Below are 461,373 nucleotides of genomic sequence, written 5' to 3'. Positions count from 1 at the left end.
TCAATATGATCAGATTTTCCTAAAAGAGAGCCAAAGTATAGAGCAGATCTTTAGATTATTGGAAAAGGAAAATAATAAAATTGCTCAAGAAGGATTATTTAAAGCAATGTTGTCTAAGGTGTTGGAAAATACTGAACAAACCAGATCCTCGAAACTTATACAGAATAACCTGTATGTGAATTTCTGCGAATTACTGAATAAAGAAGTAAAAGTAGTCAACCATGTTGCACATTATGCTGCCCAACTCAATACAAGTCCCCAGAATTTAAGTGCTGCCTGTAAAAAGCATGTCAACCTTACAGCATCGGAAGTATTGGCTGGATATATTATCAAAGAAGCCAAAAGACTATTGTATTACACAACAAACAGCATTTCGGAAGTTGCCTTCATTCTTGGCTTCTCTGATAAATCTAATTTTTCCAAGTATTTTAAGCGCTATACTGGAATTACGCCTAAGGATTTCAAGAAACAAGTGTCTTAAAACTCTTTTTCCCCGAATTCACTTTTCGGTAGCTTAATGATCTGATTTAATTTATGCAGGTTGAAATTCAGATTGATCAAAAAGACATTTTTCTCATAAATGTAATTCGTAGTGGTGTAGAAATCGTTGGAATAGGTCGTAATCCTTTGTTCATTAACGCCCCATTTCTTGTTTAATTCTATGAATTGCCAAAGCAATTGAGCGGTAATGGCTCCTTTTAAGAATCCCTTGCTCAGGTTGAAATGTGGCGTCAGGAACCTCGAATCCTTACCTTGAACTGTTGGTCTTTCCGAAAGGTAATTGACCTGAAGACCAGTGCTCCAAGTAGGGGCAAAATCTGCTTGTACCCCAGCATTGATGGAATATACCCAATCTTGGTTTGACCTCGTTTCTTGATAGTCTAGTACTTGGCCAGAAATCTTGTAGTTATAGATGTTTGCACCAGCATTAACTTTTAACCAGTTTAATGGTTTGCCTTCTCCACCGATTTCCATTCCATAGCGTGAAGCATAATCAGCATTGGTAAATACACGGTGCAAGATGGTATCAGCATAGACCGAGTTTACCCGTTGTATAGGATTCTTGGTATGTTGGTAGTAGGCATTGAGGAAAAGACTTCCTGCATTTAATTTTTTTACGAGTCCAGTTTCCGCATTGCTTGTAAACTCCGGTAATAATTCTGGATCACCTTGTTCTAAGGTTTCGGAGTGTTCACGCTCTGGGATTGGATTCAGCTCAAAGTTATTGTTTCTTTGGACCCTTCTTGCCGCTGCTAATTTCCAAGACCAGCCTGCACCTAAATCTTGCATGAGATTAAAGCTTGGGTAGAGTTGATGGATGGAATAAGGGTATTCCTGATTATTGTGCAATAACAGGAGGTCCCTTTGATAATATTCGTAACGTAGACCCAAGGAAAGTTGGGTACTGTTGAATTTTCTGTCGTATTGGCTAAATAGTGCATGTACTCTATTCGTTGCATTCAATCGACCAGTAAATTCTGGGATTAATTGAAGGTCTTGGGTTCCTTTTTCTGAGGCATAGTATTCAAAATTTCCCTTTTGGCGATCATTCCTTAATTGATAACCTGAGGTCAATTCTGCATTGTTTAGTTTCCAGCTATGTTGTAAGGATAGTCTTAAACCATGCAGGGGATTGGTATAGGTATTATGGGTCCACTGTACTGTATCGATGTTATTTTCAATATTACCATTTTTAGTGGAACCATAAATATTGGCAAATTCATAGATGGCACCCAATTGAAGGGAGTGCGTTGGATTAATTTTATATTGATAAGAAAAATCCAACAGATAAAACTCACCTTGTTTGTTCTGAAGATTGCTATTGAAATAATCTAAGCTTGAGATCTGGTCCCCTGTTGAAGGCTGAATCGTTCTATTGTTATAGTGAATATCAGCTAACCTGTCTTGGAATCTTCTGGAAGCCAAAACTCCTAAGTTTAGGTTGTGTTTTTCTGATACTTCATAAGTGGCATTCAATCTTAAACCGTAATTGTATTTATCAAAACTGCGTTCCCCCTTGGAAGGGAAGAAGGTTTGACGATCTCCGATAATGGTATTGACATCTCCGTCCCTGAAGCCAGCATTATCATTACGAAGGTAGTTTGCAGAACCATTAAGTTCCAGCTTATCCTTTTTCAATTGGAAAGAAATATCTCCGCCAAAGCGTTTTTGACTTTCGATATTATCGTAATCATCAATACTGGGTAGACCACCTTGTAAGTTTAAGATCCAAGCAAATCCGTTTGCAGCCGATTTCTTCGTTTTTAGGTTAATTATTCCGCCTTTGCCATCGGGATCATATTGTGCCGTAGGGCTAGTGATATATTCTACCTCTGAAACATCATTGGCAGCGATTTGCCCTAAGATCGTTGCGGGATCAAGGAATGAAGGTTTCCCATTGATCAGTACAATGACACCTGTATTTCCACGCATGCTGATATTTCCATTGGCATCTATCGCTGCAGAGGGAAGGTTTTTTACGATATCTAAGGCCGTTCCACCAACGGCATTTTTATATTGGCTCGCTTGGTAGGTCTGTCTATCGCTGCTATGCCTCTGGCCAGCAATATTGGCCGTGACTGTTACTTGTTCTAAACTATGGTTGGCTCCTGAAATCAGGATATTTCCCACATCAATTAACTTTTGCCCTTTAATCTCAATCGCGCTGTTCTTTTGATTATAGCCAATAAACTTAACCTGTAATATATACTGGCCGTTTTTAAGGTTAGAGAACTGAAATGCTCCGGTTGTGTCGGTAATCATTCCATCGATTACATTTTTATTGGCATCCAAAAGACCGACACTAGCGTATGCTATAGGGCTTGATGATAGTGAATCTTTTACTGTTCCTGAGATTTTTGATGTTTGAGCGATGCTTAATTGAACAGCGAAAATGAAGCAAAGTATGGTAATAATCCTTTTCAATGGTTTAAGTTTTTTTCAAAAATATAAAAGTAAAATCAGGAAAAAGGGGGGATTGATATTTTTACCATTGTTTTTTCAAATCGACCATTATTTAAATAAAAATCCCTAATACCTTTCGATATTAGGGATTTTTTTGATGATTTATTCTGGCTATTTCTTCAAGTATAAATCGAAGTATTTAGCAATTTTATCGTACATATGGATCCTGTCTTTGCCAAGTACATTATGTTCATGCGTTGGGTAAAGGAAGTAATCGACTTGTTTACCGGCTTCAATGCATTTTTGGATAAATTCCATACTATGTTGTTGAACCACAACAGGATCTTGGGCTCCATGGATAATTAATAAGTGACCGTTCAATCGATCTGCTTTATTGAGCATGGAGGTCTTTTCATAGCCTTCAGGATTTTCTTGAGGGGTATCCATATAACGTTCGCCATACATCACTTCATAATATTTCCAGTCGATTACTGGTCCTCCAGCAACCGCAGCCTTAAAGATATCATTGTGTTTGGTCATCAAGGAACTTGTCATAAAGCCACCAAAGCTCCAGCCAAATATGCCCATGTTCTCAGCATCTACGTAAGGTTTGGATTTTAAGTATTTAATACCTACCAGTTGATCAGCCATTTCTGCTTCACCAAGATTGCGATGGGTAACTCGGGTAAAGTCACGACCGCGGGCATCGGAACCTCTATTGTCCATGGTAAACACAAGATATCCATTTTGCGCCATGTACATATCGAAATAACCAACAGCTCCTAGCCATTTATCGGTTACCAATTGTGCATGGGACCCACCATATAGGTAAACCATAACTGGATATTTCTTGTTAGGGTCAAAATTGGCAGGGTAGGTGATCCTAGCATTTAGCGGAGTCTTACCATCTGCGGAAGTCAGGGTCTTGAATTCAATTTTAGGTAAGTCTACTTTTCCATTGAACGGGTTAGCAGCTGTAACTAAATTCTGAGCCTTGTTGGATTTTATGTCAATAACCTGAACGATATTGGGTTGGTCCAAATTACTGTATTGATCCAGGATATATTTTCCTGAGCTACTCACAGAAGCATTATGGGTTCCTTTATTGGAAGTCAATTGGCTAGTTTTTCCAGATTTCAGGTCTACTTCAAATAAGTGGCGTTCCATTCCCTGATTACTTGCACCAATATAATATCCTTTGTTTCCTTTAGCATCGAAACCTTGGAAATCTGTTACAATCACATCTTTATAACCTAGATTTTTGACCAATTTCCCTTGGGTATTATAAAGATAAAGTTGATTGAATCCATCCTTATCGGTTTGATACAAAAATTGATCTGGCTTATTTGGTATGAATTCCAAGGCTACCTGTGGTTCTACCCAAGTAGAGGAAGATTCTTCAAATAAGGTCTGTACCAATTCGCCGTTCTTAGCATTATATTTATTCAGTTTTAAATGGTCCTGACCTCGGTTTAAAACCCCTACAAATACAAAATCGCTCGATGGGTCCCAAGTTACAATCGTTAAGTATTGTTCTTTTGGTTCACCTGTTTGCAGTTGAACATACTCGCCTGTTTCGGTATTGAAGATATTCAAAGTGACTTCTTCACTTTTCATTCCAGCCATCGGATAGCGAATATCTTTAATGGTCGCTACACGAGTATCCCACTGCGGTAAGGGGTAATTGCTAACCATGCTTTCATCCTTACGATAATAAAGAAGTTTTTTATCGTCTGGGGACCACCACATTCCTTTGGAAATGCCAAATTCATTTCTGTGAACCACTGAGCTACCATTGACGATACCATCCACGGTATCTTTAGTGACCGTAATCTTACTGCCATCCGATTTAATGATTTCGATATTGTTGCCGTTCAGATAAGCTGTATGCTTATTAGAATGACTGAATTCTTCAGCATCTCTATTGTTGGGCAGCGTAGCATTGAGTTTCGCTTTTTTGCTATACACATTGTAAGAGATGTTATAGCTGTTTTTCTCAGCCCTAATATTCAGTTTGATGTTTTCTTTATCTATCCAACTGTAATTGCTAGGAAAGGAGCGGAGAGAGAATTTATCATTTGCCGCTATTTCTTTAAGGGCATTGAGTATATCGTTGGTGCTAGCTAATTGAACAGGAGTCCAATTATTTTTTGCCTCACGAGCCAAAAGGTTTTGGGAGGTACTGTCCAGATTGGAGAATGCATCAGCATCTTTGATCCATTTTGCTGCGGTCAGTGTTTTAGGAGCAAACTTGCTGGGTCCATAAACTGTCTCATCGATAGTGAAACCTCGTTGACCGTAAGCGACTGAAGAGCTTAATAAGAGTAATACCAGTAGCTTTTTCATTGTTTAATCAAATTTTATGATGACGAAATTAAGGAATTGTTAGGAAAGGATGCGACAATTTGGTAAAAGTCAGGATAGTACAGGATACTTTATCGGAATGAGAGGTTTATCTTAGTTTTAACTTGAACTGAGACAACTATATATTGCTCAGATAATTAACCATATAACCTGTAAACACTAATTAAGAACGCACTCAAAAAATAAACAAGCACATATCATGTAATTTCCCGAGCAATTCTGGGAGTTGAGTTGATTTCTTCTCGATGGGATTTAATTGCCTTTAAAAAAAGGCGAGGGTGGAGTGTATTGGTTTAAGGTTAAGAGTTTTAGCATGTTGGTTTTCCTTTTTACAAGAAAACAAATAACACAATATATAACCCTTTTAAACTTAAAACCATGATGAGAACTTACATCCGATGTGTTCCTTTATTGTTATTTTTCTTATTGGTAAAAATGACATATGCGCAGGAACTCACGATTACTGGGCGAGTGACCTCGACAAACAACGAACCCCTGGCAGGTGTTTCGATCAAGAGTAGCTCTGGAAATGCCAGTACAAGCACCGATACCAATGGTGCTTATGAAATCAAAACCAATCCAAATGCCAACCTGACCTTTACCTATATCGGTTACAATACCCATAGCGAAGCGGTCAACAATCGGGCCGTCATCAATGTACAGATGAGCACTTCCTCAGAATCCATTGAAGAAGTAGTTGTAGCTGTAGGTTATGGTGTGGTGAAGAAAAGTGATTTGACCGGTGCTGTTGGTACCGTTCAAGGAGAGGCTTTACAAGAACGACCTGCTTCAAATTTAAACCAAGCTTTAGGTGGCAAAATTACCGGTGTGAATGTTTCCACCAGTTCTGGCCGACCGGGTGGTCGTGCCAATATCAGAATCCGTGGGTCGAGTTCCATTTCAACCACGAATAATCCCCTGTATGTTATTGATGGAGTGATCATGAGCAGGGATGGATTGCAGAATGGTAGTTCCCCAATTGATTATATCAATCCAAATGACATTGCTTCCGTTGAGGTATTGAAGGACGCTTCTTCAACAGCCATCTACGGTGCGCGTGGTGCCAATGGGGTTGTTATTGTTACGACCAAACGCGGTACTTCTGGCGGAGGAAGGGCGACTTATGATGCGGAGGTTGGAGTTGGTTATGCTCCAAAATTATTGCCAGTATTGAGTTCAGAGGAATTCTTGGCAGTGGAAGAGCTAGCCTATCAGAATGCCAAGAAATTTGATCCAGTAGGCTGGGCAACTGGCACAAAATACACCGATCCTAAAACAAAACGGACCAATCCTTTGCTTTTTGATTCCAATGGTAATCCGCTCTATAATACGGATTGGCAGAAGGAAGCTTTCCGGAATGCTATCACCCAAAATCATCAGTTATCTTTTACCAATGGAAATGAAAAAGGTTCCTATGGTGGTTTTGTCAACTACAGAAATGAACAAGGTGTAGCTTATGGTTCTTGGCAGAAGAGGTATTCGGCAAGATTTGTATTTGATACCGAGATCAAAGATTGGTTGAAAGTAGGTGGGGTATTGAGCTATACGGACCAAAAGGACAAGCAAGTTGATGAACTTGGAGGCGGCGGAATTACCATGATGCGTCAGGTATTGGAAGCATTGCCTTTGATTCCGGTGCGTTATGCAGATGGTAGGTGGGCCAGTAACCGCGATTATCCAGGCATGGAAGGTGGCGATAACCCCATCCGTGTTGCGGATGAAAGACTTTATTTTCTTTCTACCCAGCCTTTTATTGGAAATATGTATGCCAATATCAAGATATTGGATGGCTTAGAGTTCCGGACTTCTATCGGTACCAATATTATCAATCAAAGGAAGGATTATGCAGCAGCTGCTGGTTTACAATATATTTCTAGTGACGGTTCGGCGAATGTGGACAATAAGCGATTTAATTCTTGGCAATTCGAGAACTATTTTACCTATTTGAAAGATTTCGGAAATATCCATTCCATTAATGCCATGTTAGGTTTTTCTTGGCAGCATACGGATTATTTTGGATCCTATGCTAGTTCAAGCAAGTACACCGATTTCTATTATCAATTCAATAATCTAGGAGCAGGAGCAACCATGAATGCGCCATCTTCAGGAGCGAATGCCAATGGCTTGAACTCTTATTTTACGAGGATCAACTATACCTTGTTGAACAAGTACCTATTTACTTTTACAGGTCGTGTGGATGGATCCTCCAAATTTGGACAGGATAATCAGTATGCATTTTTCCCTTCTGCAGCGGTGGCATGGAAAATCAATGAGGAGAATTTCCTGAAAGAATCAGAAAGCATTTCCAACCTGAAGTTGAGGATGAGCTATGGTGCTACGGGTAATTCAGAGATTCCTGCATACCGAGCATTGGCTGGAATGGGGAACTATGAAATCATTCAAGGCGGCGATCGTCTGGTAGGTGTAGGAACTGGAAGGATTGCCAATCCAACCCTGAAATGGGAACGTACGGAACAAGTGGATTTGGGTCTTGAACTGGGTTTGTTCCAAAACAAGTTAAACTTTGAATTGGATGTGTATCACCGTCAGGTAAAAGATATGCTATTAGATGCGCCAGTTCCATTGTCCAGTGGATATAGTACCATTTTCAGAAATGTCGGAAGTATGAAAAATGATGGGATTGAATTTGGTGTCAATGTGGCCAATATTGGAAATGATGTATTCAGTTGGTCTGGTCTCTTCAATTTTTCATACAACAGAAACCAAGTCTTGAAATTGATTGGTGGTGCTGATATCTATAGTGGAGCCACCATTATCCGAGAAGGTGAGCCGGTGGGATCATTCTGGGGTTTCCAACATTTAGGCACTTGGTCAACCGCTGAAGAGGCAGAAGCTATTAAATTCAATAGACTTCCAGGTGATGTTAAGTACCAAGATATCAATGGAGACGGTGTGATCAATGATAATGATAAAACCATTATTGGTCGTGGTATTCCTGATGGTTACGGTACATTCTCCAATACATTCAAGTATAAGAATCTTTCCCTATTGATCGATCTTCAATATATGTTTGGCAATGATGTGATCGATCGTAGTATTCACTCTGCGGAAGACAGACAAGGGATTGCAAATAGTTACAAAACTGTTTTAAATGCTTGGACAGAAAGTAACCAGAATACTCCGATCGCACAGGTGCGACCAATCAATGCTTATTACACCACAAATAACGATAGCCATAAAGTATCTGATGCATCATTTATCAGGGGAAGGAACTTAATGCTTTCATATACTTTGAATCCTGATGTTGTTTCCAGAATGAAATTGGATCGATTGCGCTTTTTTGCTTCTGTTCAGAACTTCTTTGTGATCACTAAATATGCAGGATATGATCCAGAGGTTTCCAATTCGGGGTCTGCATTTGATCAAGGTTTTGGATTATATGACTATCCAAGACCAAGAGTATTTACGTTAGGATTGAACATTGGATTATAATAAAATAGGAAAATCATGAAATACATAAAATATATCAAGAGAACGATTCAATTAACTACAGCGGTGGCTTCATTCGTAGGCTTGGTTGGCTGTACTGGCTTTTTGGATGAATCGGACCCTAGTAACTTTACGGTGGAGAATTATTTCACCAAGCCAGAGCATGCCCGAAGTTCCGTGAGTGCAATCTATGCCAATTTAAGGAATCCAATGGTCAGCGGATTTGGTGGAGGAACCTGGATGATGCTTGAGTTTGCAACGGGATTGGCAGGAACAGATCTAGGTCAGGCGGTGAATAGTTACTATGTAAAGGATTTAAGAAATACTTCAGATAATGGCTATGGATTAGATTATTGGACAACCTATTATAAGGGTATTGGGAATGCAAATCTTTCCATAACTTATATTCCGCAGATTACGATGGACGAAACTGAAAAGAAAAAAATATTGGGTGAGGCACATTTCCTAAGGGCATTTTTCTACTTTAATCTGGTTCAGATGTTCGGGGAAATTCCATTGGTGACGGAAGCGGTAAGTTTGACTTCTGAGCAACTTTATCCAGAGCAGTCTACGGTAGACAAGGTCTATGAATTAATCGTCAGTGATTTGAAAGTTGCTGAGAATTCAGGTTTGCCATGGAATGATCAAAGTGGGAAAGTAAATATGGGAATCATCAAATCGCTGATGGCGAAAGTTTATTTGACCATGGCTGGGTACCCATTGAATAAAGGGGCAGCTTATTTTGATCTGTCTGCAAAGGCTTCAGAAGAAGTAATCAATTCCAAGCAATACCAATTGTTTCCTACCTATGCCGATCTGCATGATCCCAAGAAGAAAAATGGAGTTGAGAATATCTTTAGCATTCAATATAAAACCCAAGTAATCGCATCGAATTGGCAAGTTGCTATCATTCCATACAATAAGAACATCTCCGCTTATTCCGATGAAACCGGAGGTATTTATGCGACGAAGGATTTTGTGGAATCTTATGAATCGAACGACCTTCGCCGTGCAGAGAAACAGTTTTTCTTTACCAAGTATACCCATGAGTCGGATCGGACAAAGGAAGTTAATCTAGGCGGATATTTCCTCTATAAGCATTTTGATGAGGCGGCACAGACTAGTACCACAAATAGTGATTTAAATTGGTCAATCCTTCGTTATGCTGATGTGCTGTTGATGTATGCTGAGGCTGCCAATGAAGTTTCAGGCCCTAACCAAAAGGTTTATGATGCGGTAAACGCAATCAGAAAAAGGGCTGAACTACCAAACTTGAGCGGATTGTCCAAGGATCAGCTTCGGGAAGCGATTTGGAAAGAGCGTTGGTATGAGCTGTGTTATGAAAATATCACTTGGTTTGATATGGTACGCTTAAGGAAAGCTTATAATGCAGGAACTAAGAAATTTGATAATTATGTAGGGCATAAATTCTCTTATGGTCCAGTTTTGACCGAGCGGGAATTGTTGTTCCCTAAACCTACATCAGAAATCAGGAACAATAATAAACTTGTGCAAAATAAGGGCTATTAAGTGTTATAGATGTTTTATTTAGAAAGCCGTCGATTGACGGCTTTCTTTATTTTTAAAACTTATATCGAGCGACCATACCACCTCGATTAGAGGTTTTTGTACCAGAAAAACCAGTTTCAATCTCTATGATATCCTTATTGATCAATGGGATTTGGTAGCCTGCAAACAAAGAACGGTATAAAGCAGGTTTGAATTCTCCGCCTTGCTTTTGTCCATTTGCTTTTTGAAGGGTGCTGGCTTCAAAGGCTAAACCTAATGATCCGGAAAGATATAGGTTCCTCAATAAATAATATCGAATACCTCCATTTAGGGAAAAGACTTCGTGTTTCCAGATTTCAGGCATGGTTAAAAGAACATTCTTGGATATATCCCGAACAGTTACTTCATAATTTAAGGTTGAAAAGAAACTAAGTTTATTTAAAGGTCTGTATTCATATAGCAATCCAATTCCATACGATGTGCCTTGTATGGAAAAATCATAACCTAAAATTGGACCTATTCCTATTGAATGGGTTTTTGCTGATGAAGAGTCTTGGGCATAACTGAAATTCAGCGTTGAGCAGAAGATAAGCAGTGTTGAAAATAACGGATAATTCATGTGAAAATAATTTACAGTTAGACGATAAATTTTTCTATACAGTAAAACTATTACAAAGTATTTAAAAAAGAAATTTCTTTAACGTTTTTAACCTTTTAACCAATTATGTATTAAAAAGTTAGCATTTTTTAACAGATGATTTGTATGAAATTATTCAAATGTTTTTAGCTCAATCTTGGGTTTGTTCTACGCTTATTTTTATTTATAATGATAATTTATTGTTTTTTTTAGGTAAGCAATATATATTCTATTTCATTTTTATATATTTTTGCTTTCTGAATTTATAAGTCTTTAGTTATAAGATATTTTATAAGCAGTTTGAAAAATCGAAAAAGCCGTTCACTAATTATTTACTAGGCCTTACTCATTCATAGTTATATCCTACTCATTACTATTTAATTTATTGCCATTAAGCATTAGATTTAATTCAAATTGCATCAATATTGGTTAATTGCCGGTTTTGATTTTACACGTTTCGCTAACTTTTAATACGCATCCGATGAATCTAACACAGGATACACAATCAAGCCAATATTATGACTTCAACAGTCATATTATTGATATGGTTGGCCAGATTCTGCAGCAGAAATTCCTAAAGGTGGAAATAGGTGATTTTGATGTAGGAAACTTAGTTGTTGAGAATCATAATGAGCCAACGAATTCCTTCTTTTATAAATGTAGAACCGATGGGATGAATCATGCTAACCCAGAAACTGAACAGATCTGGTTAGCTTATTTTGATTTCTTCTTTCCTCCTGAAGATCTTGTCCCATTAATGCCGGAGCTTTTCCATGCTATTCGACAGAAGGAATTGAATAAGGTATATTTCTTTTTTCAGCGAGCGAGACCTCAGCATACCGGGGATTATAAATGGTATTTCGCAACCAGTAAGTTGTTTGCCCTTGGTGATGAAAGCCAGCCTGGGATATTATTTCGCTATGCTTTTGAGTTGAATAAGGCTGAAAACAAACCATTATCACTAAATGATGAAAGTTATTTCCAAAAGTATTGTAATCGGGTCATGTTGTTGAGTAAGCGGGAGAAGGAGGTCATAAAATTAATTGTGGAAGGAAAGAGCAGTCATGATATTTCGGAGTTATTGTTTATCTCCATCCATACCGTGAATAATCACCGAAAGAATATCACCAACAAGTTGGAGATTAATAACCTATGTCATTTGACCAAGTTTGCGATTTTGTTCAATATGGTTTAAAAAGGAAAGCTTGCAAGGCAATGTCCTCAAGTTTAGTTTTTTGTTTGTCATGCTGAGGGACGAAGCATCTCGGAACTAAACAAAAAATGATTGAATTGGCGTACTGGTTCTTCATCTTTGATGAAGAATGACAAGATCAGAGTGGAGACATACGTACAGATTCTTCACTAATGGTTCAGAATTGGAAAGGCCCATTTAAAAAGATGTTTTTCAACTTTTCAGATGAACCCCTTTTGGGGTTCCATTATTTTAGCTGGCATGGCTCGTTAGCCTGGAAGTAGCGCAAAAACGATGTTCGATTAATCGAACATCGTTTTTGCATTACCCCTATATTGTTTACCATCCATGCTAAAATAATTTATCCCCGCTGGGGATGTATGGCGGATAAAAATATTCTTCAGATAAATAAATATGGGCCTGAATGGCTCGAAACACACTTCTACCAAACTTGTCATGGTAGGACCGAAGATTCACGGAACAAAACAACCATAATGGTATTGGCGAACAGGTCATCCATCTTCGATGGACGATGACAAAATGTATTGGACATTTACGTACAGATTCTTCACTGTTCGTTCAGAATTGGAAATGAATTAAGAAGGGATTTTCAGAAAAATATTTCACCCACGCTGGGCAATGCCCTTAAGTGTTGTTTTTTGTTTGTCATGCTGAGGGACGAAGCATCTCGGAACAATGCAGACATTCAAAATTAAAAACAACATGAATAGCATTGGCGAACAGGTCTTCAACCGAAGAATGAAGATGACATGAAATTGTAATGAAGAATCTGTGCGGTTCTTATCCTGTAGATAATGTCATCCTTAACCGAAGGTTAAGGAACTGTACGGCAGTGCAAAAAATGATTTTTTTTAATTTGGATGTTTGCGTTTTCCCGAGATTCTTCCTTCGTCAGAATGACACAAACACCCTTAACTTAATTTCATTGCCCGTAGTGGGTTTTTCAAAAAATGAGTTATGGATAGTTCCGAGACCCTTCGGAGCACGCTCATATTAACACGGACCGAATAATCGATAGACACCTCCCTACAATGAAATGACTATTGCTAGCTATTGTTGTAAAAGGGTTTTATGCAGAAATTTATTCGAGAATTATTTCTAAGAAAAAGCACTCTAGCTTCCATTAATAACCAATCAGCATGATAGATCAAGCCCTTATATTGTTTAAGACTGAACTGCTGGCTTATCTGAGTTCTAAAGGCGATAACGCTGCAAGCGTTATTATTGACAATATTGGTCTGGGGGAAACTTCTGGGGGAAATGGTTTGCCGGATAATATAGTAATTAGTCTGGTGAATATTGAGGAAGAAAGTACATTGAAGAACCAGTCTCCCTTACGGCGGATGCCTGATGGTTCTGCCTTCTATGAAAACCCTGCTATCTATATTAACCTCTACGTATTGATTACATGCAACTATGCTGGGGAGGGTTATTTATTGGCCTTAAAGAGGTTGTCCATGGTGATTCGTTTTTTGCAAAGCAAAAGCAGCTTTTCATCCTCCAATCCTGTGAATATTAATCCTATAGATCCAGATCATACCGAACCGTTCCAATTTAATATGGAACTCTTCACCTTATCCTTTGAACAGATCAATTACCTATGGGGGTCCTTGGGTGGCAGGCAAGTGCCATTCGCGATGTACAAGCTCCGTCTGATCAGCCTATCGGAACATGTAAAAGTAAGGAATGCTCCGTTGATTGAAGAAATTGAAACTAAGCTCAGTAAAATAAATTGACGCCATGAGAACGCTGTACAAACCGTTATTTGAGGTCAAACTCCTCCACGAATTCTATCTCACCGATAGGTCCGGAAATAACGTGTTTGAATTAAGCGCTCAAGCTGATCGTCTGGATTTTCTGTTCCATAAATTTGAATCTTTTGCAGATGAGATCAATTCGGACTTGTCTTATGAAATCCCTGAAACCTGTAAGGATTTGTTGAAGAACTATGGACTAAAGCTATTACCTAGTTATTCGGGTTTAAAATTATTGATAGAGGCCAAACTCAAGAAATTAGCGAGTGGAGTGAGTACTTATGAACCTATCCATAAGTTAGAAGATGATCTGCATATTCCAATCTTGATCAAAAGAAGGACTTCGAGAATTGATTCCATTACTAACCAAAAATTGGAAAGAAATATCAATTCCTATTATCTTTTCAGCAATGATTCTACCTTAACAGGTACTCGCGGTTTTCCTTATTTAAATTCTGAAGTATCAAATCATGATGCTGCGAACGACTATGAGCAGGGGGAATTGGCAAAGTTTGCTGCAAATGATATTAAAGCGTTTTATTTTGATCAAGCAAATACCAAACAATGGCTAAGTAAAGCAGGGAAGTCATTTACCAATGAAAATGATAGGGTTTTATGTGGCAGCAGTTTTAGTTATTCCTTCCTAAATGCGAATAATATCACCAAGGCAGATTTTACCCTCAAGGACCATTTGGGGAATATCGTGCAGGAACTCCATTTTAAAGCTTCTACTCCATTTCCAAAGGTGCATTTGGCTTTTGATCCAAAACTATTGAAGATGCTTCCAGGAGAAAAGATCAAAGAAGATTTGGTCTATCAATTGGAGGTCAGTGGAACAGGGTCATTTAATAAGGTTCATAAGCTCGTTTTTTACTCCGATAATCAAGAGTTAAGCAATTGTATAGGTTTGATCTTAATTAAAGTAAAAGGTAACATAAGTGGTTATAAGTTATTTGATGCTTCGGGTAAATTGATCACACGTAAAAATCAATTTAATATCATTGATCCGGCTGCACCGATTTTTGAAATCCATTTCCTCAGCAGACCTTCCTTCTGGCGATATATGAATAACAGGAACCATGCTTTACAAAGTGGTCTTTATTCTGACCTTATGCATAGCATCGATGGACTGTTAATCTCCAAAGAACCTAAGTCATTGACGGCTAACAGCACCTTATTTAAGTTACCGGATAGTAGTTTATTTTATCTTCCTAATCCCGTTGGGGTGGATGAAATCCATATAGAAAACAAGAAGTTATACAGTGATATAATGGTTCCAGAATCAGATTTGTTTCCACTGGCACCTTGACCATAATTAAAAGAATAATAAATCAAAATCTATTGTTATGCAAGAATATAAAACCCCCGGAGTGTATATAGAGGAGATACCACATCTTCCACCTTCGATTGCTTCGGTAGAAACCGCTATTCCAGCTTTTATTGGATATACTGAAATAGCAAAATGGAAAGAAACAGATGACCTTAGAAATAAACCTTGGCGGATTGAATCCATGCTTCAGTATGAGCAATATTTTGGATATCCCGATCCGGAGAAGGAAAGTTTATCGGTTGTCTTTGGTCCAAATGCAGATGTCAATGGGAAGATAGATGATACCAAAAGGTCTAAATTCCTGATGCATTACAGTATGCAGCTGTTTTTTGCGAATGGTGGTGGACCATGTTGGATTTGTTCGGTCGGGAACTATGTAGACAGTGGAGGTTCTATTGTTGCCAGTAATTTGATTGATGGCTTGAAAGAGATTGGAAAGATCAATGAGGTGACCTTATTGGTGTTCCCTGACTCTACTAATTTGAGCACAGCTTCTGATTATTACAATGTGCATACAGAGGCCATTAACCAATGTGTGGAGCTACAAGACCGGTTTACCGTTTTGGACGTCTACCATGACCCTGCAAATCTGACGCAATGGAGTTTGGATGTTGAATTATTGAGAAGTACGCTCTCAGGAACTACTGATTTTTATAAATATGCGGCTGTATATTTTCCAAAATTATATACCGGCGTGGATTATAATTATAAGGTTGCTGGAGATCCAAGCAAGGATAATGATGAGTTGGTTGCCATTAGCGGTGCTCCCGGTGCTGCGAACCTGAAGGAATTATTGGCGATCAATAATGAAAAGTATTTCCAGGCGAAGAGTGCCATTTCCAATATTCAGATGCTCATGCCGGTTTCAGCGGCCATGGTTGGGGTATATGCCCAAGTCGATAATGCAAGGGGAGTATGGAAAGCTCCTGCCAATGTAAATGTCGCCAATGCCATCCGTCCAGAATTCCTGATCAATCAAAAGGAACAGATGAACCTGAATGTGGATACCACAGCGGGTAAATCCATTAATGTTATCCGATCATTTCCTGGAAGAGGACCCGCAATAGTTTGGGGGGCTAGAACCTTGGCGGGAAATGATAATGAGTGGCGTTATGTTCCGGTAAGGCGATTTTTCTCGATGGTGGAAGAGTCTGTTAAAAATGCGACTGAACAATTTGTATTTGAGCCAAATGATAGAAATACATGGGTTCGTGTGAAATCAATGATCGAGAACTACCTGACCCAACAATGGAAAGCAGGCGCATTAATGGGTGCTTCGACTAAGGAAGCCTTCTTTGTTCATATCGGACTGGGGGAGACCATGACGGAGCTGGATATTTGGGAAGGAAGGATGATCGTAGAAATAGGAATGGCAGTGGTTCGTCCGGCTGAGTTCATAATTCTTCGTTTCATGCATAAAATGCTTGCTGAGTCCTAAATCATGTTTATTGTAAATCTTAAAAAACCATTGTTATGACCATTGAAAGCTCAAATATGCGAAACCCGAAAAACGGGAATTGTAATGGTAATGAGGCAAAGACAATAACTCAGAAGAATCTCCATCAGATCAAAGAGGATTACTGCAATAGGCTGAAAGGAAAGTTAGGTGAGTTGAGTGAAAGCGAGGTGACCAGTGATGGGACCTTGATGATGTATGAAAAGAAGAAATGTGTTTTTGTCAAAACTGAAAAGAATTTCCAAATGCTCCGGAACCTTGAATTGAAGGTCGGAGTGGAATTGATACAAGCTTCAGAAGAAATAAAAAAGAATGTTGCAGCTAGCATAAGCCAGAATGATGCGTTAGTGGCAGGTTTGAAAGCTGTTTTGATGACCGCCAAGAATGCTAAAGTTGCTTTTGCTAACCTTCGGGAATCGGCAGCCAAATTGGATGCCGCCATGAATGATAGTTGTAATTCGGGCCAATTAAAAATATTGGGTTGTTCGAACGATAATTGTAATGAGGGGGAAAAACAACATGAAGCTAGCAACGCGCCGAATGAGTGCCAAGATGCCTGTAGGATATTGAACAAATTGGTGGAAAGGCCAATTGACCTAAGCCAGGAAATTGATATTATCTGTAATTCAGTTGCAGATATCATTGGGATCCAGTCTTTTTCAAATGTTAAATCATTAGAGAAATTCCAACAGGATTTTGCTAGCAATGCAAAAACCTTTGATGACCTGATCCAAACTCAGATCAATACGGCTACTGCGGGTTTAAAGAAATCACAAGATGATTTGACGTTAGCCATTAAATCCCATACCCAATCGAGTTATGCACTTTATGGCAAACGCAATGAATTGGAAACCTTGGTTGAGGTGAAGGATTACCTATGCTGCCATAAATGTAGCTGCATAGGAGACTGTGGTTGTAATGAGGGTGGTAATGAGGATAACAACAGGTTCAAGAAGTGTAAATGTGATATCTGTGATATCTGTAAGGAAGTCACTGAAATCTATTGCATCCGTGATAATGAAGGTGGCTCAAGCTGTGACTGATTGAGGTTCCATTTTCAATATGGTAAATTTTAAAATAGACAATTATGTTAAGCTATAATGAAATAAGCAATTCTGATAGGGACATTTTTGATTGTTGTGATCAAAAACCTAACAGTAATGAGCCAGGCGGAGATTGCTGCTATGATGCATGGATGGGGGATCTGGTACAGGTAACCTCGGACTGGAAAGCGGCAAATGCCTATGCCAGCAATAAGGAACTGGAATATAACCTAAGTATCGAGGAAAGAGATCGCCTTAAGGCTTGGTTTGCCGACTGGGAAGCGACAGATGAAAATGCAGATGCACTATGCCGGCAACTGGAACTTTTTATCCTGCTGTTGCAAAAGGTTTGTATCGTCACTGATAAGACCAACAAAGCCATAGAGATTTTATTCTGTATGGTTGAAGACCTCTATATCCGAGTAGACAGGTTGAAAAACAATTACGACAAGTTAATCCTTTGCATCAATTGTTTGAAGCGGCCTGAGCTGGCTCCGGGAATTGGTATCATGAAGGTTTTGGAGGATTATGGACAAAAATTGGATGCTGTGATCTTAACTCGGGATATCATGATTCCGCAAGTTGTTGCCGTGGTGGAACTAGCCTATGGTTTACATATCAATATCTGCGAAGAATACGGATTGAAAAGAACGATCCAATATTGGAAGGATAAATTCCATTGTAACCATGCGGGTTCAGAAGGTGCAGCGTATGCAGAACCAGCTAAAATTGAAAGCAGTTCGGATTCTCATGAATGCTGCTGTATTGAACCGCATATCCATCTTCCGATCGATTCTGATGAATATTATCATCAGTTGGAATCAGATTATAATCAGACCAAGCAGCGGGTTGACGTGCTGAAAAAGGAACTGGATTCCGCAAAAGAGAAGAGGGATGCACTTTTTGCATGCAAGCAGAGCCTTGAGAATGCAATCAATGAAGTGAACCCTGCAAATAAGTGTAAATAATCAATACCATTAAATCATTTGTTATGTCAAACGATCCTAAAAAAAACTATCCACTACCGAAGTTCCATTTTCAATTGGATTGGGGTGGTACTAGAATTGGTTTTACAGAAGTTAGTGGACTTGACTTTGAAACTGAGGTTATTGAATACCGTGAAGGCAGTAGCCCCACCTATAACAAGACTAAGCAACCTGGATTGACCAAATACCCAAATGTGACCCTAAAACGGGGAACTTTCTTTGGTGATTTCGAATACTTTGAACAGTGGAAGAAAACTATGATGTTTCAAGAAGGTAAGGAGAAATTCAGACGGGATGTTACCATTCGCTTATTGGATGAAGAACATCAACCCATCATCTCATGGACTCTTTCTAGAGCATGGCCTTCAAAGGTGCAATCGACCAATTTGAAAGCAGATGCCAATGAGGTGGCGATCGAAACAATGGAATTGGTGCATGAGGGTTTATCTATTGTAGAAGCTAAAAAATAATTGATTAGTCATGGCTGACAGTTTATATCAAACGGTCAATTTTCATTTTTCAGTGAATTTTACGCTGAAAGGGAATAAAGCTGTGGATATTAAATTCCAGTCTGTTTCGGGTTTGGATTCTTCGATTGATATTGAAACCATCAAGGAAGGTGGTGAAAACAGGTTTGAACATGTTGTTCCAAGTCGCCATAAATATGGTCCATTGGTATTAAAAAGAGGTTTGATATCACCGGGTTCATCGGCCATAACGGATTGGCTGAAGAAGGCTTTCGACGATCAGGTTTATGAAACCTTGGAGACTGTGGTCATCAATTTATTGGATGAGGAGCATCAATCCATCATGCATTGGAAAATAAACAATGTATGGCCCAGAAGCTGGAAGCTTACGGAGCTGAATGCTGGTCGGGCAGAGATCCTGATTGAAACACTGGAACTGAATTATAATCGGTTAATTTTTCAAAAATCATAGCTATGCCAGTTGAAGTTAGAGAGTTGGTAATTAAAGCGACTATTGTTCAGGACCTTGCTTCCTCGGAAGGAAATGGGGGCGGCCAAGATAATGGAGTATCTCCCTCAGAGGAGCTGGTTAAGGTTTGTGTCGATAATGTTTTGGAGATTATAAAGGATAAAAATGAGCGCTAATTATAGTTCGGGGAAATTGGAGAAACTGTTGATCTATTCTTTTACAGATAGGCAGTTTCAGGTTAAGGGTGTTGAGCAGACCAATAAGCCAGCATTCGTTGCCCCAATTAATCCTGAGTCTTTTTCTAAGAACTATAAAATTGAACATGATGTGCAAAGGCCTCATGGAACAGGTTCAGCAGAGGTTAAATTTAAATCTACTGCGCCAGAGGAATTAAAACTTGATTTTATTCTGGATGGAACTGGAACCATGGAAGGCTATTGGGAGGAATATAAAACCAAGCCCGTTAATGAGCAATTGAAGATCTTTATGGACTGTGCTTATAATTATCAAGGGGACATCCATAGGCCAAATTTCTTGCTGATTATCTGGGGGTCGGAAATTCGATTCCGTTGCGTGTTAGCTAATCTGGATGTGAATTTCACCTTATTTAAGCCTGATGGTACTCCATTGCGAGCACGGCTTTCTGCAACCTTTCTAGACTATCAATCTCGTGAACAGCGGATGGCCGAAGACAATCCATCTTCACCAGATCTGACCCACCATCGGGTCATCAAACAAGGAGATCGATTGGATCTGATGACTTACGGTATCTATAATGATCCGAAATACTTTCTACAGGTTGCGAAAGCTAATGGGCTGACTTCCATAAGAAGATTGCAGCCTGGAAATGATATCTATTTTCCACCTTTTAATAAAAATGAAAACTAATGGAAGAGCTCATCATACCGAATCCGTCCCAGCATGATACCATTTCTTATGAAATATCATTGGGTGGGTCTAAAATGGATTCTTCTTACGAAATACTCAGTATATCCATTGACAAAGAGGTCAACCGGATCCCTACTGCAAAGATTTTGCTAAAAGATGGGGATGCTTCATTGGGAAAATTTGAAATCAGTAATAAGCAGGATTTTGTTCCTGGAAAAGAAATTGTCATCAAATTGGGTTTTGATAGCGACAATAAACAAGCATTTAATGGCATCATTACCAAGCATCAGGTAAAGGTGAAAGAAAATGGGAATACACAATTACTGATAGAGTGCAAGGATGCAGCTGTACGAATGACGCTGGGCAGGAAAAGCAAATATTTTCTTGACCAAAAAGATAGTGAAGTGATGGACAGCATTATCAGCAGTTATGCTGGTTTAACAGGAGATGTGGAAGCAACTAGCTTGAAACATAAAGAATTGATTCAACATCATCTAAGTGATTGGGATTTTATTGCCCTGAGGGCAGAAGCTAATGGCCAATTGCTTTTTGCAAATGATGGTAAGTTGAAAATTGAATCACCAAAAACAGGAACTGATCCTGTTTTACAAGTTACCTATGGGTCATCGGTAATGGAGTTCGAGGCAGAGCTGGACCTCCGTAGCCAATTGACCAAAGTAGAGGCTAATTCTTGGGATTATAAGAACCAAGGCTTGTTTACTGCTGAGGTCGATGAAGCTTCAGGATTTACGCAATTAGGAAATGTGAGCAGTTCCGATTTGGCTGCAGCTAATAAACTGGAAAAGTATGTATTGCATCATAGTGGTCACTTATTGGAACAAGAGCTTAAAGCTTGGGCAGATGGGGCAATGTTGCGGAGTAGATTGGCGAAGGTAAGAGGAAGGGCACGTTTTACAGGGTTTGCTGATATAAAGCCTGGGGATATGGTCAAGGTTGCTGGAGTTGGGGATCGATTTAATGGGAATGCTTTTGTGACTGCTGTAAGGCAGGAGGTAGGGGATGGCACTTGGTATACCAATATACAGTTTGGGCTTGATCCAGCGAAGTATTCTTCTTTGTATAATGATATTGATGATTTTCCAGCTGCAGGGCTTTTAGGTTCAATACAAGGCTTGCAGATAGGGAAGGTCCTACAATTGGAAAATGACCCTGATGGTGAAGACCGGATTTTGGTCAAGATTCCAATTATTGAGAATGCATCTAACGGTACTTGGGTTCGGGTTGCCTGCCTGGATGCCGGAAGTGATCGGGGTACTTTTTTTAGGCCGGAGATTGATGATGAGATTATCGTGGGCTTCATCAATAACGATCCAAGACATGCTATCATGTTGGGGATGTTGAACAGTAGTGCAAAACCTGCTCCGCTTAAAGGAGCTGATGCCAATGATGAAAAAGGGGTTTTTACCCGGAGTAAAATGCGTGTGCATTTCAATGATGCAACAAAAACCATCATCATCGACACGCCCGCCGGCAATAGTGTAACTCTAGATGAAGACGGGAAAAAAATAGAGATCAAAGATCAAAACAGTAACAAGATTACGATGGATAGCAATGGGATAATAATGGAAAGCCCAAAAAACATCGAAATAAAGGCTGGTGCAGAACTTAAGATCAGCGCCGGAACCAAATTGGAAATCATAGGAAAAACAATGACCCTAAAGTCAGATACAAACGTGAATATTAATGCAGCTTTGACGAAAATAAATTCGGACGGAGTAACTGAAATTAAAGGGTCTTTGGTAAAAATAAATTAGAAAAATAGAACACGTTATGCCTTCAGCAGCAAGAATAAACGATATGCACATCTGTCCGATGGTGAATCCTGGGCCAGTGCCGCACGTGGGTGGTCCTATTTTAGGTCCAGGAGCCCCAACGGTCCTTATCGGTGGTTTGCCTGCTGCTGTTGTTGGTGATTTATTGCTCTGTACAGGTCCTCCAGATAGCATTGTTCAAGGTTCGATGACCGTCTTGATCGGAGGAAAACCTGCTGCAAGACAAGGTGACATGACTGCCCATGGTGGCACCATTGTTATGGGATTAGCAACAGTACAAATAGGAGGATAAATATCAAAAGACATGGAAAATTCTTTCAATTCATTTTTAGGAACAGGCTGGTCATTTCCGCCTGAATTCAACAAGGTTAGCAATTCTGTGGAATTGGTTTCCGGAATTGAAGATATCGATCAAAGCTTGAATATTCTATTGTCAACAGCTTTGGGAGAACGGGTTATGCAACCGAAGTACGGCTGTGACCTGACGGATTATGTCTTTGAATCGCTGAACAGTTCGGTGATTGGTTATCTGAAGGATCGGGTGACCAATGCCATATTATTTTATGAACCCAGGATTCGGGTAGAACAGATAGAAATTACCAGTAGTGATTCCATGGAACTTATTGAGGGTCGCTTTACGATCAGTATACAATATTTTGTTCCTGGGACTAACTCCAGGTTTAACTATGTCTATGACTATTATTTGAATGAAGCATTAAAGTCAATTTAAGTTGGATAATACTAAAAGTCTGAAGCCATGCAATGTAAAGAGCTTATACATCCATTCCAAAATGATCCCGGTGTCAGCCAAAGACAGCGGGTCATGGATGATCTGTTGGCTGGAACTGCCCAAATCGATGCAAGGAACCTCGCAGATCTTTTAGATTACTTTGAAAAACTCTCTAGGCATATCAACTATTATGATGCCGACTTGAATGTTTCTGATTGGCAGTCCTTCTTCCAAAATAATCTGCCTTTTACTATAACATCCATTTTAAAATATGATGCCGATAAAATAAGGGAAAAGCTTACTTTCTATAACTTGCTTTTTGAAAAATCACCTTCCAAAGCCAGCCTTCAATTGATCGTCAACTATGTTTATCGATCCATTATCTATAAAATATATGATTGGAATTCTAAGCTTGAAGCTTCAGGACTGCCAGTCATGTTGGCATTGAATAAAATCATTAAAGATAAATTATCAGATAGTTTAAAGGTTTTTATTGTTCAGGTGAATTCTGCCGTCAGGTATTTTAGGATCAAGCCTATTAACCTGATGTGTTTTTTGGGAAATGATGATTGGATTTTGGAATTGACCGACTTATATGCCGTAAAAAGCAATCAAGCTATTCAAGATTCGGGAAAAAATAAAAGACAAAGGATGATTGCTATGAAAGATGAGATCCTTGCTATAGGCGAATCCTTCTTAACGGTCATAGATTCCCTGCAGGCATCTGCTGAATCTAGCTTAGAGCCCAGTTTCCTTTCATTAAATGATGAATTTAAGGAGAAACTGAGTCCGCATATTGCCTTGTTGTTCTCCTTTTTGAAACTATTCAATTATCTTCAACAGGATTTAAATTCCTTTACCAAGAAGCACCTTGATTTCTTCTATAAGGAGGTCTTGTTATTGAGGGCCAAGCCAGCTATTCCTGATCAAGTCCATCTGGTTTTTGAAATCCAAAAACATATACAAAAGTACCTGTTGAAAGAAGGAATCATAGTGAAGGACAGCAAGGATGCAAATAAAGTAGAAATTCAATTTGCTCTGGATGATCAAATCGTAGTCAATAAAACCAAGATCGTTGAACAACGCACGCTTTTCCTAAACAATAAAGTACATGCTAGCAATAGCTATTTAGAAGGCGTTTATATGGCTAGCAATGCTAAGATGGCAGATGCTGTTGAAAAACCATTTGAAGATATGCAAAACTCTAGCTGGCCTACATTAGGAGCAGCATTGAGCAAGTATGTTGATCCTGAGAGCAAATTTTTAAAACCCTATCCTAATGCGCGGTTGGGATTTGTCCTTGCTTCTCCCGTTCTCTTTTTGAGTGAAGGGACTCGGAAAATAGAAATTACCTTAGCCTGCAAACTGCATGCTAACATTTGTGAAGATGGCAATGATGCCTTTGCATTCTATGAAAGGGTGAGGACCGTAATCAATGATAAATTCTATCCGATAAACCGTGACCTTATTGCGCAGGCAGTCAAAAAAGGCATCAGTAAATCGCTAAAGGAAAAGCTGGAGGCGGTACTGTGGAAAGACAGCCCTATTGGAAAACAGATTTCCTGTTATTATCCTTTGGAAGAAGCTCTTTACGAGAAAACCATATCTGATGTTGAATACCGAGAGCTGATATCTTCTCTTGAAGAAATAGCGGCTCTTAAGGATATTTTTAAGCCTATAAAAGCATTAAATATTTCTTTGACAGGTAAGAAAGGCTGGCTAATTCCAGACCAATCTGTTGAAATCGTAATGTCGAACCTCAATTCTTCTGGTACTTTTGAAATTACCCTTGCTTTGACGCTTTCTGCAGACCAAGAAGGAATAGTAAACTATGATGAAGAATTATTTAAAGAAGGATTTGATACTGCTTTACCATTGATAAAAATCAACCTTGATGATCGTGTAAAAATAGAACAAGATGTAAAATGGACCAGCAGAGAATCATGCTGTGAAAAGAAATCAGAAGATGAGATCCAATTAGTTTCTCTGTATCAATTCTTCAGGAGTGTCAAGATATCTCATACCAAGGGCACCAAGATCAAAGTGAATGTCTGTGGATTGAAAAACTTCGTGGTACAGAACAGCGAAAGTCTACAGAATGTCAATAGTCCAATCTATCCATTTGGGACTCGCCCTGAGATCATAGATTATGATATAAAGAATCCACCAAACCTCAACAATCCAACAAGCTTAAACTTGTTGGGACCTGACTTCTATATTGGAAGTCAAGAAGTGTTTACCAAGAAATGGAACGAAATCCATATTAAGTTTGATTGGAAAGATAAACCAACCAGCTTCAGGGATTACTATAAAGGCTATTTGAAAGATGGAGGCCTCTTTGGGCTTGATGAAAATAAGTTCATGATCAATTTAGCTGTTTTGGAAAACGGTAAATGGGTTAAGGAAAAATCGCATAGCTCACCATCAACAAAGACTGTCACCATTCAAGGGGAAACCTATAATGATAGGAAGTTATTTGAAAATAATAATAGCTCTACCTGTCCTGGCAGCAATGAATTTGATCAGACTATATTTTTGAGGAATACCTTTTTTGAACTCAACCAAAAGTTTTCAAAAAACACATCTACCATAGAGCAATATGAAGTAGGGGCATCCGATGGGTTCCTAAAAATCAACCTGCAAGGTCAAGATTTTTGCCATAAGAACTATTCATACGTACTTGCAAGGCAGATGATGGCCCTAGGAAAATTGCCCGATAGCAAGCTAGAAGATGCCATCTACTATGATGAAAGTGGAAACCTTATTGTATTCAGTACCAATGCCATTGCACAGAGCATTGAAGATGCCAAAACAGTCTCCACTCGCGTGGAGGACGATGTCAATAATCCTTCAGAAGGTATAAAAGCTAAAATGGGAGGGATTGGAGCAGGTAAGATCAATGAAGCCGAAGCTGATTCAATACGAAGAACGGTTCTAACACCTTATCCAGGAGAATTTTATAATAAGAACTTAACTGGTGATGTAACTCTACTGAGGAACCAAATCCAACAGATTAAGAACATTATCAGCAATAATGATAGCTTTCAAGCGGTCATCCCAAATGAACCTTGGACTCCCATCATTAAAAAGATAGAAATTGATTATTCTGCTACCGCTGGTATGGAAGATATCGAGCTTATCCATCTTTATCCTTTCCCAGGTACCTATAAGCTGGAACAAATTGAACAACAACCTACTTTATTGCCAACCTATTGCGATGAAGGAAATTTATTTCTCGCATTGAAAGATCTAGAGCCGGGAAGCACCGTGAATATTCTTTTCCAAATGGCTGAAGCTACAGCCGATTCAGAATCAGAAAGGGAGCCTGTTACTTGGGCTTATTTGGATAATAATGAATGGAAACCGTTGCGGAATGGTTTTGAAGTATTGCAAGATGATACTGATGGTCTGACCACCTCGGGTATCATTAAATTTTCAATTCCTGCCAATATCAGCAATGAAAATACTGTACTTCCCAAAGGATTGCACTGGATAAAAGCTGGGATAGCAAAAAATAGCAAGTCAGTCAGTGAAACGATCGGTCTTTATACCCAAGCTATCAAGGCCACTTTCAGTAATGAACCATTGAATGATAAATTAAGGCTAGATAAAGGCTTGCCGGCAGGCTCTATCTCCAAGATGAAAGATGCCGATGTCGCCATCAAATCTGTTTCACAACCTTATGATTCATTTGCAGGTAGGGTGCCTGAGGCGGAAGGTCATTTCTATATCCGAGTTTCGGAGCTCTTAAAGCATAAGAATAGGGCGATCCAAAAATTTGATTATGAACGATTGGTGTTAGAAGCCTTTCCGCAGTTATTTAAAGTGAAATGTGTGAACCATAGCTTTGCTTTGGACGCACATCGATATGTCAACGATATCCCAATGGCACCTGGATACATCATCATGGCTGTCATTCCAGATATGAATAAATTAAAGGCTTCTCAGTTATTTGAACCACGCGTTCCTGTCAGTCTATTGGAAAGCATCCAAGAGTATTTGCAGGAAAGGAGTTCGCCATTTGTCAAGATCCGGATTATGAACCCACGATATGAGGGAGTCAACTTCTGTATCAAGGTTAAACTGTTGAAAGGAATGGATGAGGTGTTTTATAGAGAGAAATTGAAACAAGATCTGCGTGAGTTCCTGGCTCCATGGGCAATTGGTGAATTCGATAAACTGACCTTTGGACAGTGTATTTACGAATCGGATATCGTCGGCTTTTTGGAGTCCAGGGATTACCTCGATTATATCGTGGAATTATGGATGAAACATGCTGATGAGCAAGGCGGCGTAATGGGTTCAATGACCAAGGTGGTCTGTCCGATCAGCCCTAGATCTATCCTGATTGCTGGAAATATCGATGTAAAGATTGAACAGGCAGATTGTGAAAGCTGGGAGTCACGAAAATTGGCAGAGCCTTGTCGCAATCCAGCGGTTCCTATTGAAAATTATTGTAATAACTATTATGCATAGGTAAAATGCAAGATCATGGCAAGCCAAGGAGAAAATATAAAATCGATAAACAAGGACAATGCTGGTTTCCCTGCCTACTTAGATTTTGAAAAATTAAGGGCAGAAGGAATCGCATACCTCGGTAAGCTCTCTGGAAAAATCTGGACAGACCATAATGTCCATGATCCTGGGATTACCATATTGGAAGTCCTTTGTTATTCTTTGCTTGATCTGGGCTATAGAACGAATTTACCAGCCATTGATCTGTTCAGCAGGGATCCTAAAGAATCCGGAGCAGATAATAACTTCTTTACAGCGGCACAAATCCTGAGCTGTAATCCATTGACTATTATGGATTATAGAAAGTTCTTGATCGATATTGAAGGGGTGAAGAATGCCTGGTTAGAAGTAGCAACCGATCAAACCGACTTTTGTAGGCCTAGGTATGATCAGCAATCTACTAATAATCAAAACAGCGGCTGTGTTGAGTACCTCAATGGCCTATATCATATTTTTATAGAGCCTGAAAAGGATGTCAACAAGGATTTTCCAGATGAATCAGCTGCGAATACCTATTTAGAAGATTTGAACAAAACCATCAAAAGCAGATTGATGGCACACCGAAACTTCTGTGAAGACTTTGTGGATATTTCCATGCTCTGTAAGATAGATCTTGGAGTCTGCGCCGTAATAGAATTACAAAATGATGCCGATTTAGAAAAATCTTATCAAGAAATTGTCCAAAGGCTAAGGGATTTTATTTCACCAGTTCCCAAATTTTATACCTTGCAAGAGCTCTTGGACCGTCAAAAGCCAATAGAAGACATTTTTGCAGGCAGACCCTATAATCCTGCCGAAAGCCATGGTTTCATAGATACCGATGAACTATATGCCTTGAAACTGAAAAAGGAAATCCATATTTCAGATTTGTATCAGGTGATTTTGGAATCGGAAGGAGTGAAATCAGTCAATAAGCTGGCCATAAGGAACTGCGAATCTGGTCGCTTTACTGACATTAACGCATGGAAATATAAAATTCCCGAAAATCATATTACTAATTTTTCGGTAGCCTGTTCTGGTATTCAATTTACTAAAAACGGAATCCCGATTGAATTTGATAGCCAAAAATTTCAGGGGCTATTTAATCTTAACTTTTCAAATTCTGGAAAGGTACTATATCAATTGCCTTCGCCTTATTTAGATAATGCTATCCCTTCTGGAACATACCATGAGAATTTAGATGAATATTTCCTATTACAGGATGATTTTCCTCGGGTATATGGTATTGCAGAAGGCGGATTGCCGGATGATGTTTCCAACCAAAGAAAAGCCCAGGCTTTACAGCTAAAGGGTTATCTGTTGTTTTTTGACCAACTGCTATCTGGCTATTTAGCACAACTGAAGAACATTCGTTCATTATTTTCAATGAACTCACCTGAGGGTAGCCAACAAAGAAGAACCTATTTCCTCAATCAATTGACTGAGAAACCCGAGTTAAGCAAATTATTACGGTTTGCAGTCGGTACTGATCAGAATGAAATCTTAGGAGCTGAAGGTGATAGCTTAATTCGAGTGATTAAGAAAAGTCAATTGGATCAATTGATAAGTAATAATAGCCAAGATATATCTGGATTAGAACAGTATCAATTTAGTTCATTGATCAAACAGCAGATTGCTATCAATCAATTAATCGAGGATTTCAGTAACAATAACTTCGAATATGGCTTTATCTATGATCATGAAGGAAAGATCTTCTACTACCTGATTGGCACATCAGCTGAATTTGCCCTTATCAGTAAAATCAGTTTTCCTTCTCTATCTGCTGCTAATCTGCATTTGAGTTCAGTAGCCTATGTGGGCTCTTTTGAGGAAAACTATCGGAGCTATATTATTGATGAAAATCACGTATCCTTCGATATTGAATTAAATATAGCATCGTTTAAGTCTTATCTGGCCTTGATATTGGAAGATGAAGATCTGTATGCTGAACGAAGGAATTCCTTCTTGAATCATCTCTTATCTCGATTTGCAGAAAGGTTTACCGATGATGTCCTAATGCAGTTCAATCAGCAATCTAATTTACTGATCCATGCAAAGGAAGATTTACTTAGCCATTATGATGAAATCAGTGCCAATCGCGGTAGAGCCTATGATTACCTAAAGAATGATTGGAACAATGCTAATATTTCAGGTTTTGAAATAGAAGCCAAATATTTAGCAGGAATCTCCAATAAGACCTTGCACAGCCTGTGCAACTTTGTCGTTGAACAGTTGGATGAATACTACCTAGTCGAATTGAGCATAGCCGAAGAGTCCTATTTCAAGTTGACTGAAAAGTTTGATTCTCCAAAAGAAGCCGAAGAAGCGGCGCAAATGGCATTTGATTCACTTGCCCAACCCGAAAGGTTAAAAACTCGGTATGTCCCTCATGAAAAGATGTACAGCATCGTGCTGCAATATGATGACCGATCTTCGGTTCCATTCTATAAGCAATATGCGACTTCTCAAGAGGCAGATGAAGTTCGGACAAAATTGAACCGCATGTTTTCTAAACAACCTGTTGAAGATGTCTATATCAGCAGTTATGCGCATAAGGTCCAATTGGTAGACCATAAAGGAAATATCCTTCGGAACTCCGTAGAAGCTTATGATTCTGATTTGAGTGCTTTAGAGGCTGGTCGGAAAAACATGAGTAAGTTAAACGACAGTACCCTATGGCAAGAAGAGGATTCAAAGGATAATAAAATCAACCTGCTTACCTTCAATGATCTGGAGGCAGATGATCCTAATTATATAGATATTAAAGCTTTCAAGATCACAATCAACAATTCCATTGTAGGAAAACCCGATAAGTTTACATACGATCTTTTAGATCATGCGAATTCCTTTAAATTTTATGCAGCCAAAGAATTTTCAAGTAATAAAGAAGCAAAGGCAAATGCTTATTTGCTGTTGAAATTAGCAGGAAATTCTAAAAACTATTCTATTGTAAGAACATCCATCGATTCCAAATGGCAACTTCAAATTGTTTACCAAAAACAGGTTGAAGCCATCTGTTATACAGAATTTGATACTGAAGAGGAAGCTATAAAACTAAGGGATCAAATCATCACTTCCTTTCAACATGCATCATACAGGTTGACCAGCAATTCATTTCCAAAAGGATGGAAGTTTAATTATGAATTAGGATATGATCAAGACTCTAATTTTAAGTTCAGCAGCAGCAAGGAATATCGATATAAAGAAGAAGCAATTAAAGCTTCCCATGCATTCCAACAGGCTATTCCATCTTTAAGGTTAGGGAAGGGTAAGAACGGAATTATCTTAACCCAGCAAAATAGAGGAAGTAAACTTCCCACTGTTAATTTGGATGCTGTAGATTTTAATGAAGAAAGCATCAATAAGGCACTGGATTCGCAAAAAAGCATAGCCCAGTTTGCCAGCAGCAATAAAACACAGAATTTTAGGACTTCCATTCGCAAGGAGTCTACAGAAGATTCAGCCCGATATATTTACCGCTTGGTCGATAAAGACCGTGTTCTAGCCTATTATCAGGACCAATTCTTATCCAAAGAAGAAGCGGTATTAGCCAAAATGAAAATTTCTAGGTTGTTGAAAAGAAACCTAAATTATCTGCAGTTGTGTTTAGGAACTGCTGTCATCAAGGAAGTTTCTGGAAATAAAAACAAAAAAGCAAAATCCTATTCCTATCAGATTAGGGCACATAATATTCAATACAAACATGCCGGACCGATTAATGAGGAACTGGTTATTTTCGAAAGCTTTGAATCATTTCCGACTAAAGAACAGGCACTTGAAGCCTTTGAAAATAACCTATTCAATATTCTGGAATTAGCGGCTATTGAACAGAACTATGGCAGTTTGATCAGTTTTGAAGAAACAAAGAGCGAAAATTCTGCTGCTGTTGTATTTGTTCCCTTGGCTACCCAGGAGGAGATAAAAGCTTTTGATGAAGGCAGCATTCCGCAAATGCTGATGCAATTGCTAAGGACCTACCCAATTAAAAGAAATAATGATTTGTATTATTTCGAGACCTTCCATTCATCTAAAGATACCCGAGGCTGGCACAGCGTCAAAGAATATCCTACGGCGGATGCTGCCATGCAGGATTTCTTATTTTTCTTGATGCTCTTAAAGTATGCTGGCAATCTATATGTCGATTGTGATTTTAATGATGACGGTAAAGGTAACTATAGGATCTATATCCGTGAGGTGTTGGCAGAAAGTAACCAACGCTTTTACACGGAAGAAGAAGCATGGGGATTGGAGGGTGTAGAAAAGCTGATCTGTGCCATTCAATCTGACTTAGGTTTCCAAAAATATCAGCGGAAAGAAGATTGCTGTTATTCATTCTATATCAATTGTGGAGCAGACTTCCTAATTCATCCATGTATTTACGATACAGCCAAAAAGAGAAATCAGGTAGTACTAGAGCTCTATGATCAATTCAAACGCTATGAAGATAGGAAAGCATATACTATATCCACTGAGAATAATTCTTTGATTTTTCATGATGAGGGAGGAAAGCCTTTTGCAATAAGAAGATTTAACGAAAATGAGAACCAAGAATTTTGTGACCTGCTTTTTGATTATTTGGACGACCTTCAAGGGGAAGGAAATAGTTATGTTATAGAAAAGGAATTTGTCTTTGTTAAAAATAAAAGCGGTCAGGTTATTCTCGAATCTTATAGCCAAGGTTGGACCGAGGAATCGTTTAAAGAGCAGTTAGACCTTTTTTTATGCTTTTTCCCAATTATCCGAAGTAAAAATGAAAAATCCGAAGGCTATCAATATCATATAGAAATAAAGCTTCCAGGCTTCAATACCTGTAATGAGGAAAATACCGCGGGTTGCGGTTGTTCTGACCCAATAGAAGAGGAGCCAACCTGTTTTGTGGCTTGGAAAACTTCCTGCCCAATTCAAAACTGCTATACGGCTATGCGATTGTATGGCTTGACCACTTATTTGCTGAGCAATTTTGAAAACTATCAATCCATTTTGGATTGTAGTTGCAATTCATTTGGTATTGCCATGGACTTCAATCTTCCAGAATATAGGGAGCAATTTTTTATCAATGGCAAACAGATTGCATTTAATCCACAGTGCTATGAGACTTCCCAAGAAATGTGCAAAGCCGTTGATCGGGCAAATGAACTCATTAACGCCGAAGGCTTGCAGGTGGTAGAGCATATCCTGCTCAGACCTCGATGTGAAGAAGACTGTGAAGTTAGGCAAGGATTATATTGCAATGAAACTTACCAATATTGTGGATACACTTGGAAAGCCGATCAAGAAGATCCTTGTTCAAATCAATCTGAAATCTGCTTTGTGCCTGCCATTGATCCTTATTCCTTTATTGCAACCGTAGCCCTACCGGCTTGGCCAAAAAGATTCCGGTCTGAAACAGGCCGAATGTTAATGGAGGATATTTTATATCGACTGGCACCAGCGCATGTCATGTTGAGGATTCTTTGGTTAGCTCCACACGATTACTGCTGTTTCGAATCGAAATACAAAAACTGGAGACAATGGCTAGAAAAGAGAAAAACTTGTAATACCGATTTCACCGTTGATGATTTCTTGAATTTCCTATTCCATCGGAATTATGAGGAACTGGTTGATTGCGAGACCTGCCAGCCTTGTGCTGATCAAGTAGTAATCAATAATCCTTGTACATATCGTGATCTTAATCAAGATGGCAATTATATGATGAAACAAAGCTTCCTGGACCAAGTAAATGCCTCATTTTGTTGGCGAGTATCTTATCCAGGCGAATATCAATTTATCAGTTGCGATCGAGATAATCTACCAAACTATGATTATGTACGTAAGATCCAAAAGGAGGAAAAAGAAGAAGAGTTAAAGCCAATTGCTCCTGTTGCCAGTGCTGTAAAGAGGGGAAATAGTAAAGAATTGAAGTTGTTGAAAGAAAGACGCATGATGCATTATCGTTCAACAATCGAACAAATAGCCGAAAAGCTAAAGAAAAATCTTGTCATTCAAAGTGTCCAGAATTACATGAGCGAACCTAATTTGGCAATAAACCAATTGGAAGCTATCGTAACCCAAATAATTGAAAACAAAAAAACTACCGCAAAAAACTATGTGGTCCTGAATAAACCTCAAATGCAACGTGTGCTTGAATCCGTGGCATGCTATGCATTGGATCAGGTTAACCACAAGAAAAAAAACAAAACTGACTTGACCCTCATCAATCCTGCCTTCGAAAAAATGCGGAAGGCCAAAATTGATGTAGCCTCCATATACAATCATTGGGATGGTACCGAACTAAAGAAGCATCAACCCGTCATTAATGTAGTCGAGATCAAGAACCTGATTTTGGGAACTAAAAAGTGAGACCATGCTGCATATTATCAAAAGACAGCGTATTGAGCTCCAATTACCACAAGGAGAAGACAGTTTTAGCATTCAGCAAAAACTGAGTGATCAATATTGGGAGTTTTTTGTGCCCTTAATGGATGAAATCCTGAATGGATTATCTGAAGAGAATAATGTCTTAAGCCTGGAATCATTGACCATTGATCTAGGAAAATTGAAGCTCAGCGATCTGGATGGAATGAAATCCAATAGCCAATTAATAGAAAATATTAGACAACAATTTGAAGAACAGATCTGGAAAGAAAAATCAACAAAGAATGTGTTGAATTTTCAGGATAAAACTCACGCTAACTTTAATAAATGGTTCTCTTATTTACGCGATGGATATTTAGATTGGAATGTGGAATTTCCAATTGATGATTGGTATGAACATGTATTAGAAGCCCTTTCTAGTAATTTGGAAACTCTAAATCATTTTATTCTGGAAGTAGATCGCAGTCCGAATTTCCGGATCCGATTGGTTAGACAGCATCCTGATAGTTTTTTGAACAGATTGATTAAGGTAATTGCTCCTAAATACGAGAATTTAATAGAAAAAAAAGCGACTGAACTCTACACATTTGAGTCCTTGAATAAGGACCTCGCATCAGATAGATTGAAGGAGAGGAGAGAGCAGTTTTGGCTAGAATTGCTTCTAGCTGTTTCAACTGATTTCTTCAATCCCAATCAATCTGATTCGAAAAGCCATATTGAACTTATTAAGCCAGAAAACTATTCCAATTCCAGTACTGTTGACAATCCGGTCAGAAGTTTTGATGAGTTTAAGGATTCAAGCGATATTAAAGAAGCTATTTTTCTTGATTATGTCGGTTTAGTATTACTGCATCCCTTCTTAAGCTCATTATTCAAACGCTTAGATTTGTTACAGGATAAAGACTTCAAAAACGTAGAAGCTAAAGAAAAAGCCATCCATCTATTGCATTTTGCAGCAACTGGAACTGATCAACCTAAAGAATATGAATTAGTCATTCCTAAAATATTTTGTGCCTATCCCATTAAAGCCGCGATACCTATAACTATGGAATTGAGCAATGCTGAAAAGGAAGAAGTCAATGCTATGTTGGAAGCCTGTATTGCCAATTGGGAAATATTAAAGAAGACCTCCATTGATGGGCTACGGGAAAGCTTTTTACAACGAAAGGGGAAAGTAGAGCTCGGTTTGGAAAAAATTATTGTACAGGTTGAAAAAGGATCTGTCGATATGCTCCTGGACTACCTACCCTGGAGTTTGAATATGATTAAGTTTCCGTGGCTAAAACAGCTTATCCATGTAGAATGGAGGTAAATTGTTGAAGCTGGATTACAGATTGTTTGATGAATTTATTGTAAAATATCATGTCAGAAAAACCGTTAGTGTTAAAATGGAATCAACTTATTCTTGAAGCCATCAAGTTGACCAAAACTTCGGCTCCCTTGGCCGCTAGAGCCTTGGCAATGATGCATACTGCAATGTACGATGCATGGTCTGTTTATGATACCTGTGCCTTCAGCAGCAGCACTGCAAAATATATCAAAATATCAAAATCGCAATGCGCTAAAGACAATATCCGAAAGTCCTTCAGTTATGCCGCTTATAGGGTGCTGATGGAACTTTTTTGGTTAAGATTGCCAGCAGATGAAAAGAATATTTTCCGTGATTTTATGTGCCAATTAGATTATGACCCTGATAATAAAAGTTTAGATATCACGAAGCCAGAAGGAATTGGCAACCTCATGGCAAAATTGACCATCGAACAGCGATATGGCGATGGAAGTAATCCGTATGGAACTTTGCACATGCCTAGATTTTCGGACTATACTGGTTTTAAACCCATCAATCCGCCTGGACAATTGATCAATCTGAGTTATTGGCAACCCTTACAGAAAATCAAAGAGGGATCTAAAACCAGGTTTCAACGATTCCATGTACCTCATTGGGGCTTGGTGAGAGCCTTCGCACTTCCGTTCAATTGGCAATTCAGGCCCGATGAGCCATTTACAAAAGAACAACCAGAATTTAAGCAACAGGCCAGGGAAATATTGGATATCAATGCAGCCCTGACAGATGAACAGAAGGTGATTGCTAGCTATTGGGAGGATGCCCGCGGAACCTATACCACAGCAGGACATTGGTGTGAAATCGCACAGTTCGTTGCCCAAAAGGAATTCTACAGAAATTCGCAATGCATCAAACTATTCTTCGTGCTCAGCAATGCCTTATTAGATGCTTCTATTGCTACTTGGGAATGCAAACATCATTATAATTCTGTCAGACCGATCACCGCTATCCGAAATGTATTCAATGGCTTGCATGTACATGCCTGGGGAGGCGCCTGTAAAGGAACTGCAACCATTAAAGGGGACCAATGGAACCCTTACCTAAAGACTCCCTCGACCCCCGAATACATTTCTTCCCATAGCTGTTTGAGTAGGGCTGCTGCGGTGATCCTCAAGAACTTTACTGGAAATGATGCCTTCGGTGGTAGAACGACCATCAAAATGGGGGCTTCCAAAATAGAACCTTCCGTAACGCCTTGTATGGATATGGTCTTGGAATGGCCAACCTATTCCTTCGCTGCAGAACAAGCCGGACAATCTTGCATATATGCAGGAACACATTTTCCTAAAGCCACTGCAGAAGGCCATAAATTAGGTTTAAAAGTAGCAATGTGCATTTGGGAAAAAGCAAAAGTCTATTTCAATGAAAAGTAAAAAGGAACATAAGGAATCGAGCATCAGCTTTCTTGATATCAATGCACCAGAAGAATTAAAATACCTGGAGCAGCTGATCCTATTTCGATTGAGTATTTGGTTCCCCGCTGAAAATGAAATGGTAAAACCGAAACCTATTTATCGGACTTGGTCCAAAAAACTACAGGAATTTATCAAACTACATAAACTTAATGAAGAAGAAGCTTGCCTATTGCTGATTGCTATGGCGCCGCATATCCAACCTGATCTTTTTGATAATGCCATTAATTATAAACTACAGCGAACTGGTGATTTCCAAAAAATTGGAGGCGTACGTGGAAAGGATTTCAGAGGTTTTATCCCAACTGGGGAAACCGCTGTTTTTCTTTTAGGGGATGATGATTTTGTGAAGAAGATGGAGATCCAAAAATTATTCTGGGCCGATCATTTATTCGATAGCAAGAAAATCCTTTGGCTAGATGAAGTACCCGCCGGAGAACCAGAAATGAGCGGAAAGATCCTGATCTCAAAGGAATACCTAGACAGCTTTATCTTTGGCGAGGCTACCCAACCCAAGTTCAGTGTCAATTTTCCGGCAAAAATAATCCGCACCAAATTGGAATGGAAAGACTTGGTGATCAATGATGAACTGAAAGAACAAATCCATGAATTAAAGAGCTGGTTAAAATACAACAGCATCTTGATCAATGAATGGGGGATGGCAGGAAGGATCAACAATGGCTATAAAGCCTTACTCTATGGTCCCTCAGGAACAGGTAAAACCCTGACCGTAGGTTTGTTGGGAAAAGAGGTAGGCAAAGATGTCTACAAGATCGATCTATCGATGGTCATGTCGAAATACATCGGTGAAACCGAGAAAAATCTGGAACAGATCTTTGCAAAGGCGGAAGATAAAGGCTGGATCCTGTTTTTTGACGAGGCCGATTCATTATTTGGAAAAAGGACCAATGTACGCGATGCCCATGATAAATATGCCAATCAGGAGGTTTCCTATCTGTTGCAACGTATTGAAGAATACAATGGCATGGTCATCCTGGCCACCAATATGAAAAACAATATCGATGATGCCTTTATGCGCAGGTTCAATGCGATATTGAAATTTACTGTTCCAGAAGCCGCAGACCGAGCAAAAATATGGAAACTCAGTTTTCCTGAGGAAGCTTTATTCCTCAATGAAAAGCATGAAACCGTAGTTATTCCAGATCTGGTGAAAAATTATGTGATCTCCGGTGGATCCATTGTAAATGCCGTCCATTATTCCTGTATAAAAGCCTTGGAAAGAGATTCCACCTCAAAAAATAAAAAATCCATATATCTCTCCGATGTATTGGATGGCATTCGTAAAGAGTTATTGAAGGAAGGCAAACCTTTCCATTAACAGAATAATAATTCTTTTGTGGACAGGGGCCACTCTAGATCCGAGAACTATTAAATATTTATTTTTCAAATCCCTCTCTTATTCGCCTAGGTATTACTATTTTAGGGATAACAATTGCCTAAAGCTTTCTCTGTGAAAGCTTCCTAACCTTCAATATAAACTAAATGGTATTTACAATCGTACTTCTTAGCCTATTGTTGCTAATCATTTTCATTACCTACTTTAAAATCAATACATTTTTGGCTTTCTTGATCGTTTCGATCTTAGCTGCCATTGTTCTTGGCATTCCTTTGGCAAAGATTCCAGGGACGGTTGAAAAGGGGATAGGTTCTATCATGGGCGGGCTCACCTTGATCATTGTATTGGGAGCCATGCTCGGAAAATTAATCGCCCATAGTGGGGCTGCTGAAAATATTGCCACCGTTATGGTTCGCCTATTCGGTGTCAAGCATCTGCAATGGGGAATGGCATTTACCGGTTTTATCGTCGGTATTCCCTTGTTCTATGGCGTAGGCTTTGTATTGTTGGTACCCCTTATTTTTTCCATCGTCTATAAGTACAAATTACCCTTGGTCTATATCGGTTTGCCTATGCTGGCTGCCCTGTCGGTTACCCATGGCTTTATTCCACCACACCCTTCTCCGGTAGCTTTGGTGGTCTTGTTCAATGCCAATATGGGCTTGACCTTGATCTATGGATTGCTCATTGCTATCCCAGCCATTATCATTGGTGGTCCCTTATTCAGTAAGACTCTCAAGAATATCAAAGCAGGAAAATCTGAAATCTTTCAACCGGCAGAACCAAAACCTGAAGACGAGAATTACCCAAAACCAGGTGCTTTCAATAGTTTTTTTACAGCCCTATTACCGGTTGTCATGATCGTTCTGTTTACCGTCTTGCCCTATGTGGTGCCGAAAGAAGCAACCTTTATGCACGAAATCATTGCATTTTTAGGTTCGGCGAACATCGTGATGCTCATTGCCGTGTTCTACGCCATGTTTTCACTGGGTATTTTCCAAGGTAGACCCATCAAAGAGGTGATGTCGGTGTATGCAGATGCGGTCAAGGATATTGCCATGATCTTATTGATTATTGCCGGCTCTGGGGTATTCAAGGAGGTTATGGAGGCTAGCGGGGTCAGCTTGAAATTGGCTGAGGCTTTACAAGGCTTACCCATTCATCCTTTGATCTTGGCCTGGATGATCACCGCCATTATCCGCGGCTGTATTGGATCCGCAACCGTCGCCGCCCTTACTGCTGCAAGTGTACTGTTGCCACTATTGCAGGCAACTAATATTAACCCTAACCTTATGGTCCTTTCCATTGGAGCAGGCAGTCTCATGTTTTCACATGTAAATGACTCAGGTTTTTGGATGTTTAAAGAATATTTAGGAATATCGGTAAAAGATACGTTCCGGTCTTGGTCGATGATGGAGGCCATTGTCTCCACCGTTGGTTTGATCGGGGTCATGATCTTATCTCTATTTATATAAAAATTACTAATCAAAAAAATAATAAATCATGTGGAATGCAGATGAACAATTTGAAAAATTAGGTTTAACATTACCTCCAGCTCCAAAACCTCTTGGCGTGTACAAGCCATGTTTGGTCGATGGAAAATATCTTTACCTATCTGGCCATGGAACGGTTCAAAATGATGGAACCTTGATCATTGGCCGTGTTGGGGAGGATATGGATACGGAAGCTGGTAAATTAGCCGCTAGACAGGTCGGACTGGCTATGTTGGCTACAATAAAAGCCAATTTAGGTTCGCTGAATAAAGTAAAACGTGTCATCAAAGTTTTGGGGATGGTCAATGCCACGCCTGATTTTGAAAGACATCCCTATGTCATCAATGGCTGCAGCGAGTTGTTTGCATCTGTTTGGGGCGAAGAAAATGGAGTAGGAGTTAGATCTGCTGTAGGTTTTGGTTCCCTTCCGGACAATATCCCCGTGGAGATTGAAGCCATGTTTGAATTACATCAAGATTAAGAAATGGAAAATTGGTTCGAAGTAAAAAATTCAGATTGTATCGCTTCGCCGGCTCTCTTGCTCTATCCTGATCGGATTACCCGAAATATCCGTTTGCTCAAAAAGATGGTGGCAAATGATACCTCGAGATTGCGCCCCCATGCCAAGACCCATAAAATGCTTGAGGTAAGTAAAATGATGATTGATGAGGGTATCGAGCAATTCAAATGCTCTACCATTGCTGAAGCAGAAATGCTGGCACTGAGCAATGCAAAGGATGTGCTCTTGGCTTACCAACCTGTAGGCCCTAATATGAAGCGATTCCTTAAACTAGTCCAAGAATATCCGAACACCCATTTTTCCTGCTTGTTGGATAATATCGATTCCATCCAAAACCTCAATGAACTGGCTAAGGAGCTTGGTTTAAAAGTCAGTTTTTACCTAGATTTAGATGTAGGCATGGGCAGGACTGGAGCATCCATTAAGAATATAGAAAACCTTTGGGAATGCATTGCTGCGCAAGATCATTTGGTTCTTGAGGGCATACATGGATATGATGGACAGATTAATAATGTTGATTCTGCCATTCGTGAGAAAGAAGCAGATTCTGGATATGATATACTCAAAGAGGCATTCGATTATTTACAGGAGAAATGCGCATATCCGCTTAAAATTGTCGTGGGTGGATCGCCTTCATTTACTCGGCATGCAGAACGCCCGAATGTGGCCTGTAGCCCTGGAACCTTTGTGTTCTGGGATTGGGGCTATTCCCAAAAGATTCCGGAACAAGCGTTTGACGTAGCTGCCGTATTATTGACCCGGGTCATATCTGTGATCAATGAGCATCGGGTATGCATAGACTTGGGCTATAAAGCCGTTGCTTCCGAATCGCCTTTGCCGAGGGTCAAATTTTTGAATGCAGACGATGCTGTACCAGTCTTACAAAGCGAAGAGCACATGGTACTGAATGTCAATGATAGCCAGGAGTATCCTATAGGGACTGAGCTGTATGCCATTCCGCTGCATATCTGTCCAACCGTTGCCTTATATGATAAGGTATCAGTCATTGAAGACCATCGAAAAGTAAAGAATTGGCAAGTCATAGCCAGAAACAGAATGTTGAATATTTAAGCTTATTATGCAAGAACAGCCTTTTTTGATTGATGGACACCTCGATCTGAGTATGAATGCCATGGAATGGAACAGGGATTTACGGATCCCCATTTCCGAACTGAACAGGAGGGAAGAAGGTATGCATGATAAACCCGACAGGGCTAAAGCGACTGTAACCTTCGACGAACTCCGGAAAGGTAATATTGGTCTTGTCGTCGCTACCCAGATTGCTCGATATGTGGAACATGGAAGTTTCCTGCCAGGTTGGTTATCTCCTGAACAGGCATGGGCACAAACCCAAGGGCAATTGGCTTGGTATAAAGCGATGGAGGCGGATGGGCAGCTGAAAATGATCCGGACAAAATCAGAACTGGATACACATGTTGCGTCTTGGAATAATACTAAAGAAGATGAAAAAAAGCCTATCGGTTACATCCTGAGCCTTGAAGGAGCCGATAGTATAGTCAACCTTTCTTATCTGGAGCGTGCTTATGAATATGGTCTTCGTGTCCTAGGGCCAGCCCATTATGGTCCAGGTCGATATGCCAATGGCACCGATTCCAGTGGTAAGTTAAATCAGGACGGGATTTCCTTACTCAAGGAAATGGACAGTCTGCATATGATCCTGGATGCGACCCATCTCAATGACGATGCATTTTGGGATGCTTTGGACCGCTATAAAGGCCCAGTTTGGGCTAGCCATAACAATTGCCGGACCTTCGTGGACCATAACCGGCAATTCTCGGATGACATGATAAAGGCTTTGATTGATCGGGATGCCGTTATTGGAGTAGCATTGGATGCCTGGATGATGGTCCCGAATTGGATTCGAGGAACATCTACACCAAAAGGAACAGGCTGCAATATGGAAATCATGGCAAACAATATCGATCATATTTGCCAGCTTGCCGGAAACACTAACCATGTAGCAGTAGGCAGTGATTTGGATGGCGCCTTTGGAAAGGAACAATGTCCCTATGATCTAGAAACTATTGCCGATATTCAAAAGGTCTTCCCGATCTTAAGAAATAGAGGCTATGCAGAGGAAGATATTCAGAAGATTGCAAATGGCAATTGGCTGAGGTTTATGAGGGGGAGTTTGAATTTATCTTGGTAGCGGCGTATTGTATACGCGCGTTGGTTTGAACCAGGATGGAATGGATTAGAGGATGGACCAAGATTATTGGCGGTATTTTCTTCAGCTAGATTTATCCAGGATGGTAGCGGCGTATTGCATACGCCCGCCGCATACATTTGAACCATGATGAAAGGGATGTGGGGTTCGACTCCGCTCACCCACCGGATGGACCAAGATTATTGGCGGTATTACCTTCAACAAAATTTATCCAGGTTTGCACGGGCATATCTCGTACTCTCGCTGATATAAATTCTTATGATTTTCAACCGAATTCTACTCTAAACTTTATTAAAATAATTCACTTCCTCTTCTATTTTTAATTTTTTCAATTAAATTCTTTATCCTTTCTCAATAAATTCCCAATCCCTACAATTTATCGATTATTAATTGACTGCGCTTTGACCTTATTCGTACCACGTTCGGAATTTTCCGAATATGCCTCGAATGATTCTCGAACATGGTCCGAATGGACGACCGAAAATTTTTTCATGCTCATGCTCTTGTTAGACATAATAAAGTTTTGTAACAAAAATGTTATTAACACAGGGGTAATATTAGTTTATGTGCTATTTAATGGTTTTAGCACCGATTAAATGGCATTTTGTATTATTATTAATTTAAATTTTTAACAAAAAACCACGAAATCAATGAAAATTTACGCAAACGATTGCTGTTTTTTTTCTTTTAATTATCTCTTATCATTACCTCAATAATCAATTTTACTAACCGCTAACTATGAACATGAAAAAGGGGAAACCTATTAAAAAACCTATGTCCAATGTTTTCAAGCTTGTCCCAAAATGGGGTCAGGTTTCAGTAGCAACCTTATTGATTTCATCAATGTGTCCAATTGATGTTTTAGGTGCCACAAACATTTCGGAATTATTTCCAAACGTATCCATGATTGCTCAGCAGCAGACCGTTTTCACAGGAACGGTTAAGGATGCCAATGGCAATCTGTTGCAAGGGGTAACCATCTCCGTAAAGGGACAAACCAAAGCGCTGACTTCTACCGATGCAAATGGTAGATTCGTCGCCGAAGTACCATCAAATGCTACACTTGTTTTCAAGTTGGTAGGATTTGAATTTCTGGAAGTGCCACTTTCAGAGAATGAAAAGGACATCACCGTAACTTTAAATGAGGATCTGGCAGGAATCGACGAAGTTGTGGTTGTCGGATTCGGTACGCAGAAGAAAGAAAGTAATGTGGGTTCGCAAGCGACCATCAAGAGAGAAGAGCTTAAGGTTCCAGTTGCTAACTTGACTACTGCAATCGCCGGTCGTTTGGCTGGGGTAGTAGCCACGCAACGTAGTGGAGGTCCAGGTTCTGGTGGAGCAAACCTTTTTGTTCGTGGGGTATCGACCTTTGCGAGTTCTCCGCAATCGCCATTATTGATCGTGGATGGAGTTCCAGATCGTGATATCAACAATATCGATCCAGAGGACATCGAAAGCTTCACGATCCTGAAGGATGCAACCGCGACTGCCGTTTACGGTACGAGAGGTGCGAATGGGGTAATTATCATCAATACCCGTAAAGGTAAGGCTGGTAAACCAACCATTTCAGCCGAACTTCAACAGGGTATCACAGGCTTTACCTATCTACCTGAATTTGTGGATGGACCAACCTTTATGGAATTGTTCAACGAAGGTTTGACCATGCGTGGCAAGCAGCCATTCTACACACCTGAAAGAATAGAATTGCACAGAACTGGTGCCGATCCGGATCTATATCCTAATGTGAATTGGTATGATGTGCTTTTCAAGAACAATGCTACCAATAACAGAGCCAACGTAAATATTACCGGTGGTGCAGATATTGCCCAGTATTATTTGTCGCTAGGCTATTACAATGAAACTGGTCAGTTTAAAACTGAAGATATCGATACCTATAATTCAGCATTGAAAGAAGATCGATTTAATTTCACCAGTAATTTGACCGTCAATGTAACCCCAAATACCAAGATTGACTTTGGTATCAATGGTTTCTTGAAAAACTATAATGAACCGGCAAGGGGTAGGGACTATATTTTCGCTTTGGCGACACAGACCTCTCCACATGTTATTCCAGTTCAATACTCGGATGGTTCATGGCCATTTGTGAAGGGAGCTACAGAAAACCCTTACAAGGCTTTGACGCAATCAGGTATCAATAACAGATATGATAACGTAGTTCGTTCCAACCTGAGATTGACCCAACAATTAGGCTTCTTGACCGAAGGTTTGAGTGCGAATGGATTATTTGCATTTGATGCTACGGTTCAATCCGTACTTTCCAGGGTTAGAAATCTACCTTCTTATTTTGCAGAAGGCAGAGATGATGAAGGCAACTTGATTTTGAACTTGACAGATGCTGGATCTCCAGACTTAAACTTTGGATTGGGAAGATCGTCTTCCCGTCGTCTATATGCAGAAGCATCATTGAACTATAACCGTGCATTTGGAGACCATGAGGTTGGCGGTTTATTATTGTTTAACCAAACGGATTTCTCAGATGCAGCATCCAATGTTGGTTCGTACCAAGCAGCTATTCCTTACAGAAATAGAAATTTAGTGGGAAGAGCAACATATGCGTACAATAGAAAATACCTTTTTGAATCCAACTTCTCCTATTCAGGATCGGACAACTTTACGCCAAATAACCGATTTGGATTGTTCTCATCTGTAGGTTTAGGTTGGGTGATCTCAAATGAGGCCTTCTTCGAGCCATTGAAAGATCATATCGATCACTTGAAATTACGTTATTCATATGGTTCATCAGGAAACTCGAATACTGGAAACCGATTCTTGTACCTAACCAGATTTGGACAAAGTGGAGGTTCTTATAATTTCGGTATTCCAGGATCGCAAAGAGGCTTTACAGGTTATGTAGAATCCTTGATGCGTGGTGATGTAACTTGGGAAACTTCCTACAGACATAATATCGGTTTCGAGATCAACCTATTCAATAGCGAATTGCAATTTATAGCTGAATTATTCAAGGAAGATAGAGAGGGCATCTTGATGCAAGGTTTGGATATTCCTTATGTATCGGGATATAACTCAGGAAACGTTCCTTACAAAAATATTGGCGAGACTGCCAACAAGGGTATTGACTTAACCTTGGAGTACAACAAGCAAATGACCAATGGTTTCTTTATGGCTAGAGGTACGATGAACTACAACTCTAATCGTGCTGTAAAAGATAACTTACCGCCATGGGCTTTCCCATACCTGAACAGAGAAGGGCACCGCATTTCACAACGTTTCGGATACATTGACCAAGGCTTGTTCAAGACAGACGAGGAGATAGCAAACTCTGCATCTCAAGCTGGTGATGTACGTGTTGGTGATATCAGGTACAAGGATTTGAATGGTGATGGTATCATTAACTCCAATGACCAAACGGCTATTGGTTATGGTTCGACTCCATTATTGACTTACGGTATTACCCTAGGTGGAGGATTTAAGGGCTTTGATATGAGCTTATTCTTCCAAGGTGCTGGTATGGTCGATCTAAACTATGCAAGTGGATTTGCTGTAACACCGTTCTCACAAGGTGCTACTTATGGAAACATGTATACCAACCTATTAGACCGTTGGGATCCAAATAACCCTGATAAAGAAACTTTGTACCCAAGATTATCGACGAATGAAACCGTTACGACCAACTACTATGGCAGTACATATTGGTTGCATCGCTCGGATTTCCTTCGCTTGAAGCAAGCAGAATTTGGTTACAACTTTACAGAAAGATCATGGTTGGATAGAATTGGAGTTTCTAAGTTCAGGATCTATGTGAATGGAACCAACTTGTTCACGGTTTCAAAATGGGATTTCTGGGATCCAGAAATGGGTGATGGTAGAGGAACGGCTTACCCTATAACACGAGTTTACAATATGGGGATAAGACTAAATTTTAAATAAGAACAGCAATGAAAATCAATTATAAAAAAATAACGATCATGTTGTTGCTTGCAGCAACGACGATGTCCATGAACAGTTGCAACGATAAGTTCTTCGATGCACAACCGGACAACTTATTGAATATTGAAACCATATTTTCCAACCGTGCACAAACGGAAAACTATTGGGGAGGTTTGTATTCTCCGATCCAGGATGTTTGGGATCAGCCATACAATTACTTCTGGTCAGCCATTACTGATGAAATGGATGTATCCAATTGGCAGGAATTCCCAGCGAATTCAGGCGCATTGTCAGCGGATAATGTGAATACCATGTATGTCAATTATTACAATAAAATCAGACAAGCTCAGATTTTCATTGATAATGTAGACCGTTGTACGGAGTTATTGACTGCGGAGAATGGTGCTACTTTGGTCAAAGAATACAAAGCTGAAGCAAAATTCTTAAGGGCCTTCTATTACTGGTCAGTAATGAAAATGCACGGTCCAGCGGTTATCCTTCCTTTAGTAAGTGATGATGCAGCGGGTGAGAATTACCAGATTCCTAGAAGTTCTTGGGATGAGTCAGTGGCTTTTGTCATTGCACAGATAGACGAGGCGATCAAAGACCTTCCGGTAGAGCATTTCCAAATGGGAACCACGACAGTTGATGGAACGCAATTAGGTCGTATCAACCGCATGGTTGCGGAAGCAGTAAAATCTGAAATCCTATTGTTCCATGCTAGTCCATTATACAATGGTAATACGGCTATGTCCAACTGGAGAAATTTGGATGGCAAGCAATTGATCAATCCAACTTATGATGCCTCACGTTGGCAAAAAGCTGCTACCCAAGCTAAAGCAGCCATTGACCTAGCAGAAAGAAATGGAAAAGCATTATTTGTAAAAACGGGTGCCAATGATTTTGAAACGGCATACCTTTCAACAAGAGATGTATTCTGGGATGGATACCAAAAAGAAGGTATCTGGTTAAGGCCAGCTACCAACCGCTACCAATGGGAAATCCATGCTTCGCCAAGAGCGATCTCGGGTACAGCTTACAATGGATTGGCAGTTGTTCAAGAGTTAGTGGATGATTTCAGAATGCAAAATGGACAAACCATCCAACAAAGCAGTACTTATAATGAAAACACCTATTCAAGTGTTGAAACTAGGTACTATGCAGAAGGAACCAATAAAATGTATATGGACCGCGAACCAAGGTTCTATTCTTATATCACTTTCAACGGATCATTGATTCCGGGTGCTCCAAAAACAGGGATGAAATGGGTTGAATTTTTCGCAACAGGTAACTCAGGTAAAAATGGTGCTCCTAGGGATTGGCCTAAAACAGGTTATACCGCTAGAAAAAATATTCATCCTTCATTTTCTGTGAACCCATCGAATGCAACTAACCGTGCAGCCATGTTGATCAGGTTATCAGAGCTTTATCTAAACTATGCAGAGGCATTGAATGAAGCTCAACCAAACCACCCAGATGTATTGGTTTACTTGAATAAGGTAAGAACCAGAGCAGGGCTTCCGGCATTGGCATCAGGTCTATCACAAGCACGTGTAAGACAAGAGATCCGTACAGAGCGTCGAGTAGAGTTATGTTTTGAAGGAAAGCGCTTTTTTGATGTAAGAAGATGGAAAGTTGCCGACCAAGAAGGTTATAGACAAGGTGGAAATTATGAAGGTATGGATATGACAAAAGGTACGGCTATCAATAGTCCTGATTTCTATAAACGTGTGCCTGCTGTATTGAGAGCACCATGGGAGGACAAAAATTACTTTATGCCTTGGCATCAAATGGAAATTGACCGTAATAAACAATTGGTACAGATTCCAGGCTATTAATCATGAATTTTATGAAAAAGAATAATAAATCATTTATTGCAATCTGCTTAGGATTATTGGCCATGGTTTCCTGTAAGGAAGATGTGCCAACCTATGAAGAATTGAACGATACCCGAGAAGAAGCAAAGTTAAATGTACAGAAGGCAACTGATGGCAGGCAAGACCTTGTGATTTTTCCTCAGATCGATGAAAGAAAAGACCAGTTTAGAGTTAATTATGGTGGTGTTGGTTATCCAGCAGAAGATCTGCGGATAAGCTTTGCGCAAGACCAAAAAGCATTGGACAGCGTCAATAAGATCCGTGAGATCAATGGACAAGAATTGCTATTGCCATTTCCTGCTGGAAGTTTCAATATCGATAAGGAGTCAGTCGTGATCCCTAAGGGAAAGACTAGTTCTGAATATTTGACACTGACTTACAATCCTAAGAAATTTGATCTGAGCAAGGAATATATGTTAGCACTAACCGCTACCAATGATCAAGGATACTCCTTTTTCCCAACTGGAAAAACTATCCTTTATTATGCAGCGGTCGTGGAGAAGGTTCAACCAAAAACAAACTGGGAAGCTAAGGCAGACTCAGAAGAGTTGACAGGAGAGGGCGAGTCTAACGGAAAAGTGAAATTTGTGATCGATAATAGCATCAATACCTTCTGGCATACGCAGTGGCAAGGGAACCAGCCAAACTTCCCACATTGGGTTGAGGTGGATTTCAAAGCTGATGTATATGTGACGAAGATTGGATTGACCAGAAGACAGAATAATACCAATGGCTTTAAAACCTTTGATATTTTAGGAAGTACCGATGGTACCACTTGGAAAACCTTAGCGGTTGATCAGGTGATGGACAGGACAGAGATTGAGATGCAGAAATTTGAAGTTCCAGCACAGTTCCTGAAAAAGATCAAGATCAATATTAAAGACAATTTCAATGGACAGGCATCTACCCACCTAGCTGAAATTGATGTATTGGGGTATTAAGGGAAAGCGTTAGTTAAGTTTGGATAATTATTAGATTAATTAGGTTATGGCCGTTTAGAAATAAGCGGCCATTTTTTATTCAATAAAATAATTGGAATAGTAATCTTCGGACATAACCGTTACCTTCCATAAGTTGATTTTCTGGAAGCTTGAATTTTTCGATTTTGTTGTCAATACTCGGATAATGGTTGAATTTCGTTTATATAGCTGTACCATTTTGTCGCCTAAGAAGAAGTGGTCAAAAATAGAATATTTGTTGTTTTTTAATCCTGATTTGAATTTCTTGAAGATTTGTGGATTAAAGATTTCTAAGGAAATACTCTTGACAACATTTTGAGATGAGGAAAATAGCTGTATCCTTGACTCTTCATTTCTTCTTATATATTGATTTTTGGAAACACTAACTGTTTTATTTGCCAAATATTCATAATTCGTTTCAGGCTTATGATTCAATACAATAAAAATATTTCCTTTTTCATTTGTCAGACTTGATATTTTCCAGGCCTTTTTCTTAAGATAATTGATGGTTTTATTTGAATCCATGCTATGGAGCATAAGAAACTGTTCTAACGTTAGATTCTGAGCGAAGGATAAAAAAGGAATTAAAATTAAAGTAATGGTGAGAAGAATTTTCATTATTTAAATTTGATGCAAAATAACGCAATTATTTCCTAATAGTTATAAAAATATTTAATAAAGTTGTTTTGTTGTTGTGTTGGTTAGTGAAAGGAGGGTAGTACCCCAGTTCTTGGTCCATCCTCCCATCCTTTGTGGGTTAGCCTGTCTAACCCATCCTGGTTCCTTCCCAGTTCTTGGTTTATCCTCCCATCCCATCCATCCTGGTTCAAATATCCATTAGGTGATCGTCATCTCGGCTCCGCTGATGATCGTCTCAACCTTTGGGGCTGATCCCCGAGCAGAGTCGAGGGGAAGTCGAGGGGGAGTTGAGGGGGAATGGAACTCAATCCTGATCCTCCGTTAATATTTACTTAAAATCCAAAAAATTGAATAGAAATAGTTATTTTATGCTTGAAAACATTTTTTATTTACACACTAGCTAATCCACCATGGAAAACAGATTGGAAAAAGAAGTCTTTGAATTAATTAAAACACTTCAATTACCTGAATTGGTGTTGGAGATCTTCAATGGGAATATCTCAGACCCTGAAATAGATGAGTTGATGAAATATAATTATTCCAAGCCTGAGTCGATTTTGGAATTAACTGATGAAGAACGCAAAACTTATCAAGTGGATCAATATAAGCCGATATTAAATTTTAATAGTTATCAAATTTTGGCTTATGATGTTATAAATAAAGGATTTTTCCTATACGATTTGGAACAAGACATAGATGAACCAAAACTGTTCACCTGGGATGGTGTTTGGTTGGATGAGGTTTCTTTTTGGTGGGAAAACGAATGGTCTGATGATGAAATTCGGAAAGTGGCAAAGGCATTAAACTTGAAACACGTTGATGAAATAATTAAAAGTTTGGAGGAAAATGATGAGGAAGGAACGCTTTCAACTTTTGAGGAAAAAGACGCTTGGTTGAACAAAATGATTAATAAATATGAAATGAGGGTGCGGTAAAGGTTTTATTGGAAAACTAAAAGGATGGATCTCAATAGACTTTAAAGTATATCGAGATCCATTTTTTGTATTCGATTAAATATCTTCATGTGATTTGGGTTTTGGGAATTACATCCATAGGTACATAATCAGCAATAAGACGATTCCAAAAGCCCAGACCCATAGGAAGGCATATTTGATATATTTTCCTAATTCTACATTGGCTAATCCCACAGCTAACCATACTGCCGGAGCAAATGGACAGATAAATGTGCCTACTATATTTCCTACCATCATAAACTGGATGGCCCGGTTGCTGTCAACACCATATTCGGAAACAATCTGTTCGATAACGGGAAACAGTGCAAAATAGGTGGCGTCTGTACTGAGCAAGAGCTCTATCGGGACACCTAGGAAGGCGATAATATAATGAAGATTGGGGACTGCCTGCTTAGGCAATACCTTGACAAGATCGTTGGCAATAGATTCCAGCATGCCACTTTCACTCAGAATACCCATAAAGGACCCTGCAACAATAATGATGGATGCCATAAGCAGTGCATTTGGCGCATGGACTTTTATGCGTCGCATCTGTTGCTCCTTTTTGGGAAAATTAATAAAGAGAATGATACTGCATCCCAACATGAAAATCAGCCCTGGCGGAAGAATCCCTGAGAACAGCAAAACAAAAATAAAAAGGGCAATCAAGCTGTTTAACCAAAGTGGTTTAATGTGCTCTTTGTCAATGGTTTCAGTTTGGCTCTGGATTTCAGGTGTCAGTTCTTGATTTTCTAGTTCAACTGATTTGCCATTGGTTTTCATTTTCTCTCGCCATCCAAAATAAAAGGCCATTATCAAGACAAGCAGAAAACCCATGATCTGGATAGGAATCAAAGGTTTCCATAATTCAAAGGGATCCATTTCCAATATAATACCGGCCCTGCCCATTGGACCAGCCCATGGAATCAGGTTCATGACTCCAGCACTCAGTCCAACCAACAATAGCAGCAGATGCGGACTCATTTTCAGCCTTTGGTATATGGGAAGCAAGGGTGGAATCGTTAATAGAAAAGTGGATGCACCCGAACCGTCAATATGGGCAATGGCAGCTATAATAACGGTGCCACAGGTTATAGCGATTTGGTTTGATCCCGTTTTCTTCAGGACAAAATTTATTAGTGGATCGAAAAAACCGATATCCTGCAAGATGCCGAAAAATAGGATCGCAAAAATAAACATAACGGCAATCCCCGTTACTTTATTGATCCCTTCGGTGTAGAATGTTGCTATTTCACTTTGTGAAAAACCTGCAATCAATGCAGCTATCAAAGGTACTATACTTAGAACCACAATGGGTGAAAAACGCTTGCCCATCAAGAGGATAACAATGATCAAGATTGTTATCAAGCCAATAATACTTAGCATATAAGATTTATTTTAATTGATTATCTAGGGAGATATATTTTAAGCAACAAAAACTTAATCGTTGATAAAATATTTATCTTTACAATTATTTCGCAAATTAGTAATATGTGAAAGAAATAGGTCTTGATTATGCATTCGGAAATGATTCTAAAGTTCCATTTTGGTTTCCGAAAGGTTTCCGAAAGTGGGTAAGTGCTTAATATTTAATATTATATGGTTATTATTTCAAATAAGGAAGATTTGATTGAATTAATGGAACGGGTATTTGAAAAGTACGAAAAAGAGTCCGGCGATATATTAATCAGAAATACCAATCGAGAGAATTACGGCAAATTGGCTAGGGTATTGAGTGAAATCAGTAGGCAATTGCCTTATACTTCTGCAGACCTAGCTCATGATCCTTATGAAGAGGATGCACAACCTAATCTGGACTACCCCAATCGGAAATACGATATCACAGGTGGGCAATTAAAGGATGCTTATTTTGGAATTGTCAGCAATCCGCGTCCCTATCTCATCGATGCCTGCTTAATTTATTTGACTGGCAAAGGCTCCAAGGCAAATCATGATAAAGAGTTTGCCAAGCCACTTAGGAGGAAATCCTTGTTGTATGGGAATTTGGTTCTGAAACCTAAAGTATTGTTATTGCTTCTGCTAACCAGTCTAACTGTTATTCTTTTGTTAGGTTTAATAATACTCCGGTTGAATCGTAAAGAAAAGGGTATTGAAGTCGCTTACAGCCCCTCGGCATCGGAAATTAAAGCTTTATCGGGGATCTGGTTATATTATACAGGTGCTCCTCAGGCAAGGTCCAATGAACCAAACCGTTTTCGTCAATTCGTCAACAACATCGTTGAAATAAAATACCATAAAGGGAAGTTTGAATTCATTCGTCATGGCGCCAATATCAATCATTATGGTTATATGGTCTATAATTCCCCTGCTATTGTATCCATCCATAGTTATGTGAGTCGGAAGAAGAATGGGGAGGTCCTTTCGCCAAGCCACTCCCTAGGAAGGTTGGATACTTTGAAAAAGAGGATGGTCGCTTTGTCTACAACATGGAGCTTCGAATCAGATAATCGGGATGAGATCATCGCTATCCGCAATTTATACCATAAAGTAGCAGATGCTGGTAGTTTGAACCAAATCATAAATACCCAAGAAAATGCTGCCTGTAATTGTAAGATAATCGAATGGCGACATGGAAATAGCACTAAACAGTATAAACTGCAATACAAGCATTTGGATAAGGATGAAAATGAGGAATTGAAGTCTCATTTGAATGAGGAAAGTATCTTATTGCTGAATCCAAGAAAGGATGTTGTTTTATTGGAGTAAAATCATGTTTCTTTTCTTGAGTATTTCTAGGTTTTTCTTCTTGATTATGAATAACTTATTTGAGGTAAACTGTTGTTTTTCAGATAATTGTAAGGTTCGCTAAGTATATTTCCTACTTCACTCATTAAAGGTGCTTATTCACTCATAATTGGGTTTTTGCTTTTGTTTAACTAGTAGTTTTAAGGTTCCATTTTTATCAACAGATAATTAGGTTCGAATTACTATTTAAACAAAAATATCATGGAAAACTTGTTTTCATTTAAGGTTAAGGAAGGTCAGATACTTCCTGATACCGGCACGCTCAAGAATTTGAATTGGAAGACGGTGGGAAATGTAGGCTTGGAAGAGACAGCGATGAAGCTATCTGATTCGCATGTTGACATTGAACTAGACATCCCCGATGATCAACTATCTGAATTTACCCTTACTTTGGAGTTAACTCCAGACCAGGTTAATGGAAATAAACAGATGATTTTTGAGAGTGAGGGCAAACCGATCTCTCTTTATTTGGATCCTAACGGAAATTTGGTCTCAGAGATCGAGAGTGATCAAGGTATGAAAACCTTGATGAGTTCCGAACCAATGCCTGAAGGTAGACCTAGCACCATACGAATATTAAAATATGCAAATGGATTGGCAGAGTTGGAAGTTAACGGAAAAGTTATGGCCTCTGATGCGAATATGGGAAAAATCAATAATTGGGGAAAACAGCAATTCCGATTAGGTGGATCATTTAATGGTTCTGCTAGTTCTTTCCAAGGAAGTATCGCTAAAGTAGAAATGGAGAATGAAGCGATTAGCTCGAGCTTGATGCAGGAGAAGGCAAAAGAGGTCAAAATCCTTTCCGAAAAGATAAAATCAGTATTAGATATTCAAAATGCTCGGATCTATATAGATTTTAATGAAGGAAGAAGTCATTTAAAAAGGATCAAACAGGTGATGCAGTCCTTGGGAATCAAATCAATCGATGATTTGGGCACCTTGAAGCTGGAAGGGAATAAAAGCATTAAACCTGGTGATGTTTTGATTGGCAAGAAGAAGTATAATATGGAAGATGTATGGCATAATTGGGCAGTTACATTTAATTCGGCATCCATTACCTCTAAAGTGGATATTCTGAATAATAACCTGGGGAATGCGAAGAGTTTCAACCATTTTGAAATCAAGAAAACTCGAGTACCCTCTATCCCTGATATATTGAATCGAGGTGGGACCAGAAGGCGAGGTTTGAATCTAGGTAGTACTAACCCAAGATCAACTGGGATAAATTTGAAGGATCTATTCAAGGAAACCGATGGGAAAGTGGAATTAGCCAACAAGACCGATTTCAAGAAATCATTTGAAGCGATAAACCCAGCACTTTGGCCGACCTTAACTGAAGGATTTCATGTCATGGGAGGACCTGCGGTAATTGGACAAAGGGAGACTGTCATCATTGCCAAAAAGATTGATTTAACGAATGTGCATTTGGAGGTATCTGCTGACGTAGAGACTTTAACGATATATGCGGAAGAGTTGATTTGTGGTCCTGATGCATGGATTATTTGGAAAAGACCAGGTGGATTTACGCCAGCTCGCACGGATGATCCTTATTTGAATGGTTTGCCTAATTATGACCGTTCGAAACGGAGTCGGGACCATAATAACCATACAGGTCGACAAGGCGGTCGAGGAAATGATGGCATAGCTGGCCAAAATGGAGCCGCAGGCAGAAATGCACCCAATTTAAAATTATGGGTAAAGGATTTGAAGAATCTTCCCAATATTGATTTAAATGGAGAAAACGGAATTCAGGGTGGCCAAGGACAACGAGGTGGCAATGGTGGCAATGGAGAGGGTGGACGATATGGATTAGTCTGGTTTTGGGGTTCTTGTCATATTGAAGGTGGCAATGGAGGTCGTGGCGGAGATGGCGGCAACGGTGGAAATGGTGGAATGGGTGGAGTAGGAGGCAATGCTGGAAATATTTCGATCGGCGTACTTACTGGAACTTTGGAACAATCGGTTACCAACCAACGATTCAAATGGAAAAATCAAGGTGGACAGGCTGGTTTTGGCGGCCCCGGAGCCGATGGCGGTGATGGTGGCATAGGTGGTATTGCGGGAAACGGAGAGGATTGCCAAGGAGCCAGAAATGGAGATACAGGAGCGAAAGGGCAGCGTGGTTATGATGGTCCATTGGGGCAATATAATGGCCAAGATGGGGAAAATGAGTTTTTCCAATTTACGCAGGCCGATTGGGATGAACAGATGACATTGCCCTTTATTACCTCAGCAAGTACTTATGAGGTGTTTCCGGGGGATAAGATCATCCTCAAAGGAAATATCTTTACTAACGCTGATACCTTTATTTATGATGGCAATGTAAGCTTGGAGAAGAAACTGTTGCCTGATGGCACAATGGAGGTCACCATGCCTGCTGATGCGAAAGGTGGATCCAAGCTGATATATTTTAAGCGGGCATCGGATAATGTGGAGAGTAATCGCATTATTATTCGGATTAAACCCCAATTGGATGAGTTTGCTAATGGATTGATCCCAGGTTCTGTGGTGGAGGTAACTGGAAAGGCATTTTTGGATGGAGCAGCGATATTGATCAATGGTCAGAGTCTACCAACGACGGTTTCGAACGGCGGAACAAAGCTGAGTTTTACCATGGTTGGCGTAGATGCGGGGATGCAAGTGGGAGTAGAAAAATCCCTGCAGGTGCAGAACCCGGATGGAATGCTCAGTAATTCCCGTGTGGCAAAGGTGAAAGGTGTATTGGAAATCCGCTTTAAATATGGTCACAACAATTTAGGTTTTCATAATCCTGACATCGGTAAGCCAAGTTGGGATACCTTTAAGGCTACCTTTGGCAGTTCAGAGGTCTGGCATGAGACGATAGATCCAATTTTTGGACATCCCATCCTGACAGCTGCATTTTATGCCTTTTATCATTACTTCTTGAAAGGAAAGGGAGATGGTGGATTAGCGACCGGTTTTTGCACATCAATGTCCGCAAAGGTGGCTGATAACATGTTTAATGAGAACAAGAATATCTCGACCATCCAGGAAGCAGACATCATCACCGAACTTACGGGTATCCATGGGAAACTATTGAGCAAAGAATCCCTGCTCTATTTTCATGATTGTGGAAAAAAGGCTGGCAAGAATATTGAAACAACCATAAGGCAGATTGAGACCACTTTCTTGAAAGGATGCGACCGGAACAATTCGCCATTGCTGTTTTTTATTCCTTCGGGTGAGGTTTGGGATAGTGGCTATTATGACAAGCTGAGTGATTCGCATTGTATTTTTCCTTATAAATTTATTTATCCTGACAACCATCCAGGTGCCCAGCTTTCCGCAGATGGGAAGACAACGGTAAATAGTTTGGATGGGGTGCAACTCAAAGTATGGGATTGTAACCACCATGATGAAGATGATTGTTTCTTGAGTTTTTATCTTGAAAACGGAGAATTACGTTATAAATATGACAAGAAACCAGGTTTTACGCTAAGTAACGGTATTACCATAGCTATGATGAGCAATGGTGCCTATAACCTAGCGGATCATGATATGCCGTTTTCTGGTCCTTTAGGCTTAAGTACATTTGTTTTGGACTTTTTGTTGAGCCCTGCTGATATAGAAATTACAGATGCTGAAGGTAGAAAGACCGGTAATTTTGACGGAAAGCTGTATAGTGATATTCCAAACAGTCATCCTTGTTACCTGATCCCTGGAGCTTATCTATTGCCGTTTGGACAAAGTTTGACCCGCAATATCAAAGGCACTGCAAATGGCATCTATACTTACAACAGCATTATGCCGGATGGGGCGATGATAAAACTAGAAAACATAGAAACCAAGAAGGATGAACGGGATATCTTGATGGTTAATGCTGATGCTACCCAGATCAGATTAAAGAGCCAAAGGAATAAACCATTAGGCCTGACATTTTCTAGGGTCATTGAAAATGAAATCCGAAGTATTAGCATAAAAGGTCTGCAATTGCATGAAACCGAGGATGTGGATATGACATTAGCACCTGATTTAAGTTTCTGTCGGTTTGCTAATCCAAAGATTATGTCCGAGGTATCATTAGAAGCCACTGTTATGGATGCAACAAAAGCCATAAAATCAAAACTAATGAAGAGCATACAGGTCCAAGCTAATGCAGACTTGGTATTTGCCATGAGCAATTGGAAGGATATGAATTTTCAATTGGATTCGATAGCTTATTAGCATAAGCTGAACTTTAATAAGATTGCTTATGGAGCTATGGAATTAAGAATATTTGATATATGCTGATTTATGAGTTGAATAATTATAGTTGTATTAAAAAATCCCTGATTTCAGCTATAGGTCTGCACTTGATTTCGGAATAAATTTGTAATAACAATTTGAAGCTAAGTTTCAATATTGGAATTGAAAACAAGTAAAAAATAAAAAAGCATATTATGATAAGAAAATCTTTTGCATGCCTAGCCGTATTAGGCGCATTGACCCTAGGAAGTTGTGGATCTAGCTCCAAGAATGCAGCGGAGTACAACAATTCAATCATTACAGTGATCAATGAGAATGAGTCACATATTGCCAATATGAACTCAGCAATGACCTCTGCGGATTATGCCAAAGCAGAAACCGTACGTGCAGAATGGGAAAAAGCTTTAAATGCTGATATCAAGAAAGTAGAAGACCTTGGTGATTTCAACGGAGATGCTGAATTCCAAACAGCTGTTGTGGATGGCTTAAAAGGTTACCAGAAAATCGTAACTGATGCTTATCCTAAATTGATCGAAATCCGTAAGAACAATGTTGAAGATCCAGCTACGGAAACCAAATTGTTAGATGATATCAATAAAGCTTTTGAGGATGCTGCGAACAATGTGAACAAGGCTTCAGATGCCTTCGAAGCAAAATACAATAAGTAGGTTATTATTCAATTTTATAAAATAGCCCCGACCTGAAGGTTGGGGCTATTTTTTTATAGGCTTAATGATGTTAATTTAATACCTAAAAGCATTAATATTCCGCTTGTTCCAAAATCAAATCCCCAATTATATATGGAATAAATTTTATTTCTTATCTTGAATACAATAATCCAAAATGCATCTATTCCTTTTATATCTAATATATGAATCAACTTTTTAAATCACGTTTCTATTATTTCACTTTACTTTTTGTTCTTTTTTCCATTAAGCCTAGTTTTTCGCAGATGAAATTTCAGATAAACGGAAAAATTGATAATTCAGTTTTTCGTCAGGCAGGATATACTATTGAAAATGGGGATTTAATTACCTTAGATTTTATTAATCTAGAAAGGATTGATTCTGCGATTGTCTCCAATGAACAGTTTCAATTTACCGGACAGGTAGATATTCCCTCTGTCGCCATGGTGAATTTTAAAGGCGGTGGTTTTCTTCTCTTAATTGATGAAAGCGAATATCAAGTCGTTGTAGCTGTTAGTGAACAAGGAAATGGGAGATACGCATATGATGATATCAGGATTGAAACACAGTCTCCATTCTTTAATCTTTGGAAAAATATAGGTATGAGAAAAGGCAATTTAAATGCTCAAAGGCTAGAGGTCCAAGATTTGCTAAAGGGGGAAATTACAGACGCTGAGCGGAATTCTTATGAAGATGAACTGCAACAAATTGAGGATAATTTGGCTGCATTGTATTACGATGCGTCAAAGGAACATCCAGATACTTATGAAATGACTTATTTGCTGCCGGGGGCTCCAGATTTATCCTATTCCAGGTACATTGATTATTATAATAAGTTATCTGCTGATATTAAAAATAGTTTTTATGGCGTAAATCTCTATAAAAGATTGCTCTTGACTAAACCAAATTAAATGAAGTTTCAAAAATTAGTTCTTAGCAGCATTTGCTTTTTGATTTTTATTAATCACTGCTATTCTCAAGAAATAAAAGAGAAAACCGTTCAACTTAAGGTGAATATCCAAGAATTAAATGATTTCAAAGAAAATGTAAAGTTGATCTTTAATAGAACCGATACCATAGTTTTAATAAATAAATCAAAAACGAGCTTCGAAGGAGAGTTGAAAGGAAGGTTTGATTTTGAACGACCTCAATCCGCAAGGTTAATGGTTAATGTCAATGGAGTAGGGCAGGACGATAAAATTATTCAATCGCCATACTTCCTTATTGACAGCAGTAATATTGTAGTGAATTGGGATTTAGGCCAAGTTATTTCAGTCGAAGGAGGTCCTGAAAATCAGCTGCTCCAATTGTTCCATAAAGTGGAGCAGGAAGCTGCTAGTGAAATAAAAAACTATTCTATTGGACTAGACAGGGATATTATTGACTCCATCAATCAAGTGAAGAACATAAAATTTTTGACGCTTATTGAAGAGAGTGTTGATTCCCATTCCGCCTATACAAAACTGCTTACTCTTTTGAGGCCATCCTCTTTTGATCTGAGAGCAGAGATTGAAAAAACTGTTTCTTCCTTTAGTAAAAGTTCCTTTAGCGATGAAGAATTAAGATTGCTAAAAAACAGATATGAAGAATATGTCCAAAGAGTAGAATTCCAAAATGACCCAAGTAACTTTCCGGTATTCTCCACTTTGCCTTTTCAAGAAACTATTTCCTTTGAATCATTGAAATCAAAACATGATTATCTGTTAATTGATGTATGGGCGACTTGGTGTGGACCTTGTTTGGCTCAGCATCCTACAATTGATTCACTCTATTCTGCAAACAAAGACACTAAAGATTTTACCATTGTGGGGCTTGCCATTTCATCCAGTAAAGACCATTGGCTTAATTATTTGAAAAAAGGAGTTGTAAAATATCCGAACTACTATTTGGATTCGGACAATTCGGAAATCTTCAAAAAAGCTTTAAATATTATGGAAATTCCGAGATATGTCTTGTTAAGAACAAGGGATTTAAAAATAGTGGAGCAGCAAATAGAATTTAATAACATAGAAAGGGTACTCAGGAAATATAAATTGATTGAATAAAGTGTTGTTGGAGAAATGGGGATGATGATAATGGTTTAGAAATAAAGGCTTGGTTATGAGTAAGGTTCAGCAAGGTTAAACATGAAAGCTACTCTTGAAAGGATATCAAAATAATACTCTATTAATAATTAATCGTTCTAAATATATTGGCATTGAGTTTGCCTATTTCCTGACAATCCCCCTGAATGTGAATTGAATTTTTTAGTTTTGGGTATCACACTTGAAGGGGAGAAGATAAATCATTATTATTTCCATTAGGAAAGAATGTTTGAGAATGCTATGAAATACGGACGAACAATGATACTTAAACAGAAGATTCGCAATAATTACTTAAAATATATACTTACCGGAACCTTTTCCGTTATGCTGGTCGCTGGGTATGCGCAAGAAGAGAAAAAAGAACAGGTACCTACTAAACCATTAGAGAGAACCAAACCTCAAGACATGGATTCCATTGAGGTGGTTAGGGATTACCGTCCTATGTTGGCCGATGCTGTAAAGATCCGTCGGAGTCCGGAGATGAATATCGACCGGAAAGCTCTAGAGGTGGAGCTGCGCCAGATTGCCGCAGGTATGTATTTTGGCAAGAATGGCTTCAAAGAACCTTATCACTTTCCTCTTCCTCAAAAGTATCCTAACTCAAAAGGTAGCAATATTGATAATAACAGGATCGGTATCATTGCCTATAGGGGCAAGGAATACGAAAGAGCAACTTCCATTCTGCAGAAAGTAGAACCAGGTGATGCCTTTTATCAAAGTTCCGTTATCGCTTTAGGCTATATGGCCCAAGATACCGGAAATAAACAGGCCGCTCGCGATGCCTTCTATAAAGCATCCAGGCTTAATTATGATCCAGACCTGAAAGCGGACGCCATGTACAACTACGCGAAGATCCTCTATGATTTAGACTCTGTACAAGCATCTTTAGTGCCCTTGCAGCAATATATTGGCATGGTTTACAACAACCTTGACAAAGAAGATAAAGGCTCAGAAACCACTGAAATGCGTATGGCGAAGGTCTTATCTGGATCCAGTAACTTTCAGGTTGCTGTATACTTGTTGGAATCCTTCAACAATAGGGAAGAGGTTGCCGATAGGGTCTATCAAAAGATAACTTACTACCGCGGATTGGAATTCTATAATGAGAGAGCTTTTGAAAACAGTATTTCCATGTTCATGCGTTCCGAGAAATTTCCCTTTGATCCCGAAATGGCAGCTTTGGCAACTTATTGGAAGGCAGAGGCTATGTATGAAGTACGTAAATATGGTGAGGCCGTTGATAACTTCTCCAAGTTCCTACAACTACCCGTTGCCAAACAAACTACTGTATACAATTATGCGAACTATGCCTTGGCATACGCTGCATTCAGGATCAACAGGTATAGTGTAGCAGCCCAATACTTTGAACGCTTTCTGGCGTATGAAGGAAGTTCATTGGACAAAGATACCAGGTATGATGTGATGGCTCGTTTAGGAGATTCCTACCTGTCCATGCGTAACTATGGAAAGGCCAATGAATACTATGACCAATTGATTGCGGAAAAGGCACCAAATCAGGATTATGCCTTATTCCAGCATGGTATTATCCAAGGATTGCAGGGAGATAATGAATCCAAACTAAAGACCCTTCAGTCTGTCGTTGAAAAATTCCCAAAATCAAACTATGCAGATGATGTAGCCTTTGAGATCCCATATATCTATTTTGTGAAAGGCGATTATGATGTTGCCATCGAAGGTCTGCAAAAGATGATCGAACAATATCCTCGTAGTAGCTACGTGCCGAGAGCGTTGATGACCATTGGACTTGTACAATACAACAAAGATGATTCTGAAGCTGCAATGGCCACTTTCCAAAAGATTGTAAAGGATTACTCCAAAACCAGTGAAGCTTCGCAGGCATTGCTCTCTATCGAGAATATCTATTTGGATCAAGGTGATGCAACCAGCTATATTCAATATGCTACCAGCACCAATATCACTGACCTAAGTCCAGCAGAACAGGATAACCTAGCTTTTCAAGCTGGTAATACCTTGTTTTCAAGAGGGCAGTATGGGCCAGCAGTAGAGGCCATCAATGCCTATTTTGATAAATTCCCAAAACCAAGGCATGAGAAACATGCCCGATTTATCAGAGGGGTGAGTTTATACCATACTAATCGTCCAGAGGAAGCTTTGCACGATTTGAACATTATCTTGAACGATTGGACCAGTCAGTATACCGAGAAAACCTTGATGACAGTGGCTGCGCTGTACCTGAAATTGAAGGAATACAACGAAGCTATTGTGCACCTCAAAAAGTTAGAGCTTAATTCAGATTACAAGGATAACTATGGCTATGCCATTACGAACCTGATGATCTGTTATTACGAAATCGGTGACTATGAGCAGATGCAGAAATATGTTGAATTGATCAAGAATTACAATAAAGCAACCGAAGCAGAAATTGCTACCGCCCATCTTTACAGCGCCAAAGCCTATGAAAAGGAAGGAAATGCTGAATCAGCATTGAAAGAGCTAAATCTGGCAGCGCTGAAAAGTAAAGCGACCGCCAGTGCAGAAGCTAGGTACCGCGTAGCCGAATTGCAATATGCTAAAAAACAATATACCAAAGCGCAGGAGTCAGCCTTTGATGTAATCAATAACATGGATAACAACGATTATTGGGTAGCAAAAAGCTTTATTCTGCTTGCCGATACCTACGCCCGCAAAGGTGATGCGGTTCAGGCAAGAAGTACTTTGGAGAGTGTAATCGAAAATTATGAAGGTGATGATGATATCATCCCTGAAGCAAAAGATCGTTTGCAGAAATTGAAAAAGAAATAACAGTTAGAGACTTAGTTAAGGACCTTTGGTGTTCCTAGCTAATGGTCAATAATAGAGAAAGCCGTTCAGGATAATGAACGGCTTTCTCTATTTTAAGGCTTCAATACATGAAGTTATTTCAATACATTGTCCTCAAATTTTTATTAAAGGATTAATGTAACTGAATAAAAAAGAGTATAATATGCATTGCTGTCTTTTACCCATTGAACCTGAACAGGAAGCACATTTTTTATGTCCTTGATATTATTTTCCGCAATGTAGGCTTTTATCTTTGCCTCTATTTTTATTCCTCCAGTATATTTTTCATTGCTATGGACATCAACGCTGCCTGTTATTACCTTTATTTCCATATAAATATTATTGCTGTTATTAATAATTTAGGGAGATGATAATATTGTTCAAATATTCCTAATTTTCAAAATCATCAGAATAGTATTATGAAAGTTTTCATCAATGGTTTCTCCTCTAAATATAAATATTCTAAAAATATTGCATCTTATTAATTAGATATATTAAATTATTTTTTTAATAAAGATACTAGTGTAATTCAATAATTTTCATTATGTTACAAAAAAAAATTTAGATAGATTCAAAGAGACAAATAGTCCTAGCTTTTGGGGCTAACCTTTTTATATTTTGAATTTAAATCAATTAAAACGTTACAGTTTATTTTTTTATGATAAAATACAAAATTGAAGGATCATATTATACAATTGATGGTCAAGAAGTAATTGTTAATACCCAAGTATTTGAAGATAAATGTCCAATTTTTGCAAGACAAAATGCTGTTAATAGTTTTTTATGTTTGAAGGAGGTGATTCTATCTAATAATGTTATTGATTTTGAAAGTAATTTTAAAATAATAATTCCTTCAAGCACTTATAGATTAAAAAGTAGAAAAGGTAAAATTATCCATGGTAGATTGCCTTCAAAACCTCAATATACTGAAATTCAATTGTGCTATTATTTAGATGATGATGAAGATTATGGATATACGATTGACTTTCTTGGGTTGATTGATAGCGAAATAGTGGATGATGTTACTTTAAATTTGAAGAATGAATATGAATATTATATAGAAAATAATTTAGAAACCTCAAGTTTGGAAAGAATAACCTCATATTCTTATGATTTATATGAACACGAAAATATAATCGATCCGAATACATTTTGGTTTATGCAAACTACATTTGATATAAGCATTACAAAAAATAAATTTTGGTGGATGTCAAATGAAGAATTAGAAGCCTATTGTTTGGCTAATATCAATATATACAAAAAAAATAATTTAGAATTTGATATAAGTATAGGGGAAAATAGAAATATTGAATTTAAACCTAGTTTGTATTATAATTTCAACTTAGGGAAGTTAACATTAGGAACAACTTATTTTGTTGCCAAATCTATCTGTTCGTTTTTGAACTCAGACGGTGGTAAATTATTTGTTGGAGTTAGAGATGATAAAGAAATTCAAGGATTGGAAGATTTTGATTTTGCAGTAGTACCTGAAGGAATGGATAAAAAAGATTTTTTTCGAAAAAACTTTGACAAGGCAATTTCATATTATTTTTCGAAAACAGTTTGGCCATATATTAATGGTGAATTTGAAATAATTGATGGGAAAACAATTTTTATTGTTGAAGTTAAACCAAGTGGTTATCCTGTTTTTTTATTAAACAAAACTAAATCGAATGATAATTCTTTGAAGATAATTAAGGAGTTTTATGTTAGAGCAATTGCGTCCTCTAGAAAGATAGAAGAAATTGAAGAAATAATTTTGTATATTTTTAATCGCTGGGGGAAAAGCAATCGATAATATATAATAAGTAAATTATTTAGGGTAAAAAATATGGTATAGTAATTAGTTTGCTTGAATAAGGATTAACTTTAACTCACATGTTTTAGAAAAGGCATTTATCTATATTTTTTTTAAATGAATCTAGAATGATATTTTCGGAAAAAGGTTTTCAAGATTTTTGTCTAACGAAATAAACCAATTAATTCATCCACCGTCACCTTGCCAAAATACGCCGTAAGATCAACAGAATTTAGCAAAGTTCGGATATCTTCTTCATTGTGATTGATGCCGACCAACTTCGCCTCAAGCTCTTCAATAGGCTTAGACGCAAAGAAATCTCCAAAGATCTTTACTGCATTGATCACTCCACCCTGTAATACATCCATGTGTAGCTCTATAAAACCAGAAGGGACTTTGATCGCATTCTTGAAATTATACATGGGTGAAAAACCAAAGTTCCAATCCCAAGTACCATACTTTTCAGCAATTAATTTTTCTACAGCTTTCACGTCTTCATCCGTCAACTCATAAACCCTCGCCTGCGGATCGTCCATCATCATCTGATCGATTAAGGCTTGCTTAATATGGTCTATGCTCACATGATCGGGCAAATATTCTTTCAGGTTTATCACCCTTGAGCGATTGGATTTTACAGCCTTATCCTGAAACTTTAATGGATTTATCTTCAAAGCATCGGCCAAAATACTCATCTCCGAATTGAACAATATGGTTCCATGTTGGATCATCTTCCCAGCTTTGGCAAGTTTCGCATTACCACTGAACTTCTTGCCATCCACTAATAGGTCATTACGACCCTCCAGACGACCAGGTATCCCAAACTGATGTAATACGTTGAGCACTGGCTGAGTGAACTTAGCAAAGTCCATAAACTCTTCCTCAATTAACTTCGTATGGAATGAAAAATTCAGGTTGCCCAAATCATGGTATACCGCACCACCACCAGACATCCTCCGAACCACTTTAATACCATTCTCCTGAACATATTCTAGATTGATCTCTGCTAAAGTGTTCTGGAACTTTCCTACAATAATTGCAGGAGCATTGATGTATAAAAGGAAAATAGGCTCAGTGGGGTATTTGTAAAGTAAATATTCTTCTAGTGCTATATTGAAATAAGCGTCATTAGAAGTGGAATCGATAATTAACATATTTTTTATAGGATAAAATCAAAGCTACTGAAAATTTTAAGGATTGGATATTTGCCTGATGGCAAGATCCCAATTATTTATGAAATGAATGAGGAGATAGAAGCTTGTATAGAAAACCCCTAAAGGGGGTGAAAATTTTTTTACTATTCTCTTCGTTACTTTTGGAGCCCAAAAGTAACCAAAAGGCTTCGGCCCATTTAAGGTGGCTTTTCGCACAATCATCCGCACATGGATAGAATGCCTTGTTGTCGGGAATATCTTTCAATAGATTATCCCTTTTGATGGGATGATCTATTAAAAGCATTCCAAGGCCAATCCCATCGCACAAGTCAACGGCATTCTATCCATTTTTCCGCCACTGGAAATGAGCCGGATGCTAAAGGACTTCCTTAGGAAGAATGGTGTTTGCATGAAACCCCTGGAAGGGGGTGAAATCTTTATAGAAAGGTGAATTATTCAAGGAATAACCCCTAGCGGAGGTGAAATATTTTTCTATACCCTTTTTGGGTCACACAGAGGGCAGCTCCGAAGGCTCTCGGAAAATCCTTTCTTTATTTGAAATGGTTTTCTTTAATGATTACCAATGCTTGAACATCAACAAATTCTCATTGTTACTTTTGGAGCCCAAAAGTAACCAAAAGGCTTCGGCCCATTTAAGGTGGCTTTTCGCACGATCATCCGCACATGGATAGAATGCCTTGTTGTCGGGAATATCTTTCAATAGATCATCCCATTAAAAGGGATGATCTATTGAAAGCATTCCAAGGCCAATCCCATCGCACAGGTCGACGGCATTCTATCCATTTTTCCGCCACTGGAAATGAGCCGGTTGCTAAAGAACTTCCTTCGGAAGAATGGTGTTTGCATGAAACCCCTGGAAGGGGGTGAAATCTTTATAGAAAGGTGAATTATTCAAGGAATAACCCCTAGCGGAGGTGAAATATTTTTCTATACCCTTTTTGGGTCACACAGAGGGCAGCTCCGAAGGCTCTCGGAAAATCCTTTCTTTATTTGAAATGGTTTTCTTTAATGATTACCAATGTTTGAACATCAACAAATTCTCATTGTTACTTTTGGAGCCCAAAAGTAACCAAAACCGACGAAGGAGCTCACGGATACCAAAACAACTCGAATCCGTAACGCTTCGGCCCATTTAAGGTGGCTTTTCGCACGATCATCCGCACATGGATAGAATGCCTTGTTGTCGGGAATATCTTTCAATAGATCATCCCTTTTAATGGGATGATCTATTGAAAGCATTCCAAGGCCAATCCCATCGCACAGGTCGACGGCATTCTATCCATTTTTCCGCCACTGGAAATGAGCCGGGGGCTAAAGGACTTCCTTAGGAAGAATGGTGTTTGCATGAAACCCCTGGAAGGGGGTGAAATCTTTATAGAAAGGTGAAGCATTCAAGGGATAACCCCTAGCGGGGGTGAAATATTTTTCTATAACCTTTTTTGTGTCACACTGAGAAGTAAAAATTTGGACTAAATTTATTGGAAGGTGATGACAGGAAAGTGGAAGGGAAAATTTTTTTAATTTTAGAGATACAACCCCTTTTGGGGTTCCATTATTTTAGCTGGCATGGCACGTTAGCCTGGAAGTCGCGCAAAAACGATGTTCGATTAATCGAACATCGTTTTTGCATTAACCCTATATTGTTCGATACCATTGCTAAAATAATACTGCCCTTCTAGGGCAGTAGGTTTCCTAAAGAGATATTCATCAAGAAAATAAATTTGGGTCTAAATACCTAGAAATACAGTTCTACCTAACTTCATTGGTAGGGTTCCCCGAAGGGTCTTGGAAAATCCACAATCATTAGAAATAGATTGTTCATCTTACGATCCACAATGACAACGATCCTTAAAAAAACAAAAAATAGATTCTTCGCTGTGCTCTGAATCCCTCTCAGGAATATCCAATTCTGAACGAATTTGAAGAATCTGTACGTATGTCTCTACTCTGATCTTGTCATTCTTCATCGAAGATGAAGAACCTGTACGCCAATTCAATCATTTTTTGTATAGTTCCGAGAACCTTCGTGCCTCAGGTTGACACCGGAAAAAGAAAGCAATTTTTGCGATTTACTGCCCGAGAGGGGCAGAATTATTTCAGCGCAGAATTATTTTAGAACAGAATTATTTTAGGGCAGCATTATTTTAGGCTAATGCAAAGGGGATGTTTGCTGGAACCCCCAAAACTATATACCATAAAAAAAGCTGCCCTTGAGCAGCTTTTTTATATCATTACGCATTATCTTGATTTAAAGATTGCTTATAAATAGCCTTCTTAACTTGGATACGACGAGCAACAGATTTTTTCTCATAAGCTTGACGCGAACGTAATTCTCTTAAAACACCAGTCTTCTCGAATTTCTTCTTGAAACGTTTTAATGCTCTATCTAGAGATTCTCCTTCTTTTACATTTACAATAATCATAGCTTTTTTGTATACCTCCTTCCGTCGTGAAAATTCTTGGTCTGCAAAGATAAGTAAAGCAATGACATTACGCAAGGTAATTCTAATATAATTTCAAGTCAGCAACGATCTGTTCCAATGGTCTCTCTTTGCTACAAAGAACTGTCTGGATACCAAGCTTTTTTGCGCCTTCCAAATGTTGCGGACTATCATCGATAAACAGGGACTCTTCAGGAATTAGATTGTTCTGCTCCAATACGCGTTCAAAAATCGCGGCATCGGGCTTGCGTAATCCCTCTAAATGGGAATAATATGTGCGTTCAAAAAACACATCATTGCTAGGGACGCCATATTTCTCCTGGATATGGTTCATGCAATATGCATAGTGCAGTTCATTATTATTGCTACAAAGGAAAGTACGGTAATTTTCCCTTAGATTCTCCAAGATTTCATGCTTTCCTTCTGGCACACCAAGCAACAAGGAATTCCATGCAGTATCTATCTGTTCATCGCTTAGATCGTATCGATCGGCCTTTTTACGGACGCCATCCCGAAACTCCGGAACAGAAATCTCTCCTTTGTCAAAAGCATCAAACAAAGAGTCCTGACCATGATGTCCAAAAAAATCATCCACGTTTTTAATCCCTAAATCCATAAAGGCTTGACGCACTTTAGGAAAGTCAATCATAAAGATTACATTTCCATAATCCAGAATAACATTTTTAACTTTTTGCATATAAAAATTTTGTTTTCTCGTCTCAAATATCGATAATTGCATCGTCAAAACGGGTATCCTATACCCATTTTAACAGCACAAAAACTGCGCCTATAGCTCAGTCGGTTAGAGTAGAAGACTCATAATCTTTTGGTCCCTGGTTCGAGCCCAGGTGGGCGCACAGAACTAAATCCCTCACCATTAAATGGTTGAGGGTTTTTTGTTGCTACCAAGCAATTGTAAATTAACGAACGCATAAATTAGCTTTTAAAATTATTGATGTAGGACCTCATTGGGGTTCCATTATTTAAGCTAACATAGCAGGTTCGCCTAGAGATAGCGCAAAAAGATGTTCGATTAATTGAACATCTTTTTGCATTAGCCTTTTTTTGTTCGAAACCATTTCTAAAATAATTCTGCCCTTCTAGGGCAGTTTATCGCATAAATGCTTTACTTTTCCGATGTCAACCTGAGAAACGAAGGTTCTCGGAACCATTCAAACAATGATTGAACTGGCGAACAGGTCATCCATCTTCGATGGATAATGACAGCAGGTAGAGGCATTCTCGTACAGATTCTTCACTTTCCGTTCAGAAATGGATATTCCTGAGAGGGATTCAGAGCGCAGCGAAGAATCTATTTTTTTATATTTTTAAGGGTCGGTGTCATTCCGTAATCGTAAGATGAGGAAACTATTTTCTTTTGAAAGATTTGCAGAAAAATATTTCACCCACGCTGTGGGTTATCCCTTGGACGCTACAACATTCTACAAAGATGTCACCCCTGCTAGGGGTTTTGGATTAGAGCATTTTGTTTTTAGACCTGTAGGACCAAATAGGTCCTATTTTTATACCTCATGCTTTTGGAGAATATTCTCGCCATAGATTCATTTTATTTTTAAAAAATAAGCTGAATCTGCCTTTATAATGATTAAATATGCCTGTTTTTTTGACCCAAATTTTGGAATTATAATAGGGGTTTTATTCGAGGCATGTTCGAGAATGATTCGGGGATAGTAATGGGATACCATTGCTTGTGTTGCGAAATTTCAAAATATGTCTCGAATAAGGTCAGAATTAAGGCTACTAGGTAAATCATAAGGTTTTATTTACCGTCTCTTTATAGTTTATTAAAAAGGTTTTGTTTGGACAGGAGTCTAAATACTAAATACTATCTACTAATTACTACTAAATTAATTTCAAGATTGTTTTTCTTTATATTTATATGAACAATAACCAAAATCCCAAAAGTGGGGAATATATAGCCTTAATTCACTATGAAAATAAATATAATAGAAAATCTGGTCTGTAAAAAGGATCATTATTTAAATGTAGAAGGAGAGGATATAATCTTGGTCGCTAACTGTTTTCAATTTGACATTAAGAAATTGAATGATATTGATTGGGTTCTTATTTTCTATTGGATTAAAAACTTTCATTTAAACAATGAGAAAAAGCCAGTCTTGGATTTTCAGTCTATGTCCATTTTTCACATAACGAATGACGATAAGAAATATGATTAAGCTCCATTAAATGAAGCACTTACAAAACATGAAATTGAAAACAATTCCTTTATTAAACAAGAATATTTCTCAAAATTGGAGGATACCGACCATTTGTTTTTTAGTCTTTTAGAGAATGAAGTGGATCCTGAAAATTATAGAATAGACAATTCGGTCTTAGAGGAAGCTCAAATGAAGGGAATTGATATTTCTTGATCTTACAAAATTGTTTACAATATTTTAGTAGCCACTCAAGGTCTAAACCATGGTAGCAAAAAACGAGATATTATACCTATACCATGTACTTCGATGAAATCAAGAATATCTGGACAAGCAAGGAGGCCGCTTTCAGGGCCTATGTAATGAATTATGTCTCGAATGCCATTGGCATTCATTTCACAAAAATATTTAATGAGGTATGATCGGTGTTCATTATCCGAACAGACTAAAACGGCTATATACTGGAAATAGTTAACTGGGAATTTAGCCATCGGGAATTTTTTTTAACTCAGAATTTGTTATTAAACAAAACAGAGATCATTTTTTAATGATCCCTATTTTTTCATGAGTTTTTTGCAACTACTTTTCTAATTCACTCTTTAAATTGGATTTTAAAGAATCTACTAATTCTTGCATATTATTTACCTTGTTTGAATTCAGATATTTGTTGGTAATTTTAATATCGTCTTTTAATTTATTAAAATACTCCAATGGAATCCCTTTGGATTTGAAATCTGATTTTGAAGATTTTAAAGCAACTTTATTATCTTGAACATATATGTCTTGCACTAAAACTTCAATTAATTTGTGTGCAATAATCTTTTCTTCCTCAGTTCTTAGGGAATCTGGAATTGTTTGTACATATCTAAAATTCCTATTATGATTATTGCATGCAATAATTATTAAAGAACAACAAACAACCGAAATATATTTTTTAAATTTTAATAGCTTGTCCAAATTGCGGTTCCTCCATTAGTGTCAGTAGTTCGAAAAGTTATTTCAACATTATTATTTGTAGCATCGATAATTACCTCTACTGTTGTGTTTGTGAATGATGATCCAACAACTGTTTTAGATTTCCAGTCGTCAATAACGCAATTTAAATAAAAAATAAATAAAAAAATACTTCCATGGTAAATGTATTGTAACCTATAATTAATATAAAGCACAGTTAATTGTATTTTGTTTATTTGGATTTATGAATATTCTTAGAAAAAAGCTGAGGTGGAATTGTTACTATATGTAATTGTAATAAACTCGAAAAAGTGATAAAATAGTTGGACACATTGGACACTTGGACATAGCAGTAACAAAGTATTATATTATTTATTGATTATTAATTATTTATCTTATTTATATTAAAGTAAAATCTATCCTAATTGCTTTTAATCCGTGTCCAAGTTTGTCCAAGCATGTCCAAGGAATTCTGGTTAAAATTGATTTTCTTTAAGAATATTTTTAGTTATTAATAGCTGTTTAGTTGATTATCTTTGAGTAAGTTAATCCAATGATGAAATTGACTTATACAGAACCTTATACGAAGTACTGTTGAGCCTCATGTAGCAACGTATTTAAGGCTCCATTTCGGTTTTCGCATGAGTTTATCTGAAGAAAATATCATTTCAACTATTTGGATCAACCTTTTGAACCTTTTGATAAGGTAGATCCGTTTCTTATTAAGAACTTGATCAAAGAAAGCCAGGGCGAATTTTTTGATATGTACATCAATGAAAGAATGTTGAAATACAACGCAGCAATAAATCAAATTCATAGAATTTGATGATCATCTTAATTTCGACCATCTAAACCATTGGTATTACTGAGAGGTAAAAGGATAGGGAAACAATAAATAATTTATCTATTTAACATAGCTTGGATAAAAATCTATTTTTATTAAACTCAATTTAGGTTAGTATAACTTTATTGAGTCATTTGGAGTTTCCACTCTAGGTCTAAATACTAAATACTTTCTACTAAATACTAAAAAAGCCGCTTTAAGCGGCTTTTTTCAGTACCTCCGGTAGGAATCGAACCTACATCATCAGAACCGGAATCTAACATTCTATCCATTGAACTACGGAGGCGGCTCGCCAAAAATAATACTTTTTATGGGTTTTATACAACAATAGCCTGCTGATTTTAGCAAGCTATTGATTTTGAGCGTCTCAATGTATTAATGACCTTCGTGGCCTTCTGCTACAAGGTGGAATTCCACTTTAAGATCTAGGTCGTTTGCACCACCGAATTTGTTGAAATCTGGGTTGAAGATATCAGTTTTAGGATTGATTGTATTCTTAACGCCAGGGTTTAAGTGACGCATCAAATAACGGAACGTAAAGCTGTCTGAAGCTTTCAAAACTGTGATATATCCTGTAATACCGACGTTAGCGGCTTTACCATCGGCTGTTTTATCGCTGTATTCTGCTGCAAGTGTACCTGCAGGAGCACCTAAAAGGAATGCAAAATGCTGGTCAGCACGGTCGATAAAGGTCTGCTGACTTTCGCGACCTGCGAAATCTTTGACCATTAGTTCGAACTTGTAGGATTTTCCTACTTCCAAATGAACATGAGCACCTACTGGTGGAAGGAATTTCTCGCCTGTAAACTCCACTTTTTCGATTTCAGGATTAGCGATTTCATGGTAGTGGTAATGGTCATCGTGTTTTTCAGCTTCCACTTCGGTAAAGGTCAAAGTTGCTGCACTTACTTCTTCTTGGTCTACTTCAGGAGTAGGATCATCTTTAGAACAAGATTGGAAAGTGAAGAAAGAAGCTAATATGAATAAAATAAAGATGTTTGATTTCATGATGTGATTTTTTAGAATTTATAGTTAAGTGATAGAATAAAATTCCTTCCTGGGCGGTGAGCATAGTACCTAAATCGGTCCATATAGTCTTTGTAGCTTGTGTTGAAAATATTTTCAACCGCCAAGGAAAGTTGGAGCTGTTGCTTATTAATAGTTAGTGGATGTGTAATATATGCATGAAACAAATGGTATGCAGCCGGTGGAGCAACGTAATCCGTGCCTGCTGTGTACCTATTCTGTTTGGCTACAAACTCATGGCTCAGCTTGATATATCCTTTTTCTGAACCAGCATAGTACCATTGTATGGCATTCTGCATCCTGTCCGAAGGGATATAGGGCAAGTAAGTGTCTGTACTGATGTTTTTGGCCCTCACTAGGCTAGCCTGCAGCGTGTATTGTAGGTTAGGCATAAACTTCCAATGCAATTGCAGGTCTGCACCATAGAATAATGCTTTGTCCTGTCCGTAGCTAAATACAGGAAAGGTCCCGCGGATGGTCTGGCGAACCGAGTCTGGATTTGGAGCAGCGTAGATATAGTTATGGATGTATTGTCCAAAGATATCTGCGGTCAAAGCCAAGGTTTCAGATTTATGGGATATGGAATGCACCCATTTTAGACCTTGTTCTGCTTTAAGGTCCAAGTTTCCGATTTCATAGATGCCGGCACCATGGTGGACACCATCGCTGTACAGTTCGTTTGCCGTAGGAGCACGCCAAGCAAGACCAATGCTGCTTTTGTATTGCCAAGTAGGATTGATGTTGTACGCTGCGGCAAGGGATCCAGAGAAGTTATGGAAGCTTCGCGTATCCTCCAACAAATATTGCTGAGGGACTGACTGTTCTTTATCGGTATATTTATAACGATATCCTGCTGCGTCGAAATACCGATAGTCGTATCGCCAGCCTGCTTCCAAGAGCCATTGGTCGAATTGGATTTGATGGATCCCGAAAATGCCCAGGGAATAATTATCGAAGTTAGGAATAATAGGAGTGGTGCCCGTTCCGGCGGTATTATTGTTTACCTGATTACCTAGATCGATCCCAAAACTATGCGATTTTGCCTTCAGCATCACTTCGAGTTGTTGTGTGGTCAATACCATATCTGACATGGGAATATTGTCTGCAACCGCTCTACGCATATCAAATTCCTTGCGATGGTTCTGCTGAAATGCATATTGAGCCTCCAGTTGAAGTCCGTTATTCAGTTTATATTGATATTTTAACTTCCCTAATTGATGGGTTACATCTTGCTTAGGTGCATTGATCTTATAGCTGAAATCGTATTTTTCAAATGGTTCTCCATTTTCTATCCGTGCATAGATATCTTCGATACTTCCTATATGGGCACCATAAAATACCCCTAGTTCGGTTGAAAATCTACTGTAATAGGCTTCCAAGAAATTGTTGTCCTTGCGGTATTGTACTGTTCCAGAGAAGTTGATCTCTTCAACACCTGTATTTCCCAATACATAATCCGGCGTCCTGCTATCACCAAGTTTTTTACCTGAACCTTGAATTTTCCAAGCTAAACCTTCGATGGATTTGATGCCACCTTGCAATTGAAGGTTTGCAGATCCACCACGGCCATTTGATTGGGCAATTAGGTCTGCTCTTCCTTGGAATTTGGAAGGGTCGATGTTTTGTGATTTTGCGATCAATACGCCAGCCAAGGCATCAGCGCCATAGCGAACTGCCTGTGCACCTTTGATGACTTCAAATTCATCTGCCGTAAAGGGATCCATTTCTGGAGCATGTTCCATTCCCCATTGTTGACCTTCCTGTTTCACTCCGTTGTTCAAGAGAATGATCCGGTTGGAATGCAAACCATGAATGACCGGTTTTGCCACGGAATGACCCGAATTTAGAATGGAAACACCCGACAGCTGAGAAAAGACTTCAGCGGCCAACTTACCCTTGCTTTCTTCGATCTGTTCTTTATCAAGCTTCGCTCTCACAGCTGCTCGCTGTTCTTCAACTTGTGCAGAAACATGTACAGCATCGATTTTCTCAGTGAAGCTTTTTAATTTGATTTTCAGAACAATATCAGAATCTACATGAACCGGTTGTTCAAAGGTTTCGTAGCCTAGTGCCGTAACTTTTAGCGTAAGGTGTTGATGTCCTTGGCCCACTTTAAGCTTAAAGTTGCCATGGATATCGGATGAGGTACTGATGTCTGAGTTTTCGATACTGATATTTGCTGCAAATATCGGTTGATCGTTCTCATCCATGACCATACCTTTTATGTATTGATTGGATTGGGCCTGTGCCACAGCGCTATTCAATAAAAATAGGATGAGCACGGTCCATGCATATTTCAACATGTATGTTGTGGTAAAAAAATGGTATTAAATGCTATATATTACACGTTTGGGGTAAAATATGCATAAGGGGGAGCCCGAAGGCTTTTGCTGGATTTGGGTTCCAAAATCGGAGCTTCAAAGACCTGGATGCTTTGAATCGTGTTTAATAGAAAACCTTTCGGATTTGATTCCCAATGGAATGGGGTTTCAACCTGTATACCTTGCTGAAAGAAAAGAAAACAATAATGACAGTCCTCTGCATGCGAGTGATCGTGCTGATGTTTATGGTTTAGTTCGCAGGAATCTTGGTTTTCATGGCTGTGATCATGGCGGTGCAAAACAATCAGGCTAATGGAAAGGAACATGATGCCAATCCATAAGGATGATATTACCTGTTTATACGACCTCAATAATCTAATCACAGTGCAAAGATAATGTAAATGCAATGCTGTTGCAAATTAAATTAAACTTTGTTGCATTATGATCGGGGGTGGAACTGGGTAATTACACTTTGCAGGTATTCTTTATCGATGTGTGTATAGATTTCGGTAGTTGTAATGCTCTCATGGCCAAGCATATCCTGTACGGCCCTTAAATCGGCACCTCCTTCCACAAGGTGGGAGGCAAAACTGTGGCGAAAGGTATGCGGACTGATTTCCTTGCTCAATCCAATCTTATTGGCCAGGTCTTTAATGATCAAGTAAATCATGACACGGGATAATGGTGCGCCTCGGCGATTTAGGAACACATAATCTTCTTTTCCAGGTTTGATGGCTTGATGGACACGGATTTCTTCTAAATATATCTTAAGAAACTTTATAGCTTGCTGCCCAATGGGGATCAGCCTTTCTTTATTCCCTTTTCCCTCCACTTTGATGAATTCAACGTCCAGGAAAAGATTGGATATTTTGAGATTACAAAGTTCAGAGACCCGCAAGCCACAACCGTACAAGATTTCGAGGATGGTTTTGTTTCGCATACCTTCAGGAGATGACAGATCGATAGCGGCAATGAGTTGATCGATTTCTTGGATACTGAGAACAGCAGGGATCTTTCTGGAAAGGCGAGGGGACTCGATCAATTCTGCGGGATTGTTTGAGAAGCCATGTTCAATCTGAAGAAAGCCAAAAAAGGTCTTGATCCCAGATAGAAGCCTGGCTTGGGTAAATTCGGATACGGCGAATTCATTGATCCATTGCAGAAATTGCTGGATGTGCTGGGTTTGGAATTGCCTCAGTTCAATTTGTTGTAACTCGGCAAAACTCTGGAGTTTTTGGACATCATTTAAATAGGCAGCAATACTATTATCGCTCAATCCTCTTTCCAATAATAAATATCGCTTAAAATCCCTTTTAGTCAGTTCCCAGTCCATTTGTTAAAAAAATATAATTCTATAGTTTGAATATAAGATTTGTTTTAAAGCTAAATAAATTTATTGTAGATTGCTTTCCAAATATAATTTAGTAACCATTCTAGTAAATTTTTTTTGAAATTATGAAACTTCTAAAACCCTTGGCATTAGCATTTTTATTGCCTTTTGCAACAGAAATGGCTACTGCGTATGTGCCAACAAACTTTAACCCAGAGGCGAAAGTCATCTTGATGAATGACTCGTTGAAATGGGATGCAAAATTGCCCTTTGATAAAGATGTTATTAAAGGCAAGTTAGCAAATGGATTCCAATACTATATACGCAAAAATACTGAACCGGAAAAACGTGTGACCATGTACTTGGCCATGAAGGTCGGTTCAATCCTTGAAAATGAGAAAGAACTGGGCTTGGCGCACTTTATGGAGCACATGAACTTTAATGGTCTTAAACATTTTCCAAAGAATGATTTGATCGACTATTTGCAAAAAGCAGGTGTGCGTTTTGGTTCTGACTTGAATGCTTATACCAGTTTTGATGAAACTGTTTATCAATTGCCTATTCCCTCGGATGATCCTGAATTATTGAAAAATGGCTTGCAGGTAATGCGTGATTGGGCGCAAGACGCATTATTGGAGACCGATGAGATCAATAAGGAACGTGGCGTAATCATGGAAGAGATGCGTGGTGGACGCGGTGCTATGCAACGTATGCGTGATCAGTACATCAAAGTAATGTTGAATGGTTCGCGCTATGCCGATCGTCTTCCCATTGGAACGGAACAAGTGATCATGAACTTTGATCCTGAAGTAATCCGTAATTTTCATGCTGAATGGTACCGTCCTGATCTGCAATCCTTGATTATTGTCGGTGATGTAGATCCTCAGCAGATGGAGGCTGAAGTGAAAAGATTGTTCTCGGACATGAAGGTTCCCAAAACCATCAAACCGCGTACAGAATACAAGGTGGACCTGTTGAATAAAAACCAATTCATTAAGGTGACGGATCCAGAAATGACCTATACCGTTGGTCAGATCATGATCAAGCACCCAGAGGAAAAAGTAAGTACGGTCAAAGACTATAGGAGAGAATTGTTGAAAGATGTTTTCAACCAAATGATCAATGCCCGTTATAGTGAATTGAGCCAATCTGCCAACCCTCCATTTATTCAAGGTGGGGTAGATATCTCGGGATTCATGGGTGGATTGGATAATTTAGGTGCATTCTTTGTTTCAAAACCAGGACAATTTGAGGAAGGCTTTAAAGCCATTGTCAGAGAATTGGACCGTTTCCAAAGGTTTGGATTTACCGATACTGAATTTAAACGTGCTATCAGCTCGATTGCGAAAAACAATGAGACTTCTTATGTGGAGCGCGATAAAAGAAAGTCTGATAGCTATGTAAATTCCTATCTGAACCATTTCTTGAAGGATGGTCCTGCATTGAGCAATGAGGATAGATATGAAATCACGAAACAATTATTGCCTACATTGACCTTGAAAGAGGTAGAATCTATAGGTAAGGAATTCTATAAAGATATAAACCGTGATGTATTGATCTTGGCACCAGACGCTGAGAAAGATAAATTACCGGAAGAAGCAGCCGTAAATTCATGGTTTGCAGCTATCGAAAAGGAAGATATAAAACCATATGATGATAAGGTTTCTGATCTGCCAATGTTGTCTAAAACCCCAGTTAAGGGTTCGATAAAATCTGAAAAATCAATCGACGGCATTGAGACCAAGGAATTGACCTTGAGCAATGGGGTAAAGGTTCTATTGAAACCGACCAAGTTCAAGAATGATCAGATCATGATCTCTGCATATAGCCCAGGTGGTACTTCATTGTATTCTGATGCTGATTATATGTCTGCTTCATTCGCTGGAAATTTAGTGAACAGCTCAGGTATCGGACAATTGAATACCGTGGAATTGCAGAAAAGCTTGACCGGTAAGGATGTGAACATCAGCCCTTATATTTCGGAACGTTCTGAAGGTTTAAGAGGTGCAACGGATAAGGAAAGTTTGAAAACTGCTTTTGAAATGGTCTATGGCTATTTTACAGAACCTAGAATCGAGGATGACGTATTCCAAAGTACCATTAGCAAGCAAAAGGACATGATGGCAAACCGTGACAACGATCCTAACTTTGTTTACGGCGATGCAATACAGCGTACGCTTTATGGAAATAGCATCCGTCGCGTCCCTTATACTGTTAATGACCTTGATAAGGTAAACCAAGCTAAAGCTTTAGAGATCTATAAAGATAGGTTTGCTGATGCTTCTGATTTTACCTTTGTGATTGTTGGATCCTTTACTGAGGATGAAATCAAGCCATATCTTGAAGAATATGTTGCTTCATTGCCAACAACCAACCGTGCTGAAAAGCCTAAGGACCTGAACCTTTATGAAAAAAATAAAGGGGTTGAGAAAGTCGTGAACAAAGGTAAAGAGGCGAAAGCAATGGTTCGTTTAACCTTATATGGAGATTATACCTATAATGAGCAAGAGAACATCAATGCAAGCGCTTTGGAAACTATTCTTACCAATAAATTGATCGAACGTCTTCGCGAGGAAGAAAGTGGTGTTTATGGAACAGGAGCAAGATTCTCTTACAGCAAATTCCCTAAACCTAGGTATTCCTTCTTGATTGCCTTTGGTACAAGTGTAGACAAATACCAATCCTTGATCAATTCTTCTATGGATGAGATCAAAAAGCTAAAAGCGAATGGTCCATCACAAGTTGATTTGGATAAGTTCAAGATCGAAGAAAAGCGTCAATTGGAATTGGATCTTAAAGAAAATGGATTCTGGGCAAGTGAAATACTAGGTTCCGTTCAAAATGAAACCGATCCAACCAAAGTTACCCGCTATTTAGAAGAACTAGATAAAGTAACGGTTGAGTCTGTCAAAGCCGCTGCAAACAAATACCTGAAAGAAGAAAACTTCTATAAGTTTATCCTCCTTCCGGATGCAACAAAATAAAAATCGAAAGCCCCCGCTAATAACGGGGGCTTTTGGTTTTTTAGACATAAGACAACAGACAATAGACATAAGACCTTTCAGCGGTTACAAAAGGGTTTTTACGTGTTTGGGATGGTTGGAAAGGGGAAGGCTGGAAAGGTGCCAAATTTGGTAGGGGTGTATCGCATACACCCGCCGCATGCATTTGAACCAGGATGCCCTTCGGACTCCGCTCAGCCAACGAGGATTCGAGGATGGACCAAGATTGCAGCAAGATAGGGTTTAGAAAGGTGTCAAATTTGGTAGGGGCGTATCGCATACGCCCGCCGCATGGATTTGAACCAGGATGCCCTTCGACGCCGTTCAGGGTACAGGATTAGAGGATAGACCAAGATTGCAGCAATATGGGGCTAGAAAGGTGTCAAATTTGGTAGGGGCGTATCGCATACGCCCGCCGCATGCATTTGAACCAGGATGCCCTTCGACGCCGCTCAGGGTACAGGATTGGAGGATAGACAAAGATTGCAGCAAGATAGGGGCTAGAAAGGAGTCAAATTTGGTAGGGGTTTATCGCATACACCCGCCGCATGCATTTGAACCAGGATGCCCTTCGACGCCGCTCAGGGTACAGGATTAGAGGATAGACCAAGATTGCAGCAATATGGGGCTAGAAAGGTGTCAAGTTTGATACGTAAAGAACCCCTTTTGGGGTTCTATTATTTTAGCTAACATGGCGCGCTAGCCTGAAAGTCGCGCAAAATTGCTGTTCGATTAATCGAACAGCGTTTTTGCATTAGTCCTATATTTTTTGAAACCATTGCTAAAATAATTCTGCCCTTTCAGGGCAGTAGGTCGCAAAAAAGATATTTTTCTGGAAATTAAACAAGGGATTGCTTAGTTAGAAACATAGTTCTAACCAACTTGTCATTAGTAGGTACGAAAATTCTCAGAATATATATACCAAACCTCTAGATGAAATTTAATGTTAGGCATTGGCGTACAGTTCCTCAATCGAAGATTGAGGATGACAAGCTATTTTTTAAATAGCCGTACAGATTCTTCACTGTTCGTTCAGAATTGCTGGCGCGCTAAAGGGTCTCTTGTCTAATGTCTTATATCTAACTATGTTATCTTTCCTTCATCTTCACATATTTATGTGAAAAGCAATCAAAGCAATCTTCTTGGAGGACCAGGGTGCTATCTTGTCTATAAACAAATACCTTATGTGGTGCTTCATTGAGCAACCAGCTGTCCTTGTTATTGAGCATGGACTTGGTCAAAGTCAGTTTATAGGGCAGGGTGGAGGTCAGTTCACCGTTTTCATAATAGAATACGCTGTCTTTTGTTATTTGCAGGTGTTTGATCTCGCGGGTAGATTCGGGTGTTTTGGTGATTCCGGCGAATCCACCAGAGGTTTCTATCCATTGCCAGTTCCCAATGATTTTGGGTGGTTTTGTGCTGCTGCCTTGGTTGCTTGCGCAGGCTGCCAAAAGTGGGATTAAGTATATGAGATTGAGTTTTTTCATAGGTTTTCTTTTTTAGCCAAACTGTCTAAACTATCTAAACGATAAAATTATTCAATTGTTTTGAATAGTTGCTAGGGTTATTGGCTAAGGAAAGGGTGTTGTCTCTTTATATGGGCCTTCGCATAAAAAAGGAAAGCTCCAATGATATTCATTGGAGCTTTCCTTTTTTATTTCGATTTGCTTATTCGAACCAGGCCAAGACTTCGTCTTTAGTAGGCATGGCAACATCTAGTTTCATTTTCTTGCGCATTCCGCCTAAGTCATTGAAAACTTTGTTTGGGTTAGCTTCTTTTAGAAGCTCTATGGTCGTGAATCCCATTTTTTGAAGAACAGGTACCCATGCTTCAGGAATTCCTTGTTCTACATAATCAGCTGTTGAAGCAACTTTTGCAACTTTTTCTGGACGCATCTGAGGGAAGAACAATACTTCCTGGATCGAAGGGTTGTTGGTCAGGAACATGATTAATCTGTCCATACCGATTCCTAGTCCTGAGGTAGGAGGCATACCGTATTCCAATGAACGCAAGAAATCTTGGTCAATGAACATTGCTTCGTCATCACCTTTCTCAGAAAGTTTTAATTGATGCTCGAAACGCTCTCTTTGATCGATAGGATCGTTAAGCTCAGAATATGCGTTTGCAATTTCCTTACCGCAGACCATCAGTTCAAAACGTTCTGTCAATTCTGGATTGTCTCTATGTTTTTTGGTCAATGGAGACATTTCGATAGGGTAGTCCGTGATAAAGGTAGGTTGGATAAAGTTTCCTTCACATTTCTCGCCGAAGATTTCATCGATCAATTTTCCTTTACCCATAGTTTCATTCACGTCGATTCCCATACCTTTTGCAGCCTGACGAATTTCATCCTCTGATTTTCCTGTGATATCAAAACCAGTGAATTGTTTGATGGCATCAGTCATGCTCACCCTAGGGTAAGGCGCTTTGAAATCAACCTGATGCTCTCCAAAAGTAGCTTCTGTTGTTCCGTTTACTGCAATTGCACAGTGCTCTAAAAGATTCTCTGTGAAATCCATCATCCAGTTGTAGTCTTTATAGGCTACATAGATTTCCATTGCGGTAAACTCAGGGTTATGCGTTCTGTCCATACCTTCATTTCTGAAGTTTTTGGAGAACTCATAGACGCCATCAAATCCACCGACGATCAATCTTTTCAGATAAAGCTCATTGGCGATACGCAAATACAATGGGATATCCAATGCATTGTGATGGGTAATAAACGGACGTGCAGCCGCTCCACCAGGAATTGCCTGTAGGATTGGAGTTTCTACTTCCATATATCCAGCGTTGTTGAAGTATTCACGCATGGCGTTGAACAGCTTCGTACGCTTAACAAAAATCTCTTTATTGTGGGAGTTTACGATCAGGTCCACATAACGCATTCTATAGCGTTGTTCTGGATCGGTAAAGGCATCAAAAGTCTTTCCATCTGCTTCCTTAACAATAGGAAGAGGTCTCAAAGCTTTGGTAAGAACCTTTAAGGTTTGAACGTGGATACTGATTTCTCCTGTTTGGGTGGTGAACACAAAACCCGTGATACCGATGATATCACCGATGTCCAATAACTTTTTGAAAACGGTATTATATAAGGTCTTGTCTTCGTCAGGGCAGATGTCATCACGTTTTACGTATGCCTGGATACGTCCGGTTGAATCTTGAAGTTCCAAGAATGAGGCACTCCCCATCACTCGGCGGCTCATGATACGGCCCGCAAAACTGATGCTCTTATAGTTGATCTTATCTCTTTCGTAGTTTTCTAAAATGTCTTCAGCCGTAGCATTTACTTTGAACTCTTCAGCGGGGAAGGGGTCAATGCCTAGGTCGATCAAGGCTTTTAGGTTTAGCCTTCTTTGTTGTTCTTGTTCAGATAATCCGATGCTCATTTTACGTACAACTTATAATGTTGTGCAAAAGTATGAAATTAGAACTATTTAATGATGCTTATGGAGAAAAAAGGCTTGTTTTTGACGGGATTTGTTTACTTTTGTAATTCTGCTGATGAAAATCCTCGGAAATGTATTTGCTGATTCAAAGGCAAGTAGAACTTATTCACAGGTGTGGAAATGAATTTGTTTATGTTTTTTGTATTTGAATGAAAAATAAATTATCTTTGCACCTCAATTGTTGAATTATATAGTAATCATAAGATAAAATGAAAAAAGATTTGCATCCATCAAACTACAGATTAGTTGTATTTAAAGACATGTCTAATGACTACGCTTTCGTTACTAAATCTTGTGTTGATACAAAAGAAACTATTACTTGGGAAGATGGTAACGAGTACCCATTGGTAAAGTTAGAGATTTCTCACACATCACACCCATTCTACACTGGTAAGATGAAATTGGTTGATACAGCTGGACGTATTGATAAATTCCGTAGCCGTTACAACAAAAAGTAATATTCTTTACTATAAAGAAACTGATATTATCCCGATAAAATTTATTTGTCGGGATTTTTTATGTACATTTATTTCATGTCGCTAACCATAGTTTTATTTGATAACGCGCACTGGCGTAAGCGTCTCTTTCCTTTTGCTTCAACCCGTCCGGTTGGCAATATCAGAACAGGTATTTGTACATTGAATGAAAAATGGGGACATATTTTCCAAGCTCCTGTCACCTATAGTACCGCGAATCATCTAGCGGAAAAATACCCATTTGAACATCAAGATTCCACAGAGTTTCTTTTTATCAGAGCCAATGTTCTTCCTTCTGATGATTTGGTGAAAGAATTGAAAGCAATGAAAAAGGGAGATGTGCTGATGGATGAAACTTCCTGGATAGCGATCAAGACCAGTGAACCAGGGCTGGACCTGGAAAACATCTTTGAAACTTACAATCCCATCAAGTCATCTTCTGAAATCTCAAGTTTAAACTTTCTGGAAGATATATTCCTTCAAAACAAATCCCAATTACTTTTCGACTATAACTTATTGACTGCTGGCCGCCAATCTGCTGCCATTAGCGATTCGAATATGGTTTTTGGTTCCTGGATCTTTATTGAAGAAGGAGCTCAGGTTGAAGGGGTGAGTTTAAATAGCTTGGAAGGCCCTATTTACATTGCTAAAGATGCTAAGATTGAAGAAGGGGCGTTTTTGAAGGGCTATGTTGCTGTTGGAAAGGGGGCAAGGGTGAAGTCGGGAGCAAGGATATATCCGAATACCAGTATCGGTCCGGGGAGCACGGTTTGTGGCGAGATTAATAATACGGTGATTTGGGGAAATAGTGCCAAAGGGCATGAAGGTTATTTGGGTTGCTCGGTGATCGGAGAGGGCTGCAACATCGGGGCAGGGACTTCAAATTCTAATTTGAAAAACAATTGGCAGGTTGTTCGGTTGTTTGATTATGAGGATCTTAGCTACCGTGAAACCAGTGAATATAAGTGCGGATTATTTATGGGTGACCATGCTATGTGCGCCATAAATTCTTCATTTACAACCGGCTCGGTAATTGGAGTTGGCTCCCAGATTGCAATGTCAAAATTTATTCCCAAATTTGTGCCTGATTTCAGTTGGTTAACGGATAAAGAATCGACTCGATATACTTTTGAGAAATTTATAAATATGATGGAGCGAAAAGAACAAATAACAGGTTCAGAAGGTCTGAAAGGCAATCTCTCCATTTTCAAATACATATTTGATGATGTCAAATACCTACATGAGGAAAATCAATCTTAAACATATAATAAATACAAAACACTATGCGTAAAAATATTGTAGCTGGAAACTGGAAAATGAATATGGACTATGAGCAAGGTATTAGCTTGTTCTCAGAGATCGTAAATATGGTGAAAGACGAGGTCATTGGTAACCAAGAAGTCGTTGTATGTAGCCCATTTATCCATTTGGCAGCAATTTCTAAATTAAGTGCTTCTACCAAGAATGTATCAGTTGGTGCTCAAGATATCAATCAGCATGAATCTGGTGCTTATACTGGTGAGATTTCTGCGTCTCAAGTAAAATCTACAGGTGCTGAATATGTGATTTTAGGTCACTCGGAACGCCGTGCTTATTTCGGTGAAACGGATGAACTTTTGGCTGAAAAGGTTGATGCTGCACTTAAGCATAATTTAAAGCCTATTTTCTGTATCGGTGAAACGAAAGATGAGCGCGAATCCGGTTCTTATTTTGAGGTGATCAAAACACAATTGAGCAAAGCCTTGTTCCATTTGGACGCTGAAGCTTTTAAAAATATCGTATTGGCCTATGAACCGGTTTGGGCAATCGGAACTGGATTGACTGCTAGCCCTGAGCAAGCTCAAGAGGTGCATGCATATATCCGTCAGACTTTGGCTGATCAGTTTGGTCAAGAGGTTGCTGATAATACTAGCATTCTTTACGGTGGTAGTGCAAACCCATCTAACGCACAGAGCCTATTCTCTCAACCTGACATCGATGGTGGATTGATCGGCGGTGCATCCTTGAAATCACGTGATTTCTTGCAAATTATTAACGTTTTTAACGCTTAAAATATGAAGTATACAGCAGTTACTTTTACATCCTCTAATATGGAGGAATGGCAAAAGGATTTGCTAATAGCTGAATTGGCAAATCTTGGTTTTGATACCTTTGAGGATCAAGACCAAGGTTTTGTTGCCTATATTCCAGCTGCCAACCTGGATATCCAGGCTCTTGAGACGGCTTTGCTTGTCGAAGCAGTAGGTTATGACATTTCCTATGATGTCAATGAATTGGAAAACAAGAATTGGAACCAAGTTTGGGAAAGTAATTTTAGTCCAATTGTAGTTGATGATCAATGTTATGTTCGGGCGACCTTCCATGAAGATAAACCCGAATACCCTTATCAGATCATTATTGATCCGAAGATGTCCTTCGGAACCGGTCACCACCAAACGACGTCCATGATGCTTTCTTTTATCCTGGAAAACGATTTTGAAGGGAAGTCTGTTTTAGATATGGGCTGTGGAACCGGCATCTTGGCGATATTAGCCTCCAAAAGAGGGGCGTCGAATATCCTTGCAGTGGATTTTGATCCTATTTGTGTAGAAAGTGTATTGGAAAATAAGGTTCTGAACCAAGTTGATAATATTGAAGCTAAATTAGGGTCTAAAGAAGCGATTGAAGGTAAAAAATTCAATTCAATTTTGGCAAACATCAATAGGAACATCTTAATGGATCAATTTGATGTTTATTATGCCGATCTTGAAAATTCAGGTGAGTTATATATCTCTGGATTTTATGACGGCGAGGATTTAGATATCTTAAAAAACAAAGCCGAAGGCTTAGGCTTTCAATTTGTAGATAAAAAAGTGCTGGATACCTGGTGTGCAGCCAAATTCATTAAAGCAAATTAAATGCGCATTCATTTTATTGCCATAGGCGGAAGTATCATGCATAATTTAGCTATTAATTTAGCTGAACAAGGCCATCAAGTCACTGGTTCTGATGATCAAATCGTAGAGCCTTCCAAATCACAGCTTCGTGAAGCTGGTTTGTTGCCGAAAGAGCTTGGTTGGTTCCCTGAGAAGATCACAGAGGATATCGATGCTGTAATCTTGGGGATGCATGCCGATGAAAATAATCCTGAACTTCAAAAAGCCAAGGAACTAGGGATCAAGATCTATTCCTTCCCCGAATTTGTTTATGAGCAAAGTGCCGAGAAAACACGTGTTGTCATCGCCGGTACTTATGGAAAAACAACGATCACCAGTATGATCATGCATGTCCTGAAAAAGTTAGGACGTAATTTCGACTATTTAGTCGGAGCCCAATTGGAAGGTTTTGATGACCTTCTGCAATTGAATCCTGAAAATAATTTAATGATTATTGAAGGAGATGAGTATTATGCCTCTGCAGTTAATAAACAATCAAAATTCTTAAAATATAAACCCAATATCGCCTTGATTAGTGGTATTGATTGGGATCACTTTAAAACTGTTATCACAGAAGAAGAATATTTTAAGCAGTTTGAGGACTTTATCCGTACGATTGTACCAAAAGGCACACTAATATATAACAAGGACGATAAAAACACCCGAGAAGTGGTTGAAAGGACCATGGACATCAAAATAAATCGCCATGGTTATAAGCTGCCGGAATATACAATCAATAAGGGGGTAACTTACATTCATGTCGCTGACGAAAACATCCCATTAAAGGTTTTCGGAAAGCATAATCTATCCAATATAGCCGGTGCATTTACGGTTTGTGAATGGCTAGGAGTGAAGCGGGATGAGTTTTATGAGGCAATTCAAGATTTTAAGAGCTCCATTCGGTATCTGGAATTCGTTGCTAGTCAGAATGGTAGTGTGGTTTACCAAGATTTCGCGCACACCCCAAGTAAATTGCGCTCCAGCATACATGCTGTAAAGGAACAATTCCCCAATCAGGCATTGGTGACCGTCATCGAATTAAATGCCTATGACAGTCTTGACTCTGAGTTTATTACGGAATACGCAAATTCAATGAATGAATCAGATTTCGCTGTCGTATTCGTTAATACTTCGCTTATAAAGGAAAAAAATATTGCTTTAGATAACTTAATTTGGCGTCTAACTGAAGCTTTTAATCATCCTTCCTTCCAAGTAATCACGCAAATGCCTGATTTAGAAGAGTTTTTGGAGACATTTAAGTCAAATGGTTATAATTTGCTGTTTATGAGTTCAAACAACTACAATGGGGTAAATATGAGTAGTTTTGCAGATAAATTTTTGAGAAATTTTTAACATTCTTTCTGAATTTTTTTAAAATTTTAATAATGGGATTTTGAATTTTACTTTATTTGTTTAAATTTGATAATTACTTAATAAATAAATATTTTACATTTTACCCATGAATGCATTAGGAAAAAAAATTAGATTACTTAGACATCAAAAAGGATGGAGTCAGGAGGATGTAGCTAAAAGGCTAGATATTTCGATTCCCGCTTTTTCTAAGATTGAAACAGGAATTACTGATGTCAATTTATCGAGATTAAACCAAATTTCTAAATTGTTTGGACTATCTCTTGTACAATTGTTGTCTACTTCAGACCCTGAAGAAGATAAACAAATTCAGAATGAAGTAAACGAGCTTCAAAAGCGTCTTCAAGCACGCGAAGTTGAAGTAATCGATTTGCAAAAAAAGGTAATTGACTTATACGAACAATTACATAAGAAATAACAAAATTATTTCGAAAGGAAAAAGCCTTGTACATAACGTACTAGGCTTTTTTTGTTTTCAATGATAATATATTAAACAAAAAATGCGCAATTTTACTTGCGCATCCCTATTGTTAAATCATAAAGTCTTTTATTATCCTAAGTATGATTTTAGGATCTTGCTTCTAGAGGTGTGTCTTAGACGCTGTAACGCCTTGTCTTTAATTTGACGCACACGCTCTCTAGTCAAGCTGAATTTCTCTCCAATCTCTTCCAAAGACAATTGATGGTTTGAACCTAATCCGAAGAACAATACAATGATTTCTCTTTCGCGCTCTGTCAAAGTAGCTAACGATCTTTTGATTTCTTCCGATAAGGACTCATCGATTAATGAACTGTCTGTGTCAGGGTCGCTGTTTTCCAATACGTCCAATAGGGTGTTTTCTTCACCTTGCACAAATGGCGCATCCATAGATACGTGACGTCCAGAGTTGCTTAATGTATCCGACACTTTGTCAACGGTCGTTTCCAAAATGTCCGCTAATTCCTCTGGAGATGGTTCACGCTCATATTCTTGCTCCAATTTTGAGAAGGCCTTGCTGATTTTGCTTAAGGACCCTACTTGGTTCAATGGTAAACGAACGATACGAGATTGCTCAGCAATTGCCTGTAAAATTGATTGACGAATCCACCAAACTGCGTAAGAAATAAACTTAAACCCTTTTGTCTCATCGAATCTCTTTGCTGCTTTTATTAAGCCTAAGTTTCCTTCGTTGATCAAGTCCCCTAAGGTTAATCCTTGATTCTGGTATTGTTTTGCAACGGATACAACGAAACGTAAGTTGGTTTTTGTTAATTTCTCCAAAGCAACCTGATCACCTTCACGAATTCTTTGAGCTAGAATAACCTCTTCTTCTGCCGAAATTAAATCTACCTTGCCGATTTCATGCAAATACTTATCAAGTGATTGCGATTCACGGTTGGTGATGGATTGTGTAATTTTGAGCTGTCTCATCTAAATATATAAACCTTTCTTTTCTGAAATGTTTGCAAACATAACGAATTTATCCCAATTATTTCTAATATTATTGTAATTTATTAACTCATTATGAGTTAGTTATCTGTGGTGAGTTGATGTTATACTAACATCAAAAATCATTCCAAAAAGCTGTCAATCTCGTCGATTTTCAAGTTTTTAACACACATTTAACTAATTTTGCTTGCTTATTTCATTTTCCTTTTTCTCGATATAAAACAAATCCAAACATGATTTGTTTTCTTCAATAATATTATTCAAAAGCAAAAATAGATCTGTTATGCCTATAATTGTTCATTTAGACGAAATCATGTCTCAGAGAAAAATGTCTCTGAATGAATTGAGTGCAAAAGTTGGTATCACACTTTCCAACCTTTCCATTATCAAAAACCAAAAGGCTAAAGCCATCCGAATCAGTACCTTGGATGCGATTTGCAAAGCCTTAGACTGTCAGCCTGGTGATATATTTAAATATGTAGAAGATTAATCCGACAATTTGTCCAGACGAAAGCCCCTAAGAAAATCACTAACTAACATTCTCTTTTTTCCTTCTATTTGTACTTCAGAAAGTTTTAGGTAACCATCTCGAGTTGCAAATTTCATCATAGTCTTTCCATCCGAATGGTAGGAACCTGCCAAATCATTGTGTGCTGTAATTTCTTTCTCTGCAGCAAAGATCTTCAAAACCTTGCCATCTAAATGGGTAAATGCAGCTGGATAGGGACTTAGGCCCCTAATTAAGTTGTAAACCTCTGCTGTGCTTTTATTCCAGTCGATCAGGCAGTCTTCTTTAAAGATTTTTGGAGCATGTTTCAATTCTGCGTTTTCTCCTAAATCATCCTGAGGGATTGGATTGACATTGCCTTCTTTTATCGCATTCACTGTTTTGATCAGCAGTTCAGCTCCAGCAACCATCAATTTGTCATGCAGGTCTCCCGCATTGTCCGTATCAGCAATGGCAACTTCGGTAGAAAACAAAATATTTCCAGTGTCGATTTCATGTTGCAATAGGAATGTCGTCACTCCAGATTTCTTTTCACCATTGATGATGGCGTGATTGATCGGAGCTGCACCGCGGTAATTTGGCAATAAAGAGGCATGGACATTGATCGTTCCATTTGCTGGCATATTCCAAACCATTTCTGGCAACATCCTGAATGCTACGACCACCTGCAAGTCTGCTTGAAAGGATTTCAATTTTTCCAAGAATGATGGATCCCTTAATTTCAAAGGTTGTAAAACAGGGATGTTTTGAGATACTGCAAATTGCTTTACAGCTGATTCGTGGATTTTCTGACCTCTTCCTGCTGGCTTATCTGGACCAGTAACTACTGCAACAACATCTTCACCCGCATCGATCAATGCTTTCAATGAAGCAACTGCAAAGTCCGGGGTGCCCATAAATATAATACGCATATATGAATAAATTACCTTAAGGATGCGTGGACATCCTTATTGTTGGACGACAAATTTTATTAACTTTGCGAAGTTACAAATTTAATTTAAGCTTGAATTTTCCATATTTCTTAGCCAAGAGGATCACACTTGAAGGAAACCGTACGTTTTCCAAACTAATTGTGCGCGTCACTATAGGTGCCTTGGCCTTGGCTATCATGGCTATTATTCTTGCCGTGGCAATCCTCAATGGGTTTAAAAGCGAAATAACGGAAAAGCAAAGGGGGTTCTTTGGGGATATAATCATCCTCAAGAATGAACAGAACGACTCTTATGTCAATTCTCCAATCTCCTTAGACGAAAAACAAATTGCAAGAATCAAGCAAAATCCCAATGTTTTAGACGTTTATCCATTTGCTACCAAAGCTGGTATCATGAATGTTAAAGGTGAAGTAGAAGGGGTGCTGATGAAAGGGATTGATAAAGATTATGACCAAGATTTTCTATCCAAAACCATCCTGGAAGGGGATACCATTAACTTTTCTGCTGAGGATGCCGATAATCAATTATTGATTTCCTCTTTGATGGCCAATAGGCTTCATCTAAAAGTTGGTGAATCCTTTATCATGTACTTTATCCAAGAGCCAGTAAGGAAACGAAAATTTGTTGTCAAAGGTATTTTTTCTACCAATTCCGAAGAACTGGATAAAATTTACGTGATCGGTTCTCTTCCATTGATCAGAAGGCTGAATAATCTTGAAGAAGATCAAGCTGGGGGATACGAAGTCCGGGTTAAGGACTTCAATCAACTCTTTAATACGACAGATGACCTAAACAATAATTTAGGTGTCAGCCTTTTTGCGACCAATGTGGTGATGCAAATGCAAGATATCTTCAATTGGCTGAATATGCTCGATATGAACGATAATATTATTTTCGTTTTAATGGTGGTTGTGGCAGTCATCAATATGATATCAGCATTATTGATCTCTATTTTGGAAAGATCTCCGATGATCGGTATGCTTAAGGCCTTGGGTATGAGAAATACGAAGATCAGAACAGTTTTTCTTTACAATTCCCTGTACCTCATTGGTTATGGGCTGGTACTCGGAAACCTTATTGCTTTAGGTTTATACGCTTTTCAGACCAGTACGCATTTCTTTAAGCTTGATCCAAGCATCTATTATGTATCCTTTGTGCCGATGGAAATATCATGGATGGCGGTGTTATGGTTAAATGTTTCGCTCATTGCCATTGCATTGGTGACATTGTTTATTCCATCCATGTTGATCTCGCGAATATCGCCGATCAAGACCATACAGTTCAAGTAACATTCTTACCGAATTACTGGTCCTAATCATTATTTACCTTAATTTTCATTATCTTTCCGATGAAAACAATCTCAGTTTTCAATTGTATTGACTTACAGAAATAATTATATGAGCGATAAAATTTTTGACCACTTAATCCACGCGTTCGAAGCACCACTAACTAATCCGGTGCTTATATTTTCTCTAGTACTCTTCATTATTTTATTGTCACCCATTTTGTTGAGACCTATCAAGGTCCCAGGCATCATTGGACTGATTATCTCGGGGATGATCATTGGCCCGCATGGACTGAATTGGTTAGAAAAGAACTCCGCTGTAGACCTTTTTTCTACCATAGGCTTGCTTTATATCATGTTTATCGCAGGTCTAGAGCTGGATATGAACGAATTCAAAAAGACCAAGCACAAATCTGCCATGTTCGGTCTATTTACCTTCATAATTCCGATTTCCATAGGGTTTCCAGTCTGTTATTATGTATTGGACTATAGCTTGCTTACCAGTATCCTAATTGCCAGCATGTTTGCGACACATACCCTGGTTTCCTATCCCATTGTAAACCGTTATGGTATTTCAAAGAATGAGGCTGTTGCGATCACCATTGGCGGTACCATCCTGACGGATACTGCGGTGTTGATTATTTTAGCAGTTATCAAAGGAGCCTCACAAGGCGAGATCAACAATGAATTCTGGGTTACTTTAGGGATTTCCTTTGCGATCTTCCTATTTATCATGTTTGGCGTCATTCCGAAAATCGCGAAATGGTTTTTCGAAAAGGTGGAAAGTGAAAAAACAGGTCACTATATCTTTGTCCTTACCGTGGTTTTCTTCGCGGCTTTCCTAGCAGAAATGGCAAACCTTGAACCCATCATTGGGGCCTTCGTTGCCGGGTTGGCATTAAATAAACTTATCCCGCACTCATCAGCATTAATGAACCGAATCGAGTTTATTGGAAACGCAATATTTATCCCATTTTTCTTGATTTCCGTAGGGATGATCGTTGATATTGGGGTAATCACCAATAGCACCGGATTGACGGTGTTTTATGTTGCCGGAGCCCTGACCCTTGTGGGTATAGTAGGAAAGTTCCTAGCGGCAACAGCAACCCAATGGGCGTTTAAATATTCCACAAACGAAAGAAACCTGATCTTCGGCCTAAGCAATGCCCATGCGGCAGCTACCTTGGCGATTATCATGGTCGGATACAACAACCAAATCATTGACGAGAATGTATTGAATGGAACCATTATCCTGATCCTTGTCAGCTGTATCATTGCTTCCATAGTTACTGAAAATGCCTCCAAGAAAATTGTATTGGAAGGTAGGCAGCATGAGGAGCATATCGAGCATGTGGAGGAACATGATGAACAGATTGTCATCCCTATTGCAAACTTGAATAATATGGAGGCTATCTTGGATTTTGCGACACTAGTCAAATCGAAGAAGTCCCCACATCCATTGAATATTCTGAGCGTTGTTCCGAACGATGAATTGGCAGAAAGAAACTTGAACCAAGCCAGACAGAACCTGGACAAAATGGCCAGATATGCTTCAGGGTCTGAGACTGAGGTTGAACTGCAGACCAAGGTCGATTTCAATATTGCAAACGGAATCAGCAGGGCATCAAAAGAAGCTTTTGCAGACTGTTTGATCTTGGGATGGCCAAGCGCAACGAGTTTTGTTGAGAAGATTGTCGGTGAAAAAACCGAAAGTATCCTGAACCGAACAGACTCAACTTTAATGATGTGCAGGATAGAGAAACCATTCATAACCAATAAGTCCATTACCGTTTTTGTGCCGCCATTGGCAGAGTCCGAAGTGGGATTTGCTTATTGGATGGAGAAAATGACCAAGCTGGCATCCGAATTGTCTCTGCCTATTACCTTCGTATGTAATCATAGAAGTCATCAGGCCATTATTCAAATGTTGGAATCCTTGAAATCAAGTGTTCCATCTACCTTTGAACATTATGAAGATTGGGACAATATCTATGGATTGGCGACATTCAGCAATGCAGATTCCATGTTAGTCTTTGTGTCTGCTAGGTATGGCGATGTTTCATATCGAGATTCTCTCGATGGTCTTGCAAAAAGAGTAGGGAAGTACTATAAAAACCAAAACTTACTATTAATCTTTCCTTCTCGACTTGAGGACCAACATATTGACGAATACGAGGATATCCAAACTGCGCCGATCTTTAGAAGGATCAGTCGTGAAATTGGAAATATGTTTAGTAAAGAAAAATAACAAATAATCAGATTATTATGTCAGATAAGATCAGTATAGATTCAACAGGTAAATTATTAGTTCCTGATCAGGTTACCATTCCCTTTATTATTGGAGATGGTATAGGACCTGATATTTGGAAAGCTTCAGTCAGGGTTTTTGATGCAGCAGTTCAAAAGCTCTATGCTGGAAAGCGCAAGATCAATTGGAAAGAAGTCCTAGCCGGTGAAAAGGCTTTTAATGAAACCGGAAGCTGGTTGCCAGAAGAGACCTTAGAGGTTTTCAAGGAATATTTAGTTGGTATCAAAGGTCCATTAACTACGCCTATTGGAGGCGGGATTCGCTCCTTAAATGTGGCTTTGAGAAAAGAACTAGACCTATATGTCTGTCAGCGTCCGACCAAGTGGTATGAGGGCGTCCCTTCACCAGTAAAACATCCTGAGAAAGTTGATATGGTTGTGTTCAGGGAGAATACAGAAGATATCTATGCAGGGATTGAATTTGCAGCAGGAACCGCTGAATCCAAAAGGATCCAAGATTTTCTTAAGAATGATCTAAACGTCGATTACAATTTCAGCAACAGTACAGGAGTAGGTTTGAAGTTTGTCTCTGAGGAAGGCTCAAAACGACTTATCCGCGCTGCAATTGAGTTTGCTTTAGCAGAAGGTCGTAAATCCGTAACACTGGTCCATAAAGGTAACATCATGAAATATACGGAAGGTGCCTTTAAAAACTGGGGTTATGAATTGGCGGAGAAGGAATTCTCTGAACAGGTTTATACTTGGAACCAATGGGAACAAACCAAAGCTAAAGATGGACAGGATGCTGCAAATGCTGAACAAAAAGCAGCAGAACAAGCCGGCAAACTGATTATTAAAGATATCATTGCAGACAACTTCCTGCAGCAGATCCTATTGGCACCACAGGATTATGACGTGATTGCCACTCTGAATCTAAATGGAGATTATATTTCCGATGCATTAGCGGCCATGGTAGGTGGAATTGGTATTGCTCCTGGAGCCAATATTAACTTCAAAACTGGCCACGCCATCTTTGAAGCAACCCATGGTACGGCACCAAGGTTTGCAAATACCAATACCATGAACCCTTCATCGGTTATCCTTAGTGGGGTGATGATGCTGGAATATATGGGCTGGATAGAAGCGGCTGATGCTATTGTGGGTGCATTGGCAAAAACCATCAAAGACAAAACGGTTACCGTAGATTTCTATAATTTGATGGAAGGAGCAACCCTTCTTAAAACCTCCGAATTCGCAGATAAGATTATCGAAAAGATTTAATACTTTGCATTTCATGCATAAAAGCTGAACTTTACAAGGTTCAGCTTTTTTTTGAACCATTATTTATGCAAAAATCAGATATTCCAAACTTTATCAGCTCATCAGGGGTATTCAATGCCCAAGATTTAGAGCAATTAGCCAGCATTGATCAGATCCCATCAGACCAGGAAATCGACAGCTTCAAATACGAACCCGAAATCCAAGAGCTATTAAATGCCTTTATCGGCGATGAAAATACCCGCATTACCCATCAACTCCTTAAAGCCAAAGAATTCCTCAATCAAGGTAGGATAGAAGAGGCCTGGAAACTTATGTTGCTATAAAATAGAAAAGAGTGGAAGAATTCCACTCTTTTCTATTTTATAGCAACAGCATTGAGATATGAGATTTGAGTATTGAGATATTAACCGTGTCAACTATATTATATCTATTAAATAGACAAAAGACACTAGACACTAGATATTTGTCCAACCCTGTGTCGTCTTAAATTGCCGGTTTCTATCTCATATCTCACATCTCAAATCTCAATACTAAACCTCAAACCTATCAGCATCCATCACTTTGGTCCATGCTTTCACGAAATCCCTAACGAATTTCTCTTGTGCATCAGCACTTGCATAAACTTCAGCTACCACGCGCAATTCAGAGTTTGATCCAAAGACTAGGTCGGCTCTAGTTCCGGTCCATTTCGGTTGGCCGGTTTTACGGTCAGAACCAATGTATAGTTCTTTGTCCTCAGAAGCTGCTTTCCAAGCGGTATTCATGTCTAGCAAGTTCACTAAGAAATCGTTTGTCAATTGACCAGGACGATTAGTGAACACCCCATCCTTAGAACCGTCGAAATTAGTATCCAATACACGCATACCTGCCAATAGAACGGTTAGTTCAGGAGCTGTAAGGTTCAATAATTGCGCTTTGTCGATCAATAATTCTTCAGTGCTAGATGTATATTTCCTTTTCTTGTAGTTTCTGAAGCCATCAGCGATAGGCTCTAAGTAGCCTACAGATTCCACATCGGTCTCCTCCTGTGAAGCATCCATACGACCTGGAGTAAATGGAACTTTGATTTCATTTCCAGCATCTCTTGCCGCTTTTTCAACGCCTGCATTACCTGCAATAACAATCAAATCAGCAATAGAAACCTGCTTGCCTGAAGTTTGAGCTTGGTTGAATTGGTCTTTGATGTTTTCCAGTACACATAATACCTTACTCAATTGTGCTGGATTGTTCACTGCCCAGTCTTTTTGAGGAGCTAGGCGAACACGTGCACCATTGGCACCACCACGTTTGTCAGAACCACGGAAAGTAGAAGCCGAAGCCCATGCTGTAGAAACTAATTCAGAAACACTCAGACCAGAAGATAATACCTTGTTTTTAAGGTCTTCCACGTCCGCTTCATTAACTACTTCATGGTTAAGCTCAGGAATCGGATCTTGCCATAGGAATTCCTCTGCTGGAACATCCGGACCAAGATAACGGGAGCGAGGTCCCATATCCCTATGGGTCAATTTAAACCAAGCTTTTGCAAATGCATCAGCGAACTCATCAGGGTTCTCTAAAAATCTACGCGATATTTTTTCGTAAATAGGATCAAATCTCAAGGAAAGATCCGTAGTCAACATCGTTGGCTTACGTTTTTTATTAGGGTCAAATGGGTCAGGAATAACATCATCAGCATCTTTTGCCACCCATTGGAATGCACCTGCAGGACTTTTGGTCAATTCCCACTCGTATTTAAATAGGTTCTCAAAAAAATTATTACTCCATTGTGTAGGTGTTTCTGTCCAGATTACTTCCAGTCCAGAAGTGATCGCATCGGCACCAACTCCTGAATTAAAGGAACTTTTCCAACCTAGACCTTGGTCTTCTAGACCTGCAGCTTCCGGTTCTTTACCAACATTGTCCGCTGGACCAGCACCATGGGTTTTTCCGAAAGAGTGACCACCAGCGATCAGTGCAATGGTTTCTTCATCGTTCATCGCCATACGGCCAAAGGTATCACGTATATCTTTCGCCGCTAATAGAGGATCAGGATTTCCATCAGGACCTTCGGGGTTTACATAAATTAAACCCATTTGAACAGCTGCCAAAGGATTCTCCAGATCTCTCGAATGCACTTCGCCATCTGCCTTTTCTTCACCAGATAGCACACCATGATCTTTGTCCACGATTCCCTCAGAACCATGCGAATACCTTACATCACCGCCTAACCAGGTATCTTCAGATCCCCAATATACATCCTCATCAGGCTCAAATGCATCCACACGACCACCTGCGAAACCAATGGTTTTGAACCCCATAGATTCCAAGGCAATATTTCCGGTCAGTACTAATAAGTCAGCCCAAGATAATTTCTTGCCATATTTCTGTTTGATAGGCCATAATAACCTTCTTGCCTTATCCAAGCTCACGTTGTCCGGCCAGCTATTCAATGGTGCAAAGCGTTGTTGACCTGTTCCAGCGCCACCGCGACCATCACCCACTCTGTAGGTTCCGGCTGAGTGCCAAGCCATACGGATAAATAAACCGCCGTAATGACCAAAATCCGCAGGCCACCAATCCTGAGAATCAGTCATCAAGGCATGTAGATCTTGTTTGACAGCTTCTAGATCCAATTTCTTGAATTCCTCTGCATAGTCAAAATCCGGATCCATCGGATCAGATAGATTTGAATGCTGACGCAATAAACTAACTTTTAATTTCTTCGGCCACCAATCTGAAATCGTGGTACCTCCGCCCGCAACCGTCAGATTCTGTTTTGCCGATCCATTGTGAAAAGGGCATTTGCTGATGTCGTTTCCATTTTCCATATCTCTGTATTTATTTTCTATTTTACTATTTAAGGTTAATTGTATTTAATTGAATCTCAATAAGAATTGGCAGAAAGATTCCTGCTCTCTCCTTTAAATTTAACTAAAGATAGATAAATAAAACTTAAGATTCCTATGTGTGTCGATAGATTTTATCTATGTAGTATCAAGGAAAAAATTAGGAAAATGAAGGGAGTTTTAATATGACTAAACTTAATAAATCAAACTAAGGATAGGCAAAATTCTAATGGAAAGAATAGGGGATCTAAGGTCTAAATACTAAATACTAACTACTGTTATACTAAAAAAGCCGCTATAAGCGGCTTTTTTCTATCTGTACCTAGGGCGGGAATCGAACCCGCACTCCCTTAACGGGAACAGGATTTTAAGTCCTGCGTGTCTACCAGTTCCACCACCTAGGCAACTGAGCGAAAGACGAGATTCGAACTCGCGACCCCAACCTTGGCAAGGTTGTGCTCTACCAACTGAGCTACTTTCGCTTGACGTGGTGCAAATATAGAGAGAAAATTGAAATCCTAAAATTATTTTTTCAAAAATATTTCATTATCCCTCCAACCCATTGTCTTTCAGTATCTCTAAAATCAAATTATTTTCATACCCTCGACCCAAGGCATATTGATACAGCTTGTTTCTATGTTTATAAGGGTCTGATTCTTTAATTAAGGCCGATTTCTTCTCTATGATTGTCCTCAATTTCTCAAAGTAATCGTTCGGGTCGATCTCCTTCATCGCGTTCTTAATCAATGGAGCTGAAACCTGTTTTAATTTCAATCCTTGCATGATCTTGATCCGGCCCCAACCTTTAATCCTAAATTTGCCCAGTACATAGGCTTTCGCAAAACGCTCCTCATTTAAGAAATTGTTCTCGATCAGGTAACTGATAATATTTTCAACATCCTTACTATGTAAGCCCCATTGATATAATTTGTCACGAACTTCCTGCTGTGAACGCTCCTGATAGGCACAATAGGATTCAGCTTTCCGCTTGGCTTCCAAGGGAGTATAGGTCTTTTGTTTTCTTATAGGGTCATCCATAATGCAAATCTTCAAAAAATGATGAACTTTTAAAAAAAATGATGAACTTCGTTCTTTATTTGCAGAATCATGTATACTATTAAATTTATTTGCGAGGAATTAAATATAAGACCTTTGATATCAAATGATTTATCGTCTAAAATCAGCGAACTAGTATACGATAGCCGTAAGGTAAACAATCCTGATGAATCTCTATTCTTTGCCCTTAAAGCCACTCGTGATGGTCATGATTTTATTCCTGATGCCTACAAGAAGGGGATTCGTAATTTCGTAATCTCCAATCCTGTCACCTTTTTTGAGGGTAAAAATGATGTCAATGTCATCCAGGTCGACAACGTCTTGCAATTTATGCAAGAACTGGTTGCCTACCATAGAAATCAGTTCCAGTACCCGATCATCGGGATAACGGGCAGTAATGGGAAGTCTATTGTCAAGGCATGGTTGTTCCAGCTGTTGATTCCAGAAAAGAAAGTTTATCAAAGTCCTAAAAGTTATAACTCCCAACTTGGGGTTGCGCTATCACTTTGGAATTTAGGTCCACAGTATGATCTTGCCATAATCGAAGCCGGTATCAGTGAGCCTGGCGAAATGTCTAGCCTGCAAAAGATGATCCAACCCAATATTGGCATTTTCACCAATATTGGTGTAGCACATTCCCAGAACTTCTCGAGTAAACAAGAGAAGTTAAAGGAAAAAATGAAACTCTTCTCCCAGGTGGATACCCTGATCGCGGGATCCGATTATATCGATACCGAACAGATCGATGCCAATATTCGTTTGGTTACATGGGGAAGGACAGATAGGGACCAAATCCAATTGATCCAAGAGGAAACCCATAATCAGCTCAGTAAATTAAAAATCAGGATAGGTGAGGTGATCTGCATCTGTCAGGTCCCTTTCACTGACCGTGCATCCATAGAAAATATCATGAGCTGTATCGCATGTATGTATTTTATGGGGTATGATGCAGAAACCATCGTGGAAAGGATACAAAACCTGAAGCCTCTGGAAATGCGCTTGCAATTGAAAAAAGGAATCAATAATAGTTCGATTATCGATGACTCTTATTCAAATGATCTGGCGTCCCTTAAGATTTCCTTAGAATTTTTAAATCAACAGAACCAACATAACAGCAAAACGCTCATTCTTTCTGAAATGGAAGGATTGGCTGAAAGTGAAAAACTGCAACAGAAATTGATCGGATTGCTGAACTCATCTGAACTTCAAAAGTTCATTTGGGTTGGCAACAAATATCCTTGGTTAAAGGATATTGAAATAGATCTGATGAAAGAATATGCAACGACGGAAGAATTCCTCGAGCATCTGACGGAATTAAACCTAAGTAATGAAAGCATTCTGATCAAAGGAGCACGTAAATTTCAATTTGAACGCATTGTCCAACGATTGGCATTAAGGTCGCATGGAACGGTATTGGAAATCAATCTGAATGCCATTTCCAATAACTTGATGTTATATCGTTCATTGATCCCCAAGAATGTCAAGTTGATGGCGATGGTCAAGGCATTCTCCTATGGCAGTGGTAGTTTTGAAGTGGCGAATCTGCTTCAATTCAGTAAGGTCGATTACCTGACTGTTGCCTTTGCAGATGAAGGAGTGGAATTAAGGACAGCAGGAATTGCTTTGCCGATTATGGTATTGAGCCCCGATCGAGATACCTTTCAATCGTTGATCCAACATAATCTGGAACCTGAAGTCTATAGTATGGACTTTCTACATGAATTTATTGAATTCTTAGAAGAACAGAAGATCAATGATTTTAAGATCCATCTGAAATTGGATACGGGCATGCATAGGTTAGGTTTCTTTCCATCAGAAATCGATGCCGTGGTAGAAAAACTAAAATCACAGAAACAGGTACGGGTGCAATCTTTCTTTACCCATTTAGTAGCTTCTGGTGATCCGAATCAAGATGAATTCACAACATCGCAGATTTCAAGCTATCTTACTGCTGCACAGAAATTAGAACATGGTTTGGGCTATAAGTTTATTAAGCATGTGGCCAATACCTCAGCGATTGTCCGTTGGCCGCAGGCGCATCTGGATATGGTTCGATTGGGGATAGGGCTATATGGAGTAGATATGGATAAAAACCTTATGAACCTGGAACAGGTCAGCTGCCTAAAAACCACCGTAACCCAGATCAAAGAATTGCCAGCAGGAGAGACCGTTGGATATGATAGGAAGGGAGTCTTGAACAGGGACAGCAAGATTGCTACGGTAAAAATCGGCTATGCAGATGGTTATGCCCGCAGATTTGGTAATTCAGTCGGAAAAATGCAAATTAATGGTTTCCTAGCGCCAACCGTTGGAAATATCTGCATGGATATGTGTATGTTGGATGTTACTGGACAGGATGTCCAGGTGGGCGATGAGGTCTTGGTATTTCCAGACCTAATGCAAGCAGCTTCCGATATCGGTACCATACCGTATGAACTGTTGGTCAATATTTCAAGTCGAGTAAAAAGAGTCTATTATTACGAGTAAAAATGATAACAAAATTTTTTCAACAATTCTTCTATTACCTCATCAAAGGAACATTGGTTGTAGCACCTGTTGCCGGGGCGATTTTCGTCATTGTCTGGTTGGTTGCCACCTTAGATGGCGCATTGAACATTACAGAGCACTTCTTGGTCGATGAAACTGGTAAACCGCTTTATATTCCAGGATTAGGCATTGTGTCTGTCATTCTTTTATTAACATTGATTGGTTTTATTTTTACCACCTTGGTTACTGCACCCATCCGGAATTGGTTGAGCAGGACCATCAGTAAGATTCCATTGTTCAATACGCTTTATTCATCCATCAAGGATTTTACGGAAGCCTTTGTGGGGGATGCCAAAAAGTTCAATGAACCAGTATTAGTGGAAGTCAATGAATTTGGGCTTAAGAAAATCGGTTTCTTGACCCAAAAAGACTTACATATCATTGACCTTCCGGGTGAAGTGATTGTTTATTTTCCTTATTCCTATTCCGTTGCCGGTCAGGTTGTTGTGGTTGCTTCAGAAAAAGTGACCAAATTGAATATTTCCGCTACGGATGCCATGAAGTTGGTAGTTTCAGGTGGTGTGAGTGGCTTAGAGGGCAAGAAGGAAACCAAAAAAGAAATACATTAACCTAAAACCATGTTTTGGAAAAATAATTCGAAAAACATCAAGGAGCTGGAATACAAACTCTTGAATTCAGATGCTGAGCTAAGTTTTTTGAATGCACAGACAGAAAGAGAACTTTCGAAACTTTATTATAACCAATCGTCGGATGATGGGATCCTGAAAAGCAAATATCAAGAATATCAACAGGAGGTATTGGCCATTTCAAAAAGCAGCGTTCACTCGGTTGACGAAGAATGTAAACTGCTCTCAAAATTTATTGACCTATATGCTGGACTTTCTGGTTCTGAACATTACCATATGGTAGATCTAGCTATTGAAGATGCTGATGGGAAAATACCGGCTTTGTTGCTTTTTCCGATTGTGCAGAATGCAATGGTCAATGGGTATAATAGCATGTCTAGCTTCCCTCTGAAAATAAAGTTAAAGGTAAAGGGCCAGCAGCTAAGTCTGGAGGTCAGCAATCGTGTAAATCATTACCTGAGCAATCAGGCAGATGATCCTCGGATCAAACAACTGGAAAGTAGGTTGTTCTTGGAATATGCTGAGGATTACAATCTCTTTATCAATAGTAATTCCAATCTCTTTAAAATTACTCTTCTTATAAAGCTTAAGAGAGACTGATCATACTTACTTATACAAAAAAAGAGCAATCATATTGATCGCTCTTTTCAAGTTAAATTAATCTGTATATATCGAAGTTTTAGTCTCTTTTACAATTGGCTGTCCAAGTTTCTCCTTCATCAGTAGAAGAGTATCCAATTGTCAACTGATCTGCATCAATGGAGATAAGTCCAAGTTTCCCGTCCTCTAAGAACAATTTATTGTTATCTCCCTTTTGCATTTTAACATTCAAGATATCTGGAATGTCACTATCAAAGATAAAGGAGTAATTTGAGCCACCCACTTTGGTCACTGTTACTTTACCCTGTGTAGGCGCTACGTTTTTCTCACTATCATTTTTGTTAACATAACTGATGGTTCCTCTGTATTCATCCACAAATATGTCGTTATCTGCTGGATCATCGTCTTTTGAACATGCAGAAACTGCGAACAATACTACAAACAATAGACTTAGTAATTTCATTGATTTTTTCATAGTGCAAATTATTTTATCGTTTTTCTATAGTTTATCACTGTACTATGACCAAACGATATGCCATTCAGGCTGCAACATAGCTGTTACAACATTATTTTAACAAAACTTTAACGTTCCTTAACCTAAGGTTTCAAATAGGTCTAATTGGGGATTTTGTTGCTTTTTGAAGTGTGAGAGGTCATATTCGAACATGCTCTGGTTCAAATTATACTTTCGGCAATGCAGCCTGAAATTATTGCGGATTATTTCAGCAAGCTGACCTGTTCCTCTCATTCTGTTGCCAAATTCACTGTCATTTACTTTACCGTTATGGCAAGCTTGTATGCTATGCCAAATCTTGTTTGCACGATCGGGGTAGGCCTTATGCAGCCATTCTTCAAAAATCTTGGAAATTTCACCATTTAAGCGTACAACGGTATAGCCTGCCCATTTTGCGCCAGCTGATGCCGCGGCCTTCAATACCTTAGGTATTTCATGGTCAGTTAGCCCAGGGATCACTGGAGCGCACATGATTCCTACAGGGATGCCATTATTCGAAAGCGTTTCAATCACCTTGAGCCTTTGTTGGGCAGTAGCTGTCCTAGGTTCCATCTTGGATCGCGTTTCTTTCGTCAGGGAATTAATGGAAATAAAGACCATACATAGATTTTTCATGGCCATTTCCTTCAGTATGTCCAGATCACGCAGTATTAAGCTGTTCTTTGTAATTAATCCAATAGGTTGACCATGTTCAAGAGCAATTTTTAAAATGGCTCTAGTGAGCTTAAATTTCCTTTCTAATGGCTGGAAACAATCCGTGTTGCCCGAAAGGGAGATAGGGGTTCCGTCCCAGTTTTTTCGGGTAATGAAATCCCGGAACAATTTAGGACTGTTAGACTTCACTAAAATCTTGCTCTCGAAATCAAGTCCGGCACTGTATCCCCAGTATTGATGCGAATTCCGTGCATAGCAATAGATGCAACCATGTTCGCAACCCTGATATGGATTGGCGGAATATTCCATACCCACATCAGGACTGCTAACCTTGTTGACTATGCTTTTTGGATGGATAATGGTAAACTGGGTATTTGGAATGTCCTGTTCCCAATCATCAATCCCTTCTATATGATCTTGTGTATAACTCAGCCTAGAAAATACATTGTGTATATTCTTTTGTGCCCCTCTTCCTGAAATAAATCCATGTTCCATCTCACCAATATTTTTACTAAAATACTAAAAATATTAGCAAAATAAAAAATCTTGTTTATTGTTCTATCGGTTCTAATACAGGGGCTTCCAATTCTTTGACCTCATGTTCCACAGCTTTTGCCATTAAATAATTATGGATCTCGATCTGGGATCTGCAGATCGGCTCATCGTTGTGGACATACTCATTATTCTGTTTATTGTTCAGGATCCTAGCCTTGACATTATCCCGCAATTGAATTTCCAACATATCCAGGAGCTCATGTTTAAGCTTTTTGCTGTTGATCTTCACAGCTGCTTCGATCCGATGGTCCAAATTTCTGGTCATCAAATCGGCGGATGAAATATAGGTCAGTTCTTTTCCAGCGGCATAAAAGTAAAATACGCGGGCATGTTCCAAGAATTCATCTACAATGCTAATGGCATTATAGGGTACTGAAAATTTCCGCTGATTAACAGCACAGAATATTCCTCTTACGATCAGATCGACCTGAACACCAGCTGAGGAAGCCTCGTAGATTTTTTTGATAGATTCCTTATCACTCAGGGAATTGATCTTGATAATAATCCTCGCAGGTCTTCCGGCCTTAGCTTCAGCGATCTCCTTATCGATTAGGGCCGATAACTGTTGTCGCATATCGTATGGACAGATCATCAAGTGCTTGTTATGATGGATCTGTTGTTCGATTGGGATTTTAGGCTTTTGCAATGCATTGAATATCTTGTTGATATCGGCCATTACACCCTTATTGCTGGTCATCAGGCAATAATCTCCATAAAGTTTTGCGGTCTTTTCATTGATATTTCCGGTGCTCACAAATCCATATTGTATGGTCTTGTTTTGTACTCTTTTCTTGATGATACATAATTTTGCGTGCACCTTTTTATTCGGCACCCCCACCAAAACTTTCACACCTTCCATCTCAAAGCGCTCTTTCCACTCCAGATTATGTTCTTCATCAAATCTTGCACGGAGTTCCAACATCACCGTTACTTCCTTTCCATTTCTAGCTGCATTTACCAAGGCATTCGCAATCTTGGAATTGCTGGCCATTCTATAGATCGTCGTTTTGATAGATTTAACATCAGGGTCCATTGCGGCTTCACGCAAAAGGTCGATCATTGGACGGAACTCATGGTAAGGGAAGGAGAGAAGCACATCTTTCTTCTGGATGATGTCGGTCACTCGATCATAACCCGTGAAATCAGGATGTTCGAATGATCTACGTTCTTCAGGTTTCTGATATGACTTGAATACATCTGGAAAATCCATGAAGTGCTTAAAGTTATGGATCTTCTGGCCAGGGATTATGGAGTCTTTTTTGCTGAAATTCAATTTCTTGATCAATAATTCCAATAATTTAGGATCCATTTCCTGATCGAAAACAAAACGGGTCGGCTTACCTTTCCTTCTGGTCTTGATCCCTTTACTGATCTTATCGGCAAAGGAAGTGTTGACATCATTGTCCAAGTCAAACTCCGCATCTTTTGTGACCTTAAAGGTGTTTGCTACAAAGTCATCGAAGCCGAAATAAGAGAAAATGTAGGGTAAGTTTACTTTTACAATATCCTCAATCAGGATAATATCTTTTTGATTTTTTGAAGAAGGTAAGATTACAAAGCGGCCCAATTGACTTGAGGGTAACTCGATGATAGCAAATTTGGTGTCATATTGCCATTCCTCTTTGTACATGGCAATTCCAAGATAAAGACTTTTGTCCCTTAAGTATGGCATAGGTTTGCTTTCGTCCAATATTAAGGGGATGATATTGGTCTCTACTTCTTCATCGAAATAATTCTTTACAAACTCAAGTTGGGTAGGAGTTAAGTCCTCCGCAGACTTAATATACACCTTTTGTTTGGCCATTTCACGCTGTACCTGGTTCCAGATCTTATCAAATTTGCGTTGTTGTTTGATTACGATTTCTGTAATCTTCTCCAAAATTATTGCCGGAGCTTTGTAGAAATAGCCATTGGACTCTTTCGTGTTTATTTCAGCTGCCCGTTTAAGCGCAGCAACCCGAACCCTGAAAAACTCATCCAGGTTATTGGAAAAGATACCCAAGAACTTAATTCTTAAATGTAAGGGAACTGTTGGGTCCGCAGCTTCTTGCAAAACTCGACCATTAAAACTTAACCAACTGATATCTCTCGGGATAAACTTGCTTGCCATTTCTCTATCTATCATCATAGCTCAAAGATGTTCGAGCTTTATTTGGTAAAAGTTAATAAATTAATATCAAATTATTAAATAATCAGAGAGCTTAGGGAACAAAATTTTAATCTTCAAATTTTCCCTTTAATTTCCCGATTAGACTTGGTTTTTATACTAATTTGTTAGTTTTCCCCTCGAACTTTTTATGTGTTTACAGATTAATAATTATCTTCAATTAATTCAAGGTTAAAATTAGTTAAAATAACTGTAAATAATAATTAATAAATAAACTATTTGATAACACATTGTCTCATATGACCATATCGTAAGAAAATAGCGAGGGCAGGATGTAGCTGTTAAATAAAAGAGCATCCAAGAAAACTTGGATGCTGTCATTACTACTATAATCGCAATAAATAAAATGCAATTTAACAACAGCTTTTTTCCTGTATCATCAAATGACAGATTGGCTCATAATCATTCGAAAACAACCTTTAGGTTAAATTAATGTTTGTTAAATGTTTTATTTTTATAAAATTATAAATAAATATTTATAAAAGAAAATAATATTGCGTTAAACAATAAAAGCTGCAATAATTTAATATTGCAGCTTTCTTTATTTAATATTTTGATGATTTATTTACTCACACCTCGACGACTTAATATATTGATAGCTTCATACTTGCTATTGTCGTAATGGGGATCTTCTAGTTGAAGACTGCTAGGATATGGTTTGTCCTTGTCAAAGAAATAGATCTTAGTAACACTACCATAGTCATTTACAGGGAACAAATCGGCACATTGATCATACTGTGCGTTTAATGGATCCTTCACAGTCACAGCGTATATCCTGATGATTCCACCTTTGTTGTTTTCATTGCGTACAAATGCCACCTCTTCAAATCCACCGGGCAGATCCTCAATGGAAGGTTGGGAATAAGCATCGTAAATGAAATAACCCAAGATCAAAATCAATGGTATGGCAATAAACCATATTTTCTTCTTCTTTTTCTCCATTATAGAGTAATCTTAACGCCTAATAGCTTATAGAATTCCTTAAGGATGTTCTGATGACCAGGCCAAGCTGGAGAAGTTACCAAGTTGCCATCAACCACTGCTTGGTCGGCAGGGATGTTTTTCCAAGTACCACCTGCTAATTCGATGTCTGGACCCACTGCCACATAAGCTGTCAATGTCCTTCCTTGTAATACCTTGGCAGCAGTCAAGACTTGGATGCCGTGACAGATTGCCGCAACAGGTTTATCCTTGTCAAAAAAGTCCTTGGTGATCTCCAATACGCGTTTATTTAAACGGATATATTCAGCCGAACGGCCACCTGCAATGTACAAGCCATCGTAATCCTCGGTATTGATCGAGTCAAAGTCTTTGTTGATCGCAAAGTTGTGTCCTCTTAATTCCTTGTAAGTTTGATCTCCGGTGAAATCATGGACTGCCGTAGGAACAACATCGCCTTTTTTGCGGTCAGGAGCCGCGGTGTCTACTTCAATCCCAACAGACTCCATTGCTTGAAAAGGAACCATTGCTTCATAGTCCTCTACGTAATCACCAACTAATAATAATACTTTCTTTGCCATAATATTGAAAATTTAATTTTACTGTTGTCCTTTATTTAATATCTCTGCCATCAGACGTTTTGTCTTCCTGACTTTTGCTTCCAATTGGCTTCTGAATACATTGCTTATAACACCTTTCCCTTCTTCAAAGTTTTTGCTGAATTCTGGCAGGGAGAAAGTCTCCAACACCTGGGCAGCATCCCTAGGCATTCTGGCAGTCGCAATTTCTAATACGGACTGTCCTCCACGGCCGCCCTCACTGGTTGCCAATAGAAAAACCGGTTTTTCGGGGAAAACCTTCCTGCCTTTGATCCTGGAAATCCAGTCAATCAAGTTCTTGTATCCAACATTGTAATTGCCATTGTTCTCCGCAAAGGAGATGATGATGAAATCTGCCCAGTCGATATGGTCGGCAAACTTTTGGGCAGCTTCCGGAATGCCAATCGCTTTTTCTAAGTCCTTTGAAAATAGGGGAAGTTCAAAATCGTTGATATCTAAAACGAGGATTTCGTCTTCTATTTCCTTGTAATACTTACTTACACTGTTTACTAATTTTTTATTGATTGAATCTGAGCTATTGCTCGCTCCAAATGCCAATATTTTCATATCCCTAAATTTAAGGATTATGTCTGAGATTTAGAATGTCTGGTTGAGATATTAGCCAAATATGACATTGGAACAGTCGCGAAAAGAGCCTGATTTCCGCATTTTTTTTCAATTCCAAAAAATTATATTTTGGAAATTTGTAGTGGCACGGTCTTCGAGTCAAGCTTTACCCTTATTCGAGACATGTTCGGAAATTTGAAAACATGTCTCGAATAAGGCTGAACATAGAACCCTAAAATCAAGCTGAAAAATCCATTTCTTTTTTGGTTTATGCGGAAAGGTTTCTTTGCGGACTATTCTTATATTTTGGTTAGTTTAATGACTAACTGAAATTTTATGTTTTTGCAAAAGGCCAGGCAAACTGATCAAGCTAAATTTAGCTGCCTTAATTTTGTTCTGGTCTGGATCAAGAAGTAGGTTCTGCGCGCCACGGAAATCTACTTTTTCCAGTTGGCTATTGAAAAATTGGCTTCCATTGAGGTCCGACCCATCAAAACTGCCATTGCTTAGCTGCGCATTTTCAAAATCCACCTGGAACAACCTGCAGTTGATGAATTTCGTTCCTTTAATGTTGCAATTGAAGAAAGAGCTATGGTCTAGACTGCATCCTTCAAATTCCAACTGCAGGTTAAAAGGGTTTGCACTGTCAAACCGCATGCCCAAGAGTTTACAATTCTTGAACTTGGCATCCTGGAAACTGGTCTGCTCGATCTTGGATAAGGACAGATTGCATTCAGTAAATATACAATCTATAAACTTAACCTCGTTTAAGTTCAGCCCCTCAAAATTGCACTGTTCAAATCGGCAATATTCATATTCCGCCTTGGCAAAAGGCTGCTCTTGAAAATTAATGTTCTTGAAGGTTTGGTCTTCAAAGTACTCCATGTTAATATAAAATGTATAAAATTAATCGTTAAGGATCTCTTTTCTGATTCGACTCAGGGAACTGTCGGTAACCCCTAAATAAGAGGCTATAAACTTGAGCGGTGCCTGCTGTATGATCTGCGGTTTTTCTTCCATCAGATGGAGGTATCGCATTTTTGCAGGCTCGGTGATCATCTCCGTTGCCCTTTTCTTGCTGAGGTAAAGTTCAAATGCCATCCATGCGCGACCCCATTCTCGAAGAGCGGGGATCTTATGGAAAAGATCCTGGAAGCTTTCATAATCGATTTTCCATAAACAGCAATCGGTAAGGCATTGTATATATTCTTGGGTAGGAATTCTTTGGAAAATAGAGGCCACTTCGATGACCACTTCGTTCTTTCCAGTAAAGCCTGTGGTTATTTCATTACCTTCATAATCGTATAAATAGGTACGAACTAAACCGTCCTCCAGAATATAATATTCATTGGCTATCTGACCCTTTTCCAAGATATAATCTCCTTTGGTCAAATTTACTTTTTCATGAGCATGATAAATCTGTTCTAAATCTGCTGCTTCTAGTAGTGGATGCTGATAGGCGTATTTTAATACTTCCATGGGTGGAAATTTATTTCTACAATATAAAGAAAAAGCCTTGGAATTAAAATGGGTCGCTCAACTCAAATTTAACCAAAGTCTTGGTCAGGGGATGGACAAATTGAATAAAACCTGCATGTAAGTGTAAGCGATTTGCTCGCTTGCCATACAGGTCATCGCCGGTTATTGGGCAATTAAGTCCCTTTACATGCGCAGAATGCACTCTCAATTGATGGGTTCTTCCCGTTAGCGGAAAATAATGGATCCTCGTTTTATTCCCTTCAATCGCTACGACTTTATATTGAGTTTGTGCAGGTTTTCCATATTCGTAACAAACCACCTGCCTAGGTCGGTCATCTAAGTCGACTCGCAAAGGGAGATCGATCAGACCTTCCATTTCCGTAATGATTCCGTCCAAAAGTGCAGTGTATCTCTTTTTTACGGTATGCTTGATGAATTGATCCTGAATAAATTGATGGGCTTCCTTAGTTTTTGCCAAGACAAGTATCCCTGAGGTCGACATGTCCAATCGATGGATGATCCATGGATTATCTATTTCGGGAAACTGGTTCTGGATCCTGGTCTGAACGCTGTCTTGTACATTGATTCCAGGTACGGAAAGGAACTCAGCAGGTTTATTGACCACAATGATCGCTTCATCTTCAAATAGGATTTCCAATTCCTTGTCAGCTGCAGGGTTTTCGAGCATAGGATTTGCATCCAGCTCCAATCCAATGAGCATATGTGCCAGGATTGGCTCACATTTTCCTCGACAGGCTGGGTAATAATTTTGATGCTTTCTTACTTCTTGGTTAGGAGAGGAGCCCCACCAAAATTCAGCCATGCAAATTGGTTTCAGATTATGCTGAAATGCATATTGCAGCAATTTAGGAGCGGCACATTCACCTGCACCTGCTGGTGGTTGTATATTTTTGCTTTCCTTAAATATGTCAAGCACCGATTTGGATTCATGCTTGGCATTTAAGAAATGGTATTGGTCAAATAGTTGATTTTGGAGATTCGAAGACCTGATTTTACGTTCTAACTTCAGCTCTTCAATTTGCTCCACGATATGGTTCAAAGCCTCCTCAGCCAATTGGATGTGCTGGGCAGAGCTTTCCTTTTGCACATCGTAATCATGTTGATCTCTATAGCTTTGCTTGATCAGGTCTTCCAGAAGGTCTTGGTATTCGGTTTCTGACAGCGTAGTTTTTTGCGAATTCCTGCTTTCTTTTCGTTCAGCTTTGTTTTTCTTGTGCAGTTTTCTCAGATCTGATAGTATTTGATCCTCACGTTTTTTGCAAATGATCAGGTTTTCTTTCAGTTCCTTCAATTCATCCGATTTTTGAAGCTGCTCAATATTTCGGTTGATCTGGTTGATATGTTCTTCTTCCTTTAAAAAGAAGCCATCGGGATCTAACATGTCAAAAATAGGAGGCACAAAGAATTTATGCCTATTGGTGCCGGCCATTTTTCCGGAAACGGCAGCTAAGTACCCGAGGTTACCAATTTCATCTTGGACAACCAGTACACCAAACATTTTCCCGATAACTAGGCCATCTTGTCCATCGATCAAGCCAAAGTTATGGTTGAAATCCTTTTGGCTTTCCAAATATGCTTGCACGTGCTCAGCGGCCAAGATGCTCAACTCATGCGGGTCATAGCAAAAAGGAAAGGTAAAGCGCAAAGGAAGTTCAATTCCTGAGGTATCTTTTTGGAAATGATGGAAGTAAGGGGCTGAAGTAGACATTCTTAAATTTTGCAAAGGACAAAAATAATAATAGTTCGGATAAGGCGAGGATTTATCGACTTTTTTATGACAATAAACTCCCTGAAATCGGCCTTAATCACCTGAAAAATGGCTATATTGTTAATGTTAAAATAAAACGGAAAAATGGAGAAATCAGTACAATTGGCCCATTCAGATCTGAATATCGTACCGATTATTTTCGGTGGTAATGTCTTTGGATGGACTTTGGATGAGAAGCAATCCTTTGAAATCCTGGACGGTTTTCTGGACCTGGGATTTGATGCCATCGATACGGCAAACAACTACTCGCATTGGGTACCGGGAAATGTCGGAGGCGAGTCGGAAACCATCATCGGAAATTGGTCAAAAGAAAGAAAAAATAGAGATAAAATCGTTTTGATGACTAAAGTGGGTGGACGCTTTAGTTACGACAGTAAGAAAAACACCTCAGCTTCTTATATCAAAGAACAAGTAGAGCTGTCCTTAAAAAGGCTTCAGACGGATTATATTGATTTATATCAGACGCATTATGATGATACCACAACGCCTGTGGAGGAAACATTAAGGGCTTACGATGATTTGGTAAAAGAAGGAAAGGTAAGGTACATCGGCGCTTCCAATATTTCAACGGACCGCTTGGTAGAGAGTTTGGACACTTCTTCTAAGCTTTCTTTACCCCAATATATTTCCCTACAACCAGAGTATAATCTATATGATCGGGAAAAATATGAACATGAATATGAAGCAACCGTGAAGGAGTATGGGTTAGCTGTGATTCCTTATTATTCCTTAGCCAGTGGCTTTTTGTCCGGCAAGTACTTGACCGACGATGATTTTTCTAAGTCAGCAAGGGGAGAGGGTATTGAAAAACGCTATTGGAATGAACGTGGTAAAAGAATTGTCGCGGCACTGAATGAGGTAGCCTCTGCTTACAGAACATCAGCTTCTTCCGTGGCTTTAGCTTGGTTATTGGCGCAGCCTAGCATTACTGCACCGATAGCAAGTGCTACAAAAGATGCACATCTACAGAGTTTTGTTGCTGCATTGCAATTGAGGCTAGGAGAAGAAGCGATAGAAAAACTAAATGACGCAAGTCGCTATTAATAATAAAAATTAAACATAAAATTTAAAGCTATGAAAACTGATATCGGAATAAAAGAAAATGACACAAAAGTAGTTGCAGGATTATTAAACAAACTCTTGTCAGATGAAAACGTGCTGTATACCAAAGTAAGGAATGCACATTGGAATGTCGAAGGTCCAGATTTCCATGCGCAACATGTTTTCTTTGAAGAGCTGTACACGGAATTGGCAGAAATAATCGACGAGGTTGCAGAACGTGTTCGAGCTATCGGACATTATGCCGTAGGGACCATGAAGGAATTCTTGGAACTTACCCAACTGACGGAAATGAAGTATAAAAAGAATGATAGTCAAGGGCTTATATCTGAATTGTTGAATGATTACGAGAGCTTGATTATCTCCTTAAGAGAAGATATTAAATTAGCAGAGGAGCATAATGATGCTGGTACAGAAGATTTTCTGGTTGGTCTTTTGGAGAAACATGAGAAAAATGCTTGGATGTTGAGATCGCATTTAAGATAAGCAGATTAAAATATCGCTGGATCAAGGAGATCCGGATTAGAAATTTTCAGGAAGCACCAAATTTGGTGCTTCTTGTTTTATTATCGTTATTTTTTAGATTTCTTGTTTAGAATAGTTAATTTCAAAAAATTATTTTCCGCTGGATCAAATGATAGACGAATTAGTAGAATTTCTTGGAAAACAGGATGCTGTTGTTGCTGCATTATTTGCTGGATTGTTCACTTGGGGTGTAACTGCCGTAGGAGCCGCCGGCGTATTTCTTTTTAAGGGGGTCAATAAAAAGTTGCTGAATGGCATGCTCGGTTTTACGGGTGGAGTCATGATTGCAGCTAGTTTTTGGTCATTATTGGCACCAGCCATTGAAATGAGTTCCGGAGAAGGGTTTAGCAAGGTCATGCCATCGGCAATTGGCTTTATCCTTGGTGCGCTTTTTATCTTTGGCTTGGATAAATTAATGCCCCACTTACACCTTAATTTCTTAAAAACAGAAGGTCCGAAATCTTCTTTGCATCGAACTACCTTATTGACCATAGCGATTGCCCTGCATAATATTCCCGAGGGATTGGCCGTAGGGGTATTATTTGGAGGTGCTGCCTCAGGGATCCCTGAAGCTAGTATCACCGGCGCTGTATTATTGGCCATGGGTATCGGTTTGCAGAACTTTCCTGAAGGTATTGCCGTTTCCATGCCCCTACGTAGAATGGGACTATCAAGATGGAAGAGCTTTCAATACGGACAGCTTTCTGCTGTAGTAGAGCCCGTATTCGCCGTTCTTGGCGCATTTGCTGTAGGATTCTTTATGCCCATCCTTCCTTATGCACTTTCTTTCGCAGCAGGAGCCATGATATTCGTGGTTATCGAAGAAGTCATCCCTGAAACCCAACAAGAAGAACACTCCGATATCCCAATCCTAGGATTTGTGTTGGGATTTGTGGTGATGATGGTATTGGATGTGGCTTTGGGGTAGGGAAGACATAAGACTGTGTTACGCTTTGTAGGGCTTATTGCATAAGCCCGTTACATTATTTTGTTTGTATTGGCGTACTTTACATGACCTTCGCTTTTCACCCCTGCGTCTTTCTGAGAAGGAAAAATTTGAGCTAAATTTATCGGAAGGTGATGACAGCATGTTGGCAATGAAAATCTATTAACTCTTTTATTTTTTAAATATAGAACCCCTTTTGGGGTTCCATTATTTTAGCAGGCATGGCACGTTAGCCTAGAAGTCGCGCAAAAACGATGTTCGATTAATCGAACATCGTTTTTGCATTACCCCTATATTGTTCAACACCATTCATGCTAAAATAATTCATCCCCGCTGGGGATGTTTGGCGGCTAGAAATATCTTCTGGTAAATAACTATGAGTCTAAATGCCTAGAAACACAGATTTAACAAACTTGTCATCGTACGAAGGAAGAATCTCGGAACCGTACAAAATTTTAAATAGATGCATTGGCGTACAGGTCCTTTACCTTCGGTAAAGAATGACAGCACATGTGGTAGTAGAACCGTACAGATTCTTCACGAATTGTTCAGAATCGCTCTTTAGCGCATTTCCAATTCTGAACGAAAAGTGAAGAATCTGTACGCAAATGTCCAAATACCTGCTGTCATCCCCATCGAAGATGGAGGACCTGTACGCCAATACAAACAAAATCATAAAGCGGGCGTATGCGATACGCCCATACCGTAATATAGTCAAATATAGTCCATGAAGCCACGTTTTTGCCAAAATCTTGGTCCATCCTCTCATCCCATTCATCCTGGTTCAAATGTCAGCGGGCGTATGCGATACGCCCCTACCGTAATATAGTCAAATATAGTCCAAGAAGCCACGTTTATGCCAAAATCTTGGTCCATCCTCTCATCCCATTAATCCTGGTTCATATCCTGATCTTGGTCCATCCTCGCATCCCATCAATCCTGGTTCAACTCTTAAATACCAGCATCTCAACCCATCCTTTCATCCACAAAAAAAGGGATGACCACTGGTCATCCCTTTTTCTTTATTTTTTCCTAAGCTTAGTTTAGGGCTTCGATTTTAGCTTGTAATTCAGCAGATTTTGCTTCGTCGTTCATAAAATCGTAGTAGTTTTTAAGGTTTCTTAAAGCGTCTACGTTTTTAGCGTCTAGCTCAACAGCTTTTTCCAAGTAAGGAACCGCTCTAGCGATTTTACCTTTGATAGCTTCTACTTTTTTGTTGTATTCAGCAGCTGGAACTGATTTGTCTTCGTTCAACTTCATCAATTCATCACGGCCACCGTTCATAATAACTACTGCAGCGTTTGTGTTCGCTTCAAGGTAGTTAGGATCGATCTCGATTGCTTTTTGGTAAGAAGCCAATGCTTTTTCAGCATCGCCAGAAGCACCATAAGCAAGACCTAGGTAGTAGTGAAGGCTTTTGTTTTGTGGGTCTTTAGCTACTTGAGACTCGATATCAGATACAATCTTAGCTTCATTTCCAGTGATTAGGTTCAATTCGATGTTTTGAACAACGGCATCATTATCATTAGGATAAGCAGCTACAGCTTCAGCAGCAGCAGCGATCGCTGATGTAGTATCACCTTTTTGAAGGTAAAGTTTAGGAAGGTCAACCATGATTGTTTTATGGCTTGAATATTCCTTAACTGGAACTAGCTCTTTGTATTTTTCGATTGCTTTGTCGTATTCCTTGTTTTGTACCGCCGCTAAACCAGAGTAGAAGGTAAGGGTAGTATCACCAGGAAGATAAACTAAAGCATCGCTAAAGTCTGAATAAGCTGTTTTAAAATCTTGTTTGTCCCAAGCTGCAACACCTTGGTTGAATTTGTACTGACCTAAAGTTTGACCAGCAACAGCGATGTTTTCAGCGTGTTTTTTGTCTTTATCAAGTTCAGTAGCCTTTTTGATGGCATCTTGCGCTTTAGTAGCGTCTTCAGCACTCTTGTCCAAGCTAGCTAAGTTTGAGTAAACTAAGGCATAATATGTCCATGCTTCTGGATCATCTTTCGTTTTGTCGTGTACAACTGCAGCATCGATTGCTTCTTTCGCAGCAGTAAGGTTTGATTTACCTAATTCAGCAGAACCTGCTCCTTTAAGTTCTTCAAACTTTACAATTGCAGCTTTTGCTTTTTTCACATTGCCCGACTGTGCAAAAAGGGCAGTGGAACTGGTTGCAAAAAGCAATCCTACAAATAATATCGATTTTCTTAAATTCATATCTATTTATTGTTTGTTTAATTCGTAAGTTGGTTTAACAATAGATTCACTCGATCTAATTGAGTTTCATCTTCGGTCTTTTGATAGAATAAAGCTAAGGATTTCAAAGCATTTATTTCATAAGGCTTAATCTCATTTGCTTTTAACAAATAATTTTGGGCATTATACTGTGCTTCTTGATTCTCGGCATCCTTTAAGAATGCATTCAAATTGATCAGGCCCAATGCAAGATTAGACTCATAATTATTTGGATCCAGTTCAAGGACCTTTTCATAGTAAGTCTTTGCTATCTCTAAATTATTGGCATTTTCATTTGCATAACCTGCCAGGTAATTTAACTCTATGTTTTCTGGCTCTAGCTTGATTGCCTGTTCGATTATCGGAACGATAGCGTCATAGGCCTTGCTTTTCGCATATTTATCGATCAACAAGAACAATATAGCTTTGTCTTCAGCATATTTGGTCCTTCCTTCTTCCAAGGTTGAAAGCGCTTTTTGCTTTTCGTCCAATTGGTCGTAAAGATTTGCCAATTCGATATACTGGTTAGGCGTCATATTGCCAGATTCATGGATCTTGCCATAATATTTGATCGCTTCTTCCGGTTTACCGGCCTTGCTCGCCAATAAAGCTAGATTGTAGGTTACATCGCCACTTTTAGCATCCAAAGCATCCACTTTGCTGAAATCGGCAAAGGCTTCATCAAACTTTTTGTTCTCTAGAGATTTATTAGCGCGGTAGATCAATGCAGCAGCCAAGTTTTGGTTGACATAGCTGATTTCACCTGAATAGCCAGACCTATCTTTCTTATCGATCCTATCCATCGTTTGATAGGTCAGATCGATAGGGTCGGCATTCAACTTGATGGTCCTTGTAGAATCTGCATAAGCAATTGAACTCAATACCATAGCTCTTAAGACATTTACGCGGGTTTTGGAAGAGTCGCGTCTGGTCTTGTAGATATTGTCGATTTGTTTCCTGGCATTATCAAGGTTTGCGATGTTACCAGTTTGGGTGTATAATGCAAAGGCATTGCTGGCTTCTTTATAAGCAGACTGTCCAAAAGCACTATTGGCACCCAATAGTAATATTGCTCCTAAAGCACTTGAAATATATCTATTCTTGTTCTTCATTCTCCGTGTTAGCTGAATCATTGTCTGTTGGGTTTTCTGCTCCTTCAGCACCTTCAACGTCTAATTCCTCTTCTTCCTCTTGTCTTTCAACTTTGGTAACTGATGCAATTTCGTCGTTGTCTTTCAAAGTGATCAATTTCACACCTTGGGTAGCACGACCCATTACACGTAAGCTTTCAACTCCGATACGGATTACAATTCCAGATTTATTGATGATCATTAAGTCGTTCTCATCCGTAACGCCTTTAATAGCCACCAATTCACCAGTTTTGTCCGTGACATTAATGGTTTTTACACCTTTACCACCACGATTGGTAATTCTATAATCGTCGATATCGGTACGTTTACCGTATCCTTTTTCAGAAACTACCAATACGGTTGTTTCCTGATTATTAACACTAATCATGCCAACTACCTCATCATTTTCGTGCGCTAAGGTAATACCACGAACACCGGTAGCAGTTCTACCCATTGGTCTTACAGTTGATTCGTTGAATCGGATTGCACGACCTGAGCGAAGTGCCATTACGATTTCGCTGGTACCATTGGTCAATGTTGCTTCCAATAATTGATCGCCATCATTGATGTTGATCGCATTGATACCATTTGCTCTCGGTCTTGAATACGCTTCCAGCGAAGTTTTCTTGATGGTACCTTTCTTAGTACACATGATGATAAAGTTGTTCTCAAGGTATTCTTGATCTTTAAGGTTAGTTACCTTAATATAAGCCTTGATCTTTTCATCTTTTGGTATGTTGATGATATTCTGAAGTGCACGGCCTTTCGAAGTACGGCTACCTTCAGGAATCTCAAATGCTCTTAGCCAGAAACATCTTCCAGCTTCAGTAAATAACAATAGATAGTTATGTGCAGAAGCAGTGATGATATGTTCGGTAAAGTCTTCATCGCGGGTAGTCGAGCCAATAGCTCCTTTACCACCACGACCTTGAACACGGTACTCAGTAAGTGGAGTACGTTTTACATAACTGTTATGAGAAATCGTGATTACCACCTCTTCATCATCGATGAAATCTTCCATACGGAGATCTTCTGCAGAGTGGACGATATGAGAACGTCTTTCATCGCCATATTTCTCTTTCACTTCCATTAATTCATCTTTGATGATCTTGAAACGAAGGGTTTCATCGGCAAGTACTTCTTTCAAGTATTCGATGGTTTTCATCAACTCAGCATATTCTTCTTTGATCTTGTCGCGTTCCAGTCCTGTCAACCTTCTTAGGGTCATGTCCAAAATAGCTCTTGCTTGGATATCAGAAAGCGCAAAACGCTCCATCAAACCAACACGGGCATCTTCTGGGGTATCTGAATTACGGATCAATTTGATTACCTCATCTAGGTGATCTAGGGCGATCAGGTAACCTTCTAAGATATGGGCTCTTTTTTCAGCTTCAGCTAATTCAAACTTAGTTCTACGGATTACCACATCATGTCTATGTTCTACGAACTCGTGGATCATATCCTTCAAGTTCAACATTTGTGGTCTACCTTTAACTAAGGCAATGTTGTTTACCGAAAAAGAGGTTTGCAAAGCGGTATGCTTATATAGGTTGTTCAAAACCACATTGGCATTCGCATCACGTTTTATTTCATAGATAACGCGGATATCCTTAGAGGATTCATCCCTGATTTCCGAGATACCTTCGATTTTCTTTTCTTGAACCAAATCGGCTGTTCTTTTGATCATGTCCGATTTGTTGACTTGGTAAGGGATTTCAGTTACTATAATGATCTCTTTACCAGTCTTGGTGGTTTCGATCTCTGCTTTAGCACGCATAACGATACGGCCACGGCCAGTTTCGAAAGCTTCTTTAACCCCATTGTATCCATAGATCAAACCTCCGGTAGGGAAGTCAGGACCTTTGACATGGGTCATCAATTCCGAGATTTCGATATCTCTATTGTCGATATAGGCAATGGTACCATCGATAACTTCGCTTAAGTTGTGCGGAGCCATGTTGGTTGCCATACCTACGGCGATACCAGATGCGCCATTGACAAGAAGGTTTGGGATTCGGGTAGGAAGAACGGTAGGTTCTTCAAGGGAGTCGTCAAAGTTTAATTGAAAATCAACGGTGTCTTTGTTAATGTCCGCCAACATTTCTTCGGTAATCTTCCTTAAGCGAGCCTCTGTATAACGCATCGCTGCTGGTGGGTCACCGTCAATCGAACCGTAGTTACCCTGTCCATCGACTAGGGGATACCGCATGGACCAGTTTTGGGCCATACGCACCATGGTATCATAAACGGATGAGTCACCGTGTGGGTGGTACTTACCGAGTACATCTCCAACAATACGAGCAGATTTTTTATAAGGTTTACCACTCGTTACCCCAAGGTCTAGCATACCATACAATACACGGCGGTGTACTGGTTTCAGACCATCACGAGCATCAGGCAATGCACGCGAAACGATTACCGACATCGAATAGTCGATGTAGGCAGATTTCATTTGGTCTTCGATATTGATGGGGATGATCCTGTTTTCGGCAGGAACTAAATTGTTTTCGTTTTCTGTTTCTTCAGCCATTATATTTTGGTTTCAATCAATATAATAAGTGTTATATCTATAAAAGACACGTAACAGGCGAAGATACACAAATTTTTAGGTTTTTGGTACGGATTTCATCATTAAAGATATCCACAATCAAGGGTGTTTGTTAATATTTTTTATGAAGTAATATGTTTAAACACGCACTTTCCTTCAATAAGAGAATGATAGCAAATGTCTTTTTAATTTAAGATATTTTAAACAAATGTGGATTTTGTTTTAAAAATTTTTAAAAATATTTTACCTTTGGGCATTCAAATTAAGGTCAAACGATTGTTTAATCGTTAACCTCCTAATTTTTAACAAATTATACAAGTCTAATGAAACATAATTTCGGTGCAGGCCCATGTATTTTACCAAAAGAGGTTTTTGAAGAAGCTTCAAGAGCGGTAATAGATTTTAATGGTACAGGTTTATCAATCTTGGAAATTTCGCACCGTTCCAAAGAGTTTGAGGAAGTAGTAATTGAGACTGAGAAATTGGTCCGTGAACTATTAGAAGTACCAGCTGGATACTCCATTTTATTCCTTCAAGGTGGTGCTAGCCAGCAATTTGCCATGGTTCCGATGAACCTATTGCCTGAAAATGGGAAGGCTTCTTACTTGGATACCGGTGTTTGGGCAACGAAAGCTGCCAAAGAAGCTAAAAAGGTAGGACAAGTTGAGATTGTTGCTTCATCGAGTGACAAAAATTACACATATATTCCAAAGGATTTTGTGGTTCCATCGGATGCTGCATATTTCCATTACACTTCAAATAATACCATCTACGGAACTGAAGTATTTGAAAAACCTAACACTTCCGTTACGACCGTAGTGGATATGTCATCAGATATTTTGAGTAGAACGATCAATGTGTCTGAATTTGGTTTGATCTATGCTGGTGCCCAGAAAAATATGGGTCCTGCAGGGGTTACCCTAGTGATCATCAAAGATGATCTGTTTGCTAAGTCTGGACGTACCATTCCTACGATCTTTGATTATGAAGCGCATGCAAAAGCTGGTTCTATGTACAATACACCGCCAGTATTCTCCATCTATGTATCGATGTTGAACCTTCGTTGGTTGAAAGCTAAAGGTGGAATTTCGGTTATTGAACAAGAGAATATCATCAAGGCACGTACTTTATACGATGAGATTGACCGCAACCCATTCTTCAAAGGAACCGCAGCCGTGGAAGATCGCTCTAGAATGAACGTTACTTTCGTGATGGATACCCCTGAATTAGAAGCTGAATTCTTGGCATTAGCTAAAGAGCGCAACTTGATCGGTATCAAAGGTCACCGTTCAGTAGGTGGATTTAGAGCATCAATCTATAATGCATTGAGCATTAGCTCTATCAATGCATTAGTGGATACGATGAGAGAGTTTGAAGAAAAGAAGAAATAATTACTATGAAAATTTTAGCTAACGATGGGATTGATCCTATCGGTAAAAAAATATTAGAGGATGCGGGCTTTGTAGTGGATACAAACCATATTCCTCAAGATGAATTGATAAATAGATTGAACGAATACGATGCAGTTACGGTACGTAGTGCAACGAAATTACGTCAACCCTTGATCGATGCTTGCCCAAATATCAAGGTTATTGGTAGGGGTGGAGTCGGCATGGATAATATTGATGTGGACTATGCACGCTCAAAAGGTATCGCTGTAGTCAATACGCCTGCGGCTTCTTCACATTCAGTTGCTGAATTGGTTTTCGCGCATCTATTGAATGGGGTTAGATTCTTGTATGATTCTAACCGTAAGATGCCTGTAGAAGGAAACAGTAATTTTGCTGGATTGAAAAAAGCCTATGCTGCAGGTTCTGAATTGAAAGGAAAAGTATTAGGCGTAGTTGGATTTGGTCGTATCGGTCGCGAGACAGCTAAGATCGGATTAGGTTTGGGAATGACAGTTATCTATTCAGATCTATTTGAAGGACCAAATTCTTTGACTTTAGACTTCGCTGGAGATGTTAGTGTGAATGTTCCTGTAGAGCAAGTGAACATTGATACTATCTTCCAAAAATCAGACTTTATTTCTCTTCACGTTCCTTTTACAGATAAGCCTGTAATCGGTAAAGAAGAATTTGCATTATTGAAAGATGGTGTAGGTTTGGTAAATGCTTCCAGAGGAGGTGTTATTGAAGAGCTAGCTTTGGTAGAAGCATTGAATTCTGGAAAAGTAGGTTTTGCTGCTTTGGACGTGTTTGATAATGAGCCAACTCCAAGAGCAGAGATTTTGAATCATCCAAGGATTTCATTGACTCCTCATATTGGTGCTGCTACCAATGAGGCGCAAGAACGAATCGGAGAAGAGCTTGCCCAGTTATTGATCGATAACTTGAAGAAGTAGTTCTTCCGCATAAAATTATATGCGGCACAAAAGCTTTTATTTGCATTTGTGCCGCTTTTTTTTGTTAAAAGACTTATATTCACACCCTCGTAAAATAAATAGTTTAAAAATAGATATGAAAATTCTAAAATTCGGTGGAACATCCGTAGGGAGTGCTGAACGTATCCAGAGTTTATTGGATATCGTTAATCCCGCAGAGCGTCAGATTGTGGTGCTTTCAGCAGTGGCTGGAACGACAAATGCATTGGTAGAAATCTCTAAAGCTTACTTGAATGGTAAGAAGGACGAGGCCAAGGAATTGATCAAGGAACACAAGAACAAGTACGAAGCTTTAATCAAGGAACTCTTCAGCACTGAGAACGGATATAAGCAGGGTAAGGAATTGATAGATTATCATTTTAACTTAATTGCGTCTTTGTCGAACGATTTATTCACTCCAACGGAAGAAAAGATCATCTTAGCGCAAGGAGAATTGATGTCCACTACTTTATGGCATCTGTACCTGAGTGAAAAAGGTATTAAATCGGTATTGCTTCCGGCTCTTGATTTTATGAAAATCGATGAGGACAATGAGCCTATGGTTCCTTTTATTAAGGAAAAATTGGAAGCGATCTTGGCTGATTATCCAGATAATAGTTTGTTTATCACACAAGGATATATCTGTAGAAATTCATTTGGCGAAATAGACAATTTACGTCGTGGTGGTTCGGATTATACGGCATCCTTGATCGGTGCCGCTATCCAAGCGGATGAAATCCAGATCTGGACTGATATTGATGGTATGCATAACAATGATCCAAGGATTGTAAAAGGCACAACGCCGATTGCCGAGTTGAGCTTTGATGAGGCTGCAGAGTTAGCTTATTTTGGTGCTAAGATCTTGCACCCACAGAGTGTATTCCCAGCACAGCGATACAATGTACCGGTTCGTTTGTTGAATACCTTGGATCCGAAAGCTTTTGGAACCTTAATTTCTAAAAATGGTGGACAAAAGGGATCGATCCGTGCTGTTGCAGCAAAAGATGATATTACCGCAATCCATATTCATTCTTCCAGAATGTTGTTGGCTTATGGTTTCCTAAGGAAAATCTTTGAAATTTTTGAGCGCTATAAAACGCCGATCGATATGATTACTACTTCGGAAGTGGCGGTATCTTTGACCATTGATGAGACCAAAAATTTGGAGGATATCATCCGCGAGGTTGAAGATTTCGGAAAAGTTAGTGTAGATAGAAACCAAACGATCATTTGTGTGGTTGGAGATTTTGGCGCAAATACCCATGGCTATGCTGCTCGTGTATTGGATGCAGTGAAGCATTTGCCATTGCGTATGGTTTCCTATGGTGGTTCAGACTATAATGTCTCCATCTTATTGGATTCTGAGCACAAAGTAGAAGCATTGAGGTCGTTACATAATAGAATTTTTTAAAGAGAATGAACATTAATCAAATTGATTTAGGACGTTTAAAAGAATATGAAACTCCGTTTTATTACTATGACCTGGACTTGTTGAATGAGACATTGGACAAGGCTAAGGCTGCAGCTGATAAAAGAGGATTCCATGTTCATTATGCGCTAAAAGCAAATTTTAATGATAGGATTTTGGGTTTGATCCAATCGAAAGGCTTTGGTGCTGATTGTGTAAGTGGAAATGAGGTTCAAAAATCAATTGATTCTGGTTTTCCAGCAAATCAGATCACCTTTGCGGGTGTTGGAAAATCTGATAAGGAGATCAATCTGGCCTTAAGCCATAATATTTTCGCTTTTAATGTAGAATCTATCCAGGAGTTATTGGTGATCAATGAATTGGCGGCTAAACAGAACGTGAAAGCTCAAGTTTCATTGCGCATCAATCCGAATGTAGATGCACATACGCACCATTACATTACGACTGGTTTAGATGAAAATAAATTTGGAGTGCCCAATTCGGAGTTGGAGAAAGCTGCTTCAGTCCTTAGGGAATGTGACCACCTGGATTTATTGGGCTTGCATTTCCATGTTGGCTCGCAAATCACGGATATCAATGTTTTCAAAAGCCTTTGTGTGAAGGTCAATGAGTGGAAGAATTGGTTTGAGGAACGCGGAACCATGATCAAGGTATTGAACGTTGGTGGTGGCTTAGGTGTTGATTACCATGAACCCGATGCACATCCTTTTGCAGACTTTGAGGCTTATTTTGATGTTTTCGACAAGTTCTTGGAAAGAACTCCGCAGCAGGAAGTGCATTTTGAGTTAGGGCGTGCCCTAGTGGCTCAATCCGGAACATTGGTGAGTAGGGTACTTTATACCAAAAGTGGCGTAAAGAAAAACTTCCTGATCCTAGATGCCGGTATGACTGAATTAATGCGTCCAGCATTATACCAAGCCTTCCATAAAATTGAAAAATTAGGCAGCAACAATAACAGTACTGAAAAATTGAACTATGATGTGGTTGGACCAATCTGTGAGAGCTCGGATTGTTTCGGAAAAGAAGTGACCCTTCCTGTATCCGAACGCGGCGATCTAATCGCAATCCGTACCGCAGGTGCCTATGGAGAAGTTATGGCTTCGAAATATAACCTTAGAGATGAAATTAGGTTTGTGTTTTCGGGAGAGATATGAGATGTGAGATTTGAGATTTGAGATAGAAAGGGTTTTATATATTTAGACATCAGACATCAGACATCAGACAATAGATATAAGACATTTGATGGTTGAATGTTTTTAGTCATTAAACAAGAGATGTAGAAGTGGTGGTAAATTTGATATCTCAATACTCATATCTCATATCTCACATCTAATTTGTAGTACGTTTAATATCTCAATACTCATATCTCACATCTCACATCTAAATAAAAAAAAGAAATCCTGAGCTAAATAAGCTCAGGAGTTCTTTTTTATTTATTCCTGGTCCTTATTGAGGAAGACGAATTTTCCATCAAAGGCGTCGAGTTCGATTACGGAATCTCTGGATATTTTTCCGGAAAGGATCTCTTTGGAGAGTTCGTTCAGGATTCTTTTTTGGATGACACGTTTTAATGGTCTTGCACCATAAACAGGATCGTATCCTAACTGGGCTAACCAATCTAAAGCTTCGTCGGAGGCTGTTAGGAAGATGTTTTGTTCAGCAAGTTGTTTTTCAACTCTGTTAAATTGCATCCTAACGATATCTCCAATTTCAGTTCTGGAAAGCGGAGTAAACATGATCACCTCATCAATACGGTTCAAGAACTCCGGACGGATGGATTTTTGTAATAGATCCAAGACTTCATCCTTGGTTTTTGCAACCACTTCTTCTCTGTTCTCATCATTCAATTTAGAGAAATTTTCTTGGATGATATGAGATCCAGTGTTGGAAGTCATGATAATGATGGTGTTCTTAAAGTTTACCACACGACCCTTATTATCAGTCAAGTGACCATCATCCAATACCTGTAACAGGATATTGAATACATCAGGATGGGCCTTTTCGATTTCGTCTAAGAGTACCACTGAATAAGGTCTACGACGGACAGCTTCTGTTAATTGTCCACCTTCATCATAACCTACGTATCCCGGAGGCGCACCGATCAAACGAGATACGGCATGTCTTTCTTGGTATTCCGACATATCGATTCGGATCATCGCCTGCTCGTCATCAAATAGATATTCAGCCAAGGCTTTTGCCAGTTCGGTTTTACCGACCCCAGTAGTACCTAAGAAAATAAAGGAACCGATTGGGCGCTTAGCGTCACTTAAGCCAGCTCTAGACCTACGGATGGCATCAGCAATAGCTTCAATGGCCTCATCTTGTCCTGCAACGCGCTTATGTAATTCTTCCTCAAGGTTCAATAATTTTTCCCTTTCGGATTGGATCATTTTGCTAACTGGGATACCGGTCCATTTAGAAACGACATCAGCAATATCTTCAGACGTAACTTCTTCTTTCAGCATCCGGCTGCTATCTTGTTTTTCAGAAAGCTCTTTTTTCAAAGCATCCACCTTGTCTTGTGCTTCCTTGATTTTTCCGTATCTTAATTCAGCAACCTTGCCATAATCACCAGCACGTTCAGCTTGTTCAGCTTCCAGTTTGTAGTTTTCTATGTTTTGGGCTTCGGCATTGACTTGGTCTACCAAAGTCTTTTCAGATTGCCATTTTGCTCTTAGGGAGTCCCTTTCATTGGAAAGGTTTGCGATGGTTTCAGAGAGTTCGGAGATTTTCTTCTCGTCTTTCTCCCGTTTGATCGCTTCTCTTTCGATTTCCAATTGCATGATGCGACGTTCAAGTTCATCGACTACTACTGGAACAGAGTCCATTTCAAGCCTTAGTTTCGACGCAGCCTCGTCGACTAGGTCAATGGCCTTGTCTGGTAAGAAACGGTCTGTAATGTACCTTTGTGAAAGTTCTACAGCCGAAATGATGGCCTCATCCAGGATCCTTACTTTATGGTGGGTCTCGTAGCGTTCCTTGATACCGCGAAGGATTGAAATCGCATCTTGGGTATCTGGTTCTTCTACCATTACTTTTTGGAACCTACGCTCCAATGCCTTGTCCTTTTCGAAATACTTTTGGTATTCGTTCAAGGTAGTAGCACCGATTGTTCTCAGTTCACCACGAGCTAGGGCAGGTTTTAGGATATTGGCAGCGTCCATTGCGCCTTCACCACCACCAGCACCAACTAGGGTATGGATTTCATCAATGAATAGGATGATTTCACCATCGCTGTCTGATACTTCCTTAACCACAGCTTTTAAGCGTTCTTCGAATTCACCTTTATATTTTGCTCCGGCAACCAAAGCGCCCATATCCAAGGAGAACACGGTCTTTGTCTTCAGATTCTCAGGGGCATCACCTTTAATGATTCGATATGCAATACCTTCTGCAATGGCTGTTTTACCAACCCCTGGTTCACCTACTAGGATAGGGTTATTCTTTGTTCTACGCGATAGGATCTGCATCACCCGTCTGATTTCCTCATCTCGACCAATGACAGGGTCGAGTTTACCGGATTCAGCGTATTCATTTAAGTTCCTAGCGTATTTGTTCAAGGCATTATAGGTTGCTTCGGCGTTCTGATCCGTTACCCTTGAATTTCCTCTCAATTCTTTGATCGCAGTTTTCAGGTCTTTTTCAGTTACACCTTGATCCTTCAATAGGCTGGATACTTTATCGCCAGATAGCAATAATCCCAATAAGATATGCTCGATGGATACGAATTCATCATTGAATTCTTTCAAGAAGCTTTGTGCTTTCTGTAAAACAGCAGTGGCACTGTTGCTCAGGTATACATTACTTCCGCTTACCTTAGGGTAGGATTCGATTAGTTTATCGACTTCCTGGCTTAAGTAGCTGATATTGACGTTTAATTTCTTGAGTAAATGAGAAATGACATTCTCATCTACCGATAACAAAGCTTTCATGATATGCGCTGGCTCAATCGCTTGTTGCTGATGGCCAGATGCAATTTCGGAAGCTTTTTGTATTGCCTCTTGGGCTTTAATAGTAAAGTTGTTAAAGTTCATATGATAGTTTAGCTATTTGTATTATGAGATTAACAAAAGGAATGCCTACAGTGTTTTTAGTTATTTTGCTGTAATTTTGACAGTTATAAATAATAATACATGTCAAAAAGACATGATGTAATTGAAATTAAGAAAAATAATGCCTTGTAGATCATTTAGTTAGTGTTTTTGTTTAGATGGATGAAATCAAAACGCTTGTAAAAGTGGTCTGAAGTTTACATCTTTGCATCGCTTTCAAGGAAAATGCCTCCTTAGCTCAGCTGGTAGAGCAACTGACTTGTAATCAGTAGGTCATTGGTTCGATTCCGATAGGAGGCTCAAAAAGAGGATATCATTTGATATCCTCTTTTTTGTTTTAATCTTTTTATTTGAGCATCATCGCCTCTTTATGGTTCAGAACCTGTTTGAAGGTTGGTGTACCATTTTGAAATAGTGCTTTATGGTGCGGAGCAGGAATTAAGACCTTTACTTCATATTTTTCTAATGGAATAAAGAAAAGAATGCCATGTTCAACAAAGTTTTCATCTGTTATTTCCGTGTATTTCTCTGCTTTATCGTTGATACGATTTAAAGATTCTAGTTTTTTGATTACCTGCTGCATAATTATTTTTCTTCATGGAAAACCAAAATCGGCACCTTTGAATGCAGAGCAAGGTTGTTGCTAATGCTGCTATTGAATAGCCGATCAAAGAAGCTTCGATTTCTTTTAACGACGCCTAATATATCAATATTGTTTTCAAGGATGTAATTTGCAATGGTATTTTCTATACTTTCAACCTCATCGAGCAGGACATAGTTGATGTTTTCATTCGGGAATTCCTTTTGCCATGCTTCGCTATGCAATAAGACATCCGCTACTTTATCGTTATGCAACACATGCAAGCATTCGATCTTAGCATCTACCGCTTTTGCCATGATCAACATCTCTTTCAGTGCAGATTTGTCCTTTTCACGGAAAAGGGTAGTGAAGACAGTTCGTTTGATGCCTTGGTATTTAGCATGCGGTGGAACCGCAAGCACTGGGTTTTGGATGGACTTGATGACACTCACGGTATTGGTTCCGATCAATTTGGATAGGAAACCTGATTCGCCATGGGTTCCCATTACCACTAAATGGATCTTTTCGCGAGTTACAATGTTTTTTACCACGGAAGCGACGGGGCCTTCTTCAAAGAGAAATACCAATTCCACTTCTTGCATACCTATCTCGGCAGCTATATCACGAAGCTTTTGGGTTTTCTTTTTATAGACTTCGAATTGGTTGAGCTCAATGGTTTGATAGACTTCACCTAATAGTTCCGGTTGGCCGCCATGTGTTGCAGAAAGGACTGGCTCTAAATAGGAGTAAAGCACATAAATCTTGGCATCAATCGATTTGGCTATATGCAATGCATAGAGGAACGCATTATTAGCAATTTCTGAAAAATCTGTAGGAAATAATATGGCTCTCATAGTCGTTAATTTTGTGTTTGTTAAATTTACCAAATAATGGGCAAGGAATTAATGACCTTTATCATTATTTTATACCAACTGTAGCATGAATTTGTTTTATATCGTTATCCTAATATAGAATATTTATAGCAGGATTTGTATGAATAAAGCTTAGCTTCATCTATAGTTTTTTTAATTACAGAAGATTAGAGAAGACATAGGTGGGAATTTTAAGGAAATATCTCAGTAACAGTACAGCATTGAATCTAAGGACAGCTTTGGAGCAATGTGCTATGTCTAATTCTGAGAAGAGTAAATCCTTTCTGTACAAGAAATTCTATGGGTACGTGATGGCGGTCGTGATCCGATATATGAAGCATGAAATGGAGGCTGAGGAGTTGGTCAATGAGTGTTTTGTTAAAGCTTTCAATAAGATCGGGACATTTTCACTGCATGAGGATCCTAATGTTCTGGAAAAGACATTTAAGTCTTGGATTGCAAGGATTGCCGTGAATACTTCGATCGATGCACTCAGGGTGAGAAAGCAAATGTATATGCTAGATGACCTGAGCAGTAGTGATACCATTCATTATTCGGTAGATAATGGCAGCAAGTTGGAATATGAGGATATGCTTTCCTTAATCCAGCAATTGCCAGATATCCAGCGATCGATCTTCAACTTGTATGAGATTGAGGGTTATTCGCACGAGGAGATAGGGAAGGAACTGGGCATTCCAGAAAGTACGTCCAGGACTTATTTGACAAGAGCGAAACAGAAGTTGCGCAAATTGTATTTGAGTCAAATTGATTTAGAAAATATTAAATCCTGATTCGTTTAGATAATGGAAGAGAAGAATAAAAAAGATATTGTCGAACAGATCGTCGAAAAGATGAAATCCATGGAGGAACTTCCGTATAAGGAAGGCGCATGGGAGAATTTTCAGAGTCGATACGGCGGGGCCCCGATAAAAAGGAACAAACCTTATTATTGGGCTGCTAGCGCTGCGGCAATTTTATTGTTAGGAGTTGCAACGGTTAAGTACTGGCCGGATAATAATCCTGCTGATCTCAATAACCAAATGGCTTCAAGTCAAGAAGCAACTATGGATAATAGATCGACCCCGCAGGATAATAATGGGCTACAAGAAGGTTTGAGCAGTCAAGATGTTGGAGTGAATCCATTGCAAGGCAGTGAAATTGCTGGTACTGATGGATGGAATGCCTCTGCAAATGGAACTAATCTTATCGCCCAGGCGCAAGTTCAGGATGCCCATGATGAAGTGAGGGGCTATCAAGATTTGGGGTTGGTTTCTAATTATGCTAATCAAGGAGTTTACCCATCGACCGTACAGATTCCTAATTCATTGCATGCCTATAACTTATCAGATAAGAGAGCAAAGATTGATCTTGAGGACGATAAACTAGGTTTTAGGGAAAATAACATCAATACCGAATTGGCATACCAGGCTCAAGAAGCGAAGAAAGGTGCTGAGCCAACCATAAAAAACAGGAATTTTAATTTTAGGGAGCGATTTGATCTAGGGCTTTTCGTTTCTCCAAATTCAACCAATGAGCGGTTCAACTTTGGAGGTGGAGTCTTATTAGCTTATAACATCAATAAGAATGTGAGCGTAAGGACTGGATTGGCTTACAACCGGTACGATGCATCCCAAATGAAAGACCCTGTAGCGAATTCAGAGACTCCTGTTGTAGCGAGTAAAGAAGCCTTGCAGAAAATTACAGCAAATGGACTTACCCAGAATTTTGCGAGCAGCAATGCGATTATTCTGCCGAACGTAAATGCGATTTCTGGAAATGTGCAGGCCTTGGAAGTTCCATTGGATGTACGTGTGAAGTCTAAATCAGGTTATTACGCCTCCACAGGTATAACCTATGCTGCTGTATTCAACCAAAATAGGTATGCGCATTATGTGGAGAATGCCAATACTGAATTGTTTGGTAATGGACTCCCAGAAAGTGAGGCGGAAGTGAAGACTGCCGTGAAGCAGGTTTCCAGAGCCATCAAGACTGAGGATGAAAACGTGAGTAGCAATGGTTTTGGCGGTTTTGTGAACTTCTCCATTGGAAAAGAAATGAAGATGAACAAAAACATCAATCTATCGGTTGAGCCTTATTTCAAAATGCCAGTTGGTAGCTTTAAAAGAGCAGATATGAACTATACCAATGGTGGTATCAGGATCATCACGAACTTTTAATTTACATCTGGTCTATTCGGACCCAAGCCATGCCGGCAGAAATTGCTCCTTGAACTCCAGGGTCGCCATCTTCGAATACCAAGCAGTCGATTGGATCGACATTTAAGTGTTCTGCAGCCAATAAAAATGGTTGAGGAGAGGGTTTTCCTTCAGGTGTATCACCTGCACAGACCAATGTTTCATATTTGCCCACGACCTTAATGACATCAAGTGTAATATTTAAGGTAGAGCGGCTCCCACCTGATACAATCCCAATTTTTCTTGATTCTGCGAAATCATATAAAATCTGTCTTACAAAATCTACGGGTTGGGTTTTTTGGATGAACTGTTCTATAAAGATTGCGGATTTTCTCTTTGCAAATTCAAATCGGTCCAAAGGTACTTGATAACGGGAAGAAATCTCGTCTGCCACAGCCACTGTTGGCCATCCAGCAGTTTCATCGATCAAATCTGGATTTAAAACAATGCCATGTTCCTTGGCAGTTTCCACATACGCTGCTTTATGGGCTTGCATATTATCTGCTAAAGTTCCATCAACATCAAAAAGTAAAGCTTTGAAAGGGGCGGCAATTTCTTTTAGTTTAAGGTATTTCTGATAATTTTCTTCCGTCATCTCGCAAAAATAAGAAAGTCTCCAAGATTTGGAGACTTTCAAGATCATTTTCTGGTCATACCTGTAGTGTTAGGTATGTTGTTAATCTTATTTTTCAGATTTACGGCGTTTCAGCTCTTTCATGATTAAGCTCAGCTCGCGTCCAGTCTGTCCACCTACAGAGGTGTTTTCTTGAGCACGGCGGAACAAGTAAGGCATTACTGATTTTACTGGTCCGTAAGGCATGTACTTAGCCACATTATAACCTGCAGCTGCCAAGTTGAAAGAAAGGTTGTCCGACATCCCTAGAAGCTGTGCAAAGAACACATTAGGAAGATTGTGTGGGATATTTCTTTTTTCCAATTCATTGGTCAACAATCTGCAGCTTTCCTCATTGTGGGTACCAGCCATCAATCCAACGGTATCAATGTTGTCAAGACAAAAATCTACAGCGGCATTGTAATCTGTATCAGATGCTTTTTTGTTTGGCTGAATAGGAGAAGGGTAATTGTTTTCTTTGGCCCTTTCTCTTTCAATTTCCATGTATGCACCACGTACGAGTTTTGCACCAAGGTGGAAACCTTGAGTTTTAGCATAGGCAAAATCAGCTTTGATGGAAGCTAATTTGTCATGACGGTACATTTGATAGGTGTTATATACAATTGGGCTTTCCGAATTGTATTTTTCCATCATTTCTCTAGCAATATCATCGATAGTGTCCTGGATCCAGGAGTGTTCAGCATCGATAAGCACACGGATGTTATTATCATAACAAGCTTTGCAGATCCGGTCACATCTCTCCAACATGCGGTTGTATTCCGCTTGTTCTTCAGGGGAAAGAGATTCTTTAGCATCGATTTTGGCCAAAAGGTCAAATCTTCCCAAACCGGTAGGTTTGAAAACACAGAAGGAGATCAACGGGTTTGCTTTTGCAGCTTCTACGGTCCTAAGGATTTCAGCGCAGCAAGCATCGAAGCTTTCTTCCGAATCTTCGCCTTCCACAGAGTAGTCAAGGATGGTAGTCACATGACCTTTACCTAGGTCTTGGATTGCAGTTTGGCAATCTTGGATACTTTCTCCTCCACAGAACTGTTTGTAGATGGTGTTTTTGATAATGCCTTGAATCGGTAATCCGATATTCAACGAAAAGTTTGTAATTGGTGTCCCTATCTTAATTAGGGTATTGCTCGCGACCATTTTAAATAACCAATACGCTTTGTTAAGGTCTTTGTCGCTTTTGCCTTGAAAGGCAATTTCGGTGTTGTTAAAGTCAAGCTTTAAGGGTGAAGCTATGTCCATATTACTTTAATTTGATGTTGGTAAAATTAGGCTTTTTTTATGAATTAAAAACATTGTAATAATGTAAATACTATCAATAAGAATTACTTTTGTTCATGCAAACGTTTACACTAGAAGGGGATTACATCCAATTGATCCAATTATTGAAAGTTATGAACTGGGTTGAGCATGGTGCCATGGCCCAATGGGTGGTCGAAGAAGGCCTTGTAAAGTACAATGGCCAAGTAGATTACAGGAAAAGATTGAAAGTTAAGGTCGGCGATATCGTAGAATTCGACGGCAATAAAGTGAAGGTTCAATAATTCTTAGGCTCTGTAAAATATCTGTTTACAGTTTTAAAAATCCAATTACATTCAATAAAAAAATCTATCTTTAGGTAGAAAATATATATGAAGAAGATTAATAGTTTGGGATACGAAGTCGTATTCGATGATGAGTTAGATGAACTGCAGTCCTTTCTCATCGATCATGATTATTCGCAACTCTTGATTCTTGTGGATAGAAACACAAATGATCATTGTCTACCTGTAATTCAGGCTGCCATACCTGATATTGTTGATTATGATATCATTGAGGTAGATCCAGGTGAGGAGAACAAGAACATAGACTTCTGTATAGGTGTTTGGAAAACCATGTTGGACTTTGGAGCCGACCGCAAAGCTTTGATGCTTAATCTAGGTGGCGGAGTAGTGACTGACATGGGCGGTTTTGCTGCCTCTACCTATAAAAGAGGGATTGATTTTTTAAATGTACCCACTACTTTACTTTCTCAAGTTGATGCTTCTGTTGGAGGCAAAACTGGGATCGATCTTGATAATGTGAAAAATATCATAGGTACATTCAGCCAACCAAAGGCTGTTTTTATTTCCAATAAATTTCTTGAAACATTAGATGATCGTCAGGTCCTATCAGGATTTGCTGAGGTCATAAAACATGGTTTGATTCAAGATAAGGATTTGTTTAACCGTTGTAAAACAGTGAATCTGCCTGTTATACCTGAAGGTATGGTGTATGATTCTGTGCTGATCAAAAACAAAGTTGTCCTCGAGGATCCTACAGAAAAAGGCTTGAGAAAGATCTTGAATTTTGGACATACTATTGGCCATGCCATTGAGGGTTATTCTTTGGTGACCGATGTAAATCCTTTATTACATGGAGAAGCAATTGCTATTGGAATGATATGTGAAGCGTATCTTTCCCATAAAATTAACAATTTAGACATAGCTGAATTGGATGAGCTCGTTGATTATCTATTATCAATCTATCCTAAATACAATTTGAATTCGGCGGTTTACCCAGAGTTGCTGGCATTGATGAAGAACGATAAGAAGAATGAAGGCAATAAACTTGGGTTTGCGCTGTTAAGGAAAATTGGGGATTGTGACTTTAATAAATACGTGGAAGAAGATGCCATCATCGAAAGTCTAGATTACTATCAATCAAAAACCAAATAAACAAATGAAAAGAATTTGCATACTGACCCTAATCTGTTGTTTAAGTATCTGTTTTGCTTTTGCAACAGGCATTGAAAAACCCAAAAAAGTTTTAGTTTTCACCAAGACAGCAGGCTTTAGGCATGACAATATTGAAGAAGGAGTGAAGGTCCTGACCAAATTGTTGAAGGATGAAAATATTGGGATGTTTCATACCGAAGATGCAAATGTATTTTTAGCGGATTCACTAAAGAATTTTGATGCCGTTTTGTTTTTCAGTACTACAGGTACCATACTTGATGAGGAGCAAAAGGTAGCTTTTCAGAATTTCTTGAAATCAGGAAAAGGATTTATGGGTATTCATGCTGCTACTGATACTGAGCATGACTGGCCATGGTACAATAATTTAGTAGGGGCTTATTTTGCTAGCCATCCGGCCGTACAAGAAGCGAAGATCGATGTAAAGAATAGAAAACATTTAGCTACAAAGCATCTTCCAAAGGTATGGATGCATAAGGATGAATGGTATGATTTCTCCAATGTTAAACCGGACCTGAAAATATTGATGACCCTGGATGAGAAGTCATACAAAAATGGTAAGATGGGTGATTTCCATCCTATTGCTTGGTATCAGAAGTACGATGGTATTAAAGTTTTTTATACTGGCTTAGGACATACCAAGGAATCTTTTTACGAACCTAACTTTCAAAAACAGATTATAGGTGGCTTAAAATATGTTTTGGGCTATTAATCGATTCTCAATAAAGGATTTAAAAAAGGAGGTATTTTACCTCCTTTTTTCATTGTAAATAAATTGTTTCATAAAACTCTTGTTTTTTAAAAATAATTCATAAATTAGTTCTAATTGTAAACTTAATTCTAAACAAAATCAATTCCTGTTATTATTGTATTATTCCTTTTTGATGTGAAGGAAAAGTACAACAGAAATTTTGAAAGTGTTTGATGTACACTTTGTTAATATTAAGCAGAGGGACATAGAGTGAGGGAAAGTACCATAAATACCGATAACTAATAAACTATATAACTTTAACTAACAGCTTATGATCAACAAGTACTTAATTCCAATTAGTAAACCAAAATAACTTAAAGAAATACATTTCTTTTTAGGAAGATAGATCTCCCATACTTGGGATTTCTACGGTTATTAAATAATAAATATTTAATTCATGGCATTGCTATGCCATGAGGTTAAGATTTATTGAAACAATGAACTAATAATTTAACAAACTAACTAACAAATTCTATTATGGGAAGATCAATGAAGTTCCATAGCAATTCTTTTATTCCCAAAAAATTGCTAAAAAATGGACTTCTGATTTCAATGGGCGTGCTCGCCATGAGCAGTGTCTCTGCATCAGAAGTTTCAATTTGGAATAAAATCGCTATGCATCCGCTATATGCGATGCAAAGTCCAGTAAAAGGTAAGATTATTAACCAGGCTACTCAAGAGCCAATTGCTGGTGCCACCATTAAAATCGTCGGAAAGACGTCGAGTACCTCATCAGATGCTTCAGGAAATTTCGAAATCGATGCGCAAGCAAACGATGTCCTTATTATTTCTTATGTAGGCTATTCTTCTACTCGTCACACAGTGACCTCCACAACTCAACCGATTACCATCTCTTTAACGGAGGATAGCAGTAATTTGGAAGAAGTGGTTGTAACCGGTTATGGAACGCAAAGGAAGAAAGACTTAACGGGTTCTGTAGCCGTAGTAAATGTATCGGAGTTGAAGTCCCAGCCAGCTGGTAGTGCAGTTGAAGCCTTGCAAGGTCGTGCTACAGGGGTGCAGATTGTCAACGACGGTGCGCCAGGTTCTACGCCTCAAATTCGTATCCGTGGTTATTCGACCATTAACAACAACGAACCTTTGTACATTATTGATGGTGTACCATATGAAGGCAAGTTGAGTTGGTTGAACCAAAATGATATTGAAAGTATGCAGGTGTTGAAAGATGCGTCAGCTGCTTCAATCTATGGTGCTCGTGCGAATAACGGGGTTGTGATCGTAACGACCAAGTCCGGAAAAGAAGGAAGTACCAAAATCACTTTGGATGCTTACGCAGGTGCGGGAGTTCCAAACAAAGGTTCATTCCCAAAAATGCTGACTCCTCAGCAGATTTTGGATATCGACAATAAATTCAATGGAACTAACCTACAGTTACCAGATTATTTATTGGCAGGTTCAAAAACAAACTGGGATGTAACTGCCGCAGATGCTGATATGAGCAAGTACAACTACTTCGCTAAAGATCGTGCATCATTCTATCAGATCACCAAAGCGAATAAATCAGGAACCAAATGGTTTGATGAATTATCACAAACTGCTCCAATTCAATCCTATCAATTAGCTGCAACGGGAGGTAATGAAACTTCTCAATATGCATTCTCTGGGGGTTACCTAGATCAAAGAGGTAGTATTATCCATACCGGTTTCCGTCGTTATAACGTGAGGACCAATACCCAATTCAATGCTTTCAATAAGAAATTAAGATTCGGTGAAAACCTTTCTTATGCTTATACAGAAGGTCATGGTATGGGAGTTAATCCAAATACTGCGGGTGGTTACCAAGGTGAAGGATCTGTATTAGGATTCGCTTACCGTATCCAAAACATTATCCCAGTTTATGATGAAGGTGGAAACTTTGCAGGTTCATTTGGTAAGGACTTAGGAAACGGTGAAAACCCAGTGGCTTTGGCTTACCGTGCTAAAGACAATATGAACCGTTCTAATTTCTTCTTCGGTAACGCATTTGCAGAGTATGACATCATTGATGGTTTGACATTACGCTCTAACTTCGGTTTGAGATATGAAAACTACAATGGAGTAAGCTATACTTATCCAAACCCAGAATTCTCTGAAGGTAGTTTCAATAATGGAATGAGTGAATACCAGGGATATACTACAGAATGGACTTGGACCAATACAGTAAACTATAAACCTAATCTTGGTGAAGACCATAGCTTAAACGTAATGGTTGGTACCGAGGCTATCAAAAACAGAAACCGTGGTATTGATGGCAGTAGAAATGGTTACTTCATCATGAACAGCTTGGATTATCTGTATCTAAACGCAGGTAGTTCGAACTTCAACAATAATGGTTCTGGTTCTATAGGAAGTATGTTCTCTTTAATGGGAAAAGCTGACTATGCATACAAAGACCGTTATCTATTGAGCTTGATCGCTCGTCGTGATGGTTCATCTAACTTTGGTGAGAACCACTTATACGGGGTTTTCCCAGGTGTTAGTGCTGCATGGCGTATTTCTCAAGAGGAGTTTGCAAAAAGTGCGGAATGGTTAACTGACTTAAAACTTCGTGCAGGTTACGGGGTGACAGGTAACCAACGTATCCCGGGATTCCAGTACTTGAACAGGTATTTGGCTTCCTTGACTGAATCATCATACCCAATCAACAATGGCGTGGTGAATGGTATCTGGCAAAACTCTTACTCTAACCCAGATATTAAATGGGAGCAGGTTAAATCATTGAACGTAGGTTTAGACTTCACTGTATTGAACGGTGATTTAGACGGATCGATCGATTGGTTTAACAAGAAAACGACTGACATGTTGTTCTTAGTTCCACTTCCAGCTGCTGCTGCAGGTAGAGCTGCTTCTCCATACCAAAATATCGGTGATATGAGCAATAAAGGTTTTGAGTTCTCTTTGGGTTACCACTATGGTCACAGACAAGAGAAACCATTTACCTTAGACTTATCAGCTAATTTCTCTAACTACAAGAATGAGGTCGTAGCTTTAGCTCCAACCGTATCTCAAGTGAACTATGGTGCTTTCCGTTCTATGGAAACTTCTATCCTTCAAAAGGGACAACCATTTGGATCATTCTATGGTTACCAAGTGACCGGTATCTACCAAAGTGTTGATGATGTGAATAATTCACCTTCATACGATGACGCTAGACCAGGAGGTTTGAAATATGCAGACTTGAACGGTAACGGTGAAATTGATCCAGGAGACAGAACGATCATTGGTAATCCGCACCCAGACTTCACATACTCTTTAAAAATTAACGCAGCTTATAAGAACTTTGATGTGTTACTATACTTCTATGGTTCACAAGGGAATGACCTTTATGAAGCTACTCGTTACTTTACAGACTTCGGGGTATTCCGCGGACAGAAGAGCGTAAGGGTATTGGATGCATGGAGTGAATCAAACACAGGTAGCAATATCCCATCTCTACCTAATCCAGCTGACAAAACAAGTGCGATGGAATATGCAACATCCTCTTATTATGTGCAGGATGGAAGTTTCTTGAAACTTAAGAATTTCCAAATTGGATATAACTTGCCAACTAAAAAGCTATTTGGTGAGAACACTACATTCAATAGGTTAAGATTATATTTAGGTGTTACCAACTTATTCACAATTACCAAATACGAAGGCTTAGATCCTGAGGTTTCAGCGACTCCATCTGCTTATCCAGCATTGGGTGTTGACTTTGGGGTGTATCCACAAGCTCGTCAGTATACATTTGGACTTAATTTAGGATTTTAGTAGGTAGAGAATATTAAATAGAACAATCATGAAACGAAATAAATTAATGATTCTTTTAGGCGCGGGAATGCTACTTGTCACTTCCTGTGGAAAAGAATTTTTACAGAAATTACCTCAAGGCCAGTTGTCTGAGCCTCAGGTAGGGAATAAAGATGGTGTGGAAGGTGCACTAATAGGTGCATATAGTATCTTAAATGGTAATGTAAGCGGTACATGGGGTAATTATGCTTCGGCACCTAGCCAGTGGCTATTTGGTGAGGTTGCATCCGACAATGCCCACAAAGGTTCAGAGCTTACTGACCAGACACCAATGAATATGATCGAAACCTATAATGCGATCAGTACCAATGACAACTTGTCCCAAATGTGGCAAGTATACTTTGAAGGTATTTTACGTTGTAACAATACCTTGAAGTTACTAGCTGCAGACCAAGCTGGACCAAAAGAAATCTCTGCAGAGCGAGCTAAGGAAATCGAAGCTGAGGCAAAGATGTTGAGAGGTCATTACAATTTCTTCTTATGGAGGATCTTTAAAAATGTCCCAATCATTACCGAAGCGATAACTACAGCTGAAGCACAGACCATTCCAAATGACAAGGATATTACGCCTACCATTGAAGAGGACTTCAAATTTGCAGTTGCTAATTTACCAGCTACTAAAATCAAAGATGAGTTTGGTCGTATGGACAAAAATGCTGCAAAAGCATATTTAGGTAAGCTTTATCTGTATCAAAAGAAATATGCACAGGCTTTGACTCTATTCAAAGAGGTTATGGCTGGTAAGGATATCACAACCATGCCATACTGGAACAACTTTGATGTAACCAAGGAAAATGGACCTGAGGTAGTGATGGTAGCTAAACATGCCATCAATTCCAATGGCGCTGCCGATAACTCCAACGTAGGGGATATGCTATCTGGTCTATATGGTAGTTCACCAGTAGGATGTTGTGGTTTCTATCAACCAACCATTGATTTAGTGAATTCATTCCAAGTTGATGCTAATGGTCTTCCATTATCTACCACAGCTTACCGTGCGACTCCATATCTTTCAGATTTGAAAAACCCAACAGATTCATACGCTTTAGATGTGACCTTGAAGTTCGATCCACGTTTGGATTATACCGTTGGTCGTAGAGGGGTTTCTTATTTGGATTATGGAATTATGCCAGGTAATGCTTGGATCCGTGATGCTAAATACGCTGGACCATTCGTAACAATCAAAACCATGATTCCCGTTGCTCAATTTGCTACCAATGCTGCACCTGGAGCAAATTACCTAACAGGCTTAGACGTAAATATCATTCGTCTAGCAGATGTGTGGTTGATGGCTGCAGAATGTGAGGTTGAAGCAAATAACCTTCCAGGAGCATTGAAATTGGTCAATGATATCCGTAAGCGTGCTGCTACTCTTCCTGCAAAGAAAACAGGAACTGGAGCCAATGCTGCAGCGTATAACGTGAAGCCATATCCATCATTCGCTAATCAAGCTGATGCACGTACTGCTGTAAGAACAGAACGTCGTATTGAATTGGCCATGGAAGGACACCGTTTCTTTGACCTTGTACGTTGGGGAGTAGCTAAATCTGTACTGGAAAGCTATTCTTCATTTGAAGGCACTTATCTACCTGCATACAAAGGCTTAACATTCTCTGCAAACAGCGAATACTGGCCAGTGCCTCAGGTGGAAATTGACCGTAGCAATGGTGCATTAAAATAGAACTATTAGGTTAATTCAATAAAAGAAGAATGGGCTGGTCAGTTGATCAGCCCTTCTCTTTTACTATAAAATCTTTGTTTCATTCTTCCTAAAATTCGAAACAATTATTATGTTTACAGCATGAGAAGCATACTAATCCTAATGGGTTTATTGGCCTGCTTGACTACCAAAGCGCAATCTACCCTCAACCTAAATGATGAATTTCAAAAATCTACAGTTTTACCCAAGCATTATTACGGTTTCAGTCTATATGATGTCGATGAACAACGCTTTGTGTACAACCATAACCAAGACAAGCATTTCACTCCAGCATCAAACACAAAGGTATTCACCTTATTTGCTTCCCTGAAGCTGATCGGGGATTCTATCCCAGGAATTGCATACGTAGAACGAGGAGATTCCTTGATATTTTGGGGAACAGGTGATCCTAGTTTCTTGCATCCAAGATTGGATAACGGAAGAGTATATAACTTCTTAAAAAACAGCAATAAAAAACTATTCTATTCAAGTTCTCCTACCCAAGAACCTACCTATAGAAACGGCTGGTCCATCGAAGATTATGAATTCTATTATCAACCAGAATTGTTCCCATTTCCCATTTATGGTAATGTCGTGCAGTTTAGGGAGGTTGATGGCAAACTGAAATTATTCCCTTCTTATTTCGAACGTGATGTAAAGCAACTTGCCGATACCACCACACGTTATAGGATCCATAGAGCATTGGAGAACAATAGATATGAAATCAATGAGCTTCCATTGCCAAAGAATTATGTCAATGAAAAGCCATTCCGTCCTAGCGATAGTCTTTTGGTTCTATTGCTCCAAGATACCTTGAAAAAGGATGTCGGATTGGTTCATCAGCAGCTCCCTCAAGATTTCAAGATCTACAATTCTGTAGAAAAAAGAGTTGTAGAACGTGAAATGATGCTACCAAGTGATAACTTCTTGGCAGAGCAGTTCAATATGGTCGCATCCTTTTTGAAGTACAACAGCTTTAAGACTGAAGATTTGCGTCAATATATGATGGACACCTATTACAGCAAATTAAGTGATACCATTGAATTGAGAGATGGAAGTGGATTGTCAAGTTACAATAAGATCACCCCAAGAAGTATGGTGGAGGTATTGCTACAGATCAGCAATGAGGTGCGTGACGAGAATGCCAAACACTTTTTATTTCCAGCAGGAGGCTTAGAAGGAACACTGAAGAATGTATATCCAACACCGGGAGGAAAGGCATTCGTATGGGCCAAGACTGGTACGATCAATAGTGTTCACTGTCAGAGTGGTTATATCATAACCAAGAAAGGAAAGCGTTATGTATTTTCTTTCTTAAACAATAATTTCATGGGAAGCTCTAGTCCAGTCCGCAAGGAGATGGTTCGTATAGTTACCCATATCTACGAAAATTTTTAAACCAGTTCTAAAATCAAATGGTATATTCGCATAAGCAAATCTTATGAAAATATTCAAGAAGAATGATAAAAGATTAATCAGATCATGGTCCATGTACGATTGGGCCAATTCTGCTTATAATCTGGTCATCAACTCCACCATTTTTCCAGTATATTATACAACCATTACAAAAAATCCGGAAACCAATGACACGGTTTCCTTTTTTGGTTTTGAGATCATCAATACTGCACTTTCCAATTTTGCCCTCTCCATTGCTTATTTATTGATGGCTTTGGGTTTACCTTTTATTTCGGCTTATTCTGACGCTGCCGGAAAACGGAAGTTTTTCATGAAGCTCTTCACCTATATCGGTGCAATTGCATGTATGGGACTGTTTTTCTTTAAGATCAACACCTTAGAATGGGGGATTTTCTGCTATGCCATAGCAGCAATGGGTTATATTGGCGGAGTAGCCTTCAATAATTCCTACTTGCCCATTATTGCTAGCCCAGATCAACAGGATAGGGTCAGTGCGCAGGGATTTGCTTATGGATATGTAGGCTGTGTTACCCTTCAGATCATTTGTTTCGTGTTTATTTTCAAGCCAGAATGGTTTGGAATCACTGATGCATCTTTTCCAGCACGTTTTTCCTTTCTATTAGTAGGCTTGTGGTGGTTGCTATTTGCCCAGATACCATTCCGATTCTTACCTAGAAACAGACCGACCGTAGGATCTGAGCGCCTGCCTTTCTTTACAAAAGTGAAGAAGGAGTTCACGAGTGTTCTAGGTCAAATTAAGCAGATTGAAGCTATAAAAACCTTTTTACCTGCCTATTTCTTTTATTCAATGGGTATTCAAACCCTATTGATCGTTGCTGCGGCATTCGGTGAAAAGGTGTTGAATTTAGGGGCAAGTAAGCTGATAGCCTCCATCTTATTGATCCAGATTGTAGCTATCGGTGGAGCATATATCATGTCCGTTGCAGCCAAAAGGTTCGGGAATATTAAAGTCCTATTGGTTGTCGTGTTCTTTTGGATCCTGATTTGCTGTGCATCTTTCTACATGACTACCGAATACCAGTTTTACGGAATGGCCTTTACAGTAGGATTATTGATGGGAGGGATACAGTCCTTGTCTAGATCGACCTATTCAAAACTTATTCCTGAACATATTGAAGATACCACATCATTCTTTAGTTTCTATGATGTCTCTGAAAAGGTAGCCATTGTGATTGGCTTGTTCAGTTTTGGTATCATTGAACAGATCACACAAAACATTCGATATTCGGCATTGTTCCTATCTGTATATTTTATCATAGGGTTTTTGTTGTTGTTTCGTGTTTTAAAATTTAATAAATTACAGATTATTGAAAGCGATTAATGCATAAAGTAGAGTTATTTATTCCTTGTTTTATTGATCAATTATATCCTGAAACAGCCTTTAATACCGTTAAACTATTGGAAAAGGCAGGTTGCAAGGTCATATACAATACCGATCAGACCTGTTGTGGACAACCCGCATATAATGCCGGTTTTTGGGACGATGCCAAGAAAATTGGACAAAAGTTCTTGAATGACTTTAATGAAGAACATCCCATTGTCAGTCCATCTGCTTCCTGCGTTGGAATGGTTAGGGGAGGTTATGATGATCTTTTCACCAATTCCATTGAACACAATAAATGCAGGGCCATACAGCGTAATATTTTTGAAATCAGTGATTTCTTGGTCAATGTTTTGCAAAAGGAATACTTTGGGGCAGAATTAGTGGGAACGGCAGTTTACCATGATTCCTGTTCAGCACTTCGGGAATGCAAGATCAAGGAGGAGCCGAGGCGCCTTTTGAGCCATGTGGGGGGATTAGACATTGTTGAAATGCGCGATCAAGAGACCTGCTGCGGTTTTGGTGGTACTTTTGCCGTTAAGTTTGAAGGTATCTCTGCAGCCATGGCAGAACAGAAAGTGCAAAATGCGCTGAACGTCAAGGCAGATTATATTATATCTACTGATTCGTCCTGTTTATTGCAATTACAGGCTTATATTGAAAAAAATCAACTTCCCATAAAGACCATGCATCTTGTCGATGTTTTGACCTCTGGATGGGCTAATATCTAATAACATTTATATAACACAATCATGAGTTCAAGAAGAGAGTTTTTAAGAAACTTAGGTCTAGTAACAGCTGGAGTAACTTTAGCACCTTCGCTAGATGTATTCGCTGCTAAGAAAGACTGGTTTCAAATTTCATTAGCAGAATGGTCTTTACATAAAAAACTATTCAAAGGAGATTTGAAAAATATTGATTTTCCTGAGTATACTGCAAAAAACTTTGGTATCCATGGAGTTGAATATGTAAATCAATTCTTCAAGGATAAAGCTAAGGATATGACTTACTTAAAAGATTTGAATAACCGTGCTAAGGACAATGGCGTGAAAAACGTATTGATCATGATCGACGGTGAAGGAAGTCTAGGGGATCGCGATGAAACTAAACGTAAGCAAGCTGTAGAAAACCATTACAAATGGATCGACGCTGCTAATTTCCTTGGATGTCATGCTATCCGCGTAAATGCTGCTGGCGAGGGAACTAAAGAAGAAGTTAAGGACCAAGTGGTTAAAAGCTTGTCTACTTTAGCTGATTATGGCAAAAAAGGTAAGATTTCTGTAGTGGTTGAAAACCATGGTGGAATTTCTTCACATGGCGATTGGTTGGCAGATGTTTTGAAAACAGTAGGTAAGAAAAACTGTGGTAGTTTGCCAGATTTCGGTAACTTCTATGAGTACGATCGCTATCAAGGAGTAAAAGATCTTATGCCGTATGCTAAAGGCGTAAGTGCTAAATCTCATGCTTTCGATGCGAACGGCAATGATACAGGTATCGACTATGCGAAGATGATGCAGATCGTTAAATCCGCTGGCTACAATGGCTATGTAGGAATTGAATTCGAAGGAGATAAGATTTCTGAAGATGAAGGAATCAAATTGACTAAGGCTTTATTGGAGAAATTTAAATAAGAGCCCATCATATAGAGAAAGAGGCAAGAATGTAGATTCTTGCCTCTTTTTTATTTAATTTAACCATCTGCGTATTATTCAAGCTCTACGTAATAAATTGTTTACACAACTATTTTGTTTTTTATTTTCCAATGATTTCCTGTTACTGCCTTTTGTTTTTAATTGAAATTCAAAAAACAAGAAAAATAAATTTATTTCGATAAAAGTGTGGATTCTTTATCTTTTTTATGTCTTATATAGGTTAATGTTTTAAATATATCAACTTAAATCCTGTTTTCATTTAAATCTTTCATTAAAAAAATTAATAGGACTTTGATGGATTGATTAAACTTTTGGCTGAAATTGATATCTTAACAATTGAATGTTAAATCCGCTAGGGGCTGTTAACTTAGTATTAATTGTAAATAAAAATTTGTTAATTTGCTATCCGGAAAAAATATTGTTCTAAAAAAATCTTAATTAACGTAAATATCAATAACCGATGAATCAAGAAAAAGACCAAGAGTTGGTCCAGCACCTTGCCAAACAAGGAGTGGACGACAAAATGGTAATGGGACATCCTGCAAGTCTATTTGTCCTATTCTTTACTGAGATGTGGGAGCGTTTCAGTTATTACGGAATGAGAGCCCTTCTGACCGTATTCCTAATCACTGAAATTTCTAAGCAAGGCTGGGGATGGAGCAATCAAGATGCCATGGAGTTATACGCTTGGTATACCGGCTTGGTTTATTTGACTCCTTTAATAGGGGGTATGATAGCCGATAAGTTGACTGGATATCGCAAAGCTATCCTCTTAGGAGCTTTGATCATGACGCTCGGTCATGCGTCCATGGCCCTCGAAGGTACTTCGCAATCCTTTTTCTATGTCGGTCTTGTCTTGATGATCTTAGGTAATGGTCTTTTTAAACCAAATATTTCATCTATGGTGGGTCAGTTATATCCAGATACATCTGCGAAAAAAGATGCTGGTTATACGATTTTCTACATGGGGATTAACTCAGGTGCATTCTTAGGAATGCTATTGTGTGGTTATATCGGTGAAAAAGAGGGTTGGCATTACGGATTTGGATTAGCAGGAGTATTTATGTTCTTCGGTATGATTCAATTCTATTTCGCACAAAAGATCTTCGGCGTCATTGGTGAAAAGCCAGGAACGGTTCACTCACCTGAGGAACATGTCCACAACATTCAAGAAGAAGATCATACGCCTAAAAACGTAGTAAGAGATCGTTTGGTTGTGGTAGCAGTATTAATGATTGCCAGTATCTTTTTCTTTTTTGCATTTGAGCAAGCCGGAGGATCGATGACCATTTTTGCAAAGAACTATACCCAACGTGTTCTTGATGGCGATACGGGTGAGATCTTTAAATGGGTCGATGCAGCCTTGACCATATTCCCGATCTTGATCGTAACCTTTGTCCTTTTCAAATTATCCCAACAGATTTTCAGCAAGTATCCATTGACTGTGATTTTTACGGCCATTTCTTTCGCAATTATCTGGGCATTGGGTATTTGGAAGGTAAATAAAGAATTCTCTATTGAAACGACAGAAGTTACGGTTTCTTGGTTCCAGATCTTGAACTCCTTCTTTATTATCACCCTAGCTTCTTCCTTTTCTAAATTATGGGAAAAGGTATGGAACCCTTCGGGTCCAGTGAAGTTTGCTTTCGGGTTGATCTTGGTAGCCGTAGGTTTCCTTGCATTAGCTTATGGATCGATGTCGATCCCTTCAGGGGCGCAGACTGCATCAGTGAGCATGATCTGGTTGATCTTAGCCTATTTCTTCCATACTACAGGTGAGTTATGTGTATCTCCCGTAGGTCTTTCTTATGTAAGTAAGCTTTCTCCTAAGAAATTTGCTGGTCTATTATTTGGATTATGGTTTACTGCCTCAGCGATTGCAAACTTTATAGCAGGTATGACGGGTTCATTCATTGATAAAATCACTGAAACTTATTCCATGACCATTTTCTTTTTGATCATTGCAGCACTTCCTATTTTGGTAGCTATCTTATTATTGATCTTCAACGGTAAATTGAAGAAAATGATGCATGGCATCCACTAGTAGATAGTTAATACAAAACTGATTTAAATTGAAACAAATATAAAAGCCGAATCTTAATAACATTCGGCTTTTTTCATTCCAAGATATAGGCCTTTAATGGCGCTTAAAAAAATTACCCCATCAATGGATTCTAAGGAATCCTGAAAGTTTTTTTATTTTTACAAATTCAAACTTCGCGTTTGATTGAAATTACAGTTTATGAGTCAAGCTTCAGATGCTTCTTTTTCAGAAGAATTAGAGAAACAGGGAATCGACGGAAGCCTTGTGTTAGGTCATCCCTCCGGTTTATTTGTTTTGTTTTTCACAGAAATGTGGGAGCGTTTTTCCTTCTACGGAATGCGCGTGTTACTTATCAATTTCTTAACCAGTGCGATTATTTCAGGCAGTCCATTTTCAGGTTGGGGTTGGGATCCAGTCCAAGCCGGCGCTTTATATGGTACCTATGCGATGTTGCTCTACATTTCACCCATATTTGGTGGTATTTTAGCCGATAAGTATTTAGGCTATCGATATGCCATTGTCATTGGTGCTGCCATCATGACCTTAGGCCACTTGTTTATGGCTTTTGACACACCTTTATTCCTCTATCTAGGGCTTGGTGCCTTGGTGGTAGGTACGGGATTCTTTAAGCCGAATATGACCTCCATTTTATCTGAGATGTACAAGAAGTTCCCGCAAAAGAAAGATGCTGCCTATACCATTTTCTATATGGGGGTCAATTCAGGGGCTTTCTTTGGAATGATGCTTTGTGGTTATTTAGGCGAAAAGGTCGGTTGGCACTGGGGATTCGGATTAGCTGGTATCTTTATGTTTTTAGGGACTTTACAGTTCTGGTATGCCAAACCCATCTTCGGAAAGGTTGGAGATAAGCCTACAGCAGAGGTTAAAGCTGAAAAAGCTGAAGCTGCAGCATTGGCAAACCCAGATGATAAACCGAATCCATTTACAAAATTAGATATCTTCTTGATTGTTATCATGACCATCCTAGGATTGGGCTATGCATTCAATGACCCACTTTCTAAGATTTCAGGCTTAGATATCTTCTCTAGTCTTCAGGTAGGAACTACTGCAGGCCAAAATGTTGCCATTTTTGCAGCATTGATCATCTTCCTGTTTGTTGTTATTTCAAGATTGGCTAGATATACCAAAGTTGTCCGAGATCGTTTGATCGCAGTTATCATCTTTGCGTTCTTCGTTATCTTCTTCTGGATGTCTTTTGAGCAAGGAGCCTCTTCCTTGGTGATTTTTGCACGAGATAGTGTAGACAGAAGTTTATCGGGTAATTCCCTGACTATTTTCAATGTGGTCAATACCTTACTGACCATCGTCCCATTAATCTTTGTAACCTATGCAGTGACCATGCTGACCAAAAAGACTTTTGGCAAGGCACCACTCTCCAATATTGTACAGGTTATTTGCTTTGCAGCTGTTTGGGGTTTAGCATTATGGATGCTGTACCGTGAATTCACTGCCGAATCTTCGGAAATCGCTGTTTCATGGTTCTCGATCATGAACTCTTTCTTTATCATCACCTTTGCTAATTTCGTTTCTAAAATATGGGACTCTAAATATAACCCACCCGCAACCGTGAAATACGGAATGGGCTTGATTGTAATGGCAATCGGTTTTGGATTATTAGCTTTTGGTGCAAATGGACTCCAAGAAGGCGTAAAAGTATCGATGGTCTGGTTGATCTTGGCCTATATGTTCCATACCCTTGGCGAACTCTGTCTTTCACCGGTAGGTCTTTCCTATGTTTCCAAACTTGCCCCGGCAAGGATGATCGGTTTTATGTTTGGGATGTGGTATTTGGCATTGGCAATCGGAAATAAATTAGCAGCCATTATTGGTGGTCAGATTGAAATTATCACCAATCAGTATTCCTTGAGTACGTTTTTCTTGATCTTCACTATTGTGCCAATTGCAGCTGGAATTATCGTGATGTTACTTCACCCAATCGTGAAGAAGCTGATGCACGGCGTAAAATAGAATAATAAATACAATTAAATATAATGGCTACTGAGGCACAAAAAACTCTTGAGGAGATTCAAGATTTTAAAGGCAAATATCCAAAGCAGATCTGGAGACTCTTCTTTTCAGAGATGTGGGAGCGATTCTGTTTCTATGGGATGCGCGGGATGTTGGTCTTCTTTATGATTACACAACTGAATTTTGGAGAAAAAGAGGCCAATCTTCAATATGGAGCAACCCAGGCATTTGTTTATGCCTTTACCTTCATCGGAGGACTCTTCGCAGATAAAATTCTAGGCTTTAGAAAATCCCTCTTTTTCGGAGGATTATTGATGATCGTAGGCTCGGTATTACTGGCCATTGATACCCATCAGTTCTTTTTCTTTGGCTTGGCCTTCATAATTATCGGAACAGGTTTCTTCAAACCTAATATTTCGACCATGGTAGGAGAGCTCTATAAAAGCAATGACAACCGTCGTGATGCCGGATTTTCATTGTTCTATGCAGGAATTAACCTGGGTGCATTTTTAGGTGGATACATCTGTGTGGCGATTGGAAAAGGCTATATGTTGAGTTCTGTCATCGATGAGGCTCACCGTTGGAATGTAGCTTTTGGTCTTGCGGCATTAGGGATGTTGATCAGTTTGATCAATTTCCAATTTACCAAGCATGAGTTGGGACCAATTGGATTGCAACCTGGGCATCCAGACGCTATTGTCAAAACAAAACCCCTTCCTAAATGGGTTGAATATGCAGTGTATGCGAGTACCTTGATTTTCGTCCCTTTGATCCAGGTTATGGTTTCTAAAACGGAGTACACCGATTATTTTATGTATACCATTGGTCCTTTGACCCTGATCTATCTTTTTTATGAGATGTCCAAAGTCGAGAAAAAGGAACGCCATAAATTGATCGCTGCATTGATATTTATTCTGTTTTCCATCGTATTCTGGGGGATTTACGAACAGAGTGGGGGCTCATTGAGCATATTTGCAGCCAACAACCTAAATGATACCGTGGCAGGCGGAGCATTCCGTTTGGACCCTAATGGAGTGAATAACTCCGGTGGAGCATTCTTCATTATTATTTTAGCACCTCTATTTGGACTGTTATGGTTATGGTTGGCGCAACGAAAAATCGAACCCAATACCATTATCAAATTTGGATTAGGATTTATCTTCCTGGGCTTGGGTTATTATGTGCTTTTTGCTACCCGTTTCTTTGCAGTAGATGGAATGACTTCCCTGGACATCTTTACTGCGGCGTTATTGGTGATTACGATAGGGGAGCTTTGTCTTTCTCCAATCGGTCTATCCATTATGACCAAATTATCTCCAGCTAAATTGCAAGGGATCATGATGGGAATGTGGTTTTTAGCCAGTGCCTATGGTCAATATGTGGCTGGCCTGATCGGTGCCAATATGGCTGAAGCTAGAGAAGGCGCATCATTGATGGATAAACTCTTGACCTATACCGAAGGCTATAAGCAATTAGGATTATATTCCTTGATTGCAGGTGCAATTTTGATTATTCTATCGCCATATATTAAGAAATTAATGCATGGGGTAAATTAATATTTAATTCAACAATTATTCAAAGGCCGGAGGTGTAAACATCCGGCTTTTGTGTTTGTGATAGTTAATCCAGTGCTGGGTCTAGACGCACATCGAGTGGCATCTCGGCTTCGCTCGATAACCGCTGAGATGCCGATCAATCATCGGATTAAATCTTGGCCCATCCTCTCATCCCTTGCATCCTGGTTCTTACCCAAATCTTGGTCCATCCTCTAATCCCTTGCATCCTCGTTCAACCCCCAAACATCTTCTGTTACCGAACCTAATTGTTTGGGACTAATTGCTTAACTTTACGCCATCAAAATTTAAGGCGTGTCAGATAGCATTGTAATCATTCCTACCTACAACGAGAAGGAAAACATAGAACGAATCATTCGAAAGGTCTTTTCATTAGAAGTAGATTTCCATATCCTTATCGTTGATGATGGATCTCCGGATGGAACAGCAAATATTGTTAAAGAACTTCAGGCTACAGAATTCGCTGATCGACTCTTTATCGAAGAACGAAAAGGGAAGTTGGGTTTAGGTACGGCCTATATCCATGGATTCAAATGGGCGCTGAGCCGCTCTTATGAATTCATTTTCGAAATGGATGCTGATTTTAGCCATAATCCCGATGATTTGATCCGCCTTCGTGAAACCTGTAAAATAGGATCAGCTGATATGGCAATTGGATCCCGATATATCAAAGGGGTGAATGTGGTAAACTGGCCGATGAACCGTGTATTGATGTCTTATTTTGCATCGGCTTATGTCAGGTTGATTACGCGAATCAAGATCCAGGACGCTACAGCAGGTTTTGTATGCTTTAGGAGAGAAGTTTTAGAAACCATACCTTTGGATAAGATCAAATTTGTGGGCTATGCCTTTCAAATTGAAATGAAGTTCACTGCCATTCAATATGGTTTCAATGTTGTGGAAATTCCTATTATTTTTACAGATAGAACCTTAGGTACTTCAAAAATGAGCACCAAGATATTTAAAGAAGCTTTCTTTGGAGTTATTCAAATGAAATTCAATAGCTTGTTTAAAAAATACGAGAGATAATTGTTTACTAAAGATTTGTGTTCCAAGATATGAATGAAAACCTTGACCCCAATCCTGAAAGATTAACGTCGACTGATAAAGACTTGGAGAGGGTGCTTCGTCCGCAGACTTTCGAAGATTTTACCGGTCAGGCTAAGATATTGGAGAACCTTTCCATCTTTGTAAAAGCAGCTAAGCTACGTGCAGAAGCGCTTGACCATGTACTTTTACATGGTCCTCCCGGATTGGGTAAAACCACCTTATCCCACATCATTGCCAATGAGATGGGAGTAGGGATCAAAATAACATCAGGACCTGTATTGGATAAACCGGGCGACTTGGCTGGTCTATTGACCAACCTTGAAGAAGGTGATATCCTTTTTATTGATGAGATACACCGTTTAAGCCCCTTGGTTGAAGAGTATCTGTATTCAGCAATGGAAGACTTCAAAATCGACATCATGCTTGAAACGGGCCCAAATGCCCGTTCTGTTCAGATTTCTCTAAATCCTTTCACCTTAGTGGGAGCAACGACGCGTTCTGGCTTATTGACCGCACCGCTGCGCGCTCGCTTTGGAATCAATTCCAGGTTACAATATTACGATTCCAAGCTATTGACAGATATCGTTATGCGTTCTGCCCAGATATTAAAGGTTCCAATCTCTGAAGAAGGTGCCTTTGAAATTGCCAGAAGAAGCCGAGGAACCCCTAGGATTGCCAATGCCCTTTTGAGAAGGACGCGAGATTTCGCCCAGATCAAAGGAAATGGATCCATTGACAAAGCCATCGCCCAATTTGCACTAAATGCCTTAAATGTCGATGAACATGGATTGGACGAAATGGATAACCGCATCTTAAGCACGATCATCGAAAAATTCAAAGGTGGCCCTGTAGGCTTAAAAACCATTGCTACGGCCGTGGGTGAAGATGAAGGGACCATTGAAGAAGTGTATGAACCATTCTTGATCCAAGAAGGCTACATTATGCGGACTTCTAGAGGTAGGGAGTGTACGGAATTAGCATTCAAGCATTTAGGAAAAAATCATTTTAATAAAGGAAATACCTTATTTTAATTCCAATTTGCTCAATCTCTTTAAAATATAAGTACCTCTGCTCCTTAAAGCAGGGGTATTTTCTTTTTCTAGGCTCAGTTCAATGATAAGCTTTAATTCTTTCCCAATCCAATCATAAGTAGGAATTAACCTGAACAGGATATCGAAGGCGTTGACCTTTACCGCTACTGGACAATCGCTCTGATCAATGATCGCAAAGCTCTTTTCCATGATCATTTCTTTTTCCTTTTCGGATAAGGTAATACTTGTGTTGGAGTTGGATAGCATCCACATTAATAGCTTAGTATAGCTTCTTAAACTACTCCAATTAAATAAGTCCTTATAGTTTATGATCAATCTTTCATATATGCATTTAAATAGGGAAGGGTTCTGTAATAAGATATGTTCCATTGCCCATGCACTACGAAAACATAAGCGGGGATTTTTCTCTTCAATACTCCATTGAAGTAGTTGATCTAGGCTGACTACCTTTAAGATTTCCTCATTTAAATCAGAAGCCCCAAAATGCATTAGGGCTTCTTTAAATTTATCTTCAGTTTTTTCGCTCATATTTTACCCGCTAAAATGGATCATAAAATAAGGAGAAAAACTGTTTATATTAAAATGGAATTTTTATTTAAGCGGTTTTTCCCGATTCATTTCCATCATATCAACCTCATTCATCTCAGAAGCTCCTAATAGGTGCTGACTGAAATAATCGGCCATTCTCCAGAAGAAATATTCAGTCATATCGCCAAATCCATGCCTTTGGCCTGGTAATAATAGAAAATCAAACCTTTTATTGGCCCTGATTAAGGCATCTACCATACGGATTGAATTCGCCGGATGCACATTATTGTCAATGTCTCCAGTTGCAATCAATAATTTCCCTTTTAAGTTTTTAGCCAATTCTGTATTTCTGCTTATAGTATAGCTGAAGGTGGTGTCACCTTTCGCACTGATTTCTTCCTTAACGCCATGATGTCTTTCGCTCCACCAACGATTATAGATGTTATTCTCGTGGTTACCTGCTCCCGATACTGCTACCTTGAAGAAATCTGGATATACCAACATAGCAGCAGTGGACATAAAACCACCACCTGAATGGCCCGTAATTCCCACTTTACTAATGTCTATGAATGGATATTTATCAGCTAATTGTTCAGCTGCTACCTTTTTATCTTCTAATCCATAATCCCTTAGGTTGCCATAACCATAGGTATGGTACCATTTTGAACGGGAAGGGTGTCCACCACGGTTACCCACTGAGATTACGATAAAGCCCATCTGTGCCAATCTGTCGATCCTGTCCATCGATCTGCCAAAGCTCTTGTTTACCGCTTCCGTTTGTGGTCCTGGATACACGTACTCAATAATGGGGTAGGTCTTGGTTGAATCAAAGTCAAATGGTTTGTACATGACGCCATACAAATCCGTAATTCCATCACCAGCTTTAACCTTAAATGGTTCTGGGAACTTATATCCTGCAGCGAATAGGTTTGACAAATCGGTTTCTTCCAATTTCATAACCAGTTGCCCATTAGCATTATAAAGGTTGCTAATTGGAGCAGTGTTTACCCTGGAATAATTATCGATGAAGTAATTGCTGCTTTCACTGCTAACAACCTGATGGTCGAAATCCCCCGGCGTCAATAATTTAATGGCGCCACCACTCTTATTCACAGAGTAATAGTAGGTATAATATGGATCGATATTTTTTTCCTTGCCATTGGCTTTAAAGTACAAGGTACCTGTAGCTTCATTGTATCGGGTCAAATCATCACAATGGAACTCACCTTTGGTGATCTGGTTGATCATTCTTCCATTTTTATCATATAAGTAGAAATGTCCCCAACCATCTCGTTGGGACCAATGGATAAATTGACTGCCATTATTGACGAAGTAAGGCTTTTTGATATCTTGATATACATTCGAGCGCTCTTCCAGAACTGTTCTGCTGTTACCGTTCACATTTACCGCTACAATATCAATCCGCTTTAAGTCACGACTTGACCTAGCGATATAGAACTCCTCATTATTGCCTAACCAATAATTGATATAATGTTTGCCTTTATAACTTTCTTTAGTTCTGTCCTGACTCCAGTTGCTAATCGTTTGATTCTTGAATGCAGAAACATTTATTTGTTTAGGCTTTAAGGTATTTGCGTCGAATATATAGAGTTCTACTTCAGTAGAATCTGTTTCGCCCGGCATCAAATATTTATAGGTTTCCAGGGTAGGTCGCTTTGCTGCGACATTGTTTATCACCCATAAAGCACTGTACTCTCGATTGTCCTTTTTGGTCAACGTAAAGTACTGACCATTCGGGGACCAATTGATCCAAACCGGTTTCCTCTTTTTCTTTTCTTCATCCTCCGATTTTTTATCACCGGTCGTTACGCTGTACTCGTCTCCACCCCAAGCATAATATTGTACCCCGTCTGAGGTAATCTGGTGCTCAACGATCGTAGAATCCTTCTCATCCTTCTGCGCTTTCAAGTAATTGCTATAATCCATCCAATACAGGTTGTAGTTTTTAGCATAGTAAACCCTACTGGTATCGGGATTAAAGTTTGCCCAGAACAATTTGGTCTTTTCCTTACTGTCTTCGCCTAATTCCCTCAAGTTGTTGTTGCTGATATTATATTCGAAATAATACAGCTTCTTCTTGATTGTATCTTTCTTGTTGGTCAGCTTTTGGATTTCTTCTTTTGTCTTAACGGTGTCTTTACTGCTTTGGACCTCAAAACGGATCAAGTTTTCATTATCCATGAAACGAAGGTTCCTGATTTCAAGGTGCTGGGCATCGAAAGGGTTCTTGACAATGGAAGTGATCCTGGAAGCCATATCGGCATGGTCAAACAATTCGGATTTCTTTTTGGTCTTTGGATCTACCAAATACCATTTCTTGCCTGATGGACTGTTGTATTCGTACCAGAATTTATCACCAAAATTTATCCAATTGGGATTGACCTCAGTCGAGAAGATCAATTTGCTCAGTTTGCTTGGAGAAAACTTAGAGGCTAATTGGTAGTTTGGCTTGGTTAAGGTAGATTTTTCCTGTCCTTGTGATATTGCAAAACTTAGCAATAGGACAAAGGTTAAAAAATGCTTCATTTTAGTAATTTAGTCAATATTAGATTCAGCGAAAATATCCATTTACTGCCCCAAAAAAGAAGCTTTCATGTATTATTTTTGATAGGATTAGGCTTCGTAAAACTTTTCGTTGAAATTAACCAGAAAAAGCTCTTGGGTGGCACGGGTGATGGCTGTGTATAACCAGCGCATAAATTCAGTGTTCAGCATTTCATCGTTCATGTACCCTTGGTCAACAAAGACCAATGGCCATTGCCCACCTTGTGCTTTATGGCAAGTTATGGCATAGGCAAATTTGATCTGTAGTGCATTGTAATAAGGATCCTTTTTGATGGAATCCATTCTGTCTTTTTTTGCTGGAATATCCTGGTAATCCTCCGCGATACTGTTATATAGTTTTTGTTGTTGCTCGTAGGGCAAGCTGGGTGAGTCAACATAGAGGCTGTCCAATAAGACCCGACATCGGATGGCATCTCCCTCGTTATTGTCCATAAACTCAAGGTATAGGTCAGCAAACCTAAAACCATGCATTTCATGTACATTACTTACTTTCTTGATGACTGCCATGTCACCATTGGCAATGAAACCAGTGTTTTTCTCATCGTTGTCCTGCAACCAATAATAATTGTTCTTAACCACCATCACGATATCACCACCTGTAATTTCCTCATCCCTAAACAAGATCTGATTTCGAATATGCTGATTGTAAAGGTTGGCTGATTTATTAGATCGACAAATAACCATCGCGTTTTCGATACCAAATTTGTCATAAGCATAATGCAAACCTTCTATCAGCCGTTCTCCATTCATCCGAAAGATATCTTTGAAGGCTTTGGTGACAAATTGCGGATAGCTGTATTCTACAAATTCTTCATCCAAGCGGATTTCATTCCTGATTTTGGTAGCATTGTACAGAATTCCAGAGTTTTTGTCCTGACGGACCACATCGGTCATTTCATAACTGAATATCTGAAGACCAAACTCTGCATTCATATATTCAGGATCCAATGCAGGGCTTTGTTCCAAACCCACGGGCGGCAACTGTGCTGTATCGCCAACAAGCATCAAGCAGCAATTCTCACCCGATTGTACAAATTCGATCAGATCATGTAATAAGCCATTGGAAAACATACTATGGCCCTCGTTACTGATCATGGATGCTTCGTCCACAATAAAAAGGGTGTTTTCATGGATATTGTCCGCTAAACTAAATTGCATATCCAAGGAAACGGCATTTTTCTTTCTGTAGATTTTCTTATGAATGGTCAGTGCATTCCTGCCCGAGTAGGAGGACATCACCTTGGCAGCTCGACCGGTTGGTGCCAATAATACCGATCTCTTCTGGAATTTTCCTAGGGTTTTTACCAAGGCACTGATGATGCTGGTCTTACCTGTACCTGCATAACCTTTTAGGATAAAGCATGATTCCTGGGAAAATGTATGCAAGAATTCCCCTAAAATGGAAAATACCTGTTCCTGTTGCGGGGTAGCTTGGTGTGAAAACTGTTGTAAAAGGCTGTTTTTTATCTGCACAACCCAAAGTTATCCAAAAGGTTGGTCAATCCAATTTTAAAAACTAATTTTGTGTTTATACCATCTGCAAAGAATGAATTATACTTCAAAACAATTTCATATTCATTATATAACGCAATACACCCTGATCGTTAAAGCAAATTATCAATATGATAAACTCTATGTTTTAGATCAAGACAATCAACTTTTAGTGTACATGAACTTTGAAAGCCATAATCCTTCTGAGGAGGCCCTCAAATTATTGAGCTTACCTTTTCAGCATGTTTATGTCAGTATCCCAAGCCATAATCTGACTTTTGTCCCTGATGATCTTTATCAGGAGGTCGATCTAGAGAAATATCAGGAATTTATGGAGAATCCTGCTCAGGAAATGAACAGCACTTCCATCGATTTCTTACAAATCAAGGCTTTTTACCAATCAGATGTGCTATTGCAACACCGTTGGAAAACTCTTTTTCCAGAGGCTAAATTTGTTCCTGAGTTTAAGCTCAACCTGATTCAAGCTAGACCATTCATTCCTTTAAAAGGACATGTATTAGGTGTAGTTTTTGATGATAACTCCACTGATATTTACCTGTTTATCAATGGTCAGTTTAAGTTCTACAATACTTTTGAAATTGTTAGCGATGATGACCTAAGTTATTTTATCTTAAACATCTTCGAAAACTTTGCTATTGATGGAAAGGTGAATAAAGTCTTGTACTCGGCAATCAATGCAGATCAATCTTTTATCCAGAAACTGAGAACCTACTCCGACGAGCTGATTGAAATTTCGGCAAGTAAACCGGCAGTTTCCTTAGATGACGAATCGGAAGATTATAACAGAAGTTACTTAATAGATTTACCTACATGCGAATAATTGGAGGAAAGGCTGCTGGATTGAGGCTTAACCCTCCCCAGAACCTGCCTGTAAGACCGACCACAGATATTGCTAAAGAAGCCCTGTTCAATATCTTGAACAATCGCATCGATTTTGATGGACTGGAGTGCTTAGATTTATTTGCTGGAACAGGAAATATATCTTTTGAGTTGGCATCGCGTGGGGTCAATAAAGTAAATGCTGTAGACTTGCATGGAAAATGTGTTCTATATATTACGGAGACTGCAAAAAAATTAGATCTTTCCCAAATTAAAGCGAGAAAGGCCGATGTTTTTAAGTTTATCAAATCGGATAAGGAAAGCTACGACTTGATTTTTGCCGATCCTCCTTATGATTTAGGGCAATTGCCAATGTTGGCTTCCATGGTTCTTGAAAATAACCTGTTAAATGAGGGTGGGCTTCTAATAGTCGAACATCCTAGTAACCGCAAAATGATCGATCACCCCAATTTTGTCGAAACCCGACAATATGGGAATTCCTCATTTAGCTTTTATTCTAAATAATTATGAAAATAGCTGTCTTTCCAGGATCTTTTGATCCTTTCACCATTGCTCATCAAGATTTGATTAAAAGGGCTTTACCTCTTTTTGATAAAATATACATTGCTATTGGCGTTAATAGCTCAAAAGTAGGGATGATGGATGTGGAAAGCCGAAAATCTTCCATTTCTGAGCTTTACAAGGATAATGAGCAAGTGGAAGTGGGATTCTATAATGGATTGACTGTCGATTATTGTGAGTCTATCGGAGCTGATTTTATTTTAAGGGGACTGCGCAATGGAACCGACCTAGATTATGAAAATATCATTGCACAGAACAATCTTTTATTAGCCCCTCAGATCGAAACTTACTTCTTGGTAAGCAGGAGCGGAGAGGCTCATATTTCTTCTACTATCGTTCGTGATATCTGGAAAAACAATGGCGACATCAGTCATCTTGTCCCTGCTGTAATCCTACAGTATATCAAGCGATTAAATTAGGTTGATCCTAACTTTTTGACCCTTGATCTTACCGTTTGTTCCGTTTTTGACAACCTTATTGGCAACGTCCGAACGAATAGCGACATAAGAATCATGTGGTTTCACCACGATCAAGCCTAGATCATCCTTAGAGATCTCGGGTAAGTTCAGGATATAACCCACGATATCAATCTTGTTGACCTTCTGTTTCTTTCCGGCATTGATCCTTAAAGTCTTAAATTCGGGTTCTTCAGGAATAGGATAGAAGCCATCCAGTTCTAGGGTCTCTGCACCCTCTAAATAATGGGCAGCGCGATCCTCATCGGTCAAGATACCATATACATAGCCTTTTTGTCCATTCCTTCCGGCACGTCCATTTCTATGGATAAATTCATCCTCCTTATAAGGGAATTGATAATGGACCACATGGTTCATTTCAGGGATATCCAAACCTCTAGCTGCCAAATCCGTGGTTACCAAAATATTCTGGCTACCGTTCTTGATTTTGATGATGGTCAATTCACGGATAAATTGTTCCAGGCCACCATGATAAGGAATGCTCTCGATTCCTTTTCCTTCTAAAATCTCGGATATATTGTCTACGGCCTCCCTATGGTTACAGAAAACCAAAACCCTTTCATCACCGATCTTACATAGTAATTTGAACAAAGACTCTAGTTTTAATTTAGAACTGCTCAGGACCTTGTAATAGGTCAGGTCAGGTCTTAGACCATGGTTGTCAACATAATCTAATTTGATAGGATCATTCAGTTCCAAAAAAGCCGGGATCTCGGCCATATCGGTGGCTGAAGTCAAGATCTTATGCTTCACATCTCTACAAGCCCTGACGATATAACTTAATTGGTCTTGGAAACCTAATTCCAATGATTTATCAAATTCATCCAATACCAGCGTATGGCAACCTTCCAATAATGTTGGAACCCGATCGATATGGTAGATGATCCTTCCAGGAGTACCAATGATCAGGGCAGGTTCTTGTTTTAATTTATCTTTTTCCAGCTGGCTGTTATTTCCGCCGTATAATAAAGCAACATTGATAGCACTGTTCATTTGCTTAATGACCGATTCGATCTGTAAGGCCAGTTCGCGAGTAGGGACCACGATCATGGCTTTGGTACCCTTGCTGATGTTGTCGCCCAATAATTTGAACAATAACAAGCTAAATGCTAGTGTTTTACCGGATCCGGTAGGTGATAACAAGACAAGGTCGCGGGTATTGCTGAACTCTTTCAGTACCTCTTCCTGCATAGGATTTAGTGCTTCAATGTTCAGATTTTTCAGATAGGTGTTCAAATGTTGCATGGACAAAATTATCATTAATGATCGGTATTTAGGCTTTCCAAGGCAAATTGAACAAAAAAATAATTGCCTTTGATTTTTGGCACAGGTTTTGAGTATAAGATAGTATTCATAATTTAGGTTAATAATTGGTTAGTTAAGGATTGAAATCTCCCCGATTTCAATCCTTTTTTCTTTTAGGCTAATTTGACTTTATTCGAGACATATTCCGAAATCTCGCAAAATGGATAGAATTCTAGCAAACCCCTTCCCGAACATGCCTCGAATAAGCCTCGAATAAGGTTAGGATATAGGCTAATTAAGCTAAAATAATTCTGCCTATCTAGGGCAGTAAGCTCATCGAGCGTCATCTCGGCTTCGATAACAGCCGAGATGACCATCTATGGTACCCTAAATGTACAGCGGAGTCGAGGGGGGAGTCACTCCATCCCAGATCTACGTTCTGGGGGACAAATCAGGTATTATTGTTTAATTGAATATCGGCCGGTTTTGTAGGGGCTTATTGCATAAGCCCGTGATCTTTAAAAATTGCGGACCTGTAGGTTGGCGGAAAAAATAACGAATTCAAAAATAATTCATGGAGCTGGCGGCCGAATTCAATTCGCCCTACAGTATAGGTGCATGCTAGACAATATCTTGGCCAACATGCAATCATTTATAGGTGTGAACCTCGAGCGGAGTCCAGATGCCAACAATTCTTCGTTACTTTTGAAGCGCAAATTAACCAAACCGACGAAGGAGCTCACGGATACCAAAAAAACAACTCGAATCCGTAAACGCTTCGGCTCATTTAAGGTGGCTTTTCGCACTGGCTCCCGCACATGGATGGAATGCCTTGTTGTCGGGAATATCTTTCAATAGATCATCCCTTTTGATGGGATGATCTTATGAAAGCATTCCAAGGCCAATCCTATCGCGCAGGGCATCGGCATTCTATCCATTTTTCCGCCAAGGAAATGAGCCGGGGGCTAAAGGACTTCCTTCGGAAGGATGCTGATTGCATGGATAGGCAACCCCCAGTGGGGGTGGAATCTTTGTAGAGAATCAAACCGCTTGACGGATAACCCACAGCGTGGGTGAAATATTTTTCTAAAAATCCCTCTCTGGAATATCCAATTCTGAACGATGAGTGAAGAATCTGTACTACAATGTCCACTACATTTTGTCATTCTGTACCGGAGGTACAGGAACTGTACGCCAATGCAATCTTTGTTTGTATGGTCCGAGAACCTTCCTGCGTCAGGTTGACACTAAAAAGAAACAAAGAAAATGTTTGCCATCTCGACGGTTAACGATCGAAGCCGAGATGCCCCTCAATGTTCAGATTCTATATTATGGATTGATTTTTTCCTTTCCTAGGTATTAATATTAAAAAGGATATAGATTTTATTGAATTATGATAAAATAATGAGAATTGTTCTTGGTTTATTTAAAGGAAAGAGCTTAAATTTAAAATAAAATATTTTTAAATAATCGCTGCTTAGATAGCTAAAATAGGGGATTATTTAGAAAATATGTTTTGGCATTGCGCTAATTGTGCATAAAAGGCATTCCTTTTGCTTAACAGTAGCGTAACATTATAAGAATACAAATAAAATCAAGCGTTATGATTAAAAGAATTAGCGTACCATTACTGTTGGTGTCAGCCTTGTTTATCACTTCATGTGGCGTAAGCAAGAAGACCCACCGAGCTTTAGAAGCTCAATATAAGGAACTGGGTGATAAATATAATCAGAGTCAGTTAGACCTTGCAGAAAGTAAAACCAGAGTGAAGAGCTTAGAGGAGCAACTTGAGCAAGAACGCAAGAACAATGCGGGCTTAAGAGAGGCCTTAGCTAAATTACAAGGAACATTGGACAATAGTATTAACCAAAATACCCAGGGGAATGTCAATATTTCCAAATTGGTGGATGAAATCAATGCTTCCAACAAATACATTCAACATTTAGTAAACACCAAGCAAAAAAGTGATTCACTTAATATGGTGTTGACAAACAACTTGACACGTTCTTTGAGTCGTGAAGAAATGAACGACGTGGATGTTCAAGTATTAAAGGGTGTGGTTTATATTTCATTGTCTGATAATATGCTATATAAATCAGGAAGCTATGAAATCTCAGATCGTGCTGGTGAAACCTTGTCGAAAATCGCCAAGATCATCCAAGATTACAAAGATTATGACGTGCTGATCGAAGGTAATACCGATACAGACCCAATCTCAAAACCTAATATCCGTAATAACTGGGATTTAAGTACATTGAGAGCATCATCCGTCGTTCAAGCTTTACAGAATACCTATGGAGTTGATCCTAAGCGCTTGACTGCAGGTGGACGAGGTGAATATAACCCTGTTGCCAGCAATGCCAGTGCAGACGGTAAATCTAAAAACCGTAGGACACAAATTATCATTACCCCTAAACTGGATCAGTTTATGGAGTTGATCGATAAGGCTCCTGAAACCGAAAATTCAGAAGTTCCGGTGGATACAACATCGTTCTAATAAAAACTAAAAGGGAGTCATTTAAGACTCCCTTTTGGTTTTTAGACATAAGACATAAGACATTAGACCGTTCTAGTGTCTTTTTTTTGAACCAGGATTAATGGGATAAGAGGAAAGACCAAGATCTGGGATTGAACCAGGATTAAAGGGATGAGAGGATGGACCAAGATCTGGGATTGAACCAGGAATAAAGGGATTAAGGGAATTTTTTTTATTTTGATTCTGAACGATTAGTGAAGAATCTGTACGGCAATGTCCACTACATTTTGTCATTCTGCACCGAAGGTGCAGGACCTGTACGCCAATACAATTTTTTTTATATTCTAATTATCAATAGTTCCGAGATGTTTCGTACCTCAATATGTCAGGCATGGGGACAATAAAAGGCCTGGTTCCGAGATGTTTCGTACCTCAACATGACAGTCTTGGGGACAATAAAAGGCATGGTTCCTAGATGTTTCGTACCTCAACATGACAGTCTTGGGGACAATAAAAAGGCATAGTTCCGAGATGTTTCGTACCTCAATATGTCAGGCATGGGGACAATAAAAGGCCTGGTTCCGAGATGTTTCGTACCTCAACATGACAGTCTTGGGGACAATAAAAGGCATGGTTCCGAGATTTTTCGTACCTCAATATGTCAGGCATGGGCGCATTAATATAGTCCCTTTACTTGTTTTTACGCTTTGAACAGGTCTCACATCTCACATCTCATATCTCTTATCTCACATCTCCCTCTACCCAAACATCAACATCAGCGAGGATATAATCACCAAGGCCAGGATAACGATCTTAAATTCCTTTTCGGGAATGATTTTGACCAGTTTGATGCCGATATAGCCACCTAGAAGGATAAAAGGGATGGCAAGGCAATTTAGGATGATTCCTTCCCAGGTCAGGTTTTTCCAGACAAAAAGCTGTAGGGGTATTTTGGAAAAATTCAGGATCATAATAAACCAAGCTCCAGTGGCCACTAAGGTTACTTTGTTGAGCTTTCGGGTCAGAAGGTAGATGGTGAGGGCTGGACCTGCAGCATTGCCAATCATGGTGGAGAAGCCGACCAAGAGGCCAAAGGAGGGGGAATACCACCAATTGTCGGTGAAATCCTTTGCATCTTGACTTTTCTTGGCTTTGTTCGTGCCCCAGATCATCAGTAAAACCGAGATAAAGATACAGGCACCCATTATAAACTTAAAGGTACCATCGTCGATATATTCACCTACAAAGAGTCCGATAAATAGGCCTAACATGGAAAAGGGGAGCATGGACTTGATCTCGGACCAAATAAATTGTTTCCGATAATAGATCACCGCGAGCAGATCGGCCATGCAAAGGAGGATTAGAACGATTCCTGTAGAGAACTTTGCTCCGAAAAGAAGGGCAAACATAGGGATGGTAAAGGTTCCTACGTTCTGGATTCCTGTCTTGGAGACACCAATCAGCATGGCGCAGAAAAAATAAAGTATCCATGCGCCTGGTGAAGGAATCAGTTCTAAGGCATTATCCCACATGTTGTTTGTAAAGTGACTTTAGCTTATCGACATTCATGTTTTTATAGTTATCGATATAATCCAGGCAGACCGGAAGATCTTCTTTCTTATGGGAGCTAAGTACCCCAATCACGTTCATATTAGCATTCAAACCCGCTGTTACGCCTGAAAAAGAGTCTTCGAAGACAAAGCAGTTTTGCGGATCCATGTTTAAGTTATTTGCCGATTTAAGGTATACTTCAGGATGAGGTTTGTGCAATTCCACATTTTCAGAACCTAAAGTAGACTGGAAGAAATTGCGGATATCCAATGTGTCCAGGATCAGGTCCATATTGGCACGAGGGGCTGAAGTAGCTACTCCGAGCTTGATTTCGTTGTCTTTCAAGTTGCTTAAGAAATCTGGAAGATAAGGGATTGGTTTGGCTTCCAATTTATATATTTCCCTGAACAAACCTTCTTTTTCCTTTTCTAGGCTCAGCAATTCCTGTCCTGCAATCGGTCTTTTGAAGAAATGGGTAAATATATAACTGTTATGTTTGCCATACATATGTTTTTCAAATTCCTCATCAGAATAAGGGATTTGGTATTTGTCAAAAAATGCTTCAAAGGCTTTGGCGTGGTATGGATTAGTGTGGGCAATTACACCATCCATATCAAAGATGACGGCTAATTCTTTCATTGGGGCAAAAATACAAATATAATCTTTAAAACAGCTTTAATTCAGTTGTTTGCCTAATTTTCTTTGATTCTGTCGCCAAGCATGATATAAGCTTGGTCTATGAAATTATAGAATGCAGAGCCAGGGTTAGACCTTGGCTTGCCGCCGATTCCATGTCCTAAACGCACAATGATCAAGTCATCTTGCGGAATAGAAATTACATATTGGCCAAGGTGGCCATCCATATAGAAATAATCTTTGTCCTTGTATTTGCCGATCCACCAACCGTAACCATATTCAGGCGAAGCCGAAAAAGTATTAGTTACAGATTGTTTGATGTATGCCGAATCTAAGAGTTGGTTACCATTCCAATTTCCGTGGTTCATGTACAATTTACCGAATCTGGCAAAATCACGGGCGTTGGATGCGACGCAGCAATAAGCCTTTTCAATTCCGTATTTTTTGCTGTCTACCTGCCAAAGAGCAGTGTGTTCTGCACCCATTGGCTTCCAGAAATATTGGGAAAGCAATTCCGATAAACTCTTTTTTGTAGCTCGCTGTAACGCTATTCCAAGTAATTGGGTATCACCGCTTTTATAGATAAACTTTTGTCCTGGTTGGTTGTTGATAGGGAGCTGGTCTAATGTTCCAACAATATCTTTATCAAAATATAACCTAGTAGTGATAGAGAAGGGATCATAATAGCTTTCGTCCCACTTCATTCCAGAGCTCATGGAAACTAGGTCTACCATTTTAAGGGAGTCTGCATAGGGTCCGATCAGTTCTGGGACAAAATCTTTCACTTTCTGTTGCAAGCTCTTTACCTGACCGCTTTCAATAGTTTTTCCCAAGAGTGCAGCGACCATGCTTTTGGCCATGGAGAAAGAGTTGGAATGGGAGGAATCGGAATAACCGCCATAGTACTCTTCAAACCAGATGCTGTCTTGATGGATGATCATGTAGGCTACAGATTTCCACCGGTCATGTATGTTCTTGAGGCTATCGGTTATTTTTACGCTATTATATTCCTTGGAGATATTCCAGGGCTGAGGGGTTCCAGTTTCAATTTCATGGTTGTCAAAAAAACGATAATCATCGAGATAGGCTGTTTTATGGCCATGTAGGTAAGTGACGTAGACCCCTTTGAGCAGGAAGTCTTTTCCAGTGGCATATAAATACACAACAGCGATTAGGAGAACCGACACTAGGGCGATTCCTAACCATTTAAGGAGCTTCACAATAATTTGCATACGACAGGTTTTGTACCGTATTAAAGTTATCAAGAAAAAAACACAAGTACAATTATTTCAGCTTTTTAGCTTCGTTCCAATAGACGTCCATTTCTTCCAGGGTCATCTCTTTTAAGACCTGTCCGTTTTCTGCAGCCTTGGTTTCGAGGTAAGTGAATCGATGGATAAATTTCTTATTGGTTTTCTCCAGTGCATTTTCAGGATTGATACCAATATGACGGGCGTAATTGATCAGGGAGAAAAGGAGGTCGCCAAACTCTTCTTCTGCTTTTTCTGCATTGATGCTGCCATTTTTAAGGTCGAATTCGGCTTTAAATTCGGCAAGTTCTTCTTCGACTTTGTTCCATACTTCGGTTTTGTCTTCCCAATCAAAGCCAACACCACGGACTTTATCTTGGATTCGATAGGCTTTCACGAGAGCCGGAAGGCTTTGAGGTACACCTTGGAGCACCGATTTATTGCCTTCTTTCAGTTTGAGGGCTTCCCAGTTTTGTTTTACTTCTTCATCATCCTTTACTTCTGTGTCGGAATAGATATGGGGATGTCTACTGATCAATTTATCACAGACTGCATTCAGGACATCTACAATATCAAATCGGTTTTCTTCCGATGCAATTCGAGCATAGAATACCAGGTGCATCATAATATCACCTAGTTCTTTTTTGATTTCAGGGTAATCCTTTTCAAGGATTGCATCGGTAAGTTCATACAGTTCTTCTATGGTCAGATGCCTTAAAGATTCCATGGTTTGTTTTCGGTCCCATGGGCATTCAACCCTTAAAGTGTTAAGGACTTCCAATAATCTTTCAAAAGCTTCAGCGGGGTTGTTTTTTGCAGGAGGTGGAATATGAGCCATAGTGGAATGAGAATTTATATGATCATTTTGAAACAATAGCCAAAGTTATGTGTTTTTATAGAAACGTACATTAATAAAATAACATGGATAAAACATTTAAATATGCAACAATGACGGAGGCCTTAGATAATCTGTCGAAGAATGGGTATTCAATTGATTATAATGTTGAATTTGATAAACTATCCGATGAGGCTGCAGTTTATGAAATTGATGTGCTTTATCGGTATGAAGGCGAGTCAGATCCGGCAGATGAATCATCGGTCTATGGAATTCGGAATACTAAGACAGGGGAGAAGGGCGTGTTTGTTGCGGGCAATCTTTCGTTGATCGAAGGTAAGAAGAGAGATATAATTTTAGATTTGGAAATGAAATACAAGCAGCATCATCATTAAAATGATCTGTTGATTAACACAAAGCCTGGGATTTCCCGGGCTTTGTTTGTTTTATGTCCTTTTTAAATTCGGATTCTAAATGACATAATAACTTCCTTACATTTGTATAGTTAAAATTTATAACATGACCCTAGTCCAATTAGAATACATAATTGCCGTTGATACCTATAGAAGCTTTGTAGCTGCTGCTGAAAAATGTTTTGTCACCCAACCGACCTTGAGCATGCAGATCCAAAAATTAGAAGAATCATTAGGTGTCAAGATTTTTGATAGGAGTAGGCAGCCTGTTGTACCCACTGAGATTGGGGAAAAGATCATTGAGCAGGCTCGCACCGTATTGACCGAGAGCAAGAAGATCTCCGAGATCCTACAAGCAGAAAGAGGAGAATTGGCGGGGGATTTGAAAATAGGGGTCATTCCTACAGTAGCTCCTTATTTATTGCCCAATGTGATTTCGAACTTTATGAAGAAGTACAACAAATTGAAGTTGCAGATCTGGGAGTATACTACTGAGCAAATCATCCAGGAATTAAAGATCGGCACATTAGATTGTGGAATCCTTTCCACCCCATTGCATGATCCGAGCATTCAGGAAATTCCCTTATTTTACGAAACCTTTGTGGCTTATGTATCGGATAAGAGTTCCGTTTATGAGAAGAAGATGATCAATATCGAGGATATATCGAGTGAAAAGCTTTGGTTATTGAATGAAGGCCATTGTATGCGTGGGCAGGTATTGAATATTTGTAATTACAAACATAATCAGTCCAAAGAGGGCACATTTGATTATAATACGGGAAGTGTGGAAACCTTGAAACGGATGGTTGACCTCAATGGAGGATTGACGATCCTGCCGGAGATGAGCATTTCCAATTATGACGAAGATCAATTGGCGCATGTGCGTTATTTCCGTAATCCTGAACCGGTCAGGGAGATCAGTTTGGTGACTCCACAGAACTATGTCAAGAAACATGCAATCAATATGTTGAAGAATGAGATCCTGAATATTGTACCGGAAAAATTCAAGACAAAACGTAAAAAAGAAGTAATGGGCTTTTCACTATAAAAGCCCAATTTTTTTTATTGTCTCATGGCGAGCAGTTTGCTCACATATTTACCAAGAATATCAAATTCTAGATTTACGGTAGAACCAAGCTCTATTGTTTTGAGATTTGTATGGTCCAGTGTATAAGGGATGATGGCTACAGAAAAGCTGTTCTTTCCAGAGTTCACGACAGTTAGGCTGATACCATTAACGGTAATTGATCCCTTTTCTACCGTGATGTTGTTCAAAGCAGCATCATATTCAAAAGTATACACGACACTTCCTTCCTGGGGATCCACTGCAGTACAGACGGCGATTTGATCCACATGGCCTTGAACAATATGTCCATCTAAGCGTCCATCCACTTTGACACATCTTTCCAGATTCACGATATCGCCAACTTTGAGTTTTCCAAGATTGCTTTTTTCAAGCGTTTCATTGATGGCTGTAACTTGATGGGTATTTTCTTCGATACCCACTACAGTTAAACATACACCATTGTGAGAAACACTTTGGTCAATTTTAAGGTCAGGGGAGATAGGTGATTCGATGAAATAATGGATATTGCTTTGTTCCAACTCAATTTTCTTAACCGTTCCTAAAGTTTCTATAATGCCTGTAAACATATTTTTGAATGTTTTTTTCAAATATAATATAAACAATTTTCTTCCTAAACGGGCAGGGTATAAAAATTATTTTAAAAAAGATTTGCAAATGTGTAAAATGTACACTATCTTTGTGGTATCATAATTTAGGTTTATAATTGGTTATTAAAGGTTTTCATTCTCCCCGTTTGAAAACCTTTATTTTTTTAATTTTATTCTCCTGATTTCCAACAAGTTAAATATTTTATACACAAGAATAGGACTTAAATCCATTAATAAATTTGGAATTTATATAAGTAAATCTCTATCTTTGTCTTAGGTTTAGGTTGATTACCTCATAAAAGAGGTTATTTTTTAAAGCTTGAGCAGTCGCCCGATTGACTCAAGCTTTATTTTTTTTTAGGCCTTTTCGAACCGAAAATTTCCTCATATCTGTAGCTTGATTTTTCTCACGACAATAATTTAAATGATTACATTATTTATTTAAAGTAGAATGCGCGCATATTATTTTATATAAGCGCGCATTCTTTTAATATTTATGCAAAAAAGTCGTTATAACGTCTATTTCTTAATCAACTTTAAATTTATCTTTTTTTGCTACAAAAGACAGGTATAAATACCCGCAAGTACCTGATATTAATGAACCTATGAGGACTGCGAATTTAGCTTCTTCAATAAATAGGGGATCCTTGAAGGAAAGCATAGAGATGAAAATAGACATAGTAAAACCGATACCGCCTAACATACCGACTCCGATCATGTGTTTCCAGCCGGCCATATCGGGAAGATTGGCCAATTTGGTTTTTACGCAGATCCAAGTGGTTAGGTAGATTCCGATGGTTTTTCCGAAGAATAGACCTAGGATAATCCCTAATCCAAGCGGAGTCTGTAGTCCGTGTACCATTTCACTATGTATGCTAATGTTGGTGTTGACCAAGGCAAAAAGAGGAATAATGATAAAATTTACTGGGTTTGCCAACGCATGTTCCAATTTTTCCAAGGGGGATTCTGTTGCATCTGGGGTTGTGGGCAGGGTCATGGCAACCAATACCCCAGCAATGGTAGCATGGATGCCCGAGTGATGGATAAAGTACCAAATAAATAGACCGGGGATAATATAAGCCCAGATGTTTTTTACACCAGTTCGATTGAAAACAACCAATAAGCCGGTGATGCCTGCTGCATACAACAGATAGGTATAATGTAATTCCGTAGAATAGAAGATGGCGATTACCAAAATAGCCAAGAGATCATCCACAATGGCCAATGCGGCTAAGAATATTTTTAGACTGGGTGGGACTCTTTTATCCAAAAGGGAGATTATTGCCAATGCAAAGGCGATATCCGTTGCCATGGGTATTCCCCAGCCGTGGTGTGAAGCTTGATCATGATTGAAAATGGTATAGATTAAGGCAGGGACAATAGCTCCACCTACAGCTGCCAAAATAGGCAGGATTGCATTTTTTGGAGAGGACAGCTCGCCTTCCACCAATTCCCTTTTGATTTCAAGACCTACCAATAAGAAGAAAATGGCCATTAAGCCATCGTCAATCCATTGCTTGATGCTATACCGTAACTGGATGGTTTCATTTTCGAAACCTAATTTAACTTGTAAAAGTTCATTGAAAGCGTTAGAAGCGGAGGTGTTTGCAATGATCAAGGAGATCACGACGCATAAAAAGAGTAGAATACCGCCGGATGTATTCGAGGAGAAAAACTTCTTGAATACCGACAGATTAATTTTGTCAGTCATTTGAATTCTGTTTGAATTTTATTACAGCGATGGTAAAGGTATAAAAAATTTAAAAGCCCTTCTTAAAATTAACTTTCAGAAGGGCTTTTAAAATGTATCTTTTTGGTTGCTAACTTTTGTATCGGAACCATTTAATAAGTTCTTTAAAGCTGGCTTTCTTACCGTACATCAAAATACCGATCCGATATATTCTTGCGGCAACCCAGGTCGTAAATATAAATCCAGCAACGAGCAGGATAAAGGATACGATGATTTGCCAAGTAGGGACCCCGAATGGAATCCTAACGAGCATGGCAATCGGCGAGGTTAATGGAATAAAGCTTAACCAAGTGGCAATTGGGCCATGGGGATTGTTGACCAAGACTCCAAAAGAAAGGATATAAGCCAATAACAATGGCGTGGTAATAGGCATGGTAAACTGGTTGGCCTCGGTTTCATTATCGACAGCTGAACCAACGGCAGCAAACAGCGCACTATAAAGCATGTATCCTCCAATAAAGAACAGGAAGAACGTAATCAATAATTCAGGGATATTGACAGCATCCATTGCCGTGCTGATTTCAGTGATAATGGAGTTATTGTCCATTTGCATTTCTGCCCCTTGCGGAGCGTTCTGCATCATTTCCTTTTGAAAATCAGATTTATCGATCAAGGTATTGGAAGCTATGCTGATCAGACCAAAGCTTAAAATGATCCAAAGTACAAATTGAGTGATGCCGACCAAACCAATGCCGATAATCTTTCCCATCATCAATTGGAAGGGTTTAACGGATGAGATGATGACTTCAATGATCCGGTTTGATTTCTCCTCAATAATACCGCGCATGACTTGGGCGCCATATAAAAATAAGGATAGGTAGATCAGTACCGATAAGGCCATGGCAATTCCCATAGCGATTCGCGTATCGCTGTCTTTCGCTTCGCCTGAGGATGTTATTTCCTTGGCAGCAGTATTGATCTTGGTATCGATGCTTTTGATCTTGGAGGCGTCTATATTCAGTTCCTTGTATTGATATTCCAGCAATATGTCTTCCAATTGGGATTCCACAGCGGCTTTAGTGCCAATATTCGGCTTGCCAGAAGAAAGGAATTCAATATGGTGTGATTGGTAGAAGTCCTCTGGGATCATGAGGATATTGGTGTTTCCATCGAGGTCCTTGATTTCTTGGATCTGTTGGTTCAGCTCTTGGGTAGATTGGGTAAAAGTAATCTGTTCGGTATTCTTTAGCAGGACACCTACTTCTTTGCTGTTATCGACCACATAGATCAAAGCTTTGGAATCTTCAAAGCTCTTTTTTGTCAAAAAGAATACTCCAACGTACATGCCAATAAAAAACAGGGGCACCAGAAAAGTAGTGAGCAGGAAGGATTTTTTCTTGACCCTGCTTAAATATTCTCTTTGTATGATTAATAATATCTTGTTCATATACTTTTCGGCAGTTAGTTGGTTACTTTATCAATAAAGATATCATTCATGGACGGGATGATCTCAAAGATCTGTTGGATTTCAATTTGCGGAATCAAATGGGTCAAAACATCGTTTAAAGATTTGTCTTGAGGAATTTGGATCGTTAGGGCATTATTGCCATTCGACTCATTTTCCATGATTTGCCATAAATTGTGATCGAGTTGGATCGCCGATGTTTCAGGTTTCAAGCTATATTCGATCTTATAGGTTTGATTTCTATAATTATTTTTGATTTCCTTTACAGAACCTTCCAGGATAACCTTGGATTTGTTCAGTAGGGCAATATTATCACATAAGGCCTCTACAGACTCCATGCGGTGTGTAGAATAAATAATGGTAGCTCCCTTTTTGTTGAGTTCAAGGATTTCATCTTGGATAACCTGTGCATTGACAGGGTCAAATCCGGAGAAAGGTTCATCGAGGATAATCAGGTCGGGTTCATGTAGGACGGTTGCCACAAATTGTACTTTCTGTTGCATACCTTTGCTCAAATCTTCAACTTTTTTGTCCCACCAGCTTTCGATTTTCAGTTTTTCAAACCAATATTTGATCTTTTCCTTTGCGTCGTTTTTGCTAAGGCCTTTCAATTGGGCGAGGTAGATCATCTGATCACCGATCAGCATTTTCTTATAAAGTCCGCGTTCTTCAGGGAGGTAGCCAATTCTGCCGATGTGGGAAGAGTTCAACGGTTGTCCGTCGAACAGGATCTGTCCGGCATCAGGTGCTGTAATCTGATTTATGATACGGATAAGCGATGTTTTTCCGGCACCATTGGGTCCTAAAAGGCCAAAGATTTTTCCGCTAGGTACATGGATAGAGACATCGTCTAATGCTTTATGATTGGCATATTGCTTAACAATATTCTTAATTTCGAGCATATATATGGATTTGTTGATGAAATTATGAATTTTTCTTGAATTGAATGCGGTCTAGGTATTATTCTGATAAGAAATAAAAGCGTTTTTAATCGTACCTTTGCCTTATGAATATCAATCGAGCAGAATTCTTAACCAGTAATACAGATGTCAATAAGCTTCCTGAGGCAAATAAAGCGGAGTACGCCTTTATTGGCCGTTCGAATGTAGGGAAGTCTTCCTTGATCAATGCAATCACCCGTAGGAAGGGCTTGGCTAAAACTTCACAAAAACCGGGTAAGACCCAGTTGATCAACCATTTTATCATTAATGATGAGTGGTATCTGGTCGATTTACCAGGCTATGGATTTGCGCAGACTTCGAAGAAGAACCGTGCAACTTGGGAGAAATTCATCCGTGAATATTTGACTAAACGTGAAAATTTGCAATGTGTATTTGTCCTGATCGACAGTAGACATGAACCCCAGAAAATAGATCTAGATTTTTGTTATTGGTTAGGGGAGCAGGGTATTCCATTCTTTTTGTTATTCACGAAAGCGGATAAGCATTCCGGAGTGAAGGCGGACCAGAATATTGCCAAGTTCAGAAAGGCATTGAAAGTTTGGTTTGAGGAAGTGCCTCCACATATCTTGACTTCTTCAGAAACAAAATTAGGTTGTGAAGCAGTATTGCAGACCATAGGTGAAATCAATAATAACTTTGTTTCTCCACTTAGCTAGTTTATGAAAAAATATATGTCCTTGGTGCTTTTTGCACACAGTATATTTGCTCTTCCTTTTGCTATCATCGGTTTTTTCTTGGCTATACATACTACAGATTATCAATTTGAATGGAAGTTGTTTTTATTGATGTTGGTCTGTATGGTTACGGCAAGGAATGCTGCGATGGCATTTAACAGGTATTTGGATCGAGATATCGATGCATTGAATCCGCGGACTGCAGTTCGTGATATTCCGGCAGGTCGGATCAGTCCGAAGCAGGCTTTATTATTTACGATTATCAACTGTATCGTTTTTATGGTAGCCTGTTATTTTATCAACTTCATGTGTTTTGTGCTATCACCTGTGGCCTTATTCGTGATTTTGTTCTATTCCTATATGAAAAGAATATCTCCTTTATGTCATATTGTCTTGGGGATAGGATTGGGCTTGGCTCCAGTTGGGGCTTATTTAGCCGTTACAGGTGAATTCAATATCGTACCGATTTTTTATGGCTTGGCAGTATTGACATGGGTCAGTGGCTTTGACATTATTTATGCCTTGCAGGATGAGGAATTTGACAAAGCAAATGGCTTGAATTCAATTCCAGCGAATTTTGGAGGAAAGACAGCATTGAGGATTTCTGAAGTGCTTCATGTTCTGTCCTTTATATTTGTGCTTCTTCCGGTCTTATTCATGCCAGTCGGTATCTTATATTATATAGGTGTTGCATTTTATGCGGCATTATTAATTTATCAGCATCGAATCGTGAGTCCAACAGATTTAAGTAGAGTAGACCGTGCATTTATGACCACCAACGGGGTTGCCTCGGTAGTTTTTGCCGTGTTTTATTTACTTGATATTTGGGTTAATTGATAAATGATTGTACTCACTTTTTTGCCATTGGGGATAAAAAAGAATTTGCATTCCATTTTGAAATCGTTTTCTTTGCATCAAATCAAAGAATTTAAATGGCAAAAAATTTATTGATAGTCGAGTCACCCGCAAAGGCTAAAACAATAGAAGGATATTTAGGCAAAGATTTTTTAGTAAAATCCAGTTATGGTCACATCCGTGATTTGGTGAAAACCGATGATGCGATTGACACGGAAGACAATTTCAAACAGAAGTATGAAGTTCCTTCGGATAAAAAAGCTTTGGTCAGTGAGTTAAAGAAGTTGGCGAAATCTGCAGAGACAGTATGGTTAGCGTCCGATGAGGACCGTGAGGGGGAAGCCATTTCCTGGCACTTATTCGAGACCTTGGGTCTGAAGGACGATAAAACTAAGCGTATCGTTTTCCATGAGATTACCAAGCCGGCCATTTTAAAAGCGATAGAATCACCAAGAAAGATAGATTTTAACCTGGTTAATGCACAGCAAGCACGCCGCGTATTGGATAGGTTAGTAGGTTTTGAATTGTCTCCAGTTTTATGGAGAAAGGTAAAGCCATCACTTTCAGCGGGTAGGGTTCAATCTGTAGCGGTTCGATTAATTGTTGAGCGCGAAAGAGATATCAATAAATTTAATGCAGAAGCGGCATTTAAGGTAGTTGCCATTTTTAATACCGGCAATGCTAAAGACCGTTTCAAAGCGGAATTGCCGCAAAGGTTTTCAACCGTTGAGGAAGCGAATCAGTTCCTGAACGATTGTGCAAAGGCTGCATTCCAAATCAAGAGTTTAGAAACCAAACCATCTAAACGTACTCCATCAGCACCTTTTACGACTTCGACCTTGCAACAAGAGGCAAGTAGAAAGTTAGGTTTTTCAGTTGCCCGGACCATGCAGGTTGCTCAACGTCTATATGAGGCTGGACGAATTACCTATATGCGTACCGACTCGGTAAACTTATCTGACACGGCATTACAAGGCGCACAGGCAGAGATTATCAATGCCTATGGAGAGAAATACCATAAATTACGCCAATACCGTACAAAGAGTGCCGGGGCACAAGAGGCTCACGAAGCTATTCGTCCTACGTACTTCAATGATCATACGATTGATGGCGATAATTCGGAAAAAAGATTATATGAGCTGATCTGGAAGCGTTCAATCGCATCACAGATGAGTGAGGCTGAATTTGAAAAAACCACCGCTAAGATCTCGATTTCTACTAGGTCAGAAGATTTAGTGGCAACAGGAGAGATCATGAAATTTGATGGTTTCTTGAAAGTATATTTTGAATCTTCAGATGATGACAATGATGAAATCGATCTGGATAATTCAGACAATGCCATCCTTCCACCACTAAGTAAAGGGCAAGAGCTGAATCTAGAGATCATGCATGCGACGGAAAGGTTTTCGAGACCACCGGCAAGGTTTACAGAAGCTTCATTGGTTAAGAAATTGGAAGAATTGGGTATCGGTCGTCCTTCAACGTATGCACCTACTATTTCGACCATTCAAAACCGTGGATATGTTGTCAAAGAAGACCGTGATGGAAAGGAAAGAGCTTATAAAGTACTTACCTTAAATGGCGGACAGGTGACTTCACAGACTAAAACTGAAATAACCGGGGCGGAGCGCAATAAGATGTTCCCTACAGATATCGGTGTTTTGGTGAATGATTTCTTGGTACAACATTTCAAAGGAATCGTGGATTATCATTTTACTGCTAAGGTAGAAAAGGAATTTGACGAGATTGCTCAGGGCTTCAAAGAATGGACTGATATGCTTTCCAATTTCTATGGGCCATTCCATTCGGAAGTACAAAATACATTAGATAATGCTGATCGTGCTACGCATGAACGTGAATTAGGTGTAGATCCTGTAACAGGAAAGCCGATTTCGGTTCGTGTAGGTCGTTTTGGGCCATTGGTTCAGATTGGAACGGCAGATGATGAAGAAAAACCAGTATTTGCTTCCCTACGTAAAGGACAGATGATTGAGACCATTACTTTGGAAGAAGCATTGGAATTGTTCAAGCTGCCTAAAAAAGTTGGAGAATTTGAAGGGAAAGAGATGACGGTAGCTATCGGTCGTTTTGGACCATATATTCGCCATAACAGCAGCTTCTATTCATTACCTAAAGGTTTGGATCCTTTGGATGTAGAGCAAGATCAAGCTATTCAGATCATTGAGGAGAAACGTCAGAAAGATAAAGATAAGATCATCAAGATTTTTGATGAAAATCCGGAAGCGAAGATTGAAAATGGCCGTTGGGGACCTTTTGTTCGTTTTGGAAAGCAAAACCTCAAAATCCCAAAAGGTGTTGAAGTTGAGAAGATCACTTATGCGGACGTACTGAAATGGGCTGAGGAAGATAGCAAATCGCCTTCGGCAAAAAAAGCCGCACGAGCAACGAAAGCGACTAAAACGACTACTAAAAAGACGACTACTAAAAAAGCTACGGCTAAAAAGAAATAGGATAAAATGAAGAAAGATCTACCTTTAAATATAGTTGAAGATATCTCAGTAGCCGTTGTTCTGGAAGCTGAATCTCCGACTACAAAGGTTTGGAATGTTTATTTGATCAATGAAAAAAATACTGCCATTCAAAATGTGCTGGTATCCTCTAAAGGGTATGGCATAAAAGATGGCAAGGATGTGAAAACGACCATTCTGAGGCATTTCATCGGTGACATGGATGCCAAGACTTCTCAAAAGATCGAAGCGATCGATCCGCAGGTTTTCGGACTGACCAATGAATATTGGTTGAGTTATTATATGGACGGTACTATTTATGATAAGAAATACGTTTTCTTACCAGAGAGTATTGTTGATGAGAATCTGATTAAGATTCCATTGGTAAATAAACCCGGTGTAATGATTGGAGGAACCAACTAATGGTTATGAAGAATTTTGTAATTGCTATTGATGGTTTTTCATCATGCGGAAAGAGTACAGTGGCAAAGGCATTGGCGAAAGAATTGAATTTTGTTTTTATTGACAGTGGAGCAATGTACAGGGCAGTAACCTTGTATATTCAACAGAACCAAATCGATATCAACAATGAACAAGCCGTTTCCACTGCTTTAGAGAATATCCATATTGATTTTATACCTAATCCTGAAAAAACACAGATCTTATTGAATGGCACAGACGTATCAGATGCGATCAGAACGATGGAAGTATCGGAATATGTCTCTGAGGTAAGTGCATTGAAGGCTGTCCGTAAGGCTATGGTGAAGCAGCAGCAGGATTTGGGCATGAAGAGGAATATTGTGATGGATGGTCGAGATATAGGCACCACCGTTTTCCCGAATGCAGATCTTAAGATCTTTATGACGGCAAGCCCACAAGTGAGAGCCGAGCGTAGATTTGCAGAATTGTCTGCAAAAGGTGAGGTTTTGACGATGGAAGAAGTGAAAGAAAACCTATCGCATCGCGATCATATTGATAGCACAAGGGAGGAGAGCCCGTTGAGACAGGCAGAAGATGCAGTGGTGTTGGATAATTCAGAATTGAACCAAATTGAGCAATTGAATTTCGTGATTCAATTGGTAAAAGATAGAATCGCATTGCCGCAATCCTAAGGGAAAGATATTAAAAGAAAAAGGCCTCAATTTGAGGCCTTTTCTATTATTTCATATTATCGATTTCTTGTTGTTGTTTCAACTGATCGATATTGTTTTTACTTCCAAAATCATCTGTTTTCTCTTGGAAGGAATTGAGGATCTCCAGAATAGCTTCAGAGTTATCAGCAGTTCGTTGATAGATATCAGGAATTTTGCTTTCGATAGTTTTATCACCTAACTCTATATTGTCAATTTCAACTTTTGCGATTTTTTCTAAAACAGCCTGTTGGCTATTTCTAATGTCCTCTAATTCTCTGGATATTTTCTCCATTAATTCGAATTTCTTTAATTTATCCATATATATTATTCATTAGTTTCTACTATTATAAACGCCAAAGATTGTAAATTGTTGTATATTTTTTATAAGTGACTGGTTTGCTGATGATTAATAAGTGTTATTTATGCGATTATTAAGATAAGATGTTGGAGAAAATAAAAAGGTCGCTAGATAAAATAGCGACCTTTGAAAATGTTATGGGATTAAACTTAGTTTGTTCTTCCCGGATATTCTTCTAGACCTTTTTCTAAGCAAGTTAGTGCTTTTTTAAGGTCGTCTTGGTTTAATACATAAGCCAAACGCACTTCGTTTGAACCGGCACCTGGAGTAGAGTAGAATCCGGTTGCTGGGGCCATCATCACCGTTTCATTGTTGTAAGAGAATTTCTCCAACATCCATTGGCAGAAATTGTCTGCATTATCAATTGGCAATTTTGCAATTACGTAGAATGCACCACCTGGGTTAGGGCAGAAGACCCCATCAATTTTATTAAGTCCTTCTACCAATGTATCCCTTCTCGCGGTATACTCTTTAGAAACTGCTTCAAAATAACTGTCAGGAGTATCTACTGCAGCTTCTCCAGCGATCTGGCCTTCTAAAGAAGGGCTCAGTCTTGCTTGAGCAAATTTTAATGCTGTCAGGTATAATTCTCTGTTTTTGGTAATGATACATCCAATTCTTGCTCCACAAGCTGAATAACGTTTAGAAACGGTATCAAATACCACCACGTTTTGCTCTAGACCTTCTAATTGCATTGGGGAGATGAATTCGCGACCATCATAACAAAACTCTCTATAAGCTTCGTCTGAGAACAGATAAAGGTCATGTTTCAAACAAAGTTCTTTCAGAGCTTCTAATTCTTCCCTAGAATAGAGGTAACCTGTTGGGTTGTTCGGATTACAGATGGCGATAGCTTTCGTTTTTTCGGTGATTACTTTTTCGAAATCAGCAATAGACGGTAAAGCGAAGCCATTGTCAATAACGGACATGATGGGTTTAACGACGATATCAGCCGAACAAGCGAAACCATTATAGTTTGCATAGAAAGGTTCAGGAATGATAACTTCTTCACCCGGGTTAAGGCAGGCTTGCATGGCAATGGTAATAGCTTCAGAGCCACCATTGGTCACTAATATATCGTTGGGAGTGATGTTATAATGGATTTTATTATAATACTCAGCCAATTTTGTTCTGTAAGATAAAGTTCCTTCAGAAGGGGTATAAGCCCAAACTTTAAAATCAATGTTTTTTAAAGCATTCAACATGATTTCAGGCGTTTCAATATCAGGCTGACCTATATTCAAATGGTAAATTTTCTTTCCATCTTTTTTGGCCTGATCGGCAAATGGAGTTAGTTTTCTAATAGGCGATGCAGGCATGTTGGTGCCCTTTTGAGAAATAGTTGGCATTATAATTCTATTATGTTTTTAATCTTTACAAAAATACAAATAAAACTTAGCTTGTCCTTAAAAAAAGAAAGCCGCCCTGTTTAGGACGGCTTTTAAAAATTCTCTATACTATTCCAAAAATGTTTCGTTTTGAAATTATATTTCCCTTACTCCACGATACCTTTGATGGTTAGTGTTTTAACAGGGGTTTTTGTATTTGATTTTACAATAAATGACTTTGTAAAAGGACCTTTTGCAGCTGCATTGAAGGTAACTTTAATAGTACCTGCTTCACCTGGTTTAACAGGAGTTTTGGTAAATTCCGCTACTGAACATCCGCAAGTGGGTTGTACATCTGAAATAATGATTGGTTCATCTCCCGAATTGCTGAATTTATATTCATGGGAAACCGGTTTATTCAAAGGAATCTTTCCGAAGTCATGGGTTTCTTTGTCAAATTTAAATTCTGCAGCAAACATTCCCATCGCAGTCAAACTAATAAATGCAATCAATACTGCACATATACTTGTAATCTTTTTCATTGTTTCAATTTTTTCGTTGCTTTAATCAATCAAATCTAAGACCATTTTTATAAGAATACGATTCTTTAATGAAAATTTGAAATAATTCCACAAGAATATTACAATCTTGATATTAGATAATGCCTTCTTTTAAAATGTCTTGCAGATGGATAATGCCCGCATATTTTCCTTCAGCTGTAACTACTAATTGTGAGATACTGTTCTGTCGCATGAGGTGGAGTGCATTTGCAGCCAATTCTGTTTTGTCGATTGTCTTCGGGTTTAAAGACATGATATCTTTCGCCTGCAAACCGGATACATCCTCGTATATGCCCAGCATCCTGCGGATATCACCATCGGTTATGATTCCCAAAATCTTTTCATCTTCGATGACTACCGTAGCGCCAAGTCTATATTCAGTAATACTGATCAATACGGAGCGGATGCTCGCATCTGCGGTAACCATTGGGATGCCGTTATGATCGGAAAGATCGCTTACTTTTAAATAAAGCTGTTTTCCTAAAGCTCCTCCTGGATGATATTTAGCAAAGTCCTGATCGGTGAATTGTCTTTTCGTTTGAAGGCAGACAGCAATGGCATCGCCCATCGCTAGCTGTACCGTGGTACTAGTTGTCGGAGCAAGATTATTCGGACAAGCCTCTCGAGTAATACTGGTATCAAGAATATAATCCGCTTGCTCAGCTAAGAAAGATTCATGATTTCCAACCATGGCTACCAGAATATTCCCAGTTTGCTTTAAGTATGGAACTAAAACTTTGATTTCTGGTGTATTCCCACTTTTGGAAATCGCGATGATCAGGTCATCCTTCTGAATAATTCCGAGGTCACCATGGATGGCGTCTGCGGCATGCATAAATATTGCAGGCGTTCCGGTGGAATTTAGGGTAGCGACAATTTTTTGAGCGATGATTGCACTTTTTCCGATTCCGGTCAATATTACCCTTCCTTTAAGTGTCAAAATCTTCTCAATAACCTCTACAAAATCGTTGTCGATTTTTTCGGATAGAGCCAATACGTTAGCGGCTTCAAGTTCAAATGTGCTCTGTGCCAACGATTTGATATCTATATTGTTTTTCACGTAATATTTCCTTAATTTTATATATAAATATGATGTGTTCGCTACAAAAATACATTATTTAGCACGTATTATTCATACCGTTATTACATCTATTTATTTTGCATAGTCAATGGAAATAGAAAAATCACTTTTCGACAATCTTCAAGATTTTTTTGGGTTCGACACTTTTAAAGGCGATCAAGAAGCAATTATTACCAATGTTCTGAATAGGAAGGATACATTTGTGATAATGCCTACAGGTGGCGGAAAATCAATCTGTTATCAGTTGCCTGCTTTGATGAGCGAGGGGACAGCAATTGTTATTTCTCCGCTTATTGCTTTGATGAAGAATCAGGTCGACCAAGTTCGCGCTTTTGGAGGCAGAGACAGCATTGCTCACTTTTTGAACTCCTCCCTTACCAAGAACGAAATTCAACGTGTCAAGCAGGATGTACAAGATGGTAAAACCAAGCTTTTGTATGTCGCTCCTGAATCTTTAGCCAAAGAGGAAAATGTTAACTTTTTAAGAAGTATAACAGTTTCATTTGTAGCTGTTGATGAGGCACACTGTATTTCAGAATGGGGGCACGATTTTAGGCCGGAATATCGCAAGATCCGTCAGGTAATCAATGAAATTGGGGAGGATATCCCAATTATTGCATTGACTGCCACCGCTACCCCAAAGGTACAGTCTGATATCCGGAAGAACCTTCAAATGAATGATGCGACTTTATTTAAGTCTTCGTTCAACCGTACAAACCTGTACTATGAGGTGAGGCCTAAGGAAGATGTAATCAAGCAGATTGTCCGTTTTATTAAAAGTAATGCCGGAAAAGCCGGTATTGTGTACTGTCTGAGCCGCAAGAAGGTAGAAGAGATTGCTGAGGTATTAAATATCAACGGCATTAAAGCGCTTCCTTATCATGCTGGATTGGATGCCAAGACCCGTGCTGATACTCAGGATAAGTTTTTGATGGAAGATATCGAAGTAATCGTTGCAACGATTGCTTTTGGAATGGGCATCGATAAACCTGATGTCCGTTATGTCATCCACCATGATATCCCTAAATCGATGGAAGGTTATTACCAGGAAACTGGTCGCGCTGGACGTGATGGCGGGGAAGGCTATTGTTTGGCTTTTTACTCAGAGAAAGATGTTGAAAAGCTGACTAAGTTTATGAAAGATAAGCCGGTTTCTGAAAAGGAAATTGGTACCCAAATATTGAAGGAAGTGATTGATTATTCTGAATCGGCAGTTTGTCGCAGAAAACAGATCCTTCATTATTTCGGTGAGAAGTTTGATGATACTGGATGTAATTCCATGTGTGATAATTGTCGCTCAGCAAAGACTTATTTTGATGCGGAGGAACCTTTATTGACCGTGTTGAATTTTATCAAAGAGGAGGGGGATAAGTTTGATGATCAGCATATTATCAATGTCTTGATTGGTCAAAACAATCAGCCTATCTCAAAATATAAACATGATACCCATGCCTTGTTTGGTTCAGGGAAGGAGCAAGGGGTTAATTTCTGGAACTCATTGATCCGTCAGGCTGAATTGGCAGATTTTATCAAGAAGGATATCGACCATTATGGTCTGCTGCAGTTGACTCCAGCAGGAAACAAATACATCAATAATCCGTATCCATTGAAGTTTATCTTAAATAAACCGATGGAAATGTCTAAATCAGATTCTTCTGAGGAAGGTTCTGGACAGACTGGGGCATTGGATGCAGAGCTTCTTAAAATGTTAAAAGATCTTAGGAAGAAGATCGCTAAACAGAAATCACTGCCTCCATTTGTTATTTTCCAGGATCCTTCGTTGGATGAAATGTGCACCCATTATCCGGTTAGCATTGATGAATTAAAGCAAATCCAAGGGGTCGGTTCAGGGAAAGCCATCAAGTTTGGCGCTCCATTCGTAGAACTGATCAAGAAGTATGTGGAAGATAACGATATTGATAGGCCTCAGGATCTGGTGATCAAGAGCACGGCCAATAAATCAGCTTTGAAGGTTTCCATTATCCAGAATATCGATAGAAAGATTTCCTTGGAGGATATAGCATCATCAAAAGGTATCAGTTATGAGGATCTTTTGCGTGAGGTGGAGTCTATCGTAAATTCAGGCACCAAATTAAATATTGGTTATTTTGTGGATGAAATGATTGATCAGGATCGACAAGATGAGGTCTACGATTATTTTAAAACAGCTGAAAATGATGCCATTGAAACTGCATTGGATGAATTGGGCGAGGAGGATTATTCCTTTGAGGACATCCAGTTGATGCGCATCAAATTTATGTCGGAACTAGGTAATTAAAAATTATATGATTAATACATATTTGCCAGAAATCAAAAATGGCAACTCTTCTTCTTTCTTCTTGATGGCAGGACCATGTGCCATCGAAGGTGAAGAAATCGCTTTACGTATTGCGGATAAAATCGTTAATATCACTGATAAACTAAACATCCCATATATTTTCAAGGGATCTTACCGTAAAGCAAATCGTTCTAAAGGAAATTCTTTTACTGGGATTGGGGATGAAAAAGCATTGAAAGTGTTGGAAAAAGTAGGGAAGACTTTTGGTATACCTACAGTGACTGATATCCACGAAAGCCATGAAGCTGCAATGGCTGCTGCTTATGTGGATGTGCTGCAGATTCCAGCATTCCTATGTAGACAGACGGATCTTTTGATCGCAGCTGCCGAGACTGGAAAAGTGGTAAACATCAAGAAAGGACAGTTCCTTTCTGCGGAGTCGATGAAATTTGCTGTTGAGAAGGTCCAAGATGCTGGAAACCCGAAGGTCATTCTAACTGATCGTGGTAATACTTTCGGATATCAGGACTTGATCGTAGATTATAGGGGATTGCCAGTCATGAAATCCTTTAATGTTCCTACGGTAATGGACTGTACACATTCCTTGCAACAGCCAAACCAGAGTTCAGGAGTGACTGGCGGTAAACCGGAGTTAATTGAGACCATCGCCAAGGCTGCCATAGCTGTTGGTGCTGATGGTCTGTTTATTGAAACCCATCCTGACCCTGCAAATGCCAAATCTGATGGCGCAAATATGCTCCACCTAGATCTGTTAGAAGATCTGTTGGTGAAATTGCAAAGAATTAGGGAAGCGATTCTTTAAGACATAAAAAAAGCTGGTTTATTCAAACCAGCTTTTTTTATGTCTTAGATTTTAGATATGAGATTTTAGATTTGAGTATTGAGATAGTAGAAAGAAAGTCTATTCGACTTAATATCTCATGTCTAACATCTCACATCTCACATCCATTATTCAAAATACTCTTTAATTCTCTCAAAGAATGATTTTTCGCTTTTACCAGGTTGTGGTTTGAAGTTAGCGGAGTTCTTAAGTTTCTCTAAAAGTTCTTTTTCTTCTTTGGAAACTGTTTTTGGAGTCCATACATTCACATAAACCAACTGATCACCTTTGTGGTATGAATTTACTTCTGGAAGGCCTTTTCCTTTTAAACGAAGTATCTTGCCGCCTTGGGTTCCAGGTTCGATCTTGATCTTTGCTTTGCCATCTATGGTTGGTATTTCTACGCTAGTACCTAGTGCAGCATCCGCAAAATTAATATATAGATCATAGATCACATTGATGCCATCACGTTTCAGTGTTTCGTGAGGAACTTCTTCAACCAAGATGATCAAATCTCCAGGGATTCCTCCTCGAGGGGCAGCATTACCTTTTCCACTCATAGACAATTGCATTCCTTCGCTCACACCTGCTGGAATATTGATTGAAATGGTTTCTTCGCCACGAACTAGGCCTTCACCTTTACATGAAGTACATTTTGCAGTGATTTCAACGCCTTCACCATTACAGGTAGGGCAGGTGCTAGTGGTTTGCATCTGACCAAGGATAGTGTTGGTCACACGTCTTACAGAACCCGAACCACCACAGGTATTACAGGTATGGTATGAGTTTTTGTCTTTGGCACCAGTACCATCACAGGTATTACATTTTACCTGTTTGTTGACTTTTACCTTTTTCTCAACTCCTTTAGCAATTTCTTCTAGGGTAAGTTTTACTTTGATTCTCAGGTTGGTTCCGCGTTGGACACGACGTCCGCCTCGAGTACCACCGCCGCCACCTCCGAAGAAGCTTTCAAACGGGTTGCCGCCGCCAAAGATATCTCCAAATTGACTGAAGATGTCGTCCATATTCATGCCGCCACCTCCATATCCAGACGCAGAATTGCCTGCATGTCCGAATTGGTCATAGCGTCTTCTTTTTTCAGGGTTGCTCAGGACTTCATAAGCCTCAGCAGCCTCTTTAAACTTGTCTTCAGCCTCTTTGTCTCCAGGGTTTTTGTCTGGATGGTATTTGATGGCTAGCTTACGATATGATGTTTTTATTTCTGTTACTTCTGCCGTTCTGGTTACACCAAGGACATCGTAATAATCTCTTTTTGACATCTTTTATATTTATTGGCCTACTACTACTTTCGCAAATCTGATTACGTTGTCATTCAAAGTATAACCTTTTTCAATAACATCGATAACCTTATCTTTTAAATCTGGGGTAGGAGCAGGAATGAGGGTAATGGCTTCTTGGAATTCAGGGTCAAAAGGTTGACCAATAACTTCGATTTCCTTTACGCCAAGTTGTTCCATGGTTTTCTTCAATTTATGGTAAACCAAATCGATGCCTTGTTTCATGGGGTCATCAGCAGGAACATCTTTCATAAAGCTTAAGGATCTGTCGAAATCATCAACTACGGGTAATAATTTTAAGATTACATCTTTACCAGCAGATTGCATTAAATCGATCTTTTCTTTTGCAGTTCTCTTTTTGTAATTGTCAAACTCTGCAACCAAGCGGGCATATTTATCGTTGGATTCGTTTAACTTATTGGTAAGTTCTTCGGTTGCTGCAGAACCTTGCTCTACATTCTCCTCCGAATTGTTCATTTCTGGGTCTTGAATATTCTCGTTCTCGTTTATCATCTCCTAATATCTAGTTTAAGTAACCTTAACATGGCATCCATCAATTTTTTTGCCAACAAAAAAAATCCGACATGCTGTCAGTGTTTACTGGATCCACTAGCAATAATGTCGGATTAAAATGGTATTGTCAGCTATTAGATGCTGACATTGTCATGCAACGCACCATCTGCTGTTTTCAGGATACGTGCAGGCATATTTCTAATAATTTGGTAATCGTGTGTAGCCATTAAGACAGCTGTTCCTGAGGAAGCGATGTCTCTTAATAACAAGACGATTTCTTCGGATGTAGCAGGGTCTAAGTTTCCTGTAGGCTCATCGGCAAGGATGATTTCAGGGTTGTTCAATAGTGCTCTAGCAATAACGACACGTTGTTGCTCACCACCGGAAAGTTCATGAGGCATTTTTTTAAGTTTAGATCGAAGTCCTACTTTTTCCAATACATCAACGATTCTATTCTCGATTTGAGCTTTTTCTTTCCAGCCCGTTGCCTTAAGGGCAAATTCAAGGTTTTTCTCAACGGTACGGTCGTTCAATAAATGGAAGTCCTGAAAAACGATCCCCAATTTACGGCGTAAATAAGGAACATCATTTTCATGAAGTTTTTTCAGGTCAAATCCAGCAATCATTCCCTCGCCATTCGCGATATATAGGTCACCGTAGATTATTTTCAATAAACTACTTTTACCTGAACCAGATTGTCCAATAAGGTATAAAAATTCTCCTTGGGCAATGTCTAAGTTAACATCTGAAAGTACAAGGTGTTTTTGTTGATAGATATCTACATGTTTAAGCTTGATAACCGTATTTGTCTCTCTCATAGTAATTTATAAGTCGATTTTCTTTATTTGGCCAAATGGCAACTCACGAACAACATCCATAATGTATTCAGATTTGTCGCCAAGACCGATTTTTTCCAATGATTTGTCGGGTCTATCCACGCGGAAATAAGCCAAAAGCGTAAATGCATCGTCCCTTAATTGAACATAATCTGGAATTTTTGCTACACCTTTAACCTTAATAACATACATAGTCAAACAAAATTATAATTTTTTACGAATTCACACTCATATAACGACAATAAAAGCTAATTATTGGTTCGCCAATAAAAAGTCTAATGTATTTACATTGTCGGCATAATCATCCAATGCAGGATATTGGCTCGCGCCAAATGGAAATACAGGGACATCTCCAACCTTCAAACCCATGTCGCTGGTAATACATTGGATCTCATCTTTATGAGCGATAATGTACTTTTCAACTTCCTCCATTGATTTGTAATATTCGAAATGAACAACGGCAAGGGGAGAAGCTAGGCTTTCATCTTCTTTCAACAATAGAAATCCATTGTCAAAATGTTTGTTCTTGTTGATCAAATAGATTGATTTATTGAAATCGTAATTGTTGTTGTATTTTGAGTGATCCTTAATCAGATGAAATGATTCTAGGTTGTCCAAGAGTTTTGCAATATCGTAACCTTCTGGAATAAAGATTTTGGAAACAGAACGGCAACCTAATCCAAAATAATCAAAGATATCATGTCCAAGAGCCACTAATTCTTCTTTAGTTTCATCACCAGAAAGGACCGAAAGTGAGTTTCTGTTTTTACGAATGATATTTGGTTTTTTGCCGAAATAATATTCGAAATAACGCGCTGAATTATTGCTACCTGTTGCAATGACCAGGTCAAAATTCTCTAGTTTTTCTACTAATTGAATCTTTTCTGCGAATTGAGGCTCGATTTCAATTAACTGATCCAAAATAAATTTAGTTAATCCGGCATCGTCCGAAGACACTTTGATTTTGGCAGTGAATCCCGCCAGAAGTACACACATAATATCGTGGAATCCCACTAATGGAAGGTTTCCCGCTAATACTAAACCGACAGATTTATCAATATTGTGATTAGGAATATCCTTTAACCATTTTTCCAATTTTTCATGGGTTAGGTTATGCGCAATAGCATAGATCTGTTGTAACACATTTGGTTTGGTATACCAAACATTTTTATGAACTGCTGAATCCAAGATGGGGGAGTTCTTCAGCTCATCAGCTTGAAGGAATTGTCCTAGTTTTACGAAGGCGTTTATTCTCTGTTCTCTTGTCAAAATCTTACTATTTATAATAAATCTGTATTTTTTTTGCCGTATATTTGCCATATCAAAGTAAATAACTACTAATTTTGTATACTTTTATTTTTGAGTGTATGGCATTAGTATTAACTTTGAAAGTGCAAAATTAGTTTATTATTTTATTGTAAGGACATAAATGGCAATTAAAATTACTGACGAATGTATAAATTGTGGGGCATGTGAACCAGAATGCCCAAATAATGCAATCTATGATGCTGGTGTAAGTTGGAAGTTTTCAGATGGTACAGCATTGGATGGTGTGATTGATTTTGGTGATGGAGTAACTCTTGACGCGAATGAATCACAGGATGCTATTTCCAATGAAGTTTATTATATCGTTTCAGATAAATGTACGGAGTGTGTTGGATTCCATGATGAACCTCAATGTGCTGCTGTATGTCCAGTTGATTGTTGTGTTGAGGATGAAGACGTTCGTGAAACAGAAGAAGAATTATTAGCGAAGAAAGCTTGGCTTCACGCTGAATAATCCTAATGATATTTTATTTTATAAACCACCTTTTTCGAGGTGGTTTTTTTGTTTCCTAAAATTTCCGAAAGAATAATTGAGCTGATTTCAGACTATCGATAAGCGTATGTAGCTCTTATTTTACAATCCTCCCGAATATTTTTATCCTTAACCTATCTCTCTGATTCAAGATATTACGCTTTAAAAAGCAAAAAATCCTCCCGTTTCATGAAATACAATAACGCAAAAGATTTGGTTTGCAGCGCTATTTTTTTATTTTTGTTCGTCTAAAAAGTAAAAAAAAGAAATAAATAACCTTATTAAATCTACATGTCAAAAAAAACTACAGGATATGTTCTACTTGCGACCATTGCGATAGCTTCTGTCCTGACCCTCCTCTATGAATTTAATCTTGCTCCAATCCCTGCATCATTGATGATGGTTGTTCGTTGGGTTACTGCCATTGTTTTGGTATGGAACGCCATCGTTCGAAAAGGATTGACAACATGGATCCTGACCTGTATGGTATTGGGTATTTTTGTTGGGCTTGATTTTCCAGATGTGGCGAAGGCATTGCAGCCTTTGAGCCAAGGATTTATCAAGTTAGTGAAAACCATTGTTGGACCAATCTTATTCTCCACCTTGGTGTTTGGTATTGCTGGTCACTCGGATCTGAAGCAAGTAGGTCGTATGGCTTGGAAATCCATGTTGTATTTCTTCTGTGCTACTACCTGTGCCATTTTCATTGGTCTAGGTGCTATTAACTTGACTCGTGCTGGTGTAGGTATCGATATTGAGCACATGCCTCATGAGGAATTACCGCAGACTTCTGCAATTTCTGATGGAGACAAGGTTGCACTTGAGCATATTGATGAAAGTGCTCATTGGATCTACAAATTCACGTCTTTCTTTAGAGATACTTTCCCTGAAAATATTGTAAAATCAGTATACGAAAATAAGGTATTACAGATCGTTGTTTTCGCTGTAATCTTTGGTATTGGACTTGCCATGGTGGATGAAAAGAAGCGAAAGCCCTTTGTGGACTTCGCAGAATCGCTCTCCGAAGCCATGTTCAAGTTTACCAACCTGGTCATGCTCTTTGCGCCGATTGGTGTTGGTGCTGCTATGGCCTATACAGTCGGACATCTTGGGATTGATATCCTCAAGAACCTGTTTATGCTATTGGCAACCTTGTACTTAGCGTTGATTTTCTTCCTCGCTGGGGTATTACTGCCTGTAGCGCTTTACCTAAAAATTCCTGTTAAGCAATTCATCAATGCCATCAAAGAACCTGTTTCTATTGCATTTGCAACAACAAGTTCAGATGCTGCTCTTCCAAAAGCCATGAGCGCCATGGAGAAGTTTGGTGTGCCAAGGAAAATAGTTTCGTTTGTAATTCCTACTGGATACAGCTTTAACTTGGATGGTACGTCGCTTTATCTTTCTTTAGCCTCAATCTTTGTTGCTCAAGCTGCAGGTATTCATTTGTCATTCGGTCAACAATTGATGATCGCCTTCACTTTGATGATCACGTCTAAAGGAGTTGCTGCCGTTCCAAGAGCTTCATTGATTATCCTAATTGCAACAGCTGATCAATTTGGTTTGCCAGTATTTGTTATTGCTGCAATCTTGGGTATCGATGAATTAATGGATATGGCTAGAACTTCTGTGAATGTAATCGGAAACTGTTTAGCTACTGTGGTAGTCGCCAAGTGGGAGGGTGAATTTGATGAAACCGCCCCATTTAGGCAGGATTCTGATGAAGATGGAATAGAAGAAATTGCCGAAGTAATTGAAGAAGGGCCTGAGGGTGAGACTAGGGCCTAAACCATAAGAATATTTAAATAAATAAGGGAGCTTTTCATTCGAATTGCTCCCTTTTTCTATCTATTAATTATGATTATGAAATAAATCCTTTGACATACTGTTTTGTGATTTCATGTTGTGGTTCTAAAAGGATCTGTTCTGAAGGTCCAAATTCAACTACTTCACCATTGTATAGGAATAAGATGTAATCAGATACCCTTCTAGCTTGGCGGAGTATATGGGTAACCAGAACAATGGTATAATCTTGTTTTAATTGAATCAATAGGTTTTCAATTACCTGAGTCGAAATAGGATCCAATGCCGAGGTGGATTCATCACCTAATATGATTTCTGGTTCCACCGCTAATCCTCTTGCAAGACATAACCTTTGTTGCTGACCTATCGATAATTTACTTGCTGACCCATCTAAACGGTCTTTTACCTCTTCCCATAAGCCTACATTCCGCAGCTGTCTTTCAACAATAGCTTTTAAAGACTTTTTATCTTTATTACCATGTATTTTCGGACCATAAGCAATATTGTCAAAAATCGACATGGGCAATGGAAAAGGCTTTTGAGACAATAAGCCCATCTTTTTTCGAATATGTGTTACTTCCGCATCAGGTCCATAAATATCCTCTCCATTGACAAGTACTGAACCAGTAACCCTGACCTCTGTGGAATCATCCAACAGCCTATTGAGCGTCTTTAGTAAGGTAGTTTTACCACATCCTGAAGGCCCAATTATGGAGGTTATACAGTTGTTTGGGATCTCTAGGTTGATGTTCTTTAATATATGTTGATCCTCAACATAGACATTCAACCCTTTGATCTCAATATGTGGATTTACCTGATGGATTATGCCCTGTGTTTTTTCTGTCTCGATGCTAGGTATTGCGTACATATAACGATAAGTAAGATAATGATAGTTAAAATTAATGCTGAAGCATAGGCTCTTCCTTGTACCTCAGGGATAGGACTGCTCAATTGAAAGAAAATGGCTAATGGGAGAGTTGCTGTAGGTTCATCCAGATAGATCGGGATATTGTCACTGAAGCCAGTCGTCAAAAGCACACCCGCCACATCGCCAATCGCTCGTCCAAATGCCAGTAAAATAGCTGTGAATAATCCTGGTTTTATATAGGTTATCATAACTTTTGCTGATTCCCAACGCGTTGCTCCTAAAGAAGTGGTGATATGCCCTAAATCAGTTGGAATCGTTTGGATTAATTCATCCAAGGTCCTCACAACTATCGGGATGGTGAGCAGGGTTATGGTTATAACACCACCTATCAAAGATGCTCTGACACCTAACCAAACCATAATACTGAAAGCTATAGCCCCATATACAATAGATGGGATTCCGAATAGAACGTCAAATATCAATTTGGAAAATCTGCTGATCCTTGATCCTTTCTTGGAATATATATTCAAATAAATACAGATCGGAATCCCTATAATGGTAGCCAAAAATGTTGATAAACCAGCGAGGTAAAGCGACCCAAGGATAGCATTTAGGATTCCACCGCCTTTACCTACATAGAAACCTCCTTCGGGCGTCTTCGTGATCATGTCCAAGCTCAAATATGGTAGCCCTTTATAGAGGATAGTCCCAATGATAAAGAACAAGGAACCCGTAATGATTATTCCAGAACCTTGCATAATGTGTTTGGCAAATTTTTCTTTTCTCAGCCTTCTATTGATGTTGCTCATATATTCTTTGCCTCCATTTTCTTTAAAATCCCCCTTGAAATCAGGTTAAAACCCAATATGATCAGAAACAACAGCAAGGCTGCAAACATCAATGCTGAATCGTACAGAGGAATTGACATCATTTCCCCAAAGTTATTGGCAATTAGTGCTGGCAAAGGATATCCTGCATCAAATATAGATTGAGGAATCTTTGGGATATTGCCACATACCATTAGAACAGCAATGGTTTCTCCAAATGCTCTGGATACTGCCAGAACTATTGCGGCCATTATTCCAGGTCGGGCTTTCTTTAAGATGACTTGTTGGATAGTTTCCAGCTTTGTTGCTCCCAAAGAAAGTGAAACTGACCTCAATTCCTTGGGAATAGTCTGTAATACCTCAACCATGATGCTGACCATGATAGGGAAAATCATGACAGCCAATACGATACCTCCAGAAAAAACAGAATAACCAGTGCTGCTGATTCCAAATAACGGCGCAATATATTTTCCAATTAAGGGTACTACGAACAATACCCCCCACACTCCGTAAAGCACGGGCGGGATTGCCGCCAGGACATTCACCAAAGGCAAAACGAAATTTCGCAATCTACTGCCCGCATATTCCACCAAGTATACTGAGGCAGAAAGACATAAAGGCACTGCAATGATCAAAGCAATTAATGTCACCCAGACTGTGCCCATGATGAAGGGTAGAAAACCGAAGTTTCCCTTCATTGGCGACCAAACGCTACTGCTCAAGATCGTCCAAAGAGATTCAGTGGCTATCAGGGGCTCTGCTTTAATACTTAAACCAACGAGAATTGCCAATATCACCAAAAGGCATATTCCCAATAAAATCCCTGAGAGGTTTTTGATTAACTTATCTTTTATCAGTCTGTAATTCACTCGCGAGCAGTTTTTCGTTTTCTTTCTTGTTTAATTCCTTGTTAATTGGCACAAATCCATTGTCCAGCAAATAAGCCTGCTGTTTGTCTGTCATGACAAAGCGGACAAATTCTTCAAGCAATTTAGATTGATGTCCCTTGTTTAAAACAAACATGAGCTCTCTTGAAGGAGGAGAAGGATATTTCCCAGTTGCAACCGCATTGGTAAGACTGTCCAATTCGCTATAGAAGTTTTCCTGGGCGTCAATCTTATGATCAGCATTAATATCCAAAGGAAGGGCTACAATATTAGCAGTCGTTCTTTTGCTGTTTAAATCAAAGACATAGTTTATATTATTGAAACCAATTGCTAGGGGATTGTCTTTAATAGCCTGAGCTAAGCCCGGATCACCAAAAATCCCGATACCTTTCAATTCTTCTTGGGTAGCACCTAAATATTTAGCCCAGGTCTCAGCCGCGCCAGCAGCATCCGAGCGTATGTATACCTCAATGTTTTTGTTAATAAAACTAGGATCCAAATCATTCCATTTCTTAATCTTGCCTGTTACAAAGATGTCTTTCAACTCATCTTGACTCAAACCTCGTTTTAAAAGGGATGATATATTGGGGTGATTGCTGTTCAGCGTCCCAATGACGGCATCGTTTGCCACGATGATGGGCAATGCGCCTTTTTCTATCTCAATAGGATGAAGGTCGCGAGATACCAAGCCAATGTCTACCATATTTGACAGTACATCTGAAATGCCTTTCCCAGCACCTCCAGCAGAAATATTAAACCTCACATTCGGATGTAATTTCTTGAAATCCTCACTCCATAAAACAGCAATTGGGTAGAGTGCAAATGCTCCAGAAATGGAAATTGTACCGACAAATCCTCTCTCTTTATCATAACCTTGATCGACCTTCGGTGCGCAAGAAAATGTTACAATTTGGATTAAGGAACTAAATATAAGTGTTTTATATACTCTAAGTCGCTGTTTTTTATGCATCCTTTGAAATTAATTACACAAATATATAGTAATTTGGTAGACTTTGTATAGTTCTTTTATAATTATTTTATACATTTGTCGAATAAACATTAACAATAACCTAACTAAAGAGGTGAATAATTGCCTTTTTAATAATTGAAGATAGTATGCAGAGCTTTAGGACAGAATTAGAGAATCCTGTAGTAGCACAGGAAATCATAGAATTAGAAAAGAAGATCAGGGCATATCGGAAAGGTGAGCTGCCTGAGGAAAAATTCAGATCCTTGCGTTTAGCTAGGGGAGTATATGGGCAGAGGCAACCGGGTGTTCAAATGGTGAGGATCAAACTCCCGTTTGGAAAAGTTACTTTTCAGCAGATATTAAAAATCGCAGATATCTCGGATGAGTACGCAAGCAAAAACCTTCACCTAACAACCAGACAAGACATCCAAATCCATTTCGTAAGCTTAGATAAAACCCCAGAACTGTGGGCTAAGCTTGCTGAGGATGATATGACCTTAAGAGAAGCCTGTGGAAATACGGTCAGGAATGTTACAGCGTCTCCAACCGCAGGGATTGATCCTGAGGAACCATTTGATGTTTCTCCTTATGCTCATCAAACTTTTAAATATTTCGTTCGTAATCCAATCTGCGCAGAAATGGGCAGGAAGTTTAAGATTTCCTTTTCATCGTCTGATAAGGATACTGCATTCTCATATATCCATGATTTTGGCTTTATTCCTAAGGTTAGAATCGTAGATGGTAAAGAGCAGCGAGGATTTAAGGTTATGTTAGGCGGTGGCTTGGGTGCTCAACCCATCTTAGCACATGAAGTTTATGATTTCCTCCCGGAGGATGAAATCCTTCCATATGCAGAGGCTACCATTCGCGTTTTCGATCGCTATGGAGAGCGAAATAACCGTAATAAAGCAAGATTTAAGTTCTTGGTTCAGAAATTAGGCCTAGAAACTGTTTTGAACCTGATTGAAGAAGAGAAAATAGCTGTAAAACATAAATTGGTTTCTTTCGATATTGATGCTGTTTCTCAACCAGAACCTCCAACAAAAGAGGTCGAAGAAGAAACCGCTCATGATCTACTCGGTTTTGAGTTATGGAAAGCGACAAATACGTTCGAACAGAAGCAAAAAGGATACTATGGCGTTTATGCGAATATCCAAACCGGAGATATTTCTACTGAAAAAGCACGTGTACTAGTTGATGGTATCAGAGATCATGTAGCTGACGATATACGAATTACCCAAGATCAAAATCTTTTGTTCAAATATGTCCGTCTTGAATCCTTGGCAAGCATCTACAATGTGCTTTTGAAATTAGGCTTTGCAAAACCAGGATACAATAGCACTGCGGATATTACTACTTGCCCAGGAACAGACACCTGTAATCTAGGAATTTCTAATTCCACTGAAATGGCAAGAGTGTTAGAAAACTATATCCATGAATTCCATCAGGATTTTATCCAAGAAAAAGAGCTGAAGATTAAGATCTCTGGCTGTATGAACTCTTGTGGCCAACATGGGCTTGCCCATATCGGATTCCATGGTAGCTCTGTAAAAGTGAATGGTAATGTAGTTCCCGCGGCACAGGTTATGCTTGGAGGAGGAACCCTTGGCGATGGTAAAGGAAGAGTTGCTGACCGCGTGATCAAAGTTCCTACTAAAAGGGTGCTTCAAGTAGTCGATGTAATATTGGCTGATTTTAAGTCCAATAAGAATAAAGAACAAAACTTCATCGCATACTATGAGCAACAAGGAAAAGATCATTTTTATAGGTTATTGAAGCCATTGGCTGAACTGGGAAATCTAAGTGCAGACGAGCATATCGATTGGGGTCATGAGGAAAGTTTTGAGACTGCTATTGGTGTTGGTGAATGTGCGGGTGTTGTAATAGACCTTGTAGCAACCCTGTTATTAGAGGCTGAAGAAAAATTAGAATTAGCAGAACTGGCTTTAGAGCAAAAGCAATTCGCTGATGCCATCTATCATTCTTACAGTTCGTTTGTATGGACCGCAAAAGCATTATTGTTAGATAAAGGGATAAATGCTTCCACACAAACTGCAGTAATTCAAGAGTTTGATGATAACTATGTAAATGATGACTACTTCCAGTTTCCATCTACATTTTCAGATAGAGTATTACAGATTAATAAATACGAGCCTTCCGAAGAATTCGCAAGAACCTATTTGCTACAAGCCAAGGCATTTTGCATTGAGGCAAAATTACGTAGGGAAGAATGGCGTGTAGTAAACCAATAAGAGAGGAGAGAACATGAAGGAAATAAAACCATTTGTAACATTGGTAGGCGCTGGTCCAGGTGATCCAGACCTAATCACTTTAAAAGGAATAAAGGCAATTCAGCAAGCAGATGTCATTCTATATGATGCTTTGGTCAATGAGGAATTGCTCGAACTAGCATCAAAAGATTGTACTAAAATATATGTCGGCAAGCGTGCTGAACAACTTTCTACTTCACAAGATCAGATCAATCAACTTCTCGTTGATTATGCCTTGACCCATGGCCATGTCGTTAGGCTGAAAGGTGGAGATCCATTTGTTTTCGGCCGTGGAGGAGAAGAAATTGATTTTGTAAGAAAATTCAATATTCCAACAGCAGTTGTTCCAGGTTTATCCTCTTCGATCAGTCTTACCGGCTTGCAACAAATACCCTTGACCTATAGAGGTATTTCTGAATCTTTCTGGGTAATTACCGGAGCGACAAAAGCAGGTTTTCTATCTGAAGATTTATATACTGCAGTCAATACAAATGCTACAGTGGTAGTTTTGATGGGATTTGCTAAGCTTCAACAAATCATTGATTTATATAAAGAGAATGGTAAAGCTGATCTTCCAATTGCATTGATTCAAAATGGTTCGCTTCCAAATGAGAAGATTGTACTTGGTCGAGTAGAGAATATCCTTGAACAGGCGGAAGCTTCAGCTATTGGAGTGCCTGCTATAATCGTTCTGGGCGAAGTGGTGGCAAAACACTTGGAGTTTGAAAAGGTGAAAGAACAATTACAATACATTGAAGCTTAATGAACCAACTTTTTCCAATATATATCAAATTAGATCAGATAGAAACCTTATTGGTTGGTGCTGGTCCTGTTGGATTGGAAAAAATACAGGCTATTATTTCCAATTCACCACATGCTAATGTCATGGTGGTTGCAGAAGATGTTTGTGTTGAATTCTATGAGTTTGTAAAGAACAAGGAAAACATAAAGGTCCATAAACGTCCTTTTACAGCTGTAGACCTATTTGCTAAACAAATAGTCGTGCTGGCAACCAACAATCCCAAATTGAATAATTATGTCAGGGAACTTTGCTCAAATCACCACATCCTTTTAAATGTGGCCGACAAACCGTCCTTATGTGATTTCTATTTGGGATCTGTAGTCCAAAAAGGAAACCTGAAAATCGGAATTTCTACAAACGGCAAGTCTCCAACGATTGCCAAAAGGCTGAAAGAATTCTTGAATGAATTATTGCCCGAGGAGATTGATGAAACGCTTCATCTCATGGCTGATCTCAGAAATCAACTTTCTGGAGACCTAAAGGAAAAAATAACAGTGCTCAATGCACATACAGAACAATTAATCAAACAAAATGAATATGATCGAGCAAATTAAAGCAGACTTAATCGGAGCAGATGCTCGGTCTATAATTCTATATATAGATGAGAAATTTGCTGATAAAGCGGTTTTTTCAACTTCATTTGGCATTGAAGACCAAGTGTTGACCCATTTATTGGCTCAAGAAAATGCAAAGACTTCAATCTTCACTTTGGATACAGGTAGACTTTTTCCCGAAACCTATTACGTTTGGAATCGGACTTTAGACCTTTACAAGCTTAAAATCAAAGCTTATTATCCCGAAACTAAGGCAGTAGAAGGTCTTTTGGAACAGAAAGGACCGTCTAGTTTTTACAATTCAGTTGAAGATAGAAAAGAATGCTGCTATATCAGGAAGATTGAACCTTTAAAAAGAGCTATCGCAGGCTACCAGGTTTGGATTACGGGTATTCGTGCTGAACAATCTCAAAACAGAGATCAAATGGACTTTGTAGAATGGGATGAAGTAAACCAAATCGTCAAGATACATCCCTTGTACAATTGGACATTATCTGAGGTAGAAAATTACTTAAAAGACAATTTCGTTCCATATAATCCATTACATGATAAAGGCTTTATCAGTATTGGTTGTCAACCTTGTACCAGGGCAGTACAAGAAGGAGAAGACTTCCGTGCCGGCAGATGGTGGTGGGAAGATAAATCAAAGAAGGAGTGTGGATTACATGTAACACATAAATAATTAGTTTACAAAATGGATTACTTAGATCATTTAGAGGCAGAAGCCATTTACATATTGAGAGAAGTAGCTGGACAATTCGAAAATCCCGCACTTTTATTCTCTGGAGGAAAAGATTCAATTACATTAGTCCACTTAGCAAAGAAGGCATTTAGACCAGGTAAATTTCCATTCCCTTTAGTACATATTGATACCGGCCATAATTTTCCTGAAACTATAGAGTTTCGTGATTGGCTAGTGGATCAAATTGGCGAAAAACTGATTGTGGGCTATGTACAAGAAAGCATAGACGCTGGGAAGGTGGTTGAGCAAAAAGGTAAAAATGCCAGTAGAAATGCGTTGCAGACCGTGACTTTACTCGACACTATCGAAAAGAACGGCTTTGATGCTTGTATTGGCGGAGCTCGTCGCGATGAGGAAAAGGCCAGAGCCAAAGAAAGGATTTTTTCCGTAAGAGACGATTTTGGGCAATGGGATCCAAAAAGACAAAGACCAGAACTCTGGAATATCTTTAATGGAAAGATCCAAAAAGGAGAAAATGTACGTGTTTTCCCAATCTCCAATTGGACTGAACTCGATGTTTGGAACTATATAAAAAGAGAAAAGATCGCTTTGCCATCCATTTATTTCTCCCACAAAAGGGACGTGGTTTTTAGAAATGGCCAATGGATGGCGGCAGATCCTGTCCTTCAGATAGACGACGCTGATGTTGTTGAACATAAATCAGTGCGTTTCAGAACTGTAGGTGATATGACCTGTACAGCTGCTGTAGACTCTATTGCAACTGAATTGGATGATATCATCGACGAAATCAAAGCTTCAACGGTTAGCGAACGCGGTGCTAGATTGGACGATAAGGTTTCTGAAGCTGCAATGGAAGACCGTAAAAAACAAGGCTATTTTTAATTAAAGGGAGGAAAAGAACATGAACATTTTGAAATTTTTAACGGCCGGTTCTGTAGACGACGGAAAGAGCACATTGATTGGCCGATTATTATATGATACCAATTCCATTCTTGATGATCAACTGGAAGCTATCCAAAAAGCCAACCGAAAGAACGATGATGGAACAATTGATTTAGCGATCCTTACTGATGGACTAAAAGCAGAACGTGAGCAAGGTATCACAATCGATGTCGCCTATAAATACTTCCAAACTGAAAAAAGGAAATTTATCATTGCTGATGCACCAGGCCACATCCAATACACTAGGAATATGGTTACCGGAGCTTCTAATTCGGATCTGATCATTATCCTAATTGATGCTAGAAAAGGTGTCATTGAACAAACCAAAAGGCATTCCTTTATTGCAAAAATATTAGGAATCAAAAAGGTGCTGGTCTGTGTCAATAAAATGGACATGGTAGACTATGAATTGGCAGTTTTTGAAAACATCAAGACAGAATATCTAACTCTTGCCAATAAATTAGGCTTAGAAGACGTTGATTTCATCCCTGTTTCAGCCTTAAAAGGTGATAATATCGTCCAAAAGTCCCAAAGAATGCCTTGGTACCATGCTGCACCATTGCTAACCTATCTAGAAGAAGTTGAATTTGAAGAACTTGCAAATCAAGGCTGGCGCTTTCCAGTACAGTGCGTTGTTCGTCCACAAAGTGCTGATTTACATGATTATAGGGGATATGCAGGACGAGTGTTAGGAGAGGGGCTGAAAGTAGGGGAAGAGGTATTAGTTTTACCGAATGGCTCTAAATCTAAGGTAAAAACAATTGAATTTAACAACGAAGAATTGCCCGAAGCACACAATGGATCTTCTGTAATTATTCATTTAGAAGATGATATTGATATTTCCAGAGGAGATTTTATTGTCAGTGCAAACCATCCAGCAAAAACAGATAAATCATTTGAAGCAAATATCTCTTGGTTTGAGAATAAGGAACTTGACTTAGGGCAGATCTATTTATTACAGACACATTCTAAAGTAAGTAAAATAAAAATTCCTGAAATTCTTTTTAAATATGATGTTCATACGCAAGAACCACAATATGATCAAGCCATTGGTCTAAATGATATTGGTCGTGTATTAATTAAGTCTGCGGACGAAATTGTATTTGACCAACAAAAGGATTTCCCAGAAAATTCCAGAGCAATAATAATTGATCCCAGAACTAATATTACAGTAGCCGCTGCTATAATCCAATAAATATTATTCATAATCCTACAGATATCTAATAGTTATAGAATCTGTAGGATTAATATTATTAGAGATTCTTTCAATAGAAGGGTATATTACTTAATACTTATTTAACATAATATAAATTATTTGACATATTACCAATCTAGAATATTACCCCAAAATCTATATAACCTAACAAACTCAATGTACCTAGCTATTTTCCTGATATATTGAAATTATCAAAATCCTATTAAGTTAAATAAACCAAATCTTTAAGAATTCACTAAATCTTATAAAGTGTTCCTTATTTAATAAACCCTATAACAAAAAATCAAAAACTTTAGAATTCCTTTCTAACCGAAATAATTGTCCCAAAGCTATTCCTAAACATTTGCCCATAATCAGCGGATCCGATTAAACCAATTGTATAATTGTTTCTAAATGATCTGCTGGCGTTTAGATAAAAAGAAAATTGATCCACATGCTTAAATAATCCATAAGGTTTTTCAAATAGTTTCCCTGAAGAACCGCCCCATGGACTTGTACTGAATGTCCCAAAATGCTTTGAATAAGTTCCTTTCAATAACAAATTCGTTTGGAATAAATTAATATCAAAGCCAACATGAATTGCAGATACCCGATTGCTAATGTAATACTTTATGGGATTGTATACTTGTCCTTCTTTGGCGTCTTTGCTGGGTATGATTAGTGGGCTTCCTAGTCCCAAACCTTTATAGGTCCATCCATCTAAATAATATGAATTGTTATAGTAATCTTCATCTCCAGATGCCGTTGTAATCGACCATGGATAGCCTGCTTGATCTTTGCTGTAAAAATATTCCACTAAAACCTTCTTCCAGCGAAAAGGCTTACTATTGTCGGTGTTAAATTTCAAATTTTCAATTGAAATTCCATTCAATCCATCTCGAATATTGGCCAGTTTTGAAATAGCTCCTACATCATAAAAATTCTGCCTATACCCTATTATTTTGACGTTTTTAAGGTTAATGGATGCACCTAAATCTATTGAACCAAGATGATTTCCAATTTTAGAACTCCCAATAAATTCACTGGAATAGGCTTTTCCAAAAAAGACATAATAAAAAGCTCCAAAATTAGACAGCGAAAACTCATCCCCATATATCTGTTTTTCACTTCCCCAAAATGCTTGGTGATTGATGCCGCCATATAGTTTGATCTTCCAATTTTCTCTCCCAATCCTTCCGTATAATGACTTTTGATGGTAAAAAGTTTCCATTTTATGATTTTCGGTTTTCACTAAAAATACACCTGGATTCATCCTTGTTTTACCAATATAACCCAAAGCAAAATTTCCTTTAATTGAAATAAGGCCATCCAATACGGGTATTCTATAGAAATTCGGAATTATTACTTCCATTTTAGGAATGCCTAATGAATTCCCTGAAATAGAAAAGTTGCCGGAACTCAAGGTACTGTCCCCATTCAATCCCATAAGATCTTTGCTACGACCAATTTTCCCCTCAAATATCCACCATTTCGCATTAAGGTTACCTTCAATGAGGTCTACAGTTGATTTCCCAGCCAAATTGACCCTGCTTTCAAAATTCAATCCCCAATCAAAGGATGAAAAATCAGTGGGTTCTATCTGCTTTAAGTTTTTCTGAAATCCAATTAACCAACTGTTTGATAAACCAGTTGCCGGAATGGACCCAAATTGGTTTGATCGCATCCAAAAAGGAACGACATCCTTGTTAGTCATACCAACCTGAGATTCTATAAAACCCTTATATTTTGATGCTTCGAATAGCTGTGCTAATGATATTGTCGGGAAAATATACAACAGGAATAATATTATGGATTTATTCATATTCATCTGGTTTTATTGATGAACTTTTCTCGAAATAATAGCTCAATAAACTTGGTATTTGTTATTAAATACCGTTTCCACATCCTTTTGGGTTCTTGATAAGTTCGATAAAGCCATTCTAAACCTGCCTTTTGCATCCAAATCGGAGCCCTTTTGATATGTCCAGAAATCACATCAAATGTCCCTCCCACTCCCATTATAAATGGAGTCTTGATGATGTCTTTATACTTATTTAGAAAGATCTCTTTCTTAGGGGAACTAATGGCAACAAATAGCATTTGTGCAGCACTTTCGGCTATCGTTTTCGCGATGGCCTCCTCCTCTCCTTCAGCATAATATCCGTTTCTATACCCTGCAATTACCTGATTTCCAAACTTATCCCGATACATCTTGGCTACCTTCGAAACAATCTCTTCCTTCGCACCAAACAAAAAGACCTTATAACCCTTTTCTCCTGCCAAATCCATTAAATTGATCATTAAATCTGCACCTGCTACGCGCTCAGGCAAAGGCTGCTTTAATATCCGGCTCGCCCAGACAATACTCTGCCCATCCGCATTGATGATATCACAGTTTACCACCGCGTCATATAGCGTTTTATCTGTCTGCATGTTCACCAATTTTGCCGCATTAACTACAACATGGTGTGTCTGTTTGTTTAGCTTAATATTGTTTTCTATTTCTTTTATTGTTTGACCCATAGTTAATGAATGGATAGGGCAATTCATGATATTTACAGTAGGTATCTTTTTAGATTCCATAATAGATTCGCTTTTGATTTATTGATTAATTGCTGTTTTTAGGCTTTTTATTATAAAAATGGAGCCCCAAAGACCTTCGGATTAATTTCGTTTAACTTGAAATGTAACTTTGCTGTTTGTTGCTAATTCAGAAGTATTCTCATTGAATAAAAATTCTGTGAAAGCATAAAACATCCAAGCCTGTGCCCATCTCATATACGGAATCTTAGAATTGAAATTCTTTTTTAACTGATAATAGAAATATCCTTTTGGATCTTGCATATTGATTATGGTCCACATCAAAACACTCTTGGTCAAGTCTATATTTTCATCCCAGATCTTTAGTCTGGAAAGTGTTATAATCAATTGCGAAGTGGCATGTACATCAATTGGATAGATTCGGTTATTATAATACTTTGGAATTCCCTTGCTTGTAAAAAAGTTCTTTAGGTAATAGTTTGTCCCACTTTCTATGACCTGATTAAAGCTCTTATCTCCAGAATATTGTTGATAGGCATGTATGCATTCTAGGTTATAGCCAGTATGGAAACTATCGATCCATTGATGGAAAGGTAAAGTTCCATAAGCCCATTCTCCATTTTTTTGTTGATGCTTGGCAGCAAATGAAACCGATTTTCTTGCTTCAGTCAATAAGTTTTCATCTTTCGTGTGCCCATATATCTGACTTAATAATCGACTCCCTAACAAGGAGGCATTAAAGACCTGGGTTTTATCCAGAGGAGAATAAGAAAATGAGAAATCTCCATCCTTATCATAAGTCCTATTTAAATCTTTTAATATAAAATACTGGGTATCTATTGCCGTATTTAAGTATTCCAAGCGCTTGGTAATCCGATATGCTTCAAGCAAAGCTGATGCTATAAATGTGGTTGCTACAACCGTTGGTGTTCCTTTTGGTTGGAAAAAAGCACGAGCTTGCCAGTCAAAATTATAACCCCAACATGCCCCAGAGTATCCTTCGTTTTTTATTTTTATTAATAGATCTGCTAACTCTATTATTTTTTGTAGATAATTTTCGTTTGGTGCCAATTTATATAGATTACAATATCCGTTTAAGAATAGCCCAATTCCCTTAGGGTTATAATCTTTATCTACGCCAAATAGTGGCCTAAAATTGATGTGGCTCCTTTTAAAAAATTGGATCCAAGCCAGTCTCGGCAACTCCAATTTTGAAAAGGGCATATTTCTGAAAAACCTACTGTTTAACCCATCATAAGGGTCCCAACCTTTAAATTCTTGGCTTTCGCAGTATGTTTTTAATTTTTGAAAGGAATAATAATAATTCATCATACGATCCTTACATTTCAATCATTTGAGGTAAGCCTGTATTCAAACTGTCGACTATCTTAAGCGTAGTGAGAGTCGTTAGATAGATGGATTGAAAGGGAATAGGTGCATCATTTCCAGCCCTTATGGCCGACAGAAAGGCTTCCAATTCCTCTTTATGCCCTTTTCCAACCGAACTGAGCTTTTTCATCTTATTATTTTCATATAGATAACCTTCTCTAAAATCTTTGATGACACCAACCTTTCCAGCTCCAAATATTTCGATGTTTTCCTTTGCTAATGATTTATCCCCGTTTGCTAAATAGGTTAAGTTTCCAACCGAACCATTCTTAAATTTTACCACTACAGCAATATTATCCTCATTCGTGATTTTACCATTGGAAGAATTGATACATTCTGAAAACACCCGAATAGGCTCTGAATCTGTAAAATATTGCATTAGATCAATGAAATGGCACATTTCGCCAATAATCCTTCCACCTCCTATTTCTTTTATCTGTGTCCAATGATCCTTAGGAATAAAACCTGCATTGACCCGAACATTCACGACAATAGGCTCTTCAACATTTTCAAATGATTTTTTTATTTGCACTGATATTGGTGCAAAACGTCTGTTGAAACCAACCATTAATGGATAATTGTTCTCCTTCTTTACCTCAGTAATTTCCATCAATTGCTTATAGCTGGTTGCTAATGGTTTTTCGACAAATACTGATTTTCTGGCTTTTAAAGCTGCAATGGCAAGTTTGGTATGCGATGAGTGTGGAGTGGCAATAAAAATGCTATTGATTTTCTCATTCTCCATCACATCTTTTATATCCGTAGAACAACTGTTGAAACCAAATTTATGAGCTACATTTTTTGCAGTTATTCCCTTAGAAGTGACCACTACGTCTAATGAAACCTGTAACCGTTTTACATTTGGGATTAAATAACTTTGCGCAAAGCTTCCTGCTCCAATGAAACCAATGTTAATATCCTGTATAGGATCCGATTTTAAGCTAACTAAGGAATTTGATGCTTTTGAATTAGGGTTATATTGCAATAAGATCCCAATATGTGGTTCCGGATTTTTCCCTAAAACGATATCATAGGCTTTTCCAGCATCAACTATATTAAAAACATGGGAAATCAACGGTTTAATGTCGATTTTTTTGCTCCTTAATAGCTCCAAAAACGTCTCCATGTTTCTTTGTTCCGTCCAACGCACATAGGCTATAGGATAGTCCATGCCAAGTTCTTCATATTTTTCATCATATCTCCCAGGGCCATAAGAACATGACATCTTCAAATCCAATTCCTTTCTATAAAAATGAGGATCTCTTGGAATATCCATTTTTACTGCCCCGACTATCACTACAGAACCCTTCTTTTTTAATATTTCAGAAGAAAGCTCGATTGGATCATTGGAAGGAGCCGCAGCAGTGATGATCACAGAATCAAAACCTATTCCCTTGGTAAATTCTTCGCAAGCAACCCTTAAATTTGGATCATTCCTGTTCAGCGCCTTTTCAATGCCGAGTTCCTTTGCTAGAGTGATCAATCGATCTGAAAGGTCTATTCCAAACACCTGGCATCCATTAGCTTTTACTAATTGACAGGTAATCTGCCCCAAAAGTCCTAGCCCAATGACACATACCCTTTCCCCAAGTGTTGGATTTGCTTGTCGGACACCTTGCAGCGCAATGGCTCCCAAGGTGGTAAAAGAAGCTTCTTCCATGTTGACACCATCTGGGATTTTTGCGACCAGATTTTGGGGTACAGAAACAATATCAGCATGTGAGGCATAATCCTGTCCTGCACAGGCAACCCGATCTCCGGGTAAAAACTTTCCCATGCTATCCATAGAAGCTATTACCGTTCCTGCAGTGCTATAGCCTAAAGCCTTTAATGAATCCAGTTTGGTCCTAACCTTATCCAAGGTCGCCATTAAGCCTTCTTTTTTGATGTTTTGAAGCACTTGAGCCACTAAATCCGGACGATGTTTTGCTTTCCCAATTAAGCTCGCCTTGGCAACCTTTACCGTACTCCTTTCCGTTCCAGCACTTATTAAAGAAAATGCATTTTCAATTAATACCTGTCCTTGTGAAAGGCTTGGTTGTGGCACTTCATCAACATATAAGGCTCCTGTCTTGAAATTTTGAATGAGTTGTTTCATAATTATTTAATAAGTAATGGAACCTTCCCCAAGGACGTTTTTATAGGTTGTTTATATTGTTCGAAACTAAAGTCGATTTGGATGTTTCTAGTGTCGAATAGGACATCCGGATATTGGATTTCCAATTTGGAAGAGTAATACACGATCAACTTTCCAGGTGTAGGTTGTTTCACTTGAAGAAAATCAATGTAATCAAATAGCTTATGATGCTGGCCGAAGATCAGACCCGTCAATGAAATCAAATTCCCGTTTTTATCAATCACAAACTCCCCTATCCTTCCCTCCTTAATTTTAAAGCTGTTCAAATAGCCATTATTGGAAAAATTCGGTTCTATCAAATCTTCCGTATCATATCGAATAAATGGAGTGGCTTTATTGGAAAAACAGGTGCCGATCAAATGATAGCTGCCATTGATTTTTACGGCTTCTGCAAATCCATAGGAAAGAAAAGGGACATACTCGTATTTTTTGTACAGTTCTCCTGCCAGAACTACTGCCTCTGTATGGCCGTACCAAGAAACGGTATTCTCCGTAATTGTATTTTCAATATAGTTCCTATACTGTGGAGAAGGATATTCGGAACTGAACATAATCCCCTTTATGTTTTTTTGAAGATATTCGAAAAGCGCCGGAAATTTTAATTCAACGGTTTTGATGAAATAAAAGATCGAGCTAGGATAGCCATGGATGAAAGTTGGTTTATATTTTTTAAAGACTTTTAGCAATATTTCAAAATCAGCGGTCTTTAATTCTGCATAAGCATCCAGTAAAAATTCATTCTGGTTATAATTGTATTGAATCAGACTATGGAGCTTTTTCCCCCGAATGGTAATTTTAGTATTGATGTACTTATAGCCAATCCTTTCCCATAAGAAATGCATGTGGGACCATTCTCGAGCATAATATCCTTTTTCCAAGAAAAAATCCATGGGTCTTCCGGATGTACCGCCTGTATTGAATTTTGCAAAGGCAAACTCCCGTACAGTCCTTTCATCAATGCCTACCGACTTTAATATTGTTTTGGAAATTATTGGAAATTCAAGGTAGGATTGGTTGAGATTATTAGGTAAAAGGGATCTGAAAAAGTCCGAATTTTCGGAAAAGTACTTGACCAGTTCCCCAAAAGACTTTTCTACATAGATCTCTTTCTGTCGATCGTTCAGGTCCAAGAAATATTGGATTTTGGACTTCTTTTGACAATAATTTCTTCCTAATCGCAGCGAGAATGGTATCCGGTTCAGTGGAACACCTACCGCGGGAGGGATGTTTTCTACAAGTTTTTTAATTGGTCGCATTTTGGGTTTTATTAATGATGTTTATTAGAGAATTTTCGAAAGCCTCCATCTGATATTTATCCTCAAAAGATTTCAAGGAATTCTTGGAATACTTTTCTCGCAGATCGTCATTTTCAACAATCATGGAAAGGATTGAGGTTAATTCCTCTAAATCCTCAGGTTTGGACAATAGCCCACAATTATTTTCTAACACGAGTTCTGGGATGGCTCCAACAGCTGTTGAGACAATACATAAACCACACATCATGGCCTCGATGATGGACAGTGGAAAACATTCAAATCGGGACGGGAACAGAAAAATATCACAGGTTTCCATTTTCCTTATTTTTTCCTCCCCGTAAATTCCACTATTAATAGATACATGCGCCTCAAGTTTATTTTCCCTTACATAATCCTTTATGGAATCGAAATAGGCCTGGTTGGAAATACCGCCAAATAGTTCAAAGCTTACAGGTTTATTGCTTTGCATTAATATGCTGTGAAAGGCTTTTAAGGCTAAAAGAGCTCCTTTAGCTGGTATATAATTGGAAAGGTATAATATCCTAATCTCCTTCGGGGAACCATTATGGTTTCTTTCAGGGAAGGTAATTACACTTTTTGGGATGCCATTTGGTAATATGAAAACATTCTTACTGACATCACGTACTTTTATGATATCAAAAAGTAACATCTTGGATAAAATGATAATATCAGCTGATTTAAAAACATATTTATAGATGCGATATTTGTTTTTGCTGCTATTGATCACCTTGTATATCCCTTGACCATGTAAATGATAAACTATTTTAACTTTGAATAACTTTACCATCTGTGCGAAAATCGCATCTTTATAAAAAGCAGCACCCGTTGGACTGATGGTGAGATAAACCAGATTTGGTCGATTGACCATGAGCTCCTTCAACACCTTGAAATACATCCCTAGAAAATTAAAAATTTTCCTTTTCCGTAATTTCCCTATATCGGCTAACTCATTTGCTGCAGAAATATTAATATGTTTCGTGCTAAAATGGTTATTAATGAGTGCTGATGTTTTAATAAAGGTATTCATCAATGAAGCCCCATGTACGGGTGGTGGTAGTTGAACCAGAAACAGGACTTTTACCTTATTGTTATTATCCATGATTATATCAGTTTGTGGTGAGCAATTGTTTGGATCCCTGAATAATTTCTGTTCTTCGGATATGGAAAAAGAATATCATTAAATAATACACGATCATGGTGTCGTAATAGATCAGCACATTATCTGTTATGTAGAGAATGTTTAAATAGATGGTCAGTAAAAAAGCAATTTTATTGATGAAGCCCAGCTTGTAAATAAATACTATCCAAATGACTAAGCCCAATAATCCTGTGTCAAAAAATAATTTCAATACATCCGAATGCAGGTTCTCCTCTTTCTCCAGAAAATTGGTCGTTTCCACATACGAAGTACCCAAGCCGTTTCCAAAAAAGAATTTAACCCAATTGCCTTCATCCCTGGAAAATAGGTTTTCATAGATAGACTTCCTGCCCATCGATATATAATCCGCAGATAGGCCTAGATACTGTTCGATGAATGGGTCATATTTCGATAAAGAGAATTGGATGATGATGTAGACAAAGATTAGATTGATAATGACAGCAATTAAAATAACGGCTTGCTTATTCAGAGACCGTATGCTCGGCGTTAATCTATTAATGATATAGATCAATATCAAAGCGAGGATAACAATTCGTTTGGATGATAAAAGGGTAAAGATTAATGAAGTCCAAAACAGCGCTTTCTTATTATAATAGCTGAAAAATATCACGAACATCCCCATAGGAAATGCCATGGTAGTTTCAAATGGTGATTGGGAGTCTATTAAGAACCTGAACAGGTTGAATTGAAACGGACTCATCAAAATGTTCTTGGCAGAAATAAAAAGGAAAATAATGGAAATCGTAATAAAACCAAACCGAATAAACATATAAGAGTAGTTTATCTTCCTATCCTGCCCCTGTTTATACATGATGGGCAACAAGAAATAAAACATGATGGAAATGGCTATAAAACTAAAGTCTTTGACAAACTGTACCGGGTCAAAGGAGTCTACCAGGAAATAGGATATCCCCGTCAACAGGATGAGAACGATGAAAACCCAAAAGAACTCTAATCGCTTATAGTAGGTATTGGAAAACTTTATACTTTGAAAAGTAGGAAGTACAAAAACAAAAAAGAACAAAAATGTAATTACGTATTTAAAATACCTAAACTCATGTAATACCAAACTTGACCCTATATAGGAAATCATATAAAGTATTAGAAACCAAAAATATATCGGAAACCTTCCAAATATTACTACCAAATTTTTCATTTTACTTTTATCAATATTTATTCATGCTCTTTGTTAATTAATCCGTTTTGGAATCAGCCTGAGTCTATAAATAGGCAAAAACTTACAGCTCAAACTGATAATTAAGTCATATAATCCGATTAGGATAAAAATGGAATAAATGGGGAAATGGAATTTGTTGAACAGCCACACCAACATTAAACAGATGCTGGAGGCAATTATGGTAATGGCACTATATAGATTAAAATAACCTAATGCCAATAACCTCGTCAATTCAACCGAATAAAAACTGTTGCAGACTATAATAAACAACAAAGAGAAATGTAATACTTGGATATCTAATTTAGATTCATCAAAAAACCATTTTAAATAAAATGGCCCTCCAATCAATAATAAGAGCACCAGCGACAAGCCCCCTATTCCAATCATATAGTTGATCTTGACAGACATGATTTTATCAGAAATTATTTCCTTGATATAGGTTTGGATGACCATCCTTTTGACCCCAAAAAACATGAGGTACAACTTTAGGAAAGCATAGATTGTCGCTAAACCTATACCTGTCCAATAGGCCGCACATATAATGAATATGAAGTTTTTAATGACATTAAAAACACTGGTCCCTATGCCAACTTGGATAATCTTGCCCAAGCGGTTCCATTCAATCTTAAAGTTGAAATTCTTATAAAAACTAAAGATTAGATATCTATTGACCAACAGGCTTGCAACGATTAAGAATAAGCCTAGAATCAATACATATACAATAACATCCACTGCTAATCCCAAAGCAATCAGGATACTTAAGATAATGTACGGGAAGGTGTTCCTGATAAAACTCGAAAAAGCAGCTTGAATTGTTTTCCCTCGCATATATAAGGCATAATCACCATTTATCGCAATGATGGGTGCAAACAATAAGATCAGCTGTACCGTATTTCCAGTAATCAATAAATGAACAAGTCCAACCATAAAAACGATACAGGATAGGACCAATCGAAAGGACAAGGATTTATTATAACTTTCTAACCAAGTGCTTTCATTTGCAATATCCTTCGCATAATATTGGGTAATCCCAATGGAGATAACACTAGAAATGATCAGGTAAGCGTTGTCAACTAGACCAATATCTTTTAGCAACGCCGAATCCAAGTTATTTACACTCACCACTGAAAACATGAAAATTGAAAGCTGACCTATTCCTGTTAAGAAGAATACAAAGATCAATTTGTTAAATCTTCCATTAAGTATATTAAGCATGCTTTTTCTGTGATTTAAGGTCAGCTCCTTTAATTATGATGATCATGTTGTCTTAATGCTTCTTTTTCGTTTTCTTAATGACCACCAATATTTTTTCCTTTCAAAATTCCCATAGGTTCCCAAGCCATTTGAATAGCCATAGCCATATCCATAACCATAGCCGTAGCCATAATTTGAATAATAATTGCCATGTGTTTTGATATCATTCAAAACAAGTTGGATATTGCTTATCTTCCATTTTTTAATCAAATCCTCCGGTATACGCAATTGCTCTTTATGGGTCATCTCCTGCCTAATCAGATACAAGCAACAGTCTGAAAACCTTGCTAATAACTGGGCATCCGTAACCATACCTATTGGAGGAGCGTCCATTAATATATAATCATATTTTTTGGACAGGTCTTTCATCAATTCGGTAGACCTAGGATGGACCAGTAACTCTGCCGGATTCGGTGGGATCGCACCTGCCTGAATGAGATCGACTAGCTCATGTACTCCTGATTTCATGATGATTTCTTCAGAACGCATCTCAGAACGTACAATGAAATGAGAAAATCCATTTCCCGTTGGTAAACCTAATTTGTTGCTTAAGGAAGGTTTTCGTAAATCGAGTTCCATTAGGAGTACTTTTTTATTCAATAGCGCTAGAGAAACTGCTAGATTTAAAGCAACATATGATTTCCCTTCACCAGACATCGAAGAAGTGAATAATATGCACTTCCCTCCTTTCAAAATAAACTCCAGGTTCGTCCGCATGGATCGAAACTGTTCTGCTATCGCTGACCTTGATGTTTTCGATACGACAACCTGATTATTTTCATCGGAATGAGAGACCATACCCAAAACCGGTAGATGTGGATAGTCTTCCAAATCTTGTGGCCCCCTAATTTTTAAATTCAATAGATCCTTTAAGTTAAAGGTGATAAACGGTAACAGTAAACCAGCCAATAGTGAAAAACCATAAACAAGGTTTCTATGCGGAGAAAAAGGATGTTTATCGGCTTTTGGAGAATCAATGACCTTGGAGTTGGAAACGTTTGCAGTTCGTCTAATGGCAGTCTCTTCCCATTTTTCCTGTAGAAAAACATATTGTGCCTGTTTAATTTGTTGAAGACGAGCCAGGTCGATAAATCCACGTTCCAAGGTTGGTACCTGTTTGATCTGTGAAGTCACGTTTTGGGCTGAACTCTCATGGCTGTCTTTTACCAATTCCAGCTGTCTTCGTGTCGAAGCCACATTTGAAATCATGTCCTGGCGAACGCCAGCAATCTGATTTGTGATATTCACTACCAATGGATTATCTTCGGTATTTGCCAGTAAAAGCCGTTCGCGTTGCAAGACCAATTCATTATATCGCTGAATCAGCTCATTGAATCCAACATCCTGCGGAATCACTGATGATGGTACCACCCTCGGGTTTTGGCTGTTCTTCAAGTATCCAGCTACGGCATCTATGGATGAAAGTTGGGTTTCCACCTCAGCCAATTCCTTGGAATAACTGACGGAACTCGCAAGCAATAATTTCCCTTGCTCAGATATGTCCGCCAATTGGTTTTGCTTTTTGTATCCCGAAATCCGATCCTCTACCCCTGCGAGCTCCTCGGTAATCTTGTATAATCGGGCATTGATAAATGCCAAAGTAGAATCAGCAATTACATTTTTATCATGCAGATTCAATTCCACATATTTCTCGATCAGGGTCTTTAACTGCTCCTCCCCTTTTTTAGGCAGTTGGTTCTCTAAGGTTAAATTTATGGTGGATACATTCTTGTTCGTGACATAAACGCTTAGCGAGGCTCGAAAAGCTTCCACCACCGAGCGAACTGGAGAAATTTTGAAACCATAATTCCCCGCATTGATCTCCCTTTTGACATCATTGATCACGATCCGACCTACATGCGGAAGGAAAAATTCATGTCCTATTTTTACCTTAAAAGCTGTATCTAAGGAAGAAAGAACCAATTGACCTTCTTTCATGGATTTAACCAAATATTCCCTGCTAAACAGGATCGAATCTGGATTGCTCAATAGTTGGACATCAAATGGAGCACTATAGACCGGCACATCCTGAAGCCTTCCAATTTTTTGATAAGATATATAAGATTTCTCCGTCAGGATCATTTCCCTTAAAAGATCGTCTGTTTTTAAAACCTCTACCTCATTGTCCACGGAATTTTTTATGCCGGCAAAGTCAGTTAATTCACCCAAGGTCGATGATGCAAATAATCCACCTCCTTTGTTCTCGTCAGATACCAATAGTTTAGCATGGATTTTATATTTTGGAATGGAGTGCTTCAAAAATAGATATCCAAAGCTTGCACCCACTAATCCACATATTAAAAACCAATACCAGTTGGAAATGATCCTTCCTAAAAAGCGAAGGAAAACCTTGTTGTCACTTTTCCTGTTATCAAAGAAAACTTCATCGTCCCAATCTAATTTGTTATTAGCCATTTTTGTGTTTTTTTATAATTGATTGAATATTAAAGTCGTGTTAAGGCGACTATCAGTACCGACAAAACAGAACCGATTATGGCAAAAGTTTGGGTTCTTGCAGCATTGTTAGCTGCGGCTTTGCTCTTGCCTGGCTCGACGTAAATCACATCATTTTGCTTTAAATAGAAATACGGAGATTTCAGCAATTCACTGTTGTTCAGATTCAATCGGACGAGTTCTTTTTTGCTGCCGTAATCTCTAACCAATAAAACATTCTCCCGCTTTCCATAAATTGTCATATCCCCAGCAAGACCAAGGGCATCAAAAACCGTTACTTTTTCATTAGGAACCGTATAGGTAGCAGGCCTTGTCACCTCTCCTAAAACCGTGATCTTGAAATTGGCAAAACGAACCTGGACCGTAGGGTTTTTATAATACTGTGCAGCAAGTTCAGTGATTTTTTCCCTGGCCTGGAAAGTAGTGAGCCCAGCAACATAAACTTTCCCGATCAAGGTCATATTTACATTTCCGTTTTTATCAACCAAGAATCCTGAAATTACCTGGTTTCCAACATTGGTGGCAGAACTGGCCCCAACTGCCTGTATAACCTCTGATTGATTGGCAACTGAGCTTGAGCTTGGATCAAGCGTCTGTATTACTATACTGAGGATATCATCAGTCTGAATTTTTGGCTCTGAATAAACGGATCCTTCTTTAGAAATATTTAGATCATCATTGGGTAGATCATTGAAATAAACAATCTTTTTGACGGAACAACTGGTTATTAATAAGATTTGCAAAAGGAAAAATAATCCCCATCGGAGATGAGATTGTTTTTTGGTTTCATGTTTCATTGGGAAATTCATTAATTAAATTCTGTTCTTGTTCTTTATTCTATTTAAGTAGGTATTTTGGCAAATAATTCCTCGTTGAGTATTGTGCACTTTTTAAACTGATTTAAGATATCCCTCCTTTGCAATCCTAATTCTAGGGCTTTGACATGCCTGGTATGATGTGAATCTGTCCCTAGAAGGTTAATCCATCCTTTCTCTATTAAGAAATTGGCCATGCGACTTTCGTTTTTTCCATAATAACTAAAGATGGAGAGCAGATTAAGTTGTAGCAGGCAGCCTATCTCTTTGAGTCGTTGTATTTTTTGTGGACTTTTATGGTAGTATAAGTACCTTTCTGGATGAGCTAGAATTGGAAAAAAGCCTTTTATCTTTAAATCAAATACCGCTTTTTCAATCAATTTGCTTTCCTCTAGATAGGAAAGCTCCAGTAAGACATAATTACCGGGCAGAGCCAGGATTTTTTCAGGCTCATTATTGAGCATTTTATCGAAAGAAGTATCAACCATATACTCTGCTGCAAAACCGCTCATGAGATGAGCCGCTTCTTTTACTGTTTTTAATTGTTCGTATTTATTGGAAATGGTTTCCATTGTATTAGGATATATTTCACTCATGATATGGGGGGTAAAAAAGAATTTCTTTAAACCCAGATTTTCTAACCTTTTTAACAGTTCAACACTTTCTTTGAGATTTTCACAGCCATCATCAATGCCCGGTAATATATGTGAGTGGATATCGACTGACATCCATCCGAGATCTGGATATTTTGGCTTCCAATTAAAAATGTTTAACATGACTTTTTTATGTACTTTGGAACAAATAGAAATATCCGGCCAGCTCGCCCGGCCGGTATATTTCCCTACAATCACAAGCTTTCACTTGGTTTTTTTGGTAATCCTAATTGTTTATAATTTATTGCACTCTTCTTTTAGAATGGCCAAATTTGTTGCCCCATCCATCGTTCCAATCAGATTTCCTGGAAGAGTGCCAACAGTGGCGGAATTGTCTTTTTTCACTGTTTTCCCATTGACAATCTTGATCCGATCATTCCAGATCGCTTTGAAATCATACTTTGTACCATCAGTTTTCAATAATGTCGTCCTCAAAAATCCATTGCCAACTGTTCCCAAAAACTTGTAGTTAGTGGTTCCACTGATACGATAAAACATCTGAAAGGTTGGTAATAAGGTAATTACTGAGGTTTTATTAGGGCACCTTACATATAACTGCAAAGTCGAAATCGCCTCCGTTACTTCACCTGGATTTGGTAATATCATGTTGGTGCTATGACCACAGGGTCCGAGTGCACCTTCTGCCAAAAATCTACCTGAACTATTCTTTACCACAAAAGTGACATCGTTGGTTGGAACATCCATTAAGCTGATGCTATTATTGCTTTGATTAATGGAATACTGGTTTGAAAAGATCACTTTTCCGCCCCAAATGGCATCCACCTGGATTGGATAGGTAGATCCATTTGCCATCCAATCACCGAAAAATTTAATTACTCTCGCTGATGTACAAGCTTCCCCAAATTCTCCTGCTAAGAAGTAGGATAAATGGCTAATTGGAAAATTAATGGAATAGCCTTTCGCAGCCGACCCACTCACGGAACTGTTCTGTTCATACCGCCAAGTTTCGTCCGCACTATAGCTGAAGATTTGGAATGACTTTCCAGCTGTTAGTGTTTCTCCAGAAATTGGACTAATATGCTTAGCAGAAACTGGCATCTGAACCATGATAGCTTTACTGAATTTCTTCACCTCTGTAGCATTCACCAACATCTTGACCTTGGCCACAGCGATTGGGCTAAAGGTACCTGAAGCTGTTCTGCCATCCTTAAGTATGACTTGGTCTGCTCGAAGGGTTCCGCCTGGCAAAAGCCTGGTCGCTTCATTGATATTGCCATCGATATTGGTTACAGTCACCTGTAATGAATTCCCCGTAATGATATTGCCCGCATCGTCCAAAAATTGCGTGCCACTCGGAATCGTCATTGTCATGTTTCCAATCCCTTGAGCTGAAGGAATATTAATGGTTGTTAGTTTGGATATGGATCCTTTTTTATCAAGTTCCAAATTATCGATTAGCTCTTTTACCCCGACTGGAATCACCAATGGTTTGCTAAGTATTATGGTTTGTATGCCTGAAGAAGCATCCGTAATGGCTACTGGAACAGTTTGACTGGTATAACCATTGGCAGTTAACTTGACCCGAAACCGGATTGGTCTTTCTGAATTGGGGATACGGTTCGGGGTTAATCCCAACGTGATGAGATTGTCTATAAATTTAAATTCCTTTTTCCCTTTCAGGTTATATATGTCCTGGATATCACCAGAAGCCAGGGAAATGGAAACGCCAGGTATGTTTTGACCTTCTGGATCTGCTACTTTTAAAGTGATATTATGCTTGATTACCTCTGTACTGACTTGTAAATTGAAGTCTTTCAGCGGACTTTCACAGGAATTTAAGGTGCTAAATAGTGAAATCGCTAAGCCGTAAATCACTAGTTTGTTTATCTTTTTCATCATTTTGTTTTCAATAATTACTTACCAGAATCTATAGCTAAAGCCAAATTCCACACGCGGCAAATAGCGATAGTTCCTTATGTTATTTTCGATATTGGAAGTGTTATTTACATTTCTCTCTAATAGTCCTGTCGCTTCCATCCTGACAGTTGGCCTTGAGAGGAAATAGCATCCCAGGTCCAGGTTCATTGAAAATCGACTGTCAATAATGATATTGCTCCAGCCAATCCCAGCGTAAGGACTCAAAGATTTTTTCCAATCAACCTGGGTACTTATAGTGCCCGTGTGGATCGGATTCACCTGGATGTCCCCAAATCTATAGGGATCTTTTAACCGGGTGGTCAATTGGCCATCCAGTTTATAGAAATAGGCAGCACCCGCCTGTATATTGAAACTTCTAAAAAAACCAGATTTTAGGTAAAAGGGATTCCAGCCAAAAGCCACTGATACATTGCCTGATTTTGCTTGGGCATCACTTCTCGTTAATAAATTGTTATAGGTACCAGTGATATTGCTGTTGAAGGGCATATAACTCGCTCCAAACCGAAATCCGAATTGTGGCCCAATGGGTTGGTAAAAATGTAAACCAACGCCTGTGGAACCCATATGAACCCCTAACGCGTTCGGATATGGGAAACCATTCAGGTAGGCTGATTGGGGGATACTATCGCGTTGCCCATTACCATAGAGTTCCAAAGGCATAAATGCAAGAGAACTCAATAGCAAGTAAAAAATGGTATAAAATCTGATCTTCATAATTCGTATTGTTTTCTTATTTTTATATGGGTTAATTGATGATTAATAAGCATTCTTCTCGCCTCGAAGCATGTTCCATGCGGTCATAAAAATTATTTTAAAATCCAGCATGACAGTCCAATTACTGATATATTCCAAGTCATATTCTACCCTTTTTGCCATCAGGTCAGACTCCCTGGTTTCTCCTCGGTAGCCATTGACCTGCGCCCATCCGGTAATACCCGGCTTGACAAAATGCCTCAGCATATAATGTTGGATTAATTTGCTGTAATGCTCAGTATGGGATAACATATGTGGTCGAGGGCCCACAATGGTCATTTGTCCTTTAAATACATTGATAAATTGAGGAAACTCATCTAAATTGGTCTTCCTCAAAAACCTACCAATAGGTGTGATCCGCTTATCGTCCTTGCTAGCTTGTGCTTTATTCGATTCTGAATTGACGACCATGCTCCTGAATTTTAGGCAGTTGAACGTTTCATTGTTCCGGCCAGAGCGAGGTTGCTTAAAAAAGATTGGTCCAGGACTTTGGATCTTGATCAATAATCCAATCAATGGTACCATCCAACTCAGGATAAAAACAATGACCAATCCTGAAATAATAATATCAACAATCCGTTTTTTTAACCGATTCTCAATGTTAGAGAGTGAATCCTCATGTGATCGAATGATGGGGAGACTTGCACCCAAGATATTTCCCTTAGTTTTCCTATGATATTGATCCGTAATGGCAGGTGAAACAAAATTGATCTGTACACAATGGTTATTTGCTTCAGCGATGAGATCCTTGGAATAACTGTTTATATCAGGGGAACTTATGATAAAGACATCATGGATTCCCAAATTGGAAACCTCCTCAAAATATTCGCGAAATTGCGCTAACTTTTCTTCTTTACTTTTTAGTTCATCTTCCCTTTTGTATTTGATGGTGTTGATCTTATAAAAAGCATGGTAATGCCCTAAACTACCTTCAATTGCACCTATATAGTCGTTATGACCTATGATCGTTACGTTTTTGCTCCAGCCAAACCTTCTCGGAAAGACCGTATATACATAAGTCAACAAGAACCTAGAAAAGATGGCATAAAATATAAGGGATATGAAAATTCCCCCTAGAAAATAAAGTACCCCCTTAAAATGATAGCCAATCAAAACACAGGTCGCAAATACGCAAAACATGGTTAATAAGGAAAGGTTGGTCTGCCGAAATACCAATTCGAGCTTTTCGATAACCTGACTCTCATATAACCTGAAATAAAGGGAAGAAATAATAGCAACCAGATTGAAGGTCAGCCAGAGTGAATAAAAATTACTTGAGATTATCTCCTTTTCTATGACTAATCCCAAGTTAATACCTGCAACAGACACGATTAAGAATAACAGGTTAATACAAAGTGCATCGGTTAGACCTAATAGCATTTTTATTAATATCAATACTGGATTTTGGACATACTTGTGCATATCGTTATCAAAATAAATTCAATACAATAAAATACCTTATGTGAAATATTTAATCTATTCAGGCTATCGGAAAGATGTTAAGCAACCATATTTTTTTAAACGATAATTACCGCCCAATAAAATATTGATCTTGCAAATGTCTAGATAGCAATAGATGATCAGTATGCCCCTTAATGCACACACATGAATTTATAACTGATTTTTTTCATCATTTTTTATTTAGTTAATATTTTGGTTGGTTTATATTAAAAACAAAGCTTTATTAGCTTATTATTAATAACATTAAATGTTTTCAGTGACTCTCATCACGAGCAAGGGAAAGGATTTGAAGATTGTAGTACACAAATGTAATTATATTAATGATAAATAAATTATCATTATTGTTAAATCTATATTAACTATTCTTTCATTTAAATTGTTCTTGAATTTAATTTTCTTATTCTTTAGGTAAAGTACTCTTACCATTGTTAGAAAAGCAAACCAAACTAATTTGTAATGTTTTTTTATTAATGATGTCGGTAAAATTATTAGAATATTAAAAAACTAATCCTACTCTTCAGCAAGATCCAATACGAAATCCTTATTTTGATATGCTCCAAATCCAACTTGAAGAATACTTCCTTGGCCAACACTTGGATTTTTTAATCCCAATGGTAATTTCAGGAACAGATTTTCTAATGAAAGTTTGGAGAGAAATTCGAAGGATAAAATATGGCCACAGCCTCAAGCTTAGACAAATTGCTTACAAGCTGGATAAACCGAATGTGATGAATTCGATATCATATGCCTATAACAAGAACAGACTGAAAATCCTTATTCCAAGGTATAGAATAAACCGCATGGGCAACCACAATACGGCTTTAGAAGGAGGGATTTGGCGGATACAATGGTTGCAAGATTTCGAAAAAAGAAACCTACAATCCTAACCTCTTCTTCCATAAATCAATAAACGCTTAAAGGCGTAAATTGCAGGAAACCTACTGTACTCTTCCCCTATTCTTTTCTTGAATTCTTGAATAAAATCATCCTTGACTTCTCCCTTCAAAATTTCTAAATAGGGAATCATTGCCGAACCTGAAATAAAATCATATAATTCATCTACATTTTCAGCAATCTGTGGGTATACCTTTTGATAGATTTCAATATCCTTTATCTGATTTTCAAACAGGATCTTGGCATATTGATCCATGGAAAGTACGGGTGATTTTCGGATAAAATGGTTCAGATGGCTAGCAAAAGGCTCTTCCTGTACCAGTTTGATTAGGATCTGGTTTAATGCGTTTTCATTCTGAACAGGCATTTGGATGGCCAACTGGCCCCCAGTTTTTAACTTAGCAATGATTTTAGGGAATAGAACCTCATGCTTATCCAACCACTGCAATGCGGCATTGCTGAAAATCAAGTCCCAACTTGTTTGGTCCTCCAGGTTGTCCTCAATGGACTCCATCCGAAAGGAAAGTCGGCTATTTTCAAAAGCCTTTGACTTTTCGAGCATTTCTGCTGAACTATCTATACCCAAGATTTTGGCTTCCTTAAATCGATGAGCAAGAGTTGCAGTCTGTTCACCAGTTCCACAGCCTAAATCAATACATTCCATAGCACCAAGATCTTCTACTAAATTTAGCAAATCATAGAATGGTTTATATCGAATGTCTTTATAGCGATTGTATACTTCCGGATCCCAAGGCATAATGCTGAATTATTTAAGTTTTGAAAATGCTACTTTAATTCCCATCAAAATAAATACCATTCCTGAAAATTTATCCATAAATCCCTTGATCTTATTGTTTTCCTTGATCTTAGCGGAGAACAGGTTCATGGAAAGTGCCAATATGCAATAATAAATCAGTCCTAATATGGCATAAGTAAATCCTAGGACAATAAAAGGAATAGAAGAACCTACAGCTTCTTTTTGGACAAACTGAGGGAAAAAAGAAAGAAAAAATAGAGCCACTTTAGGATTCAATACATTGGTGATCAATCCTGATTTAAAGTTTTTCCAACCACTTTCTGTCTCCGATGAAATTTGCGCTAGATTGAAGTTCTTCTCTTTAGATAAGATGGATTTTATCCCTAAATAGATTAAATAGGCCGCTCCTAGATACTTGACGATTGAAAATGCTAAGGCAGATTGGGCAATCAGAACGGATAAGCCCAATGCTGCAAACATGGTATGCACCAAGATGCCTGCATTGACGCCGATAGCAGAATAAATACCGGCAGACTTGCCTTGACTTATTGATTTATTCAATACAAAAATAGTGTCCATCCCAGGTGTAATTATAAACACTAGGGTTGCGATAAGGAAAAGCTCAAAATTAAGTATGCCAAACATGTCTAGGTATTTCTTTTCCCAAATCTAAAAATTTATGGGCTGAATGCAATTGAAAAATTAACCAAGTATTTCAAAATGTTTTTGATAATTTAGAAAGGAAGAATACCTGAAAATATCTTTTTAAATAAAGATCATTGAGAAAGTTACCCAAAATGGATAGGAATACCATTGGCCCATTTGCCGATGTCCCACTGTTAGATTTCTATAGCGGTGTCTTCAACTGTGTATTTGTTTCCTTAAATCCTTTCCTACAACTTCTGGACTCTTCCACCTTGAAACTTTCTAATTTCTGGGAAATAGATGATAGAACTTCTATTGATATTAAACAAAGGATACTTCTCCATACTAAGCCCATCAAGTGGGAAGAGATATTGATGATATCAGGTTTTCAAGGTATTAAACAAATAGATATTGCATTGAGGACTTCTATCGGTGGATTGGTCAAGCTGAAACAAGATTGGGTCCTTGAGGAAATATTAGATAATGCAATGGAGAATAACCAAATCCTAGCACCAACTGAAGGCCGCATTCCTGAAAACCAAATCAACTCTATTCTAAAAGCGATTAAAAAACAGGGATATGAATGGATATGTTTAGGTGCTGAATTTGGTGATGCCATGGAATTGGTCTGGATTGATGACCTGATCCAAGACAATATAGAATATGCTACTCATCAAAATCTATATACTTATGACCGCAAGATATTGATCAGCTGCCATTGGGATAGCTTCCAAATCTATATCTGTTCAAATCCAGAAAGCGTAAAAAAGATCGTTAAGGAGGCTTTTTTGGAAGGTTTTTACGCCAATGGGAAAACGGAGGTTTATTGGAGTGTAAAAGAAGAATGATCTTACCTCGCTCAAAATATTATTATTGGCAGAACTTTTTCAACAATATTCCTCAAATTTGCCATTCTATTGAATGATACATGAAGCTTCAAGCCATCAATCTTATTTCCAAGGAAAAAATCAATCTTAAAAATGAAATTCTCGCAGGATTAACGGTTTCTATGACCATGATTCCCGAATCGCTATCTTTTGCCATCTTGGCAGGACTTAGCCCGCTCACGGGGCTCTATGCGGCCTTTCTAATGGGGATAGTGACAGCCTTCTTAGGTGGAAGACCGGGAATGGTCTCTGGAGGTGCCGGAGCAACGATTGTCGTTCTGATCGCTCTAGCTTCATCCCATGGAGTTGAATATTTGTTTGCTGCTGTAGCTCTTGCAGGACTGATCCAAATTCTGGTGGGCGCATTTAAATTAGGGAAATTTGTCCGATTAATCCCGCAGCCGGTCATGTATGGATTCCTAAATGGGCTGGCCATCATTATCTTTATGGCTCAATTAAAACAGTTTAAAACTGTCAGCAATGGTATAGAAACTTGGATGACAGGTTCTCCCCTTTTCATTATGGCTGGATTGACCTTGTTGACCATCCTGATTGTTTTGGGCTTTCCTAAACTTAGCAAAGCTGTTCCGGCATCATTGGTTGCCATTATCGTAACCTTTGCTTTGGTGTATTTTTTTGATATCCATACCAAAAAAGTGATTGATATCGCATCCGTCAGTGGCTCCTTCCCTTCCTTTCATATTCCCAATGTGCCTTTTTCCTTAGAAACATTGAAAATCATATTTCCCTATGCTTCTGTGATGGCAGCAGTGGGTTTGATTGAGTCCTTGCTGACCCTAAACATGGTGGATGAAATCACCAACAGCAAGGGAAGTTCAAACCAGGAAGCTGTAGCTCAAGGAACGGCAAACTTGGTCAATGGATTTTTCGCCGGAATGGGTGGATGTGCCATGGTGGCTCAAACCTTAGTAAACATCAATGCAGGTGCTAGAACAAGGATCTCTGCCATAGTGGGTGCATTAGGAATTTTGTTTGTCATCCTTGTTGGTGGAAAAGTAATCGAACAGATTCCCATGGCGGCTTTGGTTGGTGTGATGATGATGGTTGCCATTTCTACCTTCCAATGGGGATTTTTAAGGCTTTTGACTAAAATGCCAAAATCAGATGTCTTGGTCGGTATCTTAGTAGCTGCAATCACCGTAATCCTCCATAACCTAGCTTTGGCAGTTTTTGTAGGTGTAATCATATCGGCATTGGTGTTTTCGTGGGACAATGCGAAGAGAATCAGGGCCAGGAAATCTATTGCAGAGAATGGGGCTAAGATCTATGAAATATATGGTCCTCTTTTCTTTGGATCTACCAGTAATTTTATGGATAAATTTGACCTGTCTGATGATCCAAACCATATCATTATTGACTTCCAGGAGTCAAGGGTTGTGGATATGTCGGCCATTGAGACCTTAAAGAAACTGATCCAAAAGTACCAGGATTTAAATAAGAGGGTAACACTCCGACTTTTAAGTCCAGATTGTGTTCGCTTACTGGATAATGCTAAAGGATTTATCGAAGTCGATATCGAAGAAGATCCTACCTACAAGGTCATGCCAAAAGGATAGATAAGTGCTATAAAAAAACAAAGCAGGTTTATGCTAATAAACCCACTTTATCTATTTATAGTCAGTGATTAAATCTTATCCGCCAATGTGGTAATATCAAGCTTTGGTTTTGCCAAATTCATGGCCTTTATGGCGTTTTTACATTCATCCACCATTTGTTGGGTCATTTTGTACTCATAATTCCCGTAATCATCATACTTCATGTCTCCTACATAGAAGAATCCATATTGGTCAAAGAAATCTGTTAGATCTGTTTTGGATACCTCACAGGCTGTTTTTACAAAATTTAATTGATGAACAGCTGGATTACGTTCTACAACAGTAGCTTCTCTTCCCCATTTTTCACGGATCTTTTGTCTAGATGGGCTATTGTTCACATTCTGTTTTCTCAACGTCTCAAATAGATCAGGATAGAAATCTGGATTCATCCCTTCCCCTTCAAAATATAATTGCAACTGCCAAAAAGGAACCAACCTATTGAAAACATCGGGATCTTGTAAATAGGAAATTTTCTTGTCAATAATCGATTCTTTGGCCAAATTGAAATTATTCTGTGCCAAGATTCTAGACTTATTTCCAAAGGATCTCATCACATATAGCGAATAGATGTTATTGCTGACCTCTCCTAATCCGCCCCAGCTCAACATCGGCGAAGTCTGATGCACATGACCAACTTCATGGCTGAATCCCCAACAAGGATCCCCGTTGATCACTGAACTAGGATCTAATACCATTTTCATGGCATAACCCTGTTTGTCGCCCATATAGGCAACACCATCACCATCGCGGAACATATAGTAATTATAGTTTACCCGCGCCAATATCTTATTGTCAGGAACTTTGTTGTACTTGATCAAGCCCATTAGGCGATGCTGTCTATAGACTAAGGAATCGTAATTGCTGATCAACTCCTTCCCTTTTCCATAAGCATATTTCTTTAAATCCTCTACTGGATATGCTGTTTGAATATGCTTGCCTTTGGCATCCATAATAGGAAAGACTGCTTGGTCAAGGAACGCGTTCCAATCTTGATCTGAATGCTTTTGTATATCAAAGTACCCATTTACCTGGCCTGAAAGAAAATGTATGTTTATTGGCTTTTCTTCCTTTGGTTTATCAGAGAAGTAGCTGACGTATGCCAAGCTGCCAAAATCCTTTAACTCAATAATATTGACCCCATTTCTCAATTTAAATTCCTTTTTCTCGATTCCCCATCCTTTAGGGTCTTTGGTAGGTTCTTCAGGGTTAGGGGCTTTACGCATCCAATTGGGAACCAGTAATTTGATTTCCTTGCCTTCATCAATTCCGTCAGCAATAATAACATGCTTGCCAACTGGTAGATAGACCCCTGTTATATTTTCATATTTACTATATCCATCGCCAATACTCAATTCCTGTCCCAATGTTTTAGGAGACAATAGAGCAGAATAGCTGGCATATTTATAAGGATCCACCTTTTTGCCAGCTAGTAATTCCTGTGCTAAATCACGGATGTCTTCGTTTTCAATTGCTGCGATTTGTTTCTTGTTTACTCCCTTTTTGAGTTGGGTAGCCAGGCCATCTTCGAATACCGCTAAATCCGAATAGACCTGATGCAGATCGTGGGCGCTCTGGGCACAACTGACCGCATTGATTAATAATGCTGCTGAAAGTGTAATTAGTGTTTTTTTCATAATAAAGGATTGATTCAGTACTGACTAAAATACATTTATTTTTTAATCTCATTGCTGTGAGATTTTGTATAATTGCGCTAATTCTGCTTTAAATAAGGTTTCAATCGTTTGACTAAAATTTTATTTATTTCCAGTCTTTTGATAAACAATAAATAATATCCAGTTCCGTTTAAAATTTATACCCTAAAAATCATATTCCATGAACTTCAAAACGTACTCTTTAACCCTTGTTTCCAGTCTTATTTCCTTTTCTGTTTTCTCCCAAAATTTGCAAGGTTTAAAGCCCCAGATAGATCAAGTATTGGCTAATAATAAAGCTAAAGTTGGGATTGCTATTCACAACGATACTTTTACCGATAGCCTGATCATAAATGGGGACTATCCCTATCCTATGCAGAGTACTTATAAATTTCACCTAGCCATTGCCGTCCTGGATCAGGTTGATAAAGGGAAGTTAACCTTAGGCCAGCCAGTTGAAATCAGTAAAGAGACGGTAAGCACTGATTTATACAGTCCCATCAAGGATAAATATCCTAATGGCACTACCCTACCATTAAGTGAAATTATAAGGTATACCGTAGCGGAAAGTGATAATGTAGGTTGTGATATTATGTTTGGATTGCTTGGTGGTACTGAGCAGGTACAAAAATATTTTGAAGAAAAGGGATATTCAGAGCAATCGATCAAAACCACGGAGGAAGAACAACAAGCTAATTGGGATATACAATTCCAGAATTGGACGAAGGTATCTCAAGCCAATAGAATCTTATTTGATTATTATTCCAACACGAAGAAACTGTTATCAGACAGTTCCCATAAATTTCTATGGGATACCATGCGCTCCACCAGCACCGGTAAGGATAGATTAAAAGGCTTATTAACTCAAGGCACAGTGGTAGCCCACAAAACCGGCTATTCCGGAATCAACAAAACAACTGGTATCATTGCTGCTGTAAATGATATAGGTGTGATAGAATTGCCAAATGGCAAGGTGTTTTATATTTCAGTCTATGTTACCGATTCTAAAGAAACAGAACCTAATAGTGCTAAGATCATTGCAGAAGTTTCAAAAGCCGCATATGATTATTTGAGGAAGTAGAGGAATGATCATGGTCCTTCCTAGCGTACAGGTCATCCATCGAAGATGGATGATGACAGAACGTTGGGAGCCATTTACGTACAGATTCTTCACTGATCGTTCAGAATTGGAAGTTTCTCAGAGAGCAGCGAAGAATCTATTTTTTATTTTTTTAAGGGAATGGGGTCATTGCGAATCGTAAGATGAGCAAACTATTTTTTATTTTATTTGACCACATGAACGGGAATTATTGAAAAATATTTCACCCCCGCTAGGGGTTATCCTTTATTATCCATTATTGCTCTACAAAGATTCCACCCCCTCTGGGGGTTCAGTAAGTGATACATTTAATTTTGGAGGTTTGCATTTCTCCGGGATGTTTCGTTCCTACGATGACACGTTTATTAAATCTGTGTTTCTAGGTATTTAGAGCTATATTTCCTCCCCCGAAGAATATTTTTTATCCGCCATAAATCCCCAGCGGGGATGAATTATTTTAGCGTGGATGGTAAACTATAAAGGTGTAATGCAAAAACGATGTTCGATTAATTGAACATCGTTTTTGCGCGACTTCCAGGCTAACGTGCCATGTCTGCTAAAATAATGGAACCCCAAAAGGGGTTATATCTCTAAAATTAAAAGAACATTTTTTACTTTCCACTTTGCTGTCATCAGCTTCCGATAAATTTAACTCAAATTTTTACTTCTCAGGATGACACCAAATACTTTAATATAATGATACAGCTCTTATAGGGCAACTTAACGTAAAAATATCTTTCTTTCCGGTGTCAAACTGAGGCACGATTTTTTCGGAAGTATACAAACAATGATTGCATTGACGTACAGGTCATCCATCTTCGATGGATGATGACAGAACGTTGGAAGCCATTTTCGTACAGATTCTTCACTGATCGTTCAGAATTGGAAGTTTCTCAAAGAGGGATTCAGAGCACAGCGAAGAATCTATTGTTGTATTTTTTTGATGGAATTTGTCATTCCGCAATCGTAAGATAAGGAAACTATTTCTAATAAATTTTGCAGGAATTAATGGGATTAATTCAGCCAGAAGGCTGACATTCTTTTTTAATATATACAACGGATATATGCAATACGCCCTCGGAATTGATAAAAACAAACCTCGTTCAATAATCCTGTGCCGGGTCTCGACTCCGCTCGACCGTCGGTGCGATCTTGGTCCATCCTCCCATCCCGAACATCCTGGTTCAAATACATGTTGCGGGCGAATTCAATTCGCCCCTACGAAAATTGGATACCTTTCTGTTGGTAAATTGATCTTGGTTCATCCTCCCATCCCATCCTGGTTCAAATGCTCCCGAACCCCATCCTGGTTCAAAATAATAAAACATTCATCTCCAACTTTCTGTTTTAAGCATTAGATTTGTTTATACGACTAAAAAAATGAAACCAAAAAACTTAGAACCCAAGCGTGCCGAAGAACTTCTCGAGATCCTTAAAAAGCGATTTGACAAGAATATGCATAGGCATCCCAATATTGACTGGGAAGATGTAAAGCCAAAATTAGAGGCTTCAGCTGAAAAATTATGGAGCATCAATGAAATGGAAGAATCAGATGGCGAACCTGATGTAGTATCTATTTACGACAATGAAGAAATTATCTTTATCGATTGTGCTGCCGAGAGTCCGAAAGGCAGGCGAAGCTTATGTTATGATGAAGAGGCATTAGAGTCGAGGAAGGAACATAAGCCCAAAGATTCTGCCGTCAATTTGGCCAAATTTATGGGGGTTAAGATGTTGAATGAAGAGGAATACGCTGCTTTGCAATCCTTGGGGCATTTTGATGCTAAAACTTCCAGTTGGTTGGAGACCCCATCTGAAATTAGGGAAAAAGGAGGTGCAATTTTTGGTGACTATCGATTTGGTCGTGTGTTCACTTATCATAACGGCGCAGAATCCTATTATGCCGCTCGTGGTTTTCGTGGTTTGATTTCACTTTCTTAAAAATATCAATTTTCCTTTCCAGAGGAAAACAAAACCTAGTCGATGAAAATTCTGCTAGGTTTTTTATTTTTAACACTAGAATATATTCGGGATTCCTTTTGACCTTATTCGAGGCATGTTCGGGCGAATTCGAACGGCTTGAAATCATTTCCGAATGATTCTCGAATGTGTCTCGAATATGTCTCAAATGAAACTATCAAAATTGGCTAATTTTTGAATTTGAAGAAAAGAGTTGTTTGCTCAAGATTCTTTAAATTTCCTTATATTTAATTATAAATTTTAATTATGGGAATGTATTGCACCCTCAGACGGGTAACTATGGAAAAATTGGAGTCTTATCTCGAAGATAGTCATAAGTTGGAGCAAGATTTCTTTTCCAATGAAGTTACACAAGCTCCATCCTTGGATATTGATAAAGCTTGGGATGGAATAATATTTTTATTGACAGGATCTTCCTTTGAGGATGCGGTCGAGAATAAAATGAGCCAAGTCATCTTAGGATCGGCATCTATAGATGAAAATCAAGATTTAGGCTATGGTCCTGCTCGATACTTACTCCCTGAAGAAGTAAAGAGCTTGAACGAAAAGATCAAAGCCATCGGAATTGAAGACCTGAAATTAAGATTTAATCCCCAAGAGATGAAAGACCAATCGGTCTATCCAGATATTTGGGATGAACAGAACAGCTTTGATTATTTGGAAGAGTACTTTGTGAAACTCCAAAGCTTTTTCCAACATGCGAGCTGGGCAAATGAAGCCATAGTAATCATTATTAACTAATTATTCCCATTCCGGATTTTAAATCCCATTTAGGATTTAATGATGGTATCTAACTGTTCTGATAACTTTTTCAAAACAGTTCTATCACCTCCATTCACTTCCAAGGTCATGTATTGACCTTTATAGTTGATGTTTTTAATGGTTTTCATGACTTGTGACCAATTAACGTCTCCCTGGGTGAGTTCCACATTGAAGCCCTTCCCTAGCCCTTGTTCATTCATGATCTTCTTACTGTATTCTTTAACGTGGAGCTTGAATACTTTATCGCCTAAAACTTCAAGCCAATGGTCAGGCCAGCCATAACGTAGTATATTCCCCAAGTCAAAGTACCAGCCAACTAAGGGGTGATCTATTTTATCTAAAAAGTCTTTTGCTTCAATTGGGCTAAGGATAAAATTGTTCCAAACATTTTCCAAGGCAATTTTTACCCCCGTTTTTTCGGCATGGGGAATCATTTTACGGATCGAATCCAAAGCGTTATCATAAGCAGTTTTATAAGATACCGTATCGCTAACTACTCCTGGTACTAGCAAAACCGTATCTCCGCCTAATTCTTTGGTCTGTTCCAATGATCTTGACATGGAATCGATGGTAAACTGTCTGATGGCAGGATCAGGATCGGAAATAGGTTTGCCCCAATGGTCTTTATTGACCGTGCTTGGGATTTCTACCCCTGTTTTATCTCGAGCTTCTAATAGGTCTTTCAGAGGTAAATCCAATGGGCTGTTGAATTCAATACCATCAAAGCCAAGGTCTTTGACCAGTTTAAATTTATCGAGTAAAGAGAGTTCTTCTTTGATCATCCAAAAACCTAGTCCTTTTTTTATTTTGAGTGAATTGCTATTGACCTTGAAGGTATTGCCAATTACATTCGATGATAAACTTGTGGCCGCTAAGATTCCCAGAGATTTAATGAAGTCTTTTCTTTGCATAGGATTTTATTAAAGTTATTGTGGTTGATTGCCTAAAGATAGAAATTTAAAACCAATTGCTATAGGCGAATAAGCCTGCTGTACCGCCAGTATGGATAAATAATATGGGTTCTCCTTTAGGGTATTTTCCAAGTTTAATATCATTGACCAATCCTGTAAAGGCCTTGCCTGTATAAACTGGATCTAAGAAAACTCCTTCTGTTTTAGCGAGATGCTTAATGGTAGCAAGCGTTTGTTCGTTAGGTATCCCATAGGCTTCCCCCACATAATCATTGCACAAACGGTATTCGATTTTTGATTTTTCTTCTTCTAAATTGAAAATATCAAGAATCCCTTCCGTAATCAGTTTGGTTTCTGTCAAGATTGGTTCTCGGTCTGGTTGTACATTATAGGCTTGGATAAATACTTTCTTGTTTTGGATTTCATAGCCTGCGATAACTCCGCCATGCGTACCGCCAGAACCACTAGCCAAGGCAATGTGCTGAAAATTTACCCCTAATGCTGCTGCTTGGGCTTCGATCTCAAAGGTAGCTCTAGCATAACCTAATCCCCCCACAATATTAGACCCGCCTACAGGAATGAAGTAGACCTTCTCCCCTTCGGTTTCATAGTGTTTGGTCAGATTGCTGATAAAGGCATTGGCAGTTCCATCATTGGGGATTTCATGGATGTTTGCGTCAACAATATTGTCTAAAACCAAGTTCCCATTCAGTTGGTAGCTCTCAGTATCCAAGGGTACCGAGTTTTTCAGTACTAAATCAACTTCAAAGCCCTGCGTTTTTCCAGCAATAGCTGTTAATCTGGCATGGTTGGATTGTCTAGCGCCAATCGTGATTACCCGATTTGCTTGCTGGTTCTTTGCTTCAGCCAAGAGATATTCTAACTTCCTAAGTTTATTTCCACCGGTTCCGAGCTCGGTTAGATCGTCCCTTTTAATGAAAATTGGGGTATCAAGTTCCTTGCTCAAAGATTTTAATTGTAGTAATGGACTGGCTTGGTTTAATAGGTTAATTCGGTGGTATCCGTTTGAAACCAAGTGATGGTCAAATCCGTTTAATTCTTTCATGAAATAAAATTAAGGAATTAAATGCGTTGATTAAAAACATAAAATATTGGCATTTTTCTAGAATTTTTGGTAATATTGCGATGAATCAAATAATTATTTTATAATAAATGTCCCTTAATTTTAAGAATTTCATTAAACAAGTAGATCAGCGCAATCCGAATGAACCTGAATTTCTACAAGCCGTTACCGAAGTAGTGGAAGATTTAATTCCATATATCAGTGAAAACAGACAAGATTTTGTTGATCTCAAGATCCTGGAGCGTATGGTCGAGCCGGAACGTGTTGTTTCCTTTCGAGTTGCTTGGCTGGACGATAAGAATCAGATTCAAGTAAATCGCGGTTATCGTGTTCAGATGAATTCTGCCATCGGTCCATACAAGGGCGGATTGAGATTTGCTCCAGATGTAAATTTGAGCATCTTGAAGTTCTTGGCTTTCGAGCAGGTTTTCAAAAACAGCTTGACAGGCCTGCCTATTGGTGGTGGTAAAGGAGGTTCAGATTTTGATCCTAAAGGTAAGTCGGACAATGAGATCATGCGATTTTGCCAAAGTTTCATGACGGAATTGCAAAGACATATCGGTTCAGAAACAGATGTTCCAGCTGGAGATATCGGTGTAGGAACGAGAGAAATCGGTTATTTATTTGGACAATACAAAAGATTACAGAACAACTTCTCTGGAGTATTAACTGGAAAAGGTACACAATGGGGAGGTTCTTATATACGTCCAGAAGCTACGGGTTATGGACTACTCTACTTTGTGCAATGCGTATTGGATTACAACAACGAAAGCATTGAAGGAAAAACGATCAGTATTTCCGGAGCTGGTAATGTAGCTTATTATGCTGCAGAAAAAGCAATCCAACTAGGCGCCAAAGTGATCACTTTATCAAATAGCCAGGGGACAATCTATGATAAAGAAGGATTTACATTAGAGAAATTGACTTATGTAGCTACCCTAGGCCGTGAGTTGGCTAAGTTTAGCAAAAAATATCCATCAGCAACATACCATGCAAAGGAAAATCCTTGGCAATTTAAATGTGATATAGCATTACCATGCGCGACACAGAATGAAATAAATGAGGCTGATGCCAAGAAATTAGTTAAAAATGGCTGTACGATCGTTGCTGAGGGTGCCAATATGCCTTCAACAGCTGAGGCCATCCGGGTATACCATCAAGCTAAGATCCACTTTGGACCTGGTAAAGCAGCGAATGCTGGTGGTGTTGCGGTTTCAGGATTGGAAATGTCACAAAATGCAATTGGCCAACAATGGTCACCCGAGAAAGTAGACCATCGTTTGAAATTGATCATGGAGAATATCCATAAGACCTGTGTTCGTTTCGGAAAGGAACAGACTGGTTATGTCAATTACTTAAGAGGTGCCAATATTGGAGGCTTTATTAAAGTTGCAGAAGCAATGAAAGCCCAAGGAGTCGTTTAGAATAGTAATAATTTATATTTTTGAAGTTCTGGCTTATATAGGCCAGAACTTTTTTTATTTCATAATATACTAGAATAGATATGCGAGTACTAGCTGAGTTGCCACATCCTGATTGTAAGATCAGCATCTTCGGGATGAACCAAAAGTTTATCATCAAGTTTGAACAAGGGACATTGGAGCAGTCTTATAAAATAGCTGAGGTTGATGTTGTAGGTGGAGTTAATGGAGTTTTTGAAATGCTCGATGAAGAGTTTATGAAGAAGGTTTTAGACCTATTTGTACAAATGAGATCAGCTATCATTGAAACTTACAACAAATATCAATAAAGAGTTTACATAAATACTGTAAATATCTGATTATTTACTATTTAAAAAATGAAAAACCTGTAATCCAAATAATATTTGGCTTTACAGGTTTTTTTTGTGATGAACTTTTAGTTTAATAATAACTAATTATTGAAATAAAATTATATAATGTATTGATATATAGTGTAGTTATATATGTGTACAAAATTTTATTTTGTGAGATATTTTGCCAAATATTCCACTCCTACGCTGGCTTTTTCTGCAATTTTAATTACGACTGGTGGTACGCGATATTGTTCAGCATTTGGATCGATCAGGATGAGCTTACAGTCAGGTTTGGTTTCATATAAGAGGTTTGCTGCCGGGTATACTTGTAAGGAAGTTCCTATGGTCACGAAGACATCTGCTTGCCTAGCGACTTTATAAGCTTCAACCATATTTGGGACAGCCTCTCCAAACCATACCACATGTGGCCGAAGCTGAGAACCTAGTTCGCACAGATCCCCATCTTTGATGTCAGCTCCATCAATATCATAGATTAAATTCGGGTTTAAGGAAGATTGGGCTTTTCTGATTTGTCCATGTAGATGCAGTATTTTGCTACTACCAGCACGTTCATGTAAATCATCGATATTTTGGGTGATAATAGTGATATCATAATCTTTCTCCAATTCAGCGAGTTTTTTATGGGCGTGGTTTGGTTCAGCAGCTATACAATCTGCTCTCCTTTTATTATAGAAGTTTTGAACCAATTCAGGGTCTTTTTCCCAAGCCTCCGGTGTTGCTACATCTTCGACGCGATGTCCTTCCCAAAGTCCATCTGACCCTCTAAATGTAGGTAAACCACTCTCTACTGATATTCCAGCACCTGTAAATACGACTATTTTTTTCATAAAAATGGATTAAAAAAAATCGGTTTCATTATTAAATGAAACCGATCGTAAAAATAATTGTGAAATTTATTTCACAAAATATCTATGTTCAATAACTGTTGCTTCGGGTTTCTTTTCTTCGATAGCTTCTTTAATAGGGCAACTTCCGGTGACACCTCTCAGGACCAAAGCACCGCCTAGGGTAATTCCAGAAAACGCCGTTATAGGGTTCTTGAAAAGTTTCCTTGCACCCATGCCGATAATAAAACCACCAGCAATTACTGATAATATACGTTCTGATGTTCCTACATTGCCATATTCGCAGGATTCTTCTAGTCTAGTTTTTACTTTGTCTATTGCAAAATTTAAAATACCGCTCATAATTTTCGAAATTTATTCCTTTACAATATAACGATTGAAAAATTAAAATGTTTCCAGTTAGGTATAAATTTTGTGTTTCAGCCATTAATATTTGTAAATTCAAGCAGAAAAGAAAAACATGCGCGTAAAAAAATATTCAGGTGAGCTGGTGCCTTTTGATGAAACAGCATTACGTCGCTCCTTATCCCGATCTGGAGCTAATGATCAAGAAGTCAATATGGTCTATGAATCTATTAAAGGTTCAGTATACGATGGAATCCCGACCAAAGAATTATATGAAATGGCTTTTAATGCGCTGCGAGGCAAGAAAAACTCCTACGCTGCCCGCTATAGCCTGAAGCGTGCTATCCGCGAATTAGGCCCTGAAGGGTTTTATTTTGAGAAGTGGATTGCGCGATTATTTCAGGAGGATGGCTATGAGGCCGTGACCGGACAGACCGTACAAGGTCATGCGGTAAGCCATGAGATCGATGTGGTGGCATTAAAAGGGAATGAAATGTTGGCGATTGAGTGTAAGTTCAGAAATGATGCAGATGCAAAAATATCGGTAACTACTCCGATGTACTTCAAATCAAGAAAAGAGGATATCACAGGAATTTCCTATCATTTTTTTAATCAAAACCATGAATTTACAGATGGATGGTTGGTGACCAACGCCTATCTTACCTCAGATTCTATTGCTTTTGGAAATTATTATAAAGTTAATTTACTGTCTTGGGATTACCCTAGAGGCAGTAGTCTGAAAAAAAGAGTAGATAGCAATGCAGAATATCCAGTGACCTGTTTGACCAACATCTCAGAGCAAGATAAAGCGATGTTGCTGAAATTTCAATGTATTTTGGTCAAGGACCTGGTTAAGTCTCCACAGATCCTAGATAAGATCCAAGTAGCAAAAGATAAACAAAAGCTTATATTGATGGAGGCAAACGAATTAATTAATAGCCCTTTAGAACATGAGTAATAAGTTTGTCCGTGAGGAAATTAGCTTCCTGAAAGGAGCTCGAGGAAGATGGAATGAATTGAAATATGCCATCGGAGTGGTATTTCAATTTATGAAAGGTTTCCGGACCTTACATTTCGTAGGGCCATGTGTTACTGTTTTCGGTTCAGCACGTTTTGGGGAGGATCATCCCTATTATGTTCAAGCACGTGAGCTTTCAGCGAAACTAGCTGACCAGGGTTTTACCATTATGACCGGCGGCGGACCAGGTATTATGGAGGCTGCAAATCGTGGTGCTAAGGATGTAGATGGTAATTCGGTAGGTTGCAATATCGTCCTGCCCCATGAGCAAAAACATAATCCATATATGGATAAGTTCGTTAATATTGATTATTTCTTCGTTAGAAAAGAATTGCTCCGCAAATATTCTTTTGCTTTTGTCATTATGCCCGGTGGTTTTGGAACCCTTGATGAATTCTTTGAAACTCTAACCCTTATCCAAACGAAAAAGATTTCTCAATTTCCGATCGTTATTATGGGTATGGATTATCATAAAAACATCAAAGAACATGTTGACATGATGATTGAAGCAAAGACTATCAGCCCTGAGGATCAAGATTTGCTGCTTTTTACCGATGATATTACGGAAGCCGCAATGCATATCCTAAAATACGCTGATAGCAATAAGATCATTAAACTTAAGGAGCCTAAACCGAACTGGATCTTGGGTGAGAAAAAGGCAATTTAATAAGTAGTATTTAGTATCTAGTATTTAGTATTTAGACTTGGGGCAATAGTCAATATTTGATTGCCTATCGATGCTGAAAAAAAATATGTTTATGCCAGTGGATTATGTTTTTTTATAATTCAACTGGCATAAATACTTTACCGTATTTGTTTAATTCATTTAAGTTTTTTGTGTCTTCAAATATCCCGAACACTGAGGAGCCTGAACCGCTCATTGAAGCGTAGATAGCTCCTTTTTCATAAAGCTTTGCTTTAATATCTCCGATCAGTGGATACCGGTCAAAAAGCGAGATTTCAAAATCATTGATAATATGATATTTCCAATCTTGGATAGGAAGTTTGATCGCTTCCCTTAGGTCTACACTTGGGATCATTGGGCTTACTCGACTATATGCTTCGGCTGTCGAGATATGGATGTCTGGTTTAACTACCACAATTTTATATGGACTCAGGTCAAGTTGAATTTCGCTGAGGTCAGTTCCTATCCCTTCGGCATACATGGCTTTATTGTCAATGAAGAACGGACAGTCTGCTCCTAGTTTTGCTGCATAGTCTTTAAGGGTTGCTCTGCTTAAGTTTAACTTGAAGTAATCGTTTAAAAGTTCTAAGGTTGAGCTAGCGTCAGAAGATCCGCCTCCAAGACCTGCGCCTATTGGAATGTTCTTTAAGAGATGGATTTTAACGGGAGAAATTTGATGGTCCTGTTGCAGTAAGCGGAACGCTTGTAGACAAAGGTTTTGCTCATCTGCAAGCAGTTCTGAATTCCAGATTTGGAGCTCTGGCTTTTCTGCTGGGAGGATTTCCAAGACATCATAGATCTTGACTGGATAGAATATCGTTTCCAGTTCATGGTATCCATCTTGCCTTTTACTACGAATGTGTAAACCGAGGTTAATTTTAGCGTTTGCGAACTTCAACATATACAAATTAAATGAATTTCCCTTAAGTAGCCAATGAGAATTTCAATGTTCATAAGTAGCTTTTGTTATATTTGGAGTCTTAAGAATATGAAGCTGATTAAGTATTTCCTTGTTTTCTTATTTATTGCTGGTCATTTTGTCGAGTCAATTGGTCAGGATATCCCTCGTGTTGGATCGCCATTCGTGAAGCAATACAGCAAGACAGTATATCATGCGGGCAATCAAAACTGGGGTATTGCTGTTAGTCCAGAAGGAATGATCTATTCTGCAAATACAGAGGGTCTGCTGCAATTTGATGGTCAGGAATGGGAATTGTATCGGATGAAGAACCATGCTGGCTTAAGAAGCGTTAATATCGATCCTACGGGAAGGATATTTGTGGGTGGTGCAGGAGAATTTGGCTATTGGACTCGCTCCCAATATGGCAAAATGGAATACAGCAGCCTTTCTGGCCTTGTCAAAGATCAGCAGTCTCTAAAAAATGATGAAATCTGGCGAATCATTATTGATGGCGAAAAGATTTACTTCCATACTTTTTCCAAAAGTTATCTTTATCAAAACAATCAAATCAAAACCATCACAGCTAATGGAGAACCTTTTTTATTTGGCTTCCAAGTGAATGGGAAAATGTATTTTGAGCAACTCCCTTCCGGCCTGCATGAATGGAATGAGAGTAAATTAATCGCTGTAAAGGATAAACATAAGTTGTTAGGGTATAATATTTTAGCTATGTTGCCCTATAGTTCCAATGAAGTATTGATTGGGACAGATCGCAATGGGGTTTTCAAGATGAATGCTGATGGTAGCATGGAACCTTGGGGAACCGAAGCACAGGATCTCTTAAAGAAATATCAGATCAATAATGCGGTCAAGCTTTTTGGAAACCAATATGCTTTTGGAACAATCCAGAATGGCGTAATCATAGTCAACCAGTCTGGGGAAATCGTTCAGCACATCAATAAAAACAATGGACTGCAGAATAACACAGTTCTAAGCCTTGCTGTAGATAAGCAATCGAACCTGTGGGTTGGATTGGATAATGGTATTGACCGGATCGATATCAATAGCCCTTTGTATTATTATTCGGATTTGACGGGTAATATTGGGACGGTTTACAGTTCTATAATATTTGACAATAAGATTTACTTGGGGACCAACCAAGGCCTATTTGTCAGCGATTGGCAAGGTGTCAATGATTATAAATCCTTAAATTTTAGGATTGTGCCCAATTCGCAAGGGCAAGTATGGAAGTTGGCAAACATTAAAGGACAATTGATCTGTGGCCATAATAATGGAACTTTTGTTGTTGAGGGGAATACCTTACGCAAGGTATCTACCGTAACCGGTGCATGGGATTTCTTAGCGATCCGAGATTCAAAATATTGGTTGCAGGCAAATTATACAGGCGTAGGTTTGATGGAGAGTGATCCTTCAGCCAGCTTTGTGAAGCAGTTTTCCTATAAAAAGGACCCAATCCGGAATATTATGCAGATTGGTCCGGAAAGCTTTTGGTTGAGCAATTCGCAGAATGTATTCAGTTTTAAGCTCAGTCCCAACTACCAAGATGCCTTGGAATTCAAACTGGAGAATAATGGATTGCCAAAGGACAGCAAACTACATGGGATCTTTAATTTGGCCAATAACATAGTTTTTGCCAGTGATTCGGGGTTCTACTTGTATGATAATATCCTGAGGGCATTTAAACCTTATGAGGAATTAAATACCCAATTGGCAAGCTTTGCTTCATCCAATAAAATCATTCCTATCAATAATAATGAATATTGGTTTATCAAGAAATCGCATCTAGCGAAGATCCAGTTCTTAAGTGATGGAAAGCTAAAGATTGATTCCAATTCATGGAATTCCCTGAAAGGGCGAATGATGAACGATTATGAGCAGGTATTAAACGTGAATGAGAACCTCTCCCTTATTGGTTTAGATAATGGGTTTGCGCTTTATTTCAATCAGTATCCTTTGCAGCAAAGTATTCCAAAACCGATGATTACAAGTATTTGGAATACAACATCTGAGCCATATTCAATTTATGATGAACTTGAGATTCCTAATAAGGAAAATAACATCAGGTTCTCATTTGCATCAGCATGGTATTCCTCCTCTCCATTGAAATACCAATATTATCTGGAAGGTTATACCGAATCTTGGTCATCATGGGAAGAGATTGCATTTAAAGATTTCACGAATCTACCCTTTGGTAGTTATATCTTCCAGGTCAGGGCGATTACTCCGAATGGCGTAAAATCTGAGATTACATCTGTCTCTTTTAAGGTATTGCCACCCTGGTACTGGAGTTGGCCAGCTATTCTGGCTTATTTCATCGCATTAGCCGTATTGATATACTTCGGGAAGAAATGGTATGAAAACCGACTGTTAGAGCATCAACGTAAGCTGAAGAAGAAATTGTTGGAGGAGCAAGAAGAACGTATGGCGCGTGAGGCAGCTGCCAATGAGAAAAAATTGATCTCCCTAAAGAATCTGCAGTTGGAGCAAGAATTGGAAAGCAAGAATAGAGAATTAGCCAATGCAGCGATGAACATTGTCTATAAAAATGAGATGCTCAACAACCTCCATCATGAATTGACCAACCTGAATGATTCCAGCGGGAATAAATTGAGCCATGATCAATTGCGCAAGGTCAATAAACTGATCGATGAGGCACATAGTGATGACCGCGATTGGGATCTGTTTGAGAAAAGCTTTAATGAGGCCCATGAGAACTTCTTCAAGAAGCTGAAATCTGATTATCCGGGTTTGGTACCCAATGACCTGAAACTTTGTGCGTATCTGAGATTAAATATGTCCAGTAAGGAAATAGCTTCCCTTCTGAACATCAGTACCCGCGGGGTTGAAATCCGCAGGTACAGACTTCGAAAGAAGTTGAATTTGCCGACCAACAAGAACCTTACGGAGTTCCTTTTGGAGCTCTAAGGTCTCCCTCCTTTTATTTCATTTTCATTAGCTAAATTTCTTTATGAGTAATCACTCATTTGCTAAAATTTACCGGTTTTTTAGCATATGCCTTGCTAAAAATGTCTCTAAAAATTGGTAAATATTTACTTTACACTACTACATCACTACATCATTACACTAATTTCAATTATGTGTTAATATTACACTAACTTAATAAAGTTGTGATGAATATGATTATTTTAAACGTTTAGTTATCAAACATATAACATTTATTTAACATTTGAATGAGCAAGTAATAAATGCATGTAGTAGTAATGTATATATGGATTATTTTAATTACAAACTAATACATCACATATTTGTTAAGTGAACAAACACTTTTTTACTTACTAAACATTATTCACTCAATTAAACCATTTGTTATATGAGGAAGTTATTTACACTGACCTTTGTTTTCCTAATTAGCTTTACATGGCTATATGGTCAAAACAAAACCGTAACAGGTACGGTAAAGGACAGTCAGAGCATGATGGCTTTGCCTGGAGTTTCCGTTTCTATTAGTGGCAAATCAGGAGGAGCTCAGACGGATGAGGCAGGCCGTTTTAGCTTAGAGGCAAGCTCTACTGATTCATTGGTATTCTCCTTTATAGGGTACCTGTCGCAAACCATCGCTGTTGGCGACAAAGATCAAATCAATGTTTTCTTAGATGATGAGAACATGGCTTTAGAAGAAGTCGTAGTTGTCGGTTATGGTACACAGAAGAAAGTAGACTTAACAGGTTCCATTGGATCTGTTAAAGCTGAAGAAATTGTGAAACAACCTGCTATGTCAGCTATGCAATCTATCCAAGGTAAAGTAGCCGGATTGAACGTAACAGCTTCTGAAGCTCCGGGTTCTACCCCACAGGTTACTATCCGCGGTCTAGGAACTGCATTAGGAGGAAGAAATCCATTATATATTGTGGATGGTTTCCCAACGGATAACCTAAACTCCATTAACCCAGCAGATATTGAGTCTATTAACGTATTGAAGGATGCGTCATCAGCTTCTATTTACGGTGTTCGTGCTGCCAATGGGGTAATCATGGTGACTACCAAAAAAGGTAGAGTTGGTTCAGTGAAGATTGGGTATGAGGGTTATGCAGGCATGAAAAACATGTTGAACCGTGTTAAAATGGCCGATGCTTCCCAATATATTCAATACTACAATGAAAATATCCAAGGAATCGGAAGAGGGACTCTATTAGCATCCAGTCAAGCCAATAATACGGACTGGTTTGATGAAATCCTTCAAAATGGTACTGTATTCAATAATTCCATTAATATTTCTGGAGGTTCTGAGATTGTTGACTATTTCTTCAGTGCGAATAATTTTACGGAGCAAGGTATCATCGATGGTTCTAAATTCACTAGAAATACCATTAGAAATAACAATACTTATAAGTTCTTGGACAACAAACTTAAGTTTATCCAGACATTAAACCTTTCATTCAATAAATCTACGCCAAAACCTTTCGGAGCATTTAATGATGCCTACCGTCAGACTCCATTGGCTCCAGTTATGTTTGACAATGGTCGTTACGGTACTTCGATTTACAATACTACTACAGGTGTCGCTGGATACCAAACTCAACCTGGTGAAGCTACTGGTAACTTGAACTCGATCGGTAACCCAGTTTATGCGATCCAAAGAGCGAATCAATTGTTGAACAATACCCGCCTTCAAGGTGGTATCGAAGCAGAATATCAAATATTTGATTTCTTGAAAATCAATTCACGTATTGGTGGAACTAAGATCTTCAGCAATGAAAGATCCTTTACTGACATCAAAGATGCATGGTTAAATGGTAGTCCACTTCGTACAGAAGCTGATTTCAATAAATTGAAGAATGACAATCCAAATGTGACCCAATATGCAAACAACAGCTTGATGTATAAAAAGAATGAAGACTTCAGATGGCAATGGGAAACCTTCTTGACATTTGACAAAAACTTCAATGGACATCAAATTAATGCGGTTGCTGGTTTCTCAAGAGAGAAATCAAATATTTCAAACATGCTTTCGGGAACCGGGTACGACCTACCTGTATTGGAGCAATATTGGAACATTGACATGGCTTCAGCAGATTATACCAAAGTATTGAACCAAACTTATTATACGCCAAGAGCCTTAGCTTCTTATTTCGGACGTGTTCAATACAATTATAACAGCAAATACTACGCTACAGCGACGATCAGACGTGATGGATCTAGTGTATTTAGAAATACAGGTGACTATTATGCTACATTCCCTTCATTTGGTTTAGGTTGGACCATCTCCAATGAAGATTTCATGAAAGACAATACCGTATTGAACTTCTTGAAATTGAGAGCTAACTGGGGTGTATTAGGAAACCAAGATATTCCATTGAACGTTTCTCAATTATTGACTGCTGAAGGTAGTTCAAACTATAACTATGTATTCGGACCTGGTCAAGACTTAGTTTTAGGAGCAGCATTTGGTAGCCCTGCATTGCCATTGACTTGGGAAAAAACTCAAGAAACTGGTATTGGTTTAGATTTTGAAATGTTCAACAGAAAACTATCAGGATCGGTAGATTTCTATAATAAATTGAACACAAACGTATTGATGAACGTTCAGCCAATCTTGAACTCCCCTTTTGCTAATAACTTCTACGATCATGGTGGTAAGGTTAGAAACAAAGGTATTGAGGTGATCTTGAACTGGGCAAATTCAGTTTCGGAAGACTTTAATTACAACATCGGCGTGAACTATTCATACAACCATAATGAGTTGACCGATGTAAAGGCAGCTTATGATGGTGCTATCGGTGGTAGTTTGGCGAATGGTCAGATCACTAAACAGATCAAATCTGGTCAGCCACTGTACGGCTGGTGGATGTGGGAGACCGAAGGTGTTTGGCAAAATGCTGATGAAATTGCTAATAATCCAAAATATGGTACTCCTCGTCCTGGACACCTACGTTACAAAGATCAAAATGATGATGGCGTAATTGACAACAGAGATAAAGTATTCTTTGGCTCGTATATGCCAACTTCTACTTATGGAGTGAACCTAGGTATTAACTACAAAGCGATTGATTTCTCTCTTTCTGGATATGGTGTTGCAGGTAATAAAATCTACAATGCTTTGAAAGGAACTAGGATCAATGGTGGTGAAAATATCACGGAAGATACTTTCAACAACCGTTGGACTGCAGACAACAAATCAAACACCAACCCAGGTGCTGATAGAGATTCTTATGCATCCAACTATTACTTAGAATCAGGTAATTATTTCAGGATCAACAACATTACATTGGGATATACCTTTAAGAAGTTATATAACTCTACATCAAACATGAGATTATATTTCACAGCGCAGAATCCATTTATGTTTACCAAATACACAGGTTTCTCACCGGAGATCGCTAGTGATGGTAACCCTGCGTTGACTTCAGGTATTGAGTTATCGGCATACCCTACTACAAGAAACTTCTTGTTTGGTATCAATGTTCAGTTCTAATTAATTAATGACGACAACATGAAATTTAGAAATTTAAATATAGCATTATTGGCAGCTGCAGGTCTTTTGATGACTGGCTGTTCCAAGGATTTTTTAGACGTGCCATCCAAGGAAGTAATTGAAGCTGAAGATAGTAACGAAAATTACTCGCCCGAAGTACTAGTGAATGGTATCTATGGAATGTTTACGGACTGGAATTATGGGTTCTCCTTTATGGGGATCACAGAGATCATTTCGGATAATTCGGATAAAGGTTCTTCTCCTACCGATACAGGTAGTGACAAAGATATTTTAGACAATCTAACTTATACTGCTACAGCTGGTTCATTTTCAGCTTTATGGGAACAATGGTACAAGTCTATCGGTAGAGCGACCAATTCTATTCAATATACTGAAGAATATGGCCTGACTGATGAAACCTTGAAAAACAGGTATATCGGTGAAGCGAGATTCTTGAGAGCATTGAATTACTTCTGGTTGGTTCGTGGCTGGGGTGATGTCCCTATCCAGGAAAAAGACCTGATTGTAAGGGCACCTCAGGCTGAGGTATATGCCTACATTGAGGAAGATCTTCAATTTGCGATCAACAACCTTCCTGATAAGTCTAAATATGCCGCTAAGGATTTGGGTAGAGCTACAAAAGGTGCTGCTCAAGGATTATTGGCCAAAGTGTATCTATACCAAGGGAAATGGCAACAAGCCTTTGATATGGCACAAGCTGTAATTGGTTCTGGGGAATATTCATTAGAGCCAGATTTCGCTAAGATCTGGAGATTGGCTGGTGAAAACGGATCTGAATCTTTGTTTGAAGTTCAAGCAAGAGGTTCTTCGATTGCACATGGTATCCAACAATACTCGCAAACTCAAGGTCCACGTGGTGGATCTGCTGCAATTGGTTGGGGATTCAATACGCCTTCTCAAAACTTATTGGATGCTTTCAATGCGGAGAATGATGATATCCGCCGTGATGCTACCATTATTTTCCGAAATGAGACCATGTATGATGGTTTAGAAATCGGTAATACCGAGAATGAAATGTACAACGAGAAGGCATATTCATCTGCAAATGGTGGAGCTTCCGATACAGATAAAAACCTTAGGTACTTACGTTTAGGTGAAATCTACTTAATCAAAGCAGAAGCTGCAAATGAATTGGGCAATACATCAGAAGCATTGACAGCCTTGAATGCGGTCCGTTCTCGTGTTAAACTGGCTAATTCCACAGCTTCAGGTCAAGTGGCCATTCGTCAAGCGATCTGGAAGGAACGCCGTTTAGAGTTGGCAATGGAGCATGATCGTTGGTTTGATCTGGTTAGGACCAAACAAGCTGAGGCTGCGATGAAAGCTGCTGGAAAGCCATTCCTTGCTAAACATTATCTGTTCCCTATTCCAGATAATCAATTGATTCAAACACCAGATATGGTTCAGAATACTGGCTGGTAAATTTTCATACAATTAGAGGGAAGGTCTTCGGGTCTTCCCTTCTATTACCACAATCAAGCATGAGAAATCTATACTCCACTATATTATTGTTCAGTTCAATTTTCATGGCTTGTTCTAAAAACGAAGCCCCTGATAAACCTTCTAATACCGGTTTTGCACTGACTTCTATAAGCAATGGCAATAAGGTTTTGGGAGCCACTTCCAAAGGAATTGAGCTTCAACCTGAATTCATTATTGAATTTGATGAGAATCTTTCCAATCAAGATTTAAATAGTGCTATTCAGATTCTGGATGCCAATAAATCCACTATTTCAAGCACAGTTAAACTACTTGAAGCAGGCAAAAAGGTTTCCATCAGTCCGACAAAAGCCTTAAATCCACTTTCTAAATTTGAGGTATTGGTTAAAAATTCATTGAAAAGCAATTCCAATAGTTCATTAAAGCAACAATACAATTATTCATTCAACACAGCGATTGACCCTTCTGATAAGCTCAAGAGGATTTCTCAAGATGAGTTGCTGACCTTGGTCCAAAAGCAGACCTTTAACTATTTCTGGACCTTTGCGCATCCCAGTTCTGGTATGATCAGGGAACGAAATAGTTCTACTGAAACCGTTACTACTGGAGGAACTGGATTTGGTTTAATGGCAATTGTAACTGGAGTTCACAGGAACTTTATCAGCAAATCTGAAGGATTGGAAAGGACCAAGAAAATAGTGTCTTTTCTCAAAAGAGCGGATAGATATCATGGCGCTTTTTCGCATTGGTACCAAGGTGCAACCGGAAAAACCCAACCTTTCAGTGAGAAAGATAATGGTGCAGATATCGTTGAGACCTCCCTACTCTTTCAAGGGCTTTTGGTCGCTAGAGAATATTTTCAAGACGCAACCTTAACCGCTGATATCAATGCCCTATACCAAGAGGTGGAATGGAATTTCTTCCAAAATGGACAGAATGTGCTATTCTGGCATTGGAGTCCTAATCATAATTGGGACATGAACCTGAAAGTTCAGGGCTGGAATGAATCTTTGATCACCTATGTATTGGCGGCTGGCAGCAGTAAGTTCAGCATTGACAAAAAGGTTTACGACGAAGGTTGGGCAAGGAATGGCCAAATGAAAAACGGAAAGCGTTTCTTTGAGATGGAATTGCCACTAGGTCCAGATCAAGGTGGACCTCTTTTCACTGCTCAATATAGCTTTCTTGGGATCAATCCTATGGGTTTAAAAGATGCTTATGCGGATTATGAGGTACAAGTGAAAAATCAGACCTTAATCAACCGAGCTTATTGTATCTCAAATCCAAAGGGAAATTATGGATACTCTTCAAGCAGTTGGGGTCTTACGGCCGGGGATATTCCAAATGGTTATTCGGCGATGTCGCCAAGCAATGATCTAGGTATCATCAGTCCGACAGCTGCATTGACTTCAATGGCATTTACGCCAAAGGAATCTATGGAAGCCATGGAGTTCTTTTATTACAAGCTTGGTGATAAATTATGGGGTCAGTATGGCTTTAAGGATGGTTTCTCCTTAGATGAACCTTGGTTTGCGGAAAGTTACATCGCCATCAACCAAGGACCTATCATCATAGGTATAGAAAACCATCGCAGTAAATTAATCTGGAACTTATTGATGAAAAGTCCAGAAGTAAAAAATGGATTAAAGAAATTAGGGTTTAATTCTCCTAACATTTAAGATAATATGAAGATACGAGCAATTACAATCGGGCTATTATTAGCAGCTGCAGGGATCCAATCTTGTCAGAACGTTCAAAAAACAGATGGCAAAAAGGAAACTAGCCAGTCTGTTGATAGCCTAGCCCATTCGAATGATTCCTTGATGAACAAGATTCAGCAACAGACCTTCCAATACTTCTGGGAAGGGGCTGAACCCAATTCGGGGATGGCAAGAGAGAGAATCCATATCGATGGGGTTTATCCAGAGAATGATGAAAATGTTGTTACCATCGGCGGTAGTGGATTTGGGATCATGGGTTTGATCGTTGGAATGGAGCGCGGCTATATTTCCAAGAAAGAAGGAGAAGATCGCTTAAACCATATCATGGATTACTTGGCAAAAATCCCAAGATTCAAAGGTGCATGGTCGCATTGGTACCATGGTGATACGGGCAAGGTTAAAGCATTCAGTGAAAAAGATAATGGCGGTGATTTGGTTGAAACTGCGTTTTTAGCACAATCACTGATCGTCGTGAGAGAATATTTAAAGAATGGTTCTGATACCCAGAAATCCATTGCCAATAAAGCAGATGAACTATGGAAAGAAATTGATTGGAACCATTATACCAATGGCAAAAATGTATTGTTATGGCATTGGAGTCCAACTCATGATTTCGGAATGAATCACCCGATCCAAGGTTATGATGAATGTCTGGTAACCTATGTTTTGGCGGCCTCCTCTCCTACACATGCTATCGATACTGCTGTTTACAACCAAGGTTGGGCAAGAGATGGCAAAATTAAGTCAGATCTTAAAAAATTTGATATCCCAATTGGGATCAAACATAATGCAAAAGAAGGTCAAGTTGGACCATTGTTCTGGGCACATTATTCCTTCTTAGGCTTAAATCCGAATGGATTAAAGGATCAATATGTTGATTATGGTCAAGTGGTGGTGAACCATGCGAAGATCAACATAGCCTATGCTGAAGAGAACCCACAACAGTTTAAAGGATATGGAGCAGATAAAGGCTGGGGATGGACAGCTTCCTATTCAATCAAGGGTTATGATGCCCATCATCCAGACAATGACAAATCAGTCATCAGTCCGACGGCTGCATTGTCTTCTACCCCTTATACTCCGAAGGAAAGCTTAGCCTTTGCGAGGTACCTTTTCAATAATCTAGGTGAGAAGGTTTGGGGGAAATATGGTTTTTATGATGCGTATAGTGAAACTGAGAATTGGTTTCCGCAGCGATACTTAGCCATCGACCAAGGTCCTATCGTGGTCATGATGGAAAATTACCGTTCTGGTTTGATCTGGAATTTGTTTATGCAAGCTCCAGAAATTCAATCCGGATTGAAAAAATTAGGGTTTCAAAGTCCAAATTTGAAATAATTAGTGGTTAGTTATGAATGCTCAGCCCAGCTTTGGGCTGAGTTTCTATGAATCAATTTGCAATGAATTTAATTAAGAATATACTCTGTTGCGGACTTATCTTAAGTTCCAATCTGTTGTTTGCACAGCAGGACCAGAAGATGGATGCTTTCATCGATGGACTGATGAGTAAAATGACTATAGAGGAGAAAATCGGCCAATTAAACCTGGTGACTGCCGGTGAAGCAACAACAGGTTCTGTGGTTTCTACGGATGTGGAATCCAAGATCAAAGCCGGAAATATCGGGGGAATCTTCAGTATGACCTCTCCTGCTAGAATCCGTAAGGCGCAAGAATTGGCTGTTAAAGAATCCCGTTTGAAGATCCCTATCATATTTGGAATGGATGTAATCCACGGTTATAAAACCATTTTCCCTATTCCATTGGGATTGGCAGCGACTTGGGACATGCCATTGATCCAAAAGACAGCCCGTGTAGCTGCTGTAGAGGCCTCCGCTGACGGTTTGAACTGGACCTTCTCTCCTATGGTCGATATCTCAAGAGATGCCCGCTGGGGAAGGATTTCTGAAGGCAGTGGCGAAGATACCTACCTAAGCTCTCGCATTGCGCGTGAAATGGTAATTGGGTATCAAGGTGACGACCTGAGCAAGAACAATACCTTGATGGCTTGCGTAAAGCATTTTGCACTATATGGTGCAGCTGAGTCTGGTAGGGATTACAATACTACAGATATGAGTCTGCATAGAATGTACAACGAGTATTTACCCCCCTATAAAGCTGCCTTGGATGCAGGTGCTATGTCCGTGATGACTTCTTTTAATGATATCAATGGCGTTCCTGCAAGTGCAAACCATTGGTTATTGACCGATCTATTGCGTAAAGACTGGAAGTTCAATGGTTTGGTTGTGACTGATTACACGGCAGTGAATGAGTTAATCGACCATGGATTGGGTGACCTGCAAAAAGTTTCCGAATTATCCTTGAAAGCAGGAGTTGACATGGATATGGTTGGTGAAGGATTCTTGACAACCTTAAAGAAATCCTTGGATGAAGGAAAGGTTTCAGAGGATGACATCAATAGAGCATGTCGGTTTGTCTTGGAGGCAAAATATAGATTAGGCTTATTTGAAGATCCATTTAAATATTGCAATGAAGACCGCGCTAAAAAGGAAATCTTAACAGTTGAGCATTTAAAACTTGCTAGAGAAGCAGCAGGCAAATCTTTTGTGTTACTGAAGAATGAAAACAATAGCTTGCCATTAAAGAAACAAGGAACAGTTGCTGTGATTGGTCCATTAGCCAATACTGGTGCGAATATGCCGGGTACCTGGAGCGTTAGTGCAGATCTGAACAATACACAATCTCTAGTAGAAGCCATGCGTTCTGTTCTGGGCAATAAAGTTAATATTGTGACCCATTTAGGCGCGAATTTAACCGATGATCCTGCATTACAAGAACGTTCTACGATGTTCGGCCGTACTATCCCTAGGGATGATCGTGCGCCAGAAGAAATAATTGCAGATGCTGTCAAAGTATCTCAAGAAGCTGATGTTATTATTGCGGCTTTAGGTGAGAGTTCTGAAATGAGCGGAGAGAGTTCAAGCCGTACTGATCTCAATATTCCTGAAAGCCAAAAACGCTTGTTAGAAGCATTGGTGAAAACTGGAAAGCCAGTTGTATTAGTATTATTTGCCGGAAGACCAATGACCCTAACTTGGGAGAATGAACATGTTCCAGCCATTCTGAATGTTTGGTTTGGGGGAACTGAAACTGGCAAAGCGGTGGCTGATGTCTTATTTGGTGATGTGAATCCTTCGGGAAAACTCCCTGCAACCTTTCCTCAGAACGTTGGACAATTACCAATGTACTACAGCCAAAAAAACACAGGCAGACCTTTGGCAAAAGATGCTTGGTTCCAAAAGTTCAGATCAAATTATCTAGATGTAAACAATGAACCTTTATATCCATTTGGATATGGATTAAGCTATACGAATTTTGAATATGGAGCCATAAAATTGGATAAATCAAGTATCAGTAAAACGGATCAAATTAAGGTTACTGTAAGTGTAAAGAACAACGGAAACTTTGACGGTGAGGAAGTGGTTCAATTATATCTTCAAGATCTAGTTGGTTCACAAACAAGGCCCGTAAAAGAATTAAAAGGATTCCAAAAGATCTTTTTAGAAAAAGGAAAATCAAAAGAAGTTGAGTTCATTCTGAAAGACGAAGACCTTCGATTCTATAATCAAAAGTTAGAATTTGTATCAGAACCTGGGAAATTCAAGGTTTATGTAGGAACGAATTCAAGAGATGTTCAGGAGGCTGAATTTGAATTGATGGACTAGAAGAACTTGCATAATAATAGTTAGAACAATGAGTAAGAGCGACCCTAATTGGTCGCTCTTCTTTATTTTATTTAGCTTCGTTGTAGAAATCTACTTCGATAAACTTCTGAAAATCACTTTCATCATCCTGTGCTAATTGAAATTGCTTGATGACTCCAGCAATATTCAATTTTGTTTCAGGCAATAGGCCAGCATCCTTATCATGGGCAACTAAAACCGATTGGCCAGAGACATCGTCCTTGATTTCATAGACGATATAAGTTTCACTTATTGGAATTAAGGTAAAAACATCAATTACAGGAATCGATATATAGCCAGAAATAACTCCTTCGCCCTCAATTTTCCTAGGTACCCCAGAGATGATCACTCCAGTTCCAGCTTTTAAGGATTCCAACTCAGCATGTGAGTCTATTTTCTGTGGAGCATACTTTTGAAAGCTATCCGAAAGATTATCATCAAATCTACCTTCAATTTCTTGTTGTTCCCTTGCTGTCAAATTCGTCATCGCTAAATTCAAGAACAATACGGCCTTTTGTTTTTGGAGACCTGCACCTGCGACCTTAGAAACCTCTGACTGTGAAATAAGGTCATCATCGGCTTTTGTGAAAATATTATAAAACTGACCACCATTGTCCAAGGCATCGATGGCTTGACTAGCACTATTAAAAGGTGTTATTTGTTCCATGGGAGAATTTATTATTGATTTACTTAAATCTAAGGATTTTATTGTTTTTATAATAGCAATTTACCGTTTATCTAGAGCTTTTTGGCATTTATGACATGGGTCAGATGATGGTTACAATGCCAAGCATAAATCCCGATGGCTGTTTCAATACTGATTACCTTTTTACTTTCAGGATTGATAAATTGCTTTTTAAAATCCTCTTCGGAAAGACTTTCCAATAGCGTTGCCCAGCGTTGGTGCAATCCTTCCAAGATCTTTATCGAACTCTCAATAGGCTGCAAACTATCCGCCAAACAGGCCCATTTATCCTCTTTATAAGGTTTGATCGTGGGAGTGTCTTCAGTGAGCGCCAATTTAAAACGAATGAAACTATTCATATGGCTATCTGCACAATGGTGAACCAATTGCCTGATGGTCCATCCGCCTTCCCTATACGTCAGTTCCAGATCCTTTTCCTGAAGCTTCTGCACTTCATTTTTCAAGTATTCGGGAAACTTGGCAATGGTATTGATCCAAGAATCAATGGTTTCTTGGGTAATATTTTCAGGCTGACTGAACTTACCGATGGGGTATCTCAGTTTCTCCAATTGATCTTTTAACATTTTCGTAGGTTTTAAATCTTCAAATTAATTGGGTTTATGCCAATTCTCTTCATAGTAATTGATGTATTGTCGGTATTGCGATTCGGGTTCAGCATTTTGAACAACTATGCTTTTCCATTCATCAAATTTTGCCTTATCCTTCGCATGAAAATAACTCTGAGCCATATTGATGGCCATTTCAGCGATTTGACTTTTATCAGAAGCGAGTTCAATGCCCTTTTTATAAACCTTTTCGGCCTCAGGTAAGTTATTGAGGTGTTTTAAAGAAAAACCAAGTTCCCTATAATACCAAAAATTACTAGGATCGTTTTCAATCGCCTTATTCAGGACGATTACCGCCTTATAAAAGCTTCCAGTAGCATTATAGGCATAACCCAGTTCAAATTCCAATCCCGGATAATGAGGTTCTTCCTGATAGGCTTTTTGAAGGATTGGCAAAGCTTTCAAACTAGCCCCGGCCCCATTCATCATAGATGCTTTATGAACTCTTACATCAATGAAGTCTGCATTTACTTTATACCCTTCAAGCCAACTAGGTGGATTTGATAAATTTAAGCTTTTTATCTGCTCATCATTCAGGATCATAACATCAAAAGTATTGAGATCCAATCTTACCTTGATATTAGATGTAGTATCCAATCTAGGTACTTTTTGGAATTTATTGTTTTTATATTCCAATTCACACTCATAATTAAAAGTATATCCAGCTTGTGGATCCAGATAGATAAAACCTAATGCATACGTATTCTGTTTTTCCTTTTTATCAAAGATCACCCATTTATCTTCAGCATCATAAAACTTGGTTTCAAAGGTCAGACCTGACTTTTGTGCGTAAGCGATTTGGATTATAGAAATAAAAAAGAAAAGTATTTTTTTCATGCTAAATGACTTTACGCTAAAGTCGGGAATTAAATGTTAAAAACTAAAAGATGCGAAGGATTTTAAGGGTTTTTAACCAAGAATAAGTCCTAAATAGTGGTTTTTTCTACCCAATAAAAAATAATCAGGCTCATTTTCAGGCTAATAATAATTAAGTTTTGGAGAGCGTACAAAAATTTCTACTTTTGTCGCGGAGAGTTGGCAGAGTGGTCGAATGCGGCGGTCTTGAAAACCGTTAACTGTCACAGGTTCGGGGGTTCGAATCCCTCACTCTCCGCACAAAAAGCCTTCATCGCAAGATGAAGGCTTTTTTGCGTAGGTGAGGGATCGAACCTTGTGCCGGGCGGGGTTCGACCCGAAGGGGGTTCAGGGTTTGCGTTGGGGGCTTGTGGGGCTGAACCAATCCCTCACGTGTGCTGGTCATAAATGTTCCTGGAAAACGAAATACAAAAAGCCTTCATCGCAAGATGAAGTAGTGATCATCCCTTCTACTCGACAGGAATCCCCCAAAAGGGATTCAGGGTTTGCGTTGGAGGCTGAACCAATCCCTCACGGTTGCTGATCATAAATGTTCCTGGAAAACGAAATACAAAAAGCCTCCATCGCAAGATGAAGACTCTTTTATGTAGTATAGTGATCGTCTTTTGTACCAAACAGGAATCCACCCGAAAACTTTCGATCCTTACCTTAGGACCCTCAATCTCAATTTATTTCGTATAATTATTAATTGTAGCCAATAGTTCCGATTTATAAGAATAAATATCATCTACTGATTCTATTAGTTTCCTTTCACCATTATCCTTTCCCATATTGAATAATTCTAAATATTTCACATTATTAGAATTAAAATGAAGTCTACAAATTGGTTTCCTATTGTTATCATCCAATAAAATTCCAAAGTAAGATTGTGTATCTCTAAATGCTATCCTAGAAGCAGGTAATATTTCTCTTAAAATTGCCTTTACAATCTGAAATCCTTCCTTCTCTTCATCAGTAGTTATTATTTTTTCTTGTTTTTCTCCAGTTGCTGAATTTTCATCTATTGGAGTAGTATTTTCAGAGTCTTTTGAAGGGATGGATTCATTAATATTTAATGCATTCTTCAACCTTGAATTTATACTTTCATTAATAAAGTTTGAAATGGCTCTTTTTGAATAATCATTAAAAACAGCCAACCTCGAAGCTATAAGAGGTTTGTCAAAAAATTTAGAAACCAACATTTTTACAAACTCATCTGATGGATCACTCAATTCTTTTTCCAATTCATATCTTATTGCCTTAATATATTTTAATCCCTCTGCAGAATCTAAGATGCCTTCTAGATTGTAGCCGTTTTTTGTGAATTTTTCTAATATTTTAATATTGGAGTCTTTAAGGTTATTCAGATCTAAAGTGAAAAAAGGTTTCTCATCCATAATATTTGGCTTTTCTAAATCAGCATAAAAATTATAGATATGCCCATTGGTCAAAACTCCAAACCTAGCCTTTGAAACATGATAATACCTATGCAATTGAGAATTGTGTGCATTTGCATTTTCTCGCCAATGCTTACATTCTATTATTAGAATAGGTTCATCATCCTTTTTAATTACATAATCTACCTTTTCGCCTTTTTTAGTTCCAATATCACATATAAATTCAGGGATTACTTCCGTAGGATTAAAGATATCATAGCCTAAAATTTGAATAAATGGCATTACAAAAGCATTTTTTGTTGCTTCTTCAGTTCCTATTTGTTCCTTTAAAGCATCGACTCTTTGATGAAGTTGCTCTAATTTCAATTTTAAATCTTGTTCCATGATGCAATTGGTATTTTTTAAGATTGCTAATATTTAATTGAAGTTAATGGCAAAAGTTGAAGCTTATTTACGGTTAACCGTAATTCATGACTTTTAATTAGTTTGGATCCCCCCTCCCAACTATCCCTCCCATTCCTTAAATTTATCCTACACAAAATCCTCATCCCCATGCAACCATCAATTTCTAATAGCACTCTTATCAACGGCATCCATATCTACTACGAAATATACGGCTCAGGCTTTCCATTAATCATGCTACATGGTGGCGGATCCACCATCCAAAGCAGTTTTGAACGCATCATTCCCATACTAGCCAATAACCATCAAATCATCGCCATAGAATCCCAAGCCCACGGCAGAACCACCGACAGAAACTCACCTTCATCCTTTAGCCAAGACGCTGAGGATGTCGCCCAACTAATGGAACACCTTAAAATCAACAAAGCAGATATTCTCGGATTCAGCAATGGAGCCACGACGGCTCTACAATTGGCCATCAACCACCCAGAAATAGTAAACAAACTCATCTTAGGATCACCTTTAGCGAAGCGAAGTGGCGTTGCAGACGGCTTTTGGGAATTTATGAAAAATGCCAGCTTAAAGAATATGCCGCCGCAATTAAAGGAAGCATTCCTGAAAGTAAATCCATCAGAAGAAGGCTTATTAAAAATGCATGATAAGGATGCGGCGAGAATGCTGGCATTCAAAGATATATCTGATCAAGAACTTTCCAGCATCCTTGCACCAAGCTTAATTATCCTAGCGGAGCAGGACGTGATCCTTCAAGCGCATGGAATGGAACTCAATAAATTGATTCCGAACAGCGAGTTAGCCATTGTTCCAGGTGTTCATGGTGAGTATTTTGGAGAAATCACAACCATAGGTCCAGACTTCAAAGTAGAAAATTTACAAGTCCCTTTGATAGAAAAGTTCCTCCAATAATGAAAAAAGCCAATCTAAAAATAAACCAGCTTTTACTTTATAGGTAGATATTATTTAATCTTTTGTAAACGGATGGTGTCACCCTCCAAACTGAAGAACTTCAGGGTATCAACTTTGATGCTAAATGGAACTTCTCTGTCAGCAGTATCAATGATGATACCTTCATTGGCTTCTAAATTGAAATTATAAGTTCCCTCCCATTTTGTAGTGTCATAAGCAGCATGTAGGATCCCGTCCTTTAAAAAGTTTAATGAAAGTTCAACAGAATCTGAATCAACATTCAATTTTCCTTTCCCCTTCCATTCTGTACCAATTATTGCGATTTCCTCATCTACATTAAACTCATCTTTCACACATGAAGTAATTCCAATGGAAACCATTATCAAACCAAAAAGTAGCTTTCTCATCTTATCCTAAAATTTTTCCTGATTAGACCTGCAATTATCAATATTAATGCCAATGTAAAGTTCTTTGAAAAGAGCACATATCAATCCATGCTTAATACGTTTTAAGGATGCTCCTGATAAATTTTCTTTAAAAGCTCTATGATTTTAAAGCTGAATGAAATAAATTTATTAAAAAATAACTCCTACTATGTTAATGGTAAACTATCATAACAGAACATTCCACACCGTCAGCAATTCTCAAAACGGCGAAACTTCTTCTGAAACAATATTTCATTACAAACAAATCGGCAATGTTGTTTTCGCTGAATACCAAGGTGGCAATATTAAATATGGCCATCTATTGGGTCTTGTGAGCGAATACGGAACCATAGAAATGACCTACCATCAGGTAAATGTTGCTGGCGAATTGATGACTGGAAAATGCGAATCAATCCCCGAAATCTTAAGCAATGGCAAAGTCAGGCTTCATGAAAACTGGGAATGGACTTCCGGAGATCTATCAAAAGGAAAATCTATCGTTGAAGAGGTATAATTGGAACTGAAAGCTTAAATCATTCCTGCGCATTCTATTGAATTTTTTGGATACCATTCTAAATCCAGTATATTTAAACCAATATGTTACTGGTACAAATACAATTCAATACCTTTACAACCATCTTGTTGGCGGCGCTCTTGCTCGTCATTATCCTTCTATTGATCTATTTGTACAGGAGCCAAAAACAGGTCAATTCTCTTGCAAATAAGCTTAATAAGATCGAAGGAGAATTACATAGCCACCAATTGAAAGATATCGATTACAAGCTTAATCCGCACCTGTTTAAGAATGTATTGAACTCCATCCAGTCCCATGCCTATCAGACTTTCCACTCCTTAGATTCGCTTTCCAATGTGCTGGATTATATCTTATATGAAAGCAGCAAGAAGTTTGTCAGACCTCAGCAGGAGATATCCTTTGCAATGAGCTTGATTGAAATCAATAAGATAAAATTGAGTCCCTTATTCGATTTAAAGGTGAAACAAAAGGTACGAGAGAATGAACCTCTATTGAACCAAAAACTGATGGTTCCTATGTTGAGCACAGATTTGATTGAGAATGCCTTCAAGCATGCCGATATCCAAAGCCCAAATGCCTTTATCTCGGTTACTTTTGAATTTAAGGATAATGTATTCTCCTTGACCGTTGCCAATAAAATATCCAAGAAAGAGCCTATTCAGAAGGACAAGGATGGTTATGGTTCCAAAATGCTGGAACAACGCTTGAATATCGTCTACAAGGACAATTACAAACTCGATAAGTTCATTGAGGGCGATGTCTACATTGCCCATTTAAAAATAAATCTACTTGATTACAAAGCTAAGGTGCTTGCTGCTCGATGATGAGCTGCCAAGCCTACAATATTTGAAATTACTGTGCCAGCAGATTCCTGATCTGGAAGTCATCAAATCCTTTAATTCCCCTCAAGATTTATTGGCAGATCTTCCTACATTGGATTTTGACCTATTGATTTCAGATATTAATATGCCTGGCTTAAACGGTCTCGAGCTAGCTGAACAATTACGAGGCAAGCCTATAATCTTTATTACAGCCTATGCTGAATATGCCGCTGATGCATTTGACCTCCAAGCCGTCGATTATATCCGAAAGCCGCTCAAAATTGAGCGATTAAAGCAAGCTATCCAAAAACTATTGAGCATTCGTGGTAGAAAACTGATTGAAGAAAAAAACTTCGTCCAATTAAATACTGATCAAGGCAAATACCTGCTCTATTTTGACCAGATTGCCTATATCCAAACTTCATCCCTTGATAGCCGCGATAAAATCGTTCGGCTTGTGGATCAGAAAGAGGTAACCCTGAAAAACATCTCCTTCGATAAATTATTGGAGATTCTCCCTGAAATGCAGTTTTGTAGGATCAATAAAAAGGAAATCATATCCATGAATATCATCAGTTCCTTCTCGCATGATGAAATCAAGACCAATTTTAGTATTGGAAGCGATGCTCCCCTAACCTTTAATCTGAGTGAAATCTATAAAACCGCTTTCATCCAAAAGGTCAGTTTATAGTTTCGCTACATAAAAGCCCCCTTTCATTACATATTTCGGCTTGATGGCCCAATAAGCAAGGTTTTTAAGTTTATTAATTTCTATTTTCATACCGTCAGACTGCGCAGAAACTGACGCCAAAACAAAAATTGAAGAAGGAATTATTGTATGAAGAACTTAAAAAGCAGCTTCTTTTATATTGTTATCATTGGTGGATTTTCCTTATTGATTTATTGGATCATCAACCATGGCGCTTTTATGGAAGAAGGTCGTCATGTTGAAAACATGGGATCCAACCTTTCCAATTGGGAAGAATTCCTAAGTTCCATGTTGCATAATTTACAGCATCCATTGGCAATTTTATTGGTACAGATCATCGTCATCATATTGGTTGCTAGATTATTTGGTTGGCTCTTTAAAAAAATAGGTCAGCCTTCTGTAATCGGAGAAATCATTGCCGGTATAGTCTTGGGGCCATCCTTTTTGGGCATGTACTTCCCCGATTTCTCTGCTGCCCTATTTCCAGAAGCCTCTTTTGGCAACTTGCAGTTCTTGAGCCAGATCGGATTGATCCTGTTTATGTTTGTCATAGGAATGGAACTGGATCTAAAAGTCTTGCAGAAGAAAGCTCATGATGCCATTGTTATCAGTCATGCTAGTATTATTTTACCCTTTGCATTGGGTGTCGGCTTGGCTTATTTCATCTACCAAAGTTTTGCTCCAGAGGGAATCGCATTCTCATCTTTCGCTTTATTTATCGGGATCTCCATGAGTATTACTGCATTCCCAGTCCTAGCTAGGATTGTTCAGGAACGCCACATGCAGAAAACCAGGGTCGGCACCATTGCCATCACCTGTGCTGCTGCCGATGATATCACTGCATGGTGTCTTTTAGCGGCTGTAATTGCTATCGTCAAGGCAGGTTCATTTGTCAGCTCCCTATATGTTATCGCTTTGGCGGTTGCTTACGTTTTATTGATGATCAAAGTGGTGCGTCCATTCCTTAAACGCATTGGCGAGCTTCACTCTACACGAGAAAACCTTAATAAATCCATTGTTGCCATTTTTTTCTTGACCCTTTTGGTCTCCTCTTACCTTACTGAGGCTATTGGGATCCATGCTTTGTTCGGCGCATTTATGGCAGGTGCCATCATGCCCGAAAACTCTAGGTTCAGGAATATCTTCATTGAAAAGGTGGAAGATGTAGCTTTGGTCCTGCTATTGCCCTTATTCTTTGTTTTTACGGGATTAAGGACAGAAATCGGCTTGCTAAACGAACCATATTTATGGAAAGTAACCGGTTGGATTATTCTGGTCGCTGTTGTCGGTAAATTTGTAGGGAGTTCCCTAGCTGCCAAGTTTATGGGGCAAAATTGGAAAGATAGTCTGACCATAGGCGCATTGATGAACACCCGTGGCTTGATGGAATTGATCGTACTGAATATTGGATTTGATCTAGGGGTATTGAATGCTGAAATATTCGCGATGATGGTTATTATGGCTCTGGTCACCACCTTTATGACCGGTCCAGCAATCGATCTATTCAATAAGATTTTTAAATCTACGGAGGATGTCGTTCCAGAAGAAATCAGCCGACAAGGCAAGTATAATATCTTGATTTCTTTCGGCAATCCCGAAACCAGTCCATCCCTTTTAAGATTGGCAAATGGAATGGTCAAGCAATTGAACCAAAGTTCATCCATTACCGCAATGCACCTGACCCCAACGAGTGACCTCACTTATTTAAACTCAGATTTATATGAGTTCGAAACCTTTGAACCTATCGTCAAGGAGTCCAAGTTCTTGGAGCAAAAAATCAGCACCTTATTCAAGGCTTCCAGTAACCTAGAAGCTGACGTCGCAGAAATTGCCAATGATGGCGATTATGACCTTCTTTTGATTGGTATTGGACAGTCCATATACGATGGTACTTTCCTAGGCAAAATCTTGGGGGTAACGACACGGATCATTAATCCTGAAACCTTGATCTATAGGGCTAAGGAGAAGGAAAGTCCGTTTAATACCTCCTCATTTTCTGATAGTACCATTCAGATCATGCACAAAACGAAGGTACCTGTTGGGATTTTTATGGATAAGGGTTTGAAGAAACTGGACAAGATATTGCTTCCTATCTATACAAAGGAGGATTTGGAGCTATTGCCCTATATCCAAAAATTCATCCATAATTCCCAATCACAGGTAACTTTGATCGATATGCATCATATCCTTCAAGAGGATAAAAAGGCATCAGAAATGGTTCGCGCCATTGCTTTAAAGGCACCTAACCATATTAGCAAATTCGAGGCAATGGATATAGATGCGCAATTATTCAAGGATCATGATCTATTATTGATCAGTGCCGAAAGCTGGCGCGAATTGATCGAAAGCAATAAGATTTGGCAATCTGAAATGACTTCCGTATTGGTAATAAAGAAGTAGTAAATCATCCATTAACAACTCTTCCTAAGGAATGTAATCATGATATTTTATTCTTTAATCAATTTTTTATAATTTGAAAGAAATCATGCTATCTCCAAATTGAAGAACAAAATCAAGAATTAAGGGCAACAATAAAAGAATTTAGGGTTGATCAAGATATATCCAAACTGGATCGATTTAAGTTGGATGCACAGCCTACCCCAGACAAAAAATGGACCTATGATCCTCATGCTTGGGATAGAGCTATGTTGATCTTAGAACTGTTTAATGACAATACCGCTGCTGATAAACCACTTATCAAATGGATTTTGGATGAAGAGATCAAAGGCCAAGAACTCGAAATTCCATATTATGCCTTAGATGTCATCGCCTACTTATTGTACAAGTACATGGACAATGAGGATGTCTACCAGCTTTTCCTAGCCAAATTTGCCTATGGCAATGTCTTCCATTTAGACGTCGAATTGATCTTTGGCCATGATAGAGATCAAATGAAGGCTTTTTTGAAAGATGATCTGGAATCCAATCCAATGAGTAAAGCTATTTTAGCTACGATTGCTTCTTATGAGCAAAACCCAGATGCAAAATTCAAGACTAGGGAGGAATATATCGCCTATTATGAAAATCGAAAAATCAAGCATATTCGGAATGATATCGAGGCCAGCAAAAAATATATGCAAACAGGAGATTATTGATAAAATATATCCCAAACAAAATAGGCTACATTTTCATGTAGCCTATTTTGTTTAATTTAATTCTTCCTGAATCTGCTCTAGGGACTTGCCTTTTGTCTCTGGCATGCGCATCACAAAGAAGAAGGACACGACGACCATAATGGCATAGAACAAGAAGATATAAAAACCACCTGAGGCAAAATTCTCAACCACGATTGGGAACACCCAGGATATTAAAGCTGCCATTACCCAGTGTGTCGTACTTCCCAAAGAGGTCCCTTGAGCACGTACGGCATTAGGGAATATCTCAGAAATAAATACCCAGATTACGGCACCCTGCGATAGCGCGAATGAAGCTATAAAGCCTATGATATAGAACAACAGAAACTCGGACGCCCCGCCTTTCAATCCAAATGCAGTCAATACCAAAAAGATAAACATCCCCACTGCCCCACTCAACAGCAGTTTCTTTCTACCGTATTTATCGATAATACTCATACCGATCAGGGTAAACAACAAGTTGGTACCACCGATGAAGATCGGTTGTAGAAAGGCTAGATCCCTACTAAAACCAGCCATCTCAAAGATCCTTGGAGCATAATAAAGAATAGCATTGATGCCCGTGAATTGATTGAATACTGCTAATAAAACAGCATATATGATTGGTTTTCTATATTTCGCTTGGAACAGTGGAACTTTTTCAGACGTTCCAATTTCAGCCTGCAGTGTTTCCTCATAGGTCTGCCCTAAATCATCGAATACTTTCTTAGCTTCCTCCTTTCGGTTATTCAATGCCAACCACCGTGGAGAAAAAGGAATGGTATTGAGCAATAGTAGAAAAGCTAATGATGGAATCGCCATGATTCCAAGCATATAGCGCCAGGCATCATCTCCAAAATTGGCAAAAAGGTAATTGGTCAAGAATGCAATAAAAATCCCACTCACGATCATAATCTGGAACATTCCTGTCATCCTTCCCCGGAGATTTGCAGGTGCAATTTCCGAAATATAAAGCGGACCAACCACAGAACTTACTCCAACAGAAAGTCCCCCCAAGAACCTAAAGAACAAAAACATATACCAATTATAGGACAAGCCACAGCCTATTGCTGATAAAAGGTACATCACAGCTACAACCTGTAATACCCTCTTTCTACCATATTTCTGGGCTGGTTTGGCAGCAGCGATGGCACCAAAAATGGTCCCGATCAGGGATATGGAAACAGTAAATCCATGCCAGAAAGAATTCAAGTGCCATAGCTCCTGGATAATCTTTTCTGCACCAGATATGACAGCGGTTTCAAAACCGAAAAGGAAACCTCCCAAAGAGGCGATAAAGACATATTTCCAAATTTTACTCATAGGTTTAGGGTTTTATAGCGTTGATTATTTGCTTTCAGGTACTGGATCAAAGTCCGTTAATTTGGTTGGATCATAAACGGCAACCGCCACTCTTGAATCTGCACAACCATAATATAGGAACCATTTGTTTTTAAAGTACGTCAATCCTTGGATAAATACAGTCCCATCTTTATATTGGCCTGATTTTTCAAAATCTTCCATGGGTCTCAAAAAAGGAACATCCATACGCTGGATTACATTGCTGGGGTCTGTACTTGAAAACAAGACCTGACCAGCGCTATAGGTTCCAATATTAAATCTTGGATCCGCCAATTCTTTTTTATCATGATTTTTACCATTATATAATAACAAGATTCCCTTATCAGTAAGGATTGCAGGAGGACCACACTCGGTCAATGCCGAATCAAAATAACCTTCTCGCGGGGTGATGAATTTAGCTAGTTTTCCCTCTTCATCTAATATTGGTTCCCAATTGATCAGGTCCGTGGAAGTTGCTCCAGATACACCATGCTCGCCCCAATACATCAAGTATTTGCCATTCACCTTAGTAATTACTAATTTATCATTTTTTAGGCTGGTCACAATGGAAGCCGATTTGTGGGGTTCATTATAGACCTTTTGATATTTGGCATTTTTGAAGATAGGGCCATGTTTTTGCCAATTGATCAAATCTTTGGAAGTAGCAACACCTAAACGCGGCATTTTCCTATTCCATTGGGTATAGAATACGACATAAGTTCCATCTTCTGTAACGGCCAATCGCGGATCCTCAAGACCTCCCGGCCATTCATATTCGCGCTGGCTGTCTTTGTCTGGGAATAAAACCGGTTCCTTCCTTCTCTTAAAATGAATGCCATCACTACTCTCTGCAAGCCCCAATCTAGAGGTCCTAAAACCAATGCCTATTCCAAATTTATCCTCCGCACGGTACAGCACATACACTTTCCCATCTTTCACCACAGCTCCGGGATTAAAGGTGTCATTCTCTTCCCATCGCAGCAAAGAATCACTCATTGGATCCATAAAAGTAGAATTTGAATCAGGAAGGATAATGGGATTGACCGCATTTGGCCTTTCAAATCCTCCCAAGGTCCAAACTATATCCTTTGTAGTAGCTACATCTGGTTTGGTGGAAACACAGCTGACAAAAAGAAACAATAAGGCAATTGAAAACAATCTATTGGACATGTTTTTCAGATTAATTTGGTTAATATATCAAATGGATAAACCGCTTTAGCAATTTGATATATCTAATATAAGACTAAAAATTATTTCTACAATAGCAATTGCTTATTAAAGCTCAAGTACAGAATCGTTTACAATGACGAAAATCTTGTTGCTTCTATCTTTTTTGATCAAATGCAAGCCGGTATACTTACCAAACGCCGGCATGGTCAAGACTTTATCTTGGATAAAAAAGCAAGGTAGACGGAAGGACTGCCTACCTCCTGCCTCAATTAGGCATCCAGGGTGGATATGCCCAACAATATTGTACATATAGGTTGGTAAGCCTATGAGCGGCTCATGGGAAAGGATAATGCCTTCGGCAAGTAAAACTTCATCCTTGATCTTCATGTTCATATCCCGAAAATGGGTTTCTTTCAAGATATCATGATTCCCTTTGGTTAGGGTAAATTGGATGGATTGTTTACTGATACTGTTAATATGGGATTTTAATTTTTCCCAATCTGAATTCCATTCGGAATGGAAAAGATCTCCTAAGAACACGATTTCCTTGATATCCAGGTCCTCGATCAGCAGGTTCATTCTTTCCAGTTCTTCATCAATGTTAGGTGCTGGCACAAAAAGGCCTTCTTTGCGGAAATGGGTCAACTTACCTAGGTGCCAATCCGAAATAATCAGCATAAAATACTTGGGAATATACATGACCCTTTGGGGCAATAAGTACATTTCCAATCCATTTAACTCTAAGCGTTTAGCCATCTAATAGTTGATTTTTGAGCTTTTCCAGTCGACTTTGCCAATCTTCATTGGAATAGCGCTCTCGGAAAGATTCTGCAAATATAGGGAACGCAAAGGGAGTTAATTTAATAGGCCTGCTAAAAATAATCTTATGTTTCGAGATGCGTTCAAAAGCGAGTTGCATGCGGCCTTCCTCCAATTGGAAATCAAAAACCTCATCATAAGCCTCCCGCAACAAGAGATTGGAGGGTTCATATTCAGAAAATACAGAGAAAAACAGTCCTGCATTAGCCTGTAAGTGTTTGCTTTTCATCTGCTTTCCGGGAAACCCCTGAAAGATCAGCCCAGCAATTCCGGCAATATCCCGAAACCTTCTTCTCGCCATTTCTTGAACATTGATTCCCGAGTTGATATCCTTGTGCAGATTCTGCGGACTGAAAATCTGCTTCAAGAGAGCAGTATCAATTTCGTAATCCGTTTCAGAAAGGAGTTCAATGCCATATTCATTGGTTGCAATGGAAAAAGTTGCCGGTTTTAACAGGCTCAGCCTATAAGCCACAACCTGAGCCATTCCTTCATGAACCAGCTTGCCTTCAAATGGGTAGAAAAAAAGGTGATAGCCATACTTGCTCTGTATATATTCAACCAACAGTTCATCTTCTTTCGGAAGGGCAGAAAGTTGTTCCTGCTCCTTAAAGAGCGGTTTTAGGAACTTGATTTCTGGACTGATGCCCACCGTTTTATGGATACTCTTAAAACTATGGCGAATAGCGATTCCGAGGTCTGGAGAAATGGCAAATCGACCACCCATCCAAGATGGAACTACGCCTTTTTTCTTTTCTGAAGCCTTAACAATTGCATCATTAGCTATGATCTGAACCAATTCCAATTGCCGCCCTGAAAACCAAAATACATCGCCAATGTTCAATTTGGAGATAAAGGATTCCTCTATTGAGCCTAAGTACTTTCCGGAAAGAAACTTAACCCGCATCATCAGGTCGGATACGATGGCTCCAATGGATAAACGATGCCGCATTGCCAATTTCCTAGAAGTCACCTTGTATAAACCATCTTCCAAAACCAATCGATGGAAATCATCATAAGCTTGAAGGGTGGATCCGCCATGGATTAATAGCGACATACATTGGTCAAATTCCTCTTGGGTGATCGATTCAAAGCAATGCGTTTGTGCCACTTCCTGCAATATTTCATCGGCATAAAAGCCATCACCTACCGCTAGAGTCATTAAATATTGGATCAACACATCAAAGGAACGCAGATAGGGAATTCGACTTTCCACGATCTTTTCCTTGACAGCGAACTTTAAGGAATCGCCTTCGATGATCTCTAATGAATTGGTGGGAACATAATATATGATGGAGGTCGCATCAGGACGATGCCCAGAGCGTCCTGCCCTTTGCAGGAACCGGGCAATACCTTTAGGCGAACCCACTTGGATGACGCAGTCTACTGGCCTAAAATCAACTCCTAAATCCAAACTACTGGTACATACCACAGCTTTTAATTTACCTTCATGTAGCGCCTCTTCTACCCAGTTTCTGACTTCATCACTCAATGATCCATGATGGATAGCTAATAATCCCGCAAACTCAGGATAATGGGTAATGATTTGCTGATACCAAATTTCAGCCTGGGACCTAGTATTAGTGAAGATTAAGGTCGTTTGGTATTTATTGATGATATCGACGACCTTATCCAACAGTTTGATACCTAAATGACCTGCCCAAGGGAATTTCTCTAAATTATCTGGAAACACCGTTTGAATATCCATTTTCTTATGGATATCCGCTCTGATAAGGGTTCCTGATGTTCCAGGACCTAATAATATATCTTTAGCTTCCTCCAGATTGCCTATTGTCGCGGAAATCCCCCAGATCTTCAGATTTGGATTGATGGCCTTTAACCGACTTAATGCGAGCTCAATTAATACTCCACGCTTGGACCCCAAAAGCTCATGCCATTCATCAACCACAATAAACTCAAGATTCTTAAAGTAATCCTGGCCAGATTTCGTCGCAAGGATTAGATGCACACTTTCAGGGGTAGTAATTAAGGCTTGCGGCGGATTTTTGCGTTGTTTCTGGCGGATACTGGTTGAAGTATCGCCTGTTCTCAATTCTATCTGATAATCTAGGTCCAAATCGACAGAGACCTGATTAGTGGCTTTATGTATTTCCTTGGATAGCGCACGCAATGGCGTAATCCACAGTGCATGCAGATGTTTTTTCTTGCTTGCCTTCGGATCAGCCATTTTAGCATAATACTGGGCAATGATCCCAAACCAGATGGCAAAGGTTTTTCCATAGCCGGTAGGTGCGTTTAAGATTCCTGATTCACCATTGGAAATAGCTTCCCAACAGTTTTCCTGGAACTCATGTGCTTTCCATCCTTGGTTAAAGAACCAAACTTCCGCAAATTCATTTTTCACTGTAGACATCCAAAGATTGAAAATAAGAATTAATAATATCTTAATAACTTTTTGCGAAGTATTTTGTTATAACTTATAACAAAGTAAATATTATGGCAAATAAAAAAATAGGTGTATTTGTAGGAAGTTTGAGAAAGGGATCTTTCAATAAGAAAATCGCTAACTATCTAGTTTCTAATCCTCCTGCAGGATTAAGCTTAGAGATTTTAGAGATTGGCCAACTTCCATTTTATAATGAGGATTTAGATCAAGGAAATCCACCAAAAGAGTATGTTGATTTTAGAAAAGCAGTATCTGAACTAGATGCTGTACTTTTTATCACTCCCGAATATAATCGTGGTGTTACGGCAGTGCTTAAGAATGCTATTGACGTAGCATCTAGACCTTATGGTAAGAACGTTTGGGACGGAAAACCAGGCGGTGTAATCAGTTCTTCGATTGGTGCAATTGGAGGATTTGGTGCCAATCATCATTTAAGGCAATCTTTGGTCTTTATCAATGTTCCGGCGATGGCGCAACCTGAAGCCTATATTGGAAATGTTGCGGCAAATTTTGATGAACAAGGTAAACTGGTCAATAAAGATTGTCAGAAATTCTTATCCTCCTTTATGGCAGCCTATAAAGAATGGATAGAAAAATTCTTGAAATAGCCAAGTAGTATTGGCTAAATGAATGCAAAATCGGCAAGTTGGAGCTCAATCAACTTGCCGATGTTTTTATTTCTTATTGGAATTTAATTTCTCCGAAAAATTCAGGTAAGTGAAAATTAGGATTTGGAACGTCTATAGGGTTCCAAGCCACAAAATGAGGATTTGGTAAACTGTCACCACATTTGTAAAAGTTTGCCTGAACGGTTTTTCCACGGAGATCATCTACAGTTTTCCCAAATAAGGAAATCGGAATCGCCAAGATAATGTTCCAGGACTTTTTACCTTGTAAGTTCTTTACCTGTGTAAAGCTGCTCACACTTAATATTTCTTCAGAAGTCAATCTGTTTCTGCTCGCTTTATCCGAAGTTCCATATCCGATCAAACCTGCTCCTAGCACATTAAATTCTAAATTATAATAGGTCTTGCGATCATCAAAAGAAATAAAGAACTCCACACAGCTATCCTCCCAGATATTTTCGTTAGGACGGATATATTGTGCCTTTACAAATTCCTCTTGCACATCATAATGAACATAAATCGACTCTTGATCATAAGCCACCTGGAATTTTACTTCCGGGTTAATCGGGAATTGCGTTTGCCAAGGCGCTTGGTCAATCTGATTCCATTCTAACCCAAATAGACTGTTTGCTAAGTTAGCGTATGTCAATTCAACGCCTGTCAGATCGATTTTTTTAACTTCAAGCTCCTTCATATTAGTTCGACATAAGATTCTCAGCTAATATACCTGTTAATTTATCATTATTCACTTCAAGCTCATGTACGAGCTTCAACTGTGCCTTTGTCCTAACTAAATTATGTTCAGGGTATGCGATTTTATAATAGGTATCGCCATTGATGTAATCGGTCAAAAACCGAACTGCCTGCATATAAGGTAATAGGTGTACTGCAGGAATTAAAGAATCTACCTCTGCATCGGTCAAAAACTCTTTAGCCTCTGATAGATAACCTGCTGTGAAAGACTGAAACAACGGGATGTTCAAAACGATTTTTGAAACATCTGCTTCATCCTCAGCAGCCGAGTTTATGATGGTACGGATAGCATCTCCAAAATCATAGGCTACATAGCCCGGCATTACAGTGTCTAAATCAATGACACATTGCACGTTATCGTCTTTATCTAACAATACATTGTTGAATTTTGTGTCATTATGGGTAATCCTTAATGGCAATTTGTTGGAACGTCCTAATTCCAAAACCGTTCTCATCTTTTCCTCACGCTCAAAGATGTAGTCTAAAAGATCTTGAATTTTCTCCACCCGTTTGGCAGGATTCTTCTCGATTGCATCACGAAGGTTGCTCAACCTAAATTCGATGTTGTGAAAATTAGGTAGAATCTCAACGATGGTTTTCGGATCTAGATCGCTCAATTGTTTTTGAAACTGTCCAAAAGCCATCCCACCAGAATAAGCCTGTTCTTGGGTTTCCAAGATATCATAACTCCTGGTTTCTGGTATCAAATGGAATACTCGCCAATAATCACCATTTTCATCTTGATAATAGTTCTTATTGTCATAGGTAGGAACAATGGTCATTGTTCTCTTCAACACCTCTTTTTCCCCCAGATGTGCTAATTTTTCCTTGAGGTGCTTGCAGACACTTTCAATGTTATTCATTAAGCCTTCCACATCTTGGAAGATGTGGTGGTTTATGCGCTGCAATAAGTAAAGGTTATTCTGTAGGCTATTGGTTGTTATCTTAAAGGTATCATTGATATGACCAGACCCAAAAGGTACAGAATCAATGATTTCCCCCTCTAATTTAAAATTCTTTGCCGATCTAATGCTATTTTCAGTTTTCTTGGTTGACATTACTCTAAATTCATTCAACATGCTATGTAATGAATGCAATATCTATAAACAGAATCAATAAATAAAATATTTTTTATAATCAAACGGTTGCATAATAAAATTGGATGCAATTAAAATTATGCTTTAATTATAGGTTGTTTCCTTGCTTTAAAATCAATTTTAATCAAGTATTGAAAAGAATATTTCGTAATTTGCTACATGATTAGCGATTTATATCCCATATGGTCACGGAAATAGTAATTATTCTCATATTAATAGTTTTAAATGGAATCCTATCTGCCTCTGAGATAGCGATTGTATCCAGCAGAAAAGCACGATTGCAAGCTGCAAGTTCGAAAAATAAAGGTGCAAGGACCGCACTGGAACTAAAAGAAAACCCTAACAACTTCTTATCTACAGTACAGATCGGTATTACCCTGATTGGTATTTTGACGGGTTTTTTCTCCGGAGGAACAATATCAGTTTATATAGCAGAACAACTTAATAAAATAGAAGCATTAGCTCCATACAGCAATCAGGTATCTGTTTTACTGGTGGTATTGATCATTACTTACCTCTCTCTGATCATCGGAGAATTGGTTCCGAAGCGTATCGGTATGGCAATCCCAGAAAAATATGCTTCTTTTATTTCAGTACCAATGAATGTTCTGAGCAAGATCGTCAAGCCCTTTGTTTGGTTATTGAGTATTTCAACGGAGTTTATCGTGAAATTATTCAACATCAAAATCAACCAAAATGCGGTGACTGAAGAAGAGATCAAGGCGTTGGTGGATGAAGGTGTAGATAGTGGAGCCATTGAAGGAATTGAACATGATATGGTAGACAGGGTATTAAGCTTAGGTGATAAGAAGGCAATTAATCTGATGGTTCACCGAAGCAAGATTACTTATCTGGATATCCAAGATTCTTTTGAAGAAAACAAAGCCTGCATTATTGCTGATGAACATACGGAATACCCAGTCTGCGATGGTAATTTTGACCATGTTGTTGGATTGGTACACGTCAAAACCTTATTGAAGGAATACTTGACCTCAAAGGAAATGGACCTTTCCAAGCTGGTTACTCCTATCCCCTTTGTCAATGAGAATACTTACGCCTATAATGTCCTTAAAACACTGAAAATAGCTAAGGTTTTGCAAGCAGTGGTAGTTGATGAGTACGGTAGTCCGCAAGGGATCATCACCATGACAGATATTGTGGCATCATTGGTGGGTGGATTCGACTCGCCGGAAACAGAAGAGAAGAAAACTATCCGACAACGTGAGGATGGTTCTTTTGTCATTGATGGAAGTTTCCAATTGGATGATTTTATTGAAATGTTCAATTTGGACCTTACAGAAGAAGATGAAGATGAAATCGGTAATCTGACGACAGTTGCTGGATTGGTGTTCTTATTACTGGATCATATCCCTGAGGAAGGTGAAAAAGTAATGTACAAGAATCTAGAGTTTGAGGTCTTGGATATGGATGGACACCGGATCGATAAACTGAGCTTGATCGTCAAAGATCCGGCTTCCGATGAAACCGCAAATATCGATTGATAATCACCCATAAAAATATAGAGAAAAGCTACCCAAAAAGGGTAGCTTTTTTTGTTAAATAATGGTCATGTTTCATGGCTAATCTTATGATAATTATTAAGTGAATTGGAGTGAATTTTAATCGGAATTATTTTAAGGGTATGCTATTGCTCTCAGTTTACCCTTATTCGAGGCATATTCGGAAAATTCGGAATGTGTCTCGAATGAGGTCCATATTAAATCAAGGGTTTTTCCTCGATTTAAGCTTTGAATTTTTCTATTTAAAAAAGGCAAGTTTATAAGGAAAATTAAGACCTGAAAAACCTTGATAGATAAGGGTGAAAATTGGAAGGAACGGTAATGGAAATAATCATAAAAAATAAGAGGATGTTCAAGCTTGACACCCTCTTATCTTATCCTTATGAAAAGGAATTAATGATTTTCAAAAGTTCATGTTTCGGTTGCAATCCACTTTGGCGCCAAACCTGGTTTCCATCCTTATAGAGGATCAAGGTAGGAACACCTTGAACATGAAATTTGCTTGCTACCGCTTGGTTCTTGTCTATATCGATTTTTATGATCGAAAGCTTCTCTCCCATTTCATCTTTAACCTCTTTGAGGATTGGTGCCAACATTTGGCATGGTCCGCACCAGGCTGCTGAAAAGTCGATCAAAACCAAAGAATTCTTTTGAAGTATATCGTTAAATGATGCCATTGTTTTATAATTATTAAAATTGAGCATTTAGGACAAGCTTAAACTGCTCTGTTAATTTAATTGTTTCCTTATGTAAGACAAATTTAAGGCTTATTCGTTTATTCTAAGCTCAATTTTTCTAACTCTTCAATATCGCCACTGAAAAGATTGAGGTCAACTGGACCTTTGATGCCCTTTACGGTTCCTTTCTCCGAAAATTGCCAGAAATTCCAATGTTTCTTGGGTTTCTCCACCCAAAAATTATAGTTCGCGATCCAAAGGGTATAATCAGCAAATTCCTTTTCGAGGAAATCGGCAAAATATTTATCTCCCGAATATAGAACAGGCTTAATTTTAAAATGTTTTTCGACTTGGACCAACCATCTTTTTAAACCGGTTTTTAAACTGTCCATGGATTGGTTCCTCGGCATTTCTTCAATATCCAATACAGGAGGAAGGTCTCCAGGTTCAAGGTCAACTGTTTTAATAAAGTTATTGGCTTGTTTAATAGAATTTTCATTCGGGCGGAAATAATGGTAGGCTCCCCGCAGTTTATTCCTATTCTTGACAGCCTTCCAATTGGATTTGAATTTGCTATCCTTAGCCTTTTCGCCCATGGTAGCTCGGATGTAGATGAAATCAATGGGAAATTCATCATTGATGGTCAAGACCTCATCCCAGGATATCTCACCTTGATATTGGGAGATATCGATTCCGAAAATTTTATCATCATGCCTGCGCATCAGCTCAACGTTCCGGATGTCGTATTTGCTGTTATCCTCGGCGATCATCTTATCCTTTTCAAACCATTTAACCATCAGGTAAGATAGACCGGCGCGATGTTGCCAAGCAAAGATGCCAATGACAATCAAGCAGGGAATGGCAATACTCCAAAACAGTAAGTTTCGGTTAATTTCTCTTTCAGAGACAACTTTTTTCTTGACCGTTTTGCGCTTTTTTGTCATATTGCGTGAAATTAGGCTATTTATAGATGATAGCCAAAAAATTTATTCAATGATTGTTTACAACCCCAAAGACTGGTTTAAAACCATAGCCTACCTCCACAACAGTAAAATTTTTAAGCGACTTCTTCCCTACCTTATTATTTCGGTTTTAGTGTCCTGGGCTTTAGCTTATTGGGAATTAGAATACCTGAAGTTGTCAGACAGGACTTGGATGAAAAACATCACCACAGTACATAATCTATTGGGATTTGTACTATCCTTATTATTGGTATTTCGAACCAATACCGCTTACGACCGATGGTGGGAAGCCAGAAAGCAATGGGGTGCATTAACAAATACCAGCAGGACCCTATCCATTAAGCTGAATGCATTCCTCGCGCCTGATGATAAGGTCAATCGAAGTTTCTATAAAAAGTCAATAGCGCTGTTTGCGGAGACTTTATTTAGTTACTTGAGATCAGACTATACCAAATTTATGTTGGATGAGAACGAGCATCCTGAATTGCAGGATTTGGATGATAAAAAGCATGGACCTAATCAGGTTGCGGCATTGATTTACAAGAAGACAAATATCATCTATAAGGAAGGGATCATTACCGGAGACCAGCTCATCGTGCTGAATAAGGAATTGACATCATTAACGGAAATAACGGGTGCCTGTGAGCGAATTAAGAATACGCCGATCCCATTGGGCTATAGCGCATTTATTAAAACATTTATTGTGCTGTATACAGCTACCCTACCAATTGGTCTGGTATTTTCCATGGGTTATTTCGTAGTCGCGGCAGTGCCATTTATATTTTATGTATTAGCTACCCTAGAAATGATTGGAGAATCCATAGAAGATCCATTTGGTTCAGATTCGGATGATTTACCGATCGATAAAATTGCTGCGAATATCAAAAAGCATAGCAATGAAATTTTGCTGGGGTAATTTGGGAAGTTCCTCAATCTGCTCCATTACTGGAGATGTTGAGGTATGAAACTTCGTGCCTCAGTTTGACACCGGAAAGGAGTGCTTTTTAGTATTGCAATGTTGCACAGTTCCTCATTGCACTCCCTTCCTGTCATGTTGAGGAACGAAACATCTCGGAGAAATGCGCTTTTTTAGCATTGCAATGGCGTACAGCTCTTCAATCTGCTTCCTACCTGTCATGTTGAGGCACGAAACATCTCGGAGAAATGCGAAATTTTAAAAAGAAAACATCTATTGCTGCATTGGCGTACAGGTCTTTTACCTTCGGTAAAGGATGACAGTCCATTTTTTATAAGATCGGACAGATTCTTCACTGTTCGTTCAGAATTGGAAATGCGCTAAAGAAACATCTGCCAATTAATTGTTTGATTGACGTTAAACCCTGATTCAAATCCAGATCTTGGTCCATCCGGTGGGTGAGCGGAGTCGAAGGGGAGTCGAGGGCAATCCTGGTTCGATTCACCATAAAAAAGGGGATAGTTTTCACCATCCCCTTAATATAATTCTATTCGCAATGCAATTCCTTACACTACAATATTGATGATCTTTCCTTTTACAAAAATGACCTTCTTGACTGCTTTGCCATCCAATAATTTTTGGACATCTGCATTTTCTTTTAATATTCCTTCAACAGCTTGCTGATCTAGGTCTAAGGCAAGTGGAAGGTTCATTTTCATTTTTCCGTTAATGGAAACAGGGTATGCAAATTCGCTCTCCACTAAATATTCTGGTTTGAAGACCGGGTAATCTGCATAAGAAATCGTTCCAGCTTCATTTCCTAATTTGGACCACAGTTCTTCCGTGATATGCGGTGCATATGGTTCAAGGACGATCAATAGATCTTGAAGGATCTTACGTTTGTTGGTCTTCAGGTCTGTCAATTCATTGACACAGATCATAAAGGCCGATACAGAAGTATTGAATGAGAAACGCTCAATATCTTCCTCCACTTTTTTGATGATCTTATGCAAGGCTTTGTACTCTGCTTTGCTTGGTTCTTCATCTGACACCTGGAAGTTTCCTTCAGCATCATGGAATAAGCGCCATACCTTACGTAAGAATTTATATACACCTTCGATACCATTTGTATTCCAAGGTTTTGCCTGTTCCAAAGGTCCTAAGAACATTTCGTACAAACGAAGTGTATCAGCTCCATATTGTTCGATGATATCATCTGGGTTGACCACGTTGAATTTAGACTTTGACATCTTCTCAACTTCGGTTCCGCAGATATATTTACCGTTTTCCAATATGAATTCCGCATCATTATAATCAGGTCTTGACTGCTTGAATTTCTCTAGATCTAAAACATCATTATGAACGATATTCACATCTACGTGCAATGGATTGACCGTATACTGATCTTTCAGCCCTAAGGAAACAAATTGATTGGTACCTTTGCCTTCAGCATCTAAAACACGGTATACGAAATTCGATCTTCCTTGGATCATTCCTTGATTGATCAGTTTCTTGAAAGGTTCTTCCTCATTGTGATAACCGATATCCTTTAAGAACTTGTTCCAGAAGCGCGAGTATAGCAAGTGACCTGTAGCATGCTCAGAACCACCAATATAAAGATCCACTGCTTTCCAATAATCTACTGCTTCTTTAGAAGCAAAGTCCTTTTCATTTTTAGGATCCATATAGCGGAACCAATACCATGAAGAACCTGCCCATCCTGGCATGGTACTCAATTCATATTCGTATTGGTCTTGGTATTTCCATCCTTCGGCACGGCCTAAAGGTGGCTCTCCGGTTTCGGTTGGAAGATATTTATCAACCTCAGGAAGCAGTAATGGTAACTCCTCTTCCTTGATCAAATATGGTAAACCATCCTTGAAATAAACAGGAACAGGCTCGCCCCAATATCTTTGTCTGCCGAAGATGGCATCGCGCATACGGAAGTTGATCTTGGCTTTACCTAATTTAATAGCTTCCAGTTTTTCGATCAATGCTGGAACAGCCTCTTGATAGCTCATTCCATTGATGAAATCTGAATTGATATATTTTCCGTCCTTATTCGGATCCGCAGCTTCAGATATGTCCTGTGAATCTGAGATCGGAATAATAGGAAGGTTAAAGTGTTTAGCGAATAAATAATCGCGTTGATCCCCTGAAGGAACTGCCATAACGGCTCCGGTACCATATCCTGCCAATACATAATCAGCAATCCAGATCTGTACATCTTCCCCAGTTAAAGGATGTTTCGCATAAGAGCCTGTAAATGCTCCTGAAACAGTTTTGGTATCCGCAAGACGGTCCAATTCTGATTTCTTTGAGGTCTTATCGATATAAGATTCAATTTCAGCTTTTTGAGCGTCTGTGGTTAAAGCAGAAACCAACTCATGTTCTGGTGCCAAAACAACAAAACTAACTCCGAAGATCGTATCCACACGGGTGGTAAATACTTCGATGTTATCGTTCAATTGGGGAACAGGGAATTTTACACTTGCTCCTACAGATTTACCGATCCAGTTGCGCTGCATCTCTACCAAAGGCTCTGGCCAATCGATGGTATCCAGACCTCTCAATAGGCGGTCCGCATAAGCGGTGATACGCATTGACCATTGCATCATTTTCTTTTGCTCCACTGGGAATCCACCACGTTCTGACAAGCCGTTGATTACTTCGTCATTTGCCAATACCGTACCTAAGGCAGGACACCAGTTCACCGTACTTTCCCTTAAGAAAGCCAGTCTATATTTTAAAAGTTCTGTTTGTTTTTCTGTTTCAGAGAATGCTTTCCATTCATCCGCTGTAAAGGTCAATACATCTTCATCAGATTCTGCTTTAATACCTTCAGAACCTGAGGTTTCGAAATTTTGGATTAAAGCAGCGATTGATTCCGCTTTATCGGATTCCTTATTATACCATGCATCAAAAAGCTGCATAAAGATCCATTGGGTCCAGCGGTAATAATCAGGTTCAGAAGTACGAACCTCACGAGACCAATCATAAGAGAAACCGATGTTATCCAATTGCTCTCTATAACGGTTGATATTCGCTTCAGTTGTAATTGCAGGATGCTGACCAGTTTGGATTGCATATTGTTCAGCAGGAAGTCCAAAAGAGTCATAACCCATAGGGTGCAACACATTGAAGCCTTTTAAGCGTTTATAACGTGAAAAGATGTCGGAAGCAATATAGCCGAGCGGATGACCAACATGCAGCCCAGCACCAGAAGGATAAGGAAACATGTCCAAAACATAGTATTTTGGTTTTTCAGTAGATTCAGAAGTTTTGAAGGTCTGGTTATCAGCCCAAAACTTTTGCCATTTTTGCTCGATAGATTGATGGTTATACTCCATTATTAATTATAAAAGTATGGTACAAAGAATTGCGAAATTAGCGAATTTAGGGTAAATTCGGTATAAAAGTTTTTTATTCTATACAATAAATTCTGATATTCGCTGTTAGAAAATTAGTATTGGGAAAAAATAAATCCTTACTTTCGCAAGGATAAACGCAGAATCAAATATATGTCAGTGATCGAACAGGGTTCACCAAGGAAAAAAACTAAATCAGTATACGTATCTACAGTAATCAGTATTGCACTGGTTCTATTGATGACAGGTCTTTTGGGACTAATTCTAGTCCACGCTAAAAACTTATCCCGTTATGTTAAAGAAAACATCGTCTTGAACGTTATCGTTAATGATAATGTCAATGAAGGTGATGTGCTTTCGCTACAGAAGGATTTGGAAAAGGATCCTTATGTCTTACGTTCGGAATATGTGAGCAAGGAACTTGCAGCAAAGAACTTGAGAGAGGATTTGGGTGAAGATTTTGTCGAGTACCTAGGTAGAAACCCTTTGTTGCCTTCTATTGATGTGTACATGAAGGAACAATACGCGAACAGCGATTCTATCCAGACCTTCATCAATAAGATTGGTAAAAACAGCCGCATTAAAGAGGTGGTTTACCAAGAGTCATTGATTGATATGGTCAACAAGAATATCCGCGTGATCAGTATCGTGATTCTTGCCTTTACCGTGATTCTATTGATCATAGCCGTGGCTTTGATCAACAATACCATTCGTTTAGCAATCTACTCTCAACGTTTCTTGATTAAGAGTATGCAGTTAATTGGTGCGACCAAAGGTTTTATCCGCAAGCCATATATATTGTATGGTATTGCCCATGGATTGATCGGTGCCTTGATTGCTATCTTACTATTGATTCTGACCTTACAATTTGCACAAAAACAAGTACCTGAACTGGTTTTCTTACGTGACTGGTTCGAATTTGCAATGATTTTTGCCATTGTCTTAGGATTAGGTATCTTGATTTCTGGAGCAAGTACATATTTTGCTGTTACCAAATATTTACGTGCTAAATCAGCGAGTTTATATAGATAAAATCGATCAATTATTAATCCGTTCAGAAAATGAGTCAAACTAAGAATGTAAAAGGAACCCCAGCAAATGCTTCAAATGCAGGGTTCGTATTTAAGAAAATAAATTATCAATTATTCATTTTGAGTATCGTTGTAGTTGCCATAGGTTTCATCTTGATGATGGGTACCGAAGACATTTACAGCTTTACCAAAATTACTTTGGCACCCATTGTTGTGGTTGCTGGTTTTGCATTAGGATTTGTAGCAATATTGTATAAACCTAAGACCAAAACAACCCAGGAATAATGAGTTATTTAGAAGCAATTATCCTCGCGATCGTTGAGGGTTTAACAGAGTACCTTCCTATTTCTTCTACTGCGCACATGGGCTTTACGGCCGCATTGATGGGAATGGAAGAAAGCGAATATCTAAAAATGTTCCAGGTTTCCATTCAATTTGGAGCTATCCTTTCCATTGTTGTCCTTTATTGGAGAAGATTCTTTGATTTCAAGAACCTTAAATTTTACTACAAATTAGCCATTGCTGTCATCCCTGCCCTAGTTTTGGGTAAATTATTGGATGATAAGATCGAGGCTGTATTAGGGAACCAGATTGCGATCTCTACCGTATTGGTATTGGGTGGTGTGGTCCTTTTGTTTGTCGATAAATGGTTCAAGAATCCGAAGATCACAGATGAGAAAGAGATCCCTGTGAAGAAGGCATTTATCATTGGTTTTTGGCAATGTTTGGCGATGATGCCAGGGACTTCCCGTTCGGCAGCATCGATTATCGGTGGTTTGACCCAAGGTCTAGATCGTAAAGCAGCAGCGGAATTCTCGTTTTTCTTGGCAGTTCCAACCATGCTTGCCGTAACGGTCTACTCTATCTTTGTAAAGACCTGGGCAGAAGGAACAGAACATGCGCAAAAAGGATATGAGATGATCATGGCCAGCAATGAAAACATTATGATCTTTATCATTGGTAATGTCGTTGCCTTTATCGTAGCAATGATCGCCGTGAAAACCTTTATCAGCGTTCTAACAAAATACGGCTTCAAATTCTGGGGCTGGTACCGAATTGTTATCGGGATAGCATTGTTGGTGTTTTTTTATACGCAAGGATAGAAGTGTGATTTGAGATAGAAAATTTAAAATATAGAAGGACCTATTAGGTCCTTTTTTAGTACCAATAATAGCTCAAATCTCAAGTCTAATATCTCACATCTAAATAAAATTCCTATTTTTGCAGAAAATTAGCCAGAGGATATATTCTGAACTGATTAACAGATTGGAATGATTTCCACGAAACTTTAAGATTAAATGAGCGAAAATATAGAAGGACAAGCTAAGCCAAAATTTGCTTTTGCGGAGGGTGAAGTATTATTAATCGATAAGCCATTAACCTGGACTAGTTTTGATGTCGTTGGTAAATTGCGCAATAGCATTAAGCCCTTGAAGGTTAAAGTGGGCCACGCAGGTACCTTAGACCCCTTGGCAACAGGATTGCTGATCGTATGTACGGGTAAAATGACCAAACAAATCGATGGCTTCCAAGCGGAGGACAAAGAATATACTGGAACCATAACCTTAGGAGCTACCACTCCTTCTTATGACCTAGAAACTGAAATTGACCAAACTTTTGACTATTCTTTTTTGACAGATGAAGATATCTTGAATACTGCAGCATCTTTTGTGGGCGTTCAAGATCAGTTCCCTCCTGCCCATTCTGCTATTAAAATTGGTGGAGAGCGAGTCTATGAGAAAGCAAGACGTGGCGAGGAAGTCGAATTGAAGGCTAGACGTGTAGAAATCATGGAGTTTGATGTAGAAAAGATCGAATTGCCAAAGGTCTATTTCAGGATCAAATGCAGTAAAGGGACTTATATCCGATCTATAGCCCATGACTTTGGTAAAAAGCTGAACTGCGGTGGACATCTATCTTCATTGAGAAGAACAAAATCGGGCGACTTTGATGTGAAAAATGCCTGGGAATTAACTGAATTAATTAATCAAGTAAAAGAGTTAAAGAACCAAACGGTTTAATTCTTCTAAGCTTAGAAAAAGATATAATGAAAATATACAGAAATCTGGATGAATTCAAAGCGTTGGATTATGCTATCGTAACGATAGGGACATTTGACGGCGTGCATGTTGGCCACCAGAAGATTCTAAATAAATTGACCGAATTGGCAAAGGATAATACAGGTGAAACGGTATTGCTGACCTTTTTTCCGCATCCCAGATTGATCATCAATCCGGATGATGATAGCCTCAGGTTAATCAACGACATTGAAGAGAAAGTAGAGCGATTGGCTTTGGCTGGAATCGACCACTTGATCATCACTCCTTTTACCAGAGATTTCTCTAATCAAAATCCTGAAGAATATATTTCTGATGTTTTGGTGAATAAGATCGGATGTAAAAAAATCGTAATCGGTTATGACCACCATTTTGGCAAGGACCGCAAAGGAACGATCAAGGATCTGATCCATTTTTCGGAGATCTTTGACTATACAGTGGACCAAATCGCTGAACAAGACATCGAAGATGTAGCGGTTTCTTCAACCCGAGTGCGTGAATCCTTGATCAAAGGCGATATCATTACCGCCAATAAATACCTAGGCTATCCCTTTGAATTGACCGGAACGGTGATTAAAGGTGATCAAATAGGTCGTGAGATCGGTTTCCCTACTGCGAACCTCCATGTACACGAATCCCATAAACTGATTCCTGCATACGGTATCTATGCCGTTGAGGTGGAAATCTTCCCTAAGACAACCGAAGTCGTGACTGGCGATTATTTTGAACCAGTTCCGGAACGTGTTGCGAAAGGAATGTGCTATATCGGAACCCGACCTACCGTAGATGGTATGAACAGAAAGATTGAAGTGAACCTTTTGGACTTCAACGATGACCTTTATACCAAGACCATTCGCGTAAAATTCCTTGAATTTATCCGTCATGACCAATGGTTTGAAAGCCTTGAACTGATGCAAGAACAGATCAAAAAAGACGAAGCTGATATCAGAAATTATTTCGAAGGGAAGTAGTTTAGGAGATATGAGATTTGAGTATTGAGATTTGAGATATTAAGAGTGAAATAATAAAATATTAATAAGAAAAGGACCATTTTGGTCCTTTTTTATTTTCTCATATCTCATATCTCACATCTCATATCTATTAAAGCTATAAAAGCTCAAACAGATCCGTAACTCCTAAGATCTTTCTGCATGTGAAGCCTTCGGCATATTTCACTTGGATGGACCTTCCGAATTCATGTCCTCTCGCTTTGGTGGAATCCATGAAATCAGGATTAGAGATGTAGGTCTGCGGCTCATCATCTTGATTTTCGACATTGAATTGGGAGGTGTAAGCAAGGATTGAACGTTCTTTGATGTCCCAATACTCAGTAATGTCAATTAAGATGTCAGGCTGGATGTATTTGTCTTGGATTAATTGAAGCTGTAATCTCGGACGATAAGGCTCTTGTGCTATACCATCTAATTCGGTTTCTATCCTTCTTAATCCGGCTAGGAACAAAGCATCATTGACCAGCTTGCTGGCACGTCCATGGTCTGGGTGGCGATCTTCCCAAGCATTGGTGATTACGATTTCCGGTTGGAACTTACGGATTGCTTTGATGACTTCCTTTTGACCTTCTTCATTGTTCTGGAAGAATCCATCACGTAACTTAAGGTTCTCACGAACCGCTACACCTAGTATTTTTGCAGCATTCTGCGCCTCTTGAGCACGGATTTCAGGAGTACCACGCGTCCCCAGTTCTCCTAATGTAAGATCAACGATCCCTACTATTTTCCCTTCGGCTACATATTTGGCAATAACACCACCGGCTCCTAATTCTGCATCATCAGGATGAACGGTCATGACAAGTAAATCTAATTTCATCAAATTGTGTATTAAGTACAGTACACAAAACTAATAAAATTTAAAGCGATTACTTGTCTCCTAGAAGCTCTTCAATACGATTGTGGACTTTTTTTGACATTGGGCTAGTCAAAGAATAGAAATGGTCGACAACTTCCCCTTTTTTATTAATTAAATATTTATGGAAATTCCACATAGGGATGGTTCCAATCTTACCATTTTCTTCAATATTAGTAAGATATCGGTAAAGTGGATCGGTAAATTCCCCTTTCACATGGATTCTCTTGAAAACAGGAAAAGTTACTTGGCGGTTAATCCGGCAGTAAGTTTCCAAGGTTCTTCCAGTTAAAGGTTCTTGGTTTCGGAAATCGTTGGATGGGAAAGCCAATACCTCAAAACCCAGCTCTTTATACTTTTTATATAAATTTTCAAGGGTCTTGAACTGCCCGCTAAAGAGACAATTGCTTGCAGTATTGACAATGAGTAAAACTTTGCCTTCAAAATCACGAAGTGATCTTTTCTGTCCACTAAACTCTAATGCATCATAATCATATACGGTCTTACTCATAATAATAGGTTTTTAACGTTTTACCATTGGCCGCGAACGTTCATATTCGCGAATAATATTCTCTATCTCATAATCTTCCTGAGGATCATATGTACTCTTTAAATTATGGCCAAATATCTTGGCCACACCTTGATAAACAAATGCAGAGATACCGCCTTTCATATCTTTAACAAGGTCATAACTGGTGTTACCCGTTTGTCTTTCTATCAGCTTGATCAAGATCTTTCCTTGAGAAACACTGAGGTTCTTTACCTCAGAAGTGATCTTATCCTTTATTTCCCGTTCACATTCTTTGATCAGTCTTTTTTCTTCTCGTCTTGAATTGGCCAAGGCTAAGTCACGGTCTAACTGCTCATACCTTTTTTGGGCATAGATAGCATAAGGAAGGACGCGAATGACATTCCTTCTTAACCTCAAATATTTCTGCCTGTCTTCTTCTGTTTTAAATGTTCGTTTAGCGTAAATGACTACTTCCTCAATGGGGAACCAAGGCACAACTTCGCCATTATCCAGCGTTGTGGTTGCATAATGTTCTACCACCTCAGGTTTTCCCGGTCCATACTGAGGTTTTATCAATGTTTGAGCAAAGCCAAATGCTGGCCAAGCAAACAAGATCGCTACGATAAAAACCCACTTTATGTTACTTCCACACATCATCAATATAATAAGCCCTATGCGATAAAATTCATTTTTTTTCTGTATATTTATACTTTACAATTTAGTATAAAATCTTTAATTATTTGTTCAATAAATATAGCAAATTATTTTATTTTTTTTGATAGCAATGCAATTTTATGGAAGAATATGTGATTGATATTGAGGCTGAAAATAAGGAAATCCGTAAAAGATACCGCGCACTTTTAAGGGCTTGTAAGCCCACTCTTCAAAAAGGAGATAAGCAACAGATCAGAAAGGCCTTCGATTTAGCACTGGAAAGCCATAAAGATATGCGCCGGAAATCTGGCGAACCTTATATTTACCATCCAATCGCTGTAGCACAGATCGCTGCAGAAGAAATTGGACTTGGAACCACTTCTATTGTTTGTGCATTGCTACATGATGTTGTTGAGGATACAAGTGTTACCCTGCAAGACATCGAAGAACAGTTCGGCAAAAAAGTTGTCCGTATTATCGACGGCTTAACCAAGATCTCTGGGATCTTCGACCCGAACAGTTCCATGCAAGCCGAGAACTTTAGAAAAATGCTATTGACCCTAGCGGATGATGTCAGGGTTATCTTAATCAAACTTGCTGACCGACTTCATAATATGCGGACCATGGAATTTATGGCCCGTCATAAGCAATTGAAGATCGCCTCAGAAACCAGCTACCTGTATGCTCCCCTAGCCCATCGACTGGGTCTATATGCCATTAAATCGGAATTGGAAGACCTTTCGATGAAATATACGGATCCTGATACGTATAAGTTTATCGCAAAGAAATTGAACGAGAAGAAGGCTGAACGTGAAAAATTCATTGCCGATTTCATTTCTCCAATCCAAGAGATACTAGCTGAAGAGGGAATTAATGCTTCCGTTTTTGGAAGACCTAAATCTATCCACTCCATCTGGAACAAGATGCGCAAGAAGTCCATTCCTTTTGAAGAGGTCTATGACCTTTTTGCCATTAGGATCATTATTGATACCGATGACGAAAAGGAAAAGACGGAATGTTGGAAGGTGTATTCGATCGTAACCGACCTTTATCGCCCGAATCCAGACCGCTTAAGGGATTGGGTTTCTTCTCCAAAAGCAAACGGATATGAATCCTTGCACACCACCGTAATGGGTCCGAGAGGACAATGGGTGGAAGTACAGATCCGCACAAGAAGGATGAATGAGATTGCAGAAAAAGGTTTTGCAGCTCACTGGAAATATAAAGAGTCAAATTCTGACAACGGTTTAGACCAATGGATACAGAAAGTACGTGATATCTTGAGCAACCCTGAACCAAATGCACTGGATTTTGTGGATGATTTTAAGATGAATTTGTTCTCGGATGAGATATTCATTTTCACCCCCAAAGGTACCTTAGTTCAGCTCCCTAACGGTGCAACTGCTCTAGATTTTGCCTTTGAAATCCATACCGATATTGGAGCTACCTGTATCGGTGCCAAGGTTAACCATAAGCTTGTCCCATTGAGCCATGAGCTTCAAAATGGTGACCAGGTAGAGATTATCACCTCCAGCAAACAGACTCCTAAGGAGGATTGGCTAAACTTTGTGGTAACCGCAAAAGCTAAATCAAAGATCAAATCCTCATTGAAGGAGGAAAAACGTCGGGTTGCTGAGGATGGAAAGGAGATCTTAGAGAGAAAGCTGAAATCGTTAAAGATTACCTATAACACTGAAAACATCAATAAGATTGCTAATTTCTTTAAATTTCCAAGTTCTCAAGAGCTATTCTACAATGTAGCTAAAGGGGCTATCGATATTAAGAACCTTAGGAATTTTGTAGCTAATGAACGTTCTGAAGATGCTAATCAGAATCAGTTCCAATCTCATATCAATGGGTTGGTTGAGAAGATCAACAAAAAAGATGATACCATCCTTATCGGAGATGATTATCAGAAGGTAGATTATACCTTGGCTCCTTGTTGTAACCCTATCCCTGGCGATGATATCTTTGGTTTCTTGACTGTAAATGATGGCATCAAGATCCACCGCACTAGCTGTCCTAACGCTTCAAAACTAATGGCAAACTATGGCTATAGGATCTTAAAAGCTAAATGGGCTTCATTGCACAATAATGTGGCTTTCTTAACTGGTTTGAAGATTGTCGGCATTGATGATGTGGGCTTAGTGAATAAGATCACAACTGTTATTTCGCAGGACTTCAAGGTAAATATCCGCTCATTGTCCATTTCTAGTAATGAAGGGATTTTCGAGGGAGATATTATGGTCTTTGTCAATGACACCCATCAATTAGATAGTTTAATCAAGCATTTGAAACAGATCCCAGGCATTACTGGAGTAACACGATATGAGTCGGAAAACTAAAGACTTACAACGTCTTGACATTTTCACATGGACATTACCATCCTATTTTGGTAAATTTGGAACTTATAAAGGAAATACCTTATGAAACAAGGGGAAAATTACGAAACCGTAAAGAAGATTTTTGAAGCCTATTTAGAAAACAAAAATCTCAGAAAAACACCTGAGCGTTATGCAATCTTAGAAGAAATCTACTCGAGATCAGACCATTTCGATGTAGAGTCTCTTTATATCCACATGAAAAACAAAAAATACCGTGTAAGTAGAGCGACGGTATATAATACCTTAGAATTATTGGTATCATGTGATTTGGTGACCAAACATCAGTTTGGCCGCAACATGGCTCAATTCGAAAAATCCTATGGTTACAAACAACATGACCACGTAATCTGCATTGAGTGCAATAAAGTAGTGGAATTTTGTGACCCAAGGGTCTACCAGATCCAATCGATGATTGGTGATTTATTGAATTTTGATATCAAGCACCATTCCCTAAACCTGTATGGAATCTGTGCAGACTGCAGAAAAAGTAAGCTTAACCAAGAAGCTCCAGTAAAAGAAGCAGTAATTTCAAATTAATTTAACATTCGAGGAATTAATATATACCTTTGTTCGGAAAAAGGCACCTTACAACCTTTTTCCGAATTTTTTTTGATTCGTGAACAAACAAAATAAATTTTAACTAATAAATTTCAAGTAATACTATGCAAGTTGATGTGCTATTGGGATTGCAGTGGGGAGACGAGGGAAAAGGAAAAATCGTTGATGTTTTTTGTCCAAAATATGATTTGATCGCTCGCTTCCAAGGCGGACCAAACGCGGGACACACTTTAGAGTTTGACAACAAGAAATTTGTATTGAACACTATTCCTTCTGGAATCTTCAATGAAGGAACCCTAAACCTAATCGGTAACGGAGTTGTAATCGACCCTATCATCCTAAAAAGAGAATTGGACAACCTTAAAGCTGCTGGATTTGATCCAGTAGGTAAAGGAAACTTGGTAATTGCGCGTAAAGCTCACTTAATATTACCTACCCATCAACTATTGGATGCTGCATCTGAATCAAATATGGGAGCCGGTAAAATTGGTTCTACGCTTAAAGGTATCGGTCCAACTTACATGGACAAAACTGGCCGTAACGGATTGAGAGTTGGGGATACAACCCTTCCAGACTTTATGGCACGTTACGAAAAACTTAAACAAAAGCACCTTTCCATGTTGGCTCACTATGGTGAGATCCCTGATTTTTCTGAAAAAGAAAAAGCGTTCATGGATGCTATTGAATTCTTGAAATCAATTCCTCATGTAGATTCTGAACACCTTGTAAACCAATATTTAAAGGACGGTAAACGTGTTTTAGCTGAAGGTGCACAAGGAACGCTATTGGATGTTGACTTCGGGTCTTATCCTTTCGTGACTTCTTCAAATACTACTACTGCTGGTGCTTGTACCGGTTTAGGTATTGCGCCTAATAGAATTGGTCAGGTTTACGGAATTTTCAAAGCTTATGCAACTCGCGTGGGTGGCGGACCTTTCCCTACAGAACTTGATAATGAAACTGGTGAGCAATTACGTCAATTAGGTCATGAGTTTGGCGCTACTACTGGTAGAGCTCGCCGTACTGGATGGATTGACCTTCCTGCATTGAAATACGCAATTATGATCAACGGGGTTACTGAATTGATCATGATGAAAGCAGACGTATTGGATACCTTTGATAAGATCTACGTGTGTACACACTATAAATACCAAGGCGAAACGATCGATTACATGCCGTATGAAATCATTACGCACCAACCTGAGCCAATCCTGAAAGAAATTGAAGGATGGAATACAGATTTAACTGGTATCCGTAGTAAGGACGAAATCCCAGCGGCATTGAACAATTACATTGCATTCTTAGAAAAAGAATTGAATGTGCCAATTAAGTATTTGTCAGTAGGTCCAGATCGTACTCAAACTATTGTTTTATAAGAAACATGGCAAAAGCCATTTTTGAAACGGACTCTTCTGCATTTTTACTTCAGGCACTTCAATGGTCTAAAGGATTTGATACGGTATGTCTTTTTCAATCGAATGGCTTTCAAAATCAATATTCTAAAATTGGGAATCTATTGGCCATCGGTGCTAAAGATACATTCTCAGCCAATGTTGGATCAGTTTTTACCGATCTAGAAAAATTTAAATCCCGGTATCCAAACACTTTGATACCGGGATTTCTTAGTTATGATCTCAAGAATGAGATCGAAGACCTTCAAACAAACCATCCTAATCCATTAGGGTTTCCCGATGCTTATTTCTTCATCCCACAAGTCCTGATCGAATTCCAGTCAGGTTCTATTACCATTACATCCGAAAATCCTCAAAGGATATTTGAAGAAATCAGCAGTTCCCAGAATTTGGATCTAGACTACCAATTTAAAGGAAAGATACAGGCTAGAATGAATCAAGAGACTTACTTTGATGCATTCAATAATATCCAAAAGCATATTTATCAGGGGGATATCTATGAAGCCAATCTTTGCCAAGAATTCTATGCAGAAGGAACAGAGATCGATAATCCGGAAGCGTTGTACCTCCGACTGAATAGCCTTTCTCCTACTCCATTTTCATCCTTTTTGAAAATCAGGGATAAGTTTGTTATCAGTGCATCTCCCGAGCGTTTTCTTGCCAAAAGAGGTAAAACTTTGGTTTCTCAACCAATAAAAGGTACAGCAGCAAGAGGAAAGGATCCCCAAGAAGATGAAGAACTAAGGAACAACTTAGCAAACAACCCCAAAGAAATTGCAGAGAATGTAATGATTGTGGATTTAGTCCGCAATGATCTGACCCGAAGTGCCATTCCTGGAACCGTTGAAGTGACGGAAAAACTCGGAATCTATACTTTCGAACATGTCCACCAGATGATTTCCACGGTCTCTTGTCAAATGGATGAAAAACTCAGTGACACCCAAGTAATCCGCAATACTTTCCCGGCTGGATCAATGACCGGTGCACCCAAGATTTCAGCCATGAAATTATGCGACAGATATGAAACTTCGCGTCGTGCTGTCTATTCCGGAGCCATTGGTTATTTTTCAGCAGATGGTGATTTTGATTTTAATGTGGTCATCCGCACCATTCTCTTCAATAAAACCCAAAAATACCTATCATTTCATACGGGCAGTGCCATCACGGTAGATGCCAATGCAGCCTATGAATTCGCCGAATGTTATACCAAAGCAAGTGCGATTTTGAAAGCTTTAGAACAAAAGCTTTAAATAAATTCATCAGATACCCAATATATTGTAGTTATTTTTTCAATAAAATCTGCAAATCATTAACATTTTGCTATTTTTGTTTCGATTATGAAAATTAGTAGACAAATGTCATACTAAGCTATGTTTATATTGTAAAAATTTTAATGGGACGTCATATTTTAAAAAGAGAGCAAGCGATCACGTTTGTTAAAGAAACATTTGCATCTCGATTGAAGGAAATTTTAAACCTTACACCAGTTTCTTCACCAATAGTGGTTTTGGATGGAACAGGAATTAATGATGATTTAAATGGTATCGAAAGACCGGTTTCTTTCCCAATCAAGTCATTATCAGACCAAAGAGCCGTAGTGGTGCATTCTTTGGCAAAATGGAAAAGAATCAGATTAAAAGAATTGGAAATGGAACCTGGAGAAGGTATCCTGACCGACATGAGAGCTTTGCGCCCTGATGAAGATTATTCTCCAATTCACTCTATATATGTGGATCAGTGGGACTGGGAAAAATGCATCCGCTATGATGACCGTAATCTAGATTTCTTAAAAGATACTGTAGAAAAGATCTATGACGTTATCTATTCCACCGAACAAGCAGTTGCCGAAAAATACCCACATGTAGAGACTATCCTTCCAAAAGAAATCAAGTTCATTTCATCTGAAGAATTACTGTTGGCTTATCCTCACCTATCTCCTAAAGAGCGTGAAAACGCAATCTCTAAAGAGTTCGGAGCTGTATTCCTTTATGGTATCGGTGGCGAATTGTCCAACGGCCTTGCACATGATGGCCGTGCAGCTGATTACGATGATTGGAGTACCGACAATAGCCTTGGATTTAGAGGGTTAAACGGTGATATTTTGGTCTGGAACCCAATTCTTGGCTCTGCCTTTGAACTATCATCCATGGGAATCCGTGTTGATAAAAAAGCATTGATGACCCAATTGGAAATCAGAAATAGCCTAGACCGTCAAAAACTTACTTTCCACCAAATGTTATTGAATGATCTATTGCCAGAATCAATTGGTGGTGGTATCGGTCAATCCAGAATCTGCATGTTTATGTTGAAATTAAAACATATTGGCGAGGTTCAAGTAAGTATTTGGGATCCTAAGAAAAAAGAAGAGCTCCTAGATCAAGGAGTCGAATTACTATAATCCATAAATAACTTCCAAAATAATACTAATAATTTTAGTAATTAAAATTATTAGTATTATTTTTGTTTAATGGAGTCCTCACACTTTGCTATAGTCGATATCGAGACCACTGGTGGCTATGCCTCTGCCAGCCAAATTACGGAGATTGCTATTTTTATTTTCGATGGTGATCGAGTTATTAACGAGTATAGCACCTTAATCAATCCGGAACAGCCCATTCCTTTCCATATCCAAGCCCTGACAGGAATCACGGATGAAATGGTCAAGGACTCCCCTGTTTTCGCTGATGTAGCCGAGAAGATCTATAATCTATTGGACAATAAGATATTTGTTGCCCATAACGTACATTTTGATTATTCCTTCATCCAATCATCATTAAAAAGTTCAGGCTACGATTGGAAAGCTTCAAGGTTATGTACAGTTCGACTTTCCAAGAAAATATTCCCAAATCTCAATTCTTATAGCCTAGGGCGTTTATGTCAATCTTTGGGTATTGATATTCAGGATAGACACCGCGCCAAAGGCGATGCAGAAGCTACGGTGACCTTATTTCAGAAATTGAAAGTAGCCGATGCAAATCAAATAATTGAAAATTCCATCAAGCATAAGGCAAAGGAACAACGCATCCCTACCCATATTTCCTCCGACTTGGTCAATAACCTACCCATGAGTACTGGAGTATATATTTTCAAGAATTCCAGTTCCAAGATCATCTATGTCGGTAAAGCAAACAATATTAAGAAAAGGGTGATTTCCCACTTTACAGGCAATAATACAGGTCAAAGAAGACAAAGCTTTATCAATGAAATCTGCCACATCGAATTCCAAGAAACCGGTACCGAATTGATGGCTTTCCTATTGGAATGCCACTTGATCAAGAAGAACTGGCCCATCTACAATCGGGCTTTAAAGAAATTTGAACCCAAGTATGGTCTTTTAGATTACGAAGATCAAAATGGCTATATCCGGCTTTCCATTTGCCAAGTCCGTAAAAACGTAAAACCCATTTACTATTTCAATAGCGTCCATGAATCCACACAGCTACTGCTCCGCTTGGTTCAGGAATTTGAATTAGACTTGCGTTTATGTTCATTTTTTTCAAATCCTAACGCCCCCAAAGAAATCAAGGAAATAGTAGCTCAAAAAAACTTCCCGGAGATAGAGGATTACAATCTCAAGGTCACCCAAGCCATCGAATCCTTAACCGATCAGAAGCGTAGTTTTGTGATTTTGGATAAAGGCAGGAATCTGAATGAGAAGAGCTACATCTATTATAAGGACAATAAGGTCCATGCCATTGGATTTGTAGAAAATGAAGACGAAAACTTGGATATTGAGAACATTGTCAGCCAAGATGATTTGGTGATCAACAATTTTTACATGAACCACCTGGCGGAAAGCTATGCGGCCTTATACCCCAATAAAGTCTTGCAATTAAAAGGCGTTCCTTTAGAATAGCGTCAATTGGTATCCCTCTTCCACAGCATCCTGATCATGGAAATTAGAAATCGTAACGCCCAATAACCTGACCCTACTTTCTTGCAGGTCCAGCTTGTCCAGTAGATCCAAAGCTTGATTTTCAATTTCCTCCAATTCCTCCATCGCTGTAAAGAAAGTACGGCTTCTGGTGATTTGCGTAAAGTCTCCGAACTTAACCTTTAAGGTAATGGTCTTTCCAAACTTTTCCGCTTTCTTGAGACGTTTATATAGCTTGCTAGATATCCTTTTTATTTCTTCCACCATATCCTCCCTTTCCCTTAGATCCGTTTCAAAAGTATCCTCCACACCAATCGACTTACTGATCCTATTGGGTTTCACAGGTCGATTATCCTCGCCACGAACAATTTGATAAAAGAATTTCCCCGACTTCCCAAAATGCTGGATCATTTCGATTTCCGAAAACCTTTTTAAGTCCTGACCATTGAAAATCCCCATTTGGTTCATCTTTTTTGCCGTGACTTTACCGACTCCAAAGAACTTTTCAATAGGCAGCTTTTCCAAGAAGGAGACAATCTTGGATGGACCAATAAAAGTCAATCCATCAGGTTTTTGAAAGTCTGAAGCAATTTTAGCGACAAACTTATTGACTGAAACTCCGGCAGAGGCTGTCAAATTCAGTTCTTCGGAAATTGCCTCTTTGATCTGTTTGGCAATCTCAATGGCCGACCCGATCCCAAGCTTATCTTCCGTTACATCTAAATAGGCTTCATCCAAAGACAAGGGCTCGATCAAATCCGTGTAGCGACTGAAAATAGAACGAATATGATTGGATACTTCCTTGTATACATCAAATCTTGGGTAAGTAAACAGTAAATGCGGGCATAATTTCAAGGCCATCCGCGATGACATAGCCGATTTAACACCAAATTTCCTGGCTTCATAGCTTGCCGTAGCCACAACGCCCCTGCCATCAGGTGAACCACCCACGGCCAAGGCCTTCCCCCTGAATTCAGGAAAATCTCGCTGTTCTACAGAAGCATAGAATGCATCCATGTCGATATGAATGATCTTTCGCATTATCCAAAAGTAAAAAAATGGTATTAATACTACATATCCATTGCCCAAATTTGACTTTAAGCCATGAAATTATAGTATCTTTGCGCTAAGTCCAATATATTATTAAAAAATGAGTAAAGTAAAAGTTGGTTTGGTTCAAATGTCTTGTGTAAAAGACAAACAAACGAACCTAAACAAAGCTATTGAGAAAGTTCGTGAAGCTGCTGCTAAAGGTGCACAAATTGTATGTTTGCAAGAGTTATTTACCTCTTTGTATTTCTGCGATGTAGAAGACTACGATAATTTTGATTTAGCAGAAGCAATCCCTGGACCTTCTACAGATGCCCTTTCTGCTGTGGCTAAAGAGTTAGGCGTAGTGATCATTGCTTCGCTTTTCGAAAAAAGAGCACAAGGATTATATCACAATACCACCGCTATCCTAGATGCAGACGGTTCTTACCTTGGTAAATACCGTAAGATGCATATCCCTGATGATCCAGCATTCTACGAAAAATTCTATTTCACTCCAGGTGACTTAGGTTACAAAGTATTCAGCACAAAATTTGGTAAAATTGGCGTATTGATCTGTTGGGATCAATGGTACCCAGAAGCTTCCAGGATTACTGCGCTTATGGGAGCTGAAATCATGTTCTACCCTACTGCTATTGGCTGGGCGACTGACCAAGATGAAGAAACCAACCAAGACCAATATAACGCTTGGCAGACTATCCAACGTTCTCACGCCGTTGCGAACGGAGTTCCGGTGGTATCTGTAAACCGTGTTGGATTTGAACAAGATGGAGCCATGAAATTCTGGGGCGGTAGTTTTGCTACCAATGCACAAGGTAAATTATTGTACCTGGCCTCCCATGATAAAGAAGAAGTTGAAGTCGTGGAAATCGATCTAAATCAATCCGACTACTTCCGTAAACACTGGCCTTTCTTACGTGATAGACGTATTGAGACCTATAGCCCGATTACAAAAAGGTTCATTGACGAAGATTAATAACCTTTAATTTAAAATATATTAAAAACTATGTTTTGTCCTGCAGAACATAGTTTTTTTACGCTAATTTAATATGACAGCGCATATCAATTCAGATTTATACCAATATCAAGATACCCCCAAAGCACAAGGTTTTGTTTTTCCAGCTGAATGGGAAAAGCAAGACGCACTTTGGTTAAGCTGGCCCCACAAAGAAGAATCTTGGCCAGGAAAAATCGAAACTATTTACGAACCTTACTCCCAATTCATTAAACTGGTTGCTGAAGATCAACTGGTTCGTATCAATGTTGCTGATGAGGAAATGAAAGCTTTTGCTCTTTCGCATATTGAAAAATCAGGAGCTAAAATGGAAAACATTAGTTTCTATTTGAACCCTACTAACGATGCTTGGTGCCGTGATCACGGTCCTGCTTTTGTAATCAATCGTGCAACTGGCGAGAAAGCAGTTGTAGACTGGGGATACAATGCTTGGGGTGGTAAATACCCTCCCTTTGACCTTGATGATGTAGTTCCAACGAGAATCGCAAAGGAATTTAACCTGAAACTTTTTACACCTCCAATCGTCATGGAAGGTGGATCTGTAGAATTTAATGGTAAAGGGACTATCCTAACTACTTCTGCTTGTTTATTGAATGAAAACAGAAACCCGCATCTAAACAAGGAACAGATCGAAACTTACTTAAAGGATTATTATGGTCAAGACCAAGTCCTTTGGTTAGGTGATGGAATTGTTGGCGATGATACCGATGGGCATATTGATGATATTACCAGATTTGTTTCCGAAGACACCGTACTTACCGTTGTAGAAGAAGATAAAGCTGATGATAATTACGAACTATTACAGGAGAACCTAGAAAACTTAAAAGCAATGAAGCTTTTGGATGGTCGCTCCTTAAATGTTATTGAATTACCAATGCCAAGGCCGGTAGAATATGATGATCAAAGACTACCAGCATCTTACGCGAATTTCTATATTGCAAACAAAGTAGTTATTGTTCCTGTTTTTAATGATAAAAACGACAGTAAAGCTTTGGAGATTATCCAAAGTGTCTTCCCAGATAGAAAAGTAATCGGTATCGACTCGGTTGATATTATTTGGGGATTGGGGAGTTTTCATTGTTTAAGCCAACAAGAACCATCAATATAATATGAAAAACCTAAAACAGCTATTATTAACCAGCGCATTCATTTTTTTAGGTCTTTGCTTGGCTCAAGCTCAGGAAAGAGATGACCGTGCAACTATCTTAAACTTCAAAGGGATTCAATATAAATCGAATGACTCTTTGTTCTATATCAACTTTCGTTTCAGGATGCAAAACCGTTTAGGTTTCAAACAAGAACTGAATGATATTGACGATGGTAAATTTGATGCAAGGATCAGAAGGCTACGGATGCGTATGGATGGTTACATCTATACCCCTAAGATTTCTTATTCCGTTCAATTGGCCTTTACGCGCAGTGATCAGGACTACGATGATACCAAGGTGGCAAATATCGTAAGGGACGCTGTTATGTTTTATAACTTCTCTGACGATTTTTATTTATCCTTTGGACAGAACAAATTACCGGGTAACCGTCAACGTGTGAATTCATCAGGACAATTGCAATTTGCTGATCGTTCCTTAGTGAATGACAACTTTACTCTAGACCGTGACTTTGGTATTTCCTTAAACTTGAGTAAGAAGATTGGTAACATGCCTTTCAATGCAAAAGCGGCAATTTCAACAGGTGAAGGCCGTGCAGCATCTTCAACTGACCCAGGTTTAGCCTATACAGGCCGTGTGGAATTCCTACCATTGGGTAAGTTTTCTGATGGAAATGACTACCAAGAGGGTGATTTAGAGCGTGAGGAAACCCCAAAACTATCCATTGGTGGAGGCTATAGTTATAATGATAGAACCAAAAGAGAAGGTGGACAATTGGGAAGATTTGTAAAAAATCCTTTCACATTTAAAACGACCTTTGCCGATGCTATATTTAAATATAGTGGCTTTGCTTATCAGGCTGAATACATGCGTCGCGATGTAGACAATCCATTTAACGTGACAGATGAGGAAACACCTCAAGAAACCGTTGCTTATAAAGGATGGGGAGTTAACCAGCAGGTATCCTACCTGATGAACCACGGCTATGAAATAGCTGGTCGATATACCATGGTTCAACCGGACAGTGAAATCAAGGCATTTGAAAGACAAACGGAAGTAATGGAGCTAGGTTTAACCAAATATGTAAAATCCCACCGTTTGAAATTCCAATTGAATGGCAACTATACCTTCAAGGATGGCCATTTCAACAACAGTAATGATAAAAGCTCTTGGGGCGCGATGTTCCAAGTTGAATTGGGAATCTAAACTTTCCCAACACATATTATCCAAAGGCTGCAAGTAATTTTGCAGCCTTTGTCATTTAATCCTATGGATTTTACCCATTTATTGCATCATGGTAATAAGAATCCTTATCTTTAAAGATTAATTGTTGCAATGAAGTATTACTTAATAGCCGGTGAAACATCAGGCGATCTGCATGGTGCAAACCTGATCAAAGCATTAAAAAAAGAAGATCCTGAAGCTGAATTCCATATTGTTGGTGGCGATCAGATGAAAGAGGCTGCTGGAGTCCCTGTCTTGATCCATACCTCTGAAATGGCTTTCATGGGGTTCATCGAAGTGTTGATGAACCTGAGGAGTATTTCTAAAAACCTAAAAAAGGTCAAAGAAGATATCCAAAAAGTCCAACCCGATTGTCTAATCCTGATAGATTTCCCAGGTTTCAACATGAAAATAGCGGAATTTGCAAAGAAAATCGGGATCCCGGTCAACTATTATATTTCACCCAAAATTTGGGCTTGGAACCAAAAACGCGTCTACAAGATCAAAAAAGTGGTGGACCACATGTTCTGTATCCTTCCATTTGAGGTTAAGTTTTACAAGGAATTCAGGTACGATGTAGATTATGTCGGCAATCCTCTATTGGATGCCATTTCAGCGTATAAATTCCAGCCAGATTTCCGAGAAAAAAATGGTTTGGACAAAAGTCCGATCATCGCCCTATTACCGGGAAGCCGTAAAATGGAAATCGAACATCTCCTTCCAGAAATGGTCGATCTCTATAACCGATTCCCTGCACATCAATTGGTCATCGCTGGAGCCCCGAATATTGACCTCAGTCTTTACCAAAGGTATATTGGCGATTACCCTATACCTATTATATTTGATCAAACCTACGATCTCCTAAACAATGCAGAGGCTGCAGTAGTTACCAGTGGTACAGCAACTTTAGAAACGGCTTTGTTAAGAGTTCCTCAAGTGGTGGTTTACAAAGCCAATCCTATTTCGGTCATGATAGCGAGACAGGTCATCAAAGTGCAGTTTATTTCCTTGGTAAATCTGATCAACAACTATTTATCCGTTATTGAATTGATCCAAAAGGATTGTACCACCTCTAATATCGCTGATGAACTCGGTTTATTGATTTCCAATCCAGAGCATCGGGCTAGCGTTTTAGAAAATTATGATGTGCTTATGGAGAAGATGGGAACCCCTGGTGCATCCGAAAAAACAGCTAAATTGATCGTGGAATATATGAAGGCAGAAAATTAAACTTTTTCCCAATAATATTGTCCTAATAAACAGGAGGATAATGAAATGAAATATATATTAAGTTTAGCGTTAATTTTAGGTAGCTTCTTTACTTATGCCCAAGAAGTTCAACATATTCCACGCCTAGAGCTTGGAAAAAAAGACAAAAAGGTTTTCAGCAGAGGTGACTCTTCTATGGTCCTAAAGATTGATACCTTGATCATGAAGGATAAATCCAAATTGGAGTTCTACGCCAAGAAGGATGTCAAGCTCGATATTGGATATGCTGAAATTGGTAAAAATGTAGTGATCACCGGACAAGACAGCAAGAACAATGCAACGAACATCGACATGGATGTCAATTTCAGAAAATTGGGATCCCTATTTGTAATTGCAAGAGGTCTTGATGCCTTCAATGGTACCAAAACATTTCCGAATGGGAATGGTGGGAAAGTCAGCATTACCTATGATCCAAATGGTATCACCCCCCAAACAAAGGATAAAAAAGGAACCAACTACTTATTTGTAGATGTGAATGAAGGCGGCCAAAGAGTTAATCCAACCAGCGAGATTGGACAGATTTACAGCCGTATCTCTATGTCCTATCCTGGATTGAGAGGAATGCCACAAGGCCAGATCTATTCTGGTTCTCCGGGTAGAGAAGGATCAGTTGAAATAAAAGCAAAGGAATAATAATAGAATAAAATATTTGTCCAATAATTTTCGGAATATAAAAAAAACGATCAGCTGCATACAGTTGATCGTTTTTTTATTACCCTTTATTCTTAATAAATGATCCGTATTATTCGGACCAAGCTTTGACCTCATTCGAGACATATTCGGAAATTTCGGAATGTGTCTCGAATAAGATCCAAAAGAGCTAGCCAATATTATTCATGATTTTTCATCAATTATGAAATTAGTTGGAGCTCTACCCTATTGCTTGTTGCGTATTTTCTTTTGTTTTATTTTCTTTCTTGGCCTTATTGATCTTCAACTGCAAGAGAATGATGGAAGCAATCAAGGTAACGATGGCAATGATAGCTAAACCCCAAATTGGGCCTTGCAAATAAGCTGATGTACCTTTTTCAATCATTAAGGTACGGAAAATCTGAAGATAATGGGTAAGCGGAATCATTTTCGCAATACCAACTACCCAATCAGGCATTTGGCTTAAAGGCCAGGTAAAACCACTTAAGATAAAACTTGGCGTAGCGATCACCATCAAGATTTCTGTTGCCTTCAATTGACTTGGGATCGCGATACTGACCAGCACCCCAATGAAGCTTACTGCCAACAGGAATAACATGGTAGATCCAAAGAAAGTCCAGCCTTCCAGCTCCAAAGGCATTCTGTACCAAATTGAATATGCATAGTAAAGACCAAAGATTAAGAAGGACATCAAGATATATGGCAAGATTTTCACCAAGATCAGAACAAAAACGTTTTTAGATCTGCTGACCAATTCGTTAAAGGTTCCTTTTTCAAACTCCGATGCAAAACTCAATGCCAATCCTAACATCATAACTTGTTGCAAAACAGTCAATAAAACTCCCGGTAACATAAAGTAAAGGTAGTTGCCACTACGGATATTTTGCTTGATCATAGTGATCTTAAAGGGCTCAAACTGCTTGCTTGCGACAAATTCAGGAACACCTTTTTTCTGTTGAGCTTTAATCTGAACACCTGCCTTTAAAGTAGATGCTGCAACATTGACCGCCATCATCGCATAGTTGGAAGTCAAGGTATTGGAGGCATTGACAAACAAGGTCAGTTCTGTGCTCCGATTATAGTTGATATCAGAAGAAAAGTTTCTAGGAATCTGCACCACTACGGTTGATTCCGTTTTCATGGCTTCATCTTTTGCCGAAAAAGGATCATTGAGAACCTTGGCTACATAAATGACCTCATTTTCTTCAAACATATCAATCAACTGCCTACTCAATGGGCTTCTATCCTCGTCCACTACAATAATGGGTAGATTAGTGACTTTCCCTTTTTTATATACTCCACCAACCAAAACGCCATAAAGCACAGGAGCACCAAGGAAAAGGACAAGCAATACTTTGTTTTGAAAGAATAGCTTGAATTCTCTTATTATTAAACTCCAAAAATTCTTCATGCTCATTAGTTTTGTTTGACTATGAAAGTCGCTTTCGTTAATAGATCTTTAGACTCCTGTTTATTTACTGGCTTTAGATGAACCTCAAACAAGGTCTCCTGTTCTTCAAAATCAGGGTATGCTGTTGAGATATTTGCATAAGAACTCAATGGCTTAATGGTCTCTACAGTGGCCTTTATTTCCTTATTATCTAAATAAGGTAAGGTCAAGGTTTTCTCTTGCCCTTTCGCAAATTCCTTTACCTTGCTTTCGGGAATGGTGACCCTAAAAAAAGTACCATCATTGATATATCCTGAAACCAAGCTGTATCCAGCTAAGGCAAGTTCCCCCATCTGTAGGTTAATATTCTCTACAGTCATATCTTGTGGAGCTAAGATATACCTTTCTTTTCCAGCTACTTTTACTTCATCGACGGCGCCTAATGCACGTTCTTTCTGCCCCAAAGCCATTCTTTGCTGTTCTATACGTGCTCCATGCTGCACATCTGCCAATTCAGCTTGAGCGGCTAGATATTGATTCTTGGCACCTTGATATTTGGCATAGACCTCATCATATTTCTGTTGGGCTATTAAGGAATCTTTTAAAAGGTTGTTCATCCTATCCAAAGATTTTTGGGCAAAATCAAATTGTTCTTTTAAGCCATCTACCTTCGCATGGAGCTGTTTCATCTGTCCATCAGTTGCACCCTTGACTGCCATCTCATATTGCGCTTGTGCGGCAGCTAATGCGCCTTCAGCTTGAATGGATTTGGCATCGACTTCAGGCAACTCCAAAACGATCAAGGTATCCCCTTTATGGACGTTCTCTCCTACTTCTACCAAAATCTTCTGGATCTTTCCAGGTATCTTCGTGGTCACGGCAATTTGGTCACGTTCGATTTTGCCTTCTAATTTTGTTTCTTTTTTAGCATTGTCCCCTGAACAACTTTGTAAAAGAATAATTCCTGCTATGCTGTATATAATATTTTTCATGTTTATCTAGTGATGGTTTGGTATAAGTTTCCGTTTGCTTTTAATAACTCCGATGCTGCTAGGCGTTGATTTAGGACCTGATTGTAAAATCCCAATGACTGTTTATAAAATTCATTTTCTGCTTCCAATCTTTCCGTAACATCCGCCAAACCTTCTTCAAATTGTCTAGAAGCTAAATGAAGATTGTTCTTGGCAATTTCAACTTGTTGGTTGCTCACACTTATTTTTTTCATTGCCAGATTATAATCCACCTCAGTTTTACGCTGTAATAGTGAAAGTTTATCCTTGGTGTCAGCAAGTTTGTTCTCATTAATCTGAATATCCAATTTAGCCTTATCGATGGCAGTTTTATGGGCCTTTCCTTCAAAAATGGTCCATTTAACCCCTACACCTAAAGCAAAGTTGGGCGCCATTCTCAAATGATTGGACTCTAATTTTAAATCCCCTAGATGAGGTAAATCCTTGAGCGTCATATTGGTGCTAAAAGCGTTGAAATACGAGACATTACCAAAGGCAAATACCTGCGGTAGCTTGGCGCCTTTTTCTTTTTTCAAAACGTATTCATAGGCTTTTTGCGAAGCTTCCAAAGCTTGCAACTCCTTTCGGTTCATCTGTTTAGCGGAATCCATTTCCAAATTGATCTCTTGAAGTTGGTAGCTGATGGTTTCCAATTCTTCAATATTCATCCCGGTCAGCTCCTGCAGTTTAAAGTACAATAGTTCCCTATTGCTTTGAACTTCTGCCTTTTTACTTTCCAATTCCAACATCGCCAATTTGATCTTGTCCCGATCATAAGGGATCGCAAAACCATTTTCAATTCCTTTGACCACTTTGACATGTTCTTTGTTCAACCTTTTTTCAGAATCAACAATCAATAGGTCCACTTCTTTCAAAAGCATCAATTGGTCAAAACTATGCATGACCTCTTGGGCCAATTCATCATAGCCAGCTTCTGTCATCAATTGTTGAGCCTTAAACTTTTGCTCCAAAGCTTTTTGACCATTTGTGATTTGAAGGCCACTAAAAATTACTTGGGTTGCAGTTACACCGGCCATTCCAATTTGGGTCGAAAGGTTCATCCTTTGCGAACCATCAAAAATGGTCGTTCCTAGCAATGGCAAGGTCTTCGCTGGAATATCCACATCGATATTGCTGTTAAGATATCCATACATTGCGTTTGCAGAAACTGTAGGCAACAATTTTCCTTTAACATTTTCCCGGTCCAATGCTACTTTTTGATTTTCAAGGTTAGCATTGATCAGTGATTTATTATAATTAACTGCCTTTTCAACTGGTGCTTTGAAAGTCTCCAGCCCCTCTTGACCAAAAGCAGTCATCGTTGTAATCCACACAAAAGCTAAGCTTGATAAGGTTTTATTAATTTTAAAATCCATGTTGAATCAGTTTGACTTAATCTTTTAACAAGACAAAGATGCAAGTGTTTTAGATGAATAAATTTCAGATATCTTAAAAAAGGCGATGGAAATGAATTTCTACCCATAAAAATTACCATCCATAAGTTAATATGGAGGAGCGATATCAAAATATCGCCAACATGACCTAGAAAAAATACTATTTAATCCCTCGGATGACTGAGAGGGTCTGTTGGGAAATACCTAGATAGGAAGCGATATGTCCCAAGGATGCGTTTTGGAACAGCTCGGGGTTTTCTTCAATCAAAGCATTATAGCGTTCATGAGCAGTTTCAAACTGGGTCTTATAAAACCTATTGGAAAAGTTTATTAGAGAGTCTAATAGCACCTTTTGAATAATCTTATTGACGGTAATATCAGTATTTGATAGTTCTTCAATTGGGGCAAATGGAATAAGGCAAACCTTAGATGGAGCCAATGCTTGGAAGCCAAATAATGATGGTTTTTTATAAAAGACACTTTCAATACCGGTACCGAAGCTATTAGGTCCAAAGAAATAATGGGTTATTTCCCTTTTGTTTTTATAGTAGTAAATCCGAGTGAATCCAGATTCAATAAAGTAGATATATTTTAAGTAAGTATCTGGTTCAAAGATTACTTCGCCTTTTGCATATTCTTTAACTTCAATAATAGAATCAAAGAATTGTTCAAGCTCATCATTGATATGGTATAGTTCCTTAAAATATTTTAATATGGTCATCCGAATTTGTGCTGATAAACATTGAAAATATTGTTTTTAATTAACCTAAACAAATGAATTTTGCAATAAATCACAGGAATTTCGGCACTATAAGGGAAAGGATACTTTTAAAAAAAATAAGTACATTTATGTTAGAAAGTTAAAAGGTAAAAATAGCTTCAAACTAATCAATTTTAAAAGATGAAAATTACATTAACCGTTATTATGTTAGCCTTTATTTCATTGGCGCATGCTCAACACCATGAGACCAGAAAGATCGGGAATATTTCAGGTATTTCAGTTGCTTCCGGAATTCAAACTAAATTCATTAAATCTTCAAAAAATGAGGTCGTAGTGGATGTTTCCAGACAAGATCTGCTGAATAAGATTGAAACAGTAGTAAAAGCTGGAAATTTGCAAATCCGGGTAAAAAGAGGAAGCAATATCAGAGGTAACAATTCATTGAAGGTAACAGTTTACAGCAATTCTTCCATTGAATCGATCGCTGTTAGCTCCGCAGGAACATTAGAAATATTGGACCCAATAAGTGTCAACAATTTCAGTGCAGACATGTCCTCTGCTGGAAAGCTGAAGACTGGAAAAGTGGAAGCCACATCTTCTGAAATAAATCTCAGCTCTGCAGGTAAAATGTCTGGAGAATTAAAAACTGAAAAATTGGCGATCAATGCTTCCAGCTCAGGTGAATTAACACTATCTGGTATGGCAAAACAAACTACAGTGAATATGTCTTCTAATGGCAAGGCTTTCTTACAAAGCTTCAAAACCTCTAATTTGACGGTTAATGGTAGCTCAGGTGCCGGATTAAAAATTAATGTATCCAATGAACTGACTGCAAATGTATCTTCAGGAGCCAAAGTGGAATATTCCGGAAACCCTAAATCAAAATCTGTCAATCATTCATCAGGTGGTTCTGTCAGCCAACTCTAGAAATATTTTAAGGACGAAACAAAGGAGCTAAGTTTTAATTTAGCTCCTATGTTGTTTAATAACATTGCTAAAATATTTCTGCCCTTCCAGGGCAGTAGGACACCAAAAAGGGTTTCCTATTCCGATGTCACCTTGAGAGGTAAAAATTTGGACTAAATTTATCGGAAGGTGATGACAGCATGTTGGCAATGAAAATCTATTAGCTCTTTTGTTTTTTAAATATAGAACCCCATTTGGGGTTCCATTATTTTAGCAGACATGGCACGTTAGCCTGAAAGTCGCGCAAAAACGAAGTTCGATTAATCGAACTTCGTTTTTGCATTACCCCTTTATTGTTTACCATCCATGCTAAAATAATTCATCCCCTCTGGGGATGTATGGCGGATAAAAAATATCCTTCTGGAGAGGAGATATAGGTCTAAATACCTAGAAACATAGATTTAACAAACGTGTCATCGTAGGCACGAAAGGTCTCGGAACCATACAAACCATAAATGTATTGGCGTACAGGTCCTAAATCTTCGATTTAGAATGACAGGAAATTGTAGGACAATTCCGTACAGATTCTTCACTCATCGTTCAGAATTGGAACTGTCCCAGAGAGGGATTCAGAGAGAAACGAAGAATCTATTTTTTTATTTTTTTTAAGAATCGTTCATTCCGAAATCGTAAGATGAGGAAGCAATTTTTTATTGATTTGACCCCTTTAAAATGGATTTTCAGAAAAATATTTCACTCCGCTAGGGGTTCCCTAAAAATACAAACATCATTCTTCCGAAGGAAGCCCTTTAGCCCCTGGCTCATTTCCAGTGGCAGAAAAATGGAAAGAATGCCGATGTCTTGTGCGATGGGATTGGCCTTGGAATGCTTTCAATAGACCATCCCAGCAAAAGGGATGATCTATTGAAAGATATTCCCGACAACAAGGCATTCTATCCATGTGTGGGTGATTGTGCGAAAAGCCACCTTAAATGAGCCAAGGCCGTTACGGATTCGAGTTGTTTTTGGTATCCGTGTGCTCCTTCGTCGGTTTGGTTACTTTTGGGCTTCAAAAGTAACAGAGAAAAATATTGGCATCTCTACTCCGCGGGTCATCTCGAGAGGCACGAAAGGTCTCGGAATTATACAAACTATGATAGTATTGGCGAACAGGTCCTAAATCTTCGATTTAGAATGACAGGAAATTGTAGGACATTGCCGTACAGATTCTTCACTCATCGTTCAGAATTGGATATTCCTGAGAGGGATTCAGAGCAAAGCGAAGAATCTATTTTTGTTTTTTTTTTGCGGAATCTGTCATCGTAAGCACAGCGAACGAACTGTTTTTTCTAAAATAGAAATTTCAGAAAAATATTTCTCCCCCGCTAGGGGTTAGCCGTTTTACATTCCAATTTTCCTACAAAGATTCCACCCCTTCCAGGGGTTCTCCGGCAAGCGATTCCACGCTCTCCAAAGATTCAACCCCGGCTGGGGGTTGCATACCTATGCATTTATTCTATCCAGCATAGGCAGTATATCCCAAAAAAGAGTTTCCTATTCCGGTGTCACCTTGAGGCACGAAAGGTCTCGGAATTATACAAACTATGATAGTATTGGCGTACAGGTTCTAAATCTTCGATTTAGAATGACAGGAAATTGTAGGAAATTGGCGTACAGATTCTTCACACATCGTTCAGAATTGAAAGTGAACTATTTACCGATTGTTTTTATTTCGGATTTCGTCAATATTATTTCCTTTTACGTTATAAAATTATTTTGAACTCTACTTTGGAAGGGTTAAGTTTGTAGTGTTATTTAAAATCATTCTAAATAATATTGATTTAAAAAAATAAAAGGCTTACAAAAGTCTATAAAGAATCTCCATAATCTCTTTACTACTATTTCTATTGAGCTCCTGTATCCTTTCCACCGATACGGGAGCCATAGAAATAATTTTCAGCTAGCTAATTCCTTTCATTCTAATTCAAAAAATTAAGTTTCAATTCTTCGCTACACTTTATATTTCATAAAATATGTTCTAAATTCAGGCTGTAAAATTACCCTTATGAAAGCTCTGTTTTTTATTGGATTCTGGCTATGTCAGATCAGTTCTAGTATTATTTTTAAATATGGCGGAATACAACCAAAATATCAGTGGATGGCATTGATCGGTGGGAATATCATTTTACTTTCTGCATCTTGGTTTTTGGTCCAATTATTCAAAACCGTTCCCCAACCTATAGTCATAGCACTTTGTTCAGGGGGTACATTTCTTACCGTACAATTGGCAATGGCATTATGGTTTAAGCAACCATTAAGCTGGATGCAGATATTGGGATCCTTGATCATTATTGTAGGAATGGTCATGGTAACATTTGGAGATAAATCAATCAGTCAAAACTAATTTAATTATGATGGACGCAGAAGAAAAACAACCCGAAGTATGGATGCGAGGACCGATACCTCAAGTTCCGACCCTACTTCAACCTGTAGCTCATGCTATATTGCAGGTCAATGAAGATATCCAAAAAATTGATTCAGATAAGTATGATAAACAATTATGGATCAAGCCTTATGGTATGGCCTCGATTGGATTCCATTTGCAACATATTGCTGGGGTCATTGATCGATTGATGACCTATTCCCGAGGAGAAACCTTGAATGAAAATCAATTTGATGCCCTCAGCCAGGAAGGTCAACGCAATGATGACCTCTGTCTTGAAGATTTGAAAGCTAATGTAGAAAGGACTGTTGAGGATTTTATAGAATCTTTAAAGAATGTCAATCCCGACAGCCTAGGGGAAGAAAGGTTCTTGGGCAGAAAAAGAATACCCACCACGCAAATAGGGCTTTTATTCCATGCGGCAGAGCATGCACAAAGGCATTATGGGCAGCTATTGGTGACCTTAAATTTATTACAGCATTTAGACCAAACAGCATAGTCATTTGCCAGGTCCATTAAGGAAATCCTAAAGCCAAATTGTTTGGCTTTAGGATTAGCTTTTGCTAATTAAGCAATCTTTTCGTCAAAGAAAACGATAAACTGGGTTGGGTTAAAACCAGTTCGATCTTTAATGCTTTTAGCAAATTTTCCATAGGATGAGAAGCCTGATAGAGCAGCTAAATACGTTAGTTTAAAGTTTCTAGCTTCTTCCACTGTTCTTAAATAATTATTCAAGAAATCCAATCTTAAATTATTTACATAATTAGGGAAATCAATTTTCTTGTTTTTATTTACTACGAAGGAAAGATATTTAGAATTACATCCTATCTCTTTGGACGCCGTGGTAATAGAACAAGAAGGATTTAAATATGATTCCTGTGCTTCCCATTGAGTAAGTGCCGCCAGAATCTTATTCTCCGTATCTGGGTTCATATACTCCTTTTTGATAGTTGAAACGTTGTCAATCATAATAGAATAGATAGTGTTAATTAATTTGATAGAATTTCGGTTTGTTATTAATATGGTGACTTACCCTATTTGGTAATTTATTTGTTTATTATTTGTCTTTTCATAAAACGGTTCTGTATCCTCTTTCCCTTCATTTTCCATATCACATTGGTTTCTAATCGTTTTCATTGCTTGTATTAATTCTTCCTTTAAGATGTTATCTGTTGAATCAAAGAAAACCTCGTTAAGGAATTCCAGTCCGAATTTTGTTTTAAATGTTGTGACAGCTCTGATAATTGCTCTTTTAACCTTTTTGTTACTGGATGGGTAACAAGCGATAATATGTGATTCGCTTTGTTTGTGGTTTAGGCTTATTAATGTTTCAATAATTGCAAGTCGAATTTCATTGCAAGATTCCTTACAAAGTAAGCTAGCCAAAATAGCTCCACAGCCACTCTGATTAAAGAAGGCGATTTCCCTGATCATAAATATCCTAAATGCCGTATTGGTTGAATTTCTGACCCATCTGCTAAGTAGTGGCAATCGACCTGCCTCAGCCTTGACCATTAAAAATTGATGGACCAAAATCTCATCCAAGGGATTGAATTCAATAACAAAGCTTTCGTCTAAAAACTTATAAGGTTCGTTATTTTCTGTTTTCATTAGCTTTTGAGGGCCTTTATTGTTCAATTTTTTAGGAAGGTTGTGCGCGGAGATATGGAGTATTTGTTGCTGATAATCATTCTTTAGATTATCAAGGTTCTTCTTAGCTTTAAAGATCCTATTCAAATTATTTGAGACCAGCTCTAATTCCCAGAAATTAACCAACCCATAGGTGTTCATAATGATATTATAATTGTTATCATTAAGGGCAACTTTGCCGATCTTGGAATTAAGATTCGCCTGGATCAATAATTTAGACAGGAACTTTAAACCTCTTCGGGATCCTTTGATATTATAAATTGATTCAAAATCATTCAAGACATTTTGTTCCGAGAGATTATTCCTATTCATGAGGATATCATTAATAGCGCTCTCCAGCCTCTCTTTAAAGGACCTAAATGACTGATCATCCTGACTATATTTTGCTTCGTAAAACAGGTTTCGCAATTGATTAATAATCAGAACAAGGATTAAGGATACGAAGATTACAATTGTTAGCCTTGTCAAGGAAGGATAACTCCATAATTTTGCCTGTACATATAACAGATAAAATTGAAGGTAATAACCTAGATACATATTCTTTAATATTTGTTATTAATAGTTAGTTGGCGTATTAGTAGCGGAATCAGCCTGTTATTTAAACATGAGTTAATTCCTCGTTTGTGATTAATCAAAATTACATCTAGTCTCTAAAAAAGTATGTCTCAAAAATAATTTTAATTGTATAATTACAAGAATAAGACATGTCTTAAAAATATATAAATACATAATTATCAGTAAGTTACAAACCGCTATATAATTTGATAATATTAATTATTGATTTTCTGAAAATTGAAAATCTGCACAATATTTCCAGTAATTTATTAGACTTTATTAGAGGTGGACATGTCATAATTCAGACAATTTAGGATCCTTTTCAAGGAATAATTACCTAATATGGATACATATATCTGTTATGAACAGCTATAATTAATTGATTTTAGCAAAAAATTAGTATAAAGGAACCAATTTATGCAGTTATTTTAGCCTGTTTTGGAAATCTGTAGAAGAAATTAGGTCAGATTGGTAGATGACTTTATATTAATAACAAGTAATGTCCACCCCATTAACCGATATTATTTGATAAAATTAACCTATAAATTAAATCGAAAGGTTTCTGGTATTTAGAAGTAGGTCCAAAAATAAGAAACAATTAAGCCGAATTAATCAAAGGACTTTTGCTTTAAGTTCTCGATAAATAATGAAGGCGTGGTATCCATGACGGATTTAAATGCCAGGGTAAACTTACTGTGGGAAGTAAATCCTGCCATATCCGCAAGATAAGATAATTTATAGTCCAGTAAGGTCTTATTGGACTCCAATTGCTGGACAATATATTGAATCCGTAAGTTCAAGATATAATCGTTAAAATGTTGGTTCTTATATTTCCGAATCACATAGGATATATACTTTTGATTGCTATTCAATTTATTGCTCAACCAGCCTAAGGTGACATTCTTGTTCAAGAAAAAATGATCATCCTCTAAATCATTCAGCTTTTTGACTAACCTGGTCTCTGTCTCTAAGGAAATTTGTACATCTAAATTGTTGACCAATTCCTTGCTTGTGGTCTTCGCGTTGTTGCTAATTTCCATGGAAGGAAATAGATCAGTACTGATCGCTTCATTTTTATTGGATTTAGGCCTGACCTTAATCATGTAGAAGAGGACAAAAACACTGATACTGATCACGATAGTCCAAATCAGGATAACATTGTTCCTTTTCAGCGATTTTATTTCCTGTTGTTGCTCCCTGAGGATATTATTTCCGATTATCTGTGCACTGTTTCTTTTTTGCTCTTCAATTTGATTGTACTTATCTACGAAATGAATTGCGAGATCATCCCTAGCTATCTTTCTTTGGTATTTTGCTTCCAAAAAGAAGTATTCTTTTTTCAAGTGCAGATTATTGGACCCAGTGATATAGGGAATTACGAGGTCCAGATACTTCCTTGCGTTTTCCAATTGCCCTAAATTGAAATACACATCAGCCAAGAATTGAAATGTAAATGGCTTAATGATATGCTCAAATCCATAAACTTCATCCATTACCATTTTCAAATAAGTGAGGCTTTCTTCATAATTACCCATTTCTTTATGGCATTGGGCTATTATTAAGTAGTTTTTGGACCGGATCAATAAGGATCTAGGATTTTTAAAATCTATATAACCTTTTTTATTGATGGCTTGATTCATACAATCTAGCGCATCTGCATATCTTTTATTATGAATATATTGGTAAGCTTCTTCCTGAAGAACCCAAATGTCCAATTGGTTTCTAACCAGGCTATCTTTCACGGAATTAATATTGTCCTTTGCCCTTTGGATATACCGGCTTACCTCCTCTTGAATGCCAATGTCTCTATAAATTGAGGCAAGGACCAATGCGCTGCTGGCTTCAAAATCAGATAAGCCCACTAAGTCTGAGAGTTGATCTGCTTGTTTTGCATAATTAATTGCAATGGAGTAAGTTCCTACACTTTGATGAACTAAAGCTAAAAGTGACTTAGATCTAATTTTAGTCGTTTCTGTAGTTGAAATTTGTTCTAATGAATCCGCTATACGAAGTGCTTCTTCATAATTAGTGGCTAGAAGTTCTGAACGTACGGCAGCATACTTTTTCTCAAAGGCAGTTCTTTGGGAAAAGCCTTGAAAAGGAAGTATCATGAGAATAAAACAGCTCAAAAACCTAAAGTAGCCCATATTAGTGCAAGTTTGGAAGAATCATTTCCCTATATTCAATAGGGGTACATTTCTTTTCTAAATTAAAATTCCTGTAAAATGATGCTCTTGAACTGAATCCGCAACGAAGGGCCAGCTCATCGATATTCATATCAAAATCTTCTTTGGTCAATTCCCTGCACACCTCTTCGATTCGAAGAGCATTTATGGTTTTCAAAGCGTTTTGATTAAAATAATCCTTGAAAAATTGGGAAATCAATGGTCTTGAGAGCTTTAAATCCCTGACCATGACATCTATATTGAATTCAGGATTTAAGTATTTCTTTTCTTCTAAATACTGTAAAATCCTGTCTTTATAGGGAGATTCTTTTTCATTTTGGTTGACTTTGAGCGCATAAGTCTTTGCCTCGCCCCTCTTGATGCTGGGATTGGGTATTGGAAATCCTTGCGGCCTGACCTGAGAAACCAATGTTCGAAACAAGTAGTTGTAGATCATACTGATCCCTATCATCATGATCAGGTAGACCGTAACTCCCGAAACTGGCTTGCCTACATCATATTTATCGATGAATGTAGACATTATAGTGGGGATAATAAATGCCGCTAAAACCAATAAAAGGATGATAAAGTAATAGTATAGCCTTTTGGTGTCAAGTTGTAGAAAATCAGAGATATTACCTTTTAATAAGACGGTTATCGGATACAGGATCCAAGATAAGCCAAACATACTGTAAAGGACTATATAATATAATTTGCCGTATTGGAACCGGATAAATTCACTGGATAAAAAAACGATATATATAACCGTCATTACTAAAAAAGGGATACCGTGGACCAGTATGGTCCTGCTTGGTACTCTTTTATATTTAAATGCCAAATATCCGAAATATAGAAACGGGCCATATAACAAGCCGAAGGGCGCACCTATATCAACATACTTATAACCGGGAATAATATCTCGGAATAAGGCGGCAAAAATGGTATGGCATAACAGGGTGATGATCAACAAGGACAGGATTTTCTCAAACAGGCCTTTTTGTGGAAGATTGCTATATACCTGATAACTGAGGATGCTTATGACGATTATTGCAGAGTAGATGAAATAGATCAACATAGGCTATTTAATTAATTTATTCCTATAATTCGAAGGGGACTCCCCTACATACAATTTGAAATATTTATTAAATGTAGTCCTGGAATCAAAACCACTAAGATTGGCAAGATATTCTAACTTTAAACTACCAGAATCTGCATGGATTAATTCCACGGCATGTTTGATACGGTAAGAAGCCAGCCAATCCTCAAAACTGGAATTCATGACCTGTAATACATAATATTCTAGTTTCTCCTTATCAATGGAGGTCTGTTTACTTAATCGGTCCAATGATAAATGGGCATCCAGGAAAAGATGTTCCATCTCCATGATTTGATTTATCTTGTTTTTGATCTGGTGCAACTCTTGATCTTTGATATTTAAATCTATTGCCGGCATAAAGGAAAAAGCATGTTCATCATCCTGACTGCTGGCCAAGAACCTGCTACTGATCAAAAACCAGGTCAACACAGCAACATTTACCAAAATAATGGCAATGATTACTAATTGCGCATGTCTATTGGAGAAGTTGTTTGAAAGATGGTTGATGTAGATTATATTGATGAAGAAAAATAAGGCAAATCCTAATAATGCCAATATTTCCAGTAAGATCAGACTTCTCTCATTTACAAAAAGGCTTTCTTTTTTCTTAGAAAAGATAACGATGGAGGGATAGGTAAACATCGAAATCAAAGTCGATATGAAGTAAACATGCTGATAAACAGCCGCTGTAGCGGGTTTTAAAGTAAAAAACAGAATCGAAACAATGGCTAACGGGATAAAATGGAGAAGAGCTTGGACTATGCTGATTTTGTTGCCCAGTTGATCTAGATAGGCTAAATAAAGAAGAGGGCCAAATATTAAGGATATTGGATATTGAACACGTCCCAACATCATTAGCATTTGGACTATTAAACCGATACAGAATATGGTTAATAAAATCTCAAATAGGTTCTTCTTCATATACTCTTTACTAAATAATACTTGATTATTCAGCTGTAAGGAATTTTAAATGATAGACAAAGTCTCTACCCTTAGATAACACTGTTAATAATTGAACAATTCACATAGCAACAGATTCATTTTTTAGGTACGGTTGCTCTATTTCAGCAAATATATCTAAATAATAATACATCCCTAAAATGAACCCAGAAGGGTATTTTATTAAGAATTATGCTATATTATGTACTTTGATTTTAGTTAATGTTTTAGAGTGATTTGATTTATTAGAAATAGTTAAAATATAAATAATAATATTGGTTCATATCGCCGATTATTTATATTAAAGAAAAATAAAATAATTCTCAGAACTCAAACAGTTTGAAATTAATTAACATCAATTATCCATTTTGAGCTTAATATTAGCAGTATATGACAAACTAATTAATCACAAGCTTAATTACTTAATTTTTTTATCTATATCAAAGATATTCAATACAATATATATTAATTATTTTAGATTTATGAAATAATTATTACTAAATTTTAAAACCTGATTAATTCTCAGTATAACGCTCATAAGATTGATTATCAATGTTTAAACATTTATTCAAACAATTTGGGAACTAGATTGTATACCCTATACATATGTTACAAAATCTAGATATACCCGATTCGGGCACTCTCATTATATCGAATCGCCTGCCAGTAAAAATTGAACGAAAAAAATCAAAACTCAAGTTCACACCAAGCGAAGGAGGCTTAGCTACTGGATTAGGATCCTTTTATAAAGAAAATGGATCTTGGTGGATTGGTTGGCCAGGCATTATTCCTAAAAATGAACAAGAAGAAGAACTAATTAGGCAAGAACTTAAAAAGCTAAACCTCATTCCGGTTTTTCTAACGGAAAAAGAAATCAAGGGTTATTATGAAGGTTTTTCTAACGCCATTCTATGGCCACTATGCCATTATCGCCCCAGTTATGTAGAATTGAAACCTGAATTTTGGACGAGCTATGTGGAAGTCAACAAGAAATTTGCAGCTGCCGCCTTACCTTTTATCCAAGAGCATACGCGAGTTTGGGTCCATGATTATCAATTAATGCTGGTTCCTCATAATATTAGGGAATTAAAAGAATCCTGCAGTATTGGTTATTTCCATCATATCCCCTTTCCTCCTATTGAACTATTTAAGATGTTGCCTTGGCGCGATGAGCTTTTAGAAGGACTATTAGGGGCGGATCTGATCGGATTCCATACTTATGAAAATGTAGATAATTTCCTGGACTCCTGTTCAGGGGTGTTGAATCTACAAAACAATATCAATTCCTTAAAAATTAATGGACGAAAGATCTTGGTAGATGTTTTTCCAATGGGGATCGATTATGAAAAGTATAAGGATCAAGCTTTGGATACCGAAACCAAGGATTATAGTAAGCATATTAAGGAGCTATACCACAATCAAAAAATTATACTTTCTGTAGATCGTTTGGATTATAGCAAAGGAATATTACAAAGATTGACGGCTTTTGAAATCCTTTTAAATGACCATCCAGAACTTCATGGGCAGATATTATTGTATATGCTCATTGTTCCATCGCGGGACCAAGTTAATCAATATAAAAAGTTAAGGAACGAGATCGATAGAAAGGTCGGAAACATCAATGCCGTTTATGGCAAACCTGGATGGCAGCCGATCGCGTATTTCTACAACTCCTTGCCATTTCATGCGCTTTCAGCTTTGTATGTAGCAGCAGATGTATGTTGGGTCACCTCCTTATACGATGGTATGAACCTGGTGGCGAAAGAATATATAGCGAGTAAGCAGGAAAGTTCGGGTGTTTTGGTCATCAGTGAATTTGCTGGAGCTTCTAAAGAATTGTCAGATGCCTTAGTGATCAATCCATACGCAGTCCATCGGACCAGCAGGACATTATATGACGCCATCAGCATGGAAGAAGAAGAGAAAGAAGATAGGATGCATTCCAGCCAGGCTATCGTTTCAAAATTCACCGTGCACCATTGGGTAAATCTATTTATGCAACGGTTAGAAGAGATCAAGAATGAACAAAGACATGAACTGGCTAGGAAAGTCCGTGAAAAAGTCGAAACTGACATTAAATCCAGCTACAATGCCAGTAATAAGCGCTTGATCCTTTTGGATTATGACGGCACCTTAGTTGGCTTTAATAAGAATGCGGATAAGGCAGTTCCTACCACGGAGGTATATGAAGCGTTGGATAATCTAAGTAAGGACCCCAGGAATCTTGTCACCATTATTTCAGGGCGGAAGTATAGCAATTTAGAAAGTTGGTTTGGAAACCGACCATATTATTTAATTGCCGAACATGGAATTTGGAGTAACTATCCGAACCACGATTGGCATTTAGTACCCGGCTTGAGCAATAGTTGGAAAACAGAGGTGAATCAAATCTTACAAAGGTTTACCGACAGAACCCCTGGATCCTCGATTGAAGAGAAGTCACACTCCTTGGCATGGCATTATAGAAAGGTAGAACGTGCATTTGGTCTACGGCAAGCACAAGAGTTGCTGCAAGAATTAAGGCACCTCAACCAAGTTCTAGATCTGCAGATCATCAATGGTGACCGGGTTATTGAAATCAAGAACAAACTGGTAAATAAGGGAAAAGCAGCGATCAACTTAGCAAATGAGATTGATCCTGACTTTATTTTATGTATCGGTGATGATGCTACAGATGAAGATATGTTTATTGCCCTGCCTGATAGCAGTATCACAATAAAAGTCGGCGATAAACAATCTCATGCAAAGTATTACGTTGAAAATAATAAAGAAGTCTTGCAGTTATTGGCTTCTTTAGGAAAATAAAAATTAAAATATATGAATAAAAAACACCTTTATAATAGTGGTATTATTGGGAATTGCAACTTTATAGCGCATGTGCACAAAAGCACAAACATCAATTGGCTTTGTTGGCCAACATTTGAGGATAGTTTTGTTTTTGGATGTTTATTAGATACCGAAAAAGGTGGAGAATTTAATATTAAACTAGACGACAGTCATATTACCTCCAATCAATATTATTTAGAGAATACCAATATATTGGTTACCGAAGTCAGCGGAGAACACTCAGGGTTCCGTGTTATAGACTTTGCACCAAGGTTTGTACAGTATGATCGATACTATAAGCCACTCATGTTGATACGTATCGTTGAACCACTCTATGGAAATCCATCTGTAAGGGTCAATTGTAATCCGAAAGCCAATTACGGCAAAGATGATTACCAAAGATCCAGGGGTAGCAATCACATTCATTTTCAGCATGCGGAAGAGCACATGAGATTGACCACCAATATTCCGATCAGTCATTTCTTTGATCAGGAGAAAAGCAATTTTATACTTTCTGACAAGAAATATATGATCCTGTCTTATGGAAATACATTTGAGGCTCCCTTGCAACAAACAGCAGAGGAATTCTTGATCAAAACGAAGATATATTGGCGACGTTGGACAAAAAAAGCCAATATCCCGAATTTCTATCAAGATCATATCATTCGTTCAGCTTTAGTATTAAAGTTGCACCAGTACGAAGACACCGGTGCCATCATTGCTTCCAGTACCACGAGTTTACCGGAGTCGCCAGGTTCGGGAAGGAATTGGGATTATCGCTATTGTTGGGTCCGGGATAGTTACTATGTGCTGACCGCATTGAGCCACATCGGTAAATTTGATGAGCTGGAAGAATTTGCAAATTACATTACCAATATTACTCAATCGGATTCCGGGAGGTTACAACCATTGTATGGTATATTAGGTCGTAAGGTATTAACTGAAACAACGCTAGATTACTTAGATGGATACCGAGGAAATAAACCGGTTAGGATTGGAAACCAAGCCTATGAGCATATTCAAAATGATGTTTATGGTCAAGCCATGATCGCCATGTTACCGCTCTATACCGATTATCGATTCCCACAGGATGAAAGAAAAGATGCTAAGAGTTGGTTGAAATATATACTGGAGAAGATCCAGATGACCATTGATGAAAAAGATGCCGGCATTTGGGAATTCAGGAATATAGCTAACCACCATGCATATTCTAATCTTTTTCAATGGGCTGGTGCTTCGGCAGCTTTAAAAATTGCGCAGCAGAACAATTATAAAGATATTGAGGAACAAGCTAAGACCTTAATGGATAAAGCTGCAGAATATATTGAGAAATGTTATGATCCAGTAAAACAGGTCTATCGAAACTCTGATGAAGGATCTAATTTGGATGCAAGCACTTTACAATTGATCTTAATGAACTACCTCGACCCGACTTCAGAACGCGCTAAAAAGCATCTAGAGGCTGTAGAGGCCGAATTAAAAGGAAAGAACGGCTTGTTTTACAGGTATCTACACCAAGATGATTTTGGTAAACCAAAAACAACCTTTTTGGTTTGTGCATTCTGGTATGTGGAGGCTTTGGCTTGCGTGGGTCGACTAGAGGAAGCCCAACAAACCTTTGAAGAGCTACTCTCTTATGGGAATGCCTTAAAGCTATTCTCGGAGGATGTAAATGAAGATGATGGTAGTCAATGGGGTAATTTTCCTCAGGCTTATAGTCATGTGGGATTGATGAATGCAGCTTATCGAATTGCGGTAAAACTGGATAAGCCCATATTTCTAGTATAATTATTTAACAATAAATTCATCTATAGTTAAAATGGTACAGGTTTTGCTAAAAATAATGAAATAACGAAAATTACTATGAAAGCATTACTTGGATTATCGGTAGCTATGGTTGCCTTAAGCTTATCGAGTTGCAGTACTGACGACTCGAAAACTACAGATGGTACAACACCAGTAACGATTAAAATTACAGATGCACCAGCGTATTATGATCAGATTATCTTAGATATCGATCATATTGAAGTTATTACCGAAGGTGGTCGTGAGGTTATAGATGTTGACATCGAACCTTTTGATATCTTACACTATCGCGAAGGTGATTATATGTTGCTTGCTGAGCATGATGTTCCTTCAGGGCGTCTTCAGGAAGTAAGATTGGTTTTAGACGATGATAATTATATTGTTGTTGATGGTGTAAGGGAGAAATTGACGACGCCAAGTGGTCAAACCTCAGGCGTAAAAATCAAAGTTCAAGATGATTTGATTCCTCATGTAGCCTATACTCTAGCCTTGGATTTTGATGCTTCAAAATCTATCCATCAAACTGGAAATGGTAAATATATGTTGAAACCAGTGATCCGTGCAATTCCGGTTGCCGTATCCGGAGCATTAACTGGGGAAATTTCTCCTATTTCTGCTATGCCACATGTCTTTGCTATTCAAGGCACTGATACCTTAGGTACATTGGCCGGACCAACAGGTAAATTCTATTTCCCAGGGGTTATGCAAGGAACTTATAAGCTTGTAATTGAACCAACAAATGAGAATTTCAAACCAGCTACCATCAATGATGTTGTGGTAACTACCGGAGAAACAAAAAATTTGGGGGTCATTCAATTAGAAGAAAAGTAAGGAAAAACTAAAAAAAAGGGATAACTCAAACGTTATCCCTTTTTTTATGCTATATGGAATCAGCAATAGCATCCCATAAACCAATTCTAAATTTCAAAGCTAATTTAGCAACCTCAGCCATCTCTTTCCATTTCGCTTCATCATTATCGGCTAATTCATAGATCATTTTCATGGCTAATGGTCCATGTTCATCGCCATCCAATTCTATATGTCGCTGAAAATAATATTCAATCTTTTTCAAATCTGATTCTGGAAATTGCTCCTTTAAAGAGGTTAATATAGAGGTAAACATATCTGGAATCAGATCTTCTCTACCGAAAGTAAATGCTGAAGCAATTTTGTGGGTTTCTCCAGCTTCAATGGTATCAAAAGTGAATTTTAAAAAATCTTGAATCCTCGAGTCCAATTGACTATTATCTAAAGCATCTTTAATCTTAATTCCAGCTTGCAGGTTTTGGATCAGCTCTAATATAGGATTAACATCCGCCCCTATCCCTTTCATGGCGTCAATATACATCTCGAAATGGCTCAATCTTTGGCCATCAATATATTCATCGGATTCTTCAGCAAGAACAATTTCATTGATCAAATACCGGGTTACGGGTGACGGGCTGGCGAACCATGGAATCGTGGTACAGGTTAATTTAATCTGCAATGCTTTCAATAGGGACATAAAATCCCAAACTGCATAGACATGACCCTCTGTAAATTTCTGTAAGTCTTTAACCTTTTGAATTTTATGGTATAATTCATGGTTTAGGAGATGATTTCTTTCGGCTTGGATATACTCGTTGATTGCTTGAACATTATTTTTCATGGCCCAAAGGTAGGAATAGCCCATATTTTTTACTCCATTAAAGCAATAAATTGCATAATCCTTACAATAATTAGTTTGATGTTTAACTATCTTATGTTTAACTTTGTACAAATTATTAGAAAATGGCAAAGGAACATAAAGTAGTCCAGCAATTAATCAGAGATATCATTTCCTTAAGGGTCGTGATTAAACAGTTTTACTTTCAGAAAGTTAAGGAATTAGAATTGGATGTCACTTACGAAATGGTCCAGGTATTGGCTGTCCTTTGGCGAGAGAAAGAGTTAAACCAGCAAGATATTGCGGATGAAGTCCAAAAAAGTAAAGCAAGTGTGACCCCATTGATTGATAATCTTTGCAAAAGGGATTTGGTCCAAAGGATCCCCGACCCTACCGATAGGAGAAACAATAAAATTGTGTTGACTGAGAAAGGTTGGGAATACCAATCGCATTTAGAACCGGTTCAAAAAGAGTTGTATGAAAAAATCATCAAGAATTCTCAAATCAAGGATATTTCGGAGATCAGCAATCAATTGAGATTGATAAAAAGCGCTATTGAATAGTGTTTTTTTGAAATAATAGTTCAATATCAAACTAATTTAACAATAATAAAATATAGGAAACAATAAATGAGCACAGAATCAAATAAAGTAATCAGTCAAAAGGAAAGAAACAGAAGGATTAAAATTTACAGTGTCAATATCCTTTCTGTACTGATTATTTTGGCTGCTATAGGTTGGGGATTACTCAGCTACCTACAATTAAACAACAGTGTGTTCACTGAGGATGCACAGATTGATGGACATATCAATCCAGTTAGCACTAAAGTAACTGGATATATAAAGGATATCCGATTTCAGGAACATCAAACTGTTCATAAGGGAGATACTTTGGTGATCCTTGAAAATGACGAGTATAAGATTCAGGTGGAAAATGCCTTGGCGGCTTTAGCCGACGCTAAGGCAGGAAATTCAGTAGTGCAGACAGAGGTTGAAATTGCCCGGAACAGTCAAAATATAGCAGAAGCCAATATCGAGGAATTGAAGACCCGATTGGAAAATGCCGAAGTCAATTATAAACGCTTCAAGGATCTCATGGACAAGGATGCTATTGCAGTTTATCAATTTGAACAGGTAAAAACGGACTATGAATCCCTAAAAGCAAAATATAAGGCATTATCTGCGCAGAGGGTAAGCTCTCATCTGACAACACAAGAAACCAGCAGGAAAACAGGGATCAATGAAGCTGCAATTTTAAGGGCAAGAGCTGCACTTGATCTGGCTAAGCTCAATTTATCTTATACGGTGGTTGTTGCTCCCTATGATGGAATATTAGGCAGGGTCACTTTAGAAGAAGGACAATTGGTACAAGCTGGTCAGCAACTGTTCAATATCGTAAGAGACCAACAAAAGTGGGTTACAGCCAATTATACAGAAAATCAGATGAAGCAGATAGCCTTAGGGAAAAAGGTAAAGCTTTCAGTAGATGCCATTCCGAATGTGGTATTCACGGGTGAAATTAAGGCCATTTCTGAAGCTACGGGCTCTAAGTATTCCAGCATTCCAGTTGATAATAGCACGGGTAATTTTGTAAAGGTACAACAGCGGATACCGGTAAGGATAGAATTTTCAAAGGACAATAAGGTGGAGGATTTAAAGAAATTGATGGTGGGGCTAAATGTGGTGGTAAATTCGATATAGATGAGCAATAGTTTATTTAGGGATTGGATTCCCCAAAAGTTTAAATTGAGCATCCTACTGTTAATTGCAGTTTCTTTATCCTTTTGTAGCGGAATACCCAGTAGCATTTATACATATATCATTTCTGATCAAGCGGCAAATTCCGCGGATCTTTCCATGGCTATGTATGCCTATTGTGCAGGAATGGTCTGTTCGATCTCTTTGATCTTTAGGTTGACCATTTTTATGCCCAAGAAAAGATTGATCATATTCTGTTTGATCATTTTAATGTTCATCAACCTAGGTTTGGCCCTAAACCATGCCCCTTTAATTAATGTGATGTTGATGTTTTTATTTGGTTGTGTGAAAATCATCTTGACCATGGCATTAATATCAGAGCTTATGCCCTTTTTGATGCCTACTGGAGAAAGATACCAGATGTATGCCATTTACTATCCGATGAACTTGATCTTCCCTATTATAGGGGGATTGATTGCTGCATACCTAGCTAGGCAACATTGGGAATTAGGCTATTATTTCCAGACCATGATGCTTTTCATTTCGCTTCTGGTTGTCATTATCTGTTTCAAAACACAGCATATTAAAAAGGTCCCCTTATTTCAATACGACTGGTTAGGAACTATCTTATTGGCCTCCAGTTTACTCTGTTTTTCCTTTGTTGCAAGCTATGGCTTACAAAACAATTGGTTGATGAGCAAGAGCATAATCATGGGAATAGTATTGAGTATCGTTCTTTTTATTTTATTCTTTAATCGGAATTACAAAAAGAAGAGAAAAATCATCAGTTTTTCCGTAATCAGCAATAAAGCCACATTTTTGACCCTATTTACCGTCTTTATCTTGGGGATTTTTTATTCCAATACCAGTTTGCTGAGTAATTTGATGAATGTTTTATTGCCATCCAATCCGACCAAGCAAGCTGAAATTAACGCTTATGTCATAATTGGATATTTCTTGGGAAGTATTTTGGTATACCTATATTTCAAGCAAACCAAAAAATGCAAAGCCATCTTTTTAATTTCTGCTTCTTTCTATCTAACATCCAATTTTTTATTATATAATTTAATTAATATCAATACACCCTTATCCTACTTAATTCTGCCAATTATATTAAGGGGAATGGCGGTTATTATTTCTTTTATTTCCACGGCGGTTTACTTGGCTGGGAATGTGAATGGAAAGGATTTTTTACAGAGCATTGTCATGTTCCTCTTAGTCAGGACATTTTTTGTCACTGTCTTTTGGTCAAGCGTAATCAGTAATTGGTTCAATAAGTTGCAATTTACCCATCAAACTCGATTGGCCGAGATCATGGAGACTGGAGAAAAAGTAGATCGAACAGTTTTGTTAAACTTCCAGAAACAGGCCAATCTTTTGGGCTTACATGATCTATATCTTTACCTATGCCTTATTAACATATTGGTAATAATCATGATAGCCATAATCCCCTACCATTCTTCAACAGTTAGACATATTTTTAACTGGGGAACAAAGAAAAACGTTAAGGAATTAATCCAAGCGACCCCCATGTCTTAATTTTATTTTCAGTTAAACTTTAGGTCTCGGTCCCAGTCCATACTAAAACAAGTTTATTTATTGAATTAAAATGTAAGACGTATACCAAATCAATCCTTCTGTATTATGAAAAACTCCATTCTCATCACTATGCTATTTGTTATGTTCTCTTTAATTTCTAAAGGTCAAGAGGTTGAAGACGATCAACAGCTCGATTCTTCTGTTTATTATAGGAACAACGTCATCTTTGATCGTGTTGTACAACATAAATTAATGGAATTTCCGTTCAAGCGGATTTATTCCAATACCAATAATGGGATCATAGGTATGATGATGCTTTTATCAGAAGATGGATATTTTGGATTTTCACACAGTAATTTCCTGAAAATAACTAATCGCTATTATAATGTCATGGGCTTGAGAGATCTTGAAGGTAATGAGGCAGAAATTGAAATTGAGAGTGATGGCACATCTTATTTCCGTGATTCTGATGGAAATACAATGTCAAGTTTCAAAGAGTCATTAAACCAAATGGTCATCCGGGATGAAGCTGGTGAAGTGTATTATCTAACCTTTGATTGGTTGTCTAATTTAACCGAGTTACATACAAAATCAGGTTATCAATTAACCATTGGGAAAATAAAATCTGGTTTCGAAATCAAGGATAACCAAAATAATGTGGCCGAGATAAAGAAGCAAAAAAATTACGTATGGGTGGCTACTTATTCAAATGGAAAGGTTATATCAACCAAGCGAGGAATCTGGAATTCTAACTCTTCAATCATAGAAGATGGTAATTCTACATTCAATATTGATTATGATATATATACCAATAACTATAAAATAAAAAACAATCAGGGTCTGAACTTGGTAATTAGTAACCAATTTGATCCAAACTTTGGAAAGGACCTTCACCATCACGATCATGCAAAAGATAAATAAGGATATTAATAACTAAAATAGAAAAGGGAACATTTGCAGATGCTTGTTCCCTTTTTCATTATTTTTTATTAAAATCTTCGTTAAAATCTGTTCGTTGGATCCGTACAGCATTTAGGATAGCTAGTAATGCCACGCCGACATCGGCAAAAACGGCCTCCCACATCGTCGCTATCCCTCCAGCCCCTAAAATCAGGACGATGGCTTTTACTGCAAAGGCCAAACCTATATTCTGCCACACAATTTTCTTGGTTTTTCTTCCAATCTTTATGGACATAGGAATCTTGATAGGCCGGTCATCTTGAATTACCACATCCGCGGTTTCGATGGTCGCATCGGACCCTAAGCCTCCCATAGCTATCCCAACATCGCTTAATGCCACAACAGGTGCATCATTTACCCCATCACCGACAAATGCTACGATCTTATCTATCGCTTTGACTTCTTTTAACTTCTCTACCTTACCTTCAGGCAAAAGATCCCCATAAGCTGAGTCAATCTTTAGGAGTTTTGCAACCTCATTTACGACTGTTGTTTTATCACCACTTAACATGGTTACTTTAATACCTTCAGCGTGCAGTGCCCGAATGGTTTCGTCGGCACCTTCCTTAATTTTATCGGCAATCGTGATATAGCCTATATATTTACGGTCAACTGCAACCGCGATGGTTGTATAAACGATTTCCTTATCGGCATGGGGATAAGCGACTTGATGTTGGTCAAGTAATTTGAAATTCCCAACCAAAACCTCTTTCCCCTCGATATTGGCTTTCAATCCATGTCCAGCGATTTCTTCAACCTGGTTTAAGTTAAGATGGCCTTTCACGTCGCCCACGTATTCATGTATGGCTGTGGCTACGGGGTGGGTACTTTTGCTTTCAATTTCATTCACGTAATCTAAAATCTGCGCTTGGTCCGCTGAAGGATCAAATTTGACCTCATTGACTTTAAAAACGCCTTCAGTCATAGTGCCGGTTTTATCCATGACCACATGCTTAACAGCGGCTAAAGTATCTAGGAAATTCCCTCCTTTGACCAAGATTCCATGCCTGCTGGCGGCTCCAATCCCACCAAAATAACCAAGGGGGATCGAGATAACGAGGGCACAGGGACAAGATACCACCAAAAAGATCAAAGCTCTATAAAGCCAATCTTGGAAGACATAATCAGCGACAAAGAAATAGGGAATTAATACGATGCCTATCGCAAGAAATACGACAATCGGGGTATAAATCTTGGCAAATTTTGAAATGAACAATTCTGTAGGTGCTTTTTGTGTACTAGCGTGTTGCACCATTTCAAGGATTTTACTCAGTTTACTGTCTTCATATACCGAGGTGATTTCAACTTCAGACAGCGTTTGAAGATTGATCATTCCAGCGAGCACAGGATCACCTTTGATTTTAGAATCAGGTTTACTTTCTCCAGTCAGGGCTGCGGTATTGAAGGAGCCTGATTCGGTCAACAACTTCCCATCTAGGGCTAGTTTTTCACCTGGTTTTAATTGGACAATATCCCCTACTTGCACTAATTCAGCTTTGATCAATTCAGGCTTTCCATTTCTAAGTACAGTGGCCTCATCAGGTCTTTGATCTAATAAGGATTTGATATTGGCTTTGGCTCTGGAAACAGCCATGGTTTGAAAAGCTTCACCAACCGAATAGAATAGCATGACAGCAACCCCCTCCGGATATTCACCAATAGCGAAGGCACCAATGGTTGCAATTCCCATAAGAAAGAATTCGGAGAAAAAGTTGCCTCTTGAAATACTTTTTAGGGCATCTTTCAAAACAGGGTAACCTACTGGCAAATAAGCCGCCAGATACCAAACCAGTCTTAGCCAACCTTGAAACCAAGGGAAATGAAACACATAATCGAACAAAATACCAGAGATCAAAAAGGCAAAACTGATGATAGCAGGTTTAAAGAGTTCAAAAACACTAGCATCGCTGGCATGAGAATGATCATGACCATGATCAAGGTCGTGATTATGATCTTCGTCCTCTATATGTTCCTGATCTAACTTTTCATTAAGAGTACCTTGATGACTTCGATGATTTTTGGTTTGTTTCAATAAGTCATCAGCATTGGCCTTCTTATAAACTTTCATAGTTTGGCTGCAGATTTCGCAAATCCCGTCTTTATCGAAAATATGTTTGTGATCCATAAATATTTATCCTCTTCTAAATTTAACCTATTTAAATCTAAAAGCTTAGTTTATCAACGATATTAACTAATAATTTGTTTTAACAGTCTTTTATTAATGATGTAAACAAAATGTATATATGATTTATTCCTTACCTAATTCCATTAATAATAAATTGCATCATCAAAAAAATATGGATGAAAATTTATGAAATACTATCAATTATATAATGGGCTTTTGCTTTTGTTGCTTTTATTCTTGAATCCATTGATATCATTGGCACAACCCTATCTCATACAGAGTAAGGAGGGATATTCTAATGTAAGGGAGGATGCCAATGCCAAGAGTAAGGTCCTGGATCAATTGAAAAATAATACGATTGTTTTAATTGATCAAGTTGAGGAACAAGATTTGGAAAAAGAGCAATGGATCAAGATTCTATATTATGAAAATTTACCTTTTTCGATTGTGGAGATTAGTGATGAGAAGTCGCTAAAGACGGGATTTATTCATAAATCGCAGTTAAAAGCGGTAAATAAACTTGAAAAACCAAGTAAGGATGAATTTTCGATGCAATATGTATCGAGGGATTTTAGCCTTAATGATAAAAAGATAGTTTATCAGGATGAAAGTGCTACTTCCATCAAATCCATCAACGGCATCTTTTATTATTTAGGGGATTGTGGCATACCGAAAGAAGAGATTTATAAGGCCGAAGCAAAGATTAATGGCAAAAAGCAAGTTATACCTTCAAAACTATATTTAGGAATTATTTCGGCTACAAATAACTTTGAATATTATAAGGTTGGAAAAGTTTATTTAGCCGTGCAAGAGATTGGTGATGGTGCATGTGCAAACCATGTAGTATGGGTCTTCGAGAAGGATAAGCTCAGCCAGCGATTCGTAGGTTGGGAATTTTAAGAAAAACAAAATGCCCGATCAATTGAGAATCGGGCATCTTTATGTTGTTCAGTAAGTATTTTATATTTATTTCATTAAGCTTACACCATAGCTTTTATTGCCATCAGTTACAGTAACTGTAGCATTTGAATAATCTCTACTTAAATAGATGTAAAAGTTTTTGTAGTTGGATTTCATTGCCAAAGTAAAGATATCAGGCAATTCAGTGCTACCTCTGTTTGCATTGTTGATTTCAAAACCATATCTAGATTTTGATCCATTAGCACTTGTCATTTCGATCACACTTCCAACGAATTCCATTTTAGTAAAGAAACCTTGATCAGGTTCCACTGCTATTGTACCAGTGCTTTCAGAATACACCTGCGCTTCATAGGCTGTAAACACCTTACCTTTTAGATCGGTCAATACCTCTTCTTTTAATTTCTCAGGAACAACCCCGTTGTCCTTTTCACAAGAGATAAATAATACAGCAAAAAACAATAATATACTTAACTTTTTCATACCTTTTAATATCATAATGCTCAAAAGTAGAACAAAAATTAATAACAATTTAATATTTGGAGGCCCTCTAACCTACATAAAAATTATTTGTAGCTATTTGCTTGCAAATGCACGATATCAAGGAATTTGGCTCAAAAACGGACATTTAATCTAAATAACATTCGCTAAACTAGCTTTAGCATTTTTGCTATCAAGTAATCTGAAGAAACATTGTTTTATACTAAAAAAGCCCCTTAATTAATATTAGCAGCATATTTAAGAAAATATATTTACAGCTAACGCGATTTAGCTTAAGACAGGCATAAGAATTTACTTGATTTAGCGTTAATTTAACATAGCAGTAATTACTAACTTAAATATAAACTAAACTTAAAATTATATGCTGAATATGAAAACCAGACTACAAAGCTTGATTTTGGCCCTTTTTTGTGCAATAATCTATAGCAGCTGTAGCAAAGACAGTTTCCTTGATCAACCGGATCCTGAATTAGAAAAAATTGAAATTAAAGACGTTACGCAGGAAGCCCGAGTAAGCGTAAGTATTGAAAATCAGGATGGAGCCAATGGCCCCGAAGGCTCTGTCAAATTAACCGATGGGGATACCACAACAAAATACCTTGCAAAAAACTTCAAAACGTTAGACATTACTTTCCAGTTTGATACCGCGAAGCTAATCGCTGGGTATGATTTTACGACTGGTAATGACTTTGATGGTCGTGATCCAAGGGATTGGAAGTTTTATGGTTCCAATGATGGTCAAACTTGGAAAGAGCTTGACAGCCAAATGGGAATGCAATTTAGAAAGAGAAGAAATACCTACAGCTTCTTTTTTAAGAATGAGGAAAAATTCACGCATTACAAATGGTCAATTTCAAAACTTTATAATGATAACATGTTCCAGGCTTCGGAATTTAGGTTGATTCAGATGCCTCCATCCAGCCAAAAGCAAGAGCCTTTGCAAAAAATCGATAGCTTGACCAAAAATGGGGTTTCATTGGTTTTTATTAATCATTCAAGCAAAGCCCAATTAGAGTATCAGGAACGATTGATGAATACGTATTTTACTGTTTATCCAAAGCTTATTGCCGATTTCAATCCGAACGCCAAGAAAAAAATATACTTTATCATTGATCCAACCTATGAAGGTGCGGCTTATGCATGGGGAGAAGTGGTTGTCTTTGGGTTTAACTATATGGAAGGAAATCCGAAAGATGGGGATGTAGTCGTGCATGAGACGATGCACCATATCCAACAGGATTATAAGGGATCTGTTCCAAGTTGGCTAGTAGAGGGTATTGCGGACAATGTAAGGTATCATTATGGTATTGATAATCCTGATCCTTGGACCCTTCAAGAATATAAACCTGAACACAATTACGACGGAAGTTATGGTATTACCGGTAGATTTTTATTGTGGATTGAAACCCATAAGAACAAGAATTTTGTTAAGGAATTGAATAATGCTTTGATTAAGGGCACAAATTACAATGATTTCTTTATACAGTCTCTTGGAAAAAACATACAAGATGTCTGGAATGAATATGCAAAGAATCCAGCGCTATAGTTGCTATCAAATAAAAATGGGCTATTTAAGATAGCCCATTTTTTATGCTGTAAATCCATTTTTAGTTTCCTAATGATTTTATTTCTGCAATCAGATCATCAATGCTCTGGTTTAATTTATCAAGATCAACATTCTTCAGGTGATTAGCTTGGTATCCTTTCAGTTGTTCAAAAAATTGCAGTAGGTTATTTTTGAATTCATCATAGGCAAGATCAGTGGGAATGTATTTGGTTGAAGGTTCAATTCGTTCAACTCGCGCATTTTCGATTGGGGGATATTGGATCCAGTTGCCGGTATGGTCCAATTTAGGAATATACTCTTCCTGCAACCATAATATTATTTCATCTTTGGGTTGGGATAATCTCAAAAAATAATGTCTTGAATCTGATATTTTTAAACCAAATAAATTAACAGAATAATCGTATTCTTTTAAGAAATCAGACAACATTTTGTTGTTCATCAGCACCTGAATAAGATTGAGTATCTTTTCATTTTCTTTCATCATATTATCAAAATATTATGTTTTCCATTTTCGTGAATAATTCTAAAATAAGGAATCCATCAGAGAAAGCATTAATTATTATTATTTTAACTATTGGTTAATTTTAAGCCAGTACCTTATTAGCAAACAAAAACATAAGGCTATGGCTAGACAACAGTATTTTAGAGTAATTTTCATCATCCTCTTCCCTATTTTCCTGAGTTCATGTGTTAAAAAGGACTTGTTAATTGATGATATAGAAAAGGAAAACCAATCTTCAAAATTATATGTTGGTGAAACCATTCAGTTAAAATCCGCTGATAAAAACACCAAATGGAAAAGTTCGAACAAATTTATTGGGACCATCGATGAAGATGGGCTCCTCACGGCCCATCATATAGGAAAAGTAAAAATTAATGCGACGAAGGACGGAAAAAAGTCCACGGTAGAGATCACCGTTGTTCCAAAAGTCACTGATATCCCAGAACCTGTCTTAAGCTTTGGTTCCTCAAAGGAAGAGATAAAGGATTTAGAAAAAAGAGAATTATTGAATGATTCAGGCCCTGCTATGGCATTTGAACCCGATTCCCCTTATGTGGAATCCTTGTATTATGTGTTTCAGAATGGAAAATGTTCCTATGCCATTGTGAGATTTAAGAATAATCCTACCACAGATATGGATTATATCCTTTCCTTTTTTCATGAACGATATGAAGCCATAGGGACAGAAAAGGATGACTATTATTTTACGGATCAAAAACGTAAAATTATAATAGCTGTTTCAACAAAGAATCAATTGAATGGAAGATATGCAGTATATGAGGAAAAGAAAAAATTCTAATTGACTCATTTTCATGCAATAATTTCTTTGAAAATCTGTTATTAATAAGATACAATTTATCGTCAATTATTAAGACTGTACATTTTATTGGATTTCGCACTATTAAAAAATTAAACAACATTCAAAAGTGAATTCATTAAAGTTAATTTTTAGATCATCTTGTTAGCTCAATGTTAACCACTGATTATTTGTAAATTTTTTAATAAACATTCTACATAATTGGCACAATATTTTCATAAGCGTATCCGTAGTTATTTAACTTTTGATAATTTTTTGAATAATGGAGAATAGTGTTTTGCTGATATTTTCCCTTTTCCAATAATAATCAACTTAAAAAGGATTTTTCAATATGGTAAAGAACCAAAACTTTAATAGCGAAGAAATTATTAAGGAACTTAAGAAATTAGATGAAAAACATCGGGACTATCTAGAGAAAGATGGGAAATGGTTAATAGGTGGTTTTGAGTCAATTATTAGCTATGACGGCAAAATCTCAACCATTCAGGGAGAACAAGTCACTTTGAAAAAAGAAATTTATATGATGTTACCGTCTGAAATCAGAGAAGAAATCGCTCAGTTTATGGACGTAGAATAAGGCAATAAACCTTTCTACAAAATAACATCAGTAATTAAGAGGAAGAACAGGCTATTGAAATCAATAGTTTGTTCTTCCTTTTTCATTTAATATCCTTTGGATAGCTCAAGAATTGTCCTAAACCTCTTCCCTTTCCTGTATTAATCTGTATATTTAGTTGCACATCATGAAAATAGTATGGAAGAAAATAAATCATTACCAGTTTTAAGCCCAGAAGAGATTAGAGTACTAGGATCTTTGTTAGAAAAATCAAAGACGACTCCAGAATATTATCCCATGACGTTGAATGGGCTTTTAACCGCTTGTAATCAGAAAAGCTCGAGGAAACCTGTCGTACAATATGATGAAAACCAAGTTATCCAAGTTTTGGATGGGTTAAAGAAAAAAGGATTAATTTCTACTGTTGTGGGCGGTGGAAGCCGAGTAACCAAATATAAACATAACCTGGCCATACAATTTCCGCTGTTGCCTCAAGAACTGGCCATAATTTGTCTCCTTTTCTTGCGTGGCCCTTTAACCGCTGGTGAAATTAACAGCAATTCCGGTCGTTTATATGAATTTGATAATCTAGATGAAGTACAAGAGCTTCTTCAGAAATTGAGTGCTTCAGAACCTTTATATATTAAACAATTATCAAAACGTGCTGGCCAAAAGGAAGTACGATATATCCATCTATTTGCGGAATTCGATGAGGAATCTTATGAGGATGAGGCACCATCAAGCTCAAGCAATTCCAGTAATGCTGCAATAACGCAATTGGAGGAAAAGGTCTCACAACTTGAAGAACAGTTAAACACCCTTCGAGCTGAATTTGATGAATTAATGAAACAACTATCATAAAATGAAAAGATATTTTCTGTTATCCGTTGCTTGTTTATTTGCACTTCAGTCATATTCTCAATCCTTTCAAACCCTTACTTCTGGCAATAAAGCGAGTTTTAGGGGCTTGGAGACGTATAAAAATAAGGTAGTATGGGTGAGCGGAAGCAATGGGACTGTAGGAAAATCCATGGATTCGGGGAAAACTTGGGAATGGGTTTCGCCGAAGGGATATGAAAAATTTGACTTCAGGGACATTGAAGTATTCAGCGCAAAGGAAGCAGTTATAGTAAGCGCTGGGGCTCCTGCAGTTATATTATATACCAAAGATGGTGGAAAAACATGGATAGAGACCTATAAAAATGAAGATCCAGCTATATTTTTAGATGGAATGGATTTCAGTGGCAAAACTGGCTATGTTATAGGAGATCCTATAGAAGGACAATTTCAGTTATTAAAGAGCAACAATAAAGGAAAAAACTGGACCGATGTAACCGAAGAAATCCATCTGTTTGCTGAACCTGGGGAAGCTGCATTTGCGGCAAGTGGGTCTTCCCTACAGGTTATCAATGATTGGTTATATATCGGTACAGGCGGTACATACTCGAGTTTAATGAAAAGAAGCGAGAAAGAGCGGAAGCTTGATGTGCAAGATGTTCCGATTTGGTCTGGTGCAGCTAGTACAGGAATCTTTTCCATTGACTTCCTCAATGAACGAGTAGGTGTTGTCGTTGGTGGCAATTACACATCAGACAAAGACAATAGCAACAACATTCTCTTAACTCATAATGGGGGTTTATCTTGGGATAAGCCAGAAATACCAGTTCATGGATATCGATCATCAGTTAAGTATATCTCTCCTGAAACCCTCATCGCTACTGGAACTTCCGGCACTGACATTTCCTATGATTCAGGTAAAACTTGGAAGAACATCTCAACTGAAAGTTTCAATGTAATTGCTGTTTCATCCAATAAAAAAATAATTTATTTGGCTGGAAGCAATGGCAATGTAGTCCAATTGAGTTTATAAAAGATATTTTTTCAGAAGAAAAAAGCCCGTTACGAAAATAACGGGCTTTTTATATATGCAAAGAATAATCTTAGCTCACAGGCTCTAAATATTGCGCATAGCAATATCCTTCTTCACCATCTTTAGTTCTCACTAACCACCACTGATCATTAGCGCGACTGATCAAATTAATGATTTCATCTTTAGCCGCTTTACCTACAATTGGTTGATCTGTTCCTGGGCCTTTACGGATATTTAAATTACTGCTTTCGGTAATAACACGAACTTGTGATCCTGCAACGGCAGTTGAAACATCAACATTCATAACAACATCGCCAGTTAAAAAGTTAGGATCAATCTGGTTGTAAATATCCCACAGTTTATTTTTCACATCTGCGCTAGGCGCTGTACCTTGGATATGTAAAACACCGTCTTGTTCTGCAATTGCTAAATCAGTCATTCCTGAAGCCTTTGCAGTATCAATTAATACTTGATATTTCGATTGTAAACTCATATTTTTTTCTATTTAACAGTTAAACCACTCATGTCTACTTTCTTTGGATTCAAAGCATCCAATCCCATTTTCAAGGCTTGAACACGAGCTTGTTCCAATTCACCAGTTACAGTAATCACACCATCAGCTACTGCGGTTTTTACGGAAGGGAAGTCTTTGGTAAATTCGGCCACTTTAGAGGTTAAGTCTGCATCATTGGTATTGATTTCAACAGGAGGCATCGTATTCACTACGATATTGTTTTGAACAGATTTTACAGCTTTGCTGTCTGCAGCTTTAGCGGCATTTTCAATCTGAACTTTCTCATCTTCTGAATTTGCCGTTCCATTTAGAGTTACAACTCCATCTTTAACATCAACGGTTATTCCAGGATTAGCTTGAACAGCAGTTTCTACCTTTGCTTTCAAGTCGGCGTCCGATATTTTGGACTTACAAGCAATTGTTCCGGTCATCAGGGTTCCGGACACCAATGCAATAGTTAAGATTTTTTTTAAATTCATAAATCACCTTGTTTTTATTGGTAAATAATACTTAAAGCTAAACAAAAATTAATCCCAAAAAGTTTTGACAAATATTTTTTTCATTTATTGTAAATCAATCTATACAAATTCGTCAATCAAATGACTCTTAGAATAACAAATAGAAAGAAGGTCTCACCTTCTTAAATATGTTTTGTAACAAAGATTTAAATATTAAAACATAAAAAAACGAGCTTGAAGCTCGTTAAATCTTAATTGCAAAGATATTTTAATAGATCTTTTGTATGGTTATTGTTTTATTATTGAATTGAACCGTCTCCTTTTCTTTTTTGCCAAACAATAAATTTCCAATCGGGGATTCTTTAGAAATAATCATGATGGTCTTCTCCTTAATTTTTACAGCTCCAATTGAAATAGCAATAAAATAATCGAATTGATCAGTTTGAACTATACTACCCATCCTAACTAATTCAGAAGAATTCAGATCAAGGTTATTTATTTTATCTAAATCTATTTCAGCCTGTTTCAATTGATTTTGTAAGCGGCTAATCTCCTGTTGGGCCATTTCCCTTGAAGTCTCATACTTATCGCCCATACTACTTTTAGTATCATTAAGGATGGCATCTTGAGCGGAATCCATGGCAGATTGAATCTCTTGTACCCTATTTCTGCATTTCTTTAAACAATATCCTACAACTTCTTCTTTATTCCAATCCATTATTAAATGTTAAACCACCAATATACAGCAATAAATAGGAATTCAATAAGGATTTCTTAAAGGAATGGGAAAGGAAACTCTATTTAATCGGCTTTTTTGCAAGATTCGGAAAAAATAAAAAAAGCGCCAATATTATTGGCGCTTTCAATTAAAAACTTAATAACCATTTCTATAAATGGATTTTATTAGTTTTCTAAAGCTTTTTTAACGTTTTCTGCTTTTCTTTTAGCGTCGTCTGATAATTCTTTCGTTTTATCACCTACTTTTTCAGCGGTTTTGTCGATCGCCTCACCAGTTTTTTGACCAGCTTCTTTCGTAGCATCAACTGCGTTGTTTACACCTTCTTCAATTTTTTCTCCAGCTTTTTTAGCTGCATCTTTTGTTTTTTCCCATGCAGATTTCGCATCATCTAAAGCTTTTTGAGCAGCTTCTTCTGCTTTTTTATCACCACTTTTTACTGCAGCATCTAAATCAGCTTGTGCTTTCTTTACATTTTCTTCTGCTTTTGCTAGCTCAGCATCTGCATTCGCTTTCATTTCATCAATTGATTCTCCTGTTGTTTCAATAGAGTGATCTAATTTCTCTCCGATTGAAGTATCTCCATCATTGTTTTTGTCCATTGATGAGTTATTGTTACATGCCGATAATGAAAGTGCACATGCAACTGCTGCTAAAACTGCGATTTTTTTCATGTTTCTTATTTGTTTGTGTAATAATAGTTTTTTGTAATATCAATATACTGAATGCAGCACGCAATATTTATACCAATTATTTTATTGAATAGTGCTCCTATTCATACTATTGCTGGTTATTTCTAGTTTTCAATTCTTTTTCCAATCGATCCACATGTTCTGAAAGCTGCTTCAATAACTTCAAATGGTTCACTTGGGAATCAAAGAGTTGCTTTACTTCTTCCTCCAGAAGTACATCTATTTTTTTATGCAAGCTCCTGATTTCCAGTTCAGCCTTCAAATTGACCAAGTAATCATTCTCAGCACGTTTTCTGTCCTTTTCCTCTTGTCGGTTTTGGCTCATCATAATAATGGGTGCTTGTAGAGCAGCCAAACAGGACAAAACTAAATTCATTAAAATAAAGGGATATGGATCAAAGCGGTCTTGCTTTAACATCAATGTATTATACAAGATCCAAACAATCAATATACCTGTGAAAATCAAAATAAATGACCAGCTCCCACCAAATCTGGCGACCTTATCTGAAATAAGCTGCCCTCGATTGAGGTAATCATCTGTAGGATTGATGAGGTTATCGACAATTAATTTTTCCTCTTCAAATGATTTGCGAACGATATCATGAAGTTTTTTTAGGTTTTCATCATTCTGGTTGATCATTTCCAATATATCCTTATTCTTTACTTGATCTAGTTCAGCCATGGTTTATGAAATAAGAAATTAATATATGGACTAAAACCGCGGAGAATCCAAATAGTTGTAAAATAATCAAAAAAAAGCCCCCAATACTGGAGGCTACAAATAAACATATTTCAATTCAATATTTTTTAAGCTTTAGGATAAACTGTACCTTTTGCTGCTTCAAGGGTATTTTTTAACAGACCTATAATAGTCATTAGACCAACACCTCCTGGAACTGGAGTAATCCATGATGATTTTGGAGCTACGTGTTCAAAATCCACATCTCCATAAAGTTTAAATCCTGATTTTGTTTCAGTCGAGTTTTCCCTATTGATTCCCACATCAATAACAATTGCGCCATCTTTGACCATGTCAGCAGTAACAAAATTCTTTTTACCAATCGCTGCAACAACAATGTCCCCTTGCAAAACCTCAGCTTTTAGATCTTTTGTCCTACTATGTGTCAAGGTAACTGTACAGTTTCCTGGATTAGAATTTCTTGCCAACAAGATACTCATCGGAGAACCCACGATATTGCTTCTTCCGACAATGACGGCCTTTTTACCTGCAGTATCAATCCCATAGTGCTCTAACATCAACATGATGCCATAAGGGGTAGCAGGAATAAAGCAAGGCAAGTTACGTTGCATTCTACCTAAATTGATTGGATGGAATCCATCAACATCTTTTCGGTAATCAATGGCTTCGGTTACTTTTTCAGGATCAATATGTTTAGGCAAAGGCAATTGAACGATCAATCCATCGATGCTATCATCAGCATTGATCTCATTGATCTTTTCCAGTAATTCTTTTTCAGTGATGTCCGTATCATAACGAAGGTTGGTAGAATCGAATCCCACTTGCTCACAATTTCTCATTTTGCTCGCAACATAAGTTTCACTGCCACCGTCGTTTCCGACTAAAATAGCTACCAAATGAGGTTTGCGACCTAACTTAGCGGTCAGTTCTGCAGCCTCTCTCTTGATGTCTTCTTTAACTTTGGTTGATACTTCTTTACCGTCCAGTAAATTCATGATATATTTTATAGGTTGATTATCTTAATCTAATTTCAGAACCGCCATAAATGCTGATTGAGGAATCTCTACGTTTCCAACCTGACGCATACGTTTTTTACCTTTCTTCTGCTTTTCCAACAACTTACGCTTACGCGAAATATCACCACCATAACATTTAGCGGTTACATCCTTACGCAAAGCAGAAATTGTTTCCCTAGCAATAATCTTTGCACCAATAGATGCTTGGATACGGATTTCAAACTGCTGTCTTGGTAATAGTTCTTTTAATTTCTCACAGATTTTCTTTCCAAAATCATAAGCATTACTTCTGTGGATCAAAGATGATAAGGCATCCACTGGCTCATCGTTCAGACGAATATCCAATTTCACCAAATCAGATTGTCTATAGCCAATTTGATGGTAATCAAATGATGCATATCCTTTAGAAATTGTCTTTAACTTATCGTAGAAGTCAAATACAATTTCTCCCATTGGCATTTCAAACACCAATTCTACGCGATCAGAAGTTAAATATGATTGGTTAACGATAGTTCCGCGTTTCTGAATACAAAGTGACATTACAGGACCAACGAATTCCGCCTTAGTAATGATATTGGCTTTGATATAAGGTTCTTCGATACTGTCCAATTTACTTGGATCAGGAAGGTCAGAAGGGTTATGAACGACAATCTCTTCATGGTTTTTGGACAAGTACGCTAAGTATGAAACGTTAGGAACAGTCGTAATAACTGTCATATCGAACTCACGCTCTAAACGTTCTTGAATAATTTCCATGTGTAGCATTCCTAAGAAACCACAACGGAAACCAAAGCCCAATGCAGCTGAAGATTCAGGTTCAAATACTAACGAAGCATCATTTAATTGCAAACGGTGCATCGACTCCCTTAGCTCTTCATAATCTTCGGTATCTACCGGATATATACCCGCAAATACCATCGGCTTAACTTCCTCAAAACCTTGGATAGCTTGAGCACAAGGGCGATCTTTCTTGGTGATGGTATCCCCTACTTTTACCTCTCTAGCTTCCTTAATCCCCGAAATAATATAACCTACATCACCAGTCTTGATCACTTCTTTTGGAACCTGGTTTAACTTCAAAGTCCCAACCTCATCAGCTATATATTCTTTTCCAGTAGCGACAAACTTAACGCGGTCTCCTTTTCTAATTTCTCCGTTTTCAACTTTGAAATAAGCCATAATCCCTCTAAAAGAGTTGAATACAGAGTCAAAGATCAAAGCTTGCAAAGGAGCTTCAGGATCACCTACAGGTGCAGGAATACGCTCAATAATAGCGGCTAGGATATCAGGAATTCCCATTCCGGTTTTTCCGGATGCAGGAATAATTTCTTCTCGTTTTCCTCCGATCAATTCAACGATTTGATCCTTCACTTCCTCTGGCATAGCTCCTGGTAAATCCATCTTATTCAAAATTGGGATAATTTCAAGATCATGCTCAAGTGCTAGATATAGGTTGGAAATAGTTTGCGCCTGAATACCTTGGGAAGCATCAACGATCAGCAATGCGCCTTCACAAGCAGCAATCGATCTAGAAACTTCATAAGAGAAATCCACGTGACCCGGAGTGTCAATCAGATTCAACACATACGTCTGTCCATCTTTGGTATACTCCATTTGGATTGCATGGCTCTTAATCGTAATCCCTCTTTCACGTTCCAAGTCCATATTATCCAACAATTGAGCTTGTGCTTCACGTTGGGTAATGGTATTGGTATACTCTAATAATCTATCGGCCAAAGTACTTTTCCCGTGGTCGATATGTGCGATGATACAAAAATTGCGTATATGCTTCATATAGGTTATTATGCCTTCAATTTAATTCGCAAATATAATTTTTTTAAGTGAGCTTTTTAGCTATTATAATCATCTATTTCCGAATAATAGAAACATTTACGCCCTATTTTCATGAATACTGGATTTTCCTCGGATTAAAGAATTTGCTTTAGGCTATGATTTGGCAGGAAGTAGGAAAACCTCCTTTGGAAACAATAAATGGAAACAGGTGCCTTTCCCAATTTCACTTTCCACTTCGATTGTAATATGCAGACGATCGGCAATCCTTTTTACAATGGTCAAACCCAAGCCTGTCCCCTCATAATTATTGGCATTGGACATCCGTTTGAAGGAATCATAAATGGTACTTAGCTCCTCTTTAGCGATTCCAATTCCATTATCTTGGATGGTATAGCGGACAAACTCATGTTTGAAACTTGAAGAAATGGAAACTACTGGGTTTTCTACCTTAGCACTGTATTTAATGGCATTGCCAATTAGGTTTTGGAACAATTGATACACGATACTTCTTTCACCATAGACAGGCAGGATATTCCCATACTGCACCTCAGTCTTCATGGCATTATACCTCAACTGACTGAAATTGACTATTTGCTTCAAGAACTCATCCACATAAACGGGTTCCATTCTGTACTGGTAATCTTTCACTTTGGAGAAATCATGAATACTTTTCAAGAGTTCAGAAATTACCTCTACAGCCTCCGTAGTATTCTTGAGCATTTTCAATTTCAGGTCATTCTTCATTTCCGGACGCTGAAGTAGCATCTGCGTAGATAGATTGATTGCCGATAATGGATTTTTAAGGTCATGACTAACGGTATGAGCATAATTATCCAATGCCCTATTTAAGTCTACAACCTCTTTGTTCAATTTATCGATTTCTTGAGAAAAATTCTTACTGCTCTGAATGATCAGATTTCTAAGCCGTTTAATAAAGTAGACTTCATTATCTTGCCAAGGCTCGCAGGTCCCTACGGTTTTCTGATGCCAAATATCAAGCACAGGATGTTCTTCCTTTTCAAATGAATCATTTGGAAGATTCAGGTTTATTCTCGATTCAGGTTTAGCCACCCATTTCCTTCTTAATTCTTTTTCCTTCCTAAACCAAAATACGGTGCAATTCTCTTCCAACTCCACTTTCAATGCAGCCAGACCTACAAAGCGTTCGGCATCCAAACCTAACTCTTCACCATATTTTAATATAAATTCAGAATCAAAGAATATGGGGTCAGCAGTGATTCTGGAAAGAAGCCCTTTAATGTCCAAGACTTTGTCAAATCCAATGGAGATATTATAGGTATAGAGTCTGCCATTTATCAAAATAAGCATAGCATCTGCTTTGGCATAATAGCAAAGCTCCTTATCGAGCTCCATAAAAGCCTCCGCAAGATTATTTTTCAGGATTAACTTTTCCTTCAGCTGCAACTCAAAATTCCGGATATCATCTTGAAAGTCCTTAATTTTGTTCTTTTGCTCCTCTTCGTATCGGTAAATAGCCATTTGGATAAAATAGACCATGGCCTCACGTTTGAGTAGGTTTATTTTCTTACCTTTTTTACTTTGACAGAATACATAGCCCCATATCTTTCCATCAATTTGAAGAGATACACTTAGATTTGAATTGACTCCATCCTTAATGAGGTATTTCGCATGAAGAGGAGAAATCATCCTAATATTAGTCTGCGATAAATTGGGCTTGAAATGGTCTTTGCTAATTATTTTTATGGTCTTGCCATTCACTTGGGCAGTATAGCGATGAAAATTAACCGTATGAATGTTTTTGGCATGCTTAAAAATATCCATATCGGGATAATAGCTCCCCAATAATTTTTCCAGGTCTGAATTCTCAATACTTTCAGCAACAACATATCCATCCCCATTCCCTACATATTGAAAAACTCTAACACGATCAAAACCTGATATTTTGGAGATATAGGAACTGACCACTTTCCATATCTTTCCTTTGCTATCACTTAATAGCTTGTCTACGATTTCAAATTTCGGAAAGAAAACATTGGAGTCTTCAAATTTCTTCTCAAACTCTAAATAGAACTTGTCATTGAATAGATAGATATTCAGGTAATATGGTTCATCAAGAATCGTCAATTCCAATAAAACACGTTCATTTGTTTCATTGATTACTTGATCGATGGCAATCTTTATACTGACAACATATTTGGAGAAATATTCAGTTAAAATTTCCCATAAATTAAGCCCTAAAACATTGATTACATCATTGTTTAGCCAATGCTCACAGTTTTCACTACCTGCTATGAGGTTATAATCTAAATCGACTATCAATAAATAACCGAACTCTTGAATCCCTTCACTGAGATTCAAATGTTCTTCCTCAAGAATAACCCGATTATCCATTTACGTTAATTCATAGTTAGAAACTTCTTACTATCCTGGTTTGGCCAGATGTTTTTCAAACAGCAGTTAAAATTAGAAAAAAGAAATCAAGTTTAAATATATCCAAACTATATTTTTATCAATATTGAGTATCAATAAATCACTAAAATTTCAAAGAATCATACTATTATCTTATTTTCAATAAGTTACCTGTTAAAAATATTGAATAAGAATTTAATAAAAACAACAGAAACTCTGGAAGCCATATCCCTTAAACCATTCTGAAAAATCGATTTGAATAATGAATTATTAAATTCTATATAGATGAATTTACAACATGTAAATCTCTGGACATTCCCTTTTGAGCAATAAAAAAGGAGCTGCCAGATGACAACTCCTTTTTATGCTTTTAAAGCTTGGACTTATTCTGCCAAACTTGGCACTTGTACCAATTCACTTGTATCTTTATCGTAATCGATATTATCGAAATTAAAACCAAACAATTGGAAGAAATCATCACGGTAACCTTTGATATCCGAAATCTCTTCTAAATTTTCAGTATTTGCTTGTTCCCAAAGTTTTGCAACTTCCTCTTGAACATCAGCTCTCATTTCAAGATCATCCACGCGGATTCTTCCTTTTTCATCCAAAGGAGTCTCTACATTGTTGTATAATCTTTCGGCAAACAATCTTTGCATCTGCTCGATGGTTCCTTCATGGATTCCTTTTTCTTTCATCACTTTATATAACAATGAAATATACAATGGAACCACAGGAATTGCAGAGCTTGATTGAGTAACCAAAGCCTTGTTTACAGAAACGTATGAAATACCATGCAAATCTTTTAAAATCTCGTTGATGGTTGGAACAGTTCCTTCCAAATCATCTTTCGCACGGCCGATTGTACCATTTCTATAGATAGGGTAAGTCAATTCAGGGCCGATATATGAATAAGCAACAGTTTTTACGCCTTCTGCCAGAACACCTGCAGCCTTAAGGTCTTCAATCCAGAATTTCCAATCTTCACCGCCCATTACAGCTACGGTATTGTTGATGTCATCCTCTGAATCTACTGGTTGTATGCTGATATCTGAAACTACACCAGAGTGGAAATCTACAGTTTTATTAGTGAAAGGTTGTTCAATTGGCTTTAATACTGAAGCATGTTGAACACCTGTTTTTGGATGCGTACGACGCGGAGATGCTAAAGAATATACAACCAAGTCAACTTGACCTAGATCTTTTTTGATTAAGTCAATGGTTTGAGCCTTGATCTCATCTGAGAAAGCATCACCATTGATACTTTTTGCATATAAACCGGCAGCGTGCGCTTCTTTTTCAAAAGCAGCACTGTTGTACCAACCTGCAGTACCTAATTTTCCTTCAGATGCTGGTTTTTCAAAAAACACCCCGATAGTTGCTGCTCCTGAACCGAATGCAGCACTAATGCGTGAAGCAATCCCAAATCCAGTAGATGCACCGATTACCAATACCTTCTTAGGCCCGTTTTTAATCTCGCCTTTAGATTTTACGTAATCGATTTGGTTTTTGATATTCTCTGCCGCTCCTTCTGGATGCGCTGTCAAGCAGATAAAACCTCTAGTTCTTGGTTGAATAATCATATTGCTAAATTCTCAATTTGAATAATTTTTACAAAAGTAGTTAATTTTTCAAGTAAACCGCCCCTAAATATCCCCCTTTAATCCTTTTCAAATCCTTGCAACCTAATGCTCAGAAGGTTAATGGCGCTTGCTACTATTTTTTTATGAAGTCTTGATAGAGTAAGTTAATAACTTCTTTCGACATTACAATATCTTCATTTCGGTCTATCGTCGGAATGCAGCCATTTGTAATCACCACAAAGCCAAACTTTTTCTTAGGCTCAAAAAACATATTGCTATATAAGCCATAAGCCGAACCTGTATGTCCGATCATATGTTCCCCAGGAATTAATCGGTCTGATTCCAGCAAAGCTAATCCATAATTTTCTTTAGCTGATAATCCAGTCTGCATCTTTTTTGAACTAGCTTTTGAAATTAACTTAACTTTTCCGAGTTTTCCATGATTCATGTGCATCTGCATATACTTTGCTAGGTCCTTGGCCGAAATTTTCATCCCGCCGGTTGGCGAAAATACAGGCGTACTCACACCCATCGTATAATTCTTGATTTCCTCGGACCTTGGATTATATGCTGCTTTTTGCTCAACATATACTCCATTTTCCTTGTCATATAGTTTTGCAAATCTTTTGTGGTCCAATGAATCCACACAAAAGCCGGCCTCCAATTTTAATGGGTTTAAGATCTGTTGTTTTATATAATTGTCAAACCGAACATTTGTCAGTCTTTCTAAAACAGCTCCGATCATATTGAAATTTAAATTACAGTATTCATAATCAGTTCCTGGTTCATAGTTGTTGTAAGATTTTGCCCAATCCTTGTTTTTAGTGGTATCCAGCACATCGAATGTAAAATAACCATTGCTATCATTCAAACTTGAACGATGAGATAGCATCATTTCTAAGGTTATCTTGGTATCTGGAAATTTAGGGTTTCTAACTTTAAACCCTACTAAATCGCTAATATCATCATCCAACGAAACCTTGCCCTTTTCTACCAATTGCATGATGGCTGTAGAACTGAATGATTTGGAAATGGATGCAATCCTGAAAAGATCATTTGTAGTTAGAGGGGCTTTAGTTTCAAGGTCTTTATATCCAAATGCCTTTTCATAAACTGGCTTTCCGTTTTTTACAACCACAATAGCCAAACCAACTGCCTCATATTTATCGGTTATTTTCTTCAGGTCCGATTCAAATGAAGCACTTTGTGCCATTGCCCCCGTACTCAATGAGACTGCTGTAAACAGACAAAACAAACTCTTAAATCTTTTTAGATTTATTTTCATAGTAGATTATATTATTGTTAGTAGATATTTTAAGCCGAATGCGACCAACATTCCAAGACCAAAACTCAATAAGGTACCGATCAGTACATACTCCGTAAACTTTGTGTCTTTGGCATTCGTCAGGTCCCCAAACCTGAATATTGATTTTGCAGCTAAAAGGAAGCCTATACCTTCATTCAAACCGAGTATCACAAAACCCAATATCATCGCGCGCTCTAGAATCCCGATGATGGTCCCAGCATCAAATAAGGTCTCTTTTCGCTTGCTATTGAATTCAACTTCCTTGTTCCATTTGCTAAAAAATACACGGATAATGATGGGTATGACAAATACGATCAGCAAAATGGCAATCGTAAATAGCAATACATGATTCCAGTCTATGTTCGCTAATATATCATGGAAACCTGTCCTATTATTGAAATAATATACAGCAAATATGCTCATTATATGCAGAGCTTGATCCACTAAGAATATCCGGACAGGATTAGATGGCCATTTTTGTTCCCAACCTATTTTGAGGCTGTCGATTGCTAAATGCGCTGCAACCAGAAAAAGGATGCTTTGCCACTTGTTGCCCAGATCATTTATAAAAAACAAGATCAATAGCCCCGCATGCACCGCAACATGATAAAACAAATATTGTATATGTGTCTTACGTTTTTCAACCCATGATTTAGGCTGAAAAACAAAATCCCCTAAAATGTGGGATATCAACATTTTAAGCAAATCAATTAACATAGGCCTTCAACTCTTTTGTGCAATATTCTATAACTTGGTTGATCTTTGAATAGTTCGCCTTACTAAGCTCTGTGCTTACCTGACTCTGATGTTTTCTTCCTATGATCTTCGTCAGCTCCGTCTGGTTGGCATTTGGATAATCCATTGCTGCCTGCACGGTTTCCGCCATGTTCGGAGTCCATTGATCAGTTAAGCGAGTGCACAAGGTCAAAATTAAATTCATGCGTTCATCCAAATCCTTCCATTTGGACTTGAATTCCAAACTCTCCTTACTCAAGCCATCCAATGATTGACCAGAAAGGACAAATGCTTCACCACTAGATTTCTTAATGTCCTTATCAATGAAATCTACCTGCCCCACTCCTATGCCTATTCGGATATCCATTCCTTCCAATTGCCTCATTTCTGACTTCAGGTAAAAGATAGCCTGAAAACAGGCCTCAATTGGGACTTCCGCCTGAAAACTGTCCCCACGGAAAATATCATAGGTCAGTGCATGCTTCTTGATGCCTCGCTCTAACCTTGGCAACCATTCTTTCGCATCATGCGACCTAGAATGTACAACATCTCCTGTTAATATGACATGGTAACTCATCCTTTTCTTTTTATTAATCATCCAATATAATGATATTTCTTATTATCATCAAAATAAATGATAAACAAATTTATCACTAAAAACGATGATAATTAAATTTATCATTAAAATAAGTGATATTTTTGATTATCAGCAATCTTGATAATAACTAAATGAGTACTACACAAAACCTAGAATAAACAATTATTTATTAAATTGTGTTCTACAAAATAAAGCTTATGGGAAACTATGCAAAAAGGCTAACAGCAAAAAGCAATTTCAAACTAAATGAACATCCTACCGATATAAAAGATGAGATAAGCAAGGATGAAGCAAAACTTGAATTAAAGGAATTAAGAAAGAAAATTGCTGCAATACAGGACAAAATGTATGCAGATGATAGATATTCCGTATTGATCTGTTTACAAGGGATGGACACTTCAGGAAAGGACTCACTGATTAGGGAAGTCTTCAAAGAGATGAATGTACGCGGAGTGGTCGTTGAAAGTTTCAAGACTCCAACAGAGATCGAGCTACAACATGATTATTTATGGAGACATGAAATAAGGTTGCCAGAAAAAGGAAAATTCACAGTCTTCAATCGAACCCATTATGAAAATGTATTGGTGACCAGGGTACATCCTGAATATCTAATGAACGAAAGGATTCCCCATATTACTGACCCAAACAACTTACCCAATGATTTTTGGGAAATGCGCTTCAAACAGATCAATAACTTTGAAGAACGATTGACACAAAATGGAATGATTGTCTTCAAATTCTTTTTGAATGTCAGCAAGGAGGAACAACGTGACAGGCTCTTGAGCCGATTAGAAGAGGAAGAAAAGAATTGGAAGTTCTCTCCCGGGGACCTGAAAGAAAGAGCACTATGGAGCAAATACATGGAATGCTATGAAGATGCCATCAAGAACACCAGCAAAAAACATGCACCCTGGTATGTGATCCCTTCAGATTCCAAGCCAATCAGTAGATTCTTGGTCGCCAAGATTATTTACGAGGTATTATCGGAATACAAGGATATCAAGTACCCTGAAATGTCAGAAGAGATCGAAGAACACAAGAAGAAATATAAAGAACAGTTGGAAGCGGAATAGCTTCCAACTGATTATCTTAAAATACGACATTCGAAAGGCCACCATCCAATGGTATAGAGGCTCCCGTCAAGAAACTGGCATAAGGAGAAGCTAAGAATGCCGCCAAATACCCATATTCCTCTGGTTTACCCAATCGCTTGATGGGCATGCTTTCAATCCGTCGCTTTTCAATCGTCTCTAAAGAAACGCCTTCATTTTTTGCCTGATTGTTCATCAGATCATAGAGCCTATCCGTAGCAAAGTAGCCTGTCAATATCGAATTGACCGTAATGCCATCGGCAGCAACAGCTTTTGAAAGCGATTTACTCCAGCTTACTAAGGCAACGCGCATGGTGTTTGAAAGCACTAAACTATCTTGGGGCTCTTTAACCGTTAAGGAAGAAACATTGATAATGCGTCCAAAACCTGAGCCACGCATACCCTTCAAAGCTAATTCTGAAGTGTACACTGCATTTTTGAACAATAGGTCGAAGGCCTGCTGATAATCAGCGATATTTTTATGGGATACATCTCCAGCTGCAGGTCCATTGGTATTATTCACCAAGACATCGACCTGATTCGCATCAAAATAGGCCGTTAAATTAGCTTGATGTTGCTCAAAATCCATAAAATCTGTTTTCAGAAAGCCATGTTGCTGCCCATTTCCGACAGACAGATCTTTCAACACATCTTTTAATTTATCTTCATTTCTGGCCATCAAAGTGACTTCGGCTCCACAAGCTGCCAATTCCTTAGCAATTGCTTTCCCGATCCCTGAAGTGGCGCCTCCAACCAAGGCCTTTTTACCTGTTAAATCAATATGCATATCAAAATTTTGAAAGCCTAAATATAGCCATTCAATAAGAAAAACCGACTATTCCAATAGGTTTTAATCACCCTCATATTTTGGATAGCCCTCTTCATCAAGATCAACACGATCATCCTCAGCATCTTTAGAGAGCTCTTCATCTTCTTTGGAAACCCGGACGATGCTCTCTCCTTCTATGTGCATATTGTTATCTTCTAAATCTTCCTCTTCCAACTCTTCCAATGGTGCATATTCATCGCCCACATAAGGATTTGAAGAATCGTAGGTGGAGTCATCATCTGCCGCTCCTTCGCTGATAGTATCATAGTCAGAGGGATGCTCCCAATCTGGATCTTTATCATTGACATCTAATTCGTATGAAGCATCTTCCTTATTATAGGCCAAGTCATTTGGATCCTTAGGCCCTTGGTCATCATCATTAGCTTTATTTTGCTTTTTGTTCTCTTCTGAATTCATAATAATTAAATATTTAAAACCTATTCTTAAAACCATCCAAATAACCCAATTGTTTGCATAAACATCATAAGATTAACTTGTTTGCAGCGTTGTATAAAAAAAGATAATTAGCTATATTTACTTTTAACAATTTATAAACTCTATTATGCAAACTAAAACTGAGTACCTTATTTGGGACAAAATCGTCTCAAGTGCGAAAAGTCGTTTTGATGCTGAATTATATGCCAATAAATTCAGAAATATGAATCCAGAATTGTTTGACAAATTGATCCTACATATCATTGTTGGATTTGCTTCTGGAGAAGATCATGATAGTATTTCAACCAACCTACACAACGAATTGGAACATTTAGGGATTGATGTTCGTGAGGGTGTCATCGACACCATAGTATCGGATAAACATGTCACATTCTCATGTGAAATCTATGCCGCCTACCTGACCTTTTCCATGCTCGAAGACGGGGCCTTAGAGGTTGAAGTACTGGGTTATGTTACCGACCTACTGGAAAACCCTCATATTTATTAGAATAGCAATTTTCATTTCAGGTAGCTGAAATCGGATAAACCCGCTTATCATCATCGCAAGCTGTATCAATTTTCCTGTTTTTTATGTAACTTCGCAGTTATATGGAAACCGTTGTTAGTGGTATTAGAAGTACCGGAAAATTACACCTTGGAAATTACTATGGGGCATTGAAAAATTTCGTCAAAATGCAGGACGAATACAATTGCTTCTTTTTTATCGCAGATTTACACTCTTTAACGACCCACCCTACTCCACATGGCCTCAAAGAAACGGTTCGCAATGTGGTGGTGGAATACCTTGCCGCTGGATTAGATCCTGAAAAATCAACTATATACGTTCAATCTGATGTACCTGAAGTAGCTGAACTCTATCTATACATGAATATGAACGCCTACATGGGTGAATTGGAAAGATCGACAGCTTTTAAAGATAAGGTCAGAGCAAACCCTAATAATGTCAATGCAGGTTTATTGACCTATCCGGTTCTTATGGCCTGTGATATCTTGATCCATCATGGAACAAAAGTACCCGTAGGTAAAGATCAAGAACAACACCTGGAAATGACCAGAACCTTCTCGAACAGGTTCAACCGTCTTTATGAGGTAGATTATTTCAAAGAAGCATTCGCATTCACTTATGCGGATAAGCTGATTAAGATCCCTGGACTATCTGGTCAAGGTAAAATGGGGAAATCAAACGGTGAAGCGGATTGTATCTATCTTTCCGATGCTGAAGAGGTAATCCGTAAAAAGATTATGCGTGCAGTTACGGATGCTGGACCGACTGAGCAAAACCAAGTGAAACCTGAAGCAGTACAAAACCTTTTCGATTTGATGAACGTGGTATCTTCTGCAGATACCCTTCAGCACTTTGATGGATTATATAATAAAGCCGAAATCCGCTACGGTGATTTCAAAAAACAACTTGCTGAAGATATGGTAACAGCAACCAGTGAAGTGAGAGCGCGTATCCAAGAAATCAGTCAAGATGATGCATACATTGCCAAAGTCCTTAAAATGGGGGCAGAAAAAGCCCAGGCAAGTGCGCAGAAGACTATGAAAGAAGTTCGTGAAATTATCGGTTTAAAAAAATTGTATTAAAAGATGCATATAGCAATTGTTGGAAATATTGGAGCTGGTAAAACAACCTTAACTGAGTTACTTGCTAAACACCTTAATTTTGAGCCTCAATTTGAAGCTGTAGAAAACAACCCTTACCTAGAGGATTTCTATAGCGACATGAAACGTTGGGCCTTTAACCTGCAGATTTTCTTCCTAAATTCTAGATTCCGCCATATTGTGGACCTACAGAATAGAGAAATCAATATGATCCAAGATAGAACCATCTATGAGGATGCTTACATATTTGCAGAAAACTTATATGATATGGGCTTGATGAGTGCCCGTGATTTTGAAAACTATTCCGATATTTTTCAAAGCATTGTAAACTATATCAAACCACCAGATCTTTTGATCTACCTTCGTGCTTCAGTACCTACTTTAGTGAATAACATCCAAAAGCGAGGTCGCGACTACGAATCTGGTATCCGTTTAGATTATCTATCTAAATTGAACGAGAAATACGAAAAATGGATAAATAACTATTCTGAAGGTAAATTATTGGTCCTTGACAAGGATAACCTTGATTTCGCCAATAATCAGGAAGATCTCGGAAAAATCATCCAAAAAATAGAAGCCGAACTCTTCGGTTTATTTTAAGAACTTAAAAGCCGATATTCTTCGGCTTTTCTTATTTTTAATCTATGAAAGTAATTGGAATAATACCTGCTAGGTACGACTCAACCAGATTTCCAGGAAAACCCTTGGTGGATATTGCCGGGATGACCATGATCCAACGTGTATACAACCAAGTAAAACACGCCGCTTCCCTAAACGAAGTTGTGGTAGCCACGGATGACCAACGCATTTTTGACCATGTAAAAAGTTTTGCTGGCAATGTTGTCATGACTAGTAAGGACCATCAATCTGGTACAGATCGTTGCGCAGAAGTCATCAATAATATTTCTGGTTTCGATATCGCTATCAATATCCAAGGCGATGAACCTTTTATTGATCCCCAGCAAATTGATTTACTCGTATCTTGTTTCCAAAGACCTGAAGTGGAAATAGCGACTCTTGTACGTCCAATCAACGAACTTGCCGATCTTGAAAATGTAAATAAGCCAAAGGTGGTTTTAAACCAAAAAAACGAGGCACTATATTTTTCTCGGCAACCCATTCCCTATATGAGAGGAACAGATATCAAGGAATGGCTCTCAAAAGAAACCTATTACAATCATATCGGTATCTATGGTTTTAAAGTGGAAACTTTAAAAGATTTAGCCAAACTACCGATTTCAAAACTAGAAAAAACTGAATCCTTAGAACAACTCCGTTGGCTGGATAATGGGTACAGAATCCAAACTGCTATATCTAATCATATCAACGATGCAATCGACAGCCCTGAAGATCTACAGGATATCCTCAAAAAATATTTCAGCAAATAGCTAAAACAAAGAGGTCAAGAATAAATCTTGACCTCTTTGTTTATTTTTCAATTCCTTCTTCCCTATTTTCAAGCTCTGAAGAACAAATCTCTTTTAATAACTTACTTCAGACATCCCTGACAGTAATTCCTGATAATCTTCCAGCTTAATTCTTTTCATATCGTCAAAAACCATGTCCAGCGAATTGATTTGCTCTCTTGTCCTTATGCCTATAACGCTACAAGCAACCGGCTGATGCAATAAGGGATATTTCAAAGCAAGCGCTAGATTAGCAACACCTAACTGGTTAGATATTTCTGTAACCTTACGTTGTATTTCCAAGACCTCATGGACTGAATAACTCAAATATTTCTGGGCAGCCTTTTTCAATAACAGACCTTGGGCTACAGTTCCTCTTGCCAACACAGAAATACCGCTTTCAGCAAGTTCAGGAAAATACTTCTCTGGCCTCCGGTCAAATATACTGTATTGCATCATATCTGAAATGATATCGCTATTCTTGGCATAATTCAAGAACACCTTTGGTCGAATGGATGATATTCCATAATAACGAATCTTTCCCTGTTGGACCAATAACTCAAAGGCTTCAACGATTTCATCAAAGGGATCCTCAATCGTTCCGCCATGAAGCTGGTAAAGATCGAGGTAATCAGTTTTCAAGCGACTCAAAGATTCGTCAATCGATTTTAGGATATATGCCTTACTTGGTGCCCAATCCCAACCACTTCCATCTTCTTTCCACTTATTTCCAACTTTGGAAGCTAATATCCATTTATCACGATTACCTTCAATCAACCTACCGATTAATTCTTCATTCTTTCCTTTATCATAAAGATCTGAAGTGTCCAGGTAATTGATTCCAAGTTCTTGTGCATGTTTGATAATATAGGAATTCGTTTCATCATGACCTTGCACCAATGACATCGCGCCAAGTCCAATTTCAGATATCTCTAATTCCGATTTACCTAATTTATTATATTGCATTCTCATTTGGCGATTTTATATCCAGCAGTTCCACATCAAAGATCAAGGTACTATAAGGAGGAATCGGACCACTTCCACGTTCTCCATATCCTAAGTTATAAGGAATGAAGAATCTATATTTAGCACCTTTTTTCATCAAAGGAATACCAATTTTCCAGCCTTCAATCACATTATCCAGTTCAAGATCTAAGGGTTCACCACGTTCGTAGGAATTATCAAAAGTCTCACCTGTGTGGACCTTTCCAATATAATGAACCTTAACAGTATCAGTTATTGAAGGATTTAATCCTGTTCCTTCTTTCAATACCTCATATTGAACCCCTTCTGCTGTCACCTTGACGCCGGCCCTGCTTTTGTTTTTCGTCAAGAAATCTTCAGCAGATTTCTTCAATCCAGCACTCTTTTCATCCTGGATTTTCTGCAATCCATCACGGATTATTTGCTCTCGGTCTTCATCCTTAAATAAGGGCTCTTTACCTTCAAGCACATCTCCTATTGCTTGTAATAATTTCGCCTTGTTGATCGGCAAATCCATTTTCTTGATGTATGACCCTAGATCTTGTCCTAAAGCATAGGACAGCGAATCATTAGCATTGGAAAAGGCTTGTGCCTGACTTTGCGAACTTATTGCTAAACAAAAAAAGATTCCTAAAATGTACTTCATTATGGTTTATGGTTTTTTATTATTTTATCGATAATCTCTGCTGTACAATCTTGATAGTCCACATTGACGTTTGACTTTGCATTCAACCAAGATTCTATGTCCAGCTCCGATTTCTTCTTTAAACTTTTGATCACAGGTACCCCGATTTCTTCAAGAGATGCCGCATTTAAATGTTGCTCATATTGGTTCTTCATCGGAATGACCAATAATTTCTTCCCTAAATATAGAGCTTCTGCGGGAGTTTCAAAGCCTGCACCACATAATACACCTGAAGATTCTGCCATGCTCTGAACAAAGGCATCGGAATTGATCGGATTGATTGACACATTCTTCAACCTAAAAGGCTTCTTATTATGTTTAGAAAACACCTCCCATTTCACATCTGTAAATCTTGATAGATGTTTTAATAGATGGGAATCATCATAGGAAGGCAAATATACGGTATAATGGCCTAAATCTTTAGGATCCAGCTCTCTAACTGATTGTCTGATTACTGGAGTAAAGATATGGGAGGCATACGATTTAAAATGAAAACCATAGGATATATTGGAAGGCGCATAATTTTTCATGATGAATTTCCCTAACATATCCGATTCTTCAGGTTTAGGACTTGAGGGATCAAAGGCGCCTATCTGATGGCTTAGACCAATACAATTCTTTTCCTTAAAATAACATCCCCAAGCAGATATCGGTTCAAAATCATTGATTACCAAATCATAGTCTTCAACAGGCACCGAGTTCACTTCCTTTACAAATTTCCGTACCGTCGAACTCATAAAAGTCTTCCAAAGGTCTACCCCTCCAGATTTGCCAAAAATAAAACTCAACCCATGGTATCGATACTTCACTTCAAATGGTAAATCGATGTCGGCTTGAATGCCACTGATTAAAACATCGACCTGACCATATTCCCGAAGACATGGAATAATATCGATCGCTCGACACAAATGCCCATTTCCAGTCCCTTGAACAGCATATAATATTTTCATCGAATCAGTATTTGACTTCAACAAAGTAACAAATTTCAGTTAATATGTTTCGACAAAATCCTAGATATCTTAACTAAAAATTATTATATTTCGATAAAGCTCTACTAACCAACATGAAACAATGTTGTATTCTGTTTATCGCTGCATTCTTTATGCTCTTCCTATCTTCATGGGGCTTCCAACCGCATAAATTGATGAACCAACATGCCATCTTTACCCTACCAGCAGAGCTCAGCCTATTTTATAAGAAACATCGATACCAAATCCGAGAGTTTGCCATCAATGCCGATAAAAGAGTATATATAGATCCAGCCGAGTCACCACGCCATTTTATAGATCTTGATCAAATTGCAGACCACGATTCCGTTCAGATACCTTGGAAGCAGGCCAAAGAAAAGTACAATGAAAAATACCTGATTAGTCGTGGCATTGTTCCTTGGCAAATAGAGAAATCCTATCGACAATTAAAAAATGCCTTCTACGATAAGGATATCAAGCGGATCATTAAGATCTCTGCTGATTTGGGTCACTATACTGCTGATGCCCATGTCCCTCTACATACCAGCAGCAATTATAATGGTCAATTGACCGACCAGGTTGGGATCCATTCCTTATGGGAAACCCGACTACCGGAAAAGTTCAGTAAGGATTATCCCTTATATGTAGGGCCAGCGGACTATGTAGACAATGTTTTGGAATATGCTTGGAAAGCAGTCCTTGAAAGCCATTCCCTCCTCGACTCTGTATTAAAAGTAGAAAAGGAATTGTCAAAGCGCCTTCCAAAAGTACTACATAGAGCCTATATCAAACGTGGCCAACAAATTCAAACTAATTATTCGGACTTTTATGCTACAAATTACCATAACCAGTTAAATGGGATGGTTATGCGCAGAATGAAAAAATCCATCCATGCCATCGGCTCTTTATGGTATACAGCATGGATTGATGCTGGTCAACCAGACCTATCTAATTCCGAAAAGCTGGAAAACAATGTAGATACTATAGACCTTAATATCAACCATATCCCAAAAGGTCGAGAAGAATGGCATTAGAATATTCGTTCAACTAAACATTTTAACTAATTTTGGCAAAAATTTAATTAAAATGTCAACCAAAAAGTTATTATTCCTTTTTTGTTCTATACCAACTTTCGCCTTTACTCAAAGTTTGAATGATACTACCAAAATCTCAGAGGTCATCATTCAAGAAAACAGATTTCAGATACCTTTCAACCAACATAGCCGCAATATCCAGGTCTTAACCCAAAAGGATTTAAAGAAATTACCGAGCAGCAGTATCAATGAAGTGTTAAGATATGTCTCTGGTGTGGATATCCGTCAGCGTGGTCCTTTCGGAACTCAAGCTGATATCGGTATCGATGGTGGTAGTTTCGACCAAACCCTGGTTCTGATCAATGGTGTCAAATTATCTGATCCGCAGACAGGTCACCACATGCTCAATATCCCTATTCCATTAGAAGCAATCGAAAGAATTGAAATCCTTCGTGGACCTGCTTCTAGGATGTACGGAATCAATGCCTTGACTGGTGCAGTCAATATTGTTACCAAACAAGTTGAACATAATTCGGTATTTACCCACCTCTATGCAGGATCTTCCTTTGACAAAGTTGAAGAAACTGACAAAGATGGTATCTATTATGGAACCGGTATTCAAGTTGGTGGAACATTTTATAATAAAAGCAATCAGCATCAATTATATGCCAGCAAAGAGCATAGCAATGGTCAGCGCTATAATACAGGCTCAGATAATGAAAGAATCTATTATCAAAATAACCTTGTAATTAATTCGGACAACAGGATCCAAATGATGGCTGGCTACATGAACAACAAATTTGGTGCTAATGGTTATTATGCCGCCCCTGGTGATATAAATTCTGAGGAGTTGGTTGAAACCTTCTTATCAAGCATATCTTCCCAACATCAGTTGAACGATCACTGGTATTTGAACCCTAGGATCAATTACCGTTATAACGACGACGATTATAGATACTTTAAAGATGATTTAAGCAAAGGTAGAAGCCATCACTACACACATAGCCTTTCCGGTGAATTAAATGCTTACAGGCAGTTTAAATACGGTGATTTAGGATTAGGGGTCGAATCCAGACATGAAAAGATCAATAGCTCCAATATTGGGGACCACAGCCGTAATAACCTTGGTTTCTTCACGGAGTTCCGTTCTACCTATTTCAGGAAGTTTATTTTCAATTTGGGTGCTTATATCAATTACAATTCAGATTACGATTGGCAGGTCTTCCCAGGTTTGGATATTAGTTACTTAATCAATGATAATTGGAAGATTTCGGCAAGCAGCGGAACCAGTCAGCGGATCCCAACTTTCACCGATCTTTACCTAAACCAAAGACCTGGAAATATTGGAAACCCGGATCTTAAGAGTGAAAATGCTTGGCAAAACGAAATCGGTACTTCTTACACGAAAGGCAACCTAAGCATAAGGGCAGGTTACTTCTATCGCGATATCGATAATTTCATAGACTGGATGCGTGAAAGTACGGATGTGCCTTATCAGGCTAATAATCTAGGTAACAACAAAACGCATGGAATTTTTTCCAATTTATTATACAATTACCAAATAGCCGAAAGTAAAAGCTTGAACTTCAACTTTTCGTACAGCTATTTAAAACCCTCTATCGTAAATAATTACAAAAACAGCATAATCAAATACGGAATCGAAAGCTTAAAGCATCAGGCTATCGGAACCATTAGCTTCCATACTGGAAATTGGAATTTTATTACCGCTAATCGATGGCTACAAAGGACTACAAATAACTCTTACTTTGTATCGGATGCCCGAATCGCCTTCCAAAAATCAAAATACACCATCTACGCCGATGTCCAGAATATATTTGATGCACAGTACATCGAAGTCGGAGCAGTCCCAATGCCAAGCCGCTGGGCTACATTAGGGTTTAAGTATAACATTAAATTATAGATATGAGATGTGAGATGTGAGATGTGAGATAGAAAATTTTGAATGAAGGCGGGATTGCGTTGGGTGAGTGCTCATCGAGCGGAGCCGAGATGACGATCACCCACTGGATATTTGAACCAGGATGGATGGGATGGGAGGTTGGGCCAAGAACTGGGAAGGAACCAGGATGGGGTTAGACAGGCTAACCCACCGAGGATGGGAGGATGGAGGACCAAGAACTGGGGTTCGACTCCCCCTAGACTCCGCTGGGGGATCACCCACCAAAGTGAGAGACGATCATCGAGGGGGATTATCTCTTTTCATATTTTCACAACTAGTTGAATTAATACATTTTGCAGCTTCCTTTAATTCATCCAAACACCCGTAAATTAACAACATTTTCTTTTTATTACTCCAGCCTTGAACTTGTTTTTCACGTCTGTATGCATCCCCAATTCTTGGGAATATCTCAAAATAAACCAATTCTACAGGCAGTCTCTTCTTTGTATAATTGGCACCATTACCAGATTGATGTTGCTCTAATCTGAAGCCTAAATTTTTTGTAGATCCAGCATAGTAGCTGTTATCCGAACAAAGTAATATGTACATATATCCTGTCATGGAAATAAAAATACAATTCAAAGAAAATGGGGAGGTTTCTTTAATGTTAAGTTTTGGATTGTTGTTGGTTGATATACTCGGCTTCGACTCCGCCAGCCATCGAATAATCTTGGCCCATCCTCTCATCCTATACCCTGAGCTGTTCCCTGAGCGGAGTCGAAGGGCATCCTGGTTCAAACCCAGATCTTGGCCCTTCCATCCTGGTTCAAAATCCCCCACCCTAATTCAAAAAAAAACAGGGCGATTAATACTAATCGCCCTGCCTTATTTTGTTTTCTAGTCTTAAAGTTGTTTTTCTAATTTATCAGTCAATACTGATTTTGGAACAGCTCCGATTTGTTTGTCAACAATCTCACCGTTTTTAAAGAACAACAAAGCCGGGATATTACGGATTCCATAACGAACAGAAATATCTGGGTTGTTATCAACATTAACTTTACCTACCACTGCTTTACCTTCGTACTCAGTTGCAATCTCATCTACCAATGGACCAACCATACGACATGGGCCACACCATTCTGCCCAAAAGTCAATTAGAACTGGTTTATCTGATTTTAATACAACTTCATCAAAGTTGCCATCTGTAATTTCTAATGCCATTTTGATTATGTTTTTATGATTTTACAATTTAAATGAACACAAATATAAGCAATCGCTTATACATGCTATTTACTTACAACTATTATTTTTTTTATATGCTATCAATTTAATTTATATCGCACGCTCTCTAAAGCTTCCAATCCATCCAAAAACTCATTGGTGATAAAGATCTTCTTCCGCTTTACAGGCATCTCAATGGATAATTCATCCTGAAGATCCATGATCATAAACTTTAATTGACAGTTTGCTTCTTGTCCTTCTAATTGGGTATAACTCACTAATTCCTCCAAAGTTTTGACAAATTCCTGATTTAAGATATGCAATGGAAATTGAATTGTGAAGGATTTTGCCATCTTTTCGCGTAAATCTGATAGCAATTGAATCCCTTTCAATTCAAAACCCCAGTTACCAACTTGCTTGAAACGCTCTTGCACCAATCCTCTGATCTGTACAAAATAGCCTTCCTGTAAATAACCTTTAAACTTCACATAGTCTTCTCCGAAAACCATGATCTCAAAAGAGTCCGAATAATCTTCAATAATAAAGGAGCCAAAAGGTTTACCTGACTTAGCAACCCGATGGTTAGCCATGGCCACGATACCTCCCAAAACAACTTCCTTATTCTTGATCCGATTAAATTCTAGTAATAGCTCCTGCTCTACTTCCGCAGCCTTTACCTTATTGATCATTTGCAAGTCTGTCACATTATTTGGACAGAAATGGCGCATTTCAAACTTATAGTTATCCAAAGGGTGACTCGTCAAATAAATACCGATCACATCCTTTTCATATTTCAACTTTTCAATCAAACCCCATGCTGGACATGGATTCAAGGTAGGTTCTGGTAATTCAACAGCACCACCCGCTCCAAATAAACTTACCTGCGCAGAGTTCTCATTCTCTTTAAACTTATGGGCAAATTTAATCGCCTTCTCAATTCCCGAACTACTGTCCGTATCGGAGAAGAAGTATTGTGCACGGTGGGTATCCGAAAAGGAATCAAATCCGCCAGCATAAGCCAAGCTTTCGAATGCCTTTTTATTGATCATACGTAGATCTACACGTTTTGCTAAGTCGAATATGGATTTGTATGGTCCATCTGCCCTACTATTTACAATAGTTTCTACAGCTCCTGCTCCTACACCTTTCACTGCTCCAATACCAAAACGGATTGCGCCTTCATCATTTACTGTAAACTTATAGTGCGATTCATTAACATCTGGACCTAAGACTGTTAAACCCATTCTCCTACACTCTTCCATAAAGAACGTTACTTGTTTGATATCGTTCATGTTATTAGAAAGAACAGCAGCCATATATTCCGCAGGATAATGTGCTTTTAGATATGCAGTCTGATAAGCAACCCAAGCATAACAGGTCGAGTGGGATTTATTGAAGGCATAGGATGCAAATGCTTCCCAGTCGGTCCAAATCTTCTCTAATACTTTTGCACTATGTCCATTCGCTTCTGCTTGGGAAACAAATTTAGGCTTCATCTTATCCAAGACTGCCTTTTGTTTCTTACCCATCGCCTTACGAAGAACGTCGGCATCACCCTTAGAGAATCCAGCAAGTTTTTGCGACAGAAGCATTACCTGCTCTTGGTAAACTGTAATACCGTATGTTTCACTCAGGTATTCCTCACAGGCATCCAAGTCATAGGTGATTGGTTCAATTCCATGCTTACGTTTTACGAAACTAGGAATATATTCCATCGGACCTGGACGATATAATGCGTTCATGGCAATTAAATCCGCAAAGACTGTCGGTTTTAATTCCTTCATGTATTTCTGCATCCCGGGAGACTCATATTGGAAGATACCGATGGTCTCACCCCTTTGGAACAGCTCGTAAGTCTTTACATCATCAATTGGAAAATTATCGGGATCCAAATCGATGTCATGGCTCAATTTAACGTTGATTACAGTATCCTTGATTAAGGTTAACGTTTTTAAGCCTAGAAAGTCCATTTTCAATAAACCCGCACTTTCTACGACCGAGTTATCGAACTGGGTAACATATAGATCAGAATCCTTCGCTAAGGATACCGGTACGAAATTCGTAATATCATCCGGTGTGATAATAACCCCACAGGCATGTATACCCGTATTACGCATCGACCCCTCCAAAACCCTAGCTTGTTTGATGGTTTCCGCTTCAATACCGGCACCATCAGCCAAAGATTTCAGTTTATTGACAGCTTCCAACTCTTCACTTCGCAAAACTTCCTTCAGCGCTTTGTCCTCCAGATTGAAGATCTTACTTAGTTTTAAGTTAGGAATCAACTTAGCAATTTCATTCGCATCAGAAAGAGGTAGATCTAAAACCCTAGCTGTATCCTTGATAGAGGATTTAGCAGCCATGGTTCCATAAGTAATGATCTGTGCTACTTGTGATGCTCCATATTTGTCGATTACATATTGCATTACCCTACCACGCCCCTCATCATCGAAGTCGATATCAATATCGGGCATGGAAACACGGTCAGGATTCAAGAAACGCTCAAATAGCAAATCGTAAAGGATGGGGTCAATATTAGTAATCCCCAAACAATAGGCAACGGCAGATCCTGCTGCTGAACCACGACCTGGACCTACTGATACGCCCATTTCACGGGCTGCAGCAATAAAGTCCTGTACAATCAAGAAATAACCGGGATAACCTGTTTTCTCAATGGTTGCCAATTCGAAATCCAAACGCTCCCGTATGGAATCGGTAATCTCTGGATACCGTTTCTCAGCACCAATATAAGTAAGATGCTTTAAGAAGGCATTTTCACCACGTTTTCCGCCATCCACCAAATCCTCCTCGGATTGAAACTGTTCAGGGATTTCAAATTTTGGAAGCAAGACATCCCTGTTTAGGGAATAAATCTCAATCTTATCCAAAACCTCCTGAATATTGATGATGGCCTGCGGTGTATCTTTAAAAACCTGCTTCATTTCATCAGCAGATTTGAAATAATATTCTTGGTTTGGTAAACCGAAACGGAAGCCACGTCCTCTACCCTTAGGTGTCGATAGCTTTTCGCCATCCTTTACACAAAGTAGGATATCATGCGCATGCGCATCGGCTTTATTGACGTAATAGGTATTGTTCGTTCCGATTACCTTGACCTGATGTTTTTCAGCCAATTGGACCAAGGTATCATTCACCCTGTTTTCGTCTTCCTGACCATGTCGCATCAGCTCTATATAGAAATCTTCGCCAAACTGTTCTTTCCACCAAATCAATGCTTCCTCAGCTTGGGCTTCACCAATGTTCAAGACCTTACTAGGTACCTCACCATTCAAGTTACCAGACAGAACGATCAGATCTTCTTTATAGCGTTCGACAGTTTCTTTGTCGATTCTTGGCACATAATAGAATCCTTCAGTATAAGCCACCGAAGCCATTTTTGCCATATTGTGATAGCCCTGTTTGTTTTTCGCCAAGAAAACTACTTGATAACCGTTGTCTTTACGGCTTTTATCTTTCCGGTTCTCACAAACATAAAATTCACAACCCACGATAGGCTTAATGATTCGACCATCATAGGTCTCTCCATTTTCTTCAGCTTCCTTTATCTTTGCTTCAACATCCTTGTTATGTCCTAAGGTTTTGCTGACAAAGTGGAATGCCCCCATCATATTACCATGGTCTGTCATGGCAACTGCCGACATTTTATGCTTGGCTGCTGCTTGGATCAGGTTATCAATGGAAATAGTGGACTGTAAAACTGAAAATTGTGTATGGTTATGTAAGTGGGCAAACTCAGCTGCCTCAAACTTGGCTAAGGTTTCAGGATCAATGACAACCTTTTTAACCCCCATGCTTTCCTCTTGACGGATTGCATCAGAGGCGGCCTTAAGGTTGACATGTTTTAACCCGACTGATTCTACTACAGTAGGATTTTCTTTTTTAAACTCTACAAAATATCCGGTATCGACTTGAAGCTCATTCGGCGTAAATACCTCTTTTCTGATCAGCTCAAAAAAGCATCGCGTAGTTGCTTCAACGTCGGCTGTAGCATTGTGCGCCTCAGCAAATGGTACTCCAAAAAGGTAACTATGTAATTCCGTAAGATTAGGTAACTTATACCGACCACCACGACCTCCAGGAAGTTTCAATAGATCTGCAGTAACTTCCGTACAGGTATCAAGAATAGGCATAGATGCCATTGGGCTGTCCACCTGATAACGGTAAAATTCACAGCCCATGATATTGATATCAAAACCAATATTCTGGCCAACTACAAATTTTGCCTTGCCCAGTGCTTCGTTGAATTTAACTAAAACATCAGTTAAAGGAATTCCCTCAGATTCTGCCAATTCAGTAGAAATACCATGGATTTTTTCAGAATCATAGGGAATATTGAATCCATCTGGCTTGATCAAATAATCCTGATGCTCAACCAACCTTCCCATTTCATCATGCAATTGCCATGCTATCTGAATACACCTCGGCCAGTTATCTGTATCCGTAATTGGTGCATCCCAACGCTTTGGCAAACCCGTAGTCTCCGTATCAAAAATTATATACATCTTTTTCTCTTCTCCCTAAAACTATGAACTAACAAAAATACTTAATATTATCCTAATAAACCCCCAAATTCCGGCAACTAAAATATCCACATCTTTAAGTAAATCTAAACTAGGATTTTAAAGACAAAGCTCTGTTTCTAAAAAGTCATTTTGCAATATAAGGGGAAAATGTAGACAGTAAAATAGCTTGGGGATATTTTGTTTTGAGCCAAACAAAAAACGCAGCCCATAGACTACGGACTGCGTTTTATAATATTTTTATAGGATCTTATTTCAAGATCACGACTTCTACTCTTCTGTTCTTTTGTCTTCCTTCTGGAGTTTTGTTATCAGCAATTGGTTTGGTCTGACCTAAACCTTTTGTTGAGATCCTAGCATCAGAAATACCTGCGTCCACCAAGAACTTCTCCACTGAAGCGGCACGCTTATCTGACAACCAAACATTGTACTCTGCAGTACCGGTTGCATCTGTATGTCCATCCACTCTGATCTTTGAATTAGCATTGGAAGTCTTCAATACTTTTACCAATTTGCTCAATTCAGTTTTTGCTCCATCCGTTAAGTAAGAAGAATTCGTAGGGAACAATAAATCTGATGATATGGAAACTAAAATACCTTCATTCGTCTGCTTTGCATCCTCAAATTCTCGCTTCACATTTTTCAGTCCATCGTTGGTTCCGTCTTGGCTTACTACGGCCCCTGGGTTCACAACCAAAGCTTGTTGTTTACAAGAAAATAAAGTAAGACCCGCTAAAAAAATTAAAGTTAAATAGTTGATTCGCTTCATGAGTTTGTATAAAGTTATTATTGCGTAAATATAGTGATATTACTATTAAAAATGTCACTTCTTGAAGATTCTTTGTTCCGCAGACCTGATTTCCGGAATTGCCTGATATAAGTTCCAAATTAAACCCGTTCTCGCATTCTCCAACAAGATGGCTAGGTTAGATTGATTGTTGGCAATATACTCATCCGAAACATCATCGGTCCTCAAATCCATCCATGCCCTAAAGCCATATTCGGTAAAGAGATACTCCCCAAATTGATTATACATGGCATATAAAGAACGTTTGGACCTGCTTTCATCCAAGAACATCGATGATATGGCAATTGCAGGATTGATCCGGAAGGTCCCAATACTGTCCCGGTATTGGTAAAAGCCCCAAATATCTGAATTAGAGGTTCCTACTCCTATCTCATTATCCCGACGTTTTGCCACTTGTGTATATTTCTGTAGAACAGACTTCAAATCATAGTCTCCAACCTTACTCAGGTTAGGATTGATTGTGTTGAAAGGCCTGTACATATCCAGTAGACTTGTAGTATAATTTCCAAAAGGGAGTTTGATACCGTACATCAATGTATCGTGTGTTGAAGCTACTTTATAGATAGAATCTTGTCCAGGAACAGATACCAAAACTTTTTCATCATGCATCATCAGATTCACCGAATCTGCAACATTTGACTCCTGCTCTGTATTCATCCTTCGGATAGAGTTTCTTCCACGAGGTCTTTCAAATTTGTATTTTAGTGCATTTGTGAAAGCCTCAGGTGCTAGACTTGATTTTGTCGAAGCAATGGCCAACATATAGGCATTAAGACCGCCATTGATACCAACCAAGGGGTCAAAAGTGAAATACTCATCAAGCATATCAATTGCCGAACGTAAGACCAATGGATCGTTTGGCAAGGTTACTCCTCGCCAGTCCAACCTTTCCCATAGTTGAGTAATATCTGCACGGAGTTTATTTTCCTCAGCAGCATCCGTATTTAAGTATTGACGGATAACCAATAAAGCTTCTATCAAAGAACTGGTAGCTTGCACATCATAGCGCGGAATATCATCCAGATATAAAGGAAGACCTTTCCTACCATCGAAATAAGCAGGGAAAAATCCTTTGTTATTTTGAGCTTTACCCAAAAACCCAACAATTCTTTTTACACGGCTTAAGAACAAAGCCTTGCTTACAAATCCTTTCTCAACACCAACCAACATACTCAACATGGCACCGCCAGTTTCACGGACCGAGACCACCGCCTTATCTTTCATGCGATATGGCATGTACATCCCGGAATTGATATCGTAATTCTCGACGAAATAATTCACGTTGGCAAGTTGGATCAGATCCAATAATTGATCTTCGTTAAGTTGTTTTGGCTCAACCTCAAGAACTTCTGAAAAGGGGGACTCTCTATAGTTATAATCTACCCAGGCTATCTTATAATAGTATTTCTTATCCAGAACAGGAATATAATCCAAGCTTCTCAACATATAGGTCGGCCGAATAGCCACTGCCTTAAACTCCTTATTGTCCAATGAACGGTAGATTTTCACGTATCGGATACTTGGAGTTAGAGGCACTTGCCATTGCAGGTCCACATGTTTTCCGTAAGCAGTAACCTTCGACAATACCGCATTGGAAGTCAATGGAGCCTCAGAATATTTTGTGGGAAGGAATTCTATTTGGTCAAGAAATAATTGGTTGGTCACCTCACTGGCATGGTGCTGCCTCAAAATAATCCCTGAAATATTGTGGTCAATATTCAAGCCTGCAAATTCCTTCAAAGGAATCTTCACACTCATCCAGCTACTATTGTTATAATCCTCGATATAATCACCTAATGGTATCGATACGGATTGATTCATACCCTGCTGTATGGAAATAGAGGGTAAGTTTTCAGGTTTGGTCCCCGCAGAACCGACAAAGATCTTCAGACTCAAGATATCATCAAATGATACCCTATAGTGAAACTTCTGCCTACTATACTTGATCAAAACATCCCAATCGCCCATTTCGGCGGAGATATATTTCAGAGAAAGTGCATTCCCAGGAGTAAAGAACAAGGTATCCGAAACCAAGAGGTTTTTCTGTATATTCTCCACCCAACTATCGCCCGAATAATTAACGATACTTCGGGCATAAGTTCCTTTCACCAAACTATTATCAAATACCACCTCCGGATAGGATTCAGCTTTACCATTGAAGGCTAGAAAGCAAAAAAAGAGTATAGTAAAGAGTCGAAGTTGCATAAACAAGAATTAATCTACGAAAATAGATAAAAATCGCGCCAAAAGCTATTAATATGCCCTTTTTCTGGCTTCGTGATAAAATTATTACGCACATTACAAGCACATTGCATTTTTTATCAGGATATAATTTTTCAACTTTGTTAAATCTGTCTATATTTGCAGCACGTCAAGCGAAAGTAGCTCAGTTGGTAGAGCACAACCTTGCCAAGGTTGGGGTCGCGAGTTCGAATCTCGTCTTTCGCTCAGTTGCCTAGGTGGTGGAACTGGTAGACACGCAGGACTTAAAATCCTGTTCCCGTTAAGGGAGTGCGGGTTCGATTCCCGCCCTAGGTACAGATAGAAAAAAGCCGCTTATAGCGGCTTTTTTAGTATAACAGTAGTTAGTATTTAGTATTTAGTATTTAGACCTATACTTCCCAAGATTTACTTATTCCTATTAATAATAGATTAGGCAAGGAAAAAGCTTATTGAATTATTTTCTCATTAACTTATCAAGCAGTTATTCTCAAGGGAATTAAACCTATTGCCAAAAGTGGCCTTTTGGAGGGTGAAAATATTTGTTTAGATTGAAAAACCCCGGCGGGCTGGGTCATTAAGTTAAGCTAAAAACCCCTTTCTTTTGTCACCCTGAAAAGTAAAAACTTGGGCTAAATTTATCGGAAGGTGATGACAGGAAAGTGGAAGGCAAGTTTTTTTTAAAAATTTTAGAGATACAACCCCATCGGGGTTCCATTATTTTAGCAGATATGGTACGTTAGCCTGGAAGTCGCGCAAAAACGATGTTCGATTAATCGAACTTCGTTTTTGCATTAGCCCTATATTGTTTACCATCCATGCTAAAATAATTCATCCCCGCTGGGGATATATGGCGGATAAAAAATATTCTTCTGGAGAGGAAATATAGGTCTAAATACCTAGAAACACAGATTTAACAAACTTGTCATTGGTACGAAGGAAGTGACTCGGAACATTTCAGAATTTAGACAAGAAAGGCAAGCTAGCAATTGTATTGGCGTACAGTTCCTGCACCTTCGGTGCAGCATGACAGAGTCTGTGGAAGGGGATCCGTACAGATTCTTCACTATTCGTTCAGAATTGGACGTTTCCTGAGAGGGGTTCAGAGCACAGTGAAGAATCTATTTTTTTATATTTTTTAGGATCGGTGTCATTCCGCTATCGTAAGATGAGGAAACTATTTCAAATGATTGTGGATCGTTCCGAGATGTTTCGTGCCTCAACATGAACAAAAAAAAACAAATGAAATTGGCCCTAATCTTTCATCTTTTTCCATTAAATTTAGATCAAATTTTAAACGCAAGGAACGATAAATAAATAACTTGAATCCTTATCATTGTACGCTTAAAAAAATATTTTATAATACCACCCCCCCACTTCCCTAAAATTTCACATTAAGAAAATTTTCAATCTTTCCAAAAATTCAAATTTCCCTTCGACCTTATTCGGGACATATTCCGAAATCTCCAAAACTGTTTAACTTATTCCCCGAATATGCCTCGAATGAATCTCGAAGCAGACTACAATATATATCTCGCTTAATGCCGATATTTTCATATAAAAATCATCCTGATTTCAGCACTTAATTCACATCATTGCGATTCGTAACCTTATCCATTTCAGTCAATTATTTATAGTTATTTAAAATATCATTTCTACACTTCGGGAAAGATTACCACATATCAATAGTATTGTGTAGTAATGAAACGACAATTTAAAATTAACTGCCAATCCGCATATCTACTTCAATAGAGAAAATGAATTTACTGCGTATTTTTACAATGTTTTCAAATAGGAGACATTAGAATATACCGAAAATCACTAACTATTAACGCGTAATTCTAAAATTTATTAAAGTATCACTAACTAGGTGCAAAGCATTATGGATAAAACTTACATGAGTCCAAAAATCGAGATTCTCGATATCCATCTTGAAGAAGGTATAGCTTCAGGATCAGCATTTGTTCGCCCTCATAACAATGAAAATGAGATGATGGACCAATGGTACCAAGACGATCAGGAAACAAGAAATATCGATTGGTAAATCAAACACACAAAGATTAATAAAAACCTACAAAATGGAATTTACACTACTGAACAAGATGGCTAGATTAAAAAGTATGTTCTTTATAGCAATTCTGCTACTTAGCTTTCAATCTTGTAAAAAATCAGATTCTGACTCTGTTTCTGGAGAACTGACGACCGTGAAGGTAAAACTTTCAGTTGGCTCACCTGAAGAGGAAAGAATAGCATACGGAAGCAATAAATCAACTACTAAAGTAAAAGAATCTAATGTTCAATTGTCGAATGTACAGATCAGCGACAACATGAGCATGGAAGTTATGGTGATCCGTGATGTTGAACCTTCAGCAATAAGAGGTACATCAGGATCAAACAATGCTGCTAAAGCTGCTACCCAAACTGTAACGAATACTTTGACCCCTGGGGTTAAGTACCGTATTATGGTTTACGATAATGGCGGCGCGCATAAAGGTAATTACGATTATATCTATGGTAGCGAACCTACCACAGGTGGAATCCAATTGAACGCTGGAGAGACTTATACATTTGTTGTTTATTCAGTAAACAGTACTTCAGACTTACCGGATGCCAGCAACCAAGGAAGTTTAAGTACAGCAAGTTTGAGTAATATTTCCAGTGATTTAATGTTCTTTAAAAAGACCTTAACGTTGAACCATGGAGACAATAATTTGAATGCTATATTAGTACATAAATTCAGCCAGATTACTACCACCATCGAAATGGATGATAGTATGACTGGATCAATTGAAGCGATTTCAAATACCCGTTTCTCTCCGACTAAGGCTAGTGGATCATTAAAATTCAGTGATGAAAGCTTGAGTTTCCCAAATGCGAATGGTCAAACTAATGTGACTTTCCCAGCTATTACTCCGGGATTAAGAACCATTACCAGTAATCCTACCTTCTTGATCAGCAAAAGTGTTACGGATGCCATCTTTACTTTTGGATCCATTACTCTAGATTCAGAAACGAAAACCGGAATTGAAGTTAAGAATGTAAAGATTACCCCTGGACATAAATACAGTTTAGTATTAAGATTCAGAGCATGTACACAAAATGTAACTTCGGATGCACTGAACTGGAGATATGCAGAGGCAACGTGGAAAACTTGGGACTTCTGGAATGGCTGGACAACTCATATTGGTATCATTAAAGACAACGAAAGAATTAAAAATAATGAGATTATTACCAACTCATTCAGCGCACCACAGGCAAACTATGGTTTCCAATTTGATATTACCGAATTAGATAATGCTTTGAATATGCGCGTAAATAATCAGTATATTTTTGGAACAAGCTTCTCAGACCAAATTCAATTCCAGACGAATACAAAATTAGGAACGCAAAGAAATATAGTATTTGAAGATGGAACTGAATATGCAACAAATGGTATTAATGAGGTTTTCCACCTAAAAGGTACTTTGGAAAAACCATTGATCCGTATCATGATCAGTAGAACTGGTGAGGTAACCATGCTAGGAAGTAAGACTAACGAAGGACCATTAGTTCCATTGCGTTTGAAAGGTGGCAAACAATTCAACAAAGTTAACTGGAGCGCTACAGGTCCAAACACCGTTGTGGTAAGTCAAAAAGTTGACGGTAGAACGATTGTGATTGGTAAAGGTTATGGTAGAAAAAGGATAAACTGTCCTAATTAAGAATAGCCCCATTAAATAACAAGATATAATTTTAAGATAGCGGCCAAATATAATATTTGGCCGCTTTTTTATGTTGAAATTTTTCTATTGGTATACTCGAACCCAATCAATCTCCATAGCAACTGGTAACTGACTTTGGTCCACCTTCCCTACCCAATTACCGCCCAACTGCTGGTCGATCAGGATAAAAAATGGTTGATCATAAGGCCATTGCGTTGGATCCACTCCTTCTATTCTTGGATATGTAAATGTATCTTTTCCATTGAGCTGGAAGACTATTTTGTCAGGATACCAAGAAATTCCAAAAACATTGAATTCAGATGGTTCGATGGCAGTTGTTCCTGAATGAGGCGGATTGTCTTGCTGCCCAAGATTTAGGGTATAATGAGAATGGGTGGTCTGATAGATAATTTTATCATAGTTTAGATGTTCCATGATATCGATTTCCCCGTTCATGGGATATTTGCCATATTTATCCAATTCGGCTAACATCCACATGGCTGGCCATGCACCTTGCGCACTGCCCAATTTGGCTCTAATCTCTATGCGACCATATTGAAAGGCAAATTTATTCTTGCTCCAGATTCCGCCTGTAATAAATGGCCTTGGATCAGAAGATTGGTCTGGATTATTGATTCCCAGTAATACCAATTTTCCGTCTTCCATCCGAAATACAGCATCTGATGTACTCATATGCCGATTCCAATCGGATTCACCTTTGGGAATCCTGGACCACTTTGTAGAATCAATCGCTGTTCCTTCGAAATTATCCTCCCACACTAACTTCCATTTTTTCTGTGCTCTATCTTCTTTTTGGATATGTACATAAGGTTTGTCCTTCATCTTTTGGGTTACTGTACAGCCCCCTAAAAAAGCTATAGAGGTTAATCCAAGGAGATATAGATTTTTTGTTTTCATAAGATGGCTTAAAATAAAGAAGTCTGTCCTGACCAAGGTTTTTGGATATCGGGACGATTGGTATTTCCAGTCCGATCGCCAGTAACCCGATATACCTGATGTGCATTTAGTTCCATTGGATAAGGGATCATCAATTGCTTGATTTCATCTTTGCCCTGGGCGAATAACCAAGCATCCCGGGAATCTTCAGGAATAACTAGGGGCATCCGTTTCTTTTCATTATGTACCTCTTCAAGTAGTTCATTTGCAGCCGTGGTGATTACGGAAAAAGTTGGATAAGTTTCTCCGGTTTCCTGATCTGTAAAGTAGGAATATAGGATACCTAGACTGATGATTTCACGCTTTGGAGCATAAATAAAGTAATTCTCAGATTCTTTTTTACCGACGACTTTATGCGGTTCATAAAAACCAGTAACATACAATAAACCGCGATTATTAAGGATGTAATTCTTATAGCTAGCTTTTTCAAAAATACTTTCAGCCTCCGCATTGAGGGTGTTTGCATATTTACCGGCCTCGGTTTCGTTTTTTACCCAACCTGGAATCAGCTTCCACCTCGCTTCAATCACTGAGTCTGAATCTTTATTTAAGGTAACAGGAAGGTATGGTCTAGTAAATCCCGATATATGGAAAATTTCATTTTCATTCGGGTAATAGATCTTCTTTTTTGGAAGTTTGTTTTTTAATTCTGATTTGCTTGGAGAACCAACATGATAACACATATTTCTAAGGTAGATTTCAGTTGAAAATAATAATTATTTACAATAAAACACATTTTTTGATCATAGCCTAACCTAGAAATAGAATTGTGTGTGACGGTGGCTAATAAACAATTATACCCCAATAGCTTGGGGTATAATCTTATGCAAATTGACAATACATTGTAAACTAATTTCTGAAAAGAGTCAATCTGCAATTTTATGGTTGTATTGCGATGTGCGTTATAACAGTTTTAATGTTTCAGATATTTTTGAAACAAATTAAATGTAAATTGGTTTTTGGAAGCTTAGAATTTTTTTGAAGTATAAAATAAACAAAACAATTCTTTTCCTAATTGATTCATCTATAAAGGTATATTGAAAATATGAGGGATAAAATAAATTTGGAATTGGGGGATATTACCAAATGCCAAGAGGATGCCATTGTCAATGCTGCGAACACTTCCTTATTGGGTGGCGGAGGTGTGGACGGTGCGATTCATCGTGCAGCTGGACCTACTTTAGTGGAAGAATGCCAAAAGATCCGAAACCGACAAGGCGGTTGTAAGACCGGAGAGGCAGTCATTACCCATGCGGGAAATTTACCTTGTAAATTTGTGATCCATGCCGTGGGACCTGTTTGGAAGGATGGTAATCATAAAGAGGATGAACTATTGTATAATGCTTACCACAATAGTTTAGTTTTGGCGAGTGCAAACAATCTAAAAAGTATAGCATTCCCTAATATCAGTACCGGTATTTATGGTTTTCCTAAAGAAAGAGCTGCAAAAAACGCTATTCAGGCTGTAAAAGATTATTTATCTGAAGATGAATCAATTGCAGAAGTGAAATTTATCTGTTTTGATGAAGAGAACTATAATATTTACAAGAAATTGTTGGATTAAACTATAATATTAGCGTCATAACTTGGATTTCAACTATCCAAATTGCATATAATTCGATACATTTAGGCTCCCAGGACTTAATATTATGATTGAAATCAAAGTAGCATCTATTGATGACTTGCTCATTATTCAAAAAATTGGTCGAGAAACATTCCTTGAAACATTTGAATCCAGAAATTCCGAATCGGATATGTCTACCTATATTAATGATCGTTTTTCTGAGAACCAGGTCCATCATGAATTGAAAAACCTAGAATCCATCTTTTACATTGCTTGGGATCAAGGACACCCCGTTGGATACCTGAAACTAAATATTGGACAAGCACAAACTGAATTTAAGTTAGAGGACCATATTGAAATTGAACGGATCTATGTATATGCCAGCCATCATGGCAAGCAAGTGGGCCAATTACTATTCTTTAAAGCACTTGAAACCGCTAAAAGCTTAAGGGTCCCCACCATTTGGTTAGGGGTATGGGAAGAAAATGCTCGTGCGATCAGCTTCTATAAGAAAAATGGATTTGAGGAATTTGATAAGCATATTTTTCAGTTGGGTAGTGATGAACAGACGGATATTTTGATGCGGAGGGCAGTAGGATAAACCCTATCGGGGGTGAAGTGTTTTACTATATTCTTTTTGTGTCACGCTGAAGGCTTCGCCGAATGGTCTCGGAAGTATTCACAATCATTTGAAATGGTTTCTTGTAATGATTTCCAAGGCTTGAGCATTCTCTATGTTACTTTTGGAGCGCAAAAGTAACCAAACCGACGAAGGAGCTCAGGGATACCAATCCTAATGTTACTTTTGGAGCCCAAAAGTAACCAAAAACCTTCGGCCCATTTAAGGTGGCTTTTCGCACAACCCCTCGCACATGAAAAGAATGCCTTGTTGTCGGGAATATCTTCCTTCAAAATTCTCCTTTTTGATGGAGAATTTTTTGAAAGCATTCCAAGGCCAATCCCATCGCACAAGTCATCGGCATTCTTTCCATTTTTCCGCCAAGGAAATGAGCCGGGGGCTAAAGGACTTCCTGCGGAAGGAAGAGTGTTCCTTAACACACTAACAATTCTGAATTCTTACAAAAAAAGAACCCTAGAGGGGTTCAATTATTTTAGCAATCCCATCGCACAAGTCTTCGGCATTCTTTCCATTTTTCCGCCAAGGAAATGAGCCGCGGGCTAAAGGACTTCCTGCGGAAGGTTGGTGTTTGTATAGAACCCCTGGAAGGGGTGAAATATTTGTAGAAATGTGAAAAGTAAAACGGATAACCCACAGCGTGGGTGAAATATTTTTCTTTCCCCCTTATGTGTCACCCTTAAGGCTCCGCCGAAGGGCTCGGAACTATCCTCAATCATTTGAAATGGTTTCCTCATCTTACGATAGCGGAATGACAACCATCCTTAAAAAAAATAGAAAATAGATTCTTCGCTGTGCTCTGAATCCCTCTCAGGAGAAATGCTAATTCTGAACGAACAGTGAAGAATCTGTACGGTAATGTCCTACAATTTCCTGTCATCCTTGATAGAAGATCAAGGACCTGTTCGCTAATACAATAATGGTTTGCATGGTTCTGAGATGTTTCTTGCCTACGATGACACGTTTGTTAAATCTGAGTTTCTAGGTATTTAGAGCTATATTTCCTCCCCAGAAGAATATTTTTTATCCGCCATACATCCCCAGCGGGGATGAATTATTTTAGCGTGGATGGTAAACAATATAGGGCTAATGCAAAAACGATGTTCGATTAATCGAACATCGTTTTTGCGCGACTTGCAGGCTAACGTGCCATGCCTGCTAAAATAATGGAACCCCAAAAGGGGTTCTATATTCTTCACCAATGCCCTTTATTTTTTGATCAATTCAATATTGGAATGTTCTGAAATAATTTCTTCGAGGATTTCGAAATAGGTTTGCCCCTTCCCTGCTTTTAATTCATTTAAACGTTTATGAATAACGGAAGAATCGAAATCTTCGGGATGCGCTAATTTTTCTTGATAATAATTTATGGTAAACTCAGTTCCTAATGACAGTCGGTTAGCTTCAAAACATTCCCAAATCAGGCGGATTTCCTCCTTTTCACGAATTGCGCCAAAACCTCCATACAAGAGGTCATCAAATGCATCTAGACTTTCTGCTAATTGCCAGCTTTCATTTTGCATAAACTTCCTGTTTATTTCTTCGTAAAAGCTGGTTTTATCGTGGATTCGGCTGCCGTCAATAATGATTTCTTTTTTCATGTATACACAAAAATAGAAATTTTAGGGAATCTGGCTAAATCTGATGCATTAACCAAAGTTTTATTCAGAATATTGTTTGGAACAGCTATCAAAGACAAATTTTCTGTCCAATATTTTCCTTGGATCTTCAAAATTGATTTTTTCGAGGTCACAGGTATATCCAGTTTCCGCTGCTACAACCAGACATTCTGCACATGAAATTTGGCTATAATAAACAATTTTCCCTTCATAACTTGCCCTGACTAAATTGGAAGAATAAGGGGTTTTGGCATCTTCCTTACAATAAAGTTCTTTGGCTAAATAGTCTCTCATTTTTAATAAGCAGGCAGAAGCTTTTGTACGGTCTTCTACAATTTCATCTTTCCCGCAAGAACTCATTCCTACAAAAAGGATTAAAAGGATAATCACGTTTTTCATGAGGTTTTATTATTAGTAGTTAGTAGTGAGTATTTAGTATTTAGACATTGGGGTGTTTTATTCAGTGTATTTCTTGCTGCAGCTGTTATAGACTTCAGAAATATCTTTGACATCATTGAAATTTTCAAAATCTATCTTTTTTAGGTCACAGGTATAGCCATATTCCGGTGGAGCGGTAAGACAATAGATACAAATAGTATTCGCAAAATATACTGTCTCCCCTTTATAAGTACCCTTAAAGAGGTTGGTCTCATTGGCACCCTTCTCGCTACAGCGTAATTCTTTATTGAAGTGGCTTTTTAATTTTTTTGCGCAGGTAGAAACATCTACATCGTCTTTTTCGCAAGCCGTAAACAATATTATGGCTAGGGCTAAAAACATAATTCTCTTCATAATTGATATTATTTAAGCTTAATAGTTATAATGGATTTTAACTAAACGGTTAAATTCTATTATATGCTACAATGTTGGTCCATAAAAAAAGCCTGATTTCTCAGGCTTTCTACTACAAATTATGTTTATAAAAAAATTAATCTTTTGCTTTTATTTACAAGCGATTTTAGCTTGTCCATATCCTCTACCTACTACGAATGTCGTATTGGATACTTTTTGAGTAACTTTAATGGTATTTACACCAGATGTTTTCCAAGGCACGTTATTGAATTTCAAAGAACCTTTTTTGACCAATTGAACTAATGGGCCATTGCTGGTTTTACTACCTAACATGGTTACTTCACCAGTTTTACTGATAATGATTCTAATAAGTGGAGTAGCTGCGCTTCCCTTCAAAGTCCAGATATTGCCAATATTACCAGTTCCATATTCGGTTCCATCAGCAAACTTGATATTACGGGTAATGATTCCTTCCCCATTTGCCGTGTTATCATAAGTCTGGAATTGAATCTGCCCTTCTTTAGGATCGGTTAATATCTTAACACCATTCACTTCCATATTCACTGCATTGTCCAATTCTGTGATATCAAAGGTAAAGCCATAGTTTGAAGCAGGAGCACTAAGAGTTTTAGTCAATAGAGTACCGTTTTTCCAAATTTCACCAGTCTTAGGATCATAACAACCTTTGCGATCACCTGTTTCAGGATATCTCCAATTCAGTGCATCATCAGCCAATTTAACTTCTTGGGTACATGTCCTGAAATTCAAGTTCAAATTATATTTACAACCTGGATTCACTCGGATATTAGCAATTGAAAAGTTTGTTTTGGTTTCATCATCGATGGTAATGGTTCCAAAATTCAAAGTTTTGTTGGTTGCAGCTGGATTGATCAGCAATGTAGGGTAACTGGTAACATCCCTTAATCCGGTTCCTAAAGTTGGGAAATTGATAGCAGCAAATGTGCTCTGATTATTCTTGTAAGTAATGGTTTCACCATTGAAATTAAAGGTAGCACTGGCATCCACTTTTCCAATAGTTGTATTTGCCAAGGTCTTGATAGAACCTGTCATTTTCGAATCCATTGTCAAGCGAGTGGTAATCATGCTAAACCTATGTTTCAAGATTACGCCCAACTTATTGTCTCCATAAGTCAACTGTTTATCCTTCAGGACAAACACCATTAAATCTTTGGATACGTCGACCAATTTTGCGTTGGCGAAAGTTGTTACGCTATTGGTATAAACTAGATCCGGTAAGGGATCATTTGCGCTATTGATTGAGTAAGCGACAAAAGTATATTTTTTTCCGGCATCTAAGCTCATACCACTTGTTGCCCCTTCGTTGCCATAGGTATAATCCTTAGCTTGATTAAAAGAACCATCTGCGTTGAAGGCCACTAATCTATATTTAGTACCCTTTGTCAGTTCGGTTGTTTTTGTTACTGCAGCCGCCATATTAGCATCAGAACCGCGGTAAACAGTATGGTTACTTACTGTTCTATTTGATCTATCGTTGTCTTGGGTCATTTTGACATCCACAACAAAATCATCATAAACCAAAGAAGTATCTTTTACTATACCAGACGCAACTGAACCGTTTGTACTACTTTTCTTGTCGAAGTCTATATTGTCTTCCTCAAAGGAAACCCCATCAATCTGAACATTAAGTTTAGCTTCTCCATTGCCCCCAACTGGATCATCAGATCTTTTACAAGACCCAAAACTAAGCATCAGGACTGCCAAGAATCCAATACTAAATTTCATACTGATATTTTTTTTGATGTTATTCATATTCTCTTTACTATCCAATTATTGTAATTACCAATCGATATTTCTGTTATCGTCTTCCTCTTGGGTCCATTGGTCTTCAACCACATTGTTTCCATTTTGAGGGTATACTTTTGCAGACCCCAGTGCGATGTCGACTTCCATTTGTACTTTAACTAAATGAACACGGGGAGTTTTGTATTGCTTTTTCATCTTTTTTATCCTCCATCACGGATTTCATTCAAAACCAGAAAGAAAAAACTAATTTTCCTATCAGTTAAGAAAAAGCCGCAATTTTGTATGCCTTTATATTATTTTTTTTAATAGTTGTGTGCCATATAATTATGGTCTACAAAAATACACAGGAATTCGATTACCTGAAATCAATAGTATCTTTTTAGAGCTGTTAATTAAAATTTGTAGCCCTAGGTCTACAATATCGAGTAAATTGAAAAACATTGCTAATATGTTTTAGTCCCTTATTTATTGGTTTTTTTTATAGAATTAATTGACTTTTTCATCTATTGTTTTTCAATAAAATTTAAGATAAAACCTTTGTTTATCGGCTTTAAAAGGAAAAAGATAATTTTGAAAAAACCTTGAATTTTTAGCAGGTAATTAGCATAAAAAGTCAGTTTGTGCTGAATCATTAAAATGAGCACTTATATATTAATTGGATACTAATTTTAACAATTGGTTTCATTTTATTAAAAACAAGTAAACTACGTGTTTGAACACGAATAATAAGGAGCATTTTCTTTATATTTGGCTCTATACATGAATATTGGGAATGAAAACATACATTATTTCTCTATCTCTTTTCTCTCTGATCCTTATCTTTTCTTGTCAGCAGGAATCAAAATCGACAACTAATCAAAGCAATTCAGAAAACCCGATACCAGAACCTACTCCCCTTACCTTTCAAATAATTAAAACCCTAGCTCATGACACATCAGCCTTTACCCAAGGTTTTATCTTTGATAAGGGACAGCTGATCGAAGGAACTGGGCTGGAGAAGCATACCCGAATCAATAAGATTGATACTTCATCGGCAAAGGTTGAAGTGCTGAAGTCTAATTATGATAATGATATCTTTGGTGAAGGAATCACCATCTTAAACAATAAATTATACCAGCTGACTTACCTGAACAATAAGATCTTTACCTTTGATCTGGACAACTTGAAGCAACCTATTGCTACCCATACTTGGCAGAATGAAGGTTGGGGCTTGACCCATGATTCAACCTCATTGATCTTAAGTGATGGCTCCTCCACGTTGTAATACCTCAATCCTGAAAACATGGCTATCGTAAAGGAACTAAAAGTGCAGGATAACTTAGGATTTGTGGACAGCCTGAATGAATTGGAATATGTAGACGGTTTCATCTATGCTAATCAATGGGGTTCTGATTTCATCTATAAAATAGACCCTGAAACTGGTTATGTCGTCGGGAAATTGAGTTTTGAGGGAATCATAGAACTTTATGATAAGAGTTTTCAACCTGACCATGAAAAGGTGCTTAATGGGATTGCCTGGGACCCTGAGAATAAATTTATGTTTGTTACAGGCAAAAACTGGCCTTTGATATTTAAGATAAGGGTCAATTAACCTTCATAATTATGGTCTTCAGTGATGCTGATGTAATAACCATCGTGGTCATAAAATGAAAATTCCATTTTTTGGGAGTTGAGATTCTTATGTAATTCCTCAACCATTGGTATATCTAATTCAATAGCTCTTTCATAGATAGCTTGGTAATCGTTGGTCTTGAAATATAAGATTAAGCCATTGCCGTGGGCGAGATTCGGGTTCACCATAGAGGGATGATGATGTTCGCCCCATTGGTGCAGACATAGAATAGTTTCACCAGTTGAGTTCTGTAATACGGCGAAATGTTCGCCTCCATGGTTATTGTGCAGATTAAAAAGGTCTTTATACCAAGCAGCACTCTTTTGAACATCTTGCACGGCGATAATAGGATCTAGTTTCATGTTTATTCTATTTACCTCATTCTATAGGGCTAGAACAATTAAAGACAGGAAATTGATTTCAGAGATTGCCATTCATGTTCAATATTTAACATTAATACGGCATGATCAAATTGGATAGAGCCTTCAGGAAAGCGGTTTTTATCATCAAAATAAGTCGATTTTATGTTTAGTACCTCTAAAGGACTTACCTCCCAATTGTAGGTATTTAATTTGAGTCCATCGAATGATTTACCATTTGGCGAATAGCCTATGGATCCTTTTTCAAAGAACTGGGAAACTTCTTGAAGGTTGTCAAAAATAGATGCTGAGGTTAATGTGGAAGTACTTCTGGCATCGATTTGAATATGATTTTGATCTGAACTGCGGGCATCTAAATGGTAATTTCCATTCGACTCATGGATATTGAATTTTGCAAAGTGATGTTTTCCTGGAAAAGCCCTACCTCCTACTAAAGTGTTGAGGTAAAGATTGGTATCCCTTCTGGGAATATAGACTCCTTCACAAATTTGTCCGGATTCATCTGTCCATTCCACTGCAAAACGATGGGCGGCATTTTCAGAACTAACTCCAATAAAATTAGGAAAATCCTTCGGCTTGATAGATTTGAGCCGGATCAAACAGATGCCCACAATTGCTTTTCCTTTATATAGTTTTGGCCTAAATGGAGCTGGCAAGAGTTTGCTCAAGACTTCAGGATCGGCGGTATAATTGGCTAAAATCCTTCTTTCTATAACCCCATGGATCTTTGGTATTTTCATCGGAAATTCTAAAGTCTATTTTGCCAATATTTTATTAGTAGTTTACAATCTGCTTTACTGTCCAAATTGTACTTTTTTGAATGCAGATGTGATATGGAAATCTGGTTTTTCACTTGTGGGTCTGATCCAAGATATCCAATTGATTGTTTTCTCATCCCATTCCATACTATCAAATTCGCCTCTGAATAAGCCTAGATAAAGACTTTGCTCGGAATTTGAAGCCATTAATCCTTTAATGAAAGCCATAGGAATCCTTCCTTCTAGAATATAGCCATCAGTTTTGATTTTTGACTTTACTTCTAAACTTTCTAAATCCCATCCATAATCAAACTTTCTATAATGACTTGCCCTATAATCCAAAACCTTTGCACTTGCTGATATTTCAAAACAGTAGTATTCGCTTAAACCTGTATCTGCCGATAGAAATATCTCTCCTCTATCGCCCCCGCCCACATCTGCTTCTTTCTCGAATTTCTTTTCTATGATATTTTTATCCATAATATCAAAGTAGAAATAGAAATAGGATCCATCATGAAAAGCTTTGAAGATGGTCTTCCCAAAGTTTTGATTTCCCCAAGGGGAAATAAATTGATTTACGGAAAATAGATTGTTTTGATTGTTCCAATCGGATAAGTTGCCGTCTATAGTGATGGAAAGTCCTTTATTGATTGGAATTATGGGGGTATCCGTTGATTGAGCAATCGTGAATTTGGGATGACTAAACAAACCGATCAGGAGGATGAAAGTGAATAGAAAAGGTTTAGGATTTATAAGCATTATAGATTTCTTGATTTGATCTCGTCTTCTAATTCCTTTGTGCTATTTTTTGATTTGACAAACCAATACACAAATAATAAAGGGAAGAGTGTGAAAAAACTGAATCCCTTGTTATAGAAGCTATAGGCTGCCACGCCAATCGCTGCACCAATTAAGATTGCATTGATCAGATTGGTGGATTTTAATTTCTTTTGCTCAATAAGGAGTTGTTCGTCTGTGAATTGGGAATATTTATTTGGGTTCATGGATTTGGGGTGTGAATTGTTTTACGAATATAGGGAAAAATGGAATTAACAACCCCAGTTATTCGAGGTAAATTTAGAAGAACTTATTAAATATTCTTTTGCTCAAACAAGTTTGGCAAACCTCAAAGGAACACCAACAGGATTCTTTAGATCAAAGGGATTGGTTCAGCCCCACAAAGCCCGCACGCGAACCCTGAACCTTCCCTTTGGGTGGGAGGCTTCAAAGAAACAATTGCCTTGCTTCGCAGGCATTTTGTTGTTTCAGGACACTTTTGCTCAAACAAGTTTGGCAAAGTGGTCCTGAAACAACAAAACCCAACTATCGTTGGGCTTTGTTTCTTTGGCGGAGAGAGAGGGATTCGAACCCTCGATACAGTCATCCCGTATACAGACTTTCCAGGTCTGCTCATTCGACCACTCTGACACCTCTCCTGTTTGTGGCTGCAAATATATTACTTTTAATGAGCTTTAAGGCATTTTTATTGAAAAATATTTATCCTTTCTGATTTCCTTTCCCTAACTTAGGTCAAACTCGAAAATGAAAAGGATTTTATCTATCGATGGCGGTGGAATCCGAGGAATTATTCCCGGAATGATGCTGGTATCCCTCGAACAAAAAATAAAGAAAGCTTCAGGCAACCCAAATGCCCATCTCTCGGAATACTTTGATTTCTTCGCCGGAACAAGTACAGGAGGAATTCTGATAAGTATCTTACTTTGCCCCGACCCTAAGGACCCAGCAAAACCAAGGTTCTCTGCCAAAGATGCCCTAGATATTTACCTGAAACATGGAACTGAAATATTTACAACAAGCAGCTGGAGACGATTCCTGAACCAATTCGGTTTATTGACGGAACTCTATGATGAAAAGGTTCTAGAACGGGTGCTGGAAAGCTATTTCGGGGATCAAAAACTATGTGAACTGATCAAGCCTTGTATAATTACGGCCTATAATATTGAACTCCGTAAAAACCATCTTTTCCGACAGCAGAAAGCCATATCACACGGAGAATCTCGGGATTTCTTTTTAAGGGATGTTTGTAGAGCAACCTCAGCGGCGCCTACTTATTTTTCTGTTGCCGAGATATATTCTTTGGCTGGAACTCGGTATCCATTGGTTGATGGGGGTGTATTTGCCCATAACCCTGCGATATCGGCTTTGTTGGAGGTGTTGAAGACTTACAAAACCTTTAAAATCGATGATGTCCACATCCTTTCCTTAGGAACTGGGATTGCTAAAAACGCTTATAAATATGAGGATTTCAAAAAACAGAAAGCAATTTCCATCGGACCTGCCCTAGTCGATATTATGACTAGTAGCTCCTCGGAAAGCAATGATTATTTCCTCCATCAATTGTTTCGATCGGTCCAACATTCCTCCAATTATATAAGAATCGAACCATCAAACCTTTCTTCTATAGAACCTGCATTAGATGCAGCCTCTCCAGGAAATATCCAGAAGATAGTTTCCTTGGCTGACAAATTGATCAGTGACAATGAAAATATGCTTGACGCCTATGTTTTGGACCTCATTGCAGAGAAAGAGAAAAATGGAGAGAAAAAACATAACTCTGTTTGGAAATTTCTACGAGAAAAATTATGATTTCCTTAAAATAAAGTCATAATTCCGACTAATACTTATAAACTTGATATTTTAATAGCCTTAAAATAATCTTGTAGAAATATTTTTGTTATATTATCAAAGCGATTAAAAACAGAACGCAAACAAAAAATTCAAATGGCAAAAACAATAGCTTTAATTGCACATGATGGTAAAAAAGCCGAAATGGTGGCTTTTGTAAAAGATCATCAACAAGGACTATCCAAAGCCCACCTCGTGGCAACAGGAACAACAGGTTCCTACATCCAACAAACTGGTTTAGAAGTAGAATTAAAATTGTCTGGTCCCAAAGGGGGTGATGCGCAAATAGCTGCTATGGCCGCCGAAGGGAAGATTCAAGGCATTATATTTTTTAGGGACCCACTTGGAAAGCATCCACATGAGCCGGATATACAGATGCTGATGCGCATTTGTGATCTATGGAATGTTCCATTGGCAACCAACCCAGCAACTGGGTCATTGATTATTAAAGGATTATTAGAAGAAGATACAGAGATATATGGCAAATGAAGTATTAGTGAGTATTGGAGAAACTAGTTATACAACAACTATTTCCTATGAAGATTTAAATATTTTAGCAGATGAACCCATTGAAGTTGGTGGTCAAAACAAAGGTTTGGCTCCGACTCAATTATTGCTTTCCTCGGTAGGCGCCTGCAAGGCAATTACCATGCGGATGTATGCAAACCGTAAGGAATGGAAAGTAGACAAGATTGATATTAAGGTATCAAGCGAGGTCCAAAGGAGTGAACAGCAACAAACTACTTATATCAAATGCAATATCTTTATCGAAGGCGACTTGGATGAAGAACAAAAAAGAAGATTATATGCCATAGGTGAGAAATGTCCGGTGCATAAGATGTTAATGAACCCTATCGTGATAGAAAGTAATCTAATTGATACAATGCGAGAAAAAGACATTTCTTGATTGTATATTTGCGACTTGAAAAAATAAATTGCTATGCCCTTAATCAGCGAACATACTTTTACAAGTCCGTTCCAAAACTTTACTCGAGAACAATGGAAAAGGTTGAATGGCCAGTTGAGCCATTCCATTCAAGAGAAAGATTTAGATCAATTGCATGCCCTAAATGAGCCATTGACAATGGATGAAATTGAGGATATCTATATCCCATTGGCTCATTTACTGGAGGTTCATATCCATAACTTTCAGGAGCTTCACTCTAAGAGCAATGTTTTTTTCAAGAGAAACCATCAAAAACTTCCCTTTATCATTGGTATTGCCGGTTCGGTAGCAGTGGGTAAAAGTACTACGGCTAGGGTTTTGACCAAAGTCCTTTCGCTATTACCAAATAAACCAAAGGTAGAACTGGTAACAACAGATGGGTTTCTATATCCAAACAAGGAGTTAATTAAGCGCAATATCCTGAACAGAAAGGGATTCCCTGAAAGCTATGACACCAAGAAACTAATGCAGTTTCTTGCGGACATCAAATCAGGCAAATCTCAGGTAACTGTACCTTTATATTCCCACTTGGAATATGATGTATTGAGCAATGAAAAATTAGTGATTTCTCAGCCGGATGTCCTCATCGTGGAAGGTATCAATGTTTTGCAGGTTAATTCAAGAAAGAATGGGGTCTTCGTTTCTGATTTTTTTGATTACTCCATCTACGTGGATGCTGATGAGAAAAATATCGTGAAATGGTATATCGACCGTTTTGAATCCCTGAGAGCCACAGCTTTCCAAAACTCTGCTTCTTATTTTCATAAGTATGCTAATTTATCGGAAGAGGAAAGTTTTGAAATGGCAAAGCATATCTGGAATGAGATCAATAAGCCTAACCTACATGAAAACATCCTTCCCACCCGATATAGAGCTGACCTGATCTTGAAGAAAGGTTCAGAGCACTTTATTAAGCGTGTAAAGGTTAGGAAGATTTAAGGATATTCCTTTCGAATTTGATAATCTCTTTCAAAATCTCATTCTCAATGTTCCTGTGCATTCTATTGCTGTTGGTGACAGCATAAAGATCCAATTTATAGCGGACATAATCCTTTCCTATTTCCAAGACCTTCACCTGAAATTCATCTTCTTTGATTTCCAAGTTCGGATGTGTTGTCAAACTCAGTCTTAAATGTTCTTCTAATTCTTCAATATGAAGGGAAACTTCTAATGGAAGTTCGAATTTAACGGTAAAAAGACTGGATTGATGAGCAGATAGGTTCATGAAAGTAGCCGTAAATACCAAGTTGTTTGGAACCATGACGATATCGTCTTCTTCATCTTGTAAAACAAGATTGGCAAAGGTAATGTCAATAATCCTACCCTTGTGCTCCCCCACCTTAATCCTATCCCCTACGGACAATTGCTCAGAGAACATCACAATTAATCCAGAGATCATATTGGTGATGTAATCTTTAAAGATCACGGCAATGGCCATCGCCACAATGGTTATGCTGGTGATAAAGTCTTTGGGATTGATTCCAAAGGCTGTCATGATGGCTATTACAAAAAATACGGTATTCAATACAGCAGTAAGCCTATTGATGCCTAGAACAAAGTTTCCTCGCTCCCTTTTTTGAGAATCACGTGCATTATAAAGCATGATCACAATAAAGCGGAACATGGAAAGCACGATACTAGGGATCAAGAAGGAATACAGCCCTTTTAGGAATTGGGCTAATATTTTCCTTTTCTCGATATCATATTCAAAATTGATGTGTAGAGCAATTATGATGATCACAAGAAGGACTTTTCCAATAAATACCCAAGGAATTTTTGGTTTATTTTCTGCGGCAGCTGCATTCATGGTCTTGAATATATTATTTTTTTATATACAACACAAAACAAGAATGAACTAGATTTTGTTATATCGCTAATTATCAACCACTAAATAGTTTTAGGCAGTGTTTATCTTTCCTTAATGATTAAATAACATTTTATAATTCTTAAAAAACAAGTAACTTAGCTACCGCTTTAATGACACCAAACAGGTAATTATGGAAACAACATTTGATTTTGAAAAGCCGATTGCTGATCTACAAACGCAAATCGAAAAGGTGAAACAAGTAGAAGAAAAAACCAAAGTAGATATGGGCGCAACAGTTCGTGAATTGGAAGAAAAACTAGAGCAAACAAAAGTTGAGGTGTATAGCAATATGACTGGCTGGCAAAAAGTTCAGATGTCCAGACATCCTGATAGACCACAAACATTCGATTATATTGACTTGATCTGTGATGACTTTATAGAGTTGCATGGAGATAGAAACGTACGTGATGATAAAGCTATTGTAGGTGGTTTTGCTACCATTGGCGGTCAATCTGTAATGGTTATTGGTCACCAAAAAGGAAAGAACACTAAGGAGCGTCAATTCCGTAATTTCGGTATGGCGAACCCAGAGGGATATAGAAAAGCGCTTCGCCTGATGAAGATGGCTGAGAAGTTCAACAAACCAGTTGTAACTTTAATCGATACCATGGGAGCTTATCCTGGATTAGAAGCTGAAGAGCGTGGACAAGGCGAGGCTATCGCAAGAAACTTACTTGAGATGTCTGTTCTGAAGGTGCCGATCATCTGTATCGTTATTGGTGAAGGTGCTTCCGGTGGTGCTTTAGGTATCGGAATCGGAGATAAAGTTTATATGTTGCAAAATACATGGTATTCTGTGATCTCTCCGGAGTCTTGTTCTTCTATCTTATGGAGAAGCTGGGATCAGAAAGAAAGAGCCGCAGAGGCCTTAAAATTAACTGCAGAGGACATGCTTGGTAATGGACTGATTAATGGTATTATCGAAGAACCTATCGGCGGTGCACATCAAGATCCTGAGGCTACTGCACTAAACGTAAAAAACAAAATCCTTTCAGACCTAACTATTCTAGGTGCTAAGGATAAAGATACACTAGTTACTGAACGAATCGACAAATTCAGCAAAATGGGAGTTGTAAACGAATAAAGAAAAAGCCTTGAGAATCTCAAGGCTTTTTTATTGATATTTCTTAAAAGGAATGGGATCCTTCAGAATAAACTGAGCTTTGACTTCCTCGGTTCCCCGCAAAAGCACCAATCGAATTTCTTCTCCATCTTTATGCATTAATTTTCCTATTATTTGCTTCAATTTCATACTTTGGGCATTACTACCATTTATTTTAAGCAATTCATCATCCACTTTTATTCCCGCTAAATCCGCTGGTGAACCTTCTCTTACACTTGCTATTTTATAGATAGGCCTCAGCGTGAATTCATATTTGAATTCTTCATAATTGTAAACATTGATTCCAGAATTGGGGTTTTCTGAGTCTCTCTTACCGATGTTTGTCGTAATCCTTCTCTTGGTCCATTCCAGTCCATCATGTTTGATCTCCATTCCAGACATGTTAATTTCGAATTTCTTTCCAAAATTTCTATTCTTCTTAAGATATATTTCATTCTTTGGGTAATTGATCAGAACATGGAAGTGCTGTAAGACCTGGTTACCGATGGAACCGACACGATTGACAGCAAGCTTTGCTGCATGGACAGCATTGGAGTCTGGATAGGAAACAATGGGTTCCTTGATATAAAAACCTGACCAATCAAAACCCTCTATCCTATTCCTCTTTCCAAAGATCAGTCCGTTGAACCCCCTTCCGATAAAATCATATATACTTGGTTCATGGACTTCGAAAGAATCAAGCAAAAAAGGAAAAACCAACATGCCATCTGAATTTCCCATGTCCACCAGCATCTTGGCATCTTCTACTTTTCGGGTTCCTAAATCAACGTCAATATGAACATAAGGTCTGCTCCTTTCAAGTAGGACAGGAAGTCTAGTAAATTTATTCGTCAGCTTTTCTGGATATTCATAAGCGTCATAAATACTTATTCTTTTCTTTAGGTAATCGACCTTAATCATGTAATCTTCAAAAAAGTGGCTTCCTAAAATTCCATTAATAGGCACACCGATATGACTTGATAGGTCAAGGTCATCTCCATTCACAACGTAAATATTATGCAAGCTATCGATCAAGGTATTTCCGACCAATAGCTCATTACCGACTGCCATAATCCCTTCAACGCCATCTTCGATACCAATGCCCGAAAACTTAACCTTGGAAACATTTTCCAATGGGACAGAATCCTGAGGAGTGGCAAAGAGAATAGTTTCTTTGACACCGGTATCCAATAAAAAGGAAAGTTCAACCCCATTTACTTTGACTGGGATAATCACCAGATTACCACTTAGATCAAATTTGAAGGAATTCTTTTTGGGATTAATCAATGAAAAACTTCTTTGCGCATAACTATGCAAGAACATGATGTTCAGCAATAATAGAATTATGATTTTCATACACAAAGGTTTATATATGCTAATTTACCTAATTTTTAGATTCAAATAACTTAACATACGCTTAATATTAAACATTTGATAAATTATTAAGTTTCAATAAGCGCAATTAAAAATGTAAATGAAATGCCCATAAAATATTATAAAAACAAAAAGGAATAATCAATTTGATTATTCCTTTGTAAATGATCTTGGAATTTATCCTTAGACAGCGCTAAGCACTCCTCTAAAATACCCTACTGACTCAGCAATTCCAGCCAAAGGATCCTTCATGTCTTTTTCAAATTCTATACTGCAGCAACCTGGATATTTATTCTTCAATAATGCCCTTACAAAAGCAGGAATATCGATCACCCCTCTACCCAATTCACAGGTTGTACCTTTAGCATCAGCAGCCGTCACATTTTTCAAGTGAATATCGAATATGCGATCCTTGTATTTCACATAATCTTTAATGGCATCTTGCCCATCCCTAGTATCATGCCCCATATCAAAACACATCCCTAGGTTTTTATCTAAATCTTTGATGTGGTTCCAAATAACGGTAGCATTCGGATAAATCTTATCCTCAGGTCCATGGTTATGGATACCAAACTTGATATTGTTCTCTTTAGCTTTTTTGGCCACATAAGGAAGATCTTTGATTTCAGGAATACCTATCATAAGATTCACACCAACGCGCTTACAATAATCAAAAGCTTTATCAATTTCAGCTTCTGTCTTCATATAGATTGGTCCAACGGCATAACCAGTAACATTTGCCTCAGCCAGTTTTTTATGGAAAGCTGCGATCTGTTCGGCAGTACTATTCAAAGGCAGGTGAAAATCTTTGATGCAAAGATACTTTACATCCATTCTTTTCATCATGGCAAGGGACTGATCCAAATTGAAGTTAACAAAACTATAGCCGGCAATTCCTAATTTCAAACTGTTTTGATCTGCTAAATCCAGATCTTTAGAATCAGCACTCGCTGTTAACCAACTCGGGCTTGTCAATACTGCTGCAGCTCCCAAAGCACTGCGCTGCAAAAAATTTCTTCTACTGTTATTGCTCATTGATATAGGTTTATGTTGTTTTACTAACTAAAAATAACGAATAATACGCAAAATGGCAATAATATACCGTGGAATCATTTTCTAAAACAACAAAAAAAGCCCTTGCTAATAATTAGCAAGGGCTTTTGATATTATTCCGAAATTCTACAATGAAGCGATTGCAGCATTCAAAGTTTCAGATGGACGCATTGCTTTAGCAGCTAATTCATCGTTTGGATAGTAATATCCACCGATTTCTTGAGCTTTTCCTTGCGCTGCGATCAATTCTTCATTGATCTTAGCTTCTTGTTCAGTTAAAGCTTTTGCTAAACCAGCAAATTTAGAAGCCAATTCAGCATCTTTTGTTTGGTTAGCCAAAGCCTCTGCCCAATAAGTAGCCAAATAGAAGTGAGAACCGCGGTTATCGATTTGACCAACTTTACGAGCTGGGGATTTATCATTAGCCAAGAACTTAGCATTTGCTTCATCAAGGGCATCCGCTAATACTTGAGATTTCTCATTATTTTGTGTTTGAGCTAAATGTTCTAATGAAGCTTGTAATGCCAAGAATTCACCTAATGAATCCCAACGTAAGTACCCTTCTTCCAAGAATTGCTCAACGTGCTTAGGAGCAGAACCACCAGCACCGGTTTCAAATAAACCACCGCCATTCATCAATGGAACGATAGATAACATTTTAGCTGAAGTACCTAATTCTAGGATTGGGAATAAGTCAGTTAGGTAGTCACGTAATACGTTTCCAGTAACTGAAATAGTATCCTCACCTTTGCGGATTCTATCAATAGAGAATTTTGTAGCCTCAATTGGCGACAAAATACGGATGTCTAATCCATTAGTATCGTGATCAGCCAAGTAAGTGTTTACTTTTTTGATGATTTCTCTATCGTGAGCACGGTTTTCATCTAACCAGAATACAGCTGGAGTAGCTGACAAGCGAGCGCGATTTACAGCTAATTTAACCCAGTCTTGGATTGAAGCATCCTTAGTTTGGCACATACGGAAGATATCACCCTCTTCAACTTGTTGTTCCATCAAGGTTTTACCATTGTTGTCTAAAACTTTGATTACCCCATTTGAAGGAGCTTGGAAAGTTTTATCGTGTGAACCATATTCTTCAGCTTTTTGAGCCATTAATCCAACGTTAGGAACAGAACCCATCGTTTTAGGATCGTAAGCACCATTTACTTTACAGTCTTCAATAACTGCTTCATAGATTCCTGCATAAGATCTATCCGGAATGATAGCCAATGTATCGCGTTCAGCACCGTTTTTATCCCACATTTTTCCACCGATACGGATCATTGCTGGCATAGAAGCATCTACGATAACATCAGAAGGAACATGTAGGTTGGTAATTCCTTTATCCGAATTCACCATTGCTAAATCAGGTCCGTTTGCAATTGCAGCATCGATAGCCGCTTTTACTTCAGCTTCTTGCGGAGTACCTGCGATTTTTGCATATACTTCACCTAAGCCATTATTTTTGTTGATACCTAATTCTTTGAAAAGAGCATCATATTTTTCAAATACCTCTTTGAAATAAACTTCAACGATAGCACCAAAGATGATCGGGTCAGAAACCTTCATCATGGTCGCTTTTAAGTGAGCTGACAATAAAACCACAGCTTCTTTAGCTTCCTGAATAGCTTGCGCAACAAATTCTTTCAATTTAGCAACATGCATAACAGAAGAATCGATTACTTCGCCAGCTTTCAACTTCGCAAGACCTTTTAATTCTTTCGTTTCACCATTTGCAGCAACAAATTCAATTTTAAACTGGCTGTCTGCATCTAAGGTCAACGATTGCTCTGAGCTGTAGAAATCGCCATCTTGCATAGAAGTTACGCTCGTTTTGCTATCCGAAGCCCAAGCTCCCATTCTGTGTGGATTAGCTTTCGCATAATTCTTAACAGCTTTAGGCGCACGACGGTCAGAGTTTCCTTCACGTAAAACAGGGTTTACTGCAGATCCTAAAACTTTAGCATAAGCAGCTCTGATTTTCTCTTCTTCCTCGTTTGCAGGTGCATCTGGGTAATTAGGAATGTTATATCCAGCTTTTTGCAATTCAGCGATTGCTCCTTTTAATTGAGGGATAGAAGCTGAAATATTAGGAAGTTTAATGATGTTTGCATCAGGAGTAGTTGCCAATTGTCCTAATTCTGCCAACGCATCAGTAGTTTTTTGGTCCTCTGATAAATATTCGTTTAAATTAGCTAGGATACGTCCTGCCAATGAAATATCTCTTAATTCGACTTCAATATCAGCAGTTTTTGCGAATGCTTGAACGATAGGTAGAAATGAATACGTTGCCAATAAAGGCGCTTCATCTGTTTTTGTGTAAATGATCTTAGATGACATAATTTTCTATTGAAATGATATTATTTTGCAATTAATAGTGAAATTCAAAGAGTTGATAAGCCTCTTTTTTAAAATTCGCCTAAAGATAATAAAATGAATTTTAAATAGCCATAAAAGCCGAAATAATGATGGTTTATCAAAAATCTTTGTCTTAATTCAATAGAATAACAGGAATTACAGAGATGATCTAAGCTTTTTCTCCTAATTCGCCCCAGATCTCTTTGGGATTATAGATGTCGATCAAACCATCCTTGTCCTCAAATGCAGCATCCATGATCGCCCTCGCCAGAAACATCGTACTGATTGGTTTATATAATTTAAATAAACCCAACTTATTCAAAAACTTAAGGGTGCTGACTGCATACTGTTCGCCCTTCCTTTTGGTATTGGGGCGATCTATAGGACCTGGCCTAACTATTATTAATTTCGGGAAATTCAGTGCTTTGATCCCCTCTTCCAACAATCCTTTCATTTTGGTATAAAAGAATCGGGAGTTCTTATTCGCTTGGGCAGACGAAAGCAGCACAAAGGTATGGAACCTATTGAGTTTGCATAAAGCAGCAAACTTCAATTGATAATCATAATCCACCACCCATTGCTGTTCTTTGCCGCCCGCATCTTTCAAGGTGGTGCCCATCGTTGAGAAAGCAACATCACCGATGATAAAATGGCTGAAATCTTCTAAACGATCAAAATCAACAATTACCTCATGTAATTTGGGGTCAGGCGTAAAAAACGGTCTCCTAACCAATACATTGACCGAATCCACTTTTGGATTGGACAACAATTGAAGGACCAATTCCCTACCTGTTGCGCCCGTAGCACCTATGACAACTGCTTTCATAATTGTTGATTTTGAATGTTTATCAATTAAAACAGAACATCGCGAATATTGACATCACGATCAAACTGTGCCTTAGCAAATGGACATAAAGGCATTATTTTCATTTTGTTATCCCTAGCGTGCTCAACTGCTTTGTTCAATAAAACAGAACCAATTCCTTTTCCTTTTTCTTCTGGATCTACCTCGGTATGGTCGATAATGATTTTACCAGGTCCAGCTTTGGAATAGGTCATTTCGCCTATTGTTTTGCCGTCTTCCACTGCTACAAATGATCCCTTATTTCCATTTTCTTCGTGTTTCACTAACATATTAATCTTTATTTAAGTTTTAATTCTTCAATTATTTGATCTTCTAGATCGGTTTTCATTTTCACCACTTCATCAGCCAATTCATTAGGTACAGTCATGGAAAGTACATATTGCTTGATCAGCCATCTTCCATCTTTAAGGACTAAAACGCCCGAACCTCTACAGATCTTCATTTGTGTATTTAACAATTCATCTATCCATGCGGTTTTACCATCTTCAGAAATTTCTATGTTTCTCTCCAAACTACTGAAGTTCCAAGCTTTGCCTTTATCAAAATGTGGCCTTGCATAATCCATAAATTCCTGTTTGTCCCAACGCTCGGTGGCATCTGTACCAATGAATACCGAATTGGCATCCATCAGGTCAAAATATTCCTTAAAATTTGCCTTTCCAGCGGCAGCATGCCACTGATCTAAGACTTTTGCAACCTCAGTCTGTCCAGACTGTGCAAAAGAAACCTGAATAAACATCAATAAGGCTGCGAATAAGCTGTAGATTTTCATATAAATTGGTTTTTAATAAAGATACCTTTTTGAGAATTAAGACACAAGGCTAGCGAAAAAGACCATAATATCCTGACAAAACAGAGGAAATAATAGCAAGATCTGCGGTTTTCTCCCTAAAAATATATGGTATTCCTTAGGCTTTCCTAAAGTGTTTCATATTCTTGGTGACATTGACGATGTTCCAATCTATATGTTTAGAGAAGGGTTCGGAACGGATGGGGCAGTTTTCTACGTTGCAATAATGGCAACATTCAGGCATGCAAGGGTCTGCATGGATAAAGAATTCCGTTTTGGATTCTAGATTATCGTTTAATAGAGAGTCAAAATCAGAGATACTGTCATGTACTTGATTAAGATCATAGTAATTGGGCAAGGTTAAATGGCAGTCGATATGAAGTTCTTGTCCATAACGTTGTACACGCAAGTTATGCACGTCGATCCATTCTGCTTTACGGTTCTGGTTCAGAATAGCGACCACCTCTTCGATTACCTCCGCATCAGATTCATCCATCAGTCCTGAAATCGATTTCCTCAACAACTTATAGCCATTGTACAAGATAAAAGCACCTAGAACAAAGGATAGAGCCAAATCGATCCATGCCAAGCCAGTCAGCTTCATCAAAAGTAATCCCGCAATCAAACCGATGGAACTGTAGGCGTCTACCTGCAAATGCTTACCATCAGCTTCAATAGTCAATGAGCGTAAGGCTTTACCCCTTTTCATCAGGTAAAATCCAACTCCAAAGTTTATCAAGGATGTTGCTAAGATCAAGTACATACCCTCCTCTACGTTATTTAAGGGTTGAGGTGAGAAAATAGCATAAATGGATTTGATCAGGATAATGCTACCAGCGATAAAGATCATCCCACCTTCGACAAAAACGGAGAAGAATTCTACCTTTCCATGTCCATAGGGATGGTTTTCGTCTTTGGGCTGAGCAGCTAGGTAAATACTGTAATATGCGAAACCAGAAGCGACAATATTGACTATACTTTCGGCGGCATCGGAGAAGATTGCATTGGATTCCGTAATAAAATAGGCAACAAACTTGATCAGCATCAATACGATACCTGTAATCAAGGATAACAAAACCAACCTCATTTGCCTATTCATAACGCTAAATTTGAATCGCAAAAATAATTAATTAAGAAATAGTATTTATTACTTTTTTGTTAACATACCCTCATCTTTCTGATTTCCTAAGCGTTGTGCTATAATAGTAACTACAAAAATCTGAAAGGCATGATAGATCATCAATGGCAATATATATAGCCCTAATTTAGGGTTATTAGCGAACAAAAATTTAGAGAAAACACTGCCATGTGTAAGCGACTTCTTTGACCCACAGAATAATCCAGAAATTCTATCTTCACGATTGAACTTCAACACATAGCGAACCAACAGCAGAATAATCAGATAAACCGTAAAGAACAGCGCAATTACAGCGATAAATAAGCTAGCTAAGTAAGTCGTTCCAATGGTACTGAAGATATCATTCATAAAGGATTCCGAGAAACTGCTATACACAATCAGCAGAACTACCCCTTTATCAAAATTGGATAAGGCTTTGCCATATTTATGGGCCCATTTACCCCAATATGGCTGGATCAACAATCCTAAAATTACCGGAAGTAATACTTCAAATAAAAGTCCTATATACAACTCCCCAAACACATTGACCTCTCCCACTTCTAAAAAGAAGTGCATCAACAACGGGGTGATCGCTACACCGATTAATCCAGAAATAGAAGCATTAAAGATGGCGGCAGGAACGTTTCCCCGAGCGATGGATACCATAACAACAGATGAAGTTACGGTTGAAGGTAGTGCGGCCAAGAAATAGAAGGAAAGCCAAAATTGCTCCTGTGTCTCGGTATGTACCAATGGACGGAACAGCAGGACAAGTAAAGGAAATAAACCAAAGGTGAAAAGCTGCACGGATAAATGTAGTTTCCAGTTTTTCATTCCGTCCTTGATTTCGTTGAAACTAAGTTTCAAGCCGTAAAAGAAGAACACTAATGCCACTCCTACACTGATCAAGGCATCCAAAAACTTGCCATCTAAATAACCCGCAACATCCGGAAAGACATAGGCAAGGATTATCATGAAAATTAAGGCTATTATAAACCCATCAAATTTTAACTTCATCTAAAACCTAAATTTTGCCTACAAAGCTATAATTTATTTCATAAACACCTATTCCAATCGGTTCATTTACAAAGTATCATTTTTATAGAGATTTTGTTACACTTTTCTCATCGATAATAAATTGTATATAATATATTTGCAATATCATGAGTACAACATCCATATTATCCGATAGAATAAACAATCTATCCGAGTCAGCAACATTAAAGATGACCAAATTGGGCCGTGAACTGGCGGCTAAGGGCATTAATGTAATTAGTTTGAGTGTAGGTGAACCTGATTTCAATACGCCTGAGCATGTAAAAGATGCAGCTAAGAAGGCCTTGGATGAAAACTGGACCCGTTACTCTCCTGTTTCTGGTTATCCTGAACTTCGCCAAGCGATCGTAAATAAATTAAAAAATGAAAACGGTTTAGATTATGACATCTCTAACATCGTGGTTTCTACAGGTGCTAAGCAATCCCTTTCCAATGTATTGCTAACCTTAGTGAACCCGGGTGAAGAAGTGATCATCCCTACGCCATACTGGGTTTCATATTCTGAAATGGTCGTATTGGCAGAAGGAAAATCAGTTTACATCGACACGACGATTGAATCAGATTTCAAGATCACTCCAGAACAACTGGAAGCTGCGATCACGCCAAAATCTAAAGTCTTCATGTTCTCTTCGCCTTGTAATCCTACAGGTTCCGTATATTCTAAGGCTGAATTGGAAGCATTGGTTAAGGTTTTTGAAAAACATCCACAAATCTTTATCATTTCCGATGAGATCTATGAGCATATCAATTTCGTAGATAAACATGAGTCTATCGCACAATTCCCTTCTATTAAGGACCGCGTAATCATTATCAACGGTTTTTCAAAAGCATTTGCCATGACCGGATGGCGCCTTGGATACATTGCTGCTAACAAAGAAATCGCTGCAGCGAATGAAAAAATGCAAGGACAAACCACTTCTGGTACCTGTTCGATCTCTCAACGCGCTGGTATTGCAGCTTATGAGCAAGGATTGGAAAGTGTATTGGAAATGAAAGAAGCGTTTGCTCGCCGTCGTCAATTGGTTTACGATTTATTGAACGATATCCCTGGAGTAAAAACAAACTTGCCTGACGGAGCTTTCTATTTCTTCCCAGAAATCAGTTCTTTCTTCGGTAAAAAAGATCCAGAAGGAAATGTGATCAATAATTCAGCTGACCTTGCTTTATACCTATTAAACTATGGTCATGTTGCTACAGTGGGTGGAGATTCATTTGGTAACAACAACTATATCCGCCTTTCTTATGCCGCTTCTGACGAAAACTTAAAAGAAGCCCTTCGCAGAATCAAAGAAGCATTGGGGAATTTGAAATAGTATTGAGATATGAGATTTGAGATTTGAGATATTAACCGGAAAACTAACTCCGCAATATATCTCAAATCTCAAAACTTTATATCACACTTGATATCTCAATATTCATATTTATACTCCCCCCATTAACGCTAGATAGATTAGCTCAAACATTACAAACCCCAATATCAATCCCAGAGTCACGGCGACTGCTAACCTAGCCCAGAAGGGCATCTTAATAATATAATTCAACTTAAATCTTCAATAGTTTTTGCAGGCGCAAAGATGAAAATATTCTATTAAGATGATTTAGGATTAGGCAAGAATTTAGAGTTATCTGTAAGCATCTGACTACAATGATTTGAAAGGGATTGATTACCAAATCTTCACACAAAAAATAATTCAGCATTTTTTTAATAATCAATGGATTTTTCTATCTTTGCACTTCCGTTAATATAACTACGGATAGAAATTAATAAACATAATTATTTACAAAATGCAACAGTACGAATCTGTAATCATTCTTACCCCGTTGCTTTCAGAAGATGCTGCGAAAGAAGCAATCGCAAAATTCAAAGACATCTTGACAGAAGGCGGAGCCGAAATTATCGCTGAAGATAATTGGGGTTTGAGAAAATTAGCGTATCCGATCCAGAAAAAAACAACTGGATTTTATCACTTAACTGAATTCAAGGCTCCAGGTGAATTAATCAAAAAATTAGAGGTTGAATACAAACGTGATGAGCGCGTGATGCGTTTCTTAACAATCTCTCTAGATAAGCATGCTTTGGCTTACAACGAGAAAAAACGTAGCGGTGCATTCAACAAGAAGGCAGAAACTAAAACTGAGGAGGTAGCAAACTAATGGCAAACGAAAACATCCAATACGTGACTGCTCCTAAAGTAGAGGACAACCGTAAAAAATACTGTCGTTTCAAAAAGAACGGTATTAAGTACATCGACTACAAAGACGCTAACTTCCTTTTGAAGTTCGTAAATGATCAAGGTAAAATCTTACCTCGTCGATTAACAGGAACATCATTGAAATTTCAACGTAAAGTTGCTCAAGCCGTTAAACGTGCGCGTATTATCGGACTTATGCCTTACGTAACTGATTCATTAAAATAAGGAGGATACGATAATGGAAGTTATATTAAAACAAGATGTTAAACACCTTGGAGAGAAAGACGATATCGTAGTAGTAAAACCAGGTTATGGCCGTAACTACTTAATTCCTCAAGGATTTGCAGCAATGGCAACGCCTTCTGCAAAGAAAGTATTAGCTGAGAATATCAAACAAGCTCAGTTTAAACAAGACAAAATTAAAAAAGATGCTACTGAATTAGCAGCTAAATTAGAATCAGTAAAATTAACTATTGGTGCTAAAGCTGGTGAGTCTGGCAAGATCTTCGGAAAAGTTAACAGCATTCAAATCGCTGACGCTCTTAAAGCTCAAGGTTTTGAAGTTGACCGCCGTCGTATCACTTTCGAAACTGAACCTAAGCAATTAGGTGAGTACATCGCTAACTTGAACTTACACAAGGAAGTAAAAGTACAAATCCCTTTCGAAGTTATCGCTGAGTAAGCATTTGACAATAAAAAAATCCCCGTTATCAAAAGATAACGGGGATTTTTTTATTGCTTAGTATTTAGTATTAAGTATTTAGTATTTAGACTGCATGGCTATCAATTATCGGAGCCATCCTAGGTAAGGGATAGTTTTAAATCGAGGATCATTCATTGTATTAAATTTTTGAATGAACGGTGTTGATGGATTAAATATTGACCTCATTCGGGACACATTCGGAATTTTCGCAACATGAGCACATCTATTCTCGAACGTTTCTCGAATATGCCTCGAATAAGTCTCGAATGAAACCCACATTTCAGTCTATTAAATTCCTCTTAAAAAATAGCTTTTTAGGGGATTATATCTTTGGATTTGGATGAATGCACTGTTTGAATTTCCAAGGTTCGGATAGAATATTCTCCAGGTCTGTTAATTAAATGGCAAAGAAAAAGCCCCTCATATATTAAAGAAGGGCTTGTAGAATGCTATTTTTAAAGGAAATACTAAATATCCGATTCTAAATCCTGATGATTAATAATGCCACATAACATCTACCCTATGTCCAGGATGGTTATGTCTGCCTTTATTTCCTTTGTATTTTTTCTTTTGTTGACCAGGTGCATAACGTTTTGCGGATTTACCACCGTATTTCTTCTTAGCCTGACCTGGAGGCATTCCATGCGGATGGTGACGATGTGTATAACATGCTGATACACTAAATGCCATAAAGGCTACCAATAATAATCCCAAAAATCTTTTCATACGATATTCATGTTGTTCGCTATATATGACCAAAATCTAAGCCAAAAGTTTAAAATTTTAATAAAGTATTAATAATTAAATGTTTGAACACTGATTATCAACATTTTACCTAGAGCCGATAATTTGATAAAAGGAATTAATTGCTGGGTTTTCAAGGTCAAATCCACCTTTCAAACGCAAGCCGTTTGTTCCCTCCGCTATACCATTTACTTCTCCTTTTAGGATTTTATCATAATTCGGAAACCAGCCTAAGTACTTCGCCGCTACTGGTTTTTTCTGGTAGCTCATTACAAATACATTAGAGGATGGTTGAAGCTCCATATTTTGCCCAAGTGCCGCTGGATCAGTACTCAATCTAATCAATCCATTATGAAAATCCTTTCCAAACTTATAGAACATCTTTTCTGGCAGATATCCTAATAAATGTGGGGAGGCCATAACTTGGAATGTTAATGAAGGAACCTCAACTTGATTGATTTCCTTTTTCTCGGTCATCTCAAAATTATCATCATAATCATAAGTAATGATGGTATCAGATTCCAGAACTTCTTTATCTTTCAATTCAATGGCTGCAAAATTACCTACATATTTATAGATACTATCGACTGGTAGCTTTAGTTTTTCAAGTTCAGCCTCCTTATCCTTCAAAATAAGGGAAAGATCAGAATTTAAGGCCATATAAAACACATTGTCTTCAGGGATTGCAGCTTGGACCGGCTTTGAGGGGAAGCCCAATAAAGAGGATTTTACAAATGCATCTATATCAAATCTTCCATTTTGAAAATTAACTATAATCCAATTGTCTTTCTTATCCACAAAGCTCATATCAGCCTCTTGGATCTCGCTTACATTTTTGCCCAGACCATTAGCATAAACCCAATCTCCTTGATCAGCTTTCAGTAAGGAAAGCATGGTTTCAGGTTGATAATCCTTACCCAGCGAAAAGACCAATTTATGATCATCCAATAATACTTGCACATGTTTTTTGGCATACAAGTCCTGCCCTTTTTCCAAACTTTGGACCACTGAATCTTGACTAAGCCCCAACTCTCTCTCTAAGAATGCTTGTAGTTTAGCTTTATCGGACACTTCCAATACCGAATAATATTGACATGAAGTATCACTTAAGCTAAACATATATAATTTAGCAGGAATGTGAACACCTATATTCCAAAGTTTTGGTTTATCCTGTACTGAACTGCTATCCTTCTTGCTGCCGTAATATTCTGAATAATTGGAAAGCGAATTCTTGAACATCTTCACAAGAAGGTCATCCACATTCAACCGAATTACAGAAGCCGTATTTTCAGGGATCTTAAAGTTTTCTGCTTTCGAAGTTCTATAATATTTAAAAACAAAAAAACTTATAGCCAAAATGGCTATAAGTCCTATTATAAATACTGTTATTTTTTTTATCCAACCCATCGGTTAATCATTTAATGACTTACTGATACGGTCTATAGAATTGAGCAAATAATCTAAAGCATTTTTACCGGTATTAGGAAAATCCACTCCCGCTTCCCAAGTAAAATTTTTGCCTTTCATACCATTGCTGATCATATAGATATCACCATATTCAGACAAGCCTTTCAGTTCACTTTCCATAGAACGGTGGACCGGAAGATCCAGATCATCAACCATACTTGGAACTTTTTTAGTGTTGAACAACATGGAGAATTTATTTTTCTTGGCGATAGCAGCAAATCTTCCTGGTTTTCCTTTAAAGGTTTTATCCTTGATCTGTTGCATTTGCTCTAAATCATTGCCCAAGAAAACTATCCCTTGCTGGATCAAGATGTATGGAGCAAATTCATCAACCTTTCCGCCAACAATCTCATAGATTCCATCATGGTTTACCATATTGTTCTCAATCTCTAAAATAGCAAAGATTTTTTCAAATATGCGGGTATCATCGGAAGAGAACATCCACAAATAGTTGGGGATTTTCTCCATTTTGGTTTTTTCTACCTCTTGATAGTTGTAATCATCATCATATTCATAGTCAATATATTTCACTTCTTTTTGGGTAATTCCATTCAAGATAAATAGGTTATCGCCCTTGAAAACTTTTGCTACAGCCTTTTCATCAACGATAATTCCCATACTGGTAGTGAATAGGTCGATGATCTTCTCTACTTTACCATCCATTCCACCATAAATTCGTTGTACGATCCTAGGCATATGGGTTAAGTAAGCTTCTGTATTGACATTGAAAGAAAGGAACCCTAATGCATCGTCATTTAAGTAGGTCAAAAATTTAGGATTGATTTTCTTATTGTAAATCTCCTTATAGAACCTGGTCATCTCCTTATCGAAGCTAAGATCGCCGAGGATCTTCATCCTATTGCCGTCAACCACAACAGTACTGTTGATATTTTCGTAGCCATATTCAAAACTTGGTTGTCCACTCATATATCCATACAGCAGGTTCCTTGGGTAATAAAAGTGCATCAAGCTATCAAACGAACCTATTTCTATTCTAAGCAGTTCATTATCCTTCATAGATGACATTTTTTTCGATTTATAACTCTTGATGTTTCCGGCTATAATTCGATCCATGAGGTTATTGACCTCTTGGTTTACAAAAACGTTCTTTATGGAGTCATTGTGATTAGAAGCCTGACTGTATTTCAAATAATAATCGTCTTGGTATTCATCTTTTTCCAAAACAGAATCCACGTATTTAAACTCATCCGGGACCATCGGTGGTGCGATATAACCTTCTTCCCCAGGTTGAGCCACTTTTTCGGGAGGTAATGGTAAACTATACAAATCTGAGGTATCTCTTTCCACTGGAGCTTCTTCCTCAATTTGATATACAGTGTCCGCAGCTTCTTCCCAAGCGTTCCAATCCAAGGTACTATCTGCTGCCACTGCTATTGAATCCGCTGCATCATAGTCGTAATCATAGTCATAGTCATCTGCTGCATAATCGTACTCAGGCATTTCCAAAAGTCCAAATTTCTGCTTGATGTCCTCACGACTAAAATAGTTGTCCATTGGCACAGCAGTTAACAGGAAAATAGTATTTTGATTCCAACTGATACGGAGCGTCCTATCTTCATTATAAACGGTACTTAGGTCACCTTGCACATCGATTGTATATTCTTCAGGAAAGATCGATTCAAATTGCGTTTTATCTTTTAATGGCAACATTGCTCCGAGGAACTGCAAGCTATCATTGACATTGGAATACAGATATGATTTGGCATGGATATCAATACCTAATTCTTCAATATTCTCAGATTGAAAATTGCTGTTGTCTTCCGCAATTTTTTCAAATAGACCAGCTCTTTTCAAGATACCATTCAGTTGTTGGGCACTCGCATGTTTGAAAAATCCTTTCCCATTTAATGCGACCACCACTTTAGATTCAGCAGGAACCTTAGACAAAAGATCTTGCGAATATACATTCCCTCCCAGACTTACTGCCAATAAGGCGATGGCAAGTTTCAAGTTATTCATATATGTTTTATTAGATATTCTTAAATTATTTAAGGACGATATTGTTAGATAGATTAGCCTTACCATTGATCAAGCTAGGCACTGAAACCTTCACCATCACGGCTTGCTTGTTTCCAGAAACTTTACCGCTCGTATTGTCCTGCTTAATGACCGGGGTTTGAAAACGGTAAATACTGGTATAAAATGCCTGATCAAATGATTTTTGATTCTCAGGCTTTAATTTGTCAAATTCCTTTTTGGCTTCCGTACTATATTTATAGTTTCGAACGAAAGTTTTATTACTTGGATTAAAACTATAGCTAGAGTAACTGTTAAGCTTGGTTTTGAAATGCTTAGATAGCGTTTCCGTATAGGAATTTAAAGCTTGTACGTTTTGGAAATCGCAAGAAATACTTGCAATATAATTATTAAAATCAAGCCTGTAATCTACATTGCTGATTCCTTTGGTATTCTTTAACAACTGAACGATCGTTGCCACTTCCTTCCTGATCTCTGCTTGATTAGGAATCTTAAATCCATCAATCTTATCTAATTTCATAAGGGAGGAAACCTTTGTACGGCTTTTGCTCATGTTCAACGTCCCTACTATGGATCCGCTGCCATTACTCTTCATATCGATCTCTTCGACCACATCAAAACAGGAACTAAGAAATAAACAAACAATAGAACTGATAGCAAGTAACCCGATTTTCCTGATTTTATTCAACATATTAATAGTATTAGCAATCCAAATTTTCAATCTTCGAAATTATCAACTTAAACACAATAATCATTCACTGATTTCAGTGATTTTTAAACTTAATGCTTAATGAACCATTCTACAAGAAACAGAATGCGATAATTATATAAATAAACAATATTTTCAGCTTCCATTTTATTAGCTAAATCATAGCATGCCCCTCAGATCTGAGGAAGTTTAATAGTATGATAGCCTAACAAATATCAGTATTATCAGCCATAACAAACAAAAAAGGCCATCTACAAATTGTAGACAGCCTTATAACTCCTTATTAACAATACCTTAGTAGTTGTATTTTTCTACTGATTTAATTTCATTGTTACCTTCAGTAAAGACCAAAGTCGGTTGATAGGTCTCCGCCTCTTCTGGACTTAGGTTCACGAAGGAAAGAATGTGCACTGTATCGCCTACTTTGGCATGCAATGCTGCACCACCATTCATACAGACTTCACCACTTCCTCTCTTTCCAGGAAGTACATAAGTCATGATACGACTGCCATTCACCGCATTATTGATATAGACTTGCTCATATTTTACAATACCAGCTGCATCTAATAAATCCGCATCGATGGTGATCGAGCCATTATAACTCACATTTGCTTCTGTTACTTTTACCGTATGAATTTTTGCTTTTAAGATTTTTAATTCCATTTTTTATTGTACTTTTTAGATAGACTGTTTTAAATTTAAATTATTAATATCTAATGTTTTAAACACTATTTCTTTATCCTTATGTTTAACTATATGTTTTTTATGGTGTATATGATAACTAAACTTGAAATCATGTAAATCAGTATAGGCAATGTCCGAACTACCAATCACGGAATATTCAACTTCGCCCTTATGGTTAAACTTACAGATTTCAGCATCATCATTATTTACTGAAATAGAAAACCAACCTCCTTCTCCCAAGCCTCCTAACCATTCAGCAGAAGCAGGAAGATCCTTTGGGCGCTTAGGTTCCTCTATGAATCCTAACAAAAGATCGTTTGGAACTTCATGCGATCTTGAACTCAGGAAATTTGGTTTCAAGAGGTCGATCTGGAACCTTAAAGATTCCCAACGTCCCATTTTTTTCTTTTCCAAAACAGCTTTATGATAACAATAGATCTCGTTATCCAGTACAGCATTGACCACGTTGCTGGTCGGACTGGCTTTCAAACATTCTGGAAAAAAAATCTTATTGCACCGCGGATCGTTCTTTTCCATGGCATTGACCAAGATCTGTGCAACGTACCTAGAGCAACTGTTGTTATTTGGTGCAATAGCTCCGTATAAAATCGGTCCTTTATCCACCAGGGATTCTGCAAATTCTACCCCTTTTTGAAAGGAAATATTATCTGCTATTGAACATAATAATCTCCCGGCTCCATGTGTGGCAGACTCTTTCTGGGAAAGTTCAATCAAAATCTCTTCGAAATTCAACAGTTGATCATCTGCGGAAAACCTCGCTTTGCTGAACAGCTCCAACCTAGGATCAAATTCGCTGGACCTCGCTCGACCAAATCCTCTTGGGACTATATAACGTCCAAAATCAAAATATCTGAGGTCTCCTGTTTTTCTTTCAATAAGAACTATAGCTGCATGACCAACTTTGAAATTGAGGTTCTTAACAACCCCTAATTTCTTTAATGCTGCCATCCATAACTCATCACCCCTAGCCGTTTGGTCTGGCCAAGCGATTGGAATTGCGATATCGTTATATTGATGCATTAAAGTTCTCTTTTATTTTTTTATGAGGATGATGATCCTGATACAATTTATTAATATATCGACTACCATGGTCTGGAAAGAACAACACCAATTGATCATCTTCTTTTAAATCCATTTTATCAACATTCTCGTCCAAGGCAGCCAGCACGGCGGCACTAGAAAAACCAAGCAATTCACCCTGTTCTTCCAAATACTGATGGGCCATGGAGACCGATTTATCCTTTCCGATTTGAAAAATATGGTCCACAACCTGTTTGTCAAATGCTCCTGGGATAAAAGTCCGGCCAATACCCTCAATGGCATCAAAACGAACTTCTTCTTCAGGAATCGGTTTGTTTTCCATAAACAAATGGTAGACAGAGTTTTTAGGTTCTACTCCCCAAATCTTAACTTGAGGATTATGCTCCTTTAAAAACCGCCCGATACCCGAAATAGAACCACCTGTTCCGACACCTACTAAAACATGGGTGACAGCAGCATTAGTCTGTTGCCAAATTTCTGGTCCCGTTGTCTTATAATGTGCCTTGATATTGTTCGAGTTATAATATTGGTTCGTAAAATAGGTATTTGGGTTATTGGAGCAGAACGCCTGCGCAAGATATTGAGTAGAATTGAAAACATGTAAACCATTTGAATTATCGCAGCGTTCTATTTCCGCCCCATAACTCTCTAATAATTTAATCTTTTCATCAGAACAGCTAGCGGAAACAAATATCTTTGATTTATAGCCTAGCTCCTTTGCAATAAGCGCTATGCTGATACCTGTATTACCACTACTGGCTTCAACAATGGTTCCTCCTTCTACTATTTTATTGCGTTTAATGGCATCTTCGACCATAAACCATGCAGCCCTATCTTTGGATGATTTTCCAGGATTATAAAACTCTTCTTTGATTAATATATTTGTTCTATAACGCTTGGATAAATATTCATCCCTTCGTAACGGTGTATTCCCAATAAAATCCTTTATCAATATTCCCTTTGTTTAGTTTTTATAATTTAACGTCAATATACTTAAGATTATTCTACTATAATAACCTAAAACGTGCCAAAAAGTTTATTAACAGTATTGATACAATCCCAATTGGATAAAAAATCGAGGTTAATAACCTAACTGCCAGGAAATACTATTCAAAACTTTTAATATTAGGAAACTTAATAAAATTACAATAAATTTTTAATAAAGTCTATAATGCGCTGTCCTGCATTAGCATATTCATACTAAAAATTGAAATCCTAGCTTATTTTTATAGTTTTGTTGTTAAAGTTTATCGATATGAAACCAAAGACCATAGTAATCGCTGTATTATTGGCCTTATTAGCCATTGTCCTTTTCAATAACAAAGAGGAAGCATCTTTTTGGCTATTTGGAGACATCCGAACTTCCAAATTGATTATCCTAGGGATATTCTTTCTGTTAGGAGTAGTTGTCGGTGCTATTTTATTTAGAAGAAAAAATAAGCATCCTAAAGAATATGGCATTACAAACAGCGTCAATCCGACTGAGGATCAAATGTACCTGAGCAACGACGATGAAATGACGGATGATGACAGGGAATATATCAGAAGGGATTAAAAGATATGGAATGGATCAGTCATCATCTTTGACTGATCCATTTGTGTTTTTTGCTTTTGATTTTTTCATACGGCCAGACTTCTGTAAACCTTGATGTATCAGAAACTCAATCTGTCCATTGACACTCCTAAATTCATCTTGAGCCCATGCTTCCAATAGCTTAAAGGTTTCTTCATCTATCCTGATCACAAAACTCTTTTTCATAAATCTTTCTTTACTATTTGGAACAACTCTGTCTTAATTATAAAGAGTTCCTGTATTTACAATAGGTTGAGCTGCCTTTTCACCACATAGAACAACCATCAAATTACTGACCATGGCCGCTTTACGTTCATCGTCCAGTTCGACAATATTCTTGTCTGATAGCTTTTGCAATGCCATCTCAACCATCCCTACAGCACCTTCTACGATCTTGGCCCGTGCAGCAACAATAGCTGATGCCTGCTGACGTTGCAACATAGCACCTGCAATTTCTGGTGCATAAGCAAGATGGGTAATCCTTGCTTCTTCAACGACTACACCTGCTTTGGAAAGACGCGCGGAAAGTTCAGATTCTAGGATTTTATTTACATCCTCACCCCCATCACGTAAGGTCAAATCGGCATTTTCATCCTCAAAACTATCATAAGCAAAACTAACAGCAAGATGCCTCACTGCTGCCTCGCTCTGCACCCGTACATAATCCATATAGCTCTGAACCTCATAAGCTGCTTTGTAGGTATCGCCAATTTTCCATACAATCACCGCTGCAATCTCGATCGGGTTTCCCAGTTTATCGTTTACCTTCAAGGTTTGTCCTTGTAGGTTCTCTGACCGAAGGCTGATTTTCTGTGCTGTAAAAAAGGGATTGATAAAGAATAATCCATTTGCCTTAATGGTCCCTACATATCGACCAAATAGATTCAATACCCGAGAATGGTTTGGATTGACGATAATCAACCCTTTGATAATAACGACAAATACAATAAACAGAATGATCAATACCGGCACATATCCTATTTGCCCATTTGAACCGATCTGTATAAATGAAAAAATAATTCCTAAAAGGCTTAAAAACAAAATCCCTAATGCTAAATAGCCTGAAGTTGGTTTAATGATCTTTTCCATAATTTTAGATTTATTATGATATTATTTTGATATCATAAATATATAGATTTTTTGGTTTATTTTTCCAAGAAAAAATCATAAAAAAAGCCCCTATTGGGGAATATTCAATGGGGGCTGATATAATAAAGGCTACAACTTCCTTCTACCTTACAGAAAGCTATAAAATCCTTATTTAGCAGTACATTAATATGTTAAGTTCCTACAACGAACTCCTTACTTCAGGCTTCAACGTACCATCAAACTTTTTCTCTACAATCAAAATCGCCTGAGGTCTCATCGTAAAACTTTGTTTTTCACCGAAGGACTCTTTATATTTCAATAATAGCTCCGCTCCTTCTTTGTTCAATGAAATGGAATCAATGCTTGGTTTTAGATCTGAACTCGCTGAAATGATAGCTATAACAAACTCCTTTTCAAAATCAATCTTACTGGGTATTCCAGAGTCTCCCATGCTAGCTGCAGGAGAAAAGAATTCGTCAAATGCCTCTTGAGATTCCAGCTTAAAGGCGCCATTCTTATCTTCAGGTACTTTATTTTTCACAAAGTAATTCTGTCCAAGGGCAAATGGTACAGGTTCCATATGGGATTCTTCAGGGATTCCAATGCTGTCATTTGTTGTATTTCCATCATGGTTGGAAGAAGTATTATTATTACATGCTGTCAATAATAAGCCAATCAAGATTAAGGGGATAAATAGTTTTCTCATCGTACAATCAATATTTTATATAAAATAAAGAAATGAAACAGGAATTTGTTTGTATTGAATCACAAACACTAACCATAATTCACAGCAAATTTCAAAAAAACAAAGAGCTTCTATAGGAAGATCCTAAAGAAGCTCTTTGTTTTGAAACCATACATTTTCTTAAGGTTTAGGTTCCTTATCCCCTCCTATCATTTTAGAAGTGATTCCTTTTTTATTTGAATTTTCAGCAATAAAAATCCCTACTAGGTGAAGGACCACAAAAATAGGAAACCAATAAATTCCCCATTTATGGATCGATTCAATACTTTCTTTCCATTGACTAAAAAAGCCCTTTTCAATACAGATACCAGTCACTGCAGAAATCAGTACGAAGAGATAGAAATATACATAGGTCAAGCCTTGCAGGCGTTCCTTTAATGGTTGGGCTTTCAAAAAAGGGTTTGGAAACCTAATACCTTTAACCAACATATAGATAATCCTTGCCAAAAAAGAAAAGATCATTATATGGGCAAACAGTTCATGCCATTCCCACATCGGTTCTCGGATAGCCTTGATAATCTCTGAAACTTGCTCCTTTGTAATTCCTGGTACATTCTTTTCCAAAACAGGAATAATGTTGTTCTTGCCCATCCAATACATCCTTAGAAAGCCTGTAATGAACAGAACCGGCATAGCAAATGCCATAATCCAGTGCAATAAGCGATGGAAAATTGAAAATTTTCGTTGAGCGCTCATAATAGAATATTTAGCCTAATTAAAATATTTACTGAACTCCATATAGGAATCATGAAGCTTGGCAACAATTGCAATGGCCTTTTCAGGATTCTTCTCAGCCTCTAATTCATTAACCAACTCCATGTGTGGGTGTAGCCATTTATGCAATTCATCGTGCCCTTTTCCATCCATGGTACAGCTTTTAATGAGCTGATCATTCTGTTCCTTTAATTCTTTGGCAAGTCGCACATTATCGGTTTGTTTCTCTTGAGAATAAACTTGAAGAAGGTCTACCCCTTTCAAAACGAATGGCTTCATCTCCTCATTCATTGTCCATTTCTTCCCATTGTTCAATTCCAGTTGTCCTTCAGCATGGTTATGCTGATGCTCCGCATGGCTTTCTGCATCATGATTGTGTGCATGTTCCGAATTTTGATGGCAGCTCCAAAATAAGATGCTGCTAATCCCCAATAGCATTAATTTTTTCATATTCTGTTTATTTTGTTTTAATCATTTTTAATACTCCATTGACCACGTCCTTACCATCCTTGATCAGATCCGTTTTATTTCCGGACAATTTCCATTTGAGGACCGTAAGACGAATACCCCCCAATAAAATGGTTGATAAAGTAGAAGGATGGATCTGCTTACTAAAATCACCATTCAATTGCCCCTTTACTATGTTTTTTTCAACATAACCTTGCATCAATTCCAAGATCTGGGAAACCTTAAGACTCAGGCCTTCATCAAAATGGAAGATATTCTCAGCAAATATCACACTCACCACTGCCGGACGCTCGGTAAATGTCTTAAATTGAAAATTGAAAAGATCAATAAGATTTTCAGAAGGACTTTTCTCCTTATTAAGAGATATACTTGAGATCCTATTTTCCATCCTTGTGATAAAATAATTGAGCAAGCTCATAAGAATATCATTCTTGCTCTTAAAATGTCTATACAGTGCGGGTTCTGTCACATTGATATCTGAAGCTAGGTTCTTGATGGTCAAATTCTGTATGCCATATTGGTCTATTCGTCGAGTAGCAGCTTCTATGATCTCAACTTGCCTATCTGTATATCCTTCTATTTTCATATCAACAACATTATGTTAGTTAGTATTCACTAACAAAGTTAAGTATTGTTTAACAGATAAATACATAAAAAGCTATTGATTTTAAGGAAAGTATTATGGAGAGAGAAATAGGACCAATTTATTGGTTTAGTATTTTGCACTACTCCTATTGGATTATTTGACTTTTCCTATATTCGGTTGCTGTTTTTCCGGTCCATTTTTTAAAGGCTCTAACAAATGCACTAGACTCTGCATAGCCTAGAATACTGGAAATTTCCTTAACCGAAGAGGCGCTGTTGGTGATGTAATTTATTGCCAAAGATTTCCTTACTTCCTCTACAATTTGGAGATAAGAAACACCTTCTTGTTTGAGCTGCCTTTGAAGTGTCCTTACACTAATATTGAAGTTGCCAGAAACAGATTCAATTGATAAGGAGAATAGAAAGGAATTAGCAATTAAAAAATTAAAGATTCTCTTTGAAAGGTCGCCGTTTAAAGAAGATGGATTCTGTAATAAGCCAATTTTATCAATTAATAAACTTTGAATTTCATAATTAGCCGTGATGATTTTAGTATTTAGGTATTTCTTCTTGAATTCCAAGATGTAGTTTTCACTCTTTTTGGCATGACAACCTAAAATAGCTTCATACTCTTTCTGATACTGTTTTTTATACGTTGGGAAGCTCGCTTGGATTGGCAAAGGATTTTCGAGAACCAATCCTTTTACCTCATAAAGGATAAATGACAACAAAAAGTCCCCCATCTGATCCTGTGCAGTTGCTTTATCGGAATGTCCATCTAATTTTTCAAAAGTGATAGTAAAGGTTTTATCCTTTTCCTCTAATTTGAGACTATAGAAATCAGTCAATAAATGAACCATAGCACAAGCCTGCTTTAATGCGTCCTTTACAGTGCTGCTCATCTGGATGACCTGACCAACTATGCCAAGTGCTGCCAATTGCATGGAGGTCCCAAAATGGAAACCTGCCAATTCATTTTTTGAGAGATGGATGATGTTCTTCCAAATGATTTCCATTTGAAGATTTGAAACATTAAACGTTGATTTTGCCTGAAGGTCTTGAATTTTAAACCCAGCAAACGAAGCCAGTTTATCAATATTTAATCCTCTCTCTTTACAAAATACGAACAATGCTTGCAAAAATATTTTCCTGTAATCCATAGTCTAAAAGTATAAAGATACCAATCAAAAGTCCAAATATTGGCATGAGATGTCAATCTATTGTCGCCTAATGATAATTAGCAGCACAGTTTAAGAGGATAACTTTGTAGAAACAAATTCAAAGACTATGGTACTAAAAAATGTTTTACTGATAAACGCTATCAGTTCAGGAATGACAGGTTTATTGATTGCTCTCAATTCAAAATTGGTAGCAAGCATATTTAAAGTAAGCAATACAGGTCCAATTATTGGAGTTGGAATTTTCTTAGTTATCTTTTCCCTCTTCGTCCTTTTTACAGTCTTTATGCACCTCCAAGACAAGGCATGGACTAAATTTATTATAGGAATCGACATCACTTGGGTTCTGTTAAGCGTAATTGCGACAGCCCTGTTGTATTCTTCCATAAGTATGGTTGGATCTACAATAATTCTAGCAGTTGCTGCTTGGGTGGGATTAATGGCCTATTTACAAACTAAGACCTTAAACAAAGTGTAACGATGGATAAAACAAGAGAATTTATTAAGGATTTCCTCAAGTATATGCAGGCAAGAGATTTGAAAAACATGGTAAATCTTTTTGCAGAAGAAGTAGCTTGGGAAATCCCCGGAGATACAAAAAGAATAAAATGGTTAGGAGTTAGAACCTGTAAAGCAGAGGTTCAACATTTTTTCAAGCTCCTTTGGACAGAAACTCAACCCATATCTGCTGAAATACATAAGATAATTTGCGATCAAAATGATGTTATGATAAAGGGGGCATTTACAACTAAAATGTTGAAGACTAATGAAAATGTAACCTCCATCTTCTTTATCCATTTTAAGCTTCAAAATATGAAAATAGTGGAATATACATTATTAGAGGACAGTTTTGCTGTTTCAAATGCATTTAATAGTTCGAATAGTTTTATTTCCTGACTGGCTTATTGACCGCTAGAACATACAATTATTCGAATCCCGAGCGGGCACAATGCCTTGGGTATTCCCTTGATCTGATCCCGCTGGGAGTGGTTCAGCCCCGCAAACTCCAAACACGTACACATACCCTGAACCTTCTCTGGATCGAGCCAAAATTGATTCCTGCGGTGCATGTCCGTCAGGCCCTGAGCCCAATCCGGAACATGTAATTATTCGAATCCCGAGCGGGCACAATGCCTTGGGTATTCTCTTGATCTGATCCCGCTGGGAGTGGTTCAGCCCCGCTAACCCCAAACACGTACCCTGAACCTTCTCCGGATCGAACCATAATGAATGCCTGCGGTGCATGTCCGCCAAGCCCTCAGCCCTACCCGGAACATGCAATTATTCGAATCCCAAGCGGGCACAAAAAAAGCCTCAATCTATGATTGAAGCTTTTTTTGTGATCCCGCTGGGATTCGAACCCAGGACCCATACATTAAAAGTGTATTGCTCTACCAGCTGAGCTACGGAATCGTTGTTCTTTTATCGAGAACCCTTCGTTGTTTGAAGTGATGCAAAGGTAGGTTTTTTCAGGACAATTCACAATCTAAAAATACTTTTTTTTCATTATCCCATTAAACAGCCTGATTATAAAACAATTATTTTTCCTAAACCTCTTTCCTGCCCCTAAAAACAGCCAATAGCTGGATTACATGTCCACATATCCAATTTTCTCTCCTTCCCAACATTTTGAAAACGCATACTTACCCAAGAATTCTCCTAGAATACACTCAGCAGAAATGAAAACAAGCAAATTAAGTGTTGAAAACCAACAGCTTATAAATTTATGTAGAGATATTGTAGATGCTTTTTCAAGGGACGTATAAACATTGTAGATTCTAATTAATTGTATCTGTCCCTAGAATTGAAAAACTTTGGATAACAAAAATAGAAACTATGTTTTTCATATTCGGTGTCAGAAAAAGTCGCATTGGAACTCAGGTTTGTTCCTCAGTCTGCAGTTACTGCCAGCAAAAGGATACGCTCGCCCTGATTGCTTATCAAAATTACTTTCATGTGTTTTGGATTCCCTTATTCCCCCTTTGGAAGGAAGTGCATTCTGTTTGTGTTCATTGCAAGCAACAACGTAGAATGAGTGAATTCAGTCCTGAGGTGAAACAGGAAGCTATCGAGTTAAAAAAACAGTCAAAAACACCGTTTTTCACCTACGCCTTGCCGGCATGCTTCCTCCTATTTTTTATTATCAGTGCTATAGTACATTCAATTAAATAAAATATTAAACAATAACATTATGAACAACAAAACATTAGCCGTAGTCGCTTACATCACACTTATTGGTTGGTTAATCTCTTATTTTTCGGGAAAAGACAATGCAGATGATTTCTTAAGATACCATTTGAGACAAGGTCTTGGCATCTTCGTTTTCGGTATTTTCCTTTCCATTATCTTGAATATCCTGATGATGGTAACTGGAATTTATAGCCTTGGTTACATTGGATTGATCAATATCGTATTGATGATTATTGGAGCAATCAATGCTTCGAATGGAGTTATGAAACCGCTTCCAATTATCGGTTCATTCTTCGAAAACAAATTCAAATTCATTAGCTAGGCTAATTGAATACTCACAAAAACTATACATAAATCATTAATTCACTTAATAAACAGATCAATATGAATTACAAGACCATATATATAGGGAGCCTGTTGGCAATGGCCTTGATGGCAAGTTGCAACAATACGGACAAAGCAAAATCAGGTGAATCCGAAAGCACTATTGGCGGACTATTCAGCGGAAAGGATGACAAAAAAGAAGCTAATGAAATCATTACTTTCAACAATTCCATTGTTAAAGTGGATAATTCCCAAAGCTCTGCTATCCAAACCTTCGCCAATAACTTCGATAGCTTCGAAAAATTTGTTCATGACAAGGTGCAAAATCCAGATGGTTTTATGACCATCCCACCGATGATGATATTCCCTCCTACTATCCATAACCTGAAATCCCTGGTTTATCCTGATGGACAGAGCAAAGAATTCAAACCGCTTATCGATCAGATGAATGAAAGTTTTGATGCCATCAAGGAAATTAATAAGGAGGTAGATGCTTATAAATCTGCTGAAGATTGGAAAGAAGATAAAGGACAGAAATTGGTGGAATTAAGAGAGAAAGCTACCAATGAAATCAAGAAGTATCGCGAGGCATCAGCTGCTGTCTTTGCTAAATTAAAACCACTAGCTGAAAAAGCAGAAGAAACTACTTTAGCTGACAATCCTTTAAAAGATCAATATCTAGGATCCAAAAAAATCTTGGAATTAGTGCAGAATACGACTGATATCGCTTTTGAAACTGAAGATCAAGCCAAATTGAACACAGATTTCAAAAAACAATATCAGGAAATTGAAAAGCTTTACAAGGAAAACAAGGACAATGAAATCTCCAAAGACTATCAAAGTAAGGTTAGGTCGTACGGAATTTTCAATGATGATGTGAATGAATTCTTAGGCAAAATGAGGATAGCACAACGTGAATTGGATGCAAATACTCCTTTAAGCGAAAATGCATTGACGGGACTGGAAAACGCTTCTGAAAACGTTTTAAGATCCTATAACGCATTTGTAGATTAATAGTCCACAAACACGCTATTGCCTTGGATTCGATCAAGGCAATAGTAATTATTTAAAAAAAACAATAACCTTCAATTGGATGCTTTTATTTCTTCAGCTTCCACAAAATCACGATCATTGATGAAAAACAAAAGATTATTGCTGCCAACCTTAAAAATACTTACCCTAGTCTTTGGCTTTTCCTTTTTGACCAGTTGCGACTTTTTTTCCAGCTCCAAAAAGGATTTCCAATGGAATGATGAAGTTGCAACATTGACAGGAAAGGACTTAAAGTCTTGGTTAAGAAAAGCACCTTTTTCCAATGAACTTAAGGGTAATGATAATGAAGTTATGTTTAGCAATGCTGAGCAGGTATTCCCTTTCTTAGGAAAATATTACAACAGTGTTGAGCAACAAAAAAAGAACTATTCCGATTCAGAAGCCGGACATATCTATCAGACAGAAACAATATTGTTCCAAGACCCACATTGGGGTGATCTATTCGTCAATGCGGCATTGATGTACAACAATGATGAACTTTACCTGAGTGATAGCAATATTGAAACCGGAGACCCGATGTTTGAAGGAAAAGATGCAGTTTTTAATACCTATCACGGCGGCTTAATGGAAACAGCTGTACATAGCAAGGCTCAGGACACCAAAAATGGCTTATATTGGGGCTCCAATAGCACGAAAGTATACTTATTAGCCTTTTACCAAAAAAACAACCTTGCTTTTGAAGTCGCTGTACCTTTGATCGGACAAGACACTCTGGCCACATTGAACAAACTGAAAGAAGTCAACACAGCCCTTGGATTAAATGTTCCGGAATGGGCTAATGCCCAATTAAAGGATCTCAATCCGCTTGATAACAATGGCACTTTTTGGAAAGATCCTTTTCAGGGATTTTTTGCTGTAGACTACTTTATACAGACAGTTTTTCTTAAAATCTTAGATACCGATTTTAAAGAAGAACAATCCTCATCAGATGAAGACATTCATCAATTTTCTGCAAACCACAACGGTGGTACTGCGAAATTCAGTGTCAAAACTGCAACTAGCACCTTGAATTTTGAAGATTTTGAAAAGAAATACAAGGATTTAGCTCATTATGAATACTTCCATAAGAAAGTCTATTACGAAGAAAAAGAAAGTGGAAATGAAGTCCAAGGTAAAGCTTACGCTTTCTATTCCAAGGATAAAGTATTGGAATTTGAATTCAGCTATCCTAAAAACAACCCAGAACTGAAAAAACAGATGCATTCCATCTTGAAGTATGTCAAGATCACGAATCCCTATTAAAAGATAATTGTATAGTATAGTTTATTAAGTGAAAAACCCCTTTGGCCATAGACCTCAGGGGTTTTATTATTAAAAATAGAGAATAGACTTAATTAAAAATTGTATCATTAACTATCTTGATTTCATCTTGAGAGATGGTGTGACCCATATTCGGATATATTTTCTCCTCTACTTGGGCACCTAATCCGCGCATCAATTTGCTGCTTTCCTGAACACGCTCAACAGGAACATGGAAATCAGGATCTGAGGTACCGATAAATACTTTAGTACCATCAAAATTACCAGTATAGTGGTCAGGATGCAGTTTCTCACCGATCAATCCTCCGGTGAAAGCAACAATACCACCGTATTTCTTTGCATTTCTACTGGTATATTCTAGGGTCAAACAAGATCCTTGGGAGAATCCCAGGAAATAAATGTTCTCATTCTCAATTCCCTTTTCATTAGCGATTTGAACTGCTTCTCCAATTAATTCTAGGGCAATATCTAAATTTGGTTGATTAGAGATAATTGGCGCAATAAAGGAATGCGGATACCAAGTATTCTGCTCAGCTTCAGGACCTAGCAATAAATAATCATTAACTTTTAAATATTCAGCAAGCCCCATGATATCCTGAGCAGACCCTCCTCTACCATGAATCATGATTAAGGCTTTCTTCGGGTCATTGATGTTTCCACTTTGATATACTTTTGACATAATCTTTTTATTTAAATTTAATCAATCAACAATTTAATGATGAGGCAGATGCACAACATCCGCCTCATAAAATAAACTTATTTCAATACAGGTAATACTTTCTCGATTGCAGACCTCTGAGGCTCATATTGTTTAGGCAATTTCAATGAATTACCTAATTCTGCCAATGGTTCATCCACATCAAATCCAGGATTTTCAGTAGCGATTTCAAACAATACACCTCCTGGTTCACGGAAGTATAAGGAGTGGAAATAATCCCTATCAATTTGTGGTGTGATCTGTAAACCAGCTGTCATGATTTTTTCACGCAATTCCATTTGATCCGCATCATCCTTAACTCGGAAAGCAATGTGGTGATTGGTTCCTGCCGTATTGATACCTCTAGCTGCATTCTCATCCACTAAAATGTCAATGATATTCGCTGTATCAATATTTTTGCTTTTAAACCTGAAACGATTTCCTTCTTGAGCGATTTGTTCGTAATCCAACAAATCAGTCAAAACTTTCGCAGTAGGCTCTAATTCCCTTAAAGTTAACGTGCTGTTATGAAAACCTTTAGTTGCCACTTCTTTACTTACCTCTTCAGTTGACCATCCTGTTCGGTTATCAGCATCTTTTGGAACAACCAAGGATAGATTCAATCCATCAGGATCAAGGAAAGGGAAATACAATTCTCCAAATCGTTCTACCACCTCACCGGTCAAAACATTGTTTTTACCAAAACGTTCGGTCCAGAACTCTAAACTTCCTTCTGGAACAGAATACGCAATTTCTGTTGCCATTCCGCCGCCAGTTCTACCTTTGCCAATTCCTTCCCAAGGGAAAAAGGTTAGGATGGTTCCAGCATTACCTTTTTCATCTCCATAATAGAAGTGGTAAGTTCCTGGATCATCAAAATTCACGGTTTTCTTAACCATTCTTAACCCAAGGGTATTGGTATAGAAATCGTAGTTTCTTTGCGCCAAATTAGCTATGGCTGTTATGTGGTGTAACCCTAATACTTTATTGTTCATCTTAATATTCCTTTCTATTTATACCTTAATTATTTGTTTTTGTTTATTTGCTATACAAAGGTGACTAAATCTGTATAGCTGTGCATTGATGTATGGTAAGAAGTATCCCTCTTTGGTAACTAAAGTTACAAAGCCTAGGTTTTCAGAATGTTAACTTTATACTAACCATTATTTAGACTTATGGATACACATTATAAAATCATCATCATCGGTGCTGGTACGGCAGGTATTATGACCGCTGCCCAGCTGCTCAAAAAGGATAAAAACTTAGAAATTGCCATTATTGACCCCGCCAAGAAACATTATTATCAACCGGCATGGACATTGGTTGGAGCTGGTGCCTATGATTTTGATAAAACTGTTAGACCAATGAAAGACTTGATCCCCGAAGGTTGTACCTGGATCAAACAAGCTGTAATCTCTTTCTCTCCTCAGAAAAACAGCATCCAATTGGACAATGGAGAGGTTTTAGAATATGATTTCTTGATTGTTGCCTGTGGTTTGGTCAACGATCTCAGCCTAATCGAGGGATTGCAAGAGGCAGTAGACCGGGGTGTGGTATGCTCTAACTATATCGACCCAAAATATACTTGGGAGTGCATTCAAAACTTTAAAGGTGGAAATGCGGTATTCACCCAACCAACGACACCGATTAAATGTGGTGGAGCTCCACAGAAAATAATGTACTTGGCATGTGATTATTTTAAGAGAAATAATCTATCTGACCAAGTGAATGTAACATTTGCAACTCCAGGTTCTGTGATTTTCGGTGTAAAAGTTATAGCCGATACCTTGATGCAGGTCATCAAACGCTATAACATCAATTTCAAACCTTTCTATGCCCCTATCAAAATCGATTCTGACAAGAAAACCATCACCTTTAAGAGTTCTGACCCAAAGGATAACGAATGTGTGATCAATAAGGGCGATTCAGATGAAGTTCCTCAAGCTATGGAGCAATTTATTGAAATGCCTTTTGACCTTTTACATTTAGCACCACCTCAAACGGCACCTAAATTTGTAAAGGATTCAGAATTGGTCAATGATGCTGGCTGGCTCGATGTAGATATCAACAGTATGCAACATAAAAGATTCGCCAATATCTTTGGACTCGGCGATGTAGCTGCATTACCAACGGCTAAGACTGGTGCCGCTATCCGGAAACAAGTTCCTGTGGTGGTTGACAACCTGTTAAAATTAATGCAACAACAAGCTGCTGACAACAAAACCTATGAAGGCTACTCTTCCTGTCCTTTGGTAACGGGTTATGGAAAAATGGTATTGGCAGAATTTAATTATAAAAATGAATTCACTCCAGATCCAAAATTGAAACAAATGCTGATCAAGGATAGCAGCAAAGAGCATTGGCGCTTATGGCTATTGAAAAAATATATTTTACCCCACCTCTATTGGAACAAAATGCTCAAGGGCGAAGAGGTGTAATAAACTAACACTCTACCTATAATTTTTTTTAAAATTAGCGATGTAAACTGGTTGGCAGATCTGTCGGCCAGTTTCTTTTTTGAAGGGATTAATTAAACCTAAACTTCACCAACTTCTCCTGCTGGAATCTGGCCTCCCACTCTTTTGGACTATAGCCAAAATGTTTCTGGAAATTCCTGATAAAGTGAGAGCTCGAACTGAATCCTACCATATTGGATATCTCATAAACCTTATAAGAACCACTGTTCAGTAATTGGGATGCTTTCTTGAGCCTCAGGTTGTTGATCAATTCATTCGGAGATAAATTGGAAGTTTGCTTGATCTTTCTATACAAAGTTGGCCGACTGATATTTAATTTATCCGCCAAAAACTCCACACATAAGGAGGTATCATCAATATGGTCTACGATGAGCTGCTGTAATTTATCCATGAAATCCTCTTCAATGGAATTCCCTAGCAACAGATCCTCAGGTTCAGGATGCTGCGCATAATGTTCCTTCACAAACATCCTGTTTTTTAACAAACTCCTAATCTGCGCCTGCAAGAAGGAAGGTGAAAAAGGTTTTTCAATATAAGCATCTGCCCCATGTTCCAAACCTTCAATCTTTGCTTGAAGGCTATTTTTAGCCGTAAGAAGAATAAAAGGGATATGCTTATAGTTCTGGTTTTTCTTCACCTGCGAGCAGAGCTCGAAACCGTCCATCTTAGGCATCATCACATCAGAAACGATTAGGTCGATATGTTGTTTCTGCAATACCTCCAACGCCAGATAGCCATCATGCGCCTGCACGATATCATAGTCATCACATAGATCATCTGTCAAGAAATCTAAAATCTCTTGATGATCATCTACCAATAGAATTATTTTACGGACCTCTATTTCGTGTGACATTTTCTTATAGGTTTTTGGGAATAGCGAGAACGAATATATTTAAATTTTCGGAATTCTCTACATACCTTAAGTCACCCGAATGTAGCAAGGCAAATGAATGTGCCAAAGCCAGTCCTAAGCCCGAACCTTCAATTTGACTATGTTTGTTGGAACGATGGAAAGGCTTAAACAATAAGTCCACCTCCCTTCTATTCAAGACATGCCCATCATTTTTAAGTTCCAATATCCAATAGTTCAACTTATCATCATCGATCAACTGAACATCAACCATTTTATCAGCATATTTAAGCGCATTGGAAAAAAGATTCTCGACAATTTTACTGATCATATCCTCATCTATTTTACCTTTAACACCTTGTTGTATATGCTGGGTCAATACGATTCCCTCCAATTGAAAAGAGGCTTGATAATCATTAATAAACTCGGCAATAAACTCAGATATATTGCATACTGTCAGGTTAAGCTGCTTTTCATCAGTTTCAATCTTTCGGAAATCCAAAATGCTGTTTGTCAAACGCACCAGCTTTTCGGTATTCTTCTGCATGGTCGTCAATAGCCTATCCGTTCTATCTTCAGCAAGGTTTTTATTATCAACCAACTTTTCCAATGGTCCCTTAATTAAGGTCAATGGTGTCTTGATATCATGGGCCACCTGCGTAAAGAAATCCAGTTTAGCTTGATACAATCTCCTTTCCCGGTTTGCATTGATCTCCATCAATTGCCTACGATTTCGTTCCTTGATTTGGTTATCAAAATATTGGTAAACAAAAAATACAATGAGGATCAGGATAATAGCATAAACGGCAAAAGCTAAGCCACTTGCCCAAAAAGGCTTGTTCACTTCGATTGGAATGGATATCTCATCCGAAATAATCCTTCCTTGGCTATCGAGTGCCTTCACCAATAAGGTATACTCCCCTGAAGGCAATTTCGTATAATAAGCTCTGTTTTCCTTAGATACTACCCAATCATTGTCAAATCCTTTCAGCTTATATAAATAAGAGGTAGAAGCTGCATCTACATAATTAAGGGCCGCAAAATCTACTTGAATAGTAGATTCATCATAATCAAGCATGACCTTATCATAACTCAGCTTGGTAAATTTCTCAGCATATTCATAATTGACTTCCAAATTTCTTTTGGATGACCTAGCAAAGGTGAAATAGATAGGAACCTTGGTTTCGCTATTCCTTTCTCTCAACAAGGAGTCTGGGTGAAATTTAATCAAGCCGTTGGTGGATCCAAAGTACATATTTCCTTCTTGATCCTTGAACATGGAATTATAGTTAAACTGTAGGTTTGACAAGCCAAACTCTTTATTATAAACACTTAACACATAAGTATTGATATCAATACTGATCAAACCATTGGTACTGGATAACCACATGTTATTATTTGAATCCTCTTGCATCGACAGGATCAAATTACTCGGTAGACCATCCGATTTGGTAAATCGTTTGACGATTTTATTGTCTTCCGAACATATCGTTAAGCCGTTCTCAGTTGCTATCCATATTTTCCCTTCCGAATCCTGTTGTATCCTATTGGTCCGGTTGCTATTGATGCTAGATTGGTTATCCCAATCATGCTTAAAGACTTGGCTGTTTTTCAAATCAGGATCGATTAGATAAACACCATCACGCCAAGTAGTGAGCCAAATCCGGCCCATCCTATCTTCCAACATGGAGGTAAAGAAAATAGAATCAGGAACAGCTTCTACCACTTTAAACCTATCCTTCCCCGGAAAAAACTGATACAAGCCATTTGGAGTCGTAAAGAAAACCCGTCCATCTTTGGTCTTATAAGTACTCATAACGAAATTTGAACCTAGTTCGGAATGGGTATTTTCTTGGGTATAATGGGCGATGATCTTTTTGCTGTTTATATTGATAATGTCCAGACCATTATTGAAAGTGCCAACCAAAAGACTGTCACCAACGATTTCCAGTCCATGAATATTATTATGGGATAGACCATTCTTGGTAGAAAAATGTAGGAAGGTATCATTCCGCTTATCCCAGAAGTTCAATCCATTATCTTCCGTTCCAATCCACAGGTTCCCATTTTTATCCTGTCTTATTTCACGGACTGCATTTCCAGAGATTGAATTCGGATTCTCCATTGGAAATGTCCTTTCAAATAAATTATGCTTATGATGAAAGTAATTGAGTCCCCCAAAATAGGTTCCTATCCATATTCCACCTTGATGGTCTTTTAAAATGCTATATGCCGCATTATCTGATAAAGACCAAGGATTGTCCCGCTCATGGCAAAAGACCCGCCAAGCATTATTCCTGGTATCTATTACGACCAATCCGGACTCCGAGGCAATCCACAATTCGTTCTCATTGATTTTCTTGATATCGCGAACAAACAACCGGGTTCCATTCTTTACAAAAGGAATGACCAGATCAAATCTCTTTGATTTCATATCGAGCGATATCAAACCATTATGTTGGGTGCCGATCCAGATTTTATTGTCATTTTCGAAGGCAATGGATTCAACATTGAGTGATTTCTCCTGATTGACCTTGAATTCAATCCTGTTTTTACCATCAACCGACAACAAACCTTGATGACTCGCAGCCCATACCTCATTTTTGGAATTCTTAGTCAAGGCAGTCACATAAGTATCAGGGAATAGTGGTTCAGCTTTAAGCTCCAAGGCTTTGGAATTCAGTTTAAATAGTTTGTAACTGGAGAGAAACCATAAATTATCCTTTCCATCATGCTGCATCTCAATGATTTCCTTCATTTCAGTCCCGGGGACTATCTTGAAGGTTTCCGAATTAGCATGAAATTTATACAGGCCATTATCGGTCCCAACCCACAGCACGTTGTATTGGTCTACCAATAGACAAGTAATATAATTGCTGGTTAGCCCATTCCTAGCCTCAATATCACTGAAATATTTTTTGAAGGTATAACCATCGAACCTATTCAGCCCATCCTTGGTACCAAACCAGAGGAAACCATTCTTATCTTGGGTACTGCAGAGCACTGCATTATTAGATAGGCCTTCGGTAATATTTAAATGGTCAAAATTGAATACCTGCCCCCAAGCTTTGCCAAGGAAAGAAATAATAAGGACCGTAAATAGCAGCAGGTTTTTCATCAAATAGGTTTACCATTAGCAAAATAAGAATTTTCCTGAAAAAGAAATATCTCCCTTCTCTATTATGGCACTTGTAACAAGCTTTGATACAAATTGGCTATAAATTGAGATAAATAGTCAATTTAATGAAATGCCCCCTCTTTAAATTTGATTATCAATTATAAACTAACCAATCTTCCAATGAAAAAAAGAAATCTACACTCTTTGCACATTCGGTATTTATTGCTTTTGGGCTTATCGATGCCATTGGTTCCTCTGTTTGTTCATGCTCACCCCGTTAGCTTCCGTGCCCCACTATTCCAACAACAGGAAATAAAAGGTACTGTACGTAATCAACAAGGCGAACCATTACAGGGGGTAACCGTGTTCCCTAAGTCAAAACCAAATGCAGGTACGGTAACAGATGAACAAGGTAATTTCACGGTTACTGTTTCTTCTACCAACGAAACTATTGTTTTTAGAAACATCGGTTATGTCACTCAAGAACTCCAAACGAGCAACAATATGACGATTACCCTAGAGGCGTCAGATGACAATCTAGAGGAAGTCGTTGTAGTTGGTTATGGTACTCAAAAGAAAGAATCCTTAACGGGCGCTATCTCGACGGTGACCTCCAAAGACATTGCCAGATCTGTTGCAGCAACGACCTCGGGTGCCATGGTCGGTAAGATCGCCGGGGTAAACAGCCGTATGCCTGATGGGCGCCCAGGTGCTTCCACCAGTATCAATATCCGTAACATGGGTACTCCACTTTATGTTATTGATGGAGTACAGAAAGATGAAGGCCAATTCAACAACCTTGACTTCAATGATATCGAGAGCATTTCCGTTCTTAAAGATGCATCAGCCGCCATTTATGGGGTTAGAGCAGCAAACGGAGTGGTTGTGGTAACCACAAAAAAAGGTTCGCGTGGTGATAAAAACGAATTCAATATCAATTCTTACTATGGTTGGCAGAGCATGTTTAGATTCCCTAGACCAGCTAGTGCCTCAACCTATGTAAAAAGTTATATCCAATCTGACGCTATCTTGGGCATCCCCAACCCACAGTATACGCCAGATGATCTTGCCAAATGGGAACAAGGAACTGAAAAAGGTTACAGACCTTGGGATTGGTATGATTATATCTTAGAGACCAGTCCACAGAAATATATTTCTGGTAGTGTTTCAGGTGGTTCAGAAAAAATCAATTACTACTTGAGTGCAGGCCATTTAGACCAACAATCCATCATTAGAAATTATGGTGGTTTCAAAAGGACCAATGTTCAGTTGAACCTTGAGGCCAATGTTTCCGAGAAATTGAAGATCGGTGGTAACTTAAATGGTCGTATAGAAAAACGTAGACAACCCGGTGTTCCAGGTGGCGATGATACCTGGCAGGCTTTGTTTGCAATCTATAGAAACTTACCTACTGCAAGGCCTTATGCCAACGATAATCCCCTATATCCAGCTAGAACTGCCGCTAACACCGAAACGAACTTTGCGATGTTGAACTATGATCTTTCTGGAGAGTTCAGGGACACCTGGCGCGTGATGCAATTAAACTTCAATGCCGAATATAAGATCAATGACCACTTAAAACTGACTGGCTTAATGGGCTACTATCTAGCAAACCGTTGGATGGATAACCAAGAATACACCTATAAGCTTTACGGTTATGATGAAGCAACGGATACCTATCCAGTGGTCTTCAGCATGGACAACCCATGGCGGGAGCGTGATATCCGAATGATTGAGGAATTAAGTTATCAGGGAACCTTGAACTATAACCGCACATTTGGAGAGCATACCATTGCTGGGGTATTTGCAGCTGAAGCAATCCAAAGGGATACCCCAAGGTTCTGGGCACATGATAGGCCCGCATCAAATGCCTTATCATTGATGTATTTCCAGACTATGGACCAATTTGATGATTTCGGTAATGACACCCAAGCACGTGCTGGTTTCGCAGGTCGTATCAATTATGACTTTGCCCAAAAATACCTCTTGGAACTATCTGCTCGTTATGACGGTTCTTGGAAATTCCCAGAAAACAACCGTTGGGGATTATTCCCTTCTGTTTCGGCAGGATGGAGGATTTCAAAAGAGAACTTTTGGAAAGATTCAAACTTTGGCTCCAAATTCACCGATTTAAAGGTCCGTGCCTCTTATGGTGTATTGGGTGATGATAACTTGGATCCTTGGAACTACTTTGCATTTGGCTTTATGCCAGGCTACACCTACAAACAAGGTGGCTCGGTTATCAATGGAAACTATGTTGTAGGTGCACAGCCTCGCGGATTACCAGTGACTACCCTATCTTGGATCAGAGCAAATACCTTCGATGTAGGTATTGACTTTGCGCTATTAGGTGGCAAACTGACCGGTTCCATTGATTATTTCAACAGAAAAAGAACTGGATTACCTGCATCGCGCTATGATGTACTATTACCTACTGAGGTTGGATTTGGATTACCTTACGAAAACCTAAATTCCGATATCCATCGGGGTATGGATGGTAGCATTATGTGGAGCAGCACCCTTCAAGATTTCAGGTATAACATAGGTGGTAACTTCACTTTTGCTAGACAGATTGATGGCGAACAATATAAACCAAGATTTGGTAATGCTTGGGATCAATATAGAGGTTCTATCCTAAACCGATACGCCTTCCTAAACTGGGGCTATGAATCCTTGGGTCAATTCCAAAGCTGGGATGAGATCCGTAATTATGATGTAGACAATGATGGCCAAGGTAATACCAGCCTAAGACCTGGAGATATCAAATACAATGATGTCAATGGCGATAAAGTCATCAATGGACTGGATCAAAGACCAATCGGTTACAGGCAAGGTGGATTACCTTATCTGAACTTTGCCGTTAACCTTGGTTTAGGTTACAAAGGATTCGATTTGGCTGCTGATTTCACCGGAGCTTCCTTTGCATCCTACCGCGCAAACTGGGAAGGTATGTTACCATTCCATGATGGAGGAAACAATGCTGCCTACTACATGGAAAACCAATGGACCTTGAGTGACATCACCGATCCAAATAGCGAATTGATACCTGGAAAATTCCCAACTCTGATCCGCGGAAACCAAAACCACAGTAACTATTGGCACAGCGATTTCTGGGTCATGAACGTTACTTATCTGAAATTAAGAAACCTTCAGGTAGGTTATACCCTACCAAGCAAAATGACAGAACGATGGGGATTCAGGAATATTCGCATCTATTCCATGATGCAGAATGTATTCAGTATTGATAATCTGGGCGAAATGAAAATTGACCCAGAGATCACTTCAGAATCTGGAATCCAATACCCTACGAACCGAGTAATCAATGTGGGATTAAACCTAACCTTTTAGTCATGAAGAAATTTAAAATATATATTCTATCAGCAGCATTATTGGCAGGTACTGCATCCTGTTCCAAGTTTTTGGACAGGGAATCTGAATCTATCCTTTCAGATCAACAGGTCTATACAGACGAAAAAATGGTTGCTTCCGTATTGGCCAATTATTATGGAAGAGTAAGTTGGGGACAACATATCGCGAATACTGGAAGTATGGCGATGCTGGATGAAGCTGCTTTTTCTTCCGGAGGCCCCAACAATATGCAAGATTATGGCGATGCGCTTTGGCGTGTATATGATTATACGCTGCTTAGAGACCTCAACTTATTTATCAATGGGGTTAGAAACTCTTCTTTCAGTGAAACTACGCAGGACAACTTTGAAGGTGAAGCACGCTTCCTTAGGGCATGGACTTATTTCAATATGGCTAGAGGCTTAGGTGGGGTTCCCATCATCAATGATGAGGTTTTTGATTACCAAGCTGGTATCGATATCACCACGCTCCAATATCCGCGTTCTACCGAACAAGAGATCTATGATTATATCATAAAAGAGTGTACTGAAATCAGCAGCTTATTGTCTACTGCCAAGAATCCAAACTCGGCTAGAGCCAATAAATGGGCGGCATTATCATTGAAAGCCAGGGCAGCATTATATGCTGGGTCTATCGCTAAGTACAATTATAAAACACCAGAAGTTAAGACCAGTGGTGGTGAAGTAGGAATACCAGTTGCTGAGGCTCCAAAATACTATACTGTAGCTTATGAAACCGCTAAAGATATCTTACAAAACAGCCCTTATGAATTATACAATAAGAATGCTGATAAGGGAAGAAACTTCTATGAGGCCGTAAGCAGCAAAGGAAGCACGGAGGTTATCTGGGCAAGGGATTATAAATATCCTGGACAAACCCATCAATACACCAATAATATCATCGCTTCTTCTGTTCGTGGAGATATTGATGCCAATATCATTACTCCTGTGTTAAATCTTGTGGAGGATTTCGAATACACCGATGATCGCAATGGCGCATTAAAACTGACCAATGATGCCGGAGATTTTATCTATTATAATAATCCATCTGATGTCTTTGCCAAAAAAGATCCGAGGTTATATGGAACCATCATCTATTCGGGTGCAGACTTCTTAGGCTCAACCATCACCTACCAAGCCGGAGTGCGATATTTGGAAGGCGGTACTTGGAAGGTTAAGACAGCTGAACCTGGAAAGTCTGAAGCTCCATACGGGTTGATTACCAGTATGGATGGACCTACAACTTCCAATGATCAATTTGTAAACAAATCTGGATTTAATATCCGTAAGTTTTTGGAAGAAAATCGTGATGCTTCAACACGTGGACGTGGTAGCGATATGTGGTTTGTCCGTTTTAGATTGGGGGAAATTATTTTGATCGCAGCAGAGTCAGCTTTGGAACTGAACAAACCTCAAACCGAAGTGGCTGGATTCATCAATCAAATAAGAGATCGTGCTGGCATCCAAAAATTAACTACAGTAACCTTCAATGATATCGTTCAAGAACGAAGAGTTGAATTGGCATTTGAGGATCACCGCTATTGGGATTTGAAAAGATGGAGAATGGCACATACCGTTTGGAATGGCCAACAGGATAATCCAAAAGCGACCATGTATGTATTATTTCCTTACAAGGTCTATGCGCCTGGAACTCCAAACCATGGTAAATGGGTCTTTGAGAAACGCAAATCTAGTCACGTCATGTATCCTAGGTATTTCAGGTTCCAAAATTATTACAACTTTATCGACCAAGGTTGGATCGATAGAAATCCAAAATTAGTTCGTAACCCTTATCAATAAGACAATGAAAAGATTAAACATACTAGCCATCGGATTATTCCTAAGCCATGCCCTACTCTTTTCCTGCGGGAAGGACAATTACGATGCTCCCAATGCTAACCTGACTGGCAAAGTAACCTATAAAGGTGCAGCTGTTGGAGTTAGAGGGTCTAATAATTCCGTTCGCCTGCAATTATGGCAAGATGGATATGCTTTAAAAAATCCTATTGATGTATTTGTCACTCAAGATGGTTCTTTCTCGGCAGCCCTATTTAACGGTACCTATAAACTGGTCACAGTTCCTGGAAATGGTCCTTGGAAATCTAAATCCGATACCATGACCGTCCAGCTCAATGGCAATACCAATATTGATTTTCCAGTAGATCTATACTATGATCTCAAGGATATCAAATACCAATTGAATGGAAATAACTTAACAGCAACTTTCAATGTGGAGAAACTCGACCCAAGCAAAACCTTGGATGATGTCAACCTATTGGTAGGCAAGACCAAATTTGTGGATTTGGGCCATTTCCTGAAAAGAGCGAATAAATCGGGAGATTCAAATGGCAATGTGACTCTGACGCTGGATATCGGTCCAGAATTGCAGGCTAATCCAATCCTGTTTGCTCGAGTTGCCGCTAAAATCAATGGTATTACTGAAGCTATTTACGACGCTAACATACACCAAGTTAAATAATTGGAAATGCAGATTTTAAGCCGTATAACCCTCATCATCATTACTTTATTTAGTTTCTGCCAAGCGCAGGAAAAGCAGTATAACGTATTGATGATCCTAGTGGATGATTTACGTCCTACACTGGGAGTATACGGCGATAAAGCTGCAATCAGTCCAAACCTTGATAAATGGTCCAAAAATGCAATGGTCTTCGAGAGAGCCTATAGCAATCAAGCAGTTTGTGTTGCCTCTAGGTACAACCTGCTGCTAGGATCAAGATCTACATCTACCGGGTTATATGATTTTGGGAGGGCATTTAGGGATTTTTATCCTGAAGCAACGACCCTCCCAGAGTTGTATAAAAACAACGGCTATTATACCGCTGCAATTGGAAAGGTTTTCCATGTCGGCCATAATACCTATAACGATGAACAATCTTGGTCGGTTCCCCATTGGCATGACAAGGTCATAGAATATGCTGAAAAAGGACATGACAAGGAAACCAGAGAGGAAGCTTTGTTTGCCAATAAAACTTGGGAATATGCCAACCAATTGGAAAAAGGCTCTGCTTGGGAAAAACTGGATGTATCGGATGAAACCTATGCCGACGGTAGGGTTGCTCAGGAAGCGATTTCGCGGATGGATGAATTAAAAGGAAATCAAAAACCATTCTTTTTGGCTGTAGGATTTGCCAGGCCTCACCTACCCTTTACGGTCCCTAAAAAATATTGGGATCTATATGATAAGGACAAGTTGCCATTTCCGACCATTCAAAGCAATCCTAAGCATGCCCCTTCTTGGGCTGTAAAAAGGGATGGTGAAATTTCACAATATGCACAGATCCCAGCTGCAAAGGATAGTGACCCCTTTCCAGCTTCCTTAACCAAGGACCTTATCCATGGTTACTATGCCGGAGTCAGCTATGTTGATGTACAAATCGGCAAGGTATTAAAACATTTACAAAGTACAGGCTTGGACAAGAACACAATTGTTGTAATTTGGGGAGACCATGGCTACCTATTGGGTGAAATGGGTATGTGGACGAAACATGTTAACTATGAATTGGCCAATCGGATTCCTCTACTGATCAAACATCCTGATATGAAAAAGGCTGTACACAGCAAGGAATTGATTGAAACTGTAGATATCTACCCTACATTGGTAGCACTTAGCGGTCTGGAATTAACCAAGATACAACAGCCCATTGATGGCACAAGCTATGCTAATTTTATCCGTTCAGGAAAAGGAAGCTTAAATGAGACCATTTACCATTGCTTTCCAAGAGATGGAAAACTTGGGCGTGCCATTCGGGACAAAGATTATCGATTGATAGCATGGCAAACAATCCAGGGTAATGAAGAACCACAATTTGAACTCTATCAATACAAAGATGGACTTATAGAAACTGAAAATATTTGGAGGGAAGACCATCCAGCATTTATAAAACTAAAGAAAGTCTTGGAGGCACAACCTAAACCTTTGCCTATGAGACCTGCATCTAAACCACGTAAACATTAACAAACAAGAATATGATGAAGAAAACAATTGCAATTGCATGCTTAATTGCCGCTTCTTTCTCGGAGGGAAATGCTCAAGAATGGGCACCAGTCCGCGATAAAATCCTTACTCCATGGGCGGAACAGGTAACTCCTCAAAACGCACACCGAGAGTATCCAAGGCCTCAACTCGAAAGAAAGAACAATTGGCAGAACCTAAATGGTTTATGGAAATATAAAATTACCAATAAAGACCAAAAGGATATCCCAAACGCTTGGGATGGTGATATCTTAGTCCCTTTCGCTGTAGAATCAGCTCTTTCGGGTGTTGCCAAACCAGTAACTAAAGATGATGCCCTATGGTACAACAATAAAATAACTATCGATAAAAAACTGAACAAAGGTCAGGTCCTTCTACACTTTGGTGCTGTGGATTGGGAATGTGACATCTATGTAAATGGGCAGCATGTTGGAAACCATCAAGGTGGTTTTGACCCGTTCAGCATTGACATCAGCAAGGCTATCAAAAAAGGAAAGACCCAAGATATCGCTATCCGCGTTTGGGATCCAACATCAGATGGTCCTCAACCTAGAGGAAAACAGATCAATAACCCACATGGAATTTGGTACACGCCTGTTTCCGGAATTTGGCAAACAGTATGGTTGGAATCCGTTCCTGAAACCCATATCGTCAGCACCAAACAAACACCCGATGTAGACAATTCAGCCTTAAAATTCTCTGCTGAACTGTCTTCAGCAAAAGCTGGAGACCAAATCCTAGTTGAAGCTTATGACAACAGCAATAAAATTGCTGAAGCAAAAGCTAATGCTGGTGAAGAAACGCAATTAAAAATCAATAACCCACAATTATGGTCTCCAGATTCTCCAAAACTCTATGACCTTAAGGTGAAGGTATTGAGAAATGGAAAGGTGATTGACGAAGCTAGTTCATACTTCGCCATGCGCAAGATCAGTGTGAAGAAGGATGCTAATGGAATCCAAAGAATGTACCTGAATGATAAGTTTGTCTTCCATTACGGTCCATTAGACCAAGGTTGGTGGCCAGATGGCTTGCATACTGCCCCGTCGGATGAAGCATTGCGTTTTGATGTGGAGAAAACCAAGGAAATGGGATTCAACATGATCAGAAAACATATCAAGGTAGAACCAGCGAGATGGTACAGGCACTGTGATAGCATTGGGGTATTGGTATGGCAAGATATGCCAAGTGGAGACCTAGGAGGCAATATCTGGGATATGAACCCTGGAAAGATCAGAATTGGCAAACACGATAAAGATCGTACACCTGAATCTGAAGCCATCTATAAAAAAGAATGGAAAGCCATCATGTCCCATTTGCACAACTTCCCATCCATCGTAGTTTGGGTTCCTTTCAATGAGGCTTGGGGTCAATTTAAATCAAAAGAGATTGTGGACTGGACCATCCAAAATGACCCATCCCGATTAGTGAATGGCGCTTCAGGAGGTAATTTTGATGCCCCTGGTCATATCTTTGATATCCATAACTATCCAGATGCAGCCATGCCGAGAGCCGAGCTGTTTGGTGATAAATATGTATTGGTATTAGGCGAATATGGCGGATTAGGCTTACCAGTTGAAGGCCATACTTGGCAACAGAAAGACAATTGGGGCTATCAGTCATTCAAAAATGCTGATGAACTAAAGAAAAGATACCAAGAAGTCGTTTCTGACTTGAGCAAACTGATCCCTAAAGGTTTATCAGCAGGAGTTTATACACAAACAACCGATGTGGAGGTAGAAACCAATGGCTTGATGACTTATGACAGAAAGGTCATGAAGATCCCTGCTAATGAGTTGAAAGAAATCCATAGCAAGCTTTATCAAAGTGATCTCGTTAAATAATAACGATTATACCCATAAATAGAATTTCATAGAACTGGTCGAAAGCAATTTCGACCAGTTTTTTTATGTTTATTCAGCTTAAACTAAAATATATTGGGACCAAAAATGGACCTCATTCCAGAGATATTCGGAAATTTCGCAATATGGCTCGAACATGCCTCGAACAATTCTCGAATCAACATTCCAAATTTTTGTTGATTTTCAAATGCCATAAATTCGATATCAACAGAAAAACCCTATAAAAAGATAAGGCTGCCTAAACAAATAGGCAGCCTTCAGATAATTATTATTTAAGAACACTAGTATCGTACTTTCAATACGATCTGTCCTAAATCACTGAGCTCTTCTTGTCCTGTAAAATAAGCCTTTCCTCCTTTTGAGAGTACATTCCAAGCAATACTGGATACAATATCATCCACTACACCAGTTTCTTTTGCATCGTCCACTAAATCGAAGCTGCGGTCTGATGTCATCTTTACAGGCTGTTCATAGTCTTGTTGTACCATCAACAGGTCTCCTCGACCATCTATTGCAGCTTGATAGATATCTTGAAGATCAGTGAGTACCTGACCGGAAGAAACCGCTTGTTTCAATTCTCCAATTGCAAGGCCACGTTCTTCTTTTTGAAGGTCTTTAATACTTTCAAAAGCCTGTTTTGCCATTTTATCAGGTTCTGAAACATCATAGTTCTTATTATCATGAGCGATATACATTTTAGGGATATCGGCAACCTCCATAAGCATTGCGTAGTTTGGCTCAGTTGAAATAACGACAACATCCAAATCGTTGCCATTATGGACCTCAACCACCGCCTTATCAATTTGATTGAAATACTCCTTTAATCGATTTTCCACTTTGTTGTTATCGGAACCCGTTACTTCCAAAGGATTAGCATCAAATGGAAAGTCATCATTGACGATTTCCTTTTCAATACCATCGTTTAAGGCTTCAAACAAATGAGCACCACCTTGGGCAATCGACAAGATCATATATTCTTTGGTTCTATTCAATGCCTTGATCAATGGTTTTACAGCAAAGGTATCATCAATAAAAACTGCCTCATTATCTACCGGCCAAGGAGATACGACTAATTCATCAACATCTTTGGAAATAAATACATGTAAGCTATCCATTAACTTGGTGGTAGCCAACTTATCAGGCAATTCCTCCAATTTTTCCAAGATCTCTGGAATATCTCTTTTTCCATATTCTTCAAGCAATCTATTTTCAGCTTCCTTAATCAGATTTTTGAGGATAATTGGATTCTTTTCGCTATCTGGAAAAGTTCTATATGTATTAAAGGAAAGAGTGATGCTAGGAGATTCATTTTTTTCTGTCAATGACTGAATAATATCTTTTAATGCCATAGGTTTTATTAATTAAAAATGTGAATTATACTTTATCATATAGGTATAAAACAGGTATAGCGACTAATGGTTTTAGATAATCTGGATAAGATCGAGCGATTTCGAGGATAAAAGGGCGAATATTACAAAAGATGGATTTGGATAGCTAAATTTGCCCCTGAGAAACGATTTATGAAGAACAAGCAGAAAAATTTCTTTTCAAGGCATTTGGACGAGATCAAGGATACCATATTTCCTTTCGATGAAAACGATAGCCCTGGACAAAGAAGGGTTAAAAAATTAGGTTGGGTGATGTTTTTAATTTTGATGTCATGTGGACTTTTAGCCATGTTAGTAGCCGTATCTTTCGCACATTAAGGCTCTTTTTTCTAGACCCTTATTTCCTTATTTATGGTATTGTATGGGTTATTGTACGTTATTGCAGGGTAACAGGAAACCCCATTCCTTATGTCAATAATTGGCTTACCGATTTGGTATTTGTTCCTTTAATTGCTCATTTTGCCTTTTGTATTGGTTTCTTGCTTTTGGATTTGAAAAGAGGATTTTCCTTTCCATTGGCTCAGCTGTTTGCCTTGGCTTTCATGTGCTCCATATTCTTCGAGGTCCTGAGTCTCAAGTTTACCGATTACAATACGGCCGATATCTTTGATGTAGTTTGCTACTTTCTAGGCGCTCTATTTTATTATTTTATCCATCAGCCCTATAACAACAGCAAATTCGTCAAGGAAGGAATTAGCCTACCAGCGACCGCCAGCACCACCACCTCCAGATGAGCCACCGCCAAAGGAACCACCACCTGATGAACTCCCTCCGCCTCCACCTGAGGAACTACTTCCATCAGAACTTCGCTCTAATATTGGAATAAAAAAAGTGCCCAATTTTAGGATATAATCACAGTTTTCGCATTTATCCATTTTCTCACCTTCTCCTCTTGTGGTATATGTTGCCTTTTTTAGTACTTTTTCTTTATTTTTTTCCAAGGTGTAAAAATGGCATTCAGGACATTCGAATAATGACTTATTAATGTCCCAAGGAATGAGCTTCAGCTCTTGGGTTTTCTTATTTTTCCAGATTTCATATCTCCTTGAACCAATTTTCTCTTCTTTAAGTTGACCTTTATTCAAGTATTGGCTGTTTTCCGATTTCTTGGATGTCCTAATGATCCTTTCCCAATCCCCTGAATTGTCCGGTGGATCATAACGATGTTTGTATTTATTTAATCGAAACAGGATTCCCCCCATATTGAACAATGCCAATGGAGCAAGAATGGAAGGAATAAAAGTCAATCCTGCAAATTTCTTTAGCGCGATTCCCTTTTCCTTTTCATCGACATAGCTCTTTTTAATAGCTTCTTGGGTATCGTGAATCTTCATCCAGAGCACCAAGCCTCCAAAAACAAACAAGAAGTAAGGGGTATTTTTAACCTGATAGACTTGTTCAAAGTTTTTGAAAATAAAGGCAAATATGAAAATTGATAAAAACATTAAGAAAGCCATGCAACCCAAACCATAAAAAAATGGAGCAATGGGTTTTAACTTTTGTTTTTCAGTTTTTAATCGCTTACCTATTATATGTATATAGATGTAAAGGATCAAAAATAATCCTATTACCAATAGGCTATTCTTGAAATAAGGATTCTGTAGGTTAAAGAAAGGAATAGCCTCGGGCATCATGGATTTTAATTCCTCTAATGAGTTCGGTGATTTCAAGATATGGGCAATAAACTCACTGGCTTGATATACTCCTTGATCATAATTGCCTTCTTTAAAATTAGGGACCAGGTATTTTTCACCTACCCGTTTTAGATATACGTCAGGAAAGATCCTTTCCATACCATAACCTGAAATAAAACGGTATTGTCGCTTTTCCTTAGCAATAAATAGTAATAGTCCATTATTGGCTTCCTTCTTGCCTATTCCCCATTTATTGAACAAATCCAGAGCAAACTGGAAGTCGTCATCCGAATCATAATCATTTACAAGGACGATGGCATACTCAGCACCGGTCTGTTTTTCGATGTCTACCGAGATGCTATCCAAGAGATTGACTGTATGGCTCTCCAAGATTCCATCAGGATCGCTCACAAAGTAATCCTGTCCTTTGGCTTTCGGACTTGGGACTTCGTCAATATTATAGATGGTTTGCGCCGAAAGGCTCTGGGTAAATAGCAATCCTTGTAGGATAAAACCAATCCATAGCAAGGTCTTGATTGTTGATCCTAAAAAATAGGGGTAATTGCTTTTCATCGAAAAAAAATTGGGTTACATAAAAATAATAAAATCTAAGAAGCCATGCTAAAGCGGTTTAATAGAAATATATAATATCGACAAACATTCTGTCATGTTTTTAGGTAATTAGATTAGGGAATTGTAATTAAATGGTTACTAATCAAGCCATAATGTTAGCATTACAGTTTCTTGACATTTATTTTGTAGAATGGTCTATATTTTGAGAACAGCAGGTTATGACAAAGATATTGAAAGTATTAATCGTTCTAGGTTTGATCATTGGAATCACTTGGTTTGTTTGGGAAAGGATAAAACCCGCCCCAACTAAAGAGACCAACCATCAGATATTGGTTGAGAAAATCGAGTCAATGGGTAAATTGGAACTTGTAAAATATCGCCTAAGCGATGTGGTGGAACATAAGAATATGACTGCTTACCTTCCCGACGCAAGTGTGCTGTTGATTATTAAAGCCGATGCAGTGGGTTGTATTGATTTGGGTAAACTAAAAGCGGAGGATGTAAAAGTAATGGATGACTCGGTCACCATTAGCTTACCGAAGCCTGAGATCTGTTATGTAAAAATTGACCACAAAGCCTCTAAGGTATATGATACCAAAATGGCATTTTTTAGAGAAGCAACTTTAGTGGATGAAGCCTTTAAGGCCGCAGAGGAAGAAATAACCAATCAGGTTAAGAAATCTGATATTCTGGAGCAGACAAAAAACAATGCCACACATGTATTGCGACCATTATTGGAAGGATTAGGCTATACGAAAATCAATTTGACTTTTTACTAGAATCGCATGTCGGAAAGAGAGCGGAAAGACGTTTTTAAGGTATATGATATCATTGGGGAACGCTTCTTTGAAAACAGAAGCCAAAACCTCATGGAGGAAAAGTACCTGGAGTTGATCTGCTCCTTGATTCCGAAGCAAGGTAATATCCTTGATCTGGGCTGTGGATCAGGCAAACCCATCTTTGAATACTTCAAAAATAGAGGTTATCAAGTAGTTGGCGTGGATGCCAGTGAGAAAATCCTGTCGATAGCGAGAGAAAATTTTCCTGAAGATGAGTTTTTTCTGATGGATATGCGACAATTAAAGCTGGAACAAAAGTTTAATGCTATTATTGCTTGGCATAGTTTCTTCCATCTGGAAGGCAAGGACCAAGAAAAGATGTTCAAAATATTCCAAGAACAGCTTGAACCCAATGGGGCCTTGATGTTTACCTCTGGAAACGAGCTTGCAGAAGCTTGGAGTGAAAATTATGGACAGGATTTATATCATGCTTCCTTATCTCCCGAACAGTATCAAGAGCTATTGGCAGCACATCATTTTAAACTTATCCAACATAGTATTGAGGATCCCGAATGTGGCGGTGCTACAGTTTGGATTGCTCAATTAATTCAATGACTCCTTGAACTTCACTTTCTTCATATTCGGAAGGAAATAAGCCGCAATGCCAATCAGTGGCAGATAGGAACATACCAAATAGATATTTTCCAGCGAGGTATGATCGGCCCAATAACCTAAGATAGCAGCACCTATCCCTCCCATTCCAAATGCAAATCCATAGAACAGACCTGAGACCATCCCTAATTTTCTTGGTAAGAGCTCTTGAGCATAGACCAAAATGGATGGGAATGCAGATGCCATGATCAAGCCGATGATAAAAACCAATACTCCAGACCAAAAGAGACTGGCAAAGGGCAGTAACAGACTAAATGGAGCACAACCTAAGACCGAGAACCAAATTATATATTTCCTTCCCAAATAATCGCCTAAAAAGCCACCAAATAGGGTTCCTAAAGCAATGGCAATCAAGAAATAAAATAAATAGACTTGGGCTTGAACTTCGGTAATGGCAAATTTCTCCATCAGATAAAATTGCAGGTAGCTGGTAATACTGGCAATGTATACATATTTAGAGAAGATCAATAGCAATAAGATAAAGATGGCGAAATTGATCGTTGCATCCGAAAGATCTGGCAATTTGACCAGTTTTTTAGCTTGTCCTTTCACGGCAGTCAGTACTTGCTTATACCACACGGCGATATATGAAAGTACGATCTGTGCAAATACACCTGCCAGTAAAAACCATAAGATATACCGTTGACCATGCGGTACAACAAAGAGTGCCAGTAGTAATGGCGCTAAGGCCGAACCAGTATTCCCACCAATCTGAAATATAGATTGGGCAAGGCTCCTTTTTCCACCGGAGGAAAGAAAAGCCACCCGAGAAGATTCTGGATGGAATATCGAGGAACCAATCCCCACCATGGTAACCGAGAATAGAACGGAATAATAATTATTGGAATATGCCAATGCAATAACTCCAATTATACTGAACATCATGCCAATTAACTGGGAATAAGGTTTGGGGTGCTTATCGGTATATGCGCCAACAATAGGCTGCAATAGAGAAGATGACAACTGGAAACAGAAAGTAATCACGCCAATCTGTGCAAAGCTCAAATGAAAGTTTTCTTTCAACAGTGGATATGAAGCGGGGATAATCGCTTGGATCATATCATTGGAAAGATGGGCAAGTGCTATAGCAAGTAGGATTGGGTAAGAGGTTTTCGACTGATCGTAGGAGAAAGATTGTTTTGGCATAAACTGACAAATAAATTAAATTGCTGTTAGGCAAATCATTAAAAATCAAAGCATATATCCAGACAATAATATCTTATTGGGAGGGTAAGCTGCACAAATGTAAGGCAATATATAGCGGAATACCAAAGATTATGGGAGAAATCTGAATAAATAAATGGCCTGTTATAACATTTTACTTTAATTCAATAAAAAAGCGCGGGAACCGCGCTTCTTCTCTCATTATTAGTTCATAAGAGCCAATAGAATGTGAATTATTGACAATAAAAAATCTGCTATTGAATTAATCCATTTTCAGCGTAGGCTTGATATCCTCGTAAATTGCCATATATTCTAAGCCTGCTTGTCCGGCATTGATTACCTCACCTTGGATCATCACCTGTATATTCCCATCTTGTTGCGGAACCTCTAGGACCTTTGAAATCTTGACATGCCCCCCAACAGGGATTTCGGACTTCAGTTCAGCATTAGGCATGCTGCTTTCTGCAGAAAGGAAATATCCGGATTTTCCGCCATCGGAATGCGTGTAATGATAATAATAAAGGGGTTCTTTGGTAATGAAAATATTGTTTGCAATATCCGCGTATTTAGGATCCTTCGTTACATCTCCCTTTTGGCCTGTACAAGCTGAAAAGATCAAGACCGATAAAACAATCGCCAGCCAACTTAAATGTTTCTTCATCATTTGCTAATTCTATAAGTTTTAAAATTATTTTTTCTATTCTCCTATTGATGGCATAAAGGTCAGGATATAGGGTTTAAAGCAAGAAAAAATTGAATGACAAAGCGTATACAGGCGTATTTTGCCTTATATACAATATATATACAAGAAAAATAAGTGTACAGAATTGCCCTAAAAGTAAGGGGATTAGGGATGGATGGTAGGAAATAGTTGAGGTATTGTTGGGGAAGTATTAAGTTATTTTTGCGGCATTTGTCATCATGAGAAGGAAAATTTGAGCTTAATTTATCGGAAGGTGATGACAGCATGTTGGCAATGAAAATCTATTAGCTCTTTTGTTTTTTAAATATAGAATCCCATTATGGGTTCCATTATTTTAGCAGACATGGCACTTTAGCCTGGAAGTCGCGCAAAAACGATGTTCGATTAATCGAACATCGTTTTTGCATTAGCCCTTTATTGTTTACCATCCATGCTAAAATAATTCATCCCCGCTGGGGGTGTATGGCCGATAAAAAATATTATTCTGGAGAGGAAATATAGGTCTAAATACCTAGAAACACAGATTTAACAAACGTGTCATTGGTAGGCACGAAGTTTCTCGGAACTATACAAACAATGATTGTATTGGCGTACAGGTCCTCCATCTTCGATGGAGAATGACATGATCAAGGTGAGAGAGCCGTACAGATTCTTCACTGATCGTTCAGAATTAGAAAGGTGCTTGGGAGGGATTCAGAGCACAGTGAACGAACTATTTCCTTTCCTAGGGTAGATTTATTGAAAAATATTTCACCCCTTCCAGGGGTTATCCGTTAAACGGTACATTTTTCTACAAAGATGTCACCCCCGCTGGGGGTTTTCTGCAAACACCAGCCTTCCGGAGAAAGTCCTTTAGCCTCCGGCTCATTTCCAGTGGCGGAAAAATGGAAAGAATGCCGATGCCCTGTGCGTTGGGATTGGCCTTGGAATGCTTTCAGAAGGTCTTCCCATCAAAAGGGATGACCTTCTGAAAGATATTCCCGACAACAAGGCATTCTTTTCATGTGTGATGGGCAGTGCGAAAAGCCACCTTAAATGGGCCGAAGGTTTTACGGATTCGAGTTGTCTTTGGTATCCGTGAGCTCCTTCGTCGGTTTGGTTACTTTTGGGCTCCAAAAGTAACGAAGAGAATCCTTCTGAAAAATATTTCCCCCTTCCAGGTGTTCCCTACATCCATTTCCATAAATAAAAAAGTGGAAACAATTCAAATTGTTTCCACTTTTTAAATACACTTATTTTTTCAGTTTTATATATTTTGGAAGAATTGAACAACTTGGTTCAAGTTGGAATCTTTTAAGATCACTTTTTTATTTTCATCCATTAAATAAATAGTCGGAGTTGCCTTGATCATATACAAACCTTTGGTTACAACGGTTTGATCTTCATCCAATCCATTGATCCAATTACTTGGAATGTTTTTTTGGTAGCTTTCCCAAATCTCTTTGTTTCCGTCAGGATATAGAGCTAAGATCTTTAGGGCCCCTTTTTCCAATACGGCATTGAAACCTGGGTTCGATTTAATCTGGCCAATTGTTTCCTCACAATTACTGCATCCCGGTTCGTAAAAGATCAGCATAGTAAATGGCGCCTTGATTGCATTTAGTGAAGATGTGGTACCATCAGGTGTTAAGAAATTGAAATCAGCTGCCAGTGTTCCTGGTTTGTTTTTCCTTAACAATGGTAATAAGGTTTCATATTTAATTTTCTCTTCTGGAGAAAGCTTACCGGAACCAATCAAATAATCCAAAAAGGTTTCATAGTACAGATCATTGCGCATTGGCGAATTTGGATTAGCTAGATAGTTGTCGAATTGGAACTTAAAGAATTCAAATACAGAATTTTCAATCTTGGCTTCGTTGAACAAGGCTTCAATTCCTTCCTTCAAGGTATCTGGCTGCACTAAGGGGAAATGTCCAATATAATCAGCGACAGCTTGCTCACCATAATTGGGGTCAAAGACTTTGCTGGTGTCCCTAAAATTGAAATTATCCCAGAAGTGATTGAAAACATAGGTGATTTTTGCTTCCTCTCCTTGGATGTTATCAGGAGCTTTAGGTGGAGCATAAGCTGCATTTGCAGGAAGATCGTTTATGATTTCAGCATCGTTATTGTTGGAGTTTGATTTTTGATTACAGGCAGTGACCAGGAGAAGACCTGCAAGAAATCCTAAGGTCAATATATTATTTATTTTCATATTCAATTTATTATAAACCAATAGCAAGAAATACTGTGCCAAGGTAAGTTTTTAGAAATAAAATAAGAAAGATAAGGGTAATTTGAGGGTTTAAAAAAAGAGAAGCCTTGAAATCGGGCGAGATCAAGGCTAATTATTAATAGTTAGTGAATCTAAGCTTATCTATTAAGGGTATACTTCACACCTACCGAAGTAGATACGGCCCCTTCAAAATTCCTTCCTCCCACTTCACCATCGAATTCATCACCGTAAAGGTTACCTCTAACATCCAAAGTGAAGTCTAACTTATCCGTTAAACGGAATGTTTGTAGGACACCTAAGTTAGGACTGAATTTCAATGATCCTGGATCTGACAATACGGCTCCGAAACCGATTCCCACATAAGGAATTAAATTGTACAAACGTCCTGGGTCATAACCCAATGCATCATTGGTCCAGTTGAACATAAAATCTGCGTGTACATTAATGAAGTTGAATTTTTGATGCTCTAATGATTGTGCAACATTAAAAACTTCACCAGTCGAGTACATTTTAGTTTGGGTGATACCTTTGTAATTCAATCCGTTCACGCCAAGTCTAACTGCAAATTTTTCGTTAATCCATTTACCTCCATATACCTCAAACTGAGGAGAGATTCTTTTTCCGAAATCTAATTGTTTGTCATGGTCACCAAAATATATTTGACCACCCACACTAGCTCCGACAAACCAATGATTCAATTCCGAATTTTCTTGGAAAGCTTTCTTCGCCATGAATTGCGTCTTCCAAGGGTTGTTATTAACTGGTTCCTTCGCGAAACCTGTAACTGCAAACAATGTTGCAAAAACTAAACTACTTAACTTTTTCATTAATGTTGTTTTATGATTAAAAGAAGATTTTTATTACTATTAGCTTATCAATTAGTTAACAAAATCTGCCTCTTCTTTTTTCTATCGCTTCTGAATGTAATTTGTTTAAACTACCTAATAAGTTTAAACACTTAATCTATATAGTTGAAAAATTAATAGTTAGTGTGATTCTATTTTTTTCAATTTTTCTCTGAACAACAGTACGAATATACGTGCTATTTTAACAGGTGCAAATTTCATAGAATCGCTAAATTCCACTAATAATTAATTTTAAAACCCCTAGATTTTATATATTTTCATTGAATATTTAAAATATCTTCAAATACGATGTTTGAGAAGAAACATTTTTGTTGTTTTATGACATGAATTTACTCATAACATTTTTATTTAACAATAAATTGAGATTGACTTTAAATGAATTTGTAAATGTTTATCTACAGGCAAATTTAACTTGGAAAATGGGGAGAAACGGAATGTATATTTGCCTACAGCAAAGGGCTGTCCATGCCGACAGCCCTAAGCAAACTTATTATCAACTTTATTATTTTCTTACACAGCGGATGTTCTCGCGACCACCCATCGTTGATTGAAATCCGTGCATCCAAACGTAATCACCGATAATAGGAACAGATCTATTATCACTTACTCTATAACTTTGAACACCTCCTAAGATACCTCCCAAAACGGCTGGATCATGCGTCCAAAAATAACCGTCATTTCTATAATCCATTGGACCCAACAAGGTCATGAAATAACCTAATTTTAGAATCCTAACTTTATTACCTTGGTAAGGAGCAGCTACCCCAACGGCATCATATTCAACATAGTCAGGCTGCAAATTACGACCTGCTGTTCGTTCAGTTAATATCTTTGTTTCAGACTTTGTCGGCATTCTCCACTTGTTCAAAGGATAAACTCGGGTACAAGGGTCTTGTTGATTTGCTGCCGATGTCGGGAAAGAAGATCTATACTCCCAAAACTCTTCTCCATCTCTTGGGTAAGAATCAATTTCAATCATATGTCTAAAACGATATGCCTTATCTGCAGTACTGAAATATAGATTTGCTCTCGACCATTGCAAGCCAACTAGCGACAAGGCTGACTCAATTAAATCCATTGAATTAGTCAATCTATTCCCCCAGTTAACAGCCGTCATATCCATAGCATATTGGAATGGGGTTGAAAATGTCCTGGTACTGTTATTATCAAGTTTAACGGTAAATGTTGAAACATTTACAGTCATCGGAACTATTGGCGTTTGAGCTGCAGTATAGTAATATGCAACCTTGATTGTATCCTTGGTAGCAACACTATAATTTGTAAAAGTAAGATTACCTACGTCTACAGTTGAAGTATTTTCATACTGTCCAGTAAATACATTTAATGTTCCTTTTTTAATATAGTCAGTATTAGCAAACTTTGCTGTAATGGTCTGAAGACCTGCGAACATTCCTCTAGCACTCAGTTCTGCCCCGATCCTAGCTGTACGGTGTGCAAACCTAACAAGCAAAGGTTTATCAACAGTTCCCGCACCAGTAACAGTTACCGTTCCGCTAGCGTACAATAAAGGCTTATCTACCACTGACTCAATAACCGGTGCTGCTGGATTGGCAACATCTGGAATATTATCTGTCGAATTGTAGGAATAAGCATACCATTGGTATTCTTCATTTTTCACTACTTCAACGTGAGATGCTACACCTGATTCTGCATGTAAAGAGGTCACAAACTTTCCATCTTTATAAAGCAGCAATCTGTATTTTACCCCTCTATCCATAGCAATAGCTTTCGTAGCAGACTTTCCGTTACTTTTTGCAACTTGACTGTTCGAAACAGTTCTGTCGCCTTCAACTTGATCTTGCTGAAGCCTTACAACAGCATCAAATTCTTTGTAAGAAACATCCTTTTCTTCTAACACACCTGAAGCCAATTGTGTAGAAGTTTTTGAATTAGACGCTTTCATTGCCTTAGGAGCGATATCGACTTCGTTTTCAATTCCTTCAACTTTAATACTAAGTGAAGCAGAAGCGCCAGAACCAGCATCGCCGGAGTCTGCGTTCTTATCACAACTTGTCATTAATCCCAAGGTGACAACCCCTAAAACACAAAATCTAACAAGACTTGTATTTGATATTTTTAGATATGATTTCATTTTCTTATTTGCCCTTAATTCTATAAATCAATTTCATGAGTTTCCTTGGAATCCATCCAATTGTCTATTTCCGGAGTGTAGTTCCCATTGGTTCCATTGCCCGGTGTAAATGTCGCGGAGGACGCAAGGATCCCTTGCTCGAGTTCAATTTTTAAAAGCACAATTTTTGGTGACACATAGGCACCCAATACTTTCTTTTTCATAGTTGTTTTTTTTGTTTCCAACCACTTTCATGGTTAGATTTGAAGAGTCCTTGACAATTCGATAATGTTGATGTTGTATTCCCCAATTTGCCCAACAATACCCACTCAAACACTTCAGTCATCATTTGACTTTTCCCAAGCCCTTGTTAATTAATTATTGATTCAAACTTTAATAAGTAATAAATTTTTATTATTTATTGATACAAAAATATGCCAACAATTTAGGGTATTCATGCATTGGATGCAATTAATTCGGTTATGTAGTAATTACCTTACATCTAGATTGTTACATTAAACTGTAAATAAATAATAGGTTTATATTTAATAATATTAGCGCAGAAAGATAGGTTAATAATGATTTTAACTATAAAATTAAGTGCTTAGTAAGTTTTGCATTAACAACAAATAAATAATATTAATCCTGCCTCATAATTATGGATTAAATTGATTAAGGTAAAATAGTTGCAATGCTAATTTATAATCTCACGACAAGAATTACATTTGCTTAAACGATAATAACTTATTATGAAGAAGACTAAAACGTGTTTATCTCAGTTTAAAAAACATTTCTGTGCTGTTAGAGGTATGTTATTACAGTGGCGCTATGATTTATGAAGGAGGAATTAATTAAATTAGGAGTATCAAACTAAGGAAAGGAGGCAAACATGAAGATCATCACTAGGATTTGGCATGGGATAACCAAAAAAGAGGATGCCGATGCATACCTAAATTACCTATTTGACACTGGAATAAAAGATTACCGAAGTATAAAGGGAAATCTCTCCACCAAGGTGTTGCGGAGGATTGATCATGATATATGCCACTTTATGGCCATTACCGAGTGGGATTCGGTGAATAGCATACAGGAATTTGCCGGTGAGACCTTCGAAAAAGCAAGGTATTACAAGGAAGACAAGAAATACCTGCTAGAATTCGAAGAATATGTTACGCATTTTGAAACATACGTGATTGATTAAGCATTGATCATAGGAAGCCTGAAATAGAAGGTACTTCCTACACCCAGTTCGCTTTCGACACCAATTTTACCGCCCTGATTTTCAATGAAGTCTTTGGAGATGGATAACCCAAGTCCTGTCCCCGTCCTTACGCTGCCTGGAATTTGGAAATATCGGTCGAATACCTTCGACCGATAAGCTGAATCGATACCTTTTCCATGGTCTTTGACAGCAAATAACAGATGCTTGTGGTCCTTTTTCAGCGAAACAACAATCTTGCTGTTTACCGGTGAATATCTGATGGCATTGGTAATAAAGTTGGTCAATACCCAAGCCGTCTTTTCTTCATCGACATATATTTTGGAGATATTATCTTCGATTTCCGTAGTAATCTCAATATGTTTTTGTTCTGCTTGCATCCTAGTAGCATTTAACGCATATTGAATAATTGGCAAAGGATCGGAGATCTGCGAATACAGCTTGATATTCCCAGTCTCTACCTGAGAAACATTCAATAACTCGCTGGTAATGCGTAATAACCTTAAGCTATCTTCCTCTATACCTTCCAATAGCTTCTTCTGCTCATCCGTCAATGAACCTGTACGAGGATGTTTCAGCAACTCTGAACTTAATTGGATGGATGCAATTGGCGTTCTCAACTCATGGGAAACCGTAGCAATGAAATTGGTCTTTGCCACATCCATTTCCTTGAAGGCAGTGATATTCTTCAAAACGATCAACTCCCCTATCTTTTGGCTCTTTAGTTCTCCTGTAGGGGTTATTTCCATAGGAATGACTTCCTTTTCAAAATAGCTCTCCTTATTATCGGTAAAGATCTTGAGTGTCGACTCTCTATTGTTTACATCGATCAGATTGCGGACCAGATCATTATGATGCACCAGATCATCGATATTACTGTTTATTAAATCTGTGCGTTTTAACCCGGAGACCTGAAGGCATTCATCATTGATCAAGATGATCTTTCTATTTTCATCCAATCCAATAACTGGATCATGCATGCTATTGACCAAGGTCTCAACCCGCTTCTTCTCTTCAAGGATCTGGTCCAGTTTGCTATTGGAATATTCCTGCAGTCTTTCTGCCATACTGTTGAAAGAACTCGCCAATTCGACAAATTCGCTATCCCCTTCGAAGTAGACACGTTGGTTATAGTTTTGACGGGCAATTTCACTGATGCTTTCGGTAAGTTTTTTAATAGGATTGGCGATATTGCTCGGGAGGTTGATAAATAATACAAACCCGATCAAGAAGCAGAGTGCCCCAACAACAGAGATAAACACGAATGCATTGCTGGCCATTTCTTTGGCATGATCGCTTTTCATAACGATGGCATCCATATTAACGGTCATTAGTTTTACCAGATCTGCCCGGAACTCCTTCCCTACCTGAGGGTCTTCAGGATTTTCCTTTAATCGGATCAGTTGCTCAGAAAGACGATCGGTGATATTTTTTTCTCCCTGTTCAGTTACATTCTGGCGTTGCCTAGCAAAATTGCTTTCCAATTGAGCAATGGCTTCCTTATTCAAATGGATCTCATCGGATGCCTTGAGCATATTCCGTGCATATTCCACAGAATTATAGTTTGCAGATAGAACGTTTTCAGTGTCTTTCTTCAAAGAGCTGACAAATATAGTGCTCACCGCAGCAAGGATCAGGATCATTAAAAACAATAATCCGATACCTAAATAGAGTTTAGCTTTAATTTTCATGATAGAATAATGATGTCAACTTGAATCTTTTCTAATTTCTTTAATAGTCTTCTAAAGATGCCCATGGACCAAAGGATCCTTAGGAAAGGCCAATATGGCCATCCAACGCACAAGGTCGTGATATCCATACGCAGGACTTGATCGACGATGCTTTCAGGGACGTCCTTTCCTTGGACTTGGATTACCTGTCCACCTAATTCGGTCGCCAATTTAAAATTATTAATGAGATAACGCTGCTTATCCAGCGCAATTTTATCGGTACTTTCTTTTGGAGTCTGTATATACAAGACAAACCAATCGGCTTGGTAATAGCTGGCAAGCCTTGCAGTCCTTCGAATCAGGTTCTTGGCTTTCTTTTCATCGGTTCCTATACAAACCATAAACCGTTCTGCTTTACGTTTTGAATCAGGTTTTTTCTCGCGTTCGTGTTTTTTGATGGCATGGGCAGCTACTTCCTTTAGGGCAAGCTCCCTTAACAAGAGTAACTGTTCAGATTGAAAGAAATTGTTCAATGCTGTTTCAATCTTCTCTTTTTTGTAGATCTTGCCTTCCTTTAATCGGCCAATCAGGTCTTCTACAGAAATATCAACAAAAACAATCTCATCGGCTGACTGAATCACCCGATCAGGGATACGTTCATAGACCGGAACAGACAATAGGTCGCCGACCTCTGCCTGTAAGCCTTCGAGATGTTGGATATTGACAGCAGAAATCACATTTATGCCTGCATCCAAGAGCTCCATTACGTCCTGCCAACGCTTTTCATTTTTACTGCCTGGCACGTTGGTATGCGCCAATTCATCCACAACTACAACTTCAGGATGCTTCTGCAAGACCAAGTCTACGTCAAGGTCTTCTAATTCATTGCCTTTATAATAGATTTTCTTTCTTGGAAGCAACGGTAAACCGGTCACTTGCGCAACAGTCTCTTCTCTATTGTGGGTTTCAATATATGCTATCTGTACATCGATACCATTTCGCAAAAGGTTATGAGACTCCTGCAGCATCCTATAGGTCTTTCCTACCCCAGCACACATCCCTAAATAGATCTTAAACTTGCCCCTCCTGGACTGTTTGATCAGTTCCAAAAAGTGTTCAGCCGATTTACGTTGTTCTTCCATTTTAATAACTATTTAGAATCGCCAACCCAAGGCGGTACTGATTGTTGTGCTGTTGCTTGTTGAAGCAACCTGATCGTTTACAAATACCTTTTCCGAAGAATTCAAATTCCTTACCTCAGCCCTCCAAATCAATCCTTTATACAAGTCTACATCAAATCCCGCAGAATAGCCAAGAATGTTTGTCCCTAGCTCTCCAAACATACCAAATACCACTCCGTCTTCATCATTGAAATATTCCAGTCTAGCATTCAGCTTAACCTTTTGACTCAGCGCATAATTTGCTTGGACCCCAGTATTCCACCAATGGTAAGTTTTCGCAATTAATGGTTGCTTTTGCATTCCATAGTCCCAGTTTGCCAAGACATTCATCTTTTCACTTACAGCAACCTGCACATATAAATCATGGAAAAACCTTAAACTATCCGAACCTTCATCGCCTACATAAGAGCTACTGTTCAATACAACCGACTCAAGCGGTTTATATTGGATCTGATGGCCAAACGAGATGTTTTTACTCGTGTTCGGCAATTGTATCCTCTGCCAGCCATTCAGTGCAACAGCTGCAAGGTATAATTTGGAATCCTTTGTAGTATAGGATAATCTTGCCCCTGTTTCAAAATAGGGCGAATTCTCAGCGGCTAAGCTTCGGCTCAAGCTGATATTATCCAGGCCTATAGCACTCTCTCCTCCAATATGTGATGGCAATACTCCAGCATCTATCCAAAGATCATGATTCTCCAATAGCTTATAACCTACGTTAGCCTCATACACATTCTTCCAAACACCTTCTTCCCCAGCGTAATTGGCATTCATATAGCTACCAACAGCAATCGCCAAATTGCTTCTAACTCGATTCCCTTCATAAGCAGCTTTGATCATCGCTAAGTTAACCGAGAACTCATTGCTCCTATTATGGCTATAGATAAATGCTGGCCTTTTATGGTCCTCAGTTTTATTGAAATCATAGGTATAATACGATTCAATATATCCGGAGAAAGTCAAGTTCGATTGTAAAGTATCGCTTATTTTCTGAGCATCAACCGAACCCATACCTAAAAAGATAGAAGCTGTGCAAAGAAACTTATTGAGCATGTTCTACTCCTTTCTTGTTGGCTAAAGCATCTAATGCTAGGTTTAATTCCAACACATTGACTTTCGCAGGACCGAACATGCCCAACAGAGGATTTTCGGTATGTTCTTTAATCAAGCTCATTAATTCCGTTTCTCCTAGGCCTCTCAATTTTGCAATACGGGAAACCTGTATTTCCAAGGCATGAACAGAAAGATGGGGGTCAAGACCGCTTCCGCTTGCTGTAACGATTTCGGTCGGAATCTGTTCTTTGGTCACATTCGGGTTATGCGACAAGAAATGAGCGATCCTACCCTCCACCTCCTGTATATATTCGGGGTTAGAACCCGCCAAGTTGCTACCACCTGAGCCTGCAGCATTATATTCTACTGCCGATGGCCTTGACCAGAAGTATTGGTCTTCAGTAAACTTCTGTCCGATATTTTTATAATATGTCTTTCCATTTCCTTCAACTAGGAACCCTTTTCCTTGGTTAGGACTTAATTGAGCAATAGCCCACACGACGAATGGATATAGTATAGCAAGTAAAATAAAGGTTAAAATACTCATCTTAATTGCTGGTAAAATTTGTGCTTTCATTTCTGTTTAAATAAATACTGACAACAATAAATCAATCAATTTGATACCGATGAACGGCACGATCAATCCTCCAAAACCATAGATAAAAATGTTCCTACGCAACAAGGCAGATGCACCAATTGGCTTATATGCAACACCTTTAAGCGCCAAAGGAATCAACATTGGTATCAGGATCGCATTGAAGATAATAGCCGAAAGAATTGCCGATTCAGGGCTGCTCAACTTCATGATATTTAATGGAGCCAATGCTGGGATCATAGCGACAAATAATGCAGGAATAATCGCAAAATACTTGGCAACGTCATTGGCAATACTGAAAGTGGTCAGTGTTCCCCTGGTCATCAAAAGTTGTTTCCCGATCTCTACGACCTCAATCAGTTTTGTAGGGTCATTATCAAGGTCTACCATATTACCTGCTTCCTTAGCCGCTTGGGTACCACTGTTCATCGCAACACCCACGTCAGCTTGTGCCAATGCCGGAGCATCATTGGTTCCGTCGCCCATCATGGCTACCAGTTTACCTTCGCCTTGTTCTCTACGGATGTAGTTCATTTTGTCCTCAGGCTTCGCTTCAGCAATAAAATCATCCACACCAGCCTTTTTAGCGATATATTCAGCAGTCAAAGGGTTATCACCAGTTACCATCACCGTTTTGATACCCATCTTTCTCAATCGTTCAAAACGTTCTGAAATACCGGGCTTTATGATATCCTGCAATTCAACAACCCCCAATGCTTTTTCATTTTCTGAAACCACCAGCGGAGTACCACCATTACCAGAAATGCTTTCCACAACTTTCACAACATCATCTGGAAATTGATTGCCTGCAGTTTCTACTAATCTTTTGATAGCGTCAGTAGCACCTTTACGGATTCGCTGATTGGCGATATCCAAGCCTGAGCATCTAGTCTCTGCAGTGAACTTGATAAATTTGGATTCTTGTAATCGATAAGGTGCAAGGTCAAGACCAGCCAACTCCACAATGGATTTACCCTCAGGAGTTTCATCACTCATGGAGCTCAAGCTAGCTGCTCGAATCAATTCCGTAGAATCAACACCTGCAGCAGGGTAAAACTTGGTTGCCTTTCTATTACCAATGGTAATCGTACCGGTCTTATCCAATAATAGCACATCCACATCTCCCGCCGTTTCAACAGCTCTGCCAGACTTCGTCAACACATTTGCTCGCAATGCACGGTCCATCCCCGCAATACCTATGGCAGATAGCAATCCACCAATGGTAGTCGGAATAAGACATACAAAAAGTGCTATAAAAGCCGCTATACTGATCGGCACATTTGAATAATCAGCAAATGGTTTCAAGGTCACACAGACCAAGATAAAGACCAATGTAAATCCTGCCAGTAAAATGGTTAAGGCGATCTCATTAGGAGTCTTCTGTCTTTTGGCTCCTTCAACTAAGGCGATCATCTTATCCAAGAAAGATTCCCCAGCGGTAGCAGTCACCAAAACAACGATCTCATCCGACAAAACTTTGGTACCACCAGTCACTGAACTGCGGTCACCACCTGCCTCTCTAATTACTGGTGCAGATTCACCCGTAATGGCACTCTCATCAATGGTAGCAAGCCCTTCGATGATTTCTCCATCACTTGCGATAATATCTCCGGCAGCACAAACGAAGACATCTCCTTTTTGCAATTGCGAAGATGGAATTGTTCTACCATCTTTCAATTTCGCTGGAGTCTCTTCTCTAGTTTTACGCAGACTATCTGCTTGAGCCTTTCCTCTAGCCTCAGCTAAGGATTCAGCGAAATTTGCGAACAATAGTGTAAGCAATAAAATAAGGAAGACGATAAAGTTATATCCAAAGGAGCCTTGTGATTGATCTCCTAATAATATGGCAATACACACTACTAACATCACCACAGTGCAGACCTCTACGGTAAACATGACTGGGTTACGAAGCATTTCTTTAGGATTGAGCTTAATAAAAGCCTGTTTAAAAGCAACTTTCAACAACTCAGTATCAAAGAATGGATTATTTGATTTCATTTTGATTCTCATTAATTATTTGATAGAAAAATACTCTGCAATTGGACCTAAGGTCAATGCAGGGAAGAATGCTAATGCAGCAACGATCACGATCACGGCAAACACCATAAATCCAAAGCTTGCTGTATCTGTTTTCAGCGTTCCTGCACCTTCAGGGATATATCTCTTCTCCGATAAAATACCTGCAATTGCAATTGGCCCAACGATTGGGATAAACCTTCCGAACAACAAGACAATACCTGTACTGATATTCCACCATAAGGTATTATCTCCCAAGCCTTCAAAACCACTACCGTTATTCGCTGATGCCGAAGTAAATTCATAAAGCATCTCAGAGAAGCCATGGAATCCAGGGTCATTGGTGGTACTTGCTCCAATAGCTGGATAAGCAGCTGCAATAGCGGTTCCTGCTAAAATCAAGAAGGGATGTATTAGGGCAACGATCATGGCGATCTTCATCTCCCTCGCCTCTACCTTTTTACCTAGGAACTCAGGCGTACGGCCAACCATAAGACCAGAAATAAATACACCCAGAATAATGAAGACAAAGAAGTTCAAAATCCCTACACCATTACCTCCATAGAATGCATTGATCATCATGGCGAGCATTTCATTCATTCCCGAAAGCGGCATACTACTATCATGCATTGAGTTTATCGAACCAGTGGAAATCACCGTTGTCACGATCGACCAGAAACCCGAAGCCGCCGCACCAAACCTGATTTCCTTACCTTCCATTGCTCCTAGATCCTGCGTTACTCCCAATCGCTCAATAGCTGGGCTACCCTGTGCTTCCATCAATACATTTGGAATGGCCAGGCATAAAAAGCCGATGGTCATCACTCCAAAGATCATTAAGGAGAGTTTTCTACGGTTTATGAAAAACCCAAGGGCAAAAACCATGGCCACAGGGATCACAAACTGTCCTATCATTTCAGCTATGTTTGATATATAGCTGGGGTTTTCAAGGGGATGGTTTGAATTCGCACCGAAAAAACCTCCCCCATTCGTACCCACATGTTTTATGGCAACAAAGGCCGCAACCGGACCTCTTGATACCTCAACAGAATCTCCTTGAAGGTTGATCATCGTATCTTTACCTTCATAAGTCATCGGAGTACCTTGAAAAACTAAGATCAAGGCCACAATAAAGGATATCGGCAATAATATACGTGTACATGATTTTAAGAAAATATCATAAAAGTTCCCCAATAGCTTGCTGCCTTTATCCTTAAAAGCTTTGAACAATACAATTGCTGCTGAGATACCAATACCAGCACTTACAAACTGAAGGAACATCAATCCTGTTTGGGATAAGTAGCTGACTCCTGATTCTCCAGAATAATGCTGAAGATTACAGTTTACCAAAAAGGAAATTGCTGTATTAAATGCCAAATCAGGCGACATATTCGGATTACCATCAGGGTTTAATGGCAGATAAGCCTGAAACATCAAGATTAACATCCCTACTACAAACCATACCAAATTAATGGTCAAGAGTGCAACCAAATGTTCCTTCCAAGTCATTTCCTTCTTAAAGTCCACACCTGAGAGACGCATAATACCTCTTTCGATTGGACCGAAGATCTTATCCAAAAAACTCGGTTTATCGGAAAAGACATTAGCGATATATTTACCTAGGGGGATAGCAAGAATAATGGTTGCTAAAAACATTGCGATAACGCCCCATATTTCTGTGTTCATTAAATTCATTTTTTCTGTTCCTTAAAATTTCTCAGGATTCAACAATACGTACATGGTGTATAAAAAGACCATGACTGCGACGATTAATAATGCGATCATATCCTTAATTTTCTATTATAGTTTTTACATAAACTGACCTCAGATCCTTCGGAAAAAAGGTCAGGTGTTTTCTTAAGCTTGCCGGAGATTCGGTCGAAGCCATGCGCTCCAGAAACTCATTCTCTATGGCATTCTTCACGTGCAAGGATCCACCGCCATACAATATCCCGATCACATGGATTGCTTCACGGGTCATCTGCTGTTCATCAGTAGAACCCTCAAAATTTGCCATACAATATTCGGCTACATGTTGAAGAACCTCATATTCAGATTCCAGCGCTCCCCCCTGCACACAGTGCGGAAGCCAAGCTTTAACGGTTGAAATAATTTTACTTTCCATTTCTTTAGATTTTGTCGAAAAAATCAACGGACTTGAAGAATAGAGCAAAGCAAACAATGCCCAAAATCAATAATGCTAGGGTTAAAATCATGTTATTTGATATGTTGAATGATGTAAACTTCCTTTAGACCTTGCGGGAGCTGCGAGATGATCCTGCTCCATTGCTTGCTACTGCATAAATGGTCCATCCTCGTCAAACAGTGCATAAAGAGATATTCTACATGCTGCCTGATATGCTGATCCCCTTTCTGATAAAGAATCCCCACACAGGATAGTATCCTCTGTACATATCTAAAGTTTTTCTTTTGACACAGTTCGCGCATATAACTCACGATCACCTGCATAACCGCAGCCACATTCTCCTCAGATTTAAACCTCTTCAGTTGTGGAGATAATTTCCGGATATGCCTTCCTACATAATTTGCCATCTCTTGGGATGTAATCTTTTCCATAATAAAAAAAATCATATTTACCCCCAGATGCCAATCTCCATTCCAGCGAATGAAACAAAAGGCTAACTAACTACTTATCAGTGTTATAAAAATATGTTGGAAGAAATAGCAAATAAAAAACCCTATCATTTTGATAGGGTCATTATCATTTTGAGAACCAGGATGCCCTTCGACGCCGCTCAGGGTAAAGGACTGGAGGATAAATCAGGATTTCTGGTCAATCCTATTTAGGGAGGTTAATATCTCATATCTCATATCTCATATCTCACATCTCATATCTCACATCTCATATCTCACATCTATATCTTGTACTCCTCAATTTTCCTATACAAGGTTGCGACTCCAATTTCGAGTAATCGTGCGGCTTCGGCTTTATTGCCTTTGGTAAAGGCCAGGACTTTTTGGATATGCTTACGTTCGATTTCAGCGAGTGCCATTGCGGAAAGGCTATTTGAGGTGCCTTCCTGCATACAGAATTCATAAGGCAGGGCATTAGCATCCAAGGTATCACCTTCAATAAGGATTAAACTCCTTTCGATACTATTTTTCAGTTCCCTGACATTTCCTTTCCAGGAATGTTTTTGCAATAGATCTATATAGGAATCATCGATTTTCGGAACCGACATATTCAACTTTGCTGCTTGGAGTGCAACAAAATGTTTAACTAATAAGGGAATATCAGAGGTTCGTTCCTTTAGGGATGGTAAAGTGATGGTAAATACAGAAAGACGATAATAAAGGTCAGATCTAAACTGCCCGTCTTCGGATTCCTGTTCTAAGTTTCTGTTGGTAGCAGCGATTACACGGACATCGACTTTGGTCGGTCTGCTTTCGCCAACTTTAAGGAATTCTCCGGTTTCTAATACACGTAATAATTTAGCTTGAAGTTCGATGGGCATTTCTCCTATTTCATCGAGGAATAAGGTTCCTTGGTTGGCTTCTTCAAACAAGCCTTTTTTATCTTTCAATGCACCGGTAAATGCACCGGCAACATGACCAAATAATTCAGACTCTAAAAGGTCCTTACTAACGGCAGAACAATTTAGGGCAACGAATGATTTGGCGTTTCGCTTGCTATCATAATGGATTGCTTGCGCAAATACTTCCTTACCGGTACCTGTTTCCCCCAATAATAAAACCGTGGCATCAGTCTGCGCGACCTTCTTGCCTAAGGAGATGGCATTTTGCAATTCCTTAGATTTACCTACCACCTGATCAAAAGAATATTTCTTACCCACCTTTTCTTGAAGCTGCACCAAGCGTTTTGCCATTTCCACTTTCTGAAAGGCTTTATTGATCAATGGGATAACCTTATTGTTGTCATCCCCTTTGGTCATATAATCGAAGGCTCCATTTTTAATGGCCTGCACCCCATCAGGAATCTGACCGAAAGCCGTCATCAACAAGACTTCAGCTAAAGGTTGTAGCTTTTTGATCTCCAATACCGCTTCTACCCCATTTCCATCAGGAAGTTTCACATCACATAAAACCACATCGATATCTTTGGTCTTTAGGATCTGATAGCCAGCCTTGAGGTTAGCAGCCTGAAAAACTTCCAGATCATCCCATTCCAACTGGATTATCCTAGCCAGCAATTGGCGGAGTTTATCCTCATCATCAATAAGCAAAATCTTCTTAAGCATGGCCTAAATTAGTGTTTCCTGATTAGAATTAAAAAAACCAAACTAAAATCCCAGTATAAATGAAAAATCCCAAGGCGGGGAGCCTCAGGATTTTATCAAACCAATTATTAACCTAAATTATGAAATTAATTTTTTCTTTGTTGATGATATAACGCAAGTCAAATCCAAATCGCGTCAAGCAACGCTAATATTAACATATTTTAACAAATCAAAACCATCCTTAAAAAACCTTTCCAACTTACAACTAATGGATTATGGGAATCGCTCCGTAATATTCCTGCTATCCTATTTGTCTCGTGGGATGTATTGCTATTTTTGCAGCATGAAGCATCTACTGAAGTTTACCTTCATCCTTTTGTTTATTTCCCAAACTGCCCTAGCCCAAGAATTACTGAAAGGCAAAGTGGTCAGGATCTCGGATGGTGATACCATGACGGTTCTGGATAGCTTAAACCAACAGCATAGGATCAGGCTCCATGGAATTGACAGCCCCGAGAAAGGCCAAGATTATTATCAAGTAGCAAAAGATTATGTGGGTAAACTCTGCTTCCAGAAACAAGTGGAAGTAGCCATTCTCGACTATGACCATTATAAACGTGCCATCGGCAAGGTTTATGTGGATGGCTTGGAAGTAAACTTAAGTTTATTAAAAGTTGGACTGGCATGGCACTTCACCCAATTCGATCAATCAGAAGAATATGCACTAGCGGAATCTGAGGCTAAGCTCAATAAAATGAATATCTGGTCCCTCAAGACGGCTACAGCACCTTGGGAATTCCGAAAAATAAAACGCCAACAGCAAAAATTGAAAGCCAAATAGTTAAAACTAATTGGCTTTATTCTTTATCAGCTTAAACAATTCGTTGACAAATAGCGGCACTAAACCAAAACCAAGCACCTTCAACCAATCATTGATACCAATGATCTGAAGTTTAAACGATTCCCTTAAAACAGGCACAAACAACACCAATAATTGCAGGGCAAATCCCAGAATAATCGCAAAAACTAAATATTTATTCGAGAATATTCCAACCTTAAAGATGGATTTATGCTCACTCCTGAAGGACAGGGAATAAAACAATTGACAGGCGATTATGGTCAAGAATGCCATAGTGCGCGCATAGGAATGTATCTCCTCAGGTATTTGATCATTGAATGGATTGTAGCCATGTTCAAAATAGCCGATCAAAAACGCTGCGGCTGTCAACAAACCAATCAATATTCCAGCTACAACAACCCGTTGCGTACCGCCATGTGAAAAGAAGTTTTCATTCAATTCCCGTGGTTTTTCCTTCATGACGTTCGGATCCCCAGGATCCATTCCTAAGGCCACCGCCGGCAAGGTATCTGTAATTAAATTGATCCATAACAGTTGAGTCGCCAATAGAGGAACAGGCAATCCAGCCACGATGGTCACCAACATGGTAATGACCTCACCCAAATTACTAGCCAATAGAAACACGACCGACTTCTTGATATTATTATAGATATTTCGGCCTTGTTCAATCGCACCAATGATCGTCGAAAAGTTATCATCAGCAAGGATCATATCCGAAGCATTCTTAGCCACATCCGTCCCTGTGATACCCATAGCCACTCCAATATCAGCAGCATTCAAGGATGGTGCATCATTTACCCCATCTCCGGTCATGGAAACAATATTCCCTTTCGATTTAAAAGCTTTAACGATATTGACCTTATGCTCTGGTGAAACCCGAGCAAAGACCCGATAATCGCCAATATGCGATTCCAACTCCTCATAAGAAATAGCATTGATTTCTTTCCCTGTTGTTACTTGATCAAAATTTTCGGCAATACCTAATTCTTTCGCGATCGCAAATGCCGTATTGCCATGATCACCGGTAATCATGATAGTCGTTACTCCAGCTTCTTTTGCCTTCTCAATAGAATCCTTAACCTCTTCCCTCGGTGGATCAATCATGCCTACGACCCCTATAAAAACCAGATCCTTTTCAAACTCTTCCTTATCTATTTTAGAATCGCTCTTTTTAAAGGCCACGGCCAAAGTCCGCAATGCTTTTGAGGACATCGTCTCTACAGCATCAGCGATCTGCTTTTTATGTTCCTCGGTAATGGGGTGCAACTCCTCATTCTGAATAATGTACTTACAGTTCGGCAAGAGACTATCTACTGCGCCTTTTGTATATAGGATATATTTGGAATCATGATTATGCAGGGTCGACATCATTTTCCGGTCTGAATCAAAAGCCAACTCATCTACCCTCGGCTGTTTATCTTGAAGCTCCTTCCTATCCATCTCCCATTGATCCGCAAGAGCCAATAAGGCCACCTCGGTTGGATCTCCTGTTTGTTTGTCTTCTTCTAATGTCGCATCAGAAGCCAGGACCATCGCTTCTGCCAATAGATTTTCTTCAAATGTATTCTCTCCTTCATCATCCACCGAAATCAAGTCATCACTAAAGGTAAAAGCTTCTTGGACGGTCATCTTATTTTGGGTCAAAGTACCGGTCTTGTCAGAACAGACGATGTTTACCGAACCTAAGGTCTCCACTGCCGGAAGCTTTTTGATAATGGCATTTTGCTTAGCCATTTTTGTAACCCCGATGGATAAAACTATTGCAACAATGGCCGCTAGACCTTCAGGAATGGAGGCAACAGCCAAGGATACCGAGGTCAAGAACATTTCCGTCAAATCTCTTCCCTGAAAATAGGATATAATAAAAATGACCACACAGATACCAATCGCCACTTTTCCTAAGGTCTTGCCCAAATGATCTAATCGAATCTCAAGCGGAGTCTCTTCAGACTCATCGCTTTCAAGGAAGCCAGCTATTTTACCAACCTCGGTCTGATTGGAGGTTCCAATCACCAAACCCACTCCACGACCATAGGTCACTAAAGTCGACATATAGGCCAAGTTGATCCGATCCCCCAATGGAATGTATTCCTCATCAAATTTCGCCTCTGCATCTTTTTCTGCAGCCACAGACTCACCCGTCAAGGCAGACTCATCGATCTGCAAATTGGCCGTTTCAATCAATCGCAAATCTGCTGGTATATACCTTCCAGCTTCCAATAGCACGATATCTCCAGGCACCAGAAGTTCGGAATCAATCTCCACTACCTTTCCATCTCTTTTCACAACGGCTTTTGGATGCGACAGATTTCTCAAAGCCTCAATAGCATTATTCGCACGCACTTCCTGAAAAAGTCCTAGAAAGGCATTGATCAAAATGACAATCAGAATGATGATCCCATCGGTATATTCCCCCATGAAAAAGGTGATACCAACGGCTGCAAACAAAACATAGATCAAGGCATCATTCAGCTGTTCAAAAAATATCCGCCATATAGATTTCCGTTTCTGTTCTTGAAGTTTGTTCTTTCCATATTCTTGTAAGCGCTTTTCAACTTCTGAATTCGATAAACCCTCCGAAGGGTTAACTTCCATAGTATTGAGCGCTTCATCTATGCTGGATGAATAAATGCTGTTGCTAATTGATTTTTGTTCTTCTGCCATATTGTCTAAATACTCGAAACCCAAAAATAGTTCTAAATCATCTTCCCTCCGATGATTTCAATCACTTTCACTCTCCATTTTAGTTAAGAAAAGACCTTGTACACAGCTTGCCTAGGCAAAACTTGATTAAGGCCTTTCTTTTGGCTATATTTGGAATACACACATCCTACCGTTAGTATTATGAAAAATGCACTTTTAATTCCAACTGACTTTTCTGAAAACGCATGGGTAGCTACAAAATATGCGGCAAATCTGGCGATCAAATTTAATTGGGACATCCATGTACTCCATGTTTACCAGAAATTTGACCGACTACTTGCCACGACAGAATTCAATGAAGCTGTAGCGAAGCACAATGAAGCTGCCTCCATCGATGAAATGCAGATATTGGAGAACAGGATAAAAGCTGAATTTCCAAAACTAGGATTAACAACGGCATGTATCGACGGTAATTTAACAGAAACGATTTTAAAGGTAGCCACTGAAAACAATGCCCCATTCATCATTATGGGTACCAAAGGGGCAAGTGGATTAAAAGGATTGGTGTTTGGTAGCAATACATTCGAAATTATCCAGGAATCCCCAATCGGAGTTATTGCGGTCCCTGAATCCTACCAGGATTTCAAATTGGAAAAGATCGGAATGCTGACCAATTTCCAAGCAACTGAATTTGACCTGATCGATAGTTTTATCCATAGAACAAGCCCAGCCATTGATTTAACTCTTATGCATGTGCTTGAATCTAATAAAAGCAATGATCAGAACACTATTCTATATTGGGAAGAAAAGATGCTTAAACATACCGGTGTAAACTCGATAACTTTTAGGAGCAAACAGATGATCAATAGAATTGATGTCAAACAGCCAATTCCCTATTGCATTGAGCAAATGATCCTGGAAGAAGGAGTAGATTTACTCCTTCTTACGTATACCAGGAAAAGTTTTTTTGCTAGCTTGTTTTCGAAAAGTTTAACCAAATCGATCGCCAATGAATTGACCGTACCAAGCTTCTTTATGCGAGAATATTTTCTCCACCCATTAAGGGATCAGTAATACTTGGTTTACCATTCTCAATGTGGCCTGCATATTTGATGAAAAGATCTGGATCTTGGTCTGAAGTAATTTCAAAATCATACCAGCCATTGGATTTATCCAATTTCCAGCTCTCTTTTTTGCTCTTATTGGCAGCTAGGGTTTTTGCTGTATGTCCATAGGAAGGATCCTGAACTTTTAGATTTACTGGCGAATTCTTAAGCTCCAATTGAAAACCAATATTTGCGTGGCTGCTATTAGCCTTCAAATTTGGAAATGCTGATTTCACTTTACCCTTAAATGCTCGATAGAACCCATTCGGTCCATGGACTGAAAAACAGAACGTTTCATTCTTTATATCCGCCAGATCTATACTATAGACCAATTCTTCCTTGGATTTAACTGCAAAATTCCAAGTTCTTCCCACCTCATTCTTCGGCCCATAGGCAGTATGCGAAATCAATTGGAATGGTACACCCACCGTTTTGCTATGAGCTAGGTTTCCATATAAACCAAAATGGAAATAAAGTTTTCCATCTTCTACCGATAGGTTCACATCCATATCATAAGGGATAGCACAAGCAGGTTTGGTCCCCTTTTCTTGCAATCCTAAACCGGCATTCATGGAAAGGTTGTTCTTTATATTGGATAGACTATCCGCACTGATCGCTTGGAAGTTTCCAGGAATGGATTTATCCTTCGCGGAGAAGATCCTTTCCACATATTGATCTCTATTGACAAAATCAATTGCTGGTCTCTGATTTTCAGGAATAGGTCTAAAAGCCGAGGTCAAGTTTCCACAAATC

General features: G+C 38.4%; 386 protein-coding genes, 10 tRNA genes and 1 pseudogene (2 of these 397 running past the window's edge). 198 read left to right on the top strand and 199 right to left on the bottom strand.

Annotation, left to right across the window (positions count from 1 at the left end; genetic code table 11):
* Positions 1-481, top strand: partial view of an AraC family transcriptional regulator gene (locus CKW03_RS11400; RefSeq protein ID WP_157739497.1) — the 3' portion only. 329 nt of this gene lie to the left of the window's left edge; 481 of the gene's 810 nt are visible here — the last part of the coding sequence; its start codon lies off the left edge, out of view; its stop codon occupies positions 479-481.
* On the opposite strand, the gene CKW03_RS11395 is transcribed toward CKW03_RS11400, so the two are convergent.
* Both CKW03_RS11395 and CKW03_RS11390 read right to left on the bottom strand, forming a co-directional pair.
* A complete protein-coding gene (locus tag CKW03_RS11395; protein ID WP_093096945.1) occupies positions 478-2,925 on the bottom strand; it encodes a TonB-dependent receptor in 2,448 nt (815 codons plus the stop codon). The genes CKW03_RS11400 and CKW03_RS11395 overlap by 4 nt on opposite strands.
* A gap of 150 nt (positions 2,926-3,075) precedes the next feature.
* The gene (locus tag CKW03_RS11390) at positions 3,076-5,250 is read right to left on the bottom strand and encodes a S9 family peptidase (protein WP_093096942.1); all 2,175 of its coding nucleotides are present in this window, start codon (positions 5,248-5,250) and stop codon (positions 3,076-3,078) included.
* Positions 5,251-5,646: 396 nt separating this feature from the next.
* On the opposite strand from CKW03_RS11390, the gene CKW03_RS11385 reads away from it, so the two are divergent.
* Both CKW03_RS11385 and CKW03_RS11380 read left to right on the top strand, forming a co-directional pair.
* Positions 5,647-8,721 carry a SusC/RagA family TonB-linked outer membrane protein gene (locus tag CKW03_RS11385; protein ID WP_093096939.1) on the top strand — a complete coding sequence of 1,025 codons (3,075 nt, stop codon included), beginning with the start codon at positions 5,647-5,649 and terminating at the stop codon, positions 8,719-8,721.
* A gap of 15 nt (positions 8,722-8,736) precedes the next feature.
* Positions 8,737-10,248, top strand: coding sequence for a RagB/SusD family nutrient uptake outer membrane protein (locus CKW03_RS11380; protein ID WP_093096936.1), 1,512 nt, complete (start codon positions 8,737-8,739; stop codon positions 10,246-10,248).
* 52 nt (positions 10,249-10,300) lie between these two features.
* Here the strand turns inward: CKW03_RS11380 and CKW03_RS11375 are convergent, their stop codons facing one another.
* Complete coding sequence (locus tag CKW03_RS11375; RefSeq protein WP_093096933.1) at positions 10,301-10,846, bottom strand: hypothetical protein; 546 nt, start codon at positions 10,844-10,846, stop codon at positions 10,301-10,303.
* Positions 10,847-11,345: 499 nt separating this feature from the next.
* Between CKW03_RS11375 and CKW03_RS11370 the strand changes: the two genes are divergently transcribed.
* The 25 genes from CKW03_RS11370 to CKW03_RS11255 all read left to right on the top strand — a co-directional run bounded on the left by CKW03_RS11370 (position 11,346) and on the right by CKW03_RS11255 (position 48,883).
* Positions 11,346-12,059, top strand: a complete 714-nt coding sequence (locus CKW03_RS11370; protein WP_093096930.1) for a response regulator transcription factor — start codon at positions 11,346-11,348, stop codon at positions 12,057-12,059.
* A 1,157-nt stretch (positions 12,060-13,216) separates the two neighbouring features.
* Complete coding sequence (locus CKW03_RS11365; RefSeq protein WP_093096928.1) at positions 13,217-13,813, top strand: Pvc16 family protein; 597 nt, start codon at positions 13,217-13,219, stop codon at positions 13,811-13,813.
* 4 nt (positions 13,814-13,817) lie between these two features.
* Positions 13,818-15,140 (top strand): hypothetical protein, encoded by a 1,323-nt coding sequence (locus tag CKW03_RS11360; protein ID WP_093096926.1) that lies wholly within the window; start codon positions 13,818-13,820, stop codon positions 15,138-15,140.
* Between the two features lie 37 nt (positions 15,141-15,177).
* Positions 15,178-16,599, top strand: coding sequence for a phage tail sheath family protein (locus CKW03_RS11355; RefSeq protein WP_093096923.1), 1,422 nt, complete (start codon positions 15,178-15,180; stop codon positions 16,597-16,599).
* A 35-nt stretch (positions 16,600-16,634) separates the two neighbouring features.
* A complete protein-coding gene (locus tag CKW03_RS11350; RefSeq protein WP_093096921.1) occupies positions 16,635-17,660 on the top strand; it encodes a hypothetical protein in 1,026 nt (341 codons plus the stop codon).
* A 44-nt stretch (positions 17,661-17,704) separates the two neighbouring features.
* Positions 17,705-18,628, top strand: coding sequence for a hypothetical protein (locus tag CKW03_RS11345; protein ID WP_093096918.1), 924 nt, complete (start codon positions 17,705-17,707; stop codon positions 18,626-18,628).
* A gap of 23 nt (positions 18,629-18,651) precedes the next feature.
* Positions 18,652-19,116: a phage tail protein gene (locus tag CKW03_RS11340; RefSeq protein WP_093096915.1), complete on the top strand. Its 465-nt coding sequence runs from the start codon at positions 18,652-18,654 to the stop codon at positions 19,114-19,116.
* Between the two features lie 10 nt (positions 19,117-19,126).
* Entirely contained in the window at positions 19,127-19,585 is a 459-nt protein-coding gene (locus tag CKW03_RS11335; RefSeq protein WP_093096913.1) for a phage tail protein, read from the top strand.
* Between the two features lie 2 nt (positions 19,586-19,587).
* The gene (locus CKW03_RS20410) at positions 19,588-19,758 is read left to right on the top strand and encodes a DUF5908 family protein (RefSeq protein WP_157739495.1); all 171 of its coding nucleotides are present in this window, start codon (positions 19,588-19,590) and stop codon (positions 19,756-19,758) included.
* Complete coding sequence (locus CKW03_RS11330) at positions 19,748-20,470, top strand: CIS tube protein (RefSeq protein WP_093096910.1); 723 nt, start codon at positions 19,748-19,750, stop codon at positions 20,468-20,470. Before CKW03_RS20410 ends, CKW03_RS11330 begins: the two co-directional genes overlap by 11 nt.
* Positions 20,470-22,245, top strand: a complete 1,776-nt coding sequence (gene vgrG, locus CKW03_RS11325) for a type VI secretion system tip protein VgrG (protein ID WP_093096907.1) — start codon at positions 20,470-20,472, stop codon at positions 22,243-22,245. Before CKW03_RS11330 ends, vgrG begins: the two co-directional genes overlap by 1 nt.
* 16 nt (positions 22,246-22,261) lie before the next feature.
* Positions 22,262-22,555, top strand: a complete 294-nt coding sequence (locus CKW03_RS11320) for a PAAR domain-containing protein (RefSeq protein ID WP_093096905.1) — start codon at positions 22,262-22,264, stop codon at positions 22,553-22,555.
* 12 nt (positions 22,556-22,567) lie between these two features.
* Complete coding sequence (locus CKW03_RS11315; RefSeq protein ID WP_093096902.1) at positions 22,568-22,993, top strand: GPW/gp25 family protein; 426 nt, start codon at positions 22,568-22,570, stop codon at positions 22,991-22,993.
* Between the two features lie 27 nt (positions 22,994-23,020).
* The gene (locus CKW03_RS11310) at positions 23,021-27,469 is read left to right on the top strand and encodes a baseplate J/gp47 family protein (protein WP_093096900.1); all 4,449 of its coding nucleotides are present in this window, start codon (positions 23,021-23,023) and stop codon (positions 27,467-27,469) included.
* 15 nt (positions 27,470-27,484) lie between these two features.
* Complete coding sequence (locus tag CKW03_RS11305; RefSeq protein WP_093096897.1) at positions 27,485-33,826, top strand: hypothetical protein; 6,342 nt, start codon at positions 27,485-27,487, stop codon at positions 33,824-33,826.
* A gap of 4 nt (positions 33,827-33,830) precedes the next feature.
* Complete coding sequence (locus tag CKW03_RS11300; protein WP_093096895.1) at positions 33,831-35,153, top strand: contractile injection system tape measure protein; 1,323 nt, start codon at positions 33,831-33,833, stop codon at positions 35,151-35,153.
* Positions 35,154-35,203: 50 nt separating this feature from the next.
* Positions 35,204-36,559 (top strand): vanadium-dependent haloperoxidase, encoded by a 1,356-nt coding sequence (locus CKW03_RS11295; RefSeq protein ID WP_093096892.1) that lies wholly within the window; start codon positions 35,204-35,206, stop codon positions 36,557-36,559.
* On the top strand, positions 36,549-37,937 hold the full coding sequence (locus CKW03_RS11290) for an ATP-binding protein (protein WP_093096890.1): 1,389 nt from the start codon (positions 36,549-36,551) through the stop codon (positions 37,935-37,937). Before CKW03_RS11295 ends, CKW03_RS11290 begins: the two co-directional genes overlap by 11 nt.
* 164 nt (positions 37,938-38,101) lie before the next feature.
* Positions 38,102-39,430 (top strand): gluconate:H+ symporter, encoded by a 1,329-nt coding sequence (locus CKW03_RS11285; RefSeq protein ID WP_093096887.1) that lies wholly within the window; start codon positions 38,102-38,104, stop codon positions 39,428-39,430.
* 28 nt (positions 39,431-39,458) lie between these two features.
* Positions 39,459-39,929 carry a RidA family protein gene (locus tag CKW03_RS11280; protein WP_093096885.1) on the top strand — a complete coding sequence of 157 codons (471 nt, stop codon included), beginning with the start codon at positions 39,459-39,461 and terminating at the stop codon, positions 39,927-39,929.
* A gap of 3 nt (positions 39,930-39,932) precedes the next feature.
* Positions 39,933-41,039, top strand: coding sequence for a D-TA family PLP-dependent enzyme (locus CKW03_RS11275; RefSeq protein WP_093096882.1), 1,107 nt, complete (start codon positions 39,933-39,935; stop codon positions 41,037-41,039).
* A 7-nt stretch (positions 41,040-41,046) separates the two neighbouring features.
* Positions 41,047-42,138, top strand: coding sequence for a dipeptidase (locus CKW03_RS11270; protein ID WP_093096880.1), 1,092 nt, complete (start codon positions 41,047-41,049; stop codon positions 42,136-42,138).
* 756 nt (positions 42,139-42,894) lie between these two features.
* A complete protein-coding gene (locus tag CKW03_RS11265) occupies positions 42,895-46,065 on the top strand; it encodes a SusC/RagA family TonB-linked outer membrane protein (protein WP_093096877.1) in 3,171 nt (1,056 codons plus the stop codon).
* Positions 46,066-46,073: 8 nt separating this feature from the next.
* The gene (locus tag CKW03_RS11260; RefSeq protein WP_093096875.1) at positions 46,074-47,903 is read left to right on the top strand and encodes a RagB/SusD family nutrient uptake outer membrane protein; all 1,830 of its coding nucleotides are present in this window, start codon (positions 46,074-46,076) and stop codon (positions 47,901-47,903) included.
* Positions 47,904-47,914: 11 nt separating this feature from the next.
* Positions 47,915-48,883 carry a discoidin domain-containing protein gene (locus tag CKW03_RS11255; protein ID WP_169918999.1) on the top strand — a complete coding sequence of 323 codons (969 nt, stop codon included), beginning with the start codon at positions 47,915-47,917 and terminating at the stop codon, positions 48,881-48,883.
* Positions 48,884-48,958: 75 nt separating this feature from the next.
* On the opposite strand, the gene CKW03_RS11250 is transcribed toward CKW03_RS11255, so the two are convergent.
* On the bottom strand, positions 48,959-49,426 hold the full coding sequence (locus CKW03_RS11250) for a hypothetical protein (RefSeq protein WP_139185446.1): 468 nt from the start codon (positions 49,424-49,426) through the stop codon (positions 48,959-48,961).
* Between the two features lie 536 nt (positions 49,427-49,962).
* On the opposite strand from CKW03_RS11250, the gene CKW03_RS11245 reads away from it, so the two are divergent.
* Positions 49,963-50,475 carry a hypothetical protein gene (locus tag CKW03_RS11245; RefSeq protein ID WP_139185445.1) on the top strand — a complete coding sequence of 171 codons (513 nt, stop codon included), beginning with the start codon at positions 49,963-49,965 and terminating at the stop codon, positions 50,473-50,475.
* Between the two features lie 108 nt (positions 50,476-50,583).
* Here the strand turns inward: CKW03_RS11245 and CKW03_RS11240 are convergent, their stop codons facing one another.
* Positions 50,584-51,879, bottom strand: coding sequence for a CitMHS family transporter (locus CKW03_RS11240; protein WP_093096864.1), 1,296 nt, complete (start codon positions 51,877-51,879; stop codon positions 50,584-50,586).
* A 213-nt stretch (positions 51,880-52,092) separates the two neighbouring features.
* Here CKW03_RS11240 and CKW03_RS11235 point away from each other — a divergent pair, with 213 nt between their 5' ends.
* The 6 genes from CKW03_RS11235 to CKW03_RS11210 all read left to right on the top strand — a co-directional run bounded on the left by CKW03_RS11235 (position 52,093) and on the right by CKW03_RS11210 (position 63,022).
* The gene (locus tag CKW03_RS11235) at positions 52,093-53,220 is read left to right on the top strand and encodes a hypothetical protein (RefSeq protein WP_093096862.1); all 1,128 of its coding nucleotides are present in this window, start codon (positions 52,093-52,095) and stop codon (positions 53,218-53,220) included.
* Between the two features lie 240 nt (positions 53,221-53,460).
* Positions 53,461-57,447, top strand: a complete 3,987-nt coding sequence (locus CKW03_RS11230; RefSeq protein ID WP_093096859.1) for a LamG-like jellyroll fold domain-containing protein — start codon at positions 53,461-53,463, stop codon at positions 57,445-57,447.
* Between the two features lie 215 nt (positions 57,448-57,662).
* A complete protein-coding gene (locus tag CKW03_RS11225) occupies positions 57,663-58,136 on the top strand; it encodes an LIC11966 family surface protein (RefSeq protein ID WP_093096856.1) in 474 nt (157 codons plus the stop codon).
* A gap of 203 nt (positions 58,137-58,339) precedes the next feature.
* Positions 58,340-59,065, top strand: a complete 726-nt coding sequence (locus CKW03_RS11220) for a DUF4369 domain-containing protein (RefSeq protein WP_093096853.1) — start codon at positions 58,340-58,342, stop codon at positions 59,063-59,065.
* Positions 59,066-60,199 (top strand): TlpA family protein disulfide reductase, encoded by a 1,134-nt coding sequence (locus CKW03_RS11215; RefSeq protein ID WP_093096851.1) that lies wholly within the window; start codon positions 59,066-59,068, stop codon positions 60,197-60,199.
* 297 nt (positions 60,200-60,496) lie between these two features.
* Positions 60,497-63,022, top strand: coding sequence for a tetratricopeptide repeat protein (locus CKW03_RS11210; RefSeq protein WP_093097790.1), 2,526 nt, complete (start codon positions 60,497-60,499; stop codon positions 63,020-63,022).
* A gap of 143 nt (positions 63,023-63,165) precedes the next feature.
* Here the strand turns inward: CKW03_RS11210 and CKW03_RS11205 are convergent, their stop codons facing one another.
* Positions 63,166-63,372: a hypothetical protein gene (locus tag CKW03_RS11205; RefSeq protein WP_093096848.1), complete on the bottom strand. Its 207-nt coding sequence runs from the start codon at positions 63,370-63,372 to the stop codon at positions 63,166-63,168.
* A gap of 326 nt (positions 63,373-63,698) precedes the next feature.
* Between CKW03_RS11205 and CKW03_RS11200 the strand changes: the two genes are divergently transcribed.
* Positions 63,699-64,838 (top strand): AlbA family DNA-binding domain-containing protein, encoded by a 1,140-nt coding sequence (locus tag CKW03_RS11200; RefSeq protein WP_093096846.1) that lies wholly within the window; start codon positions 63,699-63,701, stop codon positions 64,836-64,838.
* Positions 64,839-65,002: 164 nt separating this feature from the next.
* On the opposite strand, the gene CKW03_RS11195 is transcribed toward CKW03_RS11200, so the two are convergent.
* The 3 genes from CKW03_RS11195 to CKW03_RS11175 all read right to left on the bottom strand — a co-directional run bounded on the left by CKW03_RS11195 (position 65,003) and on the right by CKW03_RS11175 (position 69,148).
* A complete protein-coding gene (locus tag CKW03_RS11195) occupies positions 65,003-65,989 on the bottom strand; it encodes a lipoate--protein ligase (RefSeq protein ID WP_093096843.1) in 987 nt (328 codons plus the stop codon).
* A 2,252-nt stretch (positions 65,990-68,241) separates the two neighbouring features.
* Positions 68,242-68,433, bottom strand: a complete 192-nt coding sequence (gene rpsU / locus CKW03_RS11180; RefSeq protein WP_093097788.1) for a 30S ribosomal protein S21 — start codon at positions 68,431-68,433, stop codon at positions 68,242-68,244.
* Positions 68,434-68,515: 82 nt separating this feature from the next.
* Positions 68,516-69,148 carry an HAD family hydrolase gene (locus CKW03_RS11175; protein ID WP_175486290.1) on the bottom strand — a complete coding sequence of 211 codons (633 nt, stop codon included), beginning with the start codon at positions 69,146-69,148 and terminating at the stop codon, positions 68,516-68,518.
* A gap of 86 nt (positions 69,149-69,234) precedes the next feature.
* On the opposite strand from CKW03_RS11175, the gene CKW03_RS11170 reads away from it, so the two are divergent.
* Positions 69,235-69,308 (top strand) — tRNA-Ile (locus CKW03_RS11170).
* Positions 69,309-71,207: 1,899 nt separating this feature from the next.
* Here CKW03_RS11170 and CKW03_RS11160 read toward each other — a convergent pair.
* The 4 genes from CKW03_RS11160 to CKW03_RS11140 all read right to left on the bottom strand — a co-directional run bounded on the left by CKW03_RS11160 (position 71,208) and on the right by CKW03_RS11140 (position 75,755).
* Positions 71,208-71,585: a hypothetical protein gene (locus tag CKW03_RS11160; protein WP_093096837.1), complete on the bottom strand. Its 378-nt coding sequence runs from the start codon at positions 71,583-71,585 to the stop codon at positions 71,208-71,210.
* Positions 71,586-72,640: 1,055 nt separating this feature from the next.
* Positions 72,641-72,712: transfer RNA gene (locus tag CKW03_RS11150), tRNA-Arg, on the bottom strand.
* Between the two features lie 89 nt (positions 72,713-72,801).
* Positions 72,802-73,434, bottom strand: a complete 633-nt coding sequence (locus CKW03_RS11145) for a hypothetical protein (RefSeq protein ID WP_093096832.1) — start codon at positions 73,432-73,434, stop codon at positions 72,802-72,804.
* A gap of 11 nt (positions 73,435-73,445) precedes the next feature.
* Positions 73,446-75,755, bottom strand: coding sequence for a TonB-dependent receptor (locus CKW03_RS11140; protein ID WP_093096829.1), 2,310 nt, complete (start codon positions 75,753-75,755; stop codon positions 73,446-73,448).
* Positions 75,756-75,933: 178 nt separating this feature from the next.
* Between CKW03_RS11140 and CKW03_RS20400 the strand changes: the two genes are divergently transcribed.
* Positions 75,934-76,086: a hypothetical protein gene (locus CKW03_RS20400; protein ID WP_157739491.1), complete on the top strand. Its 153-nt coding sequence runs from the start codon at positions 75,934-75,936 to the stop codon at positions 76,084-76,086.
* 126 nt (positions 76,087-76,212) lie between these two features.
* Here the strand turns inward: CKW03_RS20400 and xerD are convergent, their stop codons facing one another.
* Positions 76,213-77,106 carry a site-specific tyrosine recombinase XerD gene (gene xerD, locus CKW03_RS11130; protein ID WP_093096824.1) on the bottom strand — a complete coding sequence of 298 codons (894 nt, stop codon included), beginning with the start codon at positions 77,104-77,106 and terminating at the stop codon, positions 76,213-76,215.
* A gap of 122 nt (positions 77,107-77,228) precedes the next feature.
* On the opposite strand from xerD, the gene CKW03_RS11125 reads away from it, so the two are divergent.
* Positions 77,229-80,087 (top strand): M16 family metallopeptidase, encoded by a 2,859-nt coding sequence (locus tag CKW03_RS11125; RefSeq protein ID WP_093096822.1) that lies wholly within the window; start codon positions 77,229-77,231, stop codon positions 80,085-80,087.
* 1,106 nt (positions 80,088-81,193) lie between these two features.
* On the opposite strand, the gene CKW03_RS11115 is transcribed toward CKW03_RS11125, so the two are convergent.
* Complete coding sequence (locus CKW03_RS11115) at positions 81,194-81,592, bottom strand: hypothetical protein (protein ID WP_093096817.1); 399 nt, start codon at positions 81,590-81,592, stop codon at positions 81,194-81,196.
* A gap of 181 nt (positions 81,593-81,773) precedes the next feature.
* Complete coding sequence (gene lysS, locus CKW03_RS11110; RefSeq protein WP_093096814.1) at positions 81,774-83,492, bottom strand: lysine--tRNA ligase; 1,719 nt, start codon at positions 83,490-83,492, stop codon at positions 81,774-81,776.
* Positions 83,493-83,761: 269 nt separating this feature from the next.
* On the opposite strand from lysS, the gene CKW03_RS11105 reads away from it, so the two are divergent.
* From CKW03_RS11105 to CKW03_RS11080, 6 genes are all read left to right on the top strand, one after another.
* On the top strand, positions 83,762-84,010 hold the full coding sequence (locus CKW03_RS11105; RefSeq protein ID WP_093096812.1) for a type B 50S ribosomal protein L31: 249 nt from the start codon (positions 83,762-83,764) through the stop codon (positions 84,008-84,010).
* Positions 84,011-84,085: 75 nt separating this feature from the next.
* Entirely contained in the window at positions 84,086-85,288 is a 1,203-nt protein-coding gene (locus tag CKW03_RS11100; protein ID WP_157739489.1) for a putative sugar nucleotidyl transferase, read from the top strand.
* A gap of 23 nt (positions 85,289-85,311) precedes the next feature.
* Positions 85,312-86,079 carry a triose-phosphate isomerase gene (gene tpiA, locus CKW03_RS11095; RefSeq protein WP_093096807.1) on the top strand — a complete coding sequence of 256 codons (768 nt, stop codon included), beginning with the start codon at positions 85,312-85,314 and terminating at the stop codon, positions 86,077-86,079.
* A 3-nt stretch (positions 86,080-86,082) separates the two neighbouring features.
* On the top strand, positions 86,083-86,925 hold the full coding sequence (prmA, locus tag CKW03_RS11090) for a 50S ribosomal protein L11 methyltransferase (protein WP_093096805.1): 843 nt from the start codon (positions 86,083-86,085) through the stop codon (positions 86,923-86,925).
* Complete coding sequence (locus CKW03_RS11085) at positions 86,926-88,296, top strand: UDP-N-acetylmuramate--L-alanine ligase (protein ID WP_093096802.1); 1,371 nt, start codon at positions 86,926-86,928, stop codon at positions 88,294-88,296.
* Between the two features lie 106 nt (positions 88,297-88,402).
* Positions 88,403-88,732, top strand: coding sequence for a helix-turn-helix domain-containing protein (locus tag CKW03_RS11080; protein WP_093096800.1), 330 nt, complete (start codon positions 88,403-88,405; stop codon positions 88,730-88,732).
* Between the two features lie 132 nt (positions 88,733-88,864).
* Here CKW03_RS11080 and CKW03_RS11075 read toward each other — a convergent pair whose 3' ends face one another.
* A complete protein-coding gene (locus tag CKW03_RS11075; RefSeq protein WP_093096797.1) occupies positions 88,865-89,725 on the bottom strand; it encodes a sigma-70 family RNA polymerase sigma factor in 861 nt (286 codons plus the stop codon).
* Between the two features lie 301 nt (positions 89,726-90,026).
* On the opposite strand from CKW03_RS11075, the gene CKW03_RS11070 reads away from it, so the two are divergent.
* Positions 90,027-90,233 carry a helix-turn-helix domain-containing protein gene (locus CKW03_RS11070; protein ID WP_093096784.1) on the top strand — a complete coding sequence of 69 codons (207 nt, stop codon included), beginning with the start codon at positions 90,027-90,029 and terminating at the stop codon, positions 90,231-90,233.
* Here CKW03_RS11070 and fmt read toward each other — a convergent pair.
* Entirely contained in the window at positions 90,230-91,162 is a 933-nt protein-coding gene (gene fmt, locus CKW03_RS11065; protein WP_093096781.1) for a methionyl-tRNA formyltransferase, read from the bottom strand. The two genes, CKW03_RS11070 and fmt, sit on opposite strands and share 4 nt — an antisense overlap.
* 92 nt (positions 91,163-91,254) lie before the next feature.
* On the opposite strand from fmt, the gene CKW03_RS11060 reads away from it, so the two are divergent.
* From CKW03_RS11060 to CKW03_RS11045, 4 genes are all read left to right on the top strand, one after another.
* Positions 91,255-92,472 (top strand): ABC transporter permease, encoded by a 1,218-nt coding sequence (locus tag CKW03_RS11060; protein ID WP_169918998.1) that lies wholly within the window; start codon positions 91,255-91,257, stop codon positions 92,470-92,472.
* A gap of 108 nt (positions 92,473-92,580) precedes the next feature.
* The gene (locus tag CKW03_RS11055; protein WP_093096779.1) at positions 92,581-94,716 is read left to right on the top strand and encodes a cation:proton antiporter; all 2,136 of its coding nucleotides are present in this window, start codon (positions 92,581-92,583) and stop codon (positions 94,714-94,716) included.
* A gap of 17 nt (positions 94,717-94,733) precedes the next feature.
* Positions 94,734-95,996 (top strand): NADP-dependent isocitrate dehydrogenase, encoded by a 1,263-nt coding sequence (gene icd, locus CKW03_RS11050; RefSeq protein ID WP_093096776.1) that lies wholly within the window; start codon positions 94,734-94,736, stop codon positions 95,994-95,996.
* A 65-nt stretch (positions 95,997-96,061) separates the two neighbouring features.
* On the top strand, positions 96,062-96,319 hold the full coding sequence (locus tag CKW03_RS11045) for a hypothetical protein (protein ID WP_093096774.1): 258 nt from the start codon (positions 96,062-96,064) through the stop codon (positions 96,317-96,319).
* Between the two features lie 207 nt (positions 96,320-96,526).
* Here CKW03_RS11045 and katG read toward each other — a convergent pair whose 3' ends face one another.
* The 4 genes from katG to CKW03_RS11025 form a co-directional block, all read right to left on the bottom strand.
* Complete coding sequence (gene katG, locus CKW03_RS11040) at positions 96,527-98,806, bottom strand: catalase/peroxidase HPI (protein WP_093096771.1); 2,280 nt, start codon at positions 98,804-98,806, stop codon at positions 96,527-96,529.
* Between the two features lie 337 nt (positions 98,807-99,143).
* A tRNA-Leu gene (locus CKW03_RS11035) sits at positions 99,144-99,228 on the bottom strand.
* 5 nt (positions 99,229-99,233) lie between these two features.
* Positions 99,234-99,306, bottom strand: a tRNA-Gly gene (locus CKW03_RS11030).
* 64 nt (positions 99,307-99,370) lie between these two features.
* Positions 99,371-99,862, bottom strand: a complete 492-nt coding sequence (locus CKW03_RS11025; RefSeq protein ID WP_093096769.1) for a regulatory protein RecX — start codon at positions 99,860-99,862, stop codon at positions 99,371-99,373.
* Between the two features lie 69 nt (positions 99,863-99,931).
* Here CKW03_RS11025 and CKW03_RS11020 point away from each other — a divergent pair, with 69 nt between their 5' ends.
* The 3 genes from CKW03_RS11020 to CKW03_RS11010 are packed head-to-tail and all read left to right on the top strand — an operon-like array spanning position 99,932 to position 103,614.
* Positions 99,932-102,367 (top strand): bifunctional UDP-N-acetylmuramoyl-tripeptide:D-alanyl-D-alanine ligase/alanine racemase, encoded by a 2,436-nt coding sequence (locus CKW03_RS11020; protein ID WP_093096766.1) that lies wholly within the window; start codon positions 99,932-99,934, stop codon positions 102,365-102,367.
* A 2-nt stretch (positions 102,368-102,369) separates the two neighbouring features.
* Positions 102,370-102,996 (top strand): DUF502 domain-containing protein, encoded by a 627-nt coding sequence (locus tag CKW03_RS11015; protein ID WP_093096764.1) that lies wholly within the window; start codon positions 102,370-102,372, stop codon positions 102,994-102,996.
* Positions 102,997-103,005: 9 nt separating this feature from the next.
* A complete protein-coding gene (locus CKW03_RS11010) occupies positions 103,006-103,614 on the top strand; it encodes a hypothetical protein (protein ID WP_093096761.1) in 609 nt (202 codons plus the stop codon).
* Between the two features lie 79 nt (positions 103,615-103,693).
* Here CKW03_RS11010 and CKW03_RS11005 read toward each other — a convergent pair whose 3' ends face one another.
* From CKW03_RS11005 to CKW03_RS10965, 9 genes are all read right to left on the bottom strand, one after another.
* Entirely contained in the window at positions 103,694-104,089 is a 396-nt protein-coding gene (locus tag CKW03_RS11005) for a hypothetical protein (protein ID WP_093096759.1), read from the bottom strand.
* 117 nt (positions 104,090-104,206) lie between these two features.
* Complete coding sequence (locus tag CKW03_RS11000; RefSeq protein ID WP_093096756.1) at positions 104,207-105,277, bottom strand: PA0069 family radical SAM protein; 1,071 nt, start codon at positions 105,275-105,277, stop codon at positions 104,207-104,209.
* A gap of 55 nt (positions 105,278-105,332) precedes the next feature.
* A complete protein-coding gene (ppk1, locus tag CKW03_RS10995; RefSeq protein WP_197700928.1) occupies positions 105,333-107,465 on the bottom strand; it encodes a polyphosphate kinase 1 in 2,133 nt (710 codons plus the stop codon).
* Positions 107,466-108,065: 600 nt separating this feature from the next.
* Positions 108,066-108,446 carry a hypothetical protein gene (locus CKW03_RS10990; protein ID WP_093096754.1) on the bottom strand — a complete coding sequence of 127 codons (381 nt, stop codon included), beginning with the start codon at positions 108,444-108,446 and terminating at the stop codon, positions 108,066-108,068.
* Positions 108,446-109,024, bottom strand: a complete 579-nt coding sequence (locus CKW03_RS10985) for a DJ-1/PfpI family protein (protein ID WP_093096751.1) — start codon at positions 109,022-109,024, stop codon at positions 108,446-108,448. Before CKW03_RS10985 ends, CKW03_RS10990 begins: the two co-directional genes overlap by 1 nt.
* 18 nt (positions 109,025-109,042) lie before the next feature.
* The gene (locus tag CKW03_RS10980; RefSeq protein ID WP_093096749.1) at positions 109,043-109,609 is read right to left on the bottom strand and encodes an NADPH-dependent FMN reductase; all 567 of its coding nucleotides are present in this window, start codon (positions 109,607-109,609) and stop codon (positions 109,043-109,045) included.
* Between the two features lie 315 nt (positions 109,610-109,924).
* Entirely contained in the window at positions 109,925-110,494 is a 570-nt protein-coding gene (locus CKW03_RS10975; RefSeq protein ID WP_093096746.1) for a pentapeptide repeat-containing protein, read from the bottom strand.
* Between the two features lie 21 nt (positions 110,495-110,515).
* Positions 110,516-111,088, bottom strand: a complete 573-nt coding sequence (locus tag CKW03_RS10970; RefSeq protein WP_093096743.1) for a Crp/Fnr family transcriptional regulator — start codon at positions 111,086-111,088, stop codon at positions 110,516-110,518.
* Between the two features lie 43 nt (positions 111,089-111,131).
* Positions 111,132-112,817 carry an RluA family pseudouridine synthase gene (locus CKW03_RS10965; RefSeq protein ID WP_093096741.1) on the bottom strand — a complete coding sequence of 562 codons (1,686 nt, stop codon included), beginning with the start codon at positions 112,815-112,817 and terminating at the stop codon, positions 111,132-111,134.
* Between the two features lie 144 nt (positions 112,818-112,961).
* On the opposite strand from CKW03_RS10965, the gene CKW03_RS10960 reads away from it, so the two are divergent.
* The 3 genes from CKW03_RS10960 (at position 112,962) to CKW03_RS10950 (ending at position 115,389) form a co-directional block, all read left to right on the top strand.
* Positions 112,962-113,921 carry an aldo/keto reductase gene (locus tag CKW03_RS10960; RefSeq protein WP_093096738.1) on the top strand — a complete coding sequence of 320 codons (960 nt, stop codon included), beginning with the start codon at positions 112,962-112,964 and terminating at the stop codon, positions 113,919-113,921.
* A gap of 30 nt (positions 113,922-113,951) precedes the next feature.
* Complete coding sequence (locus tag CKW03_RS10955; protein WP_093096735.1) at positions 113,952-114,422, top strand: Dps family protein; 471 nt, start codon at positions 113,952-113,954, stop codon at positions 114,420-114,422.
* Between the two features lie 148 nt (positions 114,423-114,570).
* Entirely contained in the window at positions 114,571-115,389 is an 819-nt protein-coding gene (locus CKW03_RS10950) for a ZIP family metal transporter (RefSeq protein ID WP_093096732.1), read from the top strand.
* 1,056 nt (positions 115,390-116,445) lie between these two features.
* On the opposite strand, the gene CKW03_RS10945 is transcribed toward CKW03_RS10950, so the two are convergent.
* Genes CKW03_RS10945 through gyrA form a run of 3 tightly spaced genes read right to left on the bottom strand, consistent with a single transcriptional unit; the run spans position 116,446 to position 121,299 of the window.
* On the bottom strand, positions 116,446-117,621 hold the full coding sequence (locus CKW03_RS10945; protein ID WP_093096729.1) for a tetratricopeptide repeat protein: 1,176 nt from the start codon (positions 117,619-117,621) through the stop codon (positions 116,446-116,448).
* A gap of 17 nt (positions 117,622-117,638) precedes the next feature.
* A complete protein-coding gene (locus CKW03_RS10940) occupies positions 117,639-118,751 on the bottom strand; it encodes a tetratricopeptide repeat protein (RefSeq protein WP_169918997.1) in 1,113 nt (370 codons plus the stop codon).
* Positions 118,735-121,299, bottom strand: a complete 2,565-nt coding sequence (gene gyrA / locus CKW03_RS10935; protein ID WP_093096723.1) for a DNA gyrase subunit A — start codon at positions 121,297-121,299, stop codon at positions 118,735-118,737. The genes CKW03_RS10940 and gyrA overlap by 17 nt, the downstream gene beginning before the upstream one ends.
* 341 nt (positions 121,300-121,640) lie before the next feature.
* Here gyrA and serC point away from each other — a divergent pair, with 341 nt between their 5' ends.
* The 4 genes from serC (at position 121,641) to lysA (ending at position 126,262) form a co-directional block, all read left to right on the top strand.
* Complete coding sequence (gene serC / locus CKW03_RS10930; protein ID WP_093096720.1) at positions 121,641-122,708, top strand: 3-phosphoserine/phosphohydroxythreonine transaminase; 1,068 nt, start codon at positions 121,641-121,643, stop codon at positions 122,706-122,708.
* 5 nt (positions 122,709-122,713) lie between these two features.
* On the top strand, positions 122,714-123,661 hold the full coding sequence (locus tag CKW03_RS10925) for a D-2-hydroxyacid dehydrogenase (RefSeq protein WP_093096717.1): 948 nt from the start codon (positions 122,714-122,716) through the stop codon (positions 123,659-123,661).
* Between the two features lie 115 nt (positions 123,662-123,776).
* Positions 123,777-125,090: an aspartate kinase gene (locus CKW03_RS10920; RefSeq protein WP_093096714.1), complete on the top strand. Its 1,314-nt coding sequence runs from the start codon at positions 123,777-123,779 to the stop codon at positions 125,088-125,090.
* A gap of 5 nt (positions 125,091-125,095) precedes the next feature.
* Complete coding sequence (gene lysA, locus CKW03_RS10915; RefSeq protein WP_093096711.1) at positions 125,096-126,262, top strand: diaminopimelate decarboxylase; 1,167 nt, start codon at positions 125,096-125,098, stop codon at positions 126,260-126,262.
* 279 nt (positions 126,263-126,541) lie between these two features.
* Here lysA and clpB read toward each other — a convergent pair whose 3' ends face one another.
* A complete protein-coding gene (gene clpB / locus CKW03_RS10910; protein WP_093096708.1) occupies positions 126,542-129,142 on the bottom strand; it encodes an ATP-dependent chaperone ClpB in 2,601 nt (866 codons plus the stop codon).
* Between the two features lie 245 nt (positions 129,143-129,387).
* On the opposite strand from clpB, the gene CKW03_RS10905 reads away from it, so the two are divergent.
* Positions 129,388-129,460, top strand: a tRNA-Thr gene (locus tag CKW03_RS10905).
* Between the two features lie 46 nt (positions 129,461-129,506).
* On the opposite strand, the gene CKW03_RS10900 is transcribed toward CKW03_RS10905, so the two are convergent.
* Both CKW03_RS10900 and CKW03_RS10895 read right to left on the bottom strand, forming a co-directional pair.
* Complete coding sequence (locus CKW03_RS10900) at positions 129,507-129,743, bottom strand: hypothetical protein (protein ID WP_093096705.1); 237 nt, start codon at positions 129,741-129,743, stop codon at positions 129,507-129,509.
* Positions 129,744-129,745: 2 nt separating this feature from the next.
* Positions 129,746-130,594, bottom strand: coding sequence for a universal stress protein (locus tag CKW03_RS10895; RefSeq protein ID WP_093096702.1), 849 nt, complete (start codon positions 130,592-130,594; stop codon positions 129,746-129,748).
* Positions 130,595-130,794: 200 nt separating this feature from the next.
* Between CKW03_RS10895 and CKW03_RS10890 the strand changes: the two genes are divergently transcribed.
* On the top strand, positions 130,795-131,403 hold the full coding sequence (locus CKW03_RS10890) for an RNA polymerase sigma factor (protein WP_236736462.1): 609 nt from the start codon (positions 130,795-130,797) through the stop codon (positions 131,401-131,403).
* A gap of 12 nt (positions 131,404-131,415) precedes the next feature.
* Positions 131,416-132,789 carry a hypothetical protein gene (locus CKW03_RS10885; protein ID WP_093096697.1) on the top strand — a complete coding sequence of 458 codons (1,374 nt, stop codon included), beginning with the start codon at positions 131,416-131,418 and terminating at the stop codon, positions 132,787-132,789.
* A gap of 1 nt (position 132,790) precedes the next feature.
* On the opposite strand, the gene CKW03_RS10880 is transcribed toward CKW03_RS10885, so the two are convergent.
* Together CKW03_RS10880 and CKW03_RS10875 are read right to left on the bottom strand one after the other, a co-directional pair.
* Positions 132,791-133,402, bottom strand: a complete 612-nt coding sequence (locus CKW03_RS10880; RefSeq protein ID WP_093096694.1) for an HAD family hydrolase — start codon at positions 133,400-133,402, stop codon at positions 132,791-132,793.
* A gap of 87 nt (positions 133,403-133,489) precedes the next feature.
* Positions 133,490-134,680, bottom strand: coding sequence for a proline dehydrogenase family protein (locus CKW03_RS10875; RefSeq protein ID WP_093096691.1), 1,191 nt, complete (start codon positions 134,678-134,680; stop codon positions 133,490-133,492).
* Positions 134,681-134,775: 95 nt separating this feature from the next.
* Between CKW03_RS10875 and CKW03_RS10870 the strand changes: the two genes are divergently transcribed.
* The 14 genes from CKW03_RS10870 (at position 134,776) to ruvB (ending at position 154,489) form a co-directional block, all read left to right on the top strand.
* Positions 134,776-134,982: an RNA-binding S4 domain-containing protein gene (locus CKW03_RS10870; protein ID WP_093096688.1), complete on the top strand. Its 207-nt coding sequence runs from the start codon at positions 134,776-134,778 to the stop codon at positions 134,980-134,982.
* Between the two features lie 87 nt (positions 134,983-135,069).
* Positions 135,070-136,134 carry a 3-dehydroquinate synthase gene (gene aroB / locus CKW03_RS10865; protein WP_093096685.1) on the top strand — a complete coding sequence of 355 codons (1,065 nt, stop codon included), beginning with the start codon at positions 135,070-135,072 and terminating at the stop codon, positions 136,132-136,134.
* A 4-nt stretch (positions 136,135-136,138) separates the two neighbouring features.
* Positions 136,139-136,864, top strand: coding sequence for a ThuA domain-containing protein (locus CKW03_RS10860; RefSeq protein WP_093096683.1), 726 nt, complete (start codon positions 136,139-136,141; stop codon positions 136,862-136,864).
* Between the two features lie 516 nt (positions 136,865-137,380).
* Positions 137,381-140,653, top strand: coding sequence for a SusC/RagA family TonB-linked outer membrane protein (locus CKW03_RS10855; protein ID WP_093096680.1), 3,273 nt, complete (start codon positions 137,381-137,383; stop codon positions 140,651-140,653).
* A 28-nt stretch (positions 140,654-140,681) separates the two neighbouring features.
* A complete protein-coding gene (locus CKW03_RS10850) occupies positions 140,682-142,373 on the top strand; it encodes a RagB/SusD family nutrient uptake outer membrane protein (RefSeq protein WP_236736461.1) in 1,692 nt (563 codons plus the stop codon).
* A 120-nt stretch (positions 142,374-142,493) separates the two neighbouring features.
* The gene (locus tag CKW03_RS10845) at positions 142,494-143,789 is read left to right on the top strand and encodes a D-alanyl-D-alanine carboxypeptidase (protein WP_093096674.1); all 1,296 of its coding nucleotides are present in this window, start codon (positions 142,494-142,496) and stop codon (positions 143,787-143,789) included.
* A 43-nt stretch (positions 143,790-143,832) separates the two neighbouring features.
* Positions 143,833-145,149, top strand: a complete 1,317-nt coding sequence (locus CKW03_RS10840; protein WP_093096671.1) for an MFS transporter — start codon at positions 143,833-143,835, stop codon at positions 145,147-145,149.
* A complete protein-coding gene (locus CKW03_RS10835) occupies positions 145,149-145,880 on the top strand; it encodes a (Fe-S)-binding protein (protein ID WP_093096668.1) in 732 nt (243 codons plus the stop codon). The genes CKW03_RS10840 and CKW03_RS10835 overlap by 1 nt, the downstream gene beginning before the upstream one ends.
* Positions 145,881-145,901: 21 nt before the next feature.
* Positions 145,902-146,780, top strand: coding sequence for a sugar phosphate isomerase/epimerase family protein (locus CKW03_RS10830; protein ID WP_093096665.1), 879 nt, complete (start codon positions 145,902-145,904; stop codon positions 146,778-146,780).
* A gap of 481 nt (positions 146,781-147,261) precedes the next feature.
* A complete protein-coding gene (locus tag CKW03_RS10825) occupies positions 147,262-148,845 on the top strand; it encodes a peptide MFS transporter (RefSeq protein ID WP_093096662.1) in 1,584 nt (527 codons plus the stop codon).
* A gap of 198 nt (positions 148,846-149,043) precedes the next feature.
* A complete protein-coding gene (locus CKW03_RS10820) occupies positions 149,044-150,834 on the top strand; it encodes a peptide MFS transporter (protein ID WP_093096659.1) in 1,791 nt (596 codons plus the stop codon).
* Positions 150,835-150,857: 23 nt separating this feature from the next.
* Positions 150,858-152,390: a peptide MFS transporter gene (locus CKW03_RS10815; RefSeq protein WP_093096656.1), complete on the top strand. Its 1,533-nt coding sequence runs from the start codon at positions 150,858-150,860 to the stop codon at positions 152,388-152,390.
* Between the two features lie 312 nt (positions 152,391-152,702).
* The gene (locus CKW03_RS10810) at positions 152,703-153,437 is read left to right on the top strand and encodes a polyprenol monophosphomannose synthase (protein WP_093096654.1); all 735 of its coding nucleotides are present in this window, start codon (positions 152,703-152,705) and stop codon (positions 153,435-153,437) included.
* A 29-nt stretch (positions 153,438-153,466) separates the two neighbouring features.
* The gene (gene ruvB / locus CKW03_RS10805; protein ID WP_093096652.1) at positions 153,467-154,489 is read left to right on the top strand and encodes a Holliday junction branch migration DNA helicase RuvB; all 1,023 of its coding nucleotides are present in this window, start codon (positions 153,467-153,469) and stop codon (positions 154,487-154,489) included.
* Here ruvB and CKW03_RS10800 read toward each other — a convergent pair.
* The 3 genes from CKW03_RS10800 to CKW03_RS10790 all read right to left on the bottom strand — a co-directional run bounded on the left by CKW03_RS10800 (position 154,481) and on the right by CKW03_RS10790 (position 159,097).
* On the bottom strand, positions 154,481-155,038 hold the full coding sequence (locus tag CKW03_RS10800; RefSeq protein WP_093096649.1) for a hypothetical protein: 558 nt from the start codon (positions 155,036-155,038) through the stop codon (positions 154,481-154,483). The genes ruvB and CKW03_RS10800 overlap by 9 nt on opposite strands.
* 63 nt (positions 155,039-155,101) lie before the next feature.
* Positions 155,102-157,585 carry a S9 family peptidase gene (locus CKW03_RS10795; protein WP_093096647.1) on the bottom strand — a complete coding sequence of 828 codons (2,484 nt, stop codon included), beginning with the start codon at positions 157,583-157,585 and terminating at the stop codon, positions 155,102-155,104.
* A gap of 87 nt (positions 157,586-157,672) precedes the next feature.
* Positions 157,673-159,097: an ATP-dependent DNA helicase gene (locus CKW03_RS10790; RefSeq protein ID WP_093096644.1), complete on the bottom strand. Its 1,425-nt coding sequence runs from the start codon at positions 159,095-159,097 to the stop codon at positions 157,673-157,675.
* Between the two features lie 73 nt (positions 159,098-159,170).
* On the opposite strand from CKW03_RS10790, the gene CKW03_RS10785 reads away from it, so the two are divergent.
* From CKW03_RS10785 to coaD, 3 genes are read left to right on the top strand one after another with little or no spacing between them, the layout of a single operon-like run.
* Entirely contained in the window at positions 159,171-159,956 is a 786-nt protein-coding gene (locus CKW03_RS10785) for a DUF3822 family protein (RefSeq protein ID WP_093096642.1), read from the top strand.
* Positions 159,947-160,480 carry a 16S rRNA (guanine(966)-N(2))-methyltransferase RsmD gene (rsmD, locus tag CKW03_RS10780; protein ID WP_093096639.1) on the top strand — a complete coding sequence of 178 codons (534 nt, stop codon included), beginning with the start codon at positions 159,947-159,949 and terminating at the stop codon, positions 160,478-160,480. The genes CKW03_RS10785 and rsmD overlap by 10 nt, the downstream gene beginning before the upstream one ends.
* A gap of 2 nt (positions 160,481-160,482) precedes the next feature.
* Complete coding sequence (gene coaD / locus CKW03_RS10775) at positions 160,483-160,956, top strand: pantetheine-phosphate adenylyltransferase (RefSeq protein ID WP_093096636.1); 474 nt, start codon at positions 160,483-160,485, stop codon at positions 160,954-160,956.
* Here the strand turns inward: coaD and CKW03_RS10770 are convergent.
* Entirely contained in the window at positions 160,948-162,258 is a 1,311-nt protein-coding gene (locus CKW03_RS10770) for a DEAD/DEAH box helicase (RefSeq protein ID WP_169918996.1), read from the bottom strand. The genes coaD and CKW03_RS10770 overlap by 9 nt on opposite strands.
* Before the next feature lie 1,603 nt (positions 162,259-163,861).
* Here CKW03_RS10770 and CKW03_RS10755 point away from each other — a divergent pair.
* A complete protein-coding gene (locus CKW03_RS10755; RefSeq protein WP_093096626.1) occupies positions 163,862-164,755 on the top strand; it encodes an OmpA family protein in 894 nt (297 codons plus the stop codon).
* 737 nt (positions 164,756-165,492) lie between these two features.
* Here the strand turns inward: CKW03_RS10755 and CKW03_RS10745 are convergent.
* Genes CKW03_RS10745 through mazG form a run of 4 tightly spaced genes read right to left on the bottom strand, consistent with a single transcriptional unit; the run spans position 165,493 to position 169,009 of the window.
* Positions 165,493-166,266, bottom strand: coding sequence for a sulfite exporter TauE/SafE family protein (locus tag CKW03_RS10745; protein WP_093096619.1), 774 nt, complete (start codon positions 166,264-166,266; stop codon positions 165,493-165,495).
* Positions 166,256-166,924, bottom strand: coding sequence for an HAD family hydrolase (locus CKW03_RS10740; protein WP_093096616.1), 669 nt, complete (start codon positions 166,922-166,924; stop codon positions 166,256-166,258). The genes CKW03_RS10745 and CKW03_RS10740 overlap by 11 nt, the downstream gene beginning before the upstream one ends.
* Positions 166,925-166,977: 53 nt before the next feature.
* Positions 166,978-168,153 carry a serine hydrolase domain-containing protein gene (locus CKW03_RS10735; protein ID WP_093096613.1) on the bottom strand — a complete coding sequence of 392 codons (1,176 nt, stop codon included), beginning with the start codon at positions 168,151-168,153 and terminating at the stop codon, positions 166,978-166,980.
* Between the two features lie 52 nt (positions 168,154-168,205).
* Positions 168,206-169,009 carry a nucleoside triphosphate pyrophosphohydrolase gene (gene mazG, locus CKW03_RS10730; RefSeq protein WP_093096610.1) on the bottom strand — a complete coding sequence of 268 codons (804 nt, stop codon included), beginning with the start codon at positions 169,007-169,009 and terminating at the stop codon, positions 168,206-168,208.
* Between the two features lie 83 nt (positions 169,010-169,092).
* Between mazG and CKW03_RS10725 the strand changes: the two genes are divergently transcribed.
* Positions 169,093-169,401: a hypothetical protein gene (locus CKW03_RS10725; RefSeq protein ID WP_093096607.1), complete on the top strand. Its 309-nt coding sequence runs from the start codon at positions 169,093-169,095 to the stop codon at positions 169,399-169,401.
* A 124-nt stretch (positions 169,402-169,525) separates the two neighbouring features.
* Positions 169,526-170,467: a hydrogen peroxide-inducible genes activator gene (locus tag CKW03_RS10720; RefSeq protein WP_093096604.1), complete on the top strand. Its 942-nt coding sequence runs from the start codon at positions 169,526-169,528 to the stop codon at positions 170,465-170,467.
* Positions 170,468-170,481: 14 nt separating this feature from the next.
* Here CKW03_RS10720 and CKW03_RS10715 read toward each other — a convergent pair whose 3' ends face one another.
* From CKW03_RS10715 to CKW03_RS10700, 4 genes are all read right to left on the bottom strand, one after another.
* Positions 170,482-171,072 carry a riboflavin synthase gene (locus CKW03_RS10715; protein ID WP_093096601.1) on the bottom strand — a complete coding sequence of 197 codons (591 nt, stop codon included), beginning with the start codon at positions 171,070-171,072 and terminating at the stop codon, positions 170,482-170,484.
* A 547-nt stretch (positions 171,073-171,619) separates the two neighbouring features.
* Positions 171,620-172,804: a Na+/H+ antiporter NhaA gene (gene nhaA, locus CKW03_RS10710; protein WP_093096598.1), complete on the bottom strand. Its 1,185-nt coding sequence runs from the start codon at positions 172,802-172,804 to the stop codon at positions 171,620-171,622.
* A gap of 109 nt (positions 172,805-172,913) precedes the next feature.
* Positions 172,914-174,230 carry an ABC transporter permease gene (locus CKW03_RS10705; RefSeq protein WP_093096595.1) on the bottom strand — a complete coding sequence of 439 codons (1,317 nt, stop codon included), beginning with the start codon at positions 174,228-174,230 and terminating at the stop codon, positions 172,914-172,916.
* Positions 174,231-174,244: 14 nt separating this feature from the next.
* Complete coding sequence (locus CKW03_RS10700) at positions 174,245-175,150, bottom strand: ABC transporter ATP-binding protein (protein ID WP_093096592.1); 906 nt, start codon at positions 175,148-175,150, stop codon at positions 174,245-174,247.
* 104 nt (positions 175,151-175,254) lie between these two features.
* Here CKW03_RS10700 and yihA point away from each other — a divergent pair, with 104 nt between their 5' ends.
* From yihA to cmk, 5 genes are all read left to right on the top strand, one after another.
* The gene (yihA, locus tag CKW03_RS10695) at positions 175,255-175,866 is read left to right on the top strand and encodes a ribosome biogenesis GTP-binding protein YihA/YsxC (protein ID WP_093096589.1); all 612 of its coding nucleotides are present in this window, start codon (positions 175,255-175,257) and stop codon (positions 175,864-175,866) included.
* Positions 175,867-175,869: 3 nt separating this feature from the next.
* Positions 175,870-176,721 carry a UbiA-like polyprenyltransferase gene (locus CKW03_RS10690; protein ID WP_093096588.1) on the top strand — a complete coding sequence of 284 codons (852 nt, stop codon included), beginning with the start codon at positions 175,870-175,872 and terminating at the stop codon, positions 176,719-176,721.
* Between the two features lie 95 nt (positions 176,722-176,816).
* Positions 176,817-179,210 (top strand): type I DNA topoisomerase, encoded by a 2,394-nt coding sequence (gene topA / locus CKW03_RS10685; RefSeq protein WP_093096585.1) that lies wholly within the window; start codon positions 176,817-176,819, stop codon positions 179,208-179,210.
* A gap of 6 nt (positions 179,211-179,216) precedes the next feature.
* On the top strand, positions 179,217-179,630 hold the full coding sequence (locus CKW03_RS10680) for a hypothetical protein (RefSeq protein WP_093096582.1): 414 nt from the start codon (positions 179,217-179,219) through the stop codon (positions 179,628-179,630).
* A complete protein-coding gene (cmk, locus tag CKW03_RS10675) occupies positions 179,630-180,319 on the top strand; it encodes a (d)CMP kinase (RefSeq protein WP_093096579.1) in 690 nt (229 codons plus the stop codon). Before CKW03_RS10680 ends, cmk begins: the two co-directional genes overlap by 1 nt.
* 46 nt (positions 180,320-180,365) lie before the next feature.
* On the opposite strand, the gene CKW03_RS10670 is transcribed toward cmk, so the two are convergent.
* The 4 genes from CKW03_RS10670 to CKW03_RS10655 form a co-directional block, all read right to left on the bottom strand.
* Positions 180,366-180,659, bottom strand: a complete 294-nt coding sequence (locus CKW03_RS10670) for a hypothetical protein (protein WP_093096576.1) — start codon at positions 180,657-180,659, stop codon at positions 180,366-180,368.
* A gap of 188 nt (positions 180,660-180,847) precedes the next feature.
* Positions 180,848-182,047, bottom strand: a complete 1,200-nt coding sequence (locus CKW03_RS10665; RefSeq protein WP_093096574.1) for a pyridoxal phosphate-dependent aminotransferase — start codon at positions 182,045-182,047, stop codon at positions 180,848-180,850.
* 146 nt (positions 182,048-182,193) lie between these two features.
* Positions 182,194-182,568 (bottom strand): DUF1573 domain-containing protein, encoded by a 375-nt coding sequence (locus tag CKW03_RS10660; protein ID WP_093096571.1) that lies wholly within the window; start codon positions 182,566-182,568, stop codon positions 182,194-182,196.
* A 112-nt stretch (positions 182,569-182,680) separates the two neighbouring features.
* The gene (locus tag CKW03_RS10655) at positions 182,681-183,646 is read right to left on the bottom strand and encodes a KpsF/GutQ family sugar-phosphate isomerase (protein ID WP_093096569.1); all 966 of its coding nucleotides are present in this window, start codon (positions 183,644-183,646) and stop codon (positions 182,681-182,683) included.
* A 109-nt stretch (positions 183,647-183,755) separates the two neighbouring features.
* Here CKW03_RS10655 and recQ point away from each other — a divergent pair, with 109 nt between their 5' ends.
* Together recQ and kdsA are read left to right on the top strand one after the other, a co-directional pair.
* Positions 183,756-185,945 carry a DNA helicase RecQ gene (recQ, locus tag CKW03_RS10650; protein ID WP_093096566.1) on the top strand — a complete coding sequence of 730 codons (2,190 nt, stop codon included), beginning with the start codon at positions 183,756-183,758 and terminating at the stop codon, positions 185,943-185,945.
* 7 nt (positions 185,946-185,952) lie between these two features.
* On the top strand, positions 185,953-186,768 hold the full coding sequence (kdsA, locus tag CKW03_RS10645; protein WP_093096563.1) for a 3-deoxy-8-phosphooctulonate synthase: 816 nt from the start codon (positions 185,953-185,955) through the stop codon (positions 186,766-186,768).
* Positions 186,769-186,914: 146 nt separating this feature from the next.
* Here kdsA and dnaJ read toward each other — a convergent pair whose 3' ends face one another.
* From dnaJ to CKW03_RS10620, 5 genes are all read right to left on the bottom strand, one after another.
* Positions 186,915-188,066, bottom strand: coding sequence for a molecular chaperone DnaJ (dnaJ, locus tag CKW03_RS10640; protein WP_093096560.1), 1,152 nt, complete (start codon positions 188,064-188,066; stop codon positions 186,915-186,917).
* Between the two features lie 9 nt (positions 188,067-188,075).
* Positions 188,076-188,594, bottom strand: a complete 519-nt coding sequence (locus CKW03_RS10635) for a nucleotide exchange factor GrpE (RefSeq protein WP_373865676.1) — start codon at positions 188,592-188,594, stop codon at positions 188,076-188,078.
* A gap of 137 nt (positions 188,595-188,731) precedes the next feature.
* On the bottom strand, positions 188,732-189,415 hold the full coding sequence (locus CKW03_RS10630; RefSeq protein ID WP_093096558.1) for a cell division ATP-binding protein FtsE: 684 nt from the start codon (positions 189,413-189,415) through the stop codon (positions 188,732-188,734).
* Between the two features lie 6 nt (positions 189,416-189,421).
* Positions 189,422-189,625: a fructose-6-phosphate aldolase gene (locus CKW03_RS10625; RefSeq protein ID WP_093096556.1), complete on the bottom strand. Its 204-nt coding sequence runs from the start codon at positions 189,623-189,625 to the stop codon at positions 189,422-189,424.
* A gap of 60 nt (positions 189,626-189,685) precedes the next feature.
* Entirely contained in the window at positions 189,686-190,702 is a 1,017-nt protein-coding gene (locus tag CKW03_RS10620; RefSeq protein WP_093097782.1) for an acyl-CoA reductase, read from the bottom strand.
* 160 nt (positions 190,703-190,862) lie between these two features.
* Between CKW03_RS10620 and CKW03_RS10615 the strand changes: the two genes are divergently transcribed.
* Positions 190,863-191,213 (top strand): 4Fe-4S dicluster domain-containing protein, encoded by a 351-nt coding sequence (locus tag CKW03_RS10615; protein WP_093096554.1) that lies wholly within the window; start codon positions 190,863-190,865, stop codon positions 191,211-191,213.
* Between the two features lie 309 nt (positions 191,214-191,522).
* Positions 191,523-193,019 carry a dicarboxylate/amino acid:cation symporter gene (locus CKW03_RS10610; protein WP_093096552.1) on the top strand — a complete coding sequence of 499 codons (1,497 nt, stop codon included), beginning with the start codon at positions 191,523-191,525 and terminating at the stop codon, positions 193,017-193,019.
* A gap of 73 nt (positions 193,020-193,092) precedes the next feature.
* On the opposite strand, the gene CKW03_RS10605 is transcribed toward CKW03_RS10610, so the two are convergent.
* From CKW03_RS10605 to CKW03_RS10590, 4 genes are read right to left on the bottom strand one after another with little or no spacing between them, the layout of a single operon-like run.
* Positions 193,093-193,902: a phosphate ABC transporter ATP-binding protein gene (locus tag CKW03_RS10605; RefSeq protein WP_093096550.1), complete on the bottom strand. Its 810-nt coding sequence runs from the start codon at positions 193,900-193,902 to the stop codon at positions 193,093-193,095.
* Entirely contained in the window at positions 193,857-194,711 is an 855-nt protein-coding gene (locus tag CKW03_RS10600; protein WP_093096548.1) for a PstA family ABC transporter permease, read from the bottom strand. Before CKW03_RS10600 ends, CKW03_RS10605 begins: the two co-directional genes overlap by 46 nt.
* A complete protein-coding gene (pstC, locus tag CKW03_RS10595; RefSeq protein ID WP_093096545.1) occupies positions 194,708-195,598 on the bottom strand; it encodes a phosphate ABC transporter permease subunit PstC in 891 nt (296 codons plus the stop codon). The genes CKW03_RS10600 and pstC overlap by 4 nt, the downstream gene beginning before the upstream one ends.
* Complete coding sequence (locus tag CKW03_RS10590) at positions 195,573-196,586, bottom strand: PstS family phosphate ABC transporter substrate-binding protein (protein WP_093096543.1); 1,014 nt, start codon at positions 196,584-196,586, stop codon at positions 195,573-195,575. Before CKW03_RS10590 ends, pstC begins: the two co-directional genes overlap by 26 nt.
* Positions 196,587-196,732: 146 nt before the next feature.
* Here CKW03_RS10590 and CKW03_RS10585 point away from each other — a divergent pair, with 146 nt between their 5' ends.
* Genes CKW03_RS10585 through CKW03_RS10560 form a run of 6 tightly spaced genes read left to right on the top strand, consistent with a single transcriptional unit; the run spans position 196,733 to position 203,052 of the window.
* Positions 196,733-198,838 (top strand): ferredoxin-like domain-containing protein, encoded by a 2,106-nt coding sequence (locus tag CKW03_RS10585; RefSeq protein ID WP_093096540.1) that lies wholly within the window; start codon positions 196,733-196,735, stop codon positions 198,836-198,838.
* Positions 198,839-198,851: 13 nt separating this feature from the next.
* Positions 198,852-199,619 carry a uroporphyrinogen-III C-methyltransferase gene (gene cobA / locus CKW03_RS10580; protein WP_093096537.1) on the top strand — a complete coding sequence of 256 codons (768 nt, stop codon included), beginning with the start codon at positions 198,852-198,854 and terminating at the stop codon, positions 199,617-199,619.
* Entirely contained in the window at positions 199,619-200,212 is a 594-nt protein-coding gene (locus tag CKW03_RS10575) for a precorrin-2 dehydrogenase/sirohydrochlorin ferrochelatase family protein (protein WP_093096535.1), read from the top strand. The genes cobA and CKW03_RS10575 overlap by 1 nt, the downstream gene beginning before the upstream one ends.
* On the top strand, positions 200,196-200,894 hold the full coding sequence (locus CKW03_RS10570; protein ID WP_093097780.1) for a phosphoadenylyl-sulfate reductase: 699 nt from the start codon (positions 200,196-200,198) through the stop codon (positions 200,892-200,894). The genes CKW03_RS10575 and CKW03_RS10570 overlap by 17 nt, the downstream gene beginning before the upstream one ends.
* A 12-nt stretch (positions 200,895-200,906) precedes the next feature.
* On the top strand, positions 200,907-201,797 hold the full coding sequence (cysD, locus tag CKW03_RS10565; protein ID WP_093096533.1) for a sulfate adenylyltransferase subunit CysD: 891 nt from the start codon (positions 200,907-200,909) through the stop codon (positions 201,795-201,797).
* A gap of 19 nt (positions 201,798-201,816) precedes the next feature.
* The gene (locus tag CKW03_RS10560; RefSeq protein ID WP_093096531.1) at positions 201,817-203,052 is read left to right on the top strand and encodes a sulfate adenylyltransferase subunit 1; all 1,236 of its coding nucleotides are present in this window, start codon (positions 201,817-201,819) and stop codon (positions 203,050-203,052) included.
* A 313-nt stretch (positions 203,053-203,365) separates the two neighbouring features.
* On the opposite strand, the gene CKW03_RS10555 is transcribed toward CKW03_RS10560, so the two are convergent.
* The 14 genes from CKW03_RS10555 to CKW03_RS10490 form a co-directional block, all read right to left on the bottom strand.
* A complete protein-coding gene (locus CKW03_RS10555) occupies positions 203,366-204,874 on the bottom strand; it encodes a capsule assembly Wzi family protein (protein ID WP_169918995.1) in 1,509 nt (502 codons plus the stop codon).
* Between the two features lie 2 nt (positions 204,875-204,876).
* Entirely contained in the window at positions 204,877-205,485 is a 609-nt protein-coding gene (locus CKW03_RS10550; protein ID WP_197700926.1) for a WecB/TagA/CpsF family glycosyltransferase, read from the bottom strand.
* A 231-nt stretch (positions 205,486-205,716) separates the two neighbouring features.
* Positions 205,717-206,925, bottom strand: coding sequence for a glycoside hydrolase family protein (locus CKW03_RS10545; RefSeq protein ID WP_093097778.1), 1,209 nt, complete (start codon positions 206,923-206,925; stop codon positions 205,717-205,719).
* A 7-nt stretch (positions 206,926-206,932) separates the two neighbouring features.
* Positions 206,933-209,080 carry a bi-domain-containing oxidoreductase gene (locus tag CKW03_RS10540; protein ID WP_093096526.1) on the bottom strand — a complete coding sequence of 716 codons (2,148 nt, stop codon included), beginning with the start codon at positions 209,078-209,080 and terminating at the stop codon, positions 206,933-206,935.
* A 2-nt stretch (positions 209,081-209,082) separates the two neighbouring features.
* Positions 209,083-210,375, bottom strand: coding sequence for a hypothetical protein (locus CKW03_RS10535; RefSeq protein WP_093096524.1), 1,293 nt, complete (start codon positions 210,373-210,375; stop codon positions 209,083-209,085).
* Positions 210,362-211,495: a glycosyltransferase family 4 protein gene (locus tag CKW03_RS10530; protein WP_093096521.1), complete on the bottom strand. Its 1,134-nt coding sequence runs from the start codon at positions 211,493-211,495 to the stop codon at positions 210,362-210,364. The genes CKW03_RS10535 and CKW03_RS10530 overlap by 14 nt, the downstream gene beginning before the upstream one ends.
* Positions 211,496-211,502: 7 nt before the next feature.
* Entirely contained in the window at positions 211,503-212,648 is a 1,146-nt protein-coding gene (locus tag CKW03_RS10525; protein ID WP_093096518.1) for a hypothetical protein, read from the bottom strand.
* Positions 212,649-212,744: 96 nt separating this feature from the next.
* On the bottom strand, positions 212,745-213,947 hold the full coding sequence (locus CKW03_RS10520) for a hypothetical protein (protein ID WP_093096517.1): 1,203 nt from the start codon (positions 213,945-213,947) through the stop codon (positions 212,745-212,747).
* A gap of 42 nt (positions 213,948-213,989) precedes the next feature.
* Positions 213,990-216,401 carry a GumC family protein gene (locus CKW03_RS10515; protein WP_093096516.1) on the bottom strand — a complete coding sequence of 804 codons (2,412 nt, stop codon included), beginning with the start codon at positions 216,399-216,401 and terminating at the stop codon, positions 213,990-213,992.
* A gap of 29 nt (positions 216,402-216,430) precedes the next feature.
* Complete coding sequence (locus CKW03_RS10510; protein WP_236736460.1) at positions 216,431-217,183, bottom strand: polysaccharide biosynthesis/export family protein; 753 nt, start codon at positions 217,181-217,183, stop codon at positions 216,431-216,433.
* Between the two features lie 98 nt (positions 217,184-217,281).
* A complete protein-coding gene (locus CKW03_RS10505) occupies positions 217,282-217,983 on the bottom strand; it encodes a tyrosine-protein phosphatase (protein WP_139185444.1) in 702 nt (233 codons plus the stop codon).
* Positions 217,984-218,142: 159 nt separating this feature from the next.
* A complete protein-coding gene (locus CKW03_RS10500) occupies positions 218,143-219,768 on the bottom strand; it encodes a hypothetical protein (protein WP_093096512.1) in 1,626 nt (541 codons plus the stop codon).
* Between the two features lie 18 nt (positions 219,769-219,786).
* Positions 219,787-220,521 carry a hypothetical protein gene (locus CKW03_RS10495; RefSeq protein WP_093096510.1) on the bottom strand — a complete coding sequence of 245 codons (735 nt, stop codon included), beginning with the start codon at positions 220,519-220,521 and terminating at the stop codon, positions 219,787-219,789.
* 42 nt (positions 220,522-220,563) lie between these two features.
* Positions 220,564-221,940, bottom strand: coding sequence for an exopolysaccharide biosynthesis polyprenyl glycosylphosphotransferase (locus tag CKW03_RS10490; protein ID WP_157739485.1), 1,377 nt, complete (start codon positions 221,938-221,940; stop codon positions 220,564-220,566).
* Positions 221,941-222,572: 632 nt separating this feature from the next.
* Here CKW03_RS10490 and CKW03_RS10485 point away from each other — a divergent pair.
* On the top strand, positions 222,573-222,908 hold the full coding sequence (locus tag CKW03_RS10485; RefSeq protein ID WP_093096505.1) for an MGMT family protein: 336 nt from the start codon (positions 222,573-222,575) through the stop codon (positions 222,906-222,908).
* Here CKW03_RS10485 and CKW03_RS10480 read toward each other — a convergent pair.
* Entirely contained in the window at positions 222,905-223,672 is a 768-nt protein-coding gene (locus CKW03_RS10480) for a methyltransferase domain-containing protein (RefSeq protein ID WP_093096503.1), read from the bottom strand. The genes CKW03_RS10485 and CKW03_RS10480 overlap by 4 nt on opposite strands.
* 9 nt (positions 223,673-223,681) lie before the next feature.
* Positions 223,682-224,317 (bottom strand): LysE family translocator, encoded by a 636-nt coding sequence (locus tag CKW03_RS10475; protein ID WP_093096501.1) that lies wholly within the window; start codon positions 224,315-224,317, stop codon positions 223,682-223,684.
* A gap of 134 nt (positions 224,318-224,451) precedes the next feature.
* Here CKW03_RS10475 and CKW03_RS10470 point away from each other — a divergent pair, with 134 nt between their 5' ends.
* Together CKW03_RS10470 and CKW03_RS10465 are read left to right on the top strand one after the other, a co-directional pair.
* Positions 224,452-225,165, top strand: a complete 714-nt coding sequence (locus CKW03_RS10470) for a DUF2711 family protein (protein ID WP_139185443.1) — start codon at positions 224,452-224,454, stop codon at positions 225,163-225,165.
* Between the two features lie 80 nt (positions 225,166-225,245).
* Positions 225,246-226,781 carry a SulP family inorganic anion transporter gene (locus CKW03_RS10465; protein ID WP_093096498.1) on the top strand — a complete coding sequence of 512 codons (1,536 nt, stop codon included), beginning with the start codon at positions 225,246-225,248 and terminating at the stop codon, positions 226,779-226,781.
* A gap of 68 nt (positions 226,782-226,849) precedes the next feature.
* Here CKW03_RS10465 and CKW03_RS10460 read toward each other — a convergent pair whose 3' ends face one another.
* Entirely contained in the window at positions 226,850-228,454 is a 1,605-nt protein-coding gene (locus tag CKW03_RS10460) for a M60 family metallopeptidase (protein WP_093096495.1), read from the bottom strand.
* A 199-nt stretch (positions 228,455-228,653) separates the two neighbouring features.
* Between CKW03_RS10460 and bla the strand changes: the two genes are divergently transcribed.
* From bla to CKW03_RS10445, 3 genes are all read left to right on the top strand, one after another.
* Positions 228,654-229,553: a class A beta-lactamase, subclass A2 gene (gene bla, locus CKW03_RS10455; protein ID WP_093096492.1), complete on the top strand. Its 900-nt coding sequence runs from the start codon at positions 228,654-228,656 to the stop codon at positions 229,551-229,553.
* Positions 229,554-230,951: 1,398 nt separating this feature from the next.
* On the top strand, positions 230,952-231,512 hold the full coding sequence (locus tag CKW03_RS10450) for a DUF4256 domain-containing protein (protein ID WP_093096490.1): 561 nt from the start codon (positions 230,952-230,954) through the stop codon (positions 231,510-231,512).
* 285 nt (positions 231,513-231,797) lie between these two features.
* Complete coding sequence (locus CKW03_RS10445; protein WP_093096487.1) at positions 231,798-232,292, top strand: YfbM family protein; 495 nt, start codon at positions 231,798-231,800, stop codon at positions 232,290-232,292.
* A gap of 29 nt (positions 232,293-232,321) precedes the next feature.
* Here CKW03_RS10445 and CKW03_RS10440 read toward each other — a convergent pair whose 3' ends face one another.
* Positions 232,322-233,224 carry a sugar phosphate isomerase/epimerase family protein gene (locus tag CKW03_RS10440; RefSeq protein WP_093096484.1) on the bottom strand — a complete coding sequence of 301 codons (903 nt, stop codon included), beginning with the start codon at positions 233,222-233,224 and terminating at the stop codon, positions 232,322-232,324.
* A 46-nt stretch (positions 233,225-233,270) separates the two neighbouring features.
* Positions 233,271-234,290, bottom strand: a complete 1,020-nt coding sequence (locus CKW03_RS10435) for a D-cysteine desulfhydrase family protein (RefSeq protein ID WP_093096481.1) — start codon at positions 234,288-234,290, stop codon at positions 233,271-233,273.
* 107 nt (positions 234,291-234,397) lie between these two features.
* Between CKW03_RS10435 and gdhA the strand changes: the two genes are divergently transcribed.
* On the top strand, positions 234,398-235,732 hold the full coding sequence (gene gdhA / locus CKW03_RS10430; RefSeq protein WP_093096480.1) for an NADP-specific glutamate dehydrogenase: 1,335 nt from the start codon (positions 234,398-234,400) through the stop codon (positions 235,730-235,732).
* Between the two features lie 80 nt (positions 235,733-235,812).
* Complete coding sequence (locus CKW03_RS10425; RefSeq protein ID WP_093096477.1) at positions 235,813-236,058, top strand: hypothetical protein; 246 nt, start codon at positions 235,813-235,815, stop codon at positions 236,056-236,058.
* Positions 236,059-236,246: 188 nt separating this feature from the next.
* Here the strand turns inward: CKW03_RS10425 and CKW03_RS10420 are convergent, their stop codons facing one another.
* Complete coding sequence (locus CKW03_RS10420; protein ID WP_093096475.1) at positions 236,247-236,930, bottom strand: SIR2 family NAD-dependent protein deacylase; 684 nt, start codon at positions 236,928-236,930, stop codon at positions 236,247-236,249.
* Between the two features lie 66 nt (positions 236,931-236,996).
* Entirely contained in the window at positions 236,997-237,290 is a 294-nt protein-coding gene (locus tag CKW03_RS10415) for a YgaP family membrane protein (protein WP_093096472.1), read from the bottom strand.
* Positions 237,291-237,408: 118 nt separating this feature from the next.
* On the opposite strand from CKW03_RS10415, the gene CKW03_RS10410 reads away from it, so the two are divergent.
* Together CKW03_RS10410 and CKW03_RS10405 are read left to right on the top strand one after the other, a co-directional pair.
* On the top strand, positions 237,409-238,251 hold the full coding sequence (locus CKW03_RS10410) for an ATP cone domain-containing protein (protein ID WP_093096471.1): 843 nt from the start codon (positions 237,409-237,411) through the stop codon (positions 238,249-238,251).
* Positions 238,244-238,978 (top strand): LOG family protein, encoded by a 735-nt coding sequence (locus CKW03_RS10405; RefSeq protein ID WP_093096470.1) that lies wholly within the window; start codon positions 238,244-238,246, stop codon positions 238,976-238,978. Before CKW03_RS10410 ends, CKW03_RS10405 begins: the two co-directional genes overlap by 8 nt.
* Before the next feature lie 112 nt (positions 238,979-239,090).
* On the opposite strand, the gene ispE is transcribed toward CKW03_RS10405, so the two are convergent.
* On the bottom strand, positions 239,091-239,897 hold the full coding sequence (gene ispE / locus CKW03_RS10400) for a 4-(cytidine 5'-diphospho)-2-C-methyl-D-erythritol kinase (RefSeq protein ID WP_093096468.1): 807 nt from the start codon (positions 239,895-239,897) through the stop codon (positions 239,091-239,093).
* An 87-nt stretch (positions 239,898-239,984) separates the two neighbouring features.
* Between ispE and CKW03_RS10395 the strand changes: the two genes are divergently transcribed.
* The 6 genes from CKW03_RS10395 to bglX all read left to right on the top strand — a co-directional run bounded on the left by CKW03_RS10395 (position 239,985) and on the right by bglX (position 253,216).
* Complete coding sequence (locus CKW03_RS10395; protein ID WP_093096466.1) at positions 239,985-242,843, top strand: triple tyrosine motif-containing protein; 2,859 nt, start codon at positions 239,985-239,987, stop codon at positions 242,841-242,843.
* 406 nt (positions 242,844-243,249) lie between these two features.
* A complete protein-coding gene (locus CKW03_RS10390) occupies positions 243,250-246,351 on the top strand; it encodes a SusC/RagA family TonB-linked outer membrane protein (protein ID WP_093096464.1) in 3,102 nt (1,033 codons plus the stop codon).
* Between the two features lie 18 nt (positions 246,352-246,369).
* Positions 246,370-247,794, top strand: a complete 1,425-nt coding sequence (locus CKW03_RS10385) for a RagB/SusD family nutrient uptake outer membrane protein (protein WP_093096463.1) — start codon at positions 246,370-246,372, stop codon at positions 247,792-247,794.
* Positions 247,795-247,853: 59 nt separating this feature from the next.
* A complete protein-coding gene (locus tag CKW03_RS10380; protein WP_093096462.1) occupies positions 247,854-249,491 on the top strand; it encodes a glucoamylase family protein in 1,638 nt (545 codons plus the stop codon).
* Between the two features lie 6 nt (positions 249,492-249,497).
* Positions 249,498-250,871 carry a glucoamylase family protein gene (locus tag CKW03_RS10375; protein ID WP_093096460.1) on the top strand — a complete coding sequence of 458 codons (1,374 nt, stop codon included), beginning with the start codon at positions 249,498-249,500 and terminating at the stop codon, positions 250,869-250,871.
* Between the two features lie 62 nt (positions 250,872-250,933).
* Positions 250,934-253,216, top strand: a complete 2,283-nt coding sequence (gene bglX / locus CKW03_RS10370) for a beta-glucosidase BglX (RefSeq protein WP_093097774.1) — start codon at positions 250,934-250,936, stop codon at positions 253,214-253,216.
* 67 nt (positions 253,217-253,283) lie between these two features.
* Here the strand turns inward: bglX and CKW03_RS20645 are convergent, their stop codons facing one another.
* The 3 genes from CKW03_RS20645 to CKW03_RS10355 form a co-directional block, all read right to left on the bottom strand.
* A complete protein-coding gene (locus CKW03_RS20645; RefSeq protein WP_175486288.1) occupies positions 253,284-253,901 on the bottom strand; it encodes a hypothetical protein in 618 nt (205 codons plus the stop codon).
* Between the two features lie 71 nt (positions 253,902-253,972).
* On the bottom strand, positions 253,973-254,503 hold the full coding sequence (locus CKW03_RS10360) for a YfiT family bacillithiol transferase (RefSeq protein WP_197700925.1): 531 nt from the start codon (positions 254,501-254,503) through the stop codon (positions 253,973-253,975).
* Between the two features lie 24 nt (positions 254,504-254,527).
* The gene (locus CKW03_RS10355) at positions 254,528-255,382 is read right to left on the bottom strand and encodes a tetratricopeptide repeat protein (protein ID WP_093096458.1); all 855 of its coding nucleotides are present in this window, start codon (positions 255,380-255,382) and stop codon (positions 254,528-254,530) included.
* 192 nt (positions 255,383-255,574) lie between these two features.
* Between CKW03_RS10355 and CKW03_RS10350 the strand changes: the two genes are divergently transcribed.
* Positions 255,575-255,659, top strand: a tRNA-Ser gene (locus CKW03_RS10350).
* A gap of 430 nt (positions 255,660-256,089) precedes the next feature.
* Here the strand turns inward: CKW03_RS10350 and CKW03_RS10345 are convergent.
* Positions 256,090-257,181 carry a type I restriction endonuclease gene (locus CKW03_RS10345; RefSeq protein ID WP_093096450.1) on the bottom strand — a complete coding sequence of 364 codons (1,092 nt, stop codon included), beginning with the start codon at positions 257,179-257,181 and terminating at the stop codon, positions 256,090-256,092.
* 168 nt (positions 257,182-257,349) lie between these two features.
* On the opposite strand from CKW03_RS10345, the gene CKW03_RS10340 reads away from it, so the two are divergent.
* The gene (locus tag CKW03_RS10340; protein WP_093096447.1) at positions 257,350-258,123 is read left to right on the top strand and encodes an alpha/beta fold hydrolase; all 774 of its coding nucleotides are present in this window, start codon (positions 257,350-257,352) and stop codon (positions 258,121-258,123) included.
* 50 nt (positions 258,124-258,173) lie between these two features.
* Here the strand turns inward: CKW03_RS10340 and CKW03_RS10335 are convergent, their stop codons facing one another.
* The gene (locus CKW03_RS10335) at positions 258,174-258,530 is read right to left on the bottom strand and encodes a hypothetical protein (protein WP_093096445.1); all 357 of its coding nucleotides are present in this window, start codon (positions 258,528-258,530) and stop codon (positions 258,174-258,176) included.
* A gap of 193 nt (positions 258,531-258,723) precedes the next feature.
* On the opposite strand from CKW03_RS10335, the gene CKW03_RS10330 reads away from it, so the two are divergent.
* The 5 genes from CKW03_RS10330 to CKW03_RS10310 all read left to right on the top strand — a co-directional run bounded on the left by CKW03_RS10330 (position 258,724) and on the right by CKW03_RS10310 (position 263,708).
* A complete protein-coding gene (locus CKW03_RS10330; RefSeq protein ID WP_093097770.1) occupies positions 258,724-259,062 on the top strand; it encodes an avidin-fold protein in 339 nt (112 codons plus the stop codon).
* Positions 259,063-259,145: 83 nt separating this feature from the next.
* Positions 259,146-259,907: a histidine kinase gene (locus CKW03_RS10325; protein ID WP_093096443.1), complete on the top strand. Its 762-nt coding sequence runs from the start codon at positions 259,146-259,148 to the stop codon at positions 259,905-259,907.
* Positions 259,873-260,595: a LytR/AlgR family response regulator transcription factor gene (locus tag CKW03_RS10320; protein ID WP_093096441.1), complete on the top strand. Its 723-nt coding sequence runs from the start codon at positions 259,873-259,875 to the stop codon at positions 260,593-260,595. Before CKW03_RS10325 ends, CKW03_RS10320 begins: the two co-directional genes overlap by 35 nt.
* Positions 260,596-260,742: 147 nt before the next feature.
* Entirely contained in the window at positions 260,743-263,013 is a 2,271-nt protein-coding gene (locus CKW03_RS10315) for a cation:proton antiporter (protein WP_093096439.1), read from the top strand.
* A gap of 182 nt (positions 263,014-263,195) precedes the next feature.
* Entirely contained in the window at positions 263,196-263,708 is a 513-nt protein-coding gene (locus CKW03_RS10310) for a hypothetical protein (RefSeq protein ID WP_093096437.1), read from the top strand.
* A 51-nt stretch (positions 263,709-263,759) separates the two neighbouring features.
* On the opposite strand, the gene CKW03_RS10305 is transcribed toward CKW03_RS10310, so the two are convergent.
* From CKW03_RS10305 to CKW03_RS10290, 4 genes are all read right to left on the bottom strand, one after another.
* Positions 263,760-265,049 (bottom strand): sugar porter family MFS transporter, encoded by a 1,290-nt coding sequence (locus CKW03_RS10305; RefSeq protein WP_093096434.1) that lies wholly within the window; start codon positions 265,047-265,049, stop codon positions 263,760-263,762.
* A gap of 24 nt (positions 265,050-265,073) precedes the next feature.
* On the bottom strand, positions 265,074-266,237 hold the full coding sequence (locus tag CKW03_RS10300; protein WP_093096431.1) for a beta-1,2-mannosidase: 1,164 nt from the start codon (positions 266,235-266,237) through the stop codon (positions 265,074-265,076).
* Positions 266,238-266,342: 105 nt separating this feature from the next.
* Positions 266,343-266,993, bottom strand: coding sequence for a ligase-associated DNA damage response endonuclease PdeM (gene pdeM, locus CKW03_RS10295; protein ID WP_093096428.1), 651 nt, complete (start codon positions 266,991-266,993; stop codon positions 266,343-266,345).
* Positions 266,986-269,430: a ligase-associated DNA damage response DEXH box helicase gene (locus CKW03_RS10290; RefSeq protein WP_093096425.1), complete on the bottom strand. Its 2,445-nt coding sequence runs from the start codon at positions 269,428-269,430 to the stop codon at positions 266,986-266,988. Before CKW03_RS10290 ends, pdeM begins: the two co-directional genes overlap by 8 nt.
* A gap of 83 nt (positions 269,431-269,513) precedes the next feature.
* Here CKW03_RS10290 and CKW03_RS10285 point away from each other — a divergent pair, with 83 nt between their 5' ends.
* On the top strand, positions 269,514-270,071 hold the full coding sequence (locus tag CKW03_RS10285) for an NADPH-dependent FMN reductase (RefSeq protein ID WP_093096424.1): 558 nt from the start codon (positions 269,514-269,516) through the stop codon (positions 270,069-270,071).
* Between the two features lie 73 nt (positions 270,072-270,144).
* On the opposite strand, the gene CKW03_RS10280 is transcribed toward CKW03_RS10285, so the two are convergent.
* Positions 270,145-270,783 (bottom strand): carbohydrate-binding family 9-like protein, encoded by a 639-nt coding sequence (locus CKW03_RS10280; RefSeq protein WP_093096421.1) that lies wholly within the window; start codon positions 270,781-270,783, stop codon positions 270,145-270,147.
* A gap of 1 nt (position 270,784) precedes the next feature.
* A complete protein-coding gene (locus CKW03_RS10275; protein ID WP_093097768.1) occupies positions 270,785-271,900 on the bottom strand; it encodes a phosphotransferase enzyme family protein in 1,116 nt (371 codons plus the stop codon).
* Positions 271,901-272,121: 221 nt separating this feature from the next.
* On the opposite strand from CKW03_RS10275, the gene CKW03_RS10270 reads away from it, so the two are divergent.
* Positions 272,122-273,441: a hemolysin family protein gene (locus tag CKW03_RS10270; protein WP_093096420.1), complete on the top strand. Its 1,320-nt coding sequence runs from the start codon at positions 272,122-272,124 to the stop codon at positions 273,439-273,441.
* 398 nt (positions 273,442-273,839) lie between these two features.
* On the opposite strand, the gene trxA (CKW03_RS10265) is transcribed toward CKW03_RS10270, so the two are convergent.
* Both trxA (CKW03_RS10265) and CKW03_RS10260 read right to left on the bottom strand, forming a co-directional pair.
* Positions 273,840-274,136, bottom strand: coding sequence for a thioredoxin (trxA, locus tag CKW03_RS10265; RefSeq protein WP_093096417.1), 297 nt, complete (start codon positions 274,134-274,136; stop codon positions 273,840-273,842).
* 98 nt (positions 274,137-274,234) lie between these two features.
* Complete coding sequence (locus CKW03_RS10260) at positions 274,235-275,080, bottom strand: glycoside hydrolase family 25 protein (protein ID WP_093096415.1); 846 nt, start codon at positions 275,078-275,080, stop codon at positions 274,235-274,237.
* Between the two features lie 49 nt (positions 275,081-275,129).
* Here CKW03_RS10260 and CKW03_RS10255 point away from each other — a divergent pair, with 49 nt between their 5' ends.
* Positions 275,130-276,014 (top strand): bestrophin family protein, encoded by an 885-nt coding sequence (locus CKW03_RS10255; protein WP_093096412.1) that lies wholly within the window; start codon positions 275,130-275,132, stop codon positions 276,012-276,014.
* Positions 276,015-276,580: 566 nt separating this feature from the next.
* Here the strand turns inward: CKW03_RS10255 and leuS are convergent.
* Positions 276,581-279,364, bottom strand: a complete 2,784-nt coding sequence (gene leuS / locus CKW03_RS10250) for a leucine--tRNA ligase (RefSeq protein WP_093096409.1) — start codon at positions 279,362-279,364, stop codon at positions 276,581-276,583.
* Between the two features lie 171 nt (positions 279,365-279,535).
* Between leuS and CKW03_RS10245 the strand changes: the two genes are divergently transcribed.
* The 5 genes from CKW03_RS10245 to CKW03_RS10225 all read left to right on the top strand — a co-directional run bounded on the left by CKW03_RS10245 (position 279,536) and on the right by CKW03_RS10225 (position 283,441).
* On the top strand, positions 279,536-280,414 hold the full coding sequence (locus CKW03_RS10245; RefSeq protein ID WP_093096407.1) for a cell division protein FtsX: 879 nt from the start codon (positions 279,536-279,538) through the stop codon (positions 280,412-280,414).
* A gap of 29 nt (positions 280,415-280,443) precedes the next feature.
* Positions 280,444-280,698, top strand: coding sequence for a DUF3098 domain-containing protein (locus CKW03_RS10240; RefSeq protein ID WP_093096404.1), 255 nt, complete (start codon positions 280,444-280,446; stop codon positions 280,696-280,698).
* Positions 280,698-281,516: an undecaprenyl-diphosphate phosphatase gene (locus CKW03_RS10235; RefSeq protein WP_093096402.1), complete on the top strand. Its 819-nt coding sequence runs from the start codon at positions 280,698-280,700 to the stop codon at positions 281,514-281,516. The genes CKW03_RS10240 and CKW03_RS10235 overlap by 1 nt, the downstream gene beginning before the upstream one ends.
* Positions 281,517-281,711: 195 nt before the next feature.
* A complete protein-coding gene (gene truB, locus CKW03_RS10230) occupies positions 281,712-282,434 on the top strand; it encodes a tRNA pseudouridine(55) synthase TruB (RefSeq protein ID WP_093096399.1) in 723 nt (240 codons plus the stop codon).
* Between the two features lie 26 nt (positions 282,435-282,460).
* Positions 282,461-283,441: a bifunctional riboflavin kinase/FAD synthetase gene (locus CKW03_RS10225; RefSeq protein WP_093096398.1), complete on the top strand. Its 981-nt coding sequence runs from the start codon at positions 282,461-282,463 to the stop codon at positions 283,439-283,441.
* A 136-nt stretch (positions 283,442-283,577) separates the two neighbouring features.
* Here CKW03_RS10225 and bshB1 read toward each other — a convergent pair whose 3' ends face one another.
* From bshB1 to CKW03_RS10210, 3 genes are read right to left on the bottom strand one after another with little or no spacing between them, the layout of a single operon-like run.
* Positions 283,578-284,297 carry a bacillithiol biosynthesis deacetylase BshB1 gene (bshB1, locus tag CKW03_RS10220; protein WP_093096396.1) on the bottom strand — a complete coding sequence of 240 codons (720 nt, stop codon included), beginning with the start codon at positions 284,295-284,297 and terminating at the stop codon, positions 283,578-283,580.
* A gap of 49 nt (positions 284,298-284,346) precedes the next feature.
* Positions 284,347-284,844, bottom strand: coding sequence for a glutathione peroxidase (locus CKW03_RS10215; RefSeq protein WP_093096394.1), 498 nt, complete (start codon positions 284,842-284,844; stop codon positions 284,347-284,349).
* Between the two features lie 12 nt (positions 284,845-284,856).
* A complete protein-coding gene (locus CKW03_RS10210; protein ID WP_236736458.1) occupies positions 284,857-285,501 on the bottom strand; it encodes a DUF4294 domain-containing protein in 645 nt (214 codons plus the stop codon).
* 137 nt (positions 285,502-285,638) lie between these two features.
* On the opposite strand from CKW03_RS10210, the gene CKW03_RS10205 reads away from it, so the two are divergent.
* The 6 genes from CKW03_RS10205 to CKW03_RS10180 all read left to right on the top strand — a co-directional run bounded on the left by CKW03_RS10205 (position 285,639) and on the right by CKW03_RS10180 (position 293,708).
* Complete coding sequence (locus tag CKW03_RS10205) at positions 285,639-287,843, top strand: RelA/SpoT family protein (RefSeq protein ID WP_093096390.1); 2,205 nt, start codon at positions 285,639-285,641, stop codon at positions 287,841-287,843.
* An 81-nt stretch (positions 287,844-287,924) separates the two neighbouring features.
* Entirely contained in the window at positions 287,925-288,419 is a 495-nt protein-coding gene (locus CKW03_RS10200) for a Fur family transcriptional regulator (protein WP_093096388.1), read from the top strand.
* 125 nt (positions 288,420-288,544) lie between these two features.
* Positions 288,545-289,816 carry an adenylosuccinate synthase gene (locus tag CKW03_RS10195; protein WP_093096386.1) on the top strand — a complete coding sequence of 424 codons (1,272 nt, stop codon included), beginning with the start codon at positions 288,545-288,547 and terminating at the stop codon, positions 289,814-289,816.
* 5 nt (positions 289,817-289,821) lie between these two features.
* Positions 289,822-291,102, top strand: a complete 1,281-nt coding sequence (locus CKW03_RS10190; RefSeq protein WP_093096384.1) for an anthranilate synthase component I family protein — start codon at positions 289,822-289,824, stop codon at positions 291,100-291,102.
* A 143-nt stretch (positions 291,103-291,245) separates the two neighbouring features.
* The gene (gene asnA, locus CKW03_RS10185) at positions 291,246-292,250 is read left to right on the top strand and encodes an aspartate--ammonia ligase (protein WP_093096383.1); all 1,005 of its coding nucleotides are present in this window, start codon (positions 291,246-291,248) and stop codon (positions 292,248-292,250) included.
* Positions 292,251-292,319: 69 nt separating this feature from the next.
* Positions 292,320-293,708 (top strand): exonuclease domain-containing protein, encoded by a 1,389-nt coding sequence (locus tag CKW03_RS10180; protein WP_093096381.1) that lies wholly within the window; start codon positions 292,320-292,322, stop codon positions 293,706-293,708.
* Here the strand turns inward: CKW03_RS10180 and dinB are convergent.
* Positions 293,700-294,767, bottom strand: coding sequence for a DNA polymerase IV (dinB, locus tag CKW03_RS10175; protein ID WP_093096379.1), 1,068 nt, complete (start codon positions 294,765-294,767; stop codon positions 293,700-293,702). The genes CKW03_RS10180 and dinB overlap by 9 nt on opposite strands.
* Positions 294,768-294,876: 109 nt before the next feature.
* On the opposite strand from dinB, the gene CKW03_RS10170 reads away from it, so the two are divergent.
* The 5 genes from CKW03_RS10170 to CKW03_RS10150 all read left to right on the top strand — a co-directional run bounded on the left by CKW03_RS10170 (position 294,877) and on the right by CKW03_RS10150 (position 300,023).
* Positions 294,877-295,752, top strand: coding sequence for a carbon-nitrogen hydrolase (locus tag CKW03_RS10170; protein ID WP_093096376.1), 876 nt, complete (start codon positions 294,877-294,879; stop codon positions 295,750-295,752).
* A gap of 73 nt (positions 295,753-295,825) precedes the next feature.
* The gene (locus tag CKW03_RS10165; protein ID WP_093096374.1) at positions 295,826-296,899 is read left to right on the top strand and encodes an agmatine deiminase family protein; all 1,074 of its coding nucleotides are present in this window, start codon (positions 295,826-295,828) and stop codon (positions 296,897-296,899) included.
* Position 296,900: 1 nt separating this feature from the next.
* Positions 296,901-298,103: a porin gene (locus CKW03_RS10160; protein WP_093096371.1), complete on the top strand. Its 1,203-nt coding sequence runs from the start codon at positions 296,901-296,903 to the stop codon at positions 298,101-298,103.
* A gap of 129 nt (positions 298,104-298,232) precedes the next feature.
* Positions 298,233-299,351 carry a lipid-A-disaccharide synthase gene (gene lpxB / locus CKW03_RS10155; protein WP_093096369.1) on the top strand — a complete coding sequence of 373 codons (1,119 nt, stop codon included), beginning with the start codon at positions 298,233-298,235 and terminating at the stop codon, positions 299,349-299,351.
* A gap of 45 nt (positions 299,352-299,396) precedes the next feature.
* Positions 299,397-300,023, top strand: coding sequence for a hypothetical protein (locus CKW03_RS10150; RefSeq protein ID WP_093096366.1), 627 nt, complete (start codon positions 299,397-299,399; stop codon positions 300,021-300,023).
* Between the two features lie 238 nt (positions 300,024-300,261).
* Here the strand turns inward: CKW03_RS10150 and CKW03_RS10145 are convergent, their stop codons facing one another.
* The 4 genes from CKW03_RS10145 to CKW03_RS10130 form a co-directional block, all read right to left on the bottom strand.
* Complete coding sequence (locus CKW03_RS10145) at positions 300,262-301,452, bottom strand: ABC transporter permease (RefSeq protein WP_093097767.1); 1,191 nt, start codon at positions 301,450-301,452, stop codon at positions 300,262-300,264.
* 5 nt (positions 301,453-301,457) lie between these two features.
* A complete protein-coding gene (locus tag CKW03_RS10140) occupies positions 301,458-302,423 on the bottom strand; it encodes an HlyD family secretion protein (protein ID WP_093096365.1) in 966 nt (321 codons plus the stop codon).
* A 2-nt stretch (positions 302,424-302,425) separates the two neighbouring features.
* Positions 302,426-303,817, bottom strand: a complete 1,392-nt coding sequence (locus CKW03_RS10135) for a TolC family protein (RefSeq protein ID WP_236736457.1) — start codon at positions 303,815-303,817, stop codon at positions 302,426-302,428.
* A 178-nt stretch (positions 303,818-303,995) separates the two neighbouring features.
* Positions 303,996-304,556: a Crp/Fnr family transcriptional regulator gene (locus CKW03_RS10130; RefSeq protein ID WP_093096362.1), complete on the bottom strand. Its 561-nt coding sequence runs from the start codon at positions 304,554-304,556 to the stop codon at positions 303,996-303,998.
* Between the two features lie 180 nt (positions 304,557-304,736).
* Here CKW03_RS10130 and CKW03_RS10125 point away from each other — a divergent pair, with 180 nt between their 5' ends.
* The 3 genes from CKW03_RS10125 to CKW03_RS10115 all read left to right on the top strand — a co-directional run bounded on the left by CKW03_RS10125 (position 304,737) and on the right by CKW03_RS10115 (position 308,404).
* A complete protein-coding gene (locus tag CKW03_RS10125) occupies positions 304,737-305,483 on the top strand; it encodes a GIN domain-containing protein (protein WP_093096360.1) in 747 nt (248 codons plus the stop codon).
* Between the two features lie 2,044 nt (positions 305,484-307,527).
* Positions 307,528-307,866, top strand: coding sequence for a DMT family transporter (locus CKW03_RS10120; RefSeq protein WP_093096357.1), 339 nt, complete (start codon positions 307,528-307,530; stop codon positions 307,864-307,866).
* A gap of 7 nt (positions 307,867-307,873) precedes the next feature.
* Positions 307,874-308,404, top strand: coding sequence for a DinB family protein (locus CKW03_RS10115; protein WP_093096354.1), 531 nt, complete (start codon positions 307,874-307,876; stop codon positions 308,402-308,404).
* A 68-nt stretch (positions 308,405-308,472) separates the two neighbouring features.
* Here the strand turns inward: CKW03_RS10115 and CKW03_RS10110 are convergent, their stop codons facing one another.
* From CKW03_RS10110 to CKW03_RS10090, 5 genes are all read right to left on the bottom strand, one after another.
* On the bottom strand, positions 308,473-308,874 hold the full coding sequence (locus tag CKW03_RS10110) for a helix-turn-helix domain-containing protein (protein ID WP_093096352.1): 402 nt from the start codon (positions 308,872-308,874) through the stop codon (positions 308,473-308,475).
* A 60-nt stretch (positions 308,875-308,934) separates the two neighbouring features.
* Positions 308,935-309,516, bottom strand: coding sequence for a HEAT repeat domain-containing protein (locus CKW03_RS20395; protein ID WP_139185442.1), 582 nt, complete (start codon positions 309,514-309,516; stop codon positions 308,935-308,937).
* A 1,202-nt stretch (positions 309,517-310,718) separates the two neighbouring features.
* On the bottom strand, positions 310,719-312,221 hold the full coding sequence (locus tag CKW03_RS10100) for a helix-turn-helix domain-containing protein (RefSeq protein WP_093096346.1): 1,503 nt from the start codon (positions 312,219-312,221) through the stop codon (positions 310,719-310,721).
* A 37-nt stretch (positions 312,222-312,258) separates the two neighbouring features.
* Entirely contained in the window at positions 312,259-313,350 is a 1,092-nt protein-coding gene (locus tag CKW03_RS10095; protein ID WP_093096344.1) for an AraC family transcriptional regulator, read from the bottom strand.
* A 3-nt stretch (positions 313,351-313,353) separates the two neighbouring features.
* Positions 313,354-314,292, bottom strand: a complete 939-nt coding sequence (locus CKW03_RS10090; protein WP_093096341.1) for a helix-turn-helix domain-containing protein — start codon at positions 314,290-314,292, stop codon at positions 313,354-313,356.
* Between the two features lie 624 nt (positions 314,293-314,916).
* On the opposite strand from CKW03_RS10090, the gene CKW03_RS10085 reads away from it, so the two are divergent.
* The 3 genes from CKW03_RS10085 (at position 314,917) to CKW03_RS10075 (ending at position 319,773) form a co-directional block, all read left to right on the top strand.
* On the top strand, positions 314,917-317,115 hold the full coding sequence (locus CKW03_RS10085; RefSeq protein WP_093096337.1) for a bifunctional alpha,alpha-trehalose-phosphate synthase (UDP-forming)/trehalose-phosphatase: 2,199 nt from the start codon (positions 314,917-314,919) through the stop codon (positions 317,113-317,115).
* A gap of 12 nt (positions 317,116-317,127) precedes the next feature.
* Positions 317,128-318,924 carry a glycoside hydrolase family 15 protein gene (locus CKW03_RS10080; RefSeq protein WP_093096335.1) on the top strand — a complete coding sequence of 599 codons (1,797 nt, stop codon included), beginning with the start codon at positions 317,128-317,130 and terminating at the stop codon, positions 318,922-318,924.
* A 75-nt stretch (positions 318,925-318,999) separates the two neighbouring features.
* Complete coding sequence (locus CKW03_RS10075; RefSeq protein ID WP_093096332.1) at positions 319,000-319,773, top strand: DUF4382 domain-containing protein; 774 nt, start codon at positions 319,000-319,002, stop codon at positions 319,771-319,773.
* 49 nt (positions 319,774-319,822) lie between these two features.
* On the opposite strand, the gene CKW03_RS10070 is transcribed toward CKW03_RS10075, so the two are convergent.
* The gene (locus CKW03_RS10070) at positions 319,823-320,590 is read right to left on the bottom strand and encodes a DUF3050 domain-containing protein (RefSeq protein WP_093097763.1); all 768 of its coding nucleotides are present in this window, start codon (positions 320,588-320,590) and stop codon (positions 319,823-319,825) included.
* A 122-nt stretch (positions 320,591-320,712) separates the two neighbouring features.
* Here CKW03_RS10070 and CKW03_RS10065 point away from each other — a divergent pair, with 122 nt between their 5' ends.
* The 4 genes from CKW03_RS10065 to CKW03_RS10050 all read left to right on the top strand — a co-directional run bounded on the left by CKW03_RS10065 (position 320,713) and on the right by CKW03_RS10050 (position 324,744).
* Entirely contained in the window at positions 320,713-321,150 is a 438-nt protein-coding gene (locus CKW03_RS10065) for a MarR family winged helix-turn-helix transcriptional regulator (protein ID WP_093096331.1), read from the top strand.
* 66 nt (positions 321,151-321,216) lie between these two features.
* Positions 321,217-322,287 carry an HlyD family secretion protein gene (locus CKW03_RS10060; RefSeq protein WP_093096330.1) on the top strand — a complete coding sequence of 357 codons (1,071 nt, stop codon included), beginning with the start codon at positions 321,217-321,219 and terminating at the stop codon, positions 322,285-322,287.
* A complete protein-coding gene (locus CKW03_RS10055; protein ID WP_093096327.1) occupies positions 322,288-323,823 on the top strand; it encodes a hypothetical protein in 1,536 nt (511 codons plus the stop codon).
* A gap of 105 nt (positions 323,824-323,928) precedes the next feature.
* Positions 323,929-324,744 carry a hypothetical protein gene (locus CKW03_RS10050; protein ID WP_139185440.1) on the top strand — a complete coding sequence of 272 codons (816 nt, stop codon included), beginning with the start codon at positions 323,929-323,931 and terminating at the stop codon, positions 324,742-324,744.
* 58 nt (positions 324,745-324,802) lie between these two features.
* Here CKW03_RS10050 and CKW03_RS10045 read toward each other — a convergent pair whose 3' ends face one another.
* Entirely contained in the window at positions 324,803-326,851 is a 2,049-nt protein-coding gene (locus tag CKW03_RS10045; RefSeq protein WP_236736456.1) for a heavy metal translocating P-type ATPase, read from the bottom strand.
* Between the two features lie 243 nt (positions 326,852-327,094).
* Between CKW03_RS10045 and CKW03_RS10040 the strand changes: the two genes are divergently transcribed.
* Positions 327,095-327,808 carry an SH3 domain-containing protein gene (locus CKW03_RS10040; RefSeq protein WP_093096322.1) on the top strand — a complete coding sequence of 238 codons (714 nt, stop codon included), beginning with the start codon at positions 327,095-327,097 and terminating at the stop codon, positions 327,806-327,808.
* Positions 327,809-327,874: 66 nt separating this feature from the next.
* On the opposite strand, the gene CKW03_RS10035 is transcribed toward CKW03_RS10040, so the two are convergent.
* A complete protein-coding gene (locus tag CKW03_RS10035) occupies positions 327,875-328,309 on the bottom strand; it encodes a hypothetical protein (protein ID WP_139185439.1) in 435 nt (144 codons plus the stop codon).
* A gap of 388 nt (positions 328,310-328,697) precedes the next feature.
* Here CKW03_RS10035 and CKW03_RS10030 point away from each other — a divergent pair, with 388 nt between their 5' ends.
* A complete protein-coding gene (locus CKW03_RS10030) occupies positions 328,698-329,873 on the top strand; it encodes a basic secretory protein-like protein (protein ID WP_169918994.1) in 1,176 nt (391 codons plus the stop codon).
* A gap of 61 nt (positions 329,874-329,934) precedes the next feature.
* Here the strand turns inward: CKW03_RS10030 and CKW03_RS10025 are convergent, their stop codons facing one another.
* Positions 329,935-330,378 (bottom strand): hypothetical protein, encoded by a 444-nt coding sequence (locus CKW03_RS10025; protein WP_093096316.1) that lies wholly within the window; start codon positions 330,376-330,378, stop codon positions 329,935-329,937.
* 139 nt (positions 330,379-330,517) lie between these two features.
* On the opposite strand from CKW03_RS10025, the gene CKW03_RS10020 reads away from it, so the two are divergent.
* The 4 genes from CKW03_RS10020 (at position 330,518) to CKW03_RS10005 (ending at position 333,639) form a co-directional block, all read left to right on the top strand.
* On the top strand, positions 330,518-331,195 hold the full coding sequence (locus CKW03_RS10020) for an Ig-like domain-containing protein (RefSeq protein ID WP_093096313.1): 678 nt from the start codon (positions 330,518-330,520) through the stop codon (positions 331,193-331,195).
* 349 nt (positions 331,196-331,544) lie between these two features.
* Positions 331,545-331,790: a hypothetical protein gene (locus CKW03_RS10015; RefSeq protein WP_093096312.1), complete on the top strand. Its 246-nt coding sequence runs from the start codon at positions 331,545-331,547 to the stop codon at positions 331,788-331,790.
* Between the two features lie 177 nt (positions 331,791-331,967).
* Complete coding sequence (locus CKW03_RS10010; protein WP_093096309.1) at positions 331,968-332,630, top strand: YceH family protein; 663 nt, start codon at positions 331,968-331,970, stop codon at positions 332,628-332,630.
* Between the two features lies 1 nt (position 332,631).
* Complete coding sequence (locus CKW03_RS10005) at positions 332,632-333,639, top strand: YCF48-related protein (RefSeq protein WP_093096307.1); 1,008 nt, start codon at positions 332,632-332,634, stop codon at positions 333,637-333,639.
* A 70-nt stretch (positions 333,640-333,709) separates the two neighbouring features.
* Here CKW03_RS10005 and CKW03_RS10000 read toward each other — a convergent pair whose 3' ends face one another.
* The 12 genes from CKW03_RS10000 to CKW03_RS09945 form a co-directional block, all read right to left on the bottom strand.
* Positions 333,710-334,132, bottom strand: a complete 423-nt coding sequence (locus tag CKW03_RS10000) for an SH3 domain-containing protein (RefSeq protein ID WP_093096306.1) — start codon at positions 334,130-334,132, stop codon at positions 333,710-333,712.
* Between the two features lie 8 nt (positions 334,133-334,140).
* Entirely contained in the window at positions 334,141-334,632 is a 492-nt protein-coding gene (locus CKW03_RS09995) for a BON domain-containing protein (RefSeq protein WP_093096304.1), read from the bottom strand.
* A 247-nt stretch (positions 334,633-334,879) separates the two neighbouring features.
* On the bottom strand, positions 334,880-335,329 hold the full coding sequence (locus tag CKW03_RS09990; RefSeq protein WP_093096302.1) for a GreA/GreB family elongation factor: 450 nt from the start codon (positions 335,327-335,329) through the stop codon (positions 334,880-334,882).
* 185 nt (positions 335,330-335,514) lie between these two features.
* Positions 335,515-336,021 (bottom strand): hypothetical protein, encoded by a 507-nt coding sequence (locus tag CKW03_RS09985; protein ID WP_093096300.1) that lies wholly within the window; start codon positions 336,019-336,021, stop codon positions 335,515-335,517.
* Positions 336,022-336,127: 106 nt separating this feature from the next.
* Positions 336,128-336,721, bottom strand: a complete 594-nt coding sequence (locus CKW03_RS09980) for a DUF1003 domain-containing protein (RefSeq protein WP_093096298.1) — start codon at positions 336,719-336,721, stop codon at positions 336,128-336,130.
* A gap of 125 nt (positions 336,722-336,846) precedes the next feature.
* Positions 336,847-337,734, bottom strand: a complete 888-nt coding sequence (locus CKW03_RS09975) for a bifunctional 5,10-methylenetetrahydrofolate dehydrogenase/5,10-methenyltetrahydrofolate cyclohydrolase (protein ID WP_093096296.1) — start codon at positions 337,732-337,734, stop codon at positions 336,847-336,849.
* A 24-nt stretch (positions 337,735-337,758) separates the two neighbouring features.
* Complete coding sequence (lepA, locus tag CKW03_RS09970; RefSeq protein WP_093096295.1) at positions 337,759-339,549, bottom strand: translation elongation factor 4; 1,791 nt, start codon at positions 339,547-339,549, stop codon at positions 337,759-337,761.
* A 153-nt stretch (positions 339,550-339,702) separates the two neighbouring features.
* Positions 339,703-341,922: an ATP-binding protein gene (locus CKW03_RS09965; protein WP_093096294.1), complete on the bottom strand. Its 2,220-nt coding sequence runs from the start codon at positions 341,920-341,922 to the stop codon at positions 339,703-339,705.
* A 401-nt stretch (positions 341,923-342,323) separates the two neighbouring features.
* Positions 342,324-343,523 (bottom strand): enoyl-ACP reductase FabV, encoded by a 1,200-nt coding sequence (gene fabV / locus CKW03_RS09960; protein ID WP_093096292.1) that lies wholly within the window; start codon positions 343,521-343,523, stop codon positions 342,324-342,326.
* Between the two features lie 133 nt (positions 343,524-343,656).
* Entirely contained in the window at positions 343,657-344,808 is a 1,152-nt protein-coding gene (locus tag CKW03_RS09955; protein ID WP_093096289.1) for a serine hydrolase domain-containing protein, read from the bottom strand.
* Between the two features lie 6 nt (positions 344,809-344,814).
* Positions 344,815-345,525, bottom strand: coding sequence for a DUF3307 domain-containing protein (locus CKW03_RS09950; RefSeq protein ID WP_236736455.1), 711 nt, complete (start codon positions 345,523-345,525; stop codon positions 344,815-344,817).
* Between the two features lie 10 nt (positions 345,526-345,535).
* The gene (locus CKW03_RS09945) at positions 345,536-346,162 is read right to left on the bottom strand and encodes a hypothetical protein (protein WP_093096286.1); all 627 of its coding nucleotides are present in this window, start codon (positions 346,160-346,162) and stop codon (positions 345,536-345,538) included.
* 197 nt (positions 346,163-346,359) lie between these two features.
* Between CKW03_RS09945 and CKW03_RS09940 the strand changes: the two genes are divergently transcribed.
* Positions 346,360-347,235 (top strand): PPK2 family polyphosphate kinase, encoded by an 876-nt coding sequence (locus CKW03_RS09940; RefSeq protein WP_093096284.1) that lies wholly within the window; start codon positions 346,360-346,362, stop codon positions 347,233-347,235.
* Positions 347,236-347,251: 16 nt separating this feature from the next.
* Here CKW03_RS09940 and CKW03_RS09935 read toward each other — a convergent pair whose 3' ends face one another.
* Together CKW03_RS09935 and CKW03_RS09930 are read right to left on the bottom strand one after the other, a co-directional pair.
* Positions 347,252-348,040, bottom strand: coding sequence for an SDR family oxidoreductase (locus CKW03_RS09935; protein ID WP_093096281.1), 789 nt, complete (start codon positions 348,038-348,040; stop codon positions 347,252-347,254).
* A 63-nt stretch (positions 348,041-348,103) separates the two neighbouring features.
* The gene (locus CKW03_RS09930; protein WP_093096280.1) at positions 348,104-348,499 is read right to left on the bottom strand and encodes a hypothetical protein; all 396 of its coding nucleotides are present in this window, start codon (positions 348,497-348,499) and stop codon (positions 348,104-348,106) included.
* A 145-nt stretch (positions 348,500-348,644) separates the two neighbouring features.
* Here CKW03_RS09930 and CKW03_RS09925 point away from each other — a divergent pair, with 145 nt between their 5' ends.
* The 4 genes from CKW03_RS09925 to kdsB all read left to right on the top strand — a co-directional run bounded on the left by CKW03_RS09925 (position 348,645) and on the right by kdsB (position 351,531).
* Entirely contained in the window at positions 348,645-349,025 is a 381-nt protein-coding gene (locus CKW03_RS09925) for a hypothetical protein (RefSeq protein WP_093096278.1), read from the top strand.
* A 101-nt stretch (positions 349,026-349,126) separates the two neighbouring features.
* Positions 349,127-350,125, top strand: coding sequence for a tryptophan--tRNA ligase (trpS, locus tag CKW03_RS09920; RefSeq protein WP_093096275.1), 999 nt, complete (start codon positions 349,127-349,129; stop codon positions 350,123-350,125).
* A gap of 3 nt (positions 350,126-350,128) precedes the next feature.
* Entirely contained in the window at positions 350,129-350,743 is a 615-nt protein-coding gene (locus CKW03_RS09915) for a deoxynucleoside kinase (RefSeq protein ID WP_093096274.1), read from the top strand.
* Positions 350,744-350,787: 44 nt separating this feature from the next.
* Positions 350,788-351,531 (top strand): 3-deoxy-manno-octulosonate cytidylyltransferase, encoded by a 744-nt coding sequence (gene kdsB / locus CKW03_RS09910; RefSeq protein WP_093096273.1) that lies wholly within the window; start codon positions 350,788-350,790, stop codon positions 351,529-351,531.
* Positions 351,532-351,624: 93 nt separating this feature from the next.
* On the opposite strand, the gene CKW03_RS09905 is transcribed toward kdsB, so the two are convergent.
* Genes CKW03_RS09905 through CKW03_RS09895 form a run of 3 tightly spaced genes read right to left on the bottom strand, consistent with a single transcriptional unit; the run spans position 351,625 to position 354,168 of the window.
* Positions 351,625-352,521, bottom strand: coding sequence for an aldo/keto reductase (locus tag CKW03_RS09905; RefSeq protein ID WP_197701005.1), 897 nt, complete (start codon positions 352,519-352,521; stop codon positions 351,625-351,627).
* Positions 352,505-353,179: a BamJ family beta-barrel-assembly machinery protein gene (locus tag CKW03_RS09900; RefSeq protein ID WP_093096272.1), complete on the bottom strand. Its 675-nt coding sequence runs from the start codon at positions 353,177-353,179 to the stop codon at positions 352,505-352,507. The genes CKW03_RS09905 and CKW03_RS09900 overlap by 17 nt, the downstream gene beginning before the upstream one ends.
* Positions 353,179-354,168: a glycosyltransferase family protein gene (locus tag CKW03_RS09895; RefSeq protein WP_093096269.1), complete on the bottom strand. Its 990-nt coding sequence runs from the start codon at positions 354,166-354,168 to the stop codon at positions 353,179-353,181. The genes CKW03_RS09900 and CKW03_RS09895 overlap by 1 nt, the downstream gene beginning before the upstream one ends.
* Positions 354,169-354,281: 113 nt before the next feature.
* Between CKW03_RS09895 and CKW03_RS09890 the strand changes: the two genes are divergently transcribed.
* Together CKW03_RS09890 and CKW03_RS09885 are read left to right on the top strand one after the other, a co-directional pair.
* On the top strand, positions 354,282-355,220 hold the full coding sequence (locus CKW03_RS09890) for a zinc dependent phospholipase C family protein (protein WP_093096267.1): 939 nt from the start codon (positions 354,282-354,284) through the stop codon (positions 355,218-355,220).
* Positions 355,221-355,272: 52 nt separating this feature from the next.
* Positions 355,273-357,141, top strand: coding sequence for a TonB-dependent receptor plug domain-containing protein (locus CKW03_RS09885; RefSeq protein WP_093096265.1), 1,869 nt, complete (start codon positions 355,273-355,275; stop codon positions 357,139-357,141).
* Between the two features lie 276 nt (positions 357,142-357,417).
* Here CKW03_RS09885 and CKW03_RS09880 read toward each other — a convergent pair whose 3' ends face one another.
* The 5 genes from CKW03_RS09880 to CKW03_RS09860 form a co-directional block, all read right to left on the bottom strand.
* Positions 357,418-357,729: a GIY-YIG nuclease family protein gene (locus CKW03_RS09880; protein ID WP_337975704.1), complete on the bottom strand. Its 312-nt coding sequence runs from the start codon at positions 357,727-357,729 to the stop codon at positions 357,418-357,420.
* A gap of 294 nt (positions 357,730-358,023) precedes the next feature.
* On the bottom strand, positions 358,024-358,341 hold the full coding sequence (gene trxA / locus CKW03_RS09875; protein ID WP_093096263.1) for a thioredoxin: 318 nt from the start codon (positions 358,339-358,341) through the stop codon (positions 358,024-358,026).
* A gap of 101 nt (positions 358,342-358,442) precedes the next feature.
* Positions 358,443-362,864: a DNA polymerase III subunit alpha gene (gene dnaE, locus CKW03_RS09870; RefSeq protein WP_093096261.1), complete on the bottom strand. Its 4,422-nt coding sequence runs from the start codon at positions 362,862-362,864 to the stop codon at positions 358,443-358,445.
* Positions 362,865-363,132: 268 nt separating this feature from the next.
* Complete coding sequence (locus CKW03_RS09865; protein ID WP_093096258.1) at positions 363,133-363,651, bottom strand: OmpA family protein; 519 nt, start codon at positions 363,649-363,651, stop codon at positions 363,133-363,135.
* Between the two features lie 54 nt (positions 363,652-363,705).
* Positions 363,706-365,895, bottom strand: coding sequence for a glucoamylase family protein (locus tag CKW03_RS09860; RefSeq protein WP_093096257.1), 2,190 nt, complete (start codon positions 365,893-365,895; stop codon positions 363,706-363,708).
* A gap of 170 nt (positions 365,896-366,065) precedes the next feature.
* On the opposite strand from CKW03_RS09860, the gene CKW03_RS09855 reads away from it, so the two are divergent.
* The 4 genes from CKW03_RS09855 (at position 366,066) to CKW03_RS09845 (ending at position 369,611) form a co-directional block, all read left to right on the top strand.
* Positions 366,066-366,138, top strand: a tRNA-Gly gene (locus CKW03_RS09855).
* 5 nt (positions 366,139-366,143) lie between these two features.
* Positions 366,144-366,228: transfer RNA gene (locus tag CKW03_RS09850), tRNA-Leu, on the top strand.
* Between the two features lie 1,579 nt (positions 366,229-367,807).
* Positions 367,808-367,954 (top strand): hypothetical protein, encoded by a 147-nt coding sequence (locus tag CKW03_RS20390; RefSeq protein WP_169918993.1) that lies wholly within the window; start codon positions 367,808-367,810, stop codon positions 367,952-367,954.
* Between the two features lie 34 nt (positions 367,955-367,988).
* Positions 367,989-369,611 (top strand): hypothetical protein, encoded by a 1,623-nt coding sequence (locus CKW03_RS09845; RefSeq protein WP_139185438.1) that lies wholly within the window; start codon positions 367,989-367,991, stop codon positions 369,609-369,611.
* An 84-nt stretch (positions 369,612-369,695) separates the two neighbouring features.
* On the opposite strand, the gene CKW03_RS09840 is transcribed toward CKW03_RS09845, so the two are convergent.
* Together CKW03_RS09840 and CKW03_RS09835 are read right to left on the bottom strand one after the other, a co-directional pair.
* Positions 369,696-370,529 (bottom strand): glycoside hydrolase family 16 protein, encoded by an 834-nt coding sequence (locus CKW03_RS09840; protein WP_197701004.1) that lies wholly within the window; start codon positions 370,527-370,529, stop codon positions 369,696-369,698.
* 8 nt (positions 370,530-370,537) lie between these two features.
* Positions 370,538-371,251 (bottom strand): SOS response-associated peptidase, encoded by a 714-nt coding sequence (locus tag CKW03_RS09835; RefSeq protein WP_093096252.1) that lies wholly within the window; start codon positions 371,249-371,251, stop codon positions 370,538-370,540.
* A gap of 362 nt (positions 371,252-371,613) precedes the next feature.
* Between CKW03_RS09835 and CKW03_RS09830 the strand changes: the two genes are divergently transcribed.
* Together CKW03_RS09830 and CKW03_RS09825 are read left to right on the top strand one after the other, a co-directional pair.
* Positions 371,614-372,132: an O-acetyl-ADP-ribose deacetylase gene (locus CKW03_RS09830; protein ID WP_093096249.1), complete on the top strand. Its 519-nt coding sequence runs from the start codon at positions 371,614-371,616 to the stop codon at positions 372,130-372,132.
* A gap of 85 nt (positions 372,133-372,217) precedes the next feature.
* Positions 372,218-372,733, top strand: a complete 516-nt coding sequence (locus CKW03_RS09825) for a GNAT family N-acetyltransferase (protein WP_093096247.1) — start codon at positions 372,218-372,220, stop codon at positions 372,731-372,733.
* A 1,244-nt stretch (positions 372,734-373,977) separates the two neighbouring features.
* Here CKW03_RS09825 and CKW03_RS09815 read toward each other — a convergent pair.
* From CKW03_RS09815 to CKW03_RS20385, 5 genes are all read right to left on the bottom strand, one after another.
* Positions 373,978-374,370, bottom strand: a complete 393-nt coding sequence (locus CKW03_RS09815) for a barstar family protein (RefSeq protein WP_093096244.1) — start codon at positions 374,368-374,370, stop codon at positions 373,978-373,980.
* A gap of 60 nt (positions 374,371-374,430) precedes the next feature.
* Positions 374,431-374,787: a hypothetical protein gene (locus CKW03_RS09810; RefSeq protein WP_139185437.1), complete on the bottom strand. Its 357-nt coding sequence runs from the start codon at positions 374,785-374,787 to the stop codon at positions 374,431-374,433.
* A 57-nt stretch (positions 374,788-374,844) separates the two neighbouring features.
* Positions 374,845-375,180, bottom strand: coding sequence for a hypothetical protein (locus CKW03_RS09805; RefSeq protein ID WP_139185436.1), 336 nt, complete (start codon positions 375,178-375,180; stop codon positions 374,845-374,847).
* A 150-nt stretch (positions 375,181-375,330) separates the two neighbouring features.
* Positions 375,331-376,944 (bottom strand): fimbrillin family protein, encoded by a 1,614-nt coding sequence (locus CKW03_RS09800; RefSeq protein WP_139185435.1) that lies wholly within the window; start codon positions 376,942-376,944, stop codon positions 375,331-375,333.
* 54 nt (positions 376,945-376,998) lie between these two features.
* Positions 376,999-377,160, bottom strand: coding sequence for a hypothetical protein (locus CKW03_RS20385; RefSeq protein WP_157739477.1), 162 nt, complete (start codon positions 377,158-377,160; stop codon positions 376,999-377,001).
* 577 nt (positions 377,161-377,737) lie between these two features.
* Between CKW03_RS20385 and CKW03_RS20755 the strand changes: the two are divergent.
* Positions 377,738-378,556: pseudogene (locus CKW03_RS20755) on the top strand (glutaminyl-peptide cyclotransferase).
* Here the strand turns inward: CKW03_RS20755 and CKW03_RS09785 are convergent.
* The 5 genes from CKW03_RS09785 to CKW03_RS09765 form a co-directional block, all read right to left on the bottom strand.
* Positions 378,553-378,939, bottom strand: coding sequence for a VOC family protein (locus CKW03_RS09785; RefSeq protein ID WP_093096233.1), 387 nt, complete (start codon positions 378,937-378,939; stop codon positions 378,553-378,555). The pseudogene CKW03_RS20755 and the gene CKW03_RS09785 overlap by 4 nt on opposite strands.
* A gap of 38 nt (positions 378,940-378,977) precedes the next feature.
* Entirely contained in the window at positions 378,978-379,697 is a 720-nt protein-coding gene (locus CKW03_RS09780) for a DUF2071 domain-containing protein (protein WP_093096230.1), read from the bottom strand.
* 54 nt (positions 379,698-379,751) lie between these two features.
* Entirely contained in the window at positions 379,752-380,474 is a 723-nt protein-coding gene (locus CKW03_RS09775; protein WP_093096228.1) for a sugar-binding protein, read from the bottom strand.
* A complete protein-coding gene (locus tag CKW03_RS09770; RefSeq protein WP_093096226.1) occupies positions 380,474-380,719 on the bottom strand; it encodes a hypothetical protein in 246 nt (81 codons plus the stop codon). The genes CKW03_RS09775 and CKW03_RS09770 overlap by 1 nt, the downstream gene beginning before the upstream one ends.
* A 341-nt stretch (positions 380,720-381,060) precedes the next feature.
* A tRNA-Ser gene (locus CKW03_RS09765) sits at positions 381,061-381,151 on the bottom strand.
* A 106-nt stretch (positions 381,152-381,257) separates the two neighbouring features.
* On the opposite strand from CKW03_RS09765, the gene CKW03_RS09760 reads away from it, so the two are divergent.
* The 4 genes from CKW03_RS09760 to coaA all read left to right on the top strand — a co-directional run bounded on the left by CKW03_RS09760 (position 381,258) and on the right by coaA (position 384,246).
* Positions 381,258-382,322: a patatin-like phospholipase family protein gene (locus tag CKW03_RS09760; protein ID WP_093096224.1), complete on the top strand. Its 1,065-nt coding sequence runs from the start codon at positions 381,258-381,260 to the stop codon at positions 382,320-382,322.
* 135 nt (positions 382,323-382,457) lie between these two features.
* On the top strand, positions 382,458-382,850 hold the full coding sequence (locus CKW03_RS09755) for a methylglyoxal synthase (protein ID WP_093096223.1): 393 nt from the start codon (positions 382,458-382,460) through the stop codon (positions 382,848-382,850).
* Positions 382,840-383,268: an OsmC family protein gene (locus CKW03_RS09750; RefSeq protein WP_093096222.1), complete on the top strand. Its 429-nt coding sequence runs from the start codon at positions 382,840-382,842 to the stop codon at positions 383,266-383,268. The genes CKW03_RS09755 and CKW03_RS09750 overlap by 11 nt, the downstream gene beginning before the upstream one ends.
* A 33-nt stretch (positions 383,269-383,301) precedes the next feature.
* Complete coding sequence (gene coaA / locus CKW03_RS09745; RefSeq protein WP_093096220.1) at positions 383,302-384,246, top strand: type I pantothenate kinase; 945 nt, start codon at positions 383,302-383,304, stop codon at positions 384,244-384,246.
* Here coaA and CKW03_RS09740 read toward each other — a convergent pair.
* Positions 384,233-385,114 (bottom strand): mechanosensitive ion channel family protein, encoded by an 882-nt coding sequence (locus CKW03_RS09740; protein WP_093096218.1) that lies wholly within the window; start codon positions 385,112-385,114, stop codon positions 384,233-384,235. The genes coaA and CKW03_RS09740 overlap by 14 nt on opposite strands.
* A gap of 190 nt (positions 385,115-385,304) precedes the next feature.
* On the opposite strand from CKW03_RS09740, the gene CKW03_RS09735 reads away from it, so the two are divergent.
* Entirely contained in the window at positions 385,305-386,258 is a 954-nt protein-coding gene (locus CKW03_RS09735) for an acetyl-CoA carboxylase carboxyltransferase subunit alpha (protein ID WP_093096216.1), read from the top strand.
* A 30-nt stretch (positions 386,259-386,288) separates the two neighbouring features.
* Here CKW03_RS09735 and CKW03_RS09730 read toward each other — a convergent pair whose 3' ends face one another.
* The 8 genes from CKW03_RS09730 to CKW03_RS09695 form a co-directional block, all read right to left on the bottom strand.
* Positions 386,289-387,632 (bottom strand): PDZ domain-containing protein, encoded by a 1,344-nt coding sequence (locus CKW03_RS09730; RefSeq protein ID WP_093096215.1) that lies wholly within the window; start codon positions 387,630-387,632, stop codon positions 386,289-386,291.
* A 201-nt stretch (positions 387,633-387,833) separates the two neighbouring features.
* Positions 387,834-388,685, bottom strand: coding sequence for a sugar phosphate isomerase/epimerase family protein (locus CKW03_RS09725; protein ID WP_093096214.1), 852 nt, complete (start codon positions 388,683-388,685; stop codon positions 387,834-387,836).
* Positions 388,686-388,829: 144 nt separating this feature from the next.
* On the bottom strand, positions 388,830-391,043 hold the full coding sequence (locus CKW03_RS09720; protein ID WP_093096211.1) for an NADP-dependent isocitrate dehydrogenase: 2,214 nt from the start codon (positions 391,041-391,043) through the stop codon (positions 388,830-388,832).
* Between the two features lie 187 nt (positions 391,044-391,230).
* Positions 391,231-391,887, bottom strand: a complete 657-nt coding sequence (locus tag CKW03_RS09715; protein ID WP_175486285.1) for a Rossmann-fold NAD(P)-binding domain-containing protein — start codon at positions 391,885-391,887, stop codon at positions 391,231-391,233.
* A gap of 26 nt (positions 391,888-391,913) precedes the next feature.
* Entirely contained in the window at positions 391,914-392,195 is a 282-nt protein-coding gene (locus tag CKW03_RS09710) for a GNAT family N-acetyltransferase (protein ID WP_093096209.1), read from the bottom strand.
* A gap of 8 nt (positions 392,196-392,203) precedes the next feature.
* Positions 392,204-392,698 carry a nuclear transport factor 2 family protein gene (locus CKW03_RS09705; RefSeq protein ID WP_093096208.1) on the bottom strand — a complete coding sequence of 165 codons (495 nt, stop codon included), beginning with the start codon at positions 392,696-392,698 and terminating at the stop codon, positions 392,204-392,206.
* A gap of 136 nt (positions 392,699-392,834) precedes the next feature.
* A complete protein-coding gene (locus CKW03_RS09700; protein ID WP_093096206.1) occupies positions 392,835-393,815 on the bottom strand; it encodes a cation diffusion facilitator family transporter in 981 nt (326 codons plus the stop codon).
* 48 nt (positions 393,816-393,863) lie between these two features.
* Complete coding sequence (locus CKW03_RS09695) at positions 393,864-394,850, bottom strand: bile acid:sodium symporter family protein (protein ID WP_093096204.1); 987 nt, start codon at positions 394,848-394,850, stop codon at positions 393,864-393,866.
* A 146-nt stretch (positions 394,851-394,996) separates the two neighbouring features.
* On the opposite strand from CKW03_RS09695, the gene CKW03_RS09690 reads away from it, so the two are divergent.
* The 4 genes from CKW03_RS09690 (at position 394,997) to rplI (ending at position 397,763) form a co-directional block, all read left to right on the top strand.
* Positions 394,997-396,202 (top strand): pyridoxal phosphate-dependent aminotransferase, encoded by a 1,206-nt coding sequence (locus CKW03_RS09690; protein WP_236736454.1) that lies wholly within the window; start codon positions 394,997-394,999, stop codon positions 396,200-396,202.
* Positions 396,203-396,674: 472 nt separating this feature from the next.
* Positions 396,675-397,043: a 30S ribosomal protein S6 gene (rpsF, locus tag CKW03_RS09685; protein ID WP_093096200.1), complete on the top strand. Its 369-nt coding sequence runs from the start codon at positions 396,675-396,677 to the stop codon at positions 397,041-397,043.
* Positions 397,043-397,306, top strand: coding sequence for a 30S ribosomal protein S18 (gene rpsR, locus CKW03_RS09680; protein WP_093096199.1), 264 nt, complete (start codon positions 397,043-397,045; stop codon positions 397,304-397,306). The genes rpsF and rpsR overlap by 1 nt, the downstream gene beginning before the upstream one ends.
* 13 nt (positions 397,307-397,319) lie before the next feature.
* Positions 397,320-397,763 carry a 50S ribosomal protein L9 gene (rplI, locus tag CKW03_RS09675; protein ID WP_093096196.1) on the top strand — a complete coding sequence of 148 codons (444 nt, stop codon included), beginning with the start codon at positions 397,320-397,322 and terminating at the stop codon, positions 397,761-397,763.
* A gap of 516 nt (positions 397,764-398,279) precedes the next feature.
* Here the strand turns inward: rplI and CKW03_RS09670 are convergent.
* From CKW03_RS09670 to CKW03_RS09640, 7 genes are all read right to left on the bottom strand, one after another.
* Positions 398,280-398,510, bottom strand: a complete 231-nt coding sequence (locus CKW03_RS09670; protein ID WP_197701038.1) for a lipoprotein — start codon at positions 398,508-398,510, stop codon at positions 398,280-398,282.
* A 105-nt stretch (positions 398,511-398,615) separates the two neighbouring features.
* A complete protein-coding gene (locus tag CKW03_RS09665) occupies positions 398,616-399,935 on the bottom strand; it encodes a hypothetical protein (RefSeq protein WP_093096193.1) in 1,320 nt (439 codons plus the stop codon).
* Between the two features lie 3 nt (positions 399,936-399,938).
* Positions 399,939-401,975 carry a hypothetical protein gene (locus CKW03_RS09660; protein WP_093096192.1) on the bottom strand — a complete coding sequence of 679 codons (2,037 nt, stop codon included), beginning with the start codon at positions 401,973-401,975 and terminating at the stop codon, positions 399,939-399,941.
* Positions 401,976-402,000: 25 nt separating this feature from the next.
* Positions 402,001-402,684, bottom strand: a complete 684-nt coding sequence (locus tag CKW03_RS09655) for a hypothetical protein (protein ID WP_093096191.1) — start codon at positions 402,682-402,684, stop codon at positions 402,001-402,003.
* Between the two features lie 312 nt (positions 402,685-402,996).
* Complete coding sequence (panD, locus tag CKW03_RS09650; RefSeq protein WP_093096189.1) at positions 402,997-403,365, bottom strand: aspartate 1-decarboxylase; 369 nt, start codon at positions 403,363-403,365, stop codon at positions 402,997-402,999.
* Positions 403,366-403,380: 15 nt separating this feature from the next.
* Complete coding sequence (locus tag CKW03_RS09645) at positions 403,381-404,427, bottom strand: DUF6695 family protein (RefSeq protein ID WP_093096186.1); 1,047 nt, start codon at positions 404,425-404,427, stop codon at positions 403,381-403,383.
* On the bottom strand, positions 404,414-405,400 hold the full coding sequence (locus CKW03_RS09640) for a PLP-dependent cysteine synthase family protein (protein WP_157739473.1): 987 nt from the start codon (positions 405,398-405,400) through the stop codon (positions 404,414-404,416). Before CKW03_RS09640 ends, CKW03_RS09645 begins: the two co-directional genes overlap by 14 nt.
* Before the next feature lie 303 nt (positions 405,401-405,703).
* Here CKW03_RS09640 and CKW03_RS09635 point away from each other — a divergent pair, with 303 nt between their 5' ends.
* Positions 405,704-406,003: an LPXTG cell wall anchor domain-containing protein gene (locus CKW03_RS09635; protein WP_093096182.1), complete on the top strand. Its 300-nt coding sequence runs from the start codon at positions 405,704-405,706 to the stop codon at positions 406,001-406,003.
* Positions 406,004-406,018: 15 nt separating this feature from the next.
* Here the strand turns inward: CKW03_RS09635 and CKW03_RS09630 are convergent, their stop codons facing one another.
* The 7 genes from CKW03_RS09630 to CKW03_RS09600 all read right to left on the bottom strand — a co-directional run bounded on the left by CKW03_RS09630 (position 406,019) and on the right by CKW03_RS09600 (position 410,782).
* A complete protein-coding gene (locus CKW03_RS09630; protein WP_093096180.1) occupies positions 406,019-406,207 on the bottom strand; it encodes a type II toxin-antitoxin system antitoxin in 189 nt (62 codons plus the stop codon).
* Between the two features lie 33 nt (positions 406,208-406,240).
* On the bottom strand, positions 406,241-407,110 hold the full coding sequence (locus CKW03_RS09625) for an SPFH domain-containing protein (RefSeq protein WP_093096178.1): 870 nt from the start codon (positions 407,108-407,110) through the stop codon (positions 406,241-406,243).
* A gap of 199 nt (positions 407,111-407,309) precedes the next feature.
* Positions 407,310-407,816 carry a hypothetical protein gene (locus CKW03_RS09620; RefSeq protein WP_093096177.1) on the bottom strand — a complete coding sequence of 169 codons (507 nt, stop codon included), beginning with the start codon at positions 407,814-407,816 and terminating at the stop codon, positions 407,310-407,312.
* A gap of 159 nt (positions 407,817-407,975) precedes the next feature.
* Entirely contained in the window at positions 407,976-408,551 is a 576-nt protein-coding gene (locus CKW03_RS09615; protein WP_093096173.1) for a cytochrome b/b6 domain-containing protein, read from the bottom strand.
* Positions 408,552-408,566: 15 nt separating this feature from the next.
* A complete protein-coding gene (locus CKW03_RS09610; protein ID WP_093096172.1) occupies positions 408,567-409,019 on the bottom strand; it encodes a hypothetical protein in 453 nt (150 codons plus the stop codon).
* A gap of 7 nt (positions 409,020-409,026) precedes the next feature.
* Positions 409,027-409,623, bottom strand: a complete 597-nt coding sequence (locus CKW03_RS09605) for a TetR/AcrR family transcriptional regulator (protein ID WP_236736453.1) — start codon at positions 409,621-409,623, stop codon at positions 409,027-409,029.
* Between the two features lie 145 nt (positions 409,624-409,768).
* Positions 409,769-410,782 (bottom strand): AraC family transcriptional regulator, encoded by a 1,014-nt coding sequence (locus tag CKW03_RS09600; RefSeq protein ID WP_093096170.1) that lies wholly within the window; start codon positions 410,780-410,782, stop codon positions 409,769-409,771.
* Positions 410,783-410,909: 127 nt separating this feature from the next.
* Here CKW03_RS09600 and CKW03_RS09595 point away from each other — a divergent pair, with 127 nt between their 5' ends.
* Positions 410,910-411,278: a hypothetical protein gene (locus CKW03_RS09595; RefSeq protein WP_093096168.1), complete on the top strand. Its 369-nt coding sequence runs from the start codon at positions 410,910-410,912 to the stop codon at positions 411,276-411,278.
* A gap of 2 nt (positions 411,279-411,280) precedes the next feature.
* On the top strand, positions 411,281-411,697 hold the full coding sequence (locus CKW03_RS09590) for a nuclear transport factor 2 family protein (RefSeq protein WP_093096167.1): 417 nt from the start codon (positions 411,281-411,283) through the stop codon (positions 411,695-411,697).
* A 443-nt stretch (positions 411,698-412,140) separates the two neighbouring features.
* On the opposite strand, the gene CKW03_RS09580 is transcribed toward CKW03_RS09590, so the two are convergent.
* Positions 412,141-412,213, bottom strand: a tRNA-Lys gene (locus CKW03_RS09580).
* A 778-nt stretch (positions 412,214-412,991) separates the two neighbouring features.
* On the opposite strand from CKW03_RS09580, the gene CKW03_RS09570 reads away from it, so the two are divergent.
* The 3 genes from CKW03_RS09570 (at position 412,992) to CKW03_RS09560 (ending at position 415,609) form a co-directional block, all read left to right on the top strand.
* On the top strand, positions 412,992-413,312 hold the full coding sequence (locus CKW03_RS09570; protein ID WP_093096161.1) for a magnetosome magnetite crystal formation protein family: 321 nt from the start codon (positions 412,992-412,994) through the stop codon (positions 413,310-413,312).
* A gap of 62 nt (positions 413,313-413,374) precedes the next feature.
* Entirely contained in the window at positions 413,375-414,328 is a 954-nt protein-coding gene (locus tag CKW03_RS09565) for a DUF3829 domain-containing protein (protein ID WP_093096160.1), read from the top strand.
* A 120-nt stretch (positions 414,329-414,448) separates the two neighbouring features.
* Positions 414,449-415,609: a hypothetical protein gene (locus CKW03_RS09560; RefSeq protein ID WP_093096158.1), complete on the top strand. Its 1,161-nt coding sequence runs from the start codon at positions 414,449-414,451 to the stop codon at positions 415,607-415,609.
* Positions 415,610-415,697: 88 nt separating this feature from the next.
* On the opposite strand, the gene CKW03_RS09555 is transcribed toward CKW03_RS09560, so the two are convergent.
* Together CKW03_RS09555 and CKW03_RS09550 are read right to left on the bottom strand one after the other, a co-directional pair.
* Entirely contained in the window at positions 415,698-416,306 is a 609-nt protein-coding gene (locus tag CKW03_RS09555; protein WP_093096156.1) for an alpha/beta hydrolase, read from the bottom strand.
* Positions 416,307-416,383: 77 nt separating this feature from the next.
* On the bottom strand, positions 416,384-417,319 hold the full coding sequence (locus CKW03_RS09550; RefSeq protein ID WP_093096154.1) for a ring-cleaving dioxygenase: 936 nt from the start codon (positions 417,317-417,319) through the stop codon (positions 416,384-416,386).
* Between the two features lie 180 nt (positions 417,320-417,499).
* Here CKW03_RS09550 and CKW03_RS09545 point away from each other — a divergent pair, with 180 nt between their 5' ends.
* On the top strand, positions 417,500-418,762 hold the full coding sequence (locus CKW03_RS09545) for an NAD(P)/FAD-dependent oxidoreductase (protein ID WP_093096153.1): 1,263 nt from the start codon (positions 417,500-417,502) through the stop codon (positions 418,760-418,762).
* Between the two features lie 88 nt (positions 418,763-418,850).
* Here CKW03_RS09545 and CKW03_RS09540 read toward each other — a convergent pair whose 3' ends face one another.
* Together CKW03_RS09540 and CKW03_RS09535 are read right to left on the bottom strand one after the other, a co-directional pair.
* A complete protein-coding gene (locus tag CKW03_RS09540) occupies positions 418,851-419,654 on the bottom strand; it encodes a response regulator transcription factor (protein WP_093096150.1) in 804 nt (267 codons plus the stop codon).
* 4 nt (positions 419,655-419,658) lie between these two features.
* On the bottom strand, positions 419,659-422,769 hold the full coding sequence (locus tag CKW03_RS09535) for a ligand-binding sensor domain-containing protein (RefSeq protein WP_093096149.1): 3,111 nt from the start codon (positions 422,767-422,769) through the stop codon (positions 419,659-419,661).
* A gap of 180 nt (positions 422,770-422,949) precedes the next feature.
* Here CKW03_RS09535 and CKW03_RS09530 point away from each other — a divergent pair, with 180 nt between their 5' ends.
* Genes CKW03_RS09530 through CKW03_RS09510 form a run of 5 tightly spaced genes read left to right on the top strand, consistent with a single transcriptional unit; the run spans position 422,950 to position 431,975 of the window.
* On the top strand, positions 422,950-426,117 hold the full coding sequence (locus CKW03_RS09530) for a SusC/RagA family TonB-linked outer membrane protein (protein WP_197701003.1): 3,168 nt from the start codon (positions 422,950-422,952) through the stop codon (positions 426,115-426,117).
* 2 nt (positions 426,118-426,119) lie between these two features.
* Positions 426,120-427,937: a RagB/SusD family nutrient uptake outer membrane protein gene (locus CKW03_RS09525; RefSeq protein ID WP_093096144.1), complete on the top strand. Its 1,818-nt coding sequence runs from the start codon at positions 426,120-426,122 to the stop codon at positions 427,935-427,937.
* A 4-nt stretch (positions 427,938-427,941) separates the two neighbouring features.
* Positions 427,942-428,616, top strand: a complete 675-nt coding sequence (locus tag CKW03_RS09520; protein WP_093096143.1) for a DUF3823 domain-containing protein — start codon at positions 427,942-427,944, stop codon at positions 428,614-428,616.
* A gap of 6 nt (positions 428,617-428,622) precedes the next feature.
* Positions 428,623-430,113, top strand: coding sequence for a sulfatase (locus CKW03_RS09515; protein ID WP_093096142.1), 1,491 nt, complete (start codon positions 428,623-428,625; stop codon positions 430,111-430,113).
* Between the two features lie 11 nt (positions 430,114-430,124).
* A complete protein-coding gene (locus tag CKW03_RS09510; RefSeq protein WP_236736452.1) occupies positions 430,125-431,975 on the top strand; it encodes a glycoside hydrolase family 2 protein in 1,851 nt (616 codons plus the stop codon).
* A 299-nt stretch (positions 431,976-432,274) separates the two neighbouring features.
* Here CKW03_RS09510 and CKW03_RS09505 read toward each other — a convergent pair whose 3' ends face one another.
* Positions 432,275-433,342: a baeRF3 domain-containing protein gene (locus CKW03_RS09505; protein WP_093096140.1), complete on the bottom strand. Its 1,068-nt coding sequence runs from the start codon at positions 433,340-433,342 to the stop codon at positions 432,275-432,277.
* Between the two features lie 311 nt (positions 433,343-433,653).
* On the opposite strand from CKW03_RS09505, the gene CKW03_RS20585 reads away from it, so the two are divergent.
* Positions 433,654-434,115: a hypothetical protein gene (locus tag CKW03_RS20585; protein ID WP_139185434.1), complete on the top strand. Its 462-nt coding sequence runs from the start codon at positions 433,654-433,656 to the stop codon at positions 434,113-434,115.
* Here CKW03_RS20585 and CKW03_RS09495 read toward each other — a convergent pair.
* Entirely contained in the window at positions 434,080-435,588 is a 1,509-nt protein-coding gene (locus tag CKW03_RS09495; RefSeq protein ID WP_093096136.1) for a TPM domain-containing protein, read from the bottom strand. The genes CKW03_RS20585 and CKW03_RS09495 overlap by 36 nt on opposite strands.
* 218 nt (positions 435,589-435,806) lie before the next feature.
* On the opposite strand from CKW03_RS09495, the gene CKW03_RS09490 reads away from it, so the two are divergent.
* Both CKW03_RS09490 and CKW03_RS09485 read left to right on the top strand, forming a co-directional pair.
* Positions 435,807-436,367: a DUF4230 domain-containing protein gene (locus CKW03_RS09490; protein WP_093096135.1), complete on the top strand. Its 561-nt coding sequence runs from the start codon at positions 435,807-435,809 to the stop codon at positions 436,365-436,367.
* Positions 436,368-436,373: 6 nt separating this feature from the next.
* Positions 436,374-436,982 (top strand): class I SAM-dependent DNA methyltransferase, encoded by a 609-nt coding sequence (locus tag CKW03_RS09485; RefSeq protein ID WP_093096134.1) that lies wholly within the window; start codon positions 436,374-436,376, stop codon positions 436,980-436,982.
* On the opposite strand, the gene CKW03_RS09480 is transcribed toward CKW03_RS09485, so the two are convergent.
* From CKW03_RS09480 to CKW03_RS09455, 6 genes are all read right to left on the bottom strand, one after another.
* Positions 436,971-438,185: an MFS transporter gene (locus tag CKW03_RS09480; RefSeq protein WP_093096131.1), complete on the bottom strand. Its 1,215-nt coding sequence runs from the start codon at positions 438,183-438,185 to the stop codon at positions 436,971-436,973. The genes CKW03_RS09485 and CKW03_RS09480 overlap by 12 nt on opposite strands.
* 280 nt (positions 438,186-438,465) lie before the next feature.
* On the bottom strand, positions 438,466-438,867 hold the full coding sequence (locus tag CKW03_RS09475) for a hypothetical protein (RefSeq protein ID WP_139185433.1): 402 nt from the start codon (positions 438,865-438,867) through the stop codon (positions 438,466-438,468).
* Positions 438,868-440,152: 1,285 nt separating this feature from the next.
* On the bottom strand, positions 440,153-441,100 hold the full coding sequence (locus CKW03_RS09470; protein WP_095067874.1) for a DUF5106 domain-containing protein: 948 nt from the start codon (positions 441,098-441,100) through the stop codon (positions 440,153-440,155).
* Between the two features lie 158 nt (positions 441,101-441,258).
* Positions 441,259-441,948: a hypothetical protein gene (locus CKW03_RS09465; RefSeq protein ID WP_093096125.1), complete on the bottom strand. Its 690-nt coding sequence runs from the start codon at positions 441,946-441,948 to the stop codon at positions 441,259-441,261.
* Between the two features lie 541 nt (positions 441,949-442,489).
* The gene (locus CKW03_RS09460; protein ID WP_093096123.1) at positions 442,490-444,025 is read right to left on the bottom strand and encodes a hypothetical protein; all 1,536 of its coding nucleotides are present in this window, start codon (positions 444,023-444,025) and stop codon (positions 442,490-442,492) included.
* A gap of 95 nt (positions 444,026-444,120) precedes the next feature.
* On the bottom strand, positions 444,121-444,303 hold the full coding sequence (locus CKW03_RS09455; protein WP_139185432.1) for a hypothetical protein: 183 nt from the start codon (positions 444,301-444,303) through the stop codon (positions 444,121-444,123).
* Positions 444,304-444,968: 665 nt separating this feature from the next.
* On the opposite strand from CKW03_RS09455, the gene CKW03_RS09450 reads away from it, so the two are divergent.
* The gene (locus tag CKW03_RS09450) at positions 444,969-445,280 is read left to right on the top strand and encodes a hypothetical protein (protein ID WP_197701002.1); all 312 of its coding nucleotides are present in this window, start codon (positions 444,969-444,971) and stop codon (positions 445,278-445,280) included.
* Here the strand turns inward: CKW03_RS09450 and CKW03_RS09445 are convergent.
* The 9 genes from CKW03_RS09445 to CKW03_RS09405 all read right to left on the bottom strand — a co-directional run bounded on the left by CKW03_RS09445 (position 445,277) and on the right by CKW03_RS09405 (position 454,390).
* Positions 445,277-446,989 (bottom strand): ATP-binding protein, encoded by a 1,713-nt coding sequence (locus CKW03_RS09445; RefSeq protein ID WP_093096120.1) that lies wholly within the window; start codon positions 446,987-446,989, stop codon positions 445,277-445,279. The two genes, CKW03_RS09450 and CKW03_RS09445, sit on opposite strands and share 4 nt — an antisense overlap.
* Complete coding sequence (locus CKW03_RS09440; protein ID WP_093096117.1) at positions 446,986-448,110, bottom strand: histidine kinase; 1,125 nt, start codon at positions 448,108-448,110, stop codon at positions 446,986-446,988. The genes CKW03_RS09445 and CKW03_RS09440 overlap by 4 nt, the downstream gene beginning before the upstream one ends.
* A gap of 12 nt (positions 448,111-448,122) precedes the next feature.
* On the bottom strand, positions 448,123-449,202 hold the full coding sequence (locus CKW03_RS09435; RefSeq protein WP_093096116.1) for a porin: 1,080 nt from the start codon (positions 449,200-449,202) through the stop codon (positions 448,123-448,125).
* Complete coding sequence (kdpC, locus tag CKW03_RS09430) at positions 449,192-449,779, bottom strand: potassium-transporting ATPase subunit KdpC (protein WP_093096115.1); 588 nt, start codon at positions 449,777-449,779, stop codon at positions 449,192-449,194. The genes CKW03_RS09435 and kdpC overlap by 11 nt, the downstream gene beginning before the upstream one ends.
* Positions 449,780-449,785: 6 nt before the next feature.
* Positions 449,786-451,795, bottom strand: a complete 2,010-nt coding sequence (kdpB, locus tag CKW03_RS09425) for a potassium-transporting ATPase subunit KdpB (RefSeq protein WP_093097747.1) — start codon at positions 451,793-451,795, stop codon at positions 449,786-449,788.
* 15 nt (positions 451,796-451,810) lie between these two features.
* Entirely contained in the window at positions 451,811-453,499 is a 1,689-nt protein-coding gene (kdpA, locus tag CKW03_RS09420) for a potassium-transporting ATPase subunit KdpA (RefSeq protein ID WP_093097745.1), read from the bottom strand.
* Between the two features lie 21 nt (positions 453,500-453,520).
* Positions 453,521-453,598: a potassium-transporting ATPase subunit F gene (locus tag CKW03_RS20910; protein WP_093097743.1), complete on the bottom strand. Its 78-nt coding sequence runs from the start codon at positions 453,596-453,598 to the stop codon at positions 453,521-453,523.
* A 4-nt stretch (positions 453,599-453,602) separates the two neighbouring features.
* Complete coding sequence (locus tag CKW03_RS09410; protein ID WP_093096113.1) at positions 453,603-453,938, bottom strand: DUF7674 family protein; 336 nt, start codon at positions 453,936-453,938, stop codon at positions 453,603-453,605.
* 92 nt (positions 453,939-454,030) lie between these two features.
* Positions 454,031-454,390: a DUF7674 family protein gene (locus CKW03_RS09405; protein WP_093096111.1), complete on the bottom strand. Its 360-nt coding sequence runs from the start codon at positions 454,388-454,390 to the stop codon at positions 454,031-454,033.
* A gap of 93 nt (positions 454,391-454,483) precedes the next feature.
* Between CKW03_RS09405 and CKW03_RS20370 the strand changes: the two genes are divergently transcribed.
* Positions 454,484-454,621, top strand: a complete 138-nt coding sequence (locus CKW03_RS20370; RefSeq protein WP_157739467.1) for a hypothetical protein — start codon at positions 454,484-454,486, stop codon at positions 454,619-454,621.
* 68 nt (positions 454,622-454,689) lie between these two features.
* Here CKW03_RS20370 and CKW03_RS09400 read toward each other — a convergent pair whose 3' ends face one another.
* Positions 454,690-456,033: a sigma-54-dependent transcriptional regulator gene (locus CKW03_RS09400; RefSeq protein WP_093096109.1), complete on the bottom strand. Its 1,344-nt coding sequence runs from the start codon at positions 456,031-456,033 to the stop codon at positions 454,690-454,692.
* Between the two features lie 322 nt (positions 456,034-456,355).
* Between CKW03_RS09400 and CKW03_RS09395 the strand changes: the two genes are divergently transcribed.
* On the top strand, positions 456,356-456,853 hold the full coding sequence (locus CKW03_RS09395) for a thermonuclease family protein (protein ID WP_157739465.1): 498 nt from the start codon (positions 456,356-456,358) through the stop codon (positions 456,851-456,853).
* A gap of 6 nt (positions 456,854-456,859) precedes the next feature.
* Here the strand turns inward: CKW03_RS09395 and CKW03_RS09390 are convergent, their stop codons facing one another.
* Entirely contained in the window at positions 456,860-459,535 is a 2,676-nt protein-coding gene (locus CKW03_RS09390; RefSeq protein ID WP_093096103.1) for a cation-translocating P-type ATPase, read from the bottom strand.
* 180 nt (positions 459,536-459,715) lie between these two features.
* Between CKW03_RS09390 and CKW03_RS09385 the strand changes: the two genes are divergently transcribed.
* The gene (locus CKW03_RS09385; RefSeq protein ID WP_093096101.1) at positions 459,716-460,588 is read left to right on the top strand and encodes a universal stress protein; all 873 of its coding nucleotides are present in this window, start codon (positions 459,716-459,718) and stop codon (positions 460,586-460,588) included.
* Here CKW03_RS09385 and CKW03_RS09380 read toward each other — a convergent pair.
* Positions 460,548-461,373, bottom strand: the 3' portion of a protein-coding gene (locus CKW03_RS09380; protein WP_093096099.1) for a phosphocholine-specific phospholipase C. The gene runs 1,637 nt beyond the window's last position; the window shows 826 of its 2,463 coding nt (coding positions 1,638-2,463); its start codon lies off the right edge, out of view — the gene reads right to left on this strand; the stop codon is at positions 460,548-460,550. The two genes, CKW03_RS09385 and CKW03_RS09380, sit on opposite strands and share 41 nt — an antisense overlap.

The sequence above is a fragment of the Sphingobacterium mizutaii genome (genome assembly GCF_900187125.1).
GTDB classification, from domain to species: Bacteria; Bacteroidota; Bacteroidia; order Sphingobacteriales; family Sphingobacteriaceae; genus Sphingobacterium; species Sphingobacterium mizutaii.
Note: the sequence above shows the minus strand (reverse complement) of the source record. Positions and strands in the feature narration are given on the sequence as shown.

What these genes read in the sequence shown, in the direction of transcription:
- CKW03_RS20385 (WP_157739477.1), bottom strand. Translation starts at nt 377,160, where the DNA reads ATGAAAAAGCAATACAAAACTCCCCGTGTTCATTTAGTTAAAGTACAA.
- CKW03_RS11100 (WP_157739489.1), top strand. Translation starts at nt 84,086, where the DNA reads ATGTCGCTAACCATAGTTTTATTTGATAACGCGCACTGGCGTAAGCGT.
- CKW03_RS09880 (WP_337975704.1), bottom strand. Translation starts at nt 357,729, where the DNA reads ATGTACATATTACTTTGTTCGGATAACAGCTACTATGCTGGATCTACA.
- CKW03_RS10150 (WP_093096366.1), top strand. Translation starts at nt 299,397, where the DNA reads ATGAAATATATATTAAGTTTAGCGTTAATTTTAGGTAGCTTCTTTACT.
- CKW03_RS10525 (WP_093096518.1), bottom strand. Translation starts at nt 212,648, where the DNA reads ATGATTTCCTATATAGGGTCAAGTTTGGTATTACATGAGTTTAGGTAT.
- CKW03_RS11260 (WP_093096875.1), top strand. Translation starts at nt 46,074, where the DNA reads ATGAAAATCAATTATAAAAAAATAACGATCATGTTGTTGCTTGCAGCA.
- CKW03_RS10505 (WP_139185444.1), bottom strand. Translation starts at nt 217,983, where the DNA reads ATGTCAGTCGATATCCACTCACATATATTACCGGGCATTGATGATGGC.
- CKW03_RS09720 (WP_093096211.1), bottom strand. Translation starts at nt 391,043, where the DNA reads ATGTCATCTAAGATCATTTACACAAAAACAGATGAAGCGCCTTTATTG.
- CKW03_RS10065 (WP_093096331.1), top strand. Translation starts at nt 320,713, where the DNA reads ATGGCAAAGGAACATAAAGTAGTCCAGCAATTAATCAGAGATATCATT.
- CKW03_RS10735 (WP_093096613.1), bottom strand. Translation starts at nt 168,153, where the DNA reads ATGCAAATTATTGTGAAGCTCCTTAAATGGTTAGGAATCGCCCTAGTG.
- CKW03_RS09665 (WP_093096193.1), bottom strand. Translation starts at nt 399,935, where the DNA reads ATGGGTTGGATAAAAAAAATAACAGTATTTATAATAGGACTTATAGCC.
- CKW03_RS10630 (WP_093096558.1), bottom strand. Translation starts at nt 189,415, where the DNA reads ATGAGAGAGACAAATACGGTTATCAAGCTTAAACATGTAGATATCTAT.
- CKW03_RS09830 (WP_093096249.1), top strand. Translation starts at nt 371,614, where the DNA reads ATGAGGGATAAAATAAATTTGGAATTGGGGGATATTACCAAATGCCAA.
- CKW03_RS10335 (WP_093096445.1), bottom strand. Translation starts at nt 258,530, where the DNA reads ATGAGAAAGCTACTTTTTGGTTTGATAATGGTTTCCATTGGAATTACT.
- CKW03_RS10820 (WP_093096659.1), top strand. Translation starts at nt 149,044, where the DNA reads ATGAGTCAAGCTTCAGATGCTTCTTTTTCAGAAGAATTAGAGAAACAG.
- CKW03_RS10705 (WP_093096595.1), bottom strand. Translation starts at nt 174,230, where the DNA reads ATGAACAAGATATTATTAATCATACAAAGAGAATATTTAAGCAGGGTC.
- CKW03_RS09945 (WP_093096286.1), bottom strand. Translation starts at nt 346,162, where the DNA reads ATGATTAATAAAAAGAAAAGGATGAGTTACCATGTCATATTAACAGGA.
- CKW03_RS09535 (WP_093096149.1), bottom strand. Translation starts at nt 422,769, where the DNA reads ATGAAAAACCTGCTGCTATTTACGGTCCTTATTATTTCTTTCCTTGGC.
- CKW03_RS11125 (WP_093096822.1), top strand. Translation starts at nt 77,229, where the DNA reads ATGAAACTTCTAAAACCCTTGGCATTAGCATTTTTATTGCCTTTTGCA.
- CKW03_RS10075 (WP_093096332.1), top strand. Translation starts at nt 319,000, where the DNA reads ATGAAAGCATTACTTGGATTATCGGTAGCTATGGTTGCCTTAAGCTTA.
- CKW03_RS10985 (WP_093096751.1), bottom strand. Translation starts at nt 109,024, where the DNA reads ATGGCAAAGAAAGTATTATTATTAGTTGGTGATTACGTAGAGGACTAT.
- CKW03_RS10745 (WP_093096619.1), bottom strand. Translation starts at nt 166,266, where the DNA reads ATGTGGGATAATGCCTTAGAACTGATTCCTTCACCAGGCGCATGGATA.
- CKW03_RS09570 (WP_093096161.1), top strand. Translation starts at nt 412,992, where the DNA reads ATGAACAACAAAACATTAGCCGTAGTCGCTTACATCACACTTATTGGT.
- CKW03_RS09710 (WP_093096209.1), bottom strand. Translation starts at nt 392,195, where the DNA reads ATGTTAGTGAAACACGAAGAAAATGGAAATAAGGGATCATTTGTAGCA.
- CKW03_RS20370 (WP_157739467.1), top strand. Translation starts at nt 454,484, where the DNA reads ATGTTGGAAGAAATAGCAAATAAAAAACCCTATCATTTTGATAGGGTC.
- kdsA (WP_093096563.1), top strand. Translation starts at nt 185,953, where the DNA reads ATGATTAATACATATTTGCCAGAAATCAAAAATGGCAACTCTTCTTCT.
- CKW03_RS09975 (WP_093096296.1), bottom strand. Translation starts at nt 337,734, where the DNA reads ATGAATTTACTGGACGGTAAAGAAGTATCAACCAAAGTTAAAGAAGAC.
- fmt (WP_093096781.1), bottom strand. Translation starts at nt 91,162, where the DNA reads ATGCGTATTATATTTATGGGCACCCCGGACTTTGCAGTTGCTTCATTG.
- clpB (WP_093096708.1), bottom strand. Translation starts at nt 129,142, where the DNA reads ATGAACTTTAACAACTTTACTATTAAAGCCCAAGAGGCAATACAAAAA.
- CKW03_RS10535 (WP_093096524.1), bottom strand. Translation starts at nt 210,375, where the DNA reads ATGCGACCAATTAAAAAACTTGTAGAAAACATCCCTCCCGCGGTAGGT.
- CKW03_RS10060 (WP_093096330.1), top strand. Translation starts at nt 321,217, where the DNA reads ATGAGCACAGAATCAAATAAAGTAATCAGTCAAAAGGAAAGAAACAGA.
- CKW03_RS11070 (WP_093096784.1), top strand. Translation starts at nt 90,027, where the DNA reads ATGCCTATAATTGTTCATTTAGACGAAATCATGTCTCAGAGAAAAATG.
- rpsR (WP_093096199.1), top strand. Translation starts at nt 397,043, where the DNA reads ATGGCAAACGAAAACATCCAATACGTGACTGCTCCTAAAGTAGAGGAC.
- katG (WP_093096771.1), bottom strand. Translation starts at nt 98,806, where the DNA reads ATGGAAAATGGAAACGACATCAGCAAATGCCCTTTTCACAATGGATCG.
- CKW03_RS10600 (WP_093096548.1), bottom strand. Translation starts at nt 194,711, where the DNA reads ATGAGCAACATCAATAGAAGGCTGAGAAAAGAAAAATTTGCCAAACAC.
- CKW03_RS10020 (WP_093096313.1), top strand. Translation starts at nt 330,518, where the DNA reads ATGGCTAGACAACAGTATTTTAGAGTAATTTTCATCATCCTCTTCCCT.
- CKW03_RS11210 (WP_093097790.1), top strand. Translation starts at nt 60,497, where the DNA reads ATGATACTTAAACAGAAGATTCGCAATAATTACTTAAAATATATACTT.
- CKW03_RS09785 (WP_093096233.1), bottom strand. Translation starts at nt 378,939, where the DNA reads ATGAAACTAGATCCTATTATCGCCGTGCAAGATGTTCAAAAGAGTGCT.
- CKW03_RS10605 (WP_093096550.1), bottom strand. Translation starts at nt 193,902, where the DNA reads ATGTACGCAATACCTAGCATCGAGACAGAAAAAACACAGGGCATAATC.
- CKW03_RS20585 (WP_139185434.1), top strand. Translation starts at nt 433,654, where the DNA reads ATGTGGACTTTTAGCCATGTTAGTAGCCGTATCTTTCGCACATTAAGG.
- rpsU (WP_093097788.1), bottom strand. Translation starts at nt 68,433, where the DNA reads ATGATTATTGTAAATGTAAAAGAAGGAGAATCTCTAGATAGAGCATTA.
- CKW03_RS10825 (WP_093096662.1), top strand. Translation starts at nt 147,262, where the DNA reads ATGAATCAAGAAAAAGACCAAGAGTTGGTCCAGCACCTTGCCAAACAA.
- CKW03_RS10090 (WP_093096341.1), bottom strand. Translation starts at nt 314,292, where the DNA reads ATGAAGAAGAACCTATTTGAGATTTTATTAACCATATTCTGTATCGGT.
- CKW03_RS09750 (WP_093096222.1), top strand. Translation starts at nt 382,840, where the DNA reads ATGGCAAATGAAGTATTAGTGAGTATTGGAGAAACTAGTTATACAACA.
- CKW03_RS11315 (WP_093096902.1), top strand. Translation starts at nt 22,568, where the DNA reads ATGGAAAATTCTTTCAATTCATTTTTAGGAACAGGCTGGTCATTTCCG.
- prmA (WP_093096805.1), top strand. Translation starts at nt 86,083, where the DNA reads ATGAAGTATACAGCAGTTACTTTTACATCCTCTAATATGGAGGAATGG.
- CKW03_RS11045 (WP_093096774.1), top strand. Translation starts at nt 96,062, where the DNA reads ATGCAAAAATCAGATATTCCAAACTTTATCAGCTCATCAGGGGTATTC.
- CKW03_RS10520 (WP_093096517.1), bottom strand. Translation starts at nt 213,947, where the DNA reads ATGCTTAATATACTTAATGGAAGATTTAACAAATTGATCTTTGTATTC.
- CKW03_RS09950 (WP_236736455.1), bottom strand. Translation starts at nt 345,525, where the DNA reads ATGTTGATATCCCACATTTTAGGGGATTTTGTTTTTCAGCCTAAATCA.
- CKW03_RS09445 (WP_093096120.1), bottom strand. Translation starts at nt 446,989, where the DNA reads ATGAAAATTAAAGCTAAACTCTATTTAGGTATCGGATTATTGTTTTTA.
- CKW03_RS10660 (WP_093096571.1), bottom strand. Translation starts at nt 182,568, where the DNA reads ATGAAAAAGATTACAAGTATATGTGCAGTATTGATTGCATTTATTAGT.
- CKW03_RS09700 (WP_093096206.1), bottom strand. Translation starts at nt 393,815, where the DNA reads ATGAATAGGCAAATGAGGTTGGTTTTGTTATCCTTGATTACAGGTATC.
- CKW03_RS11075 (WP_093096797.1), bottom strand. Translation starts at nt 89,725, where the DNA reads ATGAGACAGCTCAAAATTACACAATCCATCACCAACCGTGAATCGCAA.
- icd (WP_093096776.1), top strand. Translation starts at nt 94,734, where the DNA reads ATGTCAGATAAGATCAGTATAGATTCAACAGGTAAATTATTAGTTCCT.
- bla (WP_093096492.1), top strand. Translation starts at nt 228,654, where the DNA reads ATGAACTTCAAAACGTACTCTTTAACCCTTGTTTCCAGTCTTATTTCC.
- CKW03_RS10945 (WP_093096729.1), bottom strand. Translation starts at nt 117,621, where the DNA reads ATGAATTTAAGAAAATCGATATTATTTGTAGGATTGCTTTTTGCAACC.
- CKW03_RS11195 (WP_093096843.1), bottom strand. Translation starts at nt 65,989, where the DNA reads ATGTTAATTATCGATTCCACTTCTAATGACGCTTATTTCAATATAGCA.
- vgrG (WP_093096907.1), top strand. Translation starts at nt 20,470, where the DNA reads ATGGAAGAGCTCATCATACCGAATCCGTCCCAGCATGATACCATTTCT.
- CKW03_RS09740 (WP_093096218.1), bottom strand. Translation starts at nt 385,114, where the DNA reads ATGAATGCAGCTGCCGCAGAAAATAAACCAAAAATTCCTTGGGTATTT.
- CKW03_RS10885 (WP_093096697.1), top strand. Translation starts at nt 131,416, where the DNA reads ATGGAAGAGAAGAATAAAAAAGATATTGTCGAACAGATCGTCGAAAAG.
- CKW03_RS10725 (WP_093096607.1), top strand. Translation starts at nt 169,093, where the DNA reads ATGGATAAAACATTTAAATATGCAACAATGACGGAGGCCTTAGATAAT.
- CKW03_RS09840 (WP_197701004.1), bottom strand. Translation starts at nt 370,529, where the DNA reads ATGAAAACAAAAAATCTATATCTCCTTGGATTAACCTCTATAGCTTTT.
- CKW03_RS09930 (WP_093096280.1), bottom strand. Translation starts at nt 348,499, where the DNA reads ATGAATTCAGAAGAGAACAAAAAGCAAAATAAAGCTAATGATGATGAC.
- CKW03_RS10895 (WP_093096702.1), bottom strand. Translation starts at nt 130,594, where the DNA reads ATGAGAGCCATATTATTTCCTACAGATTTTTCAGAAATTGCTAATAAT.
- CKW03_RS10965 (WP_093096741.1), bottom strand. Translation starts at nt 112,817, where the DNA reads ATGTCTACTTCAGCCCCTTACTTCCATCATTTCCAAAAAGATACCTCA.
- kdpA (WP_093097745.1), bottom strand. Translation starts at nt 453,499, where the DNA reads ATGAACACAGAAATATGGGGCGTTATCGCAATGTTTTTAGCAACCATT.
- CKW03_RS10420 (WP_093096475.1), bottom strand. Translation starts at nt 236,930, where the DNA reads ATGAAAAAAATAGTCGTATTTACAGGTGCTGGAATATCAGTAGAGAGT.
- CKW03_RS09990 (WP_093096302.1), bottom strand. Translation starts at nt 335,329, where the DNA reads ATGGATTGGAATAAAGAAGAAGTTGTAGGATATTGTTTAAAGAAATGC.
- CKW03_RS10925 (WP_093096717.1), top strand. Translation starts at nt 122,714, where the DNA reads ATGAAAATTTTAGCTAACGATGGGATTGATCCTATCGGTAAAAAAATA.
- CKW03_RS10440 (WP_093096484.1), bottom strand. Translation starts at nt 233,224, where the DNA reads ATGCAAAGAAAAGACTTCATTAAATCTCTGGGAATCTTAGCGGCCACA.
- CKW03_RS10330 (WP_093097770.1), top strand. Translation starts at nt 258,724, where the DNA reads ATGGTAAACTATCATAACAGAACATTCCACACCGTCAGCAATTCTCAA.
- CKW03_RS10325 (WP_093096443.1), top strand. Translation starts at nt 259,146, where the DNA reads ATGTTACTGGTACAAATACAATTCAATACCTTTACAACCATCTTGTTG.
- CKW03_RS11015 (WP_093096764.1), top strand. Translation starts at nt 102,370, where the DNA reads ATGATAACAAAATTTTTTCAACAATTCTTCTATTACCTCATCAAAGGA.
- dinB (WP_093096379.1), bottom strand. Translation starts at nt 294,767, where the DNA reads ATGCGAAAGATCATTCATATCGACATGGATGCATTCTATGCTTCTGTA.
- CKW03_RS11310 (WP_093096900.1), top strand. Translation starts at nt 23,021, where the DNA reads ATGCAATGTAAAGAGCTTATACATCCATTCCAAAATGATCCCGGTGTC.
- CKW03_RS09735 (WP_093096216.1), top strand. Translation starts at nt 385,305, where the DNA reads ATGGAAACAACATTTGATTTTGAAAAGCCGATTGCTGATCTACAAACG.
- CKW03_RS10360 (WP_197700925.1), bottom strand. Translation starts at nt 254,503, where the DNA reads ATGTTAAAAGATCAATTGGAGAAACTGAGATACCCCATCGGTAAGTTC.
- ppk1 (WP_197700928.1), bottom strand. Translation starts at nt 107,465, where the DNA reads ATGATGATAGATAGAGAAATGGCAAGCAAGTTTATCCCGAGAGATATC.
- CKW03_RS10125 (WP_093096360.1), top strand. Translation starts at nt 304,737, where the DNA reads ATGAAAATTACATTAACCGTTATTATGTTAGCCTTTATTTCATTGGCG.
- ruvB (WP_093096652.1), top strand. Translation starts at nt 153,467, where the DNA reads ATGAATGAAAACCTTGACCCCAATCCTGAAAGATTAACGTCGACTGAT.
- CKW03_RS09760 (WP_093096224.1), top strand. Translation starts at nt 381,258, where the DNA reads ATGAAAAGGATTTTATCTATCGATGGCGGTGGAATCCGAGGAATTATT.
- CKW03_RS09775 (WP_093096228.1), bottom strand. Translation starts at nt 380,474, where the DNA reads ATGCTTATAAATCCTAAACCTTTTCTATTCACTTTCATCCTCCTGATC.
- CKW03_RS11390 (WP_093096942.1), bottom strand. Translation starts at nt 5,250, where the DNA reads ATGAAAAAGCTACTGGTATTACTCTTATTAAGCTCTTCAGTCGCTTAC.
- CKW03_RS11335 (WP_093096913.1), top strand. Translation starts at nt 19,127, where the DNA reads ATGGCTGACAGTTTATATCAAACGGTCAATTTTCATTTTTCAGTGAAT.
- CKW03_RS09900 (WP_093096272.1), bottom strand. Translation starts at nt 353,179, where the DNA reads ATGAAGTACATTTTAGGAATCTTTTTTTGTTTAGCAATAAGTTCGCAA.
- CKW03_RS09630 (WP_093096180.1), bottom strand. Translation starts at nt 406,207, where the DNA reads ATGAAAAAGAGTTTTGTGATCAGGATAGATGAAGAAACCTTTAAGCTA.
- CKW03_RS10585 (WP_093096540.1), top strand. Translation starts at nt 196,733, where the DNA reads ATGCAGAGCTTTAGGACAGAATTAGAGAATCCTGTAGTAGCACAGGAA.
- CKW03_RS11200 (WP_093096846.1), top strand. Translation starts at nt 63,699, where the DNA reads ATGATAAAATACAAAATTGAAGGATCATATTATACAATTGATGGTCAA.
- CKW03_RS11115 (WP_093096817.1), bottom strand. Translation starts at nt 81,592, where the DNA reads ATGAAAAAACTCAATCTCATATACTTAATCCCACTTTTGGCAGCCTGC.
- tpiA (WP_093096807.1), top strand. Translation starts at nt 85,312, where the DNA reads ATGCGTAAAAATATTGTAGCTGGAAACTGGAAAATGAATATGGACTAT.
- CKW03_RS10170 (WP_093096376.1), top strand. Translation starts at nt 294,877, where the DNA reads ATGAGTAAAGTAAAAGTTGGTTTGGTTCAAATGTCTTGTGTAAAAGAC.
- CKW03_RS10270 (WP_093096420.1), top strand. Translation starts at nt 272,122, where the DNA reads ATGGTCACGGAAATAGTAATTATTCTCATATTAATAGTTTTAAATGGA.
- CKW03_RS09560 (WP_093096158.1), top strand. Translation starts at nt 414,449, where the DNA reads ATGAAAAACAAAAGATTATTGCTGCCAACCTTAAAAATACTTACCCTA.
- CKW03_RS11265 (WP_093096877.1), top strand. Translation starts at nt 42,895, where the DNA reads ATGAACATGAAAAAGGGGAAACCTATTAAAAAACCTATGTCCAATGTT.
- CKW03_RS09395 (WP_157739465.1), top strand. Translation starts at nt 456,356, where the DNA reads ATGAAGCATCTACTGAAGTTTACCTTCATCCTTTTGTTTATTTCCCAA.
- fabV (WP_093096292.1), bottom strand. Translation starts at nt 343,523, where the DNA reads ATGATTATTCAACCAAGAACTAGAGGTTTTATCTGCTTGACAGCGCAT.
- CKW03_RS09530 (WP_197701003.1), top strand. Translation starts at nt 422,950, where the DNA reads ATGAAAAAAAGAAATCTACACTCTTTGCACATTCGGTATTTATTGCTT.
- CKW03_RS10970 (WP_093096743.1), bottom strand. Translation starts at nt 111,088, where the DNA reads ATGGAAGTATTAAAATACGCCTATCAGCATCCACTACTAGAAGCAGCA.
- CKW03_RS10615 (WP_093096554.1), top strand. Translation starts at nt 190,863, where the DNA reads ATGGCAATTAAAATTACTGACGAATGTATAAATTGTGGGGCATGTGAA.
- ispE (WP_093096468.1), bottom strand. Translation starts at nt 239,897, where the DNA reads ATGTTGAAGTTCGCAAACGCTAAAATTAACCTCGGTTTACACATTCGT.
- CKW03_RS11055 (WP_093096779.1), top strand. Translation starts at nt 92,581, where the DNA reads ATGAGCGATAAAATTTTTGACCACTTAATCCACGCGTTCGAAGCACCA.
- CKW03_RS20645 (WP_175486288.1), bottom strand. Translation starts at nt 253,901, where the DNA reads ATGGAACAAATAACACCTTTTAATAGTGCTAGTCAAGCCATCGATGCC.
- CKW03_RS10030 (WP_169918994.1), top strand. Translation starts at nt 328,698, where the DNA reads ATGAAAACCAGACTACAAAGCTTGATTTTGGCCCTTTTTTGTGCAATA.
- CKW03_RS09725 (WP_093096214.1), bottom strand. Translation starts at nt 388,685, where the DNA reads ATGAGCAATAACAGTAGAAGAAATTTTTTGCAGCGCAGTGCTTTGGGA.
- CKW03_RS11145 (WP_093096832.1), bottom strand. Translation starts at nt 73,434, where the DNA reads ATGAAATCAAACATCTTTATTTTATTCATATTAGCTTCTTTCTTCACT.
- CKW03_RS10575 (WP_093096535.1), top strand. Translation starts at nt 199,619, where the DNA reads ATGAACCAACTTTTTCCAATATATATCAAATTAGATCAGATAGAAACC.
- CKW03_RS10875 (WP_093096691.1), bottom strand. Translation starts at nt 134,680, where the DNA reads ATGGACATAGCTTCACCCTTAAAGCTTGACTTTAACAACACCGAAATT.
- CKW03_RS10115 (WP_093096354.1), top strand. Translation starts at nt 307,874, where the DNA reads ATGATGGACGCAGAAGAAAAACAACCCGAAGTATGGATGCGAGGACCG.
- CKW03_RS10960 (WP_093096738.1), top strand. Translation starts at nt 112,962, where the DNA reads ATGGAGAAATCAGTACAATTGGCCCATTCAGATCTGAATATCGTACCG.
- CKW03_RS10465 (WP_093096498.1), top strand. Translation starts at nt 225,246, where the DNA reads ATGAAGCTTCAAGCCATCAATCTTATTTCCAAGGAAAAAATCAATCTT.
- CKW03_RS09485 (WP_093096134.1), top strand. Translation starts at nt 436,374, where the DNA reads ATGTCGGAAAGAGAGCGGAAAGACGTTTTTAAGGTATATGATATCATT.
- CKW03_RS09540 (WP_093096150.1), bottom strand. Translation starts at nt 419,654, where the DNA reads ATGTCACACGAAATAGAGGTCCGTAAAATAATTCTATTGGTAGATGAT.
- CKW03_RS10110 (WP_093096352.1), bottom strand. Translation starts at nt 308,874, where the DNA reads ATGATTGACAACGTTTCAACTATCAAAAAGGAGTATATGAACCCAGAT.
- CKW03_RS09935 (WP_093096281.1), bottom strand. Translation starts at nt 348,040, where the DNA reads ATGCATATTGATTTAACAGGTAAAAAGGCCTTGGTTGGAGGCGCCACT.
- CKW03_RS11085 (WP_093096802.1), top strand. Translation starts at nt 86,926, where the DNA reads ATGCGCATTCATTTTATTGCCATAGGCGGAAGTATCATGCATAATTTA.
- CKW03_RS09905 (WP_197701005.1), bottom strand. Translation starts at nt 352,521, where the DNA reads ATGAGAATGCAATATAATAAATTAGGTAAATCGGAATTAGAGATATCT.
- CKW03_RS09400 (WP_093096109.1), bottom strand. Translation starts at nt 456,033, where the DNA reads ATGCTTAAGAAGATTTTGCTTATTGATGATGAGGATAAACTCCGCCAA.
- truB (WP_093096399.1), top strand. Translation starts at nt 281,712, where the DNA reads ATGAGCGAAAATATAGAAGGACAAGCTAAGCCAAAATTTGCTTTTGCG.
- CKW03_RS10130 (WP_093096362.1), bottom strand. Translation starts at nt 304,556, where the DNA reads ATGACCATATTAAAATATTTTAAGGAACTATACCATATCAATGATGAG.
- CKW03_RS10560 (WP_093096531.1), top strand. Translation starts at nt 201,817, where the DNA reads ATGAACATTTTGAAATTTTTAACGGCCGGTTCTGTAGACGACGGAAAG.
- CKW03_RS10025 (WP_093096316.1), bottom strand. Translation starts at nt 330,378, where the DNA reads ATGATGAAAGAAAATGAAAAGATACTCAATCTTATTCAGGTGCTGATG.
- CKW03_RS10755 (WP_093096626.1), top strand. Translation starts at nt 163,862, where the DNA reads ATGATTAAAAGAATTAGCGTACCATTACTGTTGGTGTCAGCCTTGTTT.
- CKW03_RS11080 (WP_093096800.1), top strand. Translation starts at nt 88,403, where the DNA reads ATGAATGCATTAGGAAAAAAAATTAGATTACTTAGACATCAAAAAGGA.
- CKW03_RS10385 (WP_093096463.1), top strand. Translation starts at nt 246,370, where the DNA reads ATGAAATTTAGAAATTTAAATATAGCATTATTGGCAGCTGCAGGTCTT.
- lysS (WP_093096814.1), bottom strand. Translation starts at nt 83,492, where the DNA reads ATGAGCATCGGATTATCTGAACAAGAACAACAAAGAAGGCTAAACCTA.
- CKW03_RS11005 (WP_093096759.1), bottom strand. Translation starts at nt 104,089, where the DNA reads ATGAAAAAATCAATGAAATTACTAAGTCTATTGTTTGTAGTATTGTTC.
- CKW03_RS11290 (WP_093096890.1), top strand. Translation starts at nt 36,549, where the DNA reads ATGAAAAGTAAAAAGGAACATAAGGAATCGAGCATCAGCTTTCTTGAT.
- CKW03_RS09505 (WP_093096140.1), bottom strand. Translation starts at nt 433,342, where the DNA reads ATGGCATTAAAAGATATTATTCAGTCATTGACAGAAAAAAATGAATCT.
- CKW03_RS10205 (WP_093096390.1), top strand. Translation starts at nt 285,639, where the DNA reads ATGGAAGAATATGTGATTGATATTGAGGCTGAAAATAAGGAAATCCGT.
- CKW03_RS10610 (WP_093096552.1), top strand. Translation starts at nt 191,523, where the DNA reads ATGTCAAAAAAAACTACAGGATATGTTCTACTTGCGACCATTGCGATA.
- CKW03_RS09435 (WP_093096116.1), bottom strand. Translation starts at nt 449,202, where the DNA reads ATGCTCAATAAGTTTCTTTGCACAGCTTCTATCTTTTTAGGTATGGGT.
- CKW03_RS11250 (WP_139185446.1), bottom strand. Translation starts at nt 49,426, where the DNA reads ATGGATTCAAATAAAACCATCAATTATCTTAAGAAAAAGGCCTGGAAA.
- CKW03_RS09770 (WP_093096226.1), bottom strand. Translation starts at nt 380,719, where the DNA reads ATGAACCCAAATAAATATTCCCAATTCACAGACGAACAACTCCTTATT.
- CKW03_RS09605 (WP_236736453.1), bottom strand. Translation starts at nt 409,623, where the DNA reads ATGAAAATAGAAGGATATACAGATAGGCAAGTTGAGATCATAGAAGCT.
- CKW03_RS10015 (WP_093096312.1), top strand. Translation starts at nt 331,545, where the DNA reads ATGGTAAAGAACCAAAACTTTAATAGCGAAGAAATTATTAAGGAACTT.
- gdhA (WP_093096480.1), top strand. Translation starts at nt 234,398, where the DNA reads ATGTCCCTTAATTTTAAGAATTTCATTAAACAAGTAGATCAGCGCAAT.
- CKW03_RS09895 (WP_093096269.1), bottom strand. Translation starts at nt 354,168, where the DNA reads ATGAAAATATTATATGCTGTTCAAGGGACTGGAAATGGGCATTTGTGT.
- CKW03_RS11320 (WP_093096905.1), top strand. Translation starts at nt 22,262, where the DNA reads ATGCCTTCAGCAGCAAGAATAAACGATATGCACATCTGTCCGATGGTG.
- CKW03_RS10990 (WP_093096754.1), bottom strand. Translation starts at nt 108,446, where the DNA reads ATGGAGAAAAAGAAGAAGAAAATATGGTTTATTGCCATACCATTGATT.
- CKW03_RS10035 (WP_139185439.1), bottom strand. Translation starts at nt 328,309, where the DNA reads ATGAAAAAGTTAAGTATATTATTGTTTTTTGCTGTATTATTTATCTCT.
- CKW03_RS10080 (WP_093096335.1), top strand. Translation starts at nt 317,128, where the DNA reads ATGAATAAAAAACACCTTTATAATAGTGGTATTATTGGGAATTGCAAC.
- CKW03_RS10475 (WP_093096501.1), bottom strand. Translation starts at nt 224,317, where the DNA reads ATGTTTGGCATACTTAATTTTGAGCTTTTCCTTATCGCAACCCTAGTG.
- CKW03_RS10785 (WP_093096642.1), top strand. Translation starts at nt 159,171, where the DNA reads ATGAATTATACTTCAAAACAATTTCATATTCATTATATAACGCAATAC.
- CKW03_RS09695 (WP_093096204.1), bottom strand. Translation starts at nt 394,850, where the DNA reads ATGAAGTTAAAATTTGATGGGTTTATAATAGCCTTAATTTTCATGATA.
- CKW03_RS20910 (WP_093097743.1), bottom strand. Translation starts at nt 453,598, where the DNA reads ATGATCGCATTATTAATCGTCGCAGTCATGGTCTTTTTATACACCATG.
- CKW03_RS10425 (WP_093096477.1), top strand. Translation starts at nt 235,813, where the DNA reads ATGCGAGTACTAGCTGAGTTGCCACATCCTGATTGTAAGATCAGCATC.
- kdpB (WP_093097747.1), bottom strand. Translation starts at nt 451,795, where the DNA reads ATGAAATCAAATAATCCATTCTTTGATACTGAGTTGTTGAAAGTTGCT.
- CKW03_RS10290 (WP_093096425.1), bottom strand. Translation starts at nt 269,430, where the DNA reads ATGTCTACAGTGAAAAATGAATTTGCGGAAGTTTGGTTCTTTAACCAA.
- CKW03_RS09465 (WP_093096125.1), bottom strand. Translation starts at nt 441,948, where the DNA reads ATGAAAAAGTTAAGTAGTTTAGTTTTTGCAACATTGTTTGCAGTTACA.
- CKW03_RS09635 (WP_093096182.1), top strand. Translation starts at nt 405,704, where the DNA reads ATGAAACCAAAGACCATAGTAATCGCTGTATTATTGGCCTTATTAGCC.
- CKW03_RS10625 (WP_093096556.1), bottom strand. Translation starts at nt 189,625, where the DNA reads ATGTATGTTATTAAGGTTAAAGGTGTAGCAAAAATTCCAGATTATGTT.
- CKW03_RS10045 (WP_236736456.1), bottom strand. Translation starts at nt 326,851, where the DNA reads ATGAAAGTTTATAAGAAGGCCAATGCTGATGACTTATTGAAACAAACC.
- CKW03_RS09440 (WP_093096117.1), bottom strand. Translation starts at nt 448,110, where the DNA reads ATGGAAGAACAACGTAAATCGGCTGAACACTTTTTGGAACTGATCAAA.
- CKW03_RS10975 (WP_093096746.1), bottom strand. Translation starts at nt 110,494, where the DNA reads ATGGAGTACTTTGAAGACCAAACCTTCAAGAACATTAATTTTCAAGAG.
- CKW03_RS09985 (WP_093096300.1), bottom strand. Translation starts at nt 336,021, where the DNA reads ATGAAAAAAATCGCAGTTTTAGCAGCAGTTGCATGTGCACTTTCATTA.
- coaA (WP_093096220.1), top strand. Translation starts at nt 383,302, where the DNA reads ATGCCCTTAATCAGCGAACATACTTTTACAAGTCCGTTCCAAAACTTT.
- rsmD (WP_093096639.1), top strand. Translation starts at nt 159,947, where the DNA reads ATGCGAATAATTGGAGGAAAGGCTGCTGGATTGAGGCTTAACCCTCCC.
- CKW03_RS11305 (WP_093096897.1), top strand. Translation starts at nt 27,485, where the DNA reads ATGGCAAGCCAAGGAGAAAATATAAAATCGATAAACAAGGACAATGCT.
- CKW03_RS10555 (WP_169918995.1), bottom strand. Translation starts at nt 204,874, where the DNA reads ATGAATAAATCCATAATATTATTCCTGTTGTATATTTTCCCGACAATA.
- CKW03_RS09525 (WP_093096144.1), top strand. Translation starts at nt 426,120, where the DNA reads ATGAAGAAATTTAAAATATATATTCTATCAGCAGCATTATTGGCAGGT.
- trxA (WP_093096263.1), bottom strand. Translation starts at nt 358,341, where the DNA reads ATGGCATTAGAAATTACAGATGGCAACTTTGATGAAGTTGTATTAAAA.
- CKW03_RS11370 (WP_093096930.1), top strand. Translation starts at nt 11,346, where the DNA reads ATGAATCTAACACAGGATACACAATCAAGCCAATATTATGACTTCAAC.
- CKW03_RS10210 (WP_236736458.1), bottom strand. Translation starts at nt 285,501, where the DNA reads ATGATGTGTGGAAGTAACATAAAGTGGGTTTTTATCGTAGCGATCTTG.
- CKW03_RS09835 (WP_093096252.1), bottom strand. Translation starts at nt 371,251, where the DNA reads ATGTGTTATCATGTTGGTTCTCCAAGCAAATCAGAATTAAAAAACAAA.
- CKW03_RS10445 (WP_093096487.1), top strand. Translation starts at nt 231,798, where the DNA reads ATGGGAATGTATTGCACCCTCAGACGGGTAACTATGGAAAAATTGGAG.
- CKW03_RS11255 (WP_169918999.1), top strand. Translation starts at nt 47,915, where the DNA reads ATGAAAAAGAATAATAAATCATTTATTGCAATCTGCTTAGGATTATTG.
- mazG (WP_093096610.1), bottom strand. Translation starts at nt 169,009, where the DNA reads ATGGCTCATATTCCACCTCCTGCAAAAAACAACCCCGCTGAAGCTTTT.
- CKW03_RS09545 (WP_093096153.1), top strand. Translation starts at nt 417,500, where the DNA reads ATGGATACACATTATAAAATCATCATCATCGGTGCTGGTACGGCAGGT.
- CKW03_RS11275 (WP_093096882.1), top strand. Translation starts at nt 39,933, where the DNA reads ATGGAAAATTGGTTCGAAGTAAAAAATTCAGATTGTATCGCTTCGCCG.
- CKW03_RS11020 (WP_093096766.1), top strand. Translation starts at nt 99,932, where the DNA reads ATGTATACTATTAAATTTATTTGCGAGGAATTAAATATAAGACCTTTG.
- CKW03_RS09495 (WP_093096136.1), bottom strand. Translation starts at nt 435,588, where the DNA reads ATGAAAAGCAATTACCCCTATTTTTTAGGATCAACAATCAAGACCTTG.
- CKW03_RS20410 (WP_157739495.1), top strand. Translation starts at nt 19,588, where the DNA reads ATGCCAGTTGAAGTTAGAGAGTTGGTAATTAAAGCGACTATTGTTCAG.
- CKW03_RS10845 (WP_093096674.1), top strand. Translation starts at nt 142,494, where the DNA reads ATGAGAAGCATACTAATCCTAATGGGTTTATTGGCCTGCTTGACTACC.
- CKW03_RS10395 (WP_093096466.1), top strand. Translation starts at nt 239,985, where the DNA reads ATGAAGCTGATTAAGTATTTCCTTGTTTTCTTATTTATTGCTGGTCAT.
- CKW03_RS10100 (WP_093096346.1), bottom strand. Translation starts at nt 312,221, where the DNA reads ATGATACTTCCTTTTCAAGGCTTTTCCCAAAGAACTGCCTTTGAGAAA.
- CKW03_RS10095 (WP_093096344.1), bottom strand. Translation starts at nt 313,350, where the DNA reads ATGTTGATCTATTTCATCTACTCTGCAATAATCGTCATAAGCATCCTC.
- CKW03_RS10240 (WP_093096404.1), top strand. Translation starts at nt 280,444, where the DNA reads ATGAGTCAAACTAAGAATGTAAAAGGAACCCCAGCAAATGCTTCAAAT.
- CKW03_RS09475 (WP_139185433.1), bottom strand. Translation starts at nt 438,867, where the DNA reads ATGATGAAGAAACATTTAAGTTGGCTGGCGATTGTTTTATCGGTCTTG.
- CKW03_RS10540 (WP_093096526.1), bottom strand. Translation starts at nt 209,080, where the DNA reads ATGAAACAACTCATTCAAAATTTCAAGACAGGAGCCTTATATGTTGAT.
- CKW03_RS10305 (WP_093096434.1), bottom strand. Translation starts at nt 265,049, where the DNA reads ATGAGTAAAATTTGGAAATATGTCTTTATCGCCTCTTTGGGAGGTTTC.
- CKW03_RS10515 (WP_093096516.1), bottom strand. Translation starts at nt 216,401, where the DNA reads ATGGCTAATAACAAATTAGATTGGGACGATGAAGTTTTCTTTGATAAC.
- CKW03_RS09450 (WP_197701002.1), top strand. Translation starts at nt 444,969, where the DNA reads ATGAAGATCATCACTAGGATTTGGCATGGGATAACCAAAAAAGAGGAT.
- CKW03_RS11385 (WP_093096939.1), top strand. Translation starts at nt 5,647, where the DNA reads ATGATGAGAACTTACATCCGATGTGTTCCTTTATTGTTATTTTTCTTA.
- CKW03_RS10850 (WP_236736461.1), top strand. Translation starts at nt 140,682, where the DNA reads ATGAAACGAAATAAATTAATGATTCTTTTAGGCGCGGGAATGCTACTT.
- CKW03_RS10955 (WP_093096735.1), top strand. Translation starts at nt 113,952, where the DNA reads ATGAAAACTGATATCGGAATAAAAGAAAATGACACAAAAGTAGTTGCA.
- CKW03_RS10715 (WP_093096601.1), bottom strand. Translation starts at nt 171,072, where the DNA reads ATGTTTACAGGCATTATAGAAACTTTAGGAACGGTTAAGAAAATTGAG.
- CKW03_RS09865 (WP_093096258.1), bottom strand. Translation starts at nt 363,651, where the DNA reads ATGAAGCGAATCAACTATTTAACTTTAATTTTTTTAGCGGGTCTTACT.
- CKW03_RS10450 (WP_093096490.1), top strand. Translation starts at nt 230,952, where the DNA reads ATGAAACCAAAAAACTTAGAACCCAAGCGTGCCGAAGAACTTCTCGAG.
- CKW03_RS09995 (WP_093096304.1), bottom strand. Translation starts at nt 334,632, where the DNA reads ATGAATTTAAAAAAAATCTTAACTATTGCATTGGTGTCCGGAACCCTG.
- CKW03_RS09705 (WP_093096208.1), bottom strand. Translation starts at nt 392,698, where the DNA reads ATGAAAATCTACAGCTTATTCGCAGCCTTATTGATGTTTATTCAGGTT.
- CKW03_RS10120 (WP_093096357.1), top strand. Translation starts at nt 307,528, where the DNA reads ATGAAAGCTCTGTTTTTTATTGGATTCTGGCTATGTCAGATCAGTTCT.
- CKW03_RS10225 (WP_093096398.1), top strand. Translation starts at nt 282,461, where the DNA reads ATGAAAATATACAGAAATCTGGATGAATTCAAAGCGTTGGATTATGCT.
- CKW03_RS09515 (WP_093096142.1), top strand. Translation starts at nt 428,623, where the DNA reads ATGCAGATTTTAAGCCGTATAACCCTCATCATCATTACTTTATTTAGT.
- xerD (WP_093096824.1), bottom strand. Translation starts at nt 77,106, where the DNA reads ATGGACTGGGAACTGACTAAAAGGGATTTTAAGCGATATTTATTATTG.
- CKW03_RS09955 (WP_093096289.1), bottom strand. Translation starts at nt 344,808, where the DNA reads ATGAAAATAAATCTAAAAAGATTTAAGAGTTTGTTTTGTCTGTTTACA.
- asnA (WP_093096383.1), top strand. Translation starts at nt 291,246, where the DNA reads ATGGGACGTCATATTTTAAAAAGAGAGCAAGCGATCACGTTTGTTAAA.
- CKW03_RS09410 (WP_093096113.1), bottom strand. Translation starts at nt 453,938, where the DNA reads ATGGAAAGTAAAATTATTTCAACCGTTAAAGCTTGGCTTCCGCACTGT.
- CKW03_RS10190 (WP_093096384.1), top strand. Translation starts at nt 289,822, where the DNA reads ATGGCAAAAGCCATTTTTGAAACGGACTCTTCTGCATTTTTACTTCAG.
- CKW03_RS10980 (WP_093096749.1), bottom strand. Translation starts at nt 109,609, where the DNA reads ATGAAAATATTGGCATTTGGAGCGAGCAATAGCTCAGATTCAATCAAT.
- CKW03_RS09780 (WP_093096230.1), bottom strand. Translation starts at nt 379,697, where the DNA reads ATGAAAATACCAAAGATCCATGGGGTTATAGAAAGAAGGATTTTAGCC.
- CKW03_RS11215 (WP_093096851.1), top strand. Translation starts at nt 59,066, where the DNA reads ATGAAGTTTCAAAAATTAGTTCTTAGCAGCATTTGCTTTTTGATTTTT.
- CKW03_RS11280 (WP_093096885.1), top strand. Translation starts at nt 39,459, where the DNA reads ATGTGGAATGCAGATGAACAATTTGAAAAATTAGGTTTAACATTACCT.
- CKW03_RS11140 (WP_093096829.1), bottom strand. Translation starts at nt 75,755, where the DNA reads ATGTTGAAATATGCATGGACCGTGCTCATCCTATTTTTATTGAATAGC.
- CKW03_RS09800 (WP_139185435.1), bottom strand. Translation starts at nt 376,944, where the DNA reads ATGAAATTTAGTATTGGATTCTTGGCAGTCCTGATGCTTAGTTTTGGG.
- CKW03_RS11380 (WP_093096936.1), top strand. Translation starts at nt 8,737, where the DNA reads ATGAAATACATAAAATATATCAAGAGAACGATTCAATTAACTACAGCG.
- CKW03_RS10000 (WP_093096306.1), bottom strand. Translation starts at nt 334,132, where the DNA reads ATGAGTTTACAATCGAAATATCAAGTATTAATTGATACTGCAAAGGCT.
- CKW03_RS10485 (WP_093096505.1), top strand. Translation starts at nt 222,573, where the DNA reads ATGCTCCAAATCCAACTTGAAGAATACTTCCTTGGCCAACACTTGGAT.
- CKW03_RS09915 (WP_093096274.1), top strand. Translation starts at nt 350,129, where the DNA reads ATGCATATAGCAATTGTTGGAAATATTGGAGCTGGTAAAACAACCTTA.
- CKW03_RS20395 (WP_139185442.1), bottom strand. Translation starts at nt 309,516, where the DNA reads ATGAAAACAGAAAATAACGAACCTTATAAGTTTTTAGACGAAAGCTTT.
- trpS (WP_093096275.1), top strand. Translation starts at nt 349,127, where the DNA reads ATGGAAACCGTTGTTAGTGGTATTAGAAGTACCGGAAAATTACACCTT.
- CKW03_RS10795 (WP_093096647.1), bottom strand. Translation starts at nt 157,585, where the DNA reads ATGAAGCATTTTTTAACCTTTGTCCTATTGCTAAGTTTTGCAATATCA.
- CKW03_RS09620 (WP_093096177.1), bottom strand. Translation starts at nt 407,816, where the DNA reads ATGAGAAAACTATTTATCCCCTTAATCTTGATTGGCTTATTATTGACA.
- CKW03_RS11025 (WP_093096769.1), bottom strand. Translation starts at nt 99,862, where the DNA reads ATGGATGACCCTATAAGAAAACAAAAGACCTATACTCCCTTGGAAGCC.
- CKW03_RS10570 (WP_093097780.1), top strand. Translation starts at nt 200,196, where the DNA reads ATGATCGAGCAAATTAAAGCAGACTTAATCGGAGCAGATGCTCGGTCT.
- CKW03_RS10315 (WP_093096439.1), top strand. Translation starts at nt 260,743, where the DNA reads ATGAAGAACTTAAAAAGCAGCTTCTTTTATATTGTTATCATTGGTGGA.
- CKW03_RS09980 (WP_093096298.1), bottom strand. Translation starts at nt 336,721, where the DNA reads ATGGCTGAACTAGATCAAGTAAAGAATAAGGATATATTGGAAATGATC.
- dnaJ (WP_093096560.1), bottom strand. Translation starts at nt 188,066, where the DNA reads ATGTCAAAAAGAGATTATTACGATGTCCTTGGTGTAACCAGAACGGCA.
- CKW03_RS10950 (WP_093096732.1), top strand. Translation starts at nt 114,571, where the DNA reads ATGATAGACGAATTAGTAGAATTTCTTGGAAAACAGGATGCTGTTGTT.
- CKW03_RS11340 (WP_093096915.1), top strand. Translation starts at nt 18,652, where the DNA reads ATGTCAAACGATCCTAAAAAAAACTATCCACTACCGAAGTTCCATTTT.
- CKW03_RS10770 (WP_169918996.1), bottom strand. Translation starts at nt 162,258, where the DNA reads ATGCAACATTTGAACACCTATCTGAAAAATCTGAACATTGAAGCACTA.
- yihA (WP_093096589.1), top strand. Translation starts at nt 175,255, where the DNA reads ATGAATATCAATCGAGCAGAATTCTTAACCAGTAATACAGATGTCAAT.
- CKW03_RS10280 (WP_093096421.1), bottom strand. Translation starts at nt 270,783, where the DNA reads ATGAAGGAGCTTGAAGTTAAAAAAATCGATCTGACAGGCGTTGAATTG.
- CKW03_RS09385 (WP_093096101.1), top strand. Translation starts at nt 459,716, where the DNA reads ATGAAAAATGCACTTTTAATTCCAACTGACTTTTCTGAAAACGCATGG.
- CKW03_RS11270 (WP_093096880.1), top strand. Translation starts at nt 41,047, where the DNA reads ATGCAAGAACAGCCTTTTTTGATTGATGGACACCTCGATCTGAGTATG.
- CKW03_RS11355 (WP_093096923.1), top strand. Translation starts at nt 15,178, where the DNA reads ATGCAAGAATATAAAACCCCCGGAGTGTATATAGAGGAGATACCACAT.
- recQ (WP_093096566.1), top strand. Translation starts at nt 183,756, where the DNA reads ATGGAAATAGAAAAATCACTTTTCGACAATCTTCAAGATTTTTTTGGG.
- CKW03_RS09490 (WP_093096135.1), top strand. Translation starts at nt 435,807, where the DNA reads ATGACAAAGATATTGAAAGTATTAATCGTTCTAGGTTTGATCATTGGA.
- CKW03_RS09550 (WP_093096154.1), bottom strand. Translation starts at nt 417,319, where the DNA reads ATGAACAATAAAGTATTAGGGTTACACCACATAACAGCCATAGCTAAT.
- cysD (WP_093096533.1), top strand. Translation starts at nt 200,907, where the DNA reads ATGGATTACTTAGATCATTTAGAGGCAGAAGCCATTTACATATTGAGA.
- CKW03_RS20390 (WP_169918993.1), top strand. Translation starts at nt 367,808, where the DNA reads ATGAGTCCAAAAATCGAGATTCTCGATATCCATCTTGAAGAAGGTATA.
- CKW03_RS10500 (WP_093096512.1), bottom strand. Translation starts at nt 219,768, where the DNA reads ATGATGAAAAAGATAAACAAACTAGTGATTTACGGCTTAGCGATTTCA.
- CKW03_RS10345 (WP_093096450.1), bottom strand. Translation starts at nt 257,181, where the DNA reads ATGGAACAAGATTTAAAATTGAAATTAGAGCAACTTCATCAAAGAGTC.
- CKW03_RS10835 (WP_093096668.1), top strand. Translation starts at nt 145,149, where the DNA reads ATGCATAAAGTAGAGTTATTTATTCCTTGTTTTATTGATCAATTATAT.
- CKW03_RS09965 (WP_093096294.1), bottom strand. Translation starts at nt 341,922, where the DNA reads ATGGATAATCGGGTTATTCTTGAGGAAGAACATTTGAATCTCAGTGAA.
- CKW03_RS10740 (WP_093096616.1), bottom strand. Translation starts at nt 166,924, where the DNA reads ATGAAAGAATTAGCCGTCATCTTTGATATGGATGGTGTAATTGCCCAC.
- CKW03_RS10195 (WP_093096386.1), top strand. Translation starts at nt 288,545, where the DNA reads ATGCAAGTTGATGTGCTATTGGGATTGCAGTGGGGAGACGAGGGAAAA.
- CKW03_RS09645 (WP_093096186.1), bottom strand. Translation starts at nt 404,427, where the DNA reads ATGCATCAATATAACGATATCGCAATTCCAATCGCTTGGCCAGACCAA.
- CKW03_RS09730 (WP_093096215.1), bottom strand. Translation starts at nt 387,632, where the DNA reads ATGAAAATCATAATTCTATTATTGCTGAACATCATGTTCTTGCATAGT.
- CKW03_RS11360 (WP_093096926.1), top strand. Translation starts at nt 13,818, where the DNA reads ATGAGAACGCTGTACAAACCGTTATTTGAGGTCAAACTCCTCCACGAA.
- CKW03_RS10490 (WP_157739485.1), bottom strand. Translation starts at nt 221,940, where the DNA reads ATGCTATTAGGTCTAACCGATGCACTTTGTATTAACCTGTTATTCTTA.
- CKW03_RS09555 (WP_093096156.1), bottom strand. Translation starts at nt 416,306, where the DNA reads ATGTCAAAAGTATATCAAAGTGGAAACATCAATGACCCGAAGAAAGCC.
- CKW03_RS09885 (WP_093096265.1), top strand. Translation starts at nt 355,273, where the DNA reads ATGTCAACCAAAAAGTTATTATTCCTTTTTTGTTCTATACCAACTTTC.
- CKW03_RS11010 (WP_093096761.1), top strand. Translation starts at nt 103,006, where the DNA reads ATGTTTTGGAAAAATAATTCGAAAAACATCAAGGAGCTGGAATACAAA.
- CKW03_RS10135 (WP_236736457.1), bottom strand. Translation starts at nt 303,817, where the DNA reads ATGGATTTTAAAATTAATAAAACCTTATCAAGCTTAGCTTTTGTGTGG.
- CKW03_RS10355 (WP_093096458.1), bottom strand. Translation starts at nt 255,382, where the DNA reads ATGAAAAAAATACTTTTCTTTTTTATTTCTATAATCCAAATCGCTTAC.
- CKW03_RS10070 (WP_093097763.1), bottom strand. Translation starts at nt 320,590, where the DNA reads ATGAAAAATAATGTTCAAGCAATCAACGAGTATATCCAAGCCGAAAGA.
- rplI (WP_093096196.1), top strand. Translation starts at nt 397,320, where the DNA reads ATGGAAGTTATATTAAAACAAGATGTTAAACACCTTGGAGAGAAAGAC.
- CKW03_RS10055 (WP_093096327.1), top strand. Translation starts at nt 322,288, where the DNA reads ATGAGCAATAGTTTATTTAGGGATTGGATTCCCCAAAAGTTTAAATTG.
- CKW03_RS09520 (WP_093096143.1), top strand. Translation starts at nt 427,942, where the DNA reads ATGAAAAGATTAAACATACTAGCCATCGGATTATTCCTAAGCCATGCC.
- CKW03_RS10900 (WP_093096705.1), bottom strand. Translation starts at nt 129,743, where the DNA reads ATGCAGCAGGTAATCAAAAAACTAGAATCTTTAAATCGTATCAACGAT.
- CKW03_RS11230 (WP_093096859.1), top strand. Translation starts at nt 53,461, where the DNA reads ATGGAAAACTTGTTTTCATTTAAGGTTAAGGAAGGTCAGATACTTCCT.
- CKW03_RS10145 (WP_093097767.1), bottom strand. Translation starts at nt 301,452, where the DNA reads ATGAAGAATTTTTGGAGTTTAATAATAAGAGAATTCAAGCTATTCTTT.
- CKW03_RS09460 (WP_093096123.1), bottom strand. Translation starts at nt 444,025, where the DNA reads ATGACAAGTTGTGATAAGAACGCAGACTCCGGCGATGCTGGTTCTGGC.
- CKW03_RS09455 (WP_139185432.1), bottom strand. Translation starts at nt 444,303, where the DNA reads ATGAAAAAGAAAGTATTGGGTGCCTATGTGTCACCAAAAATTGTGCTT.
- CKW03_RS10815 (WP_093096656.1), top strand. Translation starts at nt 150,858, where the DNA reads ATGGCTACTGAGGCACAAAAAACTCTTGAGGAGATTCAAGATTTTAAA.
- CKW03_RS09565 (WP_093096160.1), top strand. Translation starts at nt 413,375, where the DNA reads ATGAATTACAAGACCATATATATAGGGAGCCTGTTGGCAATGGCCTTG.
- CKW03_RS10005 (WP_093096307.1), top strand. Translation starts at nt 332,632, where the DNA reads ATGAAAAGATATTTTCTGTTATCCGTTGCTTGTTTATTTGCACTTCAG.
- CKW03_RS10140 (WP_093096365.1), bottom strand. Translation starts at nt 302,423, where the DNA reads ATGAAAAATATTATATACAGCATAGCAGGAATTATTCTTTTACAAAGT.
- CKW03_RS11330 (WP_093096910.1), top strand. Translation starts at nt 19,748, where the DNA reads ATGAGCGCTAATTATAGTTCGGGGAAATTGGAGAAACTGTTGATCTAT.
- CKW03_RS11225 (WP_093096856.1), top strand. Translation starts at nt 57,663, where the DNA reads ATGATAAGAAAATCTTTTGCATGCCTAGCCGTATTAGGCGCATTGACC.
- CKW03_RS11235 (WP_093096862.1), top strand. Translation starts at nt 52,093, where the DNA reads ATGGTTATTATTTCAAATAAGGAAGATTTGATTGAATTAATGGAACGG.
- CKW03_RS10010 (WP_093096309.1), top strand. Translation starts at nt 331,968, where the DNA reads ATGGAAGAAAATAAATCATTACCAGTTTTAAGCCCAGAAGAGATTAGA.
- CKW03_RS09890 (WP_093096267.1), top strand. Translation starts at nt 354,282, where the DNA reads ATGAAACAATGTTGTATTCTGTTTATCGCTGCATTCTTTATGCTCTTC.
- CKW03_RS10670 (WP_093096576.1), bottom strand. Translation starts at nt 180,659, where the DNA reads ATGGATAAATTAAAGAAATTCGAATTAATGGAGAAAATATCCAGAGAA.
- CKW03_RS10200 (WP_093096388.1), top strand. Translation starts at nt 287,925, where the DNA reads ATGAAACAAGGGGAAAATTACGAAACCGTAAAGAAGATTTTTGAAGCC.
- rpsF (WP_093096200.1), top strand. Translation starts at nt 396,675, where the DNA reads ATGCAACAGTACGAATCTGTAATCATTCTTACCCCGTTGCTTTCAGAA.
- kdsB (WP_093096273.1), top strand. Translation starts at nt 350,788, where the DNA reads ATGAAAGTAATTGGAATAATACCTGCTAGGTACGACTCAACCAGATTT.
- serC (WP_093096720.1), top strand. Translation starts at nt 121,641, where the DNA reads ATGAAACATAATTTCGGTGCAGGCCCATGTATTTTACCAAAAGAGGTT.
- CKW03_RS10160 (WP_093096371.1), top strand. Translation starts at nt 296,901, where the DNA reads ATGAAAAACCTAAAACAGCTATTATTAACCAGCGCATTCATTTTTTTA.
- CKW03_RS10415 (WP_093096472.1), bottom strand. Translation starts at nt 237,290, where the DNA reads ATGAGCGGTATTTTAAATTTTGCAATAGACAAAGTAAAAACTAGACTA.
- CKW03_RS10410 (WP_093096471.1), top strand. Translation starts at nt 237,409, where the DNA reads ATGCGCGTAAAAAAATATTCAGGTGAGCTGGTGCCTTTTGATGAAACA.
- lepA (WP_093096295.1), bottom strand. Translation starts at nt 339,549, where the DNA reads ATGAAGCATATACGCAATTTTTGTATCATCGCACATATCGACCACGGG.
- CKW03_RS11295 (WP_093096892.1), top strand. Translation starts at nt 35,204, where the DNA reads ATGTCAGAAAAACCGTTAGTGTTAAAATGGAATCAACTTATTCTTGAA.
- CKW03_RS09615 (WP_093096173.1), bottom strand. Translation starts at nt 408,551, where the DNA reads ATGAGCGCTCAACGAAAATTTTCAATTTTCCATCGCTTATTGCACTGG.
- CKW03_RS09405 (WP_093096111.1), bottom strand. Translation starts at nt 454,390, where the DNA reads ATGGAAAAGATTACATCCCAAGAGATGGCAAATTATGTAGGAAGGCAT.
- panD (WP_093096189.1), bottom strand. Translation starts at nt 403,365, where the DNA reads ATGGAATTAAAAATCTTAAAAGCAAAAATTCATACGGTAAAAGTAACA.
- CKW03_RS11350 (WP_093096921.1), top strand. Translation starts at nt 16,635, where the DNA reads ATGACCATTGAAAGCTCAAATATGCGAAACCCGAAAAACGGGAATTGT.
- CKW03_RS09810 (WP_139185437.1), bottom strand. Translation starts at nt 374,787, where the DNA reads ATGAAAAACGTGATTATCCTTTTAATCCTTTTTGTAGGAATGAGTTCT.
- CKW03_RS10530 (WP_093096521.1), bottom strand. Translation starts at nt 211,495, where the DNA reads ATGGATAATAACAATAAGGTAAAAGTCCTGTTTCTGGTTCAACTACCA.
- CKW03_RS10830 (WP_093096665.1), top strand. Translation starts at nt 145,902, where the DNA reads ATGAGTTCAAGAAGAGAGTTTTTAAGAAACTTAGGTCTAGTAACAGCT.
- CKW03_RS10720 (WP_093096604.1), top strand. Translation starts at nt 169,526, where the DNA reads ATGACCCTAGTCCAATTAGAATACATAATTGCCGTTGATACCTATAGA.
- CKW03_RS09600 (WP_093096170.1), bottom strand. Translation starts at nt 410,782, where the DNA reads ATGGATTACAGGAAAATATTTTTGCAAGCATTGTTCGTATTTTGTAAA.
- CKW03_RS09815 (WP_093096244.1), bottom strand. Translation starts at nt 374,370, where the DNA reads ATGAAAAAAGAAATCATTATTGACGGCAGCCGAATCCACGATAAAACC.
- CKW03_RS11240 (WP_093096864.1), bottom strand. Translation starts at nt 51,879, where the DNA reads ATGCTAAGTATTATTGGCTTGATAACAATCTTGATCATTGTTATCCTC.
- CKW03_RS10340 (WP_093096447.1), top strand. Translation starts at nt 257,350, where the DNA reads ATGCAACCATCAATTTCTAATAGCACTCTTATCAACGGCATCCATATC.
- CKW03_RS10590 (WP_093096543.1), bottom strand. Translation starts at nt 196,586, where the DNA reads ATGCATAAAAAACAGCGACTTAGAGTATATAAAACACTTATATTTAGT.
- CKW03_RS10165 (WP_093096374.1), top strand. Translation starts at nt 295,826, where the DNA reads ATGACAGCGCATATCAATTCAGATTTATACCAATATCAAGATACCCCC.
- CKW03_RS10860 (WP_093096683.1), top strand. Translation starts at nt 136,139, where the DNA reads ATGAAAAGAATTTGCATACTGACCCTAATCTGTTGTTTAAGTATCTGT.
- CKW03_RS11365 (WP_093096928.1), top strand. Translation starts at nt 13,217, where the DNA reads ATGATAGATCAAGCCCTTATATTGTTTAAGACTGAACTGCTGGCTTAT.
- CKW03_RS10545 (WP_093097778.1), bottom strand. Translation starts at nt 206,925, where the DNA reads ATGATGAATTATTATTATTCCTTTCAAAAATTAAAAACATACTGCGAA.
- CKW03_RS09625 (WP_093096178.1), bottom strand. Translation starts at nt 407,110, where the DNA reads ATGGAAAAGATCATTAAACCAACTTCAGGCTATTTAGCATTAGGGATT.
- bshB1 (WP_093096396.1), bottom strand. Translation starts at nt 284,297, where the DNA reads ATGAAATTAGATTTACTTGTCATGACCGTTCATCCTGATGATGCAGAA.
- CKW03_RS09805 (WP_139185436.1), bottom strand. Translation starts at nt 375,180, where the DNA reads ATGAAGAGAATTATGTTTTTAGCCCTAGCCATAATATTGTTTACGGCT.
- CKW03_RS10180 (WP_093096381.1), top strand. Translation starts at nt 292,320, where the DNA reads ATGGAGTCCTCACACTTTGCTATAGTCGATATCGAGACCACTGGTGGC.
- CKW03_RS10665 (WP_093096574.1), bottom strand. Translation starts at nt 182,047, where the DNA reads ATGCCAACTATTTCTCAAAAGGGCACCAACATGCCTGCATCGCCTATT.
- CKW03_RS10460 (WP_093096495.1), bottom strand. Translation starts at nt 228,454, where the DNA reads ATGAAAAAAACACTAATTACACTTTCAGCAGCATTATTAATCAATGCG.
- CKW03_RS09925 (WP_093096278.1), top strand. Translation starts at nt 348,645, where the DNA reads ATGCAAACTAAAACTGAGTACCTTATTTGGGACAAAATCGTCTCAAGT.
- CKW03_RS11205 (WP_093096848.1), bottom strand. Translation starts at nt 63,372, where the DNA reads ATGGAAATAAAGGTAATAACAGGCAGCGTTGATGTCCATAGCAATGAA.
- CKW03_RS10940 (WP_169918997.1), bottom strand. Translation starts at nt 118,751, where the DNA reads ATGAAGAACAAGAATAGATATATTTCAAGTGCTTTAGGAGCAATATTA.
- CKW03_RS10435 (WP_093096481.1), bottom strand. Translation starts at nt 234,290, where the DNA reads ATGAAAGAATTAAACGGATTTGACCATCACTTGGTTTCAAACGGATAC.
- CKW03_RS10285 (WP_093096424.1), top strand. Translation starts at nt 269,514, where the DNA reads ATGGCAAATAAAAAAATAGGTGTATTTGTAGGAAGTTTGAGAAAGGGA.
- aroB (WP_093096685.1), top strand. Translation starts at nt 135,070, where the DNA reads ATGAAGAAGATTAATAGTTTGGGATACGAAGTCGTATTCGATGATGAG.
- CKW03_RS09470 (WP_095067874.1), bottom strand. Translation starts at nt 441,100, where the DNA reads ATGAAAATAAATAATATATTGACCTTAGGATTTCTTGCAGGTCTTCTC.
- CKW03_RS10680 (WP_093096582.1), top strand. Translation starts at nt 179,217, where the DNA reads ATGAAGAAAGATCTACCTTTAAATATAGTTGAAGATATCTCAGTAGCC.
- CKW03_RS10855 (WP_093096680.1), top strand. Translation starts at nt 137,381, where the DNA reads ATGGGAAGATCAATGAAGTTCCATAGCAATTCTTTTATTCCCAAAAAA.
- CKW03_RS11375 (WP_093096933.1), bottom strand. Translation starts at nt 10,846, where the DNA reads ATGAATTATCCGTTATTTTCAACACTGCTTATCTTCTGCTCAACGCTG.
- kdpC (WP_093096115.1), bottom strand. Translation starts at nt 449,779, where the DNA reads ATGAAAGCACAAATTTTACCAGCAATTAAGATGAGTATTTTAACCTTT.
- CKW03_RS10800 (WP_093096649.1), bottom strand. Translation starts at nt 155,038, where the DNA reads ATGAGCGAAAAAACTGAAGATAAATTTAAAGAAGCCCTAATGCATTTT.
- pdeM (WP_093096428.1), bottom strand. Translation starts at nt 266,993, where the DNA reads ATGGCTAAACGCTTAGAGTTAAATGGATTGGAAATGTACTTATTGCCC.
- CKW03_RS11000 (WP_093096756.1), bottom strand. Translation starts at nt 105,277, where the DNA reads ATGGAACATGGATTTATTTCAGGAAGAGGGGCACAAAAGAATATACAC.
- CKW03_RS11285 (WP_093096887.1), top strand. Translation starts at nt 38,102, where the DNA reads ATGGTATTTACAATCGTACTTCTTAGCCTATTGTTGCTAATCATTTTC.
- CKW03_RS09940 (WP_093096284.1), top strand. Translation starts at nt 346,360, where the DNA reads ATGGGAAACTATGCAAAAAGGCTAACAGCAAAAAGCAATTTCAAACTA.
- CKW03_RS10700 (WP_093096592.1), bottom strand. Translation starts at nt 175,150, where the DNA reads ATGCTCGAAATTAAGAATATTGTTAAGCAATATGCCAATCATAAAGCA.
- CKW03_RS10495 (WP_093096510.1), bottom strand. Translation starts at nt 220,521, where the DNA reads ATGAAGATCAGATTTTATACCATTTTTTACTTGCTATTGAGTTCTCTT.
- CKW03_RS09825 (WP_093096247.1), top strand. Translation starts at nt 372,218, where the DNA reads ATGATTGAAATCAAAGTAGCATCTATTGATGACTTGCTCATTATTCAA.
- CKW03_RS11345 (WP_093096918.1), top strand. Translation starts at nt 17,705, where the DNA reads ATGTTAAGCTATAATGAAATAAGCAATTCTGATAGGGACATTTTTGAT.
- CKW03_RS10255 (WP_093096412.1), top strand. Translation starts at nt 275,130, where the DNA reads ATGATTGTTTACAACCCCAAAGACTGGTTTAAAACCATAGCCTACCTC.
- CKW03_RS10245 (WP_093096407.1), top strand. Translation starts at nt 279,536, where the DNA reads ATGTCAGTGATCGAACAGGGTTCACCAAGGAAAAAAACTAAATCAGTA.
- CKW03_RS10275 (WP_093097768.1), bottom strand. Translation starts at nt 271,900, where the DNA reads ATGTCAACCAAGAAAACTGAAAATAGCATTAGATCGGCAAAGAATTTT.
- CKW03_RS09390 (WP_093096103.1), bottom strand. Translation starts at nt 459,535, where the DNA reads ATGGCAGAAGAACAAAAATCAATTAGCAACAGCATTTATTCATCCAGC.
- CKW03_RS09715 (WP_175486285.1), bottom strand. Translation starts at nt 391,887, where the DNA reads ATGAAAGCAGTTGTCATAGGTGCTACGGGCGCAACAGGTAGGGAATTG.
- CKW03_RS11300 (WP_093096895.1), top strand. Translation starts at nt 33,831, where the DNA reads ATGCTGCATATTATCAAAAGACAGCGTATTGAGCTCCAATTACCACAA.
- CKW03_RS10690 (WP_093096588.1), top strand. Translation starts at nt 175,870, where the DNA reads ATGAAAAAATATATGTCCTTGGTGCTTTTTGCACACAGTATATTTGCT.
- cobA (WP_093096537.1), top strand. Translation starts at nt 198,852, where the DNA reads ATGAAGGAAATAAAACCATTTGTAACATTGGTAGGCGCTGGTCCAGGT.
- CKW03_RS09595 (WP_093096168.1), top strand. Translation starts at nt 410,910, where the DNA reads ATGGTACTAAAAAATGTTTTACTGATAAACGCTATCAGTTCAGGAATG.
- gyrA (WP_093096723.1), bottom strand. Translation starts at nt 121,299, where the DNA reads ATGGCTGAAGAAACAGAAAACGAAAACAATTTAGTTCCTGCCGAAAAC.
- CKW03_RS10480 (WP_093096503.1), bottom strand. Translation starts at nt 223,672, where the DNA reads ATGCCTTGGGATCCGGAAGTATACAATCGCTATAAAGACATTCGATAT.
- CKW03_RS09755 (WP_093096223.1), top strand. Translation starts at nt 382,458, where the DNA reads ATGGCAAAAACAATAGCTTTAATTGCACATGATGGTAAAAAAGCCGAA.
- CKW03_RS09660 (WP_093096192.1), bottom strand. Translation starts at nt 401,975, where the DNA reads ATGAATAACTTGAAACTTGCCATCGCCTTATTGGCAGTAAGTCTGGGA.
- CKW03_RS09670 (WP_197701038.1), bottom strand. Translation starts at nt 398,510, where the DNA reads ATGAAAAGATTTTTGGGATTATTATTGGTAGCCTTTATGGCATTTAGT.
- nhaA (WP_093096598.1), bottom strand. Translation starts at nt 172,804, where the DNA reads ATGACTGACAAAATTAATCTGTCGGTATTCAAGAAGTTTTTCTCCTCG.
- CKW03_RS09655 (WP_093096191.1), bottom strand. Translation starts at nt 402,684, where the DNA reads ATGTTGAATAAAATCAGGAAAATCGGGTTACTTGCTATCAGTTCTATT.
- lpxB (WP_093096369.1), top strand. Translation starts at nt 298,233, where the DNA reads ATGAAGTATTACTTAATAGCCGGTGAAACATCAGGCGATCTGCATGGT.
- CKW03_RS10040 (WP_093096322.1), top strand. Translation starts at nt 327,095, where the DNA reads ATGAAATACTATCAATTATATAATGGGCTTTTGCTTTTGTTGCTTTTA.
- CKW03_RS10880 (WP_093096694.1), bottom strand. Translation starts at nt 133,402, where the DNA reads ATGACGGAAGAAAATTATCAGAAATACCTTAAACTAAAAGAAATTGCC.
- CKW03_RS10550 (WP_197700926.1), bottom strand. Translation starts at nt 205,485, where the DNA reads ATGCAGACAGATAAAACGCTATATGACGCGGTGGTAAACTGTGATATC.
- CKW03_RS10215 (WP_093096394.1), bottom strand. Translation starts at nt 284,844, where the DNA reads ATGAGTAAGACCGTATATGATTATGATGCATTAGAGTTTAGTGGACAG.
- CKW03_RS10050 (WP_139185440.1), top strand. Translation starts at nt 323,929, where the DNA reads ATGAAAAACTCCATTCTCATCACTATGCTATTTGTTATGTTCTCTTTA.
- CKW03_RS09480 (WP_093096131.1), bottom strand. Translation starts at nt 438,185, where the DNA reads ATGCCAAAACAATCTTTCTCCTACGATCAGTCGAAAACCTCTTACCCA.
- CKW03_RS10260 (WP_093096415.1), bottom strand. Translation starts at nt 275,080, where the DNA reads ATGACAAAAAAGCGCAAAACGGTCAAGAAAAAAGTTGTCTCTGAAAGA.
- trxA (WP_093096417.1), bottom strand. Translation starts at nt 274,136, where the DNA reads ATGGCATCATTTAACGATATACTTCAAAAGAATTCTTTGGTTTTGATC.
- coaD (WP_093096636.1), top strand. Translation starts at nt 160,483, where the DNA reads ATGAAAATAGCTGTCTTTCCAGGATCTTTTGATCCTTTCACCATTGCT.
- CKW03_RS10870 (WP_093096688.1), top strand. Translation starts at nt 134,776, where the DNA reads ATGCAAACGTTTACACTAGAAGGGGATTACATCCAATTGATCCAATTA.
- CKW03_RS09860 (WP_093096257.1), bottom strand. Translation starts at nt 365,895, where the DNA reads ATGCAACTTCGACTCTTTACTATACTCTTTTTTTGCTTTCTAGCCTTC.
- CKW03_RS10390 (WP_093096464.1), top strand. Translation starts at nt 243,250, where the DNA reads ATGAGGAAGTTATTTACACTGACCTTTGTTTTCCTAATTAGCTTTACA.
- CKW03_RS09845 (WP_139185438.1), top strand. Translation starts at nt 367,989, where the DNA reads ATGGAATTTACACTACTGAACAAGATGGCTAGATTAAAAAGTATGTTC.
- CKW03_RS09610 (WP_093096172.1), bottom strand. Translation starts at nt 409,019, where the DNA reads ATGAAAAAATTAATGCTATTGGGGATTAGCAGCATCTTATTTTGGAGC.
- CKW03_RS10085 (WP_093096337.1), top strand. Translation starts at nt 314,917, where the DNA reads ATGTTACAAAATCTAGATATACCCGATTCGGGCACTCTCATTATATCG.
- dnaE (WP_093096261.1), bottom strand. Translation starts at nt 362,864, where the DNA reads ATGTATATAATTTTTGATACGGAGACTACGGGTTTGCCAAAGCGTTGG.
- bglX (WP_093097774.1), top strand. Translation starts at nt 250,934, where the DNA reads ATGAATTTAATTAAGAATATACTCTGTTGCGGACTTATCTTAAGTTCC.
- CKW03_RS10375 (WP_093096460.1), top strand. Translation starts at nt 249,498, where the DNA reads ATGAAGATACGAGCAATTACAATCGGGCTATTATTAGCAGCTGCAGGG.
- CKW03_RS11105 (WP_093096812.1), top strand. Translation starts at nt 83,762, where the DNA reads ATGAAAAAAGATTTGCATCCATCAAACTACAGATTAGTTGTATTTAAA.
- CKW03_RS10840 (WP_093096671.1), top strand. Translation starts at nt 143,833, where the DNA reads ATGAAAATATTCAAGAAGAATGATAAAAGATTAATCAGATCATGGTCC.
- CKW03_RS10380 (WP_093096462.1), top strand. Translation starts at nt 247,854, where the DNA reads ATGAGAAATCTATACTCCACTATATTATTGTTCAGTTCAATTTTCATG.
- CKW03_RS10920 (WP_093096714.1), top strand. Translation starts at nt 123,777, where the DNA reads ATGAAAATTCTAAAATTCGGTGGAACATCCGTAGGGAGTGCTGAACGT.
- CKW03_RS10300 (WP_093096431.1), bottom strand. Translation starts at nt 266,237, where the DNA reads ATGTCCAATAGATTGTTTTCAATTGCCTTATTGTTTCTTTTTGTCAGC.
- CKW03_RS10405 (WP_093096470.1), top strand. Translation starts at nt 238,244, where the DNA reads ATGAGTAATAAGTTTGTCCGTGAGGAAATTAGCTTCCTGAAAGGAGCT.
- lysA (WP_093096711.1), top strand. Translation starts at nt 125,096, where the DNA reads ATGAACATTAATCAAATTGATTTAGGACGTTTAAAAGAATATGAAACT.
- CKW03_RS20400 (WP_157739491.1), top strand. Translation starts at nt 75,934, where the DNA reads ATGGGGTTTCAACCTGTATACCTTGCTGAAAGAAAAGAAAACAATAAT.
- leuS (WP_093096409.1), bottom strand. Translation starts at nt 279,364, where the DNA reads ATGGAGTATAACCATCAATCTATCGAGCAAAAATGGCAAAAGTTTTGG.
- cmk (WP_093096579.1), top strand. Translation starts at nt 179,630, where the DNA reads ATGGTTATGAAGAATTTTGTAATTGCTATTGATGGTTTTTCATCATGC.
- CKW03_RS09590 (WP_093096167.1), top strand. Translation starts at nt 411,281, where the DNA reads ATGGATAAAACAAGAGAATTTATTAAGGATTTCCTCAAGTATATGCAG.
- CKW03_RS09690 (WP_236736454.1), top strand. Translation starts at nt 394,997, where the DNA reads ATGAGTACAACATCCATATTATCCGATAGAATAAACAATCTATCCGAG.
- CKW03_RS10235 (WP_093096402.1), top strand. Translation starts at nt 280,698, where the DNA reads ATGAGTTATTTAGAAGCAATTATCCTCGCGATCGTTGAGGGTTTAACA.
- topA (WP_093096585.1), top strand. Translation starts at nt 176,817, where the DNA reads ATGGCAAAAAATTTATTGATAGTCGAGTCACCCGCAAAGGCTAAAACA.
- CKW03_RS11175 (WP_175486290.1), bottom strand. Translation starts at nt 69,148, where the DNA reads ATGCAAAAAGTTAAAAATGTTATTCTGGATTATGGAAATGTAATCTTT.
- CKW03_RS09510 (WP_236736452.1), top strand. Translation starts at nt 430,125, where the DNA reads ATGATGAAGAAAACAATTGCAATTGCATGCTTAATTGCCGCTTCTTTC.
- CKW03_RS11220 (WP_093096853.1), top strand. Translation starts at nt 58,340, where the DNA reads ATGAATCAACTTTTTAAATCACGTTTCTATTATTTCACTTTACTTTTT.